The organism is Peribacillus sp. FSL K6-1552 (assembly GCF_038005205.1).
GTDB lineage: Bacteria > Bacillota > Bacilli > Bacillales > DSM-1321 > Peribacillus > Peribacillus butanolivorans.
The window spans coordinates 4,842,845-5,304,217 of record NZ_JBBOST010000001.1 but is presented as its reverse complement, the minus strand read 5'-3'; the positions used below and the strand labels follow the sequence as shown (position 1 = coordinate 5,304,217).

At 38.0% G+C, this 461,373-nt stretch carries 412 protein-coding genes, 22 tRNA genes, 3 rRNA genes, 12 pseudogenes, 2 riboswitches and 1 other annotated feature (2 of these 452 only partly in view); of the genes and pseudogenes, 315 read left to right on the top strand and 134 right to left on the bottom strand.

Going from position 1 to position 461,373, the window contains the following annotated elements:
- Window positions 1–679, top strand: the 3' portion of a protein-coding gene (locus NST21_RS25480; RefSeq protein ID WP_340892019.1) for a TraR/DksA C4-type zinc finger protein. It extends 77 nt beyond the left edge of the window; the window shows 679 of its 756 coding nt (coding positions 78–756); the start codon falls outside the window, past its left edge; it ends in the stop codon at window positions 677–679.
- A 48-nt stretch (window positions 680–727) separates the two neighbouring features.
- Here NST21_RS25480 and NST21_RS25475 read toward each other — a convergent pair whose 3' ends face one another.
- Window positions 728–1,912 carry a MalY/PatB family protein gene (locus tag NST21_RS25475; protein WP_340892018.1) on the bottom strand — a complete coding sequence of 395 codons (1,185 nt, stop codon included), beginning with the start codon at window positions 1,910–1,912 and terminating at the stop codon, window positions 728–730.
- A gap of 94 nt (window positions 1,913–2,006) precedes the next feature.
- On the opposite strand from NST21_RS25475, the gene NST21_RS25470 reads away from it, so the two are divergent.
- Complete coding sequence (locus tag NST21_RS25470) at window positions 2,007–2,267, top strand: DUF1871 family protein (RefSeq protein ID WP_328115925.1); 261 nt, start codon at window positions 2,007–2,009, stop codon at window positions 2,265–2,267.
- Between the two features lie 39 nt (window positions 2,268–2,306).
- Here NST21_RS25470 and NST21_RS25465 read toward each other — a convergent pair whose 3' ends face one another.
- On the bottom strand, window positions 2,307–3,152 hold the full coding sequence (locus NST21_RS25465) for an alpha/beta fold hydrolase (RefSeq protein WP_340892016.1): 846 nt from the start codon (window positions 3,150–3,152) through the stop codon (window positions 2,307–2,309).
- Between the two features lie 325 nt (window positions 3,153–3,477).
- Between NST21_RS25465 and NST21_RS25460 the strand changes: the two genes are divergently transcribed.
- Together NST21_RS25460 and NST21_RS25455 are read left to right on the top strand one after the other, a co-directional pair.
- Window positions 3,478–3,978 (top strand): Lrp/AsnC family transcriptional regulator, encoded by a 501-nt coding sequence (locus NST21_RS25460; protein WP_053348753.1) that lies wholly within the window; start codon window positions 3,478–3,480, stop codon window positions 3,976–3,978.
- Window positions 3,975–5,141 (top strand): aminotransferase, encoded by a 1,167-nt coding sequence (locus tag NST21_RS25455; RefSeq protein ID WP_340892014.1) that lies wholly within the window; start codon window positions 3,975–3,977, stop codon window positions 5,139–5,141. The genes NST21_RS25460 and NST21_RS25455 overlap by 4 nt, the downstream gene beginning before the upstream one ends.
- Window positions 5,142–5,307: 166 nt before the next feature.
- Here the strand turns inward: NST21_RS25455 and NST21_RS25450 are convergent, their stop codons facing one another.
- The gene (locus tag NST21_RS25450; protein ID WP_053348755.1) at window positions 5,308–5,661 is read right to left on the bottom strand and encodes a helix-turn-helix domain-containing protein; all 354 of its coding nucleotides are present in this window, start codon (window positions 5,659–5,661) and stop codon (window positions 5,308–5,310) included.
- 482 nt (window positions 5,662–6,143) lie between these two features.
- On the opposite strand from NST21_RS25450, the gene yugI reads away from it, so the two are divergent.
- Entirely contained in the window at window positions 6,144–6,548 is a 405-nt protein-coding gene (gene yugI, locus NST21_RS25445; protein ID WP_201187152.1) for a S1 domain-containing post-transcriptional regulator GSP13, read from the top strand.
- Window positions 6,549–7,038: 490 nt separating this feature from the next.
- On the opposite strand, the gene NST21_RS25440 is transcribed toward yugI, so the two are convergent.
- Window positions 7,039–7,272 (bottom strand): DUF378 domain-containing protein, encoded by a 234-nt coding sequence (locus NST21_RS25440; RefSeq protein ID WP_340892012.1) that lies wholly within the window; start codon window positions 7,270–7,272, stop codon window positions 7,039–7,041.
- Between the two features lie 210 nt (window positions 7,273–7,482).
- Between NST21_RS25440 and NST21_RS25435 the strand changes: the two genes are divergently transcribed.
- From NST21_RS25435 to NST21_RS25420, 4 genes are all read left to right on the top strand, one after another.
- Window positions 7,483–8,646, top strand: coding sequence for an iron-containing alcohol dehydrogenase (locus NST21_RS25435; RefSeq protein WP_340892010.1), 1,164 nt, complete (start codon window positions 7,483–7,485; stop codon window positions 8,644–8,646).
- 152 nt (window positions 8,647–8,798) lie between these two features.
- Window positions 8,799–10,145 carry a glucose-6-phosphate isomerase gene (locus NST21_RS25430; protein ID WP_053348759.1) on the top strand — a complete coding sequence of 449 codons (1,347 nt, stop codon included), beginning with the start codon at window positions 8,799–8,801 and terminating at the stop codon, window positions 10,143–10,145.
- Between the two features lie 300 nt (window positions 10,146–10,445).
- Entirely contained in the window at window positions 10,446–10,637 is a 192-nt protein-coding gene (locus NST21_RS25425; protein WP_340892009.1) for a hypothetical protein, read from the top strand.
- A gap of 71 nt (window positions 10,638–10,708) precedes the next feature.
- Window positions 10,709–11,113, top strand: a complete 405-nt coding sequence (locus tag NST21_RS25420) for a YugN-like family protein (protein WP_340892008.1) — start codon at window positions 10,709–10,711, stop codon at window positions 11,111–11,113.
- Here NST21_RS25420 and NST21_RS25415 read toward each other — a convergent pair.
- On the bottom strand, window positions 11,110–12,102 hold the full coding sequence (locus tag NST21_RS25415) for a potassium channel family protein (RefSeq protein ID WP_340892007.1): 993 nt from the start codon (window positions 12,100–12,102) through the stop codon (window positions 11,110–11,112). The genes NST21_RS25420 and NST21_RS25415 overlap by 4 nt on opposite strands.
- Window positions 12,103–12,649: 547 nt before the next feature.
- Window positions 12,650–13,936 carry a glycoside hydrolase family 18 protein gene (locus tag NST21_RS25410; RefSeq protein ID WP_328115912.1) on the bottom strand — a complete coding sequence of 429 codons (1,287 nt, stop codon included), beginning with the start codon at window positions 13,934–13,936 and terminating at the stop codon, window positions 12,650–12,652.
- A gap of 167 nt (window positions 13,937–14,103) precedes the next feature.
- Between NST21_RS25410 and NST21_RS25405 the strand changes: the two genes are divergently transcribed.
- A complete protein-coding gene (locus tag NST21_RS25405) occupies window positions 14,104–14,307 on the top strand; it encodes an alpha/beta-type small acid-soluble spore protein (protein ID WP_053348762.1) in 204 nt (67 codons plus the stop codon).
- A gap of 63 nt (window positions 14,308–14,370) precedes the next feature.
- Here the strand turns inward: NST21_RS25405 and NST21_RS25400 are convergent, their stop codons facing one another.
- Complete coding sequence (locus tag NST21_RS25400) at window positions 14,371–15,114, bottom strand: glycerophosphodiester phosphodiesterase (protein ID WP_340892006.1); 744 nt, start codon at window positions 15,112–15,114, stop codon at window positions 14,371–14,373.
- Between the two features lie 151 nt (window positions 15,115–15,265).
- On the opposite strand from NST21_RS25400, the gene NST21_RS25395 reads away from it, so the two are divergent.
- From NST21_RS25395 to NST21_RS25380, 4 genes are all read left to right on the top strand, one after another.
- The gene (locus tag NST21_RS25395; RefSeq protein ID WP_274608138.1) at window positions 15,266–16,093 is read left to right on the top strand and encodes an undecaprenyl-diphosphate phosphatase; all 828 of its coding nucleotides are present in this window, start codon (window positions 15,266–15,268) and stop codon (window positions 16,091–16,093) included.
- A gap of 375 nt (window positions 16,094–16,468) precedes the next feature.
- Window positions 16,469–17,791, top strand: coding sequence for an APC family permease (locus tag NST21_RS25390; RefSeq protein ID WP_053348765.1), 1,323 nt, complete (start codon window positions 16,469–16,471; stop codon window positions 17,789–17,791).
- Window positions 17,792–17,939: 148 nt separating this feature from the next.
- Window positions 17,940–19,133 carry an MFS transporter gene (locus NST21_RS25385; protein WP_201187139.1) on the top strand — a complete coding sequence of 398 codons (1,194 nt, stop codon included), beginning with the start codon at window positions 17,940–17,942 and terminating at the stop codon, window positions 19,131–19,133.
- An 89-nt stretch (window positions 19,134–19,222) separates the two neighbouring features.
- A complete protein-coding gene (locus NST21_RS25380) occupies window positions 19,223–19,561 on the top strand; it encodes a hypothetical protein (RefSeq protein WP_201187138.1) in 339 nt (112 codons plus the stop codon).
- Between the two features lie 305 nt (window positions 19,562–19,866).
- On the opposite strand, the gene NST21_RS25375 is transcribed toward NST21_RS25380, so the two are convergent.
- Window positions 19,867–20,010, bottom strand: a complete 144-nt coding sequence (locus NST21_RS25375; protein WP_201187137.1) for a hypothetical protein — start codon at window positions 20,008–20,010, stop codon at window positions 19,867–19,869.
- A 145-nt stretch (window positions 20,011–20,155) separates the two neighbouring features.
- Between NST21_RS25375 and NST21_RS25370 the strand changes: the two genes are divergently transcribed.
- The 3 genes from NST21_RS25370 to NST21_RS25360 all read left to right on the top strand — a co-directional run bounded on the left by NST21_RS25370 (window position 20,156) and on the right by NST21_RS25360 (window position 24,500).
- On the top strand, window positions 20,156–21,022 hold the full coding sequence (locus NST21_RS25370; protein WP_340892002.1) for an STAS domain-containing protein: 867 nt from the start codon (window positions 20,156–20,158) through the stop codon (window positions 21,020–21,022).
- A gap of 420 nt (window positions 21,023–21,442) precedes the next feature.
- Window positions 21,443–21,874 (top strand): hypothetical protein, encoded by a 432-nt coding sequence (locus NST21_RS25365; protein WP_340892000.1) that lies wholly within the window; start codon window positions 21,443–21,445, stop codon window positions 21,872–21,874.
- Window positions 21,875–22,136: 262 nt separating this feature from the next.
- Complete coding sequence (locus NST21_RS25360) at window positions 22,137–24,500, top strand: penicillin acylase family protein (protein ID WP_340891999.1); 2,364 nt, start codon at window positions 22,137–22,139, stop codon at window positions 24,498–24,500.
- A gap of 144 nt (window positions 24,501–24,644) precedes the next feature.
- On the opposite strand, the gene NST21_RS25355 is transcribed toward NST21_RS25360, so the two are convergent.
- A complete protein-coding gene (locus NST21_RS25355) occupies window positions 24,645–24,863 on the bottom strand; it encodes a hypothetical protein (protein ID WP_053348771.1) in 219 nt (72 codons plus the stop codon).
- Complete coding sequence (locus tag NST21_RS25350) at window positions 24,856–25,479, bottom strand: sigma-70 family RNA polymerase sigma factor (protein WP_340891998.1); 624 nt, start codon at window positions 25,477–25,479, stop codon at window positions 24,856–24,858. The genes NST21_RS25355 and NST21_RS25350 overlap by 8 nt, the downstream gene beginning before the upstream one ends.
- A 156-nt stretch (window positions 25,480–25,635) precedes the next feature.
- Between NST21_RS25350 and NST21_RS25345 the strand changes: the two genes are divergently transcribed.
- From NST21_RS25345 to NST21_RS25315, 7 genes are all read left to right on the top strand, one after another.
- Entirely contained in the window at window positions 25,636–25,797 is a 162-nt protein-coding gene (locus NST21_RS25345) for a YvrJ family protein (protein WP_082527571.1), read from the top strand.
- A 401-nt stretch (window positions 25,798–26,198) separates the two neighbouring features.
- Complete coding sequence (locus tag NST21_RS25340; RefSeq protein WP_340891997.1) at window positions 26,199–27,035, top strand: GNAT family N-acetyltransferase; 837 nt, start codon at window positions 26,199–26,201, stop codon at window positions 27,033–27,035.
- A 158-nt stretch (window positions 27,036–27,193) separates the two neighbouring features.
- A complete protein-coding gene (locus NST21_RS25335) occupies window positions 27,194–27,652 on the top strand; it encodes a DinB family protein (protein ID WP_340891995.1) in 459 nt (152 codons plus the stop codon).
- A gap of 461 nt (window positions 27,653–28,113) precedes the next feature.
- Window positions 28,114–31,932: a bifunctional 2',3'-cyclic-nucleotide 2'-phosphodiesterase/3'-nucleotidase gene (locus NST21_RS25330; RefSeq protein WP_340891994.1), complete on the top strand. Its 3,819-nt coding sequence runs from the start codon at window positions 28,114–28,116 to the stop codon at window positions 31,930–31,932.
- A gap of 733 nt (window positions 31,933–32,665) precedes the next feature.
- A complete protein-coding gene (locus tag NST21_RS25325) occupies window positions 32,666–34,261 on the top strand; it encodes a spore germination protein (RefSeq protein ID WP_340891993.1) in 1,596 nt (531 codons plus the stop codon).
- A gap of 211 nt (window positions 34,262–34,472) precedes the next feature.
- Window positions 34,473–34,706, top strand: coding sequence for a hypothetical protein (locus NST21_RS25320; protein WP_053348776.1), 234 nt, complete (start codon window positions 34,473–34,475; stop codon window positions 34,704–34,706).
- A 70-nt stretch (window positions 34,707–34,776) separates the two neighbouring features.
- Window positions 34,777–34,956, top strand: coding sequence for a hypothetical protein (locus NST21_RS25315; protein ID WP_340892665.1), 180 nt, complete (start codon window positions 34,777–34,779; stop codon window positions 34,954–34,956).
- Window positions 34,957–35,280: 324 nt separating this feature from the next.
- Here NST21_RS25315 and NST21_RS25310 read toward each other — a convergent pair whose 3' ends face one another.
- The gene (locus NST21_RS25310; RefSeq protein WP_340891992.1) at window positions 35,281–36,492 is read right to left on the bottom strand and encodes a Ger(x)C family spore germination protein; all 1,212 of its coding nucleotides are present in this window, start codon (window positions 36,490–36,492) and stop codon (window positions 35,281–35,283) included.
- Window positions 36,493–36,788: 296 nt separating this feature from the next.
- The gene (locus NST21_RS25305) at window positions 36,789–37,895 is read right to left on the bottom strand and encodes a GerAB/ArcD/ProY family transporter (protein ID WP_340891991.1); all 1,107 of its coding nucleotides are present in this window, start codon (window positions 37,893–37,895) and stop codon (window positions 36,789–36,791) included.
- A gap of 313 nt (window positions 37,896–38,208) precedes the next feature.
- Here NST21_RS25305 and NST21_RS25300 point away from each other — a divergent pair, with 313 nt between their 5' ends.
- On the top strand, window positions 38,209–39,072 hold the full coding sequence (locus NST21_RS25300; protein ID WP_340891990.1) for a DUF4349 domain-containing protein: 864 nt from the start codon (window positions 38,209–38,211) through the stop codon (window positions 39,070–39,072).
- A 55-nt stretch (window positions 39,073–39,127) separates the two neighbouring features.
- Here the strand turns inward: NST21_RS25300 and NST21_RS25295 are convergent, their stop codons facing one another.
- The 4 genes and pseudogenes from NST21_RS25295 to NST21_RS25280 all read right to left on the bottom strand — a co-directional run bounded on the left by NST21_RS25295 (window position 39,128) and on the right by NST21_RS25280 (window position 42,699).
- Window positions 39,128–40,492 carry an amino acid permease gene (locus NST21_RS25295; protein WP_098178128.1) on the bottom strand — a complete coding sequence of 455 codons (1,365 nt, stop codon included), beginning with the start codon at window positions 40,490–40,492 and terminating at the stop codon, window positions 39,128–39,130.
- Between the two features lie 313 nt (window positions 40,493–40,805).
- Window positions 40,806–41,069 (bottom strand): annotated as a pseudogene (locus NST21_RS25290) (endonuclease); the annotation flags it as partial.
- Between the two features lie 13 nt (window positions 41,070–41,082).
- Entirely contained in the window at window positions 41,083–42,258 is a 1,176-nt protein-coding gene (locus NST21_RS25285; RefSeq protein WP_340891988.1) for an MFS transporter, read from the bottom strand.
- Between the two features lie 129 nt (window positions 42,259–42,387).
- A complete protein-coding gene (locus tag NST21_RS25280) occupies window positions 42,388–42,699 on the bottom strand; it encodes an ArsR/SmtB family transcription factor (RefSeq protein WP_340891987.1) in 312 nt (103 codons plus the stop codon).
- Window positions 42,700–43,248: 549 nt separating this feature from the next.
- Here NST21_RS25280 and tnpB (NST21_RS25275) point away from each other — a divergent pair.
- A complete protein-coding gene (tnpB, locus tag NST21_RS25275) occupies window positions 43,249–44,454 on the top strand; it encodes an IS200/IS605 family element RNA-guided endonuclease TnpB (RefSeq protein WP_340891985.1) in 1,206 nt (401 codons plus the stop codon).
- A 332-nt stretch (window positions 44,455–44,786) separates the two neighbouring features.
- Here tnpB (NST21_RS25275) and NST21_RS25270 read toward each other — a convergent pair whose 3' ends face one another.
- Entirely contained in the window at window positions 44,787–45,119 is a 333-nt protein-coding gene (locus NST21_RS25270) for a phage holin family protein (RefSeq protein ID WP_053348783.1), read from the bottom strand.
- 157 nt (window positions 45,120–45,276) lie between these two features.
- A complete protein-coding gene (locus NST21_RS25265; RefSeq protein WP_056523075.1) occupies window positions 45,277–46,164 on the bottom strand; it encodes a TetR/AcrR family transcriptional regulator in 888 nt (295 codons plus the stop codon).
- Between the two features lie 830 nt (window positions 46,165–46,994).
- On the opposite strand from NST21_RS25265, the gene katA reads away from it, so the two are divergent.
- From katA to NST21_RS25250, 3 genes are all read left to right on the top strand, one after another.
- Complete coding sequence (katA, locus tag NST21_RS25260) at window positions 46,995–48,461, top strand: catalase KatA (protein ID WP_340891984.1); 1,467 nt, start codon at window positions 46,995–46,997, stop codon at window positions 48,459–48,461.
- 63 nt (window positions 48,462–48,524) lie between these two features.
- Window positions 48,525–48,758, top strand: coding sequence for a hypothetical protein (locus NST21_RS25255; protein WP_340891983.1), 234 nt, complete (start codon window positions 48,525–48,527; stop codon window positions 48,756–48,758).
- Window positions 48,698–49,891 carry a M14 family metallopeptidase gene (locus NST21_RS25250; protein WP_340891982.1) on the top strand — a complete coding sequence of 398 codons (1,194 nt, stop codon included), beginning with the start codon at window positions 48,698–48,700 and terminating at the stop codon, window positions 49,889–49,891. Before NST21_RS25255 ends, NST21_RS25250 begins: the two co-directional genes overlap by 61 nt.
- Before the next feature lie 448 nt (window positions 49,892–50,339).
- On the opposite strand, the gene NST21_RS25245 is transcribed toward NST21_RS25250, so the two are convergent.
- Entirely contained in the window at window positions 50,340–50,666 is a 327-nt protein-coding gene (locus tag NST21_RS25245; RefSeq protein ID WP_235566018.1) for a hypothetical protein, read from the bottom strand.
- A 314-nt stretch (window positions 50,667–50,980) separates the two neighbouring features.
- On the opposite strand from NST21_RS25245, the gene purT reads away from it, so the two are divergent.
- Window positions 50,981–52,138 (top strand): phosphoribosylglycinamide formyltransferase 2, encoded by a 1,158-nt coding sequence (gene purT / locus NST21_RS25240; RefSeq protein WP_340891981.1) that lies wholly within the window; start codon window positions 50,981–50,983, stop codon window positions 52,136–52,138.
- Window positions 52,139–52,203: 65 nt separating this feature from the next.
- On the opposite strand, the pseudogene NST21_RS25235 reads toward purT, so the two are convergent.
- Window positions 52,204–52,412: pseudogene (locus NST21_RS25235) on the bottom strand (SDR family oxidoreductase); the annotation flags it as partial.
- A gap of 145 nt (window positions 52,413–52,557) precedes the next feature.
- Between NST21_RS25235 and NST21_RS25230 the strand changes: the two are divergent.
- The 9 genes from NST21_RS25230 to NST21_RS25190 all read left to right on the top strand — a co-directional run bounded on the left by NST21_RS25230 (window position 52,558) and on the right by NST21_RS25190 (window position 58,599).
- A complete protein-coding gene (locus NST21_RS25230) occupies window positions 52,558–53,931 on the top strand; it encodes an alkaline phosphatase (protein ID WP_057219221.1) in 1,374 nt (457 codons plus the stop codon).
- Window positions 53,932–53,951: 20 nt separating this feature from the next.
- Window positions 53,952–54,596, top strand: coding sequence for a DUF4352 domain-containing protein (locus NST21_RS25225; protein WP_157443873.1), 645 nt, complete (start codon window positions 53,952–53,954; stop codon window positions 54,594–54,596).
- Window positions 54,597–54,704: 108 nt separating this feature from the next.
- Window positions 54,705–54,857: a YpzG family protein gene (locus tag NST21_RS25220; RefSeq protein WP_201187107.1), complete on the top strand. Its 153-nt coding sequence runs from the start codon at window positions 54,705–54,707 to the stop codon at window positions 54,855–54,857.
- A 345-nt stretch (window positions 54,858–55,202) separates the two neighbouring features.
- Complete coding sequence (locus NST21_RS25215) at window positions 55,203–55,577, top strand: nucleotide excision repair endonuclease (RefSeq protein WP_053348790.1); 375 nt, start codon at window positions 55,203–55,205, stop codon at window positions 55,575–55,577.
- Window positions 55,578–55,733: 156 nt separating this feature from the next.
- Window positions 55,734–55,904: a hypothetical protein gene (locus NST21_RS25210; protein ID WP_161804980.1), complete on the top strand. Its 171-nt coding sequence runs from the start codon at window positions 55,734–55,736 to the stop codon at window positions 55,902–55,904.
- Window positions 55,905–56,227: 323 nt separating this feature from the next.
- Window positions 56,228–57,421, top strand: a complete 1,194-nt coding sequence (locus NST21_RS25205; protein ID WP_340891980.1) for a GTP-binding protein — start codon at window positions 56,228–56,230, stop codon at window positions 57,419–57,421.
- Between the two features lie 24 nt (window positions 57,422–57,445).
- On the top strand, window positions 57,446–57,595 hold the full coding sequence (rpmG, locus tag NST21_RS25200; protein ID WP_053348792.1) for a 50S ribosomal protein L33: 150 nt from the start codon (window positions 57,446–57,448) through the stop codon (window positions 57,593–57,595).
- A 128-nt stretch (window positions 57,596–57,723) separates the two neighbouring features.
- Window positions 57,724–57,993 (top strand): 30S ribosomal protein S14, encoded by a 270-nt coding sequence (gene rpsN, locus NST21_RS25195; protein WP_053348793.1) that lies wholly within the window; start codon window positions 57,724–57,726, stop codon window positions 57,991–57,993.
- 246 nt (window positions 57,994–58,239) lie between these two features.
- Window positions 58,240–58,599 (top strand): hypothetical protein, encoded by a 360-nt coding sequence (locus NST21_RS25190; RefSeq protein ID WP_340891976.1) that lies wholly within the window; start codon window positions 58,240–58,242, stop codon window positions 58,597–58,599.
- Window positions 58,600–58,777: 178 nt separating this feature from the next.
- Here NST21_RS25190 and NST21_RS25185 read toward each other — a convergent pair whose 3' ends face one another.
- Window positions 58,778–59,164 carry a VOC family protein gene (locus NST21_RS25185; RefSeq protein WP_056523096.1) on the bottom strand — a complete coding sequence of 129 codons (387 nt, stop codon included), beginning with the start codon at window positions 59,162–59,164 and terminating at the stop codon, window positions 58,778–58,780.
- A gap of 384 nt (window positions 59,165–59,548) precedes the next feature.
- Here NST21_RS25185 and NST21_RS25180 point away from each other — a divergent pair, with 384 nt between their 5' ends.
- The 3 genes from NST21_RS25180 (at window position 59,549) to NST21_RS25170 (ending at window position 62,089) form a co-directional block, all read left to right on the top strand.
- The gene (locus tag NST21_RS25180) at window positions 59,549–59,818 is read left to right on the top strand and encodes a DUF1292 domain-containing protein (RefSeq protein ID WP_056523102.1); all 270 of its coding nucleotides are present in this window, start codon (window positions 59,549–59,551) and stop codon (window positions 59,816–59,818) included.
- A 227-nt stretch (window positions 59,819–60,045) separates the two neighbouring features.
- Window positions 60,046–60,474 carry a cell wall hydrolase gene (locus NST21_RS25175; RefSeq protein ID WP_057219225.1) on the top strand — a complete coding sequence of 143 codons (429 nt, stop codon included), beginning with the start codon at window positions 60,046–60,048 and terminating at the stop codon, window positions 60,472–60,474.
- A 148-nt stretch (window positions 60,475–60,622) separates the two neighbouring features.
- On the top strand, window positions 60,623–62,089 hold the full coding sequence (locus NST21_RS25170) for a PAS domain-containing sensor histidine kinase (protein ID WP_340891973.1): 1,467 nt from the start codon (window positions 60,623–60,625) through the stop codon (window positions 62,087–62,089).
- 38 nt (window positions 62,090–62,127) lie between these two features.
- Here NST21_RS25170 and NST21_RS25165 read toward each other — a convergent pair whose 3' ends face one another.
- Window positions 62,128–63,120 carry an NADPH:quinone oxidoreductase family protein gene (locus NST21_RS25165; protein WP_340891971.1) on the bottom strand — a complete coding sequence of 331 codons (993 nt, stop codon included), beginning with the start codon at window positions 63,118–63,120 and terminating at the stop codon, window positions 62,128–62,130.
- Between the two features lie 160 nt (window positions 63,121–63,280).
- Between NST21_RS25165 and NST21_RS25160 the strand changes: the two genes are divergently transcribed.
- Window positions 63,281–63,721 (top strand): peptidylprolyl isomerase, encoded by a 441-nt coding sequence (locus tag NST21_RS25160; protein WP_057219229.1) that lies wholly within the window; start codon window positions 63,281–63,283, stop codon window positions 63,719–63,721.
- A gap of 399 nt (window positions 63,722–64,120) precedes the next feature.
- The gene (tnpB, locus tag NST21_RS25155) at window positions 64,121–65,326 is read left to right on the top strand and encodes an IS200/IS605 family element RNA-guided endonuclease TnpB (RefSeq protein ID WP_340891969.1); all 1,206 of its coding nucleotides are present in this window, start codon (window positions 64,121–64,123) and stop codon (window positions 65,324–65,326) included.
- Between the two features lie 176 nt (window positions 65,327–65,502).
- Here the strand turns inward: tnpB (NST21_RS25155) and NST21_RS25150 are convergent, their stop codons facing one another.
- Together NST21_RS25150 and NST21_RS25145 are read right to left on the bottom strand one after the other, a co-directional pair.
- Window positions 65,503–66,441, bottom strand: a complete 939-nt coding sequence (locus tag NST21_RS25150; protein WP_057218433.1) for an oxidoreductase — start codon at window positions 66,439–66,441, stop codon at window positions 65,503–65,505.
- A 151-nt stretch (window positions 66,442–66,592) separates the two neighbouring features.
- The gene (locus NST21_RS25145; protein ID WP_340891966.1) at window positions 66,593–67,363 is read right to left on the bottom strand and encodes a TSUP family transporter; all 771 of its coding nucleotides are present in this window, start codon (window positions 67,361–67,363) and stop codon (window positions 66,593–66,595) included.
- Window positions 67,364–67,601: 238 nt separating this feature from the next.
- Between NST21_RS25145 and NST21_RS25140 the strand changes: the two genes are divergently transcribed.
- Entirely contained in the window at window positions 67,602–68,384 is a 783-nt protein-coding gene (locus NST21_RS25140; protein WP_056523112.1) for a TrmB family transcriptional regulator, read from the top strand.
- Window positions 68,385–68,530: 146 nt separating this feature from the next.
- On the opposite strand, the gene NST21_RS25135 is transcribed toward NST21_RS25140, so the two are convergent.
- Window positions 68,531–68,893 carry a hypothetical protein gene (locus tag NST21_RS25135; protein WP_340891965.1) on the bottom strand — a complete coding sequence of 121 codons (363 nt, stop codon included), beginning with the start codon at window positions 68,891–68,893 and terminating at the stop codon, window positions 68,531–68,533.
- Window positions 68,894–69,090: 197 nt separating this feature from the next.
- On the opposite strand from NST21_RS25135, the gene NST21_RS25130 reads away from it, so the two are divergent.
- The 3 genes from NST21_RS25130 (at window position 69,091) to NST21_RS25120 (ending at window position 70,951) form a co-directional block, all read left to right on the top strand.
- Window positions 69,091–69,291 carry a hypothetical protein gene (locus NST21_RS25130; RefSeq protein WP_340891963.1) on the top strand — a complete coding sequence of 67 codons (201 nt, stop codon included), beginning with the start codon at window positions 69,091–69,093 and terminating at the stop codon, window positions 69,289–69,291.
- Complete coding sequence (gene nagZ / locus NST21_RS25125) at window positions 69,288–70,580, top strand: beta-N-acetylhexosaminidase (protein WP_340891960.1); 1,293 nt, start codon at window positions 69,288–69,290, stop codon at window positions 70,578–70,580. Before NST21_RS25130 ends, nagZ begins: the two co-directional genes overlap by 4 nt.
- Window positions 70,581–70,762: 182 nt before the next feature.
- Complete coding sequence (locus tag NST21_RS25120) at window positions 70,763–70,951, top strand: hypothetical protein (RefSeq protein ID WP_053348810.1); 189 nt, start codon at window positions 70,763–70,765, stop codon at window positions 70,949–70,951.
- Window positions 70,952–71,089: 138 nt separating this feature from the next.
- Here the strand turns inward: NST21_RS25120 and NST21_RS25115 are convergent, their stop codons facing one another.
- A complete protein-coding gene (locus NST21_RS25115) occupies window positions 71,090–71,491 on the bottom strand; it encodes an SET domain-containing protein (RefSeq protein ID WP_053348811.1) in 402 nt (133 codons plus the stop codon).
- A 487-nt stretch (window positions 71,492–71,978) separates the two neighbouring features.
- Here NST21_RS25115 and NST21_RS25110 point away from each other — a divergent pair, with 487 nt between their 5' ends.
- The 10 genes and pseudogenes from NST21_RS25110 to NST21_RS25065 all read left to right on the top strand — a co-directional run.
- Window positions 71,979–72,323, top strand: a complete 345-nt coding sequence (locus tag NST21_RS25110) for a short-chain dehydrogenase (RefSeq protein ID WP_445670579.1) — start codon at window positions 71,979–71,981, stop codon at window positions 72,321–72,323.
- A gap of 394 nt (window positions 72,324–72,717) precedes the next feature.
- Window positions 72,718–73,434: a hypothetical protein gene (locus NST21_RS25105; RefSeq protein WP_340891957.1), complete on the top strand. Its 717-nt coding sequence runs from the start codon at window positions 72,718–72,720 to the stop codon at window positions 73,432–73,434.
- Window positions 73,435–74,304: 870 nt separating this feature from the next.
- Window positions 74,305–74,514, top strand: coding sequence for a hypothetical protein (locus NST21_RS25100; protein WP_340891956.1), 210 nt, complete (start codon window positions 74,305–74,307; stop codon window positions 74,512–74,514).
- A gap of 260 nt (window positions 74,515–74,774) precedes the next feature.
- Complete coding sequence (locus NST21_RS25095; protein ID WP_340891955.1) at window positions 74,775–75,194, top strand: VOC family protein; 420 nt, start codon at window positions 74,775–74,777, stop codon at window positions 75,192–75,194.
- Window positions 75,195–75,395: 201 nt separating this feature from the next.
- Window positions 75,396–75,935 (top strand): GNAT family N-acetyltransferase, encoded by a 540-nt coding sequence (locus NST21_RS25090; RefSeq protein WP_340891954.1) that lies wholly within the window; start codon window positions 75,396–75,398, stop codon window positions 75,933–75,935.
- A gap of 355 nt (window positions 75,936–76,290) precedes the next feature.
- Entirely contained in the window at window positions 76,291–76,791 is a 501-nt protein-coding gene (locus NST21_RS25085; protein ID WP_340889556.1) for a helix-turn-helix transcriptional regulator, read from the top strand.
- Entirely contained in the window at window positions 76,781–77,161 is a 381-nt protein-coding gene (locus tag NST21_RS25080; RefSeq protein WP_340891953.1) for a hypothetical protein, read from the top strand. The genes NST21_RS25085 and NST21_RS25080 overlap by 11 nt, the downstream gene beginning before the upstream one ends.
- Before the next feature lie 340 nt (window positions 77,162–77,501).
- Entirely contained in the window at window positions 77,502–78,038 is a 537-nt protein-coding gene (locus NST21_RS25075; RefSeq protein WP_340891952.1) for an AAA family ATPase, read from the top strand.
- Between the two features lie 334 nt (window positions 78,039–78,372).
- On the top strand, window positions 78,373–78,735 hold the full coding sequence (locus NST21_RS25070) for a YrdB family protein (RefSeq protein ID WP_002144369.1): 363 nt from the start codon (window positions 78,373–78,375) through the stop codon (window positions 78,733–78,735).
- A gap of 182 nt (window positions 78,736–78,917) precedes the next feature.
- Window positions 78,918–79,373: pseudogene (locus tag NST21_RS25065) on the top strand (methyltransferase); the annotation flags it as partial.
- A 139-nt stretch (window positions 79,374–79,512) separates the two neighbouring features.
- Here NST21_RS25065 and NST21_RS25060 read toward each other — a convergent pair.
- Window positions 79,513–79,740, bottom strand: a complete 228-nt coding sequence (locus NST21_RS25060; RefSeq protein ID WP_340891951.1) for a DUF4030 domain-containing protein — start codon at window positions 79,738–79,740, stop codon at window positions 79,513–79,515.
- Window positions 79,741–79,745: 5 nt separating this feature from the next.
- Window positions 79,746–80,099, bottom strand: coding sequence for a hypothetical protein (locus NST21_RS25055; RefSeq protein ID WP_340891950.1), 354 nt, complete (start codon window positions 80,097–80,099; stop codon window positions 79,746–79,748).
- 709 nt (window positions 80,100–80,808) lie between these two features.
- Here NST21_RS25055 and NST21_RS25050 point away from each other — a divergent pair.
- The 9 genes from NST21_RS25050 (at window position 80,809) to NST21_RS25010 (ending at window position 91,110) form a co-directional block, all read left to right on the top strand.
- Window positions 80,809–82,059, top strand: coding sequence for an ArsR family transcriptional regulator (locus tag NST21_RS25050; RefSeq protein WP_340892657.1), 1,251 nt, complete (start codon window positions 80,809–80,811; stop codon window positions 82,057–82,059).
- Window positions 82,060–82,350: 291 nt separating this feature from the next.
- Window positions 82,351–83,526 carry a M20 family metallopeptidase gene (locus NST21_RS25045; RefSeq protein WP_340891949.1) on the top strand — a complete coding sequence of 392 codons (1,176 nt, stop codon included), beginning with the start codon at window positions 82,351–82,353 and terminating at the stop codon, window positions 83,524–83,526.
- 207 nt (window positions 83,527–83,733) lie between these two features.
- Window positions 83,734–85,149, top strand: a complete 1,416-nt coding sequence (locus NST21_RS25040) for a YfcC family protein (RefSeq protein ID WP_340891948.1) — start codon at window positions 83,734–83,736, stop codon at window positions 85,147–85,149.
- A gap of 511 nt (window positions 85,150–85,660) precedes the next feature.
- Window positions 85,661–87,298 carry a M20/M25/M40 family metallo-hydrolase gene (locus NST21_RS25035; RefSeq protein WP_340891946.1) on the top strand — a complete coding sequence of 546 codons (1,638 nt, stop codon included), beginning with the start codon at window positions 85,661–85,663 and terminating at the stop codon, window positions 87,296–87,298.
- Window positions 87,299–87,889: 591 nt separating this feature from the next.
- A complete protein-coding gene (locus NST21_RS25030) occupies window positions 87,890–88,480 on the top strand; it encodes a hypothetical protein (RefSeq protein ID WP_201249343.1) in 591 nt (196 codons plus the stop codon).
- A gap of 249 nt (window positions 88,481–88,729) precedes the next feature.
- Window positions 88,730–89,068: a PadR family transcriptional regulator gene (locus tag NST21_RS25025; RefSeq protein WP_340891944.1), complete on the top strand. Its 339-nt coding sequence runs from the start codon at window positions 88,730–88,732 to the stop codon at window positions 89,066–89,068.
- Window positions 89,068–89,835 (top strand): permease prefix domain 1-containing protein, encoded by a 768-nt coding sequence (locus NST21_RS25020; protein WP_340891943.1) that lies wholly within the window; start codon window positions 89,068–89,070, stop codon window positions 89,833–89,835. The genes NST21_RS25025 and NST21_RS25020 overlap by 1 nt, the downstream gene beginning before the upstream one ends.
- A gap of 266 nt (window positions 89,836–90,101) precedes the next feature.
- Window positions 90,102–90,596 (top strand): helix-turn-helix transcriptional regulator, encoded by a 495-nt coding sequence (locus NST21_RS25015; protein WP_340891942.1) that lies wholly within the window; start codon window positions 90,102–90,104, stop codon window positions 90,594–90,596.
- A gap of 157 nt (window positions 90,597–90,753) precedes the next feature.
- Window positions 90,754–91,110 (top strand): hypothetical protein, encoded by a 357-nt coding sequence (locus NST21_RS25010; RefSeq protein WP_340891940.1) that lies wholly within the window; start codon window positions 90,754–90,756, stop codon window positions 91,108–91,110.
- A gap of 272 nt (window positions 91,111–91,382) precedes the next feature.
- Here the strand turns inward: NST21_RS25010 and NST21_RS25005 are convergent, their stop codons facing one another.
- The 6 genes from NST21_RS25005 to NST21_RS24980 form a co-directional block, all read right to left on the bottom strand.
- Window positions 91,383–92,021 carry an SdpI family protein gene (locus NST21_RS25005; protein WP_340891938.1) on the bottom strand — a complete coding sequence of 213 codons (639 nt, stop codon included), beginning with the start codon at window positions 92,019–92,021 and terminating at the stop codon, window positions 91,383–91,385.
- A complete protein-coding gene (locus NST21_RS25000; protein WP_340891937.1) occupies window positions 92,005–92,286 on the bottom strand; it encodes an autorepressor SdpR family transcription factor in 282 nt (93 codons plus the stop codon). The genes NST21_RS25005 and NST21_RS25000 overlap by 17 nt, the downstream gene beginning before the upstream one ends.
- A gap of 840 nt (window positions 92,287–93,126) precedes the next feature.
- Window positions 93,127–93,546 (bottom strand): hypothetical protein, encoded by a 420-nt coding sequence (locus tag NST21_RS24995; protein ID WP_340891936.1) that lies wholly within the window; start codon window positions 93,544–93,546, stop codon window positions 93,127–93,129.
- 53 nt (window positions 93,547–93,599) lie between these two features.
- On the bottom strand, window positions 93,600–94,913 hold the full coding sequence (locus NST21_RS24990) for a DUF4179 domain-containing protein (protein WP_340891934.1): 1,314 nt from the start codon (window positions 94,911–94,913) through the stop codon (window positions 93,600–93,602).
- Window positions 94,906–95,430: a sigma-70 family RNA polymerase sigma factor gene (locus NST21_RS24985; RefSeq protein WP_201249998.1), complete on the bottom strand. Its 525-nt coding sequence runs from the start codon at window positions 95,428–95,430 to the stop codon at window positions 94,906–94,908. Before NST21_RS24985 ends, NST21_RS24990 begins: the two co-directional genes overlap by 8 nt.
- Before the next feature lie 911 nt (window positions 95,431–96,341).
- The gene (locus NST21_RS24980) at window positions 96,342–97,967 is read right to left on the bottom strand and encodes a M4 family metallopeptidase (protein ID WP_340891931.1); all 1,626 of its coding nucleotides are present in this window, start codon (window positions 97,965–97,967) and stop codon (window positions 96,342–96,344) included.
- 475 nt (window positions 97,968–98,442) lie between these two features.
- On the opposite strand from NST21_RS24980, the gene NST21_RS24975 reads away from it, so the two are divergent.
- The 7 genes from NST21_RS24975 to glpK all read left to right on the top strand — a co-directional run bounded on the left by NST21_RS24975 (window position 98,443) and on the right by glpK (window position 106,524).
- Entirely contained in the window at window positions 98,443–99,927 is a 1,485-nt protein-coding gene (locus NST21_RS24975; RefSeq protein WP_340891929.1) for an amino acid permease, read from the top strand.
- A 388-nt stretch (window positions 99,928–100,315) separates the two neighbouring features.
- Window positions 100,316–101,416 carry a CaiB/BaiF CoA transferase family protein gene (locus NST21_RS24970; RefSeq protein WP_340891928.1) on the top strand — a complete coding sequence of 367 codons (1,101 nt, stop codon included), beginning with the start codon at window positions 100,316–100,318 and terminating at the stop codon, window positions 101,414–101,416.
- Between the two features lie 698 nt (window positions 101,417–102,114).
- Window positions 102,115–102,648 carry a hypothetical protein gene (locus NST21_RS24965; protein ID WP_340891927.1) on the top strand — a complete coding sequence of 178 codons (534 nt, stop codon included), beginning with the start codon at window positions 102,115–102,117 and terminating at the stop codon, window positions 102,646–102,648.
- A gap of 113 nt (window positions 102,649–102,761) precedes the next feature.
- Complete coding sequence (locus NST21_RS24960) at window positions 102,762–103,199, top strand: hypothetical protein (protein WP_340891925.1); 438 nt, start codon at window positions 102,762–102,764, stop codon at window positions 103,197–103,199.
- A 210-nt stretch (window positions 103,200–103,409) separates the two neighbouring features.
- Window positions 103,410–103,952: a glycerol-3-phosphate responsive antiterminator gene (locus NST21_RS24955; protein WP_340891923.1), complete on the top strand. Its 543-nt coding sequence runs from the start codon at window positions 103,410–103,412 to the stop codon at window positions 103,950–103,952.
- A 233-nt stretch (window positions 103,953–104,185) separates the two neighbouring features.
- Window positions 104,186–105,010 (top strand): MIP/aquaporin family protein, encoded by an 825-nt coding sequence (locus tag NST21_RS24950; RefSeq protein ID WP_053348821.1) that lies wholly within the window; start codon window positions 104,186–104,188, stop codon window positions 105,008–105,010.
- 23 nt (window positions 105,011–105,033) lie between these two features.
- On the top strand, window positions 105,034–106,524 hold the full coding sequence (glpK, locus tag NST21_RS24945) for a glycerol kinase GlpK (protein WP_056523131.1): 1,491 nt from the start codon (window positions 105,034–105,036) through the stop codon (window positions 106,522–106,524).
- A gap of 185 nt (window positions 106,525–106,709) precedes the next feature.
- Here the strand turns inward: glpK and NST21_RS24940 are convergent, their stop codons facing one another.
- Entirely contained in the window at window positions 106,710–107,648 is a 939-nt protein-coding gene (locus tag NST21_RS24940; protein ID WP_340891920.1) for a helix-turn-helix transcriptional regulator, read from the bottom strand.
- Between the two features lie 87 nt (window positions 107,649–107,735).
- On the opposite strand from NST21_RS24940, the gene NST21_RS24935 reads away from it, so the two are divergent.
- From NST21_RS24935 to NST21_RS24910, 6 genes are all read left to right on the top strand, one after another.
- On the top strand, window positions 107,736–108,179 hold the full coding sequence (locus tag NST21_RS24935) for a VOC family protein (protein WP_340450934.1): 444 nt from the start codon (window positions 107,736–107,738) through the stop codon (window positions 108,177–108,179).
- Window positions 108,180–108,747: 568 nt separating this feature from the next.
- Window positions 108,748–108,993, top strand: a complete 246-nt coding sequence (locus NST21_RS24930) for a DUF2164 domain-containing protein (RefSeq protein WP_053348825.1) — start codon at window positions 108,748–108,750, stop codon at window positions 108,991–108,993.
- A gap of 405 nt (window positions 108,994–109,398) precedes the next feature.
- Window positions 109,399–111,051, top strand: a complete 1,653-nt coding sequence (locus NST21_RS24925; protein WP_340891919.1) for a glycerol-3-phosphate dehydrogenase/oxidase — start codon at window positions 109,399–109,401, stop codon at window positions 111,049–111,051.
- A 313-nt stretch (window positions 111,052–111,364) separates the two neighbouring features.
- Window positions 111,365–112,075, top strand: coding sequence for an MBL fold metallo-hydrolase (locus NST21_RS24920; RefSeq protein ID WP_056523140.1), 711 nt, complete (start codon window positions 111,365–111,367; stop codon window positions 112,073–112,075).
- A gap of 20 nt (window positions 112,076–112,095) precedes the next feature.
- On the top strand, window positions 112,096–112,695 hold the full coding sequence (locus NST21_RS24915) for a TetR/AcrR family transcriptional regulator (protein WP_252433322.1): 600 nt from the start codon (window positions 112,096–112,098) through the stop codon (window positions 112,693–112,695).
- Between the two features lies 1 nt (window position 112,696).
- Complete coding sequence (locus NST21_RS24910; protein WP_340891913.1) at window positions 112,697–113,044, top strand: YrdB family protein; 348 nt, start codon at window positions 112,697–112,699, stop codon at window positions 113,042–113,044.
- Between the two features lie 182 nt (window positions 113,045–113,226).
- Here NST21_RS24910 and NST21_RS24905 read toward each other — a convergent pair whose 3' ends face one another.
- From NST21_RS24905 to NST21_RS24890, 4 genes are all read right to left on the bottom strand, one after another.
- A complete protein-coding gene (locus NST21_RS24905; RefSeq protein ID WP_340891911.1) occupies window positions 113,227–114,447 on the bottom strand; it encodes a PucR family transcriptional regulator in 1,221 nt (406 codons plus the stop codon).
- 137 nt (window positions 114,448–114,584) lie between these two features.
- Window positions 114,585–116,054: a sodium/proline symporter PutP gene (putP, locus tag NST21_RS24900; RefSeq protein ID WP_340891909.1), complete on the bottom strand. Its 1,470-nt coding sequence runs from the start codon at window positions 116,052–116,054 to the stop codon at window positions 114,585–114,587.
- A 169-nt stretch (window positions 116,055–116,223) separates the two neighbouring features.
- A complete protein-coding gene (pruA, locus tag NST21_RS24895) occupies window positions 116,224–117,765 on the bottom strand; it encodes an L-glutamate gamma-semialdehyde dehydrogenase (RefSeq protein WP_340891906.1) in 1,542 nt (513 codons plus the stop codon).
- Window positions 117,766–117,821: 56 nt separating this feature from the next.
- Window positions 117,822–118,739 carry a proline dehydrogenase family protein gene (locus NST21_RS24890; RefSeq protein WP_340891904.1) on the bottom strand — a complete coding sequence of 306 codons (918 nt, stop codon included), beginning with the start codon at window positions 118,737–118,739 and terminating at the stop codon, window positions 117,822–117,824.
- Window positions 118,740–119,144: 405 nt separating this feature from the next.
- On the opposite strand from NST21_RS24890, the gene NST21_RS24885 reads away from it, so the two are divergent.
- Window positions 119,145–119,309: a hypothetical protein gene (locus tag NST21_RS24885; protein WP_161804983.1), complete on the top strand. Its 165-nt coding sequence runs from the start codon at window positions 119,145–119,147 to the stop codon at window positions 119,307–119,309.
- 747 nt (window positions 119,310–120,056) lie between these two features.
- The gene (locus NST21_RS24880; RefSeq protein ID WP_340891901.1) at window positions 120,057–120,461 is read left to right on the top strand and encodes a hypothetical protein; all 405 of its coding nucleotides are present in this window, start codon (window positions 120,057–120,059) and stop codon (window positions 120,459–120,461) included.
- Window positions 120,462–120,546: 85 nt separating this feature from the next.
- Here NST21_RS24880 and NST21_RS24875 read toward each other — a convergent pair whose 3' ends face one another.
- A complete protein-coding gene (locus NST21_RS24875; RefSeq protein ID WP_053348838.1) occupies window positions 120,547–120,777 on the bottom strand; it encodes a helix-turn-helix domain-containing protein in 231 nt (76 codons plus the stop codon).
- 448 nt (window positions 120,778–121,225) lie between these two features.
- Between NST21_RS24875 and NST21_RS24870 the strand changes: the two genes are divergently transcribed.
- Complete coding sequence (locus NST21_RS24870) at window positions 121,226–121,450, top strand: hypothetical protein (RefSeq protein WP_340891899.1); 225 nt, start codon at window positions 121,226–121,228, stop codon at window positions 121,448–121,450.
- A 153-nt stretch (window positions 121,451–121,603) separates the two neighbouring features.
- On the opposite strand, the gene NST21_RS24865 is transcribed toward NST21_RS24870, so the two are convergent.
- Window positions 121,604–121,676 (bottom strand) — tRNA-Ala (locus NST21_RS24865).
- Window positions 121,677–121,792: 116 nt separating this feature from the next.
- Window positions 121,793–122,500 carry an MgtC/SapB family protein gene (locus tag NST21_RS24860; protein ID WP_053348841.1) on the bottom strand — a complete coding sequence of 236 codons (708 nt, stop codon included), beginning with the start codon at window positions 122,498–122,500 and terminating at the stop codon, window positions 121,793–121,795.
- 144 nt (window positions 122,501–122,644) lie between these two features.
- Between NST21_RS24860 and NST21_RS24855 the strand changes: the two genes are divergently transcribed.
- From NST21_RS24855 to NST21_RS24735, 25 genes are all read left to right on the top strand, one after another.
- Window positions 122,645–123,550 (top strand): DMT family transporter, encoded by a 906-nt coding sequence (locus NST21_RS24855; protein WP_340891897.1) that lies wholly within the window; start codon window positions 122,645–122,647, stop codon window positions 123,548–123,550.
- Between the two features lie 675 nt (window positions 123,551–124,225).
- Window positions 124,226–125,777 (top strand): 16S ribosomal RNA (locus tag NST21_RS24850).
- 175 nt (window positions 125,778–125,952) lie between these two features.
- Window positions 125,953–128,885 (top strand): 23S ribosomal RNA (locus tag NST21_RS24845).
- Window positions 128,886–129,001: 116 nt separating this feature from the next.
- Window positions 129,002–129,117 (top strand): 5S ribosomal RNA (gene rrf, locus NST21_RS24840).
- The 16S, 23S and 5S rRNA genes sit together here with 21 tRNA genes alongside, the layout of an rRNA operon.
- Window positions 129,118–129,129: 12 nt before the next feature.
- A tRNA-Val gene (locus tag NST21_RS24835) sits at window positions 129,130–129,205 on the top strand.
- 12 nt (window positions 129,206–129,217) lie between these two features.
- Window positions 129,218–129,293: transfer RNA gene (locus NST21_RS24830), tRNA-Thr, on the top strand.
- A 20-nt stretch (window positions 129,294–129,313) separates the two neighbouring features.
- Window positions 129,314–129,389 (top strand) — tRNA-Lys (locus tag NST21_RS24825).
- Between the two features lie 9 nt (window positions 129,390–129,398).
- A tRNA-Leu gene (locus tag NST21_RS24820) sits at window positions 129,399–129,480 on the top strand.
- 8 nt (window positions 129,481–129,488) lie between these two features.
- Window positions 129,489–129,563: transfer RNA gene (locus NST21_RS24815), tRNA-Gly, on the top strand.
- A 12-nt stretch (window positions 129,564–129,575) separates the two neighbouring features.
- Window positions 129,576–129,664: transfer RNA gene (locus NST21_RS24810), tRNA-Leu, on the top strand.
- Window positions 129,665–129,673: 9 nt separating this feature from the next.
- A tRNA-Arg gene (locus NST21_RS24805) sits at window positions 129,674–129,750 on the top strand.
- A gap of 9 nt (window positions 129,751–129,759) precedes the next feature.
- Window positions 129,760–129,836 (top strand) — tRNA-Pro (locus NST21_RS24800).
- Window positions 129,837–129,853: 17 nt separating this feature from the next.
- Window positions 129,854–129,929 (top strand) — tRNA-Ala (locus NST21_RS24795).
- A gap of 27 nt (window positions 129,930–129,956) precedes the next feature.
- Window positions 129,957–130,033, top strand: a tRNA-Met gene (locus tag NST21_RS24790).
- A gap of 10 nt (window positions 130,034–130,043) precedes the next feature.
- Window positions 130,044–130,120, top strand: a tRNA-Ile gene (locus NST21_RS24785).
- An 18-nt stretch (window positions 130,121–130,138) separates the two neighbouring features.
- Window positions 130,139–130,231: transfer RNA gene (locus NST21_RS24780), tRNA-Ser, on the top strand.
- A 104-nt stretch (window positions 130,232–130,335) separates the two neighbouring features.
- Window positions 130,336–130,409, top strand: a tRNA-Met gene (locus tag NST21_RS24775).
- Between the two features lie 6 nt (window positions 130,410–130,415).
- Window positions 130,416–130,491 (top strand) — tRNA-Asp (locus NST21_RS24770).
- A 22-nt stretch (window positions 130,492–130,513) separates the two neighbouring features.
- Window positions 130,514–130,589, top strand: a tRNA-Phe gene (locus NST21_RS24765).
- Between the two features lie 17 nt (window positions 130,590–130,606).
- A tRNA-His gene (locus NST21_RS24760) sits at window positions 130,607–130,682 on the top strand.
- A gap of 4 nt (window positions 130,683–130,686) precedes the next feature.
- Window positions 130,687–130,760 (top strand) — tRNA-Gly (locus NST21_RS24755).
- 6 nt (window positions 130,761–130,766) lie between these two features.
- A tRNA-Ile gene (locus NST21_RS24750) sits at window positions 130,767–130,843 on the top strand.
- Window positions 130,844–130,855: 12 nt separating this feature from the next.
- Window positions 130,856–130,930: transfer RNA gene (locus tag NST21_RS24745), tRNA-Asn, on the top strand.
- A 1-nt stretch (window position 130,931) separates the two neighbouring features.
- A tRNA-Ser gene (locus NST21_RS24740) sits at window positions 130,932–131,022 on the top strand.
- A 3-nt stretch (window positions 131,023–131,025) separates the two neighbouring features.
- A tRNA-Glu gene (locus NST21_RS24735) sits at window positions 131,026–131,097 on the top strand.
- A gap of 40 nt (window positions 131,098–131,137) precedes the next feature.
- Here NST21_RS24735 and NST21_RS24730 read toward each other — a convergent pair.
- Together NST21_RS24730 and NST21_RS24725 are read right to left on the bottom strand one after the other, a co-directional pair.
- A complete protein-coding gene (locus tag NST21_RS24730; protein ID WP_340891894.1) occupies window positions 131,138–131,887 on the bottom strand; it encodes a TraR/DksA C4-type zinc finger protein in 750 nt (249 codons plus the stop codon).
- 145 nt (window positions 131,888–132,032) lie between these two features.
- Window positions 132,033–132,953, bottom strand: coding sequence for a 1,4-dihydroxy-2-naphthoate polyprenyltransferase (locus NST21_RS24725; RefSeq protein WP_340891892.1), 921 nt, complete (start codon window positions 132,951–132,953; stop codon window positions 132,033–132,035).
- Window positions 132,954–133,251: 298 nt separating this feature from the next.
- Here NST21_RS24725 and NST21_RS24720 point away from each other — a divergent pair, with 298 nt between their 5' ends.
- From NST21_RS24720 to NST21_RS24690, 7 genes are all read left to right on the top strand, one after another.
- Complete coding sequence (locus tag NST21_RS24720; RefSeq protein ID WP_328116352.1) at window positions 133,252–134,661, top strand: isochorismate synthase; 1,410 nt, start codon at window positions 133,252–133,254, stop codon at window positions 134,659–134,661.
- On the top strand, window positions 134,654–136,405 hold the full coding sequence (gene menD, locus NST21_RS24715) for a 2-succinyl-5-enolpyruvyl-6-hydroxy-3-cyclohexene-1-carboxylic-acid synthase (RefSeq protein WP_340891891.1): 1,752 nt from the start codon (window positions 134,654–134,656) through the stop codon (window positions 136,403–136,405). The genes NST21_RS24720 and menD overlap by 8 nt, the downstream gene beginning before the upstream one ends.
- Window positions 136,402–137,211, top strand: coding sequence for a 2-succinyl-6-hydroxy-2,4-cyclohexadiene-1-carboxylate synthase (gene menH / locus NST21_RS24710; RefSeq protein WP_340891888.1), 810 nt, complete (start codon window positions 136,402–136,404; stop codon window positions 137,209–137,211). Before menD ends, menH begins: the two co-directional genes overlap by 4 nt.
- A gap of 13 nt (window positions 137,212–137,224) precedes the next feature.
- Window positions 137,225–138,043, top strand: coding sequence for a 1,4-dihydroxy-2-naphthoyl-CoA synthase (gene menB, locus NST21_RS24705; protein WP_056521242.1), 819 nt, complete (start codon window positions 137,225–137,227; stop codon window positions 138,041–138,043).
- Between the two features lie 88 nt (window positions 138,044–138,131).
- Complete coding sequence (locus tag NST21_RS24700) at window positions 138,132–139,613, top strand: o-succinylbenzoate--CoA ligase (RefSeq protein ID WP_340891887.1); 1,482 nt, start codon at window positions 138,132–138,134, stop codon at window positions 139,611–139,613.
- Complete coding sequence (menC, locus tag NST21_RS24695) at window positions 139,610–140,713, top strand: o-succinylbenzoate synthase (protein ID WP_340891886.1); 1,104 nt, start codon at window positions 139,610–139,612, stop codon at window positions 140,711–140,713. Before NST21_RS24700 ends, menC begins: the two co-directional genes overlap by 4 nt.
- A gap of 652 nt (window positions 140,714–141,365) precedes the next feature.
- Window positions 141,366–141,512, top strand: a complete 147-nt coding sequence (locus NST21_RS24690; protein WP_157443825.1) for a hypothetical protein — start codon at window positions 141,366–141,368, stop codon at window positions 141,510–141,512.
- A gap of 51 nt (window positions 141,513–141,563) precedes the next feature.
- Here the strand turns inward: NST21_RS24690 and NST21_RS24685 are convergent, their stop codons facing one another.
- The gene (locus NST21_RS24685) at window positions 141,564–142,259 is read right to left on the bottom strand and encodes a response regulator (protein WP_340891884.1); all 696 of its coding nucleotides are present in this window, start codon (window positions 142,257–142,259) and stop codon (window positions 141,564–141,566) included.
- Window positions 142,252–143,862 carry a sensor histidine kinase gene (locus NST21_RS24680; RefSeq protein ID WP_340891882.1) on the bottom strand — a complete coding sequence of 537 codons (1,611 nt, stop codon included), beginning with the start codon at window positions 143,860–143,862 and terminating at the stop codon, window positions 142,252–142,254. The genes NST21_RS24685 and NST21_RS24680 overlap by 8 nt, the downstream gene beginning before the upstream one ends.
- A 141-nt stretch (window positions 143,863–144,003) precedes the next feature.
- Here NST21_RS24680 and NST21_RS24675 point away from each other — a divergent pair, with 141 nt between their 5' ends.
- Window positions 144,004–145,068, top strand: a complete 1,065-nt coding sequence (locus tag NST21_RS24675) for a DctP family TRAP transporter solute-binding subunit (protein ID WP_340891881.1) — start codon at window positions 144,004–144,006, stop codon at window positions 145,066–145,068.
- On the opposite strand, the gene NST21_RS28975 is transcribed toward NST21_RS24675, so the two are convergent.
- The 3 genes from NST21_RS28975 to yidD all read right to left on the bottom strand — a co-directional run bounded on the left by NST21_RS28975 (window position 145,057) and on the right by yidD (window position 146,572).
- On the bottom strand, window positions 145,057–145,149 hold the full coding sequence (locus NST21_RS28975; RefSeq protein ID WP_445670578.1) for a DUF1540 domain-containing protein: 93 nt from the start codon (window positions 145,147–145,149) through the stop codon (window positions 145,057–145,059). The genes NST21_RS24675 and NST21_RS28975 overlap by 12 nt on opposite strands.
- 128 nt (window positions 145,150–145,277) lie before the next feature.
- Window positions 145,278–146,225 carry a metal ABC transporter solute-binding protein, Zn/Mn family gene (locus tag NST21_RS24670; RefSeq protein WP_340891879.1) on the bottom strand — a complete coding sequence of 316 codons (948 nt, stop codon included), beginning with the start codon at window positions 146,223–146,225 and terminating at the stop codon, window positions 145,278–145,280.
- A gap of 125 nt (window positions 146,226–146,350) precedes the next feature.
- Window positions 146,351–146,572 (bottom strand): membrane protein insertion efficiency factor YidD, encoded by a 222-nt coding sequence (gene yidD, locus NST21_RS24665; protein ID WP_376103936.1) that lies wholly within the window; start codon window positions 146,570–146,572, stop codon window positions 146,351–146,353.
- A 211-nt stretch (window positions 146,573–146,783) separates the two neighbouring features.
- Here yidD and NST21_RS24660 point away from each other — a divergent pair, with 211 nt between their 5' ends.
- A complete protein-coding gene (locus NST21_RS24660; RefSeq protein WP_328116361.1) occupies window positions 146,784–147,257 on the top strand; it encodes an S-ribosylhomocysteine lyase in 474 nt (157 codons plus the stop codon).
- Window positions 147,258–147,296: 39 nt separating this feature from the next.
- Here NST21_RS24660 and ytzI read toward each other — a convergent pair whose 3' ends face one another.
- Complete coding sequence (ytzI, locus tag NST21_RS24655) at window positions 147,297–147,452, bottom strand: YtzI protein (RefSeq protein ID WP_082527425.1); 156 nt, start codon at window positions 147,450–147,452, stop codon at window positions 147,297–147,299.
- Window positions 147,453–147,575: 123 nt separating this feature from the next.
- Between ytzI and NST21_RS24650 the strand changes: the two genes are divergently transcribed.
- On the top strand, window positions 147,576–148,016 hold the full coding sequence (locus NST21_RS24650) for a Dps family protein (RefSeq protein ID WP_340891875.1): 441 nt from the start codon (window positions 147,576–147,578) through the stop codon (window positions 148,014–148,016).
- Window positions 148,017–148,161: 145 nt separating this feature from the next.
- Here the strand turns inward: NST21_RS24650 and NST21_RS24645 are convergent, their stop codons facing one another.
- The gene (locus NST21_RS24645; RefSeq protein WP_376103862.1) at window positions 148,162–148,428 is read right to left on the bottom strand and encodes a DUF6154 family protein; all 267 of its coding nucleotides are present in this window, start codon (window positions 148,426–148,428) and stop codon (window positions 148,162–148,164) included.
- A gap of 227 nt (window positions 148,429–148,655) precedes the next feature.
- On the opposite strand from NST21_RS24645, the gene NST21_RS24640 reads away from it, so the two are divergent.
- The gene (locus tag NST21_RS24640; protein ID WP_053347913.1) at window positions 148,656–149,006 is read left to right on the top strand and encodes a hypothetical protein; all 351 of its coding nucleotides are present in this window, start codon (window positions 148,656–148,658) and stop codon (window positions 149,004–149,006) included.
- Between the two features lie 121 nt (window positions 149,007–149,127).
- Complete coding sequence (gene ytkD / locus NST21_RS24635) at window positions 149,128–149,586, top strand: RNA deprotection pyrophosphohydrolase (RefSeq protein WP_340891874.1); 459 nt, start codon at window positions 149,128–149,130, stop codon at window positions 149,584–149,586.
- 107 nt (window positions 149,587–149,693) lie between these two features.
- Here the strand turns inward: ytkD and NST21_RS24630 are convergent, their stop codons facing one another.
- Genes NST21_RS24630 through NST21_RS24620 form a run of 3 tightly spaced genes read right to left on the bottom strand, consistent with a single transcriptional unit; the run spans window position 149,694 to window position 152,239 of the window.
- Entirely contained in the window at window positions 149,694–150,548 is an 855-nt protein-coding gene (locus tag NST21_RS24630) for an ABC transporter permease (protein ID WP_340891872.1), read from the bottom strand.
- Complete coding sequence (locus NST21_RS24625; protein WP_340891871.1) at window positions 150,475–151,245, bottom strand: ABC transporter ATP-binding protein; 771 nt, start codon at window positions 151,243–151,245, stop codon at window positions 150,475–150,477. The genes NST21_RS24630 and NST21_RS24625 overlap by 74 nt, the downstream gene beginning before the upstream one ends.
- Before the next feature lie 22 nt (window positions 151,246–151,267).
- On the bottom strand, window positions 151,268–152,239 hold the full coding sequence (locus NST21_RS24620; RefSeq protein ID WP_340892655.1) for an ABC transporter substrate-binding protein: 972 nt from the start codon (window positions 152,237–152,239) through the stop codon (window positions 151,268–151,270).
- A 161-nt stretch (window positions 152,240–152,400) separates the two neighbouring features.
- On the opposite strand from NST21_RS24620, the gene NST21_RS24615 reads away from it, so the two are divergent.
- The 4 genes from NST21_RS24615 (at window position 152,401) to NST21_RS24600 (ending at window position 155,681) form a co-directional block, all read left to right on the top strand.
- Window positions 152,401–153,189 (top strand): alpha/beta hydrolase family protein, encoded by a 789-nt coding sequence (locus tag NST21_RS24615; RefSeq protein ID WP_340891869.1) that lies wholly within the window; start codon window positions 152,401–152,403, stop codon window positions 153,187–153,189.
- A gap of 41 nt (window positions 153,190–153,230) precedes the next feature.
- The gene (locus NST21_RS24610) at window positions 153,231–153,473 is read left to right on the top strand and encodes a DUF2584 domain-containing protein (RefSeq protein WP_053347907.1); all 243 of its coding nucleotides are present in this window, start codon (window positions 153,231–153,233) and stop codon (window positions 153,471–153,473) included.
- 877 nt (window positions 153,474–154,350) lie between these two features.
- Window positions 154,351–154,818: a DUF523 domain-containing protein gene (locus NST21_RS24605; protein ID WP_201254020.1), complete on the top strand. Its 468-nt coding sequence runs from the start codon at window positions 154,351–154,353 to the stop codon at window positions 154,816–154,818.
- 92 nt (window positions 154,819–154,910) lie between these two features.
- Entirely contained in the window at window positions 154,911–155,681 is a 771-nt protein-coding gene (locus tag NST21_RS24600; RefSeq protein WP_056521202.1) for a sulfite exporter TauE/SafE family protein, read from the top strand.
- Between the two features lie 134 nt (window positions 155,682–155,815).
- On the opposite strand, the gene NST21_RS24595 is transcribed toward NST21_RS24600, so the two are convergent.
- Entirely contained in the window at window positions 155,816–156,223 is a 408-nt protein-coding gene (locus tag NST21_RS24595; RefSeq protein WP_057215391.1) for a VOC family protein, read from the bottom strand.
- 249 nt (window positions 156,224–156,472) lie between these two features.
- On the opposite strand from NST21_RS24595, the gene NST21_RS24590 reads away from it, so the two are divergent.
- The 3 genes from NST21_RS24590 (at window position 156,473) to NST21_RS24580 (ending at window position 160,507) form a co-directional block, all read left to right on the top strand.
- On the top strand, window positions 156,473–157,051 hold the full coding sequence (locus NST21_RS24590; protein WP_340891867.1) for a TetR/AcrR family transcriptional regulator: 579 nt from the start codon (window positions 156,473–156,475) through the stop codon (window positions 157,049–157,051).
- Between the two features lie 24 nt (window positions 157,052–157,075).
- Window positions 157,076–158,443 carry an MATE family efflux transporter gene (locus NST21_RS24585; RefSeq protein ID WP_098175257.1) on the top strand — a complete coding sequence of 456 codons (1,368 nt, stop codon included), beginning with the start codon at window positions 157,076–157,078 and terminating at the stop codon, window positions 158,441–158,443.
- A 366-nt stretch (window positions 158,444–158,809) separates the two neighbouring features.
- Window positions 158,810–160,507 (top strand): methyl-accepting chemotaxis protein, encoded by a 1,698-nt coding sequence (locus NST21_RS24580; RefSeq protein ID WP_340891865.1) that lies wholly within the window; start codon window positions 158,810–158,812, stop codon window positions 160,505–160,507.
- 103 nt (window positions 160,508–160,610) lie between these two features.
- Here the strand turns inward: NST21_RS24580 and wecB are convergent, their stop codons facing one another.
- On the bottom strand, window positions 160,611–161,768 hold the full coding sequence (gene wecB, locus NST21_RS24575; protein WP_340891863.1) for a non-hydrolyzing UDP-N-acetylglucosamine 2-epimerase: 1,158 nt from the start codon (window positions 161,766–161,768) through the stop codon (window positions 160,611–160,613).
- A gap of 197 nt (window positions 161,769–161,965) precedes the next feature.
- Here wecB and NST21_RS24570 point away from each other — a divergent pair, with 197 nt between their 5' ends.
- The 3 genes from NST21_RS24570 to NST21_RS24560 are packed head-to-tail and all read left to right on the top strand — an operon-like array spanning window position 161,966 to window position 165,865.
- A complete protein-coding gene (locus NST21_RS24570; RefSeq protein ID WP_340891862.1) occupies window positions 161,966–163,174 on the top strand; it encodes a glycosyltransferase family 4 protein in 1,209 nt (402 codons plus the stop codon).
- Window positions 163,175–163,201: 27 nt separating this feature from the next.
- The gene (locus NST21_RS24565) at window positions 163,202–164,518 is read left to right on the top strand and encodes a glycosyltransferase (RefSeq protein WP_340891861.1); all 1,317 of its coding nucleotides are present in this window, start codon (window positions 163,202–163,204) and stop codon (window positions 164,516–164,518) included.
- 45 nt (window positions 164,519–164,563) lie between these two features.
- The gene (locus NST21_RS24560; protein WP_340891859.1) at window positions 164,564–165,865 is read left to right on the top strand and encodes a nucleotide sugar dehydrogenase; all 1,302 of its coding nucleotides are present in this window, start codon (window positions 164,564–164,566) and stop codon (window positions 165,863–165,865) included.
- A gap of 537 nt (window positions 165,866–166,402) precedes the next feature.
- Here the strand turns inward: NST21_RS24560 and pckA are convergent.
- Window positions 166,403–167,989 carry a phosphoenolpyruvate carboxykinase (ATP) gene (gene pckA, locus NST21_RS24555; RefSeq protein ID WP_201186987.1) on the bottom strand — a complete coding sequence of 529 codons (1,587 nt, stop codon included), beginning with the start codon at window positions 167,987–167,989 and terminating at the stop codon, window positions 166,403–166,405.
- Window positions 167,990–168,543: 554 nt separating this feature from the next.
- Window positions 168,544–168,707, top strand: a riboswitch (SAM riboswitch).
- Window positions 168,708–168,869: 162 nt separating this feature from the next.
- On the opposite strand from pckA, the gene metK reads away from it, so the two are divergent.
- Window positions 168,870–170,063: a methionine adenosyltransferase gene (gene metK, locus NST21_RS24550; RefSeq protein WP_340891856.1), complete on the top strand. Its 1,194-nt coding sequence runs from the start codon at window positions 168,870–168,872 to the stop codon at window positions 170,061–170,063.
- 268 nt (window positions 170,064–170,331) lie between these two features.
- Here metK and NST21_RS24545 read toward each other — a convergent pair whose 3' ends face one another.
- Window positions 170,332–170,850, bottom strand: a complete 519-nt coding sequence (locus NST21_RS24545; protein WP_056521272.1) for a gamma carbonic anhydrase — start codon at window positions 170,848–170,850, stop codon at window positions 170,332–170,334.
- 212 nt (window positions 170,851–171,062) lie between these two features.
- On the opposite strand from NST21_RS24545, the gene NST21_RS24540 reads away from it, so the two are divergent.
- On the top strand, window positions 171,063–171,866 hold the full coding sequence (locus tag NST21_RS24540) for an alpha/beta hydrolase (protein WP_056521178.1): 804 nt from the start codon (window positions 171,063–171,065) through the stop codon (window positions 171,864–171,866).
- A gap of 62 nt (window positions 171,867–171,928) precedes the next feature.
- Here NST21_RS24540 and NST21_RS24535 read toward each other — a convergent pair whose 3' ends face one another.
- The 3 genes from NST21_RS24535 to NST21_RS24525 form a co-directional block, all read right to left on the bottom strand.
- Complete coding sequence (locus NST21_RS24535) at window positions 171,929–172,324, bottom strand: hypothetical protein (protein WP_340891853.1); 396 nt, start codon at window positions 172,322–172,324, stop codon at window positions 171,929–171,931.
- A gap of 381 nt (window positions 172,325–172,705) precedes the next feature.
- Complete coding sequence (locus tag NST21_RS24530) at window positions 172,706–173,278, bottom strand: tRNA (mnm(5)s(2)U34)-methyltransferase (RefSeq protein ID WP_057215376.1); 573 nt, start codon at window positions 173,276–173,278, stop codon at window positions 172,706–172,708.
- On the bottom strand, window positions 173,275–174,237 hold the full coding sequence (locus NST21_RS24525; protein ID WP_252432133.1) for a TIGR01212 family radical SAM protein: 963 nt from the start codon (window positions 174,235–174,237) through the stop codon (window positions 173,275–173,277). The genes NST21_RS24530 and NST21_RS24525 overlap by 4 nt, the downstream gene beginning before the upstream one ends.
- Before the next feature lie 168 nt (window positions 174,238–174,405).
- On the opposite strand from NST21_RS24525, the gene NST21_RS24520 reads away from it, so the two are divergent.
- From NST21_RS24520 to NST21_RS24505, 4 genes are all read left to right on the top strand, one after another.
- Entirely contained in the window at window positions 174,406–174,909 is a 504-nt protein-coding gene (locus tag NST21_RS24520; RefSeq protein WP_056521164.1) for an SMI1/KNR4 family protein, read from the top strand.
- A gap of 98 nt (window positions 174,910–175,007) precedes the next feature.
- Window positions 175,008–175,271, top strand: a complete 264-nt coding sequence (locus NST21_RS24515; protein ID WP_328116385.1) for a DUF2524 family protein — start codon at window positions 175,008–175,010, stop codon at window positions 175,269–175,271.
- Between the two features lie 158 nt (window positions 175,272–175,429).
- Window positions 175,430–175,659: a binding site (T-box leader), on the top strand.
- A gap of 54 nt (window positions 175,660–175,713) precedes the next feature.
- Complete coding sequence (leuS, locus tag NST21_RS24510; RefSeq protein WP_340891849.1) at window positions 175,714–178,128, top strand: leucine--tRNA ligase; 2,415 nt, start codon at window positions 175,714–175,716, stop codon at window positions 178,126–178,128.
- A 366-nt stretch (window positions 178,129–178,494) separates the two neighbouring features.
- Entirely contained in the window at window positions 178,495–181,671 is a 3,177-nt protein-coding gene (locus NST21_RS24505; protein WP_340891848.1) for a S8 family peptidase, read from the top strand.
- Window positions 181,672–182,719: 1,048 nt separating this feature from the next.
- On the opposite strand, the gene NST21_RS24500 is transcribed toward NST21_RS24505, so the two are convergent.
- A complete protein-coding gene (locus NST21_RS24500; protein WP_340891846.1) occupies window positions 182,720–183,295 on the bottom strand; it encodes a hypothetical protein in 576 nt (191 codons plus the stop codon).
- A gap of 348 nt (window positions 183,296–183,643) precedes the next feature.
- Window positions 183,644–184,546: a LysR family transcriptional regulator gene (locus NST21_RS24495; RefSeq protein WP_340891845.1), complete on the bottom strand. Its 903-nt coding sequence runs from the start codon at window positions 184,544–184,546 to the stop codon at window positions 183,644–183,646.
- A 134-nt stretch (window positions 184,547–184,680) separates the two neighbouring features.
- Between NST21_RS24495 and gltB the strand changes: the two genes are divergently transcribed.
- Together gltB and gltD are read left to right on the top strand one after the other, a co-directional pair.
- Window positions 184,681–189,231, top strand: coding sequence for a glutamate synthase large subunit (gene gltB / locus NST21_RS24490; RefSeq protein WP_340891843.1), 4,551 nt, complete (start codon window positions 184,681–184,683; stop codon window positions 189,229–189,231).
- Between the two features lie 16 nt (window positions 189,232–189,247).
- A complete protein-coding gene (gene gltD, locus NST21_RS24485) occupies window positions 189,248–190,729 on the top strand; it encodes a glutamate synthase small subunit (protein WP_340891842.1) in 1,482 nt (493 codons plus the stop codon).
- Window positions 190,730–190,977: 248 nt separating this feature from the next.
- On the opposite strand, the gene NST21_RS24480 is transcribed toward gltD, so the two are convergent.
- Window positions 190,978–191,613, bottom strand: a complete 636-nt coding sequence (locus tag NST21_RS24480) for a FusB/FusC family EF-G-binding protein (protein ID WP_056521136.1) — start codon at window positions 191,611–191,613, stop codon at window positions 190,978–190,980.
- 162 nt (window positions 191,614–191,775) lie between these two features.
- Entirely contained in the window at window positions 191,776–192,039 is a 264-nt protein-coding gene (locus NST21_RS24475; RefSeq protein WP_053347873.1) for a CD3324 family protein, read from the bottom strand.
- Between the two features lie 385 nt (window positions 192,040–192,424).
- Here NST21_RS24475 and NST21_RS24470 point away from each other — a divergent pair, with 385 nt between their 5' ends.
- Entirely contained in the window at window positions 192,425–193,069 is a 645-nt protein-coding gene (locus NST21_RS24470) for an SDR family oxidoreductase (RefSeq protein WP_057215360.1), read from the top strand.
- A gap of 44 nt (window positions 193,070–193,113) precedes the next feature.
- Here NST21_RS24470 and NST21_RS24465 read toward each other — a convergent pair.
- Window positions 193,114–193,680: pseudogene (locus NST21_RS24465) on the bottom strand (maltose acetyltransferase domain-containing protein).
- Between the two features lie 362 nt (window positions 193,681–194,042).
- On the opposite strand from NST21_RS24465, the gene brnQ reads away from it, so the two are divergent.
- From brnQ to NST21_RS24440, 5 genes are all read left to right on the top strand, one after another.
- A complete protein-coding gene (brnQ, locus tag NST21_RS24460; protein WP_340891841.1) occupies window positions 194,043–195,374 on the top strand; it encodes a branched-chain amino acid transport system II carrier protein in 1,332 nt (443 codons plus the stop codon).
- A gap of 149 nt (window positions 195,375–195,523) precedes the next feature.
- Entirely contained in the window at window positions 195,524–196,390 is an 867-nt protein-coding gene (locus NST21_RS24455) for an ATP-binding protein (RefSeq protein ID WP_082527419.1), read from the top strand.
- 15 nt (window positions 196,391–196,405) lie between these two features.
- Window positions 196,406–198,322, top strand: a complete 1,917-nt coding sequence (locus NST21_RS24450) for a vWA domain-containing protein (protein ID WP_201186946.1) — start codon at window positions 196,406–196,408, stop codon at window positions 198,320–198,322.
- A 75-nt stretch (window positions 198,323–198,397) separates the two neighbouring features.
- Window positions 198,398–199,153, top strand: a complete 756-nt coding sequence (locus NST21_RS24445) for a hypothetical protein (RefSeq protein ID WP_340891839.1) — start codon at window positions 198,398–198,400, stop codon at window positions 199,151–199,153.
- A 280-nt stretch (window positions 199,154–199,433) separates the two neighbouring features.
- Window positions 199,434–200,129 (top strand): hypothetical protein, encoded by a 696-nt coding sequence (locus NST21_RS24440; protein WP_340891838.1) that lies wholly within the window; start codon window positions 199,434–199,436, stop codon window positions 200,127–200,129.
- 70 nt (window positions 200,130–200,199) lie between these two features.
- On the opposite strand, the gene NST21_RS24435 is transcribed toward NST21_RS24440, so the two are convergent.
- Window positions 200,200–200,319, bottom strand: coding sequence for a DUF4023 domain-containing protein (locus NST21_RS24435; RefSeq protein WP_053347866.1), 120 nt, complete (start codon window positions 200,317–200,319; stop codon window positions 200,200–200,202).
- A gap of 230 nt (window positions 200,320–200,549) precedes the next feature.
- Here NST21_RS24435 and NST21_RS24430 point away from each other — a divergent pair, with 230 nt between their 5' ends.
- From NST21_RS24430 to eutC, 7 genes and pseudogenes are all read left to right on the top strand, one after another.
- A complete protein-coding gene (locus tag NST21_RS24430; protein WP_340892652.1) occupies window positions 200,550–201,293 on the top strand; it encodes an SDR family oxidoreductase in 744 nt (247 codons plus the stop codon).
- Between the two features lie 178 nt (window positions 201,294–201,471).
- Window positions 201,472–202,845 (top strand): sensor histidine kinase, encoded by a 1,374-nt coding sequence (locus tag NST21_RS24425; RefSeq protein ID WP_340891836.1) that lies wholly within the window; start codon window positions 201,472–201,474, stop codon window positions 202,843–202,845.
- A 7-nt stretch (window positions 202,846–202,852) separates the two neighbouring features.
- Window positions 202,853–203,437, top strand: coding sequence for an ANTAR domain-containing response regulator (locus tag NST21_RS24420; protein WP_053347864.1), 585 nt, complete (start codon window positions 202,853–202,855; stop codon window positions 203,435–203,437).
- Window positions 203,438–203,585: 148 nt separating this feature from the next.
- Window positions 203,586–204,857 carry an ethanolamine utilization protein EutH gene (gene eutH, locus NST21_RS24415; protein ID WP_053347863.1) on the top strand — a complete coding sequence of 424 codons (1,272 nt, stop codon included), beginning with the start codon at window positions 203,586–203,588 and terminating at the stop codon, window positions 204,855–204,857.
- 15 nt (window positions 204,858–204,872) lie between these two features.
- Window positions 204,873–206,282 carry an ethanolamine ammonia-lyase reactivating factor EutA gene (locus NST21_RS24410; protein ID WP_340891833.1) on the top strand — a complete coding sequence of 470 codons (1,410 nt, stop codon included), beginning with the start codon at window positions 204,873–204,875 and terminating at the stop codon, window positions 206,280–206,282.
- 18 nt (window positions 206,283–206,300) lie between these two features.
- Window positions 206,301–207,665 carry an ethanolamine ammonia-lyase subunit EutB gene (locus tag NST21_RS24405; RefSeq protein ID WP_340891832.1) on the top strand — a complete coding sequence of 455 codons (1,365 nt, stop codon included), beginning with the start codon at window positions 206,301–206,303 and terminating at the stop codon, window positions 207,663–207,665.
- Window positions 207,666–207,679: 14 nt separating this feature from the next.
- A pseudogene (eutC, locus tag NST21_RS24400) lies at window positions 207,680–208,432 on the top strand (ethanolamine ammonia-lyase subunit EutC); the annotation flags it as partial.
- A gap of 30 nt (window positions 208,433–208,462) precedes the next feature.
- Here eutC and NST21_RS24395 read toward each other — a convergent pair.
- On the bottom strand, window positions 208,463–209,188 hold the full coding sequence (locus NST21_RS24395; RefSeq protein WP_340891830.1) for a DUF4261 domain-containing protein: 726 nt from the start codon (window positions 209,186–209,188) through the stop codon (window positions 208,463–208,465).
- A 286-nt stretch (window positions 209,189–209,474) separates the two neighbouring features.
- On the opposite strand from NST21_RS24395, the gene NST21_RS24390 reads away from it, so the two are divergent.
- Window positions 209,475–210,194 carry a YebC/PmpR family DNA-binding transcriptional regulator gene (locus NST21_RS24390; protein WP_056521108.1) on the top strand — a complete coding sequence of 240 codons (720 nt, stop codon included), beginning with the start codon at window positions 209,475–209,477 and terminating at the stop codon, window positions 210,192–210,194.
- A gap of 289 nt (window positions 210,195–210,483) precedes the next feature.
- Here NST21_RS24390 and NST21_RS24385 read toward each other — a convergent pair whose 3' ends face one another.
- Window positions 210,484–211,902 (bottom strand): polysaccharide deacetylase family protein, encoded by a 1,419-nt coding sequence (locus NST21_RS24385; protein WP_340891829.1) that lies wholly within the window; start codon window positions 211,900–211,902, stop codon window positions 210,484–210,486.
- A 186-nt stretch (window positions 211,903–212,088) separates the two neighbouring features.
- On the opposite strand from NST21_RS24385, the gene NST21_RS24380 reads away from it, so the two are divergent.
- Both NST21_RS24380 and NST21_RS24375 read left to right on the top strand, forming a co-directional pair.
- The gene (locus NST21_RS24380) at window positions 212,089–212,604 is read left to right on the top strand and encodes an RNA polymerase sigma factor (RefSeq protein WP_057215326.1); all 516 of its coding nucleotides are present in this window, start codon (window positions 212,089–212,091) and stop codon (window positions 212,602–212,604) included.
- Entirely contained in the window at window positions 212,589–213,458 is an 870-nt protein-coding gene (locus NST21_RS24375; protein ID WP_340891827.1) for a DUF3298 and DUF4163 domain-containing protein, read from the top strand. The genes NST21_RS24380 and NST21_RS24375 overlap by 16 nt, the downstream gene beginning before the upstream one ends.
- Before the next feature lie 99 nt (window positions 213,459–213,557).
- On the opposite strand, the gene NST21_RS24370 is transcribed toward NST21_RS24375, so the two are convergent.
- The gene (locus NST21_RS24370) at window positions 213,558–213,782 is read right to left on the bottom strand and encodes a hypothetical protein (RefSeq protein ID WP_053347855.1); all 225 of its coding nucleotides are present in this window, start codon (window positions 213,780–213,782) and stop codon (window positions 213,558–213,560) included.
- Window positions 213,783–214,142: 360 nt separating this feature from the next.
- Between NST21_RS24370 and NST21_RS24365 the strand changes: the two genes are divergently transcribed.
- The 4 genes and pseudogenes from NST21_RS24365 to NST21_RS24350 all read left to right on the top strand — a co-directional run bounded on the left by NST21_RS24365 (window position 214,143) and on the right by NST21_RS24350 (window position 218,406).
- The gene (locus NST21_RS24365) at window positions 214,143–215,636 is read left to right on the top strand and encodes a peptide MFS transporter (RefSeq protein ID WP_340891826.1); all 1,494 of its coding nucleotides are present in this window, start codon (window positions 214,143–214,145) and stop codon (window positions 215,634–215,636) included.
- 277 nt (window positions 215,637–215,913) lie between these two features.
- Window positions 215,914–216,203: pseudogene (locus tag NST21_RS24360) on the top strand (MepB family protein); the annotation flags it as partial.
- A 493-nt stretch (window positions 216,204–216,696) separates the two neighbouring features.
- Complete coding sequence (locus NST21_RS24355; RefSeq protein ID WP_340891825.1) at window positions 216,697–217,971, top strand: MFS transporter; 1,275 nt, start codon at window positions 216,697–216,699, stop codon at window positions 217,969–217,971.
- Between the two features lie 273 nt (window positions 217,972–218,244).
- A complete protein-coding gene (locus NST21_RS24350) occupies window positions 218,245–218,406 on the top strand; it encodes a hypothetical protein (protein WP_157444387.1) in 162 nt (53 codons plus the stop codon).
- A gap of 54 nt (window positions 218,407–218,460) precedes the next feature.
- Here the strand turns inward: NST21_RS24350 and bioA are convergent, their stop codons facing one another.
- Genes bioA through NST21_RS24335 form a run of 3 tightly spaced genes read right to left on the bottom strand, consistent with a single transcriptional unit; the run spans window position 218,461 to window position 221,109 of the window.
- Complete coding sequence (bioA, locus tag NST21_RS24345; RefSeq protein ID WP_340891823.1) at window positions 218,461–219,843, bottom strand: adenosylmethionine--8-amino-7-oxononanoate transaminase; 1,383 nt, start codon at window positions 219,841–219,843, stop codon at window positions 218,461–218,463.
- The gene (gene bioD / locus NST21_RS24340) at window positions 219,836–220,546 is read right to left on the bottom strand and encodes a dethiobiotin synthase (protein WP_056521095.1); all 711 of its coding nucleotides are present in this window, start codon (window positions 220,544–220,546) and stop codon (window positions 219,836–219,838) included. Before bioD ends, bioA begins: the two co-directional genes overlap by 8 nt.
- On the bottom strand, window positions 220,525–221,109 hold the full coding sequence (locus NST21_RS24335; RefSeq protein WP_340891821.1) for a biotin transporter BioY: 585 nt from the start codon (window positions 221,107–221,109) through the stop codon (window positions 220,525–220,527). Before NST21_RS24335 ends, bioD begins: the two co-directional genes overlap by 22 nt.
- Before the next feature lie 243 nt (window positions 221,110–221,352).
- Here NST21_RS24335 and NST21_RS24330 point away from each other — a divergent pair, with 243 nt between their 5' ends.
- The 3 genes from NST21_RS24330 to bioB all read left to right on the top strand — a co-directional run bounded on the left by NST21_RS24330 (window position 221,353) and on the right by bioB (window position 223,804).
- Complete coding sequence (locus tag NST21_RS24330; RefSeq protein WP_340891820.1) at window positions 221,353–221,538, top strand: hypothetical protein; 186 nt, start codon at window positions 221,353–221,355, stop codon at window positions 221,536–221,538.
- A complete protein-coding gene (gene bioF, locus NST21_RS24325) occupies window positions 221,535–222,698 on the top strand; it encodes an 8-amino-7-oxononanoate synthase (protein ID WP_340891819.1) in 1,164 nt (387 codons plus the stop codon). The genes NST21_RS24330 and bioF overlap by 4 nt, the downstream gene beginning before the upstream one ends.
- A 140-nt stretch (window positions 222,699–222,838) precedes the next feature.
- Window positions 222,839–223,804, top strand: coding sequence for a biotin synthase BioB (bioB, locus tag NST21_RS24320; RefSeq protein WP_218973287.1), 966 nt, complete (start codon window positions 222,839–222,841; stop codon window positions 223,802–223,804).
- Window positions 223,805–223,861: 57 nt separating this feature from the next.
- Here the strand turns inward: bioB and NST21_RS24315 are convergent, their stop codons facing one another.
- Window positions 223,862–224,788, bottom strand: coding sequence for a helix-turn-helix transcriptional regulator (locus NST21_RS24315; RefSeq protein ID WP_340891818.1), 927 nt, complete (start codon window positions 224,786–224,788; stop codon window positions 223,862–223,864).
- Between the two features lie 167 nt (window positions 224,789–224,955).
- Here NST21_RS24315 and modA point away from each other — a divergent pair, with 167 nt between their 5' ends.
- The gene (gene modA / locus NST21_RS24310) at window positions 224,956–225,741 is read left to right on the top strand and encodes a molybdate ABC transporter substrate-binding protein (RefSeq protein ID WP_340892648.1); all 786 of its coding nucleotides are present in this window, start codon (window positions 224,956–224,958) and stop codon (window positions 225,739–225,741) included.
- A gap of 359 nt (window positions 225,742–226,100) precedes the next feature.
- Here the strand turns inward: modA and NST21_RS24305 are convergent.
- Window positions 226,101–226,502: pseudogene (locus tag NST21_RS24305) on the bottom strand (transposase); the annotation flags it as partial.
- 159 nt (window positions 226,503–226,661) lie between these two features.
- Window positions 226,662–227,444 (bottom strand): COG4705 family protein, encoded by a 783-nt coding sequence (locus tag NST21_RS24300; protein WP_340891817.1) that lies wholly within the window; start codon window positions 227,442–227,444, stop codon window positions 226,662–226,664.
- A gap of 362 nt (window positions 227,445–227,806) precedes the next feature.
- Here NST21_RS24300 and NST21_RS24295 point away from each other — a divergent pair, with 362 nt between their 5' ends.
- From NST21_RS24295 to NST21_RS24250, 10 genes are all read left to right on the top strand, one after another.
- Entirely contained in the window at window positions 227,807–228,505 is a 699-nt protein-coding gene (locus NST21_RS24295; RefSeq protein ID WP_340451171.1) for a response regulator transcription factor, read from the top strand.
- A gap of 3 nt (window positions 228,506–228,508) precedes the next feature.
- Entirely contained in the window at window positions 228,509–229,870 is a 1,362-nt protein-coding gene (locus NST21_RS24290; protein ID WP_340891816.1) for a sensor histidine kinase, read from the top strand.
- The gene (locus tag NST21_RS24285; protein WP_340891815.1) at window positions 229,827–230,657 is read left to right on the top strand and encodes a polysaccharide deacetylase family protein; all 831 of its coding nucleotides are present in this window, start codon (window positions 229,827–229,829) and stop codon (window positions 230,655–230,657) included. The genes NST21_RS24290 and NST21_RS24285 overlap by 44 nt, the downstream gene beginning before the upstream one ends.
- A gap of 19 nt (window positions 230,658–230,676) precedes the next feature.
- A complete protein-coding gene (locus NST21_RS24280; RefSeq protein WP_057219201.1) occupies window positions 230,677–231,276 on the top strand; it encodes a DedA family protein in 600 nt (199 codons plus the stop codon).
- A 258-nt stretch (window positions 231,277–231,534) separates the two neighbouring features.
- A complete protein-coding gene (locus tag NST21_RS24275; protein ID WP_340891813.1) occupies window positions 231,535–232,701 on the top strand; it encodes an MGDG synthase family glycosyltransferase in 1,167 nt (388 codons plus the stop codon).
- A 187-nt stretch (window positions 232,702–232,888) separates the two neighbouring features.
- Entirely contained in the window at window positions 232,889–233,491 is a 603-nt protein-coding gene (locus NST21_RS24270) for a DedA family protein (RefSeq protein WP_328115698.1), read from the top strand.
- A 27-nt stretch (window positions 233,492–233,518) separates the two neighbouring features.
- On the top strand, window positions 233,519–233,662 hold the full coding sequence (locus NST21_RS24265; RefSeq protein ID WP_340891808.1) for a hypothetical protein: 144 nt from the start codon (window positions 233,519–233,521) through the stop codon (window positions 233,660–233,662).
- A gap of 387 nt (window positions 233,663–234,049) precedes the next feature.
- Window positions 234,050–234,487, top strand: a complete 438-nt coding sequence (locus tag NST21_RS24260; RefSeq protein WP_340891806.1) for a GNAT family N-acetyltransferase — start codon at window positions 234,050–234,052, stop codon at window positions 234,485–234,487.
- Between the two features lie 590 nt (window positions 234,488–235,077).
- Window positions 235,078–235,578 (top strand): hypothetical protein, encoded by a 501-nt coding sequence (locus NST21_RS24255; protein WP_340891803.1) that lies wholly within the window; start codon window positions 235,078–235,080, stop codon window positions 235,576–235,578.
- A gap of 146 nt (window positions 235,579–235,724) precedes the next feature.
- Window positions 235,725–236,246 carry a GrpB family protein gene (locus tag NST21_RS24250; protein WP_340892646.1) on the top strand — a complete coding sequence of 174 codons (522 nt, stop codon included), beginning with the start codon at window positions 235,725–235,727 and terminating at the stop codon, window positions 236,244–236,246.
- A 316-nt stretch (window positions 236,247–236,562) separates the two neighbouring features.
- Here the strand turns inward: NST21_RS24250 and NST21_RS24245 are convergent, their stop codons facing one another.
- The 3 genes from NST21_RS24245 to kduI all read right to left on the bottom strand — a co-directional run bounded on the left by NST21_RS24245 (window position 236,563) and on the right by kduI (window position 239,467).
- Window positions 236,563–237,573, bottom strand: a complete 1,011-nt coding sequence (locus NST21_RS24245) for a LacI family DNA-binding transcriptional regulator (protein ID WP_053347838.1) — start codon at window positions 237,571–237,573, stop codon at window positions 236,563–236,565.
- A 207-nt stretch (window positions 237,574–237,780) separates the two neighbouring features.
- Window positions 237,781–238,557: a 2-dehydro-3-deoxy-D-gluconate 5-dehydrogenase KduD gene (gene kduD / locus NST21_RS24240; RefSeq protein WP_340891801.1), complete on the bottom strand. Its 777-nt coding sequence runs from the start codon at window positions 238,555–238,557 to the stop codon at window positions 237,781–237,783.
- A 79-nt stretch (window positions 238,558–238,636) separates the two neighbouring features.
- Window positions 238,637–239,467, bottom strand: a complete 831-nt coding sequence (gene kduI / locus NST21_RS24235) for a 5-dehydro-4-deoxy-D-glucuronate isomerase (RefSeq protein WP_340892644.1) — start codon at window positions 239,465–239,467, stop codon at window positions 238,637–238,639.
- 312 nt (window positions 239,468–239,779) lie between these two features.
- On the opposite strand from kduI, the gene NST21_RS24230 reads away from it, so the two are divergent.
- The 3 genes from NST21_RS24230 (at window position 239,780) to NST21_RS24220 (ending at window position 242,757) form a co-directional block, all read left to right on the top strand.
- On the top strand, window positions 239,780–240,745 hold the full coding sequence (locus NST21_RS24230) for a sugar kinase (RefSeq protein ID WP_340891800.1): 966 nt from the start codon (window positions 239,780–239,782) through the stop codon (window positions 240,743–240,745).
- Window positions 240,746–240,829: 84 nt separating this feature from the next.
- Window positions 240,830–241,855: a 2-keto-3-deoxygluconate permease gene (locus tag NST21_RS24225; RefSeq protein ID WP_340451182.1), complete on the top strand. Its 1,026-nt coding sequence runs from the start codon at window positions 240,830–240,832 to the stop codon at window positions 241,853–241,855.
- A gap of 278 nt (window positions 241,856–242,133) precedes the next feature.
- Window positions 242,134–242,757, top strand: coding sequence for a YdbC family protein (locus NST21_RS24220; RefSeq protein WP_340891798.1), 624 nt, complete (start codon window positions 242,134–242,136; stop codon window positions 242,755–242,757).
- A 227-nt stretch (window positions 242,758–242,984) separates the two neighbouring features.
- On the opposite strand, the gene NST21_RS24215 is transcribed toward NST21_RS24220, so the two are convergent.
- Window positions 242,985–243,632, bottom strand: a complete 648-nt coding sequence (locus tag NST21_RS24215; protein WP_157443826.1) for a glycosyltransferase — start codon at window positions 243,630–243,632, stop codon at window positions 242,985–242,987.
- 365 nt (window positions 243,633–243,997) lie between these two features.
- Here NST21_RS24215 and NST21_RS24210 point away from each other — a divergent pair, with 365 nt between their 5' ends.
- The 4 genes from NST21_RS24210 to NST21_RS24195 are packed head-to-tail and all read left to right on the top strand — an operon-like array spanning window position 243,998 to window position 247,152.
- Window positions 243,998–244,378, top strand: a complete 381-nt coding sequence (locus NST21_RS24210) for a GntR family transcriptional regulator (RefSeq protein ID WP_056521067.1) — start codon at window positions 243,998–244,000, stop codon at window positions 244,376–244,378.
- Window positions 244,375–245,061: an ABC transporter ATP-binding protein gene (locus tag NST21_RS24205; protein ID WP_340891795.1), complete on the top strand. Its 687-nt coding sequence runs from the start codon at window positions 244,375–244,377 to the stop codon at window positions 245,059–245,061. Before NST21_RS24210 ends, NST21_RS24205 begins: the two co-directional genes overlap by 4 nt.
- Window positions 245,058–245,891, top strand: a complete 834-nt coding sequence (locus NST21_RS24200; protein ID WP_340891793.1) for a hypothetical protein — start codon at window positions 245,058–245,060, stop codon at window positions 245,889–245,891. The genes NST21_RS24205 and NST21_RS24200 overlap by 4 nt, the downstream gene beginning before the upstream one ends.
- A gap of 25 nt (window positions 245,892–245,916) precedes the next feature.
- Window positions 245,917–247,152 (top strand): hypothetical protein, encoded by a 1,236-nt coding sequence (locus NST21_RS24195; RefSeq protein ID WP_340891792.1) that lies wholly within the window; start codon window positions 245,917–245,919, stop codon window positions 247,150–247,152.
- Between the two features lie 308 nt (window positions 247,153–247,460).
- Here the strand turns inward: NST21_RS24195 and NST21_RS24190 are convergent, their stop codons facing one another.
- Both NST21_RS24190 and NST21_RS24185 read right to left on the bottom strand, forming a co-directional pair.
- Window positions 247,461–248,660 (bottom strand): MFS transporter, encoded by a 1,200-nt coding sequence (locus NST21_RS24190; RefSeq protein ID WP_056521059.1) that lies wholly within the window; start codon window positions 248,658–248,660, stop codon window positions 247,461–247,463.
- 12 nt (window positions 248,661–248,672) lie between these two features.
- Entirely contained in the window at window positions 248,673–249,101 is a 429-nt protein-coding gene (locus NST21_RS24185) for a MarR family winged helix-turn-helix transcriptional regulator (protein ID WP_057219188.1), read from the bottom strand.
- Window positions 249,102–249,284: 183 nt separating this feature from the next.
- On the opposite strand from NST21_RS24185, the gene NST21_RS24180 reads away from it, so the two are divergent.
- On the top strand, window positions 249,285–249,689 hold the full coding sequence (locus tag NST21_RS24180; protein WP_340891787.1) for a hypothetical protein: 405 nt from the start codon (window positions 249,285–249,287) through the stop codon (window positions 249,687–249,689).
- An 89-nt stretch (window positions 249,690–249,778) separates the two neighbouring features.
- Here NST21_RS24180 and NST21_RS24175 read toward each other — a convergent pair whose 3' ends face one another.
- Window positions 249,779–250,060, bottom strand: coding sequence for a hypothetical protein (locus NST21_RS24175; RefSeq protein ID WP_340891785.1), 282 nt, complete (start codon window positions 250,058–250,060; stop codon window positions 249,779–249,781).
- Window positions 250,061–250,992: 932 nt separating this feature from the next.
- Between NST21_RS24175 and NST21_RS24170 the strand changes: the two genes are divergently transcribed.
- Window positions 250,993–251,388: a VOC family protein gene (locus tag NST21_RS24170; protein ID WP_340891783.1), complete on the top strand. Its 396-nt coding sequence runs from the start codon at window positions 250,993–250,995 to the stop codon at window positions 251,386–251,388.
- A 116-nt stretch (window positions 251,389–251,504) separates the two neighbouring features.
- On the opposite strand, the gene NST21_RS24165 is transcribed toward NST21_RS24170, so the two are convergent.
- The gene (locus tag NST21_RS24165; RefSeq protein ID WP_340891782.1) at window positions 251,505–252,173 is read right to left on the bottom strand and encodes a DUF6944 family repetitive protein; all 669 of its coding nucleotides are present in this window, start codon (window positions 252,171–252,173) and stop codon (window positions 251,505–251,507) included.
- A 222-nt stretch (window positions 252,174–252,395) separates the two neighbouring features.
- On the opposite strand from NST21_RS24165, the gene NST21_RS24160 reads away from it, so the two are divergent.
- The 9 genes from NST21_RS24160 to NST21_RS24120 all read left to right on the top strand — a co-directional run bounded on the left by NST21_RS24160 (window position 252,396) and on the right by NST21_RS24120 (window position 262,099).
- Window positions 252,396–252,869 (top strand): YjdJ family protein, encoded by a 474-nt coding sequence (locus tag NST21_RS24160; protein ID WP_340891781.1) that lies wholly within the window; start codon window positions 252,396–252,398, stop codon window positions 252,867–252,869.
- Between the two features lie 396 nt (window positions 252,870–253,265).
- Window positions 253,266–253,796, top strand: coding sequence for a TetR/AcrR family transcriptional regulator (locus NST21_RS24155; RefSeq protein WP_340891780.1), 531 nt, complete (start codon window positions 253,266–253,268; stop codon window positions 253,794–253,796).
- 348 nt (window positions 253,797–254,144) lie between these two features.
- Window positions 254,145–254,384 carry a hypothetical protein gene (locus tag NST21_RS24150; protein ID WP_340891777.1) on the top strand — a complete coding sequence of 80 codons (240 nt, stop codon included), beginning with the start codon at window positions 254,145–254,147 and terminating at the stop codon, window positions 254,382–254,384.
- Window positions 254,385–254,909: 525 nt separating this feature from the next.
- Window positions 254,910–255,494: a glycerol-3-phosphate 1-O-acyltransferase PlsY gene (plsY, locus tag NST21_RS24145; protein ID WP_056520226.1), complete on the top strand. Its 585-nt coding sequence runs from the start codon at window positions 254,910–254,912 to the stop codon at window positions 255,492–255,494.
- A 254-nt stretch (window positions 255,495–255,748) separates the two neighbouring features.
- The gene (locus NST21_RS24140; protein ID WP_340891775.1) at window positions 255,749–257,041 is read left to right on the top strand and encodes a glycosyl hydrolase family 8; all 1,293 of its coding nucleotides are present in this window, start codon (window positions 255,749–255,751) and stop codon (window positions 257,039–257,041) included.
- Window positions 257,042–257,214: 173 nt separating this feature from the next.
- Window positions 257,215–257,610 carry a VOC family protein gene (locus tag NST21_RS24135; RefSeq protein WP_340891774.1) on the top strand — a complete coding sequence of 132 codons (396 nt, stop codon included), beginning with the start codon at window positions 257,215–257,217 and terminating at the stop codon, window positions 257,608–257,610.
- Window positions 257,611–258,248: 638 nt separating this feature from the next.
- Entirely contained in the window at window positions 258,249–258,566 is a 318-nt protein-coding gene (locus NST21_RS24130; RefSeq protein WP_445670607.1) for a thioredoxin family protein, read from the top strand.
- A gap of 174 nt (window positions 258,567–258,740) precedes the next feature.
- Window positions 258,741–259,247 carry an RrF2 family transcriptional regulator gene (locus NST21_RS24125; RefSeq protein ID WP_053347813.1) on the top strand — a complete coding sequence of 169 codons (507 nt, stop codon included), beginning with the start codon at window positions 258,741–258,743 and terminating at the stop codon, window positions 259,245–259,247.
- Window positions 259,248–259,249: 2 nt separating this feature from the next.
- Window positions 259,250–262,099, top strand: a complete 2,850-nt coding sequence (locus tag NST21_RS24120; RefSeq protein WP_340892641.1) for a YhgE/Pip domain-containing protein — start codon at window positions 259,250–259,252, stop codon at window positions 262,097–262,099.
- Between the two features lie 68 nt (window positions 262,100–262,167).
- On the opposite strand, the gene NST21_RS24115 is transcribed toward NST21_RS24120, so the two are convergent.
- The 5 genes from NST21_RS24115 to NST21_RS24095 form a co-directional block, all read right to left on the bottom strand.
- A protein-coding gene (locus NST21_RS24115) for an IS3 family transposase (RefSeq protein ID WP_340888657.1) occupies window positions 262,168–263,501 on the bottom strand; the annotation gives its coding sequence in 2 pieces (ribosomal slippage) (window positions 262,168–263,129 and window positions 263,129–263,501; 1,335 coding nt in all).
- Window positions 263,502–263,620: 119 nt separating this feature from the next.
- Window positions 263,621–263,992 (bottom strand): ArsR/SmtB family transcription factor, encoded by a 372-nt coding sequence (locus NST21_RS24110; protein ID WP_053347811.1) that lies wholly within the window; start codon window positions 263,990–263,992, stop codon window positions 263,621–263,623.
- Window positions 263,993–264,424, bottom strand: coding sequence for an SRPBCC family protein (locus NST21_RS24105; RefSeq protein ID WP_340891772.1), 432 nt, complete (start codon window positions 264,422–264,424; stop codon window positions 263,993–263,995). It abuts the gene before it with no gap.
- 163 nt (window positions 264,425–264,587) lie between these two features.
- Window positions 264,588–265,031 (bottom strand): DUF6376 family protein, encoded by a 444-nt coding sequence (locus NST21_RS24100; protein ID WP_340891768.1) that lies wholly within the window; start codon window positions 265,029–265,031, stop codon window positions 264,588–264,590.
- Window positions 265,032–265,062: 31 nt separating this feature from the next.
- The gene (locus NST21_RS24095) at window positions 265,063–265,668 is read right to left on the bottom strand and encodes a protein kinase family protein (RefSeq protein ID WP_340891765.1); all 606 of its coding nucleotides are present in this window, start codon (window positions 265,666–265,668) and stop codon (window positions 265,063–265,065) included.
- Window positions 265,669–266,400: 732 nt separating this feature from the next.
- Between NST21_RS24095 and NST21_RS24090 the strand changes: the two genes are divergently transcribed.
- Window positions 266,401–269,517, top strand: a complete 3,117-nt coding sequence (locus tag NST21_RS24090) for an SH3 domain-containing protein (protein WP_340891762.1) — start codon at window positions 266,401–266,403, stop codon at window positions 269,515–269,517.
- Between the two features lie 219 nt (window positions 269,518–269,736).
- Here NST21_RS24090 and NST21_RS24085 read toward each other — a convergent pair whose 3' ends face one another.
- Entirely contained in the window at window positions 269,737–270,183 is a 447-nt protein-coding gene (locus tag NST21_RS24085; protein ID WP_053347805.1) for an Rrf2 family transcriptional regulator, read from the bottom strand.
- A 450-nt stretch (window positions 270,184–270,633) separates the two neighbouring features.
- Here NST21_RS24085 and NST21_RS24080 point away from each other — a divergent pair, with 450 nt between their 5' ends.
- Together NST21_RS24080 and NST21_RS24075 are read left to right on the top strand one after the other, a co-directional pair.
- Window positions 270,634–271,332: a DsbA family protein gene (locus NST21_RS24080; RefSeq protein ID WP_340891759.1), complete on the top strand. Its 699-nt coding sequence runs from the start codon at window positions 270,634–270,636 to the stop codon at window positions 271,330–271,332.
- 3 nt (window positions 271,333–271,335) lie between these two features.
- Window positions 271,336–271,746: a disulfide oxidoreductase gene (locus tag NST21_RS24075; protein WP_053347803.1), complete on the top strand. Its 411-nt coding sequence runs from the start codon at window positions 271,336–271,338 to the stop codon at window positions 271,744–271,746.
- A gap of 149 nt (window positions 271,747–271,895) precedes the next feature.
- Here the strand turns inward: NST21_RS24075 and NST21_RS24070 are convergent, their stop codons facing one another.
- A complete protein-coding gene (locus NST21_RS24070; RefSeq protein WP_053347802.1) occupies window positions 271,896–272,336 on the bottom strand; it encodes an Rrf2 family transcriptional regulator in 441 nt (146 codons plus the stop codon).
- A gap of 214 nt (window positions 272,337–272,550) precedes the next feature.
- On the opposite strand from NST21_RS24070, the gene NST21_RS24065 reads away from it, so the two are divergent.
- The 5 genes and pseudogenes from NST21_RS24065 (at window position 272,551) to NST21_RS24045 (ending at window position 281,410) form a co-directional block, all read left to right on the top strand.
- A complete protein-coding gene (locus NST21_RS24065) occupies window positions 272,551–273,192 on the top strand; it encodes an NAD(P)-dependent oxidoreductase (RefSeq protein ID WP_340891756.1) in 642 nt (213 codons plus the stop codon).
- 470 nt (window positions 273,193–273,662) lie between these two features.
- The gene (galU, locus tag NST21_RS24060; RefSeq protein WP_057217988.1) at window positions 273,663–274,550 is read left to right on the top strand and encodes a UTP--glucose-1-phosphate uridylyltransferase GalU; all 888 of its coding nucleotides are present in this window, start codon (window positions 273,663–273,665) and stop codon (window positions 274,548–274,550) included.
- A gap of 502 nt (window positions 274,551–275,052) precedes the next feature.
- Window positions 275,053–278,658 carry a CDP-glycerol glycerophosphotransferase family protein gene (locus tag NST21_RS24055; RefSeq protein ID WP_340892639.1) on the top strand — a complete coding sequence of 1,202 codons (3,606 nt, stop codon included), beginning with the start codon at window positions 275,053–275,055 and terminating at the stop codon, window positions 278,656–278,658.
- A 93-nt stretch (window positions 278,659–278,751) separates the two neighbouring features.
- Window positions 278,752–279,723 (top strand): UDP-glucose 4-epimerase GalE, encoded by a 972-nt coding sequence (gene galE, locus NST21_RS24050; protein ID WP_340891752.1) that lies wholly within the window; start codon window positions 278,752–278,754, stop codon window positions 279,721–279,723.
- A 456-nt stretch (window positions 279,724–280,179) separates the two neighbouring features.
- A pseudogene (locus NST21_RS24045) lies at window positions 280,180–281,410 on the top strand (MFS transporter).
- Between the two features lie 271 nt (window positions 281,411–281,681).
- Here NST21_RS24045 and NST21_RS24040 read toward each other — a convergent pair.
- Both NST21_RS24040 and NST21_RS24035 read right to left on the bottom strand, forming a co-directional pair.
- Window positions 281,682–282,401, bottom strand: a complete 720-nt coding sequence (locus NST21_RS24040; protein ID WP_340891749.1) for a pentapeptide repeat-containing protein — start codon at window positions 282,399–282,401, stop codon at window positions 281,682–281,684.
- 15 nt (window positions 282,402–282,416) lie between these two features.
- Window positions 282,417–282,746 (bottom strand): PadR family transcriptional regulator, encoded by a 330-nt coding sequence (locus NST21_RS24035; protein ID WP_053347796.1) that lies wholly within the window; start codon window positions 282,744–282,746, stop codon window positions 282,417–282,419.
- A 372-nt stretch (window positions 282,747–283,118) separates the two neighbouring features.
- Between NST21_RS24035 and NST21_RS24030 the strand changes: the two genes are divergently transcribed.
- The 6 genes from NST21_RS24030 to NST21_RS24005 all read left to right on the top strand — a co-directional run bounded on the left by NST21_RS24030 (window position 283,119) and on the right by NST21_RS24005 (window position 287,516).
- Window positions 283,119–283,733 (top strand): class I SAM-dependent methyltransferase, encoded by a 615-nt coding sequence (locus NST21_RS24030; RefSeq protein WP_340891746.1) that lies wholly within the window; start codon window positions 283,119–283,121, stop codon window positions 283,731–283,733.
- 32 nt (window positions 283,734–283,765) lie between these two features.
- Window positions 283,766–284,218, top strand: a complete 453-nt coding sequence (locus tag NST21_RS24025) for a VOC family protein (protein ID WP_340891744.1) — start codon at window positions 283,766–283,768, stop codon at window positions 284,216–284,218.
- 112 nt (window positions 284,219–284,330) lie between these two features.
- A complete protein-coding gene (locus tag NST21_RS24020; RefSeq protein ID WP_340891741.1) occupies window positions 284,331–284,942 on the top strand; it encodes a hypothetical protein in 612 nt (203 codons plus the stop codon).
- A 106-nt stretch (window positions 284,943–285,048) separates the two neighbouring features.
- A complete protein-coding gene (locus NST21_RS24015; RefSeq protein ID WP_340891740.1) occupies window positions 285,049–285,753 on the top strand; it encodes a class I SAM-dependent methyltransferase in 705 nt (234 codons plus the stop codon).
- 383 nt (window positions 285,754–286,136) lie between these two features.
- A complete protein-coding gene (locus NST21_RS24010) occupies window positions 286,137–286,970 on the top strand; it encodes an STAS domain-containing protein (protein ID WP_340891738.1) in 834 nt (277 codons plus the stop codon).
- A gap of 138 nt (window positions 286,971–287,108) precedes the next feature.
- Window positions 287,109–287,516, top strand: coding sequence for a hypothetical protein (locus NST21_RS24005; protein WP_340891736.1), 408 nt, complete (start codon window positions 287,109–287,111; stop codon window positions 287,514–287,516).
- Between the two features lie 82 nt (window positions 287,517–287,598).
- Here NST21_RS24005 and NST21_RS24000 read toward each other — a convergent pair whose 3' ends face one another.
- Window positions 287,599–288,255 carry a potassium channel family protein gene (locus tag NST21_RS24000; protein WP_053347790.1) on the bottom strand — a complete coding sequence of 219 codons (657 nt, stop codon included), beginning with the start codon at window positions 288,253–288,255 and terminating at the stop codon, window positions 287,599–287,601.
- Window positions 288,256–288,278: 23 nt separating this feature from the next.
- Window positions 288,279–289,625: a TrkH family potassium uptake protein gene (locus tag NST21_RS23995; RefSeq protein ID WP_340891733.1), complete on the bottom strand. Its 1,347-nt coding sequence runs from the start codon at window positions 289,623–289,625 to the stop codon at window positions 288,279–288,281.
- 342 nt (window positions 289,626–289,967) lie between these two features.
- Window positions 289,968–290,110, bottom strand: a riboswitch (cyclic di-AMP (ydaO/yuaA leader).
- A 322-nt stretch (window positions 290,111–290,432) separates the two neighbouring features.
- On the opposite strand from NST21_RS23995, the gene NST21_RS23990 reads away from it, so the two are divergent.
- Window positions 290,433–290,633, top strand: a complete 201-nt coding sequence (locus NST21_RS23990; RefSeq protein WP_053347787.1) for a hypothetical protein — start codon at window positions 290,433–290,435, stop codon at window positions 290,631–290,633.
- Between the two features lie 665 nt (window positions 290,634–291,298).
- Here the strand turns inward: NST21_RS23990 and NST21_RS23985 are convergent.
- Entirely contained in the window at window positions 291,299–291,949 is a 651-nt protein-coding gene (locus NST21_RS23985) for a GntR family transcriptional regulator (RefSeq protein WP_340891731.1), read from the bottom strand.
- 233 nt (window positions 291,950–292,182) lie between these two features.
- Between NST21_RS23985 and NST21_RS23980 the strand changes: the two genes are divergently transcribed.
- From NST21_RS23980 to NST21_RS23960, 5 genes are all read left to right on the top strand, one after another.
- A complete protein-coding gene (locus NST21_RS23980; RefSeq protein ID WP_340891729.1) occupies window positions 292,183–292,863 on the top strand; it encodes an RraA family protein in 681 nt (226 codons plus the stop codon).
- 104 nt (window positions 292,864–292,967) lie between these two features.
- On the top strand, window positions 292,968–294,284 hold the full coding sequence (locus NST21_RS23975) for an MFS transporter (RefSeq protein ID WP_340891727.1): 1,317 nt from the start codon (window positions 292,968–292,970) through the stop codon (window positions 294,282–294,284).
- Window positions 294,285–294,329: 45 nt separating this feature from the next.
- A complete protein-coding gene (locus NST21_RS23970; RefSeq protein WP_340891724.1) occupies window positions 294,330–295,511 on the top strand; it encodes an aminotransferase A in 1,182 nt (393 codons plus the stop codon).
- Between the two features lie 25 nt (window positions 295,512–295,536).
- Complete coding sequence (locus NST21_RS23965) at window positions 295,537–297,213, top strand: M20/M25/M40 family metallo-hydrolase (protein ID WP_340891721.1); 1,677 nt, start codon at window positions 295,537–295,539, stop codon at window positions 297,211–297,213.
- Between the two features lie 285 nt (window positions 297,214–297,498).
- A complete protein-coding gene (locus tag NST21_RS23960; protein WP_340891719.1) occupies window positions 297,499–298,923 on the top strand; it encodes an amino acid permease in 1,425 nt (474 codons plus the stop codon).
- Window positions 298,924–299,149: 226 nt separating this feature from the next.
- Here the strand turns inward: NST21_RS23960 and NST21_RS23955 are convergent, their stop codons facing one another.
- The 3 genes from NST21_RS23955 to NST21_RS23945 are packed head-to-tail and all read right to left on the bottom strand — an operon-like array spanning window position 299,150 to window position 303,047.
- Window positions 299,150–300,355, bottom strand: coding sequence for a Ger(x)C family spore germination protein (locus NST21_RS23955; RefSeq protein WP_340891718.1), 1,206 nt, complete (start codon window positions 300,353–300,355; stop codon window positions 299,150–299,152).
- Window positions 300,339–301,442, bottom strand: coding sequence for a spore germination protein (locus tag NST21_RS23950; protein WP_340891715.1), 1,104 nt, complete (start codon window positions 301,440–301,442; stop codon window positions 300,339–300,341). Before NST21_RS23950 ends, NST21_RS23955 begins: the two co-directional genes overlap by 17 nt.
- A 27-nt stretch (window positions 301,443–301,469) precedes the next feature.
- On the bottom strand, window positions 301,470–303,047 hold the full coding sequence (locus tag NST21_RS23945; RefSeq protein WP_445670573.1) for a spore germination protein: 1,578 nt from the start codon (window positions 303,045–303,047) through the stop codon (window positions 301,470–301,472).
- Between the two features lie 1,036 nt (window positions 303,048–304,083).
- On the opposite strand from NST21_RS23945, the pseudogene NST21_RS23940 reads away from it, so the two are divergent.
- The 3 genes and pseudogenes from NST21_RS23940 to NST21_RS23930 form a co-directional block, all read left to right on the top strand.
- A pseudogene (locus NST21_RS23940) lies at window positions 304,084–304,161 on the top strand (hypothetical protein); the annotation flags it as partial.
- 65 nt (window positions 304,162–304,226) lie between these two features.
- On the top strand, window positions 304,227–304,379 hold the full coding sequence (locus NST21_RS23935) for a hypothetical protein (RefSeq protein WP_162878684.1): 153 nt from the start codon (window positions 304,227–304,229) through the stop codon (window positions 304,377–304,379).
- Window positions 304,380–304,580: 201 nt separating this feature from the next.
- Window positions 304,581–305,108, top strand: a complete 528-nt coding sequence (locus tag NST21_RS23930; RefSeq protein WP_340891712.1) for an acyl-CoA thioesterase — start codon at window positions 304,581–304,583, stop codon at window positions 305,106–305,108.
- Between the two features lie 687 nt (window positions 305,109–305,795).
- Here NST21_RS23930 and NST21_RS23925 read toward each other — a convergent pair.
- A complete protein-coding gene (locus tag NST21_RS23925; RefSeq protein WP_053347786.1) occupies window positions 305,796–307,259 on the bottom strand; it encodes a flavin monoamine oxidase family protein in 1,464 nt (487 codons plus the stop codon).
- Between the two features lie 399 nt (window positions 307,260–307,658).
- Here NST21_RS23925 and NST21_RS23920 point away from each other — a divergent pair, with 399 nt between their 5' ends.
- The 3 genes from NST21_RS23920 to NST21_RS23910 all read left to right on the top strand — a co-directional run bounded on the left by NST21_RS23920 (window position 307,659) and on the right by NST21_RS23910 (window position 311,101).
- Window positions 307,659–308,834 carry an iron-containing alcohol dehydrogenase gene (locus tag NST21_RS23920; protein ID WP_340892636.1) on the top strand — a complete coding sequence of 392 codons (1,176 nt, stop codon included), beginning with the start codon at window positions 307,659–307,661 and terminating at the stop codon, window positions 308,832–308,834.
- 508 nt (window positions 308,835–309,342) lie between these two features.
- Complete coding sequence (locus NST21_RS23915; protein ID WP_340891709.1) at window positions 309,343–310,593, top strand: MFS transporter; 1,251 nt, start codon at window positions 309,343–309,345, stop codon at window positions 310,591–310,593.
- A gap of 85 nt (window positions 310,594–310,678) precedes the next feature.
- Entirely contained in the window at window positions 310,679–311,101 is a 423-nt protein-coding gene (locus tag NST21_RS23910; protein WP_116821047.1) for an NUDIX hydrolase, read from the top strand.
- Window positions 311,102–311,192: 91 nt separating this feature from the next.
- On the opposite strand, the gene NST21_RS23905 is transcribed toward NST21_RS23910, so the two are convergent.
- A complete protein-coding gene (locus tag NST21_RS23905) occupies window positions 311,193–311,642 on the bottom strand; it encodes a GNAT family N-acetyltransferase (protein WP_340891704.1) in 450 nt (149 codons plus the stop codon).
- Window positions 311,643–311,747: 105 nt separating this feature from the next.
- Here NST21_RS23905 and NST21_RS23900 point away from each other — a divergent pair, with 105 nt between their 5' ends.
- The 4 genes from NST21_RS23900 to NST21_RS23885 all read left to right on the top strand — a co-directional run bounded on the left by NST21_RS23900 (window position 311,748) and on the right by NST21_RS23885 (window position 315,656).
- Window positions 311,748–312,572 (top strand): MerR family transcriptional regulator, encoded by an 825-nt coding sequence (locus tag NST21_RS23900; protein WP_340891702.1) that lies wholly within the window; start codon window positions 311,748–311,750, stop codon window positions 312,570–312,572.
- A gap of 120 nt (window positions 312,573–312,692) precedes the next feature.
- The gene (locus NST21_RS23895; RefSeq protein ID WP_340891700.1) at window positions 312,693–313,151 is read left to right on the top strand and encodes a hypothetical protein; all 459 of its coding nucleotides are present in this window, start codon (window positions 312,693–312,695) and stop codon (window positions 313,149–313,151) included.
- Window positions 313,152–313,444: 293 nt separating this feature from the next.
- A complete protein-coding gene (locus NST21_RS23890) occupies window positions 313,445–314,101 on the top strand; it encodes a VanZ family protein (protein WP_340891698.1) in 657 nt (218 codons plus the stop codon).
- A 91-nt stretch (window positions 314,102–314,192) separates the two neighbouring features.
- Window positions 314,193–315,656 carry an aminoacyl-histidine dipeptidase gene (locus NST21_RS23885; RefSeq protein WP_340891697.1) on the top strand — a complete coding sequence of 488 codons (1,464 nt, stop codon included), beginning with the start codon at window positions 314,193–314,195 and terminating at the stop codon, window positions 315,654–315,656.
- Window positions 315,657–315,897: 241 nt separating this feature from the next.
- On the opposite strand, the gene NST21_RS23880 is transcribed toward NST21_RS23885, so the two are convergent.
- The 4 genes from NST21_RS23880 to NST21_RS23865 form a co-directional block, all read right to left on the bottom strand.
- The gene (locus tag NST21_RS23880; protein WP_340891695.1) at window positions 315,898–316,620 is read right to left on the bottom strand and encodes an anti-sigma factor; all 723 of its coding nucleotides are present in this window, start codon (window positions 316,618–316,620) and stop codon (window positions 315,898–315,900) included.
- Entirely contained in the window at window positions 316,621–317,175 is a 555-nt protein-coding gene (locus NST21_RS23875; protein ID WP_190270797.1) for an RNA polymerase sigma factor, read from the bottom strand.
- Window positions 317,176–317,259: 84 nt separating this feature from the next.
- Entirely contained in the window at window positions 317,260–317,733 is a 474-nt protein-coding gene (locus tag NST21_RS23870) for a COG4315 family predicted lipoprotein (RefSeq protein ID WP_340891693.1), read from the bottom strand.
- Between the two features lie 21 nt (window positions 317,734–317,754).
- A complete protein-coding gene (locus tag NST21_RS23865; protein WP_445670570.1) occupies window positions 317,755–318,531 on the bottom strand; it encodes an extracellular solute-binding protein in 777 nt (258 codons plus the stop codon).
- A 355-nt stretch (window positions 318,532–318,886) separates the two neighbouring features.
- On the opposite strand from NST21_RS23865, the gene NST21_RS23860 reads away from it, so the two are divergent.
- The 8 genes from NST21_RS23860 (at window position 318,887) to NST21_RS23825 (ending at window position 331,962) form a co-directional block, all read left to right on the top strand.
- Window positions 318,887–319,675, top strand: coding sequence for a PhzF family phenazine biosynthesis protein (locus NST21_RS23860; protein ID WP_340891692.1), 789 nt, complete (start codon window positions 318,887–318,889; stop codon window positions 319,673–319,675).
- 787 nt (window positions 319,676–320,462) lie between these two features.
- A complete protein-coding gene (gene galU, locus NST21_RS23855; protein ID WP_340891690.1) occupies window positions 320,463–321,347 on the top strand; it encodes a UTP--glucose-1-phosphate uridylyltransferase GalU in 885 nt (294 codons plus the stop codon).
- 684 nt (window positions 321,348–322,031) lie between these two features.
- Window positions 322,032–324,896 (top strand): CDP-glycerol glycerophosphotransferase family protein, encoded by a 2,865-nt coding sequence (locus NST21_RS23850; RefSeq protein WP_340891688.1) that lies wholly within the window; start codon window positions 322,032–322,034, stop codon window positions 324,894–324,896.
- A gap of 21 nt (window positions 324,897–324,917) precedes the next feature.
- On the top strand, window positions 324,918–326,111 hold the full coding sequence (locus tag NST21_RS23845) for a glycosyltransferase family 4 protein (protein WP_340891687.1): 1,194 nt from the start codon (window positions 324,918–324,920) through the stop codon (window positions 326,109–326,111).
- A gap of 44 nt (window positions 326,112–326,155) precedes the next feature.
- Window positions 326,156–328,273: a DUF6270 domain-containing protein gene (locus tag NST21_RS23840; RefSeq protein ID WP_340891686.1), complete on the top strand. Its 2,118-nt coding sequence runs from the start codon at window positions 326,156–326,158 to the stop codon at window positions 328,271–328,273.
- 303 nt (window positions 328,274–328,576) lie between these two features.
- Window positions 328,577–330,145 (top strand): right-handed parallel beta-helix repeat-containing protein, encoded by a 1,569-nt coding sequence (locus NST21_RS23835; protein WP_340891683.1) that lies wholly within the window; start codon window positions 328,577–328,579, stop codon window positions 330,143–330,145.
- A 360-nt stretch (window positions 330,146–330,505) separates the two neighbouring features.
- Entirely contained in the window at window positions 330,506–330,979 is a 474-nt protein-coding gene (locus NST21_RS23830) for a MarR family winged helix-turn-helix transcriptional regulator (protein ID WP_057214312.1), read from the top strand.
- A gap of 131 nt (window positions 330,980–331,110) precedes the next feature.
- On the top strand, window positions 331,111–331,962 hold the full coding sequence (locus NST21_RS23825) for a pirin family protein (RefSeq protein WP_340891678.1): 852 nt from the start codon (window positions 331,111–331,113) through the stop codon (window positions 331,960–331,962).
- 165 nt (window positions 331,963–332,127) lie between these two features.
- Here NST21_RS23825 and NST21_RS23820 read toward each other — a convergent pair whose 3' ends face one another.
- A complete protein-coding gene (locus NST21_RS23820) occupies window positions 332,128–332,925 on the bottom strand; it encodes a peptidoglycan-binding protein (protein WP_340891676.1) in 798 nt (265 codons plus the stop codon).
- An 823-nt stretch (window positions 332,926–333,748) separates the two neighbouring features.
- On the opposite strand from NST21_RS23820, the gene NST21_RS23815 reads away from it, so the two are divergent.
- The 8 genes from NST21_RS23815 (at window position 333,749) to NST21_RS23780 (ending at window position 340,941) form a co-directional block, all read left to right on the top strand.
- Window positions 333,749–334,273, top strand: a complete 525-nt coding sequence (locus tag NST21_RS23815) for a GNAT family N-acetyltransferase (RefSeq protein WP_056520188.1) — start codon at window positions 333,749–333,751, stop codon at window positions 334,271–334,273.
- A gap of 171 nt (window positions 334,274–334,444) precedes the next feature.
- Window positions 334,445–334,948: a GNAT family N-acetyltransferase gene (locus NST21_RS23810; RefSeq protein ID WP_340891672.1), complete on the top strand. Its 504-nt coding sequence runs from the start codon at window positions 334,445–334,447 to the stop codon at window positions 334,946–334,948.
- 497 nt (window positions 334,949–335,445) lie between these two features.
- Window positions 335,446–335,973 (top strand): RNA polymerase sigma factor, encoded by a 528-nt coding sequence (locus NST21_RS23805; protein WP_340891670.1) that lies wholly within the window; start codon window positions 335,446–335,448, stop codon window positions 335,971–335,973.
- The gene (locus NST21_RS23800; protein WP_340891667.1) at window positions 335,963–337,555 is read left to right on the top strand and encodes a DUF4179 domain-containing protein; all 1,593 of its coding nucleotides are present in this window, start codon (window positions 335,963–335,965) and stop codon (window positions 337,553–337,555) included. Before NST21_RS23805 ends, NST21_RS23800 begins: the two co-directional genes overlap by 11 nt.
- 223 nt (window positions 337,556–337,778) lie before the next feature.
- Complete coding sequence (locus tag NST21_RS23795) at window positions 337,779–338,294, top strand: hypothetical protein (protein ID WP_340891665.1); 516 nt, start codon at window positions 337,779–337,781, stop codon at window positions 338,292–338,294.
- Window positions 338,295–338,771: 477 nt separating this feature from the next.
- Window positions 338,772–339,704 (top strand): ABC transporter ATP-binding protein, encoded by a 933-nt coding sequence (locus NST21_RS23790; RefSeq protein WP_340891662.1) that lies wholly within the window; start codon window positions 338,772–338,774, stop codon window positions 339,702–339,704.
- Window positions 339,701–340,657 carry an ABC transporter permease gene (locus NST21_RS23785; protein ID WP_340891660.1) on the top strand — a complete coding sequence of 319 codons (957 nt, stop codon included), beginning with the start codon at window positions 339,701–339,703 and terminating at the stop codon, window positions 340,655–340,657. The genes NST21_RS23790 and NST21_RS23785 overlap by 4 nt, the downstream gene beginning before the upstream one ends.
- Window positions 340,658–340,806: 149 nt before the next feature.
- The gene (locus tag NST21_RS23780) at window positions 340,807–340,941 is read left to right on the top strand and encodes a hypothetical protein (RefSeq protein WP_263282012.1); all 135 of its coding nucleotides are present in this window, start codon (window positions 340,807–340,809) and stop codon (window positions 340,939–340,941) included.
- Between the two features lie 158 nt (window positions 340,942–341,099).
- On the opposite strand, the gene NST21_RS23775 is transcribed toward NST21_RS23780, so the two are convergent.
- Window positions 341,100–341,477, bottom strand: a complete 378-nt coding sequence (locus tag NST21_RS23775; protein WP_340891653.1) for an SET domain-containing protein — start codon at window positions 341,475–341,477, stop codon at window positions 341,100–341,102.
- 586 nt (window positions 341,478–342,063) lie between these two features.
- Here NST21_RS23775 and NST21_RS23770 point away from each other — a divergent pair.
- Window positions 342,064–342,228 carry a hypothetical protein gene (locus NST21_RS23770; protein WP_340891651.1) on the top strand — a complete coding sequence of 55 codons (165 nt, stop codon included), beginning with the start codon at window positions 342,064–342,066 and terminating at the stop codon, window positions 342,226–342,228.
- 115 nt (window positions 342,229–342,343) lie between these two features.
- On the opposite strand, the pseudogene NST21_RS23765 reads toward NST21_RS23770, so the two are convergent.
- A pseudogene (locus tag NST21_RS23765) lies at window positions 342,344–342,616 on the bottom strand (transposase); the annotation flags it as partial.
- A 302-nt stretch (window positions 342,617–342,918) separates the two neighbouring features.
- On the opposite strand from NST21_RS23765, the gene NST21_RS23760 reads away from it, so the two are divergent.
- Both NST21_RS23760 and NST21_RS23755 read left to right on the top strand, forming a co-directional pair.
- Complete coding sequence (locus NST21_RS23760) at window positions 342,919–343,497, top strand: RNA polymerase sigma factor (RefSeq protein WP_340891649.1); 579 nt, start codon at window positions 342,919–342,921, stop codon at window positions 343,495–343,497.
- Window positions 343,487–344,578: a DUF4030 domain-containing protein gene (locus tag NST21_RS23755; RefSeq protein ID WP_340891646.1), complete on the top strand. Its 1,092-nt coding sequence runs from the start codon at window positions 343,487–343,489 to the stop codon at window positions 344,576–344,578. Before NST21_RS23760 ends, NST21_RS23755 begins: the two co-directional genes overlap by 11 nt.
- A gap of 206 nt (window positions 344,579–344,784) precedes the next feature.
- On the opposite strand, the gene NST21_RS23750 is transcribed toward NST21_RS23755, so the two are convergent.
- The gene (locus tag NST21_RS23750) at window positions 344,785–345,216 is read right to left on the bottom strand and encodes a DUF5391 family protein (protein ID WP_340891644.1); all 432 of its coding nucleotides are present in this window, start codon (window positions 345,214–345,216) and stop codon (window positions 344,785–344,787) included.
- A gap of 534 nt (window positions 345,217–345,750) precedes the next feature.
- On the opposite strand from NST21_RS23750, the gene NST21_RS23745 reads away from it, so the two are divergent.
- The 3 genes from NST21_RS23745 to NST21_RS23730 all read left to right on the top strand — a co-directional run bounded on the left by NST21_RS23745 (window position 345,751) and on the right by NST21_RS23730 (window position 347,758).
- The gene (locus tag NST21_RS23745) at window positions 345,751–345,996 is read left to right on the top strand and encodes a DUF3953 domain-containing protein (protein WP_340891643.1); all 246 of its coding nucleotides are present in this window, start codon (window positions 345,751–345,753) and stop codon (window positions 345,994–345,996) included.
- Window positions 345,997–346,106: 110 nt separating this feature from the next.
- Window positions 346,107–346,760 (top strand): hypothetical protein, encoded by a 654-nt coding sequence (locus NST21_RS23740; protein WP_340891642.1) that lies wholly within the window; start codon window positions 346,107–346,109, stop codon window positions 346,758–346,760.
- Window positions 346,761–347,215: 455 nt separating this feature from the next.
- Window positions 347,216–347,758: a GrpB family protein gene (locus NST21_RS23730; protein ID WP_340891641.1), complete on the top strand. Its 543-nt coding sequence runs from the start codon at window positions 347,216–347,218 to the stop codon at window positions 347,756–347,758.
- Window positions 347,759–347,901: 143 nt separating this feature from the next.
- On the opposite strand, the gene NST21_RS23725 is transcribed toward NST21_RS23730, so the two are convergent.
- Window positions 347,902–348,081 carry a small acid-soluble spore protein H gene (locus tag NST21_RS23725; RefSeq protein WP_053347758.1) on the bottom strand — a complete coding sequence of 60 codons (180 nt, stop codon included), beginning with the start codon at window positions 348,079–348,081 and terminating at the stop codon, window positions 347,902–347,904.
- A 467-nt stretch (window positions 348,082–348,548) separates the two neighbouring features.
- Between NST21_RS23725 and NST21_RS23720 the strand changes: the two genes are divergently transcribed.
- The 14 genes from NST21_RS23720 (at window position 348,549) to NST21_RS23655 (ending at window position 365,052) form a co-directional block, all read left to right on the top strand.
- On the top strand, window positions 348,549–349,061 hold the full coding sequence (locus tag NST21_RS23720) for a DinB family protein (RefSeq protein WP_340891639.1): 513 nt from the start codon (window positions 348,549–348,551) through the stop codon (window positions 349,059–349,061).
- Window positions 349,062–349,424: 363 nt separating this feature from the next.
- Window positions 349,425–350,459: a LacI family DNA-binding transcriptional regulator gene (locus tag NST21_RS23715; protein ID WP_056520161.1), complete on the top strand. Its 1,035-nt coding sequence runs from the start codon at window positions 349,425–349,427 to the stop codon at window positions 350,457–350,459.
- 84 nt (window positions 350,460–350,543) lie between these two features.
- A complete protein-coding gene (locus tag NST21_RS23710) occupies window positions 350,544–351,317 on the top strand; it encodes a sugar phosphate isomerase/epimerase family protein (RefSeq protein WP_340891638.1) in 774 nt (257 codons plus the stop codon).
- Window positions 351,304–352,260, top strand: a complete 957-nt coding sequence (locus NST21_RS23705) for a sugar kinase (RefSeq protein ID WP_098176060.1) — start codon at window positions 351,304–351,306, stop codon at window positions 352,258–352,260. Before NST21_RS23710 ends, NST21_RS23705 begins: the two co-directional genes overlap by 14 nt.
- Window positions 352,257–353,546 (top strand): MFS transporter, encoded by a 1,290-nt coding sequence (locus tag NST21_RS23700; protein ID WP_053347753.1) that lies wholly within the window; start codon window positions 352,257–352,259, stop codon window positions 353,544–353,546. Before NST21_RS23705 ends, NST21_RS23700 begins: the two co-directional genes overlap by 4 nt.
- Window positions 353,543–354,175 (top strand): 3-hexulose-6-phosphate synthase, encoded by a 633-nt coding sequence (hxlA, locus tag NST21_RS23695; protein ID WP_340891636.1) that lies wholly within the window; start codon window positions 353,543–353,545, stop codon window positions 354,173–354,175. The genes NST21_RS23700 and hxlA overlap by 4 nt, the downstream gene beginning before the upstream one ends.
- Window positions 354,172–354,723 carry a 6-phospho-3-hexuloisomerase gene (hxlB, locus tag NST21_RS23690; RefSeq protein WP_340891635.1) on the top strand — a complete coding sequence of 184 codons (552 nt, stop codon included), beginning with the start codon at window positions 354,172–354,174 and terminating at the stop codon, window positions 354,721–354,723. The genes hxlA and hxlB overlap by 4 nt, the downstream gene beginning before the upstream one ends.
- An 86-nt stretch (window positions 354,724–354,809) precedes the next feature.
- On the top strand, window positions 354,810–354,983 hold the full coding sequence (locus NST21_RS23685; protein WP_157444338.1) for a hypothetical protein: 174 nt from the start codon (window positions 354,810–354,812) through the stop codon (window positions 354,981–354,983).
- A gap of 535 nt (window positions 354,984–355,518) precedes the next feature.
- A complete protein-coding gene (locus tag NST21_RS23680) occupies window positions 355,519–357,558 on the top strand; it encodes a hydantoinase/oxoprolinase family protein (protein ID WP_340891634.1) in 2,040 nt (679 codons plus the stop codon).
- Window positions 357,559–357,574: 16 nt separating this feature from the next.
- On the top strand, window positions 357,575–359,557 hold the full coding sequence (locus NST21_RS23675) for a hydantoinase B/oxoprolinase family protein (protein WP_340891633.1): 1,983 nt from the start codon (window positions 357,575–357,577) through the stop codon (window positions 359,555–359,557).
- An 816-nt stretch (window positions 359,558–360,373) separates the two neighbouring features.
- Window positions 360,374–361,258 carry a DMT family transporter gene (locus NST21_RS23670; RefSeq protein ID WP_340891631.1) on the top strand — a complete coding sequence of 295 codons (885 nt, stop codon included), beginning with the start codon at window positions 360,374–360,376 and terminating at the stop codon, window positions 361,256–361,258.
- A gap of 693 nt (window positions 361,259–361,951) precedes the next feature.
- Window positions 361,952–362,404: a GNAT family N-acetyltransferase gene (locus NST21_RS23665; protein ID WP_340891629.1), complete on the top strand. Its 453-nt coding sequence runs from the start codon at window positions 361,952–361,954 to the stop codon at window positions 362,402–362,404.
- A 629-nt stretch (window positions 362,405–363,033) separates the two neighbouring features.
- Window positions 363,034–364,362, top strand: coding sequence for an amidohydrolase family protein (locus tag NST21_RS23660; protein ID WP_200949373.1), 1,329 nt, complete (start codon window positions 363,034–363,036; stop codon window positions 364,360–364,362).
- A 264-nt stretch (window positions 364,363–364,626) separates the two neighbouring features.
- Window positions 364,627–365,052 (top strand): cytidine deaminase, encoded by a 426-nt coding sequence (locus tag NST21_RS23655; protein ID WP_340891627.1) that lies wholly within the window; start codon window positions 364,627–364,629, stop codon window positions 365,050–365,052.
- 80 nt (window positions 365,053–365,132) lie between these two features.
- Here NST21_RS23655 and tnpB (NST21_RS23650) read toward each other — a convergent pair whose 3' ends face one another.
- A complete protein-coding gene (gene tnpB / locus NST21_RS23650; RefSeq protein WP_340891625.1) occupies window positions 365,133–366,338 on the bottom strand; it encodes an IS200/IS605 family element RNA-guided endonuclease TnpB in 1,206 nt (401 codons plus the stop codon).
- Between the two features lie 305 nt (window positions 366,339–366,643).
- Between tnpB (NST21_RS23650) and NST21_RS23645 the strand changes: the two genes are divergently transcribed.
- Window positions 366,644–367,060: an RrF2 family transcriptional regulator gene (locus NST21_RS23645; protein WP_098176049.1), complete on the top strand. Its 417-nt coding sequence runs from the start codon at window positions 366,644–366,646 to the stop codon at window positions 367,058–367,060.
- A 114-nt stretch (window positions 367,061–367,174) separates the two neighbouring features.
- Complete coding sequence (locus NST21_RS23640; RefSeq protein WP_340891622.1) at window positions 367,175–367,882, top strand: nitroreductase family protein; 708 nt, start codon at window positions 367,175–367,177, stop codon at window positions 367,880–367,882.
- Window positions 367,883–368,205: 323 nt separating this feature from the next.
- Here NST21_RS23640 and NST21_RS23635 read toward each other — a convergent pair whose 3' ends face one another.
- From NST21_RS23635 to NST21_RS23625, 3 genes are all read right to left on the bottom strand, one after another.
- On the bottom strand, window positions 368,206–368,679 hold the full coding sequence (locus NST21_RS23635; protein ID WP_340891620.1) for a DinB family protein: 474 nt from the start codon (window positions 368,677–368,679) through the stop codon (window positions 368,206–368,208).
- 25 nt (window positions 368,680–368,704) lie between these two features.
- The gene (locus NST21_RS23630) at window positions 368,705–369,259 is read right to left on the bottom strand and encodes an HPP family protein (protein ID WP_053347741.1); all 555 of its coding nucleotides are present in this window, start codon (window positions 369,257–369,259) and stop codon (window positions 368,705–368,707) included.
- A 121-nt stretch (window positions 369,260–369,380) separates the two neighbouring features.
- Entirely contained in the window at window positions 369,381–369,965 is a 585-nt protein-coding gene (locus NST21_RS23625; protein ID WP_340891619.1) for a CGNR zinc finger domain-containing protein, read from the bottom strand.
- Between the two features lie 343 nt (window positions 369,966–370,308).
- On the opposite strand from NST21_RS23625, the gene NST21_RS23620 reads away from it, so the two are divergent.
- Together NST21_RS23620 and NST21_RS23615 are read left to right on the top strand one after the other, a co-directional pair.
- Complete coding sequence (locus NST21_RS23620) at window positions 370,309–370,458, top strand: hypothetical protein (protein ID WP_162245296.1); 150 nt, start codon at window positions 370,309–370,311, stop codon at window positions 370,456–370,458.
- Window positions 370,459–370,675: 217 nt separating this feature from the next.
- Entirely contained in the window at window positions 370,676–371,641 is a 966-nt protein-coding gene (locus NST21_RS23615; protein WP_340892629.1) for a quinone oxidoreductase family protein, read from the top strand.
- 481 nt (window positions 371,642–372,122) lie between these two features.
- On the opposite strand, the gene NST21_RS23610 is transcribed toward NST21_RS23615, so the two are convergent.
- Together NST21_RS23610 and NST21_RS23605 are read right to left on the bottom strand one after the other, a co-directional pair.
- On the bottom strand, window positions 372,123–373,520 hold the full coding sequence (locus tag NST21_RS23610; protein WP_340891618.1) for a hypothetical protein: 1,398 nt from the start codon (window positions 373,518–373,520) through the stop codon (window positions 372,123–372,125).
- Window positions 373,521–373,577: 57 nt separating this feature from the next.
- On the bottom strand, window positions 373,578–373,940 hold the full coding sequence (locus NST21_RS23605; protein ID WP_340891617.1) for a hypothetical protein: 363 nt from the start codon (window positions 373,938–373,940) through the stop codon (window positions 373,578–373,580).
- A 265-nt stretch (window positions 373,941–374,205) separates the two neighbouring features.
- On the opposite strand from NST21_RS23605, the gene NST21_RS23600 reads away from it, so the two are divergent.
- Window positions 374,206–376,008, top strand: coding sequence for a hypothetical protein (locus NST21_RS23600; protein WP_340891616.1), 1,803 nt, complete (start codon window positions 374,206–374,208; stop codon window positions 376,006–376,008).
- Between the two features lie 75 nt (window positions 376,009–376,083).
- Here the strand turns inward: NST21_RS23600 and NST21_RS23595 are convergent, their stop codons facing one another.
- On the bottom strand, window positions 376,084–376,776 hold the full coding sequence (locus tag NST21_RS23595; RefSeq protein ID WP_340891614.1) for an FHA domain-containing protein: 693 nt from the start codon (window positions 376,774–376,776) through the stop codon (window positions 376,084–376,086).
- 946 nt (window positions 376,777–377,722) lie between these two features.
- On the opposite strand from NST21_RS23595, the gene NST21_RS23590 reads away from it, so the two are divergent.
- From NST21_RS23590 to NST21_RS23580, 3 genes are all read left to right on the top strand, one after another.
- Complete coding sequence (locus NST21_RS23590; protein ID WP_340891613.1) at window positions 377,723–378,169, top strand: hypothetical protein; 447 nt, start codon at window positions 377,723–377,725, stop codon at window positions 378,167–378,169.
- A gap of 156 nt (window positions 378,170–378,325) precedes the next feature.
- Window positions 378,326–380,938, top strand: a complete 2,613-nt coding sequence (locus NST21_RS23585; RefSeq protein WP_340891612.1) for an Ig-like domain-containing protein — start codon at window positions 378,326–378,328, stop codon at window positions 380,936–380,938.
- Between the two features lie 384 nt (window positions 380,939–381,322).
- Window positions 381,323–382,786: a protein adenylyltransferase SelO gene (locus NST21_RS23580; RefSeq protein ID WP_340891611.1), complete on the top strand. Its 1,464-nt coding sequence runs from the start codon at window positions 381,323–381,325 to the stop codon at window positions 382,784–382,786.
- Between the two features lie 217 nt (window positions 382,787–383,003).
- On the opposite strand, the gene NST21_RS23575 is transcribed toward NST21_RS23580, so the two are convergent.
- Entirely contained in the window at window positions 383,004–383,432 is a 429-nt protein-coding gene (locus tag NST21_RS23575; protein ID WP_340891610.1) for a MarR family winged helix-turn-helix transcriptional regulator, read from the bottom strand.
- Between the two features lie 122 nt (window positions 383,433–383,554).
- Between NST21_RS23575 and NST21_RS23570 the strand changes: the two genes are divergently transcribed.
- Entirely contained in the window at window positions 383,555–384,142 is a 588-nt protein-coding gene (locus NST21_RS23570) for an NAD(P)H-dependent oxidoreductase (RefSeq protein WP_340891609.1), read from the top strand.
- A gap of 142 nt (window positions 384,143–384,284) precedes the next feature.
- On the opposite strand, the gene NST21_RS23565 is transcribed toward NST21_RS23570, so the two are convergent.
- The 7 genes from NST21_RS23565 to nikC all read right to left on the bottom strand — a co-directional run bounded on the left by NST21_RS23565 (window position 384,285) and on the right by nikC (window position 391,030).
- Complete coding sequence (locus NST21_RS23565; RefSeq protein WP_056520124.1) at window positions 384,285–385,613, bottom strand: hypothetical protein; 1,329 nt, start codon at window positions 385,611–385,613, stop codon at window positions 384,285–384,287.
- A gap of 3 nt (window positions 385,614–385,616) precedes the next feature.
- Window positions 385,617–386,315, bottom strand: coding sequence for a response regulator transcription factor (locus NST21_RS23560; RefSeq protein WP_340891608.1), 699 nt, complete (start codon window positions 386,313–386,315; stop codon window positions 385,617–385,619).
- Entirely contained in the window at window positions 386,312–387,079 is a 768-nt protein-coding gene (locus tag NST21_RS23555) for a sensor histidine kinase (RefSeq protein ID WP_056520120.1), read from the bottom strand. Before NST21_RS23555 ends, NST21_RS23560 begins: the two co-directional genes overlap by 4 nt.
- Before the next feature lie 91 nt (window positions 387,080–387,170).
- Window positions 387,171–388,157: an ABC transporter ATP-binding protein gene (locus NST21_RS23550; protein ID WP_340891606.1), complete on the bottom strand. Its 987-nt coding sequence runs from the start codon at window positions 388,155–388,157 to the stop codon at window positions 387,171–387,173.
- A 2-nt stretch (window positions 388,158–388,159) separates the two neighbouring features.
- Window positions 388,160–389,182, bottom strand: a complete 1,023-nt coding sequence (locus tag NST21_RS23545) for an ABC transporter ATP-binding protein (RefSeq protein ID WP_053347727.1) — start codon at window positions 389,180–389,182, stop codon at window positions 388,160–388,162.
- A gap of 12 nt (window positions 389,183–389,194) precedes the next feature.
- Window positions 389,195–390,115 carry a nickel ABC transporter permease gene (nikB, locus tag NST21_RS23540; RefSeq protein WP_056520113.1) on the bottom strand — a complete coding sequence of 307 codons (921 nt, stop codon included), beginning with the start codon at window positions 390,113–390,115 and terminating at the stop codon, window positions 389,195–389,197.
- 12 nt (window positions 390,116–390,127) lie between these two features.
- Window positions 390,128–391,030, bottom strand: coding sequence for a nickel transporter permease (nikC, locus tag NST21_RS23535; protein WP_340891604.1), 903 nt, complete (start codon window positions 391,028–391,030; stop codon window positions 390,128–390,130).
- A 208-nt stretch (window positions 391,031–391,238) separates the two neighbouring features.
- On the opposite strand from nikC, the gene NST21_RS23530 reads away from it, so the two are divergent.
- From NST21_RS23530 to NST21_RS23410, 25 genes are all read left to right on the top strand, one after another.
- Complete coding sequence (locus NST21_RS23530) at window positions 391,239–392,795, top strand: glutathione ABC transporter substrate-binding protein (protein WP_340891603.1); 1,557 nt, start codon at window positions 391,239–391,241, stop codon at window positions 392,793–392,795.
- Between the two features lie 66 nt (window positions 392,796–392,861).
- Window positions 392,862–394,370, top strand: coding sequence for an amidohydrolase family protein (locus NST21_RS23525; RefSeq protein WP_340891602.1), 1,509 nt, complete (start codon window positions 392,862–392,864; stop codon window positions 394,368–394,370).
- A 1-nt stretch (window position 394,371) separates the two neighbouring features.
- Window positions 394,372–395,856: an amidohydrolase family protein gene (locus tag NST21_RS23520; RefSeq protein WP_340891601.1), complete on the top strand. Its 1,485-nt coding sequence runs from the start codon at window positions 394,372–394,374 to the stop codon at window positions 395,854–395,856.
- Window positions 395,857–395,987: 131 nt separating this feature from the next.
- Complete coding sequence (locus NST21_RS23515) at window positions 395,988–397,553, top strand: glutathione ABC transporter substrate-binding protein (RefSeq protein WP_340891600.1); 1,566 nt, start codon at window positions 395,988–395,990, stop codon at window positions 397,551–397,553.
- Window positions 397,554–397,721: 168 nt separating this feature from the next.
- Window positions 397,722–398,969 carry an amidohydrolase family protein gene (locus NST21_RS23510; RefSeq protein WP_340891599.1) on the top strand — a complete coding sequence of 416 codons (1,248 nt, stop codon included), beginning with the start codon at window positions 397,722–397,724 and terminating at the stop codon, window positions 398,967–398,969.
- A gap of 24 nt (window positions 398,970–398,993) precedes the next feature.
- Window positions 398,994–400,241: an amidohydrolase family protein gene (locus NST21_RS23505; RefSeq protein ID WP_340891597.1), complete on the top strand. Its 1,248-nt coding sequence runs from the start codon at window positions 398,994–398,996 to the stop codon at window positions 400,239–400,241.
- Between the two features lie 28 nt (window positions 400,242–400,269).
- Entirely contained in the window at window positions 400,270–401,517 is a 1,248-nt protein-coding gene (locus NST21_RS23500; RefSeq protein WP_340891596.1) for an amidohydrolase, read from the top strand.
- Between the two features lie 88 nt (window positions 401,518–401,605).
- Window positions 401,606–402,502 carry a DMT family transporter gene (locus tag NST21_RS23495; RefSeq protein WP_340891594.1) on the top strand — a complete coding sequence of 299 codons (897 nt, stop codon included), beginning with the start codon at window positions 401,606–401,608 and terminating at the stop codon, window positions 402,500–402,502.
- A gap of 37 nt (window positions 402,503–402,539) precedes the next feature.
- Complete coding sequence (locus NST21_RS23490; RefSeq protein WP_340891593.1) at window positions 402,540–403,835, top strand: uracil/xanthine transporter; 1,296 nt, start codon at window positions 402,540–402,542, stop codon at window positions 403,833–403,835.
- Between the two features lie 87 nt (window positions 403,836–403,922).
- Entirely contained in the window at window positions 403,923–404,150 is a 228-nt protein-coding gene (locus tag NST21_RS23485; RefSeq protein WP_340891592.1) for a copper amine oxidase, read from the top strand.
- Between the two features lie 460 nt (window positions 404,151–404,610).
- On the top strand, window positions 404,611–404,883 hold the full coding sequence (locus tag NST21_RS23480) for a heterocycloanthracin/sonorensin family bacteriocin (protein WP_340891591.1): 273 nt from the start codon (window positions 404,611–404,613) through the stop codon (window positions 404,881–404,883).
- 155 nt (window positions 404,884–405,038) lie between these two features.
- A complete protein-coding gene (locus NST21_RS23475) occupies window positions 405,039–406,991 on the top strand; it encodes a putative thiazole-containing bacteriocin maturation protein (protein WP_340891589.1) in 1,953 nt (650 codons plus the stop codon).
- Window positions 406,988–408,931 carry a TOMM precursor leader peptide-binding protein gene (locus NST21_RS23470; protein ID WP_340891588.1) on the top strand — a complete coding sequence of 648 codons (1,944 nt, stop codon included), beginning with the start codon at window positions 406,988–406,990 and terminating at the stop codon, window positions 408,929–408,931. The genes NST21_RS23475 and NST21_RS23470 overlap by 4 nt, the downstream gene beginning before the upstream one ends.
- Window positions 408,932–408,953: 22 nt before the next feature.
- Window positions 408,954–410,522 (top strand): SagB family peptide dehydrogenase, encoded by a 1,569-nt coding sequence (locus tag NST21_RS23465; RefSeq protein WP_340891587.1) that lies wholly within the window; start codon window positions 408,954–408,956, stop codon window positions 410,520–410,522.
- A 249-nt stretch (window positions 410,523–410,771) separates the two neighbouring features.
- Window positions 410,772–412,202, top strand: coding sequence for a MocR-like pyridoxine biosynthesis transcription factor PdxR (gene pdxR, locus NST21_RS23460; RefSeq protein WP_340891585.1), 1,431 nt, complete (start codon window positions 410,772–410,774; stop codon window positions 412,200–412,202).
- Between the two features lie 414 nt (window positions 412,203–412,616).
- Window positions 412,617–413,600 carry a carbon-nitrogen hydrolase family protein gene (locus NST21_RS23455; RefSeq protein ID WP_340891583.1) on the top strand — a complete coding sequence of 328 codons (984 nt, stop codon included), beginning with the start codon at window positions 412,617–412,619 and terminating at the stop codon, window positions 413,598–413,600.
- Window positions 413,601–414,336: 736 nt separating this feature from the next.
- Window positions 414,337–414,786 carry a YfmQ family protein gene (locus NST21_RS23450; RefSeq protein ID WP_340891581.1) on the top strand — a complete coding sequence of 150 codons (450 nt, stop codon included), beginning with the start codon at window positions 414,337–414,339 and terminating at the stop codon, window positions 414,784–414,786.
- 586 nt (window positions 414,787–415,372) lie between these two features.
- Window positions 415,373–415,672, top strand: a complete 300-nt coding sequence (locus NST21_RS23445; protein WP_082527362.1) for a DUF2294 domain-containing protein — start codon at window positions 415,373–415,375, stop codon at window positions 415,670–415,672.
- Window positions 415,673–415,871: 199 nt separating this feature from the next.
- Entirely contained in the window at window positions 415,872–416,924 is a 1,053-nt protein-coding gene (locus NST21_RS23440) for an ABC transporter substrate-binding protein (RefSeq protein WP_340891579.1), read from the top strand.
- A gap of 18 nt (window positions 416,925–416,942) precedes the next feature.
- Window positions 416,943–417,872, top strand: coding sequence for a nucleoside hydrolase (locus NST21_RS23435; protein ID WP_201186704.1), 930 nt, complete (start codon window positions 416,943–416,945; stop codon window positions 417,870–417,872).
- A gap of 24 nt (window positions 417,873–417,896) precedes the next feature.
- Entirely contained in the window at window positions 417,897–418,718 is an 822-nt protein-coding gene (locus NST21_RS23430) for an ABC transporter permease (protein ID WP_098176019.1), read from the top strand.
- A gap of 6 nt (window positions 418,719–418,724) precedes the next feature.
- Window positions 418,725–419,513 carry an ABC transporter permease gene (locus tag NST21_RS23425; protein WP_053347700.1) on the top strand — a complete coding sequence of 263 codons (789 nt, stop codon included), beginning with the start codon at window positions 418,725–418,727 and terminating at the stop codon, window positions 419,511–419,513.
- A gap of 14 nt (window positions 419,514–419,527) precedes the next feature.
- Complete coding sequence (locus NST21_RS23420; protein ID WP_056520062.1) at window positions 419,528–420,592, top strand: ABC transporter ATP-binding protein; 1,065 nt, start codon at window positions 419,528–419,530, stop codon at window positions 420,590–420,592.
- Window positions 420,593–420,608: 16 nt separating this feature from the next.
- The gene (locus tag NST21_RS23415; protein WP_116821010.1) at window positions 420,609–422,327 is read left to right on the top strand and encodes an adenine deaminase C-terminal domain-containing protein; all 1,719 of its coding nucleotides are present in this window, start codon (window positions 420,609–420,611) and stop codon (window positions 422,325–422,327) included.
- Between the two features lie 664 nt (window positions 422,328–422,991).
- The gene (locus NST21_RS23410) at window positions 422,992–424,896 is read left to right on the top strand and encodes an endonuclease MutS2 (protein WP_340891576.1); all 1,905 of its coding nucleotides are present in this window, start codon (window positions 422,992–422,994) and stop codon (window positions 424,894–424,896) included.
- A 133-nt stretch (window positions 424,897–425,029) separates the two neighbouring features.
- Here the strand turns inward: NST21_RS23410 and NST21_RS23405 are convergent, their stop codons facing one another.
- The gene (locus NST21_RS23405; RefSeq protein WP_116821008.1) at window positions 425,030–425,173 is read right to left on the bottom strand and encodes a YrzO family protein; all 144 of its coding nucleotides are present in this window, start codon (window positions 425,171–425,173) and stop codon (window positions 425,030–425,032) included.
- 36 nt (window positions 425,174–425,209) lie between these two features.
- On the bottom strand, window positions 425,210–426,172 hold the full coding sequence (locus NST21_RS23400) for a DMT family transporter (protein WP_340891573.1): 963 nt from the start codon (window positions 426,170–426,172) through the stop codon (window positions 425,210–425,212).
- A gap of 138 nt (window positions 426,173–426,310) precedes the next feature.
- Between NST21_RS23400 and NST21_RS23395 the strand changes: the two genes are divergently transcribed.
- From NST21_RS23395 to NST21_RS23375, 5 genes are all read left to right on the top strand, one after another.
- Complete coding sequence (locus tag NST21_RS23395) at window positions 426,311–427,183, top strand: LysR family transcriptional regulator (RefSeq protein WP_340891572.1); 873 nt, start codon at window positions 426,311–426,313, stop codon at window positions 427,181–427,183.
- Between the two features lie 347 nt (window positions 427,184–427,530).
- A complete protein-coding gene (locus tag NST21_RS23390; protein ID WP_340891571.1) occupies window positions 427,531–429,315 on the top strand; it encodes a sensor histidine kinase in 1,785 nt (594 codons plus the stop codon).
- The gene (locus NST21_RS23385) at window positions 429,287–430,033 is read left to right on the top strand and encodes a LytR/AlgR family response regulator transcription factor (RefSeq protein ID WP_252430840.1); all 747 of its coding nucleotides are present in this window, start codon (window positions 429,287–429,289) and stop codon (window positions 430,031–430,033) included. Before NST21_RS23390 ends, NST21_RS23385 begins: the two co-directional genes overlap by 29 nt.
- 140 nt (window positions 430,034–430,173) lie before the next feature.
- Entirely contained in the window at window positions 430,174–431,967 is a 1,794-nt protein-coding gene (gene cstA, locus NST21_RS23380; RefSeq protein ID WP_340891570.1) for a carbon starvation protein CstA, read from the top strand.
- Window positions 431,968–432,217: 250 nt separating this feature from the next.
- Window positions 432,218–432,373 (top strand): DUF1540 domain-containing protein, encoded by a 156-nt coding sequence (locus NST21_RS23375; RefSeq protein ID WP_082527361.1) that lies wholly within the window; start codon window positions 432,218–432,220, stop codon window positions 432,371–432,373.
- Between the two features lie 622 nt (window positions 432,374–432,995).
- On the opposite strand, the gene NST21_RS23370 is transcribed toward NST21_RS23375, so the two are convergent.
- Window positions 432,996–433,646: an O-methyltransferase gene (locus NST21_RS23370; RefSeq protein WP_056520039.1), complete on the bottom strand. Its 651-nt coding sequence runs from the start codon at window positions 433,644–433,646 to the stop codon at window positions 432,996–432,998.
- A complete protein-coding gene (locus NST21_RS23365; protein ID WP_340891567.1) occupies window positions 433,633–433,992 on the bottom strand; it encodes a hypothetical protein in 360 nt (119 codons plus the stop codon). Before NST21_RS23365 ends, NST21_RS23370 begins: the two co-directional genes overlap by 14 nt.
- Window positions 433,993–434,486: 494 nt before the next feature.
- On the opposite strand from NST21_RS23365, the gene NST21_RS23360 reads away from it, so the two are divergent.
- The 9 genes from NST21_RS23360 (at window position 434,487) to NST21_RS23320 (ending at window position 443,660) form a co-directional block, all read left to right on the top strand.
- Window positions 434,487–436,553 carry a BglG family transcription antiterminator gene (locus tag NST21_RS23360; RefSeq protein WP_340891566.1) on the top strand — a complete coding sequence of 689 codons (2,067 nt, stop codon included), beginning with the start codon at window positions 434,487–434,489 and terminating at the stop codon, window positions 436,551–436,553.
- Window positions 436,550–436,816 carry a PTS sugar transporter subunit IIB gene (locus NST21_RS23355; protein WP_056520029.1) on the top strand — a complete coding sequence of 89 codons (267 nt, stop codon included), beginning with the start codon at window positions 436,550–436,552 and terminating at the stop codon, window positions 436,814–436,816. Before NST21_RS23360 ends, NST21_RS23355 begins: the two co-directional genes overlap by 4 nt.
- Before the next feature lie 17 nt (window positions 436,817–436,833).
- Window positions 436,834–437,100 carry a PTS sugar transporter subunit IIB gene (locus tag NST21_RS23350; RefSeq protein WP_053347686.1) on the top strand — a complete coding sequence of 89 codons (267 nt, stop codon included), beginning with the start codon at window positions 436,834–436,836 and terminating at the stop codon, window positions 437,098–437,100.
- Window positions 437,101–437,130: 30 nt separating this feature from the next.
- Window positions 437,131–438,399, top strand: coding sequence for a PTS ascorbate transporter subunit IIC (locus tag NST21_RS23345; protein ID WP_340891565.1), 1,269 nt, complete (start codon window positions 437,131–437,133; stop codon window positions 438,397–438,399).
- Between the two features lie 120 nt (window positions 438,400–438,519).
- Window positions 438,520–439,371, top strand: coding sequence for an HAD family hydrolase (locus NST21_RS23340; RefSeq protein ID WP_340891562.1), 852 nt, complete (start codon window positions 438,520–438,522; stop codon window positions 439,369–439,371).
- A gap of 407 nt (window positions 439,372–439,778) precedes the next feature.
- On the top strand, window positions 439,779–440,753 hold the full coding sequence (locus tag NST21_RS23335; protein WP_445670606.1) for an ABC transporter substrate-binding protein: 975 nt from the start codon (window positions 439,779–439,781) through the stop codon (window positions 440,751–440,753).
- Between the two features lie 85 nt (window positions 440,754–440,838).
- The gene (locus tag NST21_RS23330) at window positions 440,839–441,843 is read left to right on the top strand and encodes a FecCD family ABC transporter permease (RefSeq protein WP_340891560.1); all 1,005 of its coding nucleotides are present in this window, start codon (window positions 440,839–440,841) and stop codon (window positions 441,841–441,843) included.
- Entirely contained in the window at window positions 441,840–442,853 is a 1,014-nt protein-coding gene (locus NST21_RS23325) for a FecCD family ABC transporter permease (RefSeq protein WP_340891559.1), read from the top strand. The genes NST21_RS23330 and NST21_RS23325 overlap by 4 nt, the downstream gene beginning before the upstream one ends.
- Before the next feature lie 15 nt (window positions 442,854–442,868).
- Window positions 442,869–443,660, top strand: a complete 792-nt coding sequence (locus tag NST21_RS23320) for an ABC transporter ATP-binding protein (RefSeq protein WP_057214114.1) — start codon at window positions 442,869–442,871, stop codon at window positions 443,658–443,660.
- Between the two features lie 975 nt (window positions 443,661–444,635).
- On the opposite strand, the gene NST21_RS23315 is transcribed toward NST21_RS23320, so the two are convergent.
- The gene (locus tag NST21_RS23315) at window positions 444,636–445,034 is read right to left on the bottom strand and encodes a helix-turn-helix domain-containing protein (protein ID WP_190270856.1); all 399 of its coding nucleotides are present in this window, start codon (window positions 445,032–445,034) and stop codon (window positions 444,636–444,638) included.
- A gap of 219 nt (window positions 445,035–445,253) precedes the next feature.
- Between NST21_RS23315 and NST21_RS23310 the strand changes: the two genes are divergently transcribed.
- The 4 genes and pseudogenes from NST21_RS23310 (at window position 445,254) to NST21_RS23295 (ending at window position 449,789) form a co-directional block, all read left to right on the top strand.
- Window positions 445,254–446,243, top strand: a complete 990-nt coding sequence (locus NST21_RS23310) for an asparaginase (protein WP_340454966.1) — start codon at window positions 445,254–445,256, stop codon at window positions 446,241–446,243.
- 20 nt (window positions 446,244–446,263) lie between these two features.
- On the top strand, window positions 446,264–447,694 hold the full coding sequence (aspA, locus tag NST21_RS23305; protein ID WP_340891555.1) for an aspartate ammonia-lyase: 1,431 nt from the start codon (window positions 446,264–446,266) through the stop codon (window positions 447,692–447,694).
- Between the two features lie 407 nt (window positions 447,695–448,101).
- Window positions 448,102–449,133 (top strand): fatty acid desaturase, encoded by a 1,032-nt coding sequence (locus NST21_RS23300; protein WP_116820994.1) that lies wholly within the window; start codon window positions 448,102–448,104, stop codon window positions 449,131–449,133.
- 84 nt (window positions 449,134–449,217) lie between these two features.
- Window positions 449,218–449,789, top strand: a pseudogene (locus NST21_RS23295) (response regulator).
- A gap of 299 nt (window positions 449,790–450,088) precedes the next feature.
- Here the strand turns inward: NST21_RS23295 and blaOXA are convergent.
- Complete coding sequence (gene blaOXA, locus NST21_RS23290) at window positions 450,089–450,883, bottom strand: class D beta-lactamase (RefSeq protein WP_340891552.1); 795 nt, start codon at window positions 450,881–450,883, stop codon at window positions 450,089–450,091.
- Between the two features lie 137 nt (window positions 450,884–451,020).
- Between blaOXA and NST21_RS23285 the strand changes: the two genes are divergently transcribed.
- The 6 genes and pseudogenes from NST21_RS23285 (at window position 451,021) to NST21_RS23260 (ending at window position 457,061) form a co-directional block, all read left to right on the top strand.
- Window positions 451,021–452,421 (top strand): aminotransferase-like domain-containing protein, encoded by a 1,401-nt coding sequence (locus tag NST21_RS23285; RefSeq protein ID WP_445670569.1) that lies wholly within the window; start codon window positions 451,021–451,023, stop codon window positions 452,419–452,421.
- Between the two features lie 197 nt (window positions 452,422–452,618).
- A protein-coding gene (locus tag NST21_RS23280; RefSeq protein WP_445670477.1) for an IS3 family transposase occupies window positions 452,619–453,769 on the top strand; the annotation gives its coding sequence in 2 pieces (ribosomal slippage) (window positions 452,619–452,868 and window positions 452,868–453,769; 1,152 coding nt in all).
- Between the two features lie 234 nt (window positions 453,770–454,003).
- A complete protein-coding gene (locus tag NST21_RS23275) occupies window positions 454,004–454,759 on the top strand; it encodes an AAA family ATPase (RefSeq protein ID WP_053347677.1) in 756 nt (251 codons plus the stop codon).
- Between the two features lie 179 nt (window positions 454,760–454,938).
- Window positions 454,939–455,382 (top strand): annotated as a pseudogene (locus NST21_RS23270) (SMI1/KNR4 family protein); the annotation flags it as partial.
- A 755-nt stretch (window positions 455,383–456,137) separates the two neighbouring features.
- The gene (locus NST21_RS23265; RefSeq protein ID WP_057219580.1) at window positions 456,138–456,632 is read left to right on the top strand and encodes a DinB family protein; all 495 of its coding nucleotides are present in this window, start codon (window positions 456,138–456,140) and stop codon (window positions 456,630–456,632) included.
- 255 nt (window positions 456,633–456,887) lie between these two features.
- A complete protein-coding gene (locus NST21_RS23260; protein ID WP_169803995.1) occupies window positions 456,888–457,061 on the top strand; it encodes a hypothetical protein in 174 nt (57 codons plus the stop codon).
- A gap of 739 nt (window positions 457,062–457,800) precedes the next feature.
- On the opposite strand, the gene NST21_RS23255 is transcribed toward NST21_RS23260, so the two are convergent.
- Entirely contained in the window at window positions 457,801–458,283 is a 483-nt protein-coding gene (locus NST21_RS23255) for a DUF2690 domain-containing protein (protein WP_056529740.1), read from the bottom strand.
- A 683-nt stretch (window positions 458,284–458,966) separates the two neighbouring features.
- Between NST21_RS23255 and NST21_RS23250 the strand changes: the two genes are divergently transcribed.
- Window positions 458,967–459,587 carry a hypothetical protein gene (locus NST21_RS23250; RefSeq protein ID WP_340891548.1) on the top strand — a complete coding sequence of 207 codons (621 nt, stop codon included), beginning with the start codon at window positions 458,967–458,969 and terminating at the stop codon, window positions 459,585–459,587.
- Window positions 459,588–460,127: 540 nt separating this feature from the next.
- On the opposite strand, the gene NST21_RS23245 is transcribed toward NST21_RS23250, so the two are convergent.
- Window positions 460,128–460,973: a carbon-nitrogen hydrolase gene (locus NST21_RS23245; protein WP_056529917.1), complete on the bottom strand. Its 846-nt coding sequence runs from the start codon at window positions 460,971–460,973 to the stop codon at window positions 460,128–460,130.
- Window positions 460,970–461,373, bottom strand: the 3' portion of a protein-coding gene (locus tag NST21_RS23240; RefSeq protein ID WP_340891547.1) for an amidohydrolase. Its footprint extends 1,210 nt past the window's final position; the window shows 404 of its 1,614 coding nt (coding positions 1,211–1,614); its start codon lies beyond the right edge, outside the window; it ends in the stop codon at window positions 460,970–460,972. Before NST21_RS23240 ends, NST21_RS23245 begins: the two co-directional genes overlap by 4 nt.

The following is a 461,373-nucleotide window of genomic DNA, read 5'->3' as shown; positions in this document are numbered from 1 at the left end:
TGAATCGGGTGACTTTGGTTTAAGAAGAAGTCAAGATGATTCGACTGGTGAGTTATCGAGCTATGATAATCATCCTGGTGATCAAGGAACAGAATTATATGAGCGTGAAAAAGATTTGGCGCTGGGTGAGCATGTCCGCGATGAAATTAGGGATATTAATCGAGCCCTTCAAGCAATTGATGCAGGAGAGTATGGGAAATGTGAAGTTTGTTCAAAAGAAATTCCTCTTGACCGTTTGAGCATTATCCCGACGACTACCTTTTGTGTCGAGCATTCGCCATCTCAAGAAACTTCTGACAATCGGCCGGTAGAAGAGGAAGTGTTGGGACCTCCATTTGGAAGGTTTGATTATGATGGGCGGGACGAATCGGTTGCATTCGATGCGGAGGATTCATGGCAGGAAGTTGCTAGCTATGGAACATCTGAAACGCCTTCTGATTTTGCTTATCCTCCTAACGATTATGAAGATATGTATGTCGAGTCTGAAGAAAATATTGGGTATGTTGAAGATTATGAAAATTTTGTTGGCGTGGATATATACGGTAAGGAGATAACGGTCTATCCTAACTCCCAGTATCAAGAATTGAAGGAAACACTTATTGAAGAAAATATACAAACATCGATTGGGGATCTGCCTCGTTATGAGCATGATCCATATGTAGAAGAAGAGAAGGACTAATAGAAAAAAGCAAAGAACCAGGCTTCAAACCTGGTTCTTTGTTATTTCTTATGAAAAAGCCAATTTTAATCGATTAAGCCCATCCAACAGCACACTGCGTGAACAACCAATATTCATCCGGACGAAACCTTCTCCACCTTGGCCATATTTTGAACCAGGCTCTAATGCGAGCTTCCCTTGATGGATCAGTCGTTCCTTAATTTCCTTGTCGTTCAATCCTAGATCACGGCAGTCAATCCATAAAAGGTAAGAGGCATCCGGATGCATGACATGCAGTGCAGGAATTTCAACAGCAATGAATTCCTCTGCCACTTTTATATTCTCCTCGATGTAAGCAATCATGTCTTTCAGCCAGGGTAAGCCCTCTCGATACGCGGCTTCCATAGCTGTTAAAGCTAGGATGTTCAGTCCATGAAAGGCCAGTTTCGTTTGAGCCTTTTGCAATTGCTTCTGCAGTTTTTCATTACTGGTGATCAGGAATGAAGCCTGTATGCCGGCTATATTGAATGTTTTACTTGGTGCCATTAACGTAACTGTTATGTCCGATAATTGTTCTGAAAGTGAGGCGAGGGGATAATGTCTGGATGTTGAATGGAATAAGTCAGCGTGAATCTCATCACTGATTATGATTACATCATATTTTACACAGAGCTCGCCAATCTTCAGGAGTTCGTCTTTTGTCCAGACGCGTCCGCCGGGGTTATGTGGACTGCAAAACAGGAATAGTTTCACTCCACTTTTAAGCTTGTCTTCAAAATCCGTAAAATCAATCTTAAAGCGATAGTCTTCTATGATAAGTGGACTATTGACCACTTCCCGGTCATTATTTTTGACCATATCAAAAAATGGTGTATAGACGGGTGATTGTACCAATATTTTATCACCCGGGTTCGTGAATGCTTGGATCGTTGTACCGATGGCTGAAACGACGCCAGAGCTAAATGAGATCCATTCCTTTGTGATGGGCCAAGAGTGCTGGTCTCTAAGCCAGCTTTGAATTTCGGTGAAAACCGTTTCGGAAGGGACGGTATAACCAAAAATCGGATGATTCAGGCGTTCAATTAACGCTTTTTGAATGCCCTCAGGAGAAGGGAAATCCATATCGGCAACCCACATGGGCAGTACATCTTCTCTTCCATACAATGATTTAAGCGAGTTTTTATCCCATTTTACTGATCCTGTATTTTCCCTGTTAATGTGTTCTTCAAAAATTGACTTTTTCAAAATATCCACCACCGATTTAAAAATTTGTCGTCTTCGCGAAAAGCGTGTTGTTATGATACTATGATATCATGTTCTCTGAATATATTGAGCAGGTGATGATTACATGGATACACAGCAAATGAATTTAGCGTTGGTTGCCGTTTTGCAAGAATGGGACCCTTTTCAGATTGGCGGGGAACTATATGAGCCGGAAATTGCGGATACAGTTGTTGCAATCCGAGATATAGATAACCCACAGGAACTGGCGAAAAAAATAAAATCTATTTATGAGTTCGCATTTGATGCGCCCGTTATGATGGAAAAATGTCTGGATGTTGCAAAGAAGCTGCTAATCATAAAGAATGATGCCAGCTGCTCGATCTAAAGACATTGAAGGATGACCCGAAATAAGGGTCATCCTCTTTTATGTTTGGATAGTCGGCGTCCTTAAAAATTCCTTAATTAAGTGATACACTTCTTCGGGATTCTCCTCTGGAAGCAGATGTCCTGAATTTTCTAAGACGGCAAGTTTTGAATTAGGAAGGTCTTTATGTAACCTTTCACCAATCTTCAGGGGTACTACTTTATCATGCCGACCCCAAACAAGCAGACAAGGCGTTTGAATCGAATAAAGGTCCTCCTCTAATAAATCGACTTCCTTATCGCGTAGCATCCTTCCTAGCGCACGAAATATATCATGCTTCTTAATGAATGGTTCTAGATAGCCTTGCCGCATTTCATCATCAATCATGGCTTGATTATGAACAACGTTTTTCAAGTTCTTTTCTATCCCCGACTTTTGTAGATACCGTTTTATTCCGAACGAAAAGAAAGGCAGATAGCTAATCATCTTCATTTTTTCTGAATAGCTAGGTTGATAGCCTGAACCGGCAAGGAGAATGGCATGTTCGACCAGGTCCGGATGTGATTTAATGAGTTGCAAGGAAACCTGACCACCCATAGAGTGCCCGATGATACTAAATTGCCTGATGTTTTTGCCTTCTAAAAACTGGACAACGGATTTGGCGATATTCTGGAAAGAATATGTATATCGATAAGCTTTCCCGCTTTGACCGAATGGAGGAAGATCTATCGAGATCACATTGAAATCTTGGATTAAATAAGGTACTAATTTACGGAAGCTGAAGCTGGATGATAAAAACCCATGCAGTAATACAAGGGTCGGAAAGGAATCATTAATTTGATCATATTCAAAATAGATATCAATATTTCCCACCTGTTCGATGCCTTTAATTGTGTGACCTTCCATATGAAGCCCCTTCTCTATTATTATTTCTCATCTAAATAAAGAGATATTGTCTCAATCACAGATTTTCCCTGAAAATCCAAAAATACTGTCCTTTAACGCTGTTGCATAACAGTAATTGTAATAATAACCATGAAAAAAGACAATTACTATAACAGGTTTTTAATCAATTTTGATATAATAGTGTAAGTTTATCCTGACAGAATAGGACTTATTAATTTATATTGTCGTACTTGATTCTATAAAAGTCTAATAAGGTAATTCATCAGACTATCTGCCAGCCAAACATCACGTCTAAATTAGTGAATTCCAAAAGGGGGGTTTTCCAATGCACTTGAATGAAGAGGAATTGGAAGTCTTGAGAATCATTGAAAATAACAGCCGGATTGATCTGAAGGATTTGGCGAAAATGACCGAGTTATCAGAAGCGGACATTGAAGTAACATTGAAGAAATTAGAAGACATGCGTGTGATTGTCCGTTATTTAACAGTTATTAACTGGGCAAAAGTGGATGAATACCATGGTGTCACTGCGATGATTGATGTAAAAGTAACACCAAAACGCGGTGTTGGTTTCGATGAGGTCGCAAAACGAATTTACCGGTTTAAAGAAGTAGAGTCCGTCTATTTAATGTCTGGAGCCTATGATCTTTCCGTCATCGTTGAGGGACGTTCGATGAATGAAGTGGCAAGCTTTGTATCAGAAAAACTTTCGACACTTGATTCTGTTATATCTACTACGACTCACTTTATTATGAAAAAATACAAGCATGACGGCACTATATTTGATCAAACTGAAGAAGATAAGCGGATAGTGGTGTCACCATGATTAAAACGAGTTATGTTTCAAGGACGATTGCAGAGCTAAAGCCATCAGGAATTCGCCGCTTCTTCGACTTGGCTGCCAATTTGGAGGGTGTCGTCTCACTTGGTGTAGGTGAACCAGATTTCGTTACATCATGGGCAGTAAGGGAAGCAGCTATCAACTCATTGGAGGAAGGATATACCTCATATACAGCTAATGCCGGATTATTTGAATTAAGGTCAGAGATCAGCAAATATATGGAGAAGCAGTTCCATGTTTCGTATAGACCTGAGGATCAAATTATTGTAACGGTTGGAGCAAGCCAGGCACTCGATATTACGCTGAGAACTATTTTGAATCCAGGTGAAGAAGTTATCGTCGTCGAACCTTGTTTTGTCGCCTATGCACCCCTAGTGACCATGGCAGGGGGGATTCCAGTCACGGTTCAAACCTCTAAGGATGATGACTTTAAGTTAACACCCGAACAACTTGAAGCGGCGATTACTCCTAAAACGAAGGCCGTTTTAATCTGTTCGCCGAATAACCCTACAGGTACTCAACTTGAGCAGGCAGAATTAGTGATGCTTGCTGATATCGTTAAAAAACATGATTTGCTAGTTATTTCCGATGAAATCTATGCGGAGCTTGCATATGATGAAGTATTCACTTCTTTTGCAGCTATTGATGGCATGATGGAACGTACAATCGTAATCAATGGATTTTCTAAAGGTTTTGCGATGACTGGATGGCGTCTAGGATTTGTATGTGCGCCTAAAGAAATTTCTGAAGCAATGCTGAAGCTTCACCAATATGCGATGATGTGTGCCCCAACTATGGCGCAGCATGCAGCATTGGAAGCATTAAAGCACGGGATGAAAGATGTGGAAGAGATGCGAAGGAGTTATCGAAGAAGAAGGAATTATATAGTGAAATCGTTCAATGACATCGGTCTGGACTGCCATAAACCAGGGGGTGCCTTTTATGCTTTTCCATCTATCGAAAAAACAGGGATGACTTCGATGGAATTTGCAGAAAGACTTCTGAAGGAAGAACTAGTTGCTGTTGTGCCGGGAGATGTATTTGGGGAAAGCGGTGAAGGGCATATCCGTTGTTCTTACGCTTCTTCCATGGAGCATCTTCAAGAAGCACTGAAAAGAATGGAACGTTTCATGAAGAATCATTGTTGAATAAAAGCAAAAAAAAAAGGGATCCTGTCGTTACTTACGACGGATCCCTTTTCCATAGGGGGAATTAGAAAAAAGAGTTAATCTAATGGATTAACATAGAAAGTGTTAATCCTAGTATATCCGGTAATTTGGAAAAAAATACATGTGCAACCAGCATTTTTTTTAATTAAGTTTGTGTGTTATATAATTTATTCATAACATTCAGAATTTGCTCTTCACTAAAATCTTTAGCTGTTCTTAGGATAAGTATTGCCTTTTCGGTTCCGATCTCCTCAATTAGCTTTTCGATTTCCTCGTCAACACCAGCGGCATTCACTGTTGGACTAACTTTTAAAAATTCTGAAGCTGGAATATCAAGAACGGTAGAAAGCCGCAAAATGGTTTGTGTATCAGGGACTGACTCACCCGATTCATACATTTCAATTTTCTTGGTGCCAATACGTAATTTTAAAGCCAGTTCCTGTTGAGTGAGGTTATGATCTTCTCGGTACTGACGGATGTTCTTCGCGATATTTGACATTGTCAAGCACTCCTTTATCAGGAAATATTCTTTATATGATTATTTTACCATATTATAGTATAAGTAAAGTGAATGAATATGTATGTTTTGTGAAAAAACGCCACATCGAAAAAATATCGAAGCGGCGTATTTGGGATGTTACATTAGATTTATCGACTTGAGAAACACGGGGATAATCATGATTGGTACGATGTAGCGAATCAAGAAATACCAAACTCTTCAACATTAGGTAGTGTTTTAAAATTACAATCTTTAGAAAAATAAGTGAATATGTTAAAGGAAATCATGTTTAATTGCATATTTTTAGGTTAAGTTATAAATAACAATCTTATAATAATAAGTATTTCCAAAAAACAAACATTTTTAATGAGTAAAAACCCAAAAAGTATGATATACTTAACTTTGATTATTTTCCAATTATGTGATATAATTTTTTATTGCGTGAAAAGACGAAAAAATATATATAAAATAGGAGTGTTACCATGTCTGAAAAATTCGAAATTGGTGCGGTAGTTACTGGCAAAGTAACTGGTATTCAACCATACGGTGCATTTGTTGCTCTAGATGATTCAACTCAAGGTTTAGTTCATATTTCTGAAATTACTCACGGATTCGTAAAAGATATTAACGAACATTTAAAAGTGGGCGATGAAGTAAAAGTTAAAGTGCTTTCAATCGATTCAGCTGCTGGAAAAATTGGCTTATCGATCCGCGCAACAGAAGAAGCTCCTGAGCGTACTGAAGCTCCGAAAAAAGCTCCTAAAAAACGCCAAGCATCTGTTAAAGCAACATCTCACATCGAATCTACTGAAGGCTTCAACTCTTTGAAAGACAAACTTCAAGCTTGGATTGAGCAATCTCAACGCGAAGACCTAATCAAAAAATAATTTTTTTAACCGACAGATCCTTTGATCAGTCGGTTTTTTTGTGCTTATTAGCATTTTCATATAGCATTTCGACCCTTCATACTCAAACCATCAACTCGCCAAAGTGCGGGTTATCTCTGTTTGAACGGTGAAAATAATTGCTTCTATCGGGAACTTTCATGGTCGGACGACGACAGCCATGTCGCTCTCCAATACGGAATATAGAGATGAATTCCACTGGTTTTTATTGCTGATAAATTAAGTCAAGTGGAAAATGTTTGCTTGTGATTGAAGAAGAATTGAAGCCGGATATATATACTCTGTTAAGCTGTAAGAAAATGCGAAAACATCATTCGATTTGTACCTCCGAAATGTAATTGATAAGCCAGAAATTGATTAGGACTTTGAAAGCATTGAAAAAAAGTATTAATTAAAATAAAGCCGGGGCATGAGGTTATCATGGACCGGCTTTGTTTATAGGACAAACAAATTATCTATAGACTTAAGACTTTCAACGAGTTGGTTTAGCTTCAGGCTCTCTTGAAACTTCAGGACTTGGTTTGAAGAGAAGACCAAGGTTAATAAGACCGGCAATTCCTACTATTCCATAAACGATACGAGCCAATGCAGCATCTTGTCCGCCGAAGATAGCAGCAACTAAATCGAATTGGAAAAACCCGATTAATCCCCAATTCACGGCACCGATAATTGTAAAAACAAGTGCAGTTCTTTGTATTCCACTCATTGTACAGCCTCCTTTTTTAATAAGTTAGTTCTTTATTTATCATGCTTTTTCACCATGCAAATATACATACGGACAAAACTTCCGAACGGATACTTTGTATTTATATGGAACTTTCGGCATAATGAAGAAAAGCAAAAACTCACCATTGCCCAAGAGGTGGATATTGTGGCCTGAAAAAGAGGACAATGTGTCATAAAAGGAGAGAATGCATTGGAGAATTTCACTTATAAAAATCCTACTAAATTAATTTTTGGGAAAAATCAGCTTGAAAGTCTAAAAACAGAAATTCCACACTTTGGTGATAAAGTGTTACTTGTATACGGCGGTGGAAGTATAAAGAAAAATGGTCTGTATGATAAGGTAATCACAGCATTAGGGGAGATTAATGCGGAAGTACATGAACTTGCCGGAGTTGAACCGAATCCACGCATTTCTACAGTCCGTAAAGGTGTGGAGCTTTGTAAAGAGCATCAAATCGACTTTGTACTTGCAGTTGGCGGAGGAAGCGTTATTGACGCTACAAAGGCCATTGTTGCAGGTGCGAAATATAAGGGAGACCCATGGGATCTCGTAATTAAAAAGGCACCAGTGAATGAAGCCCTTCCGTTTGGAACAGTGCTGACTATAGCCGCAACTGGTTCTGAAGCAAATCCAGGTTCTGTCATAACAAATTGGGAAACGAAAGAGAAATACGGATGGGGAAGTCCTTTAGTTTATCCGCAATTCTCCATTTTAGATCCCGTAAATACTTTTTCGGTTCCAAAAAATCAAACGGTCTACGGAATGGTTGATATGATGTCACATGTGTTTGAATCATATTTTCATCCAGAAACCCATGCACCTCTTCAGGACCGTTTTTGTGAATCTCTCTTGTTGACGGTCATCGAAACGGCTCCAAAACTATTGGAAGACTTGGAGAATTATGAGCACCGGTCTACGGTATTATATGCGGGAACACTTGCCTTAAACGGATCTCTAGGGGTTGGTTACAACGGTGATTGGGCTACACATAATATTGAACATGCAGTTTCGGCGGTATATGATATCCCCCATGCTGGAGGATTGGCTATCTTATTTCCAAATTGGATGAAACATGTGCTCCATGAAAATGTCAACCGTTTCAAGCAGGTTGCAGTCCGCGTATTTAATGTAGATCCGAAAGGTAAAACGGATGAGGAAGCTGCGCTTGAGGGCATTGAACGACTTCGTATATTTTGGAGCAGCTTAGGGGCGCCGACACGTCTTGCGGATTATGGTATCGACGACTCGCAGTTAGAGATCATGGCCGATAAAGCCATGAGCAGAGGAGATTTTGGCCAATTTAAAGTGTTGAATCGCGAAGATGTTCTTGCCATTTTACGGGCTTCGTTATAATTTGAGTTATAAAGCTGAGTTCTCCCACCACAAAAGGTGGGAGAAATTCTTGAACAAGGATATAATCTGATGTTTACTTTATCGATTTCTTGATTATGATTAATACATCAGATAAAGTGAAAGAGAAACTTAAAATTAGAGGAGGAATTGGCTTGGCCCATTTACATTTCGATTATTCAAAGGCTCTACCGTTTTTTGGAAAGCATGAAATGACTTATTTACAGGATGCTGTAAAAGTGGCACACCATTCTCTGCATGAACAGACAGGGGCGGGCAATGAGTATCTTGGCTGGATTGATTTACCTGCTAATTATGATAAGGAAGAATTCTCAAGGATTAAAAAAGCAGCCGCTAAAATAAAAGATGATTCAGATGTGTTATTGGTTATCGGAATTGGCGGATCCTACTTAGGGGCACGTGCTGCCATTGAGATGCTTCAACATAGTTTTTATAATCTTTTGCCTTCGGACAAAAGAAATACACCACAAATTATATTTGTCGGTAACAATATCAGCTCTACATATATGCAAGATGTTATGGATTTATTGGCGGATAAGGATTTCTCCATCAATGTAATTTCAAAATCGGGCACGACAACTGAACCTGCTCTTGCGTTCCGAATTTTCCGGAAACTGCTCGAACAAAAATATGGTGTCGAAGAAGCGAAAGGCCGGATTTATGCGACCACTGATAAAGAAAAGGGCGCTTTAAAAACGGTAGCAACTGAAGAGGGCTTCCAAACCTTCGTTATTCCTGACGATGTTGGTGGCCGTTATTCAGTATTAACAGCAGTAGGGTTGCTTCCAATTGCAGTGAGCGGTGCAGATATCGACCAAATCATGGAGGGTGCTGAACATGCAAGAGTGGACTTCAGTTCTTCTGAGCTAGCTGATAATCAGGCATACCAATATGCAGTGGTCCGCAACGTTCTATACAATAAAGGTAAGACTATTGAAATGCTGATAAACTATGAGCCTGGACTTCAGTACTTTTCCGAGTGGTGGAAGCAGTTATTCGGAGAGAGTGAAGGGAAAGACCAAAAAGGAATTTTCCCTGCATCCGCCAACTTTTCAACTGACCTGCATTCATTAGGACAGTATGTTCAGGAAGGACGCCGCGATCTTTTTGAAACGGTCATCAAAGTGGAAAAAGCCCGTCATGAAATTTTAATTGAGGAAGCGGACAATGACTTGGATGGTTTGAATTATTTGGCGGGAGAAACGGTGCAATTTGTCAATAATAAAGCTTTCGAAGGTACGCTGTTAGCTCATACAGACGGTGGTGTTCCAAATCTGATTTTATCGGTGCCGCAGCTGGATGCGTATACATTTGGCTATCTCGTATATTTCTTCGAGAAAGCTTGTGCGATGAGCGGTTACCTACTAGGAGTCAATCCATTTGATCAGCCTGGAGTGGAAGCGTATAAGGTGAACATGTTTGCCCTTCTAGGTAAACCAGGTTATGAAAAGAAAAAAGAGGAGCTCGAACAGCGCCTATAATCATTTATTAAAAAAGGTATCAAGCTGGATTACACTGTCCAAGCTTGATACCTTTTTTGTTTTTATCTAATTTTAGTAAATGTAAATCAAGGGGAAGTTAAAATACATCCCTGATAATGGTCATCATAATATTAAAATAGAAGTGAGGGATTATTGATGTAAGTATCATCGACGACATATTCCAGTTACCCAGGTTCTACAAGTTCTGCTACTGGTAGCTCGGAAAGTGCCATCAAAGTGCTTGAGAAACAGAGGAGTGAGCTCTAGGCTGATATTCAGGAAGCTTACCTATCGGATGAAATGGCTGAAGCAATGCAGCAGAAGGTCCAGCAGCTGCAACAAGAAATGCAGCAAATTGAAACAAATACAGCAATTGCAAATGGACGAGACAAAAGAAGCAATAAAGGTGAAGAGACTACGAAAAAGAGTGGGGATAGCTTGGAAATCAGTGACAAAGCTAATCTCCTCTATGCTCAAACGAGGGAGGAATAGTAGTAGTCCCCAGGTTTTTTTAAAGCCTTTTTGGTTATGCTAATAAAAAATTAGCGAAAGAGGTTTTTACAATGATTAAAATATCTTCTGAGTTGGAAGGGAAAACATTCGGTTTATTTGATCTGGAGACGAAGTTAAAACCAGAAGGCTATGTGATAGGCGGAGGCTGGGACTATGACCATGGATCTTTTGATTATAAAATGGATGACAGTGATGGTTATCAATTTTTAAGAATTCCTTTCAAGGCTGTTGATGGGTCTCTTGATACGGATGGGGTGATGGTAGAAATTTTACAACCGTTTTTGTTATCTCATAAGTACGAGGATGGTACTGACGATGAAGGAAATATAGGTAACATTGCAGCCTCCTTCAATCAGTTTGCTGAACCGGAAAATCCAGATGCGGAGTTTCCGGAGAACTATATCTCATACGGAAAATCACTAGTCCATGATTTGGAAAAGCTTTTAATACATTAATCTTCAAGGATTAGTAGGGTGTCATTATGATGAATGATTATATCTGCAGGGGGCTTGATAATTGTCTCGCCTCCTGAAATGATACCGACTAATAAAATGTTTTTATCAAATAACTTAACGCTCAATTCTTTGAACGACAAACCTGTCCATTCGATATGAGTGGGCAGCTGTTTAATGTTCAAACTCCACTTTTCTATTTTCTCTTCAAACTCTCCTGCCATCCCTTTCCATAAACAATCCTGCATATATTCACTTGCAAACTTATTTGTTTCTACGATACCGTCTGCTCCAGCTCGTAAAGCATTTTCCTTTTGTTCCTGCGTTAAAATTTCTACTAGACAATACACATTCGGATTTAGTCCTTTGACCGCTAGTAACGTTAAAATCGAGAACATGTCGGTTTGAAGTTCATTTTGCTTTAGATCAGCAGTGATAAGAACTCGTATGGCTTGTTTTATATTAGCTTGTTTCAAAACGGAATCTAAGGTTGCTTTTCCTTGTATAAAGTGGATATTTGTTCTGGGAAGCGGGTGCTTTTGTAACGTATCATCTATCAGGACAATAGCTTGATGGTGCTTACTATCATGAATGTCACTGATTATTCTTTTAGAACGACCATTCCAGCCAACGATGATAATATGTCCTCCACTAGAGAACTCCTTTTTTCCTGTTAGATATTGCCGTTCATTGGAGATAGACATTTTAGCAATTTGAGCAAAATAAGAAGTGACCAGGCCGGCACCTGACAAAATGAGGATTATCCCAATGATTTTTCCGATATTTGTCATAGGAGTATAATCTCCATACCCTACCGTTGACATAGTCACGATTGCCCACCAGATACCATCAAGTAAGGTAGGGAAATTCTGTGGTTCAACTAGATGAATTAGTATACCAAATGAGATTAAAAATAGCGCGATGATAGTAAGCAATCTAATAAAACGCGGAATTCTTGGAAAGACGGAATTGAATGTATTGATTCGAATCATGATTTTTCACACCCCCTAGCTGTCCTTTTTTAGTATGGACAAAAAAGGAATAGCTCATAAGGATTGGCTGGACAAATTTTGAATGAGTCCCTCTCATGAAAAAAATTGTCATTATAGTAACAAGGAGTATAGAAGAATCTGAGGGTGAAAACCTGGGTATTATGAAGCTTTTTGATAATAGTAAATAAAAAGGGTTAAGTGATAGGAAACGAGCTGGATGATTCGATTGTGTATGTGGATGGAACAGGTATCCAATTAATTTATATATGTCGACATTGGATCCAAAGTACCTTCTAGATCAAGGCTTCATAATGCAAACTGAAAAATTTCTTGATGGATTCCTTGATTTTGTCGAGACTGATATCAAAAAGGTTAAAAACCTAAGCTTCAGCAGGCGATTAAGGAGGAAAAATGATAAAAGCCTTCCGTTAAACGACGGAAGGCTTTTATAGATGAGTCACGTATCCTGGAACTGGACTTTATGCTCGATGTTAGATTATATGCAAGCACTTTCCGCGATATTCCTGAAAGTTTTACGATTGGCGATTCAAACCCTTCTTCGTACGTTAAAGTTATCGCTTATAAGAAGCCAGTTTTGAGGGAAGGCTAGACCGAGCTTCCAATAACTCATACCTCTTAGATTCAATTCTTTGATTAAATCAAACTTTGCCTGAATAGATCGGGCATCTTCAAACCAGACCTCATGCTGTTTATCCTCAACGTCTGTATATCTAAAATGAGGAGCCTGCGCTTTTTCATCATACTCGATTGATACGTTATTGGTTGCTGCAATCTGGATGGCCTGCTGTGGACTGATGGCCTTGGCAATGGAACCCTGCACAAAGGGCAATGTCCAATCATAGCCATATAGATTTTGCCCCATCAGGATTTTGTTGGCTGGAATATCCGTGATGGCATATTCGAGAACATCGCGGACAGGTCCTATTGGTGATACAGCCATTGGGGGCCCGCCGCTATATCCCCATTCATATGTCATGATGATAACAAAGTCGACAATTTCACCATGCGCTTTATAGTCATGCGCTTCATACCAGCGTCCTTTTTGCTCTGCGCTTGTTTTCGGAGCTAGCGCAGTTGATATGAACCATCCTTCTTTTTTGAAACGTTCCTTGGCTTTTCGGAGAAATTGATTATAGGCTTCTTTATCAGACGGCCGTAAAAACTCAAAGTCAAAGTGGATATCCCGGAAACCATATTTCTTCGCAGTTGCAACGATGTTATTCAGAAACTTATTCTGAACGGAAGTATTCGTTAAGATGATTTGCCCGAGCTCATCGCTGAATTGGTCATTTTCCTGATTCGTGATTACCATCATTAATACATTTTTATTTTCTTTGGCAATGGTAGGAAAGTTGTTGAGCAATGGCTCCTTTAAGGAGCCGTCACGAAGCGCCTGAAAGCTGAAAGGAGCTAAATAGGTTAAATAGGGCGCAGCTTCCCTTGCAGCTGTCTCAAGGGCCGGTGCGACGGTCGTGCCCCGCGGCTCGACATAGCCATTAAATTCAGCTGTCCTTTTCTTTCGTGCAGGAATGTAGAGACGGTATCCAACGGATAAAGATTGGTTTTCGGAAATACCATTTATATTTGCCAATTCTTGAACAGGGACACCAACTTTTTTAGATATCGAAGATAAACTATCGCCGGATTGCACGAAATAATAACTGCCGACAATTGGAATGACAAGGGCCTGCCCCGTAACAAGATTATTTGGGTTAGGGATCTTATTTGTTTCCACGAGCCGGTCAACGCTTACGCTATACGTCTGGGCGATGCCAAATAACGTCTGGCCTGGCCTAACCACATGAATTTGCAATTCTTTTCCCTCCTACTGAAAGTTTCCTAACAGTTTATGAGCCTAAAAAGAAATTCATGATAAAGAGCTTTGGATGAAGGGAACGTAAAGATAAAATAATTCAATAAATTGGCAATAATAATTTAAGCTTAAAATGCTAATTAATATTAGTAGGAGGTGAAAAACACATGGCAAACAACAATAGCAGCAATCAACTAGTAGTAGCTGGTGCAGAGCAAGCTCTACAACAAATGAAGAATGAAATCGCTAGTGAATTTGGCGTAAACTTAGGTGCCGACACTACTGCTCGTGCTAACGGATCTGTTGGTGGAGAAATTACAAAACGTTTAGTGCAAATGGCTGAGCAACAATTAGGCGGATATTCTCGTTAATTAACTGAATAAAAATGGATTAGGAAGAGAAGGAGCATCGTCCTCCTTCTCTTTCGCATTATATTAATCGCTCGTTTGCCAAGCTTTTAAGATCGTGATTGCCTTTTCAGGAAAGTCCGTCATAATCACATCGACATCCATTTCAGCGAGCCTGATAATGTCAGCTTTATTATTGGCGACCCATGGCCGGACTTTGTATCCAAGTTTCTTCGCATAGTGATTAATAGTTTCAGTCAGGCTGTTTCTATCAGGGTGGAACCCAGCTTCTTTTTTTGCGCTTAAGATTTCTTCGATGTTCTCAGGCAGTCCCTCAAACAATAAGGCCCGCTCGATTTCAGGAGCTAGCTTTTTCACCTTTTCAATTGATTGATGATTGAAGGAGGACAGAATTACCCGATTTTCCAATCGATACTGACGAATTAAATCAACAATTTTCTGTTCAATTCCTTCATATGGGAGCTTATCCGTTTTGATTTCGATATTCATCAACATTGTATTATCTATAGCCCAGTCGAAAATTTCTTTTAAAAAAGGAATCGGCTCTCCTTGGAATTCCTCAGAAAATTTGCTCCCAGCATCTGCTGTTTTCAATTTTTGTGCTGAACAATCTTTTACATAACCTAAAAGAGAAGTAGTTCGGTCAAGTGTTTCGTCATGGATAACGATCATTTCTCCATCTGAACTAAGATGGACGTCAAACTCAATTCCCTCAGCCCCGATTCGTGCTGCCTCTTTAAAAGCGGCCATAGTATTTTCAGGATGTGTTCCTTTGGACCCTCTATGGGCGAAAATTTGGATGTTTTTCAAGTTCATCACTCCTTTTAGAATTTATCTTTATACCTATCATACATGTACCCAAAATTTCTTTCAGCAATGTTTAATAGACAATATATTAAACAACTAGTACAATACTAATGGTATTTCCATAAATAGGTGTGCGAATTATGAGGTGAAAATAATGAATATGTGGGAAATCTTTGTAGCGGTTATCCTTGGACTAGTAGAAGGATTGACTGAATTTGCTCCTGTATCATCTACAGGGCATATGATTATTGTTGATGACATATGGCTGAAATCGAATGAGCTTTTTGGAAGTGAAGTGGCCAATGCATTTAAAGTTGTAATCCAGCTTGGATCAATTCTTGCTGTTGTCGTTCTCTTCTGGGGGCGATTCATGGACTTGCTTGGTTTAAGGAAAATGAAAAACCCATCTGCTCCAGGAGGGCAAAAGCTCAACCTATTGCAGATACTCGTCGGATTGTTACCGGCTGGCGTATTAGGTTTATTGTTTGAAGATTATATTGATGAAAACTTATTTAAGATGAAGACGGTTATCGTTGGATTAATCTTGGGCGCATTATTGATGATTGCTGCTGATAAATTCCGTCCAAAGATGACTGCTGAAACGGTTGATCAAATTACTTATAAACAAGCCCTTGGGGTCGGGTTAATTCAATGTTTGTCCCTATGGCCGGGATTTTCCCGCTCAGGTTCAACGATATCAGGCGGTGTGCTATTAGGTATGAGCTACCGGGCAGCTTCTGATTTCACTTTTATCATGGCAGTTCCAATCATGGCTGGTGCCAGTTTGTTGAAAATTATAAAATATTGGGATATTTTCACACCTGAAGTTCTGCCATTTTTTATCGCAGGCTTTATCAGCGCATTTATTTTTGCGTTATTCTGTATCCGCTTTTTCTTGGTTTTAATCAATAAAGTTAAATTGACTCCTTTTGCCATCTATCGGATTGTCGTGGCAGTTGTGCTTATGTTTATTTTTTGGTAATACGAACTTAATGCTTAAGGAATATCACATCCATCCCTTTTATAAGGGGTGGTTTTTTTGTATTTTTTTAAAATAATGTAGAAAGTTTCCCTTAAATATAGCGAACGATTTTATAATAAAGAAATTTTTAATTCGCAATTAGCCGATAAATAGTCGTTTAATTCCTAAATGTAAAAAAAATATTCGGTTTTAAGGTGTCTAATTCAGAATTAGAAAAAAATAAATAAATTTTAATAAAACGCTCTCAGTGCAGGAATACCAACAGTTTCAGACGATGATGTAATATTCCAACTATTGCATAAACTATTCCCGAATAATTTTTATGATATAATTTTAGTATAAAATAAGTACATGTGTACACGTCGGGAGGACATCATGGGGAATGACCAATTGAAGAAAACGATTGGCTTTTGGGTTGGAACATCTATTGTAGTTGGTACAGTTATCGGCTCTGGTATTTTCATGAAGCCTGGTGACGTGCTTGAGTTAAGTGGTAATTCAACAATGGCTTTATTAGCTTGGTTGATTGGTGGTTTAATTACACTAGCTAGCGGATTGACAATTGCTGAAGTAAGTACACGCATTCCTAAAACGGGTGGTTTATATGTCTATTTAGAGGAAGTGTACGGAAAAGTATGGGGATTTCTGTGCGGCTGGGTTCAAACATTAGTATATGGTCCTGCAGTTATGGGCGCACTCAGTTTATATTTTGGGTTGTTAGTGGTAGGGCTATTTAATATCTCTACGGATTATACATTGTTTATAGGAATTCTAACGATTGTATTTTTAGCCGGTATGAATCTGCTAGGGACGAAATACGGCGGTATGATACAAGCATTATCGACGGTTGGTAAATTGATTCCGATTATTTTCATTGCAGTATTCGGAATTGCACAAGGTGAGATGCCTGTATTCAATATAGATAGTGAAAGTTCAATGAAAATCAGTATGGCCGGTGCCATTTTGGCTACACTTTGGGCATATGACGGCTGGATGAATGTCGGCTTCATGGCAGGCGAAATGAAAAATCCACAGAAAAATTTGCCACGAGCGATTATTACGGGAATTCTTGTGGTCATGGTTGCTTACTTAGCTGTAAACCTTGCTATGCTTCATGTATTGGGTGCAGAGGGAATTATAGCTAATGGAACAAATGCAGCAAACGTTGCGGCGACACTTCTTTTTGGAGAATTGGGTGGAAAATTAATAGCGATCGGAATATTGGTTTCAATTTTCGGTTGTTTGAACGGGAAACTTCTAACCTTTCCGCGTATAACACTAGCAATGGCGGATAATAAAATGATGCCTGGTCATAAACAAATCAGTAAAATATCTCCCAAGTTTAAAACACCTATTAATGCAACCATTTTACAAGTGGTCATAGCGATTATCATGATGGTTGTAACAAATCCCGACAAACTTACCAATATGGCAATATTCTCTGTCTTTAGTTTTTATGGGCTTGCCTTCTTTGCGGTCTTCATCTTACGCAAAAAAGACCCGGATGCAAAAACGTATAAAGTACCTTTTTATCCGCTAGTTCCTATTATAGCGATTGCTGGTGCAGTTTATATTGTTGTGAGCACATTAATTGATACACCGTTAGATGCTCTTTACTCGGTAATTATTGTGATCGTGGGTATGCCGGTATACTGGTTGCTTACAAAAAATGAGCGGAATGAGAAGCAATCAAATTAATGATTTAAGAAAACCCTTCGCTCTTGCGGTGAAGGGTTTTTTTTATGAATCTAAAATCTTTCCGTTCAACAACTTATGGCGAAATAGACAACTCAGGCAGATAGTATTAACATAAGAGAAAGTTTAATATTGAAAGGTTTGAACAACAGTGAATTATATTGAGCCTGCTGGTAAATCATTCAGGAAGACAATCTTGGCTTTATTTCTTGGAAGCTTTGTAACATTTGCCGATTTATATAGTACTCAACCAGTCATTCCGGTATTCGCAAAACAATTCGGAGTCTCTCCAGCGGTGGCAAGCCTGACACTATCTTTCGCTACAGGGACGCTTGCCATTTGTTTATTGCTTGTTTCCTTTTTCTCTGAAAATATCGATAGGAAAAAGATAATGGGTACAGCGCTCACATTGTCTGCATTGTTATCTATATGTGTCAGCTTTATTCAAGACGACCTATACATCTTGATCGCAATCAGAGCGGTTCAAGGAGCGGTGCTTGCAGGTTTCCCCGCGATAGCAATGGCCTATATCAGTGAAGAATTTCATCCGAAAAGTCTGGGCTATGTGATGGGAATTTACGTGAGCGGTTCGAGTATCGGCGGACTGGCGGGCAGGCTCATTGTAGGAGTGCTGACTGATCACTTCTCATGGAATATAGCGATAGGTAGTCTTGGGGCTTTGAGTTTGATTATTAGTCTAGCCTTTTGGTGGATGCTTCCTCCTTCACAGCATGCTGTTCGCAATAAAATATCGTTGTCGAGAATTAAAAATTCACTTATTAACAACTTAAGGAATACTAGACTAGTACTCTTATTCGGCATGGCATTTTTATTAATGGGCTCGTTTGTGACTGTTTATAACTTTGTAGGTATACCATTAATGGGACCGCCGTATCATTTATCACAGACATTGATTGGTTTCATTTTTATTATCTATCTCGTTGGGACATTTAGTTCAACGTGGATGGGAAAGCTGGCGGATCAATTTAGTCGAAGGCTCGTTCTACTTTCCGGAATAGCCATCATGTTAATGGGTGCCCTTTTGACCTTATTAGGCCCACTTTTATTAAAAATAATGGGTCTGGCACTTTTTACATTTGGGTTTTTTGGAGCTCATTCAATTGCGAGCAGTTGGGTCGGAAGGTTAGCTAAAAAAAGTGAGAAGGCACAAGCCTCCTCTTTATACCTTTTGTTTTACTATGCAGGGTCTAGTGTCGTAGGGGCATCGGGTGGACTATTTCTGATGAAGTTCGGCTGGAGCGGGGTCATTTCAGCTGTATCCATCCTAATCATTCTCGCTGCCGTGTGTGCCATGATGGTTGAAAAGGTGAAAATCGCTCAATAAAAGTATCTTTTCTATCATATTTGCCGAATTTCTGAATATAATCTAGTGAAAACGGATAAAGAATAATAGATTGATAAGAGAAGAGGTTAGTGGATAGAGTGAAACAAAAAGTTGTAATTCTCATTGGCTTAGTAGCCGTTTTAATTATATTATTCGTTGTATACTTAACAAGTCCAAGTCGTTTGGAAAAGGTAGAGATTGTAGAAAAATACTACCCACATTTTTCCGATGGCAAGGCGGTCGGTTTTAAGACGAACGAAGTCATTGATGTGACGGAAACCGAAGAGGGATCCAATTGCGCAATGAAATTCAACAATGGGAAAACGTTGGAAATTGATTGTGACCGTTATTTAACATACAAAATTGATGAAACAGTCTATATTACTTCTGATGGGAAACAAGTAAAGGAAATTCGAAGAAAAAGGTAGTCCTCGTCAATCACACAGAATACATAAAATAACGGTAAAGCTGATTTTGTTTAAATAACAAAATCAGCTTTTTTTACTTAGATGAATTTCGAACCAATTTCGAAAAAATTGTGGAAGAAGCAGCGACACGAAACGCTTTTACTGCTACAGGGGAACAATCGGCGGCCATTGAAGAGATTAGTGCTTTTGCTGAACATCCACGCACATTAGAAGGTGAAATGGATGAGATGCAATCATTCATACGTTTAAAGTTTGGCTTTTTATCCAATCCATTTAAAAACCCAGACCATAATGGACTGGGTTTTTTATTTTTTTTTCTTACTTTTACTTTTGTCCTTTTTATTGCGCTGAAGTATATCTAAGATTCTACGCTTATTGTTTTTACTATTTATGAGTTCGACTAAATCACTCATGTTTTCAGATTCATAGTCTTGTTGATTTTTTTTCATCGGATTCCCTCCATGTCATATATCATAATACCCTTTTGAAGACTAAGGTAAACGTCTTGTATCATATTGGTGATTTTAGGGTATTATTTCTTTTTTCAATTATAATTTGATAAAATGTGAAAAAAGCCCTGTGTGGGAGGCCTACATGGAAGAACTAAAATTGATTGGTGAGAAAATAGAAAAATTCAAATATATTTTAGTGGAACATATTGAGTTGTTTGAAGAAGAGGAGTCTCCTTTTAATTTGGAAGTCAGTAAAGAGGTACGGGCTCAGCTTATTCAAATTCATGCAGATGCGTTAATTCATGGAAAAGCTCAAGCAATGGAAAGTATGAAAAAAACGGGTATGGAGATTGGAAAGCAAATCGTGGATATGGGAATTCCTTTGGATAAACATATTGAGGAAATACAGCTGGTTCGTAATCTTTTCTGGAGTTTTATTGAAGAAGAAGTAAGCAATCGCTACTATTCCATTGAAATTTTATTAAAGGCAAGTTCTATAATTGATGCAATCTTGGATCAGTTCATTCATTGCGTGAGTATAAGTTATGTGAATTATTATAAAGAAATAGCCACAGCGGCGAATGAATCATTGCAGAAAATTAAAGAAAATCAAGAAGTTATGGAAGAATTGGCAACACCAATTGTCCAGACCATTTTCAAAGACGTGCTTCTCGTACCGTTAATCGGCCGTATGGATGATTGGAGAATGGAGTCCATGCAATCGACGGTTCTCCAAAAATGTACAGATTTACATGCAGAAGTTTTGATCTTGGATTTCTCTGGCATTACCTTTACGAAGGAAAATAATATGTTCTTGCTGCTTGATCAATTGGTAGGAGCACTGTCGCTGATGGGAACGGAAACGATGTTTGTCGGTTTTACTCCGGATGTGGTTCGGCAAATTGTCCAACTTGATTTTGCTAATCAGGTAAAATCCTTCCTATCATTCGGACAGGCTCTGGATTATATCTTTAAGCAAAGAGGGCTGGCTCTTCAACCGGTGAAATGAAGGTATCCTTTTAAAATGAGGATATCTTTTTTTATGGTACTGCTTAAAAAAATTCCATAAACAGAGGTATAGAACTGACTGGCTTTGCTTACCGTTCCTGTATGCTGCATCATTAATTAGGTTTACTTTACCTGTATTGATTGAAGTGAAAATGAATTTTTTTATCATCATGGCAATATTTCAACATGTTATAGTAAAAAATGAAACGAATTTAGTAAATGATCAAAGGGGATAGAAGTTTATCGGCCAGATGAAATGGCCGGATTACATGTGCTTGCCTCTCTTCCTTATAATTGGACATTCAAAGAGAGTTGGGTACTACTGGAAGTGCAGCAGGGCGCAAGCGTTAAAATAAAAATTGGATATAGTAAAGCGCAAAAACAAGAGCTGAATGTAAAATAAAGGGACGGTGGATAAATAGTGCTTTTTAAGAAAAGGGATGAACTGGATCCAAATAAAAAGTGGTACAGTATAGGAATCATGACGGATCATGGGCTACAAGATGAAGAATATGATGCTTTAATAAAACGCATTCACGATTCGGTCGAAAATGTAGTAATCATATCGGATTTGGTCAGGGTAGAGTGGGATGAAGAAAAACTGCAAACCTTGAACGAACGATTTCGGTACCCGACATTTTCTGATCCTTGTTTTATTATTAATGAATTCAAATCAGTGGATATAAAAAGAGAAAGGAAGCTTTTGGAGAAAAACCATAAATGGAAGAGGCTTTTTGGTCTTCTAACCCCGATTGAATACATGGTTGCAGAGACAAAGGCGGCCCACGACTTTGACAAGGCCCTTTATTATACGGATGATGTAGACAATGCGATTGAATATCTTACAAAATAATGTTGAACACGCCGATACTCTGTTTCGGTGTGTTTTTTTATTGTTTATTCCCAGGGCGACTTTTTCGACACTGTGAAAAAGAATTTCCTTTTCCTCATTAAAAAATCGTGATACCAATTGACATGATGGTTGATTCCTTTTCATATTTGATAGATAACAGGGAAAATAGAGAAAATTAGGAAGGTAGTAGGAAAGATGGATAGAAACGCGAATAACTAAAGTAGAAAGAAAGAGAGCTTTAAAGCGAAAGGGAGATGTAGCAATGGAAGCTGTCGTACCTCAGCAAAAACCAAAACGGAAGTGGAGAAAACGCGTCCTATGGAGTTTAGGAATTCTGATTTTACTTTTGCTGTCTATCTTGATTGTAGCAAACGTATTTCTATCGCGCTCACTGCCGGAAACCAAGGGTGAAATATTGCTATCCGGTCTTTTGCAACCGGTTACAGTGGTGAGGGATTCCAGTGGGGTACCGCATATCAAGGCAGAAAATAATCATGATTTGTATTTAGCACAAGGGTATATTCAGGCCCAAGATCGTTTATTTCAAATGGATTTAAGCAGGCGCCAGGCTTCAGGTAGATTAAGTGAAGTGATTGGTGAGAAGACAGTTAAAAATGATAAATATTTTCGAACGCTGGGGTTGAGGCGGGCTGCTGAATCCTCCTATGCAGAGTATACAAGTGAAGGGAAAGAAGCCTTGGATGTGTTTGCCGAAGGGGTAAATCTTTATATCGATGAATTGAAGGAGAACGGAAAATGGCCGGTAGAGTTCACTTTACTTGGCTATGAGCCAGAACCCTGGACACCTGTTGATTCTCTCACTATAGGAAAATATATGGCCTTAGATTTGGGCGGGAATTGGGAAGACCAAGCGTTTAGACAGTATTTGCTGCAAACTTTTTCAAAGGAAAAAGCGTATGATTTATTCCCGAATTATCCTGAGGATGCTCCTTATATTATCAGCAAGGACGAACTTGATATTGAAAAAAGCTTTGCTGGGGCCGTTATTCCTTATGAATTCAACGGCAGCAATAATTGGGTCGTTTCGGGGAAGAAAACAGATTCAGGTCAGCCGCTTTTGGCGGATGATCCCCATCTAGGCTTAGCCACCCCGTCTGTTTGGTATCAAATGCACCTGGAGGCTCCGACTGTCAATGTGAGCGGTGTTATTTTTGCCGGGATTCCGGGAATCATTCTTGGTCATAATGAAAAGATTGCCTGGGGTGTGACCAATACGGGGCCGGATGTTCAGGACCTGTATATCGAAAAGAGAAATCCGGCAAACGAGAATGAGTTTGCTTACAAAGATGATTGGGAAAAAGCTGATATCATGGACGAACCGATCAAGGTGAAGGACGGTAAGACGCTCGATTATAAAGTGACGGTTACCCGCCATGGGCCGGTTGTCTCTGAGTTTGCTGGTAAAAGTGGAAAAGATACTGTACTTGCGTTAAGGTGGACAGCACTTGATCCATCTGCCGAGCTGGAAGCGGTATTGAATATGAATAAAGCGAAAGACTGGAAAGAATTCGAAAAAGCTCTCTTGAAATTTGAAACGCCGGCACAGAATTTTGTCTTTGCTTCGGTCGATGGGACTATTGCTTATAAGGCGAACGGGAAAATCCCAATTCGGAAAAAAGGGGATAGTATGTTACCTGTCCCTGGCTGGACCGATGAATATGAATGGAAAGGCTATATCCCGTTCGATGAACTCCCAAAAACGATCAATCCAGAATCAGGATTTATTTCGACAGCAAATAATAAGGTTATATCCGATGATTATCCTTACCATATCAGCAATAACTGGGCGCAGCCATACCGTCAGATGAGGATCCAGGAGTTTTTACATGCTAATAAAAAACTCACCACCGAGGATATGCAAAGTCTGCAGATGGATCAGTTAAACCTACAGGCTAAGGAGTTTGTCCCTCAATTTTTAGGGGTGTTGAAAGGCTCATCTGGTAAACAGGAAGACCAAGCTATAAGAATTCTGAAGAAATGGAATAACATTGATTCTATAGATGCAGCAGCGCCGATGATTTTTAATGTCTGGATGAAAAAGATAGGGGAAGTTCTGCTAATGGATGAAATACCTGAGGAAACTCTCAACCTCTTTAATGGAAGGCGATCCGCCATTGATGAACTGCTGCGGCGGGCACTGGACGGGAAGCCAGGTCCTTGGATAGAAGAAGCTGGCGGACTTGAGCAAGTACTCGCAAAGTCATTACAACAGACATTGAAGGATCTGGAGAAATCACAGGGTAACGACATAGCTGATTGGGAGTGGGGGGATTATCACCAAGTCCGCTTTAACCATCCTCTATCGAGTGTCGCTCCGTTGAATTATTTGTTTAACAACGACGGTGGAATTCCAGTCGGCGGCAGCAGTGTCACCGTACAGGCAGCAGCATTTCTAGATGATGGAACCGTCAATCATGGAGGCTCATGGCGCTTTGTCATCGATCTATCTGATATGAATCAAGGCTACCATCTCGTTGGTCCGGGTCAATCAGGTAACGTTAAAAGCAAATGGTACCACGATCAGCTTGATGATTGGACTGAGGGAACCTATCATAAAACCGTATTAGATCATCCAAAAGGCGATAAACTGATATTAAACCCATAAGAATTAGCGTAACCTTACTTGCTTTGATAGAAGTAAGGCTTTTAATGATACTGGAGTGATGCGATTAAGTGCTTAATTGACACAATACATGGCAGCGGTAAAAAAAGAGTACCAAGTCCAGCATGAGCTGAACTTGGTGCTCTTTTAACGTTTTTGTTTAGTTAAGAATTCTGCAAGGAACTCTTCGAAATTTGGTGCTTCGATAGCGGCTATTTTTTCGTATGATTCAATGATTTTGAGTTTGATCTCTTGCTCTAGGTCATTTCTATCTTGATAATGTGTGTTTTTTAATGATTTTTTTATTTTAGGATTCAAAGAATCAATTAGGTCAATTAATTCTTCTTTTGAGAGTTTTTTATCCACAATACCTATTCTCCTTCCTATCATAAACATCATTCATATAGTACTTCTGCAGTTTTTTGAGAGCTTGTTTACGGATGCTTGAAATATTCTGAGGTGACTCATGAAAATAAGCCGCAATTTCTTTGTTGGATAGTCCATAGGTAAAGGCCATGGTCAGTACCAGGTTTTGCTTGGTTGTTAAATTTTTCAAGGCTTCTATCAATTTTTCATCACTAATGTGGGAGGATAGTTCATCGGTTTCCCCCATCTTTTCAAGTCGTCCATCCAAGTTGCCAATTCGGTCAATCATTCTTCCGTTATCCTTCGGTGTCGCATCAAGTACCATTCGATAGCGTTCCCGTTGTTTTCGTGCTCTTTTATCAAAATCAACTGAGAAGAAGTAAATTAAAGAGCACATGTATTTGTATACTCTTGCCCGATAATAGAAAATTTTAAAGGTCTCGTTGAGATGACCAATGTTGTGTGTAGAAGGGGAATCTAAAGTATCAGTGAAAATCTTTAAATGCTCTGGATTCTGTAAAAATAATTGAATGATTGGCTGTTCGAAGAATGACGAATAATGCTGTTGTAAAAATTCTAATGAATGAGAAAAAAAATGAGAAGTTAACTTGTTCATTGCTATCCCTCCTTTAATTATTAAAGTGATAGACAAGGGGAATAAATCAATTATATACGAACATTCGTTCTTTTTACCATAAATCAATAGTGCTAGATTGATTTTCTGAAACAAGTTTCACTTTAGATATCAGATACAAGAAAAGGGGTGAAGAGGATGATGATTGAGGATGCTACTATGTGGGTGTCATTAGTTAGCGATTTTGGCTATCCATTCGTCGTTTCTATGTTTTTGCTCTTCCGCTTCGGTAAAAAATTAAAAGAACTGACAACGGACGTCGAGAACTTAAAAAAGTCCGCTCATAAAACGAAACGATAACCTCAGGACGTTACGTCGCTAGGTAGTGAAAACCGAATTTCGGATTCTATACAAAAGAGGATCCGAAATTCGGGTATAAAGAATTCGGGACGATGGAAAGTGAGTCCATTAAATTCCTCCTTTTGATTCGGATAGGGATAATGATACTCCATTATTTGGAATATACCATAAAATGGGTGATAAATAATCGTCAAATTGAATCATTTTACTACTATAATTCATCCGACAATAGAATTAGGTAGGGAATCCTCCTCTCATACGATTTTAGTTTTATAGGTTAAAGTGAAAATACTTTTAAAAAAACAACTTTAATAAATAAACTTATAGAAAGCTTGCAGCATCCCAATAAAGGGTGCTGCTTTTCTTATTTTTTGGTAATAAACTGATATTATGGAAAAGGGGTGACAATTTTGAACAAAAAACAGTTCGATGATATCGAGAGTCTACAACAGAGATGTGAACAGGAAGATTTTACTTTAAAGCTAAATTGGGAGACACTTCGCAGCCGAAATGGTGTAATGAAGAATGATTTCTTTCATTACGTGGGAGTCAAACTTGTCGGTTTTCTTGGTCTTTATGATTTCGGGAATAAAGTAGAGATGTGTGGGATGGTTCATCCAGACTTCCGGAGGCAAGGGATTTTTACAGATTTAATGGACGAAGCTTTAAGGACTGCTTTGCAGCGGGATTATAAGCTAATTATCCTGAATACCCCTGCCCAGTCTCATTCAGGGCAGGGGTTTATGAAGCAACTGCCATGTGAGTTTTCTTTTTCTGAGTATCAAATGAAATGGTCAAACATGGAGCTGGATAATTATGAGGATGTGGTCGTTCGTCCTTCAAACAGAGATGATGCGGAAACGGAAATTCAGCTGGATGTTCATTGTTTTAAGTTTTCGGAAAAAGAAGCGCGAGATTATTATCAACGTGTTCAATACGAGGATACTTTGAAAACAATGATGATTGAAAAAGATGGTCGAGCGGTCGGTAAAATCCGTGTTGATCATTCGGGCGGAGAAGCATGGATTTATGGATTTTCAATTTTTCCGGAATACCAGGGAAAAGGGCTTGGCAGAAAGGTGCTGAAAAAGATTGTAGCTGAACAACGGCAACTTGGGTATGATATTTTTCTTGAAGTAGAAGCAACCAATGATCATGCTTTAAGACTTTATGAATCTTGCGGATTCAAAACCGTTCAACGCCAGGATTATTATCAGTATAAAAAGTTAGAAAGCTGAATGACATAATTGTATGAATGGATTCAATGGTCCAACTTAAAAACGGTCTGTCAGTTAAAACTAAGTGAGATATCTGACTGAGTAAATAAAAAGAAACAAAAAGCATTAAGGAATTCGCAAGATGATGTTTGGGTGAAAGTACATAAGGGGGGAATAGGATGCTAACGTTATTCACCTATAACTGGCAGGTGAGAAGAGAGTGGTTTGAGTGGTGCCAGACTGTATCGAGTGCTGAACTTTTACGGCAGCGGAGTGGTGGGATGGGCACTATCTTAAAAACACTCGTTCATATTATTGATGTTGAATACAGTTGGATCCGGACGATTCAAGGGAAGCCAGATATCGAGATTGATATGGATTCTTACAATACAATCGAGAAGGTAAAAGGCTTATCGGAACGTTATCATTCTGAAGTGAAAGATTTTTTGTCCTCGTATTCACCTGATTGGGAGAATGATATAGTTGAGCCTTCTTGGATGGAGGGGACATATGAAATAGGCAGGATATTACGCCATCTGATTGCCCATGAAATTCATCATATTGGCCAGCTGTCTATCTGGTCGAGGGAAATCGGAATCAAACCGGTATCTGCCAGTGTGATTGATCGAGTTTTGTAAGTTCTTATTTAAGCATGAAAGAAAACCGGTAAAGGAACCTGCTTTACCGGCTTTTTAGATATTTAATTCCTATCGTTTTTTCATAATGGAGGATTACGGATTGAAAAGTCGGGAATAAACTTATTTTTTTTAAACACATTAGTCCTGCTTTTAGTAAGCGGATTATCGAGCGGCAGAGAAAGAAGAAACTACAAGTTAATCTATAATTAGTAGGCTGGCTCATATGAATGAGTCAGCCTCTTTGCATGTATTAAAGGGAGATTGCCTACCATGATTCGATAAAATTTATTAATAGTTACATATATTTGAAAGTCAATAGCGTTACGGGTTTTAAATAAATTAGCCAAAATAGTACTTTTTATTATAGTTTCTTAATATTGAGGTAAATTATGACACTTTTTCGACAAAATCATGTTATATTATTCTAGAATTTTACAAAAAATATAGAAGGGTTGTGAAGTATGTCGTTTAAGTCCAATGTAAAAAAAATACTAGCCCCGGTTCTTGCTGTGAGTTTAATTACGGCTCCATTTACCGTACCGATGGAGACATCCGCCAAAGAGGCTGCCAAGAAACCTGTCACGACTAAACCGTTTGTCATCTCATCTCCTACTGTTAATTATACAAATGGGGCAAAAGCTACAGTAACGGTCACACCGAAAAAAGGAAATACGGGGAAGGAAACTGTTGTCTTCCAGCTAATGAATGGAAAGAAGGTCGTTTCACAGTCAGCTGTTGAGACGGATATTAAATCAGCCCAGAAATTTTCCGCATACTTCAACACGTACAAATCAGGTTATTGGATTAAGATATCCGTAGTCTCCAAGTATAACGGCAATACGAGCAATTTTGGCACCAGCCTAGCAACCTCCGTTTCCGATGCCCCGTTTGAACTAAGGATTATGGAAACGACAGATATACACACAAATCTAGTAAGCTATGATTATTATAAAGATGCTGTATCAGATTCAGTCGGCTTTTCACGCACAGCAACTTTAATCAAGCAGGCGAGAAAAGAAGTGAAAAATAGTGTTTTAGTAGATAATGGAGACCTTATTCAAGGTACACCGCTTGGTACATACAAAGCGAAGGTAGTTCCACTGAAGAAAGGCGAAGTCCATCCTGTCTATAAAGCAATGAATTTGCTTAATTATGATGTAGCTACATTTGGCAATCACGAATTCAACTATGGGTTGTCCTATTTAGATGAAGTCATCAACGATGCGAACTTCTCTTATGTAAATGCAAATATTTATAAAAAGGATAAAGATAAAAATCCAAAAAACGACAAAAATAAATATACCCCTTATAAAATTGTCACCAAGAAAGTAAAAGATATTAATGGAGCTGAAAAATCCGTAAAAGTAGGATACATCGGATTTGCTCCGCCACAAATCATGGATTGGGATAAAACGAACCTTGATGGTAAGGTCGTTACAAAAGAAATCGTCACAACAGCAAAAAAATATGTACCTGAAATGAAGAAGAAGGGCGCAGATGTCATCGTGGCGCTTACACATTCTGGTTTTAATGGCGACACAAAGAACACCGAGGATGTCATTTATTCATTAAGTAAAGTGTCTGATATTGATGCCATCACGTTCTCCCATACACATAAAGTCTTTCCGGCACAAGATGAAGCTTCTTTAGACAGCTTATTTAAAGATAGCCAAGGAAAAGTTCTTAAAGGTGTGGATAATAAAAAGGGTACAATTAATGGTGTACCGGCCGTTCAAGCAGGATATGGCGGTAGTAATCTAGGGATTATCGATCTTGATATCCAGAATATCAAGGGGAAATGGAAAGTCGTTAACTCAGATTCATCAACACGAGCAATCAACGACAAAATAACAGGGAAAAAAGCAGCTGAAGATGCGGCTGTTGTTAAAGCAGTGAAAAAGGATCATGAAGGAACCATCAAGTATGTTAACACACCAATTGGAACGACTACAGCTCCAATTCATAGTTACTTCGCCCTTGTGCAAGATGATCCTTCTGTACAAGTCGTGACAAGCGCACAGAAGTGGTATGTAGAAAAATACATCCAAAGCAACCGACCTGAATACAAAGACTTGCCTATTCTCTCTGTAGGAGCTCCTTTCAAAGCAGGACGAAATGGAGTCGAAGAATTCACCGAAATAAAAAAAGGTGGTTTGACAATTCGCAGCGCCGGCGACTTATATTTATACGATAATACCTTGAAAGCGATCAAAATCAAAGGTTCCGTAGTAAAAGAATGGCTTGAAATGTCTGCGGGGAAATATAATACAATTGATCCGGCTAAGACTGAGGAACAGGAATTGCTTAATGGAAAGTTTGCCGTCTATAATTTTGATGTGATTGACGGTGTTACGTATCAAATCGATGTCACTAAGGCTCCGCGTTATGATGAAAAAGGAATAAAAGTGTCAGATTCAAGCAGGATTACCAATTTAGAATATAATGGTGAAACAGTCAATCCTAATCAGGATTTCATCGTCGTGACGAATAATTACCGTGCTTCGGGCGGTGGGAACTTCCCGGGAGTCAAGGGAAGCGAATACGTAGTTGACTCTGCGGATGAAAATCGCCAGATCTTGATGGATTACATTACACAAGAGAAGGAGATCAATCCAACCGCTGATAATAACTGGTCGATTGCCCCGATTTCAGGCAAGGTGAATGTTACTTTCACCTCATCACCAAAGGGTGCGGAATATTTAAATGAAGATAGCCCGATTTCTTATACAGGTAAAAAAGATGATAAAGGCTTTGGTATTTACAAATTCAATCTGGGGAAAGAAAACATTAAAGTGCAATTGCTCGGAATCAATGATCTTCATGGCCAGTTGGATACTACTTCTGAATTTAGTGGGGTCAAACAAGGACGCGCTGATTATTTAGCGGCTCACTTAAAGCAGCGTAAAGCTGAAAACCCTGAAAATACACTTTTACTATCGGCTGGGGATGCAGTAGGGGCAAGTGCTCCTGTTTCCTCTTTGGTCCAGGACAAACCGACGCTTCAGTTTTTAAATAATATGAAATTTGATGTAGGAACTGTCGGGAACCATGAGTTCGATAAAGGGGTAGAAACCCTGATGGCTCAAATCAATGGCGGAAAGTCGCCTACATCGGATGTAGTATTTGATAAATTGAACTTTCCGTATGTGGTTGCCAATGTCGTATATAAAGACACGAAAAAACCTATTTTGGACCCTTACGTCATAAAAAAGGTCGGCGGGGTTGATATTGGTTTCATAGGTGTAGTCACGAATGCCACACCTCAAAAAGTCAGTCCGGATGGCATTAAGAATGTGGAATTTATAGAACAGGCACCTGCCGTAAATAAGGCTGTTAATGAGTTGAAGAAAAAAGGTGTAAAATCAATTGTCGTCATCTCACATGACCCAGGTACTGAAAAAGACGGTGTCATTACTGGTGAAGTAGCTGATCTTGCCAAAGCGGTAGATGATGAAGTCGATGTAATTTTAGCTGGAGATAATCATGCAAGGGTCAATAACTTTGTAGATAATAAATTGATTGTACAAGCTTATTCTTATGGAACGGCTTTTGAAGATGTTGATTTGGAAATCGATCCAAACACAAAGGATATTGTTAAAAAGTCAGCCGAAATTGTTACAGTTACACAAGATGGCATCACACCAGATGCTGGGACGACTAAATTTATTAACGGTTATCTAGACATGTTCCCTGAATTGAAAACCCCACTAGGGACAACGGAGGAGAAAATGTTAAGAGCCAATGCCTATACACAAGAAACTGGTCTTGGGAATTTAATTGCGGACTCCATGAAGGCCGATTTGAAATCTGATTTTGCCTTCATGAATCCAGGTGGAATTCGCGCAGATATTCCCAAAGGAGAAGTTACCTTTTCTGATTTAGCGAAAATCCAGCCGTTCGGAAATGTGTTGGTCCGACTTGAACTAACTGGGGCTGAAGTGAAAACATTGCTTCAACAGCAATGGATTGTTGAAGGCTCTCCGAAAACGTTACAAATCTCAGGATTGAGCTATACGGCCGATTTCAGTAAACCTGTAACGGAACGTGTCACTTTATTAAAGAAAGCTGATGGAACGCCAATTGAGGATACAGAAACTTACACAGTGACCGTCAATGACTTCATGGCAAGCGGTGGCGATAATTATACCGTTTTAATAGGAAAAGAGCGTGTGTTTGGACATGCTGATCTAGAAGCTTTCGTTAACTATGTGAAAGATACCTTTAAAGGTGGAAAGATCACGGCAGGTATAGAAGGCAGAATTACGAATATCAATAATTAATTGAAGATTACCAGTCAAATTAAAGCTTACTCGTGAATTTTATGTGTTTACTCGTGAATTTTATGTATTTACTCGTGAATTAGCAGGATTTACTCGCAAAAATATTAAAAAGAGAGCGTTCCGTAATACAAAGGGACGCTCTCTTTTCTATTAATTTTTCTGAACATACAAGTTCGGGAACATTACTATTCCTGCTATACGGTCGCATCTCGAAAGCAGTTAAAGCAATGAGCGTCAGTAAGGTTGTTCTGTGCAGGGTATCATGAAAAGTATTTATTCTCTAAAAGTATTAAAAATTGGAAAATAGGCATGATAATAGTGAAGACATCGAACACTTCATTAGGTAACACTATAAACTTGGAGTGTTAAAAGATGCAACCGGATAATAAAAAAAAAGGGAGAAAACCCTGTATTTGAAAACAGTCAAGATTATTTAGATAAATGGGTTAGCTAATAAAGACCTCATTTGCAGTTTTATTTTAGAAAGACCTATGAGTGGCATTAACAAAATTGAAATCGGGGATTCTCAGTCACTAGGCCAATTATGTATATACAACCTTCACAAGCAATTTGACCATAATGAATTAGCAAATACATAGTAGAGAATAAAATATGAAATGACAAGTGCTTTAAAAACCAAATTAACTTATCAAATCTTTTCTCAAGAATTTTGGAAGAAATCTAATAACTCTACCTTCTGAAAAAGAAAAAGACTGAGAGGGGGATAAAATGTATGAGTTTATTTAAGAAACAAAGAAAAAACAGCATTAACCTCTCCTCATTCAAGCAAGACGATAAGAATAAGGAAACGAACAAAGACTTGTTAAAAACAAGTCTCGAAGGAAACATTCAACATGTAAAGCAGCAGCTTGGAAATAGCGAAGATATCGTGATTAGAGAAATACAAATTGGCAAAGAGGGAATCTTTAAAGCCTGTATTTTTTATACGGATGGATTGGTGGACACTAGTTCCATTCAGAACTTTATCATGGAATCACTTATGTTAGATATCAATCCCGATCAGGAGCAAATGATATCGTATCAACAAAATGTTTTACAAGTATTGAAAGGCCGTATCCTTGCGGTTGGAGACATACAGGATGTTACGGAATTCAGTTCTTTATTTACTTCCCTGTTATCAGGGGATGTTATTCTTTTATTGGATGGATATGCACAAGGTTTTACAATCGGTATGCGTGGTGGAAAAGACCGTGGTGTAATGGAATCCACCACGGAAACCGTCGTTCGGGGACCAAAGGAAGGTTTTACGGAGAACTTGCGTACCAATACGTCATTAATTCGACGAAAAATAAAAACCCCCCGACTTTGGTTAGAATCGAAAAAAATTGGAAATTTGACCAAAACCGATGTAGCGATCATGTACATTGATGGAATCGTGAATAACAAAGTCGTCGAAGAAGTGCATAATCGTCTGGATCGAATCGATATCGATGGAATCCTAGAAAGTGGTTATATTGAGGAATTGATTCAAGATGAAACGCACACCCCTTTTCCGACTATGTATTATTCTGAACGCCCTGATGTGATTGCCGCCGAGCTGTTGGAAGGGAAAGTCGCCATACTAGTGGACGGAACACCGATTGTTCTAGTCGTCCCGGCACTGTTCGTCTCCTTTATACAATCCGCGGAAGATTATTATCAGCGTGCAGACATTGCCACCCTTATTCGTTTGCTTCGTTTTTTTACTATTATTATTGCTCTACTAGGACCATCCCTATATATCGCTATCACCACGTTTCATCAGGAAATGTTACCAACTAGACTTCTGATCAGTCTATCTGCTCAACGTGAAGGGGTTCCCTTTCCTGCATTCATTGAAGCTCTTATGATGGAAGTTGCGTTTGAAATCTTGCGGGAAGCTAGTTTACGAATGCCAAAAGCTATAGGACAAGCTATATCTATTGTAGGGACACTGGTGATTGGAACAGCGGCAGTAGAGGCTGGAATCGTATCGGCCGCCATGGTAATCGTTGTTGCAATCACGGCTATTTCAAGCTTCGTTCTTCCGTCTTTTACCATTTCTATGTCGATTAGAATGCTCCGTTTCCCGATGATGGCGCTTGCCGCTTCTTTTGGCTTATTCGGGATAATCGTTGGGGTCATTGCACTTGTTCTTCACTTGTGCAGCTTGCGTTCCTATGGGGTTCCCTATATGAGTCCTTTTGCTCCTTTTATCGGTGAAGATATGAAGGATACGCTTATTCGGGTACCGAGATGGGGGATGTTTGCTCGCCCCCGTTTAATCAGCCAGAAAAACAATAAACGCGAGCATACCTCGGCACCGAAACCGCCGCGGGATAAAGTGTGAGATTGACAACAAAGTTATCAAAATGGTATCAAAATACACAAAACGCTTTTATTTAGTTGGATAAAGCCATTTAACATGGCGATTCTAAGCTACCAAAAAGGTATAAGAAGGATTGGAATAAACAATTTTGACTTGTCTGGGTAGATACAAAGATTTGACGGTACAGTATCCCATTCTGTTATAAAGCAAAAAGAGAAAGGAGTAGTAGAATTTGTTGGCTGTTACAGTAATCCTTGTCATCGTCGCTATAATTATCGCTATTGATGTTCCTAGTCTGTTGAGGAAAAAATTAAAAAAGGAACTATGGATATTTTCCGTTCTTCTACTATTCGGAACCGCGTTAAGCATTTCCCAGGCACTGAATATCAAGATTCCCAATCCACTAGATTGGATTACAGCAATTTATAAACCGCTTTCCGACATGATTGAGAAATTATTAAAGTGAAAATGAGAATATGCAAAAAATGCTTAGAACGGGCATTTTTACATATGGTTGATAGTTGAAAAATAAGGAAGTGTGTCCACTTCATATCGAGTATTTAGACGAACGTGATCAGAAAGGGAAAGTTTTTGAAAGCAGACTTTTCGCGGATAGTTTAGGCGGTTTAGTTGTCTATATTGCAGTGAAAATTGAAGAAGCGCACTCATTGGCGGAAAATGATCCTCATGTCGCTCCTAGCGTATACATGAATTAAAAAAGAGTCAATTTAATAACGAATGGTTAAAAGAACTTAATCAGTGTATGTCGGAGAAATGAGGCCTTCATTCACATCAGGAGCTGGCGACAGTTCCTTTTCTTTTTGAAATGAATCTGCTAATATGATGACTGGAAAATCTGATTAATTTTAAAAGAGTACACTTTAGATAACTTGGTTTATGCTTTTGTGTGGGTATCACAAATAGGGGTACAGCAATCATTTGCAAAATGAGGGGCCATGTGCAAATAGATTCCATTTAATAAAAGGATATCATGAAACACAACGTAACCCCATTTCTTGATTCTTGATAAAACAAACTAATTACTTTATCTTCTCTATAAAGGAATTACCAACTGTACCTACGTTTCGGATTTCTCCTTGTACCTCTATATTTACAGGCAAGTTCTCAAAATGTTTATCCCAATCTTTTTTGAGTTTTTTCCAGGCTTCAGGATCAGCTCTATGAATCGCCTCACCAAATCCAAAAATGTCTACTCTCTCATTTTTCTGTACCTGTTTTATTGAATTCATGAAAAATTTCTTCGCTTCTTTTTCATAAATTTTCTCTAATTTTTCAATCGTTTCTGGTTTTGTCAAATCGATATGGCATTCTACTTCGCCTAAATTGCCTTCCACACGAATATTTAGATCTATCTCAGGTTTTCCATTCTTTATCTTACCCTTTATTTTCGTGCTTGACTTTTTCACTTCATACACAGCTTTTCCGCCTTTTGGACACGATATATTCACAACTGTACTTTTCTCCTTATTTGTAATGACAGTATACGTTTTGCTTTGTTTCTCATTTAACCAGCCAACTAATTTATCATCATTAAATACCGCTAGTCCTTTATACCTCAAACGAGCAGGGGGATCAATCATTTCTACATTCTGTTTGCTTAAAGAAGTTTCTTCATCACCTTTTATATCTGCTTGGATTCCTGTTAACACCGGTTGTTTTCCTTCACTTACAATATCCGCAATCAGTTCGTCTAAACTCTCGAAACTTGTCGCTGACCATGCAGTTGCTGAGACTTTCAGGGTATCAAATATTTGATTTGCAGGTATTTTTTCTAAAGACGTGGGCACCTTCAGGATCTCTGCTGCTTTCATTCCCTTAGCTACGACGATATAAAAATCGGATCGGAGTTCCCAGTCCCTTGAGAGAAGATCTAACGGTTTCCCAATTCCTTTTTTTGCTAATGACTCACTAATCACGAGGACTCGAAGATGTGAGGGATATATTTTTCTTGGGGATTCCTTGGTCATTTTTCGGATAGCCTCAAAAACAGTTTCCCCTTTTGCCTGATAGATGATTGTCGGTGACCCGCCGGAACCTCCACCGCCTTTTCCCGTAGCTAATTCTCCTGGATTTACTACTTGGGCCGTTACAAGATATTGACCATCCTTTGTACGATCTAGTCCTATGGCCAGCGTAATAGCCAGTTCATTTAATTCACGACGGTTCCAGCAACCCGTAGTGAATAACAGGAATACGATTAGTATGATAAACATGGTGTAGCTCCGTTTCATAGACGAGACTCCTTTCGCTCTATTTATTTATAGGGGTTCAGCCGAGATACGTTTAAAAATGGGTCATAGCGATACAGTTTACCAATCGTTGGTATATGATCAGGTGTTCTATAAACGACCATTTGGGGGACATATTGTTCGAAATTGATGGTTAAAATGAATGCTTTTAGTCCCTAAACCCTTCCTATTCAAAATCCTGAAAAAAAGCAGAATGACGATTAAATAAATTTTCTTAGTGTGGGTTTTATGTAAATTATCTATACTCTGAAATTCGGGAGTATTCAAAGGATCTTTTTTTATTTTTGATGTATTTTTTTTCGAAATACATTGATTGCTAATAAGAGAATAGGAAGTACAAGTCCGTACGTCGAAGCGTATAGGGGAAAAATTTCTTTATCAAATGTGGCTGAATGGACCACATTGGGATGTATAAGAAAGGAAAGCGAAACTAAGATCATCCCAAAAGGTAGCGTAAGTGGCCGATAATCCTTCATATTCAATGTTTGTGCAAGACCTATAACTGTAGCGTAAAAGTACAAAGTCATTTTATAATAAATCGTGATAATCCACATGATAGCCATTATTGCTTCAATCCTTTGAAGAAAATCGCCAACGTTTAGTTTTCTGGCCAAAAGATAACTTGGATACGTTTGTCTGGCACTACTATCTGCGCCTAAAACAAGAATAGTTAAAGCGATAATGATGATTAAACAGATTCCGCCGATTAGTATTCCGATAAAAAATTTTTTTTCAGCTGCTTTTGGTTGATTCACTGAAACAGGAAAAATCATTAATAAAACAATCAATGGCAAAGAAAAAATACTTGTAAAAAGAAAAACAGCATGAATCATCGGTTTTATTCCTGTTTCAAATACGGGTTGTATATTTTCAAACTTAAATTGAACAGGAGGTAAAAATATTGAGGCCACTAGAACTATGAATAAAAAAGCAAAGATAGGAAATAACAATTCTGCAGAACGAGCCAACGGTTCAAGACCAAGGCGAATTCCCATAATTAAGATGCATGCGAAAAGAATATTGATCGCTTCAATTGGTGTATCAGGCATAATCTGTGTAGTTAAGAAACTCCCAACATAAAACAATAGTTGTACCGTGGAGTAAAGTGTAAATAAAATAAACGTAAGTGAGACCGCCTTACCTAACCATTTGCCCAAAAGTGTCTCATTGATTTCAACAAGCGTCTTAGTGGGGAACATCCTGCCTACAGCGATATATAAAGTCACCAGCAATAAACCTATGCCTGTACCGATTACAGCTGCAATCCAAGCATCTTGTTTTACCTCTTGAGCCATAACTCCAGGAATCACCAAGATGGTCGTACCTATAGAAAATAAAATAACTAAAATTGCAAATTGTCGAGCACTAATTTTGAAATTTTCCACTATATCCCGACTTCCCATCGCTGATTATATTACTATTGTTACCTTTGTATTGTTAGAATAAACTCTTGCTTTATAGAAAGCTTTGATATATCAACGCTTTCAAATTTCTTTAGAATTTCTTGTGGCTAATACGTCCACAATTGAGCCTCTGAAAATCGGAACTAATACTCTTTTAGCTAATTTTCTATAGTCAATATACTATCCACCATCTTTATACATAATTTAGATGTTTGTATACCAGTACATTTTATCATTGAAGTGTAACTTTCTTCCAAATTACTCGTCGGTAATGTTAAGAGAAGGAGGAATACCGATGACTCGAAAAAAAGTGATACTTATTTTCAGCTTGTTTCTTTTATTGGGGGCTTGCAGTAGTAATGATAAAGAAGAATCCTTGTCGAAGTCACAGGAAGGAAAAGTGGAAAGTAAAATGGACGCCTCCTTATCTGGAGAACAGGCTTCTGATAAGCAGGCGGAAAAAGAAGCGGCAACAAATGAAAGAATGGTCATCCATCAAGCACAGCTTCAGTTGAAAGTGAAAAATCTTGAAAAAACACAAATGAAGATTGAAAGAAAGGCGAACGAATACGGCGGCTATGTTGTAGAGTCGAATGTATACAGGGAAGATGAAGAGATGGTAGAAGGTTCGATTACAGTACGGATTCCGGAAGCTCGTTTTCAGGATTTTCTTGTTGATACCGAGGGGCAGGCTTCAGAAGTGGTCGAAAGAAATGTGACAGGCCAGGATGTAACAGAGCAGTATGTAGATTTAAAGGCAAGACTGAAATCAAAGCGGGCTGTAGAAGAGAGGTTACTTGCATTCATGAAGGATGCTAAGAAAACGGAAGATTTGCTGAAAATATCATCCGATCTTGCCACTGTCCAAGAGGAGATAGAGCTGCTAGTTGGGCAAATAAAGTATCTTGAAAACCAAACCTCGTTTTCAACGGTAACAATATCTTTATCGCAAGACCATATTATTGTTCCAGGTATTGATAATAAAAAATTGAATACATGGGAGAGAACGAAGAAGCAATTCGCAACGAGCGCGAATTTTTTACTTAAAGCAGTTTCAGGACTGATTGTTTTTATTATAGGAAACTTGCCGGTCCTCATTATTTTAGGCGTAGTGGGTGCTGTAATTTATTGGACGCTAAAAAGAAGGAGAAAAGGATAAATATAAATCATAAAAAAAGGGTGTCCAAGTTGATAGGACACCCTGTATCTATTTATTATTTTCTCTTATGCAAACCGGATGCATAATACAAGACTACAAGCAATATGATCCAAATAGGACCGACGATCAAGGCGATTCTGGTATCTGCTGAAAAGCCGAGTATGACCATTACAAATACTAGAAAAGCAAGAGCGAAATAAGAAGTGAGTGGGAATAACGGCATCTTATACGTTAAGCCTTGTTTTTCTCCAGGACTCATTTTCTTTCTTGAGATAATCTGTGTGACCAGAATGGTTCCCCATGTCCAGAGGGCACCGAATGTAGCAACACTTGTTACGTAACCGAACACCTTATCCGCTTCCATATAGTTAAGGTAGACGCCGAAAAGAAGCACGACAGCCGAAACAATAATGGCAACACCTGGAACGCCTGTCTTTGTTGTGCGTTGGAAGCTTTTAGGTGATTCCCCTTGCTGTGCTAGGTTAAACAACATTCTGCCTGTACTAAAGATTCCGCTGTTACAAGATGAAAGGGCGGCTGTCAGTACGACAAACTGAATGATTCCTGCTGCACCTGGTATACCAATTTTATCAAACATCATAACGAATGGGCTGTCTTTTCCATTCATTTGATCCCATGGAGTAATCGATAAAATGACAGTTAAAGCTAAAACGTAAAAAAGTAAAATTCGATAAAAGACGGTATCGATGGCTCTTTTTAAAGATTTTTCAGGATTTTTGACTTCACCTGCGGTTACTCCGAGCATTTCAATTCCCAAATAAGCGAACATGACCATTTGGAAAGAGAGGATGACACCAGAAATTCCATTAGGGAAAAAACCGCCATTTTCTACAAGGTTGCCGAATCCGACTGCGATTCCACCGTTTCCGAGTCCAAAGAGAATCATTCCAAACCCAAGAACAATCATTAGAATAATCGTAACAATTTTAATTAAGGCAAACCAAAACTCCAATTCACCATAAGCCTTTACAGCAAGAAAGTTAATCGTTGTCATAATGGCAAGAGCCGCTAATGCCCAAGCCCATTGTGGGGTCCCTGGAAACCAAAACTGCATATAAATTCCGACTGCTGTAATTTCAGCCATACAGGTGGCAATCCAAACGAACCAGTAATTCCAACCGGTTATATATCCGGCAAGAGGGCCGACATATTCGCTTGCATAGCGACTAAAAGAGCCTGCGACTGGATTTTTTATCGCCATTTCCCCTAGTGCCCGCATGATAAGATAGATCATAAGCCCGCCAATTGCATACGAAATAATAATAGCTGGGCCGGCTAATTTAATCGCAGATGCCGAGCCGAGAAATAAACCGACTCCAATGGCTGCGCCAAGAGACATTAATGCGATGTGTCTTTCTTCCAATCCTCTATGTAGTTGAGAATCTTTGGAGTTTTGCATAATTTTCCCCTTTTCTTTGTTGGAGTGTAATTTTCTCTTTCTAGCATTTTATCACTAGTAGAGGCTAATCAATATTATTTATTGATTTTTCACATAATATTACAACTAAATAATATATTTTAATAGAAAATTTGTAAAGTAAAAAAATGAAAACGCTTACTATAAAAGGTATTAGCTATATAAAAAAAGTTGAAATTTTTATAATATTTAAATAGATTGCTATTCGAAGAAAGTATAATTATGTGATTTTTCTAAAAATTTAGACTTTACAAGAGGGAAGAGCTGCCCTGAAAAACAGGACAGCTCTTTCCTCTTACTGCCAGATGGATGAGGCCCATTCCTGATGATCAATGAATGGGTTGCGATTATGCTGATATTTATTATAAATGGCTGCATTTCGATTACGTTCAAAGGTATCTACTGGGGCCTGTTCGTTCCATTCCGGCAGGACCTTCAACTTTCTATGATAAGGATTGGTGCGGTAGTTCACTTGATTATTTAGATCTAAATTAATTTCACCACTATCACCGTAATGAACGGCCATATAAAACAGTATTCGGGCAATTTCGCTGTTCATTCAATTCACGAACCTAAGCTACGTTAGCTCCTTCTACGTTTGAACTGAAAATATTAATTTTTATCATAATCAATAAGAAAGCTAGCAATGCAAACATAATTCCGCTCCAGATGAGTTGATGTATTCCCAAGTGAGAAATAAACCAACCACCAATAGATGCCCCCAAAGTAATTCCAAGATTGGAAAATGAGACAAACAAGCTGTTGCCGAATTCAGGTGCTTCCTTCGCTTCAGTTGTCAACCATGTTTGACTGACAATTAGACCACCAGAATGCACTATTCCCCAAATGAAAACCATTAGGATCATCGGAATTAAATAAGAGCCCAAATAATAAGTGAATAAATAAATTACTATATATAGAAGGGGAAACATTATTACGGTCTTAGTTATGCTTTTTTGCAAGAATCCACCAAACAAAAAGTTCCCAAAAATCATGATTAGACCAAACGCCATCAACATTACACTAATCAAAGAACCATTCATATGTGTTAATTGTCCAAAATATTCGGCAAAGTAGCTGTACACAGAAAACATCGCTGCAAAGATAAACATAACGGCTGCGATGTTTAACCATAATCCCGGTTTACGTAATATTCCAAGCTGCTTTCCATAAGACATTTTTTCCTCATTAGGCATGGAAGGAAGCCACATTAAAATTCCTACAAAAGCAATCGCATTTACAACAGCCCCAAATAGGAAAGCAGTTTCTAACGAAAACTGTTCCGCGAAATAAGAAGTTAAAGGTACGCCAAATGCAAATCCGAAAGTAATTCCGGCAAAAACCTTTGTAACTGCTTGGTTACTTTTTTCCGGAGGAACAAGTTTGGCAGCAGTCACAAGGGCTATCGAAAAAAAGACAGGATGAAAAATAGCGGGTAGAATACGGAAAACTAGCATGATATCAAATTTCGTTGTACATGCATAAATAATATTTGAAATCGTGAACATAAACACTGAGGTTAATAGAATTACTTTACGATTAATTCCAGAAGTGAGTAATGTCAAGAATGGACCTGAAATGGCAACGATTAAAGCAAATATACTTACAAGTAATCCGGCTTGTGAAGTTGTTATATTAAATTTTTGAGTTATCTGGGGTAGAACTCCCACAATACCCATTTCAGTTGTAATAATGCCGAATACGCCTAGAGCCAACATAATAATAAGCAAAGGGTTAACTTTTTTCATTAATACAAATCTCCATTCCTATTGTATATTTCTTAAATATATATATAGATATAAAACATTTATAAAATTATATATCTGTATATCTAGATATGTAAAAACAAAAAAAGAATGACCTCCTTTACGTTTATTTTATAGTTCTTTTTGAATGTACTCGGAAAATTCATGTATTGTTTTTTCATTCCGACGATAATAGGTCCACTTTCCGATTCGCTCAGATTCCAACAGCCCAGCTTTTTGCATTGTTAACAAATAACTAGAGATGACAGATTGTGCAAGCCCCGATTTAACCTGAATATCTCCCACACATACACCAACTTTAAAATTTAGACCTTGTTGAAAATAAGGCTTTTCATTAAAGAACTTCTCTGGATTTTTTAGCCATTGCAAAATTTGACGACGTGTATCGTTTGATAAAGCTTTATAAATTAATGAAGGTTCCATATAAATCATTATATCTATTTTTATAGATTTGTAAACGTAAAATTTACCGTTTTCACCGATAAGTAATTTGAAGATGCGGAAAAAGTAACACGAAAAAAGTGAATCTACATAGTGAATTAAGCTCTTATCGAAAGTCGTACTGTAGTAGTCCTTTCGATATTTCTGTAGGGTCATCGATGATTTCGTGCAGGGTGTTCTTTAGCGAAGACCCTGATTTTCAGCTGGCAGAGTCATGGTAGGAGCCAACCCCGGTTCTGTCACCCACTGAAACCATGGCAGATACATCTTTTAAGCCAGGATGGGTGAAATATTCACTCAGTAACAAGGAAGAAGAGCCTTTTATCCATAAGTATAACCGTACATACCGATTTCGATGGAAATGGGAGTGAATCGATTTATCATTTCCCGCCAGAAGACTCCCTCTTCAAGCGTGTGAAGGGCGAGAGCCCAACGGTAAGGGGGAGATGAATGGCGGTTGGAATAAGCCAAAGTTATTTTTTGACAAACATACGTTCGATAGTTAATTATAACTATAAGGGGGTGAAACCAATGGTCGTAAACAAAGCTTATAAATTTCGAATCTATCCAACTAAAGAACAACTAGTTCTAATCAATAAAACGATCGGCTGCTCCCGTTTTGTCTTTAACTTCTTTTTAGGCAAACAAAAGGAGAAAGATGCCTACTGGTATATTTGTGAAGAAATGAAGCAGAACGGCCAATTACCCTCTAATGAATGGAAAGGTTCTTTTCTGAATAAATACGCAACAATCAAAGAACTTCCAGCTTTAAAGAAAGAGTATTCTTTCCTGAAAGAAGTAGACAGTATTGCCTTACAGAAATCGGTGGAAAATTTAGCAGATTCCTATAGTCGATATTATAAAAAGCAAAACAAGTCACCACGCTTCAAATCGAAAAAGAATCCTATCCAGTCCTACACGACTAAACATACGAATGGAAATATCGGAATGATTGGAAACAAAATCAAATTGCCAAAACTCGGTCTAGTTCGTTTTGCTAAAAGCCGCGAAGTCGAAGGGCGAATCATCAATGCCACAATCAGGCGGAACCCTTCGGGTAAATATTTCATTTCCGTTTTAGCGGAAACCAATGTACAAGTACTTCCTAAAAATAATCGTTCGTGCGGTGTAGATGTTGGTTTGAAGAACTTTGCTATTCTTTCAGATGGTACGGTCTATCAAAATCCAAAATTCTTCCGGACGGTCGAAAAGAAATTGGCCAAAGCACAACGGATTCTTTCAAGGCGACAAGAAATAGCCTTGAATCAAAATAAACCATTGGCTGAAGCTAAAAACTATCAAAAACAAAAACGAAAAGTGGCTATCCTACACGAAAAAATTTCAAATGCCCGAATGGATTACTTACATAAAGTTTCTACCGAAATCATCAAAAACCACGATGTTATTGGAATGGAAGACTTGCAAGTGTCGAATATGATGAAAAATCACAAACTAGCTAAAGCTATTTGTGAAGTATCTTGGTACCAATTCAAAAAAATGTTGGAATACAAAGCAAAATGGTATGGTAAACAAATCGTGACCGTATCTAAAACGTTTGCTTCTAGCCAATTGTGTTCTAGCTGCGGTTACCAAAATAAAGACGTTAAACATCTGAATCTTCGTGAATGGGATTGTCCTTTTTGTTCTACTCACCACGATCGAGATATTAACGCAGGACTCAATCTAATGAATGAAGCCATAAGGCTTCTAACCGTAGGAACTACGGGAGTAGCCTAATTAAAAATTGGCCGATAGGCTAATGTTCTTAGGAATCCCCCACTTCAATCAGACCGTAAGGTCGATAAGTGGTGGGTAGTTCAAGAAGGAATGACATGTTCACAAAACATAAGCCAAGATTTATTCTGTCCTTTATGCTCAGATTCCCTCCTTCCTTCGCTCTGAATTTGGGTTGAAATCTAATCCTTCACCACCATAACCGGTGTCAAAAATGAGCGAATAAAGCTATTACATAATAGGGGAATTTAGGGGAATAGCCCGGGAAATATCGAAGGGTGTTATGGAAATAGTCATGGAAACGAAAAACCGTCAGCATTCTACTGACGGTTTTTCTACTCTTTTTTTATAATAAGACTTTGGATGAAACTTAATAACAATGAACCGATTAGGGCTCCCCAAAAAGATTCTATTTCAAAGCCACTGACAACATAGGATGTAATTTGGAACGTGAAGGCATTGATAATGAACGAAAACAAGCCGAAGGTTAGGATAGTGATCGGCAAAGCGATAAGTTGAAGAATTGGTTTAACTAGCATGTTCATGATTGATAATATAAAAACCGCCAGTAGGGCTGTACCATAAGATTTTATCGTGATGGAGTCGAGAAGCCAGTCAATAACGAGTAAAATCAACCCGTTGATAAGAAATCGCATTATTATATTCATGAAAAACTCCTCCTGAAGACACTATTCTACACTAGTCATTATACTAAAATTTTCTGAATTTCAGTTATATGTTTGCTGAATTGTCACAAAAAAATAACGATTCGAATACGTTTTCTTGCAGGAAATAAAAAGCCCCATAATTGGGGCTTTAACCAGTTTAGTTACTAGCGATAATCTTTTCGAAATCACTCAATTCTTTTGAGTTTTTAAGCTTTAAATTTGTGTTTAAAGATAGCAGAGCACTTTCGATGAGAAAGTGGCGCGGCTCACCTTTTTGCAGAAATTCTTCTTGGATAAAGTGAACTAATTTTAAGTGTTTTACCCGTTCTGCTTCATCTTGGAAAAGTTTTAAGATGACTTTTTTAAGTTCGGTTGTAGAGTGAAGGAGAGCAGTGTGAAAATCCTGTTTCGTATCGAAACATTCTGGCAACCATTGCTTTATATAATCAGGATCGAGAAGCTGTACTCCTGATTGGCTCACATCATCGAAAAGAGTTTTAAGCCTATCAACACAATAACGAATTATTTCAGTAGGGTTGAAATCAGGCTCTTTAGCTAACGCATTAAAATGAATGGTTTGGTGCATCATCCCTGAATAAAGTATGGCACAATCTAATATATAAGGTTTTTTCTCTTCGCCGAATATTTCTAGAAACCGTTTTGATAGCCAATGTATATGTTTGAATTTTGCATGTGTAATAAAGTTTTTAAGTTCGGTATCATTTGAAATCATTATTTCTTCAAATAAGGAAAATAGTTTATTACTTCTATTGGAGTGTATTTGTAATTCAGATTGTTTGATGAATATTTCAATATCCGCAACATTTTGACCGATTAATAGTTCATTACTTTCATGTTCGAATTTTTCTTGGGTGGAGATAAAGACAGCTTTAAGCAGTTCACTTTTAGAAGAAAAGTAGTTATAAAATGTCCCTTTTGAAATACCGCTATAGTCCAAAATATCCTGAATAGACGTTGCTTGATAACCCTTTTCAATAAATAACTGGTGTGCATACTTAACTACAAGTTGTTTCCGTTCATTCATATAAATCACCCTTACTCTTATTGGACGGTCATTTTAACGTAATAGTATCTTATTTTCTATACGAACACAAACCAGTATTTTCACAATTGTTTTATTGCTTAATTCCAGGGAAGGGAGTAGTGTCAGGAAAAATGAACGATAAGTTTAATAGAAGAAAAAGTAATAGAGTTCAACATCAATAAAACGACGACTGTATAGGGGGGATAGCGACCTTTATAACAGGTGGATTCATAGCTTTCCTAAACTAAACTTTAGTGAATGTGGCTCTACCATCGATTAGGTGTGGCGTTTTTTTACGATCTTCATAAAGTGTGTTTGATCAGATACCGGAATCTCACAAAAACAATAAAAGTATTAGTTCATAAAATAGAGCTGCCATTCCTTATATAAGGATGGCAGCTCTTTTACTTGTGATTTTAAAAAAGGAAATAGAAGTGAACATTGTCACATGCGAATCTTAGGGTTTGTTATAAAATGAGAGAGTTAGTTAGATTTATCCAATTCTTAAGAAAAGTATGGAAAATACTTAGACTTATCTTCATTCTCGATTAATATCCTATTAGATATAGAAATGATAAAATCACGCAGTATGAAGGAATTGTGACATTGAAGTGGAATACCAGTAAAAGGGATAGAAAAATCGAAGAAACTTGTAGTAAAGCGATTTGAAAATTTGATATTTCCTTTTACTGGATTTAAAATAAAAGTATAAACAATTATAATCCTAATGGATTAATTATTATATTAAAATTATTATAAATAAGTATTGATTTTTTTCTGATAAGGCTTATCATTATATACATAAATAATAATGAAAAGGTGGTTCAATTATGACTAATAAGAAAAACCTTACAACTAGCTGGGGTGCACCAGTTGGAGATAACCAAAATTCTATCACTGCGGGGCAACGTGGCCCTGTACTCATTCAAGATGTACACTTATTAGAAAAATTAGCGCACTTTAACCGTGAACGTGTGCCTGAACGTGTAGTTCATGCAAAAGGTGCCGGTGCATTCGGTACTTTCGAAGTAACGAACGACCTTTCTAAGTATACGAAAGCTAAACTTTTTAATGGTGTTGGCAAGAAGACAGATTTATTTATCCGTTTTTCTACAGTAGCTGGCGAATTAGGCTCAGCTGATACAGTTCGTGATCCACGCGGATTTGCTGTTAAATTCTACACGGAAGAAGGAAACTACGATATCGTTGGTAACAATACGCCTGTATTCTTTATCCGCGATGCGATCAAATTCCCCGATTTCATCCATACACAAAAGAGAGATCCAAGAACACATTTGAAAAACCCGACTGCGGTCTGGGATTTTTGGTCACATTCACCAGAATCTTTACACCAAGTAACAATTCTAATGTCTGACCGAGGCATTCCGGCTACACTTCGTCATACACATGGTTTTGGAAGCCATACATTTAAATGGGTGAATGATGAAGGACAAGGCGTTTGGGTGAAATATCACTTTAAGACAGAACAAGGCATCAAAAACCTTGATGTGAATCTTGCTGCAAAACTTGCGGGTGAAAACCCTGATTACCATACGGAAGATCTTTTCAATGCAATTGAAAAAGGCGACTTCCCTGCATGGAAATTATACGTACAAATCATGCCTTTGGAAGATGCAGATACCTACCGTTTCGATCCATTTGATGTAACAAAAGTATGGTCTCAAAAAGATTACCCGTTAATCGAACTTGGCCGGATGGAATTGAATAGGAATCCTGAAAACTATTTTGCAGAAGTAGAGCAAGCTACGTTCTCACCAGGAACATTCGTACCAGGAATTGAAGCTTCTCCAGACAAAATGCTTCAAGGACGTCTATTTGCATATGGTGATGCACACCGTTACCGTGTTGGTTCTAACCACAACCAACTTCCGGTTAACCGTCCGAAAGTGGAAGCAAACAACTATCAACGTGATGGCTTCATGCGTGCGGATGACAATGGCAAGGGTTCAGTTTATTATGAACCTAATAGCTTTGATGGCCCTGCTGAAACAGCTGAAAATAAAACCACTCCATTTGAAGTGACTGGGCAAGTTGCACAAGTAGGACATAACAGTGATGACCACTACACTCAAGCAGGTGACTTATACCGTCTATTGAGTGAAGAAGAAAAAACTAGACTTGTAGAAACTATTGTGGGAGCAATGAAACCAGTCGAATTAGAAGAAATCAAACTTCGCCAAATTGGCCATTTCTACAAAGCTGATCCAGAATACGGAACACGCGTTGCTGAAGGTCTAGGCTTAGCAGTACCAGAAGAAGCAAGAAGCATAAAATAATGAATTCTTAATCTTAACAAAAAGCAAACAGGCATCCATTTATAAATGGGTGCCTGTATTAATTTGAAGGTTAAACGGCTAGATGTGGAGAAAATTGAGCTGGGTTATTTGACCAATGTGACAGTGCTGCCAACCAAAGCGGTTTGTATTTGTGTATTGGCACAACCCATTATTGGGATTAAAATTGGCAATAATTTGGTCAAATCAGCATACATTTGGATAAGCGGAGGTGCAGTATGGACGTTTTTGTGCGGCAGAATGATTCCTTGTGGCATTATAGCCAATTATTCAATGTGAATTATCAACTGATAATTGATTCCAATAGCGGGATTGATCCTCTTGCCCTCATGATAGGACAGAAGATCAAACTTCCGGGCTTTACGACGACTGGTCATCATATTAAGAAAGGGGATTCCTTATGGGCGATTGCCAAATCACGCAATCTTCCATTGGATGCACTATTTTTGGTTAATCCTAGTCTCAATGCGAATGCCTTGCAAATTGGCCAGACGATTTCTGTACCATTAAGGATTACTTGGAGGCTTGTTCAAGGAAATCAGGAATATGACTATCAAACGATGATGAATGATGTAAAACGACTGAAAAGCATCTATCCATTTATTAAAACATCCTCGATTGGAGATTCGGTTCTCGGGAGGGAGATCCCTGAAGTGCTGATTGGGAATGGTGACAAACGAGTGCACTATGATGGTTCATTTCATGCAAATGAGTGGATTACGACCCCTGTGATTATGACTTTTTTAAATGATTATTTAATGGCAATCACGAATCAAACTGGGATCCGCAGTCTATCTCTGTTCCCTTATTATCAGCAGACGATGCTATCTCTCGTTCCGATGGTGAATCCTGATGGAGTGGAGCTGGTTCTAAAAGGACCACCTGCTGATGCCTCATTGAAATCACAGCTCGTGGAATGGAATAATAATAGCGAGGATTTTTCTGGCTGGAAAGCTAATATCAATGGAGTCGATCTGAATGATCAGTTTCCCGCCAAATGGGAGCTAGAACAAGCTCGCAATATGGTAACGAAGCCAGGACCAGCAAATTATTCTGGAAAAGGTCCGCTAACGCAGCCAGAGGCAATTGCGATGGCTGATTTGACAAGAAAACGGGATTTTGACAGAGTGCTTGCTTTTCATACCCAAGGGGAGGTCATTTATTGGGGGTTTGAAGATTTGGAACCACCCGAGTCTAAAACGATCGTCAATGAATTTGCGAGGGTCAGCGGTTATGAGCCAGTCAAATCCGCTAATAGTTATGCAGGATATAAGGATTGGTTTATTCAGGATTGGCGGAGGCCGGGGTTTACCGTTGAACTCGGCAAAGGAAAAAACCCGCTTCCTTTAACACAATTTGATGAGATTTATCAGAAAACGCTGGGGATTTTTTTAGCTGGTTTGTATATGTGAATTTGTCCATGTGAAAAAGCTCAACTCCGGGTCTTTAGGGGAAGAGCTTTTAGTCTTATAAACTATTAGACCGGAAACGATGAGGGCTGCTTCAATAATAAGGTAAAGTTTAAATTTCCTTATTGATTGCATGATTAACTCGTTTTTAAGCCTAAAAGTAACGATTTTTCTCCAGCATTCGTATTGCTTAAATTGCAGCCCTTACCTAAAAGGTATACTAATAGTTTTACGGTAAAGAAGCTTGACTCCTTTAGCGCTAGTATCGGCCCCACCTACGCCAGATACATTGACGGCCACGCATGCCATCCAACCTAAGTTCATTATAATAGAAAGCGCTTACATTTACAAAAAAATCGTAGAACAAATTTCGACATCTACTCCTGTATACCCACCTTAGTGAAGGGAATTTGACTTCTCACTGAGGTGGGATTCTTTAGTGTTAACCATGTTAACGAGCGATGAATTCCTGAAGTTTTTTTGTTAGGCCGCCATTGCCAAATTTAATGAACTTTGTCTTTCCAGCTTCCTGTTCTGGAGAAGTAGCAAATTCCAAGAAGGCTAAAAGGTTGATCCGACGGTTAAGGATATGGATGATACCATATTCATAAAACCAATTATCAATCGTATTGTAAACTCCTTTATTCAGCGAATATTGCTGCTGGCACCATTGAAAAAATTTTCTATCAGGCAGATGTAGGTACTCCATCTCTTCTAAGCGGGTATTTTTTTTCTCCTTCATAATAGGGAACATAGGCCTTAGTAATTCTTTTTGCAAAGTCAATTCCTCCCTCATTTGATAATAACGAAAAGGCCCCCTATTCATGTTGTTGAATAGAGAGCCTCTAGTGAACTAGTCAGCCGATATATTTTATTATATAAAACCAGCATAAAACATATTAATCTTAGTTGTCAAGTGTGAATTAAATACAGGTTTTTGTGTTAAGTGTTTTATTTGTTAAAAAACCTGTATTTATTACGTTCACTTGCTATTAATAGAGAAAAATAAATGAAAAGACGAATAAAATTTTGTGTTTATTCATTTATAGTTCGTATATAATGGTTTTGAAGACATAGAGGGGGAGAGACTGGATGTATAAATCGAAAAAGATTTTATTATTAGGTTCGGGTGAATTAGGTAAAGAGGTCATTCTTGAAGCACAGCGTCTTGGTGTAGAGACCGTTGCCGTAGACCGCTATGAACAGGCACCTGCAATGCAAGTTGCTCATCGAAGTTATGTCATCGATATGCTGGATGCGAATCAGCTTAGGGAAATTGTTGAAAAAGAACAACCCGATTTAATTGTGCCGGAAATTGAGGCTATTGCCACATCTGAATTAATCAAATTAGAGGATGAGGGCTTTCATGTCATTCCAACAGCAAGAGCGGCTAAGTTAACAATGGATCGTGAAGGAATTAGAAGGTTGGCTTCTGAAACACTAGAGCTTCCAACTGCTGCTTACAAATTTGCTGATACATATGAAGAATTTGTCCAAGCTGCCAAAGAGATTGGATTTCCTAATGTCGTAAAACCGCTAATGAGTTCTTCAGGGAAAGGGCAAAGTGTCTGCCGTACGGAAGATGATCTTGAAGAATGTTGGCAAATTGCGATGGAAGGCGGCCGGGTTCAAAATGGACGAGTGATAATTGAAGAATTTATTCGTTTTGATTCGGAAATCACGCTCCTTACTGTTCGTGCAGTAAATGGAACGATGTTTTGTGCTCCAATCGGTCATATTCAGCAGGGTGGGGACTATATTGAATCTTGGCAACCTCATAATATGACAGAAGCACAAATCGTAGAGGCGAAAAGAATTGCCCAAGCCATTACAGATGAACTTGGAGGATACGGATTATTTGGGGTAGAACTTTTCCTATCTGGAGATAAAGTCTATTTCAGTGAAGTTTCTCCACGCCCGCATGATACAGGGCTAGTGACATTAGCTACCCAAAATTTATCGGAGTTTGCCCTGCATGTAAGAGCAATTCTAGGGTTTCCAATTCCAGAAATCACGCTGATTACTCCAGGAGCCAGCCGTCCGTTAAAAGCGCCAGTCGAGTTATCGGAATATTCTATAGTTGGTGTTGAACAAGCTTTGGCTTTGCCGAATACACAAGTGCGCGTCTTTGGAAAACCGGTCACGAAGGTTGGTAGAAGGGTAGCTGTTGCTTTATCTTCCGCCGATTCAGTCGAAATTGCGCGAGTGAATGCAGCCCGTGCTTTGGAATGTTTAAAGGTAGAGAAGTAATATTAAAAAGCGCTCTGGAATAGAGCGCTTTTTTTTACTTTAGACATGATTGTCCATCTCCATGGTTAACCCATATTCAAGCTGCCATCCACAACTAAGTTTGACCAGTTACAGCCCGGCTCCAGGGGGATGTGAAGAATAACACAGCATCGGCTGCCTCTTCAGGGGCAGTCACTTTTTGGAGTGGAGTACTTTCTCTTATCATCTGGAAAACCTCATCTGAAGTAGCAGAACTGGCATCCGTTTGTTGAAGCAGTCCACCTGGAACTATATTACGATGACTCCGTCTTTTCCTAATTTGTATTTACCCTGTCTTAACAATTAAACCGCTGCATTTTTACATTTCCTTGACACTAGGTTCATCTTCTTCCCTTATAGTTTAATTAAATATACGAACTAATTTATGGGAGGTCATTTTTTTGAAGAGTAAATTGAGTAAAAGATTTTTGCCTATTACCCTCGTTTCTGCCTTAGCAATTGGAAGTTTAACATGGTCCGCAACTAATGAAGATGCGTTGGCAAAGGAAAAATCACAAAAATCACCTGAAATTAGAAACGTCATTTTCTTGATAGGTGACGGCATGGGTGTTTCCTATACCTCCGCTTACCGGTATTTAAAAGATAATCCTGCTACTTCAGTGGCAGAAAGGACAGAGTTTGATAAATACTTGGTTGGTCAGCAGATGACATACCCAGAGGATTCTGCACAAAACATAACGGATTCAGCTTCAGCAGCAACGGCGATGTCTGCAGGTGTGAAAACCTATAACGCTGCAATCGCTGTTGATAATGATAAATCTGAGGTCAAAACGGTGTTGGAAGCTGCAAAAGAAAGAGGAAAAGCGACTGGACTTGTTGCGACTTCGGAAATCACTCATGCTACACCAGCCTCCTTTGGTGCACATGATGAAAGCCGGAAAAACATGAATGCTATTGCAGATGATTATTATAAGGAATTAATTAATGGCAAACATAAAATTGACGTCCTGCTAGGTGGTGGGAAATCCAATTTTGTCCGACCGGATATTGATTTGACGAAAGCCTTCAAAAAAGATGGCTATAGTTATGTAACCGATAAAAATCAAATGCTAAAGGATAAAAATAAACAGGTACTTGGTTTGTTTGCTCCAGAAGGACTTCCGAAAATGATTGATCGTCCAAACGAAACTCCTTCTTTGAAAGACATGACAAATTCAGCCATTCAGCGTTTGAACAAAGATAAAGATGGGTTCTTCTTGATGGTTGAAGGAAGCCAAGTCGATTGGGCTGGACATGATAATGACATTGTAGGTGCGATGAGTGAAATGGAGGACTTTGAAAAAGCATACAAAGCCGCCATTGAATTTGCGAAGAAAGACAAGCATACCTTAGTAGTTGCGACTGCTGACCACTCTACTGGAGGATTCTCGATTGGAGCAAAGGGTATTTATAACTGGTTCGGTGAACCGATTAAGGCTGCTAAACGAACACCTGACTTTATGGCTGATGCGATCGTAAAAGGCGCAGATGTAGAAAAGACTTTAAAACAATATATCGATCAAAATAAAGTCAAGCTAACTAACGATGAAATCAAAACGGTTTCAGATGCGGCTAAAACAAAAAATGTGACGAACATCGACAACGCTATAGAAGCAATATTTGATAATCGGACTAATACCGCGTGGACAACTGGCGGTCATACAGGTGAAGATGTACCGGTCTATGCATACGGTCCATATAAAGAGCGCTTTGCCGGCCAGGTTGATAATACGGACCAAGCTAAGATCATCTTTGATCTATTAAAGAAAAGGTAATGAATTCTGGGAGGGATTCCATGAACAAACTAATTATTGGTGCCCTTTTATTAACCACATTTGGTGCGCTTAACACTCAACCAGCTTTTGACGAACAGAAAGGGAAAGAAAAAACGGAGGAAGTTGCACAACCATTGGTGAAAAAGGATGTCTATGTTCCGAATCCACAACTTCCTGATGATATTAACCTGAAACAAATCGGCCAAACGGTTTCCGATGCAAAAGGTGAACTTACATTAAAGGCCTATAATAAGGCAAATGAGTCTCTGAAGGTCGGTCCGATTGAGGTAGTAATCAAAGATATAAAGGTGATGCATGCCTTCCCGGATTACAGTATGATTGATTTCTTTCATGGATACACACATGATGACGAATTCGATATCGTAAAAGTGAATGTTGAAATCAAAAATACTTCAGATAAAAACGTTATGTTCTCCCCGGTTGCTTTTCTGGAAACTGACAGTGGGAAACATATGACATGGGAAGATGACATCTACTTAGAAGAGCTGAACGGGGAAATAGAAGGAAATGGCTCAAAGCAGGGGAACATTGGTTTCATTCTAAGTGCTAAAGATGTGAAGGGAATTTCCTTTATGACAAGTGATGCGATTGATAGTCAAGGGAAGGTCCTTTCAAAAGGTAAGTCCATGGAATTTACTTTTTAATAATAGTGGTGTATGAATGCCTTGCAAAAATCAAATACTAGGACATGTGATAGGGATGACCTATCACGTGTACAGAATATCCAAATCCTATTGATGAGGTGATACAGAATGAGTTATAAAGATCAATTAGATCCACATTCTCAAAAGTTTCACCATAACTGGACAAGACCTAAGCGTTCCAAGTCTCAAGTAAATGGCCATACGCAAGAATCGCAAACAAACATTAAACTAAAAAGTAATGCAAAGGCTCACAAGTGGTAACGGATATTTCTGATAAAGAAGGAGACTCTTAACGGGTCTTCTTCTTTATATGTTGGGGTAAAGTATGCATAGGACCGTGATATAGGTTTTTAATATATGTGTTCTTTCGCTGATTTCCATGATTGCAATCTATATCGCTTATAAACGTTCAAATAAGGCATGCATGGCTTTTCCTTCATAATTATGATAACATTTACCTTTAGGAATAAAGCAGAGCCGGGCCGTAAATTTGCAGGCGTTGACACAGGGCGCAGCAATTTTGGTTTTGTGCATATTAACCATCAAAGGGGAAACAGGCCCAATGTTGGAAGTTTTACCTTACACAAATAGAGGACGTGATTTTTAATGATAAATATTGAGATCCCTGCAGCGGATATAAGCATTAAACAAAGGAAACAAGTAATAGAGGGAGACGAAGCGATCATCCCAGAAATTTACGGTTTCATTGATTTTCATTTAATTCCCCGTGATAAAGGCGGCATCATCATGTTTTATAACGAAAATGATGAGCTGATTTTTGTCGGTAAAGCACGTAAATTAAGACAAAGAGTCAAAAAACATTTCGAGGATAATGTTTCTCCAATTAAGTTACACCGTAATGAAGTCAAAAAAATTGACATTCTTGTTGTAGAAGACGCAATGGAACGTGAAATCTATGAAACGTACATGATCAACAAACTTCATGCAAAATACAATATCGACAAAGTGTTTTATAAATAATAAGAATCAACTATGAAAGCTGACTGCCTATGCAATCAGCTTTTTTGTTACATCTAAAGTACAAAAATAAGTCCGTACATTTACAGTTTCTTGATGTTAGGTTAACATTGTTGGTTTATATTTGAAGTATTCCAATACATTTTCAGGAGGTTGCTATTGAAGAAAATACTTTGTAAAAAGGTGTTAGTTATCTCGGTAGGGACAGTGATTGCCTTTGGGAATTTAACGTGGTCCGTGTCACAAGCTTCTAAACTGGCGAAACAGCGAGAGATTGAATCTTTTGAACAAGAGACAGTAAAATCTTCAGAGTTGGAAATGGCGGAATAAGAACATAATCCAATAAAATATTGGATATGAGAGTACAATAAACTAAAAAAACGCACTGGAGGTTCTTTACACATGCTGTTATGTGTGATTGGGCCTCCATTTATTTTTGTTTTTATTTTTATGATTCTTATACTATTAAAAAAGGTGTAATAGAAGGAAAAATGAAATTAATAAATATTTTGAAAAAAACTTGCAAATAGTAATGATTACGTTTTATTATAAGGGGGTGGATTTAAACAGAAAGTAATTCCATGGAATAAATCGTAATGATTTTGATTTGTGAATGGATTTAAAATGCAGATATGTTTAAGGAGTGTTTGTGAATGCGAAATAAGAAAATCCCCGTTACGGTTTTAAGTGGATACCTTGGTGCGGGAAAGACGACGCTGCTGAATCATATCCTTGAAAATCGAGAGAATCTGAAGGTTGCGGTCATCGTCAATGATATGAGTGAGGTCAATATTGATGCGTCCCTTGTCAAACAGGGAGGGTTTACTCGGACAGATGAAAAGTTGGTGGAAATGCAGAACGGTTGCATATGCTGTACACTTCGTGAGGATTTAATGATTGAAGTTGAAAAGCTGTCCACAAAAGGTAATATCGACTATATTGTGATTGAATCGACTGGTATCAGTGAACCCGTTCCAGTCGCTCAAACCTTCACGTATGTTGATGAAAACGTGGGAATTGATTTATCAAAATTTTGTCGGCTCGATACGATGGTTACCGTTGTTGATGCGAAGAACTTTTGGCAGGATTACGCTTCAGGGGAAACTCTTATTGATCGAATGCAGGCAACCGATGAGGACGATCAGAGGGAAGTGGTTGATCTATTGATTGACCAAATAGAGTTCGCTAATGTGATTCTTTTAAATAAAATCGATTTAATGAAAGTAGAAGAAGTTGCGGAATTGAACGCGGTTCTTCAAAAAATAAATCCTGATGCGCGGATCATTGAAACGAGTCATTCCCAGGTGCCGCTAAAAGAAGTCATGAACACCCATCTGTTCGATTTTGAAAAGGCAAGCCAAGGAGCAGGCTGGATAAAGGAATTAAATGAAGAGCATATTCCAGAAACCGAAGAATATGGGATAGCCTCCTTCGTTTACAGAAGGAAAAAGCCATTTCATCCATCGCGGCTGATGACGTGGTTAGAAAGTTGGCCGGTGGAAGTGGTGCGGGCAAAGGGCTTCCTTTGGTTGGCATCGAGAAATGATACAGCAGGCCTGCTATCACAGGCTGGACCGTCATTAATGATCCAGGAAGCAGGTAAATGGATTGCAGCTTATCCTAAAGATGAACAACAGCAGATATTGCAGGATGAACCTGAATTGTTGAAAAGCTGGGATGATCTTTACGGAGACCGGATGACGGAACTAGTGATGATTGGCATTCAAATGAAACAACAGGAAATCGAAAATGAATTAGATCAATGCTTATTGACTGAAATAGAGTTGCAGCAGGATTGGTCTCTGTATGAAGATCCATTACCTGCTTTTACGGAAATAGTTCATTAAAAAACTAAATAGGAGGAAACAAAGATGAGAGTAAACATCACTTTAGCATGCACAGAAACAGGGGACCGAAATTATATCACAACGAAAAACAAGCGGAATAACCCGGATCGAATCGAATTGAAAAAATACTGCCCGCGTTTAAAGAAACACACGCTTCACCGTGAAACGAAATGATTTTGAGATTTAAATCGTAATGATTATGTTTTATAAAGAAAGATAGGCAGCGGAACGAATCGTGAACAGTTTATAGAATTATATAACCTAAATAACATTCGCTATATTTTAAAAAAGGAGAGATTCAAATGGCGAAAAAATCTAAAGTAGTAAAAGCACAAAAACAGTTGGCGATGGTAGAAAAATATGCAGAAATCCGTAGGGAATTGAAAGAGAAAGGGGACTTTGATGCATTGGCCAAACTCCCACGCGACTCTTCACCAACACGTGTTCACAATCGTTGTGGAGTAACAGGAAGACCGCGTGGGTATATGCGCAAATTTAACATGTCACGTATTGTTTTTCGAGACCTCGCTCATAAAGGACATTTACCTGGTGTCAAAAAGGCAAGCTGGTAATAACGGGGATAAAAGCAAAGGTGATTCAGGGGTAGGGTCCCTTGAATCATCTTTATTCGTAATAGTCATCACACCACTTCCTTTTTTATTTCATTGAATCCTGTATCGAATGTTCCTGGATGTGGTGGTTCTTGTATGCAAAACTTCTGCTTACATCGTTTGGAAAATGGCTTCAATTATTAAGAGATTTCCTTTTCCTTTGGTTCTTCATATAATTGAAGAATTATAGGGAAGAAGGAATGAGTAATGGGACATATATTTTGGATGATTTATTTAGGAATATTAGGAACGGCTGCGATTGGTTTTCTCATTAAAGGTGCTTATAAAACCTCTCTTGCAAAAATGGATTTTGTCATTTCGATTATCACTTGGGTAGGGTTATTTGGGTACATAACGAAAACCTCTATCCTTACACCTCTGGTATGGAAATTCGTATTTGTTGGTTCTTTGCTATGGGATATTATTTTCAGTTTTATGAGCAAAGACTACAATAGTGATAAGAAAGCGGAAGAATTACCTGATTCTATTAGTAAATTATTGACTGCAATCACATTAGTCGTCTGTCTTGGACCGTTATATTATGGGTTATTCAAATATGCATTCTAACAGCTAAACCAAAAAAGAACCTGTAAGGTTCTTTTTATTTTGGTTAAAGAGAAGGGGGATTCCTTTAGTAGGTATGATATAGCTATATATTTCAGCATTGTTGTAAAAGAGAGGTGTTTTTTTATGATGCAACGCAAAGAAAGCAGAAGTTTTAGCAACTCTGCTTTTTTATTAATAATTATCTTTGGAAAAATTCAATCCATTCTTTTTCTGGTCCATATATGTAGAAATAGCGATAACCATTGGGCAGGGTAACAATTTCTTGATCAATTAGCTCGACGTTTTCAAAGCCTTGAATCCGAGCATATTCTTCTTCTATATCATCGACACTAATGGCAAAATGATGAATTGTTGCTTCGGATGGCAGCGTGTCGCTATAACCTTGAATTAATTCAATTTCTGTTTCGTTTGAATCATTGTATCCAAGGAATGCTAGTTGGATTACCCCATCAGTATGTGGCACCCGCGATTTCAATTTTAAATCTAAAACATCCTGATAAAAGGTTATGGATTTTTCAAGATCTCTAACAACAACTCCAATATGATCGACTCTTTTTATAGCCAAGGATATTCCTCCTTCTGTTTAGGTGCAATATGCTAATATTAGTATATATAACATTATTCGTTATAAAATTACAATTTGAGGTAGTGTTTGTCTGATTATTAAAAAAATGATTAATGAAGGAAGAATGGACTGGTAAATCGTGAAAAGTGATCGATAAATCAATAGACAATACTTAATGAAGAAAAAGTATTGTCTACACATGTATAGTGGAGAAGTCATTTGTTAAGGACAGGGGAATACGAAAAATATATTGAGGCTATAGTGACATATTTCACAGAAAGAAAAGAATTTATCTTTTTGTAAGCAAAAATTTGTTTCTATATGAAATAGTAGATATACTATGGGAACAACGCCATTATTAATGGATATGAGAGGAGAGATATTATGGGAAAAATTCGAGAAGGTGAAGTTTTCACCCTTACTGATGACAATGACGAGGGCCATGAAGTTGAAGTTCTGGGATCATTAGATGTAGAAGGAACGGAATATGTAGCAGTAGGCTTGCTTGAAGACATTGAAGAAGATACAGAGGAAGATATCGATATTTTCTTTTTCAGAGTCGAAGGTGAAGGAGAGCTAATCGATATCGAAACGGACGAGGAGTTCGAAAAGGTATCCTTAGCGTTCGAAGCAGCTTTTGATCCGCAGGATTGATGGGAAAATGGAAAAGACGGCACATTAGGTGTCGTCTTTTTTATATGTATGAAAAGTACTGGCCCCGCCTTCGCCAAATACCATGATAGCCACGCGTGCTATCCACCCTTACATAAGTATAGTGCCGCATTGTTGATAGGACATGTAGTGTGTATGTAGGTTTTGTTAAATCAAGAAGTCATTTTTCTACCTACTAGGCATAGGATAAAAAAAGTGGAGGTGATAGGATGGCCGTTGTAAAGCACACTGACGCCGATCTAGCCTTATTGGCAAGATTGCTTAGAGCAGAAGGCGAGGGTGAAGGTGATCAAGGCATGCTGATGATCGGTAATGTAGGGGTCAATCGGATAAGGTCGAATTGTTCCGATTTCAAAGGGTTGAGGACGATTCCAGACATGATTTATCAGGAACATGCCTTTGAAGCTGTGCAGAAGGGGTATTTTTATCAACGAGCAAGAGAGAGAGAAATAAGACTTGCGCGTCGTAGTGTAAATGGTGAAAGGATATGGCCTTCAAAATTTAGCCTATGGTACTTTCGGCCACCGGGAGATTGTCCGGCAACCTGGTATAACCAGCCTTTAGTAGGGCGTTTTAAGCTTCATTGTTTTTATGAACCCACAGCTGAAGAATGTGAGAATATTTATAATACATTTTAGGAAAGAGGCTGAACCTTATATGGAGGTTTGGCCTCTTTGTGTGTCAAGTATGTAATCAAAATATCATATGATAAAACTAGCAAATGATTTACTGATACTGTAAAATTGAGACAGTAAATTTCCGGATAAGAAAGGAATAAAAAAATTGATGAGTAAAAGGCTTATTAATTATGGGCAAAGGCAAATGGGAGAACAGTCGGAGGAAATCACAGAGCAACTTAAGTCTTTCATGGAGAATAATGCGGACGCCATTTCTATCGTTGATCTGGAAGGAAAAACCCTTCAAGTTAATTCTGCTTTTGAAGATTTTTTTGCTTGGAAAAATGATGAAATAATAGGTAAGCCGTTTCCGATTATTCCTGAATTCTTGAAGGAGTCAGTAAATGAATTGCATAGCCAGGTTAGGGAAGGGGAACAAAAGAAAGGCTTTGAAACGGTTAGACAAAGAAAAGATGGCCAGTTAATCAATGTGAGCATCTCCCTTTTTACTATCCGAGACAATAAAAATGAGCCGAGTGCATTGGCCTTCGTTTATCGGGATATCACGGATCAAAAGCTTGCTGAAGCTGCCTTGAAGGAAAGTGAAGAAAGGTATCGCAGTTTAGTGGAAGTATCACCTGAAGCGATTTTTGTGCATCGTAATGGGGTCATTGAGTATATGAATCCTATGGGGGCAAAAATGCTAGGTATGGATAGTGTAGATGATATTATTGGCATGTCCGTTTTTCAGTTCGTTCACCCTGATTCTCTAGAAACTGTAAAAAAACGAATCAAGATAATGAGAGACGATTATAAAGCAGTTGATTTATTGGAGCAAAAGTTCATTAGACTTGATGGACAAGAATTTTATGGAGAAACACTTGGCCTTCCGATTATTTATAAGGACCGTCCAGCCATACAGGTGTTTTGCAGAGATATTACCGAGCGTAAGAAAACAGAAGAAATACTTTGTAAATCTAACATGCTATCTGCGGTGGGGCAGATGGCTGCGGGTATTGCACATGAAATAAGGAATCCGTTAACAACGGTTAAAGGATTTTTACAACTATTGAGAGAAAGCCCCGATAAAAAGGACTATCTTGAAATGACTGTAAGTGAAGTTGAGAAAATTGAAATTTTAGCCAATGAATTTTTGAGTTTAGCAGAGCCTGAAGCGAAGGTTTGGGAATCGATTCAGCTTACCGATATATTAGACAGTGTAATTATGTTAGCCGAGTTTCAGGCGATAATAAATGACGTTGAAATTATCAAAGAATATAAAAAGGATTTTGCATGGGTCCTTGGTGAGCCTACTCAGTTAAAACAGGTGTTTACTAATGTCGTTAATAATGCGATAGAAGCAATGCCTAAAGGAGGCAAACTTCATATTCAGTTAAAATATGAAGAGGAATCCATAGTTATCTCCTTTATTGATCAGGGTAGTGGAATCTCAGAAGAGCGTATAAAGCATTTAGGACAGCCTTTTTATAGTACAACGGAAAAAGGAACAGGATTAGGACTCATGGTCAGTACTAAAATCATTCATGAGCATAAGGGTGAAATCCAATTTAGTAGTGAAGTAGGAAAAGGAACTATCGTTGATATCATTCTCCCTATCGATAAAAATTCACAATGAAAAGTGACGAGAAGTCAATGCTCTCGTCACTTTTTGGTTTATAGTTTAACGATTGTTCTGCCTCTTGCTTCCCCTTTTAAAAGGGTAGGAAGGACATCCGGTAAATCTTTAAGGGTAATTTCCTGTTGTATGAGATGTTCTAAATGTGCCAGCTTAAAATCGGTAGCGAGTCGCTGCCAAACCTTCAATCTCGTATCCATTGGGCAATTCACGGAATCAATTCCGAGTAAATTAACACCTCTTAGGATGAATGGAAAGACAGTAGCTGGTAGATTGGTACCTGCTGTTAATCCACTTACCGCAACAGAACCTCCGTATTGAATTTGACTAAGGACAGAAGCAAGTGGTTCTCCGCCAACTGGGTCAACCGCACCACTCCACTTTTGTTTGCCTAGTGCCCGAAGCTTGCCATTGTAGACATCTTCACGTGATACAATTGTTGAGGCACCAATTTCCTTTAGGTACCCGTGTTCTGATTCTTTTCCTGTACTCGCCTCAACCGAATAGCCAAGCTTGGAAAGTATCGAGACCGCGAAGCTGCCGACCCCACCTGTTGCACCAGTTACGAGAACACTTCCTTGATCAGGAGTGAGGTTATTTTCTTCTAGACGGAGAACCGATAAGGCCGCAGTAAAACCAGCCGTCCCGATAACCATCGCTTCTTTCAATGTAAGGCCCTCAGGAAGTGGAACAATCCACTCTGCAGGAACGCGGGCAAATTCACTATAGCCCCCGGATTGGGAAACGCCGATTCCATAGGAAGTCGCAATGACTTCGTCTCCCTCTTTAAAACGGGAATTCTCTGATGAAACGACAACACCAGCTAAATCAATTCCCGGAACAATTGGATAGTTTGTGACTATGTTTCCATTCGGAATGCTAGCTAGGCTATCTTTATAATTCACACCTGAATAATGAACGCGGATGAGCACTTCGCCTTGAGGTAAGTCATCAAGTGTTAGTTCCTGAATGCTAACGGAAAATTGGTCCTCTTGCTTGTCCACGACTAATGCATCAAATCGTTGTACCATAATTAGTTCCCCCTTTGATTTAAATCATTCTAATTATATAAGAAAAGACGGTAAGCTGTATAATGATTGAATTCAAAATAAATGGCTCTATCTTTTCTTTCTTCTTCTAAAAATGTTACTATAAGGTTTGATTCAGTTTATATTAAAGGAGATGTTTTACATGGCTAAAAAAGGATACATACTTATGGCAAATGGAGAAAAAATCGAATTCGATCTTTTCCCGAACGAAGCACCAAACACAGTAGCTAACTTCGAAAACTTAGCGAACACAGGATTTTATAACGGCGTAGTATTTCACCGTGTCATCCCAGGTTTCGTAAGCCAAGGTGGAGATCCAACAGGTACAGGTGCAGGCGGAAGCGGCACACAAATCAAGTGTGAAACTGTAGGAAATCCTCATAAGCATGAAGCAGGCAGCCTATCTATGGCACATGCTGGAAAAGACACTGGCTCAAGCCAATTCTTTATCGTTCACGCACCGCAACCACATCTTAACGGTGTCCACACGGTATTCGGTAAAGTAACATCTGGACTTGAAACAGCTAAAGCTATGAAAAATGGCGACAAAATGGAGAAAGTCGAAGTTTTTGACGCTGAATAATGGATGTAGAAAGAGGAAGCATTATGCTTCCTCTTTTTTTTGTCTTAAAATCCATGTTAGTGTGGACCGCATAGCATATCTGGAAAGAAGATGAGAGGGGGGAGCCAACAGCTAATCAAAAAATTGCTTGTCTTTTTTTCGTCAAATCAGGATCTTAGACTTTCGTTGAGAATATTTGATATAAAGTAGTTTTTTTTCAATTTTAAGCATTTACCGCCCCTCTTTAATGTTATTAGTATCTTTCCTTTATCATTTCCCGCCAGAAGACTCCCTCTTCAAGCGTGTGAAGGGCGAGAGCCCAGAGGTAAGGGGGAGATGAATGGCGGTTGGCATAAGCCAAAGTAATCTTTTGACAAACATACGTTCGATAGTTAATAATAACATAAGGGGGTGAAACCAATGGTCGTAAACAAAGCTTATAAATTTCGAATCTATCCAACTAAAGAACAACTAGTTCTAATCAATAAAACGATCGGCTGCTCCCGTTTTGTCTATAACTTCTTTTTAGGCAAACAAAAGGAGAAAGATGCCTACTGGTATATTTGTGAAGAAATGAAGCAGAACGGCCAATTACCCTCTAATGAATGGAAAGGTTCTTTTCTGAATAAATACGCAACAATCAAAGAACTTCCAGCTTTAAAGAAAGAGTATTCTTTCCTGAAAGAAGTAGACAGTATTGCCTTACAGAAATCGGTGGAAAATTTAGCAGATTCCTATAGTCGATATTATAAAAAGCAAAACAAGTCACCACGCTTCAAATCGAAAAAGAATCCTATCCAGTCCTACACGACTAAATATACGAATGGAAATATCGGAATAATTGGAAACAAAATCAAATTGCCAAAACTCGGTCTAGTTCGTTTTGCTAAAAGCCGCGAAGTCGAAGGGCGAATCATCAATGCCACAATCAGGCGGAACCCTTCGGGTAAATATTTCATTTCCGTTTTAGCGGAAACCCATGTACAAGTACTTTCTAAAACGAATCGTTCGTGCGGTGTAGATGTTGGTTTGAAGAATTTTGCTATTCTTTCAGATGGTACGGTCTATCAAAACCCAAAATTCTTCCGGACGGTCGAAAAGAAATTGGCCAAAGCACAACGGATTCTTTCAAGGCGACAAGAAATAGCCTTGAATCAAAATAAACCATTGGCTGAAGCCAAAAACTATCAAAAACAAAAACGAAAAGTGGCTATCCTACACGAAAAAATTTCAAATGCCCGAATGGATTACTTACATAAAGTTTCTACCGAAATCATCAAAAACCACGATGTTATTGGAATGGAAGACTTGCAAGTGTCGAATATGATGAAAAATCACAAACTAGCTAAAGCTATTAGTGAAGTATCTTGGTACCAATTCAAAAAAATGTTGGAATACAAAGCAAAATGGTATGGTAAACAAATCGTGACCGTATCTAAAACGTTTGCTTCTAGCCAATTGTGTTCTAGCTGCGGTTACCAAAATAAAGACGTTAAACATCTGAATCTTCGTGAATGGGATTGTCCTTTTTGTTCTACTCACCACGATCGAGATATTAACGCAGGACTCAATCTAATGAATGAAGCCATAAGGCTTCTAACCGTAGGAACTACGGGAGTAGCCTAATTAAAAATTGGCCGATAGGCTAATGTTCTTAGGAATCCCCCACTACAATCAGACCGTAAGGTCAATAAGTGGTGGGTAGTTCAAAGGCTCACCCATTCTTTTAAAAAGGGGAAAATAAAAAAGAGCATTGAAAATTGCTCTTTTAACGAATGTTTTATAAGTGATTGACCCGATGATTATTTATTGAATATGTCTGCAGTAAAACTATATTTGACACCTGTCATAGTTTCCGAAATATCCCACAATTTCTTCGAGGTTTCCTCATTATATAAAGTATTAATAATATCGTCTTTTTTAGGAAAGCCTTTTCTGCCTTTCTTTCCATCGGGTCCGATGTATTCTCCGCCTGTTAAGGCAGGTTCAGTCGCGGCGTACAGAGTCGGAAGCGCCCCCATGCTTGCAGGCTGGGTGATAGTTTTGGAAAGAAAGTGGACGAACTTATTTACCGGTTTTCCTGATCCGCGTGACATAAGATTCGTATGAGCAAGGCCAGGGTGACAGGCAACACTAATCGAGTCGGCTTGGTGCTGATTGAACTTGTTCTGTAATTCGCGGGCGAAGAGAAGATTGGCGAGCTTACTTTGCCCATAGTATTTCATCGGTTTATAATTAGTTTCACCATTTAAGTTATCGAAGTCAATAAATCCATTGATGGCGGCTAAGCTGCTTAATGTGACTACCCTCGATTTTGGTGTAGAGAGAATACACGGAAGAAGCAGACCTGTCAAAGCAAAATGACCGAGATGATTGCTTCCTAATTGTAGCTCGAAACCGTCCTTCGTCTTACTGTAAGGCGGGATCATGACACCTGCATTATTGATAAGAACAGAAAGTGAGTCATAGTTTTCCAAATAGGAATCAGCAAAATGACGAATGCTGCTTAAATCACTTAAATCGAGCTGCATCACTCGTACGTCCGCCTTAGGGTAGACGGAGGTAATTCTTTCGACAGCCTTTTCGCCCTTTGAAGTATTCCGAACGGCAAGAATTATCTCGGCCCCTTTACTAGCGAGCACAAAGGCTGTTTCAAAGCCAATACCGCTATTAGCTCCGGTAATCACAATCGTTTTCCCAGTTACATCTACCATTTCTTCACCATTCCACTTTTCACTCATCACCAACCACACCTTTCCACACATTCTATATCTATCTATCATATACCCAAATAATTCCTATATGTCACATTTAGAGGTGTGAAAGAGTGTAATCAAATCGAAAAACATGTTAAGTCTAATTTAACTTAAGGGTAAGCCGGCTTTTAAACGATTACAAAATTTTTATGTAATCAATAATATTTTTTATGATTAAGAAAACAGTAACAAAGATAAATAACACTCTTACATATGCTACTCCTTTCTTTATGGCGAATTTAGAACCTACTAAAGCTCCTACTATCATAGATATCCCCATCGGTATCCCATAGGAAAAGTTGACCGCATCAAGAAAAATGAACATGATGAGCGCCGCAATATTACTTCCGAAGTTTAGAAATTTTGCGTTTCCCGCTGAGTGTAAAAAATCGAAACCAATAATCAAAAAGGCAAATAATATAAAGGATCCAGTTCCAGCACCTAAAAATCCATCATAAAAACCAATTGCAAATATAGTTAATGAAAATAGAAGGGCTTTTTGCAAAGAGAGTTTTTGGTAAGTCGATTCATGTCCCCAGTTTTTCTTTAGAATCGTATAAATAGCAACGGCTATTAAGAGAACTAATACCAATGGCTTTAATAATTCGGGTGAGACAAAATTGACTACCCAGGCACCTAATAAGGACCCTGTGAAAATAAGAGGAAACAACTTTGCTACTAATTGAAAATCGACTTTTCCTGAACGGATAAAGGCAATGGTACTTGTTAAAGATCCCATTGAACTGGCCAATTTATTTGTAGCAATTGCCGCTGTAGGGGAGAGACCTGAAAATAATAAAGCAGGTATAGAAATGAGACCTCCGCCTCCGACTACAGAATCAATAAATGCTGCTAGAAATCCGAAACATACTAACAACAAAAGTGTAGAAATATTAATATCTTCCATCTAAGAAACCTCCGTATCAATAGAATTAAAGACGAACCACTCGCTGATGGGGACTCCTTAATCCAAAGTTATCTACTTTACTAAAAAAATTAGAGTAAGGCATTTTTAGTTACTACTTAAATAGTAACTAAAAAATTTATCCATGTAAATAAGACTTTTACGATTTTATAACTTCTTAACTTTTCAAATTGAGATTTGGTATGATAGATATAACTTACTAATTGCACTAGGAGGTACTATGCAAGATATCATTCAAAAAATTCAGTCTCTAGGATTTAGTCAATATGAAGCAAAGGCTTATGTTTCTTTGGTACGTCAAGGACCAACAAGTGCCTATCAAGTGAGCAAGGAATCAGGAATTCCTAGAGCACGTATCTATGAAATATTAAACGGGCTTCAAGAAGAGGGAATCGTGTTAAAAGAAGAAATTAATGATTCGGTTCAATATTCACCTTTACCTGTCGATGTATTTTTAGAATCTGTTCAAACAAAATGGAACAATACCTATCAATCCATAAGTGATACATTAAAGCAATTTGAAAAAACAGAGCCCATTTCCGATAACCGTGTAATGACTCTTAAAGGAGAACGGCATATTCTATCCTTTTGTCGTACTTTATTACAAAAAGCTGAGAAAAGAGTGATTGTTTCCATATGGGATAAGATGTACGAGAAACTTGAACAAGAGCTAAAAGATACAGCAGCGTATTGTAATCTCAAAGGTATTGTTTTTCAAGTTGACAACCCATTACCAGGGATAGATATTCATCGTAAAACCAGTTATGTAGACAATATTGGAGAGAACAAATGGTTTATCTTATCCATTGATGGCAAGGAGACAATTTACGGCCCCTCTTCTGAAGAAAGAGAAACAGCGTTTTACACAGATGATCCGGTTCATATCAATTTTCTAGAAAACTACATTTGGCATGATATCCTCGTTAACCGACTAGTTAAAAAGGATAATGAAGATGCTGAGAATTGGATATCGAGAGAAAGAGATCAGTTTTTCTCACTCTAGTAGATCCTGTTTTACCTTTGTTTCTAGTGCACAATTCACAAAAAAGCTGATATCTCCAATGTGGTGGGATATCAGCTTTTTTTATTATCTACCTTAGCTTCTGATTCTGTGTTGTTGATTTGTGGATATACATATATTTAAACGATTCAGGATATTAATTCGGATAAAAGGTTTTTTGGAAATTTTATTGGAGTGGGTAAGCTAGAATGATCGCGATAAGACCGGTAAGAAACAATCGTGTGGTCGTGTGAATACACGTCCAACTGTAGAATATGTGAGCTTTTCATTTCCAAATAATACGAAACATCTTCTTTTTGTAAATGATAAAAAGAATAAACTATACCTAAAAGGTCTTTTTCCATTTGCTTGGTTTCAGGCTGATTCATAATATGCTCACTCAACTGCAAAATCGTAACAGATGTTGATCTTGTGATGTCTGTTACTTTTTCTTTTGCATAATCAACTGCATGACTAATAGTATCGGCAAGATTCTTTAAGATTCCGTCCATAAGGGTTTGTATCTCCTTTGTATTGGGGTATGTATAGTATGGGGTACGTGGCTTATGCTTTATGCAATAAATTCCTAAGGAAGAAATAGAATAGGTCATTTATGAACATTATTAAGAGAGAACAAATAGAAATTACGATTTAAGCAGTACAGTCGAAAAAGAAAAATAAATTTTGCAGAAAAGGAATGACGGACAATATGAGTAATGAAGTGTCATTAGCAAAAGTAGAATTAATGAATAGTAAAGAGACTGTCTCTATTGATATTTTCAACGAGGACTGTAAGGAGGGCGTAACGTTAGTCCATATATGGGGAAGCAATGGGTATCTAATGAAGGGAATCTCCGGAAGGAAGCTTGCGGATTCTGATATGGAACGAAAGGATAAAAAAGTACAATGAAGAAAAAAAATAAGTATATCGTACTGCTCTTCATTGCTATCATTTCGTTATTAACGGTGGTGCTCGTTCAAATAAATATGGATACGAAATCCAAAGAAACCGAGAAGGTAGAAAACACAGCAGATAAAGAAAAAGAGCAAGGCGGTAAGGAAGAAACCGACATCAATGTCATCACAGATACTGATGAAAAAATAGAAGAATTGCTTGAAAACATGACGCTTGAAGAAAAAATTGGACAGCTAATGATGGTCGGTTTCAAAGGAACTGAAAAGAGCAGTGAAATTACGGAGCTAATCGAACAAAAACATATAGGGGGCATCATTTATTTTGACCGCAATATGAAATCGCCAAAACAAGTGGCGAAGTTATCCAATTCGCTTCAGCAATCGGCTGATCGTAGTTCGCATTCGCTTCCGCTTATGGTAGCCGTCGATCAGGAAGGCGGAGACATAATCCGAATGAGGGAACGAGTATCGCCAATCCCTTCGCAACAGGAACTTGGGGAAAATGCTTCTGTTGAAGACATGTACAAGGTGGCAAAATTGAACGGGACAGAACTGAACTCTATGGGGATTAATATAAATTTTGCTCCAGTTCTTGATTTATCAAAGACGGACAACCGTTCACTGGGAAAAGATCCAGAAAAGGTCTATCAATACGGAACGAAAGCGATTCAAGGCTTGAACGATGCTTCCGTTACTGGAGCATTGAAGCATTTTCCAGGAAACGGTCGCAGCGAGATTGACCCGCATGTCGAAACATCTTCTGTGGAAGCAAACCAGCTCGACCTGGAAAACTCGGATATTTATCCTTTCAAGAAAATAATTAGAGAAATGGATAACCAAAAGTTTTTCGTGATGGTCACCCACATTAAATATCCAGCTTATGATAAAGAAAAACCGGCAAGCCTGTCCAAGGTTATCATTGAAGACTTGCTTCGAGGAAAACTTGGATTTGAAGGGCTTGTCGTCACGGATGATTTGGAAATGGGCGCTGTGAATAAGTATTTTTCCTATAAAGATATGGGGAAAGAAGCAATCCTTGCAGGAGCGGATTTATTATTGGTCTGTCATGAATATTCGCATGAGCTTGAGGTATATAACGGTTTACTTGAAGCTGTGAAAGCAGGAGAAGTTCCTATGGAGCGAATTAACGAGTCAACGAAAAGAGTTCTAACTTATAAACTCTACAATATGAAGCAAACAAAGGTAGATCCAGGTCAAGCTGCAAAAGTGGTGAAAAGTCCTGAAAGCTTAGAGTATATTAACAGTCTGAACTTGGAGAAATAAAAGGAAAATCAACTATCAAAGCTTAGCCCTCGCTCAAATAAAACAGCGAAGGCTGGGTTTCGCGGGTCAAGTTTAAGAGTTTTTACCAGTCTGTTCAATGCAGGCTGAAGCTGCGGCCTGTTGTTTAAATCAACCGATAGAGGGAATACTATAATATAACCAACTTCAAGGAGGAAACTCATATGCCATCAAATAAAATGATTGGAACTGTCGTGATAGGAGCAGCAGCATATTTAATGCGCAATAAAAAAACTCGTGAAAAAACCATGAGTCAAATAAAATCCCTAGCCACTCCAGAAAACATTGATAAGGTTAAGAGCCAACTCCAATCCTTAACAAAATCAAAATCGAATAAGCCTTCCGCTCATTAAGTAAAAAAAATCCCCTTAAGTGATTGTGTAATTGCCACAATCCTTTTAAAGGGGATTTTTTATTGAACCTTGTTGTCTGTGTAAATGGCTCTCATTAATAAAGTATTACCTTCAGGTCATTCAAAAGTAACGGTGTTGTTACTCAGCGTCATCTTCACCATTATCTTCTTTATTGAACCATAAAGGATCTTCATTATCGACTTCACCATTATAATTAATAAGAATTTCTTCTCCTGCTTTTATGTCGGTGTAAGCGAAGAAATCAAACGTGTGGTTCTTAAAGTTTATGTCATAAGTAGCATTGGGAGTATAAGAGTGATTAAACAGCATGCCATATCCTAAAAGCATGGCAGTATGGTTAATTCCATACTCAAACGCGTAATCTGCAAGCAATGTTTTCTCTATGAAAACATGCTCTTCGTTTGGATAAGCAATAACAGGTGCTTCATGTAAAAGCTCACCTTTTTTAATGTCTTGTGTAGCGAATACGCCTCTATTGAACTCACCATCACTGAGTGTGGAAGTTTTAACTTCAATCATGTTCGTCACCTACTTGTTCTATTCTTTATAGTCTAGATCATCTAAGCTTGACAGTTAATAAGAAGAAAAGCAACTATTTTAGGGAATTAATCTTTTTCAAATGAAAAAGAAGGGATTGTTATATGTATATTAACACTTCCATTTAAATTGAAAGAATGAAAGTAGGATGTAAAAACTATTGCTGCTTCCCTAGACCTCGTAGAAAAATAAGGGCCGGCAATAATATAATCTCCTAACCAACATTTTACCATACATAGAATCCTTATGGCTGTAAGCGTGAATAGGTATGTACAGACCCACGTGCACAAATAAACCTTAATCTGTTTATTAGCTATCCGTTCGTTTAAGTACACTTTTACGAACTTTTTTTTGATTGTTACTTCTTTAAAATAGACTCTATTAAACAATGCTTTTGATTTTTCTTCTTCAACTAACGGGGCAGGTTAGTGCAATAAGCATTATACTATGTATCAGGAGGTCGATAATAATGCCTGTTCATGATTTTGGAATAATTGATAATATCGAAAATCTGAAAAGAAATATTGGTTATGAACCACAAAAATATAAATGTATTTCTGTTGATGATGAAATTATTAATCACTTAAATGAGCATTTATCTATTATGAAAACCTACTTTCATTCACTTGAACGCCCAGAGTTTGGGTTAGCTTACTGGGGAATTACAATTATTCCACCTGATTCTTTATCATTGTTTTATGATGTGATTACATCTTCAACGATGTATAAAAAATCTGCTGAACTTAATGAGTTAGCTTCTAAAATATTTCAGGCTAAAGAGGAAAATAAATACATGATACACTTTGGAATATAAGCCTTTTTGTTTTTTATCTTATCTAACCATCTCTTGTTCTCATATAGACGGACAGCATTCATGTAATAAATGAAAGTGGTAATTGTGTAGGTTTGTGAAACATTGTACTAAAACTAACGGGTGCGTTAGCTGAAGATCGGAGCTGTCTTTAAGGCACCTTTTTGTTATGCAACTATCGGGGCAGGATAGTTGAAGAGTGCTGTTTGATCTTTATTCAACAATTGGGCCATATTGTGGAACAACACATCCCCAACTGATAGTCCATTTCAGAGACTAACCTAAATATGGAGTGATATCCCATCTTTAGGTTTAGTTTCTGTTTAGGAAAACAAATGCCTATGGTATTTTTATAGAAATAGACTTGTTCTAAAAGAAGATTTGAGGGATTTATTTTATGAATGAATTTTGTGCTTGGGAAGAGTTAAAACAAAGATTTGGTCCCGATATTAAATTAGTGAACAGAATCATAATCATCGATTATGTATTTATGTTTTCATTTAGTTTGGCAGTATTCATCAATTATTTTTTTTCACTGGATTTTTCTTTATATTACCTTTATATTCCGTTTTTCACAATTGCTAGTGTTATCAATCGGTACAGTGAGAAAAAATTAAACCTGAAAGAACGATTGAAGGGTTCACAATTTAAAAAGAGAGTGGACACACCACTAAGAGTAATCTTCTTGTTGTTTTTATTAACGAGCATAGTATTAGGCTTTTTAAAAGAATCTGAGGAATTCAAAACACAAACAATCCATGAAGCGATTCAAGATTTTGGATATGAAACGAGATCGCCCACTTATATTCCTTTTAAACCCACTAAGGAGTACGGTTGGATTGATAAGGAATTAGACCAACTTCAGCTAAGCTATCAAAAAAGGATCTCTACTGAATTAGTTATTTATGTGGCCCCTCAAAAACCAGAATATTTTAATGAAAATGGGAAAAAAATTCATTTGTTTGAAAATAGTATTGGTTTTTATTCAGTGAGTGAAGGTGGAGACCCTAGGATAGATTGGGAACGGGATGGACTTTACTATTCCCTGGAATATGTTTCACAGGATCCTCCTACGAAATCAGAGATATTGAAGATTGTAAATTCAATGAAATAATACTTAAATGAACAACTCATTTTATTTTCTTTTTTAGGTTGAGTTGTTGTTCTAAATGGGGCTAATAGAGCTCAGGTTTTATTCAATTAAAGGGCGCGATTCTTGAAGAAGTTTCGCTTTTCTTAATGAACTAACGGGTGCGTTAGCTGAAGATCGGAGCTGTCTTTAAGGCAGCTTTTTTTTATGGAACTAAAGGGGCAGGTTAGTTGAAAATATTTTGGGTTTTTATGGTAACATAAGTAATAGGTCAAAGAACTAATTTTGAAGTTTAAAGCTAGGATAGATATCGTTAGGAAGAAAGGGATTACTCATGAAGAAAATAATGTTTAAACCAGAATATATTACAATGTTTTTGGGGTGTTTAGTAGGGATAGTGCTTCTCATAGAAATAGCAAGTAGACTGTTTTCTATGAAAGAAATAGTTTCTTTTTTTCTCATAATATCTTTACTTTCTGTTTTTAGTATTGATATAAAAAAAGGTGCCTTTAAGAAGGAAAAAAACAAATTCCCTATCAAATATTTTGTATTGATTTGTCTATTTTGTCTATTTTGTTTATTAACCATTATCTAATTTATGCTGTATTATTCTATTCATTATTGAACTAATTTCAATAAATTTGTGAAGGATTGTACTTAAACTAACGGGGCAGGTTAGTTTAAGTACATACTTTCACAAATTGTCTTCCTTATTTCATTTACATTTGTCTTACTGGGGTCACCATATCAAAAAAAGAACTGACGTATTTATATTACCTCTCACTAAAATGCCTTACAGAGCCATTTAAGTAGTAAATCATTTCCACTTTTTAGTTTTTTCTTTCCAGAAATAATGCTATTATTTGTAAAATACATATAATAAGGCGGGATCTTATGGATGAAAAAACTCAACTAGCTTTGATTTTTCTATTAATACCTCTGGCAATATCAATTTATTTTTGGTTTTCGGATTCAGCCTTATTACGAGGCGGATATGACTTAGCTATAGATGGTTTTGTAGTAGCCAGAGCCTTAATGATTATTTACACATTACATTTATTAGGAAAATTAGGAGAATGTATTATTAAGAACAAAAAAGATTAGTTATGAGCTAATCTTTTTTTGTTTTATAGATTGATGGATTAAATACTTCAATAAGGGAGGTTGCTGAAGCAACCTTTTTCTTAATTAACTAACAGGTGCTTTAGCTGAAGATCGGAGCTGTCATTAAGGCAGCTTTTTCTTTATGCAACTATCGAGGCAGGATAGTTGAATATGTAAAAGGGTAATTATGGATAATTAAAAGGGGTAAGATATATAAGTGGAGAATGAGTTTATTCAAGTAATTAAAGGGGGCGAACAGGGTGAATAAAAAATTATTAAGGGTAGGAACTACTTATATCCCAGTTTCAAATGTAGAACTTTCTTCTGAATGGTATGTAAACAAATTGGGGGCAGAGTTAAGCTATAAAGACGAAGACAAAGCAATTCTTAATTTTGCGAACCAAAGTATTTTCCTTGTTAAATCTAAAGAAAATCAAAGCTCAAATTTCTATGATATTTACGGTGTTGAGCGTTTTTCTATAACTTTTGAAGTTAATGGATTAAATGCTTTAGAAGCTATACATAGAGATTTTAGCGATAAACAGATTAGAGTTGGTGCAATTGAAAATAGAGGACATTCTGGAAGGAATTTCGTTTTCTTTGATTTAGATGGTAATAAATTTGATGTATGGAGTGAATTAAGTCCAATTTTCAAAGAAAAATACCTTATCTCGCAATAGAAAAGACTGTTTTCTAATAGAACTAACAGGTGCGTTAGCTGAAGATCAGAGCTGTCTTTAAGGCAACTTTTTCTTTATGCAACTATCGGGGCAGTTTAGTTGAAGAAGCGTAGTGTAGACGAACTGTGCAAAAACAAATACTCTTTGCCTTTAATAGATAGTATATAATGAAATATATTCCATTAAGGAAGGGGATTAATTGTGTTTTCCAGTGAGATTATCTATTTAAAAGAACTTAATTTATCAGATGCTGAAAATTTACTACAATTGCTAGTGGAAAATAAGGATTTCTTTGAACCATTCTCAATAAAACGTCCATCTAACTACTATTCTTTAGAAAAACAAAAGGAATTAATTATAACTTGGGAACAAAAATCAAAAGAAAATATTAAATACCAGTTTGGAATTTTTCTAAAAAAGAATCATGCACTAATAGGAACTATCAGCCTTTTTGAAATTATTCGCGGTCCCCTTCAAAGTGCATTGATAGGTTACTACTTAGATCAAAAAAATAACGGTAATGGTTACACTACAGAAGCTGTTAAAATGGTTGTAGATTATGCTTTTAGAACTCTTAATTTACATAGGATTGAGGCTGGCGTTATGCCACATAACATAGGTTCAATACGTGTTTTAGAAAAGGCAGGTTTTCATAAAGAAGGAATTGCAAAACAAAATATAAAAATAAATGATCGTTGGGAGGATCATCAGGTATTAGCCATAATAAATCCCAACGATTAATTTTCATTGTCTGCCCATCTTTCAATTTGATTTTCAACCACTCTAATGCAGTGGTTTTTTCATTTAATGTACAGTTGATGTCAAATTCTACAATCGGTCTTCTTCAACTAACGAGAGCTCTACTTTATTATCAGGATCTGATCAGCAGCTCCTTTTCTTATGCAACTATAGGGGCAGGTTAGTTCAACAAGCTTTAATTAAGAAATATTCCCATTTCAAACTTATTTAGAGCAAGGTTATTTCTTGCTTTTTTCTTTGTGTTTTAAAGTTGCTTTTTATTCAAAAAGGGTATTTTTTTTGTTGAAAAATAATACTATTAGTGTAAAATTACACTAAAAAGGAGTATTTAGTATATATGGAAAAAGAAGAATTCATCAATTTAATATCAGAAAAAATGAAACTTGTCCGAACAGAACAAAGTTTTTCTCAAGATAAGATGTCTGAAATTCTAGGGATTTCAAAAAAAACACTAGTTCAAATTGAAAAAAGAAGAACAGAAGCCAATTGGACCACCGTTGTTGCATTTTGTGCTTTGTTTAATCATAGCCAATTGTTGATATCATCAATTGGTGACAATCCAGTTGATTTTGTTCAGTTAATTGCTAGCAAAAATGGTGGTACGCCTAAAGAAAAAACAATGGGTGGTAAGGTATGGTGGAAAGAAATCGAGTATAGAGGGGATTTTCGTTTGCAACAAAATTTGATTAGTAACCATTACCGTATATTGGATCAATATGATTATCGTTGGCATAGTTCTTTTAATAAAGAAGAGAGTTTAAGTCGTTTAAATGAATTACAGGCGGTGGGGACTATCGAGATAGACAAAGGTATAGGGATGGGGATATATGAAGAATAAGATTTTAGTTACAGTATTGATAATCAGTATAGGGATTAATTTGTTTTCATTTGGAAGATGGTATTTTTTGGAACAAGCGTATGAACCGTCCGAAAGTGAACAGGCTATTTTAAGTGAAATGGTGCTGAAAACAGTTGAGAGTGAAGATTATAAAAAGATAGCAGAAAAAGAGAATATCATTGCTATTGATAGAAGTATGGATAAAAATAAAGGTGGAATGTTCCCAAAATATTTTGAGGTAAGTGTTCGTACTGATAAGCAGACCTATCTTTTTTCTTGTAATAATGACCAATGCTCAAAAATGGAAAATGAAGGTTGGACTTACTCTATATATCAAGACGAAAGTCCACGACTTCCATTTAAAAAATAGAGAAAAGCCAAAAAATAATTGAAATAAAAGAAAGCCTACTTCCTTAAATAGCAAGGATCGTAGGCTTTCTTTATTCTTATAGGTGTTTAATTTACAATAAAGTCGTACCGATTTGAAAAAAGTTTAACCCTTATTCTTATGGAACTATAGGGGCAGGTTAGTGGAAGAGGGATAATGGGGATTTGTTGCATTATTAATTAAGATATTTGATATTATACATTTAAAATCATCTTAAAAATACTCAATAAAGATTCCTATCAACGCAGGATATTAAGTTCCGTAATAAGTTTGGTAATATATCATAGTTAAAATAATAATTCATTTCAAAGGAAGTGATTTTTTGAATACAAAAAGAACAGTCTTTTTAATAAGTGGTCCCCCTGGGTCTGGAAAGAGTACATTGGCTGATAAGATATGTAAAAGTATAAACGGGTTATGTGTACATATAGAGGGAGATCTGTTATACAATTTGGTAAAGAAAGGATGGGTACATCCTTGTGATGATCACGATAATTTTTTTCTGAATGTCTTATGGGACAATATAGTTGCTCTGGTTGAAAATTTTACAAAAAATAATATGAATGTAGTTACTGATTACGTTTTTTCTAAAGAACAGATATTTTCTGTTATAGATAGAATAAAGAATTTAGATATTAACATTAAGGTAATAGTAATTAAAAGTGAGATAAATACCCTAATTAATAGGGATAGACGACGAAGTGGAGTTGCGTATGTAGGAGAAGAAAGAATTAGACAAATTGTTAAAGATTTTAATTTAAATAAATTTCCAGAAAGATTAATAATTGATAATAATGATTCAAGTTTAGAGGACCTTGTAAATATCGTTTTGAACGAAGACAGGTTTACCGTGAATTAATTTGTAATATTAGCTTAAGGCATATCTTAATAAGTCAAAAATCAAAACAAAAACTTTCTTAATCAACTAACGGGTGCGTTAGCTTAAGATCAGAGCTGTCTTTTAGGCAGCTTTTTCTTTATGCAACTATCGGGGCAGGATAGTTGAAGAGTGTTGTTTAATCTTTGTTCAACAATTGGGCCATTTTCTGGAATAAAGCGATTGCTCAAATTACGGAATTTTGAAATAATTGTTATTAAGTTAAAGGGCAGATTTTAGAATATGGCCGAAACATATTGTATATAAAAAAATTAACATTAGTTTCTTAATTCTTTTTATTGGGAGGAAGAGTCGGATGGAAATAAAATGGATAGGTGTTAGCGTCCTCACCGGATTCTTTCTACTGGAGCTTGGTGCAATGGCTGCGTTCAGTTACTGGGGTTATCATATCAAGACAGGGGCAGCGGTCAAAATTATACTCGCGGTTGCCACGCCACTAGTCATAGCCACTCTATGGGGTATGTTTCTCTCCCCGAAGGCGTCGCTCCCCATCTTCTCCTTCCCCATACGAACTACGCTTAAGCTGGTTGTGTTCATTGTTGCTTCCGCAGCTTTGTACGCAAGTGGGCAAAGCGCGTTCGCAGTTACTTTTCTGACGGTGTCCCTTCTTATCGTGGCAGCAGTCTTCATCTTGAAGCTTCATAAAGTAAATATGTGAAGTGGATTAGTCTAAAATCGAACTTCGATAATCGGGCGCTATCCTGGAACAAGGATAAGCGCTCATTTTCCTTTTTAGGGCCATTTTGTAGAAGAAGGGATATTTCCTATTTTTAACGAATACAGAATTAAAATAAACTTATCAAAAGTGGTGAGGTAGATAGAAAAAAAGTTAATTTCTTTTTGGACTGTAAAACGGAAAAACATATTATTAACAGACTTCGAAGCGCCGGTTGTGTTTTCGCAGAAGATGAGACCCGGTTAATTATCTCAGAGGCAAGGACTCTAGAGGACCTCGATAAAATGGTAGAAATGCGAGCCAACGGTTTACCTCTTGAATACGTTGTTGGATGCACAGATTTCTGTGGTCTGCGGATAGAAGTGGATCAGGGCGTTTTCGTTCCACGCAAACGTACCGAGTTTCTTGTTCGCCAGGCAGAAGCCCTGTCATGTTCTGGTGATATCGTCGTTGACCTATGTTGTGGGTCAGGTGCTGTGGGTGTAGCACTGGCTACAGCTTTGGGACGGGTTGTGTTGTACTCTGTTGACATTGACCCTGTCGCAGTACGATGTGCTGAACGCAACGTAACGATTTTCGATGGTCACGTTTTTGAAGGTGACCTGTATAAGGCCTTACCGGGTCTCGGAATCAAAATGCGGAAAACATACGCTAAGCAAAATTCGACATCAAAAAAGCCGAGTTTTCCTACTCTAAGGAAATTCGGCTTTCTTATTATTCAATAAACCATTCACAATATTATACACGCCTATTGCATCATCAATTTAGTTTCTGCTTATCTTTGCTTCTAATGATAATTTTATATGGTTCTCCATCAATCTTACTCTTTATTTCTTTAGAATTTAAGAATTCATTGATGGTTTTTTCTATAATATGAACCTTTTCAGGTGCATCTTTATCTGAACTATTTATTGATGTTTTTATAATAATTTGAAGTGGCGCTGGATGAAGTGAGTAAGCAAATCCTGTTACTTTGTATTTCTTCATTGCCGTTAATCCTTCATAAATCGCTGGAAATATTTCATTCCACTTGGCTTCTTTTCTCTTTGAACAAGATCTATTTTATTGATCTTAATAGAGTATGACTCAATATTGTTTACCCTTAAACTTTCATTGGTAATTCCCTTTATTTCTTCTATCCTTTTTTCAGTTTTAGGAACATCTATTTCGATTATCACTTTATTTGAGTTGGGAGAAGGATAGGAATACCCGTGAGAAAGCACATTGAATTGTAATTTAATCAATTGGTCATAAATCCCCTTCAACGTTTCTTCGATTGCCTTGTCTCTCTCTGAGATCGGTGGAACTTTATCAATCTGTCTTTTTACTTCAAGGGGTACAGACATGACGTTACCCCTTTAGGATTTAAAACCATTGGATGCTCCTGAAGGATAAAAATATAGTCTCAAGGCTATTAATCTATAATAAAGGAGACATCCTTAAAGGAACTTTTACGAACGGGTTGATGAGTAGCTATTATGAGCAACCCTAACCAAACAATCTGCCAGAATCGGCAGCAGCATCACCTTCGCGACGGCCCTTGTACCCTGCTTAGACAAGATGCACCAAATAAGTTAGGAAAATACCATGTTAAGATCGAAAGAAGAAAGGTTTGCTAGCAGTTCTGAGTATGCAATGAGAGAATCTGCTCCTACTGTAGAACCGGAAGGTAATGAACAAATACCAAAGCAAACAACAAGCTTTTGATTTTGATATTGATGTGAAATAGAAAATCACATTATCGGCAGAAGCCATGAAAGAAATGATTAGTCGTTTAAATATAAGCCTTCACAAATTTTAAAGTTAGTTGATTAAGTTTAATCCACCAAAATTTCATACAAGGTACACTCATATATTGCATCACTCCATTCAATAATGAATTTATCTATGATGAAGGCTAAATTTTAGAGTTGGTTGATTTCATAAATCAGAGTAAAGTTTTACACATGTTAAAATAATAATGACAATAAACTAAAAATCCCCATAGAAAGGTTGATTAGAAATTTGAAGAAAATTCGATTGGGTTTGTTTGGTGCGGAAGATTCTATAGAAATTATGGAATCAGTGATCTTGAAATATCCTGAATTCAGTTGCGTTCCTATTTCCTACTGGCACGATGACGAAATTATAGAAAAATTGACAACATACATGCAAGATGTTGATATGTGGCTTTTTTCTGGACAAATTCCCTATTGGTATGCAAAAAAATGGGCTGGAATCGCCCAGCCAATGTTTTACGTACCATCTTCCGGATCCAGTTTATATAAGACTTTGTTGCATATAGCCTATCATCAGAAGATCTCTTTCAACCAGGTAAGCTTTGATACGTTCCATCCTTCTGAACTAGAACGGGTTTTCCTGGAGTCCGAGATAACTCATGAACCCTTGTATTTAAAACACTATGAAGGGGAGATCCACACGGATGAAGTGGTACGATATCACTACGAACTATGGAAAAAAGGAAAGACCATGGCTGCTGTCACTTGTCTCAAAAATGCTCAGTATAAACTTAAGAGTCTTGGCGTACCCGCATTTCGAGTCCTTCCAGCACAATCAGCTGTAGTCTCGACTTTGGCCCTTATTCGCCAGACACATGAAACACTGCACTTTAAGGATTCCCAGATCGCGGTACAGATGATCGAATTCGATTCTTTTTCCAGTTTAACGAAGGATACCTACTCAACTGATGAAATCTATAAAATTGAAATCAAAATGACCGAAAAGCTGCTCGAATACGCTAAAAAAATAAATGGGTCTCTTAAATCCGCCGGGCCTGGACGTTACGTGATATTTACGACGCGCGGACTCCTGCAAGAGATGACCAAAGATTTTACAGTAGTACCGGATCTGGCGGTCCTGCAACTGACCGGAAATAACGCAGTCACATGCGGAATTGGAATTGGACAAACTGCCTATGAGGCAGAGATCAATGCTGGAACCGCCTTGTTGCATGCAAAAGAATACCAAAAAGGATCATCGATGGTCGTCTTTGACGACAATACGATTGAAGGACCATTGGGACAGCCTGAGCAAATCACCTATGGATTTGCATCGGAAAAGCTACAATCATTAAGTGAACAGACAACGCTTAGTGTTACCACTTTAAGTAAACTGGAATCCATCTTGAGAAAAATTAGAAAGATGGAAATCAATGCTCATGATCTTGCTCAACATATGAATATTATGCCACGAAGCGCCCGTAGAATCTTGACAGAGTTAGAATCAAAAGGATTGGCACAAGTGGTAGCTGAGGAAAATCCCCACCCGAGAGGGAGGCCAAGAAAAATATATCGCATCATGCTATGACAAGATACTTTGCTATCTTGTCTTTTTTTCTTAAACGGAATAGACAGCACATTAAAAAAGCTGTTGGAAGGTACCTTTGATAAAAGCATATGGACGTAAGAAAGGAAGTCGTTCACATCATATTTTACAGAGAAGCCTTACTACTAAGTTTTTTCGCTTCGCCACTTTCCTTCTTGAAATGTCAGAAAATTAATACTAGCGCAAATTATCAAATTCAGTGTATAATTATGGCTGCGGCCGTAAATAAGCCTAAAATAAAAATTAAGACACATTGTCTTAGGAGGTTAAGATTTGAAAAATACTGCATTTAGTAATCTCGTTGAAGCGATTGAGGATGAAGTGATTGATTGGAGGAGATATCTTCATAAATATCCAGAATTGTCCTTTAAGGAGGAAAAGACATCACAGTTCATTTATGATACCCTCCAGTCTTTCGACAATCTAGAAATTTCCCGCCCCACGAAAACCAGTGTGATGGCGCGCCTGATTGGGGCTCATCCAGGGAAAGTGCTAGCGATTCGAGCAGACATCGATGCCCTACCGATCCAAGAAGAGAATTCATTTTCATTTTCCTCCAAAACTCCAGGCGTCATGCACGCTTGCGGTCATGATGGCCATACAGCCATTCTACTGGGAACAGCCAAGATTCTTTCTACTTTACAGGATAAAATTAAAGGCGAAGTTCGCTTTCTGTTCCAGCATGCCGAAGAGTTAGCGCCGGGTGGCGCTGAAGAAATGGTACGTGCGGGTGTGATGAACGAAGTCGACGTGGTCATTGGAACCCATCTCTGGTCATCGCTGGAAACGGGGGAAATTGGTGTTGCGCACGGCCCCGTGATGGCCTCACCCGATACGTTTTCCATCACCATTACCGGTCACGGAGGACATGCCGGGCTTCCGCATCAAACCGTCGATGCCATTGCCATTGGAGCGCAAGTTGTCACTAACTTGCAGCATATTGTATCCCGAAATGTGGATCCATTAGACAGCTTAGTCCTTTCCATTACCAAATTAGCAGGCGGTTCAGCAATGAATATCATTTCGGGTTCCGTCGAAATCGCAGGGACAGTTCGTCTTTTTAGCACCGAACTTCGCCCAACCATCTGTGGATTGATGGAACGGATCGTAAAAGGGATAACGGAAGCACATGGCGCTTCCTATATTCTTGAGTACCATGAAGGTGTCCACCCAGTCGTGAACGATAAGAAAGTGGCTTGTGTAATTGAAGAAACTGTATGTGAACTATGGGGAGACGAAGCGTTGACTTTGATGAAACCTAATATGGGTAGCGAGGATTTCTCTGCTTTTCTGAAGAAAGCACCGGGTACCTATTTTTTCACAGGTGCAGGTAATAAGGAAAAAGGAACTGACTACCCTCATCACCATCCTCGTTTCGACATTGATGAAAGCGCTTTATTGAACGGGGTTAATATGTTTGTTCATGCAACCTTTAAGCTCCTCGATTAATGGACAAATCTTATCACTGTATAGTGAATTAGGGACCTAGGGGAAAAGATGCTCATAAGTTGACGGAGCGCTATATTGATAATGCGTTTGATGTCATAAATGATATGTTGTCAGTTATGCTTCGTCAACTACTGAAGTCACGGAAAAATTAAATGTAAAAAGTAAAAAGAGTTGTTTATAGTTTACTTTTTGCAGAAGGAGGGGCCAATGAAAACTGAAGTTAAAAAAATAAAAACAGAAAGACGATTTACATTAAAAATGCCGGATACTTTTGTCTTACTTTTCATTATCTTACTATTGTCTGCACTAGCCACTTATCTCGTTCCTGCAGGTCAATTTGAACGAAAAGTAGCAGATGGATTATCTGTGGTAGTACCTGGTACTTATCATAGTGTAGAGGGCAGCACAATTGGGATTATGGATATACTTCTTTCTCTACAAACGGGAATGATCGAATCTGCGAGTATCATTTTCCTCGTCTTGTTTATCGGTGGACTAATGGAAGTTATTGAAGTGACGGGATCTATTAAAGCAGGTGTAATGAGCGCGATAGAAAAAACAAAGGGAAATGAATTTATTTTAATTGCCGTAATTACTATTCTTTTTGCCTTAGGAGGAGCCGTTGGCGCTGTCGCGAACTCTGTCATTGCCTTTGTTTCCATTGGAATGATTATTGCCAAAGCCTTACGACTCGATCCTATCATCGCCGTGGCTATCACATTCGGAGCCACCTTCGCAGGTTTTAATGTTGGATTCATCAATCCTTATTCAGTTGGGATAGCCCATAAAATCGCAGAATTGCCGCTATTCTCCGGCCTACTCTTCCGTGTCATTGTTTTTATTGTAATTGTTGCGGTTACGATCTGGTACACATGGCGGTATGCAAAAAAAGTGTTAAAAAATCCTAATAATAGTATCCTTTCTAATCTACAGTTTGATGCAAACGGGAATGAAAATGACCTTCAAAGTAAATTTACAAATAAACATAAGGCTATATTAATCTTTATCGGTCTTGCTTTTGCATTTATGGTTTATGCCACTCTACAATTTAAGTGGACGCTTGATCACATGTCTGCCTACTTCTTCGGAATTGCTATTGTGGTTGGTCTGATAGGAAAAATTCATTACAATCAGTTTGTCACTCATTTCATAAAGGGTGCTGAAAAGTTACTTTATGGAGCTCTCATTGTTGGAGCTGCGCGTGCAATACTAGTTATATTGGAACAAGGGAAAATTCTAGATACAATCGTGTATAGTTTATCCAATTTATTTACCGATCTGTCGCCAATAACGGCCACGTTGGCCATGTTTATCTCCAATACTGTCATCAGTGTCGTAGTTCCATCTGGAAGTGGACAAGCCGTAATTATCATGCCAATCATAACCCCGTTAGCTGATATGCTAGGAATTACAAGACAAGTCGCGGTTCAAACCTATTTGTTTGGTGACGGATTTACTAACAGTATAATGCCTACATCGGGGCCTTTAATGGCAAGTCTTGCTATAGCTGGAGTTCCCTATATTAAGTGGTTCAAATGGATGCTGCCCCTTTTCCTCATTTGGGTGGGCATCGCTATCATTACACTGGTGATTGGGGTTTTAATAAATTGGGGCCCGTTTTAGAGGTATCAAGGATTACAACGAATGAAAGATAATCACATAGCTTCCTAACTGTCGTTTATCTGTGAGATTGAATAATTGGTAATTAGCTCCACCATACTTCGGACAGACTCCTCCTACTGGGGGTTCCGGTATCAAAACGCGGAAAACATACGCTTAGGTCGTGTTCAAAAAACCCTGATTTTCTTAACACCTTATTATTAAAGGATTTAGGAGGGTTTAGCTCTGTTGTAAATGTTCAGTAAATCATCTCTTAATCTATGTTCAGGTAAAAGATTAAAAGCGTATCATGTGAAAAATGTATCGAATAGATTTGGTATGACTCCTAAAAAAAATCCTTACAAAATCAAAGCGCTCTATTAAGGTGATTAATTTTACACTTAACTGGAGCTTCTGCAACCTCTAGTTGTAACAAGGTATTTTAGGCACAACTATATATTCGATTGTATATAAGTACAAATACTACAAAAACACCGGTTTTTTCCTAAAAACCTAAACGGGAAGAGGTAAGTAAATGAATGCACTAGAAAATAAATGGCAAACAAAAAATCAATTAGTGGACTTACTGTGTGAACTTGTCGAAATTCCTAGTGTAACCAACACTATTGATGAAATCAATGTTGCTGAGTATGTTGAAAAAAAGCTTCGTGAGCTTCCTTATTTTCAAGAGAATAAGGAGTATTTAAATCTTCATTTAACAGAGGATAATCGTAAATTTGTTACTGCTCTTGTTAAAAAAGGAATCAATGAAAAAAGGACTGTTATTCTCGTAAGTCATTTTGATGTTGTGGGTGTAGAGGATTATGGGGATTGGAAAGAATTTGCTTTTAATCCAAAAAAACTAACCCAATTATTTTATGAAAATAAGAAGGATATGCCTCAAGATGTACAAAAGGACTTGGAAGAAGGAAATTGGCTGTTCGGCAGAGGGACAATGGATATGAAGTGTGGGTTAGTCCTTCACATGTCCCTTATTGAAGAAGCGTGTTCTGAATCGTTTGATGGCAATTTACTGCTTTTAACGGTATGTGATGAAGAAGTGAACTCTGTAGGGATGCGGAATGCTGCACCGATTCTTTTGGAAATGGCGAAACAGCATAATTTGGAATATAAAGCTTGTTTAAATTCAGAGCCAATGTTTGCTAGGTATCCGGGTGATGAGAATAAGTATATCTATTCAGGATCAATAGGAAAAATATTGCCTGGATTTCTCTGCTATGGAAAGGAAACGCATGTTGGTGAGCCTTTTTCAGGTTTAAATGGGAATTATATGGCCTCTCAATTGACATGTGAGTTAGAACTAAATACAGATTTTTGTGAAGTTGTTGAGGGTGAGGTTACTCCTCCTCTCACAAATCTCATGCAGAAGGACTTAAAACAAGAATATAATGTACAAATTCCACATCGCGCAGTAACCTTATTTAACTTGTTCATGATGGATCAGTCGATGGATCAAATAGTGAAACAGCTAAGGGAAAGTGCAGAAAAAGTGGCACGAAGTATTGAACAAGGGTATGAAAAAAGAGCGATCCACTTTTCTACACTAGAGGATTCCATAGTGAGGAATGTCAATGTAAAAGTTATCAATTTTGATGAATTATTGCATTACGCTTTACAAACCTATGGGAAAGAAAAAGTAGAACATATTCAGGCAAATGTGATGAACAATAGAGGAAGGAAGGACGATCGCGATGTATCTATTCATTTGGTTGATGAACTAGCCATTCTATGTAAAGAACTTTCGCCAATGATTGTGCTTTTCTTTGCTCCACCTTATTACCCAGCGGTAAGCTCTCGAAATCATCCGTGTATTCGACGGGTAGTTGATGAAATCATTGGTTATGCGAAAAATCAATATAACTTAGAGCTTAATGAACAAAATTATTTTGCAGGATTATCCGATCTAAGCTATGTAGGTTTAGAGAAAACTGCCTCCAGCTTAGGATGCCTTATTTCTAATATGCCACTTTGGGATCAAGGTTATAGTATTCCTTTAGATGTATTAGAAGAACTAAATATTCCAGTACTAAACCTTGGCCCTGTAGGGAAAGATGCCCATAAATGGACGGAACGATTAGATGTTGACAATGCATTCGACGTATTAAGAGAAATGCTCCCGATTACTATTAATCAATTATTAAAAGACAAGTAATAGTTTGCAAATTTAATGTGACAAGTGTTTGTATTGGGATACATTTCACCGATATAATTACATTCAAAAACGCCATGTGTTTATCAATAGACGCATAGCGTTTTTGTTTTTGTCCAGCTTCAACACCTAGCCCCACGAGGTCATAAGTCAAAGCCCGGTTGAGGTTAAAGAGCAACCTGGGGTGAATGAAACATATCACATTTGATGAATAACAATTATTCTGTTAAAAGCCAAATTACAAATAAAACAATGGTGATTATAGATTAATGAGACAGGTTACGTTAGAGTAAATAACTGGAAATAGGTAAGGGGTTATTTTCTTAAATAAACTAATGTATGGATGCGATTCTTCAAGATGAAGAACTCCTTTTTTTATTTTTAAAAGTAAGCTTGTGAAAGATTGTACTTAAACTAACGGGTGCGTTAGTTGAATAAGAATAACTAAAAAAGTCGATTCCTTGAGATGGAAATCGGCTTTTTTAATAGGTGACATTTCCTTAGCGTTGTAAATCCGCATTTTCCTGACGCTACCCCGTAGTGTATGATTTGAAAACAAGTTACTTTAGTTATGAAAGGGACAGGAGAATGTGAATGTTTTCAGAAAAACAATTAAAAGACTTAATTTCAGGGAACATAGTTGGTAACAGTTTCCCTTATGATACAGATAATGAACAAGAAATTGAAGCTCATATACGACGATTATATTATCGAATTAATCGTATTCCAAATTTAAAATGTGAAGCTGAGTGGAATCATTTTGGAAGTGGCTATGCCTCTTTTGTTGAATTTTTTTGCTATCTCAAAGAAGATGTTACAGTCGTTGAAGAAAAGTACGGTCGTCGAGAGGAAAAGACGGAAGGTATTATTATTGACGTTTGTCGGTTAGCACCTGTAGCTATAATGGGTGAAGATGATAGATATAAAACGATTTGTATCGAAACAAATGAAGAAGTTGGTGGGGCTTATGGTTCCTTACTTGATGGTCCAAAACGATTGCATTTAAGCAAGAAATTTCAATCAATTGCAGAAAAATGGAAACAAGCGTTAAAAGAATTTGATTATGACATTTTGGAAGCAGAAAAAATTAATAAACCTTTATCCTTTGAAACGAAAATTCCAACGATTTATCGAGAACCAGGAGAATATTTAATTATGGATGCGATTTTTTATTGGGAGGATTAAATTTAATTAAATAAAAAAATCCTATAAAGTTCAAAATTGGGAAGATTCGTTGCTAATTGAAATGGTTTGTGTAAAATTGCACTTAAACTATAGGGTGCGTTAGCTGAAGATCAGAGCTGTCTTTAAGGCAGCTCTTTCTTTATGCAACTATAGGGGCAGGTTAGTTGAACAAGGGACGTATATTTTTTTAAATTAATACCTTGCATTATATAGTAATATAAAATATATTAATACCAGGTGGTGGGAAAATTGGAAGTTAACAAGGAAGTATTGAAAGGTCATATAGACACACTTATTCTTTCACTTTTACATAACAGGGATATGTATGGATATGAATTAGCTAAATTCGTACGAGAAAGAAGCGAAGGACAATTTGAATTAAAAGAGGGTACGCTTTATCTTTCTTTAAAGAGATTAGAAAAAAACAGATGGATTGAGCCTTATTGGGGAGACGAACAAGGTCCAGGAGGAAGAAGAAAATATTATAAACTCACGTCAAAAGGTATAGAAGGTTTTGAAGAAAAGCGTTTAGAGTGGCAATTTGTAAAAAAAATGATTGATTCGTTTTTAGAAGGAGGAGAAAAGTAATGAAACAAATTGATGAATTTGTGAATTCAATATATGCAAATGTTAGTGGAAAAGAAGCAAAAGAAATGAAAGAAGAAATGCGAACGCATTTAATAGAAACTGTCGAGGAATTAAAAGAAGAGGGGAAAAGTGAACAAGAAGCAATTTCTATTGCTATCAATCGTTTTGGTGATAAAAATCAAATTACCAAGGGATTGCTTGATTTATTTAAAGCGCAAAACAAAATAGTTAAAATCCTATATCGCACCGCGTTTATTTTTTTGATTATTGGCTTAGGAATTTTAATAAGTTTGATAGTAAGCGACAAATTAGTTGGGGATAAACAATTAGAAGTACAAGCTACACTTAATACTATAATTAATATGTCGGGAGATAAAGAATTATCAGAAGCTGAAAAAAATCAAATTATTTTAAAGTTCCAAGAGATAACTGATGATAAATTAGTGAATTTTTCTTTATATAAAAAGCCAGAAGGAACTCCAGAAATTATTGATCAAGAAGATTTCCCAAAGGTTTATAGTAAAATGGAAGAAGTAATAAAATTCGGACAGACAGGTAATTGGTTTTTCTCAAATGAAAATAAAAATTGGTACGCCGAAGTTGGATATATCGGTGCAGAAGGAGTAACTTTTAACGCAATTTCACCTAGTTCCTATTACGTTATTCCATATAGTTTTATTATTATCTTTATAGTTTTAGGACTTTTAGCTTTTATGTTAAAACGAAATTCCCAACGTAAAATGCTACGTATTTTCCTAAAAGATTAATTTACTATTCTTAATAAACTAACGGGTGCGTTAGCTGAAGATCGGAGCTGTCTTTAAGGCAGCTTTTTCTTATGGAACTATCGGGGCAGGTTAGTTCAACAAGCTTTAATTAAGAAATATTCCCCATTTCAAACTTATTTAGAGCAAGGTTATTTCTTGCTTTTTTCTTTGTGTTTTAAAGTTGCTTTTTATTCAAAAAGGGTATTTTTTATTGAAAAATAATACTATTAGTGTAAAATTACACTAAAAAGGAGTATTTAGTATATATGGAAAAAGAAGAATTCATCAATTTAATATCAGAAAAAATGAAACTTGTCCGAACAGAACAAAGTTTTTCTCAAGATAAGATGTCTGAAATTCTAGGGATTTCAAAAAAAACACTAGTTCAAATTGAAAAAAGAAGAACAGAAGCCAATTGGACCACCGTTGTTGCATTTTGTGCTTTGTTTAATCATAGCCAATTGTTGATATCATCAATTGGTGACAATCCAGTTGATTTTGTTCAGTTAATTGCTAGCAAAAATGGTGGTACGCCTAAAGAAAAAACAATGGGTGGTAAGATATGGTGGAAAGAAATCGAGTATAGAGGGGATTTTCGTTTGCAACAAAATTTGATTAGTAACCATTACCGTATATTGGATCAATATGATTATCGTTGGCATAGTTCTTTTAATAAAGAAGAGAGTTTAAGTCGTTTAAATGAATTACAGGCGGTGGGGACTATCGAGATAGACAAAGGTATAGGGATATATGAAGAATAAGATTTTAGTTACAGTATTGATAATCAGTATAGGGATTAATTTGTTTTTATTTTTAACTAACACCGAAGTAGAGTTGAATAGCATTTCCTGAAAATCACAAAATCTAATTATTAAATGTTAAGGTTAAATTAATTATATATGTCCAAAGGAGGACGACATGAAGACCTCGTGGTTAATACTTACTTTAATACCGGCTCCATTCTTGTTTCACTTTTTTGAATATGGACAACACATTAAGCGTGAAGAAGCATCTTTTCTATATTTAGGTACTGTAATCTTTGTTATTATAATTGGGCTTTTATCTGGTCAAATAAGAATTCGTTACGTTATTTTGGTTAATGTTATAACGGGGTTATTATCAATGTTTTTAGCTATGTATTTTATTCCTGACGATGGTTGGTTTAAGCCAGTAGGTAGAGATGTTGCAGTAATCATTGTTGCAGTTGTTTTTTTAGTGGGACAATTAATAGTAAGGTCTTTTTCAAGACCATTCTTTGTTAAGAAGGAAAGTTAAAACTTTTCTTCTTACTTCAGTCAGGCTACCACAAATGATTATGGTTTATTCAAAATCAACCAATAACTTTAACATAGCCTAAAAAATAGAGAAAAGCCAAAAAATAACTGAAATAAAAGAAAGCCTACTTCCTTAAATAGCAAGGATCGTAGGCTTTCTTTATTCTTAAAGGTGTTTAATTTACAATAAAGTTGTACCGATTTGAAAAAAGTTTAACCGTTTTTCTTATGGAACTATAGGATTTCTTCAATTTATTTTCATACAGATTGCACCTATATACCCTTTTTGTAAAGTAAATAGGAATACATAAACGGTACTCCAACAAGAACTGCTACTATTATAAGAATTATTGGTAGCCAGTTTATATTTAAAAAACTTCCAATAACAATACATATTCCACCAACTATCCACAAATAACCTGCCATATGATGTGTTTTATTCCAATTTTCTTTACTATTAAGTGTCCAAGGTAATTTAATACCGACTGTATAGTTTTGCTTGCATTTAGGTAAATAATTTCCACACACGATGATAATTACACCTACCATCGCAGGGGCTATAATTTGAATTGGAATATTATATCCAAGAGGTTTAAACAATATTATTGGTATTAAAATTACTGACATTATAGGTATGATCCATCTTCCTAACTGCTTTAATACAGAAGAAGCATTAGCCTTTTTAGGATCGTTTTTTATCATAAAATGTGAAAATATATGAATTCCAGCCATTAATACAGGCAATCCCAAAACCGCAATTGCTTTTGGAGCAAAATTATCAGGATTCCCAGCAGAATCCCAATGAATAGCTATTTGATTTGGTAAATTATTATATAGTGCTAACGAGAGTATAATGGGTAGCAAACAAACCAAAGTAGTAGTAATCAACGTCATATCAATTTTTCTTGTCATTTTCTTTTCCTCCAAACTGTGAAAACCATAGCATTACTTCTTCAAATACTGAAACATTAATTTCGTAATAAATGAAATTCTTATATTTCGTTTCAAAAATCAATCCTGCTTTTTTTAATTGTGACAAATGGTAAGAAATTGTAGCACCTGTCATATCAAATCGTTGCCCTATTTCCCCTGCTGACATTTTCCCATCTTTTAGCATTACTAAAATTTCTCGTCGCACTGAGTCAGAGAGTGCTTTAAATGTTTCTGGAAACCCCACCATAACAACTCCTTGTAGTATTTAGAAATATTTCTAAATAGAATTGTACACTATTACATAAAAAGAGTCGATATCTATTTAGAAAAATTTCAAAATAGATTTCGACTCTGTAATCAAAAAATTATAAATTACCTACATAGCCTATATTTATTTTTATTCTTAAAAGGTTAATTCTATAATTTCTTGTTGAACTATCAATGAAGCACAGGACGGACTATTATCATCTGTAAATAAACATTTAGAACTTGGTGTTTTTTTTATTTTTGGTACGAGGTTTCCAAGTACAGAAGAATATTGGAAGACCAATGTAGATAAGGATACTCAAAATAAGGTGGATGTTTATACTATAAGTACCTATGACTCACTCAGTCAGATTCAACACTGCTCGACGATTAGAAAATTTTTAAATAAAGAAGGAAAAATAATAGATGAACAAAGAACGAACATAAGATTACGATACGTATTTCCAAAAGAAATGGAACGAATTCTATTGGACAATGGATTTGAGATAGTCAACATATTTAAGGACTGGAATGAAACACCTATAACAAATGATAGTTATGGGATGATATATGTTTGCAAGAAAACGAGGAATATAATATAGATAGAGAAAAATTATTTGATGGCTACCCTTTTTTACTTGTGCGAGCGAGATTGTGAAATATTGTACTTAAACTAACAGGTGCGTTAGTTGATTAAGGAACACAAAAATAAAGGAAATTTAATTCTTTGGGCAAATCTTCTTCCTCTACTAAAAGTTATTGTTAGTGACAATACGGGCTGTTAACTAAAAATTACACCGTTCAAATTTCCGAACGGTGCTTAAAATAAATTAGATTCCTAATTAAAACGCCTAAAGTTATTACCTTTTTGATATTTGTGATAATTTACTGCAAAATGTGACGTGCCAACTAAAACGACTGATGTAACTAGGAATGTGATAACGAATTTCATAGGGTCTTTGAGGGATCCTTCAAAAACTAAAGTAACATATACAGGTGCACATAATACCAAAATTAAGATATTAGAAAAGGAGATGACCTCAAAAATATTCTTTTTATACCTGCCATTTGCAATCAAGGTATATAGAATAACAGGGATTGCAATAGCTAATGCTAGGAAAATATATTTAGGGTCAAATAATCCATTCTCGAATAAAAATCTACCTTTAAACAACTTCCCAACCAGAGCTGTACAATAAATAATAATTGCAGAAAAGACTAGATTTAAAACGATTAAAAATGGCTTTCCCACTTTCATTTTCTTTCCCTCCCTTTATATGAGCCTCTTTCTAAGGCTGGATTGGCTCATATTTAATTGGGAATATCAATCTTAAATTCTTCATACATAATAGGTTTTGGAAACTTATAAGTTTTAATCTGCAAGCCTTTATTCTTGCTGGCTGCAAATTCTTGCTTAAATGTATTACCCTCAATTCGCTCCGCTAATGGATTATCCTCTAGCAATAGGCTTTTCCCATTAGCATCTTCTAGCCATAATGAATTTCTTGAAAGTTTATTGCCTACAATTGCATCACTTTGAAGATCAAAGTACATAACGGTCTTATCTTGTTGATGAATGATCTTTGTAACAAGAACTTTCCCAAAATCACCTTGATCCACGATAAAAGGTAAAGTTTGTTCATCTAAAGGCAAAGACACTTCTTCCCAGCCTTTTTCCGACATCGGAATGGTGTAAGGAACAACTCTTACTTTTTTGCTGCCTTCTTTTAAAGGTGCATACAGAAAATTAAGCTTTGCTATTTCTTTTCCATTTTTGGTATCTCCAATACCACTTGCTGTTACCGTATCTAACACATTCCCATTATCATCGATCACGTAAAAGTTTAATGAATATGGATCAAGCTTATTATTTCCTTCATCTTTTACCACTTTCACATTAAGAACTGTTCCGGCAGGGCCAACTTTTAAAGAACTTATTTCTATTTCTGCCCCTTCGATGGTTTTCACTTCCTGCGGTCGAATCACTGTTACTTCATTTGATTGCTTCACCGGAAAATTGAATTCCCACTTGCCTGGAATAAGACCAACAGCATCAATTCTCATTTGCATGTCAAATTCTTCTGGGAGCTCCTCAGTTGGCGTAATATCCATAGTCCCTTTATATTTTTGTGGTGTGACAAAGTCACCTGAATAACCCGAACTGAAATTGATTTCCTTCCCATTCACTTCAATCGTTGGATGTTCGATTTGCCCAATTGCAAATAGGGATTCTTGTGTAAAACCGAATGTTAAGCGTGTTCCATCATAAAAAATTTCATTTATTGTTAAAGTAATCCCATTATCTTTTGAAGATTGGTTGACTACTTGCGTTAAGCCATTTTTACCAGCAATTCTAAGCCCTTCATCCAAAGAATCATTGAAAAATGTGCCGATAATCGGAATATTGGAGGCAATTTTCGCCATAGCAGGAGAAACACTGGCAGACCCAATAAAAACACCCAAGCCTAATACTGCAGCACTAAGTGAGTAAAAAACCACTTTTTTCTTCGACATTTTTCTTCGATTTCCATTGATTGTATTTGTAATAATCGAATCAAGCTTATCCATTGGGACAGATACTTTATCCATTTCTTTTTTCAAATCTGGCCATTGATTACTACTCATTAACACAATCCTCCTTCAATTTTTCTTTTAATAGATTAATCCCACGATGAATGTTAGTTTTCACCGTACCTTCTGGATAATCTAAAACGTCAGCAATTTGCTTAACCGTGTAATCCTTATAAAACCGTAGAATTAAAACCGTTTTATATTTTTCATCTAATTCCATAACAGCTTGAAGTAAATCAGGATCTTTTTTGTTTGTTTGGTATGGAGCCAGCTTTTCTTCTATGCTTTTTATCTCCATTGGAATAATTCTTTTCTTTTTGTTTATGAGATCAATCGCTGTGTTGATAAGGATACGTGACAACCAAGTTGAAAAGTACCGTTCATCTTTAAGATTTTTAATTGAAATAAAAGCTTTATATATGGTTTCTTGGAAAACCTCCAGCGCATCGTCTTCATTTTTCATATAAATATAGGCTATTTTATAAAGTTTGATTTTTTCATCCTCTATCAGCTCTTGAAAAGCTTTGTTATTTCCCTTTTTAGCACGCTGAACCTTCTTTATATCTTGCAATGTAGTGCCCCTCCCTTCCTCTAACTGTTAGACAAACTAGGAATGAATAACGTTTCAATTTTTCTCATTTTTTTTGATTAAACAATTTTGTTCTCTAATTCTATCTTAAATGTAGATTCTTAGAGTGGCTTAAATAAAGTTGAACTGTTTATAAAAGTCGCACCGTTTTGAAAAAAGTTTAGCCGTTTTTGAAAAGGATTTCAGTTTTTCTTGTAGATTAAGAACCTGTTGAGTAATAATAAAGTTATTCCATTAAAGGGCCAGATTGTGGTAGAAGGACTGTATTAACTATTTGAAATAATTGAAGTAACTAAAATGGGGAATCTACGATGACGAAAACTAAATGGGTATTAATTCTGTTAGGTGTAATGGACTTGGTACTTATCATCGCATCTTACAGACTATTTCATTCTTTTCTTGAAACCAACAGGTTATCTTGTTCCTTTGGGAATTAATTTTATTGTTTTATCCGTAATCGGGTTTCGTTCGAGCTTTCCAAAAATCTGGAATGGGCGGTATAGCACTGTTGCTACCGTTCGTAAAAGTAGACTTTCTCGAACGGTGGGGTTTCTTCTCAAAATAGCCGTTATTAACGTTCGTTAAAGCACGAAAATACTATAAATGTAAGCAACAACCCGCACCCAAACCTGAGTACATCGGAGCTCCCACTGTGTATGACGCATGAGTTACCATTTCCGCGCAGGGAAACGCGTCTACTATAAATCCATCATTTATCATTTCAGGACGTCCTTACTAAAAATAATAAGCACAATATTAAAAAGTCGCGCACCTTATACTTATAAAAAAACACCTCAGCTAACATGTACTTTTTCTGTACATTTAGGGAGGTGTTAAGGTTGTCTTACTTATTAGATTAGCCTAGACATTTAAAAATTCATAGGGTGGATCTCTTAATTCACACCGACAGCTGTAAAAGCGTTTTTGACTGCAGTGGCTTCTGCACTGCTTGAACCATATAAATCAGCGGCAGATTGGACGACTGCTGCTCTGGCTTGTGAAAAAGTAGACGAGGAAGTTAAATAAGTCGTGTTGGCCCGGTAAAAGATGGTTCCTAGTTTATCAATGCCAATTCCAGTTACGGTCACGCCATGGTGAGTGCCGCCCGCGGAAATAAGATAAGCTGCCTTATTAATGATTCCGCTGTTCGTATGGACGCCGCCATTGTCGCCCGATCCTGCATAACGGTTCGTATAATGGTCAGGGTCGCCATTCAATGTTGGGTTGGCCATTGAACGGAGGGCATCGCCGGAAATATTAGGTGTATAAATATCTTCTCCTATCAGATAGTCCGCTTTTGCACTTTGATTCTTAAATTCAACAACGGTGCCAAAAATATCAGAAATCGCTTCATTCAAAGCACCGGATTCATTCTGATAGGTCAAATTCGATTCCGTAGAAGTTACAGCATGTGTCAATTCATGTGAAACAACGTCTAAGCCGCCTGACAATGGGATGAACGTCGTGCCGTCCCCATCACCGTAAACCATTTGTGTACCATCCCAAAAAGCATTATTGTATTTCGAACCATAATGAACGGTTGACTTCAGGATGGCTCCATTTCCATCGTAAGAGTTCCGTCCAAACGTGGATTTGTAATAATCATAGGTTTTACCAGCATAAAAATGAGCATCCACTGCAGCTTTATCGGTAGAAGAAGTAAAAGCGTTGGTTGTATTGGATAAGAGTGTACCAGGCAATTTTGACCGGTTATTAGCATTATAGGTAAAAATACCTTTGCCACGTGTATTGTCTTGTAGATAATATTTACCGCTCGATAAGGTAGTGTTTAACGATACGGTATTGTTTAGGACTCCGATGCCCGTACCGACGGAATTGGTCCCCGTCACTTCATCAAGGGTGTTATATTTATTCAATATTTCACCTGTTTTGACTGAAATGAAATAATTATAGTTTCCTGGTTCCGGATCTAAGAAATTTAAATTGACCTTATATACATAGTCGGCCTTTCCTTCATTGGCGTATACATATAGCTCTGATTCAGGAGATTGTTCGTAAGAAGGAGTGAATCCAATATCTGCTTCGGCTATTTGGATTGCTTCTGATTTACTGATGCCTTTTTTAGCCTTTTTCCCTAATTTAGTGTTTAAATTGGCTTCAACTGTTCCGGACACGACTGTTAAAACACCTTGAGCGTCAATTAATACTGCCTGTGTAGAATTCCATACAGGTACGCCCTTATAGGTTTGTTGCAATCTTAGAGCGGTATTTCCAAGTTCATCCTTACTTTCTTTTTGGATAATGAAGGAGTCTTTCGCCTTTTGCTTCTCTAACTTGTAAGACTTTGTGTTTTTATCAAAAAAGGTAAGAATGATATCCTCTGCCGTCTGCTTTGAAGGTTCTGTGAGTTTCCCAGACTTGAATTCTAGCGAATCTCTATGCTTATTATACTTTTCAACGCTTAACACGTTTTTTGCCGCTAAAGCTTCTTGTTGGGGAATAGCAGAAAATAATAGACCGATAGATAGGGCGGTTCCTAAAAATACCTTACCTTTCATAACCTTTCAACTCCTTCATGAGAATACCTCATTTTTACATCGTTTCATATTATTATCAAATGGAGAAAACACGCAAAAAATATGACATTTAAAGGAATAAAATGGAGAAAAATGGTTTTTAATAGAAATGTTCTTTCTGAATATTCTTCTAGTAATATTTGGAATATATTTAAGGGCGTATGAAATAGAGCTTAGTATTTTATAAATCCCCCTTTTTTAATGCTGCAAAAAAACATGGCATAAAGTGCAAAAAAACATGGCATAAAGTGCAAAATATTTTGTCTATTGAAAGCGTTTTTTAAAATAATTTGTTGAATATTGCGGTTTGGGAAATTTGGCATGAAAATTGCATATATTCAGAAAAGGAATATTCGAATTGTAAATTAGGTCTATTTGAAAGTCTATGAAATAGGAAAATTTATTAAATGGATTTCCCCATACATGTAAGCGCTTATATAGAAAGGGATGAAAATTTATGATACCAAAACAAGAAAATGACATCTTTCAGCATCCTCCAAAGCAAGAAGAACAAGAATTAAAGCGCGGTTTGAAATCCCGTCATTTAACGATGATTTCTATAGGAGGGGCTATTGGCACCGGGCTGTTTCTTAGCAGCGGGGCAGCTATTCATACAGCTGGGCCAGGCGGCGCATTACTTGCTTATGCCTTAGTTGGGGCAATGGTGTACTTCGTGATGACCAGCTTAGGGGAACTGGCAGCCTTTATGCCGACAAGCGGTTCATTCAGTACCTATGGAACGAAATTCGTCGATCCGGCATTTGGGTTTGCCTTGGGATGGACGTACTGGTTCAATTGGTCGATGACCATAGCGGCGGAGTTGGCAGCCTCAACAATGATTATGAAATTTTGGTTTCCGAATAGTCCATCATTGTTGTGGAGTTCATCATTCTTGGTGCTCATTTTCCTATTAAACTATTTATCCGTTAAAGGATATGGTGAAGGGGAATACTGGTTTTCCTTCATAAAAGTAACGGCCATCGTTATTTTTATAATCGTTGGCATACTAATGATTGTCGGCATCATGGGTGGCGAAGCAGTAGGTTTTAAGAACTTCACAATCGATGACGCGCCTTTCCCGGGTGGTTTTATGGGTGTCTTCATTGTGTTTATTGCAGCTGGCTTTTCTTTTCAAGGTACAGAAATCGTCGGTGTGGCTGCAGGTGAAAGTGAAGACCCAGCCAAAAATATACCAAAGGCTATTAAAAGCGTTTTTTGGAGAATCCTACTCTTTTACGTATTGGCAATCTTTGTGATAGGGTTACTTATCCCTTATACAAGCCAAAGTTTACAAGGGGATAATGTTATGGTTAGCCCATTCACGCTTATATTTGAAAAGGCTGGAGTTGCTTTTGCAGCTTCGCTCATGAATGCAGTCATTTTAACAGCGGTATTGTCAGCAGGTAACTCTAGTTTATATGCTTCGACGCGTATGTTATATTCAATGGCTAAAGATGGGCAAGCACCACGCATTTTTGCAAAACTTAACAAACGCGGAGTGCCGGTTGCGGGTATGATTTTGACATGTGCCATCGGTATGCTTGCATTTTTAGCTTCTATATTTGGTGATGGTAAAGTGTATATATGGTTAATGAATGCTATTGGTATTACAGGATTTATCTTCTGGCTAGGTATTTCTATTAGCCATTATCGTTTCCGTAAAGCTTATATAGCTCAAGGCCATTCATTGGAGAAGCTGCCATATAAGGCATTATGGTTTCCGATTGGTCCGATTTTTGCTATTATGATTGGCTTAATCGTTATTCTATCTCAAAATTTTCAAGCGTTTTTTTCAGACCACATTGATTGGGGCAGTGTAGTAGCTGCATATCTAGGAATCCCACTTTTCCTTGGTCTATGGTTTGGATATAAACTGGTAAGGAAAACTAAATTCGTTAAACTTGAGGAAGTGGAGTTTGACTTTGACAAAAAATACGAATGATAATGCTTTAAGTAAAATCAGCCGGACAATGTTGTTTTAAATTGTCCGGCTTTTTACTTGTCTAAATGTAAACCGCTATGTGCATGTACTTTCGCCATTCAAAATTTTTATTCAAAGCCGGGAGCGGGATTCCTGGCTTTTTTATTTTGCGATAAATGGTAATTAATACAAATTTAAAGAGGGATGTTATATGATAAACGTAATCTCTATGTGAGCTTTTCTATAAAATTAGCTAAAGGAGACTCTATGTATCATTCTAATCTCTTTCAAATTTTTTTAAAAAAGCAAAGCATGCTAGTACGACGGGGTAACTGCCATCTTTGAGAAGAGAAAGCCATACTTTAACCGTTTGAAGTATCTAATCGCTAGAAAAGGAAGGTGCGCGCTTATGACTCTATTAACTAATTTGAAGGTATTGGACTTTTCAACGCTACTGCCCGGACCATTTGCCACTTTGATGCTAGCTGATTTAGGAGCAGATGTTTTGAAGGTAGAAAGGCCGGCAGCAGGGGATTCATGGGGTGTGAATCAATATCTTAACAGATCAAAGCAATCGATTACCCTTGATTTAAAACAGTCGGATTCCATCGAAGCCGTAAAAAACTTAGTGAAAGAATACGATATCGTCCTTGAACAATTCCGGCCAGGTGTCATGGATCGCTTAGGGCTGGGGTACGAGGTTTTAAAACAAATCAACCCAAAGTTAATTTATTGTTCAATCACAGGGTTTGGCCAAACCGGTCCCTACAAAGACCGCCCGGGTCATGATATCAATTATATTTCGATTGCAGGGTTATCAGGCTATTCCGGTACAAAAAAAGACGGCCCAGCAAAGAACGGAACGCAAATAGCCGATCTTGCAGGAGGATCAATGCATGCTGTTATCGGTATTTTGTCCGCAGTCATTTACAGGGACAGAACGGGGGAAGGTCAATCCATCGACATCAGCATGACCGACTGCAGTTTCGCTTTAAATGCCATATCCGCACCTCTGAATTTACAAGGGGGCATGGAGCTTGAGCCAGAGAAATTGATGTTAAACGGAGGGTCATTTTATGACTTTTACGAAACGAAAGATGGGCGTTATTTTTCGGTAGGAAGCCTGGAGCCTACATTCCGTAAAGCTCTATGTGAAGCAATCCTCAAGCCCGAATTGTATGAACTAAGCTTGAGTAGAGATGCTGAGAGTGTAGGTAGATTTAAAACAGCCGTCCAACGTGCTTTTCTTGCAAAGAACTTTGATGAATGGAAAGAAATATTTGCTGATTCTGAAGCTTGTGTAGAACCAGTACTGACCTTTACCGAAGCGACCAATCATCCCCAACTTAAGGAACGGGGCATGATTGTTGAAGTACCTGACGGAAAAGGAAGCATCCAGAAGCAAATTGCTTGTCCAATCAAAACATCAGTTTTTACCCCTGATTATAAACATACAGGGCTGAAGCCAGGACAAAGCAATGGAGAAGTTCTCCGCACCTTTAATCGTTAAATAAAGAAACGGACCTAGCTAAAATGAGATATATATTTAAAGGCTGTCACTTTTCCAAAATCTTTTTGGAGAGAGATAGCCTAATTTTTTTGAATTTAATCTTCGCTGCAACGACGTAAATACTCATATACTCATGCTGCGGCAACATTTATGAGGCCGAGCTAAATGAAGAAAGGCCGAAATAAGCGGATGAAGGACGAATTAAGTGGATGAAGGACGAATTAATCGGAGGAAGGACGAATTAGGTGGGAGGAAGGTCGAATTAAGCGGATGAAGGACGAATTAAGTGGGAGGAAGGACGAATAAAGCGGATGAAGGACGAATAAAGCGGATGAAGGACGAATTAAGTGGATGAAGGACGAAACAAGTAGGAGAAAGGTCGAATTAATCGGGAGAAAGGACGAATTAAGTAGGAGAAAGGTCAAATTAAGTGGATGAAGGACGAAATAAGTGGGAGAAAGGACGAATTAAGTGGAGGAAGGTCGAATTAAGTAGGAGAAAGGTCAAATTAAGTGGATGAAGGACGAAATAAGTAGGAAAAAGGTCGAATTAAGCGGATGAAGGCCAAATTGATCTTTTATCAATGAAAGTAACAAGTCGCATATGCTGAAAATTACCAGTTATAACTAGCGTTTACCGGGTATCAGAGTATCAACCTTCAACAAAGGACTTATAAGAAAAAAGCTTTAGGAAGGAGGATGATAATAATCTTTGGTCTCTATGATATCATTAAATTTCTATTTTCTTTTTTTCTGATTATGCCAATCGTTACACTGATACATTTGAGCGGACATATCTTCTTTGTGACAATCTTCGGAGGATCAGAAAAGAAAATCTTGATCGGATGTGGAAATAAACTTTTCTCCTTTTGTAACATAGAGGTGAGGAAATATTATTTTTGGAATGGGACATGCGAGTTTAGGGGATTGAAACATGATAATCGATTGACGAATATGCTGATTTATTTAGGGGGCTCTATCTTTAATTTAGTCAGTATGCTAATCATATATAGCTTAGTGTATCAGAATATCTTGGAAAGCTCGGTAATATGGTACCAATTCATATATTTTTCCTTCTATATTATGTTTTTCTCCTTGTTTCCAATGTATTTCTCGGACGGGTCGCCTAGTGATGGGAAGGCTGCAGAATTGGCCTTGAGGAACAAGTTGGAAGATAGGGTGACTGATGATATATTGGTGAAGAAAATGGATGATGATGATAGTTGCAAGTAAAAAGGGACGTGCATGATGCTCGTTCTTTTTTGGTGCTTGGATGAAATAGAATAGGGTAATGACCCATATGGAATGAAGTTACCTGTAAGTTAAGTTGGAGGGGGAAAACCACGATGAATACGTTCAATCCATCTAATATTTTCGGGAATGGTTTACCGATAACGTTAACTGCGTCTATGCTAGAGCGAATTATAAAGATGAAATCAGGTGAGCAGGATGTTAAAGTCGAGATTACGCCAAAACATATAGTGCTTTTCGGAACGACGGAAGTGAAAAAAATGATGTTTAAGAAAAACGTGCCTTTCCGTATTACATTAAAACCGGTTCACGTGGAAAAAAGAACGATTTCATTTGAATTAGTAGAAATGAAGCCTATTGATAGGAATTTTATTAACCAAAAGATATTTAACAGACCGCCATATTTTGAATTTGAAAATAGAATGATCAAAATGAATTTTAATGCTTGGAACATCGTGAAAAGAATACCCGTGGGCACTATTAAATCGTATGAGTTGGCGGAAGGTGCATTAAAAATTAAACTTTCATTATGATGAAAAGAAGAAAGGGTAAGCAATGAAGGAAATGTTTACATAGCATTCTTACCTGTACTATTTTAAAGGGGATAACAGGTATGTTAGTGTAAGGATATGGTAAAGGGCGATTCTTCAATAAGAAAAATTGTGTTTGATAAATCAAGCTCTTTAAAATATACTAAATAACTAAAAGTTTTGAGTTTTTCCGGTAGATAAGGGGGAAAATGAATGGACCAGAAAATTTTGCCTGCTTCGGCAAGCATGAAGGATTTCGAAAGATTTCTAGAAAGTTCCTATGAAATAGGTGTGTTTCTTGATTTGCATATATCACAATTGAAAAATGTAAGCTTAATGGCAAAGCAGCATAAAAAGAAAATGATTTATCATGTCGATTTAATTCATGGTATTAAAAGTGATGAATACGCTACAGAATTTATTTGTCAGGAGTATTGCCCATATGGCCTGATTTCAACAAAATCCAGCGTGATTTTGAAAGCGAAGCAAAAGGGTGTTATTGCCATTCAACGAATCTTTTTAATTGACTCACATGCGTTAGAGAAAAGTTATAAGCTGGTACAGAAAACAAAGCCTGATTATATCGAAGTTTTGCCTGGCGCAATGCCTTGGATGATTAAAGAGGTAAAGGAACGCTTACAAACTCCTATCTTTGCTGGTGGGCTCATACGTTCTTCAGATGAAGTCTTGAATGCCCTTGAGGCAGGAGCTTCGTCAATCACGACTTCAAAAACTGAATTATGGGAGATGTTTTAATTTAGATAGGAGTTGTTGTGTGATAGAGGAAAAAAAATACAGAAAAATCATTTATTTTTATATAAATTAATTGACAGCGTTTTCACTACCTAGTATATTTACATTACAAGTTAATACATGTGACGGAGATTAGGAGATTCACACCAGACATACTCATTTTTTGAGGAAAGTTCTGCTGTGAATCTCCTTTTATTTGTTGGTAAGGCATCATTCTATAAGAGGAGGAGTTATGTATGACTCCATTTTGGGGAGAAGTAGTAGGCACAATGATTTTAATTTTATTTGGTGCAGGTATTGGGGCAGGATCTTCCTTAAAGGGATCTTATGCCAAAGATGCAGGCTGGATTGTCATCACGATTGCATGGGGACTGGCTGTTACAATGGGTGTCTTTGCAGTGGGTTCCATAAGCGGAGCACATTTAAACCCGGCTGTTACAGTAGCATTAGCTATCAATGGAGATTTTCCTTGGGCTGATGTGCCAGGGTACATTGTGGCGCAAATGATAGGGGCAATTATAGGTGCGACTCTTGTATTCCTGCATTATTTGCCTCACTGGAAAGCTACGGAGGATCCAGGTACAAAGCTTGGTGTGTTTGCAACCTCACCAGCTATCCCACATACTTTTTCAAATCTATTAAGTGAAATGATTGGTACATTCATCCTTGTTCTTGGCTTATTATTTATTGGAGCCGGCAAGTTTACAGAAGGTCTGAACCCATTTGCTGTCGGTTTATTGATTGTTGTTATCGGGATGTCGCTCGGAGGAACAACAGGCTACGCCATAAACCCTGCACGTGATCTTGGACCTCGTATTGCTCACTTCCTGCTGCCAATACCAGGTAAGGGAAATTCGAATTGGGGCTACGCTTGGATTCCGGTTGTTGGCCCGATTGTCGGTGGAGCACTTGGAGCTGTCTTCTATAAAGCGGTCTTTTTAGGTGAATTGACGACAGTCTTTTGGACTGTTTTAGGAGCAAGCCTAATAATATTGGTATTAGCATATACTTTTGGAAAAAAGCAGTCGCGTGAGTTAGAAACTAGCAACATTGCTAGTTAAATTAAAAAGGGGGGAAACACATTATGGAAAAATATATCTTATCATTGGATCAAGGAACAACTAGTTCACGGGCGATTTTGTTTAACGAAAAGGGCGAGATCGTCCACTCGGCCCAAAAGGAATTCACACAGCATTTCCCTAAGCCAGGCTGGGTAGAGCATAACGCCAATGAGATTTGGGGATCAATTTTAGCAGTGATTGCTGGTGTACTATCGGAATCTAGTGTAAAGCCTGAGCAAATTGCTGGTATTGGAATCACTAATCAGCGTGAAACGACAGTCGTTTGGGATAAAGAAACAGGAACCCCTGTGTATAATGCGATAGTATGGCAGTCCAGACAAACTAGCGAAATTTGTGATGAATTGAAAGGAAGAGGTCTTAATGATCTGTTCCGAGAAAAAACAGGATTGTTAATAGACGCCTATTTTTCCGGTACAAAAGTGAAGTGGATCCTCGATAATGTGGAAGGAGCTCGACAAAAAGCAGATGAAGGCAAGTTGTTATTCGGAACCATTGATACCTGGCTGATTTGGAAGCTATCAGGAGGCAAGGCCCATGTAACAGACTATTCTAATGCTTCGCGGACATTAATGTATAATATTCATGAGCTGAAATGGGATGAGGAGCTTCTGGAGATATTGACTGTTCCAAAATCAATGCTACCAGAGGTTAGACCTTCTTCCGAAGTGTATGCCCATACGATCGAATATCACTTCTTCGGCCAGTCGATTCCAATTGCAGGAGCAGCAGGTGACCAACAGGCAGCATTATTTGGCCAAGCTTGTTTTAATGAAGGAATGGCTAAAAATACGTATGGAACAGGTTGTTTCATGCTTATGAATACGGGTGAAAAGGCTGTCAGTTCCGAGCACGGGTTATTGACAACTCTTGCTTGGGGATTGAATGGCAAGGTTGAATATGCACTAGAAGGCAGCATATTTGTAGCAGGATCAGCGATTCAATGGCTGCGTGATGGCTTACGGATGCTTAAAAATGCCGAGGACAGTGAAGCCTATGCAAAACGTGTAGAAAGTACTGATGGAGTTTATGTTGTTCCTGCGTTTGTTGGGCTTGGGACTCCATATTGGGACAGCGATGTCCGAGGTGCGGTTTTTGGCTTAACTCGTGGAACATCTAAAGAGCATTTTGTCCGTGCTACCCTTGAATCACTTGCATATCAAACGAAGGATGTACTTGATGCAATGGAGGCGGATTCAGGTATTGAGCTGAAGACATTGAGAGTGGATGGTGGTGCAGTTAAGAACGACTTCTTAATGCAATTCCAAAGCGATCTACTACGTGTCCCTGTTGAAAGGCCGACTATAAACGAAACGACAGCACTCGGTGCAGCGTATTTGGCTGGACTAGCTGTTGGCTATTGGAAGGACCAAGAGGAAATCGCTCAGCAGTGGGCAATAGACAAAACCTTTAATCCATCCATGGATGAGCAGGAAAGTGAAAAATTATATGACGGATGGAAAAAAGCTGTTCAAGCAGCAATGGCTTTTAAATAAAGGTTCTGATAAACACTAAATTTAACAAATAAAGAAGGCCACTTATATAGTGGTCTTTTTGTTGTTAAATTTATAATAAAGTCATTTGAAACTTAATAAAATGCTTTAAATATGTTGTTCAACTATCGGGCAGATTACCATAATAAAGTCTTTAAATAAGACGAAATAATTTACAAACTAGCCTTCTATAAATTATCTAGTAAATCTATATAATACTTTCTTAAAAGTTCTCTTAATATATTAGGTTCTACTATTTTTATGGATTTACCAAAGCTAGCAATATAGTTAACTATAAACTCAAGCTCATTTGGCTCATACGAACCAACAATATAGGTACTTTCACTCTCGGTGATTAACTTCATAGATGGGAAATGTTGCTGTTGAAAATGCTCAACCCCTTCTTGATTTATTAGACACTTGAATTGAATTGCCTTTTCAGATGGTTTCCAGAGTGAATGTGCATTGTGAACATTAATCTCCTTTAAGTCAATTAATGGTTCGATGTTCGTTATTTCCACTGTTGTAATACGATCACACCGGAATACTCGATAAGCTTTTTTCGTTACATCATAAGCCTGACAATACCAATATCCTTTCATTGCATAAATAGCGATTGGCTGAATGCTACGAGTGCTTTTTTGATGCATTGTTTGATAACTGATTTTTAATACTTCATTTTTAATGGCTGCAAGTAATAAAGTTTCTAAATATGCGCTTTCTTTGATTTGCTCCGTGTGTCGAAAGGTTACCCGGTCTTGAATTCTCTCTATATGCTGACGTTGTTTTTCTGCTAACGCGTTTATAAATTTCTCATGAATAGAATGAAGCGATACTTGAAAAGGTAGATTTGAAAAGCTGCGTAGTGCCTGCATTGCAAAATAAAGCGCATAAATTTCTTGACTGTTAAAAGAAATTGGCGGTAGTGTCATTTGATTAAGTAAATGATAACCTCCATACCGACCATATTCTGCATAAATTGGTGCGCCAATTTCCTCTAGTGAAGAAATGTCTCGTAATGCAGTCCTTTTAGAAATATGAAATTCTTGCATTAAATCTTGGAGTGTAAACTGTTGTTTTTGATTGATAAAACGCAGCATTTGATTTAAGCGTTCTGATTTTTTCATAAAATGACCTCTTAATGGTGCCGTTTTTTGTCACCTTTATTTTATATACTTGTAAGTGTAATAAATAATTGTTGAGGAGGCAATAAAATGAATTTTGAAGTAATTCCCTTTCTATCGTTGAATGGTAAAGGTGCAGCTGCTATTGAGTTTTATGAGGAATATTTAGGGGCGACCGTTCTTTTTAAGAAAAATTATAAAGAGATGAAGGAAATGAATCCTAATTTTATTTATGGAGAAGGTCAAGATGAGTATATTACACATTCTGTTTTGCAAATCGGTGCGAATAAGCTTATGCTTGCGGAGAAAGAAATGGACAATACACAACCTTGGCAATTAGGTAATAGTTCATCTTTATGTATTCAGTCTCAAGATAAGATTGTAATTAAAGATCTCTATGACTCGCTTATTCAACATGAAAAGGTGGCCATTTTAGTACCATATGAACCCAATGCTTTTAGTCCAGGATATGCCATTGTACGAGATCCGTTTGGATTAATTATTCAACTTTGTGTAACCGTGCATGATTTTTAATTTAGGTGATTTATTACATGTACAGCTATATGACGTTTGTATTAAATTTCAGTAATTTAGAAGATTATTAACAGTTTAGGGCGTTAGTGAAAGAATGATTAAACAACTTTATAGTTAAAGTTTTTACTCTGTAGTAATCACTTTCCAACTAAATTACAGAACTTAAGAAAACCGATTCTACATCAGTAGTATCGGTTTTCTTGATTGATGGCTATAAAATTAAACGACTTTATTGTAAGTATTCATCTTCTTCAACTATCGCCCCTTTAACTCAAAAAAATTCTGTTTTTATTAACTAAAATCACGTTTAAATTCGCTCTTCTTTTGTTCCTGTAAAACTGATAATCCAATAAAATATTCGGGTATGATAAAAGAATTAATTCGAGAAAACCTAAACCAAATAATGTCGAGGTATGCTCATCTGCATTAAATCTAGTTTCAACTACCCTTAAAAAAGGGTCTTTACCACTCCTACTTGTACATAATATTTCATGAAAATATAGCCTGTGATTTACTGAATTTCACATGTATAGTTAGCTGTAATATATTTTATTAGGGAGTGTTTTACTTGTTTATAAAACTTACAAAAGATCAGCAACAATTAATGATTTCTGACATTCAATACTTTTTTTCACAAGAAAGAGATGAAGAAATAACTGAATTTGCTGCAGAAAGAGTATTAGATTTCGTTAAGGAGTCACTTGCTCCTCATTTCTATAACGCTGCTGTCTTAGATGTTAAACATGTAGTGGAACAGCAATTTTCTTCACTTGAAGATGAAATATTAACTCTAGAACGTCCGATAAAAAGATAAATAATTTTTCAAGAGTGAATTTGATAATAATTCACTCTTATTGTTGCACATAATATGTCTTATACGGCATAAGATAGGAATCATCTTTCCTTGTTTTTACTTCAGCTAATCTGCCCCTTTAGTTGAACTGTTAAATAAAAACAAAGCGAAGTCTTTCTAATATGAGCTAGAGTATGATATACTAAAATCAAGTTAATAAATCGGCCGGAGAACAGGAGAGACCATGAATGCGTTATCGAGAATTCGATAATGTGCATTTATGGTCTCTTTTTTTGTTTTTATTGGCAGATTAGGGTAATTAATATCTATATGAATGGAAAACTATGAGAACAAAATAACTTATTTAAATACAAGAACCAAAAACTACTCGACAAAAGCAGGTATCACTCAAAGGAGGAGTTAGGCATGAGGTTTTCAAATATATATCGAGAAGAAACAATTGAGCTTCTGAAAAAAGAAAAATTTGATGTGTTAGTCATTGGCGGAGGAATTACAGGTGCAGGGATTTCCCTGGATGCAACGACTCGAGGAATGAAAGTGGCATTGGTGGAAATGCAGGACTTTGCTGCAGGAACATCAAGCCGTTCAACAAAGCTTGTCCATGGTGGTTTGCGGTATCTAAAGCAATTTGAAATAAAAATGGTTGCTGAGGTTGGAAAAGAGAGAGAGATCGTTTATGAAAATGGGCCACATGTGACTACACCGGAAAGAATGCTGCTCCCAATGCATAAAGGCGGCACATTTGGAAAATTCAGTACATCCATCGGACTCCGAGTCTATGATTTTCTAGCAGGCGTCAAAAAAAGTGAACGAAGGAAAATGCTATCGGTTAGTGAAACACTGAAAATGGAACCCCTTGTAAAGAAAGAAGGACTTAAAGGCGGAGGCCATTATGTTGAATACCGTACAGATGATGCACGCCTGACGATTGAAGTGATGAAGGCGGCTGTGGATAAAGGAGCGACACCGATAAATTATACAAAAGTAGAAAAACTGTTGTATGAAAATGGCAAGGTAGTAGGCGTCCAGGTCAATGATATACTATCAGGCAATCAGTATGAAATTTATGCAGACAAAGTTATCAATGCCGCAGGTCCATGGGTTGATTCGATCCGTGAAAAAGACCAATCGAAAAAAGGGAAAACGCTGAAGTTATCAAAGGGTGTTCATGTCGTAATTGACCAATCGAAATTTCCTTTGAAGCAGGCGATTTACTTTGATACGCCCGATGGCCGGATGATTTTTGCCATACCGCGAGCTGGTAAGGCCTACGTTGGAACTACAGACACCTTTTATAATGGCGATCCTGCTGTCCCTACCGTTACATCGGAAGATCGTGCCTATTTATTAAAGGCGATTGGTTATATGTTTCCAGAAGTGAAAGTTTCGGATGAGGATATCGAATCAAGCTGGGCTGGAGTTAGACCGTTAATTCTTGAAGAAGGCAAAGACCCTTCTGAAATTTCAAGAAAAGATGAAATATGGGAGTCCGATTCTGGTCTTATCACGATTGCCGGAGGAAAATTAACGGGATATCGCAAAATGGCAAAAACGACAGTCGACCTCGTAGCCGGGAAGCTTTCTCAGCAAACAAATAGATCTTACCCTAATAGCAGTACCAAAAAAATGCCGATTTCTGGAGGGGATGTCGGAGGATCAAGCAATTTCTCTGATTATATCCAGACACATATTCAAATAGGGGTTGACTCAGGACTCACTGCTAAGGATTCCAAAGAGTTATTGGCTATGTACGGATCAAACGCGGCTGTTTTGTTCAATATCGCAAAAAGTGAAGGGGACGTGGAAACTCGCACTGGCCTCCCACAGAAGTTGTTCGTACAGTTGCAATACGCATTAGATCATGAAATGGCCGCAACTCCGGTTGATTTCTTCTTCCGCAGAACCGGTACCCTATTATTTGATATCGATTTAGTCCAAACACATAAAAGTGCAGTAATTAAATATATGGCTGAATATTTTGGCTGGACGGAATCAACAAAAACGGAAAGAACAAACCAATTGGAACAAGAAATACATGGTGCTATTAAAGTATCTTAACTTATACCTGAAACGATTAAACGCCAGCGGCTTTGCTGGCGTTTATCTTATTTTCCATGATTTTATTCGAATTATAGATGTGTGAGTATAAGATGAGTGGCAATGGCTCATCTTTTACGTATTCAAGGATAGAATGCTTGCAAATAGAACAATCACGCCTTCATAGATTCATCAAACTTATAAAGAACTACCTACGTGCAGAAATTGACTTGGCGATTAACTTTTAAATCTTTAAACATGGAATATTATTGAAAAACTAATCATATTAGTTATAATATTAATTATATTAGTTTTGGGGGGAGCTTGATTAAAGATGAAAATGACTAAGGTTGGTACAGTATATCAACTATCTTTTATGCCACGTGTATTTCCTGTGAACTGTTATTTTGTAGAAGAAGAGAATAGTCTTACACTAATAGATGCAGCCTTACCCTACAGCACAAAAAGTATAATAAATGCGGCGCGGATTATTGGAAAACCGATAACAAGATTAATAGTTACCCACGCACATGATGATCATGTTGGTGCACTAGACGGGCTTAAAGCGTTAATCCCTGATTTACAAGTGAGTATTTCTTTTAGGGATGCGTTATTACTGGCTGGTGATTCTACCCTCCTACAAAATGAAACAAACTCTCCAATCCGCGGAGGAGTCCCTAAAAATATTCAAACTCAACCAGACTTATTACTCAAAGAGGGCGACCGTATTGGTTCATTGGAAGTTATTTTTTCCCCAGGACATACCCCTGGTTCTATATCTCTTCTTGACACCCGGAATCATAGTTTAATTGTGGGGGATGCCTTACAAACTAGAGGTGGAACTGCGGTGTCTGGAATGATTAAACCTTTATTTCCGTTCCCGGCCTTTGCCACATGGAATAAACTCATCGCTCTTGAAAGTGCAAAGAAATTAAGAAGTTATAAACCGAGTTTACTTGCTGTAGGTCATGGGAAGATGCTAGAACACCCTGGGAACTCTATTGACAGAGCAATAGTTGAAGCAGAATTAAAACTTCAACCATGAAAATAGGAGGTTAAAATGAGATGTCTCAACGTATAAGGTTAGATTTGTCTATCATTTTACAAAAAGCTACAGAACTAGTTGATGAAAACGGCCTTGATCATCTTTCGTTAGGCAAGTTGGCTGAAGAATTACAAATACGCCCCCCTTCGTTATATAACCATTTAGACGGCCTAAATGGATTAAAACAGAAACTAGCAGTAAATGGAGTTAAAAAACTTTATGAATACATGCTTCAAGCAGCAGTGGGACGCTCCGGTGATGATGCAATCAGGGCACTCAGTGAGGCATATGTTGAATTTGCTAGAATTCATCCAGGACTTTATGATGCTACCACCCGTTTTCCAAATTCTGAAGACAAGGAGTTACAGCAAGCACAGCAATCAGTTGTAGAGCTTGTTGTCCAAGTACTACAAGCCTATAATTTGAAGGAAGAAATGGCGATTCACTTGGTGAGAGGATTAAGGAGCATTTTACATGGATTTACTTCAATTGAAAAAATGGGTGGGTTTGGGATGCCGATTGATATCGATAAGAGTTTTTCTATACTGCTAAATACTTATATTGAGGGAATCCACTCTATAGTTATAAATAAAGATAAATATGAGCTGGTGGAAGGTTAAAATGAGTTTTCTTTCTGTCTTGCAAATGGTAAACTTATCCGTTCGATTTTTATTAGAAATTTTTGCACTTGCTGTATACGGTTATTGGGGTTTCAAAGTAGGAAATACCAGCATCATGAAAGTTTTTTTTAGCATTGTTATCCCAATTGGTATAGCGATCTTTTGGGGGGCATTTGGTTCCCCTAAGGCCAGCATACAACTATCAGCACAACTTCATTTGCTACTGGAAGCATTGATTTTCTTGGTTCCAGCAGGATTACTTTTGTCCCTTAAAAACGTTAAATTAGCTTGGTTCTATGGATTTACCGTGATAGTAAATAGAATTTTCATGATGCTTTTGGACCAATAAGGTGTAGTTTAAACCTGACCAGCTGGACATCAAAATGGAGTGATGGATAAAAAGAAAAAACCCTTGCTACACAAGGGCTTTAAAGTATGAAGAATAGCGGGATAGAACCGTTGTTGTGTTACTTATTTTCTTAGCGGATTTAAAGGCTAGCTTGAAAGTCTGGCCTGCAAAAGAAGCATTTCCTATTTTTTCTGCTTTAATAGTTGTAAGTCGACGTATAGCTGTATCCGTGAATGAAAGTCATCAAAATCGATTGAAGTGAGATCGGCTATTTGGTTCATTCTGTATTTTAACGTGTTGGTATGAATGTATAGCTGTTCAGCTGTCGGTTTTATCCGGCAATTATTCAACAGAAATATTTCCATTGTTTGAAGGAGCTTTGTTTGGCTTTCCTGGTCCTTCTTTTGCAGAATCTGTAAATCCATATTGATATAATTCGTTTTACCATGATGATTGGAGATCATTTCGAGGTAACGGAATATCCCAAGTTTGCTATATTGAAAAGGAAGCTGTTCAGGTTTACCGATGAACTTGGCTGCATTGATCACTTCCAGGGCTTCTAGATAGGATTTTCTTAATTGAAGAATCGAAGAATACTCATTTCCGATTCCTGAGAACACCTTTTGGCCATTGAATTGGGAAAGAACCGTGTTCGTTAAATCAGTGGCGCTATCAGAAAGCAGGTCTTTACCTTTTCCATTGCTACCAATTAAGACGATGATCTTCAATTGGTTTGTGAATACATGGGTAAAATGATTCAATGCATTTGCGAATAGACTGACTGTATCCGTTAATTCATCGAAATGTTCCGCATCGGATTGAGCGATGGTAAAGATATTTACAAGGAAAGTTTCCGGAATAAGAAGACTCATATTGGCTGCTTCCCATTTTATTTGGTTTTCCGTTTGATAGACTTCGTCGATGACCTTTTGGTAAAACTCATTTTTTTCTTCATCTTTTTTCATGTTTATCTGTTTTTTCTGATAGAGGAGCTTGCCGATATGATGGGAAACCTCATGTAAAAATTCCAAATCGGAATCAGGCATCACTTCCGTCTCTTGGACCCAAATGAATCCGAAGACCTGCCCTTTGTGGACAGCGCTTACAACAACTCTTTGATTTAAACCGATTTCCTCGATTTGTTTCACTCTAAATGGATGCTCCACCGTTTTAAGCTGTTCGACAATGCCCTCATCCATGAATTTTTCCAAGATTGGAATCGGCCAATGCTTAGTGAAGATGGTTTGCTGATTGGCTTGGTCGAAGTGTTCGATATAATATGAACTATATGCCAGCAATAAAAATTGGTCATTTTCGATGACGACTGGTTTTTTTAAATAAGTGCTGACCATATCCGTTATATCGTTGATGTTTGTGAGAGTCAGGATTTTTTCTAATGACATATATGGCCCCCTGTTATTTTTTGAAGTATATGACAACTAAGTTTAATAATACTTTTAAACGGATGATGTGTATAGGGGCACAAAGAAGGAACGGTCTATGAAAAAAATTTCATAGACCGTTCCTTTTAGGTGATTTATTATTGTTTTAATGTTCTTTCGAATTCCTCGAATTGCTCTTCTACTTCTTTTGATGGTTTTTCTGTAAAAAGACTGACCACGATGATGGCAATCAAGCTTGCGCCAAAACCAGGGATCATTTCATAAAGCGTATCGGATAATCCTGCCATCGACCAGAAAATCACAGTCCCGGCACCAACGACCATTCCAGCTAAAGCACCCCATCTTGTCATGCGTTTCCAACAGAGACTGAGTAAGACAAGCGGACCGAATGATGAACCGAACCCAGCCCATGCATAACCGACAAGTGCAAGAATCGTGTCATTTTTCTCCCAAGAGAGAATAAGCGCGATGATTGATATGATTAGTACGGAAAGTCTGCCTAGGAAGACAAGCTCTTTATCTGAAGCCGAACGACGGAAGAAGGTTTTGTATATATCCTCCGTTAAAGAGCTGGCCGTAACCAACAGCTGCGAAGAAATCGTGCTCATGACGGCTGCCAGTATCGCTGAAATCAAGAAACCAGTAATGAATGGATGGAAAAGAATTTCCCCTAACTCTATGAAAATCGTTTCAGGATCAGCTAACTTGAGACCGTTCTGGGAATAATACGTTATTCCGATGAATCCAGTCAGCATGGCACCAACAGTTGAAAAGATCATCCAACTCATCCCGATAGTACGGGCTTTCTTTATTTCCTTAACAGAACTGATTGCCATAAAGCGGACAATGATATGGGGTTGTCCGAAATAACCTAGTCCCCATGCAAATAATGAGATGATTCCTAAAAAGCTCGTTCCAGTAAAAATATTCAATAAGGCCGGATCAATGGAACGTGGTGTATCTATGGAAGGGCCGAAGCCACCAACATGGAAAAGGGTGACGATCGGTACAAGAACCAGGGCGACGACCATGATGAGTCCTTGAACAAAGTCTGTCCAGCTTACTGCCAGGAATCCACCGAATAAAGTATAGGCAACGGTGACGCCTGTCAAGATCCATAGACCTGTATGGTAATCAAGGCCAAATGTACTTTGGAATAAGACTCCGCCGGACACCATTCCGGAAGAAACGTAAAAGGTAAAGAATATCAGGATAACCAAAGCTGAAATGAGCCTTAAGATCCGTGAACCTTCACCAAAACGATTTTCCAGGAAAGCAGGAATCGTAATGGAATTATTAGCGACTTCCGTATACGTTCTCAATCTCGGTGCAACATACAGCCAGTTTGCATAGGCACCAAGCGTCAGGCCGATTACGATCCAAATCGAGCTGAGTCCCGTTGCGAACATGGCGCCTGGCATACCCATTAGAAGCCAACCGCTCATATCGGCAGCACCGGCGCTTAATGCCGTTACAGCAGGGCCAAGACCCCGGTCGCCAAGCATGTAATCATTTAAATTAGAGGTTCTTTTGTAGGCGAAATATCCGATTAACAGCATGCCCGCCATATAAATGCTAATGGAAAGTATTAATGAGAAATCGATCATAGGAAGACTCCCTTCAGGATGAAAGTATATAATTTTTCGTTTGAAAAGAGGAAGCAACCTATTTGTCACTTCCTCCATTTTACTTCGTATTGGTTTTGTATCATCTAGTTGAAGATACATCACCAATTCGAGGGCATTTCCTCTTCAATTGCTTTTGATGAAATATTTATCAGAATGTTTCTGATGTTGTTTTGGCTTGCATATGAAGCTGCAAGTAGTCCGGTCCGCCTGCCTTGGAATCTGTTCCTGACATGTTGAACCCGCCGAATGGCTGATAGCCTACGATTGCACCCGTACAGCCGCGGTTGAAATACAAATTCCCTACATGGAATTCTTCACGTGCTTTTTCCATGTTCAGGCGATTTGTCGTAATGACAGCCCCAGTCAAACCGTATTCTGTGTTATTGGCAATTTCAAGAGCTTCGTTAAAGTCTTTCGCTTTTGAAAAAGCAACGACTGGTCCGAAGATTTCTTCTTGCATCAAACGGGCTTGCGGATTGACATCAGCGACGATGGTCGGCTGAACGAAGTATCCTTTTGAGCTATCTCCTTCTCCGCCAGTCAGAATGCGTCCTTCTTCTTTGCCGATTTCAATATAGCTCATGATTTTATCGAATGCCGCCTGATCGATAACTGGTCCCATGAAATGATTTTCTACAGGATTACCAACAGTAAGTTGTTTTGTTAATTCAACAGCGCGATCTAAAACTTGATCGTACACATCTTCTACGATGACAGCACGGGAGCAAGCAGAACATTTTTGTCCAGAGAAGCCAAATGCCGATTTCACGATCGATTGAGCGGCCAATTCAAGATCTGCCTCTTTGTCAACGACGATCGTATCTTTTCCGCCCATTTCAGCGATGACACGCTTCAGCCAAATTTGGCCTTCGTTCACTTCTGATGCACGTTTGTAAATGCGCAGACCTACATCGCGTGAACCTGTGAAGGAAATGAAACGTGTTTTAGGATGATCAACCAGGTAGTCGCCCACTTCGGCTCCGCTTCCTGGAACGAAATTCAACACACCTGATGGAAGGCCGGCTTCATGCATCACTTCAACGAATTTCGCAGCGACAATAGGAGTAGTTGAAGCTGGTTTTAATAGGATTGTGTTGCCAGTTACGATAGCAGCTACAGCTGTACCTGCCATAATCGCAAATGGGAAGTTCCAAGGAGAAATGATGATGCCGACCCCTAATGGAATGTAATCATAGCGGTTAAATTCTCCAGGACGGCTTTGAACAGGCACACCATCTTTAAGCGTCAGCATTTGACGGGCATAGAATTCAAGGAAGTCTATCGCTTCTGCTGTATCCGCATCGGCCTCATTCCAAGGTTTTCCTGCTTCTTTTGTCAATAACGCAGAGAACTCATGCTTGCGTCGACGAATGATGGCAGCAGCTTTGAACAAAACGTCAGCGCGGATTTCCGGTTTCACTTTTTTCCAGCTTTCAAAAGCTGTTGCAGCTTCCTGCATAGCTTTTTCAGCAAGATCCCTGTTCGCTTTCGATACTCGGCCGATGACCTCTTGTTTGTCTGCAGGGTTATATGAAACGATTTTCTCATCAGTCGTCACTTTCTCTGCCCCGATATAAAGAGGGTAGTCTTGTCCTAAGTAGCCTTCAACAGTTTGAAGAGCTTCCTGATAAGCTTTTTTGTTTTCCTCGTTTTTAAAATCAACAAATGGTTCATGTTTATATGAAATCATTGATAATCACACCTTTTCATAGATTTTTTGTAGCAATTAGATTTTTGAATGTATATTTAGCTTCTGACCATCCCTTTGAAGGCAAAGGCAATATTGGATGGCCTTTCTGCAAGCCTTCTCATGAAGTATCCATACCAATCGAGACCATATGGTACATAGACACGCATCTTGTAACCTTGCTTGACCAACTCGTATTGTGTTTTGTTTCTCATGCCATAAAGCATTTGAAATTCGAATTGTGTATTTGGAATGTTATGCTTTTTAGCCAGCGCTTTTGTATACTCGATGATTTGGTCATCATGTGAGGCAATGGCCGTATAATTACCGTTAAGAAGACTTTGTTCAATCAACTTTTTATAGTTTTCATCTACATCATTCTTTTCGGGAAAAGCCACCTCGGCAGATTCCTTGTAGGCACCCTTTACGAGACGCAGGAATGGCTTATACTGGGCAAGGTCTTCCAAATCTTTCTCTGTGCGGTATAAATAAGCTTGTAAAACCGTACTTATGCAGTTGTATTTTTCTTTGAACTGCCTAAATATATCGATTGTTGCCTGACAGCGAACTTCATCTTCCATGTCAATCGTGACCATGACATTGTGTTTTTCTGCTGTATCAAGAATTCTTGTCATGTTCTCGATGACCAGATTATGATCGATATCAAGACCCAGAGAAGTCATTTTGAGAGATACCTGTGAATCGAGTTTTTCTCTGCTGATCATTTCAATGGTTTCGATGCATTCTGCTGTCCTTTCCTGGGTCACTTCCTTAGAATCAACGAATTCCCCAAGATGGTCGACTGTAACCGACAAGCCACTATTATTAAGCTGTTTAATGAATTTAATGGAACTTTGGAAATCAGTTCCTCCAATGATCTTGCCAGCAGCAAAACTACCGCCGCTTTTCTTTGCAATATTATTAAGTAAGTTATTTTTAGATAAAAATAAGAAAAAGTCCCTTGTAATCGCTTCCATTTAAAAAAACACACCCCCTAAGAAGTTGTAATCACAAGATAATCTTATGGTTTTTCGACAATTTGCGCAATGTTCTAAAAATACAATAATTCTGTCTTTTGTTTGTCGGTTAGGGACAATGAAGGGGGAGGTACTCAATTTTCTCCTATCTTAATAGATAAAACGGAAGGTTTATAATTTATCTTATAAAGAAAAGCTAGAAGAAAAGTGCTTAGGAGAAAATAGCCCTGTGAAAGATGAAACCTTTGCGAATGCGTTTAAAAGTGGTAGCTCGACCATAATAATCCAATGCGATATAATGAACCTTACTATAGGTCCAACCGAGTACATCTTCTGTTACATGATCGGAAGTTAATGGCGTGGGCCGGAAAAATAAGTCCATCGGTAAGGCGGGGAGGATAAGGAATGGGTGCGGTATTTGAAGAACTTAGAGAAACATCTGGATTGATAATCGGCTTGATAATGGCTCTGGTAATAACAGGGTTTATTGGACTAGCCTTCACAAAAGCACATAAAGTCATTGTGTCACCTGTTGTTCGAAGGATAAAGAAAATGGTTAGTCGAAAATAGATGTGGCAGATTACATACCCCTTTGTCCCTAATCCATCAAGCCCCGCTTGAAGAAGGTGCAACCGTGTATGTCTATAATAGTAGGAAGTATGTGAATAAACTCAAAAAGAAGTCGCTATATATGAAGTGTCAACGCAATAGATACGGCGAAGAATAAGATTGACATGACTCTTTTCCTTTCACATATGTAATCAATAGATAACTTTAGCAAAAGAATCCCCCCACTTCTAATATAGAAGTGGGGGATTCTACATATTAGATTAATAAGTAATCATGATGTAGTAGAGATAATGGTTCTGAAGAACTAATATGTCAACTCACGCATTTGTCTCCACCGAATAATGCTGATTATTTTGTTCGAAGGCCTGGCGCTGTAGGGATGGAAGGTCATTCGTCATTTAAAATTCAGTAAATGAATTCGTCATTCTTAGGAACAAGAACAATTCTTTCAAATTAAGAAAATCATATTAGAATACGAATGCCCTTTATGCTGCTTACCGGTAAAAGCGCATTTTACTTTCTTCAAAACCATAAAGGTATATGCCGGTTTCGTGCCGACTTAAGGGGTATTTTACTTCGAACAATCTTTTTTTGAGGGTTTAAAGCCAACTGCCAAGCACGGACTCGCAATTCCCTGCTACTGCTGCTATAACCTGAAGATTAACATAATTTAACCTGGAGGGTTTATTCTACTCAATTTTGAGGCAGCTAAATGAAGTTGTTGATATGGGATTTTGAAAGGATACAATGAAACGGAAAATTAGCCTCGATATACTTGCGGGCGGGAACGATTTGAACTTAACGGGTAAGGAAATACCGGCGGGGATTTGCTCAGCCGTAATGATGGAGTCAGACAAGCGCGGCGAGGTAGTCATTCATATTCCTTACTTATCAAAGGATAAGTGGCGGATTGATGGTATCGAGTGGGAAGAGAGCGCTCGTCGTAGAGAAGGGAAAGCGGCAGGCGGCTCAATCCTCGGAACGGCTCTCATTGGACCAATCGGCACAATTGCTGGAGCTGTAGTCGGAGGACGTCTCCGTGATAACTCGAAAGCTTACGTTTACCTAATTAATCCTAAGACGAACGAAGAGGTCGGTTTGTATAGAAGGTGTACCAAAAAACAATACAAAGAAATATCTGCGTTCATGTAGCGTAGCAAAGCCACGACCTTAAGTGGAACCGTTCGTTTGGGTCGGGGCTTTTTTTGCGTTTAAACATCAAATAATCAGGGCAACCTTAAATATCAAAATATTCATCTGACTTTGCGCCAGCATCTATACTCCGGATCGCCTTCATAATTTTCTTTAATACTCCAGCTGAAGGCACATACTTAGGATCACTGCAAACTCTGCTAATCGTATTGCGTGAGATTCCAGACGCGCTTACAAACTCCTCTTGTGTATACCCGTGCTTATCTATTAATTTGCCGACCTTACTCCGACGCTTTCCCTTCCCGAATCTAAACATTTCGCGTACCTCCTAGTATTTATTGTACTAGCAGTCTCGTCCATCTTTCACAAAAATATACGCATAGTTTCGCAAATAATTGATATCAAGAAAAAACGGTAAGTGCTAATAACAGTTAACTGCCCTAGTATCCTTACTAGAGTAGTCTTTGCCAAATCGTAAGCGAAGTGATAAAGGATGAAAGTGTTTTGAAGAAGCGGAGCGGATGAAAACGGAAAGTGGATCACTAGGGGGAAACCCTCACGAAATACGAAGGGATATAAACTGATATTTATATTAGGAGCAAGCTGAGAAATGGTTGCATCAATAAGTTAACGGAGGATTATGGTTCGCCAGGTGTAGAGATAGCTTTAAGTGGAGATATGACGGTAGCTGTGGTGGAGTAGTTATTATATGGTTTTTAACGTCGGGCGCAGTTACTTCTCAACGAAGAAGAAATACTGTAACGATGGTAAAATGGTTTAATACTTCCTATCGTAGGAGTGTAGCTGAAACTACAGCAGAAACAAGATGGTATTCGGTTAAAAAGCATATTTTGACTTATTTCGGCAATATTTCAATGGATAAAATCACTACTCAGATGTTGGATGAGTTCTATAATGACAAACTGGATGAAGGACTGTCACCTAAATCGGTTAAGGAATTGCATCATCCGTTATCCAAAATGAAGTAGCCCTCCGGCTAGAGCAATCCTTCTTTCCGCATTTAACGGATCAAACACTTTAGTGGGCTAAAGGTGCACGCATTGTGCAATCTTGAAATGAATCGTCAGGTTTCTATAAGTGGAAAAAGAAAAAAACCCTTGATACACAAGGGTTTTCAAGTATGGAGCATAGCGGGATCGAACCGCTGACCTCTACGCTGCCAGCGTAGCGCTCTCCCAGCTGAGCTAATGCCCCGGGTTAGGGTACAATAATTATTTTATCGAAATTTCAGGAAAAGTCAATAATAAAATTGAGAAATTTGCAAAATAGTAAGAAAAAACCGTTTGAGGGTATCAAACGGTTTTTTTCGCTTAAGCATTCTCGATTTCTACCCGTGCAATTTCTTTAAGGTTGGAGACGGTGTAATAAACTTCTGAGGTTCTAACTTTATGATCGACCAAAACTTTAAGTGTTAAGAGGTGATGGTCTTCTGCAACATCTTTGATTCTTAGGTTTTTGATGAAAATCTTTTCGTCTTTGATTTTTTTGAGAACTAAAGCGATGTCATCTTTATCTTTTACCACTAGCTGCAGAAAGATTTCTTTTTGCCGTAATTTCATCGGGCCAAGCCAGGTGACGACTACGGGTACCAATTCGACACTGATGATTAATAGAATGACTCCGGCAATTGCTTCGAGAAAGAATCCAGCTCCGACAGCAATCCCAATTCCGGCTGCTCCCCAAATGATTGCAGCGGTGGTTAAACCGGAGATGCTGTTATTGTCACGGCGGAGAATAACGCCGGCCCCGATAAAGCCGACGCCAGAAACAATCTGTGCGGCAAGACGTAAGGGATCCATTGTGATATTTACATCGTCACTTCCGGGGAATTTATAAGCTGACTCCATGGAAACAATCGTTAATAAACAGCTGACGATGGAAATAACCAAGCTTGTTTTTAATCCAACGGGTTTTCGTTTCATTTCTCGCTCTAGCCCGATAATTAATCCAAGGAGAGCTGAGATCCCCAGCTTAATAAGTATTTGTAGTTCTGATTGAGGATCGAATGTCCATTCCATAATGTTCACCACTTCCGAAAGAGTATCGAGAATTATATGATTTGGTGCAATATACCCGTTTTTTCAAATAACTCACTCTAATAATTTTACCATAGTAAAATAGAGTACAATGATAGGTAATTCAACATGAAAAGAGGAAAAAGAGTGCAAATACCTAAAATAAATCCCTATTTTGCATTGGCGATAGGTGTGGCATCCGTTTCATTTTCGGCCATACTTGTTAAATTAGCATCTGCTCCATCAGGTGTTATTGCCTTTTATCGTTTATTATTTACTGTTCTGCTTATGTTGCCGGTTTTCATAATAAAATACCGCCATGAACTTAAATTCATTGAGAAAAAGGACTGGTTGTGTTCGATTGCGGCAGGTGTGTTCCTAGCTTTTCATTTTATATTATGGTTTGAATCGCTCAATTACACGTCGGTTGCGAGTTCAACTGTGCTTGTCACCCTTCAGCCGTTATTTGCGTTTGCAGGGGCTTACTTGTTTTTTAAAGAACGATTTTCAATGAAGGCAATATTAAGCGGGATCATCGCGATAGCCGGCAGTCTTGTCATCAGCTGGGGAGATTTTAGAATCAGCGGTATGGCGCTTTGGGGAGACATTCTTTCCCTTGTTGCTTGTGCGTTAGTAACTGGTTATTTACTATTTGGTCAAAATGTTAGAAAGCGTATCTCTTCTATAACATATACATTTGTCGTGTATGCAATTAGTGCATTTACATTGTTTTTATACGTTGTCCTTAAGGGAGAGCCACTGGGGCCATATCCTACTGTCGACTGGATTTATTTCGTTTTGCTTGCTATTTTCCCGACTCTATTAGGGCATTCATTATTCAACTGGTCATTGAAGTGGTTAAGTACTTCAACAATCTCTATGGGAATCTTACTGGAACCGATTGGAGCGACAATTCTAGCTTACTTCATTCTTGGTGAACCCATACTCTGGACGCAAATCCTAGGAGGTACCATCATATTGGCCGGCTTGATGATATTCCTAAAGGATGAACAGAAAAGTAAGGTGCAGAAAAAAGAAGCAGTCTCCATATAAAAGCAGTAAGTCGAACCCGACTTACTGCTTTTATTTAATAGGGATAAAACAAATAGGTAATCCGAGTAAAGATCAAGGCAAATGTAAAGCTAAACAAAAACGTTGTACCATTCACTTTCCCTTTTTCCCTACTGAACTTTATGGCTTCATAATAAGCAGTGCAAAATAAGTAAAGAGCCATGCTGTAAGAAATGAGTAGTGCGATTAATGATAGATTCATTGCTTCACCTCAAAGAAAGAAGATATCTTTATATGTCTATTTGGGTTTAAGGGGAAATATGCGAGTTAATTCAGCTGAAGCGGCGGACTGTGTTTAAGAGGTAGGGGGGCTTCTCGCATTCGAAAAAGAGTTATTCTAGAAAGGAATATATAGAAGGAGAATGAAAAAAACACTTTTTTTAAAAAAAGTTTTGAAAAACATATTGCAAACATTATTTGTACATGGTATATTATTTCTTGTCGCTAAGATAACAACTTAAACAGCTCAACAAGCTGTTGAAAACTTTTTAAAAAAAGTTGTTGACGAAACGTGACACAATGTGTTACATTATAGGAGTCGCTTCTGAGAGAAACGACAACAAATTGCTCTTTGAAAACTGAACAAAACAAAGCGCCAACGTTAATTTTTAAGTGAGCACACACTATCAAAAAAGCAAAATGAGCAAGTCAAACATTTCTTCGGAGAGTTTGATCCTGGCTCAGGACGAACGCTGGCGGCGTGCCTAATACATGCAAGTCGAGCGAATCGATGGGAGCTTGCTCCCTGAGATTAGCGGCGGACGGGTGAGTAACACGTGGGCAACCTGCCTATAAGACTGGGATAACTTCGGGAAACCGGAGCTAATACCGGATACGTTCTTTTCTCGCATGAGAGAAGATGGAAAGACGGCCTCTAGCTGTCACTTATAGATGGGCCCGCGGCGCATTAGCTAGTTGGTGAGGTAATGGCTCACCAAGGCGACGATGCGTAGCCGACCTGAGAGGGTGATCGGCCACACTGGGACTGAGACACGGCCCAGACTCCTACGGGAGGCAGCAGTAGGGAATCTTCCGCAATGGACGAAAGTCTGACGGAGCAACGCCGCGTGAACGAAGAAGGCCTTCGGGTCGTAAAGTTCTGTTGTTAGGGAAGAACAAGTACCAGAGTAACTGCTGGTACCTTGACGGTACCTAACCAGAAAGCCACGGCTAACTACGTGCCAGCAGCCGCGGTAATACGTAGGTGGCAAGCGTTGTCCGGAATTATTGGGCGTAAAGCGCGCGCAGGTGGTTCCTTAAGTCTGATGTGAAAGCCCACGGCTCAACCGTGGAGGGTCATTGGAAACTGGGGAACTTGAGTGCAGAAGAGGAAAGTGGAATTCCAAGTGTAGCGGTGAAATGCGTAGAGATTTGGAGGAACACCAGTGGCGAAGGCGACTTTCTGGTCTGTAACTGACACTGAGGCGCGAAAGCGTGGGGAGCAAACAGGATTAGATACCCTGGTAGTCCACGCCGTAAACGATGAGTGCTAAGTGTTAGAGGGTTTCCGCCCTTTAGTGCTGCAGCTAACGCATTAAGCACTCCGCCTGGGGAGTACGGCCGCAAGGCTGAAACTCAAAGGAATTGACGGGGGCCCGCACAAGCGGTGGAGCATGTGGTTTAATTCGAAGCAACGCGAAGAACCTTACCAGGTCTTGACATCCTCTGACAACCCTAGAGATAGGGCGTTCCCCTTCGGGGGACAGAGTGACAGGTGGTGCATGGTTGTCGTCAGCTCGTGTCGTGAGATGTTGGGTTAAGTCCCGCAACGAGCGCAACCCTTGATCTTAGTTGCCAGCATTCAGTTGGGCACTCTAAGGTGACTGCCGGTGACAAACCGGAGGAAGGTGGGGATGACGTCAAATCATCATGCCCCTTATGACCTGGGCTACACACGTGCTACAATGGATGGTACAAAGGGCTGCAAACCTGCGAAGGTAAGCGAATCCCATAAAGCCATTCTCAGTTCGGATTGTAGGCTGCAACTCGCCTACATGAAGCCGGAATCGCTAGTAATCGCGGATCAGCATGCCGCGGTGAATACGTTCCCGGGCCTTGTACACACCGCCCGTCACACCACGAGAGTTTGTAACACCCGAAGTCGGTGAGGTAACCTTTATGGAGCCAGCCGCCTAAGGTGGGACAGATGATTGGGGTGAAGTCGTAACAAGGTAGCCGTATCGGAAGGTGCGGCTGGATCACCTCCTTTCTAAGGATAAATACGAGAGCGCTTTTGTTTTGTTCAGTTTTGAATGAGTAATTCATTCAGATTCGAAAGATCTCATCACGTAGTGATGGAATTCTTTCTTCTTTGTTCCTTGAAAACTAGATAATAGATAGAAGGCAATTAATTTTTTCAAAGCATCAGTAAGATCTTTTTTAACGGTTAAGTTAGAAAGGGCGCACGGTGGATGCCTTGGCACTAGGAGCCGATGAAGGACGGGACTAACACCGATATGCTTCGGGGAGCTGTAAGTAAGCTTTGATCCGGAGATTTCCGAATGGGGAAACCCACTGTTCGTAATGGAACAGTATCTTTACCTGAATACATAGGGTACTGAAGGCAGACCCGGGGAACTGAAACATCTAAGTACCCGGAGGAAGAGAAAGCAAATGCGATTTCCTGAGTAGCGGCGAGCGAAACGGAATTAGCCCAAACCAAGAGGCTTGCCTCTTGGGGTTGTAGGACACTCAACATGGAGTTACAAAGGAACGGGGTAAATGAAGTGATCTGGAAAGGTCCGTCAAAGAAGGTAAAAACCCTGTAGTTGAAACTTCGTTCCCTCCTGAGTGGATCCTGAGTACGGCGGGACACGAGAAATCCCGTCGGAAGCAGGGAGGACCATCTCCCAAGGCTAAATACTACCTAGTGACCGATAGTGAACCAGTACCGTGAGGGAAAGGTGAAAAGCACCCCGGAAGGGGAGTGAAATAGATCCTGAAACCGTGTGCCTACAAGTAGTCAAAGCCCGTTAATGGGTAATGGCGTGCCTTTTGTAGAATGAACCGGCGAGTTACGATTTCATGCGAGGTTAAGTTGATAAGACGGAGCCGCAGCGAAAGCGAGTCTGAATAGGGCGAATGAGTATGAGGTCGTAGACCCGAAACCAGGTGATCTACCCATGTCCAGGGTGAAGTTCAGGTAACACTGAATGGAGGCCCGAACCCACGCACGTTGAAAAGTGCGGGGATGAGGTGTGGGTAGCGGAGAAATTCCAATCGAACCTGGAGATAGCTGGTTCTCTCCGAAATAGCTTTAGGGCTAGCCTCAAGATGAGAGTATTGGAGGTAGAGCACTGATTGGACTAGGGGCCCCCAACGGGTTACCGAATTCAGTCAAACTCCGAATGCCAAATACTTATTCTTGGGAGTCAGACTGCGAGTGATAAGATCCGTAGTCGAAAGGGAAACAGCCCAGACCACCAGCTAAGGTCCCAAAGTATACGTTAAGTGGAAAAGGATGTGGAGTTGCTTAGACAACCAGGATGTTGGCTCAGAAGCAGCCATCATTTAAAGAGTGCGTAATAGCTCACTGGTCGAGTGACTCCGCGCCGAAAATGTACCGGGGCTAAACGTATCACCGAAGCTGTGGATTGACACCGTATGGTGTCGATGGTAGGAGAGCGTTCTAAGGGCGTTGAAGTCAGACCGGAAGGACTGGTGGAGCGCTTAGAAGTGAGAATGCCGGTATGAGTAGCGAAAGAAGGGTGAGAATCCCTTCCACCGAATGCCTAAGGTTTCCTGAGGAAGGCTCGTCCGCTCAGGGTTAGTCGGGACCTAAGCCGAGGCCGAAAGGCGTAGGCGATGGACAACAGGTTGATATTCCTGTACCACCTATACATCGTTTGAACGATGGGGGGACGCAGAAGGATAGGGTAAGCGCGCTGTTGGATATGCGCGTCCAAGCAGTTAGGCCGGAAACGAGGCAAATCCCGTTTCCATTAAGGCGGAGCTGTGATGGCGAGGGAAATATAGTACCGAAGTTCCTGATTCCACGCTGCCAAGAAAAGCCTCTAGTGAGATGTAAGGTGCCCGTACCGCAAACCGACACAGGTAGGCGAGGAGAGAATCCTAAGGTGTGCGAGAGAACTCTCGTTAAGGAACTCGGCAAAATGACCCCGTAACTTCGGGAGAAGGGGTGCTTTTTAGGGTGAATAGCCCAGAAAAGCCGCAGTGAATAGGCCCAGGCGACTGTTTAGCAAAAACACAGGTCTCTGCGAAGCCGCAAGGCGAAGTATAGGGGCTGACACCTGCCCGGTGCTGGAAGGTTAAGGGGAGAGGTTAGCGCAAGCGAAGCTTTGAACCGAAGCCCCAGTAAACGGCGGCCGTAACTATAACGGTCCTAAGGTAGCGAAATTCCTTGTCGGGTAAGTTCCGACCCGCACGAAAGGTGTAACGATCTGGGCACTGTCTCAACGAGAGACTCGGTGAAATTATAGTACCTGTGAAGATGCAGGTTACCCGCGACAGGACGGAAAGACCCCGTGGAGCTTTACTGCAGCCTGATATTGAATTTTGGTACAGCTTGTACAGGATAGGTAGGAGCCTGAGAAGCCGGAGCGCTAGCTTCGGTGGAGGCGTTGGTGGGATACTACCCTGGCTGTATTGAAATTCTAACCCGCGCCCCTTATCGGGGTGGGAGACAGTGTCAGGTGGGCAGTTTGACTGGGGCGGTCGCCTCCTAAAGAGTAACGGAGGCGCCCAAAGGTTCCCTCAGAATGGTTGGAAATCATTCGTAGAGTGTAAAGGCACAAGGGAGCTTGACTGCGAGACCTACAAGTCGAGCAGGGACGAAAGTCGGGCTTAGTGATCCGGTGGTTCCGCATGGAAGGGCCATCGCTCAACGGATAAAAGCTACCCCGGGGATAACAGGCTTATCTCCCCCAAGAGTCCACATCGACGGGGAGGTTTGGCACCTCGATGTCGGCTCATCGCATCCTGGGGCTGTAGTCGGTCCCAAGGGTTGGGCTGTTCGCCCATTAAAGCGGTACGCGAGCTGGGTTCAGAACGTCGTGAGACAGTTCGGTCCCTATCCGTCGCGGGCGCAGGAAATTTGAGAGGAGCTGTCCTTAGTACGAGAGGACCGGGATGGACGCACCGCTGGTGTACCAGTTGTCTTGCCAAAGGCATAGCTGGGTAGCTACGTGCGGACGGGATAAGTGCTGAAAGCATCTAAGCATGAAGCCCCCCTCGAGATGAGATTTCCCATAGCGCAAGCTAGTAAGATCCCTGAAAGATGATCAGGTTGATAGGTCAGAGGTGGAAGCGTGGCGACATGTGGAGCTGACTGATACTAATAGATCGAGGACTTAACCACGCTTTAAAAAATGAAATACCTTCTTATTATCTAGTTTTGAAGGAATGAAAATTTCTTCTTGCATTTTTTCAAAAAGACGTTATAATAATATATGTCTTAAAAAAATGTTAACATTGTTTGGTGGCGATAGCGAAGAGGTCACACCCGTTCCCATTCCGAACACGGCAGTTAAGCTCTTCAGCGCCGATGGTAGTTGGGGGTTTCCCCCTGTGAGAGTAGGACGCCGCCAAGCAGTTACACATATGGAGGATTAGCTCAGCTGGGAGAGCATCTGCCTTACAAGCAGAGGGTCGGCGGTTCGATCCCGTCATCCTCCACCATTTTTTACACCTGCCGGTGTAGCTCAACTGGTAGAGCAACTGACTTGTAATCAGTAGGTTGGGGGTTCAAGTCCTCTTGCCGGCACCATCTTTTATTATTAAACGTACGAGCCATTAGCTCAGTTGGTAGAGCATCTGACTTTTAATCAGAGGGTCGAAGGTTCGAATCCTTCATGGCTCACCATTATATTATGCGGGTGTGGCGGAATTGGCAGACGCACCAGACTTAGGATCTGGCGCCGCAAGGCGTGGGGGTTCAAGTCCCTTCACCCGCATCTTTCATGCGGAAGTAGTTCAGTGGTAGAATACAACCTTGCCAAGGTTGGGGTCGCGGGTTCGAATCCCGTCTTCCGCTCCACTTTTCGTATGTGCCGGGGTGGCGGAACTGGCAGACGCACAGGACTTAAAATCCTGCGGTAGGTGACTACCGTACCGGTTCGATTCCGGTCCTCGGCACCATCTTAATATGCGCCCGTAGCTCAATTGGATAGAGCATCTGACTACGAATCAGAAGGTTGTAGGTTCGACTCCCGCCGGGCGCACCATGTTTTTTGCGGGAAGTAGCTCAGCTTGGTAGAGCACTTGGTTTGGGACCAAGGGGTCGCAGGTTCGAATCCTGTCTTCCCGACCACGTGATTTCTAATGAATGGGGCCTTAGCTCAGCTGGGAGAGCGCCTGCCTTGCACGCAGGAGGTCAGCGGTTCGATCCCGCTAGGCTCCACCATTTTTCATCAAAAACTTATATTATATTGGCGGTGTAGCTCAGCTGGCTAGAGCGTACGGTTCATACCCGTGAGGTCGGGGGTTCGATCCCCTCCGCCGCTACCAATAAATATAAGGACCTTTAGCTCAGCTGGTTAGAGCAGACGGCTCATAACCGTCCGGTCGTAGGTTCGAGTCCTACAAGGTCCACCATGTAATTTTTTTAGCCACGGAGGTATACCCAAGTTCGGCTGAAGGGATCGGTCTTGAAAACCGACAGGGGAGTCAAATCCCGCGGGGGTTCGAATCCCTCTACCTCCTCCATTTCTTTAAAAGCAGCAAGTTGTTTTGAAACAACCTTTACATAGAGGAAGCGGATGAAACAATCTACACGAAAACTTGATGCAAAATCGTTTCATTATTACCGTCGCGGGGTGGAGCAGTCCGGTAGCTCGTCGGGCTCATAACCCGAAGGTCGCAGGTTCAAATCCTGTCCCCGCAATTATTAGGTCCCGTGGTGTAGCGGTTAACATGCCTGCCTGTCACGCAGGAGATCGCGGGTTCGATTCCCGTCGGGACCGCCATTATTAAATTTAATACAAATGTGGCTCAGTAGCTCAGTCGGTAGAGCAAAGGACTGAAAATCCTTGTGTCGGCGGTTCGATTCCGTCCTGAGCCACCATTATTTCAAAAATTACGGCGATTGTGGCGAAGTGGTTAACGCACCTGATTGTGGTTCAGGCATTCGTGGGTTCGATTCCCATCAGTCGCCCCATTTCGCGGGTGTAGTTTAGTGGTAAAACCTCAGCCTTCCAAGCTGATGATGAGGGTTCGATTCCCTTCACCCGCTCCAATTTATGGGCCTATAGCTCAGCTGGTTAGAGCGCACGCCTGATAAGCGTGAGGTCGATGGTTCGAGTCCATTTAGGCCCACCATATTCATATTGTTCCGCAGTAGCTCAGTGGTAGAGCATTCGGCTGTTAACCGAACGGTCGTAGGTTCGAGTCCTACCTGCGGAGCCATGGGGAAGTACTCAAGAGGCTGAAGAGGCGCCCCTGCTAAGGGTGTAGGTCGCGTGAGCGGCGCGAGGGTTCAAATCCCTCCTTCTCCGCCATTTGGCCCGTTGGTCAAGCGGTTAAGACACCGCCCTTTCACGGCGGTAACACGGGTTCGAATCCCGTACGGGTCATAAAAAAGAAGCATACATTCTGTATGCTTCTTTTTTTTATTTATTTCTCTTCATTGATATAACTATCTTTTTGTTTATAAGGAATGTCTCCAAGCTGAGATTTAACATTTTCTTCATCTAATGTATCTTCATAGTTCTTTTTCTTTTTATTCGGGATACCCCTTATTTTTTTTCCTTCGATATCATTTGCTACAAATCCTTCATAGTCTTCAGAAAATCCATCGGTTTCATCTTCTGTTTTATAAAGATTATAATAGCTGTCATGATCGCCCGTGTAATCCGCAGGTGTTTCAGATGTACCAAATTTGGCTACTTCGCCAAAGCTATCTTCTTTATCTACTATTTCACTTCCATGACGGTTTTCAAAATTATTTCCCTTTGATGGAATCAGTACGTCTTCTTCAACTGGTCGATCTTGTGTAGTCGGTCGTTCTGGGGCGTGCTCGACACAATAGAGAGTGGTAGGTATGGCTTCAAGCCGTTCAAAAGGGATTTCTGTATCACAGGTTTTACAATGGCCATAGAAGCCTGCTTCTATCGCATTCAATGCATTCTTGACTTTTTCCATTTCAGATTGTGCATGCTCATCTAGTGCCTGGTTTCTTTCCATTTCGAATAATTCAGTTCCAAGGTCAGCGGGATGATTGTCATAGGAGGATAGTTCCCCTACAGATTCTGTCTGACTTTTATTTAGAAGTGTTTGTTCATCATTTTTGAGCCTATTATTCAGTTCTTCTTTTTCTATAAGTAGTTCTTTTTTTAAATGTTGCGTTTGTTGTTTGGTTGCCATGTTTATTTCACTCCTTCGAAAGTCTATATCTCATTTGAATAATGGTTGGATGGGTGTCTTATCCATTACCCGAATCGGAGGGGAGGGAAACAAATTGGAAGGAAGCAAAAAAGGACTGAGTCAAAATCGACTCAGTCCTTAGCGATTAAATAAGATAGCTGATGAATAATCCAATGGCCATAAGCAGGCCGAAGAAGGTGTTCGTTTGGGCCGTGGCTTTCATCGCAGGTACCATCGTAATAGGTGACGTTTTACCGACGAAGCCTTTGATTGCTGCCAAGGCTTTCGGAATGCTTAGGAAGGCAAGCAAAATCCATGCTGTAACGCTTTCAGCTAGGACTAATCCTACTAGCCATAGGTAAGAGAAGGCAAACATAATTGCCATAAATGTTAAGGCATTTTTTCTGCCCATTACTACAGGCATCGTTTTACGGCCGTGTGCCTTATCTCCGTCATGATCACGGAGGTTATTGGATAAATTGATTAACCCGACTAAAATTCCGCTTGGTATAGCAATTAAGATAGCTGTGGTAGAAACAAAACCAGTTTGAATGAAATAGGCAATCAAGATTATCAAAAAGCCCATAAACAATCCAGAAAAAAGTTCTCCAAATGGTGTGTATGAAATAGGCAGTGGACCGCCAGTGTAAAGGTAGCCGACAAGCATACAGACCAGGCCTACCGCAGCAAGCCACCAAGATGATGCTGCACAGATATAGATTCCAAGTATCAGTGCGATGCCATACATACTAAGAGCTAAGGTCATGATGAGTTTTGGAGTCATGCCATGACGGACAATGCCACCACCGATGCCAACAGATTCTTCCGTATCCAATCCTCTCTTGAAATCATAGTATTCATTGAATAAGTTCGTTGCAGCTTGGATAAGGATACTTGCAATCATCATGGCTGCAAATAGTAGCCAATTTACGCCATCTTCTAAAAGTGCAATCATAGTTCCAAGTAGGACTGGAACAAAAGCTGCGGTAAGTGTATGTGGACGAATTAACTCCCACCAAATTTTCCAGGTTCGTTTAAGGGGAAGGTCGTCGTATTCTGTTTGCATTATTTCTCTCCTCAAAATCATTATTAGTTCCCTTGAAATTATATCAAATATTGAAATTGTTCACAAAAGGTTATCCTATTTAGTGTAGGAAAAGTGGTGTGGAGTGTCAATTGAATTTCATAGACGATCACTTCCAATATCAAGGATATTCTACTTCATTCACTAAGAATCATATAATAAGGAAAAAAGCAGTCATGAATCGTTCGATAAAGGGGCGTTTTATTGACATTGGGTTGAAGAGAGGTGTATCTTTAAATAGGTTAAAAAGCTTTTAAAATGTACATTTGGGGGGATTTTTTTGGCTATCTCAGAAGAAACTGAACAGTTTCAGGGACTGGCTTCAGCTATACAAAAGGCAAAGGACTTGAATGGTCAAGTTCTATTCAGTCATATTAAGAAAATAAATTGCAACAACCCCCTTTCATTTTATCAAGCTGGAAGAGAACGGTATGCGGGTGAACGCTTTTTCTGGGAGGACCCTGCAAAAGATATAACCATTACTGGTTTAGGCAACGTTAAGAAACTCCAAGCGGCATCAAATGCCGACCGTTATAGAGAAGTCGAAATGAGCTGGATCAAACTGCAGAATACTGCTGTCAAAACAGGAGTGACCGATGTAGAAGCAACTGGTCCTTTACTCTTTGGTGGCTTTTCTTTTGATTATGAAACTAACAGTACGCTCCTTTGGAATCAATTCGGGGACAATCTGTTTTATATACCTGCCTTCATGCTATCGCTAGTGGGGGAGCAAGCTTACTTAACGACAAACCTACTTTGTTCACCGGATGATTCAGAAAAACTCTTCATAGATATGATAAATGAACGGGAATCTTTCCTTATCGAAAGCTTGAATGGCACCGAACTGCGTGCCAATACTCTTGTTAAGCAGAAGGAAGTCAAACCTAAGGAATGGAAGCAGACGGTTGCAGAGGCTGTTGAGGAAATCAAGACAACAGATCTCGACAAGATTGTTTTGGCAAGGGAGCTGCGCCTTGTGTTTGAGCGCTCCATTGATTCAGAGAAAGTACTCGAGCAATTGATTGCTGAGCAGCCATTAAGCTATATTTTTAGTTTGGAAGCGGGCGGTGACTGTTTCGTGGGTGCAACTCCTGAGCGTTTGATAAAGAAGCAGGGTAATGAAGTCTTTTCTACCTGTCTCGCAGGATCGATGGGACGGGGGAAAACTGAAGAAGAGGATGCTTGTCTTGGTGATGAACTGCTTCATGACCAAAAGAATTTACAAGAGCATCAATACGTCGTTTCGATGATATCAAATGCGTTTGAGGCGGTATGTGAAAAGGTAATAGTTCCGACCGAACCGAAATTGATGAAAAACCGTCATATTCAGCATTTGTATACACCGGTCCGTGGAATTTGCAATGAGGGTGTCACGATTTTTGAATTTGTAGAAAATCTGCATCCAACACCTGCAATGGGCGGGCTTCCGAAAGAAGAAGCTGTCGCCCGTATTCGGGAAATAGAAGGTCTTGAACGTGGCTTTTATGCGGGGCCATTAGGCTGGGTGGATGCCTATGGGAACGGGGAATTTGCAGTTGGGATTCGTTCCGCCCTACTACAGGATAATGAGGCATCGCTTTTTGCAGGATGCGGCGTAGTGGAAGATTCGACACCTGAAAGTGAATTCCAAGAAACGGGGATTAAATTCAATCCAATGCTAAGTGCTTTAGGAGGAAATCTTAATGAATGACCGAGATGCATTGACAGCGTATGCTGCTTCATTTGTCGATGAGCTTGCACAAAATAAGATGAAGCATGTGGTGGTAAGTCCAGGTTCACGATCCACACCGCTCGCTTTGCTGCTGGTAGAACATCCTGATATCGAAGTTCATATTAATGTGGATGAGCGTTCGGCTGCTTTTTTTGCCCTTGGTTTGGCTAAGGCATTAAAAGAACCTGTCGGACTTCTTTGTACGTCTGGTACAGCTGCTGCTAACTTTTACCCAGCTGTCATTGAGGCTTACTATTCAAGGGTGCCACTGATCGTGCTGACGGCTGATCGTCCGCATGAGTTGCGTGATGTCGGGGCTCCACAGGCCATTGATCAAATTCATCTGTACGGAAGGCAAGTGAAGTGGTTTGTCGAAATGGCGCTTCCGGAAAGTACCGATGAAATGATGCGATATGCGAGAACAATCGGTGCAAGGGCAGTTTCGACAGCGGCAACTGAGCCGGCTGGACCCGTACATTTGAACTTCCCGCTTCGTGAACCACTTATTCCAAATCTGGAACAAGCTAAAGAATATAGGCAAAATAAAATGACACCGGCTGTGATGATTGAAAATGGTGCACTATCACTGTCTGATTCACATATAGAGGCGCTGGCAGCTACGTTATCACAAGCGAAACAAGGAATGATCGTGTGTGGAGAATTACGGCATCCAAAGATGAAGGAAGCAATTGTAGCTTTAGCTGAGAAGCTTGCTTTCCCGATACTAGCTGACCCTCTTTCGCAGCTAAGAAGTGGCAAACACGATAAAAACGGTATTATTGATACCTACGATACATTTCTACGTGATGAAGCGGCCAAGGAAGCTTTCCGGCCGGATGTAGTGTTGCGTTTCGGTTCTATGCCGGTATCTAAACCTTTATTGTTATTCATGAAAAAACAAAAACAGGCAAATACTTTGGTCATTGATGGCGGAGCAGGGTGGCGTGAACCAGCAGGACTGGCAACCAACATGATTTACTGCGAAGAAAAAGATTTTTGCCAACGTGTATGTGAAAAAATTCCGAAAGCTACTGAGAAAAACTGGCTTGGTTTGTGGAAAACTGTCAATGGAGCGACGAAAAATGCCTTATCTTCCATCCGTGATGAAGTGGAGTTAAGTGAAGGAAAGCTGTTTTCGCTGCTACAGGATATGATGCCAATAGAATCGACATTGTTTGTTGGAAATAGTATGCCAATACGGGATCTGGATACATTCTTTTTGAGTAATGAAAAAGGAATCAAAACCTTTGCAAATCGGGGAGCGAACGGAATTGATGGTGTTGTTTCTACCGCGCTTGGCGTAAGCACCGTTTCAGAAAATACAGTACTCGCAATCGGAGATTTAAGCTTTTTCCATGATATGAACGGATTGCTTGCGGCTAAGCTGCAAAAACAAAATATCACGATTTTGCTGATTAATAATGACGGCGGCGGTATATTCTCTTTCCTTCCACAGGCAAATGATAGGGAACACTTCGAAACGTTATTCGGCACTCCCCACGGGCTTGATTTTTCCCATACTGCCCAGCTTTACGGCGGGAAATACAGCAAGGTGCAAAATTGGGATGAACTGAAGCAGGTATTTACAGAGTCGTTTGAAATCCAAGGCTTGAAAATAATCGAAGTACCTACCGATAGGGAGTCCAATTTGCAAAAGCATCGAAATTTGTGGAATTTTGTTTCCCAGGAAATAAAAGTGGTATTAGATAGGGAAATATCATGAAAATTGTCTGCAGAGATGTCACTTATTCTGTTGAAATAGCGGGAAATGGAGAACCTCTTGTACTTTTGCATGGATTTACGGGAAATCGAGATACATGGAAATTTCTCATCCCGCTTTTGCGTGAAAAATATACCTTGATCATGGTCGATATTATCGGACATGGAGGGACTGCATCACCAGCCGATTATCGTCGGTATGAGATGAAGCAAGTGACAGAGGACCTTAAGCATATTTTGGATGAGTTAAATTTCCCAAAAACCCATATCCTTGGATATTCAATGGGAGGGAGGCTTGCTTTGGGCTTTGCCTGTTTGTATCCTGAGTATGTAAAGACATTGATGTTAGAAAGCGCTTCACCTGGCCTTTTAACAGAAGAGAAGCGGGTAATCCGCAGAAGTAATGATAAGAAGCTTGCCGGAAAGATTCTTGAAAACGGCATCGAGGCGTTTGTCGATCAGTGGGAAAACATCCCGCTGTTTGAAAGTCAGAAAAGGTTATCATCTAAAACCCAGGCGGCGATTCGACAGCAGCGTTTGGAAAATAATCCTTCGGGCCTTTCCAGTAGCCTTTTAGGAATGGGAACCGGCAGTCAGGCTTCCTATTGGGAAGAACTAGAATTTCTTGATTTTCCAGTGCTTCTTGTTACTGGTGAACTCGATCCCAAGTTTTGTCTGATTGCGGAGTCGATGCAAAAAATGCTGAAACAGGCTGAATGGAAAATAATTAATGATGCCGGACATGCGATTCATGTGGAAGATGGAGAAAAGTTTGGTAAAATAATAAGTGAGTTTTTAATGCGAAATTAAAGGAGGATTTTAAATGACAATACAATGGGAAACAATACGTGAGTATGATGAAATTTTATATGAAAAATATAATGGGATTGCGAAAGTGTCTATCAACCGTCCACATGTACATAATGCATTCACGCCAAAAACGACTGCTGAGATGATTGATGCATTCGCAAGAGCGCGTGATGATTCTAGCATTGGAGTTATTATTTTAACGGGTGTAGGCGGCAAAGCATTCTGTTCAGGCGGGGACCAAAAAGTACGCGGAAACGGTGGATATGTCGGCGAAGATAATATTCCGCGTCTAAACGTACTTGATTTGCAACGTTTGATCCGTGTGATTCCGAAACCAGTTGTAGCTATGGTTGCAGGTTATGCGATTGGTGGCGGTAATGTATTGAATGTGGTATGTGACTTAACAATTGCCGCTGACAATGCAGTCTTTGGACAAACCGGGCCAAACGTAGGAAGCTTTGATGCTGGTTATGGTTCAGGTTATTTAGCACGTATCGTTGGTCATAAGAAAGCACGTGAAATTTGGTACCTATGTCGTCAATACAATGCTCAAGAAGCATTGGATATGGGACTAGTTAACACGGTTGTTCCTTTAGACCAATTAGAAGCAGAAACAGTTAAATGGTGTGAAGAAATGCTTGAGAAGAGCCCAACTGCACTTCGTTTCTTAAAAGCAGCGATGAATGCGGATACAGATGGTCTTGCAGGTCTTCAACAATTGGCTGGCGATGCTACACTTTTATACTATACAACAGAAGAAGCAAAAGAAGGCCGCGATGCGTTCAAAGAAAAACGCGATCCGGACTTCGGACAATTCCCTCGTTTCCCTTAATGAGACGCGTGAATCGATAAGACAGACAGCTTGGCGGATAATCGCCGGGCTGTTTTCTATATCTAAATGTATGGGAGGGTAAGCAACGATGGCAGAAGAAAAGTTGCCGAACTGGCTGAAAAACCGGGCACATCTATCACCGGATCGTCCGGCGATTGAATTTGAAGGGCGTACGTATACCTTTCTTGAACTACATACTCTAACCGGGAAAATGGCCGGTAAGCTAGCGAACAAAGGTGTGAAGGCTGGCGAATCATGCGCGGTTTTGCTCCGGAATCATATAGATAGTGTCGTCGTGATTCATGCGCTCTTTTATCTGGGTGTGAAGATCGTGATGCTGAATAATAAGTTAACGGCAAAAGAACTGTCCTGGCAGATCGAGGATAGTGAGGCAGTACGTCTGATATCGGAGGATTCCTTCTCTGAAAAACTCTCCGATATTCGTGACATTCTCACGGATTTCCAGGTTCTTTTAAAGGAAGAATTACCCGAAGAAGGCACGACAGAATTTCTCCATGAGTTTAATCTTGAAGATACAGCTACGATTATGTATACATCGGGTACAACGGGTAATCCAAAGGGTGTAATACAAACATTCGGCAACCACTGGTGGAGTGCGGTTGGTTCTATGTTGAATCTTGGATTGAGGGAAGAAGATTCATGGTATTGTGCGGTCCCGATTTTTCATATTAGCGGCCTGTCTATTTTGATGAAAAGTATAATTTATGGTATGAAGGTCGTGCTGGTAGAGAAGTTTGATGAACGAGAAGCGAACCGGAACATTCAGGAAAATGGCGTGACGATTATTTCGGTCGTGACGACGATGCTGAACCGAATGTTGCATGATTTAGGAAAGACAAGCTATCCAGAAACCTTCCGCTGTATGCTGTTAGGCGGCGGCCCGGCACCGGTTCATTTGCTTGAAGTATGTAAGGGAAAAGGGATTCCTGTCTATCAGACGTATGGGATGACTGAAACATCTTCGCAGATTGTAACACTTGCACCGGAGTATAGCATGACAAAAATCGGGTCGGCGGGGAAACCTTTGTTTCCTTCGCAGTTACGGATAGTTAAGGACGGTAAGACCTGTGAACCTGGTGTAGCGGGTGAAATTGTTGTTTCAGGTCCGAATGTGACGAAAGGCTATTTCAAACGATTGGATGCGACACAGCAAGCGATTACGGAGGGATGGCTTTATACTGGGGATCTTGGTTATCTTGATGAAGAAGGCTTTTTGTATGTGCTTGACCGACGCTCCGATTTAATCATCTCCGGTGGCGAAAATGTCTATCCGGCTGAAATTGAAAATGTTCTAAGTAAGCACCCGGCTGTTTTCGAGGCGGGAGTTACGGGAACAGAAGATGAAAAATGGGGACAGGTACCACTCGCGTTTGTCGTCTTACATCAAGGTGCAGAGTTGAAAGAGACCGAGCTTTTGAATTATTGCGGGGACTCCTTGGCTGCATATAAAATTCCCCGGAATGTTATTTTTTGTGAGGAGCTTCCCAGGAATGGTGCGAGTAAGCTGCTGCGAAGGGAATTGAAGAAGAGAGTGGGAAAACAACGATGAAGTTATCCTCCATCTCATTACGGCTCATTACGGCCCCTTTAAAGCAACCGTTTAAGACCCACCTCGAGATGGTAAGCGAACGCGAAGTGATTGTTATCGAAGCCAAAGATCAAGATGGGCTAATCGGATACGGTGAAGCGGTGCCATTTACAAGTCCTTGGTACACCGAGGAAACGGTTAAAACCTGCTTTCATATGTTGGAGGATTTCTTAATTCCGTTGACATTGGCTGGTCAGTTTAAGCACCCTAATGAACTGCCAAGCTTATGGAGCGGAATAAGAAGGAATGCGATGGCGAAGTCAGCTCTAGATCAGGCGATTTGGGATTTATATGCGAAGCAGAAGGGATTCTACCTCGGACAGTTGTTTGGAGGGGAACGGAGCGAAGTTGCGGCTGGTGTTGTCGTTGCATCGGATAATATCGGTGATGCGATGCGTCAGATTGACGATTTTTCCGCATTCGGGTATCAGCGGTATAAAATAAAAATCAATCCTAAAAATGACTTGGAGTTTCTATCAGAAATTCGGCGCACCTATCCAGATATCCCGTTAATGGCGGATGCCAATTCGGCGTACAAGCTTGAAGACACTTCGCACCTGCAAAAGCTTGATGCATTCAAGTTGATGATGATTGAGCAACCACTAGGGCATGACGACATAGTCGAACATTCTGTTTTGCAAAAGCAGCTACAGACGCCAATTTGTCTTGATGAGAGCATTAATTCCTATCATGATGCGAAAAATGCACTTTTACTCGAGAGCTGCGGGGTAATTACAATTAAGATGGCCAAAGTAGGTGGCTGGTCGGAAGCGGTCAAAATCCATGATCTATGCGTGGAAAAAAACGTGCCCGTTTGGTGCGGAGGCATGATTGAATTTGGCATATCCCGAGCTCATAATATCGCGCTAGCCACATTAAAAGGCTTTACAATTCCGGGGGACATATCGTCATCGTCCCGCTATTGGGAAGAGGATATTATTGAACCGGAAGTCATCGTCGAAAGTGGCGTCATTCAGGTTCCGGATAAAGCAGGAATCGGTTTTGCCATAAATGAAAAGCGACTAAATGAATTGACGACCTATAGTAAGCTGTACCGGTAAAACGACAAAGAGGTGCTATTCGCACCTCCTCTTTTGAATGTACTTTTAATTCGTAAAGCCATCGTCTTTAATATTCCTTAGGCTGTTTGGATAACAAGCGAGGAGCTAGATGCATATGAAGATAGGAAATAGAATGAAGGGAGACGCGTGAATAAATATGTTCCGCTTTCTACTGTCTAATAATGCATTTCTAGCACTTGTCTTAGTGAACCCAAATGCTTTTTCTTCAATATTCATATCGAAAAAGATAGGGTTGTATCTTGTGAAGCCAATTATAATATAACCTGAATAATTTGATTGTTCGTAATGATTAATATGTCCAACATAATCATCATTTTCCCCGCAAATTGTACCTCCATCCGTCTGAATGATTCCTGTGTGTTAGTAACAAATAAAACAATCTTGGATTAAAATCCACCCCTTAATAAACTTTTTTAATAGTATGATACAAATGGATTTTTACCCTATCCATCTTATTCCTTTAAATAAAACGACTCATAAAACAGATACGGTTTTCAAAAATAAGTAATTCCTAATTATCCAAAAGTCATATTTTTTTCGAAAAATGGGGCTTTGTCTATTTTTCCTTTTATGGATTATTTTGTATAATAGAGAAAAGTGAAACAACTAAGGAATAGGGAGGGGAGAGTATATGAAAAAGCCATACCTTATTGCAGAAATTCTATTAAGAAGAGGCGTTCCGGATTTTGTCATTAAAGAAGTTACAGCATTGGCTGAGTGTGAATTGTTTCTCTTGAAGAGAAAGTGGGGCATATATAACAGAACAACGGGAGCATAGGTCAAGAAGCTAAAAGGGAACCGCTATGGTTCTAGTAGGTCCCCATATGTTCTAAGATTTTTTTAGACGGTATCGATTGACTGGACGGCCTATGCTGCCGTACCGGACATCAAGCTGAAGAACGTCTTCGCCGTGTAAGTATTCTAGATAGCGACGGGCTGTTACTCTGGCAATTCCAATTCCATCGGCCACTTCCTCCGCAGATAAAGATCCAGGCTGAGTTTTTATGAATTTTGTGACCTGCTCAAGGGTCGCACCATTTAACCCTTTAGGAACATCGTATTTCGGACTCGTTTCAGGAGATGTTTTATTTTGAAAGAGAATTCGGTCGAGTTGATTTTGAGAAATCTGATGGTCGGGTTCAACTTCCATACGAAAAGCATAATATTGCTCAAGTGTATGTTTTAGTCTCTCGAATTTAAATGGTTTAATTAAATAGTCAAAAGCCCCGTTTTGAATCATTTTTCGGATGGTTTTCTGGTCATTAGCTGCCGAAATGATGATGACATCCACATCAATTTGTTCTTTTCTTATTTGATAGAGTGTATCTACCCCGTTTAAAGAAGGCATGAAGATGTCCAAAATGACAAGATCCGGTTTAGATTGCCTGATTTTTTCAAGACCTTCAAGTCCATTGGAAGCTGTATCAAAGACTTTAAATGCTTGTAGCCGCTCAATGAATTGCTTGTTTACCTCTTGGACCATTGGGTCGTCTTCAATTAAAAGTACGCGAATTTGGTTAGTCATTTTGGTTCTCCTCTATATCATGCATGGGAAAAGAAAGAAAAAAGCTTGTTCCTTCATTAGGACGTGTTGTAAAACTCATTTCGCCATTCGCTTTTTTTACAATTTGGTCTATAAGATAGAGACCAATTCCTGATCCTTCCGCACCTTTTGTTGTAAAACCATACTCAAATATATCTTTGTGAATCTCCTCGGGGATACCGGACCCATTATCTTCAAGTACAATTTGGCAATGCTGTTCATCCTGATAGATGGATAGGTAGACTTGCTTTGGTTCTTCTGATAAATGTTTGAGGGCTGCAAAGGAATTTTCTATCAAGTTCCCGATAATCAATACGAAATCATGATGATCCATATCATTTGGAAAGCGGTCCAGTTTCGTATATTTATCCATGATGAGTTCGATTCCAAGTTCCCGCCCTAAGGAGATTTTACTTAATAGTAGCCCCACTAAATTATCATCGTGAATGTGCTTCGTTAAAAACCTGGTCAATTCCTCTTGCTCTTCTGTAATTTGAAAAATGTACTGTAGTGCATCATCTAAATTCCCAAGTTGAATCAATCCTGCTATCGTATGAAGTTTATTCATATGTTCATGGTTTTGAACACGCAGGGCTTCAACGAATGCTTTGACACTCGTCAATTCTTCAGCAAGCTTTGCTACATCGGTACGATCCTGAAAGATTGCCACAGCTCCGATGGTTTTATCGGCTATTTTAATAGGTACCCGGTTGCTTAGAAGGTTTCTGTTTTGAACCGAAATTTCCTGATTGAAGATAGGAGATGTCCGGTCTAGCACTTCTGGCAGGCGGGTATCACTAATAATGTCATTGATATTCTTGCCAATCACCGCGCCACTGATATTTAGCATTTGCTTTGCCTTTTCATTAAAAATTGTGATGGTTTGATTATTATCTATTGCAATGACACCTTCATGCATCGCATTAAAGGCAGCGGTCCTTTCGACTAACATTCTTGAAATTTCATGAGGTTCAAGTTGAAAGGTTTCTTTTTTTATCCGTCTGGCCATGAGCCAGGAGCCGCATACGCCGAACAGCAGTGTAAGTAATAGAATAATCGCGATTTGGCCTTTCAAGTCCATGATCAATTCGGGAATTGTCGGTAATATGTTTCCGACGAGAACGACACCGATTTGTTCATTTTCCTTATCAAGGATCGGGACAAATGCACGGACTGAAATTCCAAGTTCGCCAGAAGCCTTTGATAGATATTCATGTTCAGCAAAAGCAGCGCTTTCGTCGTTGCTTTTTGATTGTGTTCCCAATTGGCTGAAAACCGGGTGGGAATAGCGAATATGTTGATTGTTCAGCACAACTATATAATCAGCTTGATGAATTTTTCTTAAGTTTTCAATCATAGGGTTTAGTTTTGTCCAACCTTCTGATTCACGGACTAACTTTTGTACTTCAGGTAGTTCGGCAATGGTATGGGCTGTAATCATGGAACGTTTGCCAATTTCATCCTCCCTGATTGAAACGATGTTTCCAAATATAAAAATCCCGCCTATTAGAATCGAAAAAGCTACGATTACGAATGATAGCAGGGTAATCTTCAATTGAATCGGCATATGAAAGGATTTATCCATTATTTTTCCTCCATTACTTCTATACTTAATAGTAACAGAATTTCTAACACTTTTCGCTATTTTTCGCGCATTGTATTACGACAGGAAAAAGGCTGTGATAGAATAGATATACTGTGAAGCGAGCGGTAAGGAGATGTCAATATGCGTGCTTTTTGGGGGTACTTTGTTTTAATTGGAATAGGGTTGCTGATTGCGGTATATATTTCATTTCAATCGTTCTTTACTAGCTCCAATTTTGATCTACCTAAGGATGAAGAGCAGGTAGGAATGGAAGATCAAATTGTAATTAAGTTCAGCCATGTAGTCGCTGAAAATACGCCTAAAGGGCTAGCAGCAAACCGATTTGCAGAACTTGTTGATGAATATACCGATCACCGTGTCAAAATTGAAGTCTACCCTAATCAATCTTTATATAGTGATCATGAAGAAATCAATGCTTTACACGAAAATAAGGTGCAGATGATTGCTCCGACCACTTCTAAAATTACAAGCATATCGAAAAAGTGGATGCTTTTGGACCTGCCCTATGTCTTTCCAACGGATGCCGCCTTACAGGAAGCATTGAATGGAGAAGTGGGAGATGAGCTACTAGATCAGTTAAATACGATAGATATAGAAGGGCTAGCATTCTGGTCGAATAACTTCAAGCAAATTACAAGCAATAAGCCAATTCGCCATCCAGAAGATTTTGTAGGGAAGAACTTCCGGATTATGCCAAGTACGGTGATTGAAAGCCAATTTCAGCATTTCGGGGCCACAACATCTAAGCTGGAATTTAATGATACGTTCAAAAGCCTGGAAATCAATAAAACGGACAGCCAGGAAAATACGATTTCGAATATCTATTCCAAGAAACTATACGAAGTTCAAAAATATTTAACTATCAGTAATCACGGGTATTTAGGCTATGTTGTCATGATGAATAAGCCGTTTTGGGACAAGCTTCCGGTGGACATTCAGCAACAAATTCAGCGGGCAATGGACGATACAACGAATTGGCTATGGATCAAGTCGAATGAAATGAATCAAGCTCAGCTTCGAGAAATTGAGAAAAAATCCAATATCGACATATACACATTATCTGATAAAGAAAAAAAAGAGTGGATGGATAAAATGACGGTCATCTATCCGGAATTCGAGTCTACAATTGGGACGAAACTGATGGAAAAAATGGAAAGAATTCGTGAAAAATACTTAGAGAAATAGAAGAACCGGATCGGAAGCACAGCGATTGCCATGTTTCCAGAAGGAACAGGTGTCAACGGAACACTTTACATCTTGAGCCATGTACCTCCTTATATTTTACAGTTTGATGGTGGCACTAATATAGCTCGAGACAAAGAAAGAAACTTTAAACTATAAAAATGGCAATAGCAAAGAAGAGGCGGACCCATTTGAGTCTGCCTCTTCTTTGTCTATTGCAACGCAGTTTGTAGCGTCTTGATATTTTTTTCCATTAAACTGAAGTAATCTTCACCGGCTTCGATATCTTTATCTGTCAAGACGGAAAGGTTATGAAGCTCAAGTGATTTCGCACCCATTTCCTTTTGAATGATCTCGGTCAGTTTAGAACTGATATTTTGCTCAAAGATGACGTAGTGAAGATTTTCTTTGTCGGCCATTGTTACGATTTTCCCTAGTTCTTTTTGAGAAGGCTCGTTTGAAGACGTAAGGCCGGTGACGCCAATTTGTTCAAGTCCGTATCGTTCTTCCCAATAACCATATGCGGAATGAGAAACGATAATCTTATTGGTACGACCCGATTCAATTGTCGTAGAGAATTTTTCATCAAGAGCTTTAAGTTTTTCAGAAAGTTCGTTGAATCTGCTGTCGAAGTAGCCTTTTTGTTCAGGCATTTGCTTCGTTAATTCGTCCTTAATGCTATTTGCCATTTCAATGGAATAGATGGGATCTAGCCACAAATGGGGATTAACGCCACCATGATCATGACCGTCTTCTTCATGCGCATGTTCGTTTTCGTGTGCATGCTCATCTTCATCTAAATGAACGGTTTCACCTACAGCGACTGTAGTGACGCCTTCTTTGCTTAAAATCGGTTCTGCTTTTGTGACAAAGCCTTCAAGATTATAACCAATATAGAAAAATAGGTCTGATTCAGCCATTTTTACAATATCTTTTTGAGAGGGATCAAATGAATGCTCATCAGTACCCGGTGGATAAACAGTTTCGACGTTTACGTACTCTCCACCAATTGCTTCTGTGAAGTATTGCAAAGGATAAACGGTAGTGTACACGTTTAAAATGTTTTTATCAGTATCAGTAGTTTCTCCCTTTGAATTGCCACAGCCTGAAAGAAATAGCGCTGTAACCAGAAAAAGGGAGAGAAGTACACTTTTTTTCATATTAAACTCTCCTTTTGAGATAATTCGTACTGATTACGATTTGAGATCTATAATTTAAAAACGAAATGATTACGATTTGACTTCTGTATAATACAAAAGATTACACAAGAAAGCAAGGTTTTTTTCTAGTGATCTTCACCTTTTTTCTTTTTTTCGGGAACGAGGTCAATACCGCCTGGATGAAAAGGATGGCATTTAAGAATCCTGACGATGGCTAACCAGCTTCCTTTTATCGGGCCGAATCGACTTATCGCTTCTAAACCGTAATGGGAACAAGTTGGGTAAAAACGGCAGGTAGGCGGTTTTAATGGTGAAATCACAACTTGGTAAATACGGATTATTCCCATTAATATTTTTTTCAGCAAGACGTTTTCATCTCTTTTCAAGTAAAATTCAATACCGTTAATTATAGCATATTTTTTTTGTTTCCAATAAGGTTAATAAAGGAACAAGCGCAAGGGTAAATCCGATTGAAATAATGGGAATTAATTTTAAAGGGTGAAATATATTGTAATTCAAGGTAAAATAGAAATGACATACAATTAAGGAGTGAATTAAATGCCTTCAGTTGAAAGCTTTGAATTAGATCATAACGCTGTTAAAGCCCCATATGTTAGACATTGCGGTGTCCATAAGGTTGGAACAGATGGTGTTGTTAATAAATTTGATATCCGTTTTTGTCAGCCGAATAAACAAGCGATGAAGCCGGATACAATCCACACATTAGAACATTTGCTAGCTTTCAATATCCGTAAGCATTCTGAGCGGTTCGATCATTTTGATATTATCGATATATCACCTATGGGATGTCAAACAGGGTATTACCTTGTAGTAAGCGGCGAGCCGACTGTGACTGAAATTATCGATGTTCTTGAAGATACATTCAAGGATGCTGTAGAAATTACAGAAATTCCAGCTGCCAACGAAAAACAATGTGGCCAAGCGAAGTTGCATGATCTTGAAGGAGCTAAGAAATTAATGAATTTCTGGCTGTCACAAGATAAAGAAGATCTTCATAAAGTTTTTGGTTAATAAAAAAAGGTTCCTGTCTTTTGTGACAGGAACCTTTTTTTATTTTTCAGGTTCTTTATTTTTTTCTTTACTTTCGGGCAAAGGGTCAATAGGATCCACTGTATGCTTGTAGCTGTAGCCTTTTCCAATTGTTAGAACGGATAATGCCAACACAATCAGAATCACTATAATGGATATAACTAAAACCGTGATCATAATTTACAGCTCCTAACGTTCACATTTTAGATTCATTTTAGCATAAGAACTGAATCTGGAAATGTTTCAATTTTTGAATAGAGGGAATTATATAGATATAACCAATTTACGGAGGTAGATATTATGGCTCAGAAAAAATTAGGGGAATTAGTGAATAAGGAAATTGCAAACTTTAGTGTTCTTTATACAAAAATTCATAATTACCATTGGTTCGTAAACGGACCGCACTTCTTTGAACTTCATCAAAAATTGGAAGAACTGTATAAAGAAGTGACAGCTAATTATGACGAGCTGGCTGAACGACTTTTAGCCATTGGTGAAAAACCAGTTGCTACGCTTAAAGAATATTTGGAATTGACTACTATTGAAGAAGCAACAGGGAACGAAAATACAGAAGATATGGTTCAAAGCGTCATCAGTGATTTTGAGAAGCTTTCCGAAGAGTTCTTGGAAATCATCGAAGTTGCCGAAACAGAAGATCCGGTTACGGCTGATATGCTGACAGGCATGAAGAAAAGCTTGAACAAACATGCTTGGATGCTGCGTGCGTATTTAGGACGTTAAGATATAGGAAAAGCTCTACTTCGGTAGGGCTTTTTTTAATATATTTGTACGATAGAAAGAGGTTCTGTGTCTATTTCACCAATAACTTTCATAAAGCGGAAAGAAAAAAGGCATCCCATAAAGAGGGATACCTGAATGGTATGTATTAATGAATATTCCGAGGTGGAAAATGTGTAGGTTTCGTATCGTTCATGCTGTTTTGAGCGAACTTCCCTTTTAACGTTTCAATAATGTAAAGGCCCATTAGATTGGTTAGTTCTTGATCATCCATCTCTTGAAGCAATTCGAAAATTTCCTTCCTGTCCAGTTGTTCCAGAACCGCAAAAGTAAGCATATCAATGTCTTCTTCATCACCGGTCAACTTATTACGGTACATATTGTATAATTCTTCAATTAACTTCAAAACTTTCACCTCACATTTTTTAGAAATCCGTTTTCTCTTTATATGTAGGTTATCAAAAAAACCTCTGGGTGCATATAAAAATTTGTAGGGATGCTTGCCTATATTATATGTTTTACCCTATGAAAGATACTTTAATCTATTATTTAACATCTTTGGTTTTCTGTAAACAAAATTTTCCATTGTATGAAGTGGAGAGTTACGTGAAAAAATAAGCGTAGGATTTATGGAAAGGGTGGATGAATGTGTCTGAAAATAGGAAAACGTATTACATTTGGATTCCGAATGGGCAAATTTCACAAGATAGGGAAGGTTCTCCGTGGAATTTTGAAATCGAAGCAACCGACAACGAAATCCTGCAGTTGCGTGAGTTATTTGATTACAATTATTCAGTAGGGGAAGAAAACTTTTATCGCGCCCACGTCCCGTATCTTCAATATCATTTTGACCGGGAAAATGATAAACAGGATATCACGCTTCAAAAGATATACGAAATGATTCATAAACTTGGAACTGAAGAAGGAAAGCGGCATATAGAGAGTATGGGAATTTTACAGGCAAAACGAACTGATGATGGCCTCGAATATTGAGAGGCCATCGTTTTTTGCATATGATGAGAATTCTTGCTGGATAGCGGGTTTCTTATTCCATATAATGAATGGTGACTCTAATAAAATGAAATAGTTTTTCTTAAATAGAGAGAGGGGAAATATGAAACAGTTTTGTGATATGAACGGATATAGGGTGGAATTCTCTGTGGATCCTGTTTTTGGGGAAGCTTGGCATGTTTTCGTGCTCTGCAGAATTAAAGGAAAGTGGGTATTGACGAAACACCGTAAGCGGGGATTGGAGTTTCCAGGCGGAAAGCGGGAGGCTGGGGAATCGATTGAAGCAGCGGCCAAGCGGGAAGTGTATGAAGAAACCGGAGGAGTGGTGGAACACCTGCAATTTTTGGGACAGTATAAAGTTCATAATCCAGTGAAGCCATTTGTAAAATCGATTTACTTTGCTAAGTTGAGTGAGATAGAGTGGAAAGAAAATTATCTGGAAACGGATGGACCGATTCTATTGGATGTGTTGCCGGATGTGCTAGGTGAGGAGTTTAGTTTTATCATGAAAGATGAAATCGTGCCGTTGAGTTTAGCGAGGTTGGATGGTTTGTACGAGTAAATTGCATAGATTCACGAGTAAAACCCGAAAACTCACGAGTAAATCCATCTAATTCACGAGTATAACCCGGTAAATATGAAAACTGCCGACGAGTATCGGCAGTTAGGTTAATCCTTGATTAATTTTCGTTCGAGTAGTTCGACAAGTTGGTACATGATTGTCGCAAAGAAGGCAATAATCATCAAGGAGAGCATAACGAGGGTAAAATTGAAGACTTGAAACCCATAAATAATTAAGTAGCCGAGTCCTTTTGCCGAGACGAGAAATTCACCGACGATGACGCCGACCCAGGAGAGGCCAACATTCACCTTCAATGTCGAGATGATGGTCGGGAAGGAGGCCGGTAATATGGCTTCCCGGAAGGACTGAGCCCTTGTGGCACCGAATGTTTGCAGTACTTTTAGGTAGTTGGGATCGACTTCGCGAAATGCTGTGTAGACGACGATAGTGGTGATGATGATGGAAATGATAGCCCCCATCGAGATGATAGACGGGAAACCTGGCCCGAATGCTACGATGATAATAGGTCCGAGGGCGACTTTTGGCATTGCATTTAAAATGACGAGATACGGGTCGAGCGTTTTCGACAATCTCGGCGACCACCAGAGCAAGGAAGCAAGTATCGTTCCAAGCAGTGTCCCGATGATGAAGCCGAGCACGGTTTCGAATAGGGTCACGCCTGAATGGGAAAGAAGTGTTCCGTCACCTAATTTCTTTATAAATAGATGCCATACTTTAGAGGGCGAACTGAAGATGAGAGGGTCGATCCACCTCATCCGAGAAAAAAGCTCCCAACTGCTGAAAAAGACAATGAAAATCAGGATCTGATAAAAGCGAATTAGCCTGTTTTCCTTTTTCAAAGAGGTTTTATACTGGCTATGAAGCTGTTCAATATTCAAGTCTCTCAAGCTCCTTCCAGATCGTTTGGAATAATACCGAATAGTGTGGGTGATTACGGGCATGAAAAGGTGTCAGTTCGCGTAGTTCATCAGGTACTTCAAAAGTTTTGTAAATTCTGCCTGGCTTCGCGGAAAATAGATAAATCCGGTCGCTCATTGCAATGGCTTCACCAATATCATGGGTGACAAGCACTGCCGTCTTTCCAAAAGATTTCAGAGTTTCAAAAACAAGGTCTTCAAGCTTCAACTTCGTTTGGTAATCTAGGGCCGAAAACGGTTCATCAAGCAAGAGGATTTTTGGGTCCACTGCGAGTGTTCGTGCCAGAGCAGCTCGTTGCCTCATCCCCCCGGAAAGTTCACGCGGATATAATTTTTCGGTGCCTCCCAATCCAACATCACTCAACAGTTTCAACGTCTTTATTCTCTCCAGGCCTTCATTCTTCTTAATCAGCTTTAATCCTAATAAAACATTTTCTTCAATCGTTTTCCATGGGAAAAGATAATCCTGTTGCAGCATATAGCCGATTGATAAGTCACTGTCGGCCTTCAGCGGGTTGTTTTCGAGCAGGATCTTTCCCGAAGTGGGCGGGAATAGTCCGGCGATGATGGAAAGCAGGGTCGTCTTTCCGCAGCCGCTCGGACCAAGAAAAGAGACAAATTCACCTTTTTCAATGTCGAGGGAAATGTCCGCGAGTGCGGTCGCTGCCGTCTGATTTGAAAAATAAGTATGGTGAATGTCTTGGATTTTTAAAAAGCTCATCGGACATCCTCCTTACCTCTAGCTACTTTGACACTTTTTCAGCAAAATCGGTGTTTACCAGTTCATCATGGCTAATTCTTGAAGGGAGCTCATCGGCTTCATCCATGATGTCTTGCAGATTGTTCCACTCTTCTTCATCAAGAATGGGATCGGTGGCAAAGGAGCCTTGTTCTTTGTAGCGGTTGATGACTGTTTCCATCGTGTCTAGATCGGTATCTTCAAAATAGGGCTGAATGACTTCAGCAATTTCTGATGCATCACTTTCCTGAACCCAGTCCTGTGCTTTTTTCAAAGCCCGCGTGAATTTCTCAACCGTCTCTTTGTCTTCCTTTAAATAGCTTTGTTTAGCCATATAAACCGTATAAGGAAGATGACCAGACTCGGTGCCGAAAGAAGCGACGATATAGCCTTTTCCTTCTTTTTCAAACACACTGGCAGTTGGTTCGAATAGCTGAACAAAATCACCTGTACCGGAAGCGAATGCAGTTGAGATATTTGCGAAATCAATATTCTGGATGAGATTCAAATCCTTTTGCGGGTCAATGTTATGTTTTTTCAACACAAACTCGCCGGCCATCTGCGGCATCCCACCCTTACGCTGGCCAAGGAATGTGGAGTCTTTCAGCATATCCCAATTGAAATTGTCAATTTTTTCACGTGAAACAAGAAACGTTCCATCGGTTTGCGTTAATTGAGCGAAGTTGATGACCGGGTCGTCTGATCCCTGCGCCACATAAATCGATGTTTCAGAGCCCACGAGAGCAATGTCCGCTCCATCCGTAATGAGAGCGGTCATCGTCTTGTCGCCGCCTGCTGTCGTTTTTAAATCAATAGTTAAGCCCTCGTCTTTAAAAAATCCCTTTTCAATCGCGACATATTGCGGTGTATAGAAAAGGGAGCGGGTCACTTCGGCAACCCTGACCTTCGTTGTTTCTTTTTCCTTGCTGCCGCATGCTCCAAGCGGAATCAGAAGCAAACACATGAGCAAAAACATCACACCTGCTTTACACCATTTTTTCAAAATTCTTTCCTCCTCATAAATAGGTATTTTGCCTACCTTATCGTATGAACGGGTGAAAAAATATGTGAATGCCTATCAGGGGATAAAAACTGTTGGATGTTTTACAATAAAGGAAAGAGAAAGGGGCGTGGAAATTGGAGAACGGATCGATTATTTCAAAACAGCGGTTTCCATCACCGCATCCAGAAATCAATCTTTATTTAATCACATACATATCACAGGGCTTGAAGGTTAAGGGATTGCTAGCTGAACCGGTGGATGGTGAGATGCACGATGCCTTCTTATATTTACGAGGTGGAATTAAAAATGTAGGCAAGGTGAGGCCTGCAAGAATTATCCAGTATGCTGCAGAAGGATTCATCGTATTTGCCCCTTTTTACCGGGGGAATCAAGGTGGCGAGGGCGATGAGGATTTTGCGGGCGAAGATCGGTTCGATGCGATATCCGGATTCAAGCTGCTTGAGCAACATCCCCGAGTGAATAAGGAACATATTCATATTCTCGGATTTTCCCGTGGCGGCATCATGGCGCTTTGGACTGGAATCTATTGTAAGAATGCGGCGTCAATTGTAACGTGGGGCGGTGTGTCAGATATGTTCTTAACTTATGTAGAACGGGTCGATATGCGACGCATGATGAAGCGAGTCATCGGCGGCACACCTAAAAAATACCCAGACCAATATGAATACCGGACTCCGTTGTTTGCGATTGAAGAATTGAATGTTCCTGTTCTGATTATTCATGGTGAACTGGATAACAATGTCTCGGTTGAACATGCGTACCGGCTGGAAAAACGTTTGAAAACCCATGATAAAGAGGTAGAAAGCTGGTATTTTCCTCAATTCACACATTACTTCCCGCCAGCCGTCAACAGAAAAGTAGTCGAAGATTTAACAACTTGGATGAAAAATAAAACGGAATAATGTTAGAATGAAGTATACATTGGCCAGAGGAGGAGATATACATGGGCATGCCTATGGAACTCAACACCATGATCGTTACAAAAGGAAACGAAATTCGAGAACAAGAAAATATTTTCAGCCTAACAAAAGCAGGCTATCGGTTATATCCAATCGACATTCCAATTGACGTCCGTAAAACTATTCAATCTGACTCAAGCGGAACAGCAGTTATTCAAAAAGTTGAATGGACCAACGAAAAAACCACCATTACGTACCAATTGTTATCATTAAACTCAACCAACTGAATAAATGAAGTGCTTGCCGAGAAATAGTTTCTCTGCAAGCGCTTTTTTTTTGATTTAGTTGGTGGAATTTGACCTTTTTTGCGGATAAATTCGTCCTTTGCGAAGATAATTCGTCCTTTGCACTGATAAATCGACCTACACGCCAATAAATCGACCTTGGCGCTGATAATTCGTCCTACGCGCTAATAAATCGACCTACACGTCAATAAATCGTCCTACACGCCAATAATTCGACCTACACGCCAATAAATCGACCTTGGCGCTAATAATTCGACCTACACGCCAATAAATCGACCTTGGCGCTAATAATTCGACCTACACGCCAATAATTCGACCTACACGCTAAATAAATCGACCTACACGCCAATAATTCGTCCTACGCACTCATAATTCGTCCTACACGCCAATAAATCGACCTACGCACTGATAATTCGTCCTACACGCCAATAATTCGACCTACACGCTAAATAATTCGACCTACACGCCAATAAATCGACCTACACGCTAAATAAATCGACCTACACGCTAAAATTCAACAATTCGACCTACACGCCAATAAATCGACCTACACGCTCATAATTCGACCTACGCGCTAAATAAATCGACCTACACGCTAAAATTCAACTTTGCACTGATAATTCGACCTACACGCCAATAATTCGTCCTTGGCGCTCATAAATCGACCTACACGTCAATAAATCGACCTACACGCCAATAAATCGACCTTGGCGCTCATAAATCGACCTACACGCCAATAAATCGACCTACATACCCATAATTCGACCATAACAATTTTCAGCAGATTTTAATCGTTCAAATAATGTTATTTAAGAAGAATGGTAAAATATTGTTAAGCTAATATGATGAGGTGATTTTAATGATTTTAGTAAGTTCTTGTCTAGCAGGTTTAGAGGTAAGATACAACGGTACACATAGCTTAGATAATAGAATTCTGAGATTGTTAGAAGAAAAAAAGGCAATCACTGTATGTCCTGAGTTGCTTGGTGGCTTTTCAACTCCCAGAGAACCTGCTGAGATAATTGGCGGTGATGGTGAAGATGTCCTTAATGGGAAAGCAAAAATAATCGAAAAGTCTGGTAGGGATGTAACGGATTTGTACATAAAGGGGGCAAATTTAACATTAAAAAAGGCTCAAGAAGTAGGTGCCACACTTGTAGTTTTAAAAGAAGACAGTCCATCCTGTGGAAGTTCGACGATTTATAATGGTGAATTTAAGGGGAAGAAAAAGGTTGGGAATGGAGTTACGGCTGCGTTGCTAAAACGACACGGTTTTACGGTAACTTCAGAGGGAAAACTGTTTGAATTTCTAAATGAAAAAGAGTAATCGGTAGAATTCATTTTCATTAAAATTCCAGAAATACAGATACAGAAAGTGGGAGTATAATAGAGTTATTGTTTTTGAAGGGAGGAGAATATATGGAGGAAATTAATCTCTATACTTTGTTGTTTTTAATACTTGCTGGTTTTATTGCTGCGTTCATTGACTCTGTTGTAGGCGGAGGAGGGTTAATTTCCATTCCTGCTTTATTATTTACAGGGATATCACCTTCAGCAGCCCTTGCTACTAATAAATTGGCAAGCTCGATGGGTTCTTTAACGAGTACAATCTCATTTATTCGAGCTGGAAAAGTGAATTTCAAATTTGTCATGAAGCTTTTTCCGATTACTGTGATTGGTGCGATTCTAGGGGCATATGTGGTTCATTTTGTTTCCGCTGAAATCCTAAAGCCGCTCATATTAATCTTATTAGTTATCGTCGCAATTTATACGATTGTAAAAAAGGATTGGGGTAAAGACGCAAAATATAAAGGGTTAAAACGGAAGAAAATGATTATGTTGATCATCGCAATATTTGCTATTGGTTTTTACGATGGTTTTCTTGGTCCTGGTACAGGCTCTTTTTTATTGTTTTCATTTTTGATTATTGGATTTGATTTTGTTCAGGCTGCTGGAAATGCAAAAGTACTTAATTTTGGTAGCAATATTGCCGCACTTATTATTTTCTTATCAATGGGGTCAGTCAATTTTGTCTATGGAATTCCGATGGGCCTCGCAATGGTTGTCGGAGCATTAGTAGGATCGAACTTTGCGATAAAAAAAGGTGCTGCCTATGTACGTATATTATTTATTTGTGTCACCATTTTACTGATCGGCAAAAATGTCTTGAATTATCTTCACGTGATTTAATAAGAGGCATTCAAAAGAGTAATATATGATATTATTTTGATATGTTCATTTTGACTTTTTCACCAAAAATAAAGACTTTAAATAATAATACATGGCCGGAAATACTATTGGTATTTTTCGGCCATTTTTTTGAATCATTTTGTGTAATTCAAGTCCCAATGAACGCCAAAGCAATCCTTGACTTTAGCAAATCGTGCACCCCAAAAGGTATCTTGAAGTTCCATTAAGGTTGTTCCATTTTCACGCAATGTCTCGTATAAATACTGGATCTCTGATTCGCTTTCACAATCCAGCACGAGAGAAATATTGGTTCCGACTTCAAGGGGATTTCCAGGAAACGTATCAGATACCATGACCAATAACTCACCTTTTTTAATCTTAGCATGCAGGATCCTATCATTTGCTTCTTCAGGTGTTGGGAAATCAGCTTCCCCGTATGATTGTATATCAAAAACCTCTGCTTGAAATACTTCCTCATAAAATGCTAATGCATCTCTAGCTTGTCCATCAAATGTTAAGTATGGGGTAATCTGATGTTTCATTTGAACCCTCCTTTTTATTATGACTATCATTTCGACAGGTAGACATTATAATCCTTTTAATACTAGGGAAAAATGTAGTAGCATGAACCCTCCTTTATAGAATGGTTTCAATCGGACCAATCTGTATTTCAATAGGAGGTAAACCTTAAATTTCCAAAATGAAAAAACTTGCCTGACGAACGTTCGTTAGGTTATGATAGGTTTATCAGAAATACAAAAAATAATATTCAGCAATGAAAGGTGAACATTATGAAAAGCGATGAAATAAAAAAAGCAGCACTCAAATATTTTACGATTCATGGTTATGAGGGTACTTCACTTTCTCAAATTGCCGAAGATGTTGGGATAAAAAAACAATCAATATATTCTCATTTTAAAGGGAAAGACGATCTGTTTTTATCTGTACTTAAAGACGCCAAGGAAATGGAACTGTCGTTTTATGTTGAGTATTTCAATATCATGAAAAAAAGTGATCCGGAAAAGACGCTATACGGATTTTTGGAAGAAATGATAAAGATGTTCCAGGAGGTTGAGAGTTTAAAGTTCTGGCTTCGTATGGGATTCTTTCCACCAACACATCTATACAATGAAATTCAGAAAGAGACTGATGATCTTCAGGTTCAACAGGAAGCCTTAATGGAAAAGATATTCGGAACATGGATATCCGTTGGGGCTTTAAACTCAGTAGATGCGCGAACCCTGACACTGGCGTATTCAGGCGTCATCGTGGCCATTATGGTCGAACTGGTTTATGCCGATAATCCAGACCGAGTTGCGGAAAAACTTGCGGCGTCATGGACTATTTTTTGGAGAGGAATTTCAAAGTAAGGTCAATAGCAGGAGATGGTATAAATGTCATTAAGAGAAAAACAACAACAAAATCTATTGGAGATAGAATCGACAGGAAAGGTCTTTCTGCGCTATCTGATTCCTTCTATGATCGGAATGGTATTGATGGCATTGAACTTTGTTGTCGATGGCGTGATGGTCGGCAATAAGCTTGGATCGGTTGCCCTTGCAGGAGTTAATATTGCAGGGCCCATTTATACAATCTTTGTAGCGATGTCGATTTGGATCGGGGTAGGCGGCGCAACGCTTTATTCACAAAGCATGGGGGCAAAGGATTATAATCGGGCACGCTTTATTTTCACCCATTCCATCATTCTAATCACAATATTCACCGTAATCATTGGTCTGATTGCCTACGCTTTTCACCATCAGCTTGTTTATGCACTAGGGGCCAATGAAGCAACCGCTCCCTTTGCAACGGACTACATGAACGTATTCTTAATGCTGGGTTTTGTTTTCACCCTAGAAAACACCTTAAGCATATTCGTCAGGAACAATGGTAATCCGAATCTGGCCATGGCATCTCTTATCGTCACAGCCATTTCCAATTTCGTTTTGAACTTCATTATCCTGTATGTACTAGATTTAGGGGTACGCGAGATTGCTTACGGAACAATCATTGCAGCTGCCTTGGGCATACTGGTTCTCAGCACGCACTTTTTCACGAAGAAGAACACGCTTCGCCTCGTTAAGTTTCGTTTTGAAAAGTCACTTTTCATTATGACAATGATGATTGGATTTCCTAGTTTCTTAGCTGAAATAGGTGTATCAGTCTTTACTATTGCTCATAATAATGCGTTCTCGCGCCTTGCTGGTACCGACGGATTAGCTGCATTTTCTATTGTCAATTATGCACATAGTGTTATGCTGTTGATGTTTCTTGGCATCGGGTCGGCAATACAGCCACTAGTAAGTTATTATCATGGTGCAAAAGATGAAAAGCGGAAGCGCGAAACGGTTCGCATTGCCATTTTCACAGCAATTGGTGCAGGAATATCCATTACCCTGGTGGGACAAGTGGCGGCACCTTATATTGTAGATTTATTCGGAGACTTTTCTCAAGATGTAAAAGAGCTTGCTACAATTGGAATTAGAATCTTCTTTAGCGGATATATCCTAATGGGAGTCAACTTCGTTATGATGACCTATTTCCAATCAATTGGGCAAGTAAAGATGGCCGCTTGGATTACGATTGGACGCGAATTTATTTTCATGCTTTTATTCCTGTTAACATTGCCGCTTATATTTGGAATAAATGCAGCATGGCTGGCCATTCCATTATCTGAGGTAGTCATATTCTTAACCGTCTTACTTTATTTAAAAAGCGTAGGTTCAAACTTTGGGAAAAATGTCCGGTTAATTAAGGGATAAGAGATGAAAATTAGAAATTCCTAAAGATCACCAATTTGGTGGTCTTTTTTGCTTAGTTTTAAATCGTACAGTTACTAAAGGTGAAGTAATCAAAAGATTGAGTACTAGGTCGCTAATTGGCAAGCCAAAAGGATGTTTCATGCTGTGCATGTTTTTTACGAAGCCTCAAATGGACGATGCTGATCAACACTTCCCGCTTTATTATCATATCTTCTTTTTTACTTTACCCCCAAACTGCTTAGTTTTTTGATATAAGTTTATTTTATTGTGTTTTAGTGAACTGACTAGAAAAAAGGCACTATGCAACCGATATTATTAATAGAGTTTGAAAATTAAAAATTATTGATTAATTGGAGGGTATTTAACGTGAAATTATCTGTATCAAAAAAATTATGGGCAGGTTTTTTGTCTATACTTATATTTCTTATGACTATAGGTTTCTTTTATCTCTGGATCATCACCGATTTGAATAAACAATATACTTTTTTATTGGATGATCGAGTGAAAAAGATCAATCTGGTAGATGAAATGATTAACAAACAGCAAGCTGTTTCAAATGATATTCGTGGTTATATTATCTATAAGGATTCTACATATTTGGAAAATAGAGTAGTTAAAAACGAAATGTTTGAGGAGGCTTACGAAAATCTTGGAAAAACATTTACATCACAAGACGATATCGAATTGTTGGAAGAGATACATAACGCAAAACTTGAATATATGGAATTGGCTGAAGAGATAATTATCAGCATGCAGCAAGGCGATAGTGCGAAGGATCTAGATATAACTGAGAAAACGGATAAAGCAAGTGTCTTGGAAAAAACAATCTTGGAAAAAGCTGAAAAACTAAGTGACAATCAAAATGCTTATTTACAAGAGACACGGGAAGATTTGAACGATAAAGTAAAGGATATGGAAAGAATTATTGTATTGCTAATAATCTTTGGATTCATCCTTAGTATTATTTTACCAATCGTCCTGAGTCGCAGTATTTCTCGCCCGGTTCGCAAACTTACAGAAGCAATTGGTCAAGTTGCAGGCGGTAATTTACAGATAGAAGAAATTCGGATTCGAAACAAAGACGAAATTGGTGAAATGGCCGGTGCTTTTAATAAAATGGTTACGGAACTTAAAGCGATTGTCTTAAATATGAGGGATTCTTCGTCACAACTTGCTGTTCAAGCAGAACAAATGTCGGCAAGCTCTGAAGAAAGCCTGGCTTCTTCGGAGATGGTCGCAACAACTGCTGAAGAAAATATGAGAGGGACAGCTCGGCAGGTCACTATTGTAGAGAACTCAGTAAACTCTATGAATGAAATGGCTGCAGCTATCGAGCAGATCACTGAAAGTAATGTCGAAATGCTTGCCTCCGCAGAATCTGTGAATGCACTTGTTCAACAAGGATCTAACATTATAGATGATGTAACTACCCAAATGAATAATATAAACACTACGATTCACGAGTCAGCGAGCATAATGGAAGTAATGTCGAAGCATTCAAGTGAAATTCAAAGAGTTACGACATTAATTACGGACATTTCTGAGCAAACAAACTTACTGGCATTAAATGCTGCAATTGAAGCGGCCCGTGCCGGAGAAAATGGAAAGGGTTTTGCAGTAGTGGCTGATGAAGTCAGAAAACTTGCTGAACAATCAAAAATATCAGCCTCAGAAATTGAAAAAATGGTCAAATTGATCGAAGAGGCTACCGAAAAAGGCGTCGAATCAATTAATATTGGAAGTAAGAAAGCAGAAGATGGACTTTCTGCTTCAGCAAACTCACTCCAGGTGTTCAATCATATTAAATCCGCAGTTGGAGGAGTGAGTGAGCAAATTGAATCCGTATCCTCTGCCATAGAAGAAATTCAAGCGATGACCAAGGATGTAGCAGCTGGTGCGAATGCAATAAAAGAAATAGCGGTTACTTCAGCAGAAAGGGCAAATGATACAAGTGCTGCAACTGAAGAACAGCATGCAGCGACTGAACAGATTTCTGAAGGCGCTCAATCACTAGCAACCCTGGCCGAGAGTCTTAAAATGGAAGTGAATCATTTTAAAATCTAATATATAAGAAGAATTAGAAAAAGCCTAGCAACCTCTTAAAGAGTGTTAGGCTTCTTCTTTTGATTTATCGTTCTTTCTAACGTTAATAAATAAATGATAAAAATTAGGATGAGAGGGTTGGCCGATTTATCATCTTATTGTTATCAGCACTCAATTTCTCTAAAAGTATTTCGACTATTCGCTTCGAGGCAAATCCATCTCCATATGGGTTAGAAGCTGTCGCCATTTTTTTATAGGTTTCTTCATTTGTAAGTAAGTCTGTGGCTAATTGATAAATTCGTTCTTCCTCAATTCCTGCCAATAAAAGGGTACCAGCCTCAATTCCTTCTGGCCGTTCTGTCGTATCGCGTAACACAAGGACAGGAACGCCAAGTGAAGGAGCTTCTTCTTGCACCCCTCCGGAATCTGTCAGTATTAGATGGGCGTGCGCCGCAAAATTATGAAAATCAAGCACCTCAAGCGGCTCTATTAAGTGAAGTCTTTCCGTTTCACCAAAAATCCGATAAGCAATTTCGCGGACTACTGGGTTTTTATGAAGTGGGAAAACGACTTGGATATGCATGTGATCTTCAAGCAGCCGTTTGACGGAACGGAATATTTCTTCCATTGGTTTTCCGATATTTTCTCGTCTGTGCGCTGTCATCAATAGCATACGATCTCCATTCAAACCAGATAGAATTGGATGCTCATAGTCTTTTCGAACCGTTGTTTTCAAAGCATCGATGGCTGTATTGCCGGTAATATAGATAGAATCACTCTTTTTGTTTTCTAAAATGAGATTTTCTGCTGCTTGATTTGTCGGGGCAAAATGCAAATCAGCTAAGACGCCTGTCAGCTGTCTATTCATTTCTTCAGGATACGGAGAATACTTATTACCAGTCCGAAGACCAGCCTCAACATGACCAATTTGAATTTTATTATAAAAAGCGGCTAAGCTGGCGATGAAAGTCGTCGTTGTATCTCCATGAACGAGCACGATATCTGGTTGTAGTTCTTTCATAAGAGCGCTCAGTTCCCCAATCCCGCGAGTTGTGATCTCTTCTAATGTTTGTCTTTCTTTCATCATATTCAAATCGTAGTCTGGTCTTATTTGGAAACATTGCAGGACTTGATCAAGCATATCCCGATGCTGGGCGGTGACCACTACAATGCTTTCAATAGATTCTTGATGCTTTTTCAACTCCAATACGACAGGTGCCATTTTAATGGCCTCTGGTCTTGTCCCAAACACAGTCATGACCCTTAAACGATTTTTAGGCATTATGATTTCCTCGCTTTCTTTATTTCCTCCCTATTATAACGAGTTGTTCTTAAGAAAAAATTTTTTGACACAACAATTAACAGAATATTTACAAAGTTAATAAGGACTTTATATTTCTTTAACCCCCACTTAATATCGCCCATTTACAATAAAAAGCAGGACGATGAACATTTTAAGAATAGAGGTGATAGGCTCATATGAAAAGTGTCCTGATGATTGTACAAAACTTTTATCCTGAAATTGGGAGTGCAGGAAACAGGATGAAAAATGTATATCTCAATTTGAAGCGAAGCGGCTATGAGGTAACAGTCATCACTTTGAAGCCGAGTTATCCTCACCAAAGTTTATATCAAGATGCCCATTTTTGGGATGAAGTCGATATTGAGGAGAAAGATATCATCAGGATTCAACCAGATAAAGTGAAGCGGTATACAAGCAATATGGGGAGACGCTTGCTTCATTATTTGGAAGCGATGTGGCTTTTCATTTACACAATCATTCGACTGGAAAAAAAATATGACTATGTGTTTGTCACGACACCACCTATTTTCCCGATATTTGCGGCATTGATTGCCAAGAAAAAGATGAAGGCAAAGCTAATAACCGATGTAAGAGACTTATGGCCCGAATCACTGCAGGGAGTAGGCGTATTCACGAATAAGTGGATCTTGAAAATGGCTTTTTTCCTTGAAAGAAAAATATATCAGCACTCTAATCAAATTATCATCAATAGTCCTGGATTTAGGGATTATATCCTTTCAAAAGGAGTCAAAAATGATGATATCCAATTCATTCCAAACTCGCTTACTGCAGACGAACTGAACTTGAAAAAAAGGCTTCCACCCATTTCGGAAAATAGGATTAAAGTCGTTTATACGGGTAATATCGGACTTGCCCAAGATATTAAAAAGTTAATAGAAGTGGCTGAAAAACTGAAAGAACATAAACAAATTGAGTTTACGATTATTGGATATGGTTATCGAATGTCCGAAGTCCAAGACGAGATTTCCTCTAAAGGGTTGACCAATATAAGGGTCATCAAAGCGATGAACAGGAGGGTGACTCTTAATGAAGTATCCTCATCCCATATTGCGTATGTAAGCTTAGTTGAGAAGGATGTCTTTGACAAGGTGCTGCCTGGAAAAATCATTGACTATATGTGCGTAGGGAAACCGATTGTCGGTGATGTCGCCGGGCGTGCCAGACAAATGATTTCAGAAGCGCAATGCGGGATGGTGGCAGATAGTAGAAAGGTTGATGAAATCAGTCAACATATTCTAACAATGGCCTCTGAGAAAGCTCTTCGCGAAGAGCTTGGTGAAAATGGCCATCGATATGCGGAACAAAATTTTCTATGGTCAAAAAATATTCAAGGGCTCATTAACGTGATGGAAGCATCTAGCTGACGGATATCTGGAAAAGTGGAGGTAAAAATGGCGAAGACGGTATGTATGTTTGTGTGGAATCATTTTACCAACGATGCACGGGTTCTAAGGGAATGCACTGCTCTTACCGAAGCAGGTTATGAAGTCGACTTAATTGCGATTCATAACTGGAAAAATGAAGAATTACCAAAAAAAGAGAAACATAAAAATGGATTTAATGTCATTCGAGTGAATAATCGCTGGGAAAGACTTAATAGAGTACTTAGTATCGTAAAAAAAACAAAAAATAAGATGTTTGAATTGACTGTTCTCACTTTATTGGTTTGGAATACCTTGTTGAACATGAACCTGATAACGGGCTGGATCAGTACTGTCGTATTAGTCGGTGTTATGGCGCTTCTTGCAATAATCGCCACAATTGTTACGAAAACAAAACTACCAATACTTTTGACAAGAAGCTATATTTTTTTTCAAATGGTTCATTACGGCCGGAAAAAGAGGTATGACTTTTACCATTCGAATGATTTGAATACGTTAATGCAGGGAGCAATCAGCAGTAAATTTCTAAGACGTAAAAAGCTCGTATATGATTCTCATGAAGTTCAAACAAGCAGAACCGGTTATAATAGCCGGATTTACGGGATACAAGAGAAGTTTCTATTAAAATTTGTCGACGAAATGATCGCCGAAAATCATACTCGTGCTAAATATAATGAAGACTTATACGGTCTGTATCCGAATGTGGTCCATAACTACCCAATCCCTACATTGCCTGAGGAAAGTACAGTCGTGGATTTACACGAGTTGCTCATGCTGCCAGAGGACGAGCCGATATTGTTATATCAAGGCGGCATTCAAACAGGCAGAGGGCTAGAGAAAGTGGTTGAGGCTGTGCCAATGATGGAAGCAGGAACGCTAGTTTTTATAGGAGATGGGAAGATCAAGCCTGAATTAATAAAAAAGGTAGAGTCAATGGGTCTCGAACATCGGGTGAAATTTATCCCGAAGGTACCGGTTGACGATTTGCTTCATTATACCAAAAACGCATATTTAGGTTTTCAGGTATTGAATAATGTCTGCTTTAATCATTATTCTGCTTCTTCCAATAAGTTATTTGAATATATGATGAGCGGAGTACCCGTCATCGCCTGTAGCTTTCCAGAAATTCAAAAGGTAGTCGAGACTGAGGAAATTGGTGTGTGTGTCGACTCCCATGATCCCCGTTCTATTGCGGACGGAGTCAATTATTTATTAAAGCATCCAGAAAAAAGAGCGGAAATGAGCAGCAACTGTCTGAATGCCCGCCTTAAATACAATTGGAAACAAGAGAAAGAAATCTTCATCCAAATCTATCAATCAGCTTAACAAAAACTAGAATACTAGAAGAAAATATGATGAGGAGTGGTTATTATGAAATTATGTACAATGGGACTAGGTTATATAGGACTTCCAACATCTTTAATGTTCGCAAAACACGGTGTAGATGTTGTTGGCGTGGATATCCATCCTGATGTTATTACTAAATTGAATAATGGAAAGCTCCATATTGAAGAACCTGGACTAGACGAAGTGTTAAATGAAGTGCTAGATGCTAAAAGATTTCGTGCTACCTTGAATCCGGAGTCTGCGGATGTCTTCATCATTGCGGTCCCAACTCCAAACAATGAAGATCAACACCAATCCTGTGATCTTACCTATGTTATGCAAGCAACTTCAAGGATCCTTCCTTTTGTTCAGAAGGGAAATGTCATCATTATCGAATCGACGATTGCACCAAGGAGCATGGATGATCATATCAAGCCATTGATTGAGATGACAGGGCTAACGATCGGGCAAGACATCTTTCTCGTACATTGTCCGGAACGTGTCTTGCCAGGGAGAATACTAGAAGAATTGGTGCATAATAACCGAATCGTCGGCGGCATCACAGAAGCCTGCTCCTACAAAGGAAGTCTTGTCTATGAAACTTTCGTTAAAGGGGAAATCATTCGTACGGATGCGAAAACGGCTGAAATGTCCAAGCTGATGGAAAATACTTTCCGTGATGTGAATATTGCTCTTGCGAATGAGTTGGCTAAAGTTTGCTTCGAATTGGATATCAATGTATTGGATGTCATATCAATGGCAAATAAGCATCCACGTGTAAATATTCATCAACCAGGACCAGGGGTAGGTGGACATTGTCTCGCGGTCGATCCTTATTTCATTGTCGCTAAAGCTCCTGAGACAGCTAGAATCATCAAATTAGCCCGCGACACGAACGTTTCGATGCCGTATTATATCGTCAATTGTGTCAGGATGTTACTTGAGGGGATCCGTAAACCAAAGGTAGCGGTTTTTGGACTTGCCTACAAAGGAAATGTAGATGATATCCGTGAAAGCCCAGCCATTGATGTTGTAAATATCCTAATGAGCATGGATCAGGTGGAAGTATCCTTGCATGACCCACATGTCCAATCTGGGAAAATGCCAGTCGTTTCTGTCGAAGACGCTGTAAAAGATGCCGACCTGATTCTTGTCTTAACCGATCATAATGAATTTAAAGAAATGGATTATGACAAACTATCGAACAAGATGGCTCATAAAATGATTTTGGATACTCGGAATTGCATTGATGCTAATAAACATAACATCCAAATTGCCAACTTAGGCAATGTATTCGAATATAAAACAGAACATTTGAAAGAAGTAAGGAAAAAAATGATTATCTAATAAACAACCGATTCTGCAAGGCCGGATATGATAGGGATCTAAAGGGTGTTGACTCAGTCAGCACCCTTTAGAGTTGTACAACATGTTAAAAAAATCATTTGAAATAATAATAGGGATCGGATAATTATTATATGTTCTGTAAATATGACTTCCTATGGGACATGGGAAGAGCAGAATTGGTTGGCCTGGCGCCACCTTCTCCCTATTTATAGGTGGCGGACCAAGAGGGAGTGGAATCATACGTATGAAAAAAGTATGATGAACTTTCTAGTTTATTATATTGGCAAACAGGATGTAGAGGATTTGGCTCAGGAGACCTTTGTCTGGGCTTTTGTGAAACAAAGGGGATAAGACACCAGCTGGAACATAGGTGACAGCCTCTTGGCTGTTTTTAATTCAAAAATACTGGCGCTTCAGGTTAATGTGGCTTTTACAGGAGTGAGATCGTGATGGTCGATTTATCGTTTAGATTAGTCAGTTTATAAAGAAAGGACCAAGCAAGTTTCGCTTGGTCCTTTTGTTTTCTATTTATTAAGATTAAGCAGTCGGTCCGCCAAGTTCTTCAATTTCACTTGGAACGTTTCCGAATTTTTTAAAGTTTGCACGGAATTGAGCAGCAAGAGCTGTTGCTGTTTGTTTATATGCAGCAGGATCTGCCCAAGTCTTGATTGGTTGAAGCACTTCGTCAGGAACACCAGGAACATGAAGTGGAATATCCAAACCGAAGATATCGTCTTTGATTGTCTCGATGTTTGCTAATTCGCCTTCAAGTGCTGCTTGTACCATCGCACGAGTGTAAGCAAGTTTCATACGGCTACCAGTTCCGTATGCACCGCCAGTCCATCCAGTGTTGACAAGGTATACTTTTGCGCTGTGCTCGTCAATTTTATCTCCAAGCATTTCAGCATAGCGTGTAGCAGGAAGAGGTAAGAATGGTGAACCGAAGCATGTTGAGAATGTAGCTTCTGGTGAAGTTACTCCTCTTTCAGTACCAGCCAATTTACTTGTGTACCCACTTAGGAAATGGAACATTGCTTGTTCTTTAGAAAGTTTGCTGATTGGAGGCAGTACGCCTGAAGCATCAGCAGTTAAGAAAATGATTGTATTTGGGTGTCCTGCGATACTTGGGTTCACGATGTTATCAATCGCTTGCATTTGGTATGCAGCACGAGTGTTTTCTGTTAATGAACTATCATCGTAGTTTGCTTCACGTGTTTCCGGATCAACAACTACGTTTTCCAATACGGCACCGAAACGGATGGCATCGAAAATTTGCGGTTCTTTTTCACGTGAAAGGTTAATTGTTTTTGCATAGCAGCCGCCTTCGATGTTGAATACACCGTTAGAAGACCAGCCGTGCTCGTCATCACCAATCAGTTTGCGATTAGTGTCTGCAGATAAAGTTGTTTTACCAGTACCAGACAGTCCGAAGAATAAAGCGACATCTCCTTCACGTCCTACGTTAGCAGAGCAATGCATTGGAAGTATTCCAGCCTCTGGAAGTAGGTAGTTCATGATTGAGAAGATCGATTTTTTCATTTCACCTGCATATTCCGTTCCACCGATTAAGATAGTACGGCGTTCAAATGACACGATGATGAATGTTTCGGATTGAGTTCCGTCCACTTCTGGATCTGCTTTGAAATTAGGTGCAGAAAGAATCGTGAATTCTGATTCGTGACCTCTTAGTTCTTCTTCATTTGGACGGATGAACAAAGTGTGAGCGAAAAGATTATGCCAAGCATATTCATTTACAACTTGGATGGGAAGACGTGATGTTTCGTCCGCGCCGGCGAAACCTTTGAAAACAAAGATCTCTTCTTTTGCTTTTAGGTAGTCAACTACTTTATTATATAGTTTATTGAATACTTCTTCAGAGATTGGTTGGTTTACGGAACCCCAATCTACTTTGTCTTTCACAGAAGCTTCGTCTACGATATATTTATCTTTAGGTGAACGGCCAGTATATTTGCCTGTTTCAGCTTTTACTGCGCCAGTTGATGTCAAAACGCCTTCGTTTCTGCTTAATACTTTTTCAACCAATTGGGGAACTGAAAGTTGAGTTTGCACATTATTTCCTGCCAATAATTGGTGTAACTCATTAGAAACATCTACAGAATTCATATATGAGGTACCTTCCTTTGTTTTAAGTTTTTATATTACAATTAGTATAACACATTCACTTAAATAGTCTATACTATTTATTTTTTTTTGTGATATTTTTTATATGGTTTCCTTAATCATTTTTTAAAATGCGTTATGAACCGAGTACGGGTTCCTGCATATACTTGAATGGAGGAATCTGAACTGGGTGGTGTAATTAGGAAGAAAGCCCATTATCAAGATTAGAATCTTGATCGAATGGGTCTCGTTTCAGGAATATAAAAAAGGTTTGATTCTTTTATTTAATAGGAAGAAATTAAGAATAGAACAACTTGCTATTACATCAAAAGGCAAAATCCTAAAAAGTTATTATGCGGTTCGAAGTCCGCTTTTTCAAGTTCTTATATCTATGGTAATTTTCTACATTTTCGTTTGTTTTCTACATCGAAAATCCAATAATGACAGAGCATTAGCACATTTTTTTTCGTGAAAGCTGTGATGGGGAAAAATGTTCTTTTTCGAAAAGCATTGACAGAATCCGACCAAATACGATAATATCTTAAATTGTACGGATTCTCTTATCCCGAGTTGGTGGAGGGACAGGCCCTTTGAAACCCAGCAACCTGCCATATTGAACTTGACTCCAAGATCAATCGCCGAAAATAAAGCGATAGTTCTTCAAGGAATAGTGGTGATGGTGCTAACCTGAGCAAGGTAAAAAACCCTTGAACGATAAGAGTGAAAGGATAGATGACAGAATTTTAAACCTTTCCTCATTTGCCAGGGAAGGTTTTTGTGTTTTTTAGTAATTCTGTGTCTATAGTTGAAGCTAATAAGGGAAAACGAGTTCCGTAAAAAATCAGGCTTTTGCCTACAACATACTAACTTCCAAGGAGGAAATATGATGTCAAAGAAACGTCTATTTACTTCTGAATCTGTTACAGAGGGCCATCCGGACAAGATTTGTGATCAGATTTCAGATTCCATTTTAGATGCTATCCTTGCTAAGGATGCAAATGCACGTGTTGCGTGTGAAACAAGTGTAACAACAGGTCTTGTACTTGTTGCTGGTGAAATTACAACGTCCGCTTATGTGGATATTCCACGTATCGTTCGTGATACGATTGCAGGAATTGGTTACACACGTGCGAAATACGGTTTCGATGCTGAAACTTGTGCCGTATTGAGTTCTATTGATGAGCAATCTGCTGATATCGCAGCTGGCGTAGACAAAGCGTTGGAAGCTCGTGAAGGAACTATGTCAGATGAAGAAATCGATGCAATCGGTGCAGGGGACCAAGGGCTTATGTTCGGTTTTGCTTGCAATGAAACAGAAGAGCTTATGCCACTTCCGATTTCATTAGCTCATAAACTTTCATTCCGCTTGTCTCAAGTTCGTAAAGAAGAAACGCTTGCTTACTTACGTCCTGATGGTAAAACACAGGTAACGGTGGAGTATGATGAAAATAATCAACCTGTAAGAGTTGACACAATTGTTATTTCAACACAACATGATCCAGAAGTAACTCTTGAGCAAATTCAAGCTGACTTAAAAGAACATGTGATTAAAGCAGTTGTACCAGCTGAATTAATCGATGCTGGGACTAAGTACTTCATTAACCCAACTGGCCGTTTTGTAATTGGCGGACCTCAAGGGGATGCTGGTCTTACTGGACGTAAAATCATTGTTGATACGTACGGCGGATACGCTCGTCACGGTGGCGGTGCATTCTCCGGTAAAGATGCTACAAAAGTTGACCGTTCTGCGGCATACGCTGCTCGTTACGTTGCGAAAAACATCGTAGCTGCTGGCCTTGCTGACAAAGCGGAAGTACAATTGGCATACGCAATTGGTGTGGCAGAGCCTGTATCAATCTCGATTGATACATTCGGAACAGGAACAGTAAGCGAAGAAGTACTAGTTGATCTAGTACGCGCTAACTTCGACCTGCGTCCAGCTGGTATCATCAAAATGCTTGATCTTCGTCGCCCAATCTACAAACAAACAGCTGCTTACGGACACTTTGGCCGTACAGATGTTGATCTTCCTTGGGAACGCACAGATAAAGCTGAGATTTTAAAAGCACAAGCGTAATCAAATAAAAGTAAAAGGTGCCTCGCAACTAGCGAGGCACCTTTTTCAATTGTGAAATGGATTAAATTTGTCGACAGAGGGAATAATTCAAGAAATCCTATTTAAACCAGCCATTTAGTTTTTTACTCGTGAATTATGTAGTTTTACTCGTGAGTTTTAGTGTTTTACTCGTGAATTATGTAGTTTTACTCGTGAGTTTTAGTGTTTACTCGTGAATTATGCAAGTTTACTCGTGAATTATGCAAGTTTACTCGTGAGTTTACATGAATTATTTAATGCGTTCTGCATGTTTATAGTATTGTCCTTTTTCAGCATATTCTCGGACGATACGTTCCATATCCTTGCGATCTTCATCGTTAATTTCGCGTACGACTTTAGCTGGACGGCCGAATGCCAATGTGTTTGGTGGTATGACTTTGCCTTGGGGAACAAGACTTCCAGCACCGATAAAAGCTCCTTCCCCGATTTCTGCTGCATCAAGTACAATCGAGCCCATGCCGATTAGAGCTCCTTTACGAACTTTACAGCTATGTAAAATAACCTGATGGCCGATGGTTACTTCGTCCTCGATAATTAATGGATTATTTGGACTTTGGTGAAGAACGCTGTTATCTTGTACACTTACTTTATTACCGATTATAGTAGGGGCTACGTCGCCACGTATAACGGTATTAAACCAGATTGACGTTTCGTCGCCGATTTTCACATCACCTGTCACGACTGCATTTTCAGCAATATAAGCGCTTTCAGAGATTTCAGGTTCTTTACCTTTAAATGGATAAATAATCATTTTTAATCATTTCCTTTCCGAAGTAGATGTTTTTATGTATTATTTTAATATACCGTATGTAAATAGACTTGGCTATTTATAATAAAAATGTAGAACTTGTTAGAGTTCCTTTTTGTCGAAAATCATGAATATGGTTATAATTTATATATATTATTTTTCAGCTATCTTTGATCGTATACAACAAGAGAAAAGTGAAAGGGGGATTTCGAATGTGGAAATGGGAGACAGAAGGAGACGCAAAAGGCGTCATTGTCATCATTCATGGGGCAATGGAGCATCACGGCCGATATAAGTGGGTAACGCAAATGTGGCTTTCAGCCGGATATCATGTTGTCATGGGCGACCTTCCTGGGCAGGGGATGACAACTCGTGCCTACCGGGGACATATCGATTCCTTTGACGAATATTTAGACGAAGTAAAAAGCTGGATAGAAGATGCCTTCGAATATTCGCTGCCAGTCTTTTTGCTTGGACACAGCATGGGTGGTTTGATTTCGATACGCTTACTTCAGGAAGAAGAGTGGGACATTGCAGGGGTGATTTTATCTTCACCATGTCTGGGCCTCGTGACGAAGCCCCGCAAGTTCTTAACAGCCATTTCGCATGGTTTGAACCTCGTGATGCCTAAGTTCAGAGTCGATTCCGGCTTAACACCTGAAATGGCTACGAGAAGTTCTGAAGTCCGTGAATCAGATAAAAATGATACATTATACATTACAAAGGTTTCGATTCGCTGGTATCGTGAGCTTGCACAGGCTATGAAGGATGCCTTTGAAGAGATTCCTGAATTTCAGGATGTGCCTCTTTTGTTGATGCAAGGCGGAGATGACCGAATCGTGAATAAAAAGGCGGTTCGTGAGTGGTTTAATTATAACTTGGCTAGTGAAAAACAATACAAAGAATGGCCAAAACTTTATCACGAAATCTTCAACGAACCAGAGCGGGATGACGTATTCCAATACGCATTGAGTTTTGTTGAAAATCGTTTAAAAATATTAGGGTATGTTGTTTGAAGGTACATACTGCTGGATAAATATAAAAAGCTGCTGAAGCGATTATCAGCAGCTTTTTTGTTTTATCCAGCGTTTGTAAGTAATTCGTTCGACTTAATGACGGGTGCCCAATAAGTAACCGGATACATAAATTGGTTCAAGTGTGTAAGTTCTTTTTTATTGGATAAGGCAACAGACAAAAGGTAAATTGATTTGAAGCTTAAGTCATTCGCGAATAGGTCTAAGAGGGTCGCCTTCATATTCATGATCTCTTCATGTCCTTGAGTGGAAATCACTAAATCGAGTTGAGGCAGGAATTTATCAAAATGATTTTCAAACTGTTTCAGGTCTTCTACCGTTGTTTGTTTCTCTGTTAATGAGTTAAGGGAGCTGACAAATTCTCCATATTCTTCACTTGTGTCTCGTTTGATTTTTTCAGTCAATATATCTGTCAGTATTGCAGTCGACAAATGTTCCATTTTTCTGCACCTACTTATCTGTTTTTAATCATTATAATAGTTATAGACTAAAAATTCAAAAAGTTCTGTTTGGTAATATTTTAAGATGATTTGTTTGCAATAAGAATAGTATCCCTTTAACAAGGGGGTGAATATATCTCAACCTATCTAAGGGGAAAGGTGTTCAAAGTAAATGTAATCTAGAGCGAATTTAGTAATGACTGCTTTTTTTGTTCATTCTTATCAGGAAGTTTGCTTTAACAAAGAGGAAAAAAATCATATTTTTTGGTAATAGTCACTGGCTTGCCCTGTAACATGTGCACTATTGCTTACTCATAACACATGGGAATGATTTTCGATGAATATGAAAAACACCGTTTTAATGAACGGTGTTAATTGTGGTTATCTCTTTTCAATTGCCACTATGAATGGCGGATTATTGGTTTGATTAATGAAGTCATATTTCAGGACATGGGCTTTTTGCTGAGGGAGATCCTGAACATAGTGTAATAATGCGTCCCGTTCCGTAGCACCTTCTGGATGACCGTGATAGATGACGAGGATGATGATACCTTCTGGAGCCATCATTTCGAACAGCTGTTCAATTGCAGATATCGTTGTATTAGCTTGGGTGACGATTGATTTGTCTCCACCAGGAAGGTAGCCCAGGTTAAAAATAGCTCCAGTAATATTCCCAAAATGTTCTTTGCTGATGTATTTGTTCATCTGCTCGTGTCCGTCATGAACGAGAGTGCAGCGTTCATGCATACTTTCAGCCTTCAGTTTGGCTGCTGTGATTTGAATGGCATCTTCTTGAATGTCAAAACTATAGACATGCCCTTTTTCACCAGTTAGTCCTGCAAGAAAGACAGTGTCAAAGCCGTTGCCCATAGTGCCGTCAACGGTAATGTCCCCGGGTTGAACTGCTTTTTCAAGCAGAAGTTTTGCGAATGGCAAAATGCGATCCAGCTTCATCGTGATGGTACCTCCATATGATAATTTTTCCCCTGCCAGCTGTTGCGGCGTTTCAATTCGGCATCAATGGCATTCAATACATCCCATTTATTGACGCTCCACATCGGGCCAATCATCAAATCAATCGGACCGTCTCCAGTTATGCGGTGAACGATCATTTCAGGAGGGATTATTTCCAACTGATCACAAACAAGATTGACATAATCGTCACGGTCAAGAAATTCAAGCAGGCCCTTTTCATATTGCTTGACCATGGGCGTCCCTTTTAATAGATGAAGTAAGTGAATCTTAATGCCCTGCACATCTAGTTTCGCGACTTCACGAGCTGTTTCCATCATCATTTCGTAGTCTTCTTGAGGAAGGCCATTAATGATGTGGGAGCAAACTCGAATGCCATGTTTGCGCAGTTTATCAACGCCTTCTTTGTAGCAATCAAAATCATGAGCACGGTTGATCATCGTGGCGGTTTTTTCATGAACGGTCTGCAGGCCAAGCTCCACCCAGAGGTAAGTGCGCTCGTTCAGTTCCGCTAAATATTCGACTACATCATCTGGCAGACAGTCCGGCCGTGTCGCAATGGAGAGGCCGACGACACCCTCTTGAGTCAGTACGCTTTCGTATTTTTCACGAAGCTCTGCCACGGGTGCATGCGTATTCGTGAACGCTTGGAAATAGGCCATATACTTTCCGTCTTTCCATTTATGATGCATTCGTTCACTGACTTTCTTAAACTGGACATCGAGCGGTTCAACGCGGTTACCTGCAAAGTCTCCCGATCCAGAGACACTGCAGAAGCTACAGCCTCCATGTGCGACGGTGCCATCACGGTTCGGACAGTCAAAACCGCCGTCTAGAGCAACCTTAAAAACTTTATGTCCAAAGTGATTGCGTAAGTGATAATTCCAAGTATGATATCGTTTGTTATCCGATGCATATATAAACGGGTTTGCTTGATTCAAGTCAGCAACCTCCTAAGAATAATAAAGCGCAACATATATTATACAACATTCTGGCAGCTAGGTCTTTTTTCTGAAAATAAGCGTATAATGAATACTTGAAGGTTAAACATTGGCTACTAATGCCAGTATATCTAGTGAATGATAAATCCAATCGGGAGCTGATGGGACATGACTGGTCAAGTTGAAGAAGCAATTAATCAAATGAAAAAGAAATTAGCCGAAAATAATCAGGTGATCGAAGTAAATGAAGATGGGTTTATATATAAAGCCACTTGTACCTTCAATTCACCTGCCTCGGACGAACAAATTCATTCCTTTGAACAGAAAACTGGATTGCTGCTGCCCGATGATTATAAAGAATTTTTGAAAATAACGAATGGATGCCGTCTGTTCGATAACCTTGAATCCGGGGGAGAAAATGATTTATACAGCCTGGATGATATTATTAATTACACATATGAAGACTCCTACGAAGGATGTTATAAGGTTGCCTGCATCTATCAAGATAATATCGTGATTGATGGGGAAGCCGTTGCGAAAGGCGATAAGAATTATTTAATGGTAAAAGGACATATCGACGATTTTGAAGAAGGCGAGAAACTCCATATGGGCTTTGCCGAATGGATTGATCAGTTTATTTCCCATCAAGGAGAGAAATTTTGGGATAAATAATGATTCCTCAAAAAAACTGATAATCCACTCGTTATTTGCTCAAACTAATCGAGATGATTCCGAATCATCCAAATGAGACGCGAAGGAGAGGGTTTTAAATGGCAACCAGACAATCCGTTGATCATTTTTTAGAGCAATGTGAAGGAGCTCTCCGATTTGCAGAGTTTGAATTTAACGAGGCCTCACGGCAGGAGCATTATGAAGATGAAGAGTTTCAGAATTCGCAAAGGTATATCGAAGAGGCATTGACGGACATGGAAAGATTATATGCAAGCTCAAATGCCCAACAACGAGATATGCTTGCTCGGATGCAACAGCAGTTGAATCAATTGAAAAATGAGATGATTTTACTGCGTCATTAAAGTAAGAATGGGGGCTATGGATGCATAGCCCCCTATTTATTTTCGAACGATTTTTCTCAAATATGCATATATAATGAGAAACCTGTTGATAATGTTGGTGAACGGCTATTGCAATTATCGGTAAAATTGACTAGAATGTAATATAATCAAATATTCTCATAAAGACTATGATGAGGAGCAGTAGCGATTAGAACCAGTATAGAGAGTTGACGGATGGTGCAAGTCAACCTGGAATGATTGTGAACTCGCCTTGGAGTTACAGGTGTGAAGGTAATAGTAATGCCTGGCGTTTAATCCATGTTACGGATGTTTGAGCTGGGCGGTTTTTTAAGTATCGCCAATGTGGGTGGTACCGCGGGAAGATATACATAATCCTCTCGTCCCTATTTGGGATGAGGGGTTTTTTTATTGTTTTTTTATACGGAAATTAGGAGGAAATCAAATGAGTTTTGACCATAGAAGTATAGAAACGAAATGGCAACAGTATTGGGAAGGCAATAAGACATTTAAAACAGGGGAAGAGAGCGGAAAACGTAAATTCTACGCGCTTGATATGTTCCCATATCCATCAGGAGCGGGTCTTCATGTTGGGCATCCTGAAGGTTATACGGCAAGCGATATTTTAGCAAGAATGAAACGGGCGCAGGGATATAATGTGTTACATCCAATCGGTTGGGATGCTTTTGGACTTCCGGCAGAGCAGTATGCGATTGATACGGGGAATGACCCAGCGGAATTTACGGAACACAACATCAACACATTCCGCCGTCAAATCAAGGCGCTTGGTTTCTCTTATGACTGGGACCGCGAAATCAACACGACCGACCCTGAATATTATAAATGGACGCAATGGATCTTCTTGAAATTATATGAAAAGGGTCTTGCTTATATTGATGAAGTAGCTGTGAACTGGTGTCCGGCACTTGGCACGGTTTTGGCTAACGAAGAAGTCATCGATGGAAAAAGTGAGCGTGGAGGCCATCCGGTTGAGCGCCGTCCGATGAAGCAGTGGATGCTTCGAATCACAGCTTATGCAGACCGTTTAATCGACGATTTGAATGATGTGGATTGGCCGGAGAACATTAAGGATATGCAACGTAACTGGATTGGCCGTTCTGAGGGAGCGGAAGTGACGTTCAATATCGATGGCCACGATGAAACATTCACGGTGTTTACGACTCGTCCGGATACTTTATTCGGTGCAACGTATGCTGTATTGGCTCCAGAGCATTCATTTGTTGATAAAATTACGACTACTGAACAAAGATCTGCAGTTGACGCTTATTTAGATGAAGTGAAACATAAAAGCGACTTGGAAAGAACAGACTTGGCAAAAGATAAATCAGGTGTGTTCACAGGGGCTTATGCAATAAATCCAGTCAATGGCGAGAAAATGCCGATCTGGATTGCTGATTACGTGTTAATCAGCTACGGAACGGGTGCTATCATGGCCGTACCTGCGCATGATGAACGTGATTATGAATTTGCTGTTAAATTCGAATTGCCAATTAAGGAAGTTGTAGCTGGTGGAGATGTGACAAAAGAAGCATACACAGGCGACGGTCTTCATGTGAATTCTGAATTCCTAGATGGATTGAATAAAGAAGAAGGCATTTCAACCATGATCAAATGGCTGGAAGAAAAAGAAATCGGCACGAAAAAAATCACGTACCGTCTTCGCGACTGGTTATTCAGCCGCCAACGTTACTGGGGTGAACCGATTCCAATCATCCATTGGGAAGATGGCACGATGTCCGCGGTGAAAGAAGAAGAACTACCATTGATTTTACCGAAAGCAACTGACATCAAGCCTTCAGGCACTGGTGAATCACCGCTTGCGAACATTGCGGAATGGGTGAATGTAACGGATGAAAACGGACGTAAAGGCCGCCGTGAGACGAATACAATGCCACAATGGGCAGGTAGCAGCTGGTACTTCCTTCGTTATATTGATCCGGACAACACTGAAGCACTTGCAGATCCGGAAAAATTAAAAGAATGGATGCCAGTCGACATTTATATTGGCGGTGCTGAGCATGCAGTTCTTCACTTATTGTACGCTCGCTTCTGGCATAAATTCTTGTACGATATCGGTATCGTACCAACGAGTGAACCTTTCCAAAACCTATTCAACCAAGGAATGATCCTTGGAGAGAATAATGAAAAAATGAGTAAATCAAAGGGCAATGTCGTAAACCCAGATGACATCGTTGAAAGCCATGGTGCCGATACACTTCGTATGTACGAAATGTTCATGGGACCATTGGACGCTTCCATTGCTTGGTCGACAAACGGATTGGACGGTTCGCGCCGATTCCTTGATCGTATCTGGCGTTTACTAATTAGCGAAGACGGCACGATTACAGATAAAATGGCTGATACTGATGACAGCGGAAAGCTTGAAAAAGTGTATCATCAAACGGTAAAAAAAGTGACCGAGAACTATGAAGAATTGAAATTCAATACGGCGATTTCACAGCTGATGGTATTTATCAATGATGCCTACAAAGCAGATTCGCTTCCTAAAGTATATATCGAAGGCTTCGTGAAATTGCTTGCACCAGTTGCACCGCATATCGCCGAAGAACTTTGGTCTAAACTTGGCCATTCTGAAAGCATCACATACGGAACATGGCCAGCGTTTGACGAAGCTAAGCTAGTCGACAACGAAGTTGAAATCGTCATCCAAATCAACGGAAAAGTCAAAGCCAAATTAATGGTTCCTACTGACACAACGAAAGAAAAACTAGAAGAAATTGCGATGGGCGACGACTCCATCAAAGAACAAATTGATGGCAAAACCATCCGTAAAGTCATTGCTGTACCAGGAAAACTAGTCAACATTGTCGCAAACTAAATAGTTGAGAGCTGGCCCGCATGTCTTGTGCAGGGTCAGCTTTTTTCATGAGCAGAAATAAGACTGAAATTCGATATATTTTGTGATTTCTATGATAAAAGTCGATTTCCGGTTTAAATATCAGATTTTGAAATCATCAACTAGTTATTGGGTGCCTAAGTGAATTTCATTTAATATTTTTGAGAAAAATACTGTTTTTGGATATTTAGAGGTTGCTAATTGGTACATGTGAACCATTTTTCAGCAAATTGTTCAGTAATATCAAGCATTTTTTATGAAAAAGGGAAAAAATTGGTTGATAATATTTTACAGTATGATAGTTTGGTATAGTGATGTAATTTTTTACTATTTATTGGAGGCGAAACCGTGAAATTTAAGAGTGTAAGTCGATTTACAGCGTTTGTACTTATTTTTGCACTGATTTTCAGCTTGATGGTTCCACAAAAATCTCAGGCTGCACCAAATCCTGTATCACCCATTGAGAACGTAAAACCAATTAAAAATGGAGATACTATAGTCGGGAAGTTTGAAAAACCGGATGTTCAATGGTACCAAATTAAACCGACAGAAGAAGAAATACAAAAATTCTCCCATATTGAGTTCGAAGTCAATTCGGAGCAAATCTTGAATATTTCCGTTTATCAAGATAAAGAAAAAGCAGAACAAGATGAGAGTAATTACATGGCCTCTGCTTATCCTGATGAAAAGGCTGTTGTGGATTTCCCATATGCTTGGGAAGGCACGTATTATGTTAAAGTTGAATATTTTGGTGAAATGGATGAAGAGGGAAATCCTATACCAGAAGCTAAAAATGAAGCTGAATACTCTATCAATGCTCATTCTGTAACGCTGCCGCCATCCGCTGGGGACGAAGAGATGGATCTCGAATCATGCCCAGTTGAGGTAAGCGTAACCGATAAGAAAACGGGAGAATCTATGTTGAAAACACTTCGCGTGTTTAGAGACGAAGTTCTCACAAAGTCATCTGAGGGACGTAGCCTTTCATCTTTATACTATAAAGCCTCTCCATTCCTAGCTCTTCATTTGGCTAGTAATAAAACGTCTAGAGAAGCTGTCTATAATCATTTAGTCGTCCTTAAGCCTCTAATTGAGGATCTTAATGAAAATGGAGTAAGCAGTACGGCAGTCATTAGCAACAAACAGCAAGAAGCGATTAAAGCATTATTTAATAAGACAGCAGACGTCGCTCCAGCTGGATTGAAAAAAGAAATGAACAGCATTGCAAAGAAAATCAACCTTGATAAGCTTGCAGGTGAGAGAATCGTCGATATCGCAAGCAAAGCAGGAATTGAACTTCCAACTTCGAAGAATACAAAGAACAAATATATTGTCAAACTTAAACCTGGGAAGTCTTTAAGTTCAGTCCAATCCAAGGTACAAGGAAAAGGATATGGAACATTATCGACACCTAAGAAACAAGAGGTTCTGTATGATGATATGTACGTTGTTGAGTTAAAGAATCAAGCTAAAATGAGCACAGCAGCTCTATCGAATATTGAGAAACTTCCAGAAGTGGAATATATCGAAGCGGTTAAAACGTACAAAGCACTTTCAGCCGATATTCAGTCACCGTATCAATGGTCTTTAAATAACCCCGGTGGAGAAGAGGGCTTTAAGGGAGCAGACATCGATAACGAAAAACTGCAAAACCTTATTAAGAAACGTAATTTAAAGGATACATTAGTAGCGGTTGTCGACACAGGTGTTGATGATTCCCTGGCGGATTTGAAAGATACAGTTCGCATGGATTTAGGTAAGAACTTCATTGATAAAAAAGGAAATGCCGTTGATGACAATGGTCATGGTACCCATGTTTCTGGGATTATCGCGGCCAAAGCTGATAATGGGTATTCCATGCAAGGAATTAATCCAGTAGCTAAAATCATGCCTGTAAAGGTTCTCGATTCTTCAGGATATGGAGACATGGAGAAAATTGCATTAGGCATTAAATATGCTGTGGACCATGGCGCCAAGGTGATAAATCTTAGCTTAGGTGGAGAATACAGCAGAACAATTGAACATGCTTTGAAAGATGCTGCTGCCAAAAATGTAATGGTTGTCGTAGCAAGCGGTAATGATGGGGTGGAAGATCTTTCTTATCCTGCATCTTCTAAATATGTCATTTCCGTCGGTGCAACCAATGCCCTTGATTTAGTATCGGATTATTCTAATTATGGCGCGAAATTAGACATGGTTGCTCCAGGGACAGGCATTCCAAGCCTTGTACCGAATGGGAATGTTACCTACATGGATGGTACATCAATGGCAGCTCCTCATGTTGCGGCAACTACTGCCTTGTTATTATCCGGGAATCCTGGTTTGAAATTAAATGATGTAAGAGAAATTCTTCACGAGACATCCGAATATGTTGCCTTTGAAGAAGAAGATAATGTAGATCCGTATGAGGACTACGAACCTGAGGAAGGAGAAATCCAATACCCAGTAGAAGAATTACCTATTGGAAAAGATATCGTATCGGGATTTGGAAGACTGAATGCTTATAGTGCACTTAGTACAGTGGATTTACAAGCTAAAGTTAATCCATTAATTGATACGCAAACAAAAATTGCAGGATCAGCAAAAAAAGGTTCGACAATCGAAGTGAAAAATGGAAAGCAAACGCTTGGTAAAACGACAGCTGCAGCCAATGGAACGTTCAGTATTAAGATTCCAGTCCAAAAAGCAAGTCAACTTCTTACTGTGAATATATCTGATTCTTCCAAACTAGCAGTCTCTTCAATCAAAGTGTTTGTGAAGAAGGGTGAAACACCTAATAAGCCAACTGTTAAGGCTGTCAGTGACAAAGATACGTATGTAACTGGTCAATCGCAAGCCGACATGAAAATCACAATCAAAAATAATGCAAAAAAAGTAATTGGTTCAGGCAACACGGATAGCAAGGGGAATTTTAAAGTAAAAATCAGCAAACAAAAAGCGGGGACTAAGCTTTCAATCACAGCTACAGACTTGGCAAAACGTGAAAGTAAAGCAGCAACCGTGACTGTAATTGATAAAACAGCTCCAAGTGCACCGAAAGTGAACGAAGTAAACGACAAATCCACCAACGTAACTGGTAAAGCGGAAATCGGTTCGACTGTTACGGTGAAGTACCAAAATAAAAATATCGGCACAGCTAACGCTGATAAAAATGGAAAATTCTCTATTAAAATTAGCAAGAAAAAGGCAAGTTCTGTATTATACGTCTCAGCTAAAGATAAAGCTGGCAATACAGGGAAAGCAGCAAAAGTAACTGTTAAAGATAAAACAGCTCCAAGTGCACCGAAAGTGAATGAAGTAAACGATAAATCCACTAACGTAACTGGTAAAGCGGAAATCGGTTCAACTGTTACGGTGAAGTATCAAGATAAAAATATCGGCACAGCTAAAGCTGATAAAAATGGAAAATTCTCTGTTAAAATCAGCAAGAAAAAAGCAGGTTCTGTATTATATGTCTCAGCAAAAGATAAAGCTGGCAATACAAGTAAAGCAGCAAAAGTAACGGTTAAGAAGCATAAAAAATAAAAAGTAAAGCCGTTTAACATTTATGTTAAACGGCTGTTTTTTGTTTGGGTTGCGTTACTGTTTATACCCTTCTATTACAAATGATATAAAGACAAAAATATCAATGTCATACTAGTTAATTCCATTTGAAATACAAAAAACTATTGAGAAAGCAAAAATTTAGACATATTGTTTTTTGATATTCTCTTTCACTACATTTAGTTTTCTGCATCAAGCGCATACCAAGTGGGTTATTGACATGACCTTTGAAATAACCCATGTGTCAAAAATTCGGGATATAGTTCAGGGCGTTTTTTTTGTGCCTTTTATCAAAAGGCATTAGGAATCAAACTGATTAAAGCAAGATTCATTATTTTATATGATATCTAGGACGGGATTTACGGGGGTCATTATATCCGCCGTTTATTTGATGTCCGAGAGAGCTTACAATGACTACTGCTGCAAAGAAAAGGATGAGCTTCTTCAATTTAAAAATCTTCTTTCTATTTTTTTATTTTAAAAGATTACACTTAGATATCTTTTACTTCAATAGACTTTTTAAAGATGTTGAAAATTTGTCACAAACCTATCTTAGATGAATCCTCAACTTACTCAGCATCTGGTGAAATAAGTGAATCAGTAGGACATGCTAAACTTTCAGGTTCAAACCCAATTGGTCTAAAACCCCGTGCTGTAGCTTCTACTTCAGCAAAGAGTCACCAAATAAACCAGGACTATATGAATTTACAAGTTTTATAATACCTGACCCAACTAAGAATAAAAATGAAAATAATTTTTTCATGGCTGAAACTGCCTATAGATTTACGATAGAAGTTGAAGAATAACAATTATTAGATATTAAAAAAAGACAGCCGAGGATGCTGTCTTTTTTCTCTGTATAAGGGAGGATAGAATCTCGAACTGTATGGTAGAAGTAAATTTAATCAATAGAAATAGAAATAACCTATACGAAAACTTTTAAAGTTAATAATCTAACCTTTAGGGGGAACGAATGAAAGAACATGGCTAATGAACATCTTAGATACCCTTAGATTCAGATCTAAAAAGCTTATTTAGTAAATTCACTTCTCAGAAGATAGACAACATCGTAATCTTTTAATTCGTTTATGTGACTATCCATATCATTATAAAAATCCGTAGAAAGAGAGTGCATGCTTCCATGTCCGCTTGAATAGCAAATACTCGCTAATACGAGCTTGTTTTTATTCAGCATATTTATCGTTTCAATACTGTCGGTTACGATGGAATCTTTCTCTTCAATCTTTTCTAAATAAGTAGCTGTAGACACACCATCATCGCTTTGAATACTGATATTAAACATCGATAGATTTTGTTTTTCGGGCGTTTTTGATGTTGTAAAGATGATCGTACCATTATCTTTAATCCCAGTTGTCATGAGGCCCATTTCATCTTCAACAAGTTTGCCAGCTTCATATTTTTCGACCCAAACGGACATCTTCTTATATGTATCATCAACATCAAAATCGATAAGAAAGGAGTGTTCACTTGTATTCGTAAGGATGGACTTTTCTCTTTCGGTCAACTTAGAAACAGAAAGAGAATTCTCAGATTTCGGATCAGCATTCTTACAGGCAACTAAAGAAAATGAGAGCAGGGATATCATGATTGATAGAATAACTTTTTTTATTATTTTCCCCTCCCTAAATTTAATTCGTAATCCAATAATAAACAATTATTTAATATTATAACATATTAATGGAGCTCATCTGTCCCATAGTTTGCTATTGAAACTACTGGACCCAGCCATTTAACTCAATCACACTGATCTACTGAACATTAATCCAATTGACGAAATTGCTAGTTTTGGAAGAAGGGTGATTTTTCAAAAGTTCCATCATTTCAATCACATATTTAATCCATTTTCAATATACTCTCAATATTGAAGTGGAAATAGGCTATGCAAGAGCTATGCATTGAGTAAGTATCATTCATTTATATTATTCTGGAATAATTATTGGTACTGCTCTAGAATCGAGAAAAACTTTTTGACAAACTGGTAAAATACTTTTTCGGAAGGAGCCAAATCCCTGTTTTTAGGTGTGATGATACCAACTGTCCGCTTGACGTCAGGTGTATCAATCGGGATTTTTACAGTTAGTCTGGGAATTACTTCATAAAAGGTACTGTCAGGTAGAAGACTGACTCCGATTCCGGCTGATACGAGTCCTTTTATGGAATCCATATCTTCACCTTCTGAGGCAATGATCGGTGTGAATCCTGCTTGCTTGCATGCATCGATCGCAATGCTATGGAGAATATATCCTTTTGGAAACAATACGAATGGAACGTCTCGTAAGTCGCTAAGTCGCAAACTCTTCTTATCAGCTAATGGATGAGAGATGGGAAGTAAAGCAGAAATGTTTTCTGTGAATAAAATATGGCCTTCGATATCTGGATCTTGTGTTGGAACTGGGCCAAGAAAGGCTAATCCGATTTCGCGGTTTTTGACAGCTTCCTTTAATGCGGAATACGAACCCTGTCTTAAGTGGAACCCGATATTCGGCTGCTCATCTTTAAATGCGGAAATAACGGTAGGTAATAATTGGGTGGAGAGACTTGTAGGAAAGCCGATCTTAATTGTTCCATGTTCAGGGTCTAAAAATTCTTCTATTTGATCTTTTGCATATTCTATCGCCTTTATTGCCGTTTTTGCATGAGTTAAGAATATTTTACCAATAGGAGTTAGCTGAATATTACGGCCTGCTTTTTCAAATAAAAGGACCCCAAGTTCTTCTTCTAGTCTGGCGATCTGCCGGCTGATTGCTGATTGTGCGATATGCAGGTGCGCTGCGGCTTCAGAGACATGTTCTCTTTCAGCGACTTCAACAAAATAACGTAATTGACGTAGTTCCATTTATTCATCCTCCATTCATCCATCTCAATATGAGATAGATTTTAATAGAATTATATATTGTTTATATTGATTTGAAAACCTAGAATTAAATGTAAGTGAAATAACGGTATAAGAATACGATGGGGGCGATTAATATGACATACAATCAAATACCAAAGGCACAAGGTCTCTACCATCCTGAATTTGAACATGATGCATGTGGGATCGGTTTATACGCTCATTTAAAAGGGCTTGCTACACATGACATCGTCAAACAAGGACTAAAGATGCTGTGTCAATTAGATCATCGTGGAGGACAAGGAAGCGATCCCCTTACAGGAGATGGCGCAGGATTAATGGTGCAAATTCCTGATAAATACTTCAGACTGGCATGCCCGGAAATGAATTTGCCAGCTAAAGGGCGCTATGGTGTGGGGATGCTCTTTTTCTCAAACAATGATTTGGAACGGAATGAGATTGAAGCACGTCTAAATGCATTTATAGAACAAGAGGGACAAACGCTTTTAGGCTGGAGAACGGTTCCCGTCGATGTAGCAAAAATCGGAGAGGTCGGCAAGGAGACATGTCCGACGATCCGCCAAGTATTCATTGGGGCTAGTGAGGAGATATCCGACGATTTAGCTTTTGAACGTAAACTATTCATTATTAGAAAACAAGCTGAAAACTGGGCTCGTGAACGTGGTAATCGTTTTTATTTTGCTAGTTTTTCAAGTACTACGATTGTGTACAAAGGATTGTTGACACCAGAGCAGGTAGATGCTTTTTATCTTGATCTACAACAAGAGGATTTTGTGTCGGCTTTTGCTTTAGTGCATTCCCGCTTCAGTACAAATACATTTCCAAGTTGGGAACGGGCACATCCAAACCGTTACCTGATTCATAATGGTGAAATCAATACGCTTAGAGGAAATGTAAATTGGATGAAAGCGCGTGAACAGCAGTTTGTTTCAGAAGCATTTGGAGATGATTTGCAAAAGGTCCTTCCTATATTAGATATAGATGGAAGTGATTCTTCGATTCTTGATAATGCACTTGAGTTCTTCGTACTTGCAGGTCGGAAACCGGCGCATGCAGCCATGATGCTTATTCCTGAACCATGGACGGAAAACCCACATATGACGAAGGAAAAGAAGGCTTTTTACGAATATCATAGCATGCTGATGGAACCATGGGATGGTCCAACGGCGATTTCCTTTACGAACGGGAAACAAATTGGAGCCATTTTAGATCGTAATGGTTTAAGACCAGCACGATATTATGTGACCAAAGATGATTACATCATTTTCTCCTCTGAAGTCGGCGTGATCGATGTGGAGCCGGAGAATGTATTATATAAAGAGCGTTTAAGCCCAGGTAGAATGCTTTTACTAGATTTAGAGGAAGGCCGCATTATTTCAGATGAAGAAATCAAATCCGAAATGGCACAGGAATATCCCTACCAGCAATGGCTGGACGAGCAGCTTGTTCAATTAAATAACGAAGAACAAGTGGTTGAAGAGGAACTGTTGTCTGATTTACTTTTCCGACAAAAAGCGTTTGGCTATACGTATGAAGATGTTCAAAAATATCTACTGCCGGTTATTAAGGAAGGTAAAGATCCATTAGGTTCCATGGGGAATGACATCCCGCTTGCGGTCTTATCTGACCGTCCGCAATCGTTATTCAACTATTTCAAGCAATCCTTTGCACAGGTAACCAATCCGCCAATCGATTCGCTTCGTGAGCAAATTGTCACGTCAACGATGACTTTCTTAGGTGCGGAAGGAGATCTTCTGAATCCAAATGAAACAAACAGCCGCCGGATTCAATTGGATTCACCTGTTTTGACGCCAGGTCAGATGAAGCAGCTAAAAGAAAATGTATATCCGGAATTCAAAAGCAAGGTCATTCAAACTCTATTTTCAGAAGATTTAGAGAGCGAACTGGATCGAATCTGCCGTGAAGCGGAACAAGCGATTGCTGAAGGCGTTAGTCTCTTAATTTTGTCTGACAAAAATATGAGCAAAGAAAAGGCTGCTATACCTTCCTTATTGGCTGCGAGCGCCCTTCATCAAGAGCTTATTCGTCATGGAAATCGTACGAAAGTGAGCATTATCGTTGAAACAGGAGAAACAAGGGAAGTGCATCACTTTGCGGCACTTATCGGGTATGGGGTAGATGCCATTTATCCGTATCTTGCCTTTGAAACATACAAGCAGGCTGTATCAGAAGGCAGTTTATCCATCAGCTACGAAGAAACGGTAAACAAATACGTTCGCTCCTTAACAGAAGGCATCGTAAAAGTGATGTCGAAAATGGGTATTTCAACGATTCAAAGTTATCGCGGAGCTCAAATTTTCGAAGCGGTAGGAATCAGTGCAGATGTGATTGAACGTTATTTCAGTGGTACGGCTTCACAGCTTAGCGGGATTGAGCTAGAAACTATCGCAGAAGAAGCGTTAATTCGTCACCAAAATGCTGCAGCAGATTCTTATGATCAGACGCTTGAAAGCGGAAGTGACTTTCAGTGGAGAAAAACAGGGGAACATCATGCTTTCAACCCCAAAACGATTCATACACTTCAATGGGCTTGCAGAAAAGGTGACTACAGTTTATTTAAACAATATTCAAACTTGGCGAATGAAGAGAGACTCGGGTTTTTACGTAATTTATTCTCATTCGATCAGAAGCGCCAAAGTATCTCTATAGATGAAGTGGAATCCGTAGAATCCATCGTCAGCCGATTTAAAACAGGGGCGATGTCATTTGGCTCTTTGAGTCAGGAAGCACATGAAACATTAGCGATTGCGATGAACCGTTTAGGCGGAAAAAGCAATAGCGGTGAAGGCGGAGAACATCCAAGCCGTTATCAATTGGATGAAAACGGTGATAACCGCCGCAGTGGGATTAAGCAAATTGCATCTGGGCGTTTTGGTGTGAAAAGTCATTACCTTGTCAATGCAGATGAGCTTCAAATTAAAATGGCGCAAGGTGCGAAGCCAGGTGAAGGTGGTCAGCTGCCGGGGAACAAAGTCTATCCGTGGGTTGCTGAAGTTCGTGGCTCTACACCGGGTGTTGGTCTGATTTCACCACCACCACATCATGATATCTACTCGATTGAAGATTTGGCACAGTTAATTCATGATTTGAAAAATGCAAATCGCGATGCACGGATCAGCGTCAAGCTTGTTTCTAAAGCAGGTGTTGGCACGATCGCAGCAGGTGTGGCCAAGGGTGCTGCAGATGTTATTGTTATCAGTGGATATGACGGCGGTACAGGTGCTTCCCCTAAAACGAGTATTAAACATACAGGTCTTCCTTGGGAGCTAGGCCTTGCAGAAGCACACCAAACGTTGATGCTGAACGGCCTGCGTAGTCGTGTAATCCTTGAGACAGATGGAAAGTTAATGACGGGACGCGATGTAGTTATGGCAGCGATCCTTGGGGCGGAAGAGTTTGGTTTTGCAACTGCACCACTTGTTGTCCTTGGATGTGTAATGATGCGTGCTTGCCATTTGGATACATGTCCGGTCGGAGTTGCCACGCAAAATCCTGAGCTCCGCAGTAAATTTGCAGGAGATCCGGATCATGTTGTAAATTTCATGCGCTTCATCGCTGAGGAAGTTCGTGACACAATGGCTGAGCTTGGTTTTAGAACATTGGAGGAAATGGTTGGCCGCACAGATGTTTTACAAGTGAGTGAACGCGCTCAAAAGCATTGGAAAGCTAAACATCTGGACTTAACGACACTTCTTTTCCAACCAGAGGGCATTCGTACTTTCCAACGTCCTCAAAATCATAAAATTGAAGAATCCTTAGATATTCGGGAGATCTTACCGGTTGTGCAACCTGCTTTAGATGATCAAACCCAAGTGGATGTTAGCTTCCCGATTACGAACGTGAACCGTGTAGTCGGAACGATTGTCGGTAGTGAGGTATCCAAACGTTATGGAGAAGAAGGGTTGCCTGAAGATACGATTACACTCCGTTTCACAGGATCAGCAGGGCAAAGTTTTGGTGCATTCATTCCCAAAGGCATGTCGATGTATTTGACAGGCGATGTCAATGACTATGTTGGGAAAGGTTTATCCGGCGGTAAAATCATTGTCACGGCACCAACTGGTAATCAGATTGAAGCAGGAGATAATGTCATTGCCGGAAATATCGCCTTATACGGCGCAACAAGCGGCGAAGCATACATTAATGGACGTGCTGGAGAACGCTTTGCGGTTAGGAACAGCGGTGTCAATGTCGTTGTTGAAGGAATCGGCGACCACGGCTGTGAGTATATGACAGGCGGACGAGTGGTAATTCTAGGGGATGTCGGCAAAAACTTTGCTGCAGGTATGTCAGGCGGTATCGCTTATGTACTTGCAGATAATGCAGAAGAATTTAAGGCATTATGCAATGTAGAAATGATAGAATTCGAGACACTTGAGGATATAAATGATGTGAATGAAGTAAAGGAAATGCTCCATAGCCATCTACATTATACAGAGAGCGCCAAAGCTTCTTATGTACTGGAGAATTGGGACGATTTCGTTAAGAAATTTGTAAAAGTCATTCCAAAAGATTACAAACGGATGATGAAAAGTATCGAAGAGCAAAAGCATGCAGGTCTAACGGACGAAGAAGCGGTTATGAGTGCATTTCAAGCAAATGCCGTTCAAGATAAAAAAACCACAAAGCAAGCTGTGATGCAGTAAGGAAGGGGAGAGAAAGATGGGAAAAGCAACAGGATTTATGGATTATCCGCGAGAAAAGCCAAAAGACCGGAATCCTCTCACTCGTTTAAGCGACTGGAGAGAGTATACAGCTCCTTTCTCTGATGAAAAGTTAAGTACACAGGGAGCGCGGTGTATGGATTGCGCCACCCCTTTCTGCCATATGGGCATGGAATTGAACCGAGTCACAACGGGCTGCCCGATTCATAATCTGATTCCAGAGTGGAATGATTTGGTTTACCGCGGCAGATGGAAAGAAGCATTAGACCGTTTAACGAAAACGAATAATTTCCCTGAGTTCACGGGCCGCGTTTGTCCGGCCCCTTGTGAAGGGTCTTGTACGGTTGCGATTAATGATCCTGCGGTTGCCATCAAAAACATCGAACGTACTATAATCGATAAAGGGTTTGAAAATGGCTGGATCACACCTCGAATCCCCGAATATAGGACCGGAAAGAAAATTGCTATCATCGGTTCAGGCCCTGCTGGATTAGCAAGTGCTGATCAGTTAAATCAAGCAGGTCATTCGGTCACGGTTTATGAGCGTTCAGACCGTGCAGGAGGGCTATTAACATACGGCATTCCGAACATGAAGCTTGAAAAAGATGTCGTTGCGCGTCGAATCAAATTATTGAACCAGGAAGGTATCGATTTCGTCACGAATACGGAAATTGGAAAAGACATTTCATCCGAAGAACTGCAAAATCAATATGATGCAGTTATCCTATGTACAGGTGCTCAAAAGCAACGTGACTTAGTAATTGAAGGGCGCGAAGCAAAAGGCATTCACCTAGCGATGGATTACCTAACGACTTCGACTAAAAGCTTGTTGGATTCCAACTTTGAAGATGGTCAATTTTTAAATACAAAGGGTAAAGATGTCATTGTAATTGGTGGAGGAGATACAGGCGCTGACTGTGTTGCTACTGCTCTTCGCCAAGAATGTAAGAGTGTCGTACAGTTCGGGAAGCATCCTATCCTGCCGACAGCTCGGACTTCCGATAATATGTGGCCAGCCTACCCGAATGTATTTTCACTTGAATATGCGTATGAAGAAGCGGAAGCGAAATTTGGTGCAGATCCGCGCCAATATTCAATCCAAACTAAAAAAATCGTCGCCGATGAAAATGGCAACTTAAAAGAACTGCATACGATTTCAATGGAAAAAAGTAAAGGGGAAGATGGAGTATACATTTTCAAAGAAATCCCGGGAACGGAAAAAGTATGGCCTGCACAATTTGTATTCATCGCAATCGGATTTGAAGGAACAGAACAGCCGCTTTTATCTCAATTTGGTGTAGAAACCGTCAATCAAAAAATTGATGCTGTCTATGGAGAATACAGAACGAATGTAGAAGGTGTTTTTGCTGCTGGAGACGCAAGAAGAGGGCAAAGCCTAATTGTTTGGGCCATCAATGAAGGCCGTGAAGTAGCAAGGGAAGTAGACCGCTACTTGATGGGTTCGTCGGTATTACCTTAAACAGAAAAAAGAAGTGCCATAAAAACGATTATGGCGCTTCTTTTTTTGTTGGCTGGTGAATTCACGAGTAAATTAGTGAAACTTACGAGTAAAGGAACAAAATTCACGAGTAAATTAGTGAAACTCACGAGTAAAGGAACAAAACTCACGAGTAAAGTTGAAGTTTGATCCTATACTATAACTAAAATTAAAACACAAAAAGCAATTCTTCCATAATGAAGGATTGCTTTTTTATTCGGATACCCTATCTACTTTATTCGCACGATAAAATCATTTAATTTATCCAATGTGGTGATGTTTTGATTGCATTTTAAGCTATCCAAGCAAATATAATTACCTTTTTTAATGAATGTACCTTGTACTGTTCCTTTTGTTTCGGACATAAACATTCCTAATTCTTCAAAGCGACTGCATATGGCACAGATACCTTTTTTGTTAGAAGGTTTAATTGTCCCATGCAACCCCAATAGCTTATTGTGATGAGGTGCTATGATGAATTTTTTTCCGGAGCCGATATCATCCCATCCCAAATATGAAATCTCTCTCAAGTCTAAGTTCTCTAACATAGGGTTCTTTAACTTCTTCGCTTTAGGAAATAGCTTTTTGATCGTTTTTTCAGTCACTTCTTTAAAAGGAATCACAAATGGCTTTACCTTCAATAGAAACACTTCAGCTTGTGCAGGCTCTTTGATGGTATCAATTGGGTCTAATACTTGCCTTTGCTCCTCACTCAATTCATTGAATAAGCTTAACACTCTTTCTTTCGCGACTGTTTTCAGGGTATGAATAACATCCCTATCATTCGCAGTCGCGTGTCCATTTATGAGAATCTGAGTTTGAGACTTAATAAAGTTATATTGCTCACTTCTGATAAAAGGTTCCATTTTTCCACCCCTGTTCATGTTGCTACGATACCTTTTAAACTTGGTACCGTTTCTATTTACTTTACAGAATTTGCATCAACATTGAAAGGTAGAAAACGACTAAGAAACATACTCGACATATGAGTAGCGCTGATAATATTATCAGCGCTACCATTTTATTACCTATTTAGAATAAACGATTTTTTTGATGGTTTCTATGGAGAGAAAATGTTCCTCGGCTAATTGATGAATTGTATGCCCCTTTTTAAATGCATATTTAATAGAAGCATTTCTGTCATCAATGTATTTCCTTGATCCCGAACTAGCTCCCCACTTTTGATAAGTCGTTTCTAGTTTAGGGATATATATCGTTTCACCTTGTATATACTTTTGAATTTCCACAATCAGCTTTTCAGGTAAAACAGTCGTTGCTTTTACATATTTCATTTCTGCCAGCCCCTTATTCTTTTTTAAGAATGAAATAAGGTGCAAAGCCAAATATATAGAAATGATATGCTGGGCGATGTTAGTTTAGATTAATTTTACCCCATGCAAAGTATCGCCTCCAATACTAGGCTTTGCATGAGACGCTGCAGAAGGTGGCATTAAAAGTCTTATTGCCATCTTTACACCTCCCCTTTGTGTTATAAATACACTTATTTTAATTATTATAAAATATATAAATGTGATTGCAAACTATTTCCAATATATGACGATGCAAAATGAACGGACCCAAATGGATAGAAGGATGGGCTGATTGTTTGATAATGAACTTTGTACATGAAATAATTGAATATAGAAAGTAAACTAACCATTATGGGAGCTGACTTTTATGAAAGTATTCGTAGTTGGGGCAAATGGGCAGATCGGTAAACACCTGGTTGATTTGCTAAAAGATAGCCAGGAACATAGTGTACGAGCAATGATTCGCAAAGAAGAACAGAGGAAGCATTTTGAGAAAATCGGAGTCGAATCTGTAATCGTAAGTTTAACGGGATCAGTGGATGAGATTGCGAAAGCGGCAAAAGGGTGCGATGCAATCGTGTTTACGGCAGGATCGGGAGGCAGCACAGGCGCGGATCAGACGCTTTTGATTGATTTAGATGGTGCTGTTAAAACGATTGAAGCAGCTGAAAACCTAGGAATCAACCGATTCATCATGGTCAGTGCCTTTCAGGCGAATAATAGGGAAAACTGGAATGAAGCCATCAAACCATATTATGTGGCCAAACACTATGCGGATAGAGCATTGTTACAAAGCAGTTTAACGTATACCATCATCCGGCCGGGTGGACTTGTGAACGAACCTGGCACAGGCCATGTAGCCGCTGCTGAGGAACTGGAAAGAGGGACGATTGCGCGGGAGGATGTGGCTCAAACAATTCTTGCCTCATTAATCGAAGAAAATACGTATAACCGTTCCTTTGACTTAATAACAGGGGATACACCGATTCCTCAAGCGTTAAAAACAATTTAATAAGAAAAATAGAGGCAGGGCCATTCAGAAGTGAATGTGCTCTGCTATTTTATTCCTTCTATATATTTGATGATCTTCGCAGGGTTTCCACCTACAACCGCACAATCTGGGACATCTTTTGTTACAACAGCTCCCGAAGCAACAACAGCATTGTTCCCTATTGTAATTCCGGGATTGATGATGGCTCTGCCGCCAATCCAAACATTGTCTCCAATCGTTACGGGCTTTCCGTATTCTACACCTGAACTGCGTTCGAATGGGTCTAGTGGATGTGTGGCTGTATAGATATGTACCCCCGGAGCCAACATACAATCCCTTCCTATACGGACTTCGCAACTATCCAGGATGACACAATCAAAATTCGCATAAAAGTTTTCCCCTACGGTAACGTTATACCCATAGTCACAACGAAAAGTGGGCTCAATGTATATCTTTTTCCCACTGAAACCAAAAAGCTCCCTCAGAATTTCAGTTCTTTAACATTCATCGGTTTCCGTTGTCTGATTGTATAGTCGGGTTAACCTTCGTGCATTCTCTCTATCTTTTACTAATTCTGGGTCCGCCGCAATATATAGTTCCCCTTTCACCATTTTTTCTTTTTCTGTCTTCAATACTTCAACCCTCTTTCTAATTTGTTTTGTTATAAAGTGAAAATATCACTGAATATAAAAATAATTTTAATAGGCAATGAGTTGTACCCATTTTATAACCCTCTATGTTAAATCGCTATATATATTGCTTTGTCATCTCTCATTTTAATAAAGGTAACAGGAAAAGAAAGATTTTTCTGAATAATAATTTTTGACAAAGGTACTAGTGCATTTTATAGTAAGGGGTGTTGTGTTTAAGTTTCAGGTGGATACATGACTACGGAATAAGTCAATTCAGTAGTTTATTTCACTTTTAAATCGAAATTAGATGGGCAACATTTCTTTTCTTTTGTTAAGAGAATCAAAATATTGGAGGCTTCAAAATGTCAAAGAAAGCACCACTTTCTTTTGTTATTGTTACAGGATTAATGCTTTTTGCTTTATTTTTTGGTGCAGGAAACTTAATATTCCCTGCTATGCTCGGTCAATCGGCCGGGACAAATTTATGGTCTGCTAGTTTAGGATTTATCATTACAGGTGTTGGATTGCCATTTGTCACAATATTGGCATTTGGTTTTTCAGGTAAAAGTGATGTGCAGTCGCTTGCAAGCAGAGCGCACCCGATGTTCGGTTTTATTTTCACAGCCGTTCTATATTTATCACTCGGGCCGTTATTCGCTCTTCCAAGAACGGGAAGTGTGTCTTATGAAATAGGGATTAAACCTTTTCTTCCAGATGGAGTCGGCTTTTTACCTTTGCTAGTATTTACGGTCATATACTTTGGACTTGCCTGTTTATTATCTATTAACCCATCGAAAATGTTGGATATTGTCGGGAAAATTCTAACTCCACTATTATTGATTTTTATCGGGATACTAATTGTAGTGGCAATTGCAAATCCAATGGGGGAAATCCAATCTCCTATTGCAGATTATTCGGATAATTCGTTCTTCAAAGGCTTCAAAGAAGGATATTTAACTATGGATACGCTTGCTGCATTTGCATTTGGTATTATTATCATTAATGCAATCAAAGATAAAGGAATTACTTCAAGAAGAGAAGTTTTAGGTTTCTGTATGAAAGCCGGCCTTATAGCAGCTTCTCTATTAGTAATTGTTTATACTGCTTTAACTTATGTCGGAGCAACTAGTGTGGAGAAACTTGGTTATTTAGGGAATGGTGGAGACGTTCTAGCGCAAGCTTCGAATTATTTTTTTGGTCCTGCAGGTGCAGTACTGTTAGGGTTAATTGTAATCGCAGCTTGTTTAACTACTAGTATAGGCTTGATAACAGCTTGTTCTTCCTATTTCAATAAAGTAATTCCTGCTATATCGTATAAGTCATTTGTTGTTATTTTTTCAGTTTTTAGCGCAGCTGTTGCCAATGTAGGTCTGACCAAACTAATTTCGATTACAGTGCCTGTGTTAACTGCGATTTATCCATTGGCCATCGTTTTAATTGTGTTAACATTCTTGCATTCCTTTTTCAAAGGAAAATCCGAGGTATACTTGGGGAGTTTATTATTAACAGCCATCATCAGTATTTTGGATGGATTAATGGCTTCCGGTGTTAAAATTTATGCTATTTCCGATTTTTTCACCGATTTCCTTCCATTATATAGTGTAGGAATAGGATGGGTGCTTCCAGCCATCTTTGGTGGTGTATTAGGCTTTGCGATAAGCCTAATGAAAAGGAGTCCCGAAGAAGTGTATTAAGCCTAGTTATTCACTTTATGAAAATAGGCATCAGAACGTTGAATGTAAATGATTACTCTTAGAGCTGTCTTTATGACGGCTCTTTTTCTTAGTGTTTGTTTTTACCGGTAAAGAGCATTAAAATGATGAAAAAGGGGTGTATGGAGACAATGATTAATCGTTTACCAAAAGAAATAGCTAATATTTTACATACAAATAAAAAAAATTCTTCTCAATTTGAGGAACTGATAAGGAAAGGTGGATATCTGCCTCCTGAGATGGAGTTGATGGTGGATGCCATTACAGCCTTAAGTATGGGGAAGAACATCCTCTTGAAAGGACCGACAGGAGCAGGGAAGACGAAATTTGCCGAGACGTTATCGAATTTATTCAACCAACCGATGTTCAGTGTCAACTGCTCAGTCGATTTGGATGCTGAAAGCTTATTGGGTTTCAAGACGCTTGCTTACAAAGAGGAAAAACAGGTGATTGAATTCGTTCCAGGTCCTGTTATCAATTCGATGAATCACGGACATTTCTTATACATAGATGAAATCAATATGGCGAAGCCGGAAACACTGCCGTTAATCAATGGGGTGCTCGATTACAGGAGAACGATAACGAACCCGTTTACGAACGAAGTCATCACTGCGAAAGATGGTTTTAACGTAATTGCTGCAATAAACGAAGGCTATGTCGGTACAGTACCGCTGAATGAGGCGCTGAAAAACCGGTTTGTCGTGATCGAGGTTCCTTATATCGAAGGAGAGCAGTTAAAGCAATTGATTCAATCGAATACACAGTTGAAGGATTCAAGAAGTATCGAATTGTTCGTTAAGCTGTCAGGTGACTTAATAAACGCCGTTAATCAAGGAAAAGTGGCTGAAGATGCAGCATCAATTCGGGCTTTGCTTGATGCCTGTGACCTCAGTGTATTGATTCCCCCGAAACGTGCGATTCTTCGCTCCATCGTGGATAAGTTGGACGAGGAACGAGAGCGGGAGTTTGTGAAGAATTTGGCAGATACATTATTCTAACTAGGAGAATGCCGCATGAAGTATATTCGATTCAATGATTCAATAATTGATACGGCCCTTTTTTTGCAGCTGCAGGATCTATCGACTGTCTTATCAGGTATTCCTGACCTGGAATTTGAATATAATTATGGTTCCTTTATTGATCTGATTCAGACTAAGGTCACAGCCAGCCATTTTTGGGAAAATGGGAATCAGGAGGTAAAGGAAGCAGGATTGAAAACAGATGTGCTGCTTAGAACAATTGGGACGCTGCATCATTCTACAATCCGAAGCATGAAAGAGTACCAGGACATCATAGAAGAATGCTCGCTTCCAAAGTTTGCTGCCCAGTTGTTCACCATATTCGAAGATCTGCGTTTGGAGGAATTGGTGAAAAAAGAACGTCCTGGCACGAAAAAGTGGTTCTCTGTACGGGGAACGTACCTTAAACAATATTTCGAAAGCCAATTAGCGACAAATGTCACAAGAAGCTTTGCGCTAGACGAACTGTATTGCCTCGTTTATTTACTAATTCATTCAGATAGGCCCGATCCTGTTTTTCCGAGAGCTAATGAACGCCAACTAGAGGAACTGGAAAAAATTAAACCACTTATTCATTCGGTCTTTGAAGCAACAAAAACGAGTGATATCACTAGAATTTGTGAACAAATCGTTTTTAGGTTGAACGAAGAGTATCAGGATACGATGAATGAATATTTCATATTTCCTGTTGCTAATGTGGAGAAGTATACAGCGAATACGTTATTTGATGAACTAACAAGAAATGACGAACTGGTGAACGATGACGCAGAAGATGTAAGTGAAGAGAATAGTGAGTTTATTGATGAAAAATTCTCGACATGGCATCGCGAGAATAAAAATGGCGAGAATAATTCGACCTTCCTTCAGTTTGAATTGGAGCAGGGAACGAAAACAAGCTTGATGGGCGGCGGAGCTCGGGAAGCGGAAGATGCTGACCAGGCGCTGGCCTCGATTCAAGGCTCGTCAGGAGAAAGTGAACAAAAGGAATACAAGCAACAGGAAACGCTCGAAAAGAAGCAAACGAATATCGGAAAAAGTGGTGAACATCCATTTGGCGAAGAAAATAAAGACGTCGTTCAGATAATTAAAGAAGCAAAAATGCCTTCTCCTATTGAGGAAAAACGCTATCGCGAGTTTGTTGCAGATATTGAACCGTTCAAGAGAAAACTCTCAAGTACGATTGAGAAAACACTCGAAAATAAAAAGAATGCACCAAGAAAAGACTTGGTCTATGGCCGCTTATCAAAGAAATTACTGCCGCTTGTACTCGACGAAAATCCAAGGGTCTTTTACAAAAAGAATAGGGATTCCAATGAAATAGATGCCGTGTTCACGCTATTGATCGATTGCTCGGCATCTATGCATAACAAGATGGATGAAACGAAACGAGGGATCGTCCTGTTTCATGAGGTGCTAAAAAAATTAAGAATTCCTCACTCGATTGTCGGTTTTTGGGAGGATGCAAATGAGGTGAAAGAAGGCTATCAGCCAAATTACTTCCACGTGATCCAATCCCATTCTGATTCGTTTTATCAAAACTCAGGAGCAAAAATCATGCAGCTTGAACCGGAGGAAGACAACCGAGACGGCTACAGTATCAGGGTTGCAACAAAAGAATTGGAAAAAAGGAGAGAAAAGAATCGCTTCTTGCTCGTATTTTCCGATGGTGAACCTGCCGCGGCCGATTATGACCAAAATGGAATCGTCGACACGCATCTTGCCGTATCCGAAGCCCGGAAAAAAGGAATCGAAATCATTGGCATGTTTTTAGCGGATGGAAGCGTGGATGAAAGTGAAGAACTGACGATGAAAAACATCTACGGCAAAGAACGGCTGATGATTCCGAGTGTAGCTGAATTGCCAGAGCATTTTACCCCGCTATTAAAGAAGCTATTACTGAAGACCATTTGAGAAAGACATGTACCTGCACTCTTTCGCTCAACATTCATATTCTAGACTGTAACCTAGATGGGGAGTGAAAGAAAAATGGAAGGTACAATGCAAAACTATGGTGAATTTGGAAGTTTTGATGGGGCCCCTATGACGGAAGGGTTTGGTGAATTTGATCGACCCGGAGGATTTCCAATGCTAGGAGGTCAAGGTCAACCTGGAGGATTTGCAATGCCCGGAGGTCAAGGTCAACCTGGAGGATTTCCGATGCCCGGAGGTCAAGGTCAACCTGGAGGATTTGCAATGCCCGGAGGTCAAGGTCAGCCTGGAGGATTCCCGATGCCCGGAGGTCAAGGTCAACCTGGAGGGTTTCCAATGCCCGGAGGTCAAGGTCAACCTGGAGGATTCCCGATGCCCGGAGGTCAAGGTCAACCTGGATTCCCGATGCCCGGAGGTCAAGGTCAACCTGGATTCCCGATGCCCGGAGGTCAAGGTCAACCTGGAGGATTCCCGATGCCCGGAGGTCAAGGTCAACCTGGAGGATTCCCGATGCAAGGATTTCAAGGTCAACCTGGAGGATTCCCGATACCCGGAGGTCAAGGTCAACCTGGAGGATTCCCGATGCAAGGATTTCAAGGCCAGCCTGGAGGATTCCCGATGCAAGGATTTCAAGGTCAACCTGGAGGATTCCCAATGCCCGGAGGTCAAGGCCAGCCTGGAGGATTCCCGATGCCCGGAGGTCAAGGTCAACCTGGAGGATTCCCGATGCAAGGATTTCAAGGTCAACCTGGAGGATTCCCGATGCCCGGAGGTCAAGGCCAGCCCGGCGGATTCCCGATGCAAGGATTTTAAGGCCAATATGTTGAATTTCCGATACAAGGCGGGGGAATTCAGCAACATTAAAGTAGGTTGAATAAATATTGAACGGAAAAATACATCCCAATTTGATTAAAACACAGTAGGATTCAGCAATGAATTCTACTGTGTTTTTTTGTATTTCACGCTAGTTATTCGCATGAATCCAATACTCTAAATCAGATGTAAACTATTAGAATAAATAATGTTGAGATTCTTTTTAGAATAATTAGGGTAAACCATAAATGACGAAAGTTGGATGGAGGTAATAATCATAATGATGAATGTAGTGTTTATGGTGCTTTATTTTTTAATCATTGGTCTTGTTATTGAAATATCGGTTACCTTATTAAAACTGACTGGGTTAAAGAACACTGTAGCTAGATTTCAAGTTATCTCCATGCTAACAGGTACTGGGTTCACTACTGACGAATCAAAGTCTATTATTGATCATCCTGTTCGAAGAAAAATAAGCATGTTTTTAATTTTATTTGGAGCCTTTTCTCTTGCTGTTATTATTTCATCAATTAGTACACTGCTTACAGATGATTTACGCTTAATGGAGTTAAGCATTATTATTGGGATATTGACGATCTTGACTATTACCGTTAAAACAGCATTCATAAATAATAGATTATCGAATAAAATGCAAAGTGAAATGCACAATCATTATGAATTGTGGGAACACCCGATAGAAGAGGTTCTATTTTTAGAAAATGAAGACGTTGTTATGCAGATTGATATTAATGAGGACTCTGAGTTCATTGACGTTAATACTTTTGATATCGTATCGCGAGGAGTAGACATCAATATCTTGTTTATCGAAAGCGGAGAAGCAAAAATTAGGAAAGAGTTAAATGAACATAAAATTCAACTTGGTGATAATCTCTTTCTGTATGGAAATAAAAACGAAATAGAAGAGACCTTTTCAAAAGAAATCGAAGCGATGAACAAGAAAGAGAATGCCTCATGAAAAATTCCCCGCCCTAAAATAGGAGCGGAGAATGAATATGAAGATGCGTAGCTAATACAATGTTGCTGTATTAATGTTTTTTATTCGGTAATTTCTGGGCGGGATTGCCGTTACCTTGACGACGCTTATTGGCTGCATCTTTCTTTTGCTGTTCTTGAATATTCTCTACAAACTCTTCTGAACTTTTCATGGATAAAACCTCCTAAGTTATTTTCTTCTTTACTATAACCAGAAGAGGAGTAATTCATGAGCATTGATGGGGACAAGCACTTTTAAATTTTCTTTTATTGAAAATAGAATCAGAGGAACTTTTTTTATTGAACAAAAAGAAACGGTAGCGAGGAAATGGTGGTAAAATATGGACTAATAAGTTTTGGTGTGAAATTGAATAACTATTATGAAAAGAAAGAAGTGAAATTAATGAATAATCGGTTAGATGGAAAGGTTGCGTTGGTCACAGGTTCATCAAGAGGAATAGGTCGAGCTATAGCAGAACAGCTCGCGGATTTAGGTGCAAAAGTAGTAATCAACTATTCAGGCAGTTCACAAAAGGCGTATGAAGTAGTGAAAGGCATAAAGAAAAATGATGGAGAAGCAATCGCTATCCAAGCAGATATCAGCCAAGTTACTCACATTGTCAAACTCTTCGAAGAAACGGTCAAAGCGTATGGGAAAATTGATATTTTAGTGAACAATGCTGGACTAATGATTAATAAACCACTAGCGGAAGCAACGGAAGAAGACTTTGATAAACAATTTGCAGTAAACGTTAAGGGGACGTACTTTGCTTGTCAACAAGCATTAAAATATATGGAGCTCAATGGTAGGATTGTTAATATTTCTACCTCTGTAATAGGCCAGATGTTCCCTTCGTATAGTATGTATGCAGGTACAAAAGGGGCAGTTGAACAATTTACAAGACAACTGGCTAAAGAGTTTGGCTCTAAACAGATCACTATTAACGCAATTGCTCCAGGTCCCGTTAACACTGAGTTGTTTAATGTAGGAAAATCCGAGCAACAAATCGAAGGGATGAAAAAAATGAGTGCATTCGGACGTTTAGGTGAAACGGATGACATCGCTAATGTGATCACGTTTTTAGTGAGTGAACAAGCACAGTGGGTTACGGGACAAACGATCAGAGTCAATGGAGGGTTTATTTAATTGCTTGAAATTAATACTAAAGCAACGTTAGTATGATATTTGCTTTAGTATTATGCTCCTATGAAAATATTATTTCTGATGTTAGGATATATAACATTAGAATATTTGGAATATTGACAAAAATGAAAGCGGTATCTATAATAATATCCATGATTAAACTTTTATTGGAGTTTTGCCAATGGAGAAGATATTTTCGGTCCGAGAATTATGTGAAATGCATACTAACTTAATAGACAAGGATATATGCATACTTGAAAATCTGTCGAATAATCTAACATTGATTGCTAATTTGAATCAAGCCAATGTCTTTATTGATTGTCCGGTACGGGAAGGAAAGCATGCGATTGTCGTGGCGGAGCAAAGCGCCCATTCTGTAAAGTCGGTTTATAATTATTCGGTTATCGGTAAGATCGCCTATGAAGCCTTCGAGCCGGCAGTATTTTATGTATTACGCACTGGGAAGGATATGTTTGTGAATCGAGCATTGACTCAAGAGGGAGTCATGGTCCAACAAAGTGTTGTTCCGGTTAGAGGGGAATGCAATCGTGTCATTGCCGTATTGATTATGGAGAAGGCGATTCAAGAAGAACCCGAAACTTCAAATTTTTTTGAAAGACAGGATGAACAAAATTCTTTAGTGCCTGAATTTATTGAAGAGTCTATATTCCTGATTAATAATCAAAATCAAATTGTCTATACTAATCCGGCTGCTATTAATCTAGTAACGGATATCTGTTTGACCGAATGTGTACTAGGTACCTGCATTTTCGACTATTTTCCTAGCTTTGCTGATGTACTTGCTTCAACAGAAGAAGTTTTAATGAAGGAGCAGCACATTGGGAAGAAAATTTTTCAAGTAAAGAAATTTCATATACGCGGCAAGAAATCTAAGGAAGCATTTATCATCTTCCGGGATATGACTGAACTGCGGGAAAAAGAAAGAGAACTGATTAGTAAGTCAGTTGCAATTCGCGAAATTCATCATAGAGTGAAAAATAATCTGCAGACGGTTGCCAGTTTGCTTCGGCTACAGATGAGGATGGAGGTTCCCGAAGAAAGTAAACCTCATTTATTGGTCAGTTTAAACCGAGTATTAAGCATATCGTCGGTTTATGAAATCATTTTGGCTAGTAGCCATGTTGATCATGTAGATTTACTGGAGCTCATTAAAAAAATCGGTGATATGATTGTGTATAGTGAGAATCAAGAAAGTAAAAACCTAAGTATTGAATATATTGGTGAGCTTCATTCCATTGACTCCGATATAGCTGTATCAGTTGCGTTGGTGGCGAATGAACTCATTTATAATTGTGTGAGGCATGCTTTCAGTGGAAGAACGGCTGGAAAGATTACCGTGTCTTTTCAAAAGGATGGGTCTGAATTAGAGATTCAAGTTTTGGATAATGGCATTGGTTATTCTCCGGCAGCTAAGCCTTCATTAGGATTAGATATTATCCGCATGACGGTCGAGAATGATTTGGATGGAGAATTTTCGGTTTGTCGAATCATGGAAGGTACGTTGGCTTCCATAAGATTTCCATACAATAGGTAGGTGAGACATGGGCAAGAGGATTTTGGTCGTGGAAGATGAATCGATTGTTCTGCTTGATATTACATATATGCTCAAGGATGCGGGATTCGATGTGGTTGGACAGGCACGTGATGGTGAGAAGGCGATTGAGCTGGCACATGCTTTGCAACCCGATCTCGTTTTAATGGATATAAAAATGCCTAAACTGAATGGGCTCAAGGCGAGTGAGGTGATTTCTAACACTTTTCAGATTCCGGTCCTTTTGTTAACGGCATTTAGCCAGCGTGAATATATCGACCAGGCGAAACGAGCCAATATCGTAGGATATCTTGTAAAGCCAATTACCGAAGCAAGTCTAATCCCAGCGGTAGAGATTGCCTTACTGCAAGCTGAGAATACAAAAAAGTATCAGGAACAAATGGCTCAACTGGATGAAACCCTTCACAATCGTAAAGCCATTGAAAAAGCAAAAGGAATTATCATGAAGAGAAAGAATGTAACCGAAGAAATCGCATATAACAAGCTACGAAGGTTGAGTATGAATAAGCAACTATCGATTGAAAAAGTTGCACAACTAATAATTATAAATGATCAAAAACAAGTGAATAGATGAAGCAATGACGCTTTGATAGACCAAATGGTTGTATCGTAGAAACTTCTACGGAAAAACCTTAATTTGGGCTATACGATGCGTCTTTTTTTATATTCTTTTTTCTAGTTGAAATGTGCAAAACCAAATCATAATTCAAGGGGGAATACGTATGGAGATGGTTGGGAATTTCGTTATTTATATCATTATGACTTGTGCTGTGCTAGGTGCTTTTGCGTCGATTAAAGACAGTGAGCAAGGCTTGGGCAAGCAGTTCATGGAAGGCTTGCATACCGTTGGGCATATATTCATTCCTGCAGCTGGAATTATGGCGTCGATTCCTTATTTATCATGGTTCATTGATAAAGTGTGCGGCCCGATTTTTGCCGCGATAGGCGCAGACCCTGCCCTCGCTGCCACAGCGATTTTGGCAACTGACATGGGTGGTTACCAATTAGCAGCTCAACTACAGGAGACATATGAAGGCTGGATCATGGCGATGATTGTAGGTTTCATGTCTGGGGCAACGATTGTCTTTTCGATTCCGATGGGGCTGGCGATGCTAGAGAAACGTGATCATAAATATATGGCACTTGGCGTCATGTCTGGAATTTTGACGATTCCAATAGGTGCCTTTATCTCAAGCGTACTAGTCGTTGCAACGAATTCAAAGGTACGCGAAGTGATTTCTACTAATGCGGATTCTACATATGAATTCACATTGAGCTATTTGAAAATCGTCTTGAATCTTTCACCGCTTCTTATTTTTGTTGTATTGCTTGCATTAGGTCTTTATTTCTTGCCAGATATGATGATTAAAGGATTTATGTGGTTTGGGAGAATAATGGATGCGGGGATTAAACTCGTATTAGTGTTCTCGATTGTAGAAATTTTCACCGGGCTGTTTTCTAAGGTATTTGGTGCTTGGGGATTTCATCCAATCATGGCCGATAAGGCGGATCAGTTTCGTGCCCTGGAGACGGCAGGATATATCGGAATAATGCTTGCAGGTGCTTTTCCAATGATTTATCTGATTCAGAAATATGCAGGCAAGCCCCTTGAAGCAATGGGTAGAAAAGTTGGATTGAGCAAGGAGGGGAGTGCAGGAATTCTAGCCACGGTTGCCAATATATTAGCGATGTTCAAACTTATTAAAGATATGCCCCCAAAGGATAAGGTGATTAACATTTCCTTCTCAGTATGTGCTGCCTTCTTATTAGGGGATCACTTATCCTTCACGGCAAACTTTCAACCTTCCTTAATTTTACCTATCATCGTAGGGAAGCTATCTGCTGGTGTTATCGGAATCGGTCTGGCTTACTGGCTGTCAGTTCCGAAGGCTTTGGAATTAGAGAAAAAGGATCGTGAATTAGGTGTTATCGGTTTGAATGAATATAAAGAAAAAAACCAAGAGGAAGAGGACAATAAAATTCAAGTGGTTTAAAACTGAGGTGAGGTTTTGCTAAATAAACAGTTGGAGCGAATCATCAGTGCAGGAATTGATATTGGCACAAGCACGACGAAGCTTGTTATCAGCGAGTTTTCACTTATGAATGTGGCGGGCGGGGGACAGGTCCCGAAAATTGAAATTACCGAAAAGAAAGTTCTGTATCGAAGTCCGATTTTCAGGACCCCACTTTTATCGGATACAGTGATTGATATCCCGGCGGTTCAAAGAATAGTAGAAAGTGAATATCATCATGCAGGCATCACGATGGAAAAGATTCAAACAGGCGCAGTCATCATCACAGGCGAGACGGCAACAAAACAAAATGCAGAAGAAATGGTACACCAGCTGTCTAAAGCGGCAGGGGAATTCCTCGTCGCAGCAGCAGGACCGGATTTAGAGGGAATCATTGCCGCAAAGGGTTCCGGTGCTTATCAACATTCAATAGAGACAAGAAAAACTATAGCAAACATTGACATTGGCGGCGGAACAGCAAATATTGCCGTATACCGTTCGGGTACGCTTTGCGGTACATGCACCTTACACATCGGAGGCCGTTTGATGGAATGGGAGGGGGCGGAGATGAAAGTCGCTCCTTCAATTGAACAATGGCTGAAAACAAAGGGGTATTCTCCTTCGAAAGAGAATAGGGGAATAATTACAGATGAGATGGCTAAGGTGCTGGCGAGGTTTTTGGACAGTTCATATACGAAAGAAGACGAACAGCTTTTAGTAGGAAAGGCGCCATCTTGGACAGGTCGCATTGATGGATTAATGTTCTCGGGTGGAGTCAGTGACTGCATGTATCATGAGGAACTGATGTGCACCAGCTTTCAGGATATTGGCATGACTCTTGCCACTTCTATAAAAGAAAATAAAGAATTGACTTATTGGGAGTGGGAAAAGCCAGTTGAAACGATTCGTGCGACTGTTCTTGGAGCCGGCACCCATACAACCGAGATCAGCGGGGCAACAATTGAAGTGAATGATTCCCATCTACCGGTACGAAATATCCCAGTCTATCGAATCGATTTTCAGGGTCTTCTAGAGCAAGGTATCGAGGGAATGACAAAAGCGGTTCAGGACGCGATTACGATATATGACCCCCAGCGGGAAGGACAGAATTTTGCCTTTTATTTAACGAACCTACCATATCTATCATTCCGGGACATTCAGCTGCTCACGTTTGCTTTTACTGAGGCACTGAAGCAAAAACCGAATCAGCAGCAGCCGCTGATAATCGTCATGGATAGTGATTATGGAAAGGTGCTTGGTCAGACCTTACTAGCTAATCAGCCGGAAAAGCCGGTTATCTGTATCGATCAAACACAGGTGGAGCATGGTGATTATTTAGATATAGGAAGGCTATTGCGGTCAGGGGTTGTGCCGGTTGTTGTTAAAACACTAACTTTCCACAACTAAGAAATGGAGGAGGATATGATGAAATTATCTACACAATACTTTGGGAAGACCTATCAATTTACTTCGCTAAAAGACGTATTGGCCAAGGCAAATGAAGAGAAATCAGGGGATAGACTTGCAGGGATTGCAGCCGAATCGGTCCAGGAACGGATAGCTGCGAAATCGGTACTAAGCGAAGTGACTTTAGCAGACATTCGAAACTATCCATTACTCTCTCCGGATGAGGATGAGGTGTCCCGAATAATTGATGGACTCATCAATCGTAGCATCTATCAATCTGTGAAAAATTGGACGGTTGCCGAGCTGCGGGAATATACATTAAGTGATGAGACGACTGGCGAAGATTTAATGAGGATAAGTAGAGGACTAAATAGTGAAATGATTGCTGCTGCAACAAAGCTCATGTCGAATCTCGATCTCATCCATGCAGCCAATAAAATCGAAGTGCTTACCAAAAACAATAGTACGATCGGATACAAAGGAACACTTGCCTCCCGTCTTCAGCCTAACCATCCGACTGACAATGTGGAAGGGATGCTAGCTTCATTAAAGGAGGGGCTTTCCTATGGAATTGGGGATGCACTCATTGGAATCAACCCTGTCGATGATTCAGTGGAAAGTATCAAAAGGTTGTTAAATGCCACTCAGGACGTAATTCAAAAATGGAATATACCAACCCAAAATTGCGTACTTGCTCATGTGACCACTCAAATTAAAGCCGTACAGCAGGGAGCACCTGCTGATATGATTTTTCAAAGCATAGCCGGAACGGAAGCGGCCAATCGTTCTTTTGGGATTAGCGTTGAATTGCTTGAAGAAGCCAATGAGGTAGCAAAGTCCTATGGAACCGGCACAGGTCCACAACATCTTTATTTTGAAACGGGGCAAGGTTCAGAATTATCAGCGGAAGCCCACTTTGGAATTGATCAAGTGACGCTTGAGGCCAGGAACTATGGCTTTGCACGCTATTTTGATCCGTACATCGTCAATACGGTCGTCGGATTCATCGGTCCAGAATATCTTTATAATAGCAAGCAGGTCATTCGAGCCGGGTTAGAGGATCATTTTATGGGGAAAATGCATGGCCTGCCGATGGGAGTGGATATTTGCTATACGAATCATATGAAAGCGGATCAAAATGATATTGAGGACCTGGGGGTTCTTTTATCCGCGGCTGGTGTGAATTTTATCATCGCTACTCCAATGGGGGATGACTGTATGTTGAACTATCAGTCTTTGAGTTTCCACGATATAGCAACATTGAGGCAAACGATGAACAAGCGACCTGCACCTTTATTCGAATCTTGGCTAGAGAAGATGGGTATCATGGAAAACGGCAAGTTGACGAAACGCGCGGGTGATCCGACTATTTTTAACCGTTAGGAGTGGATGATATGGGAATAAACGAACCATTTAATAAGGAAGAATTGGAAGTCTTGATAACGAAAACTCCTGCTCGAATCGGGATAGGCAGAGCAGGGACACGTCCGAGGACAGATTCATGGCTGAAGTTCAGGTTTGACCACGCTGCGGCGGTTGATGCAGTATATGGTGACGTTAGTGAGGTTTTATTGAAACGGTTGGATCTGTTCAAAGTGAAAACGAGGGCGAGTGATAAGGAAGTCTATTTGCGCCGTCCGGATTATGGCCGAAAGCTTTCGGACGAAGCAAAGCAAATGATTGAAGCCAAATGCATAAAGGGCCCCATGGTTCAAATCATCATTTCAGATGGCTTGAGCTCCAAGGCAGTGGAAGAAAATGTGGAAGACGTCTATCTATCTTTTAAACAATCTTTGCTAAGGGCAAACTTGGATGTCGGTACTCCCTTTTATATTGAAAAAGGCAGAGTTGCTGTGATGGATGATGTCGGTGAAATTCTTAGACCAAAGGTCATTGTCCTGTTGATCGGTGAACGACCGGGACTTGTCAGTGCTGAATCACTGAGCGCCTATTTTTGCTACGAACCTTGTTTGGGTACCATTGAAGCAGAGCGGATGGTTATCTCTAACATCCATAAGGGCGGCATTCCACCGGTCGAAGCGGGAGCGCATCTCGGCACGGTCATTCAAAAAATCCTTAAATACCAAGCAAGCGGTATGTCACTCGTGAAGAAAGAAAATGAGGAAGAAAAGAGTACGGGATCAGTTTGAATAACAAAAATAGAGGAGCTTATAGCTCCTCTATTTACTTGTCCCTAAATTCCATAATCCAAATGGGTTGTAGAAAGGATGGTCTTCTTCGTATCTAAAGTCTTGAAGACCCGTCAATATATAGGTGGGTGCATCTGGTTGTACACAAAAGGTTTCACCATTTGTAAGGAGGGGTCTTTCTCCTGCATGATAATAATTAAATGTGTTAAGTAAATCAGCTGCCTCTTTTGGTCTCATCGTGTTAAGTGTCACGGCATCTGGTAGACCAAATGCTTTCATTCCAAATGAACAATAATAATCTTCCTCGCCAATAATCGTAACAAAATGGGCATAAACCGAGAGAATATCCGGGGTATGATGAAGTTGTTGCCAATCCTCTTTTGAATGTGCAATGCCTGCGGTTTCTATTTTTACAGCCATTCCGCCAGCCTTCAGGATTGCTGCCCCAGCATCAATCAAATCTGTAATATTTCCAAAGTCAGATACATCAGCAATTATATAAACCGTAAAAGTATGATTATTGATTTCCTCTAATAAACGCTCAGAAAAGGCCCCTTTACTGGCATAGGAAAAGGTCTCTTTTAAATTCGGTTCATAATCATAGACTTCCACTTGGAAGGTTATGTTTTTATCCTTGTTATGCAAAATATGACCGGCTAGTAGGTACCCTTCACTTTGAGAAGCCACAGCTTGAATCAATTCTGTTCGGTTCTTCCACTTTCCAGGTATCCCGATAATAATTTGAGTATCCGTCATGTAGCATCTCTCCTTTGTAATCATTTTATACTATACTACTCTTGGCGTTTTCCATAGTATTAAAAAAACAAAGTGCCAAGTTGGGATCAATTTGTCCCTAGAGATGGTGTGCAGGACTTTTTCAAACTTATACAATTGATGTATAATATAATCTAGTAATCGTATAGCCTATCTTCCGTGGAATTTATTTATGGATTTCCTTGTAGTTATATGAAAAAATGCTGTAGAGACAAGAATTATAGTAATCAATTTGTGTATATTCAATGATGAAAGAGAGTGGAATATAATGGGTCGTAAGTGGAACAATATCAAAGAAAAAAAAGCTTCAAAAGATGCAAATACAAGTCGTATTTATGCTAAGTTTGGACGTGAAATTTATGTAGTGGCCAAACAAGGTGAACCAGATCCAGAATCCAATCAGGCTTTGAGAGTTGTACTTGAACGTGCGAAAACATACAATGTGCCGAGAGCGATTATTGACCGTGCGATTGAAAAAGCAAAAGGCGGTTCTGAAGAAAGCTATGACGAACTTCGTTATGAAGGCTTCGGACCAAATGGATCAATGGTTATCGTAGATGCGCTGACAAACAACGTGAACCGGACGGCATCAGATGTGCGTGCTGCATTTGGTAAAAACGGAGGAAACATGGGAGTCAGTGGATCTGTAGCCTATATGTTTGATGCAACGGCAGTTATCGGTATTGAAGGTAAAACAGGAGACGATGTGCTTGAACTATTAATGGAAGCGGATGTTGACGTACGTGACATTATTGAAGAAGAAGAATCGGTTATCGTTTATGCTGAACCTGAACAATTCCATGCTGTACAAAAAGCATTCAAAGATGCGGGCATTACGGAATTTACAGTAGCAGAGCTAACGATGCTTGCACAAAATGACCTAACTCTTCCGGAAGATGCACAAGCACAATTCGAAAAAATGATCGATGCATTAGAAGATTTAGAAGATGTTCAACAGGTCTATCACAATGTGGATCTTGGGGAATAAAAAAGTTGAGCAGACCTTTGCTATGTAATCAAAGGCCTGCTTATTTTGCATTCATGGGGCACTGAGAGCCTGTTATGTAAATGACGGACTTGATGAATTGGTTTCTTTTATGACTGAAAAATCATTGGCAGTTCCATTTTGAACCTCAGCGCCTACTAAAGAAGATATTAAAGGCTTTAATGAAGGTGCATAACAAGGTTGAAAATAAAAGGAGAGAAGGATAGATAAAAGCGAATTACTTTGGCTTTTATCTATCCTTCTCTTTTTCGTTTAATCTGCTAACAATCTATTATTCTTGTAAGTCGATACCGTAAAGTTCGCGGTCTTTTTTTACCTGCTCTAGTTCGGAAATGGTAACTAGTTGATATCCTTTGTCATGCAGTTGTTTGATGATTTCCACTGCAGCCTGGGCGCTAGGTTGGTAAATATCATGCATAAGAATGATTTTACCGTCTTTGGCTTTGCTCATTACTTTGTCTACAATCTTCTTTTTATTGCGATCTTTCCAGTCTTCAGGGTCAACATCCCAAAGTGTGACATTCATATCTTCCATATTTTCCCGGACATTATCGTTAATCGCTCCATATGGGGGACGAATAAGGTCTGGCTCAGTTCCGGTAGCTTTTTCAATAGTGTCTTGAGTCTGCTCAATTTGACTTTTGATTTTTTTCTTGCTTAGACGTGTCAATTGCGGATGATCCCAGGAATGGTTGCCGATTTCATTTCCTTGTTCAGTCATCTTTTGCAGCACTTCTGGATAGTGTTGCACGCGGCTTCCAAGCACAAAAAAGGTAGCATGTGCATCATACTTGTTTAGGGCTTCCAGGATAGACATAGTATGACTTGGATGTGGCCCGTCATCGAACGTTAAGGCGATTACCTTTTGTGAAGGGTCAATCCATTCATTTTTCACTGGGAGCTTGGCGACGACATGTTTCGGTTGCCATTCCTTTACACGATCCTGATTTAAATCTTTACTTTGATATGAATCTAGCAAACTATTTTTGAAAAGTTCTTTATTAATAGCGATGGTATGAGTCTTAGATGAGTCTCCATCCTCATCAGTCTTTACATAGAATACAAGCGTATTTTTCAGCACTGAAAAAGAATCAAAGTTGGCTGCTTTTAGTTGGGTTTTCTTCTTAATAAGACTTTTCGAAATGCCTTCTTCTTTACTCTCGGTTAACTCTTCAAAAACAATGTCAGATAAAACGGATAAATAATCAGTATCCGTGGCAAAAATGTCTTCTATAGAGAGTTTTTTCTGAGATGGAATATCATAAGTGAAGATCCGGGATCCGGACTGCTTCTTTCCTCCTACTTGTTCATATTTATCGAAGGAAATGGTAATGGTTTGCTTGCTGAAATGGAGTATCGTATAAGTGAGGTTAAGCTCAGAATACGCTTTACCGCCAATGGCTTTCCATTTCTTTTCGTAATCTTTTATTTCTTTTTTTATGTAAGCTTCTAGTTGCTTGTCGATATTTTCTATATGAAGAACGGGCCTGCTTACTGAATACCCGCCTTTCGTATCATCTTTTACAAACGTTTGAATATCAGCTTCTGGGTAATTTTGATCATTTGAATAAGCCGAAACAGTTTTCTTCTTATCAAAAGCTAGGCTTTTTATAGCTAAACCCATTGCTCCCACTGTAGCTGTTAGACAAAATAGAAAAATAAAGACCTTTTTATAATTTAATTTCCTCATGATGCATTCCACCTCGATAATCATTCTACTATATAGACGCGCCAAAAGCCTTAATAGTTTGTAAAAAATTTCATTTTTTTTATATGAAAATCTTTCTTTAGCCATTTTCAAACTTTTAAGACCCGTCGAGCGTCTATCCTTTGTACCTAGGATACGTAATTTAAATGTAAGGAGCTCTTTAAGGCAATGAAAAATCTAGATATAAATCAATTAATAGCGGCCCGGATAACCGAACGGCAAGAAAATTTGTACAGACTTGCTTTTTACTATGTGAAAAATAAAGAGGATGCGCTTGATATCGTGCAGGAATCAATCAGAAAAGCGCTAGCCTCGAGCAGCAAAATTAAAGATGCTGCTTCTATAGACAGCTGGTTATATAAGATCATAGTCAGAACGGCACTTGATGTTTTACGAAAGAATAAGAAACTGACAATTGCGGATGACGAAACAATAGAATACTTACGTAGTGGAGAGGAAGATCACTATCGGGACCTGGATTTGCAAAGGGCCATGGAGGGACTTTCGATCAAGTATAAAACGGTAGTCATTCTTCGCTTCTTTGAGGACTTGAAGTTGGAAGAAATAGCGGAAGTGTTGGAAGAGAACGTAAGCACAATTAAAACGAGATTATATAAAGCACTGCAACTATTGCGGATCAACATGACTGAACAGGAGGAAACGAAAAAATGGAAAAAAAATTAAAGGATCTGCGAGAAGAGTATCTTCAAACACCAATCCCTAAGGAATTAAACGATGTCGTTCAAGCGGCCTTGAATGAAAAACCCAAGAAAAAGCCAAGGGTTGCCAGAACCATATGGATTACAGCAGCAGCGGCCATGCTGATTGTGACAGCCTCAGTAAACATGAGCCCAGCAGTGGCAAAAGCAATGAGCGACATTCCGATAGTTGAAAAAGTCATCGAAGTGATTACATTCGTTGAATGGAATGAAGAAGAAAATAATTCCTCAGCAGTAATCAAAACACCAGCTATTACAGGACTGGAAAATAAACAGCTGGAAAATAGCTTAAATGATAAATACTTAGCGGAGAGCAAACAGCTCTATAAGGAATTCACGGACTCCATGTCTACTCTGAAGGAAGGAGAAAATGGAAATATCTCGGTGGAAAGTGGATATAAGATATTAACCGATAATGACACGATATTATCCGTCCAGCGTTATACAGACAAGATTCAAGCTTCCAGTTCTACAGAGAGCCAATTTGATACAGTTGACAAGAAAAACGAAGTGCTATTAACGTTAAATAGCTTGTTTAAAGATGACCGCTATCTTCAGGTAATAAACGAGAATATTATGGAACAGATGAAACAGCAAATGGCTGAGGACCCAAATAAAATATATTGGGTGGAAGACGATGAATTTGTTGAATTTAAAGGTATCGATGCAACACAAAACTTTTATATCAACAAAGATGGCAAGCTTGTGATCGCTTTTAACAGCTATGAAGCAGCACCAGGATATATGGGTGCAGTTGAATTTACGATCCCGACCAAGGTTATATCAGATCTTCTAGTTGGGGATCAATATATTCATTAAGAACTTACTTATTTAAACTTATATGTATGAAGAGCGATTTGTTTTTAAAACAGAGAACTCAAAATACTCGTTAATTAAAGACGAACCAAAGTTACGCGATTACAGTAACTTTGGTTCGTCTTTTGATTCCCCAAATTTCATCTGATCCAGTTCAAGCCTCATTTTTTCCGTTTCAATAAGAAAGTTTTCGTGTTTAAGTTTTTCGAGTTCTAATTCGTCTTTAATCATATTGTGTTTGGTTTTTGCTTGTTTTTCGAAATGGCTCGTCAGGATTCCAATAATGGGAATGGAAAATATCATTACAACTGTTACTAGACCTATCATATTTGTGCCTCCTCGTTTTTAAAAAGTATTTTTTCTTTATATTATACGGTGTATTGAATTGGTTTGGTTGGATTTTTTTTACAATACACTCTTTTTATTTGCTCTTATATTTTTCGAACCCTCTTTTTTTTGCACAGTGTATCTGTTGCGATGCGGTCGGGAAGGTTAGGTATTATATCATTGATGGATTCATCTTTATAGGCAAAACTGAATGTGGTTTACCCTTTTGGAGATTGTAAGATCGGTTTTCAAGGTGAGAAGCACTATTTTATTTTGAAAACAATTATTTAAATATACTAAATATTTATTTACAACAGAGAAAATAAAAGTTATTATACAATAATAAAAGGAGGGCTAGGTATGGCAACGATAAATAAACAGAAAATTGTGGATAGTGTACCTCAAAAAGGTTTTTTTGGAAACCCAAAAGGGCTATTCACCCTTTTCTTTACTGAGTTCTGGGAGCGTTTCTCCTATTATGGCATGAAGGCCATTCTTGTTTACTATATGTATTACGAAGTTTCTAAAGGGGGACTAGGTCTTGATGAAACCACAGCCCTTGCCCTTGTATCCATCTACGGATCTTTAGTATATATGTCCGGTATAATTGGTGGCTGGCTTGCCGATAGGATTTTCGGGACTTCCAAAGCTGTATTTTACGGTGGCATCTTGATTATGCTCGGGCATATTGTCCTTGCTATACCAGGCAGTCTCTCCATGTTCTTTGTTTCAATGGTACTCATTGTACTAGGTACTGGTCTATTAAAACCAAATGTCTCCAGCATCGTTGGGGAAATATACGCGGAAAATGACGATCGCCGGGATTCCGGTTTCAGTATATTCTATATGGGTATCAACATGGGTGCATTCCTTTCACCATTTGTTGTTGGTACAGTCGGAATGGACTACAGCTTCCACCTTGGTTTTGGGCTGGCGGCAATTGGTATGTTAATTGGGCTGATCGTCTTTGTTGCAACAAAGAAAAAGAATCTGGGCCTAGCTGGGACTCTTCCTGCTAACCCATTATCACAGAATGAAAAGAAAAAAGTATTCACCAAATTGGGAATAGCTGCATTGATCGTAGCTGCCATCATCGGCATCACTGCCACTAAAGGTATCTTAACGATTAAAACCTTTATTAATCTTGTAGGTATCCTAGGGATCGTTATTCCGACCCTTTATTTCATTTTCATGTATCGCAGTCCTAAAACAACTTCTGTTGAACGTTCACGATTGATAGCCTATATTCCTTTGTTTATAGCAGCTGTCATGTTCTGGGCGATTCAAGAGCAAGGTGCAACTATATTAGCAAGGTATGCAGACAAACGGACACAGTTGAATTTTGCTGGAATAGAAATAAACCCGGCATGGTTCCAATCATTGAACCCTTTGTTCATCATTACCCTTGCACCAGTATTCGCATGGTTATGGATTAAACTAGGAAAGCGTCAGCCGACCGTACCTCAAAAATTCTCATTAGGTTTGCTGTTCGCCGGTTTATCATTCTTGGTGATCCTGCTTCCTGTTTATTTCGGTGGATCAGACTCATTAGTAAATCCACTATGGCTTGTACTTAGTTATTTCCTTGTAGTGCTTGGAGAACTTTGTTTATCCCCTGTTGGACTTTCAGCAACTACAAAATTGGCTCCGGCTGCATTCTCGGCACAAACGATGAGCCTGTGGTTCCTAGCAAGTGCAGCAGCACAAGCACTAAACGCTCAAATCGTTAGATTCTACACTCCTCAAACCGAAATGGCTTATTTTGGAGTGATCGGCGTTGCTTCAATGATCCTTGGAGTGGCTCTGATGGCCCTATCACCAAAGATTCAAGGTTACATGAAAGGCATTCGCTAACACTTAGCCAGCAGTAAGGAAAAAAAGAATAGACTATAAAAAGAAGATGACCTTTGAAAAGGGTCATCTTCTTTTTATTTATGAGGGATTCAATTCGTTACTGTCTTTAAATTTCATTTGAGGGGTTCCTCCTTGTTTTAGGACAGAAAAAATAGCCCTTAAAAAAGGGCAACTGGAAAGTCTTAAAATAGTGGTTTAGCAAAACCTTTGAAATGAAAATAAATGATACTGTGGAAAAGAGTGATTACCTACTAATTACTCAAATGCGTGCACCTATAAAGTTGGGCAATTTGTTGCATTTTGGGAAAAGGACGAAAGTAATAAAAATCAAGCCTTTCATATGAAAAGTCTCCTGATTTATTGGTCATCAATACCTCAACGAGTAGTAATCATTTTGTGCAATTTATTATTCCGAAAAAAATTCTTGTAAAACAAAATACTCTTAAAACAAGTACTATAAAAGGGAATATGACAATAAGGATCTATCCTAATTTGGATAATCTAACAAGCAAACAAGCGGATGTGAGTAATACGAATAAGCTACCCATACAAAAAATACTAGAATGATATCCTAAGTGAATTCTCAATGGTTCTTACAATTTTTACACGGAAATAAAAGATAGCTAGCTTTTGATTATTATTCCCAATAAAAACAAAGATAATAATATTCCTCGATAACCCGGTCAATTACTTATATCAAAAATGGAATATATTAGCTCCTGTGAGCTGTAATAAGCCACCACTCCAAATTCCTCATTTTACAAAAATATATAGAATTTACCATTTATTTGTAATATCATCATCTTTATTAAAAGTGAATTTTTTGAAAATGGGGGTCGGAAAAAATATTTAAAAGAATCGTGCATATTGAAGATTCAGATAGTGCTCTAGTTCAGGGCAAACTTATTGGAGGATTTCCAATAGACTCTGTTGTATTCAGTAACATATTTTCTGATAGAACTAAAAATGCTTCTAAAATGATCTATTCCCAATTTAATATCGAGACCACGTTAGCAATACCATATACTGCTAAATATTCAAATTAGTTGGGGGTATCTTATTGCATTTATTTCATCAATATAAGAAATATACACCATTATTAAATGAAAAAAGGTTTTCTTATTTATGCTTATCTGAGTCACTTTCCACCCTTGGTAACATGGCACAAGGAATAGCCCTTGCTGCATACATTTTTAGTTTATCCCAATCCATATTCATCTTTGGTCTATTTCTCATTATTCGTTTCGCACCGCAATTTGTACTTTTTTCAATTGCCGGCAGTATAGTTGATAAATATTCTAGACGGTTTACTTTAACAATAATAAATATATTGTTAGCACTTTTAACATGTGTAATGACTTTTAATTCTCATAGTACAACCACCATTCTTATTATCACATTACTAACTGGCATTATCGAGCTACCTTATCATCCTGCCCTTTCCTCAAGTATCCCATCTCTTGTGAATAAAGATCAGTTAGGCTTAGCTAACGGGCTAATGGGGATTTTAACAAGTATAGCTAGAGTAATCGGTTCAGCGATTGCCGCTTTCGGATTATTAAATGACACTGTAACCGGTTTGCTTCTTTTTAATGCCATTACATTTTTTATTGCTGGAATAATAACTTGGACTAAGCTCCCCACTGCAAATCTGGATAATGATTCTTCACTTGAGGAAGGTAGCCAGGAAAGTACCAGCTCTAAAGAAAGTGGATTAATAACTAGTATCAAATATATAAAAAATCACATGGTTCTAAAAAATCTAATTTTCGGATCTTTTTTGATTTGGGGATGTCTAAGTATCACAGATGTTTTGTTAGTTCCCTTACTAAACTCCACTATTCAAGATGGTGAGAAATATTATGGTGTTTATCGATTTATTGCAGCTCTAGGTATGTTGATAGGGAATTATTTAACTGTTCCTTGGCGAGAAAAATATTTGTCTTTGAAAATAACTAAATATGGATATGTATTACCTTTAGTCATTTTATCGTTGAGTAGTATTGGTATTGCTCTGTCACCCTTTATATTAGGTCCCATATTATATTTATTTTTATGGATAGCAATGTTTCTTCCTTCCAATTTATTAAATGTTGAACTTCAAACTACGCCAAATAACATTAGAGGGAAGGTAATTTCTATAGCGGATGCATTAGATGGAATTCTATTTATAATGTTAACTGGCCTTTTACCTTATTTATCTTATTTCATAAGTGTGGAAAAATTGCTGATAGCTGCTTCTATACCCTTTGTAGTTATAAGCTTAATTTTAACCTATACCTTCATAAGATCCATTTATATCAATAAAAAGAACAAAAGCTTGGAGGTAACATGAGAAATGATTTTTTAACAAAAAACTATAGAAATATCAACTTTCATCTTTTGCCTTCGAAAAAGTATTCTCAAAATACAATCGCTGTCAGGGTTAGAAATACTATTTGGCAGAACCTCCGACTTTCAGCAAAAAATCAATAATCACTCTCTTGTAGATAGAGACATCGAATTAAAATATGAAATATCTACCAGAAGCCGGAATGCCGCCGGAAATCCCTTTGTTTGATTGAGCTTAAACAAGTAGCAGGATGGAATTTGCCAGAGGAGGTGCAGGATGAAAAAGAGGCTAGTGATGATTTTCATTTTATTAAGTGCAGCTGTGCAGATGATTGGGTTAACAGTTGATTTCCCATGGAAGGGAATCACACTGTGGACATTATCTGTGATTTTTCTTTTAATGGCAGCGTATTTCACGAAGTCCCCTGCGAAGAACTGAAAATCGAATCGAAAAGGAACCGGAATGAGATATGCTCTTCCGGTTCTTTTTATATCAGTTTGCTGCTGGGATCAATCCGTTGTGCACAGAAACGTCCTGTATCGAACGGTAGACAGTTTCGACCATAATATTCAGTTCTGTTTCTGACATGGAAAGAATGGGCATCATTGTGATGACGGGGCCAAGTTCCCGAATGATCAGGCCATTTTCCCGAGCGTTTTGGATGATGCTTGAAACGATATTTTCTTGGATTGTGAACGGTTCTTTTGTTTGGCGGTCTTTAACGATTTCTATTCCAATCATGAGGCCGCGCTGGCGGATATCACCGACAATCGGAAGTTCATATAGCGATTGCAGTTTTTCAGATAGCTGCTTGGATTTTTTCTGGATGTCTTTGACGAGATCTCGTCTTTCTATTAGTTCGATATTCTTCAGCGCCAGGGCACAGGCTAGTTGATTCCCTGTATAGGTGTGGCCGTGATAGAAGGTTTTATGTTCATCGGGCTCTCCTAAAAAAGAATTAAAGATTTGTTCGTTCATGATAGTGGCCGCCAGAGGCATATAGCCGCCAGTAATTCCTTTACCGATACACATAATATCAGGGACGACATCTTCTTGTTCACAGGCAAATAATGTACCGGTGCGACCAAATCCTACCGCTACTTCGTCACAAATCAATAATATATTGTACTTCTTGCACAATTGTTCGACTGCTTTTAAAAAGCCAGGAGGGTGGGTAATGATGCCTGCTGCTCCTTGAACAAGCGGTTCGATAATCAATCCTGCAATTTCCTCTGCTTGGTCTTGAAGCAACTTTTCCAGCTCATCAATACAATAGTTTTTCACTGCTTCTTGATCCCCGTATTCAGTCATGCGATATGTATAAGGAGAAGGAGTTGGAATCCGTTCAAATAGTAGTGGTTTAAAGATTCTATGGAATAAATCCATTCCGCCGACACTCACTGCTCCAACTGTATCACCGTGGTACGCCTCGTTCAGGGAGACAAATTTATTTTTATGTTGATACTTTACAGGATCGATATTTTTCCAATATTGATAAGCGACTTTAAGGGAGATTTCTACAGCAGCTGATCCTGTGTCCGAGTAAAAGACTTTCGATAAATGACCAGGAGTAATCTCTGCTAATTTCTTAGCCAGTAATATGGATGGTACATTTGCAGATCCTAGCAGTGTAGAGTGTGCGACTTTTTCCACTTGGTCAATGAGAGCGTTGTTTAGTTCTGGTTCATTATGGCCGTGCACATTGACCCATAATGAAGCATAACCGTCCAAATATCGTTTGCCTTCCACATCAAAAAGGTAGCTCCCTTCCCCGCGTTCAATGATTAACGGTTTACTTTCTCGATACGTTTTCATTTGTGTAAACGGATGCCATACATATTCTTTATCCCATTTTTCTAAGTCATGACTATTCATTCTTGAACACCTCTTTTAGTTGTTGGGTAAATTCATGATTACTAAGTAAATCGAGTATGTAGACTCTCAGATCTTTTCTTACGTCGACAAATGTTGGTATGCAGGCGAGGCCAGAGAGTCCTGTGAGCTTTTCTACGGTTTGGATATTGTCGCGATGAATCTCATCGTCGGGCCGATAATGGTTATATAAAATAGTTTTAACGCTAATATCATGCAATTTGGCATACGAATGCGTAGTTATGACATTATGAATCGATCCTAAACCGCTTGTAGAAACGAAAATGACTGGCATGTTGCAATCTCTAATTAAATCGGTTGTCATATAGAAACTGTCCTCTCGTTCAATGAGTGGTACGGCTAATCCCCCAGCGCCCTCGACTAACACGATGTCATACATCTGTTCGAGTTCGTGAACTCGTTCCACGACCTTTTGCTCGTCGATTTGTTGCCCTGTTAATTTTATAGCTAAGTGTGGAGATGTTTCTGGTTCAAGCATGTAAAACCCAGGTGCCTTTACACCAAGTTCCTGCTCAAACCAAGAGATGTCGGGGTATGTATTCGTTTCGTGAATCAATCCTGTTTGAAACGGCTTAAATATTGTGACGCTTTTTCCCATTGTTTGAAGAGACATATAGAGTAAACTCGTGGCGACGGTTTTTCCGATATCCGTGCCAGTTCCGGTTATAAAGTAGGCTTGGCCCATGGGTGTTTCAGCTCCTTTATGTTTGTAAATCGTGCAATACGCGGCCTTACTTGCTGAATAATGATGGCACATAGAACACACAGCAACAAATCACCGGGTGCAGGTAATAAGAAGCCGTAAAAAATAGTCTGGTAAATTGAAAGAGGCGTTTCTACAACCCACTTCATCGCTCCATAAAGCCATATACAGCCAAATAAATAAACAGTCAGCAATGATGCTAGGTTAGCGAAGAAAATGGAACGAATCGTGGAGAGATTAAGCCTGTTAATCAACCATCCATTCACATAGGCCCCGAGTATATAACCAAGCAAATAGCCGAAAGTGGGCTTAAATATATAGCCAAAACCTCCGCCCTCGGCAAACACCGGCACTCCTATAAGACCGATTAAGACGTAGCATAATTGACTAAGTAACCCGAGACGTGGTCCTAGCAGCGCCCCTGCCAAATAGACTGCTAGAATTTGCAGTGTGAAAGGTATGTAGGGAATAGGGATCTTTATAAAGGAGCCAATGGCAGTTAATGCAGTAAATAGGGCCACGTAAGAAATCGTTTTAGCTTTCAAGTTTTCAACCTCCTTTTTTGAAATTGGTAGGTAAAATGCCCACTATTAGTGTGCATGATTTATATTTTATATGTCAACCATTTATTATTTTAGTTAACATATAAAACACAATTAAAAATGACAGACTTAGAAAAATATTGAAAATTAGTAATTGAACAATATTTTGTTTGTGTGTTATTATTCATTTTATATGTTAACTATTTTAAAATATAGTTAACATATAAAAGCTTGGAGGGAACAAATATGACAGGAGAAATGTTAATACAGGATGAACTTTTTAGAGAAACAGCTATATTAGTGACGCCCATTTTAGAAACATTTCTTCGAGGGAAATCCAGTTATCAGCGAGAAGCGGATGATGCTCCACTCCTAGGTAACGAATATTGGGATCTTGTATATCAATCGGTTCATGAGGTTAATGAAAGATGATTTGGGAGAAGGAACTAGAAAAGATTAAAGAAGGAGGACTTTACAGACAACTCCAAACCGTTGAAACAATGAGCGATCAAGGATATGCCATGGTGAACGGGCACAAAATGATGATGTTTGCCTCCAATAATTACTTAGGGCTTGCCAATGATCGGCGATTAATCGAGGCTTCTGTTCAAGCGACCCAAAGATTTGGTACGGGTTCTACTGGTTCACGATTAACAACTGGCAATACAATTGTCCATGAAAAACTAGAAAAAAGACTGGCTGAGTTTAAGCAAACGGATTCAGCGATTGTGTTAAACACAGGGTATATGGCTAACATAGCAGCGTTAACGACCCTTGTTGGTAAGGACGATCTCATTTTATCCGATGAGATGAATCATGCCAGTATTATTGATGGCTGCCGTTTATCACGTGCGGAAACTATCATTTATCGTCATGCTGATTTACTTGACTTGGAAATGAAACTCCAGATTAATACCCGCTACAGGAAAAGAATAATTGTAACGGATGGCGTCTTTTCGATGGATGGTGATATTGCGCCATTGCCAGGCATTGTCGAACTTGCCAAGCGTTATGATGCACTTGTTATGGTGGATGACGCACATGCGACGGGGGTTTTAGGCAAAGACGGAAGGGGAACTTCTGAACATTTTGGACTGAAGGGGAAGATAGATATCGAGATGGGGACACTCTCCAAAGCTGTTGGTGCAGAAGGAGGGTATATCGCTGGAAGCAGGTCTTTAGTTGACTATGTCTTAAATCGAGCCAGACCGTTTGTCTTCTCTACCGCCTTATCAGCAGGAGTAGTAGCAAGTGCACTTACAGCAGTCGATATCATTCAATCAGAACCTGAACGCAGAGTACGCCTTCGAGCCATGAGCCAGCGTCTATATAATGAATTAACCTCCCTTGGCTACACAGTGTCGGGGGGAGAAACTCCGATTCTTGCCATTATTTGCGGAGAACCGGAACAGGCCATGTTCCTTTCGAAGGAATTACATAATTATGGAATTTATGCACCAGCTATCCGTCCGCCAACGGTACCTTCTGGAACTTCGCGCATTCGACTTACGTTAATGGCGACACATCAAGAAGAACAAATGAATCATGTTATCGACGTGTTCAGAACAATCCGTACCAATAGATACAAATAGGTTGTTTGATTTTCAAGGAAGTTTATCGCGGCGAGGACGTTAAATAAAGAAATAAGCTAGATTCATAGGATGAATGGGATGTACAACATATAAGAAAAGAGGGATTAGGTTTGGAAACATTGGTGAAAAAGGACTGGAAGATGCTAGCGGAAAACGTAATCAAAGGATATAAAGTAACAGCGGAAGAAGCACTTGCTATTGTACAAGCACCTGACAACGAGGTTTTAGAGATTTTGAATGCAGCTTTCCTTATTCGTCAGCACTATTATGGAAAAAAGGTTAAGTTGAATATGATCATTAATACGAAGTCAGGTCTATGTCCTGAAGATTGTGGCTATTGTTCGCAGTCAATCGTGTCGGAAGCCCCTATCGATAAATATGCTTGGCTGACCAAAGAGAAGATTGTTGAAGGTGCTCAAGAATCAATTCGTCGCAAAGCTGGCACGTATTGTATCGTTGCTTCTGGCCGTCGTCCGACCAATAGGGAAATTGATCATGTCATTGAAGCCGTGAAAGAAATTCGCGAGACAACGGATCTTAAAATCTGCTGCTGTCTAGGTTTCTTAAATGAAACGCATGCCAGTAAGTTAGCCGAAGCTGGGGTTCATCGCTACAATCACAACTTGAATACATCTCAAGATAATTATAAGAATATTACATCCACACATACTTATGAGGACCGTGTAGATACAGTCGAAGCTGTAAAAGAGGCCGGAATGTCTCCATGCTCGGGTGCCATTTTTGGTATGAATGAGTCTAATGAAGAAGCAGTAGAGATTGCCCTATCCCTACGCAGTCTTGACGCGGATTCAATTCCTTGTAATTTCCTCAATGCGATTGACGGTACACCACTTGAGGGAACTTCCGAGTTGACTCCAACTAAATGTTTGAAATTAATTTCGATGATGAGATTTGTTAATCCAAGTAAGGAAATCCGTCTTGCTGGAGGTCGCGAGGTGAACCTCCGTTCTATGCAACCCATGGCACTTTATGCAGCCAATTCTATCTTCGTCGGCGATTATCTAACAACAGCTGGACAAGAACCTACGGCGGATTGGGGCATTATCGAAGACCTTGGTTTTGAAATTGAAGAATGCGCTCTTTAACATAGTAAAAAAACTGCATATTAAACAGGAAGGCTGCTGAATCAGTAGCCTTCCTGTTTAATATGTCTCGTAAATGATAGAGCCTGTCTGGGAAATATCATAATCACCTAAAGCTTTGATTTCGGCTTGAAATGGATTTGATGATAAAATTCGCTTAACAATGTTTATAAGCTGTTCGTTTTTCGGAGATTTTAAAATAACAAGGTCATAACGTTCTGTAATTAATGGAACAAAGTCGATTCCAACGATTTTTGCAGCTTTTTCAATTCCCACACCTACATCCGCTATCCCAGCAGAAACAGCTGAAGCCACACTTAAGTGATTGGTCTCTTCTTTATCATATCCCTTAAGGTTTTTTGAAGGGATTTTGTGAATCCTTAGCTGCTCATCAAGAAGAATTCGAGCTCCTGATCCTCTTTCTCGATTGATGATGGACAAGTCTTTTTGTTTTAAATCAGTCCAATTTGTGAGGTCTAAAGGATTTCCTTTTTTAACATATAAACCTGCTCTCCTTGAAACCAGATTAAGTAATATATAAGGATAGCCTACCAAAATCTTTTTTATATAAGGAAGATTATATTCCCCAGTATCTCCATCAAACATATGTAAACTAACGATGTCGGAATCCCCATTGTACATGGATATAAGCCCGCTTAGACTTCCTGTGTTAGAGCGTAATGTTTTATAGCTGGAGTCCTTCTCAATGTGCTGCCCTAGTATATCTAACACCATATCTTGCCCGCTAATGACAAGGTTTAGAGAATCCTTTACATCGTTTCTATGGGGTTCGGCAACAGGAACTGGGGATGTACTGGACTTATTGTTATTAATATACATCTCCAAGTCTTTTGCATCCATTCTCATCTGCCTTCCCACGCGGAATACAGGCAGTTCCCCTTTTTTAACAAGATCATAAATTGTCAATTTAGATACCTTTAAAAGCTGTGACACTTCCTCGATCGTATAGGAAAGCTCTTTTGACATGTGCATCCCTCCATTCTTTATTGTAGCTTAGAGTCCTTTGAAAAGTAAATTCACAGCAAAAAAAGGCATTGATTAAAACCTTTTATCTGTTTTATACTAGTTATAATTAGATATAACTAGTTATAACTAGTCAGAAAGGGAGAGAGACTTTGAAAAAAATATATCTTATGATTTTCTCGCTTATGCTACTTGTGATAGTTGGCACAGGGTGTTCAAGTGATAAAGAAAAAGGCACAGAAAAGCAGACGCAAAAAGCTGACGAGAAAGTAGAATTGACGATGTCAGCAGCCGTGAGTTTACAAGCTGCCTTAAATGACATTAAAACTGCTTTTGAAAAAGAAAATCCAAATGTGACAGTAAACTATAACTTAGGAGCTTCTGGAGCTCTTCAACAACAAATTTCACAAGGAGCACCTGTGGATCTGTTTTTCTCTGCTGCAGAAGATAAATTTGAAAAATTAGTAGCTGAAGACCTAATTGAAGAGAAAAATGGAATCGACTTAGTAGGAAATGAACTGGTGCTGGTGGTCCCAATGGAATCGGATAAAGAAATCAAAACAATAAATGACATCACAAAGGCTACCAAAATTTCCATCGGTACCCCTGAGTCAGTACCTGCAGGACAATATGCTAAGCAAACATTAGAAAACCTAAATCTTTGGAAAGAGATTGAAGGTAAATTGGTATATGCCAAGGACGTTAGCCAAGTGCTCACATACGTAGAAACAGGAAATGTAGACGCAGGACTAGTTTATAAAACAGATGCCTTAAACTCAGAAAAAGTTGATATCGTCGCAACAGCTAAGGAAGATTTACACGACCCGATTATTTATCCAGTAGGCATGATTAAGGATAGTTCTCATCCAAAAGAAGCGCAGCTATTTTACGACTATCTTCAAAGCGAAGATTCTATCAAGGTTTTTGAAAAATATGGATTTGAAGATTTGAATTAATGCCGAAGTTTTGTTTACTAATCAGATTCTAAATAAAGATAAATTTCGTTCTATAACAAAGGCCACCAATTTAATTTGGTGGCCTCAGACTGTAGACAATCTCGATGAAAATCGAGTTTGTCTACAGTTTTTTTTAGGGTTTTAAAAATTCGAACGTTGATTTCCACTCCAGGCACTCGCTTTCCGCGGGCGGTCAGGGAGCCTCCTCGGCGCCTTTGCGCCTGTGGGGTCTCCCTTGGACGCGCTTTTCCCTCAGGAGTCTCGCACCTTCCGTTCCAATCAACTTTGTTTTAACAATTAGATATAACCGCTTTTGCCTACAGTCTTTTTTGTTTTAAAATAGGAGTATTAAAACTTGAGGTGATGAATGAGTACTTTAAAATCTCGCCCGATGGGCAAAGATAACAATCAAAATGTTCATCGTAAACATAGTCATGCTTGCGAAAGAACCCTTCTTTTGTTCGTGGACGTGTATAGGGTAAAGCTGGTGTGATTTCTTTCCCAAAAAGGTAGCTTGTAATGGCTGGTGTTTTGTAAGCTGCACCTGCGGCAACAGCTTCAGGTTTTCCAACTTTCTCAATCACTTGTTCAACAAGAGGCTCTAAGGTATGACTATCATGCGTATTTCCCGGTGTTACAATCGTCCCCAGCACAAAACCGTTGCGGTCTGCAGCCGCATGAAATGAATAGGCAAACTGTTTTGTTCGTTCATCTTTTACATAGTAGCCACTCTCAGGGTCAGTTGTACTTTCTTTAATCTTTGTACACCCGGCATGGGTGCAATCTATAGGGTGAAACCCGAACATGAAAGCTGTATCAAGTAAATGTAGCAGATAGATCAGGGAAAGATTGTACTCTTTCCACGAGGTCTGTAACCTGTTCAGTGATGGACAGCTGAATTATCAGAAATTGACCTACCTCTACTCTACAACTTTGCTCTCATCTCTTTTGGTTTTGGTCAAATAGAATACCAAGCCTAAGATTATTACGAGGAAGACCAAACTGGTTCCGGTCGTACCTAGTCCAAGGCCACCCTTATCACGAGGTTGTGACAGATAGTCACCAAGAGAGGCGCCGAGAGGACGAGTCAAGATGTAGGCGATCCAGAAGGAAAGCACTGTATTTAGTTTGAAACCATAGTGGGCGATGGTCACCACCCCAATCAATGCCGCAAACATAAGTGCTGACTTCCAATAGCCCATGTTGAGCCCTTCTGCTATGAGGTCACCAGCTGCAGTACCCAAGGCGAAGGTGAACAGGATGGCCAACCAGTAGAACGCTTCTCGTTTGGTCGTGTAGATAGAGTGAATGGACAGTGTCTTCTCACTCGAGTACCAAGCCGCAAACGTCGCAAGCATCGCAACTGTGAAGATGATAGTTGTCGTCACTAGACTGACCCCGAAATTGTCCACGAGGTTGTCGGTAATCAGCGTGCCTACAACGCTAATCATCACTACCGTGAACCAGTAAATACTTGGCACATACTTACTCGCTTTGAATTGGAAGAAAAGCGTTATGATTAAAAGGACACTCATGATTAAGGTCGTGTTGGTCAATCCCAATTTCAGATTTCCGATCAGGAAGTCTGCAGCCGTCTCACCCACAGTGGTTGCCATTATTTTGATGATCCAGAAGTAAATGGTGACTTCCGGAACCTTGTTCAACATCTGACGTCCGATGGATGGGCTTTTTATATCATTCATTTATAAATCCTCCTTATCCTCTCTTGGTTTATTTAGTTTTCTATAAAACCTTATTGGCTGGTTCTATTGTTCCCTAGATTCACTATATCGAGTCAACCTTAACGCAACTTGAAAAAAGGATTAAAAATCAATTAAAAAGCGAAATTAAAAGCAAAATAATGCTAAATTGTAGAAAGAGCATTTCAATAATTAGTAAAAGCGAGTAAAATGCAGGACTTTGGAGCAAATATAGAAGGGTATTGAATTATAAGCGGACGACAATTTTCTGTATTTAGGATGGAATTAATATTCCTAGCTAAATTCGATAAATACATGTGGATGTGGCTTCCTTTCCATATTGCACTCAAGTAGGAGGATTTTAAATGAAACAGCGTATTTTGGTTGTAGAAGATGAAGTCCAGATAGCAACGATATTAAAGATAGAACTCGAGTACGAAGGGTATGAAGTGCTTGTGGCCCATACTGGTAAGACGGGGTTGGAAGCGGCATTACAGGAAAAATTAGATTTAATACTTTTAGATGTTATGTTACCTGAGATGAATGGTATTGAAGTTTTAAGAAGAATCCGAAATGAGAACACCTTACTGCCAATCATCCTATTAACAGCTCGTAATATTACGATGGATAAGGTGACGGGACTAGATCAGGGAGCCAATGACTATATAACGAAGCCTTTTGAAATCGAGGAGTTATTGGCAAGAATACGTTCTTGTATTCGTCAGAATTCAATAGCTGCCAAAGCTTCAAAAGAAGAGGAATCGATCTTATCAATTAAGGATCTATTCATTAATCTCGATACTCGAGAAGTTAACAGGGGCGATTTTTCTATAGCGCTAACCCCGAAGGAATTTGATCTACTCGTTTATCTACTATCCAATAAAAATAAAATAGTTACACGAGAAAATATCCTGATTAATGTATGGGGTTATGAGTATGAAGGGGAGACCAATGTAATCGATGTGTATATCCGTCATTTAAGAAAGAAAACAGAAGAAGGTTTTTCTGATCCAACGATTATTCAGACGGTAAGAGGAATTGGCTATACAGTAAGGGAGAATTAAGTAATGAAAATTACTACAAAAATTAACCTGATCACGACTGCTTGGATACTCTGTGTGTTGGTTGCCGTTAATGCAGTTGTATTTATTTCTTTTATGAAAATTACTGTAAACATGGAAGAGGATATATTACTTCACAAAGCGCAAAATATTGTTGCTGAAATTCAAAAGGATGATTCTCCTCAAGAGATAGAAAAAAAATTAACCACATATTTAACGAATCATTCATTTATACGGATCATTCAACCTGATTCTCAAATTAGTAGTGAAGTATCCAGTGACCATTATTTGATTACTAAATTTAAAGGAGAATTTTCAAGGGAACAAGAATCGCAAAGAAGTACAATTAGACAAGCGCATAAAGAAGAGCAAATATTAATTGTTAGGGTTCCTATCCTATCTAAAGGTAAAGTTGTTGAAACTTTAGAAATTGGAGATAGATTACTAGGACTGGAATTAGGGAAGGATGTATTACTTTCGATTCTGACATTTTGTACGTTATTAGGGGCGGGGTTATCGTTGCTAGGCGGCAGGTGGTTATCGAATGTAATTATGAAACCTATTTCCAATATGATTAATACGATGGAGGATATTGAACAAAGCGGTATACCAAAAAAAATCATCATCCAGCATGAAACAAAGGATGAACTGCAAAAAATGGCTGTTACATTCAATCGGATGATGGGCAGATTGGATGCAAATTTGGATAAACAGAAGCAATTTATTTCGGATGCTTCTCATGAAATAAAGACCCCGCTTACGATTATAAAAAGTTATGCTGATCTACTGCGAAGACGTCGTATACAAAACGAAGAGAAAGCACTTGATGTTATAGATGTAATTCATTCAGAGGCAACCCGTATACAGAAAATGACGGAAAGGCTGCTAGAATTAGCCGATACAGAATTGGAAAATACTTTAGATTATAAATCCTTGAATGTAATAACTTTATGTCAGAACGTGTTTAATCAATTCAAAGAAGTCTATGATCGGGAAATAGATTTTCATTATCAAGAAGATTCCATTATGGTTATAGCAGATGAATTGAAGATAAAACAGGTGATCATTATCATTTTAGATAACGCAATCAAATATAGTACAGACAAAATTGATGTGTATGTAAAGGATCAGTTAGACTCTACGGTCATTAAGGTAAAAGATTATGGGATTGGAATACCTGAGAATGAAATAGAAAATATCTTCGAACGTTTTTACCGGGTGGATAAGGCTAGAAGCCGGGAGACAGGTGGAACAGGGCTAGGTTTGTCGATAGCCAAAAATATAATGAATCAACATAATGGGGAAATTAAAGTGGTTAGTACCGATGGAAAAGGAACAGAGGTGGTATTGTCCTTACCCAAAAGGTAATCTGCTTCTTGCTAAATTCAGACTTGAATGGATGAAGAAGGTGCAAGATAATTTGCCGCTAAATACAAGAATGAGGTGTTCTGTGAGTGACACTAATATGATGATTAGCTTGAGTATCTTATTATTGCTATTTCTCGTTTATACGATTGTCCCAACGGTATTTATTCGTGTATCCGGACTGGGCATAACCAAAAATATCAAGAGGAATAATAGAATAGCCTTAACTTTTGATGATGGACCTAACCCTGAATATACGACACAATTACTTGACCTTTTAAAAAGGTATAAGATAAAGGGTTCGTTTTTTGTTGTGGGCAGTAAAGTGAAAAACAACCCTGATATCATTAAACGAATGCATGAAGAAGGACATACAATTGGAATCCATCATTTTGATCATATTTCAAGCTGGGTCCTTTCGCCATTTCATTTAAGGAAACAGTTAGATATGACTGAAAAGGCCATAATGGAATGTACCCATGAAAAAGTCTCTTTTTACAGACCTCCATGGGGCCATTTTAATATTTTTACGCAAATAGCCAGTAAGAAATATCAAGTGATTATGTGGTCAGACATTTTCGGAGATTGGAAAGTGGAAACATGCAAAAATGACCTACTTGATCAATTGCGAAAAACGTCAACAGAAGGTTCCATTCTCCTGCTCCATGACTGTGGGGAAACCTTGGGGGCGGATAAAGAAGCACCTCGATATATGATTGAAGCCTTGGAAGTTTACCTACAAGAAACAATAAAAAAGGGAACACAATTTATTACATTAAAAGACTTATAAACTGATTCGAGGGGATTTTATGAATATAGATAGTATCTTACATTTTATTGACTTATATGGCTATCTTATCATTTTTCTTTTTTTATTCATGGGCATTGTGGGAATTCCCGCCCCAGAAGAATCTCTTCTATTTCTAATCGGAGTCTTGATTGGACAAAATAAGCTCTCTTTTGGTTTAGCCACGCTGAGTGCATTTCTTGGAGCCTTTATAGGGATGCTTATCGCTTATGTATGTGGGAAATACGTTGGGTATCATTTTATAAATAAATTTGGAAAATACGTGGGCATTACAAATGATCGCTGGGAGAAAGTACAGGGAAAGTATATGAAAAATGTCCAAAAAACAATTGTGTTTGGATTTTATCTACCAGGAATAAGACAAATTAGTCCGTATTTTGCAGGAATCAATCATATCCCCTTCTGTAAATTTCTCCTCTTTTCCCTGCTAGGCACGGTTCTCTGGACTGTCCCTTTTATAGTGGCAGGGTATTATTTGGGCAATGCCTTTCATATAAATCCGGAATATGTTCCACTTTTAGGTGTCGTATTCATAGTTTTTTTATTGATATACGTTTCTATCAATTATATGAAAAAGAAAAAAAAGAATGCCCAAAAATAGGCCCACTTCATAAGGATAATTCCCGTCCCGATTGGAATAACCAATTTCTACAATTGGTTTTCTAATCGGGCTATTAAGTTTAGAGATGGGGACTTAAGATACCTTGAACGTATCATTAAAAATTGATTAAAAAGAAAGTTTTTAACAAAATCAGTGATATATTGTAAGAGGAAAAAAGCTCTTGAACATGCAAATAGTCTTTTTTCTTAGTATGTAATCATCGTATTAAAAGAATGATTTCTATAGGAGATGACATATATGAAGAAGATTTTGTTTTTACCTCTCTTTCGCATGCAGTCAGGACATCATCAAGTTGCAGAGGCCTTAATGGATATGTTAAAAAAACATACAAGCGGAGTTACTTTGAAAAAAGTGGATCTGTTAAGTTATACAAGTAACTCTTTAGAAAAAATGATAACAACTGGTTATTTGAAATGGATCCGTTATGCACCTGAAACCTATAATCTCGCCTATAAAAACCTTTTTTACGTTTCCTTGCCGAAGGAACGTTCATATAAATGGTATCAACATATATTCTTGAAGAAAATGGAACAATTGATAGCGGAGGAAAAGCCAGATTTAATTGTGTGTACACACGGGTTCCCTTCCTATCTTTTAAGCCAGTTGAAAATAAAAGGGAAATGCAATATCCCAATTATCAACGTGTATACGGATTTCTTTATTAATAATGTGTGGGGAAGCAAGGGGATTGATTTTCACTTTCTTCCTACCCAGGAATTGAAAGAAAAGCTAATAATCAAGAATCAAATACCGAAACATAGTATGATGGTAACTGGTATTCCTGTGCATGAGGAAATCACTAAAAGAGCCCGTGGATTAAAAAACGCAGATCGCCCCAAAATTTTAATTTCAGGAGGAAACAGTGGTCTGGGTGGGATATTGAATTTAGAAGATGAGTTAAAGAAATCAACCGACTGTGATTATTTTGTACTTTGTGGTAACAACAAAAAGCTATATGAAGCAATAGATAAGTGGGATTTAGCTCATATTAACCCATTACCTTATATCTCATCAAGGTCAGAAATGAACAAACTTTATGAAGAAGTGGACGCAATCGTTACGAAACCCGGCGGTGTCACCATTAGTGAAGCACTTCGAAAAAGGCTACCGATTTTTGTTCATTCAATGCTTCCAGGACAGGAGGAAATTAATCTACAGTATTTAAAAGACCATAAACTTGTATTTGAATTCAATCACAATTTATCATTTGAAAAACAAATACTCAGTATATTAAAGGACCATAAAAAAATGGATCAGTGGGATATATCCATCGAATCTTATCAAAAGGAAATAGAGTTGGAAAAACCTGAGAGAATGGTGGAAGTAATGAAATTGATCCTTAATCTTAAACAAGCAAGTAAGCCGTCATATCTAACCAATCAGTCAAAAGTTATTTATAGCTAGGGATAATTCAGTTCAGGTAACATGGTGTTAAAATTATCTGTTCTGAATTTGATGAATCGACGGGAAGATTCGTTTAATCAGCAGCAATTTGTAGTGGGCGCCATTGGGTGATCTACAAGGGGAATTATCAACAACGGTCGAGATTTTTTTAAGAGAAAAGCTGAAAATGAAAGAGGGAAGCTGATTTATGAACGACTTTATCCAATCTATTCTACTTACACTTATGGATTATGGGTACCTTGGAATTACCCTCGGTCTTATGATTGAAATCATTCCTAGTGAAATTGTATTATCTTATGGAGGCTTTTTAGTATCCCAAGGAAACATCAGTTTTGTAGGGGCGGTTATTGCCGGAACAATTGGTGGAACCATCGCTCAGATCTTTGTTTATTTAATCGGATATTATGGTGGAAGACCATTTTTAGAACGATACGGAAAGTATATTTTCATACACAAGAAACATATTGAGCTATCGGAATCTTGGTTTACTAACTATGGACCAAGTGTCATTTTTACGGCTCGGTTCATTCCGGTTGTCAGACATGCTATTTCGATACCAGCAGGGATTTCTAAAATGTCTTTAATAAAATTCACGAATTATACGCTACTAGCCGTACTTCCATGGTCTGTGCTTTTTGTATTTCTCGGGATGAAGTTAGGAAGCAATTGGGGACAGATTAATGAGATGGCCAAGCCTTATATCCAGCCAATCGCAGTAGTTGCGGTTCTTATTATTGCAGGAATGTTCATTCGCGGGTACATGAAAAAAAAGAAAAACAAAGCCTTATGAAGTTTATGGATTTAAGGAAGGGCTGTTATGAAACATAATAGGATACTTACAAAAGCCTTTATAACAACAGGAACCGATAAACGTGAAAAACTTCACAACGAATCATCGATAATGACGGTAATAGCTTTCCAAGGGGACATTCGATGGAAGCAGTTGGGTTTTATAATATGAATTAATTAAAAAGACCACCAATTTGGTGGTCTTTTTTTATAATTTATGGGGAAATAGATTGGTATTTCTTCCTTTATTTTGAAACTTTATCATCCGTTATCCGTATATAATGTGAACGATAGTAGTGAAAGTGAAAAATCAACAAGGCCACATTTAAGAAAACATCATTTGAAATGGATGGGGTTAACGGTCGTTGTTTGGTTTCCTCATAATATTAAGATTCTTTTATTTGTAAATTTGATTAAGGGAAGGAATATAGAAGCAATAGAATACTTATAAATAGTATAGAAAATGTATTAGTAATATTTTTTAATAGGACAAATATTCAAATGGCAATGGAACTACTTAACTAACATGTACTAGCCCTTAGAAAGGATGCTTTCATTCATGGAAATAAGGAAACCAACTGATTATGAACTTCAAAAGGTTATATCACTTTCGCCACAAGCTGTTTTTGACGGCACATTAGGTGAAGTGAAGCCAACTAATCAAAAAATCAAACAACTTGTTGAACCACTGCTTGCAAAAGGGAGTTATTATGTCATTGCGATAGAAGAAGATCAACTAATGGGGTGGATTCTATTAGGAGCAAGTAAAGATCAGTTTACGGATAAGATGAATGGATTTATTTATGAACTGTTTGTAATAGAAGAATACAGAGGGAAAGGTATTTCTAAAAGATTAATGGAGTCAGCAATTGATTTTCTAAAACAAGATGGGCATTCTGAAGTCCGTCTAAGTGCTTTTGCCCAGAACAAAGCTATTAAGCTCTACGAAAAAATGGGCTTTAACATCAGAACCATTACGATGAGTTTGCCGTTATGACTCTTTCAGTGGATGTTTCGCAATAGAGGAATATGTACTTGGAGGATTTCTTAGTTGACTATGGGCTGATAATCCTGATAAAAAAGCAGATTTATTACATAAAAAAGGATAGTAATTAACCGTTCTAAAGCTTTTATCTATTAGTGTTAGACCTATTTACAGGGGGGATAAAAAAAGTGAATGAAGCAATAATTAGTTTTCTTATTATTGTAATGTTGATCATTGCGTTCACATACGGTCTCATAAGACAAATACGGCAAATAGTTAGTATCAGAAAAGGAAATAAATCAGATTATGTTCATTACAAAAGAACAGTAGTTGGAAACTATCTGAGTTGCATTTCATATGCGGGTTTTCTTATTGCCTATATCTTAAATGTACTTCTTACATCACGTATTATACCTAGTGTATTTTTTACAAGTGATAACACCAGTTTCAGTTGTTTTATTTTTTTTGCCTTACTATTGATCGCGAAATTTGGAATTATTCCTAATGATTCAAAACAGAGGGATTTACAGAATTGATGATGTCAGAGGATGTTCACTATTAATATTCTTGTTATACAAATACGTTATTAAGAAAGAGGAAATATGAAAAAAATTCCGCTAACACTATTAATCATCGGAATATCCATTACCTTTGTCTTAAGCTTTGCCATGCCAGAGTTGGCAGGCAAAGTAAAAAACGATATAAGCTCTATGAAAATCCTATACTCCTACAGCGTTACAAAGTCATTCTTGGAACAAACCGAAGAAACAATCGAAATGGCATCTGTACCTCTGGGTAAAGTAAAGACCCAAGATGTTAATATCCGCACAGATGTTCAGCTTGAAGAAACACCACTGAATATTCAGGGTGTAGTGAAGGAAAACCTAAACAAGCCAGAAGAGTACAAACACGAAGTCACCTTTACTGGCCCTGAAAAAGGGTTTACCTACCGGAAATATTATCTTACCAAAAATTACGATAAAGGAACTTACACAGTTATTCGGACTAATAAAATAACTGGAAAAGAAAAGGAGTATGCCGGAACGTACTATGAACCGAGTACTCAGGATCCTATCATCGCGTGGTCACGTGACAAAAAGTAAAAAAGGTATGTGATTAGATGACAACTCTTATTACTACGCTTATCCCATTTTTACTATAGATAAAAACGATAGTCTAAAACGAGCCCCCAATTCTAGGGGGATTTTTTTAATTAATGAACATGATTAACATGAAAGTCGGGGAAAAAATGGAAAAACCAGTTGCGATTGAGAATTACAACCCAAATTGGGTTACTGAGTTCGAACATGAAAAAGCGAAGATTAAGGGAGTCCTAAAGGATAAACCTATTTGTGTTGAGCACATTGGGAGTACCTCTGTAAAAGACTTATGCGCAAAACCAATTTTGGATATAATGGCAGGCGTTCAACATTTAGATGAAGTGGACAAGTTTATTGATCCCTTAAAAACAATTGGCTATGAGTTTGTCGCACATAAGGAGTTTCCTGAAAGGCGTTTTTTTAGAAAAGGCCAATGGAGAGCGGGTACACACCATTTACATATCTACAAATTCGGAAGTGAAGAGTGGAATAATCATCTATTATTTAGGGATTATTTAAGCACTCATCCTGATATTCGTAAACAATACCAGCAATTAAAACAAAACTTATCTCAAAAGCATCATTTAGATAGAGTGGGATATACTCAAGCAAAAGCCCCATTTATCCGATATGTCATAGAAGAAGCAAAAAAAAAGATAAATAGTATGTGATTAAAAGGAGTATATCATTTCAATCTTTTTAGCGACCATTTTAGGTTCACTTCTCCTTATGATGGGACCAATTAATTGGAGGGATGGTCGGAGATTGTTTTTTTAGAGGTTATATTCACTTAACAAGATCAGTAAAAACTTGAACTGTCAAAGTCTATGAAGTAAAAGCTGCTTATGAAGAGTACTGAAAGAAAAATCAAATCTAAGAGTCGTTCGCTTTTCGGTTTTTACATGTTCTCTATTATTCCATGGCAGATGTAACGGCAGTGTATATAAACTGCCGTTTTTGTGTGTGAAATCTTAGGGTAAAAACCTTTTAGCATGAACTTCGAACAATAAGTTCCGGGGCAAACCGATATGTAATGAACGGAGCCTGAACAGGATTAGTTATCCGGTCCAATAATAATTCTGCTACTTTGATTCCCATTTGTTGTATAGGTTGTCCAATTGTTGTGATAGAAGGTTCATAAAATTCCGAATAGGCGACATCATCAATACTGATAATGGCTACTTCATTAGGAATCGAGACTTTTTTCTTTTTCAAATAGCTAAGGATTTCACGGAGCACTAAATCATTTCCTGCTACTATGGCTGTTGGAGGCTTTTCTGTATCGAATATTTGGGCCAATTTTTCTTGAATTTGGTTTCTGGGTAAAGAATAGATATCATCTTCTCTGACTTCAAAATCATAAGATGCCATTGCTTTTTTAAATCCTTCGATTCTCTCCAGCCTTGGCGTGATAGGGATATCAATCGGTAAGGTTAAAAACGCGATATTTTCGTGTCCTTTTTCAGCTAGCATGGATACCGCTAAAAAGATTGCAGCGTGATTGTCTAAAAGGACGGAATCAGATGTCACACCATCAACTAACCGATCAACGAATACCATAGGAATCGAATGATCGATTAGATAATTATAGACTTTAAAATCATTTCCTACTGGAAAAATAATGATTCCATCTACTTGCGTAGAAACCAGCAAATCAAGGTATTCTTTTTCTTTCTCTGGATCATCAGCAGAGTCACAAATGAATACCTTCATGCCGTGCTGCCGAAACTGTTCTTCCACGGTACGAATAATTTCGGTGGACAAAGTATGTAAAATATTAGCTACGAGAATGCCTATGACTTTTGTTTTTTTCACTTTTAAATTTCTAGCATTATCATTGGGACGAAAGTCAAGTTCTTGGATGACTTGCTCGATTCTGTCTTTGGTTTCAGCACTCATATAACGAAAACGTTGGTTGATATATTGAGAAACCGTACTTTTGGAAACACCGGCCTTCTCAGCAACATCGGATATAGTAGTTTTCTTTTTTTTATTCATGGCGTTCTCCTAAAGGATATTATTTCTTGAAAATGGATACCTTCATCATAACAAAGGAGCATAATGATTCCAACGCCATTCTTTAACATGAACAGGGATCTATTTTGTTATACGCTGGATTTAAGAAACACCCTTAGCGCTTTTGGATAGCATGCGCTAAGGGTGTTTAACCTTACAAATATTCATTTATAAATCATTATCAAAGAATTAACGAACGAGCCAACCGCCATCAACGGCAAGGATATGGCCATTCATATAGTCAGAGGCCTTGCTTGCAAGAAAGACGACGGTTCCCATGACATCAAAAGGTGTTCCCCATTTTTCAGCTGGAATCCTCGAAAGAATATCTTTGTTTCTTGATTCATCTGCACGAAGCGCGGCAGTATTGGCCGTTTCAATATATCCTGGGGCAATCGCGTTTATTTGAATGTTTTTAGCCGCTAATTCATTAGCGAATGATTTAGTCAGTCCAGCAACGCCGTGTTTACTTGCTGTATATGCTGGAACGAACTTACCTCCTTGGAATGTAAGCATGGAAGCGATATTTATGATTTTCCCACTGCCTTGCTTAACCATTTCTTTTGCAACGAGCTGACTAAGAAAATACAGAGCATTAAGGTTAATGTCCATTACTGCATACCAATCTTCATCTTTATATTCCAATAAAGGGGCTCTGCGAATTGTTCCTGCATTATTAACAAGGATATCAATTTTCCCGTATGCATCAAGACAGCCTTTTACAACGCCTTCAAGGCTTTCCTTATTCGTAAGTTCTGCTTGATAAAAGACCGCTTTTTGGCCAGTCATTTCAATTAAATCCTTTGTTTCTGTCCAATTATCACCATGGGCAACGATAAATACATCTGCACCTGCTTTTGCTAATGCAACCGCATATCCTTGTCCTAATCCAGTATTCCCGCCTGTTACGATAGCAACTTTACCTTTTAAACTGAAGAAATCCATTGAAAAATCTAGTAAGCTCATCTTCTTTCCCCCATCTCTATAAGGTTATTGTTTATGTTTATATCTTTGCGGCATATTCATTTGCTGTGATCTTAGGATGTTACTTCATTTCTGAAATAGGAAAGGTATCCATATCCTCATATGTATAATTCTCTCCAGCCATTGCCCAAATAAATGTGTAGTTGCTTGTAGCAGAACCACTATGAATAGACCATGGAGGTGAAATGACAGCTTGTTCATTCTTCATTACGATATGCCTAGTTTCATCCGGCTCACCCATCATATGAAACAAGATGGCATCTTTGGCTAAGTCAAAATACATATAAACTTCGACTCTGCGGTCATGAACATGAGGAGGCATGGAATTCCAGACATTTCCTGAAGCTAATTCTGTCATTCCCATACACAGTTGACAGCTTTGGATCCCTTTTTCATGAATCATTCTGCGAATCGTCCGCTTATTAGCCGTTTCCTGTGAACCCATTTCATCACCTTGCACGTCCTTGAATGCTACGTGTTGAACCGGGTAATTTTTATGTGCTGGTGCAGAGGCTAAATAAAATTTCGCGGGCTCAGAGTACAAATCACTAGTGAAAATTAGCTCTTTACAGCCTAATCCTATATACAGACAATCACGATTTTGAAGGGTATATACTTCACCATCAACAGAAATCTTCCCTGAGCCCCCTATATTAAATACGCCTAATTCTCTTCGTTGCAGAAAATAATCAGCTTTTATGAAATCATGGCCCTCAAGCTTAACCCCTATAGAAACAGGTTTGATTCCACCTATAATGATCCTGTCATCGAGGGAATAGCATAATGAAACGTCATCATCTAGAAATAGATTTTCCACTAAAAAGTTTTTACGGATTTCACTTGTATCAAAATGTTTGGCTTGTGACGGATGAATGGAATAACGTTTTTCCATATGCATGTAAATAACCTCCTTATATAGTAAAACGGTTTATCGGATTTACTCGCTATGTTAGCGCTATCAATATTAAGAATATATAGAAAATTTTTCATATAGTCAAATATTTATAGAAAATTTTAGTAGATTAATGGGTAAAAAAAGGGGAAAATGATGAATATTATATTTTTTATGCAGCAAAAAAATATTCAAAATATTATTGTTAAAAACTGGTTTATATGATAATCTGATTTTATTAAAAAGAAAGCGCTTTCTTGTTGTTTGGGTTTACTAAACCGTAATGAACCTTTTTTTCGGGAGGAATAAGGAATGGGAAATTTAGATGTGATCACCTTTGGGGAACCGATGACCATGTTCTATGCAAATGAAGTACAGCCCTTACATGAAGTTAAATCCTTTTCCCGAGCAATTGCGGGAGCAGAATCAAACGTAGCTTGCGGATTGGCACGCCTTGATTTAGATGTTGCTTATATGACCAAACTTGGCAACGACAGTTTCGGCAAGTTCATCATTGAAGAATTAAATAAAGAGAAAGTCGACACGACAGGGATTCGTTTTACGAATGATCATTCTACAGGAATGCTCATTAAGTCAAAAGTGCTTGAAGGAGATCCAGAAGTAGAATATTTCAGAAAAAACTCAGCTGCTTCCACTCTAAATATTAACGATTTTTCTGAAGAATATTATCGGCAAGCTAGACATCTACATGCAACAGGTATCCCATCTGCGTTATCTGAAAGCTGCCACGAATTTACATTAGCTGCTATGACATTTATGAAGACACAAGAAAAAACGGTTTCATTTGACCCAAATTTACGGCCTAACCTATGGTCAGATAAACAAAAAATGGTGGATTGCATTAATCAGCTTGCTTACATTTGTGATTTATTTCTTCCCGGTATGTCCGAAGCCGAAGTTTTAACAGGACTTAAAACACCTGAAGAGGTGGCTGAATTTTATTTGAACAAAGGAGTTAAAATGATCGTCATCAAGCTTGGAGCAGAGGGAGCCTATTATAAAAATGCGAATGAAGAAGGGTATATTAAAGGCTTTGTACCTGAAAAGGTCGTTGATACAGTAGGTGCCGGTGATGGTTTTGCTGTCGGGGTGATTAGCGGCTTGCTTGAAGGTAAATCTACGATAGAAACCGTTACTCGCGGTAATGCGATTGGGGCACTTCAAGTCATGTCTCCTGGTGATATGGATGGTATGCCTAGCCGGAAAAAATTACAGGACTTTATTGAAAGTCAGAACAATCTTTTAAATGTTGAATGATTGATACCTGCAACCAGTTAACTCCACACCTAGACTTCTAATTACAAATAATCATAAATTTGATAATGAAGTGGAGAGATTGCGATGAGAATAAAAGCTGCAATAGAAAAAATTCCTGGTGGTATGATGGTTGTCCCTCTGTTCATAGGTGCTTTGATACATACTATATTTCCTGACACAGCAACTTTCTTTGGAGGATTTACAGGTGCCATGCTAACAGGTACAGCATCGATATTAGCCGTCTTTTTCTTTTGTGTCGGAGCTACGATTGATGTTAAGCAATCAGGGTATATTGCAAGAAAAGGATTTACGTTGCTTATAGGTAAAGTCGTATTTGCGGCATTATTAGGATATGGGGCAGCATTGCTTCTGCCAGAGAATGGAATCCAAACCGGTCTCTTTTCCGGTCTTTCGGTTTTAGTGCTTATTGCAGCTTTTAATGAAACGAATGGCGGTCTATATACCGCACTTATGACTAAATTGGGCCGAACAGAAGATGCTGCCGCATTCCCGTTCATCAGTATTGAAAGCGGACCGTTCTTCACAATGATCATCCTAGGTGTAGGAGGCCTTGCTACGTTTCCATGGCAAACAATTGTCTCCACTTTGATTCCATTTGCAGTCGGTATGATTGTAGGGAATATTGATAAAGAAAGCCGGGAATTCTTTGGACAAGCGGTACCGGTTCTTATCCCGTTCTTCGCATTAGCTCTAGGGTTCGGGTTAGATTTTGGCATGATTGTAAAATCCGGATTTATGGGTATTTTAATGGGTGTTGCTGTCGTCTTCCTTTCCGGCGGTGTCTTATATCTACTGGACCGCTATGTAACAGGCTCTGATGGAGTTGCTGGTGTTGCCGCTTCTTCCACAGCGGGTGCCGCAGTGGCTGTACCATTTATTATTGCCGAGTTAAACCCGCAATTTGCTCCTGTAGCAGAATCTGCAACAGCGATTATCGCGACAAGTGTATTAGTAACAGCCATTCTGACACCTATGCTGACGATGTGGGTAGCAAAAAAACAACAGGAAAGAGGTATACCGCAACGAAGAGGTATGAAACCAACCATTTTGAAAAATTCAGACGCCACTTCTCTAAAAAGAGCGAAGTAAAAGGAGAATGGCCGAATAAATGTAAGCGTTATCTAGAAAGCGGCTGGGATAGGATATCCTAGCCGCTTTTTGTGATGTAACGACGATTAATAATCTTCTATATTGAGAGATGTACCGCTTATGATCTGTTAGTGCTTTAAGACAAACATAAAATAAGAGATGTTTTTTTTGTGTGTTAAAATAAGGAAAATGGTAAAGGGGTATATGACAATTCATAAAAGAGATAGATAAAAAAGCAAAAGTTGGGTGAAATCTATAAATAAGTAGGTGGATCAAATATGTTAATAAAGTGGATAAAATGCCAAGTGAATGAGGAAAACAAGAGTTCATTTTCTAACGCACAAGAGGGTTGGGGAGAATTGAAACAGTTAGATGGATTTATAGGCCAAATCGGGGGATGGGATAAAAACAATCCGTTTGAAGCAGGCATTATTTCTTTCTGGAGAGATGATCGTTCTTACCAAGCATTCATGGAGCAACAGCATGATGGAATTTTCGAGAAGAGTAACCAAAGAAATACTTATTCCAATATCTCTGTTCAAATTTTCGAGAAAATGTTTAATATAAGCACAACAGACATGACAGATTTTTTAAGTAAGGGAAGTCTTTTTCGAGTGGCAGATTGTTTTGTAGAAACAAATAAACAACTTGAGTTTAAGCACATGCAAAAAGAAGTATGGAACAAAGGGATGAAGGCTTTACCAGGAATGCTTGCTGGAGTATTTGCTGAAAAGAAAAATGGAAGATATCTGGTCGCTTCATTATGGGACAAGGATCGTTCACATCAATGGTACGTGGATAATAAATTGCCTGCTTTAATTCAGAGTTCTGGAGTCAAGGACCCTGCAATAAGGATTACAGGAAGTTTAATAAAAGTTAATCCAAAATGGATCGTTTTTTGAATGATCGGCATGTTTCCTTAAATCCAAAGTAGGTTCAGGTTGAATCTAAGTTGCCCATAAACAATGGCTATTGTTAAACAAGCTTTACGAAGTTTATGAGATGAAACAGATAAACGGGGTTTAGCTAAAGTATGATTCTACCCCGTTAAAAGTATCCCATCATATTAAATCCCGACTTTATCTTTGAAAGAAAGAGATAGAATCGGGATTTGTTTTTATTAGAAGTTTTAAAACTTATTTGGGAATTGCTTGATAATCCCTTCTGTTAGGGTGTCTGCCAATTTAATAATATGATCTTCACCTTTATCAAAAGCAGAAATTTCCGCATCTGTATCCTTTTTAATTCTTGATACAACTTGGTCTGTAAGCAATTTTAAATGTGTATATAGCAATTCCTTTAATTCATCATTGCTCCAATTTGGATTGGCTTTACTAAGAAAAAGAGCAATATCATCAGCATTTTTATACCATTCAGCATTAAATATTTTCAGATTTTCCTGGTTTCCGCTTTTTGCTGCATCCACCACTTTTCCTGCAAGAACGATGTGCTCCCTTAACAGTTCAGCTAGTTTGTTGCCAGCTGCATCGCCATAATAAGGTTTGATTGCATTTCCTATATCATCCTGATTTTTTAATAACCTAGTCAGTACCTTTTCTTTGTCATCCAAATCTGATAAGGCACTTACCATATAGCTTCTTGTCCATATAGTATGGTCGATCCAAAGTTTCTGTAAAGTATGTTTAAGCTGTTCCGATGATTTACTAATACATTGTCTTTGTTGAGCCCCTTTTCCTTTTGCCTCAGTAGTTAGAGGAGAAAAGATCAAAGCAAAAGACATAAACAAGATCATTAACTTTAAAAACCGGTTTTTGATAAAAACCATCCCCTTTATAGAAATTTACATGCTCTATTATTATTTGATTAATTTACAGATTTTACTCTATAAGGGACTTAACAGAAAAATTTGAAACCGTTAAGGGTAGATAATAATACTGAACCATTGAATACTCATAATTTTCGCCGCTTTTTGCGCTGATCACCACATGACGTACTGTTATGTAAGCTATTAAACCTTCGACTGCTTCACGCAATCGTTTTTTTTATGTGGAAATTCTATATTGACAGTGAAGGTGTATTACGAGTATAGTACATCTATAAGGTGTATGAACTACTTAATACATACACTCGTTATTAAATTTCAAATCGAAGTTTTTTCCTAAATAAATAGGGGGTGGTTTTATGAACGTTAATACCCGAGAACCGGTATATTTGCAAGTTGTGAGGCATTTTAAAGAACAAATTGCCATTGGGAAATTCGTAGCGGGACAGGAAATTCCATCCCGAAGAGAACTGGCGGCTTCACTGAACATTAATCCTAATACAGCTCAAAAAGCGTATAAAGAAATGGAGGAACAGGGTTTGATTCATACAGAAAGAAATTTTCCTAGTCAAATCACAACAAATGAAACGATTTTACAGGCTGTTAGACAGGAGCTTATTCTGGCAGCGGTTGATTCTTTTGTCGATGCGATTCGGCCTATTAATGTGCCAGTTGAAGAGCTGCTTCGAGTGGTTAAAGAAAAATATTCGGAAGAAATAAGGGAGGGGGAAGAAAAATGATAGAAGTAAAACAAATCTCTAAGAAATACGGCCGGAAGACAATCTTAGATGGTGTTTCGTTTACTGCTAATAAAGGTGAAGTCACTTGTCTGATCGGGATAAATGGTGTCGGGAAAACGACTACACTCAAAGCCATTATGGGATTGACGCCTTATAAAGGTGAAATCCTGATTGATGATCAAAAAATGACAAAGAACAGTTATGAAAAAATCACGTTTATTCCGGACGCCCCGACAATGCTTCCGTCAATGACGGTTAAACAGGCAATGGTTTTCATGGAAGATTTCTACACGTCATGGAACTCGGAAAGAGCTAATCAATTATTGGGATTTTTTAAACTGGACGAAGAGACCCCCATTTCGGAATTGTCAAAAGGGAACACAGCTAAGCTTAACCTAATGCTGGGTCTGTCCCTTGATGTGGATTATGTACTGATGGACGAACCATTTTCGGGCATTGATATGTTTAGCCGGGAGCAAATTGCCGATGTCTTTGCGAGCCACCTTATTGAAGACAGAGGTGTCATCATCACGACCCATGAAATCGGTGATATTGAACATTTAATCGATAAGGTCATTTTATTGGATAACGGTAAAGTCCTCAAAGAGTTCAATACAGAAGAAATGCGTGAAGAGGAAGGGAAATCGGTAGTCGATGTAATGAGAGAGGTGTATCAATCATGATGCGATATTTAAAACTAGTGAATTTTGAAATCAATCGTTTTAGTAAAATATATATATCCTTATTGTTGATAACATTGGTGTCGCAGTTTGCTGGAGTGATCATCGTAACGAAAAGTCTTCTTAATGATGCCAGGAAGATCATGTCGGAAGAAAAACTTTCGGAAGCCGCTTATATTACCAATTATGGAGGCATTGATTTTAGCCATATCGCCAATACCCTCTGGTTTCAAGGACCGATCGCGCTGAGTGCCGTTGCCCTTATTTTTTATATTTTCCTGATTTGGTATCGTGATTGGTTTGGAAAGAATACGTTCATTTATCGTCTATTGATGTTACCGACATCCAGATTATCAATCTACCTTTCCAAAGCCACCGCCATCTTCTTGATGGTGCTAGGATTGATTGCTTTTCAGCTGATCATTTTACCCATGGAAAATGCCCTTTTTAATTCATACGTCCCTGAATCGCTCTTAAATATGGAAATGTCAACTTACTCCATTGCGAAATTGAATAGTGTCTTGAATTTGGTTATCCCAAGCACCTTCACACAATTCCTGCTTTCCTATGGGATCGGTCTAATGGTCATGTCGATATTATTTACAGCGATCATGTTTGAAAGAAGTTTCCGTATAAAAGGTATCATTTTGGGCTTGGTGTATACCGGAATCGCCGCTGCGTTGTTTTTAGCTCCTGTTTTCATAATGGCAAGTGAGAATTTCTATTTTTATCCTAATGAATTATTAGGTATACTGATCGCTTTAGGAAGCATTGTGACAGGACTATCGATTTGGCTTGGTTCCTGGTTATTGAAAAATCGCGTTACCGTATAACAACTATTAAAGGAGAGTGAACAAGGTGAAACGTTATATATGCAGCATCATTATAGGAATGGTTGTCATCTTAAGCATCGGGACCTATTATGTCAAAGTAGCTTCCTCCGCTTCCGGCCTTCCAAAGTATACGTTCAAGACGCTAGAAGGTAATGATAAAGAGCTTGATCCGGTGATCATAAATGGTTCACATGAAGCCAATCCCTATTTTGAATCATTAACGATTGAATCCAATCAAACAACATATGACAGCGAAAAGTCTTACTTTGAAAGCTTAACTGGAAGACAAGATGCTCAAATGGGAAGATTAATGAAAGAACATCGTTCATTTATGCGTGGTAAGGATTTTATCGATTCTTTTTATGAAGACAGTGATTTCCTGGCTTACGCCTCGGTGAATGAAGATTTCACAAAGAGCGGAAACATGGAAGCGGAGTTTGATATCGCTTTATTGGAGAAGAAAAGCAACGATGAAAGTTCTTTCAGTTTGGAACTTCCTGATCAAGAGAGAAAAATGAATACGAATGTCGTGGATGTGCAATTGGTCCATTCAAAACTACAGGTATTAACGACTAATGATGTGAATTCCAACGATGACAAACAAACGAAAGAGGTTCATCTGTATACGATCGATTTAGCTAATAAGAAAGTAATAGGCGATAAAACTCTTTTATCCGAAACTTATAATGGCAATGACCAAGTCGAAGTTGGGATGCCAATTGATGTTGCTCCCACCCAGTCAAACAACATGATTTTATTTTCTGTGATCAAAGGGGTAATTCATGAGGATGGTTCGTATGAGGAAAAGCCAAAAGAAAGCAAACTGCTATCTTATCATTATGAAACGGAAAAATTAGAAACGGTTAATGGGTCCGAAAAAGAATCGCTTAGCCTGGACATGGCAAGATCAGGATATGTTGATGGGAAAAACCTATACGCTGTTGATACCAAATCCGATAAATATCACATTAAGACGTTTGATCTAAGCAGTCAAAAGATAACGAAGGATCTAGAGCTAGATCTAGCTGTTCATAAGAATGAAGAATACTTCGCCACCGTTAAGAATGGAAAGGTGTATATCCTTCTAGGTAATGACAGATATCCAGAGGAAATGGATTATAAAACTAAACCGCCTCGATTGCTGATTGCCGATTTAAAGACCGGAAAGACTTTATATAAAGGGGAAACAGTCATTCAATCAGCAGAACAAAAGAAGACCAAAAATCTTGGTTTTTATGTAGAAAATATAGAAGTCAAATAAGGACCCCTATCACTAGAAGCAGTCTCAAAAACTATTGAGACTGCTTCTTTTTTTAGTGAAGGTCGAATTATTTCTCTGAAGGACGAATTATCCAGCAAAGGACGAATTAATACCAATGAAGGACGAATTATCTCTCTGAAGGTCGAATTAATACCAACAACGGACGAATTATCCCCAACAAAGGCCGAATTAAAGTTGTGCAATAAAACTATTTGCTTATCTCAGACTTATTCTTTAGATCGAACTCATGGCATAAAAGTATTAAAAAAAGGGATATCCCATTACAGGATATCCCTTTCTAATTTCGATCAAATTGAAGCGATTTTTGCTCTTGCTGCACTTTCATTCTTGCCGTGCAAGAAGTAGTAAAGAAGAGAAGTTGCTATGACCACAACACCTAGGATGACATAAAGTGTACTGTAGCCTGTTAATGGAATGATTAAACCTAGTATATAAGGACCAAATCCAAGTCCAGCATCAAGCATGATAAAGAAGGTTGACGTTGCCATTCCCATACGGTGAGGCGGAGTCATTTTAACGGCGATCGCTTGCGAGCTTGATTGCATATTACCGAATCCAAGTCCAATAAGGAATCCGGCTGCCAATAAAGTGAAACTATTACTTGTTTGACTTAGAAGGAGCAGTCCTGCTCCAAAGATAATAAAGGCCGGATACATAATATAGTTCGATCCTCTCCGGTCCATTAACGGTCCTGAGAAAGGGCGTGATAACAATACTGCTACTGCATAGACTACAAAGAAGAAGCTTGCAGTATTAACTAGGTTGATTTCCATTGCATAGAAACTGATAAAAGAAAGAACGCTAGAGTAACAGAAAGCTAATAATAGAGTAATAAATGAGATGGGCAGTGCCTTTGGCTCAATAAAGTTGGATAGCTTGAATCCCTTACTTTCAGATACTTTGATCGTTCCTTTTAATGCAGGTACATAAAGGAAGAATGCTGTTATCAAACTGATTACCCCTAAAGCAAGGCAGAAACTAAAAATCGTTTGAAAGCTTGCATGTTGTGTCATATAAAGTCCGATGAAAGGACCGATTGCTGTGGCCAGTGTTGCACTCATGCTGTAGTAGCCGATGCCTTCCCCTTTTCGTGTAGCCGGGATAATCTGAGCTACAATTGTTCCTGTTGCTGTGCTGGCCATACCCATTGCTATACCATGTATTAGACGGTTAACTAGCAGGAAGGTAATGCCGAAATCTACAAAATATAAAAGTGTAGTCAAAGTAAAAAAGATTAAACCAATGTATAACGTTTTCTTACGGCCAATCGAATCAATAAAGCGGCCGATGAATAGTCGCCCAATTAAAGTTCCAATAATAAATATCCCAGATATAAGGCCGGCTTGGCTTGTAGAAGCATTTAATTCATTTACTGCATAGATAGCCAGTGTCACCATTAATAAATAAAAAATTAATGTTATGAAAAAATTGATGGAGGAAACAATAACAAAATCTTTCGTCCACAGTTTAGGTCTGGATTGATCCATTTTATTATCCCCTTACTCTATAATATTATTTCTTATTTCGCTCATAATGCGGATGGCTGCGAGCTGTTCTTCTTCAGTGATTCCTTTTAAAATGTCCTGTTCGTATTGGTCAATGGTCACACGGACATCACTATATAACTTTGTTCCAAGCTCTGTAAGCTGCATTCTTTTTTCGCGTCTATCTTTGCTCGGAACATGCTCTACATATCCTAATTCTTCTAAGCGGGTAATGGTTCTGGTAATTGTGGGTTTTTCCACACTCTGATAATTTGCAAGCTCTACAAGCGTTGCAGAACCATAATTGGATAAGTAATGCAAAATTGACCATTGCGCTCTGTGCAAATGATGCTTGTTTAGCTGTATATTTAGATTGTTTTCAAAAGGCCGGTACAGCAGCAATAGTTCTTGAAAGAATTTTCGGTAAGTCTTTATCAGAAACACTCCTTATAATATATAGTTACCAAGAGTAATTGTTACCCTGAGTAACTATATTAACAGAAATTATAGTAATATGTCCAGTCGCTTTTAAGTTCTTTTATTTAGGTATATAAGCCACTTCATGAACTCGGCTAGGTTTTTTACCAGAGTTAAGGGGGAATACACCTAGAGGAGATGATGTGAAGTATGTACAAATCAATGATTGCATTAGTTGCAGTCGCAACAATGCTAACTGCTTGTAACAGTAATGAAACAGATGAAAACACTAAAGAGGTTACAGAAAAAAGTGAACAGCCTGTGCAAACAGCAGATGAACAAGTAACACAAAATGAATCCGCACAAAACGAAACAACTCCAAGTGCAGATCATGAGAAGTGGTCTTCTTTACCTGAATATGGACAGATAATCAAGCAAATCGGCAACGAAGATTATAATTTTAATAAGGAAACGGATAATGACAATAAGCGCGTTTTACTTATTGACCTAAAGGGTGAAAAACAATATAAAACCATTTTCGTTAAAAATACCAATCGCCTTAAAATCGTAAAAATAAACGGTGGCGGAGAGATTTTTAATGAGGTCATTAAATAAAAAGTCACTACACTGAGCTGTTTGAAATCACGGACAAAAGGGCTGTATTGTGACAGCCCTTTTTGTCATTTGTAATAGAAGAAAACTAATTAAAAACCGATAGTAAAAAGTGCAATCACTATGGCGAGTCCTATTATAACGAGTATTGTGGTTATAATTCCAGCATACTTCAACCGTCCTTTTTCTTTGGATTTGAAACCTAAAATCCCAAATATAATACTAGTTATCAAAAGGATAGGACCTAAGATGAAGGATACATAAGCCCATACTATCTGACTTCGGGATTCACCAACATCTCTAAAAAGTAAAATAATCAGTAATGCTCCTATGATACTTAAAACAAGTGAAAACAAACTATATTTACTACTCAAAGTATCACCCCTAAATAATAAAATCTCGAGTGCATACTATCTATATGAACAAAAACCTTTTTATACCCACTCAAAAAAACTTACAAGTAAGTTACTAAAAGAATGATTTATAATAAGAAGGATCATATTCCTGAATCTTAAAGAAAGTAAACCACATCCAAAACCTACTTTACTTTGATATAAAATGAAGAGAAAAAACAGCTATCAATACCAAATAGTACTGATAAAACTTTTTAGGTATGATTCAAGATAGGACGACTATAATAAATAAATTGAAAAATTGCTTTCCTAGAGTATTGGCTTTTGATAGTCTCGTTTGGACTTCAGTAGTTTGAACTTCAGACATGATACTTCAACTCATTTCAATTAATAGAATAAAACCAACTTTAGATAAATACATAGAGAAAAAGTGGGTGTGATTTTGAAAGGTGAAAAATTCAAGGAGTTTTTATTTGTATTTGGAACAAATACTTTTCTCATGTTGTTCTTTTTTAGTTTCGCGAAGATAAATTGGAATTATGATAATTTATATGATTTAAAACCCTATATAGGTGTCTTAGGGCTTATTGTTATAATTGGTTATATTGAAAGATCCCAGAATGTTTTATCAAAAAGAAGTTACTATTGGATTAGTATTTGTGCCGTACTCTTTAGTTTAATACTGCATATAGCCTTGACTTCTTAAAGAATTATTTGAATTTGCAACTATACATAGATTTTTAAGTTATAAGAGATCCATACTTTTGCACATTGAATCGTGTATACTGTACTTTTTGATTTGTCCATGTTGTTTAATTTGAATATTTTACCACTTAAAATCATTCTATCAAACTAAAGTGGTTTCAAGATCTTTTTCTAATATTGTTAATACCGTATAAACGTAAAGATGGTCTGTGGGATGTTTTCATTAGGATTTAGGTGGGGGATGACAGTTGTCAAAAGGACTTATTCATCATATTGAGCTATATGTTTCTGATTTAAAAAGGACTGTTGATTTTTGGGGCTGGTTTTTAGAGGAATTAGGGTATGAACCTTTTCAGGAGTGGGAAAGCGGGAAGAGTTGGAGCATAGGTGAAATGTATATAGTCTTTGTCCAAGCAAAGGAACGATTTCTTGATGTTCCCTATCATAGGGGGAGAGTAGGTCTTAACCATTTAGCATTTCACGCGATTTCACGTCATCAGGTTGATGATATGACTCAAAAATTAAGGGACAAAGGAGTAAGCATTCTCTATATTGACACTCACCCATTCGCTGGTGGAAAGGAGCATTATGCTGTTTACTTTGAAGACCCAGATAGAATGAAAGTTGAATTGGTGGCACCTTAAGTATTTTCCATTATAGGGGAGTTAGTTTGATAAGATGAAGGAGAATTGCTAAGCAACCGCACTATATGATAAATAGGAGCTAACGACATCCATCTTTAGCTGTAGGTAGCCCTTTATCAGGTATTAGTGAAGGAATAATTATTATAAGAATAGGGATAAGAATTGCCGTTTCCGTTTTTCGGATTTTTCTCGTGTTTAATGTGTTCAACCTCAAGGGTAATAGCATGAAGTAATATAAATGCACCAATAACTTGAATCCAGCTACCGACCAATAGAATCCGTTCTCCAATTATACTTTTTTCGTTTAAAACGTAAATATTACCGATCGCTGCTAAAAAAGAGCCTAAAGAAATGAAGCTATTTCCTATTATCGCAAGTTCCCTATAGGATGAATCCTCTTCAAGAAATGCACCTACTGCTTCAAAAGCTGCGCCAAGACCTTGGACTCCACTGCCAAGGGTATCTATTTTTACTCCCTCTTCCTCAGCACCATTTAGTTCAATACTTACTCCAACTGCATTTGTACTATTACCAGCAGCCTCAAGCCAAGCACCGAAGATGGTATATATTTGTGCTAGCTCCCTCTCTGGTTTTAACAGCTTAGTTCTCCCGATGGCTTGCAACGAATTTCCGAATGCTTCAATCCCATTTCCTTTTATGATTAAATCTTTCCCCTGATCGCTGTGGGTGAAAGTTTGCTGGGTCTGCCCGATTGTATCAATAAGTGAACCAATACCTAGTACCCATGCTCCTGAAAGAAGGAGGTCTTCTCCACGAAATGTCATATTCCCAAACGCTCCTTAAAAGAGGTTATTTTATATTATTCATAAACCAGTGTATGTTTACATAAACCTTCAAAGCCAGGTTTTAGGAATGAGAGGTAGCCCATCGTTTGAAATTAATCGAAGCGTTTCTAATTATTGAGAAGATGAGGAAAGTTAGTTATATTTTAACTTTCAAATTATTGGTATAATGTAGGCGATTGTCTAGAGGTGGTGAAATTGTAAGTGAAATACATTTTTCAAATAGTAATTGCTACGCTGTTTCTTTTGTTTTTTACATTTTGTACGTGGTACGAAGGAAGCGAAATTTTAGATAACCCATGGGAATGGAAATATTCAACTCACTTTTCACAGATGCTGAATGATCAAGTTGTGGATGCAAATGATATTTCAGGTTTAGATTATTTCGTATATGCAGCTAAATTTAAACCATTGTTTCCTAGCCTTATGATAATTACAGCACTTTATATAAGCATTCTTTTGGGATCGATGCTATATAAAAGAAGTGCCAAAAAAATAGCTTTATTTCTTTCTGGTTTGGGCGTACTTTTATTACTTTTAAGCAGATTGGTATCTAATTCCCCGACTGCAGGGGGAAGTTTCTTCACTACTTTTTTTCTGACAAGTGGAATTATATCCGTACTAATTGCTGCCTTATATTATTATCAAATGCCAGAAAGACATAAGACTGGAGTATAAATGTACTTTATGCCTTTTGGAGTTAACTGAGCATTATTGGACGAATTAGCTGCTATTCATAAGCAGCTTTTTTTTGTGCCGAAGCTTTTTTGAATAACCCTTAATCAATCAAAATGTCATTTTGATATTTATTTTGCGTGGATAACAAATAAAGGATCATATATATTAGCCTGACTAATATATATGATCCTTTTATATCTTTTCAACAATCGCCCCCTTTATTGAATAACTTGACTAACGTTTTTCTTTTTGTTCGTTTATCAAGATTAATAATATTAATTTGAGCAAACATTCATTTAAACCTACAACAGTTGGGTTGACATAAACAAAAAATCAATGTAATCAAAAGGCCCAAAAGGATTTTCAGAACTTGAAAAATCAGTAATTAAAGAGAAGTTGCGTTTAGAATGCGAACGAAGCTGGGCTGTATACGGATACAAAAAAACTAATGTTGGTGAATTATGTGAAAAAGTTGGCATCTCGGTTGGCACATTTTATATGTGCTATAACTCAAAAGAAGCTCTGTTTGTTGAAACGGTTGAAGCATTGCAAAACAATTTGAAGGCTTTTATGCAGGAGATGATATCCAAAGAACCAACAAAGCAGGGATTCGCAAATGCAATAAAATTGCTCTATCAGGAGTATGAAAAAAACAGTTTTTTATATTCTGTGAACAGTCCCGATTTTTTAGCTTTTTTGAATAAATTGCCACAAGAAAGTGTATCAAAACTGAAATTTGATAATGAGAATTTTTTCCATGAGAACATTAAAAGCGTGGGGCTTAATTTATTAGTGAGCGAAGAACAAGCGTTTTCTGTCATCAGTGCATTATTGTCTATACTTAATGTAAAAGAACAATTGAGTTATAACCATGTCGAAGTATTTAACTTCATGTTGGACAATATCATAGATGAAATTTTTAAATAGGGAGATTTCAAAGTGGCCTATGCAATAGAGGTACCCAATTTATGCAAGATAATTGGTGGGCAGCAAATGATTTAAAAGTTTAACTTGAAATCTGATTTATAAGGAGAAAAATTGAGATGCACTTAGATGTTAACTTTTATATCCCATTTTTAAGTCCGCAGTTATTATTAATTACTTCAATAGTATCTATTGCGATTGGATTATGTCTGACCATTCTTGGCCTTATAAGAATAAAAATTTATAAAAAAAGTACGCTATCGTTGGTATGTATTGTTTTCGGTTCTTTAATTATCGTTTCACATATAATCCAAATAATTATGAGATCGCTTTAGAAGAGGAGAGATTATTATGCATGCATTTGTTGGTAAATTAAATGGTTCATTTGAAAAAATTAATAAGTTCTTTCGTGTATCCATTCAGCTTCCCAATCCTAGTCGGAAAACAATACGAGTAGGTTCAGTATTCGGTACAGTATTAGGCCTGTTTTTACTAATTTTCGGCCTTATTGGCGGGTTTAAGTGGAGTACCATAAGTGGATCACTAGTCGTTTTATCTAATTTAGGTAATTTACTGTCAAAGGAAAAATGATGGTAGGTTAAAAAAATCAAAAGAAAATCGAATCTCCTATTTATTTTTCGGTATTTTATTAACTGTAAGGGGTCTCGAAAGCCAAAAGCGGAAAACATACGCTAAGCAAAATATGACATCAAGAAAGCCGAGTTTTCCAACACTAGGGAAAATCAGCTACTTTATTATTTTATTAAAGGAATAACGTCAAGAAATGAGGGATTACAGCATTAAATGTTTTTTCTTTCAATAAACCATTCGCAATATTATACACACCTAATGTATCAATTTATTATTTAGGGTCATGCCTATCATTCTGATGGATGCATGACCCTTTTATATTTTTCAAATATATCAGTCAAGAAGTTGTTATGGTAATACGCGATGGAAAGATAATAGATAATGATAAAGACGTTAATGTGAAGGGTGTTCGTTAGTTCAACACTGGGGTGTTGAATAGTTAAGAAAAATAGCAGGGAAATAAGCATAATAAACCGAATATTAATATATAATTGAAACAATAAATTTCAAGTAAGAAGGTAACTTATGCTGAATATAATGACTCTCCTTTCAAGTTATTTAATTGGTTCAATCTCATTTGCTTTGGTTATCGGTAAATTGTTTTATAAAACCGATATTCGAGGATATGGGAGTGGGAACCTTGGAGCCACTAATACGTTTAGGGTTTTGGGAAAAAGAGCAGGAACTACAGTAGCTATTGCGGATATATTAAAAGGTACTGTTGCTTGCCTACTCCCACAAATCTTTAATTCAACGGTTTCTCCTATATTGTGTGGCATACTCGTAATATGTGGACACGCGTTTCCTATCTTCGCGGGCTTTAAAGGTGGTAAGGCAGTGGCTACATCAGCAGGAGTGTTTATATTTTTATCTCCATTAGGTACATGTACTGCATTTATTGTGTTTCTTATTAGTTTGTTAACTTCTAAATATGTGTCTCTTAGTTCAATTTTAGCTAGTATTTCAATTGTTATTTACAGTTTTATATTTGAAGACAAGCTAATTATAGCACTCTCATTATTTATTAGCTTATTCGTCATTATTCTTCACAGAGAAAATATTAAGAGAATATTGAAGGGTACAGAAACTAAAGTAGGTAAGAAGAAATAATAGATTTGTCTAGCTAAACTAACAGGTGCACTGTATAGAGTGGTTGCTGAGGCACCCTTTTTTTACTGATATAACGGAGCAGATTAGTTTAATAAATAATCGTAAATCAATGGTATATTACTTAATCGGTGTTTGAGGGGATTGGAAATTCTAACAGCTCTTTGAATACATGGAAAAATGTCAGTTACATACAAATGTTTATGGCTCGCTCATATTCTAAAGTAAATATAACACCATAATCTAAGGAGCCAGACATGAAAAAAAGAGTTAGCTTATTAATAAGCGTGATAGTAGTCGGTATCATTGCCTCGATAGCATTAGTGTATCAAAATACAAAAAAAGAGGTTGCCAGTAAAAGGCCGTTTCCTCAACATACAGTCTATCAATCTGGAACTATAAAACCAGACAATGTGTCACAAGAGGTGATGGATGATGCAGTAGCGGATTTTTATAAAACCTGGAAAAAAAAATATCTTAAGCAGCCTGTTGATAAAAATGATGAGTATTATATTTTTTACAATGATAAGGGGTATGCAGAGCCAAAAAACGCTGTTACCGTTTCCGAAGCGCATGGTTATGGGATGATGATAACCGCAATCATGGCGGGAAAGGATCATAAGGCCAAACAAAACTTTGATGGACTTTATAGATTTTACAAGGCGCATAGCAGCGAAAATAATCCATCTTTAATGGCTTGGCAACAGGTAAAGAATAAAAATGGAGAAATTATTAATACGCCAGGGGATGTTGATTCAGCAACTGATGGTGATATGGACATCGCTTATGCGTTATTATTGGCTGATCAGCAGTGGGGAAGTAAAGGGGATATCGACTATCTTGCTAGAGCCAAAGACATTATTGAGGCCATCATGTTGAATGAAATAAATCAGTCTCAGTCTCTTATAAAACTAGGAGACTGGGCGGAAGATAAAGATCATGTTTACGGGCAATCAACTCGTTCATCAGACCTTCTTCTAAATCATTTGAAGTCATTTGAGACCGCAACAGGGAATCATAAATGGAAAGATGTAACGGATAAGGCTTATACGATTATTCATTCTATTTATACAACAAAAAGTGGCAATACCGGTCTTATGCCTGATTTCATTGTACAATCTAAGGGAGTTTATCAGCCGGCTCAAGCTGATTTTCTAGAGGGGCCAAATGACGGTAATTATAGCTGGAACAGCAGTAGAATCCCTTGGCGCTATACGATTGATTACTTACTAACCGGTGACACTAGAGCGTTGGGGCAAATACAAAGGATGAACAATTGGATTAAAGAGGAAACACATGGCAATCCAGAAAATATTCAATCTGGCTATATGCTAAATGGAAAAGCGGTTGAGGAAGGAAATAGTACAAGCTTTGTTGCTCCATTCATGGTGAGCGCCATGGTTGATTCTTCTAATCAGCTATGGATCAACAAATTATGGAGCAGAACGATTCAGGAACACGACGATGATGACTATTTTGCTAATACGATTAAATTACAGACAATGATTGTGGTTTCGGGTAACTGGTGGGCCCCAGAATCCAACACATAAATGTACAAGAAGTTCGATATATAAATTAACATTTTATACCTTTTTCAACTAGGGTGCTTGGGACATTAGGTTAAGAAGAAGCTTCAAAGAGCACCCTAAATATGATCCGTTTTTCTTATTGGAAAATCCATTGTTTAAAATAACAGAAGCTATAAAAAGGAGTTTGATGATAAATGAAAAAGGTTACACCATTCTTAATGTTCCAAGGAAATGCAGAAGAAGCCATGAATTATTACACATCTTTAATCGAAGAGTCGGAAATAACCAGCATTACTCGGTATGGAGCAAATGAAGCAGGTGCTGAGGGAAGCGTCATGAAAGCTACCTTTACGTTAAAGGGTCAGGAGTTTATGTGCATCGACAGTAATATCAAGCATGAATTTACATTTACACCTTCTTTTTCATTGTTTATTACATGTGATACTGAAGAAGAAATTGACAGGGTTTATGAGAGTTTAACAGATGGTGGAGGAGTACTAATGCCATTAGCTGATTATTCCTTTAGTAAGAAATTCGGCTGGGTAGCTGATAAGTTCGGTGTTTCTTGGCAACTTACTCTTCCAATATGAATAATGATTGATATAGAAAAGGTCACTAAATTAGTGGCTTTTTTTCATGGAATCATCTGGTTTATAGGTTTTTCCATTCCTAAGCACTTTGTTACATACTCCATGGACATTCGGAGAAGTATACACTGGCATGCGGATTGCTAGATTAAAAGTAATATCACATAACTTTCGACAGCAGAAAGGAGGATTATGAAGTGTGAACAAGAGAGAGTTGAAACTACGATTCGATGATATAAAGACTTTCTCGTCCATGTTTTTACCATTAATACCGTTAGCCAATATCATTAGATAAGAGGAGAATTCCAATCTATTTCTTGCCAGATTCCTGACAGTGAGTTGGTTATTTTTGAAAAAAGCTGTCACTACCTTTTCATTGATGAAAATAGGGAATTCATTTCAAGGATTTCCTCATTCATAAATAAAAGATTTGGACTGCAAAAAATTGTGAACACTGAGGTTAGTAAATATGAAGGTTCAATAAGCAGGCATTAGACAATCAACTTAAACCGAGCATTAGTAAGATAGGTTCAGGATAAACCGTTTGTACTGTGAAGGAATTAATTATATATTAATCCTAGAGTACCTTTATTCATGGAATAAAGTATGATGGGTAAGAAAAGAAAAGCTCGGAGGAGAAAATCATGAAAAATATTAGTGCAGAACAAGAATACCGTGAACAAATCAAACAAGAGGGACTAACAGTTGGGATTTTTACGACTACATGGTGTCCAGACTGCAAACGTTTAGACATGTTCATCGATGAAATCACTCAAGAACATCAAGATAAACAGTGGTTTACAATCGATCGTGATGAGTTCCCGGAAATTTCTGAAGAGCAAACGGTTATGGGAATTCCATCTTTATTAGTATTTAAAAATGGTGAAAAGATTGCTCATTTGCACAGTGCAAATGCTAAAACTCCAGAAGCAGTCAATGAATTTCTAAATGACCTATAAAAGATCCTTGCAAAGGTGAACCCCGCATGATGCTATCATGTGGGGTTTACTTTTTTTTGAAATTTTTTCTAGAAATAACTTGATTTTTATAATGAAACGAGTTTTAATTATAGATACCGAATATCCATTATGGATATCAAACATCCACATACATACTTGAAGAGGTGAACTGATTTGCAATTAACAAAAGGGGTCGAGCAAGCTATATGCATCATTGTTATACTCTCTACCCAGGATAAAAATGTACCGCTTTCGTCTAATGAGATCAGCAGGAGATTAGAGGTGTCTCCTTCTTATTTGAAAAAAATCATAAGGAAATTGGTCGTTAAGCAGATAATCACTTCCGTTCCTGGTAATAATGGCGGCCTTTCACTTGCCAAAAGTGTAGATAAGATTAAAAACCTTGAAATTATTGAAGCGATGGAAGGACCCATTTCGATGTTTCCGGATACGGGACTTATAGAAAAAGCGTTTAAAGATGGAGAGTATGCAGAGAAGGGGATGGACGTCCTTCGACGGATGTTTTCTCAGGCGGATGAACTTTTAATGGAGTTCTTTTCCAGACAAACAGTAGCAGATTTGCTTAAAGAGAGCTTTGGCACCACGGACATACCGACTCTTAATTGGAATTCGGCGTCATTGAGTGAAGTACTGCGGAAAAAGAAAGGTGAAAAAGAGTGAACATGCTTAAACAAGAATGGAAGCTTTTCCTTACAAATCGAAAACTGGTCGGTGTCGCAATCGTTTTACTGTTCGTTCCGATTATTTATGGGGGGTTATTCCTTAGTTCTGCTTGGAATCCATACGGAAATACAGGTAAATTGCCTGTTGCAGTTGTGAATAAGGACGTGAAGGCGGAGTATGAGGGTAAAACCTTAACTGTCGGTAATGAGCTAGTCGAGCAATTAAAGGACAATGATGATTTAGAATGGCATTTCGTAACGGAAAAAGCGGCGAAAAAAGGGTTTGATGATGGTACATATTATATGGTGGTCACCATTCCAGAGGACTTTTCGAAAAATGCTTCAACCGTCATGGATGATAAGCCCCAAAAAATGAATTTAACATATGACGTGAATCCTGGTCGCAGTTTCGTTTCTGAAACGGTCGGAAAACAGGCAACGAATAATTTGAAAACGGAAATTGCTGAAAGTGTCACAAAAGAATATGCTGAAGCGATCTTCTCACAACTGGATGAAATCGGAGATGGATTCGGCGATGCAGCAGACGGGGCATCAAAACTGGATGAGGGTGCTGAAAAACTGCATGATGGAAACAAAGAAGTGACAGAAAATCTGAATAAATTAGCTTCCAGTACATTAACTTTTAAAGATGGAGCGAATAAGCTTCAAATTGGCGTTGGCGAGTTTTTAGAAGGAGCCAATAAACTTGAAAGTGGCGCGTCGGAATTAAATAAAGGAATTTCACAATACACTTCTGGTGTCGGTCAGTTGCAAAAGGGTGCGGACGAACTCGCATCAGGCACAGGGGAATTAACTAATAACAGTGAAGCTCTTATACAAGGTTCATCCCAACTTTCCACTGGGCTGGCCAAAGTGGTTCCAGGAGCCCAAACTTTAAATACTGGATTGGCACAAGCGCAAACAGGCAGTGCGAATTTGAATGATGGGTTGAATCAATTATCACAAAATGCAAGCCAGCTGACGGACCAATCGACAGGAATCCCAAAAATGGCAGCAGGTCAGCAGAGTTTAAATGAGGGAATCAATAAACTGGCAGAAGGAAGCCAGGCGTTAAATGACGGCCTGAAAAAAATGGATGGCCAATTGCCCGGAGAAGAACAGCTGAGTCAGCTTAAGCAAGGACTGACAAGCATTCAAAGCGGTGTAAATCAATTGCAAGAAGCGGTTCCAGCAGGAAGCGGCACGTCCGGTACCGTATCTGGCATTACTGAAGATCTACAGAATAGCCAAGCAGCTTTAACGGAACTTCAATCAACGATTGCGAATAATGGACAAAGAACAATCAATGCCGTTCAAAACACGGAAGCATTCAAAAGCATGACCAGTGAACAACAATCCGAATTAATCGGAGCCATTCAAAATGAACTTCAAAACCAGGCGGAAGCACAAAAACAAATTGCATCGACTCTTGCTGCAAGTGTATCCGACTTATCAACGCAATTAACGGATAAAGTAATGCCAGTATTGAGTGGATTAGGCCAGCTTCCAGAACAAGTGGCCAATTTAAATAATGCGGTGAATAAAGTCAATCCAAACGCCGTTTCAGCGTTAAACGGATATACGGCAATAAGGAACGCGCTGGAAGAACAATTGATTCCTGGTGCAACCCAATTAAATAGCGGCTTGAATGAAGCTGTTGAAGGCAGCAATCAATTAACGGCGGCAACACAAAGTTTAAATGAAAAGACACCAGAACTAGTGAAGGGAATCAACCAGTTAGCACAAGGCGGTTCCTCGTTAAATAATGGCCTGTCAAAACTAACTGAGGGTTCTGGTCAGTTGGTTGATGGAGTTTCACAACTTCAAGCAGGGTCATCCTCCTTTGGGAATGGTCTTGAGAAGTATGCATTTGGTGTTAGCCAAGTTGGCGAAGGGGCAAACAAACTTGCTAATGGGGCCAATCAACTGAATGCCAACTCAGCGGCCTTGAACGAGGGCTCATCAGCACTTGTTAAAGGCACTGAACAATTGGCAAGCAATCTGCCTACTTTAAGCAATGGAGTCATCCAGCTTGCTGATGGCGCAGGTAAGATCAATGAAGGTTCATCAGCTCTTGCTGAAGGTTCCGGTAAATTGGGTGATGGAATCTCCTCACTAAAAGATGGAACGGTTGAACTTTCGGAAAAATTAAGTGATGGTGCAGAAGAAGTAAGTGAAAATAAAACAACCGATGATAATTACAGCATGATTGCTGAACCGACTCAGGTTAAAGAACAAAAAAGCAGTGACGTTCCTAATTATGGTCATGCTCTGGCTCCTTATGTATTATCTCTTGGGTTATTTGTAGGAGCTATTGCCTTCAATATGGGGTTCCCGACAGGGTTGCCTTCTACAAGACCTACATCAGGAGTGGCATGGTGGTTCAGTAAATTTACGGTCCTATTTATCCAAGCAACGCTTTCAGCATTAGTGTTGGATGCGATCATGATTTGGGGAATGGATTTACAGGTCGAAAATATGGGGCAATTCATTGGGGTTTCCATACTGACTTCACTTACCTTCATGTTCATCGTTACCTTCTTGACTGTAGGATTTGGAAATCCAGGTCGTTTATTGGCGATGATATTCCTTGTATTACAGCTAGGTGCAAGCGGAGGAATGTTCCCTGTGGAGTTGACCAATAACTTCTTCAGTTCGGTTCACCCGTTCATACCAATGACATACTCTGTCATGGGCTTCCGTCAAGCGATGAGTACGAGCCTTGGAGCGGGTGCATTGACAACCAGTATAGTGTTCCTGACTGGATGCATAATTGTATTTAACCTACTCTTATTGCTAACAATGGTCATCAGGAAGCGCAAAGAACACAATGTTGAGCTGGATGCATAAATTTATAAAGAAAACCCCCGGTGCAATACTGAACTGTGCCCCATTTTACGGACAGTATAAAAAAGTGCCTAAGCGGCTAATAAGTGGTCCCGGTATTGTACCGGGGCCATTTTCTTTAGCCCCCATTGATAACGATGTTCATTATATTCTTCAATAACTCGATCAATTTCTTCCTTCACATCCGTTAAATTAGTAGATGTTTTATATTCTGCCAAATCCTTAAAGTGGCCAAAGAAACTTTCCATTGGCGCATTATCCCAACAGTTTCCCTTGCGGGACATGGATTGGGTTATCCCAAGTTCCTTCACTTTGCGTTGAAATAGCGGATGGGTGTAATGGAACCCCTGGTCAGAATGAAGGATTGCACTCGGATGGAACTCGTGACACACAGCCTGCTTTAGCTTATTTAAAGTCTCGTAAACGATATCCATTTCTAATGAAGTAGATAAATGGTACGTAACGATTTCTTTTGTGGCGGCATCTTTTACGCAGGATAAATACGCTTTTTGGCCTTTCCCATAATAAAGATAGGTAATGTCAGTAAGCAGGACCTTCCCTGGCACCTCCTGATTGAATTCACGATTAAGGAGGTTTGGACAAGTAAGGTGCTCCTTGGTTGCCTTGGCCATCTTCCGATACGGGTTGGCCCTTCTGATTTTCGCTAGGAGATTATATTTTGTCATCAACCGTCTGATTTTCTTATGATTCATTACGGCCGAGTAGTCATTCTCCATAATCATTTTGATTTGGAGGGCGCCTACTTTTTCCTTTTTACTGATGAAAATATTTCTGATCAATTCTATGTCCAATTCATCCTCTTCTTCACGAAGCTCACGGTAAGGAGCTGCCTTTAACCAATCATAGTAGCCACTTCGACTTACACCAGCCAATTTGCATAGATAAGAAACAGCCTTCTTTAATTGGTGTATTCTGATCGTCCTTTCAATCAGATAGAACTTCTCAGCAGCAGTTAGAATCATTTCTTTTTCAGAGCCTGCCTTTCTAGCTCTTCCAGCTTTTTTAGGAAGTCATTTTCTGCTTCAAGGAATTTGATTCTCGCCTCGGCCTTCCTAAGTTGATCCTCTACAGACTGTGGCTTGGAAGTGGGGCGTCCTGTACTTCCTTTTCCACGGCGTTCCGTAAGGAAGCCTTCCTCACCAAACCTTTCAAAGGTACTACGCCAGCGCTGTAGACAACGTTTGGGTTGTTTCTTTCCAATTATTTCGAGATTAATTCCCTGGTCAATGAAAATTTGAGAGGGGGCTTTCCCCTTTTTATATTCCTTAACAGCTTTTGTCTTAAACTCCGGACTATAGGAAATAGATCGCTCGGAAGCACTAATGATATTTGGATTCTTTTCAAGTTCTTTAATCTGAAATTCAGTATATATATTCTTACTCATATAAACCCTCCGTCCATACTCATTACATCTATTGAAACATAAAAAAACCCGGATAAGGGACACTTTTTTATGTGTGTCCGTTATCCGGGGTATAGTTCATACGCCGGGGGTTTTCTTCATTATGATGGTTCATCCGTGTCCTTTTCTTTTTCGATGACTTTCAATCCATTTTCCCCTGAATTTTCAATCACATGTTTAAGGATGGATAGTTTGTTATCCCAAAATTGATCATAAAAAGAAAGCCACTGTTTCAATTCCGCTAAAGGTTCTGGCTGAAGCCGAAAGCGTTTCTCTCTTCCGACCTTCCGGCCACTGACCAATTCAGCTTCAGAAAGGATATGAAGATGCTTGGCAATCGCTGTACGGCTCATGGAAAAGTGAGAAGTGATTTCTGAAATGGGTAAATCCCCTTCAGCAAGCAATTGCAGGACCTTTCTGCGGGTTGGGTCGGCGATAGCCTGAAATACATCATGCTTTTCTGCTGCAGACACTTAGCCCTCAACAGCCTTTTTAAGTTTTTGATTAACGATCTGTTCCCAGCCATGATCCATTCTATCGCGAATGATCGAGCTTTTTTCGTTCGGTTTCGGAAGAATCGTGTCAGGCTCTTTCCAACCGCCATGAATAAGGGTAAACTCCGTTTTGCCATCCAGTTCTTTTAAAATGAACGAAACGATCCAACCATCCGTATCCCAGGAGAACGAGAGCCGATGTGGAGCATCTATCTCTAATACTTTACAAGGAGATGGGCCAAAAGGTGATTGTACATGGAACTCATGTCCCACTTTCGGTTGAAAATCATTTGGCATGAACCATGAAGCTATACCCTCGGCATTCGAAACTGTATCCCAAACTTTTTGGATAGGCGCTTCAAGAATAACCGTCTTCTTGACATCTTGTAGTGTATTCTGATTTGATTCCATAATAATTCTCCTTTTTTATCATAAATATAAAACCATTTGGTTTCGCTTTTGTTGATTATATAAAACCTTTTGGTTTCATGTCAATAATAACTTGTCTCCATGCATTTATTTTTATTCATGATTTTAGAGAAATACTGCGCTTAAAACAATCCAGCCGGTCTTCTTAATTACCCAATTCTTCAATTTGGTTTGCCAGGCTTGTTATATTCTCGATGGATTTCATTATCTCTGAATTTTCTAGTGCCTCGGGGTCGAATTGACCATTTTCAATATTATTTAGGTATAAATCAATTCCATCTGACAGCTGTTGGTTAGAACTGACGATTTTTTCATGGATGCTTTCTGCTATTTGGGGTGGTTCAGTTGCATTGAATTCTTCAATCTCCGTTTTCATCATTTGTAGTTCTTTTTCAAGATTTTCTCTTGCTTCGGTATCAGTGACGGCATCTTGGGACAATGCGGGCACTTCATTGGCAAATTCCTTAACTGTACTTACATACCCTGTCGCATTATCTGCATATTCCAATGATGAATTGACTTCTCCCAAAAGCGAGCACCCGCTTAATGTAAGGATGGACATAAAAGCAATGGTTATAATTTTTTTCATATGTTCCTCCAATGTGATTTTATAGTGATGATTAGATGGGTAAGAATCTTTTTTTATAAATCGCTGCTATGGAATTCAGTATAAAGCTAGGGATTTTCTTCGGGAAAAATGACTTCGAATAGAAGAGATGAAAAGCACTTTTCAAGTCGTGCCACTGATTGCAGGATTTCACTTGCTTAAACCTTGCAACATCAATGATCTTCACCTTATTTTCAGAAGTGATAAAGATGTTTCTTAAATGGATATCTGAAGGATTTAATCCCTCTTTCCTTGCTAATTGTAATGCATGGTCAATCTCTTTTATGTTTTCTTCCGTTATCGGAATTCCTAATGTTAAACATTCAAAAAGAGTGTTGCCTTCGATGTGATCTATAACTAAATAATTCTCACCCGCATCATAAAGAGTTGGATAGTATTCGATAGATTGAACAGTTTGGTATATATCAGCTTCTACTTTAGCCGTGTGAGTATGGTTCGGAAAAAACACTTTCATTGCTTTATTGGTAGAATGTATTCTAAATACATAAGCACTTCGGCCTTTTCCAATAAGTGATAAAGAATGATCGGCATCTAGTAATGTATTATTTTTATCATGAGAAATCTTGACACTTTGAGCTAATTCACTATATTGCTGCATACTTTTCACCTCTATTAGTAGTATTATCGCTTCAAATTCTTTTCAATAAAAAAGACGGTATAACCGATTGTTGGTTATACCGTCTTTAAAAATTAAAAGACCTCACCAAATAATCGGCAAGGTCTTGCAAACAACTGAAAATTAGTTGCCAATAAAGCCGAGGATAAAATCCTGTATTGACGACTTTATTGTATAGCTACTCCCCTTAACAGAAGGATTCCTATAAGTATATATAAGTAATTATATAGTTTAATATGACAAAGCGTCAAACAAAAGGATTGGACGTCTTACTCTACATATATATTCCGGACTTTTTTAAAAAATGTGCATTTATTTAGTCGAACGTTAATTATTATTTCAATTGGAGTTAGGCTGTTCTGAAGTGAGTAATAAATTCAAAACTAAATCTTCATATTTTTTCTAAATAACTCCTCTGGAAGTGGGGCTTTTTTTGCATTCATCATTCATTCTGCTCGGTTTTTATTTGTCATCCAATAGCGTATTTTTTCCGTTTTAACTTTGGGACGTGGACTATATTACAATTATATCTATTTGATTACTTAAATGTCTGTTAGATTACTATTTAGTTAAAATCAATTCTATAGATCTGAAGACACTAGGAAATATGATATATTTTTAAACGAATAAGGATAAATACCTATAACACAACTATGATTTTGACCGATATTTAAATAAATGGTAAAAATATAATTCTTTAGTAGGGAGAATAGGATGAAGAAATTAATTATACCGACTTTCTGTTTTGCAGTATTGTCTACAGTTGCTTTCGAAGAAAAAATATCTGCAGCTCCACTACCAGCAGAACAAATAAATAATATAGAAACTAGTAACATGTATGTAAATGTAAGTTCAGGCTCGCTCAATATGCGGAAAAGTGCATCTGAAAACGCCGGCGTAGTAGCGAAGCTGATGAAAGGTACGCAGGTAACGGTGTATTCGGAATCTAACGGTTGGGCGAAGATCAAAGCCGAGGGAAAAGAAGGATATGTCAGTACCAAATATCTATCGACAACGAAGACTGTAACGGTAACCACAGCTACTACCGCAGTTAAAACGACGACGAAATATGTAAACGTAAGTTCCGGAACACTCAATATGCGAAAAAGTGGAACGGAAAGTGCAAGCATAGTAGCGAAGCTAACAAGAGGTACGCAGGTAACGGTGTATTCGGAATCCAGAGGTTGGGCGAAGATCAAAGCCAATGGAAAAGAAGGATATGTCAGTACTAAATATCTATCGACAACGAAGCCAGGAACGGTAACTAAAGCTGAAGTACCTGTTAAAACGACGACGAAATATGTAAATGTAAGTTCTGGGACGCTCAATATGCGAAAAAGTGGGACGGAAAGTGCAAGCATAGTAGGGAAGCTGACAAGAGGTACGCAGGTAACGGTGTATTCGGAATCCAGAGGTTGGGCGAAGATCAAAGCCAATGGAAAAGAAGGATATGTCAGTACTAAATATCTATCGACAACGAAGCCTGTAACGGGATCCACACCATCCGCCCCTGTTAAAGCGACGACGAAATATGTAAATGTAAGTTCTGGGACACTCAATATGCGAAAAAGTGGGACGGAAACTGCGAGCATAGTCGCGAAGCTTTCGAAAGGCACGCAGGTAACGGTGTATTCGGAATCTAAAGGTTGGGCGAAAATCAAAGCTAATGGAAAAGACGGGCATGTCAGTACCAAATATTTATCGACAACAAAGCCTGTAACGGGATCCACACCATCCACCCCTGAAAAAACGACGACGAAATATGTAAATGTAAGTTCTGGGACGCTCAATATGCGAAAAAGTGGAACGGAAACTGCGAGCATAGTAGCAAAGCTGTCGAAAGGTACGCAGGTAACGGTGTATTCGGAATCTAAAGGTTGGGCGAAAATCAAAGCTAATGGAGAAGAAGGACATGTCAGTACCAAATATTTATCGACAACGAAACCAGGAACGGAATCCACACCATCCACCCCTGAAAAAACGACGACGAAATATGTAAATGTAAGTTCTGGGACGCTCAATATGCGAAAAAGTGGAACGGAAACTGCTAGCATAGTAGCAAAGCTGTCGAAAGGTACGCAGGTAACGGTGTATTCGGAATCTAAAGGTTGGGCGAAAATCAAAGCTAATGGAGAAGAAGGACATGTCAGTACCAAATATTTATCGACAACGAAACCAGGAACGGAATCCACACCATCCACCCCTGAAAAAACGACGACGAAATATGTAAATGTAAGTTCTGGGACGCTCAATATGCGAAAAAGTGGAACGGAAACTGCTAGCATAGTAGCGAAGCTGTCGAAAGGTACGCAGGTAACGGTGTATTCGGAATCTAAAGGTTGGGCGAAAATCAAAGCTAATGGAAAAGAAGGACATGTCAGTACCAAATATTTATCGACAACAAAGCCAGGAACGGAATCCGCACCATCCACTCCTGAAAAAACGACGACGAAATATGTAAATGTAAGTTCTGGGACGCTCAATATGCGGAATAAACCGTCAGAAGACTCTTCCATCATTGTGAAATTGGCAAAAGGTGTAGAGGTAGAAGTCATATCGGAATCGAATGGATGGTCAAAAATTAAAGCGTATGGTGGAGAAGGGTACGTTAGTACGCAATATCTATCAACAACGAAGCCTGGTTCTATCCCGGAAAGCCCGGATCCGGATCCAGACGATAAAGAAACCACGGTAGTTAAATATGTAAAAGTGGTTGATGGCTCTAATTTAAATATGCGCTCTTCAGCATCAACTTCAGCTTCGATTATAGCTAAACTTGTAAACAATACGGCAGTAACAGTTTATTCGGAGTCTAATGGGTGGTCAAGAATCACGGCGAATGGAAAGACAGGATATGTAAGTTCGCAATATTTATCAGCCAAAGCACCAGAAAGTCCAGGGAATTCGAATGGAACGATCATCAGGGTTGATAAAGAGTATAATCTTACGATGGACAAGATGGTTGAAATTCAAATGGCTGTAAATGGTCAAACGGATAAAAAGTATAAAACCTACATACGTGAGGATGGGTTAACTTTAATCAATTCAACAAAAGGCACGGTAAAAGGAACCAGTTGGCGTGTAAGGGGCGGAGCCGGATCTAATTATTGGGTAGTGGGGGCTGTCAGCAATAATCAATCATTGGATATTAAATCAAAAGTAAAGGGCTCTGACGGATACTATTGGTATGAAGTGAATTATAACAAGACATGGGTAAATGCTAGTCCAGAAGATATAAAATATAATATCAACCCTGATAATTTTGTGAATGATCCAGTCCATTCGTTCCAATTCGTTAAGCTCTCTCAATTGACCAACATGAATGTTTCTGAAGTGAATGATAGAATCCTTTCGGGTAAAGGTATCTTACAAGGCCATGCTGCAACCTTCACTTCAGCAGGAGAAAAATATGGGGTAAATGAGATTTATCTTATTTCACACGCTTTGTTGGAGACGGGGAACGGGACTTCACCGTTAGCGACAGGTGTCAAGGTGAATGGAAGAACGGTCTATAATATGTATGGAGTAGGAGCATATGATGGATCAGCGGTAAGCAGTGGTGCACAATATGCTTATAATGCAGGATGGTTCACTCCAGAAGCAGCCATCATTGGCGGTGCTGAATTCATCGCCAAAGGATATATCTCTGCTGGACAGGATACGCTATACAAAATGAGATGGAATCCCACAGCCTCAGAGAAATATGGATATGCTTCACACCAGTACGCAACTGATATTGGTTGGGCAACAAAACAAGTGAAACAGATTTATAATTTGTATAGTTTGTTAGATTCATATAAATTGACGATTGAAATTCCTAAATATAAATAAAAAAGTAAAAGCACATGAGAATATCTCATGTGTTTTTACTTTAAGCTATTATTCGCAGACTACTTTGTTCCTTATGAGAGGATATATCTATGAAACAGGCATATTATCTTCGAATTAAGGAATATATCTACAAAAAAAGCATATTATCTTCGAAATTATCTCTAAATCGATTTTTCTACAAAAATAAACAAATATCACTAATAGATAAGCTGATCTTCCTTAGAATGACCGTTTACCTAATTCCTCTTTTTCTAAAATATCCTTTACAATATCTTCAATAGTTACTACGCCTAATGCCTTTTCTAAAGCTAGTTCTGCAATTGAAAAGATAGGTTCAATTGCATCTTGAATGTTTCTTCCAACGGGACATGCTGGATTTGGGTTATCGTGGATTCCAAATAACTCTTTATCCTGCACCACGTTAACAGCCTGATAAACATCGAGTAATGTAATATCGGATAATTCCTTAGCCAAAGTAGCTCCAGCGATACCTGGACGAACATTTACCAAACCTGCATTTCTTAACATGCCAGTGATTTTTCTTATTAAAGCAGGATTGGTGTTAACACTTTTTGCGATAAATTCAGATGTATTAACTCCCTCTTTATTTATTTCTAAAAGAGATAATATATGGATTCCAACTGAAAAACGGGTACTGATAGACATCTTTTTCTCTCCTTTAAAATCTCTATACTTAAATAGTATAAATTATTTAACATGTAATACAAGTAGTTACAAGTTAAAAAAATTAGAGAGATAACCCAGTTTTTAGTTTGAAAAGTGTGTGAAAATGGAAGGTATGTTAAGAGCCAAAATAAAAGTTACGTGTAATTGACAAAACACTCTCCTGAAACTTATATTATTACATGTAAATGAATTAGTTACAGGGCGGAAAAGTAGAAGGGGGGAAATTGGCATTTTAGGTGCTAATTTTGGTAGTACCGCATTAGATGAAATAGAAAAACCTTAGTATATCCATGAAAGATTTTTTTGTTTCGGAAGCTGATTATTTCGTGACATGTAGTAAGTATCAATAAATGGAGAAGCAAAATGGAGTTTGAAAACCGAACCTCCACGAAGTGTTTCTGCCCAAATACATAAGTATGGAGGTATAAGATGAATAAAAACAATAAAAACAAAAAAAATAATAAACAAAAACAATCGTCTACATTCACATTTTGGATCATAGGGTTAATTGCTGTTATTATTATCGGCTTTATATTTTTAGCAAATGGAAAAGAAAAAGATGTAGCCTTTGAAATTGATTATAAAGGACAACCCTATTTAGGAGATAAAAAGGCTCCTGTTCAAATTGTTGAATTTGGTGATTATAAATGTCCAATCTGTAAATCATTTGAGGAGAATTTCTTTCCCTCTATTCAAAGTGAATTGATTGACACCGGAAAAGCACAATTTTACTTCATGAATTATTCGTTTATTAACGTAGATTCAATACGATCCGCTAAATTCGCGGAGACTGTTTATAAGGAATTAGGAAATGATACCTTCTGGAAATTTCATGAGCTGTTATACAGTAAACAGCCAGATGATCAGAAATATGAAAAAGAAGATGTGTTTACGGACAAGTTTTTAGAAGAAACCTTGAAAGAAATCGTAAATGCTAGTGATGTCAAAAAGGTTGTTACATCTTTTAAAGCAGATTCTTCTGAGGATTTATGGAACAAAGATATGGAGACTGCGGCCGAATTAGGAGTATCTGGAACACCTTCCTTATTTGTTAATGGCAAGAAGTTTGAAGGAAATACACTTGAGGATTTAGTGAAAATGGTAGACGAAGCTGCGAAGGAGAAATAGTTCATGAATAAGCCACTGTTATTTTCCTGGATAATATCTATCATTGCGACATCTGGAAGTCTTTATTTTAGTGAGGTTCTTCATTATGTACCATGTACGTTTTGTTGGTATCAAAGAATCCTGATGTATCCATTGGTTTTTTTATTAGGCCGTGCTTTTTATGACCAGGAACTAAAAATTTATCGTTATATTCTCCCTTTGTCGATTTTAGGTATGCTGGTTTCAGGATATCACTATAGCTTGCAAAAAATCCCTGCTCTTCAACAGTTCGAAATGTGTCAAAGTGGTGTTCCTTGTTCAGGAGAATATATTAACTGGCTTGGATTTATCACCATTCCGTTGTTAGCTTTTACTGCTTTTTCATTTATTACTGTATGTATGGGAATACTTATGAGTAAGAACAATAATGATTGAGTAAGTAATCTTTATATTAATACACCCTTTGATAAAGGCATCTTTCGTTGTGGAAATGGTTTCATTTTACCTCTACAATGAATGGTGCTTTTATTTAATTTGCACCATTTCGTAAAGTTGATGTACTTCCCCAAAATCCTCTATATACATTACTGATTATTAAATTTTTCTTTTTCTAAAATATCTTTTACAACATCTTCAATAGTTACTACTCCTAATGCCTTTTCTAGGGCTAATTCTGCAACGGAAAAAATGGGTCCAATTGTATCTTGTATGTTTCTTCCAACGGTACATGCTGGATTTGGCTGTTCATGAATCCCAAATAATTCTTTATCCTGCACCACGTTAACAGCCTGATAAACATCGAGTAATGTAATATCGGATAATTCCTTAGCCAAAGTAGCTCCAGCAATACCTGGCCGAACATTTACCAAACCTGCATTTCTTAGCATGCCAGTGATTTTTCTTATTAAAGCAGGATTGGTGTTAACACTTTTTGCGATAAATTCAGATGTATTAACTCCCTCTTTATTTACTTCTAAAAGAGATAGTATATGGATTCCTACTGAAAAGCGGGTGCTGATAGACATTTTTTTCTCTCCTTTAAAATCTCTATTTTTAAGTATAAATTGCTTAACATGTAATTCGAGTAGTTACAAGTTAGTATTGCTCACAAAAGTTATTAGTAAACTAAAAGTTTGGATAAAATAAATTGACAAAACGTCATCCTGTAACTTATATTATTACATGTAAACAAATTAGTTACAACCTGAATATAAAGACGATTATAGGAGGAGTTTTAAAATGAAAATAGCTATTATTGGTGCAAGTGGAAAAGCTGGAAGTTTGATTTATAAAGAAGCTATAGCTAGAGGCCACGAGGTTACGGCTATTGTCAGAGATGCAGCGAAAGTACAAAATCAAGGAGCTGCAGTTTTAGAAAAAGACGTATTTGCTTTGAAGGCAGATGATGTTAAAGAATTTGATGTGGTCGTAAATGCGTTTGGGGCTGCTCCAGGGCATGAACATCTACATGTTGAAGCTGGTAAAGTCTTAATTGAAGCTATGAAAGATGCACCTAATACTAAATTGCTTGTTGTTGGTGGTGCAGGAAGTCTGTTTGTTGATGAAGCGAAAACAACTCGTGTACTAGATACACCGGATTTTCCTAAAGAATACTTTGCAACAGCATCTAATCAATCTAAAAACCTTGAGGATTTACAAAATACTAGTGGAATTCAATGGACGTTTATCAGTCCTTCTGCATTCTTTGATCCACAAGGCAAAAGAACAGGTGTGTATAAATTAGGGAAAGATAACATCCTTGTAAACTCAAAAGGTGAAAGTTATATAAGTTATGCTGACTTTGCTATTGCAGTATTAGATGAAATTGAAAGCCCTCAGCACATAAATGAACGCTTTACGGTTGTTTCGGAGGCTGAATAATTCGTAACGATTTAAAAGTGTAAACTCAGATAGAAAAAATTAATGGCTTAATTAAAATATAGTCAAAAAACGGAGGGATTTTCAGTCTCTCCGTTTTTGTATTTGTTTTAGAGACAAAAAACTGAACGGAATATGATGTTTTTCTCTTGTCAAAGAGGTAAAAGGAGAGTGCAGTTCCAACTTTGTCGAATAAGTAGTTTCATTAGGGGTTTGAACCAAGTGATATAGTTGGAAATAATGTTAGACAGGCAGTCGCCCTCAATTAAAAGGTTTCTCTTAAGTATGGGTCTTTAAGTACCTAAGTAATTGGGATGTGTTAATTAGCTTTAAATTACAATTATGTATCCAACTACAACTTAAATGGATTTTTTAGGATAAATTGTTTACAAAAACCAAGTCTATGTTACTATAAATATTAGATGAAAAAATTAGTAGTTTTTTAAAAGGTCATATGAAGGAGCTTCAAATCAATGAAAAAAATCCAAAAGGCAATTATACCTGCAGCGGGATTGGGAACAAGGTTTTTACCTGCTACTAAGGCAATGCCAAAAGAAATGCTACCAATAGTGGATAAACCAACTATTCAATATATTATAGAAGAAGCTGTAAAATCAGGCATTGAAGATATTATTATTGTCACAGGAAAGAATAAACGTGCGATAGAAGATCACTTCGATAATGCATATGAGCTAGAGAATAATTTGAGGGATCATGGAAAATTTGATTTATTGGAGAAAGTACAATATCCATCTAATTTAGCCAATATCCATTACATTAGGCAGAAAGAGCCGAGAGGCCTTGGACATGCTATCTGGTGTGCCCGTAATTTTATTGGAGATGAACCATTTGCCGTACTTTTAGGTGATGATATCGTTCAAAGCGAGGTACCTTCATTGCGTCAATTAATAAATGAATATGATGCGACAGGTTCGTCTATTATTGGAGTACAATCCGTTAATGAAAGCGAAACGCATAGGTATGGTATCATTGACCCGCTTACTCAAGATGGTAGAAGGTACGAAGTTAATAACTTTGTTGAAAAACCAGAACAAGGAACAGCTCCATCTAATTTAGCCATTATGGGGAGATATATTTTAACCCCAGAAATATTTCACTTTTTAGCTAAGCATGAAACTGGTGCTGGTGGTGAAATTCAGTTAACTGATGCCATTCAAAAACTAAACGAAATTCAAACAGTATTTGCTTATGATTTTGAAGGGAAAAGACATGATGTCGGAGTTGTAGATGGCTTTGTAAAAACTACCATTGAATTTGCCCTACAACGTCCTGAATTGAGAGACGACATTTTAAGAGAATTGGAAAGTATACTCAAAAAGCATAAGGCAGTAAGCAAATAGATTATTTACTTTCACTCTCTAGATAATATTGGATGAATAACTTTTCAGCCATTTATGTAAGTTATCAAAGATATTGGTTGTTTATCGCTGTCATTTCAACGGATTAATTTAATAAATTGTCCGTTGATTGCTTCCCATAACCATGACGGAATTGTCAATTATCTTTCTGGATAAAACCGTTTGAAGAAAATTATGGTAAAAAATGTGAGAGTTTATTGCTATGGGACACTTCGATTTCTCATTTTAGGGCCTTGTGAAATAATTTACTTGCCAAGGATAAAGGAAGTTTCTTTCTACACAACAAAGAGTATTGAAAGTCATAAACGAAAAAGCAGTAAGTAAGGGGTTCGTTTATTTGCTGCTAATTATCAAATTGTTTCGTTTTAATTAAATATCAAAAAATCTCCAACTATTGATCATTCATAGTTGTTATTTTTGTTAATGAAAGGTAATTGTAATTTTGAATGGTGAATATTAATTCATAAAAGGGGATGCCTATTTGGTGAATAAGAAGGTAATAAAAAGAAAAGTTAGTTTCCTTAAACAGCCGATTGCTAATTTCTTATTAAAGGAAAAACATAAACGTGTAAATAGATATGCAAAGTATTATGAGAAATTAAACGTGCAAAAAAACACAATTCTATATGAGAGTCGTGATGGAAACAGTATAACTGACAGTCCCTACGCGATGTTTAAATATATGATAGAAAATCAAGACTTTAAAGATTTTATACATATATGGTCTATTCAGAATTTTAGTGCTCTTTCAGGTGTCATATCAAAGTATAAAGATATGCCTAATGTTAAATTTGTGCAACGCAATTCAAAGGAGTATTTAAAGTATTTAGCAACAAGTGAGTATTTAATCAATAACTCAACATTCCAATCTTTCTTCATACCTAAAATCAATCAAATTTACATTAATACTTGGCATGGTACGCCCCTTAAGAATATGGGCTTTGACATACCAGGTAACCCCTCGGTCTCTCAAAACGTTGTAAGGAACTTTTTAAGTGCAGATTATATTTTGAGCCCTAATGCCCATACTACAGACATATTTACACGAAGCTATAAGTTAAACGGATTGTATAAAGGGAAAATTGTAGAAGAAGGATATCCTAGGATCGATTTAACTCTTAATACAAATCCGAGGGAGTATAAGGACTATCTAAGAACTCTAGATTTGAAAATCAACGATGGCAAAGAGAATATTTTATACGCTCCAACTTGGAAGGGAACAAATCTTGCCAAAGTGGATAACGATATTCTTCAAATCATTGCAGATATAAATTATTTAGAAAGTCAAATCGGTGAACAATATAATTTATTGATTAAGGTGCACCCTTTTCTATATAAAGAAGCTAATAAGCATACAGAAATTAAAAATAGGTTAATCCCTGATTATGTGGATACCAATGAATTGCTTGCTACTGTTGATTTGCTTATTACTGATTATTCTAGTATCTTCTTTGATTTCCTTGTTACTAATAAGCCAATTCTATTTTACACTTGGGATACGGATGTTTATACAGAGGAAAGAGGGCAATATCTTCAAAACGATGAACTTCCAGGCCCAATGCTTTTTAACTCGAAAGAATTAGCTCATGCAATTAAAGATATTAAAAATGTAAAACTGTTTTATTCTGATAAATATAAAAACATGCAGCAAAAGTTCACGAACTACGAGGATGGGAATGTAACAGAGAGAATTGTCCTTAATCTATTTAATAAGTCTACGAAAGAACTAAACACAATTACTGGTCTAGATTCCTCAAAGGAAAAAATATTGATTTATCCTGGCGGATTGAGGGATAACGGAATTACATCTTCTTTTCTTAACTTAATGAATAACATTGATTATGACAAATATGATGTAAGCTGTTTTACTGCTACTCCTCACTCGTATGAGGTCTTAAAAAATATGGACAAGGTAAATAAGAATGTGCGTTTTCTTTTTAAACCTGGATTGCCTGTGTATAAATTTTTGGAAGTGTATAAGGATAAATTCATCCATAACAGAGGGGAAACAGGCTTCTTAGGGAAAAAGTGTTACCCAGAAAATGCCTATATTAGAGAACATGCACGTTTATTCGGTAAAACTAAATTTGATTTTGTTATTGATTTTAGTGGGTATAGCCATTATTGGGCTAAATTCCTCCTAGCTGCAGACACAAAAAAGAAAGTTTGTTATATGCATAATGATTTGCTTTCTGATAGTGAGCGAGTGATTAATGGAAGGAGGCCTCATCGGATAAATCTAAGGGGACTTTTTTCCGTATATAATCGATTTGATAAACTTGTAAGTGTTTCTAAGGGAACAATGGAATTAAACCGAAAGAATCTAATGCAGTATGCAGACTATGATAAATTCGATTATGTAATGAATTCTATTAACCCGGATAAAATCCTTCAAATAGATTCAGAGAAAACTGAATTCGTCGAAAATAACGAAAGTTCATTGACTACTACAGAGAATTTCAAAGCAAGAGCGATATTAAGGGATGTTAGAAATAATCGTGCTTGGAATACCCTTCACGGGAATGTGGATGCCGTTCAATTCCCTCTAGAAGAACGATTTGAAAATGCTGAAATTATAATTTCTAGAAAAGCCAATGTTAATCATAATACATTTTACAAATTCAGCTTCAACAATCAAATAATCGGCTGGATTAACGAAGAGGCTGTAGAGTTCTTGCCAGACAGTATTATTTACGAAAAGGAACTTGATAAAATCGCAAGGCTAGTAAGACCAAGAGGAAACTTCATTTGGTCGATGCCATATAAGATTGAAGGTTCATACAAAGTTTCTGGCAGTCAAGATTTTAAAGGCATAATCGTGAAGGTCGATAAGGAAGTAAAAACCCAACATTCGATTTATAGTAGAATATCCGTAAATCGTACGGTAATCGGCTGGGTGGATAATTCAGCTTTATCCATGCTTGAACAGTGTACAATCAATGAAAACACGAGCTTTAAGGACAAGCTGCAAATCATTTTTAAAAGAAAGTATATGATATCCAGAAACTATAAAAGCAATAAAAAATTCATTGATAAGATTGATAATAGAACGTTGAAGGAAGTAAACACCAGTGAACAGAAGTATGGAAAAATAACTAAACCGGAAGACCATACAATTTGGTCAAAGGCTTATCCGAATTACAAGGCTAAAAGAGTAACTAAGGCAATCGATTTTGAAGGGCAAACCGTCAAAATCATAAAATACAACAGAACCAGAAAAGGCGGCTATTACCTTTTCGAAATAGACAATAAGAAAATTGGCTGGCTAAATACGGGGGCCTTTGAAATGATAGACGAGCCCGTCGTGTTAAAAGAACGGGAAGTGCGCGGCACTGCAGAAATCCAGTTAGGAAATTATAATATTTGGGATAAACCGTATGGGTTACAAGATGCCATGATCGTGGAAGATGGTCCAACCTTTGATGGGTACCTTGTTGAATTCGATAATGAAGCAGTTACTCAACTTGGTACGTATACACATATATTAAAGGACGGGATATCCCTAGGTTGGTTGGATAAACAGGCGTTAATCGTACAAGAAGTGCATGGGTTGGAAGTAAATAATCAATTCGTCCCATATCCTAATAAAAATGATTTTAATTTTGTCAATATGGGAAGATTATCTCCTGAAAAAGGTCAAGATAATTTGATTCGTGCATTCGCAAGCTTCCATGAGAAACACAAAAATAGCAAGCTGTATATCTTAGGCCAAGGTCCTTTAAAGGAAGATTTACAGGCCATCATTGACGAGCTGGATTTAAATCATTCTATTCATCTTTTGGGCCAGCTTGAAAATCCATTTTCGTTCATGGAAAAATGTGACTGTTTCGTTCTTTCATCACATTATGAAGGGCAGCCTATGGTTTTATTAGAGGCAATGACGTTAGGAATGAAAATCATGGCTACTGATATTGTTGCGAACCGAACCGTTTTGGAAAACGGTAAATATGGTTTACTTGTTGAAAATAGCATAAATGGACTTGAAAAAGGTTTATCCACTGTGGTTAGTAATGATAATTCTAAACTAGAAAAGTTTGATTACCATCAATATAATGCATTAGCCATGGAAACCTTCAAGAAATGCCTATAAAATAATTGGGCCCTCATTTCGCAAATTTAGTAAGAAAAAAGCCTCTCCCAGTGTAAGGGTAAGTAAATGTAGTTTCGAAAGGAGAAAAATAGTTTGATTTTGGTCGTTGGCGGTGCAGGTTATATTGGAAGTCATCTTGTAAAAGAGTTAGTAAATACAGAAGAGGTCGTTATTCTAGATAATCTATCTACCGGTTTTTGTTCGCTGGTTGATTCGAAGGCCATCTTGATAGAAGGGGATTTAGGGGATGAATCGGTTTTGAATGATATATTCCTAAAATATCCAATTAAGGCTGTTATGCATTTTGCTGCTAATAGTTTAGTTGGTGAGTCTGTTCAAGACCCTTATAAATACTATGAAAATAATGTTGCTTCAACTATTACTTTATTAAATACTATGCTCAAGCATGATGTTAAGAACTTCATTTTTTCATCTACGGCAGCTACTTACGGGATACCAAATGTAGATATAATTGATGAAGAACAGCCAACTAATCCGATTAATCCATATGGTCGCTCGAAATTGATGGTAGAGCAAATCTTAGGTGACTTTGCACATGCATATGGACTTCATTATGTTGTTTTGCGATACTTTAATGCGGCTGGAGCACATGAGTCGGCAGAAATCGGTGAAAGTCATGATCCAGAAACACATTTAATTCCTATTATTTTACAGCATTTATTAGGTCAACGTGAGAAGATTTTCGTGTTTGGAACAGACTATGACACACAAGATGGTACTTGTATTCGTGATTATATTCATGTAACGGATTTAGCTAAAGCACATATATTAGCTCTTCAAGCCCTATTGTCTGGGAAGAAGAATACGGCAATCTACAACCTTGGGAATGGAAAAGGATTTTCGGTTAAAGATGTAATAGACACATGTGAAAAAGTCACAGGGGTAAAACCGAATATAGAATATGCAGATCGTCGGCCAGGAGATCCAGCTCGACTGGTTGCTTCAGCCAATAAGATATATGAAGATCTTGGGTGGAAAGCAGCAATAGATTTAGACGAGATTATTGAAAGTGCATGGAAATGGCATAAATCTCAAATGAATTAAAAGAATACACACCCAATAGAGCAGCAAGCTCTTACTAGTTCACTATACTGGAGTAAAGATTAAAAATTCGATTGTTTTATTTGAGAGAACGACTCTGTTTAAAAGTCGTTCTTTTTTTTATTTTTCAGGTGTCACTATCCTGCACGGTTAGTGGAGTGAGGCTTCTACCTTTCGCCTCGAATTTTCCATTTCCTCGATCTTTAATCTTTTTAGATAAACGTTTTCATTTCAAAAATAAAATTAAACCCCTATCATTTCAGTCTTTCTCTTAATATAGATTAACTGGTCGTAAAAGGGATTTTAATAAGAATATAGAAGTACTAACTAAAAGTATTATCATTCATTTACTAGGAGACGTCATACATTGGTTTAGCAATAAACCAAATAAAGGAAGTTCAGCGGGTGTCATCTTAGAATAAGATGGACTAACAGATGAAGAGAAAGGTGTGAGGTTAAATGAATCAGCATATTTTAAAGAACCGTTCATTTCTCTTCATATGGATTGGTAATGTGATCTCTGAATTAGGCGCTGCCTTTGGAACCTTTTGTAGTTCAATTCTTATCTATCAACTTACAGGTTCCACTATGGCTTTGGGAAGTATGTGGATATTATATTTTGTACCATCCCTGCTTTTGCAATTATTTATTGGTCCTTTTATTGATAGATGGAGCCGAAAGTGGACGATGATACTTTCACAGTGGAGTAGAGGAATAATTTTTATTATCCCACTTATTTCATTAATAATTGGTACTCTTGAAGCGTGGCACATTTTCACAGTCCAAATCATCGTAGGATTAATAACTCCCTTATATTCACCCGCTAATCAATCAATTATGCCTACAATTGTTCCCGCGAACCAGCTAAGCGTTGCGAATGCTTATTTAGATGGAACGATTCGATTAATGACGTTCTTGGCACCAATTGCAGGGGGAGTCGTTGTAGAGTACTTAGGTGTTAAAACCACATTACCACTTGTTTGTTTATTGCTTATTGCTTATTGCAAGTGGTTTTATACTACTGTTCATCCAAGAATCAAAAGTTTCATTAACTATACGCAAATCATGGTTAAACCAATTTATTGAGGGGATTTCCTATTTTTTCAGAAAGCCCCTTATCGTCTGGTTAGGAGTCTTTTTGGCGTTTGTACAATTTGGAGTGGGAGTTACGATGGTTATCACTCTTCCCTATATCACTGGTGAGTTATCTGGTAGTTATGCAGAGTACGGATATTTTATGGCTAGTTTCCCTTTAGGGTATGTAATCGGTTCTATGCTTGTAAGTAATATAAAATATAAGAGTCGCAGGGCCTTGATGTTAGGAGCTTTAATTATCGGAGGTCTAACTTATATCTCATTAGGTATTAGCAATAGTATAGTTGTTGCATTCTTGACTGAAATTCTTGCTGGAATAGCTATGGCTATTTTTAGTATTCATAATAAAACTATTTTTCAACAAAGCGTACCTAATCATCTAATGGGGAAAATATCCTCGGTTCGATTATTTATTATTAGAGGTACGATGCTATTAGGGGTAATAACAGGTACATTTTTGAGTGATATCTGGGGGATACGTCCATTGTACTTTTTAATAGGAAGCATTATCTGCACTGTATCTTTATTAGGAATATTACTTCCTTTCTTTAAGTTCATTGATAACTCGAATAAAGGGGAACGTTCTGTTTCTTAAATTAGTGGGGAAATGTTAAATAAACATAAAAACCCAAGCTAAGACATTACCATTTAGATAAAATCTTGTATAAAGCCACTCTACTTAAGGAAAGAAGAAAGGCTAATTACACTTTTTCAGTCTTAGCAAGGGGAAATTGATAAGAAGTTGCTGCTGAATTAGTCTCCCATGCTCATCCCTTTTAATGTTACAGCAGTTATGAACACAGTCACACATATGATTGAGGTAGATACTACAATGGCGATTGGTAAACTCATAAAAAATCCCTCCTTTAAAGTATTGTTACGTTGCTAAGATCAACCTTAGCTCCAATTAAAAAGTTGTAAGTAAGTTTATCCATTGAAGCACCCTCAAAGTCGATTTTCTTTAAATCAGACGTTCGAAATTGAACATTCTTGAGTGTTGCGTCGCGAAATGATGCTTTCTTCAATGTTGAGCCCTCAAAAATGGTTTGGTTAAATGTTTCCCCATCAAAGACGAGACCAGCTAAATTACAGCCTTTAAAGTGGGTTTTGTTATAGATACTATTTTTTAAAGTGACTCCCTTTAAATTTGCACTTTTAAATAAGGTACTAGTTAAATTGGCGTTTTCAAAGATGCAATTATTTAAGTTACTGCTTTTAAATGTGCTGTTCGTCAGGTCGGAATGGCTGAAATCAGAACGGGTTAAATCGCAGGAATTAAATTTTCCATCATGCACCGAAACCGAGCGGAAGTCGGAATCCAATAAGCGTTGCCTGGAATAGTCCATGTTTATCGCCTGCTCAAGCTCACTGTATTGGAGGTTAAAAGCTTCTAGGAGCTCTGACACTTCTCCAATTGAATCCACCGTCAATCTATAAGCCTCCTGCTCACTAGAACCTTTTTGTTTATAGTCATTATATTTCTCTATTAAGTTTTGCAGCAGTTCTTCTTCCAGTTCCTTTGCTGTTTTGGCATTTTGATACGGAGCAAAAATGTTGTGAACATGTGCATTTAGTTTTTCAATCACATTTTATCTTCCTTTCTACAAGAGGCGTTCAAGTATTTGCTTTGCTTGCTCCCAGTTATTTTTGTTTTGCGTATATGTGTCTTCTCCGATTGGGGTGATTTTATAATATTTTCTTCTGCCGCCTTGTGTAGCATCTCCCCAATAGGAGATGATGCATTCGTCTTTTTCAAGACGTTTTAAGCTGGAATACATCGTTGCTTCCTTTATTTCGTACTGCTCATTTGAACTCACATATATCAATTTACTAATTTCATAACCATATTTATCGCCACTTTGCAGGAGTTTTAAAATCATCGTATCAACATGTCCGCGTAGCAGGTCAGAGGATAGTTTTCGTTGAACCAAATCCTCACCTCCTTTGGTATAACTTATAACATATTACTATGACAGTCAAGGTAATGTTATTCATTAGGGAAAGCATAAGAATTTCAGATCATTTAGTACGTAAGAAAAAAAACCTTATATATAATAAAAATGATCCTGGAATTGATCCGGAATCATCTACTTATTAGCTATTGGTGTTTTTTTCTTAGCTTTGTGAGTTGAAATTTTGTTTTTACTAAAAAAGAAAAATCCCTTTGTCGAGAAAAACAGTTGGTGTAATAAGGGATATTTGTAACTTTCATGATGATCTATTGTCCTATATACATTCATACTTGGAAGGAATTTATTATGATCTATAGAAGTAGTGGTAAGAGATATCTAGGAGGGGAGAATTTGAATAATTCTTGGAATAAAGTGATATATAAGATTTGGTCTCCAATTTATGACAATATTTTCAATTCATATCTTTTTTTAAATGCCAGAAGAAGAATATTTGAAGAGATACCGTTTAATAACAGAGAAAAGGTTCTGTTTGTTGGCGTAGGAACGGGGGCCGACTTAGAGTTAATCAAGCACTTTGACTTAGAGATAACAGCAATAGATCTCTCAACTGATATGCTTAAAAAAGCAATGGAGAAATATGAAAATACCTCTATCACGTTTCTAGAAATGGATGCACAAAATATGGAATTCAACAATGAATCGTTTGATTATATAGTTGGAAGTTTGATCCTTTCTGTAGTGCCTGATGCAAATAAATGTTTTCAAGAAATGATTAGGGTTTTAAAACAAGATGGGAAAATAATTATATTCGATAAGTTTATCTCTAAAAATAAACAGCTATCATTACCGAAGAAGCTTCTTAGACCTTTTATTAGAGTTTTAGGTACAGATATCGGCTTGCGGTTTGAAGACTTGTATCGTAGACATGATAAAGATCTAAAAATCGTAGAAGATCAATCGATTATGATGAATGGAATGTATAGAAAGATAATAATTTGTAAATGAAGATGACGTGCCTTTCTAAGGAGTAGGAAACAATGATTAAGGGTCTTTATGAAGCAAACCTACCAGTGAGTAATCTTGCTAATTCAATTGAGTTTTATAAAAAGTTAGAGTTAGAACTAGCCTATCAAAATGATACATTAGCTTTCTTTTGGATTAAGAAAGGACACAGCTGGTTAGGATTATGGGAAACAGATAAAGTAGACACACCATATCACCCTTCTTTAAGGCATATTGCGTTAAATATAGACATAAAAGATGTCGAGAATGCAAAGGATTGGCTTGAAGGAAAGGGAATACAAATAAAGACTGCGTTTGGATTTCCTCCTGAAAAGCAGCCACTTATTCTTCCTAATAACCCTCAAGCTCACGCTGCTATTTATTTTCAAGATCCTGACGGTAATTCCCTTGAATTAATTACTCCCTTAAGATTGGACTTTGAGGAATACTTTGAAATGATGTCATTAGAAGATTGGAATACAAGATAGTTTGTCGGTGAGAAGATATAAATGGTGAACGATTGCAAGTATGCATTTGTTAGGGGAAGTACTAGTTGTTTGATGGGACTCTTAAAGAGTTAATAAAATGGAGTGAAAATATATGAATTATAGTGAAGTTATTAACCCTGATAATTGGATTGGCGGTTTCTATGAACTATCAATTGAGTTTCACCCAGTTGGAGATAATAAGAGATTGAATGACGCTCTTGTTTCATTGCAGAAAAACAAATTTTTCAACGGGATTTGGAAAGAACGGCAGGACTTTCAAACGCATTCAATTTCTTTACCAATAAAAATAGAAGATGACAGTGTGAATCATTTTTATGGAACACTATTTATATCTGATGGAAATACTTTGCCTTGTGCAATCACTATCGTCAGAATCGATGGCGAATCTGATTGGTTAGATATATCAATACCACAAGCAATATTCGAGCAGATATATCCTTATAAATATCCGCTTACAAAAGAACTTAACCCCTGGTTAAATAAAGTTGATGAGATATTTATAAAAATAGCAGAAAACATATATAATCAATCATCCTTTGTCTTAGCGATGATAGGGGAAGAAATTTCAGGTGATACAAACCAAGAAAACATTACCGCTGAATACTTAGAAAAAACAACTTGTATTCTACCCATTCATTTACAGAACCGTCTTGAAGTTCAAGAAAAAGGGGAAGAGCTGTCAAATCGACTTAGGTTGTTCTAAGTTGTCTAGCTAACTCTGATTCTAATCAAAAGTAACATCAGGTGAATAAATTTTTTGAAATTCAGTACAATTAGTTAGAAGGATTTAATTGAAAAGAGGGGATATTTTGTCTGAAACGATTTATAACTATGAAGATTTATTAGAAATGCTGGACTCGTTATTGCGTGAACCAACTAAATTCTGGAATGATTTTTATGAAGATCGTGAAAAGGAGATTCCCTTTTTTGAAAACCTACCAGACGAGAATTTAGTTAATTATTTTGACAGAGAGTTACTTGGTTCAGGGGAGGTTCTTGAACTTGGATGTGGTCCTGGAAGGAATGCCATTTATTTTGCTCAAAAGGGCTGCTCAGTTGATGCTGTTGACGTTTCAAAAGAAGCTCTTGAATGGGGAAAAGAGTGGGCAACAGAAAAGAAAGTGAACATAAATTTTATTCAAAAAAACATTTTTGACTTAGATATTGAAGAAGGAAAATATGACACCGTCTATGATTCAGGTTGCTTTCATCATATTGCTCCACATAGAAGAATGAATTATATAGAAATGGTGAAAAAGGCGTTAAAGCCTAAGGGTCTCTATGCGATTACTTGTTTTGTTCAAGGAGGAATATTAGGTGGTGCAGATATTTCAGATTGGGAAGTATATAGATTAGGAAGTCTTAGAGGCGGGTTAGGTTTTACTGAGGAAAAGCTAAGAACGATTTTTAAGGATTTTGAAGAGATAGAAATACGTAAAATGAAGGAATTTAAGCGGTCTAATGAAGTCTTTGGGGTATCTGGTTTATGGACTGCTTTATTTAGGAAAAAGTAATTTTTGTGAACTAGACCCTGCAATTCGAGGAATCATAGGGCGATGGCATTCAGATAATAATGAAGATCTCTGATGAGATTTTGTAGATAGTGTGGATGAACTTTATGATGAAAATAGTAAATTGAACTTTAAGGATCTGAGTGTAGATCCTTTTTTCTTTGTGAAGAATTCAATTTTGATAGAGGTTCCTTAAGGTAGCTTGAATATATTGGACTGCGAAAAAATTGTCGGTAAAAAACATAAATGTTAAACTATAACAACAATGAGGTTGTGGATATTGTTGGGAATATAGTGAGGACCTACTTCTATTGAAGTATACGAGGTAAATAGAAGCGGGTACTAGACTGCTATGTTTATAAAAAATTAAATAGGTGGAGAAATATATGCATAGAAACCAAAAATTACATTCATTTCTATTAGACAAAGCAGCACAATTGACAGAGGAATGGTACGAAACATTAAATAAAAATGATGTGATAGGCGTTTATAGCTCAGCTAATCCCGAAGTAATTAAAAAACTAAAGCTACAAAATAACGATTTTCACTTACATTTTTTTCAGGTGTTTATAGAAGAGGAATCTGAATTCTTTAAGCATTTTGATGAGTGGATTGAAGAAATCGCACAGGATGAGCAGCATTTAGAAACACCCATCTATTTTATATTAAGAGAATTTTTTCGAACGCAGGAGCAATATCTAGATTTTATTGAGCAATTTGTATCATTAAATGAAGGTCAATACTCGCAAAAGGAAATAAATTCATGGTATCGAATTGTTATCAAAGTGTTCAGTGAAGTTCTTGAGAGGTTTACTGAAGCTAACAATAGATATTCTAATGAAATAATGAAAGCTCAACAGGATACGATTAATGAATTAGGCTCCCCTGTCATATCACTAAACGATAACACCGCGTTACTTCCCCTTATTGGTGATATTGACACAATGAGAGGGATGTTCTTGCTTGAAAACACGTTACAAAAATGTGCAGAAAAAAATGTTACTAGGCTTTTTATAGACTTATCAGGTGTTCATGCAATCGACAGTGTATCTGCTCAACAACTGTCAAAATTGATTGAATCCTTACATCTAATTGGGGTTGATACAACTCTTTCGGGACTTCGTCCAGACATAGCTATTACTGCTGTGCAACTTCAACTGCCTTTTGATAAAGTAACGATAAAATCCACTCTGGCCCAAGCGATTAATACAAATGAATAAACTATCTACAGGCTGGGACACAAGGCCATAAAGCTAAAAATGGTTTAACTGGGGGAATTCTTACGTGAATGGTAAGGAAGTATTAAGGAGATTTGGTTTTCATGTAGAAGAGAAAAATAGATTGAGGACGGTGGACCATTGGATAAACAAGTAACATATGATAATGAAGCAGAAATGGGCTATATTTACTTGGCTGAACCATATAAGTACAAAATTTCAAATACGGGTGAGCTCCCACAAAATAATGATATAATGTTGGATTTTGGTAACGACCTTCCGATCATCGGAATTGAATTAGCAGGAGATACTGCGATAAAAGTTAAACATCTTGTTGATACAATACATATATTCAAAAAGGCAATTACTGCAGATCATGAGCTTTTTTACTCTTTCAGATTGAATGATAAATCAGTAAAACAGTCAGTTACTCATCCAGATACTGCGAAAATAGTGTTTCTCTTTTCGGATGCTGACTGTTTAGATTTTATAGGGATTGATATTTATGACACAGATTCATACGATGAGGCATTCTTAATTGGCCGATAAGCCCAATCTTTTTTAGGTCATCTCGTCCAGCGAAAGCCGGAACCGATGAGAGGGTATCCTGCTCCTTGATTAGGGACCTAGGTTATTCAATATTTGCAAACACGGCTAGATCTTCTTTATTACCAACCACTAAAAGCATATCTTTTTCAAGGATATTCTGATCAGGTGACGGAGCTATGATAATTTCTCCATTACTCACGATGGCAATAACACTGATATTATACTTCGCACGTAAATCAAGCTCTCTGAGACTTTTTCCTGTCATGCTTATGGGTATAATGATTTCCTCGATATTGTATTCTTTTGAGAGTTCTATATAGTTCAGCATGTTGGGTGATAGGAGTTGATTAGCGACCCGTTCACCCATATCTCTTTCAGGGTAGATAACCCAGTCAGCACCAACTTTAGCGAGCACTTGACCGTGATGTTTATTTAGAGCTTTTGCTATTACCTTTTTCACTCCTAGTTCCTTTAAAAGCAATGTAGTTAAAATGCTTGACTGCATATCATTTCCGATGGCTACGATGACACAATCAAAATTACGGATACCAATGGATTTTAGTGCCTCTTCTTCGGTAGTATCAGCCATAACTGCATGAGTTACACTTAATTCTGCATTCTCGACTCTTTCCTCGCTTACATCAATACCCAAGACTTCTTGACCGGCTGTATATAATCTATGAGCTACACTCGTTCCGAATCTTCCTAAACCGATAACGGCATATTGTCGTTTTCCCATCTTTAACACTCCCTCATTAATGATTAACCAATCATGATTTTGCCTTTTGGACGGCGGAATGGATCTGGTTTACGTCTCATTGCGATAGCAAAAGCAAAAGTCAAAGGTCCAACCCGGCCCGCAAACATTGTGAAAATTATGAGCATCCGACCAATGGGGGATAATTCAGGGGTTAATCCCATTGAGAGACCCACGGTAGCAAATGCTGAAGTGGCTTCAAATAAAACCGTCAAGAAATCACTTCCGGTTTCTGTAATAGTCAGCAGAATGGTGATGGTTGAAACGATAAATATCCCGATAGAGGTAACGGATAATGCTTTAAATATCGTTTCATTCACAATGCGGTGCCGAAACAATACCACATCTTCTTTTCCTTTAATCTGTGACCAAACCGTTCCAATCAGCGTCGCTAATGTGGTGGTTTTAATCCCACCGCCAGTCGATCCCGGTGAAGCCCCAACAAACATCAAGAAAATGATCAGCAGCAATGTGGGTTGTGTTAAATCAGGGATATTCAATGTATTAGAACCTGCTGTCCTCGGAGTAACGGATTGAAACAAAGAAGCCAACGTTTTCCCCATGAAAGATAAAGGCTGCAATGTTTTGGCATTTCCAAATTCAAATATAAAGATTAAAATGGCCCCTCCAATTGTAAGGATTAAGCTAGCCATCAGTACAACCTTCGTATGTACAGACAAACGATGGGTATCACGGTATTCGTAAATTTCATTCATCACGATAAATCCTATTCCGCCTAATGTGATCAGGGAAGCGACTGTAAGGGTTACGAAAGGATCTGATGCATAAGGAGTCAAGCTCCTAAACCCTCCCATTAAGTCAAAGCCCGCATTATTGAAATTGGAAATCGAATGAAAAAGGCCGTAATAGATTGCTCTGCCTATTGGCATGTCAAAAGAAAAGCGAATCGATAGTATAACGGCACCTGAAATTTCAATAATGGCAGTGTAAATTAAAATCCTTTTTACTAACTTAACTACACCTGCCATAGATAAATTATTTAAAGACTCCTGCAAGATTAGCCGGCCTTTTAAAGAAATTCTTTTGCCTAATAAGAAAAAGAAAAGCGTCGCAAATGACATAAACCCCAAGCCGCCTATTTGAATGAGTGATAAAATGACCAACTCTCCAAATGTTGTAAAAGTGGTTCCCGTATCTACTACGACAAGCCCTGTTACACATGTAGCAGAGGTTGAGGTAAATAAAGCATTTAGAAAAGAAAGACCATTCCCATTTTCAGTGGAAATCGGCAGGGTTAATAAATAGGCTCCAACAAGTATCAGGAAGGCAAAGCCAAGTACAAGAATTTTTGGCGGATCTAACAAATCTTTTGCTTTTATCAAATTGATCATCCTTACCCTGTTAATGAATTAGCAACCTACTAACAAACGTAATATATCCACAGATAACTAACCATTATCCAGTGATAGGGTTAGTATTTCGCTCGTACTGCATTCCATTCGTCATCCATCTAGATAAACAATCAATAGACCAAGTTCCTTTTGCTATACATGCGTCCATTCTGCACAAGCCCTTTTATTTGTGAAAAAGGTATTCATTATCCTTAATCAAGCTTAGGTAATTCTCTTTGGAAAATCCTTTTTTAAAGCATAATAAAAAGACCTACATAACATCTGGCTGCTATTTTGTCACAAAAAAGCAAACAAAAAAGCCCCTGAAATAGGCGGTCTTATGACCTCCTTCGCTTTAGCCGACGAAGTTAGCTGACGGGTAGGATGGCGAAAGAGCTGATCTCATCCTTTCTGCAAGGCAGAATTAACCCCAAATGATTGGTTCCTCCGTACTCAATTTACTTGAGTTTAGGCCGAAATGCATTAAATTGATAAACGTATTCTACTCCCATCATTTACTAGTTGTAAACCCCTAAATTGTAAAAAAATATTGCTAGAACAAAACAGAAAATTTACGTTTTTTTTACATATTAAAAACTTATTGACAAAAATTAGTTGGGACATTATGATAGGTTCGATAAATTTGAAAATTTTATACATCTTTTCATGAAGCATATGTCATTGCGAATCTATGTTTCTAATATATATATATGGTATTTCCTTTTGGAATTAGATACAGAAAATCTCAAAGTTCATTGCATTCGTATTTTGAAATTTTAATACATTATATAAAAAAGGCGGGCAAGTATGGAGAAGACGTTTAATAGATATGTTGTTAACGCTACAGGTAAAGGTGGACAGACGTATTTAACTCAATGCCAGGATAAAGATGCACTAAGGAAATGGATAGCCGATCATGAGGATCAAATAATAATGAATGAGTTAAGGATAACAGATAAGAAAAAGAATCCATTGATAAATTTTTTTTTCAAAGGTAATATCATCTGAATCCATAGGTCCTTATTAACTGGATCATGCGAATAATTGAACATTAAAAGATAGTAGAGGGTCAAGCATATTGAATAATAATTCACTCATTATGTCCTTTTGCAGTATTTCAACTATTTAAATTCCTGCGTTAATCAGGCAATCTGAAACTTAACATCCATATTGCGTTATATTTTCAAACTCATTTATATTGAATGAGTTTTTTTGTGTGTATATTAAATATTGGGATGGAAATATTCAAAAAAGCTTAAAAGAGTTTGATGTAATAGAAAGTGTTTTCGAAAATGGCTCTAAAGGAAACGAGTGAAAAATCCTGGAAGACCGAAAACCGATGAGGAAAAAGTTATGCCTTATATCATATGGATCAAAGGATATTTCTGCATTCGTTCGGATAGTTGGTTTATGCAAACTTACCATGAAAATGTAATGCAATATATGAGGAAGTTAGAGTATATGTCAGTATTATTCAAAAAAGTCCACACCTATTATAGGTGTGGACTTTTTGAATATTACTTTGCAGAGTAATGAGTTACTTACAGTAATATTTTTGATAAACAACTTCAAATTGTAAATAGTGTTGTTGTCTTGTTAGAGAATGACAGAAGAAGTCAGTCCTTTTTGGGGATTTTTTAGACTAGCATCACTCAACACTTTTGCAGTACTGTTCATGAATCCAGGAGAGTTTTTCTGCCATATTGTAAGTGTTCTTCAATATGTCGAACTACTTCTTCCATGTTGCCTTTTTCCAGGGCCTCTACAATTAATACGTGTTCATCATATGTTTGCTTTAGGCGATCTATTTTTTTCTTTAATACTTCTTTTCCATAAAATTTCAGTTTTTCTCTAATGCTTTTAAACATCTCTAACATTTGTTCATTTTTATTAAATTCCATTATTCTAAGATGGAACCTCATATCGTATTCAAGTGCTGAATAGGAATCCTCATTTTTTATATACTCGTATTGCTGATTTAAGATGTCATATAGTTCTTCGACTTGGTGTTTTTCAATACTTTGTGAAAGCTTACGTAACGCAAATGTTTCAAGTGCAATTCGTATTTCATACACTTCATTAACTTGTTTTACAGAAATATCACATATATAGATACCTTGCTTTGGATGGATGCGTACCAATCCATCGTGTTCTAAACGCTGAAGGGCTGACCGAATAGGAGTCCTGCTCATTTCTAACAGTTCACTAAGATCCCCCTCTTTAACAAATTCTCCTGGCGATAACTCTCCGTTCATAAGTAGTTTCTTAATCATCTCATAAGCTCGATCTTTTAAAAATAGTCGTTTGGGTTGGTGTATGCTCATTTTATCTATCCTTTTAAAAAGTATTAATACTACATAATAGTATATAAAAAGTAATCAACAATTAATTTCTTTAACTTACTATAGTCTAACATATAAATCACGCATTTAAATTCAGAATAGATTGACTAATGAGTTTATCTGTTGTATACATATAATATACAACATGAATACAACAAGTCGTGAGAGGTATAAGTAATTGATATGATAGCGTTTACATGGAAAGGATGAATGTAATGATAACGGTAAATTCTATAACTCGAAGACCAAAACTTGAAGAAGTAAAGCAATTGGGAAATATTTCACCAAGTGATTATGGGCATCATTTGAATTTCCAATTAATCAGTACTAAGAAAATCAAGCCTTTATTCCCGATTGAAAACACATTTGCTGGTCCGGCAGTGACGGTCCGAATCCCTCCAAATGACGGTCTATTAGTTTATAAGGCACTGGATTTAGTACAGCCTGGTGACGTAGTTGTGATTGATATGAACGAAGAAGAGCGTTTTGCATGTTGGGGAGAAATTACGACAAGAGTTGCAATGGAAAAAGGAGCCATTGCGGCGATCATTAACGGGCCAGTTACCGACACGAAAATAATTAACAACTTGCAATTCACCGTGTTTTCTTACGCAATTTCACCTTTAACTACCAAAGTCTATAGTATTGATGGCGACGTAAACGTACCGGTATCCATTTCAGGATGCATCATTAACCCTGGGGATATTATTGTTGGAAGTAATGATGGCCTGTTAGTTGTTCCACAAGAAGAAACATTAAGTTTTATTGAAATCGGCAAAAAGGAAGAAGAAGAAGATGAAAAACGACGTCAAGAGTTGCAAGAGTTAGGTGTTGAAAAATACCTTCGTCGTTTCGATCCTCTTTGGGAAAATATGTTAAATAATAATCAGAGTTAATCGATTTACTAAAAATACTTATTTCTTCTCACCTAGGCTCCCAACATAATCCTGTTTTATACTTTTTTCAGTTATCAATTCTTATAAAGGAAGTGGATAAAAAGATGAAACAAGGGAAAATCGAAAAACAGGTAGAATTAATCGCCGAATCTCCAGGCAAGGAAAGAAAAATTGGATTACGTTGGGGAATGGGTTTGATCTTTTTTATTATAGGTTTGATAGCGTACATGGACCGAGCCAATCTATCTGTTGTCGCTAAACCGATGATGGATGCTCTAAATATGAACAAAGTTGAATTTGGACTTTTGTCTTCCCTCTTTTACGCAGGATATTGCATTGCTCAAATTCCAGGTGGGATGCTAGCAGAAAAATTCGGGTCAAGGAAGATCATTATAATAGCGATTACTTGGTGGTCTGCATTTACAGCACTTACAGCGGCCTCTACGTCTTACGTTGTATTATGCATTGTAAGGTTTTTATTTGGAGTTGGAGAGGGTCCAATGTATCCAGCCAACGCTGTCTTCAATTCATACTGGTTCCAAAAACATGAAAAGGGACGAGCAGCAAGTGCATTATTAGCTGGTTCTTTCTTCGGACCTGTTATAGCACCAGGAGTTTCAGTGGCTATCTTGCTGCTTTTTGGATGGCAAGGCGTTTTCTATAGTTTCGCTATTCTCGGCATTGGGATTGGATTAATTTGGTATATCGTAGGGCGTGATAAACCAGAACTTCATCCTTGGATTTCTGAAAAAGAAAAAGTGCTTATTTGTGAAAACCGAAGCATCACCGGAACAGTAAAAAAGGCTGCCCCGTGGAAACTGTATCTAAGAAACATCCAATTTTGGGCAGTTGGAATTCAATACTTTGTCGTCATCTATATGAACACCTTCTTTTTAACATGGTTACCTACTTATTTAATGGAAGCACGAAATTTCTCATTAAAAGAAATGGGGGTAGCGGCAAGTTTCCCTTGGCTGGCTATTTGCTTCACTGTTCTAGCTGGAGGCGCCCTATCGGATATCATCTTACAAAGAACAAACTCGCGAATGAAGGCTCGAGGTAGTCTAGCCTTGATCGGATTCATTTTTTTCATTATCGGATTGTATTTCGCTGCATACTCCACAAGTCCTTGGATGAACGTTGTCTGGTTGACACTAGCACTTGGCGCTCTTGGGCTTCCAATCGTTACTTCTTGGGCAACTGCAAACGATTTAGGTCAAGAATACGCAGGATCTGTCAGTGGTTGGATGAACCTTTGGGGAAGCATTGGAGGAATAACGTCTCCGATTATCTGCGGATGGTTTGCGCAGGAAATGGGTTGGAATACAACCCTTTTAATCAACATCATCCCTATCGGACTTGCTATTTTCTTATGGTTTCTCATCAAACCTGATCGTCCATTAATTCCGGCTGAAAATTAGAAACACCATGTAAGATCAAAATTAATAAAAAAGGTGATAGGACAAATGGAAAATTCGATAAATAAAAGCGTCTCAACCATCAAGATTCCCGGCATACGGACATTTTCCAATATGGTTATCCAATATACCGATGCGATCAATCTTACCCTTGGTCAGCCAGATTTCCCAACACCTGAACATATAAAAGAAGCTGCAATAACAGCGATCAGACAAGACCATACAGCCTATACACATAACGCGGGCCTATTGAGCCTACGGAAGGCTGCTGCAGATTATGTATTACAAAAGTACAATCTCACTTACAATCCTGAGGATGAAATCATTGTAACAAACGGTGCATCTGAAGCTATTGACAGTGCGTTCCGAACCATTTTACAAGCAGGGGATGAAGTTATTCTTCCCTCTCCAATTTATCCTGGATACGAACCGTTAATTACATTATGCGGCGCAGTTCCGGTTTACGTTGATACGTCAAAAAATTCTTTTAAAATGAATGCTGAAATGATTAAGAATAAACTAACGGAACGAACACGCTGCATTGTTCTTTGCTCACCTTCAAATCCTACCGGAAGGATGTTAAGTGAAAAAGAAATTGTTGAAATTGCTAATGTAATTAGAAATAAAAACATCTTTGTTGTTTCAGATGAAATCTACAGTGAACTGTCTTATGATAAAAAACATTTTTCAATTGCCTCTGTTCCAGGTATGAGGGAGAAAACTATCGTCATTAACGGACTTGCAAAATCCCATTCTATGACAGGTTGGAGAATTGGATTTACTTTTTCGCCTTCCTATTTATCTAGCCAAATGTTAAAAGTCCATCTTTATAATTCAGTATGTGCCAGCACAATTAGCCAATATGCGGCAATCGAAGCTTTAACCCAAGGGAAGGATGATCCGAGCCAGATGGTTGAAGAGTATCGCAAAAGAAGAGAGTACATCTGCAAACGGCTCACCGACATGGGATTAGATGTGGTCAAACCAGATGGTGCCTTTTACGTTTTCCCTTCTATAAAAAGTACAAAGATGAAATCGTTTGATTTTGCGCTGAAGCTGCTCCAAGAGACAAGTGTTGCAGTTGTTCCTGGCGATGCGTTTTCAGAGTTTGGAGAAGGGTACGTAAGGATTTCTTATGCGGCTTCTATTGAAACGCTTGAAGAAGGATTAAACCGAATGGAGCAATTTGTCCATTCAATAAAGTGTAAGTCGTTAGCAACTAATAAATAAAAATTTTTTTAAGGAGATAACAATCATGTACAACAAAATTTACAACATGACAATGCCTGAAAAGGTAGAAACGCTTACACGTGCTCTTGTAAGTATTAACAGCATAAACGGAACAATTGGCGAGGTGAAAGTAGCTAACTTTGTAAAAGAAACTCTTCTAGGCTTTCCGTATTTTCAACAAAACCCATCTCAAGTATGGGAACAGCCGGTTCCAAACGATCTACTAGGTCGGAAAAATATTTTTGCTTTAGTCAAAGGGAAAACAGAGACAAAAGATACAATTATTTACCATTCGCATTTAGATACGGTTGGAATTGAAGATTATAGCAACATGAAAAAAGATGCGATGAATCCCGATGCGTTAGAGGATTTTTTCAAAATGTATGCATTTGACAAAGATGTACAAAAAGATGCTCAATCAGGAGAGTGGCTGTTTGGAAGAGGGTCCGTAGATATGCAAAGCGGGATCGCAGTACACATTGCCAATGTTCTCCACTTTTCCGAACATCCCGAAGAATTAACGGGTAATATTCTGTTAATGGTGAACCCTGATGAAGAGAGCCAGCATAAGGGAGTGATATCTGCCATTGCTGAGTTGAATCGATTGAAAGAGGAGCAAGGATTGTCTTATACGGTAGCCATTAATGATGACTTTATTACTCCTTTATATGATAATGACCCTCACCGCTATATTTATACGGGAGCAGCAGGAAAGCTTCTGCCGAGTTTCTATATTTATGGTCGGGAGGCCCACGTAGGTGACACGTTATCCGGTATTGATCCAAACTTTATTGCGGCTGAGATAACGCGCCGTGTCCATAATAACCTGGATCTAGCCGAAAATATTGACGGTGAATTGGTTCTCCCACCTTCTTGTTTGTATCAACGCGATACAAAAGATTTTTACAATGTTCAAACCGCTACTAGTAGCTACCTCTATTTTAACTACTTTGTTTATAAAGCGACGACGAAAGAAGTCATGGATAAGTTAACTGCTGTTGCAGTTGAGGCTTGCAGGGAAACAGAACATGTTCTATTCAAGCATTACAACGATTTTCTCATGCGCACAGGGTTGCCACCGAAAACACTATCCTGGAATATTGGAGTAACGAGTTTGGCCGATTATGTGGATGAGTTGAAAAAGATGGGGATTAATACAGCGGAAATAATGAAGAAAGTGTTTAATGAGAATGATAATTTAGAGCCAAGAATGCTTTGCTTCAAAATTGTCGAAGCATTACAAGAACTTGATCCGAATAAAAAGCCGCGGGTCATCATCTTTTTCGCGCCACCTTATCTTCCACACAACTATTTAAATCAAGATAATGAGAGGGACGCTAATCTGGAAAAAGCGCTAAAAGAAGTATTAGATGAGGTAGCAAAAGAAACCGACGAAAAGTTTGCACTGAAAAAGTTCTTCCCCTATTTGGCAGATGGCAGCTTTTTATCATTGCACGAAACCGACGAGGACATCCTGTCGTTATTGAATAATTTTCCAGAATGGGAGTCTATTTATCCTTTGCCTATAAAGGACATTCGTAATCTTAATATCCCGTCTATCAATATCGGTGTATATGGAAAAGACGCTCATAAATGGACAGAACGGGTTTATAAACCTTATACTTTTGGCGTTTTACCCGGACTTTTAAGAAATGTAACGCTTAAGTTATTTAAAAAAAATGAGGCGATTTTAAGCAAGTAGACCCGGTAATGTAATAGCTTCAGAGATTGGAGGGAGAAAGAAGCTTTTATTCTTTCCAATCTTCCCTGAAAATTTGATGTTTATTAAGCATGTGTGTTTTTTAAACAGCTATCGAATTATTTAAAATAGAAGGGGCTAAAAGTTTGTGCAGTTTACTATATTTCGAGGCTTTTGCAAAAGTAGAAAAAAACTACTTTCCTAGAAATGTTTAAGAAAGAAGGTATTAATCTTCCTAATATTCGAAATGTTTGGTTTTATTAATGATATAAGAAAGAGTGATAAAAAATGGGAATGATACACAAGGAAAACGATGAATTAAAACGAACGATGAAAAGCAGACATTTGTTCATGATTGCACTTGGTGGTGTCATTGGAACTGGATTATTTCTCGGTTCAGGATTTACAATTAGTCAGGCGGGACCCGGGGGAGCCGTTCTTGCTTATGTACTAGGTGGGTTTCTTATGTATCTTGTTATGCTTTGTCTCGGTGAATTAACAGTAGCTATGCCAAATTCGGGCTCTTTTCAAGCATATGCTACGAAATATATTAGTCCTTCTACCGGATTTACGATTGGCTGGCTTTACTGGTTAAGTTGGGCGAATACGATTGGATTAGAATTTACATCTGCAGGTATTCTTATGCAGCGTTGGTTTCCGGAAGTTCCTGTTTGGATTTGGTGTATGGTATTTGGAATTATCGTATTCTCAATCAATGCATTGTCCACTCGTAGCTTTGCAGAAACAGAATTTTGGTTTTCTAGCATTAAGGTGACAGCTATTGTTCTCTTTATTATCCTTGGGGGGGCAGCTATGTTTGGTTTCCTTAACTTAAAAGGTGATGAATCTGCCCCATTTTTTTCGAATTTCACAGGTGACGGTGGCCTCTTCCCAAATGGGATTCTCGCCATATTTTTAACAATGGTTACTGTGAACTATTCTTTCCAGGGAACTGAGCTCATTGGTATCGCTGCTGGAGAAAGTGAAAATCCAGATAAGACACTTCCTCGCTCCATTCGAAATATCATTTGGCGTACCATGTTTTTCTTTGTTTTGGCGATGGTTGTACTTGTTGCACTAATACCGTGGAAAACTGCTGGCTTGGTTGAAAGTCCGTTTGTTACCGTATTTGATATGATTGGTATTCCATATGCTTCAGATATTATGAATTTTGTTATCCTTACCGCTGTTCTATCTGTAGCCAATTCAGGACTGTATGCAGCATCAAGAATGCTCTGGTCACTTTCTAAAACTGAAATGGCCCCATCTTTGGTAGGTAAATTATCTTCAAAAGGTATTCCGTTGAATGCACTGATTATCACGATATCCATATCGGCCCTCTCACTTCTTACTAGTGTCGTGGCTGCGGAAACTGTCTATGTATGGCTTATTTCTATTTCTGGTGTGATTACAATTGTTGTATGGATGTCTATTTGTGCATCACAGTTCTTTTTTCGAAAACGGTTTATAGCAGAAGGTGGAAATGTAAAAGATTTGAAATTTAGAACACCTCTTTATCCACTCGTTCCGATCTTGGGATTCGTGTCATACGGAATTGTGTTAATTAGCCTTATTTTTATTCCTAATCAAAGACTAGGGTTATACTGTGGTATACCTTTCATGGTAGCCTGTTATATTTATTACCACATAATAATAAAGAAGAGAAAAAAGCACAAAAGTGGTGAAGACAATGAACTTGGAAAAGCACAATGAGTTCTTTGTGGAGTACCCGGTATGCCCTAGAACCATTTTATTTATAGCATCGTAAAAGGACACTTTTACAGACTTTAAATAAATTGCTACTAACATTTTGAATAGATCATTAGATCCTATGTAAAGAAGATGTTTAGACATTCTTAGTCTAAACATCTTCTTTTAATCTTTTTATTTTTCACAAATAAAGAGGATAAAAAGGTTTATTCGTATTGAACTTATAGTCTTAATTCTTTGATCCCGATGTTCCATAATCTTTAATAGTTAATTTTACATGGTAGTTGATCGGAATCTCACTAAATATTTGGTCCCAATCCTTTTTGACCGTCTTCCATACTTTAGGATCCTCAATTCTTAATCGATTTCCGAAGCCAGCAACGTCGACCTGGTATTCTTTTTGCATTTTTTCTACTACATTCCTCACCAAGCGTTTCACTTCTTTTTCAGAAGTTTTTTCTGCTTTTTTTAGAAATTCATTTTTAAAAGGATTTCCCGCCCAATTTTCAGATAGCCTTCCCTCTGATTCAATGTTTACATCAAAAGAGATATTGTTTCCTTTAACTCGAGGTTTAATACTGCTTTTCATAGACACTATCTCATACACAATTAGCTGACCTGTCTCTTTATCAAAGCTTTTCACTAAACCACCTTTCCCCTTACCTGTTATCCACGTTATGCCATCTAGTTCTTCCTCATTCAAAAAACCAGTCATTTTGTTTGTCTTCCCTTTGATTATGGCAGCTCCCGCAAACTTGACTTCTCCATTTGATGATACGATATTTTGCAAAAGAAAACTGGATTCTGATTTGATCTTGCCCTCTAATTTAATAAGAGACATAGGGGGCAAAATCCTTGTTGTTCGATATGCATTGGTTACCATTCCAAACAGACGAAACGCTGGAATTTCTCCTGCTTTCTTTGATTCTAGTGTGTTGCTGGCGCTCCCTTTACTAACGAGCACAAGACAGCTTGGTCTAAGGTCATTATCTCGAAGATTTTGATCAAGTAATTTTGTCAAACTATACGATCGTGCAAGATCCTCACCGATAACAATCACTTTCATATGGTGACTGGTAAAGTGTTGTTCACTTCTCAATGATAATTCACGAATCATTTGATGAACGGAATCTCCAGTTTCAGAAACATTAACATAAGATTTTTGTTGTGGTCCGGCTTGTTTATTTGTTGAACTTGCTACTTGTGGAGTGATAAGTTGATAGGTTGAAGTAATCAGGTCTTTTTTTGAATAGTTCTCCCCTTGTTCATTTAACTTTTTCTCAATGTTGGACTCCTTGCCTCTATCGAATGCCACACCTACGCCTAAACTAAGCTCTTCAATTTCATGACTGCTCCAACATCCTGTAAGAGAAAAGAGCAAAAGAACGGATAGTGATACCAAGGGAAAACGTACATTGTTATAGGTTTTCTTCATGCTTTTCTCCCTTTACTCTTGAGATAATGAGAAGAAGCAGGGGTAGTACGCCAAATAAGAACAAGGCAACATTGCTAATCATATCCCCAAATTTAAATAGATTATTGATATTTTTTGGGGTCATGGAAATGACGTAAATAAGAGGAAGTAAGCCAAACATAAATGGACGAATGTTCTTTTTCGAGAGTTGAGCCAGCCCTAAAGCAGCTATGTAGTGACTGATGGCAAAGGTAGTAAACAATTGCATAATCCATATCACAAGTAAAAAAGATTCATACCGTTCAAAAATCAAACCAGAGACTTCATAACTGCGTATAAGATCAAGCGTCGGCCATGTTCTCGTGACCACTCCATCGACGGATAACGCTCCAATGACCATCACAACGGTTATGACATAAAAGATCAAAGGAACGGAAATTCCAATTAGAACGCTTTTTACTGCTTTGTTTGGCTGTTGCATAAACGCCACAAGGACTAGCATGATTTCAGGACCAGTAAATGCGAGAGTCGTTGTCTTTAACCCTTTTAATACAGGGGTGAATCCATCTCCTAATACAGGGCGTATATTATCGATTTCAAATATTTTTAGGCTCACAAAGGCGACTAGCAAAAAAAGGAAAATTGTAATAGGCAAGATAATTTCAAACAGACGGGCAATCGAGTTGATACCGCCCATGATCAGATAGAGACTTACCCACATAAATGTCATTATAATTGCCCAGGTAGGGGTTCCTTCCAGTAACAAATACCTAACTACTTCCGCCATTGAACGGAGTTGAAACCCGGAAGTTACAAGAAAATAACCTACTATAAGTATACTAAGTAACCTTCCCATCCATTTTCCTACAATTTCATGGCTGTATTGATAAAAGGTTTTTTCGGGAAACTGTTGGCTTAATTTGACCATAATCACCCCTACCATCATCGCGATTAGACCGCCTAAAATAACGCTTATCCATCCATCTGGTGTATGCATCTTCTCCGCAGATGTTCTGGGAAGGGTGAGGATTCCTGTACCAAGTATACAGTTGCTAACGATAACAGCTGCTTGTGGCGTGGTAATTCGATCTTTTGGACTGAGAATCATCGCTTGTCCACTTCCTTCCGTAGTGAGCTATCCTTTGCGTATCGGATCTTTCGTATGCATCATTTTTGGTCGACGTTTCATCATCATAAGGGGCAAGCGAACCATAAAGTCTTTCCAATCACTTAAGCGATAAGGAACGGCTGGACTCACATAAGGTACACCAAAGCTCTTTAGTTTCACCAAATGACTGGTTATTAAAAGAAAGAATAGAATGACCCCGTATAATCCTAATATGGCAGCGCAAAGCATGGCGACAAAGCGGAGAATACGTAACGCAATCCCTGCATTATATTGCGGAATGGCAAACGATGAAATCGCAGTTAACGCTACTACAATCACCAAAATAGGGCTAACAATTCCTGCCTGTACTGCAGCTTCACCAATGATTAATCCACCGACAATTCCCATTGCTGGACCAATTGGCTTAGGCAACCGTAGCCCAGCTTCCCTCAAAACCTCGATGGCTATTTCCATAAATAATGCTTCTATAAGTGCTGGAAACGGAACCAAAGACCTCGTTCCTAAAATGGAAATGGCTAACTTAGTCGGAATCATCCCTGGATGAAACGATATAAAAGCAATATACAAAGCAGGTGAAAAAAGAGCCAAAAAGGCTGCTAAATAACGAAGTAAACGGAGGAATGTGCCAGGAATCCACCTTTCGTAATAGTCTTCTGGTGATTGTAGCATCATGCTAAATGTAACCGGAACAATCAAAGCGAAAGGCGTCCCATCTAATAAGATGGATACCCGACCTTCCATCAAGGCAGCAATCACGCGATCAGGACGCTCTGTACTCTGTACCTGCGGAAAAGGACTAAGGTAATTATCTTCGATTAATTGCTCTACATAACCTGACTCCGGCACATTATCAATGTCAATTTTCTTAATTCGCTTTTCTACCTCTCGTACTAATTCTGGATCAACAATCTCTTTTATGTAAGCAACGACTAAATCCTTTTTTGAACGCGTTCCTACTTGGAATTTTACTAACGATAAATTATCGATTTCACCATTCGCTCTTAACAGAGATGTATTATCACTTAAAGCTTCAGTGAAACCAACCCGTGGTCCTCTGACTAATGCCTCTGATACTGGCTCTTCAATAGCCCTTGTTTTACCTTTTGTTGTACCAAGGATTAACGCATCTAATGATCCATCAATTAAAAGCGCGGTAGAACCTGTTAATACTTTTAATGCTAACTCTTTAATAGAACTAACCTCTTCTATCTCACTTATAGATAACACTTGATTTTTTATAAAGTCTTTTGAAATGCTTCCTTTGACGTAAGGTAGTTCTTGCTTATATTCTGCGGTAAAATCCACCATCAATGACGTCATAATATGTTTATCAATGAGCTCTTTGTCTGATAGTCCTTCTACAAAAACAATGGCAGCTCGAATACCAGTACGTCCTATTACATACTCTCGAAAATGCACATCCCAATTATGACCAATTTCATGTTTAATTGCTTCTAGATTTAAAGCTAAGTCGTCTGTAAGCTGATCTGATGAATCTTGAGATTTAGAATCATGTTTATTCTCATTTGTAGTAGCTTGTTTTTCTATTTTTCGAACTTTTGATTTCCATATTCTCATTCTCATCACTCTTCCTCTGATGTACGGATCCAATTAAACAATCGCGAGATAGCATACGGAATAAAAAATGCAATAAAAGCTTGTATAAAAACTTGCCAGTCTGGAAGGTAGGAAACCACAGTTTTCCACATTTTTATCACCCTATACATGCCTCATATCGGTAGCTAACACCAGGCAAACCTCCGTAAAATGTTGTTAGTTATTTAATGAAAAAATTCTATTTATGATCTCAAATAGTATTATTATCTAATACGTGCCTTATACGAGGGAATTTAAACCAAAATACCTTATACCAGGTAAATATCAAGGGTTTTATTCTTATAGGTCGTTTACTAAAGTAGTCAGGGTTTTAGCCCCATTTTGCATTAGGACAAGCCTCCCACAATAGTTTATCTCCTTATTAATAAATGAGAAAACGCAGAACTTGTTTGCTATCTGCAAAAAAAAATGGGGTGATACGCATAATTGTTTGAGTTTAAAACAAAGTTTGCATAATGAAAATATTGAATATAAAGGAAATAAAACTGGCGTTTCGACTCTTTCAACAGGATTTGAATCTCCTTTAAGTAACTTTTCTCATATTTAGTCAAACATCTTCTTTTTGTGCAAAATCATTTTGCTATCAACATACAATAATTAATCGGTGCAAAAAAATTTTGCGATTTATAGTCAGTAAATCCTTTAACGGAAAGAGCTACCTTAAGAAAGGAAGTTGGCACGATACTTGCATAATAGATTGATGAAGATTTGAAAATTTAGGAGGTAAAACATATATGTCATTAAGCCAATACTCATGAACCTTTTACAGATATTAAGTAAGAAGAAAATACAATAGAATTTCTCTATGTTAAATCGCAACTCGGTAAGGAATATTTACTTGTTATAAGAGGAGAGTTGATTGGGAGAAGGGAAAATTCCTAAGGTTCTACCTTAATAAACAGAGATAGGAAAACAAGGGATAAGATTAAAATTTTATTCTAGTACTCATGAGGTGAATATAATGTCAATTGCAAAGAATTTGAACAGATTATCTGAGGCTCAAGTGGATATGCGTTTAGCAGCCTATATGGTGGGAATTAGAAAACCGGCTGAATCTTCTCGTTTCCGTGGCTGGATATAAAATGTAATATTTTCTATCATTCTATGGAAAAACAGATTTAAAAAATTTTTATTGGAGGAGATTTTATGTGGGTAATCACTGTTTATTCAAGGAATAACTATAAAATATTTGAGTTTGACACTGAAAAAGAAGCTAAAGAAGCTTTCAAAGGAATTAAAGGTTATAAAATCCTAACAGAAGTAATTTATTTTAATGATTATGATTTAGTTAAATCGTAAATTGTTAGAATTTTTCGTCAATTATAAATTTTTACATTCTTCCTGAAGGTAGTCAGGATTATATAAAGCTAGACGCACACTAGAACCTTGTTCAAAATCAAATTAAATCGATATGAACAAGGCAGTTTCACTACTATATAGGGTTGAGTAATTATTTGGAATGGATATAAAGAAGTTTATAAATTATAGGGAGATATGTTTATGGAAACTAAATACTGCAAAGAATCAAGAGTTATAAGAACAAGCCGTGTGTTTCCAAATGATGTGAATAATCATAATACGTTATTTGGTGGTCGTTTGATGAGTCATTTGGATCAAGTATCCTCTACTTCTGCAGCACGTCATAGTCGTAGGGAATGTGTAACTGCATCAACAGATTCCGTTGATTTTTTACATCCAGTTCGAACAACAGATGCAGTCTGCTTTGAATCTTATGTAACATGGACAGGTACCTCGTCGATGGAAGTTTTTGTGAAAATTATTGCGGAAGACTTAAAAAGCGGTAAACGTAAAATCGCTGCAACTGCACTATTAACATTTGTAGCACTTGATCAACATAACCGGCCAACACGTGTTCCACAAGTCATTCCTGAAACAGAAGAAGAGAGAAAATTACATGAAACCGCACCAGATCGAGCAAGAAAGCGTAAGGAAAGGAAACAAAAAAGTAAGGAGATGGCTGCATTTTTAACTACAAATTATCCCGGGGAGCAATATAGCTCATGCTAAGCTAGGATTGAAGTGAAACCTATAAATCTTAGAGTTTCATGAAACATATCAAAGAAAAAGGACTAGTATATTTGTTTCATGTCATTGGATAAAATCTAAGCAAAATATAAAACGACCGTTAAGTTTACTTCACTTTGCGGTCGTTTTATGTTTGAAATGATCATGTCAGAATAGTTCTTTTTTAAAGAAGAGAAGTAATAAAAAGGATTTATAGATTCATTGGCTTATGTAAATATGCAACGTGGGAAACATTATCCACTAGTGACTAACGGGGAAAGAATTGACACAGATAAAAGCATTTTCGATTACTCTGCTAATAAAGAAGAAGTTAAAGGTAGTGTGTCATTGGCAAATTATGCATTAGCAAACAATGAATCGTAAGAAAATTGGAAACAAGAGCCAGTCGGGGCGGGGGAAACCTCGCCCTGGATTAGTCTCTAAGACATGGTGGGGAACCTCCATGAGACATGTGGTAATCACTAGGGCGACAATCCTTTTACTTAATATACATTTTTTAGATAGTTTGTTGTTTGGAAGTTATTGACTTTTTGCTCCTTTACTCCAATAATAGTCTTAAATACATCTATATTCAATGTCCTAAATGGTAATAAACTTAGGACTCTATGAAATTTTTAAGGAAACATGTGAAGTCCCTATGTAAACAGCTGATTTACCTTTTTTTCTGTTTTATTTTGGCAAATCATTTACTTCATATGCTACTTGTATTCCAGATTCAATCGCCCCTTGCATCCAACCGTGGGTAAGTGTAGTATGTTCACCGGCAAAGTGCACTCTTCCTTCAGGTATAGAGATATAAGGATAAAGCTCGGTTTCCTGACCCGGTTCAAAGGCAGTGAAAGCTCCGCAAGAATATTCATTATCTACCCAACTAAAGGAAGTTCCTGAAACAAACTCAGAATAGACTTGGTTACCGTAAATTTCAGCTAAGTTCTTTAAAGCATATTGAATGCGATCTTTCTTTGATAGACCGTTCCATGTTAAAGCTTCATCCGCCCATGTATAACTTGCCAAAACTACAGCAGGTCCTTTTGTACCAATCCCCTGACTTGGGTAATAAGTGAATCGAATCGGAAGGTCAGTTATGGATTTACCACCATATTGATGATGCCTTTCCCAAAATCTGCTTTTAAACTCGATTCCGATTTTGGTAGCTTCCATATAGTTGAGCTCACGAATCGCTCTCCGTTTATAATAGGAAAAAGAATGGTATGGTTCAACTTCCACAAATCGTAACAGTGAAAAGGGGATAGTTATGATGGCAAGATCACCAGTTATAGTGGAATGCTCTAAGGTGTGCTGATGAGTGGAATGGATGGTTACACGGTTGTTATGTTGGACAATTTTCGTCATCCTTTGATAGAACATAATGACATCTTTTAATTGCGGAAGAAATGCCCTTGGAAGCAGATCCATACCACCGGTTATCTCATAGAAACGATTTGCTCCGAAGGACGCCGCTTCTCGTAAAACTTCAACAAATGACATCCCCATATATGCTTCGTAGTCAAGGAGTAAACCTATCATATCGACCGCGCCATCTGAAAAAGTCGTTGCATATTGATAATGGTAAGTGTTTAAGAAAGTACCTAGTGAGTAGTTTTTAAATTCTTTTTCTACGAGATCCCAATTTCTCTTTGGATCTTGTTTAATAAAATCGAGAATTGGCTGTGTAGCTAAATTCACCAGCATCTCTGCGCTTTTACCTCTTTCATTCGGGGCAACGGGAAAGTTGAGAATACCAGGAGACCGTTCAAAAATGTTAAGACGTGTTTTAATACCATTGAGATAAAGAATATCCATTGGAGTTCGGTTAATAAACTGGTTTACGGTTAGTCCAAATTTTTTAATATACTCTAATGTCAAAAAATGACCTTCAGGAATACGCATTGGACCTAAGTTTAAATAAAGCCCATTGCTAAAGGGAGAGTGTATTGTATAGGTGCGTCCGCCCACCCTGTTGTTTGCTTCAAGGATGGTGACGTTGTGCCCTGCCTCCTTCAATAGAGAAGATGCAACCAGTCCTGCTAGTCCTGCGCCCACAATAGTAATATTCTTGGGAACTTGCGACTTTTTAAGACCATTTTTAATAATGCTAATCATTTGTTGAGTCGTTAACTGATTATTAGGCATATCTTCGCCCCTAGTGAAAAAGATTTATTACATTGTATTCACTAGCAGAGGTGCATATGTATTCAAGAGTTAATCAGATGATATTTATAGATAATAATCAGGATAAAAAACGGGTATTATCTAAATAAAAAACAAAGAAGCAGAATCAATTAGTACATTGGTAGTTTACTAAATCTGTTATGTCAGCTGCCTTTTCATTTTCTTTTACTTTAAGGTAATGGAGAACGATATCTTCCAGGGTCAAGCATTTCTGATGCAAGGCTCTGTATGTTTTCTACAGGGATACTAGAACTCTCTTCAGTGCTTTTCAATAAGGATGTGGGGTATTGGTTTTTGCTTTATTTATTTGTATGAAAACAAAAGGGGGATTATCAAGTGAAGGGATTTGAATTTTTCAGAATGCCACAGACTATTATATATGGCCGGCAATCTTTTGAGAAAGTGGGAGCGGAAGCGGCATTATGTGGGAAGAAAGCACTCATTATAAGTGATAAGGTAATGAGCCGACTAGGTTGTGTCAATCAATGTTGTCAGTATCTTCATGACAACGGAGTAGCAAGTGCAGTTTATCTTGGAGTTGATTCAGAACCAACAGACCAATATGTGGAAGAATCATTAGAACTTTTTGAAAAGGAGTCATGTGATCTAATCATTTCCCTTGGTGGAGGAAGCTGTATTGATACTGGGAAAGCAATTGCTGTCCTGGCCACGAATGGTGGATATATTGGAGAATATATGGGCGGAAGAAAAATAGCAGACAAAGCGGCAATACCGCACATTGCTATTCCAACAACTGCTGGAACTGGTTCAGAAGCGACGGATGCTACTGTTATTACTAACACCGATGATGATGTGAAGATGATGATTAAACAGCCGAATTTTATGCCTTTAGTCGCCATTGTCGATCCGTTGTTGACAGTTTCTTCTCCACCACATATAACAGCTGCGACGGGTGTGGATGCATTAAGTCATGCGGTTGAGGCCTATTTATCAAAACGGTCTCACCCAATGACAGACACAATGGCTCTGTCCGCGATGAGATTGATTGTGGAGAATATTGAAAACGCTTACGATGATGGGGATAACATAGATGCCCGTGAAAAGATGTCATTAGGAGCCCTTCAAGCAGGGATAGCATTCTCGAATTCTTCCGTTTGTTTGGTTCATGGAATGTCGAGACCAATTGGAGCTTTGTTCCATGTACCTCATGGATACTCGAATGCCATGCTATTGCCAGCGGTATTGGAATTCAGCAAGGAAGCCTGTATGGAGCGGTTGGCGGATTTGGGGAGAATTTTTAAAACTGAATATAAAAACCTTTCTATAGAAAGGGCAGCTTTGGTTGCGGTAGAATCTGTTAAGGCACTTTGCCAAAAGCTGAACATTCCTAATCTCGAAGGATGGGGAATAGAAGAGGAGAAATTTAATCTCTCAGTCAGTAAAATGGCAAGAGACGCCATAGATAGCGGGAGCCCTGCTAATAACCCGAGGGTCCCAACTAAAAAAGAATTAGAAGAGTTGTATTATACTTGTTATCATTATAAGTTTGCTACTGAAGATAAAGTACAGGGGTGAATATGTGGAGACTTCAATTCTAAAATACCTCATAACTTAGTTAGTGCTAAGCATACTTGCTGAGATAAGTATGAATTCTTTCTTTAATCACTTAATGGTGTAAAGAGAATATTCCAAAAAGTATTTGGGGGGATTTTGGGATATTGTTTACAATATTAGTCTAAAAATGTTAATATTTAGTTAAATTAGACTAGAGTGCAATGAAGATAAGATTAACTCTTTAGAGAGCTCTGTTAGCTAAACAGGAGTAAGAGTTTTTTTATTGAAGCAAACCTTTGAGCTTCACTTTGGAACCTTATGTTTTGGGGAAAAGTGTGACGGGAGCTTCCGTTATAGAGCTAAGGTATTCGCATTTTTATAAATGCGAATACCTAATAAGGTTAATATGGTGACATATTAATAAACAGATGTGGAACCACGACTTTTAATCTCGTCCTCAAGATGTATGTCTTGGAGACGAGATTTTTCTATTTTTTAATAAAATTCAATATAACTATAAGGAGAAAAGATGAAATTCAAAAATCTATTATTATCTTGGAAATACCCTTCGATATTATTACTTGGAATAGGAATTTCAAACTTTGGTGCTTGGGTTTATTTTATTGCACTTAATTTAATCGTATTGGATTTGACTAACTCAGCGCTTGCCGTAGCTGGACTTTATATTGTTAAACCGATAGCTGCATTATTCACGAATGTATGGGCTGGCAGCGTTATTGACCGAATAAATAAGCGGAATCTAATGGTGGTACTTGACCTATTTCGAGCGGTATTCATAGCTTTGCTACCATTGACTTCTTCTATTTGGGTAATATATTCGGTTGTCTTTGTGATTAATATGGCAGGGGCTATGTTTGGAACAACATCAAGGTCTTATATAACAAAATTAATACCCATTGAACAGAGAAAACGATTTAACTCACTTAGAAGCTTAATAGATTCTGGGGCTTTCTTAATTGGTCCAGCGATAGCGGGCATCCTTTTTTTAATCGGTACACCCATTTTAGCCATCTATATTAACGCAGTAGCATTATTTTTATCAGGAATCATAACTTTATTTATGCCTAATCTTGAAAAGGATCGTTCCCTTGAGCAATCCGATAGTTCCCTTTCTTGGAAAATAATAAAACAAGATTGGGCGATTGTCCTGAATTTCAGTCGACAATACTCTTATATTATGTTTATATACTTTTTATTTAGCTGCATGATGGTAATGGCAACAGCTATAGATTCACAAGAGGCAGCCTTTGCAAAAGCCGTGCTTTTTTTAACTGACACAGATTACGGATTCCTTGTAAGTATAGCCGGGGCAGGTATAATTGTAGGGGCTCTAGTAAATACAATGATTGTGAGTAAAATACAAATATCCTTTCTAATTGGCTTAGGCTCTTTATTTGTTTCGGTAGGTTATATAATCTATTCCTTTTCAAGTTCCTTTTCGATTGCCGCGTTAGGATTTTTTATCATTGCCTTTTCGCTGGCTTTTGCTAATACAGGCTACCAAACATTTTATCAAAACAATATACCAGTTGAGATTATGGGAAGAGTCGGAAGTGTATTTGGCTTGTTAGAAGCATGTTTGATTATTATTACGACAACAATTGTGGGAGTTTCAGCCCAGTTCATTTCGATTCAGTTCGTAGTCATTACCGGGTCAATAATCATGTTTGCTCTTACAATTTTGTTACTTATACTCAGTATGAAGCCTTCAAAGAGCAGATATTATTCCGTTAAAAGTGTGGAGGCAAAAGATTTATAAGCTTTTGGTCTGCAATGGAAACCAAGAAAAAACAAAAAATCTAATTGAAGTTTATCTAATTCTTCAATTTAAAAGGTGGTGTGTAATGGCCGCTATAAAAAAAGCTTATGGATATATAACACGAATCAAAGAGGGAAAACCACAAGTATTAGTATTTCAACATCCTATTAAAGAGGCTGGGATACAGATACCAAAAGGTACAGTAGAAGCAGAAGAAGATCCTTATTATGCAGTTATTCGTGAAATCAGGGAAGAAACAGGTTTAATGAATTTTAATGTAGAGCAATTAATTATACAGGATCGATGGAAATGCGATGATGGGGCAATACATGAGCGTTATTTTTATAAAATAACCGTTCATGAGACGCGAGACGGATGGACATATAATCCCACAGGTGGTGGGGCAGAGTCTGGTTTAACGTTCCGATTCTTTTGGGTATCTATGTTGGGCGAAGTAGAATTAGTTAGAGGACATGGTGATTATTTGCATGAAATTCTTGATCAATAAAACAAGTTGTTGTCCATTGCGTTTATCAAGATAGAATGCCACCAATTAGGTGGCATGTTACATGTATATCTATTTATACCATTCTGATGTATTATACTTTTTTAACCATGATCTTTTCTTTGTTAATATCTAATTCACCATTGAATGTAAAGTTGAATTTCTTATACAAGTGAAGTGCAGCTTGATTATCTTCAATTACACTTAAATAGATTTTATTACAATTATATTCTTTAGTTAATCGTTGTATTAAAGCTTTTAACATGATACTTCCAAGCCCAAGACCTTGATATCTAGCATCAATTAAAAACCGATCTAACCACACTCTTCCATTTTCCCCTTCTTCGGGAAAAAATCCATACATAGCAAAACCGACCAAGCTATTGTCTGAATAAAGTCCCACTGGCTTATAATATTTACACTCCATGGCTTCTTCTAAACATTGTTCTGTCGTTTCAATAAACGATTTTTGCTTTGTGTTTATTCCCAACTTTAAAATATCATTTACATTTTCGTTCGTGACTTCATTAATAGTGATGGTCATAATATTAATCCTTCCTCATTTTCCCTCATGTTTAGCCGTTTTGTTAACATGATATACTAATAGCCTAAGGTATATGGTTACCATATAGTCAAGGGAGAGATTGTATTGGTCGATGGAAATTCAGGCAAATATTTTACTACTGGAGAATTCGCCAAACTATGTAATGTAAAAAAACAAACGCTAATTCACTATGATGAGATTGGGCTTTTTTCTCCCGATATAAAAAATGAAAAAGGCTATCGGTATTACTCCTATCAACAATTTGAAGTTTTTTCTGTAATCACACTTTTAAAAGAAGTTAAAATGCCCTTGAAAGAGATTAAATGGTTTCTTACTAACAGATCACCTATAGAATTAATTAACCTTTTTAAAGAAAAATCCATAGAATTAGAAAAAAAAATAGATAATCTTTATCGAATACAGAAGATTATTGAAACGAAAATATCCCTCACTGAAAAAGCGATACGTATTGATTATTCTCAAATCACATTAGAATTTCAGGAGGAAGAACAACTTTTCCTTAGTGACTCCATCTTGAATTCTTCTGATGCTGATTTTTTAAGATCAACATCTAAATTTATCGATTACTGTAATAGAAATAAGTTTTATACGGGTTTCCCTATTGGGGCCATGATAAACAAAGAAAAGATAGTTCAAGGAGACCATGATAACTATTCATATTTGTACACGAAAGTTATGGACAATCATGCGAGCTCTTTTACATATGTAAAGCCCAAGGGACAATATATTGTTGCCTATCATAAAGGGAGTTATAAGAGTATTTCCGAAACATATGAAAAAATAGTAAACTTTATGCAAAGTCAAAACTTGAACCTCAAAACGTTTTCATACGAAGAGTATATGTTAGATGAAGTCTCAGTAAAGGGTTACGAAAATTACCTAACGAAAATAATGGTAGAAGTAGGATGAGGAAGGTTTTTTGCCATATATACGTTATTCAGGAAGATGATTTAGTGGGGATGTACAAGCTCGAAATTAAAAGGACGGAATTTCTACATGAACAGTAAGAAACTTTGCGGAGGGTTATATATGAAAAAGTTAGTTTTATGTATTGTTGCTATTTTTCTTATCGTCTTTTTATATTTTGACTATATAGCTCAAAGTGACAAAAAGAACAACAGAATGGATCTTAACGTCAAACAATCCATTGAACATCAATTAAAAACCAAAGACTACGAGAGTTTTACTTATAAAATTACCAATAATACAAATGAAAATTTTAATCTGCTATTTGGCACAGGTAATGAAATAGACGTAGAATTCCACACATTAACTGATAGTCCAATTAAAGAGGGCAATATTATTACTATTGAATCTCAACCGACCGAAAAACACAAAAAAGAATTTAATAAAGGAGATACTTGGGAGTATACAATAAAGGTTAATTCGAAGTTACTTTCAAAAGGTGACTATCAATTAACTGCTCAATTTATACCAAGTAATGCGCTTACTCTTGATAAAGTTGAGCAGATAATAACTTACCCTTAATGTGACCCAGACAAGTAGACAGGAGTTCAATAGACAACCTAGTAATTTTGCGAATAGAGGAGGATTTTTTATGTCAGATAATAGCCATCATATGTTCTCCGCATTTTTAACTTCTGTTGTGAAGCTGCTTCCTATTATTTAATTGGTTGTTTACTATCATACATTCATATTAGCGACTCTTAGTATACTAAGAGTTTTCTATATAAACGGAAAAAGAGAGAGAATTTTATGTTCTGTCTCTTTTTCATATAGTTTGTTGACGCCTTGTACAAGATGTCCTAGGATAAAAAGATATGAGTTATTTTTGGAAAGAAATAGAAGGGAGAGAAAAATACATGTCACTAAAATCGATTATTCTTTCCCTTTTGTTATCGCAAGCTTTGTTTTTGTGTGGGCTGTCTGTTTTTCTTCAGCTCCTTTTATATTTGAATCCGTTGGTTATCGTGGTTGTGTGGGTTTGTATCTTGGTTGTTGTCTCGATGCTGGTTCTTTTGTTTCGAGGTGAAACGATCATGCTTCCTCGGTTTTGGTGGCAGGCAGGTATGCTTGGATACAGTTTTTCATTATTGGTTCTGCTGTTCTTTCGACCGAATGGGCAGGATTATTCGTATAATTTTATCCCTTTTTCTACGATTCTTTCTTATTTGTCGAACGAAACTAACTGGCTTGTGTCTTTTTATAACCTTAGCGCCAATGTAGGATTGTTTATTCCATTTGGGCTGTACTTGATGTCCAGGGAGGGGAAAGAGTTGTCCTCTTTTCGGAAATTTCTTTATCCATTTTTCTCGATCTTGAGCATTGAAATCAGTCAGTATGTTTTTCGACGAGGAAGTTTGGATGTTGATGACCTTATATTGAATATGATTGGCGTTTACCTGGGTTACATCCTGTATCCATTGTTTACAAAAGTGGTTGCGTTCCGTTCAGGAAAAATGAAAAGGATAATATGATTTTGTGAAGAAAAAGATACATGTGATTAAAAAGTTGATGGAGATATTGAATTTGGGCATAACAAATAAGATAAATGAGAGGGTGTATCCTATGTATAGCAATTTAGCAGAGTTAACAAGCCATCCAGTGTTTCATTATTTTGCGGAGATATCCAATATCCCAAGAGGGTCAGGTAATGAGAAAGAGATTAGTGACTATCTGGTTCGCTTTGCAAGAGATCGAAATCTAGAGGTAGTACAGGATAAAACATTAAATGTCATAATAAAAAAGCCCGCTACAGCTGGTTATAATAGTGCGCCCACCGTAATTATCCAGGGGCATATGGATATGGTTTGCGAAAAGAATAAGGATACTATTCATGATTTTGAGAAAGATCCTCTTCAATTAAGGATTATAGGGGACATGTTGTATGCTACGGGTACAACATTAGGGGCGGATAACGGAATTGCAGTTGCTTATGCTTTAGCTTTATTAGATTCAAATGATATTCCGCATCCTTCTCTTGAAGTAGTTATCACTACTGAAGAAGAAACGACAATGAACGGCGCTCTTGATGTTGATGCATCTCACTTTGAGGGTAAAATTTTGATTAATATTGATTCAGAAGAAGATGGGAAGCTGCTAGTTAGCAGTGCAGGAGGAATACGCGTTAGGCAAATCCTTCCTATTATATGGGAACCTGCGTCAAATACTGAAGTAACATACTGTATCAGTATTAGAGGGTTAAAAGGCGGTCACTCTGGTATATCAATCAATAAGGAAAGAGGGAATTCCAATAAACTATTGGGTAGATTGTTACGTGATTTAACAACAGAATTCCTTTGCTCTGTACAGCAAATTAGTGGAGGTCTAAAAGGGAATGCGATTCCTCGCGAAGCAGAGGCGAGTGTTCTGATTCATTTAGACGATGTTCAGAAGATTTCTGAGAAAATCCAGCAGTGGGATGAAACGTTTAAAAATGAACTACAATCTTCCGACCCAGAAGTATGGATTGGATTTGAAAAAAGCGATAGCGCCTCTACAAAAGTTTTGTCCAAAGAAACGGTGCGTAAAGCCATTACATCCTTACTGTTAATCCCACATGGTGTTCAGGGGATGAATATGGGAATAGAAGGATTGGTTGAGAGCTCGACGAATTTAGGGGTCGTAACAACAACGGATACAGAAATGAAATTCGAAAGTGAAATCAGAAGTTCGGTCAAAAGCATGAAATACAATATGGTTACTCAGGCAAAAGTGTTAGCGGAAATGCTTGGATGTGAACTATTAATAGATGCGGATTATCCGGAATGGCCATATAATCCTGAATCGAAGCTCAAGAAATTATTTGAACAAACATATAATGAAAAGTATAATAACGAGATTGAAATCATTGCTGTGCATGCAGGGATCGAGTGTGGGGTATTCATAGATAAGATACCAGGATTAGATGCTGTTTCAATCGGGCCGGATATGTTTGCCGTACATACACCTGATGAACACCTAAGTATCCCTTCAGCAATAAATAACTGGGAGTATTTAGTTTATACTTTAAAAAGGATGAAGGACCTTTAAGCAGCTGTTTCTTTGTATGAAAGGAACAACGTAGTAGATGAATAGCCATTCTTCTATGGTGTTCGTCAGCTTAGTTCAATAGTATAAAAAAAGAAAGTACATATCCGATATGTACTTTCTTTAGTATTTGCGATTTTATCGAACAATATCGAAACTGCCAATTGGATGATTAAACTCCTTTAGGTATGGTCTGAAAAATATCCCTAAAAAGAGACTCCCCATGTAGGCAAGTCTCTCATTGTCATGAAGACCCAACTATCTTTTTACCTCTCGGCTGTGTACCATTTGGGTCTGGTTCTTTTGTGATGCCGATTTGATTGAATTGATCATTTAATATAAGCTTGTATGTCAACAATCCTGTGCCAGCTTCATCAGGCTTGAAAGTTCCTGCATTAGCCCGTTCGCCTTTATTCAGCAGCCATACTTGATAAACCTCTGACTCTTTAAGAGTAGGCAAATTTTGAATCTGTACGACTAATCTTCTTTCTTCACCTTGTTGCAAAACATATGCAACTCCGTCAGTATTCATATTTACAGCCGTCTTATCAGCAGGCTGTAAAGAAAGTGTCGTTTCAACCTCTACAGGCAGATTGATAGCTGAGAGTTCTTTTTTTAGTTGCACATTGGAATTTAACAGAACGATGACCAAAACTAGAGTGGCCAGCAAGAGCCCTGAAGTAATAGGAGTAAACTGTTTCCGGAAAAAACTGCTCCATTTCTTCACCTTTCGCACAGGAATTTCAGGATTACTCTCAAATACAAAATTCATAACTTCCGATTTTAGGGAAGAAGGGGGGGCAAATTCTTCGAAATCCCACTTCAATGAATTCCAGGCTTCCGTCATTTGATCATACTCCCTGGTGCATTCGGGGCAGTGGATTAAGTGTTCCGCGAATGCCTTTTTTTCTTTTTCTTCCAGCTCATTTGATAAAAATGAAAGCAGGTTATCGCATTCTATACTCATTTACAAATCACCTACTTCCAAATACTTTTTCAACTGCTTGAGAGACTGATGTAGTCTGCTCTTGATGGTTCCAATCGGTTCATTTTCAATTTTGGCAATTTCCGTTAGCGAATAGCCTTTCCAATATAGTAAATCTATTAGTCTTTTTTGCGGCTTGCTTAACTTATTTTTTGCTTTGGCAATTTCACTGTTTATAAGTCCATTTTCTATATCATTATTCGGATCTTCTATATCAATGGGCTTGCTCAAATCCATTTGTTTGTTATTCCGAATATGAATACTGTCTTTCCGAACATAATCCACGCATACATTCCGTGTAACAGTCAAAAGCCAATTCACAAAGTTTCCCTTTTCGGGGTTATAACTGCTTTTTGTCGTCCAAAGCTTTAAAAAAACTAACTGCACAATCTCTTTTGTTTTTTCTTCATTTCCATTTGTGAATTTAAAAATAAAGCCATAGATTAATTTAATATACCGGTCATAAAGTTCTTCCAGAGCAGGACGATACTTATTCTTTACTAATGCCATTAATTCTTTATCAAGTTTTTCTTCCAATCGCACCTGCAACTCCTCACCAAGTAAATTTGGAAAACAAACAACAGGAACGATCACTTTTATTTGATCGTTCCCTCTATTTTCTTATTTTGGAAAAACTGTTTCATTATTTACAATATACCAAACATCTTTCACACCTTCACCATTGACATCTCCCACTTGTTTATCCTTTACAAAATAGTAAAGCGGAAATCCTTTGTAAGTTACTTGCTCTGTCCCAGTGTCTTCTCTTTTTATTGTTCCAAAATCTTTTTTGTCAAAGCCCTTTGGCACATTGAAATCCTTTGCTATGAACGGCGGCCAATTTTCTAAACATTCACCAGCACAATTGCTTTTTCCGGATTCATCCTTTTTGAAATAATACAGTGTCATTCCTTTGGAATCAGCCAGGTACTCGCTCGTTGTTCCACTCTCCAATGATTTCAGGCTATCGGCGGTATCATCAGCTGTGCTATTCACCACTTGATCCTTCTTGATAGTATCTTTAGCGTCATTTCCACATGCTCCTAAAACCAACACCATTGTAAAAGTCATTAAAATAAACATCCATTTTTTCATATAATTCCACTCCTCACCTATTTATTTCCATCCCCACTTTTGAAACACTTGATGGGATGCATCAGATTTTAGATAATTAATAAATTGTTTTGCTTCTTTTTTATTGTTGGTCTTGCTTGTTATACTTACTGGAGTTCCTCTATAGAGCTTATCTTCTTCAGGAAGCTGAACCAGTTCTGTCACGTCTGACAGACGGTAATGCCAGGATTCATAAGTAATCCAGGCGTCGTATTTAGAATTTGCCTTCCATAAATCGATTGCTTCTGCGCTAGATTTTACTGAAATAGCAATATTGCTACTAATCCCAGGAATAAGCCCTTTTCTTCCTGCTAAATCCTCCCATAGTCCCAGTTGTCCAGCTCCATTAACATCTATAATCTTTACGCTTCTCTTCGTTAAATCCTCTAAAGACTGTATATTCTTGGGGTTTCCCTTTCTAACCAAAATTCCGGCTGCACGTGAATACAATTCTGTACGGGTTTTTTCATTAATGATACCCGGATGATTAAGCATAAAATCAGTCAGCATATATTCGGACCCTCCGTAAATAATGTCGGCATCCTGTTTGGCTTGATCAATCCATTTTGCTTCGGGTCCTGCAGTTACTTCAACTTTTATTCCCGTTTCGTTAGTAAATTGATCCGCCAATTCCTTGATTGGTCCAAGAGGTCCACCTGGGCCGTATACTTTTACAACATCGTTGACAGCTAGACCACGGTCAGAATCCATTACGGTTGAAAATCCTAACACGACAAGCATTATTGATATCAATCCAACAACAAAAAAAATTTTCTTCACGTCTTCCTTCTCTCCTTTCAGGAAAAATTCTTTGTACTATAGGTAACGAGACAAACCTCAAAACGGTTTGAAAAAAATGTTATTTTTTTTGTATTTATCATTTGAAGTTGAATTGCCAAATAAGTGTTTCTATTATTTTTATAAAGTAGGTCAATAACGAGCAGTTTATGCCGATACCATTGGTAGAAGGATTTTTTATGAAAAGATGAAAGTGGAAATGTGTTAACGAAGTTGGAGAAGGTGTTCAAGCCTCCTTGTACAACTAACCAAAATTTTGAGTAAGGTTTACAAAGGGATTGTGATCTTTGGAGTAGAAATATGTAGCTAACAATACTTTTTACCGGAGGCTTACTTGATGGAATTAACTATTATCAATACCTTTACAGACCAACCGTTTAGAGGGAACCCAGCTGCTGTTTGTTTTCTTAGCGAGGAAAAGAACACGGAGTGGATGCAACAGATAGCTAAAGAGACTAATTTACCTGTTACTGCATTTATTATTAATCTTCATAAAAATGAATGTAATTTACGATGGTTTACTCCTTCTATTGAAATACCTATTTGCGGTCACGGAACACTAGCAAGTTCTTTCTTTTTATGGGGAAAAGGATACGTACAAAAAAATAAACCAATTGTCTATCAAACGAAAAGTGGAGTTCTTACTTCAAAATTGGTAGATGGAATGGTACAGTTGGAATTTCCGTCATTAATGGAGAAGGAGGCTATTGCTCCTGACTTACTAATTAAGGCTTTAGGCGTTGCTCCTACTTATGTTGGTCAAAACAAATTGGATTACCTAATTGAAGTTCAATCAGAAGAAATCGTAAGAAACTTAAATCCCGATATAGACTTAATTGCTCAGTTACCGATTCGCGGCATCATTGTAACGAGTCAATCAGATTCGAGTGAATATGATTTTGTTTCTCGTTTCTTTTCTCCAGCCCAAGGCCTTAACGAAGATTATGTAACAGGATCTGCACATTGTTGTTTAGGGCCATATTGGAAAAGTAAGCTGAACAAAAATATATTTCAAGCTTATCAAGCGTCAGAAAGAGGGGGCGTACTAAAGGTTGAAGTAGTAGAAGATATAGTTAAACTTTCTGGAAATGCAGTGACAATATTCGAAGGGAACTTAACTCTTTGATTATCTAGAATAGAGAATGAGAGCATCTCAGAATATTGCCTAATAAGTCAGGGGTATCCTTTAAAATAAAAAGGGTGGACGTACCTGACTAACAAGGAATGGCAAAGATTGAATATATTATAGGTGTATTTATATTTACAAGTAAATCAATATTCTTCCATTCTATAATAGAGTCAACTTGTACTGGCGAATACCGCCATTGGACAAACTCAGTGCTTGGATTACTAATTCTAACTTTTTCCTTTTGTCTACACACTATCAATAATATCCTCATCAACGGAGAACCTCGATACTCCTTTTAGTTTTGGGATTACTACCATGTAGTATATCAATATAACTATGGATGATACGTCCTTTTTACCCTCTAGAGCCACGTTCTTTGCTACCAATTTACTAGTATTACCTATCTAATGAATTGAAAAAAATCAATTTCTGATGGATTAGGTTCACTTCCACCGTAGTTATACTAAGAAGCTATGGGGAGAAATGCTAGTAAAAGGCATCATCAAAATATGAAATTACCTCAAAATATTAATAATTACAAATTTTATTGAATGTAGGCTAAAATATTTACAAAAAATGAGTCTATGTTACTATCGATAATGGGATTAAGAAATTTTTAGTGTTTTTTCAATTCATTATAAATACTGGAAAAATAATTAGTTAATTACCTATATGAATTTTTTAAAAATTATAAGAGGCATCCATTTGATTAATAAAACTTCAACATAATTGTTGAAAGGTTTTTTTATTTTACATTTTTAAAATATGAAGGAGCTACAAATTAATGAAAAAAGTAAAAAAGGCAATTATACCTGCAGCGGGATTGGGAACACGCTTTTTACCTGCTACAAAGGCAATGCCAAAAGAAATGCTACCAATAGTGGATAAACCAACTATTCAATATATTATAGAAGAAGCTGTAAAATCAGGCATTGAAGATATTATTATTGTCACAGGAAAGAATAAACGTGCGATAGAAGATCACTTCGATAATGCCTATGAGCTAGAGAATAATTTGAGGGATCATGGAAAATTTGATTTATTGGAGAAAGTACAATATCCATCTAATTTAGCCAATATCCATTACATTAGGCAGAAAGAGCCGAGAGGCCTTGGACATGCTATCTGGTGTGCCCGTAATTTTATTGGGGATGAACCATTTGCCGTACTATTAGGTGATGATATCGTTCAAAGCGAGGTACCTTCATTGCGTCAATTAATAAATGAATACGATGCGACAGGTTCGTCTATTATTGGAGTACAATCCGTTAATGAAAGCGAAACGCATAGGTATGGTATCATTGACCCGCTTACTCAAGATGGTAGAAGGTACGAAGTTAATAACTTTGTTGAAAAACCAGAACAAGGAACAGCTCCATCTAATTTAGCCATTATGGGGAGATATATTTTAACCCCAGAAATATTTCACTTTTTAGCTAAGCATGAAACTGGTGCTGGTGGTGAAATTCAGTTAACTGATGCCATTCAAAAACTAAACGAAATTCAAACAGTAATTGCCTATGATTTTGAAGGTAAAAGACATGATGTCGGAGTTGTAGATGGGTTTGTAAAAACTACCATTGAATTTGCGCTACAACGTCCTGAATTGAGAGACGACATTTTAAGAGAATTGGAAAGTATACTCAAAAAGCATAAGGCAGTTAAGTAGTTTTTTTACATAAATCTCATGAGAATTTATCTTTAACTTTAAATCCTTTCAAAAATACTCTGTTTGTATAAAGAAACTCTCTTCATTTTGAACTTGAACAAAATCCCGAATAATGGTCATGAAAAAAGGTCCCTTATCCGGGATTTTCTATGTCTTTATGCTTGAGATCCAATTAGTTCAGCAATATGGAGAGTAAAGGTCAGATAGTGTTTAATGAATGACTATTCGATAAATATTTATGAGTAGATACTCCTACATGGACAATTCGGAAAAGTTATTAGGAAAAGACCAAGGGTCAAGGGATTATACGAAGGTGGATGATTGCAAAGTACATAGAAGAGGTGTTTAATCTCAAAAAAGCCTATACGTCAATTAAAGTACCATAAACCGTTTAATATATTTGATGAAATTTTATAATTCTAAACAGAACGATCCTTATAAAATGATAACCAAAAAATCCTTATGGTATGTAACTAAATGGTATGATATACTCAGTTTTGTTAAAAAATATATATAATGGTATTAAGATTTTGTAAATTATTTATAAATTATTTGTAAATAAGTTTTATATAACAATCGTATTATTTATTGCTTGCTCAAGCGAATTGTTTAATGAATATTTTATTAAATGGTTTAAACCAACAGAAAAATTAAGAGTTAATAACTGAGAGGTGCAAATGCAAATTGAAGGTTTTAGAATTATTATGGCTTCCTAAAGAACAATCAGAGTGTTCTTTGTTTGATATAAAGTATCAATCAAAGAAAATTAGCATCATATTAAAAACAGATGAAGTGTTAAGTGAGGGCGAGGCTTTCTTCACTTTAATCGATAGAACATCTAGACAGGTTTTGAAGTTTCCTATAAACGAGTATGAAGGAAAAGAAATATTTAGTGTGGACATTTCAATAGATAACCATATTAACTATCTTACAACAGGAATATGGGATGCCTACTTACAAAAAGAAAAAGATGGAACTGTAATTAAAACTCGAGTTAAAAATAAACTTTCAGAATCGATTGAATTCCCTCCTTTTTATGTAAAAAATTCAAATATCTCATTTCTCCCCTATTCCACAATCAAAGGAAATTTATCTTTTAGATGTGAGGAAAGTAAAGCAATCCTCAAAGTAGAAAACATAGCGTTAGAAGATAACGGAACTCTATTGTTAAGTGGCTATTTCCTAGTTCCATCTTGGGATGTGAAAAAGTCTGAAGATGTGAGGAAGCAACTTATTCTTCATTCTAGTAATAAAGATATAAATATTGATATTAATAATGTGGCTCGTAGTGATGTTTCAACACTTTTTGGTCAACCAGATAATAAATATAATTGGACAGGGTTCGATATTCGCCTCGACTTCTCAAAAAATTCTTATGAGTTGTTAGATGAACAATCTACAGAACTATTCATCAAAATGACCTTTGAGAACCAAGAGATGATGTTACCAATAATAATTCCACCTGCTGTAGACCTTAATAAAACAGCAGTTTTCCAGACTTCTGAAGGTATTAAGAATATTTACATTAATATAGATGAAGAGAGTCAAGGAATTGCTTTATTTGTGACAAAAGAAAACTTACAGGCTGAAGTCGAAGCAATTTATTCCGAAAATGGAGAAATCACTTTATCAGGAAGAGTAATCTCACGAGATAAAGCCAATGAAGTATCCTACAATAACGCTCATATTGTTGTGAGAGAGCGTCAGTCTGTTGAAGAATATCAAATAGATATTGAAATCAATGAGTCTTATTTTACCCACACATTCGAAGTAAAAGAACTTGTGGACAGGGGCATATTTACAGACGGGGTTTGGGATTTATATCTTTTGGTGGATGGACAAATGAACCGTTTAGTAACGCGTTTGGATGGTATTACTAATAAACAAAAGTTAATCTCAATACCACAGTTGATGTTATCCGATGCAGAAGGGAAAATTCTTGCTGTAAAGCCTTATTATACCCTCCATGAGGAAGTATCCATTTTTTCTCGGGACTATCTTGCCGTTAAGTCTATTGAAAAGGTTGAAATAGAAAAAGGGATTCTTTCTATAGTAGGAAAGCTAAATATACAACCTCCTAATATCGACTTCCCTGCAACTACTAAAGGAAAATTAACAATTAAAGCACAATACGGTGTCGTATATGAACTTCCTGTCACATGGCAAACTGAAAAAACAGGAAAAACTAAGCTTGAGTTTCAATTTATTGTATCCGCAGACTTAGGTTCTCAAGGCCTTTTAGAAATGAGCGATTCATTGCTTAAAGATATTAGCTTTGATCTAATTCAGTGTGAAATTCAACTTGAAAAAGGTTTTGTACCATTTACTATGAATATTGACCCTGCAAAGGTTATTTCAACCTTAGAGGATCGTCTTAAACAAAAAGGTAAGTATAAAAGAATCTTGACTAAATGGGGTCTCCGCTTTTATAAGGCTTGTAATAAGGTTCTTCCAATTAACCGGAAAAATGTCATTTTCCAAAGTTTCCATGGAAAAAGCTATTCATGTAGTCCAAAAGCGATCTATGAAGAAATGCTTGAGCAAAAACAGAATATAAAACCTATATGGGTTTTAAATAATCTTAAACAAGAAGTTCCAGGCAATCCGATTCTGGTCAGACCACACTCTTTCAAATATTACTATTATATGGCTACATCAAAATATTTTGTAAATAATGGGAACTTTCCGGATTTTTATGAAAAAAGGAATAAGACAGTCCACCTACAAACATGGCATGGTACACCATTGAAAAAGCTAGGGTTCGATATAGATCCTAACTCTTTATCTTATGCGGAAAATACATCACCTCAAATAAGCAGACGAAATGCAAGGTGGGATTATCTCATTGGACCAAATGAGTACACGTCTACAATTTTAAAGAGAGCATTCAGATTTGAAAAACAGATGTTAGATGTAGGATACCCTCGAAATGATATTTTTTATAAAACAAACCTTGAAGAGAAAACCGGGAAGATTAAGGAAAAGCTTAATATCCCTAAAAACAAAAAGGTTATTTTGTATGCCCCTACATGGAGAGACTATGATTTTCATAACGGAAATCAACATAAGCCATATGAATTTAAATTTGACTTAAAAAGGTTCAAAGAAGAATTCGGGGATGAATATGTTTTACTATTACGATTGCATTACCGGGATGCTACCCGTATTAGGCTTCATGGGTATGAAGAGTTTATCTATAATGTTTCAAGTTATGACGATATTCAGGAATTATATTTAATTTCTGATTTATTAATTACGGATTACTCATCTGTTATGTTCGATTATGCCAATTTAAACAGACCGATTATTTTCTTCACATATGATTTATCTCGTTATGGTTCCCAGGTTCGTGGTTTCTATATGGACTTTCAGACGGAAGCTCCGGGACCTATTGTCCTTAATGAAAAGCAGCTCTTTCATGCAATTGAAAATATTAATAAAGTAGAAGAATTATATTCTCAAAGATTCAAGAATTTCAGAGAAAAGTTCTGCCATTTAGAAGACGGACAAGCTTCTAAACGAACGGTAGAAGCCGTATTTAAAAATTAAATAGGAAAAGGTGTAGCTGTTGTGAAAATTCGTTTCTTAGTGTTTGATATTTATGGAATGGGTGGCACAGTACGAACTGTTCTTAACGTAACTAACTATTTAGCTCAATCTGGTTACGATATAGAAATCATTAGTGTCTTCCGTTATCGGAAAGTGCCTTTTTTTGAAATAGACCCGAGAATCAAGGTTGTTGTCCTACACGATGTAGTTAGCAGAAGAAAAGATGATACAAGTTTAAAAACGAGAACAGCTAATAAATTATCTAAAATCAAAAGTAAACTTATTCATACAGATGACGAGGGGTATCATTTCTTTTCCTTGCTGACTGATATAAAGCTGTATAACATTATTAAAACTATTAATTCGGGGATATTAGTCACCACTCGACCAAGCTTTAACATCTTTGCAAGTAAATATGCAAATAAAGAAGTTCGCATTATTGGACAAGAACACTTAAACTTCTCCATCTATCCTGAGGGAATGAAGAAATCCATTATTAAACATTATGGAAAGTTGGATTATTTGGCCACATTAACAGATGAAGATACAAAGGATTACAAAGAACTACTTAAAGATGGAAGAGTTGAAGTTAGAAAAATCACCAACTCTATTCCAAATTTACAAGGTGTCGTATCCCCTTTGGATTCTAAGACCATAATTGCCGCTGGACGTTTAGTACCACAAAAAGGATTTGATTTATTAATCGAGGCATTCAAAATTGTCAATCAGCGATATCCGGATTGGAAGCTCAAAATTTTTGGAGACGGCCGTGAAAAAGATAATCTTCAAGATTTAATTTCAGAGTATAAACTGTATAATCATGTGATTTTAATGGGCTCGACTCAGCATATAGATATTGAACTTTCTAAAGCTTCTATTTATGCATTAAGTTCAAGATTTGAAGGATTTGGAATGGTTATTGTAGAGGCTATGCAATGTGGAGTGCCAGTGGTGAGCTTTGATTGTCCAAAAGGGCCAAGTGAGATCATTTCCCATAATGAAGATGGTTTACTTGTTGAAGATGGTAATGTTGAGAAATTCGCAGAAGCCCTAATGGCGCTAATGGAGGATTATGAAAATAGGAAAGCATTTTCCGAAAAAGGCCTTGAAAGTGTTAAGCGATTCGAAATAGATAACATCGGTAAAATTTGGGAAGATATAATAGAAGAAAATACTCACAGCATGAATAAACAACCTATAAATTCCTTAGGTTGAACAATAAATTAAAGGTTTTCAATCTTATGGAGGGTACGGTACGTATGACAATTTTAGTAACTAATTTAGGATATAGTAATGGTGAATTATCGCTAAATGGTAAAGCAGAAGTTTCATTAGAAGAAAGTTGTTCCCTTTGTATTAGAAGAAGAGAAATTGAACATGGATTAGAATATCCAGAGGAGTATTCATTTCCACTGAATATTAACGGTAGTGAATTTGTTTTTGAGAAAGATATAAACACTCTTCTTCAAGGGATTTCTCTAAATAATGAAATGATATGGGACTTGTTTTTATTGTCTGGGGATGATTATTTCAAACTAGAAACAGACAACCAACTAAAAATTAGCATAAATGATTATGTGAGTTTAGATAATAAACAATTTAAAGTAAAACCGTACATTACAGGAGAAAACGGAGTATCTATATTTGTATTAAAAAACGATATTAAAGCAACCATCGGCAAAGCTTCATTTAATGAGGGAGTCTTCAATTTATCAGTTCAGATGAGTAATTCAGCTATTTTAAAACAAGAAGATTGGAATAACTATTCTATTAGATTAATGGTGAAAAAACGAGAGCAAGAGCACCTTTTCGAGTATTACGAATCTATGGTAATTGATCCTGTTACAGGTGTAAATCCATTAAATTTCTCCTTAAACATTAATGATTTATTTGAGAATTATCAATTGAATAAGAACCTTATTTGGGACCTTTTTATCGAAGTAACAAGCAAAGATGGATTAGTTGTTGAAGCTCCATTACTATGTTCAAGCGGAACTAAAGGACTTTTTAATTTCAATTATTTTAATTTTTCCCATAATGATTTATATAGAACCAAGCCATATGTTACGGGGAAGAATTCTATCGCCCTTTTGATTAGGCCTAGTGAACTAAAAATAAACCTTTCACAGCTGAAATTTGAAAATAATACTATGCATCTTTTAGGGACAGTTTCTTCTCCTGAATATGATGTCTGGAATTTCGATGAGCTCGAATCATATCTAATTATAAAAAAGCGGTATACGGTTGGAAAGGAAAATGTTTACTATACTGAAAAAGTATCGCATTTATCCTTGTTAAATGCCCATTTTCAAGCAGAATTATCTGTAGCAGAGCTTCTTAACGATGAAGTTATTCATCATGGAGATGTATGGGATATGTTTGTACGTTTAACTACATTGGATGGTAGAATCATAGATGTAATGGTTAAGCCACTTGAAGATCTAAAAAAAGAGAAATTTACATACGAAATTATGAGTGCTAATCCATCATATAAGTTTAAACCATATGTAAACGGATTAGGCAACTTCTCTCTCTATTTTATAGACTCTAACAAACCTTCACATGATGCGGTTAAAGTTGCAGTATTAGGCTCGTGTTTTAGTAGAAATCCATTCAATTCAACAAACTACTTTAACCCAACTTATAAGCAGAATTACAAATGTGTATTAACCCAATTCCATTCATCCATTATCAGCATGGTTTCCAATCCTATGCAAATAGATGTTGCTAAGATGGATGATGTATCAGAGTATAACAAGTATTTTATTCAGAGCGACTTTGAGAAGAATTTCTTTGATCAGATTAAAGAATTGCGTCCTGAATACTTGATCATTGATTTATATGCAGATGCTGCACGTGACATTATTAAAATAAATGATGATACTATCGTTAGTGCAAGCCTTGCTTTAAGGCAAAGCAAATACTTTAAGGAATTCATGGATTATGAAGTAGTTACTCATGACAACAATGATACTTACTTTGCTTTATGGAAAGAAGCTATGATTCAGTTTTCAGAAAAAATTAAAGAATACCTTCCTGAAGATCGCATCATCCTTAATATTGGGGGCTTTACCTCAACATATTATGATGCAGATGGTTCTATCAAAAAGTTCCCACGGAATCATATTATTCAAAGGAATAATTATTTCTGGGATAAGCTAAATTCTTGGTTCATACAGTGCATTCCCGGTTGTAAGGTAATTAACCTAAAAGATACTAAGTATATTGGACAACATGATCACCCATTCGGGAAAACGTTCTCCCACTATCAGTCAGGTTATTATAAAGAATTTATGAATAGATTGAATAAACTTGTAATGCAAGATTTGCAAAGTGATAGGCAAGTACAAGAGAACAAACAATTGATTAAGGCTTAACTAAAGCTGACCTAAAGTTATAAGCAACTACTACGAATGAGCCTTGTAAAGTAGACAGAGTTAAATAAACAACGTTTTATGCAGCCTGAGTCCTAAATTTATATGGACTTAGGCTTTTCTTTAAACGATTATGAGTAGAAAATTTATTACCCATTATGCTTTCAAAGTTCCTTTGAGATAATATGGTATAATCGAAACTCTTTAAAAGTAATGGATTTGGTTATAGAAGGTCATGGAATATGGATTTTCGCTCAAAACATTGTAGTAAAATGACTTATCCAGAAAAAAGGAATCGTCTTTCAAATGAAAAAAATACACCGTTTTAAGCAGGTACCCAAAAAAGTGCCTTTGACTATCGCCTGTTTTGTTTTAATCGTTTTAGTTATTTTCAAGGGAATCATATCTTTGAATAATAATGAATATTCGCCAGTCTCAAAGACTGTTTCTGAGTCTGTTATTAATGTAAAAGATGCTGGTGCTAAAGGAGATCAAATTAACGACGATACGAGACCTATACAAAAAACCTTAGACTTGGCTAAGACGAGTAGCACCCCGATCAAGATTATCATTCCAAAAGGAACCTATAAGCTTACAAATACGTTACGTATATATAAGAACACACATTTAGTCCTTGAAGAAGGGGCTGAGCTGCTACGCAGTCATGACAATACGATAATGGTTAATGGTGATGCCGGGGCAATGTATACGGATTATAATGGCCATGGTAATATCACGATTGAGGGTGGTATTTGGAATGGTAATATTAAAAACTATCCAGACCCGTTCAATGCAATTGGTATTGCAAGAGGGGAAAATATTACGATTAGAAATATAGAGGTTAGAGATGTAGCAAGCGATCATGCAATAGATATTAATGCTTCCGAACAGGTTGTAATAGAGAATAGTAAATTTTTAGGATTTAAGGACACAACACCTGACCATTCTCGCTTCTATTCAGAGGCAATCCAAATATCTGAGCATACTAAATTGGGATTTAGTCAATATGGCGTTTATGATGGAACCCCTTCAAAAAATGTAACAATTCGCAACTCCTATTTTGGAGCAAGTGGAACCAAGGGAACAACTGCTTGGCCAGTTGGCATTGGAAATCATGGTTCTGTTCACAATAAGTTTAGCACTAATATCAAGATAAAAGATAATACATTTGAAGGTATTACCTTCGTAGGCATTCGTAATTTTAAATGGAAAGATACGACTATTCAAAATAATACCTTTTTAAATAATAACAGAGGTATTGCACTCTCCAATCCAGACGGAAAAGGGGAATCTTCGAAAACATCTAATGGTATTCAAACAGGACTCTCACAATCAGGTAGTAACACAACAATATCAAATAATATTTTTCAAAATACTCGCAGAGAGAATATATATGGAGAGGGTTGGCCTAGCCCTACAAACGTTGCAAAAATAGAGTCCCTCATTATATCAAAAAATGTCTTTAATAATCAGCTTGGTGGCAATCAAAAGCCTAATATCTATCTCAACTGGATTGATGGAGTAACTATTTCAAATAATAGGATCTCTAATGCGTACCGCGGCATATATTTGGGGTTTGCTAGTAATGTAACAATCAGTGATAATAAGTTTGAAAATATAGGAACGGATGGTTTATTAATAGATGAACCAGATTTGAAATATCAACATAAGGGATATACAAATAATATTAAAATAAGGCACAACACTCTTTCGGATATTGGAAGAATTGGCCTGTTTATACAATATACAAAAGGATTTTCTATCATAGAAAATGAAATTACAACCAGTGCAGAAAAAAATAGTTTCCATGTGGACAATTACTCCGAGAATGGAGAAATAAAAGATAACACGATTATTACAAATATACATCAATAATTAATATAGAAAGATGTAGAAGCAAATTTCTTTTATACACCCTGAATTGATATTAAAAATGTTAAATTAAATTATAGTATCCTATAAGGACACCTTAGCCGTTTGGTAGTGATTTCTCGTAAATCTCAAACCAAGGTACGAGGTGTTTTTTTGATATTATTTTAAGTTTAACAATCTCTTTTATTTTGCTACTACAATAATTCCCCCAAAATCTCTCATTAGATGAGAGAATATCTTCTATATTAGAAACAGAATGGCTATACTTATGGGGGAATTTGTATGATAGACTAATGCCATTTGACTACTTATCAAGTTACTAGTAAACTGATGGTGTATCAAGAGGAGAGGTGATGGTCAAACATGGATAGACGAGGGTTTACCGATGATAATAAATTGAGTTTGTTGATTTGGCTTCGAATGGTTCGTTTTTATCAAAGAAGTAACCAGCTTTCGAATGATCATTTACAACATTTTGGCGTCACTGCTGCGCAATTTGATATGTTGGCACAAGTGCTTATTCATCAACCTGTTTCACAACTGGAATTGGCGGAGCACCTTACGATCAGTCGTGGAGGTGTATCACATATGTTAACAAGGTTAGAAAAAGATAATCTGATTGTTCGGGATCAACAATGGAAAGTTAAATATATTTCATTAACTGAAAAAGGGAAAGATTTAATGGGAAAAGTAATGCCAATTCAATCAGATTTTCAAGCTTCATTATTTGATGTATTGGATGACACTGAAAAGAAGAATCTGCATGAGATGATGATAAAGGTTCATAGATATAGTTTACAAACGGAAGTGCCTAATTCCATACAGGAGGAATCCTAAATCAGGTATGGGATTGGAGCGAAACTTGTTTTCAATGCATTAGGAGAGTTATTGAGTAGCTAAAAGGAAAGAAATAATCGTAATGGCACTTTATCAATTTACTAGTAAATTCAAGGAGGATGAATAGAGGTATGGAAAGTAAAAATATCTTCAAACGTGATATTGCTGAAGTAAGAGATGTGAAACTTCAAAAATATAGTCCGATTCATACTGCGGGTCCAGTCATTGAACCAGGAAACTGGGAGAAGAGTGATCCCTTTCTTTTAATGATGGAGGATAAATTTCAAAAAGGTTCATTTGATATTCACCCACATAGAGGGATTGAAACAGTCACATTTGTTATCGATGGAACGATTGAGCACTATGACAGCCATACCGGGGATGGTGGAATAATCGGACCGGGTGATGTCCAATGGATGACAGCCGGAAGCGGCGTTGTGCATAATGAGGTGCCTTCTGAAGGTGTTACTGCCCATTCGCTTCAACTCTGGGTCAATCTTCCCCGCGATAAAAAAATGACAACACCGCGATATCAAAATTTAATGGGAAAAGATATGCCAGTGAGAAAAGAAGAAGGAGCTATCATCCGCGTCTTTTCTGGTTCATCAAAGGATGTTATCTCTGCGACGAAAAACCATGTTCCTGTTACGATGGTGGAAATGCTTCTAGAGCCTGGAGCTTCGGTCACACAGAATTTTCCGGGTAGCTACAACGGAATGATCTATCTAATAGAAGGAAGTGGAGTATTCGGTAAAAACGAAATGAAAGCTTCTAAGGGTCAAGTGTTGTGGCTGGGTACAGGGAAAGAATCAGAGGAAAGTGAAGTGGATATAACAGCAATTGAACCATTGCGTATTGTTTTATATGCGGGAGAACCTTTGATGGAACCAGTTGTTGCCCGTGGACCATTTGTCATGAATACAGAAGAGGAAATTGATCAAGCATACCTAGAGTATCGGCAAGGTACATTCTTGAAGGATTAACGAATATTTAAATGGAATTAGAAATAGGTTAATCTGAAGTTTCCTAGAGATATTATATGTAGTATAAGAAATTAAAGAGCATCAACACTTGATGCTCTTTTTAATTTGATATTTCTAATAATTGTTTATGTATTTTTCAGATTGAAACGCTGGAGCCGTATTCAATCACTCTATTATTTTTACTTTCACTTCTTTTCTTCCCCACGTTAAAGCATCCGCTTCTTTTGGAATGAAAACATCAATTCTATTACCTTTGATCGCTCCACCCGTATCTACCGCGATGGCTTGTCCATAACCCTCAACCTCCACGTTAGAACCTAAAGGAATCACATTCGGGTCGACTGCTATCACTTTTGCATCATCATACTTTTTTAAATCGACGCCCATTCTCGTGGTGCCGGAGCATCCAGAACAGCTTGCCGTATAAGCTGTGCTTGCAACGGTCAGCTCCTTAACATTTTGGCTTACTAAATTGGCTTTCTCCTCTAATTTGCCTAAAGTCCTTGCCCCTGCAATTCCATCAACCGATAAACTCTTTTGCTTTTGAAAATTTGAAACGGCCTGCTTTGTACCATTGCCATATATGCCATCGACAGTTGAAGTGTAAACACCCCATACCTTCAATAGCCTTTGTAGTTCAGCTACAGGCTTGCCAATATCCCCACTGCGCAGGACTTTTATTTTCTGGTTCGTTTGTGAACCTGCTATTCCATCAACTTTTAGTCTTGATTTTTCCTGAAACTTCTTTACAGACTCTTTTGTAATCGGACCGAAGTAGCCTGTTGCTTCATGATAGGGGAAGACCCCTTTTGTCATTAATAATTCCTGAAGCTCCTTTACATCACTATGACTCGTTCCATACGAAAGTGTGCGATCTCCAACGGCAGCTTCACCTCTAGTTGGCATACAAATTCCAATAATGAATATAGAAGCCGTTATGATCGTAAGTAATATTTTTTTCATGTTTGTCCTCCTCGTTGTTTCTTGCCTTAAACAATTCGCTAAACTATCACTTTTTCAGGCGCAGTTAAGGAAAAACACCTCGAAGGCACTAAAGAATTGTTAATACATGTAACAAACAGAGAAAAGAATAGGGAGGATATATGATGCCAATATCCTTAGTTGTAATAGCGTAGTTCATTTTTGAAGAAGAAGAAGAGGTGGCATATACGCAGTTATCGGACATTCATACTTAAAAGAAAGATTTTTTCTTCATTTACACAACCACTTAGGAAAAATACTAAATATAATAAACTCTTAATCCCTTTCAATTCTGGCTCCTGTCATGTATTAACTCCCAATTGTGAAGAAAAATATGGTAACATTTATCTATTATGGAAATAGATTTAGAGATGAGGAAATCTAAATTCTTATTTGGCACTGGAATATTAACACCTATACTAACTTACTTTACATTCATATTAGGAAAAAAGGATAACGACAAACTTGTCTAACTGCTAGTCAACTAGTGGATCAGGGTGTCTATATGACAGTTCTTTTTTATTCAACGAGGCAGTTTGATCGTATTAATGTTATTTTTTCATTGTTGTAAATGACCATTAGGAGTGAACTCATGTAATTTTTATCTATAATCTTTTTTATAGCAATTACTGTTTTTCTCCTCTACTACTTACCTTTAATAGCAAAGGACTTACACAAACATACAAAACAGAATGAAGAAATTAAGGCCCTTTTAGAAAAGATAGTAAATAACCAGTTGAAAAATTAGATCTACCTAGCTTGTTGTTTGATTAACGTGAAAGACTATGAAAAAAGGGGTGGGAGAATGTTTCCTAAATTAGAAACAGAACGGCTTATCTTGAGAGAACTTACTGTAGATGATGCCCAGGATATATTAAACTGTTTTTCAAATCCAGATGTATTACGTTATTATGGACAAAAACCGTTAACCAGTTTAGATCAGGTGAAAAATATTGTCGTGAATTTTGCTAATAACTACAATGAAAAACGCGGCATTAAATGGGGAATTGAAAGTAAAGAAAAGGAAGGCATTATCGGAACAATTGGATTTCACGATTGGTCTTCTGAACATAAGAGGGCTGAAATAGGTTATGCACTTTTTCCAGAGAATTGGGGTAAAGGGCTTGCCACTGAGGCTGTTTTAGAAGTCATATCATATGGTTTTAAAGAACTTAATCTAAAGCGTATTGGAGCTATTGTGTTTGTAGAAAACAAAGCATCTAATGAGTTATTAATAAAATTGGGCTTTGAGAAGGAAGGGGTTTTAAAGAATTATATGTATCAAAATGATGTTCCATTTGATACGAACGTATACTCTTTACTGAAATAGGGGAGTAGATGAAGTACGAACCTTATTGAATGAGCATTTACCGAAAAGAAATAGTTCTAATTGAACTATGGGGTCTGATTTATTTCAATGAGGTTGATTGCTGAGAAACCTTTTCCTAATGCTAATGTAAAAGATAGACACTAAATCTGTCAGGGAGTGAGTGTGAATTTTATGGGATTCCTTAAAAATGACGAAGAAGTCCAACTGCAAGATGTCAGAGAGAGTGATCTATCCATCTTTTTCGAGCATCAATTAGATTCTACTGCAAACAATATGGCTGCTTTCACATCTAAAGATCCTACTGACAGAGAGGCTTTTTTGAAACAATGGACGAATATTTTAGCGAACCAGAATATCTTGAAAAAGACCATACTTTATAACGGGTGTGTGGTGGGCAACATTCTAAACTTTGAACAGTTTGGTAATCCAGAAGTCTGTTACTGGATTGGAAAGCAATATTGGGGCAAGGGGATTGCCACTGATGCACTGAGTAAATTCCTTCATGAAATAAATGTTCGACCTCTTTATGCCCGAGCGGCTAAGGATAATATCGCATCTATTCGAGTATTGAAAAAATGCGGGTTTGCAATTACCGATGAGGACAAAGGATATTCAAATGCACGAGGCGAAGAGGTTGAAGAATATATTTTGAAGCTTGAATCAACTAAATTCTAGATATGAATATGCGGGAAATTTTTAAACTTACAGTGTTCAAAGATTTTTGATGAAATATTGAATTAAATGGGTGGCATATAATGGGGGTTAAGATATTTTCGATAATTCTTATTTTAAGACGGATTATCTTCCTGAAGGTCGAATTATTTTGCACAACGGACGAATTATCTTCCTGAAGGACGAATTAAAATCACTTTAGAATCTATTAATAAGAACGGGGAAATTCAAATGAAAGTCGAAGATACTACTAGACTCTACTGATTGAATGGGATTATGAAAAAGTTTTACCGTTTATAAAATGATGAACCGAAATTTATTTTTGATTTCGGTTTTTCTTATTGTTTTTTTCTAATTGGAGTCAAAAAAGAAATGGAAATGTTCCAGATGTAGAAGAGCAAATTGAGCATAGGTAAAAAAAATTTATTTGTAAGGGAACTTTTAATATATTTAGAAACTCTAATTGTAAAAGAAGACTTGGAAAGGAGAGACTGGCATTTGTGATTACATCGATTTCAGATTATAAGATATTGAAAAAAATAAAAAAACAAGATATGAGTGCTGTGATGGATTGGTTTAACACAAGACAATCAAAGTATTATAAAATCGGTTGGGCCTATCTGAAAAGCCATCAGGATGTAGAGGATGTTTTTCACAATACAATTATTAAGGTGCATGACAAAATTGGTCAGTTAAAGGAAGACAGTTATTTCGAATCGTGGGTGACCTCGATATTTATCAATGAGTGTAGGGCTATATACAGAAAAAGGAAACCAGAGGAAATGGAAAATCCGGAAGATTCTCTGGATATTAGCCAATTTCAAAACAAATTAGAAATACTTGAAGACTTGGATCAACTTGATCAGATATATAAGGAAATTATTATTTTAAAGTATCTTCAAGGTTATTCACAAAAGGAAATTGCTATCATTCTTAAATTGCCAGTAGGGACTGTGAAATCCCGATTGTATAGGGGACTTTTAACGCTTAGAAAAATAATAGAAGGTGGTGAGGACATTGAAGTGTAATGATATTCAAGAATATTTTATTGATTATTTGGAAGGGGATATGGGCGAGACAAAAAGAAAAGAGATTGAAAATCACTTAATAGAATGTGAAAGTTGCAAAGAAGAAATGAAGGAGCTTCAGCAGATAGTTGCTGGGATTGAGTCAGAAAGTGATTTGATTCAGGTTCCGGATGGTTTTATGAACAAGGTTAGTCGTAAAGTTTCTAAAACTCAAGAAAGCAGACGGAAGGTTAATAAACATCGAGTTACGATGGGATTGGTTGCCACGCTTTTCCTAACATTATTTGTGGGTACGGCTGTTGCAACTAACAGTTTTGCAAGTGTAAAGGATTGGTGGAAAGATTTAAGCAACAAGCAAAACGAGGAGATGCAAGGTTATATCGATCATGGCATAGGTGAGCGGCTGAACTTAGAAGCAGAAAGTAATGGAGTGAAGGTGACCATCACGAATGTAGTCGCAGATGACATACAGACTCTGATATATTATGAAATTGAGGATCAAAAGAAGGAAAATAAATATAGGATCAATATCAGTGATGGTCTGAAAATCGCAAATCAAGATCAAAATTGGATTAGTGAGGATGATTCTTCGTACTCGCCTGTCACGAATTCTCTTAGCCTTTATTCCGAAAGTGACTATAATTTTAAAGGCAGACTCGGTGTTTCGCCAATGTCCATAGAAGAGGGAACCATTCAATTGAAGCTTAGTAAACTTGAAAAATTGAAAAGTACCCCTGTAGATACAGAAGGTTCCCAAAGCAGTGTACCTAGTGGAAATGATGAATTTATTGAGGGAGATTGGCGTTTTGACATTCCTGTAAAGAAATACTCATCAATCGTACATGATATAAAAGTTGAGACTAAAATTGAAGGTAATCCTGTTATTTTTGATAAAGTGACGATTGCACCGACGATAACGATAGTTTCTTATCGCTATACGAATGAAAATTCGGACAAAAATATGGAATACATTAATTTTGATAGTCTCGAAAGTAAGCGGAAGCGTATTTATGACAATCAAATATTTGGTGGTTATAATGGCAGCGGAGGGAGTGAAGGGGGCTGGAATTCGGCGGAAGCGACATTTGAATCACTATATTTTGAAAAACCTAAGAATATACGTCTTCACATGGGTTCTGCCACATTTTCAATTAAGGATCAAGCACGATTTGCAATCGATGCCTCAAAAGAGCTGCCACAGACATTTAAGTATTTAGGAAATGAAATTTCTATTGATCAAATCGAAATCGGTGAACCGACAAAAATTGAGATGACTGAAGAGCTGAATCCAAAGAGGACCTACGAAATGCTTAATTATCATTTTTATGACAAAGACGGTCAAGGATCATCAAGTGTCAACGTGGATGGATATTACATTGATAAAGACGGTAAGAAGTATAAAGGATTCGAAAATTTTTACCGTTTAAATGACCTTGAACAGCCTAGATTCTTCTCTACTGAGCATCATATTGAATTGTCAAGGGATGATAAAAAGGAGCATTTTGTTCCAGTTGGTATAGAAATTGAAGGATATACAATAACTTCATTTAGCAATCAAATAATTGAACTACCATTAAAATGATAATTTAGTTTTGAGAGGAAGAATTTACATAGGGTTCTTCCTCTTAATTTTTCTTTAGAGACAACATACATCCTTTCGCATTTGGAAGAACCTCCGCACAATCAATTGGTTACGTAAAACCAATAAACCTATTCTAAAAAATGAAAACTTCAAATTATCATAATATATGTAAAAAAATGTTATAATCAATTTGTTGATTAGTAGGGTATCAGGAGGTTTTCAATTGAAATTTTTATTTAATAGGTATTTGATTTTGAGCGTTTTTTTAACTTTCTCTATACTTTTTATAGGATGTTCTAATTCCAGTAGTGGTGAAGTAACGATTACTAAAGAAATGGATCAAATCGTTTCAGATACCATAATGGAACAGAATAAAGATGCATTATTCCCAACAGAAAAGCAATTTGAGGCACATAAAATATATGGTGCAGATGAAAAGGATGGCCTGATTAGCATCTATTTATACGCCTTATATGAAGGGTACAACAAATCGACTGGGACAGAAGTTCAATCTGGACATTCATATCCTGCACATATTAGGTTAGCGAAAGATGAAAATGGATATGTAGTAAAAGAATATAAAGAAACAGAAGAGGGAGAAGAATTCATAGACTCACTTGAAGATTTGTTTCCTAGTAAATATTCAAAACAGGTATTGAAAGATACAGAAGATGGTGCTGATTTAGGTGAACAACTACAGAAAAAGGTTGAAAATTGGTTAGGTAAAACGAGCAAATAAATATCCCTTTCTTTATAACTACTATCTGGGGCAGCAGCGTCAGGTAAATGCAGGTTTTTTAAAAAAAGTCCTATATGGGCTTTTTTTTATGAATTATTCTTTTCTTGCTATTAAAAATTGATGTTCAAACCATTGCTGCTCCTGCATTTTTAATTCTATCCTTGTTTCATTATTTCAATCAATTCATCTGGAATATCTGGAAGTCGATTAATAATTTCTATATTAAGTAATATTTCGAGCTTTGAATATTCATTTAATATATCCCATGTACCTCTAAGGCAAATAAATAGAAACATTTGAATAACATAATACTTTTATAATAGATTATCTTCACTAGATATATTTTTTCTATGTTCGTTCACCTAAGAGACTATGTTATAGCCAATATGGAAAAATATCAGCATAGCAATAATATGCATAATATGGTAATATTACATTTGTGTGATTTTGGTAAATATACAAAAAGGAAGGTATTATATGAATGAAACTGTTCTTAAGGTCCAATCCTTAACTAAAAAAATTGGAAAAGCCACCATTGTAGATAATGTTAGCTTTGAAATAAAAAGTAAGGAAATATTTGGTTTACTCGGTCCCAATGGAGCTGGTAAAACCACTATTATTCGTATGATTACGGGTCTTATTAATCGTACGGGCGGTACAGTCATGATTAATGGAAATGACCTCGATAAAGATTTTGAAGGTGCCATGAATCAATTAGGTGCCATTGTTGAAAATCCAGAATTCTATAAATACATGACAGGCAGAAAAAATATCCTTCACTATGCTCGTATGTCACCTAATAAAATATCTAATGAGCGAATTGAAGAAGTAATAAAGCTTGTTAAATTAGATCATGCCATAGATAAAAAGGTTAAAACATATTCATTAGGAATGCGTCAGCGCCTTGGTGTAGCACAAGCAATTTTGCATAAACCGTCTTTACTGATTTTTGATGAACCAACTAATGGCTTAGATCCACAAGGGATTCGCGAGTTTCGTGATTATTTGAAGGTACTGGCAAGTGAGGGCGTGGGTATTTTAATTTCATCGCATTTACTATCAGAAATGCAATTAATGTGTGATAGCTTTGCCGTTATTGAAAAGGGAAAACTCATACATACGAAAGAACATATTGTAGATGAAAAAACTGAAACAATTAGTGAAGTTCTTTTTACTGTCAGTGATGGAGAGCTAGCTAAAAAAATCCTTCAAGAACAGTTTGGTAATATACCTATTCTTAAATATGAGGCGAATTCAATTTCTGTATCAGCCACACGTGAACAAACGGCTAGTATAAACAGAAGTTTTAATGGTAATCAATTAGATGTTTATGAAATAGGCATTACTAGAAAATCACTAGAAGATAAATTCTTTGAAATAACTGAGCAGGAAATGAGGGAGTCTGTATGATGTCCTTGATAAGAAATGAATGGATGAAAATCTTTTCAAAAGGATCTACATATTTGTTTATCGTTTTTCTTTTATTGGCAGCTGTAGGAACAGCGTTGATTGATTATAAACTAAATCCAGTCGAATCAAGTAAAGATTGGAAGCAAGAGTTACAAGCAGAAATACAAGTACAGCAGAATGATTTAAAAACTTCTAAAATTAGTGAAGATGAAAAGTCCGTGATAATGGAAGAAATCGATTTAAATAAACAACTTTTAGACGCTAATATAAACCCTGACTTGCGTACGAACTGGACGTATATGGCAAACTGGACTACATCATTAACATCATTTGTTACTCTATTTGTTGTGATTGTTTGCAGCTCCTTAGTTTCATCTGAATTTTCAGATGGCACCATTAAGCAATTGTTAATCAGGCCTTATAAACGGTGGAAAATTCTCCTTTCTAAATATATAACATCACTATTATTTGCAGCGTTATTACTTGTGAGTCTATTTATATTCAGTTATATAGTAGGAATTTTATTCTTTGGAAATGGGGCGTATTCAGATAAAATTCTAGATCCTGCATCTTTTGGTTTTAGTCCTGTAATAGTAGGCGATTATTTTGTAGATATGATGGTTTATTGGATACCAGGATTTTTAGTTATCACAACCATTGCTTTTATGTTAAGCACATTATTTAAAAGCCAAGCACTTGCAGTAGGAGTTTCAATATCTATTTTATTTGCTTCAACTCCTTTAAATTTAGTTATACAGTCACTTATTGAAAAAAACGAGTGGTTAAAGTTCGTCTTATTCCCTCATCTCAATTTAAGAGGTTACATTTCTGAATCGTTCTCAATGTTTGAGGGAGCAACTCTTGGATTTTCTATAAGTGTACTAGCAATCTATTATCTTATCTTCTTAGCATTAACCTTTTTCTTCTTTCAAAAGAAGGATATTTCAAACTAAGATTTTTCCATTTATAAATAGAATGAACCGAAATCGATCTTGGATTTCGGTTTTTCTTATTAAGACAAGGGCGTTAATAAAACAAGAACATTGAGAATTTATACCAAATTCATTTCGTTTTATATTATGCTTGAAGAAAAAGGAATGTAATGAATGAGAATGGTGTTTTAGATTGGGGTTATTTTTTGAAAAAAGGCAAAGAAAAGTACAAAATCATTTATTATAATAAAAATCTTAATGAGCCTAGCAATATTGTTCGTGTTGGTAATGGGCTTTATCAATAATTTTGATTTCTATTTTGTTATGTTCTTTACCTTATTAACCTCCACTAAATCCAAAACCACCGTCACAACCTGACATATAGAAACATTGTTCAAAATAGCTATCAATCCCTCGTTCGTAAAAGTATACCTTTCCGACGGTTCTTGAGGTAGCGAGTAGTTCACTCAATCACATTAAACCATAACGGAGATTTATCTTCAGGATCACCATTATAATTTATAGTGATTTCCTCACCCGCCTTAATATTAGTTATTGCATAAAAGTCTATTGATAAATTATCTTCATTATTATCAAACGTCGCATTCGGAGTGTATGAATGATTAAATAGTGCTCCATATCCTAGTGCAATGGCTATGTCGTTATGATCCCCCCAAAAGAAGCAGTAATTAAAGAGTATAGTCTTCTCTAGATATTTCCATTCTTTTTCAGGTGATATTATAACAGGTGATACCTCAATGAGTTCACCCTTTTTAATATCACGTGTAGAATATACCCCTCTACCATACTTTCCAGTATTTTTAATACATATTGGTGCCACAGCAGTAGCTCCTTTCTGAAATTATTGATTGCTTTTCAATTGTAAAGTCTAGTATTAATGTACTATTTTAATCTAAATTCCCTAGGCGCTTTTTTAAATATAGGGACGTAAGTGTACTCCATGATTCCCACTTGTTGAATTTCTGTACCCAAGCATCATAGTCCCTAGGAATAATTTCGAACAAACTCACTATTGATGATACAGGGCATAGATGTGAGTATATCCGTCATTTTTTATAGTACAAACTGTTCCAACTAGACAGCGTAGGTATTTATCAATATTAATATGCTACGAGGCTTCATCAGGGAATTAATATAGTGGTCTAGTATTGATTTTTTTTGATCAATTCATAAAGGAAATCATCGTCGGATTGTTTTCCAAACATTTGCTGATAACCCTACAGAAAAATATCCCATAGCTGACTTCCATTAACAATGTTGGTCGCGTAAAATTGAAACTTCTCGAAAAAATCGATTTATAAAAAATATAATAATATAATTTTTTTTAGCTCGATTTTGTTAACTAACGTACATGTTAGAGCTATTTTGCATATTATATTTTATTCTTATATAAAGGAGGGGTCTGTATGCCGAAAGGGAAAAAGGCTAATGGCAAGTCAAATGAAGGCAAGTCAAATGAAAGCAAGTCAAATGAAAGCAAGTCTGAAAAAGGTAAGTCAAATGAAGGCAAGTCTGATAAAGGCAAGTCTGAAAAAGGTAAGTCTGATGAAGGCAAGTCTGATGGAAAATAGTCCTGATTTAGCGCGCTTTTGAAGATCGTCAATCATGATTTACGGCTGCTGGAGCGATTGCGAAAAAAGACTTTACAAGAAGAAACTGTGAAAAAGTGTATTCCTGAGTTATTCATGCTATCACAGCTACTTTAAAGGGCTTCCTTCTTCACGTTTCTTATCGTAACACTCTCGTAATCTCTTGTTCCGAGGGATGATTTCATCTGTCATTTTCTTCTTGCGACAATCACGAATGGCACATTTAACGGACATGTACAAGGTGTGTCATAGCCTACTAGAACCTTTTTTTGATAATCCGATTTAAAGTCCCTTTGAATGTACCAGATTCAAAGATACTTGGATCGATTCCGGCAAATGGAACTAGTTTCTTAGAGTGGTAAAATCGATCAAAGATTCATTATGAACTTTTTACAGCTTGCATTTTCACGGTTTGCACTAGTGTGTGTGTTACTTCAATAAGGGAGTAAGGTTATTAAGAACGAGCTATAAGTGGGATGAACTGATAATAGGCGCTTCTTTAATAAAAGGGGTTGCCTTTTTTTATTGCTTTTTCAGTACAAATTTCTACAAAAACGTACAAATATTGTAATAAATAAAATATCAAAAACCCATCTTTATTTGAAAAAGTGAAACCGAATAATCGTTCCTAGCGTTATACATATGTACAGCGAAAAAAGGGAGGTCCCACATTTGAAGAATGATCAAGAATTAGTCAATAAAATTAGGAGGGGCGATAAAGAGGCGTTTAGTCTATTGGTAAAGGACTTGATGCCGTCTGCTTATAAAACAGCTTATCTTATACTTCGATCAAAAGAACACGCGGAAGATGCACTTCAAAACGCTCTAGAAGGGGCTTATATTAGCATAATGAAAAATAAGAATATGACCAATTTTAAGGCATGGTTTTTCCGTATTGTTTATTCACGTTCAATAGACATATATAGAAAAAACAATCGTCATTTACATATTGATATAGATAATCATAGTGAAGAACAATTGATAGAGAAAACCGAGTCAGCTCAACAAATCGCTATCCAAAAAGAAAATAAAAATGAAATGATTAGTCATATCATGAAATTAAAAAGAGAACAGAGTGTCCCACTTTTACTTCATTATTATGAAGATTTGACTGTGAAGGAAATTTCTCTCATTCTCAATGAAAATATGAATACTGTAAAAACCAGAATGAAAAGAGGAAAACAAAAGCTGGCCGAAATAATGGGGAAACGAAAGAATTTCTCTCAGGAGGTTAAGACTAATGGGATCTAAAAAAGAAGAAAGTATCCATTCATTGGACCAGTTACAGGTTCCAACAACTCTTGATAAATTTATCGAAGAACTACCGGAGCGTTATGTGGAAGGGCAAATAAATAAGGAAGTAGAAGAACAAATTGATACAGAGTGGAAGGCGTTTCAGAATGATTTAAAGAAGAAGGCAACAACTTTTAGGAAAAAGGTGGTTATTTTTTCCTTATCTCTTACAGCAGCTTTTGGTCTTTTCGTTGGTTCGGCTTTTGTATCTCCTGCTATGGCAGAAATAGCATCTAAAATTCCATATCTAAATTTGTTATTCGAATCTGAGCAAAAACCAGTAATTGATGAAATTAGTGAGGCTCTTAATAGTAAGGGATATAAATGGGACGGATTAGGTGTTGTGGTTCAACCAAGAGAAGTTAGTGTAATGATAGTTGGGACAGATAAATATTATAATCAAGTTAAATCAGAAGTTGAAGATCTTATAAAAGATATATTGAAGTCAAGAAATTATAATGCCTATGATGTAAAAGTTTCAAAAGCACCAGTTATGGAGGAGCAGACTGCAGAAGAAAAGAAGGAATCAGAGAAATATCATAAAATTTATAAAATAGTTGAGGAAGTATTACAAAAATATGGTTACAACTCTCTAGGACAAAGAAATGGAATTAGCGATGAGTTAATTGAATTCGAATTACCTAAAACAGAAACGAGAATTGAAGAAATTAAAAAACAAGTTAGTGAAAGTTTAAAACAAAATAAATTAGGAGAATTTTCAATAAAGGTATATACGTTTAATCCTCAGAAAAGAGAACGAGAAGGAAGATGGATGCCTATCGTAGATGCTATCTCTGATGGATTAACCGCAAAAGCTGAATATAAAGTGAAGATGGTAGGATATACAAATAAATTTGATTATTTACCGATTTCTATAGAGACAACTTTGTCATCTTCTGATTCAGAATCAGAAAAGATTGTTGAAGCCATTGAAGAAACAGTTCAAGATTATCTTAACTCAGAGAAAGTAAAGAAGATAATTAAAAACGATCAATATGAGATCAATATTTATAGTAACAAGGGAAAAAAATTAAATTAATACCCGCTGAAGACATCTTGAATAATCGATTTCCCATTCCACACAGAAAATCTCTAAATAATTATTAAACTAACAGGTGCGATTCTTCATTAATAAGGATCGCATTTTCTTATGCAGTTAACTGAGCAGGATAATTTAAGAAGAAATATAAGCATATAAAAAGCTCTCCATTACGAAGAGCATTTATTGTAGACCTTTGTCAATTTTTAAGGTAATACGGTTTGATTTGGATTATCCTTAGTAGAAGGTGAGCGAAAAGCTATGAAGAACCATAAAATATTTACAATTATTGCAACAATACAAAGACCTGTGATACTAGCAATATATATAGCGCTAATGTCTTTAAATTTTGCTATTACTAGAACGGCTACAATTATTGAGGAATTTATCAGTAGACCGCCGCCACAAAACAAGGCTAAAACGAATCTCATTATATCTATACCTATCCAATATATTATTAAGGGCAATAGATAAAAAACAAGTACCATTCCTATTGATATCCACATTCCTGAAGACCCGAATTGATTAGCATTCGCTCCTATATCTGCAAGCGGGGATAGTGAGATTGTAATCAATAAAACACAAAAAAGGACTGCTGAAAGCATAGTCATAAAAATAATTCCCTTTCTTTTTCTCATAATATTTCACTTCCTTTAATGTTTTTATTTTATGGTTATGGGAAAATGTTAAAATTACCCATTTAATTTATCGTAACATAACTGGAATGTATTTACACCTTAATATTTATTAGCAGTCTTATTTTATAATGGGTGCTTTATTTCAATGAGGAGTAAAGCCTTTTTCTATTCAACTAACTGGGCAGCATTAGTTGAATAACAGTCCTTTATTAAGCTAAAAGGTTAATAAAAAAATAATATAATTGGAACTTTATCCAATTATATCCGTAAATATCTATTGGAAGATTATGAAAGGGGCTCCTATGTATAAAAAAATTGGTTTGTTAATGGGACTAGTAGGGTTATCGTTGTTTCTATTAGGAATTTATATATCCCAATGGACACTTTTTGGCATAGTGATTGGGATTGGTGGGGGAATTATAATGGGGATTAGTTCGGTAAAATTTTCTAATTAGTTATTGAAATAGCTTAGGCCTTTTTTTTTATATAAGATAGCTTTTTTATTCTAATATAATGGGTTAATGTGGAAGGCAGGTGGGTACCTTGTTAAAAATATTAAGAATCGTTTTTTCGATAATAGTTCTTTATTTATCAGGATATGGTTTAATCACTGAAAATTTCGAGCTATCTTCATATATGATTTTTTTCTTAGGAGCGTTAATGTTGGTGACAGGATTAGCCGAACTTCAAAAAGATAGAAAAAGATTTTGGGGGTATATGAGCATTATTGTTTCTTTATATGCTTTCTTTGTTTCTATACAGGGGTTTTTATTGAACTAAGGTCAGGGTAGATGGGGAATTTATCCTGTTTTGTGACAAGATAAATAAGATAATAAAACCTGTTGTAAGAAGTGTGCTGAATAATAGTAAATGAATAGGTGTGGTTCATATTGATAAAAGATAAAAAATTTATATATTTTGCTCTCATTTTTTTATTTGTGTCTATGGCATTAAATTTCCCTTTCCCACATGAAAGTCCTTATGGTGAAACAGTTGCTTGGGTTTTAAATATACCTGTTGAATCAGTAAATGGATTACAGTATATAGGAATTACATCATTAATTTTTTTAATTATGAGCCTATTTTTTCTTGTGAAATCATTGGAAAAATATCATGGTAGATTTGTAGTGCTGGCTATTATGGTTGCAATGTTTACTCCTCCTTTCTTAGCCAGTTCGTTTCAAAAATATTTTGCAACTGGCATTTACGCCATTTCCTATGAACGTGATATAAGTAGTTGTAGTTTTGAAATGACCAATAAGACAACATTGCATGGGGAATGTGAACTTCCTTTTGAAAACTACAGCAAGGATGATGCACAATTCACTATTGAATTTTTTGACGAGTACGAAGATGATGTAAAAATGATTTCACTTATGAATACCGATTCTCCATATGAGGTAAGGTTAAGTGGAAAAGAGCGTAAAAGGGTGAAAATCGATACGGATATTGATGTATCACAGATGGAAAGTCATATTGAAAGTGGCGATTCATGGAATATGAATATTATCATTAAGTCGGGGGAAAGAACCAGAAAATTATGAGGCTATATGAATATACCTACACTAGTTTTCTATTAGTTTTCGAAAATTATAGGGGCATAACAAATTTTGACCGTCTGAAAGAGTGCAGATAGTACATGATTTAAAAATTCTATTTCAAGAACACTATTCGTTAAGAAGAACGAAGGATTCTGAAGGTATACTCTTATAGCAAAAAAGTCTACATTAATGAGTATTATAGACTTACCTTATAAAACCTCCTATTAAGAAAATGATAGGAGGTTTTTTTATGTTAATGCTCGAAGCTAAGCTTAATGAAAAATTGGAACTACATAAGCTTTCTCTTTTGGACCCATTGGATGGTCTGCGACAACTTCAAAATCCACTTTTTCTGCCCAAAACCCTTTAGATCTTTGTTGGTCTTCAATATAGACGGTATCTGTATGAAGATAGATAAGATCAACAGAGCTAATATATTGTAAAATAAAAAATGGGAAATGTATGAGGAGGGATTAAAAATAAGAAAAGTTGAAGTAACTGAATATAATAACCAATGGACTTCTATGTATAAGGAAGAGGCTAATGTAATACATAAGATTTTCGGGCCTGAAATAATTGAAATTTATCATATAGGAAGTACTTCTGTTTACGGACTAAAGGCAAAGCCTGTTATTGACATAATGCCTGTGGTAAGAAAAATCCATCTAATAGATGAGTTTAACAAGAATATGTTAGGGATTGGTTATGAGCCGAAAGGAGAAAACGGATTATCTGGACGTAGGTTCTTTCAAAAAGGAGGAGATAACCGAACTCATCACGTTCATATTTATCAATTAGGCAATCCCGGAATTGAACGTCATCTTGCTTTTCGAAATTACTTACGAGAAAATCCTTCTGCTGCAGAAAAATATGGTGATCTTAAAGAGGAATTGTCATATATATTTCCTTACGATATGGATTCGTACATCAAAGGAAAAGAAAAGTTATTATTGGAAATTGAACGAAAAGCCTTATCTTGGTATCGGAGTTCAAGAGGATGACTACATATTTGGCAGTTTATTGAAAAGGCTCTAATTAAGGAGATAGATTGTTAAAGAAGAAGATGGCAACTGAACTTAATCTAAAATGAAACCACCACCCGAAGGTGAAGGTTTCTTATTGTATCGAGGAAATACACGACAAATTACTGTTCTTCTAAGATGGTTACAGAAACACTTTGTTTATTATTTGGTTCATCAAGGGAATGGATTGTAGCTATTCCATTCTGTTCATCCACGTGCTCAATGTAGATACTTTCCCCATTATAGGTCACATTAGCCATAATTGGCGAAGAAGCAATTTCTTCTGCTCGTTGTGCGTTTATTTTAGCCACCTCCTTTGGATTTGCAACTGTAATAATATTTGTTCCAAATTTCTAAAATATACATGTTGTAATTGAAATGCTTCCAAGTTAAGAAAACATAGAACTAAGATTAGATATGGATGGTTCCTAAAATACCAGGGGGTTCACTAGGACCCTATTAAGGTTTTTTTTCAATTGTCCAGTTCTTCAAAGTGATGAGATAGATGACTATTAAACGATAGACTTGAATATGACCTCTTATTTAATGAACGGGGGCTTAAGTTTAAAGTGGGGGTTGCTGCGGCAACTCTTTTCTTATTGTGCTAACGTGGCCGTTTAGTTTACACTCTTTTAACTTACAATAATTGGTGTCAAAGGGGGATATGGAAGAATATGATTGAAGGTAACAACGTAAGAAAGAAGGGTAGAAAAAAATCTTAAAACAAAGGAGAGGTAAACATGAAAGAAAAACAACCAGAAACAAAGAAATGAATTTAACATCGCTCATGAAAGACTATGCGAACTACAACCTCTGGGCAAATGTCCAATTGATAGATTGGCTGAAAACAAAGCCATCTGAAATAATAGAACAGAAAATACCTTCGAGTTTTCCGAGTATCAAATGGACACTCAAGCATGTTTCTGTTGGTGAGAAATTTTGGTTGGAAGTGTTAAAGCAGGAGTCAACACCGGATATAGGGGTTTTCAGTGATCGATCAAATAAGACTGTCGAAGAAGTGTTTAAAATGATTGTGGACAATTCCAAAGAACTGGCCCTATATGTGAATTCACTTACCGAAAGTTCAATAACAAAAGATTGCCATGTGGAAACTCCATGGTTTAATGAAACCCGTCCAAGATTTGAATATATTCTCCATGTAATGAATCACAGTACCTATCATCGAGGGCAAATTATAACTATTGGACGAAATGTTGGTTTAACCGATGCTCCTATGACAGATTTTAATATTTACAATTTTTTGGGAAAGTCCGCCACATGAATGCTTCTTAACATATTTAACTATTAATCTGCGGATAACTTATTTTTAAGCTAATGGTGGAGTTAGTTTAACTATACAAATTAAGGAAGTCGATACTTTAACGTACACTAATCGGCTTTTTAAGGTTGAAAACTTGCTTTCATAGAAGTTCCGGCTGCCCTCTGGCCGCTTTTTTTGTTTATGCAACTACCTGAAAATAAACTTTTTTAAAAGGAAAACTAAAGAATACAAGTGATTTAATGTAATGTTCTTTTTTAAAATTCGAAAGAGCATTATGATTGAAAATAGATTGACATTCATTGGTAATGTGTTAATATTTATAAAAATGGAACCGGTACCAAAATTAGCGAATGGATGAATGAAATGGTTAAACGAGAAAATTCAAAAGTTACAATTTACGACGTCGCTAGAGAAGCGGGTGTTTCAAAAACCTCAGTTTCCCGCTATTTAGGGGGGAGGTATGATGAGCTCTCTGACAAAACCCGCAAGAAAATCGAGCTGGCAATCAACAAAATGGAGTACCGCCCCAGTACCATGGCCAGGGGGCTTAAAAGCAATAAGAGTTATTTGATTGGAATTATCGTTGCAGATATTAACAATCCATACACGACAGCTATCCTTCGTGGGGCTGAAGATATATGCAGCCAGAACGGTTATAATCTGATGATTTGCAACTCGGATAATAATCCGGTTAAGGAAAGAGGATATTTTGAAATGCTTCTATCCCATCGTATTGATGGGCTTATTATTCATACAACCGGCGGAAATCACGACATGTTAAAACAGATGCAAGACCAGAAGACGCCGATTATCTTGCTGGATCGGAAAGTACCTGATCTTGAAATTGATACTGTAGGATTGGATAATTTTCAGGCCACTTCGCAAGCGGTCAATTATTTGGTCAACCAAAACTATGAACGAATAGCGTTTTTCAGCGAACCAGCAAGCAAAGTAAGTACCCGGTATGAACGGCGGCTATCCTTTCAGCAAACGTTATTGAGCCACGGTCATCCGAGTTCAAAAGATGTTTATGAGGTAAATGTCGACGATTTAAATGATGTAGATTCCAAGCTTCAGCACTTTTTAGATGACTCAGAAGGCAAGGCACGAGTTATATTAACCGCAAATAGTGTGGTGCTATTAAAATTAATTTTGCTTTTACAAGAAAAGAAACTGTCGGTTCCAAAAGATTTAGCAATGATTGGCTTTGATAATCCAGAGTGGAGTACGATTGTTTATTCAGGAATTACAACAATTGAACAGCCTACGTATCAAATCGGGGTGGCTGCTATGGAAATGATATTGCGTCGTATTGACGGGCACGAGTCTCCAGCCCAAACAATGGCGTATCAAGCGAAACTGAACATAAGACAAACAACGCCTTATATCCAGAAATAAGTCTTCTAAGAAAGGAAGTCTTATTTCATCACAAAATGGTACCGATACCATTTTGATGAAAACGCATTCATTAGGAGGAATAATATGAAAGTCTTTGTATGCATGAATTCAATACCATTAGAAATACTTCAAACAATCGGGCATCTTGAAATCATAAAATCAATCTCAGCCGCTGGAGCAGATGGAATCGAAATCAGAAGAGAGCTATTGGGCCAAGATGATTCATTGAAAGAATTAGGTGCCTTATGCAGAGAGCTTAACTTAGACATTTATTATTCTGCTCCTGAATGTCTGATCGGCCCTCACTATCAAATGGATGAGCAACGTTTTAAGCAACTGACTAGGGAAGCGGATGAACTGGGAGCTGAATTGCTAAAGCTGCCTCTAGGACACTATCACTTCACGGAAACTGATATGACTCAAGTAAATAAGGTTTTGGTAGAAGAGATGAAAAGCCACAGTGGATTAAAGATTACCATCGAAAACGACCAAACGCTTGAAGGTGGAAATTTAAATCGAATCGCTCATTTTCTGAATCGTTCTGAGAAGTTGGACATTCCGATTCGATTGACTTTTGATATGGGCAACTGGCTGTACACAGATGAGGTTCCAATGAAGGCTGCACAAGAGTTAGGGAGATATGTTGTCTATGTTCATTTGAAACAGGTGAAGAGGGAGAAAGAGGAATGGATAACTGAGCCGATTTCATTGCCACTGCAGTCTGATGTGAATGAGTTATTAGAATGGTTTAGTGGTACCTATCCGAGAGCGATTGAATTCCCAGTAACCTTGGAAAATGTAGCAACCTATATTTCACTTATGAAAATGGAACAGGGGGTTAACCATGAGCGAGCTTAAAGTATTAACGATGGGAGAGGCAATGGCGATGTTCATAGCGGACGAGCCGGGGAGCCTTGAAGACTGCTTAAGTTATAAACGTTCTGTGGCGGGGGCGGAAACCAATGTAGCCATTGGCCTGTCAAGGTTAGGAATCAGGACTGCATGGATGAGCAAGGTCGGAAATGATTCATTCGGGCGAATGATTATGAAAACGCTCACAACTGAAGGAGTAGATGTCTCGAATATTTTAGTGGATGAGCTAAATCCAACAGGGTTCCAGCTGAAATCGAAAGTCGAAAAAGGAGATCCGGTCGTTGAATACTTTAGGAAGAATTCAAGCGCCAGTAAGATTTCCCTAGAGGATTTTCCATTAGAACAGCTCCCTTTAACTCAGCACCTGCATTTAACAGGGATACCGCCTGCCATTTCAGGTAGTTTCAGAGATTTGTCGTGGCAAGTGTTGAATCATCTGAAACAAAAGGATGTAACCATATCATTCGATCCAAATCTTCGTCCTACCCTCTGGTCGAATGAGAGGGAGATGATTAACGTCGTCAATCAGTTTGCAGAAAAGGCGGATTGGCTGCTTCCCGGAATTCAGGAGGGGGAAATTCTTACAGGATATAGCAACAAAGAGGATATCGCCAGTTATTATCTAGAACGAGGGGTTAAGCTTGTGGTGATTAAACTGGGGGAAGAAGGAGCCTATCTTGCTACAGAAAATGAAAGGAAACAGGTGCCCGGTTTTACTGTCACGAAAGTGGTTGATACAGTTGGGGCGGGAGACGGGTTTGCTGTCGGGGTAATCAGCGCATTATTGGAAGGGTTGTCATATGAAGAAGCTGTTGTACGAGGAAATGCGATAGGAGCAAAAGCCGTGATGTCTTCTGGAGATCATGAGGGGTTTCCTAATATGGTAGAGCTAGAACACTTTATGAAAAAAGGAGTGCTTCAATCATGAAATCTGCTCAATTACAGGTAGCTTCGAGGAAAAGGTGGATGAGATTAATCCCTTTGGTGTTCATCACATACAGTCTCGCCTATCTCGACCGTGCCAACTATGGATTTGGTGTAGCAGGAGGGATGGGGGAAGACCTCAATATTACAGCAGGAGTATCTTCCTTTCTGGCCGCCTTATTTTTCCTTGGTTATTTCTTTTTCCAAGTTCCTGGCGCACATTACGCGGAAAAGAAAAGTGCAAAGAAACTTATTTTCTGGAGTTTGATTCTCTGGGGAGGACTAGCCACATTAACGGGAATGGCGACAAGTGTGGAGTGGTTATATCCCATTCGCTTCATGCTGGGAGTAGTTGAAAGCGCTGTTATGCCTGCGATGCTCGTTTTCTTAAGCCACTGGTTTTTAAAAGAAGAACGTTCTCGTGCCAATACCTTTTTGATTTTAGGAAATCCAGTTACTGTATTATGGATGTCGATACTTTCCGGTTATTTATTGAAGGCATTTGACTGGAGATGGCTGTTCATAATTGAAGGACTTCCGGCCGTCCTGTGGGCGTTTATCTGGTATAAGCTTGTTAATGACCGTCCAAAAGATGCTAAATGGCTTACGGATCAAGAAAAGAAAAATATGGAGTCTGTCCTTCAAGAAGAACAGGCTGCATTAAAGCCTGTAAAAGATTATCGTGAAGCTTTTAAATCAAAGCAGGTCATCGTACTCAGCATCCAATACTTTACGTGGAGCATTGGAGTATATGGGTTTGTTATGTGGCTGCCATCTATTATTAAAAAGGCCTCCCATATGGATATTGTAGCAACGGGCTGGTTATCATCCGGGCCTTACTTGTTAGCTGTTATTTCGATGCTGACATTATCCTATTTTTCAGATAAAACATTAAATCGAAAAACGTTTGTTTGGACATCGCTTCTTGTAGGGGCGGTCGCATTTTTCGGATCCTTCATGATCGGTACATCGAATTTCTGGCTTTCATATGCTCTGTTGGTCATTGCTGGCGGTGCTATGTATGCCCCTTATGGCCCTTTCTTTGCCATCATTCCTGAAATTCTTCCGCGGAATGTGGCTGGAGGAGCAATGGCCCTAATTAATAGTATGGGGGCGCTTGGTTCATTTGTAGGTGCCTATTTTGTTGGATATTTGAACGGCTTAACTGGAGGGCCAGGAGCATCCTATATTTTTATGGCCGGTTCCTTATTGATTTCAGCTCTGCTCACATTGACGGTTAAAAAGCCAGTGGTTGCATCAGTCGAGCAAAGGGAGGTAGTTTCGTCATGATCATTCAGCTAGCACTGGACCGCATGAACATGAAGGAAGCCATTGAAATGGCTCGAACCGTGGAATCCTCTATTGATTGGATAGAAGTAGGAACTTCTCTTATTAAAGAGTTTGGAACGACTAGTATTAAAAAAATGAAAAATCAATTTCCGGATAAAAAAATCGTTGCAGACATGAAGACGATGGACAATGCGGCTTACGAAATGGATTTATGTTTTCAGGAGGGTGCAGATGTTGCTACGGTGATGGGAGCTGCACCCGATGTAACCATACAAAAATGCCTGGAAAAAGCGAGTGAATACAAAGGGCAGATCATGATTGATTTATTGAATGTACCTGATTCCCGGTTTGAACAATTACAGATATACAATCAGGCAGTGTTTTGTGAGCATGTAAGTAAGGATAGCCAGGAGATCGCTGATCATGCCGTGGCCAAAATGAGAAAGCAGGCTGGATTAATAAGAGCAGTAGCAGGGGGGATTACACTTGCATCCTTGCCAGAAATGATCAGGCAGGGTCCAGATGTTATTATTATTGGCTCGGCGATTACAAAAGCAAAAGATCCAGCAGAAGCTGCCCGTCTGTTTAAGGAAACGATAAATATGGTGAAAGGTGTGAATGAAGTTTGAAAAAGGAAATCTCGATTATTTTAGAAGAAGTGAAAGGTGTTTTTAACAAAATGGATGTAGGAGCAACGGAATTGCTCCTACAGCAGCTACAGCCTGCTACTAGAGTTTTTATTGTAGGTGAAGGACGATCGGGCTTTATGGCTAAAGCCTTTGCGATGCGATTGATGCATCTGGGCTTAAACGTTTTTGTAGTCGGGGAAACGATTACACCTTCTCTTGCGAAAGGAGATCTAATCATAGCGATTAGCGGGAGTGGTTCTACGAATAGTGTGATTTCCGTTGCTGCAAAAGGCAGAGACATCGGATGCAAGGTGTTTTCCATTACTACGAATAATCAATCGGATTTAGCGAATGTTTCTAATGAGGTTCTGGTGATTCCGGCTGCAACGAAAAATCGTTTAAACCATGAAACGAAAAGTGTCCAGCCTTTAAGTTCATTGTTTGATCAGTGCGTACATGTTTTGTGTGATGCAGTATGCCTAAATTATTCATTAAGCCAGTCTATAAGCCATGAATTAACTTATTCCAAGCATAGTAATGTAGAGTAGAGTGAAGGCTAGCCCCTTCATTGAGGGCCAGCCATCATACATATTTCTTCCATGTTTAGACATCCTAAACATTGGAGGTGAAAAACTTGGATAATTCAGATTCTAAAAAGGTCGAACAGAATAATAAAAATAAGCAAAGTAGTAAAGTCGGAAGTCTTGAATATACAACAGAACAACTTATGAACGGGATGAATGGAATTCAAGAAGCATATCTCACTAATATGGATGATGATGATGAAAAAGAAACACCTAATAAATAATGATTGTAAGTAAGCATAGCTATATAGTTATGCTTACTTAATTTTGTTCTTCTATGTATGGAATCCTCCGAAATCCAAAGTGAATAGTTATTTCAATATTCTAAAAATAATCTTGACTTTATTAGGAATTGAAGTGATATAATGTATATAGTAATAGTGTATACAGGTAGATTGCCGAAGTTTTCTGATCTACATTGTATTCAATGTCTCAAAATTGACTTAGATGAAAAGGTGAATATGAAAAATAACTGTCAAATCTAATAGACTTCGTTTAGCAACGAAGCTAACCTTAGATCAAAACCAGTTATATCAATTATTTCTTATTGATATAACTGGTTTTTTTTATTTTATCATTCACTTTTTTACTGTTTCTTCCTAAGTCGATAAAAATCAACTGCTGATTGACCTCCATTCGATATCTATTTTTTTAACAGTTCCATTAAAACATGTAAAGATCCACCGGAGGAGATAAGCAGAAAGCAATGTTCAAAATGGTATAAAGTATTTTAAATCTTGAAGCAGGGGTGGGAATTATATGATAGGTACGAAGCAAACTAGACTCGCAATAGATGTAGGTGGAACATTTACGGATGTTTTTGTTTTTGATGAAAGCACGAAGGAAATTTCAATAACCAAAACATCGTCTACTCCATTAAATCCTGAGATTGGTATATTAGATGGAATCGCAAAAGCGGAAATAGATTGTGAAAATATTAAAGTGTTTTCCCATGGTACGACAGTGGGTACCAATGCCTTGATTGAAAGAAAATTGCCAAAGACAGCATTGATCACCTCTAAAGGGTTCCGAGATGTTTCAGAAATTCGCCGTGGAACCAAACTCGAGTTATGGGATACATATGATGATGTAGCCAAACCGTATATTCAAAGAAGAGACCGTTTTGAAGTGGAAGAACGCACCGACTATTCAGGGAACGTTCTGACAGAAATCAATGAAGAGGAAGTACGGTTACTGGCTAGGAAATTAAAGAAACGCGGTACTGAGTCCATCGCAGTTTGCTTCATTAACTCGTATGTGAATGGAAGCAACGAAGCTAAAGTGAAACAAATCATTCAAGAGGAACTGCCGGATGTCTACATATGCATTTCGAGTGAAGTCCTCCCTGAAATTTTTGAACATGAGCGCATGAGTACGACGATTGTCAACGCGGTTTTAGGACCGACTGTAAGTAACTATATCAAAACGCTAGAAGGAGAAATGAATAAAAGAGGATATAAAGATGATATTTTAGTTCTTCATTCTGGTGGCGGAGTAATGACGTCACAAACTGTTCCACGTTATGCTGCAAGATTGGCTAGCTCCGGTATTGCTGCTGGTGCCATCGCTAGTAAACATATTGCTCAACTTTGCGGGTTTAATAATGCGATTGGGCTGGATATGGGAGGAACGAGTACCGATATTTCCTTGATGCATGAAGGTGATTTACGGATTACAAAAGATTGGTACATAGAGTATGGATATCCAATTGGATTTCCAAGCATCGAAATTCTGACGATAGGTGCAGGCGGCGGAAGCTTAGCCTGGGTAGATGAAGGTGGTTCTTTAAGAAACGGACCTCAAAGTGCAGGGGCTGTTCCTGGACCTGCTTGCTATAGCAGAGGTGGAGTAGAACCGACTAATTCAGATGCAAATATAGTATTAGGACGCCTTGGCACAAAACTATTAGACGGACAAATGGAATTGGATAAAGAAAAAGCGATGGAAGTTGTGGATAAAATCGCTAAGAAGTTCAATTATACAATTGAAGAGGCGGCGAATGCCATTACACGGGTGGCCAATGCCAATATGTGTGATGCGCTACGGTTAATTTCAGTAAGACGCGGATATGATCCACGTGATTTTGCACTTGTAGCTTTTGGTGGGGCTGGTCCTTTACATGGAGCATACCTAGCAAAGGAAATGGAAATCCCAACTGTTATCATTCCTCCACACCCAGGTGTTGCCGCGGCAATGGGATGCCTGCTTGTTGATGTTCGTCATGATATCTCCAAAACATATGTCAAAAATGTTAAGGATGTGTCGTTAGAGGATTTAGAGAAAGAGTTTGTTGGAATGGAAAAAGAGGCCGAAGAATTATTGCAAGAAGAAGGAGTTTCTAGAGAAGCTTCTACCTTGATGCGATATATTGACATGAGGTATATGGGGCAATGGCGTTCATTGGCAATAGAAGTTGACTGTCCAATCTCTTCATTAGAAGAGACTCTGAACCGTTTCCATCAAGAACATGAACGGGAATTTTCTTTCTCTGATAAAGAACAATCCGTCGAAATTTACGGGCTGTTAGTTACGGCTATTGGAACTGTGCCAAAACCTGAATTTCCTACCTATGAACCTGGTGGCACGCTTGAGGATGCTTTGAAAGAAACGCGTGAGGTATATTTCGAAGAGGAAGGTTATGTAAATACAAACGTGTATAACCGAGAACTAATTCCGGCTTTCTCTGAAATTCAAGGGCCAGCAATAGTAGATCAGCTCGATACAACAACTGTTATTCCTCCAAACTTCACGGCTAAAGTTGATAAATATAGGAACTTAATTCTTTCACTAAATAAATAAAAAGAGGTGGATTCTATTGTCGAATAAACAGTTAATTGACCAATCTGGAGTTGGAACCGGTTTAGATCCCGTGACATTTGAAGTGATAAAAAATGGCTTCGTTAACCTTGTAGATCAGATGGCTGAGCAGATTCTTCGGACATGCTACTCCTTTGTTATTTATAACCGAGACTTCAGCTGTGCGCTTTGTGATGCAGAAGGAAATACAGTTATGCAAGGAACACAGGATATTTCCGTCCATGTTGGAACACTGCATCTTACGGCAAAAGCGGTACTGGAAGACTTCGAAGGTGATATCCACCCTGGAGACGTTTTCTTAGTCAATGACCCGTATCGTGGTGGTACTCATTTCAATGACACTCGGGTGCTTTTGCCTGTCTTTCATGGTGAAAAGCTTATTGCGTTCATGCAAACAAATGGTCACTGGGCAGACATGGGAGGATCTACACCCGGATCCTTTGATATTAATGCAAAAGAACATTTCGGTGAGGGTGTAAGAATTCCACCTCTTAGAATTTATAGTAAAGGAACGTTTTTAAAAGATGTGGTTAATGTTCTCGTTTCGAACATGCGTGTACCAGAAGAAAGGGTAGGGGACCTGCGAGCTCAAGTGGAAGCCGCGAAAGTAGGCGAGCGCCAGCTGTTTGCCATCATCGAAAAGTATGGAATCGATACAACTTTGTCCGCTTTTGCCGAAGTGCAGAATTATGTAGAACGTTTAGCAAGAGCCAAGGTTGCGGCTTTGCCAAACGGTACATGGGAGACTGTTGATTATATTGATATGGATCCTGAGGTAGGAGATGGGTTAATCCCGATTAAGGTGAAGATGACCATCACAGATGATGAAATTCTTTATGACCTTTCTGGTTCCCACTCTTATATTGGCTGCTTTTTAAATGCAGGTTTCGGGGCTTCGTTATCGGCTACGTATTCAGGTACCAAGACATTTTTCCCTGAGATTCCTTTGAATTCTGGCTTTTATAGAGTGGTGAAGGTTGAACTGCCTGAAAACTCAGTCGTCAATGCTCCTGCACCGGTGGCTGTAACAGGATTTTGTTCAGGGGCATATGAAAAAATCATGAGTGCTTGTTTTGAACTTTGGTCTAACATTATGCCAGAGAGAGCCATTGCTTGCTCGTTTAACCTCGAGTATTTACTGATCGGCGGGTGGGATCAACGTCAGGAACAAGATAAATACTTTATGTGGTATGACTGGATGGCTGGCGGGCATGGAGGCCGTTACGATCGAGACGGTGTGAACGCCACTTCACCAACATTCGGTTTGGGACTCAGCGTTCAGCCTTGTGAAGGTCAAGAAAGATTGTCACCTGTTGTTACGATGAAACATGAAATTATTACAGATTCAGCTGGTCCTGGGAAATACCGCGGCGGGTGCGGTGTAGAAAAAGGCGGAACACTCACAAATGTCAAAAACACGGTAATGTCCTATTGCTGTGACCGTTCTCGTTCGATAACATGGGGTATTTTTGGAGGGCTGCCTTCTTCTCCACATGGAGCATGGCTTAATCCGGGCAAGGAGAACGAACAATATTTAGGGGCGATTTTTTCAAATGTAAAGGTGCAACAAGGGGATTCCTTTGTACGCCCATCAGCAGGGGGCGGTGGTTTAGGGGATCCGCTTGAAAGAAGTCCAGAAGATGTTATGGAAGATGTTATTGATGAGTATGTTTCAATCGAGAGAGCCAAAAAAGATTACGGTGTGGTTATTAATGAAATCGATAAAGATCTGGATTTGTTTGAAATAGATTATGAAGCAACAGATCAAGCTAGATCATATATAAGAAACAATCGTAAACAATGGCTTGAAGAGAACGTTCAAGTTGTTGAAGAGAAATTCGCGAATGGTGAGCTAGATAACCTGGATGTCATTCGTCAACATGGAGTCATCATAGATTATGCAACTAATAAAGTACTGCCAGAATCAACAAAACAATTCCGTGAATCTATGAAAACCCGTACACTAGCTTATTGGAAATAAGCTGACACTACCAAGCTAAGAAAAATTATTATGACTTGTAAATGAGAGGTTCCGATTAGATTCGGAACCTTTTTTTAGCTTTTAGGGGAACTTTCTAATTAAGAAGGAAAAAACTTCGCCAATAGAGAATGTATTAGTAACAAAAATCACAGGGGAAATGTGCCAAATAAAGGGAACGCTACAGCAGGCCTTAAGGGATTATATGGTTGTGAGTTAAATCGTAACAGTTAAAGGTCGCCATGTAGTGGTGACTTTTTTTTGTAGGTAATATGGAATATAAAGGGAGGTTCTTTATTGCTTTTGTCGAACTGAAGTAAGTAGATATAAATAGGAAGGAGGTATAACACATAATGTATTGCAATGTGTACTGCAAGGAAGGGAACAGTTTGGGTACTGACCAAATCCAAGCTGTGAAAGTTAACCATTGTTCAGTTGGCAGCTTTAGTTGATAAAGGAGAAACTACATCCGTTAACCTAATTCAAGAGTATATAATGAGAATTGTTAAATACAATAAAAATGGGCCAACCCTTAATTCTATTTTAGAATTAAGCCCCAGATATAATATACATAACCGAATGACTGGATTTAGAATAAAAAGCCTCGGCACTTTGTAGGAAATTATTGATAGAACCCGCCTAGGCTAAATAATTAATGAAAGGTATGGAAGATGAGATTGTGACAGTCTTGCCGCGCAATAACCTGGATAGATTAGTAATTCTAGAACAAATGTGGGCCAATATTGTCACGCGCGGTGGCATGCCTGAGAAAGATAGCATGACCAGCTTACTATTGAAATGAAGAAAGGAAAATTAAAAATGAATAGAAATGCACTATTCCAACTCTCTTTGGCTATGACCATATTTGGAACTGTCGGTTTTTTCTCAGAACTCACAGGCCTTCCGGCAATGGAACTGGTTTTTGTTCGTTGCATATGTGCTGCAGTATTCTTATGTACTGCTTGGGTAATGACAGGGAATTATAAGAAAGAGATATGGAATATCAAAGAGACACCGTTGATCATTCTCTGTGGGGGAGCCAACTTATTAAACTGGATATTCCTCTTTAAATCGTTTGAATTGATATCCGTGACGATTGCTATTTCACTTTATCATTTAGCTCCTATGATTGTTCTTATTATAGGGAGCTTCATCTTTAGAGAGAAATTGACATTGTTCTCTATCGTAGCAATCTTTCTATGTTTCATAGGAACATTATTTATTATGGGAACAGATGGGTTCCGTTCATCATCCCCTGAATGGGAAGGAATTATATATGGAGTGCTTGCGGCCCTTTTCTATGCAGCTACAATGATTTTAGGAAAGAGCATTACAAAGACAAGTGTGTATGCCACCACTTCTCTTCAAATGTTTATAGGTATTCTATTACTAGTTCCGTTTATTGATTTTTCAACCTACACAGTCCTACATTCAGCGGAGTGGTTTTATGCCATTTTCACTGGTATCGTTCATACAGGAGTTGTGTACCTTTTGTTTTTTAATAGTATTCGTCACTTGCCTACAAACATAGTCTCTTTTATGATTTTTGTAGACCCGTTTGTTGCTATACTTTTAGATATCTTGATTACTGGATTTCATCCAGATTTGCTTCAATGCCTTGGAATTTTATTAATTTTCAGCGGATTGTTTTATGTACTTAAGGCTCCTAAAACCCTTACTGAATCCGAAAACAAGGTTATGTAAAAGAGTAGGGCAGACACTGTATGATTAGAGTGCAATTGAAGATAGTCACCACACAGTTATTATAGTGAGTTGCAAAAGCAGGTATAAATTTTGAATAAGGGGATGAATTATGTTTAGGGTAATCTTATAATTACTTCGCATCGTAACTATCATTTTTATTCTTGGCAGTTTAATGGGAGCTTTAGTTAACTTAATCTATGCGGGTATGGAAATAAACGTAGATAATACTACTGGTGGATGGTTTGTTGGTGTAGCAATCTTAATTATACTTTTTGTATTCTATAGAAATCGTCTTCAATTTTCAGGGTTTTATAAAGGTAAAGGAAAAGAAAAACTCTCAAATAAAATAAGTATTTTCTTAATTTGTTTTTCAATGTTAATGATAACGATTGCTCCCTTATTTCGGTAACAGGTGCTTTACTTCAATAATGAAGGTTGCTGCGGCAGCCTTTTTCTAGTATTGGCAGGTATGAAATAGTTGGTATAAATAATGTACCAACTATGAACATTTAAGAGGAAACGTTAAGTATCAACGTTTTTATGGTAGCGTGGGATATATGATAAATGGTTGCTGGATAGTTGATTAAGGAAAAGTCATCAATGTAAATAATTTATTAAAATTTAATCATTATCTAATCGTTAAGTATGATGATTGTTACTAAAGTAACTTATCTTAAAACTTGGAGGGGTAGTATGGTTAAATTTAGAAAGGCCACAGCAAAAGACCTAAATGAAATTGTACAAATGCTTGAGGACGATGAATTGGGGAGGACGAGAGAACGTTACGAAAATCCTCTTCCTGAAAGCTATCTAAAAGCATTTGAATCAATTGATTCAGACCTGAATAATGAATTGATTGTTGCGTGCCTGGGTGAAGAAATTGTTGGTGTTCAACAGATTACTTTTACTCCATATATTACACATCAAGGTGGTTGGAGAGCTACTATTGAAGGGGTTCGAACTGCATCTACAGAACGGGGAAAAGGGATAGGAACCAAATTAATTCTATGGGCAATCGAGCGTGCAAAAGAGCGTGGCTGTCATATTATTCAGCTAACGACTGATAAAAAGCGAGAAGAAGCGATGCATTTTTATGAACGTTTAGGCTTTAAAGCGACTCATGAGGGTCTAAAAATGAAGCTTTAATTCAACAAAAGGGAGCAATTCTTCAATAAAGAAGGTACGAATGTTTACTCTTTGTTAAGATCAATTTAATAGAGGTCGCATAAAGTTATCGCAGCCTACGGCAACTTGAAGAACCTTTTATTTGAGGGAGATTTATGAAAAAATCATATTGTTCTTGAACTAACGGGTGCTTTACTTTAAAATCGGAGCTGTCATTGCGATAGCTTTTTTTGTTGTTTGAAGTGTTTTTTTGAAGTTCCATTTGGATATGGCGGTCTTATGCGAGTTGCTAAACGGTTCGTAAAAGTACATCTTAGCGAATTTTGGAACTGAATTTTTACTCTAAAACAGACGAAGAATCTGATGGATCCAGATGATATTGCAGATATCATTGTGGAAAGTTCACAGCCTAAAAAATATTTAAATGTAGAAGAAGTAGTAATTAATATTTTATGGGTGAGGATATATAGACAGATATCTGTCGTTTACTAACTATATGGAGAGAATAATAAGTGTGGTAGAAAATAACATTTGCTAATGTTATCTGCAATAGACTTGGCAAATCATAGCTTGGAAGGCATACAGAGGATTATCAAAGAAGCTTTTAAATAAAGCGGAATAGAAACAAGTTTTTCTAATGATACGTAATAATTTTGGAGGAAATACAAATGAAGACGATTTTTATTAACGGTACCTTTTTTACCATGGACAAGGAAAATCAAATCTTTGAAAACGGCATGATGATTGTGCAAGATCAACTCATATCCTACATCGGACCGCATTCTGAAGAGCAATTGGCAGATGCAGATCAAGTGGTCAACCTTGGCGGAAAATGGATTATGCCAGGCCTTGTGAATGCTCATTCGCATATTGTGATGACCCTTTTACGAGGGATCGGAGACGACATGTTGCTGAAGCCCTGGTTGGAAACGAAAATATGGCCGATTGAGAGCCAGTTTACAACAGAAATCGCCTCTGTAAGTACTCAGCTTGGCATTTTAGAAATGTTAAAATCAGGAACAACTACATTTTCGGATATGTTTAATCCTAATGGAATAGATGCGGGTGCTGTTATGGAGACGATAGGCGAAACAGGAATGCGCGGAGCCTTTTCCTACACGATTTTCAGCTTAGGTACGGAAAAAGAACAAAAAGCGAATCTCGTGGGGGCTGAGCAGTTTTCTAAAAACTATAAAACGTTTGCCGATGGCCGCCTGACTACCATGGTCGCGCCACATAGCCCGTATGCTTGTACGCCTGAGGCGATTGTTGAGAGTGCACGGATTGCTAAAGAGAATGATTTGATGGTGCACATTCACGTTTCGGAAACGGATTTTGAGATTCTGGACATTGAAAAGCGATACGGATTTCGTCCTGTCGAGCACCTTCGCCGTTTAGGTCTCTTCGATCAACCAACCGTGATGGCCCATGGAGTGGTTCTCAACGATGAAGAGCGAGCGATATTAAAACAGCATGATGTAAGGGTTGCCCATAATCCAATTAGTAATTTGAAGCTGGGATCTGGGATTGCAGATATTGTCAGTCTTTTGGATGCCGGAATTAAAGTGGGGGTTGCAACAGATGGCGTAGCTTCCAATAACAACTTCGATATGTTCGAGGAAATGAGAACGGCTGCATTGCTTCAAAAAGGCATTTATAAAGATGCCACCAAATTCCCTGCTCAAACGGCACTGGCCATGGCAACAAGAATGGGAGCCGAAGCGATTGGCATGGGCCATACGGGTTCTTTGGAAGTAGATAAAAAAGCAGATTTCATTTCTATTTATCCTTATAATAAAGAGCATCTACAACCGCTTAGTGAAGCATATTCGCATTTGCTTTATGCGGCACGCGGAAATGATGTATGTGATGTATACATTGATGGCAAGATGGTTGTAAAAGACGGCTGCAGCTTAACGATTGATGAAGAAAAAGTAATTGCCGAAGTGAATCGATTACAGGGTACCCTTTCACGATAAACTAAAAAAACCCTGTAATTAACATGATGTTCAGTTTATTAAAAGTTTTATTTACCGGATATCTGATACCATATTGGAAGGGAAGTAAGATTTTAACGAACTTAAACTGATCAAAATGAACAAACGGTTGCTTTATTTTGGTAAAGGAGGTTGCTGAGGCAGCCTCTTTTCAAATGCAACTAAAGGGGCAGTTTCGCTTAAAAAAAACTATACCTCGAATAGATTGGTTGTTAGAATTTAACTAATGACAAAGGAGGTAATGACTTGAATACCGAGCAAAAATTATTTGATGCAGTTACTAACTTAATAGAAAAAAGATACCCCGAAGGTTGGGGCGGAGCAGCAGCAATGGCTTTAGAAGATGGTTCAATACTTACAAGTGTCGCTCCTGATATAATAAACGATTCGACAAATCTGTGTATAGAAACAGGAGCTATTTTAGAGGCGCATAAATTGAATAAAAAAATTACGCATTCGATATGTGTAGTTCGTGATGATGAGAAGTCAGAGTTTAAAGTGCTTTCTCCCTGTGGAATTTGCCAAGAAAGACTATTTTATTGGGGTCCAACAGTTAAAGTAGCTGTTACTTTACCCGGACGAGACCTAACTTTTAAAACATTATCAGAAGTACAACCGTATCACTGGACAGCAGCTTATGAAGAATACAAAGAAAAATGGAATGGTAATTGAACTACCCACCACTTATCGACCTTACAGTCTGATTGAAGTGGGGGATTCCTAAGAACATTAGCCTATCGGCCAATTTTTAATTAGGCTATTCCCGTAGTTCCTACGGTTAGAAGCCTTATGGCTTCATTCATTAGATTGAGTCCTGCGTTAATATCTCGATCGTGGTGAGTAGAACAAAAAGGACAATCCCATTCACGAAGATTCAGATGTTTAACGTCTTTATTTTGGTAACCGCAGCTAGAACACAATTGGCTAGAAGCAAACGTTTTAGATACGGTCACGATTTGTTTACCATACCATTTTGCTTTGTATTCCAACATTTTTTTGAATTGGTACCAAGATACTTCACTAATAGCTTTAGCTAGTTTGTGATTTTTCATCATATTCGACACTTGCAAGTCTTCCATTCCAATAACATCGTGGTTTTTGATGATTTCGGTAGAAACTTTATGTAAGTAATCCATTCGGGCATTTGAAATTTTTTCGTGTAGGATAGCCACTTTTCGTTTTTGTTTTTGATAGTTTTTGGCTTCAGCCAATGGTTTATTTTGATTCAAGGCTATTTCTTGTCGCCTTGAAAGAATCCGTTGTGCTTTGGCCAATTTCTTTTCGACCGTCCGGAAGAATTTTGGGTTTTGATAGACCGTACCATCTGAAAGAATAGCAAAATTCTTCAAACCAACATCTACACCGCACGAACGATTCGTTTTAGGAAGTACTTTTACATTGGTTTCCGCTAAAACGGAAATGAAATATTTACCCGAAGGGTTCCGCCTGATTGTGGCATTGATGATTCGCCCTTCGACTTCGCGGCTTTTAGCAAAACGAACTAGACCGAGTTTTGGCAATTTGATTTTGTTTCCAATCATTCCGATATTTCCATTCGTATGTTTAGTCGTGTAGGACTGGATAGGATTCTTTTTCGATTTGAAGCGTGGTGATTTGTTTTGCTTTTTATAATATCGACTATAAGAATCTGCTAAATTTTCCACCGATTTCTGTAAGGCAATACTGTCTGCTTCTTTCAGGAAAGAATACTCTTTCTTTAAAGCTGGAAGTTCTTTGATTGTTGCGTATTTATTCAGAAAAGAACCTTTCCATTCATTAGAGGGGAATTGGCTGTTCTGTTTCATTTCTTCACAGATATACCAGTAGGCATCTTTCTCCTTTTGTTTGCCTAAAAAGAAGTTATAGACAAAACGGGAGCAGCCGATCGTTTTATTGATTAGAACTAGTTGTTCTTTAGTTGGATAGATTCGAAATTTATAAGCTTTGTTTACGACCATTGGTTTCACCTCCCCCTTATAGTTATTATTACCCAGAGAACGTACGTTTGTCAAAGGGTACTTTGGCTTATGCCAACCGCCATTCATCTCCCTCTTACCGTTGGGCTCTCGCCCTTCTCACGCTTGAAGAGGGAGTCTTCTGACGGGAAATGATAAAATCCAATATGGGTATAAATTTGTATCAGATAGATGTCCATCAATAATCATTTAACGTTCTGGAAAAAAGAGTGGCTTTCCGGCAGAATTCTTTGATACCTCGTTGTATATGCATTAAAATAGTTTAAAGTAGAGGAGAGGTGAAAGGAATGACCGAAAAGGTTTCAAGTATAATGTGGTTCAGTCTTGCATTACAAGCTCTACTTGTTCTTGCAGATCATGAGGGATTATGTAACAGTAGTAAGTTGGCAACAAAGCTTAACTCGGAGTCTGGTTTTCTTAGAAAAATATTAAGTAATTTAGTAAAAGCAGGGCTGATTCAAGCTAAGGAAGGTAGGGATGGTGGATATTCACTTGCCAAAGATCCTGATCAAATCATACTTGCCGATATTTACTCTGCAATAAAATCTGAACCTTTTTCAAAAGGCTTCCTTGATGTGAATGATAAAAAATGCTTTCAACCATCTTCTCGTGATGCTTTATGCGGTTTGAAAAATGAGATGGAGAGCTGGATTATACAAGGTCTTGAACAAAAGACGATTGCTGACTTACTATCAAAATCATAATGTAAAAAACGAAACTAATAGGGTTTCGTCTTTTATAAACTGTATTTGGCATAAGAACAGTATCTGATATATACTGTTCTTGTAATAAACGCAGTTAAATGGAGGTCATTATAAATGACAAAAAATACAATGAGTAAAGAAGAGTACCTAACTAAATCAAATGAAATAAATACATCACTTGAAAAGCCAAAGGTACTTACTGATACAGACTTTATTACGATAGCGAAAGAACGGAGATCAGTACGCCAATATGATGCAGAATACGTGATGACTGAAGAAGAAATTCGTGAAATCCTGGATATTGCGATTCAAGCACCGTCTTCTTCTAATTTACAACCATGGAGATTCCTTGTAATACAAGATAAGCAAACCCAACAAGAATTGCTACCCATCGCACATAACCAACAACAAATTGTTGATGCCTCTGCTGTCATTGCAGTTTTAGCTGATATTGAAGGTTACAAAAATGCTGAACGAATTTATGGTGAATTAGTTAATAAAGGAATTATGAAGAATGAAATCAAAGAGCCATATGTAGCTTCAATTATGCATAATTATGGTAACTTTTCTGCTGAAAAAGCTTTAAGTGTAGCAATGATTGACGGTGGCTTAGTTTCCATGCAGATCATGTTAGCTGCAAAAGCAAAAGGATACGATACAGTACCAATGGGAGGGTTCGATGAAAACAAATTTGTGGATGCATTCAATGTACCGGAAAACTTCAAACCTGTCATGTTAATCTCCCTTGGAAAAGGAATGAAAGCAGGATTTGAAAAAGTACGTTTACCACTTGATACTTTAATAACTTGGAATAAATACTAAGGTTTAATAATATACGGGTTCTGGAGCAAAGATTGCATTCATTGTAATTTTTGCTTCAGAGCCCTTTTTGCGATGACCATCCAATTGGTTGCATGTTCATTATTTAATAGACTGATCAATTAAAATAAAATTTGAACGTTTGTAAATGAATTTTATTTTTATTAGTTATTCTGGAGACTTTATTTAAAGCTGCTAACCATATTTCGTTTTAAGTGTGGGCTGAATGGTTTTAAAAAACAGATTTGAAAATACTATAAAACTTATTGTATAAAAAGGAAGGGATAAAAATTCATTCAATTCTTAGTAAAATACTTCATTCTATCTTAATCTTGAAACATTCGTGAAATCGATTTAATCGCACCAAAATGCATTCCCTCATGGTATAAGCAAAAGGTTAGTAATTCTTCTACTGATGATAAAGTAAGACCTGTAGATGTTGTGTATGGTTGTTCTAACGTTGTGTTCAACCGATATTCCAATGCTTGCTCAACCCGGTTGACTTGATTATCGAGCAATTGGATTAAGTCATAGATCGCGGGTGATTTTTGTTCTCCCCATTCACTTGGTTTAGTACCAGTAGAGAATAATTCCTTAAAGTGATTCGGCATTGTCATTTTTTCTCCAATAATATCAAAGGCGAACCTTTCTTGTACAACATATATATGTCCTAGGTTCCATTTGATATTATTATTGAATCCTACTGGAATGAAAAGTGATGTCTCATCATTCATATTTGCCACGTACCTAATAGTGTTTTCCCGAACAAACTTTAATTGTTTGAAGATGTAGTTTTTCATACTTTTTCCTCCCCAATAATAAAAGTCAAATCCAAAACGTTGGATATTCCCGGTTGCTGCGCAAATTATTGATGATTAGTGCAAAGAAAACGATCACGATAGAGCCAATTAAAACAGGCGTAATTAAATAACTCCAACTGTATGCGCCCAGCATAACAACGAGAGGGTCGGCTCCTGCTGGTGGATGCGTTGTTTTTGTTAGCATCATCACCGCAATTGCTAAGCCTACAGCTAAGCCAATTGCCCAGGGTTCATCACCAAAAAGATGATATATAGCTAAACCCACAAATGTTGAAACAAAATGGCCACCAATAATATTTCGTGGCTGTGATAATGGCGCGTTCCAAACACCAAATGCCAGGACGCAGCTTGCACCAAATGGAGCCATTAACCACATGGCAGATGTCATATTTGTTAAATAAACTAGAACGAAAATGGTTAAAAATCCACCAATCAAACCTGTTACTGAGTCCTTTGCATTAACCTGTAATGGACTTCTCCCTTTTCCTTTCATTTTAGATAAATATCGTACATTAAATAAATGTTTTTCTTCTCGGCTTGCTATTTTTGTACTGTCCATCATTCACGCTCCTTTTATTCATATTTCACTTTACATGAAATGAACTAACCCGTCAAAGTATTTTTTAATGGTTAGTTAAAGTGTGTGAAAAAAAGAACCAACTCTGAAATAAGTTGGTTCTTCATTCATCATCAGACTTCCGGTGTTGAAAGCGGGCTACCTTTTTTCTGTTGCCACATATTTTCATTGAACACCATTTACGTCTTCCACTTTCATCAATAAATAAAAGTACGCAGTCCGTATTAGAGCATCTCTTGAGGGAGGGAAGTTTGTTTGTTTCAATTAACGTTAAAGCGTCAAAGGCAATTAGAGACAAAAGGACATCCTCTATCTCTCCAATAGGTGAGGGTATCAGTTTTTGATTTATTAATTTATAGATGAATGGCGCTTTTTCAATCTTATTTTCTAAAAAAGAGATAAATTCATCTGGAATTGATTGTCCATCTGCTATTAATTCAAATCGCTCTCTTAAAACAGCACGCATTTCTAGAATACATAAAAATACTTGTCCGATTCTTTCTTCAATCTTTAAGAATAACCGATCATCCCAAAATGCGTTTTCCGCTTTTATTACATGAAGCCACTCCAGCACATCTCTTTCCAAGAGCAATAAATCGTGCCGCTGTCCACGTTTTACTAGTTCTGTGTTCACTAAATCAAGAGAAAGATTTCCTGATATAAGTGGAAATTTATTTGTTTTAGTCATTACGTTTATCTCTCATTTCACCTTTTATTCTAACCATAAAAAAACTCATTAATAGGTTATATAATTATTATAACCTAATTTAACACAATAAAAGGTATGGTTTTCTTAAACTAAAGGATGTTTTACTTAAATAATGAGGGCTGTTGCAGCAGCCTTTTTTTGTTGTGTTCCATTAACTAGGAATGAAAGTTTTAGATCGTTCAAATCGAAGGTATTTCCTTTTTTTTGAAATATTCATTTTGTAGATATTTTTGCGGGCTTTCGGACAAGCTATCATTAGCCTTTCCACAATAGGTTAAATATAAGTCGCAGAAGTTCAACCCAAATAATAAAGGGGAGATTAATGATGGGTAAAAAAAACCGTAACCGCGTCAATGCACCGAAAAAAAATAATCATATTCCTGAAGAAGCCATTATAGCCGAACAAGAAGCACACGGTGAAGAATTTTCTCCGAAAAAACGAAAAAATGGTCCTGGTTCCAATACTGAATGATAGAGGAGAGTATCTCTCTATCCTTTCTTACATTTTCCAACAACCGTTATGCCTTTAGGGCATAGCGGTATTTTTTGTAATGATTAGAAAGGTACTATGTGGTTAGTCTAGTAAAAGAACTAATTGAAAGTTCTCTTTCAAGGTAGTGACTTTCTTGCTATCAGAGGCTTCATTCGATATCGTAAAGAAGGAACAACGTTTGAAGGGAGAAATGAAAATGAAGGCACTTGTCTTTGATAATTTTGGTGGACCAGAAGTCCTATCTATAAGAGAAATTGAGGAACCTAAACATTCAAAATCAGAAGTAATTGTTCGAATGAAAGCAATCGGCTTGAATTTTGCTGATGTATATAGAAGGAAAGGGAATTATCACTTAGTGGGTAATCCGCCATTTATTCTAGGTTATGAAGGTGCAGGAGTCATTGAATATGTTGGAGAAGATGTTCATTGTGTGAAAGTTGGCGATCGTGTCGGGTTTGCTGATGTTCCCCATGCCAACGCTGAACTAGTTTCTGTTTCTGCTGATAAGCTGTTACCGCTTCCTGATGGCATTTCTTTTGAAACTGCCGCTTCAGTTTTACTTCAAGGATTAACTGCCCAATATTTGACTCAAGACAGTTATTCAGTTAAAGAAGGAGAGACCGTCCTTGTTCATGCTGCTGCAGGTGGAGTCGGGCAATTACTAACACAAATAATCAAGATGAAGGGTGGTCAAGTTATTGGCTTAACCTCATCAAATGACAAAGCAACTGTAGCAAAACAAGCTGGTGCGGATCATGTTTTTCTTTATGAGTCAGAATGGGTGAAATCCATTAAGGATGTAACGAATGGACAAGGTGTTGATCTTGTTTACGAATCAGTTGGGAAAACTTTGCTAGACAGTTTCGAAGCAACTAAGATTAGAGGGACTGTCGTATTCTTTGGAATGGCAGGTGGGGATCCAGAGAAAATCGATCCTAGAATGTTAATGGATACTTCAAAAGCATTAATAGGAGGAGATCTCTGGAATGTATTAACTTCTCATGATGAACGGAAAAAAAGAGCATCAGAGTTGTTTGAATGGATCATGTCTAAGAAGATCCTAATCGAAGAACCGACTCTCTTTTCCTTAGAGGACGGGGCAGACGCACATAGACTTCTAGAAAGCCGTAAAAGTACTGGGAAAATATTATTAATACCATAAAGTATTTGAGGGCTAGCTTATTTATAGGTAGTCCTCGAATACTTCTTTTTAGGCTGCTTCCATTCATTCTTTATTAATTCATAAAGGGCTCGGCGATTCATCTCCTTATTTATAATGATATTCAGAATCTTTTTCAGTTCCTTTTTACAGACCATTTCTTTAGACCCTTAGATAACTTATTAATGGAAACCCTTGCTATCACAGGGCTGGGCCCCTACTTTAAAAACAAACTGCCGACTATAACCGCTATTAACAAGGCGAACTTGCAACCTACATACTGAAAGGTAAAACCCACAGTAAGTTATTCACAATCTACAAATGGAAATCTGCAATTCACAGACTGCATTTATTATCCACAGAACCCGATGAGGGCAAAAAAAAGAGAACTGGTCAGCTCTCATGGTCATTTTATAAAAGTGATAGAACCATTAATAAAAAGGGCAGGGGAAAACACACTGAACGAATACATTCAGTGTGAATGTTAGGAAGATGATATAGAGAGCACGTCGAGACGATCCTTTTGAATAGCAAAGTAGGATTGAATGGTTGCCTTTTTCATTGTGAGGGAAGAATTTTGACTGGATGGAGGAACCGCATGATTGCCGAACTTGCGGATTAGTGTCATCAGCTTGTCCAACTTATCATATGTATCGTTTCTAAGGTCCGTTATAAATTCGGATGCGGTACGTTTATTATCTCTGGTCTTTTTCCTTATCCCTTCTTCGCCTTCTTCTGTCACTGTCTTCACGCGGGAGATGAGCCACTCCTCGCACCAGTTGTTCAGCACATTGTGGATGAAATCGGCTTGCTTGAGCTTGACGCGAATGGGTTCGATATGTTGATCTACTTCCAGATAATTCACTTCCCGGCCTAGAGCCTTCTCGGAGATGCTTTTATGAAAGTGGTCACGGTCAAGAAGGCTTTTGATCGATTCTGCTTGGTGAGAATACTTTGCCATCTGTTCTAACGTTTCATGGTAAATAATTGTACTTAAATAAGCGGATGCCTGTTTAGGAGCCGCAAGTAGGTGTTTATTGGCAGGAAGAGCCAGACCGAGTTTTTTAAGAGAATAGGTATAGACGAACCGTGCTAGCTTCAGCAGTTCATATTGTATATCCATAGAAATGCCTGATTTTTTCGCATCTTGAAGAAACGAACGGAAAATGTATCTGCCGACTCGTTCCAATTCCATACATACGGAATCACTGATATGTCCAAGAAAGCCCGTGTTAAAAATCGTTCTGCGTAAAAATGCTCGTTCTGCCCGATTTTCCATATACTGCTCCAGCATTCTTTCATTGAAGGTAAACACAACAGCCTCTTTTTTTGAAAAAGCCTTGCTTGCGAAAGAAATTGTCACTAAATTACCTAAAGTCTTATGGACTGTATCTATTGCATCTAATAAACGCTGCCTCGTGAAAAGTGAGCTGGAATCGGGAACGATTTCACTATAATCAAATAATACTTCTTCGGACTTCGTAACCGACATTCGAAAAGCACCCATCAGCAACAGCCGCTTTGCATGTATTGTTAAGTTTTTGAAAGCCTCACTGTAAAAGAAACGGTATTTCTTGCAATAACGGTCGGTCTTACTGTTAAAGCCAAGATTACTTGTAGGTCCAAGATTGAACTTATATAAAACATCTCCGTCTTGACCAACAGGTACGAAAACTTTTTGGAGACATCCTTGAGGTGACGTGAATTTCTTGATGATCTGCTTTAAGTATTTTTCTGTCGTACCCACACCGCTCGCCATCATATGAAGCGGGCTCTGAATAACACCATCCCAATCACTATGAAGTAAGGAGTACAAACACGTATCAAATTCAGTAGAAGATACATTTCTCAATAAATAGTGGTAGGTTTCTTCATAAATCATACGGTTTCGTCTCCTTTATTATCCGCCTTTTTCTATGAGGCAGGGGGCATTTTATTCTTAGTAATCAAGCAAAAATCCGTCTGGGTCTTCACGCATGTCGATGTACTTTTCATAACAGATGCTGTACCATTTCGTTTTGTCCATTTTCGAATTGTTATAGTTGCAGGAAACCATAAAGCCTTCCTTTTCGAGACTAAGGATTATCCGCTTGATGGTCCCTTTTGACCAAAACGGCAGCTGCGTGTGCAATTGATCATATGTAGAGTAAATCCAGTCCCTTCCGTCTCTTTCCATTCCATACGCTTCTATTGTTGAGTGAAGATGTGCCAGCATCAGCGCCATTGATATGCCGATTGTTTCTGCTAAATAAGGGTTGAACCCCAAGCTGTAATCCTGATCCAATAACGTTTCCAATTCCATTTCTATTCCTCCTAAATGGTCTGGATTGAACCTTCCGAGTGTCTGGGATAGCTGTATCGAAAGGAACAATCTTCACTGTCTATATAAACTTTAATTATGAAAAAGTAGCATAGTAGGAAAAAAAATTAGAAATTGAATAATTTGGGAGGGAATGCTATATTGATATATTTGGACGAGGAGAAGAAGATGGTAAATTAGTTGGTCAAAAAGTGATAAAATAGTAAATAAATAGAAACATATACTATAAGGAGAGATTTTTAATACCATGATACTTTCACTAATAGCTTTTATCTTAAAAGGGGTTTTAACAAAAATACCATTTGCTGTATTGGGACTTTCCCTAATTCCACAAAGATGGACTAACGCAATCAAGGAAAAGGATATACTCTTTTTCATTGAGCAAGTACTGCGACTTTTACTTTCTGCTATCGTATTATTTTTTGTTATTGATATTATGTTACTAGATCTTACTGCGACTGCATTCTTTTCGAATTTTGCCGTTATTTTTGGACTTATTCTTATTTTTGATTCAAGAATGTACATGTACAGTGCCAAAGAGTCTTCAATACCCCGCCGCAATCGGAAAAATGAGGGGTCAAAACATTCAACAAGAACACCTTGGAATGTACATTTCAACAGTTTGCTGGGAATCGCTTTGATAGCAGCTTGGGTTATCATGTTGTTTTATCCCCTAACATTTGCCGAGAAACTTCATGATTTAGCAAAAGTTGATAAGAAAAATAAGCTAGAAGAAGTTCAAGACATTAAAACCATGCCGCTTGTAACAGTAAAAATGGCAGACGCAAAAGGCGATGCAGCTATTAATAAAATAGCAAACGCATCGTATTTCACTGAAGGCGAGTACCGTCTAACTAATATAAATGGTGAATTAACATATACTTCACCCATTGAAATGGACGGATTTTTTAAAGCTGGGAAAGCCGAATACACGCCAGGTTATAATCTAATTTCCGCCATTTCGACAGATAAAGGTGCAAGTACTGTAAAAGGAAAAATGTTGTATGCTCCATCACAGTATCTTGATTATGATTTAGAAAGAACGATTCGTAAGGAATATCCGAAAAAAATCATACATGATTCATACCTAGAACCAAACGAAGATGGAAAGCCCTTCTTTGTAGCTTCAGTGGGGCATTATCTGAAATACCGCAGTGGGTCTGTTGTGGACGGAGTGGTATTAGTGAATCCGGAAACGGGCGACACAAAATACTATCCGTTAGGAAAAGAACCTAAATGGGTTGATAGAACATTCACCTTGGAAACAGCCTTGGAATATTGGACATACTGGGGGAAATATGTTCACGGGTGGAAAAACCAATCCTTAATTGGAGCGAAGAAAGATGTTTTGATTCCTAATGAGGATAATATGCAAGTTACGTTTAACGAAAAAGGCGAATTAATATATGTAGTTGATTTTACAAGAGCAAAATCAAAAGGAAACTCCAAAACTCTAGTAGGTTACGGTGTTTTCAATGCTAAAACCGGTGAAATGACTTACTACAAAGGCGTCACCTCCGTTCTAACTGGAAAAGAAGCAAAATCCAACGCAAATGCGAGTGAGTTCTTGTCTAAATATCCAGGGTGGAAAGCCACTAATGGAATTTTCTATACGATATACGGTGCGCCCACTTATGTAATTCCGGTTACAAAAGGCAGCAAGTTTCAGGGGATAGCGATCGTGTATGCCAATAGCGATAATCCCCAAGTGGTTTTTGGGAAAACGAAAGATGAAGCATTCCGGAACTATAAAAAGCTAATTGCTTCTTTAGGGAAAGTCAGCGGTGTAACGCCTCAAAAAGGATTTGAACTGAAAGAAATCAAAGGGAAAGTAACAAGGATCAACGATGCCAATCTCTCAAATGGCTACGTGTTCTATTTAATTGTAGAAGGCAATGCCAAAAGATTCTCAGTGGACCCTGGAGTCAGTGCACTCTCCGATATTGTATTGACGAATGTAGGAGACCGGGTTGTGCTGAAAGTGATGGATATGGACGAGGACATCGTCCCAGTCGATCAATTCACTAACCTGGACTTACCAAAGCAATAAAAGCATGAAAAAAAAGCATTGTTATTCGCAATGCTTTTTTTCATGCCTGTAATTAGAGTTTCGAGTGATTGTTCATTACAGGTCCGATAGGCTGATTGAAAGGGTGGATTCCATATAATATCCCTTTTGAACAACAGCTTTTATTGCGAAATGGCCATTTACCCGTTTTCGTACCCGGTACAGAAGTGAAGCGATTTCTTCTGCCGACACAATTTGCTGGGGGTCCCCAATTCTTTCGGGCCATACATGTCGGACAATCTCTTCCTTTGAAATAAGGTTCTCCAAATTCTCATAAAGCAACTTAAAACAAGTAAATTCCTTTAAAGGCATTTTAATGGGAGCTTTTTCATTGATGATCACAGTCTGAAGATGCTCTTTAATAACCACGTTTTGGTGAAAAGTGATGTTCAACGGAGTGAAATCCTGTGTTAAATCGTTGTCGATGGAAATCATGAATTCAATCATTCCATTAATCAAAGTAATGGTATCCCCCGGTTCAATTAGGCAAGGCTGCCCCGGCACAAGTGGCATCTGGTTCACTGAGGTGCCATGTTTGCTCGACAAATCCTCAATAAGAAGCTTTCCTTCCTTCATATAAATCTGGCAATGTTCCCTGGAAACGAAATCATTGTAAAGCTTGAAATCAGCTTTGGAGTGTTGGCTGGCACGGCCAATCAGGAGGCTTTTTCCTTCAAAGACATAGGCGAATTCCTCAGGTTGGCCTTTGTGCATGGTTCTCAATACAACCTTAAAAGTTTTGATGCTCATTCACTTCTTATCTCCTTAAAAGTCTAAATATTTAGATTGTTTTCATGGGTTTATCATTTTCATTACATGGTTGTTTAGTGGGTTCAATCATATAATTATAAATTATCAGACGCTGACATACTAACGAAAAATGAAAAAAATACAAATTAGGCACACAAGCATTTTAAGAGAGGCATGAAGGATGAAGAAAGGACTGCTATTCTTGCTGATATCCGCTTTGACCTTAGGAGGAGTGTTTTTGTGGCATTTCCTTAAAACCGATCAGGCAACACTTAAGAAGTATTCGATGAATATGTAAAACGATTCTCCGAGCAGAACTATGATGAGATGCTACACCTTATTTCTGAAGAGAAACTGGAAGAATATGATTATACAAAAAAGAGTTTCTGAATGATTACCTTTAACTAGAAAAGCAATAGAAAAGGAGTTGACCAAAGGTGAGTATGTGGAGAGATAGAATAAATGCCTTTAGCATCCTGCTAGTGATTGTAAGCATGATGGTATACATTATTATTCCTCAGCCCCTTACCCTCGGCCTATACTGCATATTTGGCATTGCCTTTATCAGCCTGACTATACTGAATTGAGCATAGCCTGGAGTGGAGAGGGGACGTGGAAGGCAATGTAGGAAAGAGAGAGGACTATAAAAAAGGTGAAGGCGGCATGGCTGAAAACATGAAGCCTCCACTCGAGTTGCATGTCTTTCTTTGGGAAGATAATAGAGAATGTAAAAATCCATTCAAGGCCTGCCGAATCATAGGTAGGTTTTTTTTGTTTAGAATGAAACGTAGTGAACCGTATCATAAGTAAGTGAGGTTTATAAAAGAACCACCTAAAACGTTTGAAGTAAAGCGTTTCAGGTGGTTTTTAATTGTTGTATAAAAAGGGGTGGTTTCTTTTAATGACGAATTATTAAGAAGATAAAATTTATTGGAGGACAACAGAGATGAATTGGATTGAATTGAAAGAGGAATCGGATATCAAGGATTTGCTAGAGCGATTAGGTTATTTTCATGATGGATGCTTGAGGGAAATGCATATGTGGACAGGAACTTATGTAAATGAAGATTTTTCCATTACTGTTCCTGGAGAATTAGATACGAATGTAAAAATGTTATTTCAACGTCAGTATAGCAATCCATCTGCAATTGAATTGCTTTTTGAAAGTGTAACGGGTATTCATATTATCCCGACGCCAGAAAATTATGACTCAATTATCCGAGATGCCATTATTTTAAAAAGTGACGACAATTTTTATTGGGCAGATGACTATAATTTTCAGCCTGAAAAAGGAATTGAAAATGGTGTGAGTTGGATTGCAGCAAAAAAGCTAAAGTGGAGAGAAGCAAATGATTGGATGGGAAAGCAAAATCGATATGGGGAAAATGAATAGAGAAAATTGCATTTTAGATAGTTACGGAGAACTGTACCATAAATAGGTGCAGTTTTTTCATTTACATAATATGAACGCAAATATAATTGATGAGGAAATGATTATTAATATTGGAAAATGATATAATATTTGAGATACAGCATGAGGAGGGTTTTTTTGAAGACTAGTATACGTATAATTTTATTTTATTTTGTAGTTTTTTGCTTTTTAATTACTGTTGATTTTAGAGACCATGCAAACGCAGCAAGTGATGCAATCAATCTTGGATTTGAACCTTTAGATACAGTGTTAGATCCGAATGAACCTGTCGTGTACATGACGCAGAATGGTAGTAGATTGATTTATGCAGTTAACTATGAAACTGGTGTAATAAAGACGTTGCAATTGCCTTACATAGCAGAAAGATTAACTGTATATAATGACAAACTTTATGTTACACAGCTGAAGTTTAAGCATAGTATGACAAATTTCGGTCCGTATAATGGTAGTGTGGCAATTGTCGATGCAAATGATTTTTCATTTCAAGAGATGTTGCCTGTGACGATAGATCCCTATGATGTGATTGTTGATAAGGATGGCTATTTGTATGTTACATCTGGCTCGGGTCAACATTCTTATATTAAGGTCTATTCTTTAGCGGACAAAAAAGAAGTAGAGAATAATTCTCGTGCGAGCAGCTATCAAAGTTCCACAATTACTTATAATCCCACGCTTTCAAAAATATATACGATTACTTCGGCTTCATCTCCAAGAGACATTGAAGCGCACGATGTCAATCAAGGTGTGATATCGAGTATATATGACTCACCTTATCATGGAGATTTCCGACTAAATAAGGAGGCGAAAATTTCTCCTGATGACGAAAGAATATATAGTGCTTCATCGGTGTTTAGTTTAGCGAAAGAGAAAACACAAGATTTATTTAATAAATTTACATTTGATGAAGTATATAACGATTTTGAGTTTAGCCTGAAAGACAATGTCACATTTGCGGCAAGTCGCAATGGCGGTATTCATGTGTATACATATGATACGAATGAATATGTATATACGTTGAAGCGTAATATTACTGCAGATAAGCTATTGTTTAAAAATGGTTTAATAGCTATTTATACAGATGTTCAAGGGAATCATTTCTTAGAGTTTATTAAAGATTATGGGGCTGGTCAGTTTACTGTTGATCAGCAATCTTTTACTACATATGATAAAGGCGAAAAATTAATATTGAAAGATTTAACAAATCAATCAAAAAACATACCGACATATAGCGAGTTTAAGCTTTTGTTTAATCATAATATGATACTAAAAGATAAAGAAAAAATTACGCTACAAAGCCCTAATGGGGATGTCAATGTGAGGGTGGCGCTAAATAAGGATCAATTAACGATTACTCCAGAATATTTACTAGATCATACAACATATACGTTAACGATTGGTAAAGATGCATTGGCTGATTATTCAGGGAAATCACTTACGACAAATCATACGATTCAATTTACAACAGCTGTAGCACCAGTAGCGGAGTTATCGATGGCAATGAAAAGCAATAAAACACCATTAGCGTATACGTTCACAGCAAATGCATTTGGCGGTCGTGAGCCATTGTATCAATTCGAAGTGTATGAAGGAAACTCAAAGCAAGGACGGGTGCTTCAAAAATTTAGTTCATCGTCAAATCTTATATGGCGCCCAAGCCATCAAGGAACATATACGATGAAAGTACTTGCGAAAAGTAAAGAATCCACTGCGGTAGCAGATAAAGAATATAGCATGGAAGTAACGGTAGTAGATGAAGAGCTACCAACTGCGACATTAATACCCAGCACGAAATCACTAACGAATGGGAATATTGATATTACAATTCACGCGAATGATAATTTAGGTATTCGCTCAATTACACTGCCACATAACGATATTGTCTATAAAGACAAAGCGGTGTATACGGTTAGTGGCAACGGAACCTATACATTCGAGATTGAAGACGTGTTAGGTAATGTTATTAAAAAGTCAATCAAAATTAGCAATATCGATAAAGTCAAACCAACAATCACATTATCCACGAATACAACTGAACCTACGAAAAAAGATGTAACGATTGTAGCGAAAACAGCAGATAACATGCGCATCAAAAACATCCAATTACCTGACGGCACGATTTTAAATGGCGCAAGTACCATCTTTGTCGTGAGTAAATCAGGTGAATACAAATTCACAGTAGAAGATACAGCTGGTAATTTGGCAACAAAATCAATTACTATCAATAATATTTTTAAAGGCAAACCAGCGACACCAACAGTGAGTACCATTTGGGATTCGCATACAGTAATTAAAGGAAAAGCGACACCGAATACGACAGTTTATGTGAAAAAGGGCCAAACAATCATCAACTCGGCGAAGGCTTCTATTAAAGGAAACTACAGTATCAAAATTTCAAAACAAAAAGCGGGTATAAAAATTGCGGTATACGCAAAAGATCCATTAAACAATATAAGTAAAACAAAGACTGTTACAGTCATCGATAAAACTGCACCAACGACGCCAAAGATAAATAAAGTTACAGCGAATACAAAAATACTGACAGGTAAAGCAGAAAAAGGCGCAACAGTCTATATTTATAATGGCAACAAGTATGTGAAAAAAGGTACTGTTGATACAAAGGGCAATATTCGCATCACAATTGCGAAGCAAAAGAAAGGTGCTACTTTAACAGTATTCGCAAAGGATAAGTCTGGAAACAAGAGTAAAGTATGTTTAGTTAAAGTAAATTAATTAAGAGTGCTTCCAAAACCTCATTTAGACACAATACGGAGAACCGTATCACATGTGATGGTAAACAAAAAAGTAGAAATTATAATCAAATAAGATATTCTTAAGAGAAGAAGCAGGAACCCATTAAGGGTACCTGCTTTAATTCAATTCTAGGAGCAGTGTGAAGAGATAATGGTGGGAGTATGCCGATGTTTTCGTAAAATCCCAAGCAGCGACAGGCAATCATCCATACTTAAAGAGAGCCATTTTTATGTGGAAACGGTATAATAAATTGGCAGAAGTAGACATTAAAATGGACTGCACTTGATTTTAATGGCGTGTATATAACTGAATGATGAGAGAGGAACCATTATACAAAAAGACAAAAGAAGAAAAGGAGAAACTATGACAAAAAGTAATGAAACAGGATGGAATTTAGACAATAGTTATTCCCGTCTTCCGGAAAAATTTTTCACCAGTACCAACCCGACTCCTGTAAGTTCACCGGAGTTGATCATTCTCAATGAACAGTTGGCAGCATCCCTTGGTTTGGACGTTCAGGCATTGCAAAGCGAAGATGGCGTAGCGGTGTTTGCTGGAAACCGGATTCCAGAAGGTGCTTCGCCTCTTGCTCAAGCATACGCGGGGCATCAATTCGGACATTTTAACATGTTAGGGGACGGACGGGCGGTGCTTCTTGGAGAGCAGATCTTGCCTCAAGGCGAGAGGGTTGATATTCAGCTTAAGGGTCCAGGAAGAACGCCTTACTCCCGCGGGGGTGATGGCCGGGCTGCCCTTGGACCGATGCTGCGCGAATACATCATCAGCGAAGCGATGCATGGACTCGGCATTCCTACCACCCGAAGTCTGGCAGTGGTGACAACCGGTGAATCAGTAATCCGCGAAACCGGGCTGCCTGGTGCAATTATGACCCGTGTGGCTGCAAGTCATCTACGTGTAGGAACCTTTCAATTCGCTGCAAAATGGGGAACGGTTGAGGAACTACGGGCCCTTGCCGACTATACAAGAAAGCGCCATTATCCAGACGTTGAAGTAGATGAAAACCGCTATCTCTCGCTACTTCAGGAAGTGATCAAGCGTCAGGCTAAGCTTATTGCCCAATGGCAGCTTGTCGGCTTCATTCATGGGGTAATGAATACTGACAACATGACGATTAGCGGAGAAACCATCGACTATGGTCCTTGTGCCTTCATGGATGCCTATGATCCGGCAACGGTTTTCAGTTCCATTGATACCCAAGGCCGCTATGCTTATGGCAATCAGCCCTATATTGCTGGGTGGAATCTTGCACGATTTGCTGAAGCATTATTGCCGCTGTTGCATGATGATCAGGAGCAGGCTGTTAAACTGGCCCAGGATAAAATTTCAGTATTTAATGAGTTGTATCAATCTAATTGGCTCGCAGGAATGAGAGCAAAACTGGGGCTATTTAACGAAGAGGAACAGGATGAATCCCTTATTGATGACCTCCTCAATATGATGAAGAAGCATGGTGCCGACTATACCAATACCTTCCGCACATTAACTTTTGATACACCGAAGGATACGGTCCTATTTGAGACACCGGAATTCGCTCAGTGGCATGAGCTCTGGCAGGCGAGACTAAGCAGGCAGAAGGAATCGAAAGCATCCTCGAATCAGTTGATGCAAAACAGCAATCCTGCGGTTATCCCACGGAACCACCGGGTAGAAGAGGCACTGGAAGCAGCAGTGGAAAAAGGAGACTTCAGCGTGATGGAACGGCTTTTGGATGTTCTTTCAAACCCTTACGCGCACTCCGCCGAACAGGCTGAATACTCCACACTGCCTGAGTCAACAACACCTTACCGGACCTTTTGCGGTACCTGATTTATAAGGATTAGAGAAGTCAATTTGTGAGGCTGAAAGACAAAAGAAGGATCCTAGAACATTCTCCTCATTAAGCGTGAATGAGGATGAAATGGATTTTGGAATAAAAACCGCCTAGTGTTTGGAGATAATAAAGGAGCTCCCTCGATTGAAAGATGATCAGTTTTAAACGATTATCTTTCAATCGAGGGAGCCATTTTTCTGTACTACATGTCCATCAGTAAAATAGTTTTGTTTGAAGAATATCCATGGCACTCTCAATATCCTCTAAATCTTCTTTCGAAGCATTTTGCATTCGACTTTGGAAACGAGATTCTACGACTGCAAAGGCTTCGTTCATCATGGTTTCCCCCTCTTTCGAGAGACGAATATATTGTTTTCGTCGATCTTCAGTATCACTTAATTTTTCGATTAAATTCTTTTCGCTTAATTTTTTCAGCTCACGACTCGTGTTTGGCATTGATATATGCTGACAGTCACTGATTTCACTTGGAGTGACAGGCTGACTGACAGTTATATATTCAAGAATGTTATATTGAACTGGCGTGATGGAATCAGATTTAGCATTTTGTGTTAATTCGTGTGTCACCTGATGAACAGAAGTTGTAAATGACACCCATTTATCAAAAAGAGCTTTTTTGTCCATAACTTTCACCTCTTACTGAGAAGATAACAAAAATGTTATCATAATACAATTATCATTTGACAATAAAAATCTGTGAGTGTTATAGTTTTGTTATCAAATGATAAGTAAGTAGGGGGTGCGTCATGAACATGCTAGTCATTTACACATATCCTAATCACAAAAGTTTAAGTTATGAGTTTTTACAAAAAATCATCAAAGGTAGTAATGAGAACCCTAACATAAAGGAGTTGCAGGTCTTAGATTTATATGAAGAGGGCTTTAATCCACTCCTAGTGTTCAATGAGCATAAACGAAGGCGTGATATGCACCGTGATCCTCACCTTGAAAAATATAGAAATCAAATTACTTGGGCTGACAAGATTGTCTTTGTCTATCCAATCTGGTGGGGGAGGCCTCCCGCAATGCTTATGGGATATATTGATCAATTATTTGCTGCAAATTTTGCCTATAGGGATAAGAAGGGACTTCTACCAGAAGGACTTTTAAAAGGAAAGTCAGTTGTATGTGTTTCCACTATGAAGGGACCTACAAAATATCCACTTCTCTGGTTGAATAATGCGCATAAAATATTGATGAAAAAAGCCTTATTTAATTTTGTGGGTATCAAAAAAGTGAAGTTTTTTGAATTTGGTAATATGGAAAGTTCAAATGGAAAACAAACAAAAAAACTAGATAAGGTATATCGGTATTTCAAAAAGGTGGAAAGCTAAGATAATCGTTTTCGTTACTTTTTACGAGATTAAGAGAGAAACCCCATTCATGTACGGAACAGCGTAATGTACATGAATGGGGTTGGTAGTATTTAGACGTTCTTTAAAAATTGCACCAAATCCGATAAAACTTACTTCTTAATTAGTTCAGTTTAGTTTTAAAAAATCTCCATTTAGTCTTAATGAACGAAAGAATCGTACAAATCACTATAATGGTAAATGAAGCTAACCCACTAAACCAAATGCTTTGAAAATCACTTACGTAAGGTTGAATAATGTATGAGATAACTATAGCTAAGACTGCGCTTATTGGAATGAAATTCGCAACTTTGCCTTTACTAAATACTATTGCCAGAAATGGTGCTAGCAATGCTGAATATATATTTCCAGAATAAAATAAAAGCTCTAATAGGGTTGGAGAATTGAAGAGTGTAGCAACAAAAATCATTCCTCCAATCAAGATTGATAGAAGATAGGCCATTCTTATTTTTTGTTGGTCACTTTTTTTAGTTTGGAAAGGTTCTAAAATATTGGCTACAATTAAGCTTATTAATGAATGTAGACAGGCACCAAATGTGGAGGTGATTGCACTAAATGCACATAATACGAAAAGAATAAAAATGAAAGGTGTCGTAATCTTGTTAGCTAATCCAACTAAAATAGAATGTATATCAGTGAACCCACCTGTAAAGATAACCATGATAAAAAGAGATGAAAAGGATAATGGGAATGTAATCCATATAAGACCAGATAAGGAAAATGTTAAGGGGACTTTTTTTATTTCTATCATAAATAGACGATGCCATGATGTGAGGTCAAAGAAAAACTGACCGAACCCTACTAGAAGCCCTGCAAAAATAAAATTCCATAAATCATACTTATTGATTACTAGCATATATGGGTGATATAGACGGATCCCATCATAAACAGGTTGAATCCCTTCCTTGACGAAAAAGTATAATGGAATTAAGATAGCGGCGGCAAACATAGAAATGACTTGAAAAGATGCGATTCCGTGAATAAATTTTAACCCGCCGAATCCAGCAAAAAGAACACAAAAACAGAAAAAGAAGAACAACCCTACATAAAGTGGCGTATCAAAAAGAAATTGACAAAGAGTAGACGCTGCCATTCCCTGAATGAATAAAGTGTGTAAACTAGTTAATACCAGAATCACCATCAAGATCCAATATCCCAAAGGATGAAGCCTGGTTTTTAAATAGTCCCCCATAGTCAATCCCATGGGAAAATCCTGCCGAACCCTCTTCCCGATGAAACTGAACATGAACAGGGCGATCGCTCCCATTAGAGCATAGCCAATTCCCCCGAAAACTCCATACTTTACCATGGACTCAGGAGAGGATAATATCGTGGTTCCTGTCACCCAACGTGCCAGGAGGGAGATAATTCCTAAGCCTATCCCAATTTGAATAGGGCCTTGTACGTATTCTTGAAATGAACGAGGACGCAATGTTTATTTTCCTTTCTCACGGAACTCTTTGGGCGTTATTCCTTCTATCTTACGGAATATAGTGCTGAAATAATGTTGACTATTAAATCCTGAGTTTTCAGCAACGTCTGATATGTTCCAACTCGTGTTATTGGTTAAAAATCGTTTAGCGGCTTGTATTCTATAATGTATTAAATATTCTGTAAAAGAAGCGCCGACTTCTTCGTGAAATTTCCTACTCAAATAGGTCGGGTTTGTATGTACTTCACGAGCAATGTCGGAAAGAGAGATTTTTTCAGCAAAATTGTCATGAATAAATGAAAGCGAATGATGAATTAGGCTTGAATAATCATGAGATGAGTCTTGTTTATTATACTTAGATAGAACTTTATGCAAATCACTTTCAATTACAGGTTTCGTTAAATAATCAACCACTCCTATTCTTATGGATTGTTGGGCATAATCGAAACTTTGATGTGCTGTAACCATTATTATTTCTACTTCTTTGTTTACCGCCCTCAGGTCTTCACCAAATTCAAGACCGGATCGCCCAGGTAGATTAATATCTAAAAAAGCGAGGTTTATTTTGAAATTTTGGTTGATGGTAAGTGCTTGACAGGCATCAGCGGCTTTGTGAAACTTCCAATAAGGGTATATAGACTGAATCATATATTCCATTTGTTCAAGTTCTAATGGTTCGTCATCAACTAATAATACATTCATTCCGAAGCTCCCTCCTCAACTCTCTTATCATAAACCAGTGGCCAAACTACCTTTACCCTTGTTCCTGACTCATTAGAAGAAATAATTATTTGTGCACGGTTACTAAAGTACAAATCTAAACGTTTTTGGATATTGTCTAAGCCATGACCGCCTTTCTCTGTAAAGGAAGTGGCTTTTACCATTAAACCATTATCTATTACTTCTAAATATATCGTCTGGGAATCCTGATAGAATCGGATACTAAGAAGTGCTTCTCCCACTTTTTTTTCTAAACCGTGTTTAAACGAATTCTCAACTAAAGTCTGCAGAATGAAGGGTGGAACTAGTGCAATTAATAATTGGTCGGGGCACTCCATATCTATCTTAAGCCGATCACCAAAGCGAAGACTTTGTATGTCTAGATAATGCTGAGTATACTGAATTTCTTGAGCTAGGGGAATTAATGGTTCAGATGCTTTATACTTGAATTTTAAGAATTGCGAAAATGCCTCTAAGGCACGTATCAATTCTGTCGTTCTGTTTAAACGTGCCAAGCTTAATATGACATTTAGTGTATTAAACAAAAAGTGAGGCTGAATTTGCTGGTTTAATTTATTATATTGGGCTTCTTGGAGTGCTTGTTCCAGCCGTATCTCTTTGTTTTTATTTTCAAGAAGATCAATTCTCTTCTCAAATACAAACAGAAATAAAAGAGCAATAGCTCCCATGATAGGAGCTAAAATAAAAAGCATGATTAATAATGTAAATCCCTCGTAACTAAGCATTATGAACCTCTAATGATAATATTTTTATATAACTTTAATAATTCTGCTTATTAGTATCTTACTAAAGACTCCTTCGGAAATCTATTACAATTTATGACACAATGTGACAAGCGACTTGATGATTTTGGGCAGAAATCTTTAATTCAGGTAACTGTGATTTGCAGATATCTATAGCAAAAGGACACCGTGTATGAAAGCGGCAGCCGCTTGGAGGATCAATAGGTGAGGGGACATCACCCGTTAATAGAATTCGTTCTCTTTCTTGCACTGGATTTGGAACTGGGATAGCAGATAGTAATGCCCGTGTATATGGGTGCTGCGGCTGTTCAAAAATGGACTTTTTGTCAGCAATTTCGACTATCTTTCCTAGGTACATGACCATTACACGATCCGAGATATGTCTAACCACACCTAAATCATGTGAAATAAAAAGAAAGGTAAGATCGAATTGTCGTTGTAATGATTTTAATAAATTTAGTACTTGCGCTTGAATAGAGACATCAAGTGCAGATACAGCTTCATCACAAATGATCAGTTTTGGATCTACTGCAAGCGCCCGTGCAATACCGATTCTCTGCCGCTGGCCCCCGCTAAATTCGTGTGGGTATCTTTCCATGGATTCTGGTCTCAAGCCGACATGGCCTAATAATTCTTCAATTCTGCTCTTTCGGTTTTCTTTAGGCACTACATTTTGTATGGATAAGGCTTCTCCGAGAATTTGTCCTATAGTCTGTCTAGGATTAAGGGAGGCAAATGGATCCTGAAAAATAACTTGCAAATCCTTCCTTGTACTCCTCATTTCTTTTTTTCCCAAACTTAGTAAATCCCTATCCTGAAAGTGTATACTCCCACTTGTAGGTTCATCTAATCGAAGAATGGCCCGTCCAGTTGTCGATTTCCCACAGCCAGATTCACCAACTATACTCAAGGTTTCTCCCTGATAGATATTAAAGCTAATGTCGTCAACAGCTTTTACATGATTAATAGTTCTCCCGAAAAACCCACCCTTAATTGGGAAATATTGTTTCAATTGATTTACTTTTAGCAGAACCTTTTTCTCTACAACTGATAATACCATTATTAAACCCCTACTTTCTCTTGAGCGTCATATTCTTTCTCCCATTGGGGGGTAAACATCCAACAGCTGACCTGGGTACTTGGGCCGGTTGTTTGAAGATCCGGTACAGCTTGTTCACAAATTTTCTTCGCGTGTGCACAACGGGGTGCAAAGCTGCAGCCTTTGGGCATATTGTATGGACTTGGAACAGTCCCGGGTATGGTAGTCAATTCTTCCTGGTCCATGTCGAGACGTGGTAGGGAGTTCAATAAACCAATCGTGTATGGATGTTTAGGATTTGTGAATATCTCTTTTGCCAGTGTGTATTCAACAATTTTCCCTGCGTACATGACAGCTACTCGGTCACATGTTTCATATACGACCCCTAAATCATGAGTAATCAAAATGACAGCCGTACCGAAATCCTTTTGCAGGGTTTTTATTAGCTCTAAAATTTGGGCTTGAATCGTCACATCAAGGGCTGTTGTAGGTTCATCCGCTATTAATACCTCAGGGTGGCATGCAAGTGCCATTGCAATCATGACCCTTTGTCTCATTCCGCCGCTTAGTTCATGCGGCTCCTGTTTTGCCCTTTTTTCAGGAGAGGGGATTCCGACAAGCCGAAGCATGTCAACTGCTTTGTTCCAAGCTTCTTTTTTTCCTAGCTTTTGATGAAGTCTTATAGCTTCTGCAATTTGTTCACCCGCTGAATAAACGGGATTTAATGATGTCATTGGTTCCTGAAAAATCATAGAAATCTCATTACCACGTATGGATCGCATCTGTTTTTCAGTCTTTGTAAGTAGATCCTCACCTTTAAAAAGGATGCTGCCCCCGGTAATTTTTCCGGGAGGGGATTGGATTAACCTTAATAGTGATAAGGAAGTAATACTTTTACCACTCCCAGATTCCCCTACAATTCCAAGAGTTTCCCCTTTGTTTAGGGTGAAACTAATTCCATTAACTGCTTTACTCGTTCCTTCATCAGTAAAAAAGTAGGTCTGCAGATTTTTAACTTCCAGTATTTTTTCTTCAAACTGTTTCATCTTAGTACCTCCCTAATTTAAGTCTATTCGCTTGTTAAAGTATCGATAGAGGACATCTACAGCTAGATTCATAAATACAAAGATAACAGATGCAATAAGGACCCCGCCTTGTACCATTGGTAAATCTCTCGTTCTAATGGCATCAACTATTAACCTACCAAGTCCATTGATGGCAAATACGGACTCTGTTAATACGGTACCTCCAAGGAGCGCACCGAATTGAAGACCAACGACTGTAATAACAGGGATAAGCGCATTTTTTAGACCGTGCTTATATATAATGACATGCTCTTTTAATCCCTTGGCTTTTGCTGTACGAATATAGTCTTGACGAACAACTTCGAGCATACTTGACCTGGTCATTCTGGCTACAATTGCAGCTCCTCCCGCCCCGAGGGTAATAGCTGGGAGAATCATGTGATTAATAGTTCCCCAACCTGAAACAGGAAACCACTGAAGATTAACGGAAAAAAAGTAGATAAGCATTAGACCTAACCAAAAACTAGGTAAAGAGATTCCTAATAAAGCAACGATCATGATAGAAATGTCAGCTGCTGAGTATTGCTTAGTGGCTGAGATAATTCCCGCCAACATTCCAAGGACAACGGTTATAAAAATACTTGCAAGAGCAAGTTCTAGGGTGATTGGCAAGCGGACCAAAATCTCGTCCAAAACAGGGCGGCTACTACGAAGTGATTCTCCAAAATCACCTTGTACAGCATGGATTACATAGTCAAAGTACTGATAGAGGATTGGACGATCCAAGCCAAGCTGATGTCGAATCATTTCTATCGTTTCTTTAGTTGCTCCTTCACCTGCAAGCAGGGTTGCCGGGTCTCCGGGAACCATCTGCATGATGAGAAAAACCACAAGACTTACTCCTAGTAATACCGGTATGGTTTGCAAAATTCGCCGGACAATAAATACAAACATTTTCTCTCCTCCTTATTTTTTCATTCTTGGGTCTAGGGCATCTCTTAGTCCATCACCGAATACGTTGAATCCGAGTACAAGTGTTGATATGGCGATTCCTGGAAACAAAGCGATGTGAGGGGCACTGAACAAATAATCTCGTCCGCTGCTTAACATGGCTCCCCATTCTGGAGAAGGAGGCTGAGCTCCTAGCCCTAGGAATGACAAGCCGGCTGCTGATAGAATGGCTGTAGCTAGACGTAATGTAGCTTGAACGATGACAGGTGAAAGAATATTAGGGAAAATGTGTTTGAAAATAATCGTGAAGTCAGTGGCACCTAATGCACGAATGGCATCAATATATTCAAGCTTCCTAACTGAAAGTGTGGAACCCCGTACAATACGTGCAAACATAGGAATTGAAAAGACACCAACTGCTACCATTACGTTAATTAAACTTGGCCCTAGAGCACTTATAATTGCAAGGGCAAGCAATATTCCTGGGAAAGCAAGTAGAACATCAACAATCCTCATAATGACGGTATCAATCCATTTTCCATAATAGCCTGCTGTTAATCCTAAGAGTATGCCAATAAACGCCCCGAAGAACACAGAGACAAATCCAACAGATAATGAAAGACGGGTTCCATATAATAATCTGCTTAAAATATCTCTTCCCTTATCATCTGTTCCCATCCAATGATCTGTTGTGGGGGGCTGGAGTTTGTTGACTAAATCAATTTCATAGGGATCCTGTGGTGAAATTAAAGGTGCAAAAATGGCTAATAAAATATAAAAAAGTACGATGTACCCGCCTATCAATGCCAATTTATTTCTCTTAAACTTTTTATAAAAGGCTTTCCAGTGTTTTAGTTTTGAAGATTTTTTGTTGTTTAGATTTAATTCGGTATTATTTATAACGACCTCTGGCTTCATGGCAACTCCTCCTTTTCTTTCATTAAATTTATTCAAAATAGGTATTGAAGTAAATATGATGCGGAAAAGCAGTAAAGATAATAAAAAAATGAGTAAAGATTCTGAAAATATAAAATTTTGTTTTTTTTTATAATTTGATTATGCCCAATGTACTAATAGAAAAAAGTTGCTTGGAAAACAAAGGGAATTATGAAAGGGAGGAAAAATAATGAGAAAAGGCATGGTTGGATTACTATTTGCATCGTTATTAGGTATCTCATCGGTTTTATCTGGATGTACATCAGATCAAACAAGCAGCAAGGAACCAGAAAGAGAAGCGAAAGAAGGGGGAACACTAGTCGTCGCCCGGCTATCTGACGCGACTACCCTAGACCCTCATTTCATTACAGACATTCCTTCAGCAAATGTTGTATATGAAAAGGTTTATGAAACATTGGTTGTTCCCGACAAAAACATGGAACCACAACCTCTGCTCGCAAAAGAATGGAAACAGCTCGATGATGTAACGTGGGAGTTTAAACTGCGTGAGGGAGTGAAATTCCATGATGGAGCACCATTCAATGCTGAAGCGGTAAAAACTAATTTTGACAGATTATTAGATCCAAAAACATCTTCTCCACAGGCGGGTAAATTGGAAATGATCAAAGAAATCAAAGTAGTTGATGAAACGACTGTACAATTTAAACTGAAATACCCTTATGCTCCACTATTATCCATATTAGTAAGTAATGAAGGTAGCATTTTAAGTCCAAAAGCCATTACAGAAAATAGTGACAAACTAGGCCAAAATCCTGTTGGAACAGGACCATTTGTTTTTAAATCTTGGAAGTCGGGAGAAGAGATTACACTATCAAAAAATAAGAACTACTGGGGAGATAAACCTAAGATTGATGGGGTAGTATTCAAGGTTGTCCCTGAAGATGCTACGAGAATTGCGATGGTTGAAACAGGTGAAGCACATGTGACTGATCAAGTACCCGTGACTGAGATTGATAGAATTGAAGCATCAGACACGATGGATTTATATCGCACAGATGGACTTGCTGTTGAATACCTAAGCTTTAATGTTAAGAATAAGCCATTTGATGATGTACGTGTTCGTAAAGCAGTCGCGCATGCGATCGAGGTTGACTCTATTATTAAAGGCGTTTATAACGATGTTGGTACGAAGGCAAATTCCACAATGAGCCCGAAGGTTTTCGGTTATGATCCAGATATAAAAGGATACGACTATGATATAAATGAATCGAAAAAGCTATTGAAGGAAGCCGGAGTTAAGGATGGCTTGGAGATTACATTAACAACGAGTGATCGTAAGGAAAGAATAAATATGGCAGAGGTAATCCAATCCCAGTTAAAAGGAATTGGAATTAAGGTCAAAATTCAAGTTCTTGAATATGGGGCTTATATTGACGCGACTGCTAAAGGTGAACATCAGGTTTCAATAGGTGGTTGGGGCAATGCTACGGGAGATGGAGATTATAATCAATTCAATCTTTTTGATAGTAAATCCCAAGGTGCTGCTGGAAATAGTTCATTCTACAGTAATCCTGAAGTGGATAAATTGATTGAAACAGCACGTAAAGAATCAGATGGAGATAAACGTAAGGAACTATATTCGAAAGCACAAGAAATTGAAAGAGAAGAAGTGCCATATGTTCCAATCCGTAACTATGAACATCTTGCCGTTTATGGAGAAACTGTTAAAGGACTTTGGCTGAATCCAGCAAATTATTTAATGCTTGATGACATAACTGTGCAGTAGAGAATTTATCAAAAAGGGCAGACAGCATACGGCCGTTATGCTGTCTTCTCAATTAGGAGGGAAAATATGATTGATTTGCTTCTCATTCATGGGACTGTGATAACCATGGATCAAAATAGACGAATTCTTCAAGATGGTGCCATCGCCATAAACCAAGGAAGAATTTTAGACGTTGATTTAACAGAAAAACTGAAATCGAAGTATGAGGCAAAAAAAGTTATTGATTGTAGCCATCAATGTATATTGCCTGGATTAATAGATGTTCATGGTCATGGGGGACATTCTATGTTTAAAACAATTGCTATGGAGAATATTGATTTTTGGATGCCTATTATGACAAACACGTATAAACATTTTGTAACAGATGACTTTTGGTACTACGAAGGAAAACTCTCCTCTCTAGAGAGATTAAAGGCTGGCGTGACAACAGGTGTAAGTGTTTTAGGCTCCATGCCACGATCCGATGATCCAATTTTCGCAATAAATCATGCGAAAGCGTACGCTGAAGTAGGTGTTAGAGAGGTTGTCTGCACGGGTCCTTGCAACCCTCCATGGCCTCATTCATTCAGCCGATGGATTGACGGAAAAAGAATTGTAAAGGAAGTTTCCTATGAAGAAGTATTAATGGGGGCAGAAGCTGTAATTGAAGCGCTGAATCATGCAAATGAAGACCGCACGAGAGCGTTTATTACACCATTTGTCATTGTTACGTCCGTTGATCCCTCCAATCCCACATCTCCTGACAGGCTTTATGGGTTAAATAGTCATGATCTTTATCAAGCGAAAAAAATTAGAGAAATTGCCAGGAAATATGACACAAGGATACACTCTGATGCCTTTGGTGGGATGATTCATTTAGCGATACAGGATAAGAAAAATGCCTTGTTGGGTCCCGATGTCCATTTACAGCATTGTCGCGGTATTTCCTTTGATGAGGCAAGGATACTTGCAGAAACAGGTACTAATGTTAGTGCATCTCCTGGATTTGGGCAGGTTCATGCACGTACCCCCATAACTGAATTATTAGAAATGGGTGCAACTGTAGCAATCTCTACAGATGGGACTTCCCCTTCTACAAGTTTTGATATGTTTCAGGCAATGAGGAAAACACAGTTTGTTCACCAAGCAGCACTTAGAGACTATTATTATTTACCCCCTGGCAAGCTATTAGAAATGATTACGATAGATGCAGCGAAATGCATTGGCTGGGATGATGAAATAGGCTCCCTAGAGATTGGGAAAAAAGCGGATGTCATCACAGTCAATCTGCATCAGCCGCATCTGACTCCAGAATTCATGCATGTCCATAGACTTGTATTTCAAGCAGTGGCGAATGATGTGGAGCATGTCATTGTCGACGGCAAATTAATTATGGAAGGGCGAAATGTACGAACAGTTCATGAAAGTACAGTACTAAATGAGGCAAATGAAGAGGCGTTTTCAACGATAAAGCGTGCTGGACTCGAAAAATATATGCAGCCGACGAAATATTTCTGGGGACATGCCCGTGCATATGTAGATGAAAAGAGATATGACGAACGAGAAAACACTGCTGCTATGTGGAAAGGAGAATAAGATGAAAATCAAACTTAAAGGAAGATACGTAATTGGTTATGATGGGTGCGACCATGTCATTTTGGAAAATGCGGAGATTGTTTATGAAAAAGACACGATTGTGTATGTTGGAAAAAATTATACTGAAGAAGTAGATGAGGTGATAGACGCTGGTAATGCTATCATTAGTCCTGGTTTTATAGATTTAAATGCATTAGGGGACATTGACCATGATATTTTACATTTAGAAGCTGGTTCTAATAGACAGAAAAACCTTCTCTGGTCAGAGCAATATATAGAAAGGGGACATCATGAATTAATGACCGAGGAAGAAGAGTCCTTTAAATCTTTATATGCTTATTCACAGCTCATTCTTCATGGGGTAACAACAGCCATGCCTATAACTTCTGTTTTTTATAAAGGCTGGGCTGAAACCTATGAAGAATTAGCATCTGCAGCGAAACATGCGGCTAGCTTAGGGTTAAGAATTTACCTAGGACCCAGTTATCAATCCGGGATTAGAGTCGTCCAGCCTGATGGAAATATCAAACTGCACTGGGATGAAAAAGCGGGGGAAGCTGGATTACAGAGAGCTGTAGAGTTTGTAGAAAGATTTGATGGAGCCTTTGAAGGATTGGTTAGAGGGATGCTTGCCCCAGAACGTATCGAGTCTCAAACTGAAGATAATTTGCTTCAGACAAAATATTACAGTGAAAAATTAGGGGTTCCCATAAAGCTTCATGCTGCACAAGGAAGTTTTGAGTTCAACACCATATTGGAAGAACATGGTGTAACACCTATTAGGTATTTGTACGATCTTGGTTTTCTGGGTCCAAGAACAGGGATACCGCATGCCCATTTTGTGTCAGGATATAGTGAAGCGAGATACGGCAAGGGTGATGACTTAGCGCTTCTAAAAGAAACAAATACAACAGTGATTCATTGCCCTCTAATTATCGGGAGGCATGGTTCAGCTTTAGAATCCTTTGCAAAATATAAAAGGTCAGGAATAAATATAGCGCTTGGAACGGATACCTTCCCTCCAGATATGTTTCAGAATGTTAGGACAGGGAGCATGCTCTCACGGTTGGTGGAAAAAGAGGTTGAAGGCTCTACGTATGCCGATCTCTTTCGGTCAGCCACTCTTGGTGCAGCTGCTTTCCTTGGGAGGAACGACCTCGGCCGTATTGCTGTAGGTGCAAAAGCAGATATTATTGCGATTGACTTAGACAGTTTTCATATGGGTGTAATAGATGATCCCATTCGAACCATGTTCGTTAGTGGATCTGGAAGAGACGTTAAATTATCTATCATTAATGGCAGGATAGTCATGGAAAATCAAAATATTCCTAATCTTGATATGGAAGTAATCAAAGACAAGGGACAAAAATATTTTAACAAGATGAGAAGAGGATATATGGAAAGGGATTATCAGCAGCTTTCAGAGAAGGAATTGTTTCAGCCGTCGTTTAAGGTTGTAGAATCGATAGCTCATACAGAAGTATGAACATTATTTTATTAAAAACAAGTAAAGAAAATGAAAAATATAGTAAAGATTTTCAAAATAAATTTTCTGAATATTTCCTATAATTAGATAAATGGTCACGGAAATAAAATAAAAGCAGGAGGTCGAAGTCCATGGGGTTAAAACGAGGTATAAGGAATTTTTTTCTAGTCATAATTGTGGCTATCGTAATTACTGGCTGTTCTTCTAATCATGACGTAAGCACAAAAGCAAGTGATCCGAACAAAGCATCAAAGGAAGGGGGAACCTTAGTTATTGCTCGTTTATCAGATGCTGAGAATTTGGATCAGCAATTTATGTCCACGATTAATGCCGCTAGTGTTACTCACCATAAAATCTATGAAGGGCTTGTGCAACGAGATAAAAATAGTGAGATACAGCCTATGCTAGCAGAAAAATGGAACCAGATAAATGACACAACCTGGGAATTTAAGCTTAGACATGATGTTAAGTTTCATGATGACACACCATTTAATGCGGATGCTGTAAAAAAGACGTTTGACAGACTATTAGATCCGAATGTTGCTTCTCCTAGAGCCGTAGTATTCGATATGGTAAAAGAAGTGAAACCAGTTGATGAATATACCGTGCAATTCATTCTAAAGGAACCTTTTTCCCCACTGCTTTCTATCTTAGCGAATCATGAAGGAGGGATTATAAGTCCAAAAACTATTGAAAAGTACGGAAAAAAAATTATCCAAGAACCGAATGGAACCGGTCCTTTTGTTTTTGATTCATGGTCACCAGGCCAAGAAATTACATTGATGAAAAACAAAAATTATTGGGGAGATAAGCCAAAGGTGGACAAAGTTATCTTCAAGGTTGTCCCAGAAGACTCTACAAGAATATCCATGATAGAAACGGGAGAAGCGCATATTGCAGAACCTCTTCCTGTAGCTGTCATGGACCAGGTAGAATCCTCAGCGGCTATGGATGTTTACCGCAATGAAGGGTATGGTACCGAATATATAGGATTTAATGTCAATAAAGAACCGTTTAATGATGTCCGTGTCCGTAAAGCTATAGCCCATGCCATTGAAATGGATTCCATTATTAAGGGTGTCTTTAATAATGTGGGTGTAAAGGCAAATTCCTTAATGGGATCTAAGGTATTCGGGTACGACGCTGATCTAAAAACCTATGATTACAATCTTAAAGAAGCCAAGAAATTGATGGCTGATGCTGGTTATTCTAAAGGTCTTGATGCAACTATTCTAACAATGGATAGTAAAGAAAGAGTTAATTTGGCAGAAGTACTTCAATCCCAGTTAAAAGGTATCGGGATTCATTTGAAGGTTCAGGTCATGGAGTACGGTTCGTTCGTTGAACAAGTAAATAAAGGGCAATCGGAAATGTTTATAATCAGTTGGAGAAATGCAACGGGAGATGCTGATTATAATCAATATAATCTTTTTCATACGGATTCACAGGGCGCGGCTGGAAATACCTTCTTTTACAGCAATCCAAAGGTTGATAATTTAATAGATGCTGCCCGCAAAGAAAAAGAGGAGGAAAAACGCAAAGATCTATACGCAGAGGCACAAGAGATTGAGCTGAGTGATACCCCATATATTCCTGTAAGGGTCATTGAAAATGTTGCCGCAGTCTCGAAAGAAGTAAAAGGGTTTTCAATCAGTCCTTCAGGCTATCTAGAGATTAATGACATAACATTAAAGTGATAATAATATATGAAGAAAAAGTTCATCCAGTCCAGGATGAGCTTTTTCGTTGGAGATGAAAAAGTAAAAATAACATAAAAATGAGTAAAAATCCTGAATTTATAAAATGTCCTTTAGAATTATAATGAAATAGATGCATGTTCAATCTGGAGTGGAAGGGTGAGTTTAATGTCACAATCGTATTGGTTAACGAATGTACGTTTGGAAAATGGATTTACTTATAATGAAAATGAAACGATTACTGGTACCGCAACCGGAAATTACCACGTTAGGATTGAAAGCGGAAAAATTTCTTCTATTATTTTAGCAAAGGAATCTATAACAGATCAAAACCCACAATATGATGTTCGTGGCCTTCTGATGGTCCCTTCGTTTAAAGAAATGCATATTCATATTGATAAAACTTACTATGGTGGTCCTTGGAAGGCTTGTATGCCAGCAATTAATGGTGTGAAAACCCGGATAGAAGAAGAACATTTATTACTTCCTAAATTATTACCTACTGCCAAAGAAAGAGCAGAAAAAATGTTGGATTTATTATTGGACTTCGGATCTACTCATATACGCACCCATTGTAATGTAGACCCCGTTATAGGCTTGAAAAATTTAGAGGCTACATTACAAGCGCTAGAAGGATATAAAGATAAATTAACTCATGAAATAGTCGCATTTCCACAGCATGGACTATTACGCAGCAACTCCGTAGGGCTAATTAGGGAGGCCATGAAGAATGGGGCGAATCTTGTAGGTGGAGTGGACCCTGCCTCCATTGATGAAAATATAGAACGGTCTCTTGAAACAATCATGGATATTGCTGTTGAATCGAATTCCGATATTGATGTCCATTTACATGATCCAGATCAGCTTGGACTCTTTACTATGCAACGCCTTGCTTCCATAACGGAAGACGCAGGATGGCAAGGAAGAGTAACTGTGAGCCACGCCAGCGGTTTGGCCGATCTTTCAGTTTCAGAGGCAACGAGTATAGCCGAAAGGTTTTCGGAATTAGGAATATCCATTACATCTACAGTGCCTATTTTCAGAACGATCCCAATCCCTCTGTTACATGAAAAAGGCGTAAAAGTTGAATTGGGTAATGATAGCATTACTGATCATTGGACACCTTTTGGTATCGGGGACAATCTTGAAAAGGTCGGTCGCCTTGCAGAGAGATTTCGCATGATTGACGAAAGATCTTTAGCTAGTAGCCTACAATTCATTACAGGAGGAAAGACTCCATTAAACCAAGAAGGAGTCAAGACATGGCCTAATATTGGGGATGAAGCGAATATAGTTCTGGTTGAAGCCAGCTGTTCAGCAGAAGCGGTGGCTAGAAGGTCAAAACGTGCCGCTGTCATCTTTAGAGGTAATGTTGTAAGTGGATCTATTTCATCTTTTGAGACGACAGGTGTCTAATCTTCTATTAAAGAGAGTGATTTAATGTATAAAGCGTACTGGCTTACTAACGTTACACTTGATAGCGGATATGTATTTGAGAATGAAAGAATTGATGGAACAAAGACTGCCCTATACAATATCTTTATAAATGACGGGATCATTAAGGAAATTCAATTGGCTAATGTTCCTTTGCAAACTCATTTACCTGTTCAAGACGCAAGAAATTTACTTGCTCTTCCTGCTTTTAAAGAAATGCATAACCATCTTGACAAGACCTATTTAGGACTGCCATGGAAATCATGCACTCCGGTTCCGAATTTAATGGAGCGCTTAAACTTAGAAGCGGTGGAGCTCGCTGAACTCGCCGAAACAGGACAACACCGAGCTGAGCAGATGCTTCATCTTCTGTTAAAAGGTGGCGCCACACATGTCAGAACTCATGTTAATATTGACCCATACATTGGTTTGAAGAATTTAGAAGAAATTCAGAAAGCACTAGAGAGTTTTAAAGGGAAAATGACACACGAGATAGTGGCTTTTCCCCAACATGGACTGCTAAGAACAAATTCAACTGCATTAATGAGACAGGCGATGAAAGAAGGAGCGTCCTTAGTGGGAGGCTTAGATCCTGGTGGAGTTGATAATAATATAGAGGCTTCACTATATGAAATGGTGAATTTAGCTGTTGAGTTTGATGCAGATATTGATATCCATATACATGATCCAGGTCATCTTGGATTTTATACAATCAAGAAACTGGCTTCTTTAATCGAAGAAGCAGGGTGGAAAAACAGAGTGGCTGTTAGTCATGCATTTGCAATTGGGGATGTCCCAATTGAAGAATCAAATGATCTGGCTAGTATTTTATCAAACTTAGGAATAGCCATCATGTCTACTGTTCCGATAAACCGGGTAATTCCCCCCATTGATTTACTTCATGAAAAGGGTGTACACGTAGCACTTGGATGTGATGGTTTTTATGACTCCTGGTCTCCATTCGGTACAGGAGATATGCTTGAAAAGGCAGGTAGATTAGCTGAGAGGTACAACTGGAAGGATGAGTATGCATTGACTCAATCCCTCCAATTCATTACGGGCGGGGTTAAGACACTAGACGATGAAGGAAATCGTTTATGGCCGAATGTTGGAGATGATGCAAGTATGGTGTTAGTAGATGCATCATGCTCTGCCGAGGCAGTTGCTAGAAGATCAAGGCGTGCTGCGGTTATCGTCAATGGAAATTTGGTTTACGGTGGACTCAACTGTGAATCTGCTTTGAAGGCAAATTGAATGTCTATTACAAGAAGGGATGAATGGCATGAATACAATCTTTTGGTTAAAGAATGCACGTTTAGAATGTGGTTACCAAAAAGAGAATGAAAGAGTTACAGGCACAATAACTGGGCTATTTCATCTGTTAATAGAGGATGGAAGGATCACGAAGATTGTCAAAGATGGGGAGCCCATTTCTAATGATGTGCCTGTGGAAGATGCAAAGGGATTGCTAGTGCTTCCTTCCTTTATTGAAAAGCATGTACATCTTGATAAGACCCTGATGGGGGATGTATGGAGAGCATGTACCCCTTCTTCAAGTGTCACTGAACGCTTTGAAAATGAAAAAAAAGTGCTTCCTACTATTGCAGCCAGCACACGTAAACGTGCTGAATCTTTACTGGAAATACTTTTAGCTTCTGGCTCTACTCATGTACGGACTCATGTTGATATTTACCCAGAAGTAAGATTGCAAAACCTAGAGCAAGTGCAACAGGCACTAGAAACCTATTCTAATAGACTCAGTTCAGAAATAGTCGCATTTGCGCAGCACGGATTGTTGCGATCAGGTTCTACAAAGCTTGTCAGAGAGGCATTGCGAAATGGAGCAGGAATAGTAGGGGCAGTCGACCCAGCCACAGTCGATAACAATATTGAAGCCTCATTAGTACAATTAATAGATTTAGCAGTGGAAGCAAATGCTGATGTTGATCTGCATTTACATGACCCTGGTCACCTGGGAACGTTTACTATGAAACGGCTAGCGGCTCTTACTAAGGAAGCGGGCTGGGAAGGCAGAGTAGCTATAAGCCATGCATTCGGTATAGGAGACGTTTCGAAAGAAGAAGCCTATGAGCTTGCTGATATTTTAAGGGATGCAGGGATTTCCATCGTTACCAGTGTACCTATTAACAGACAAATGCCTCCGGTTGATTTGTTACATGAAAGAGGGGTTGAGGTATCAGTAGGGAACGATAATATCTTTGATTTATGGTCACCTCTAGGAAATGGTGATATTCTAGAAAGAGCTGGACGGCTAGCAGAACGTTTCAAGTGGGTTGAGGAAGTCTCTCTGTCCCAAACACTCAGGTATATAACTGGCGGCAAAACCCCGTTAGATAAAGATGGTAACCAGGTATGGCCAAAAGTAGGGGATGCTGCTAGCTTGGTGTTAATTGATGCCAGCTGTTCTGCTGAAGCAGTTGCAAGGCGCTCTGAGCGTAAAGCGGTATTTTACAAGGGAAATATAGTTTCCGGTTCACTATATCTACAAAATCAATCAATTAACGTGTAATGCTAACCCAAAAAAAGGATCTCTGGACACGTCCGGATTTCCTTTTTCGTTTTGGTTAATGAAAGACAAAGAAAGCAGGCTGCTTAACATGATCCGGTCTTATTTACTATTGCTTATTTGTGTAATATGCTGGGGAAGTAATTTTGTTTTTGGGGCTATACTAGTCAAGGACTTCCCTCCTATGCTGCTTTCAGCAACAAGGTTATTATTTATCATTATCTTTATTGCCTTATACGCTTTAAAGAAGAAGAAATGGAATTCGATTCAAAAAAAGGACTGGTTAACAATGATTCTGCTAGGATTCATTGGAACGTTTATCAATCAATGGTCCTTTTATGCCGCTCTAGAAACAGCTCATCCGACAACTTCGGCATTAATACTTGCCCTGGCCCCTATTACTACAGCCCTTTTGGCTGCAGTTTTTCTGAGGGAAAGATTAACAAAGAGATTTTTATTAGGATCAATCGTTGCATTGGCAGGTGTTTTCTTAGTTATTGCAAGTGGTGGAACACTCCATCTTTCAATTGGCCTAATTTGGATATTTCTTACGATGCTTTCTTTTTCCATATCCATTATCATGATTAGGAAGCTTACTAAGAGAAACCATTCCATTACTATAACTCTTTATTCAAACTTAATTGGATTTGGCGGTCTGTTGCCCATTGCTCTATTATCCGAGTCGCCCCAACAAATGAGCAGGGAGCCGTGGCCTTGGGTCCTTTTAATAGTAACCGCAATCATTATGCATGGAATTTGCACTTTAATATGGAATAATCAAATTCAGATTGTAGGAGCATCTAAAGCATCTATGTTTCTTAACTTAGAGCCCTTTGTTGCCATGTTGGTCGGGTTGGTTGTGCTGAAAAATAGCGTCACACCATCACAACTATTCGGTGCGCTATTAATAATCATTGGTGTTGTCCTTTCAACTGCCTTTAAGGGGAAAAGAGTTATGGAGGAAGCCAGATATTCGCAAGAAGCTTAGAAAGTATCGTGTTCAAAGTTCAAAGGAGATGGAAACAATGCAAAGCTTGAGATCAACTGTGACTCTATTTTCTTCTTTTCAATGGCTGTTTTTTATTTTTGCAAATACCGTAGTAGTGCCCATTTCAATCGGAGCTGCCTTTCATCTACCCTCTGATGTTACGGAAATGACCATGAGAAGCTCGCTTATTTTCACAGGGGTTGCTTGTGTTATACAGGGTTGGAAGGGACATAAGTATCCAATTATGGAAGGGCACTCTGGGCTATTGTGGGGAGTGATGTTGAATTTGGGATTATCTGCACCATCACTAGGGCTCGGTTATGCCGAAATAGGAGGCGGAATAGCTACAGGACTACTTGCAGCTGGTGTCGTGACCCTAATTATTTCTGCCTTTAACCTGATTTCTTATGTCCAGAAGATTTTCACCCCCATGGTCATGACCGTTTACTTATTCCTTCTGACATTTCAGCTCATTTTCGTCTTTTTTAAAGGGATGCTGGGAATTACAGAGGAAGGGGAAATTAACATCCCGGTCAGTTTCCTATCATTAGGAATTGTCATTTTAGTAAGTATATTAAAGTTAAAAGGATCCAGAAATATTAGCAATTTCTCTATTTTGATCGGAATTATCGTGGGTTGGATTTTTCACTCGTTACTATTTCCAAATACTGGTTCTGAAATAGGGTCAACAAGTGTCTCTTTTTCATTTTTCCCTTTAGGTGTTCCAAACCTGGAATTCGGTATAATAGCGATTTCTTTTTTTGCAGGATTACTGAATTTGTGTAACACATTCGCTTCCATTCAAGCCGCATCCGAGCTAATGGGAGATGATGCTAGCCACAAGCAATATAGAAATTCTTTATTTATGACTGGCGGTTTTACCATTTTCGCTCCGGTACTGGGCCTTGTTCCGTATACGCCTTTTACCTCATCCATCGGATTTTTGCAAAGTACTCAAATCTATGAGCGGAGGCCTTTTCTAATTGGAGGCATGTTGTTGACCATAATTGGACTCATTCCTCCTTTTATCTCTTTCCTGGCCACCATGCCAATAACCGTCGGGAACGCTGTATTGTTTGTTGCTTACCTTCAACTGTTTGGAACGGCTTTCAATAGCGTCAAGGGTCAGCATTTTACTTCAGACACGATATTTAGGCTTGCAGTACCTGTATTGATTGGAGTGAGTTTGATGAACATCTTGCCCAACGCATTTGCGAACGTTCCCATGCTTTTACAGCCCTTTTTAACAAATGGGCTCATAATGGGAGTATTAATATCGATAGTGTTAGAAAAATCGGTAAACTGGAAGCGTTATGAACAACTACAGAACTAATTGGAATACTTGTAAGACAAATAATTAAAGAATTACATATGCATGAAAACCAGAAGGGTGTTGGGGAACCTTCTGGTTTTTTTTTGATTGTGTTTAAGGTTTAACAATTTTATCATTTCCCGCCAGAAGACTCCCTACAACGGTTCCATTGAAAATACAGATAATGTGGTATGGATGACTACAGGTGCAACTCATATAGCACGAGCTGAAGAATGGCCAATGATGCCAACAGAATGGGTACACGCCATGTTAAAACCGTGGAATTTCTTTGATCGTACTCCAACATTAGATTTACCAAAAGAAAATTCAAAATGATTAATTAAAGTCCTTGCATAAGTTAGTGCAAGGGCTTTATTTTGGTCCGAAGCGAGATTGATTTCATACATTAATTGTTTGGAGTAGCATCGTAATTCATAGATGAAAAGGATATTGAGATTCTATGTTTCTAACTTGCACCAGAGCGATTTTCGAGTTGATAAGCTAAGTCCCTACTCTAGGCTTGCTAACTTAGTCCCAGTTTTTTTAGCTTTGTCTCTAAGTTTTCATTTGTACTAAGCCACATATTAATAATGTGATTATCCCTGTTTCCTCTTGAACCGTTTTATAAAGATTCAATAAAAATAGGCTTTTGAATCAGTAACAATCCCCATTCCCCTTACATATTTTGTTGGAGGGAGTACACGACGTGGATTCCCAGACAATTTCGGTCCGATTTTCGTTCCTGTTATTAAGTACTAAGCATTACCTTATTAATGAATATATGGAGGTTATATAAATGTATGAGTTTCAAAATCAATTGCAAATGTTGAATGTTGACGATTTTCAGGTAAGCCAGCCAATTCTTTGGGATCAAAACCAGTTCCAGCAACCATATTCTACGGATGATTCTCGACTCATTGGTTTTGGTTTTGGTTGCTTTGGTTGCTTAGGTTGCTTTATTGGGGGCTGTGGGTTCGGTCGTTGCGGAGGTTGCGGTGGTTGCGGTTTTCGTTGCGGCGGTTGCGGCGGCTGTGGTCGCTGCGGAGGTTGTGGACGTTGCGGTCGTTAAGAGTTCAGGTTTTCTAAAGAGAAGGAGATGTCCCTGCATTGATGTTGCAGGGACTTTTCTTTGAAAGATTAGACATAAGAGACAAATTGTCATACATAGGATTAAAGTGAAGTGCTGAAGCAGAACTAGAAAAGCTTCGGGTTAGGAGGACCGGAATGGAAAATATGACCCCTTCTATGCGTCTGAAAGTGAAAAGGGACACGTTTTTTCTCCCTGAACCAAACAGAGGTGTGTATTTCAGGAATAACATAAGTTCGTTCCGTATGGAGGGCAGTACGATTGTTCCGTGGATTGAAAAGCTATTACCGATGTTCAATGGGGACCATACATTGAGTGAATTGACTGAAGGATTGCCAGGTCCGTACCGAAATCGAGTGTTCGAAATTGCAGAGGTTTTATATAAAAACGGGTTTGTTCGGGATGTAAGTCAAGATCGACCGCATGAACTGTCGGAACAGGTTCTTAAAAAGTATGATTCTCAAATAGAGTTTTTGGACAGTTTTGGGGGGTCGGGCACATACCGTTTTCAAGGCTTTCGCCAAGTAAAAGTATTGGCTATTGGTTCTGGTCCCTTTTTTATTTCGTTGGTTTCTGCATTAATGGAAGCTGGATTACCCACATTCCATGTTTTCATTACAGACTCGGTACCAACTGATAGACAGCGGTTGAAGGAGCTCGTGGCACATGCACGGAAGACAGACTCCGATGTAGCCGTAGATGAGGTCCAGCTGGAGAGAGAGGGCGGTTCTTCTTGGCAAGAGATTGTACAGCCGTTTGATTCGATATTGTATGTGTCACAAGAAGGTGCTGTAGAGGAATTACAAGAACTTCATTCGGTTTGCAGGCAAGAGAAAAAAATGTTTCTCCCTGCAATAAGTCTAAATCAAGTAGGATTGGCAGGCCCGCTGGTGAATCCGGATTCTATTGCGTGTTGGGAGTCTGCATGGCGTCGTATCCACCAATCGGTGCTTAGCAAAGACCAGCAGCTCCCCGCCTTTTCTTCCACAGCAGGAGCGATGTTGGCCAATGTGATGGTATTTGAATTTTTTAAAGAAACGACAGAAGTGAACGAATCGAGGCAAAATAATCAATTCTACCTGCTTAATATGGAAACATTGGTGGGAAACTGGCATTCGTTCATGCCTCACCCGTTGGTGATTGGAAATACGGCAGCAAAATGGGTTCAGGATTTCGGTCAGCGTCTCGAACAGAAATTGGGAAGCGATGAGCAGGGGAAATTATTTTTGGGTTTCAGCAGATTGACATCGGTACAGTCAGGAATTTTCCATCGTTGGGATGAGGGAGATCTTAAGCAGCTGCCGCTGGCTCAATGCCGAGTTCAGGTGGCTGATCCATTGTCAGAGGGACCATGCGAGCTGCAGCCAGAAATAATCTGTTCCGATTTGACGCATGAAGAAGCAAGGAGGGAAGCGGGCCTTGTAGGGATTGAAGCGTATGTGTCCCCAACAGTCAAACAGCTCGTAACGACTTTATCGCCGTTCCAGGGAGTAGAGAAAGTGCAGGGGTTTGTCGGTGTTGGTGCAGGGGAAACGTTCGCGGAATGCATGTGCCGAGGATTGCAAAGGTGTTTAGATGATGAGTTAAACAAGCAGCCATTCAATCAAGAGAATGTTGTTGCCAAGGTGCAGTTGGACGCGGTAGAAGATGAACGCTGCAGGTATTTCTTGCAGGCACTGACCACGCTGCAAGGTGAACCAATCATTGGCTTAGGAGGGGAAATATCCGGTTTCCCTGTGGTATCGGTCTTTTCGGGTGATGACTGGTCTGGTTCTGTCGGTTTGAATATAACAATGGCATTGCGAAATGCGTTACAGCAGGCCGTTACGAAAGCCCAAAATCAAACAGTTTGCCCCACAACGGAAGAGGTAGAAGATTCACGCTTGCTTCAGGAAGGCAAAGCGCCGCTAAAGCTTGTGATTCCTGCGTACGAGGTGACAGCGCATTCTGAGGTTTTTCAGTCTGCCATGCAAGTTTTGGAAAAGAATAAAAAGCGAATCTGTGTTTTCGAACTAGAGTTGGAATCGTTTTTGAAAGAAGAACTGGCAGGGGTGTTTGGGGTGTTGTTGCGAGAGGAGGAATCAGGGTGAAAGCTGACGTATTGGTTGTCGGAGAAGGAGTGTTGGCTGACCATGTTTATGGAGACCTGTCCGGCCAATACCAGGTCACTCACCAAACCGATTTCGAGGCAGGAATACCGCAAACGACTGCTATGGTTCTGGTGTTACAAGATGCTTGGAATCCTATTGCCCATCAAAAGGCAGAAGAGATGTTACGGCCAACGGGCATTCCTTGGCTGCGGGGCTTCGTTTCATTTGGAGAAGGAATAATCGGTCCGCTGGTACGCCCGGACACTCAGGGGTGTTCTCAGTGTGCAGATTTAAGGCATCTCATGGCAGGACGTGATCGTAAAGAGATGTGGGAAATTCGCAAGCAGTTACAAGAAAAAGGAGGAATACAGCGTGATGTGGCAGCATCACGTACAGGACTTATGCAGATGGCTCACCTGATAGGCGCCGAGGTAGGGAGGGTAATGAAAGGTGATCACCCTCATTCGGAAGGAAGGGTTGCATTAATCAACCTGAAAACACTGAATAGTTCATGGCATTCTTTTTTACCTGATCCGCTGTGTGCAGTTTGCAGCGAATTACCTGAAGACTCGCCAGAACTGGCCCGTATTTCATTACAATCAAGTCCGAAAATCAGTCCCGACAGTTACCGCTGTCGTTCGATGGAGGATTTGAGTAAAGTATTAGCCAAAGATTATTTGGACCACCGCATGGGATTTTTGAATAATAAAATGTATGATCTTGTGCCTCCATTTGCTGATGTAAGTGTTAATCTGCCTTTGTTCATTGGAGATGAGGGAGCTGCAGGTCGGACTCTCTCATACGCCGTAAGTGAGATGACAGCTATATTGGAGGGCTTGGAAAGGTATTGTGGGATGGAGCCCCGTGGCAAACGGACAGTAATCCATGACAGCTATCGTAATTTGAAAGATCATGCACTTAATCCTACCAAGGTAGGCGTACACGCCAAGGAACAATATGCAAAGTCTGATTTTCCGTTTCCACCGTTTAATCCTGATCGCTCAATAGATTGGGTATGGGGCCATTCATTTCTGCAGGAGCGTCCGATCCTTGTTCCGGAGTTACTTTCTTATTACAGCTTAGGCTGCGGGGAAGGATTTGTTTATGAAACCTCCAATGGCTGCGCTTTAGGTGGAAGTTTGGAGGAGGCCATTTTCTACGGCATTATGGAAGTGGTGGAGCGTGATTCGTTTCTGTTGACTTGGTACGCGCAGTTGTCTCTCCCGCGTCTTGACCCTTATTCTGCAAATGACAAAGAACTGGAGTTGATGATTGACCGGGCAAGGGCTGCGGCGGGATATGATATTTATTTGTATAATTCGACAATGGAACACGGCATTCCAAGCGTATGGGCGATGGCGAAAAACAGGAAGCAAAAAGGCTTGAATATCATATGTGCGGCCGGAGCTCATCTTGATCCGATAAGGGCGGTGAAAAGCGCAGTTTTCGAGTTGGCTGGCATGATGCTGACTCTTGACGAGAAAATGGAGGAGGACCAAGAGGAGATTGAAAAAATGCTGCATGATTCCTCGCTGGTGCAGAAGATGGATGATCATGGCATGCTGTATGGCTTGCCACATGCTGAAGAACGCTTGGAGTTCTTATTGGATGATAATCGTCCATTGAGAACATTTGATGAGGAATTCAAGCAAAAGGCGAAGCATTCAGATTTGACTGATGATTTGCAAGATATTCTTCAAGAATTTCGCCGATTGAAACTTGAGGTGATTGTGGTAGATCAGACGACTCCGGAAATCAAACGAAACGGATTACATTGCGTAAAGGTGCTGATTCCAGGAATGCTGCCGATGACATTCGGACATCATCTTACCCGTACAACTGGGCTGGAGAGGGTATTGAAGGTTCCAATGGAACTCGGATATGCAAAACAACCTCTGAAACTTGAACAGCTCAACCCACATCCGCACCCGTTTCCATAAGCGGTGACTAGGAGGCAGGAGGATGAGTCTAGAGGCATTTCTTCACAATCTACATTTTGACGTTGAGAAGGCAAGTCCACCAGATTGGGTGGTGGATTGGAATGATGCACCGCTTACGTATAAGCTCTACCGTGATAGACCAGTGTTTCCTTTATCCATGGAGATGCCGCTGACGCTTGAAGAAGGGGCAACGCCTTCGAACCCTGACTGCGATAGAATCGGTCATTTTCTCTGGTATGTATTCGGACTTACACAAGTAAGTCAGACTTTGGGTTCTGCAGATCAGGCGGATCTCATGCAATCCTTTCGGCGTTTTGCTCCTTCAGGAGGAGCGTTGTATCCAAACGAATTATACGTGTATTTGAAGATGGAGGAGTTGCCTGCAGGTGTGTACCATTATGATGTGGCACATCATCGATTGGTGTTGTTGCGCGAAGGCAATTTTGATGAATATTTAGAACAGGCTCTTGGGAATCGGTGTGACATCTCATCCTGTTTTGGCACTGTTTTTGTGTCGACCATGTTTTGGAAAAATTTCTATAAATACAATAATTTTTCATACCGTCTGCAAGGATTGGATGCTGGAGTGCTGATTGGACAGTTGCTAGAAGTGGCAAAACGGTTTGGCTTTACATCCATGGTATACTTCCAATTTTTAGATCGTGCCATCAATCATTTGCTTGGGTTATCCGAAGAAGAAGAGAGCACGTATGCGGTGATTCCCTTATCTGTGGAACCGATTCACTCGTTTGCAAATGTAGGCAACACAGGCGGGTTTGTCAATTCAAAAGAATTATACAGGGAATTGACAACGATTCAGTGTAATCACTATGTTCGGTCACTGACGATTAAAGAGTATCCGATGTTAACCAAAATGAATGCAGCATCCATGATGGAGTCAACAGAGTCGTTTCGACCAATGAAAGCAATGAAAGGTAGGAATTGTGAGGGAATCGAGATCGCTCTGCCCTCTACGAAGCGATTGTCGTATGATTTGGCTTCGGTTTGCCGAAAGCGATTTTCACCGGAAATGGATTTCGTTTTGGGAAAGGTAAGTCAAACACAACTAGCCACACTTCTTCAGGAGGCGACGACTTCCTTTTCCTATCGAAATGATTTGGATGAAACAGATACAAAGCAAAATCCGCGTGTTTCCTTGTATGGCTGTTTATATAATGTAGAAGACATACCTGATGGAGCTTATCAATATGACAGCATGGATCATGTGTTATGTCAGATACAGCCCGGAGATCATCGGATTCCGTTGCAATACGGAATGTCGCTGGATAATGTGAATTTGCAGCAAATACCGCTCTGCCTTCATGTAGCGGGGAATAAGGATCACTACAAACCGGAACTAGGTTATAGAGGATATCGAATCCAGCAAATGGAAGCAGGTATGCTCGTACAACGATTACTTATAGCAGCTTCAGCACTCGGGATGAATGGTCACCCCCTACTCGGATTTGATGTGAACGTGTGTGATGAAATTTACAAGATGGAAAATCACCAAGGAAAAACAAGCCTCATACAAATTCCAATCGGTCCCTATCGACAGCGCCCATGGCTGAAAGGAAGTTTGCGTAGTTAATAGAATGTATCATTCTTAATAAGCTAAAGCCTCCATTCCCCTATAAGGAATAGAGGCCGTTTTTATTTCAGCAGAGAATTCCAATGAGTTTGAAAAAATGGATGAAACTCACCAAATGTTGTGAACCTCTATCCCAATCGTGCAATAATCTTGATAGAGGATTATACTGACATAAATGGTTTTTCCACTTAAGGGAATAAATAAGGATTTAGTACGCTTTTAACTAAACGATTTTAAAGGGTGTAGCTTATGGAATGGAGAACGGATAGAAAATCCAAGGAGCCTTTATATAAACAAATAGCCGGTTATATTGAGAGTGGTATTGCTGATGGAACATTTTTACTAGATAAGCCGTTACCTTCTGAGCGCTTCTTGGCACATGAACTTGGGGTTAACAGAAGTACAGTTGTAGCAGCCTATGATGAATTGGAAGCAAATGGGTTAGTTGAACGAAAAAAAGGAAGCGGAACAATGATCAGCAAGGATATATGGGGAATCAACAGAAAACGTATACCTAGTTGGAATAGATATATCGAAGCTGGTTCATTTTTACCCAATTTGCCGGTAACCCAAAGAATACGTAAAGAAACGGAAGGGCATAACCTTATAAACTTAGCTAGTGGGGAGTTATCAGAAGACTTATTTCCAGTCCAATCCCTACGTGAAATCATTTCGAATAGGTCTTTTATTGGTAGCTTAGGTTATGATCATCCTCAGGGCAATGCGATTTTAAGGGACACCATTACCAATCATGTTAAACAGTATAGGAGAATTGACACGAATCCATCCTCCATACTAATTACTTCTGGTGCACAACAAGCTATACATCTCGTTATCCAATGCTTGTTAAAGCCAGGAGATGCCGTTGTATTGGAAGATCCTTCATACAGTTACAACCTTCCCATTTTTCAATCCGCAGGACTAAGAACTTTTCTATTACCAGTTGATAAGGATGGCATCAACCCAGAGGATTTACTAGCACTCCACAAAAAACATCGAATCAGGATGATTTTTTTGAACCCTGTTTTTCAAAACCCAACAGGAACTGTACTTCATATCAACCGTCGTAAAAGGATTCTAGAGATTTCATCCGAATATGGAATACCGGTTATAGAAGATGATCCTTATAGTTTAACTTCCTTTTCTGGGGAGGAAATCTCTACTCTTAAATCAATGGACAACAACGGAAATGTTTTATATATAAGCTCTTTGTCAAAAATTGTTGCTTCTGGTTTAAGAATTGGCTGGATAATTGGACCGAAACCAGTAATAGAGAGACTGTCTGATGCTAAGCAACAGGTTGACTTCGGTCATGGCTCATTCACTCAATGGATAGCAAATGATTTTCTTGATTCAGATCATTTCCCAACTCATATTACCTACTTAAGAGAACAGCTAGAAAAAAGAAGGGATGCAATAGTATCGAGTCTCCAACAATTTCTTAAAAACAAAGTTGATTATTATTCGCCAAACGGTGGTATTCATTTGTGGTGTAAGTTGAAAGTACAATTAAACGAAATACAATTACTAGAGGAGTCTATCAAAAGAGGAGTCATTTACGTTCCCGGTTCAACATTGGGAACAAACAAGGAATATATTCGCTTTACCTTTGCGAGAGAAAACGAGGAGTCCATTCAAGAAGGGATCAAAAGATTTGCAGATGCTGTAAGGAGCTTATAGCTGTATGCTCAAATATTCTCGAGTGAATCATGACAAAGTCATGATTCTTTTTTTGTCTTTTCAAAGAAGCAAGTTAGGTTAGAGGTGCCACAAGACATGGTATCTTAGCTGTTCCTTTAGAAGTACTTTTACCTTTTTATGTATATTAATAAAAGAGTTCAACAAGTGGAGGGTGGAAATATTACAAGATTGGATGGTCATAAAATCGGCCGTTCTTTTATTATAGAGAAGTAGGGATCATTCTAATACATTTACTCCGTAAAAACTAAGAGTAGTCTACCTAGACAATTTAAATTTGGTATGTAAATTATTTCATATTCATATACACTGAATGTTTTGTGTTATTTTTAAATGATCAAATTTTAAAGAAAATAAAAAAAGGTATTGTTGCACTTTAGAAGAGGAGGTACAAGGATGGAGAACAAAGAGAATGTCAGAGTAGCTGTTGTTCAGGCTGCTTCCGTCATAATGGATAAAAAGGCAAGTGTGAAAAAAGCCATTGATCTTATTCACGAGGCTGCAAGTAAAGGAGCCAATATAGTCGTTTTCCCGGAAGCGTTCATCCCTGCGTATCCAAGAGGGCTTTCATTCGGAACAAAAATTGGCAGCCGTTCTCAATCAGGAAGAGAGGATTGGTATCGTTATTGGAATAATTCTATACTTGTACCAGGGGAAGAAACGAATTTATTATGTTCAGCTGCCCGTAAAGCTAATATTTATCTTGTTATTGGAGTAATAGAAAGGGATTCTGAGAATAGCGGTGGAACTCTCTATTGCACAGTGCTTTTTATTGGGCCGGACGGATTGATTTTAGGAAAACATCGTAAACTTAAACCTACGGCCTCAGAAAGAATTGTATGGGGCGAAGGAGATGGAAGCACTTTACCTGTTTTTGATACTCCATATGGAAAGATTGGGGCGCTTATTTGTTGGGAAAATTATATGCCATTAGCAAGGAGCGCCATGTATGCACAGGGCATACAACTTTATATTGCTCCAACAGCCGATTCAAGGGACTCCTGGCAATCTACTATTCGTCATATTGCTATGGAAGGAAGGTGCTTTGTCTTGTCATGTAATCAATACGTAACAAAGGATATGTATCCCAAGGACTTGGCCTGCTATGATGAATTAGAGACTTCCCCTATTGAAATGTGCCGGGGAGGAAGCGCAATTATTAATCCTTTTGGTGAATATGTCTATGAACCAGTGTATGGTGAAGAAGCAATACTAATTAGTGATTTGAACCTTAAACAAATAGCATACAGCCAATTTGACTTTGATCCAGTTGGTCATTACAGCAGACCTGATATATTTACGTTACACATCAATAATGAGAATCGGAATAATGTTAAATGGTTAAAGGATATAAATACTAATAATATTGGAGGCGTATGATGATGACGATTAGTGTAATATTAGTAGTAGCTATTAGTTTAGTAGCCTTAGTTAGTACCATTTCACTAATGGGGAAGAGTGATAGTAATTATTCTTCAGCTACGAAAGGGAATTTGTTGAATCTTAGTTATATTTATATTGGTCTTGCACTAGTATTAACTGTAGGCATTTTCTACTTCATAATAAAATTAGCATGAATTATTGTTTAAGGTATACCATAAATAAGTATTTTTATAAATGAATAAAGCACTTCTAAAATAATCAAATCTTGAGGTTTTTTATAGTTCATTTATGGCTAAGATTTGGATTAATAGCATGAAGCAGAGGTTAACTAATTTGTATTTTTTCTAAAAAAAATAAAGTGGATGGTCAAAATACCGCCCAAGTGGATGGTTTAATTTCATCCAATTTTATTATGATAGAATTATCAACTTAAAACCAACTCTTGCTAGTTGCTGATTATTGACAGAATGGAGATGAAAAGACAGGAGAGAAATATAGGCTTAATTGTATAAAGGTCATGTTTGTTCGAGTGATGTACATGACACTAACTATTTGTGAGTATTTGTGAATTAGTTCACAAATGTGACAAAATTGTGAACTTAACTTACTGGTCTCTAGTTTAAGTACAACTTTTCACCAAAAGTGAAACGTTAATAGAACGGTCACTTCTAAGAAAAACTGTCCGCCTCTTGGATATAACAATTAATTTATAACGTAGCGGAGATGATGAAATATGACATTGCCTATTTTGATTTTAACAATTCTCTTAGCCTTGTTAAAAATATTAGTTACCTGCCTTCCAACCGATGCAGTGAATTGGATTATCAGCAAATTTAAGCTGCATTCAGAACTTAGTGACGCGAATGCCATCGTAACCATTGACGGAAAACGCTTGGAAGGTGAAGACAAGATTCAAGTTATTAATTATTTTAACAAAGCGATATTTTTGAAAAAAAATCATATATTTCCAGGGAACGAGCAATTATTTTTGCATCCAGAGAACGGTGGGACTCCATTAGTCATTGATACTAAAAGAGGCAAAACGGATGTTAGATTATTTGTGTACATTTACAACGACCACGTGGATGTAGTCAAACAGTACAAGAAGAAATTAATTGCGTATAGTCTGCTTTCCGATAGCCTCCAAGAACGTTCTATGCCAGTAATAAGGGATATAGTTTAAAAGGAACTGCACCCCAATTGTTAGACACCGTCTAACAATTGGAGGTGTAGTTTTTTTATGACAAAGTATTCATTAAAAGCTGTTTTTGCTTATTTAGAAGGAACGGAGTCATTAAAATCCGTCGTAAATATATTTAATGTTAGTTTAACTCCAGTATTATGAATAGTATCGAATGTGACCTTCCCTCAGGTTTAGCTAACAAAAACATACTGAAAACTTACAGCCCTATGATACATCTCACTAACAACTACAATTGCCCTGTTTTCTGCAATTTTTAAAGCTGTAGTTGTATGGACGTTATAGGGGGATTCGCTATGATTAAGGTTGAAATCCACATTTTGGGTGATTATATTGATATATAGTTGTAAATAAAATCACAAAAATACCCAAATGATTTTTAGTATAATTCGGGTATTGGTGGGTAAATGTTATTTTTCTGAAGAAAAAACATTTTTTTTGTTGAAAATCCGAATATTATCTTGTGTAATTCACAAAAAGTATATATAATTACCTCAAACAACAGGTTTGGCAGGTGATAGTCATCTTACCGATAAACTCTAACGAAACGAAGAAATTGCTTTCTCATATGTATAATGAGGTATCGAAAGAATTGTTCGGCTTTGGTACGACGTTGCTAAAGGTTACTGTTGAGCTGAATGTGATTACATTTCAGGCCAAACATCGACGTGCCCCACGCTCTGAAGCTTTAGAGGGAGAAGTTCCTAGCCTAAAGCAGGAGGTTGATTTTCATATGTCACTGCTTTATAAAAAGAAATTAAGACAAAAGTTAGAAACGCAAACGGATTGGGATATTGAAGCCGTCCTAAGAGATTATGACTCAGCGACGCAACGGGCATTTACCAATATAGTATTGAAAGAAAAATAATATAATAATATAAATGGATTTCCACTTCGGATTTATCTGGAGGGAACGCCACAAAAGAACCAAATGATAGGTTTTATCTTTGTTTACAAAGAAAAGACAATCTTGGGTAGAATTTTTATTCTATTTAAGATTGTCTTTTTTTACATTTATATTAGTAAGAAAGGCAACTTTAAACATATAAAAAACGGAGGTTTAATTGATGAAAAAAATAATTAGCTCATTTATGATGTTATCGGTTTTTGCATTAGTTTTAGCTGCATGCTCTTCAAATGAAAATACTTCTGATGGGAAACAAAAGCCAACAAAATTAGTGATTTCAACTTGGGGATTTGCTGAGGATTTCTTTCGACCGGAAGTTTACGAACCATTTGAAAAGGAGCACAATGTTGAAATTGTAATAGATTCAGGAAACAATGCAGATCGATTGAACAAAGTGCGTCAAGAAAACACCGATGTGGATGTTATCTATCTATCCGACTACTATGCACAACAGGGAATCGATGATGGTTTGTTTGAAAAAATTGATCATAGCAAGATTTCGAATATTGATAAAATTTATGACAAAGCAAAAGCTCCAAATGGCGATGAGTATGGACCAGCCTATACAATTGCGCAATTTGGAATTGCGTATAACCCTGATGAAGTGAGTAAACCAATCTCCTCTTGGAAAGATCTTTGGAGTAAGGATTTAGGTGAAATTACAATTCCATCAATTACTTCAACAACTGGACCAATGTTTTTAGATGCTGCTTCAAAAGTCAGTGGAAGTAATGAGTTTAATGAAGATAAAGCCTTTGGTCAAATGAAAAAAGTATTGCCAAATGTTGTTAAAGAATATGGACAAACATCTGAGTTTGTCAACATGTTCTCGCAAGGAGAAATTGCTGCAGGTCCAATAATGGAAATGTACTTTGGCGATTTACAGGAAGCCGTTCCTAATGCTAAGTTCGTTTCCCCTAAAGAAGGCGGATACGCAGTCATGAATACGATGAATATCGTAAAAGGAAGCGATCAAAAAGAATTATCTGAAGAATTTATTAATTACATCTTAAGTAATGAAGTTCAGGAAAAATCAGCGAAAGCGAAGATCGACTCTCCAGTTAACACAGAAGTTAAGCTATCTAAAACAGAAGCAAAAGGCTTAACGTATGGAGAAGATGTTGTTAACAGATTATTTGTACTAGATATGAAGTTTGTTAATGAAAACTCTAAACAATGGATTGATCGTTGGAATCGTGAACTTGCACACTAAGAAAAAGAGGTTTAATCGATGAAAAAAAAATTGATTCTCGATGTGGATACAGGAATAGATGATGCAATCGGGATCATTCTTGCTGTTAAAAGCCGTCAATTTGACATATTAGGCATTACAACAGTAAACGGGAATGTATCACTTGATACTGCCACACGGAATACATGCAAAATACTAGATCTGTTGGGTGAACAAGAAATTTCAGTCATTAAGGGGGCAGATACTCCAATTATCAGGAATTCCTTTTTTGAACATCGAGTTCATGGGGAAGACGGTCTTGGAGGTGCCTTAAAGAATGTTGAAGTTAACAAGCAGCCTGATGATGGCTTTGCTTCTGACTTTATTATTAATTCCATTTTAAATTTCACTAATGAAGTAACACTTGTCATGACGGGACCTCTTACAAATTTGGCCCTGGCAGTTAAAAAGTGTCCGCAAATTACCAAACTTGTGAAAGAAGTTATCTTTATGGGAGGAGTTGTACAAGGGGTTGGCAATGTCACACCAACCTCGGAGTATAACACGTTTGTCGACCCTGAAGCAGCCAAAATTGTATTACAAGCGGGGTTCGAATCGATTACACAAGTTGGTCTTGATGTCACGAGAAAGGTTCTTCTAACAGAAGAGCATATACAATTAATTCAAAACAGTACACTTGCTGACTATATAAGAGACAGTACGTCTGAATATCGGAAAAGGTATTTTGAACGTAATAATATTTGGGCGTGTGCTATGCATGATCCATTAGCTGTAGGTATTGCTTTGCAAAAAGATCTTGTCACTAGTGAAGAATACTATGTGGATGTAGAAACAAGAAGTGAGATTTGTGACGGGCAGATGGTTTGCGACTTTCAAAACCGGCTGATGAAGCCAGCAAATGCAAACGTTTGTCTAGACGTCAATGCGGAGGCGTTTTTCAACCTGTTTATTCGCATAATCAATTCATAAATAATATGAACAGGGGGTTACGAGGTGAAAAAACGTTATCTATACCTGTTGCTGTTGCCAGGTGTCCTTTTTTTAACGATTTTTATGATTGTTCCAATCTTCTTAACGATTGGAACGACATTTTTTAATGAAAGTGGCTTTACTATCCAAGGGTACCTCGATTTTTTCAAAGATCGATACTTCATTGAAATTCTGCTCACGACACTTAGAGTGAGTCTGTTCACGACTATTATTTGTATTCTGTTAGGATTTCCAGCAGCCTATTATATTTCTAAGCTAGGAAAAAGAACAAAAGCTATCATGCTTCTGTTAACAATTTTCCCGCTATTAACAAGTCCGGTTGTTCGATCATTCAGCTGGATGGTGATTATCGGTAAAAACGGCGTGATAAATAAATTGCTGTTGAGTATGGGCTTGATCGACAAGCCACTCGACATCTTGTACACGCCAACGGCTATTATTATCGGATTAGTCCATTTATTTTTGCCATTGATTATTGTAACACTGGTAGGAGTGATGGAAAATATCGAAACGGATCTATTAAAAGCAGCGGAGAGTTTAGGTGCTTCAAGATTGGCGGTATTTTCAAAAGTGATTATTCCGCTTTCGGTTCCAGGTTTGGTCATTGGTAGTATTCTTGTTTTTGTAGGGAGCTTTACTGCGTATACAACGCCAGCATTACTTGGTGGGAAACAGCGTGTTATTTCGACGTTTCTCTATCAAAATGCCATTACATTGAATGAATGGCAAGTGGCATCAATTGTCGCTACGATAATGATCGCAGTAACTGTTCTTATAATATCAATAATGAATGGTTTGGCTAAAAAATTAAATCCAAAGGGGTAGAGGTGTATGCAGGAAAAAAATCGAGGATTGGCCCTGTTTACCTTCCTGGTGTTTCTCTTTTTACTAGGGCCTTTACTTATCATATCCGTTACGTCATTTGAAGGCGGCAATATTTTAAAATTCCCGCCAGAAGAATTTTCTTTAAGATGGTATGAAAATATTTTTAATGTGGAAATGTTTTTAATTTCGTTTAAAACGTCCATTCTAGTTTCACTTGCAGGCAATCTTTTGGCTCTTTTACTAGGAGTGCCAGCTGCCTATGCATTAAGCCGATTTGATTTTAAAGGGAAAACAATCATAAATGCATTTTTTGTTTCTCCTATATTAGTTCCGGGAATTGTGCTGGGCTTTGCGTTTTTACGATACATTGTGGGGACGTATCAGCTACCGATTTATGCGGCCCTGTTTGTTGGACATACAGTCATAATGCTTCCTTTCATTATACGTGTGATTTCTTCAAGCTTATCAAATTTTGACTTTTCAATTGAAGAAGCGGCTGAGAGTCTAGGAGCGAGTAAGGTGGGAACCTTTTTTACAGTGGTCCTCCCAAATATAAAATCAGGAATCTTAGCAGCTGTCATGATTGCCTTTTTAGAATCCTTCAATAATGTAGACATTTCAGTGTATATGACAGGTCCTGGGGTAAGCACGTTTCCGATTCAGATGCTGACATATGTAGAGAACTACTTTGATCCTACCATTTCAGCTATTTCGGTATTACTCATGATCATTACGGCTTTCTTCATGTTTATAGTTGAACGGCTAATGGGCTTGTCCTATTTCACAAAACGATAAGGAGGTAATAATGGATGGCTTTATTTACATTACAAGATATTTCTGTAGCTTATAATAAACAAAATATTTTAAAAGACTTCAATCTTGAGATTGAAAAAGGAAAGCTAGTTTCTCTTCTTGGCCCTAGCGGCTGTGGAAAAACAACAACTTTGCGTTTAATTGCTGGATTTTTACAGGCAAACGAAGGGAAGTTTTTATTTAAAGATAAGGATTATACGAAAGTACCTGTTAACAAGCGGAACTTTGGCTTTGTGTTTCAAAACTATGCATTATTTCCGCATTTGTCCATTTTCGATAATATTGCATTCGGTCTTCGGCTTAGAAAGATTTCTAAAAGTGAAATTGAAAAGCGTGTTATGAATGTGCTAGAAATTGTTAATCTAAAAGGATTTGAAAAGAGATATCCACAAGAGCTTTCTGGAGGACAAAAGCAGCGAGTTGCGATTGCAAGGGCACTCGTCATTGAACCTGATATCCTATTATTTGACGAGCCTTTGAGTAATCTTGATGCAAATTTGAGGGTGAATATGAGAGTTGAGATTCGTCGTATCCAACAAGAGCTGGGGATTACAACGGTGTATGTTTCTCATGATCAGGAAGAATGTTTCTCCATCTCTGATCAGGTAGCGATTATGAATAAAGGTGTCATTGAGCAGCTTAGCGATCCTGCGTCTATCTATAAATATCCTGAAACCAAATTTGTCGCTGACTTTATCGGTTTTAAAAACTTCATTGATTTTGATAAGCGCGTGGATCACGAGGATAAAATTGAACTTAGTAAGTCGGGTTATGTCTTTGTGATACAAAAGGACGCACAAATGACCAATTTATCTGGAAAAATAGGAGCTATCAGACCGGACGATCTATTAATTCGGGCAAAAGATATCTCTGAAGTTGTTTCGGAAAATAGTATATCTGGCCGAGTTAAAGTTAGCACGTATCTGGGAAGAAGCTTTCAATATGTTGTTGAAACTCCAATAGGAGATTTCACTGTGAACAAGGAAATGACAGAATCTTATCGTGCTGGTCAGGAAATTGTCCTTGAAATTCCGAGAAACCAGATGGTGCTTGTTGATTAGCTTAGGAGGGTAAGTTATGCAAATAGATATGCTGGTAAGAGATATCTACGTTTTTAACAGCTATTTTAAAAGATTTATTAAAGGAAATGCAGCTATCAAAGACGGGAAGTTTTATTATATTGGAGATCGGGAAATAGAGACCTTCCAGCCGGATCAGATTATTGATGGGCATGGTAAGTATATGGTTCCAGGTCTGATTGATATCCATTTACACATTGAAAGTACGATGGTAACGCCGTCCACGTTTTCCTATGGGGTAATCAAAAATGGCGTGACCACTATTGTGCCGGAACCACATGAAATGGCCAATATATTCGGAATTTCAGGTGTTAAGGAAATGATTAAAGCGAGTAAAGAGTGCGTAGCAGATATGTTTTATGCAATCCCGAGTTCTGTTCCTGCGACGTCGATGGAAACAACAGGCGGTTCTATTGAAATTAGCGACATAGATGAATTGATCCAAACAGAAGACATTAAATGTCTTGGTGAAATCATGAACTACTATGAGATTATTTCCGACCCGGATTGTAAAACGAATCAGATTTTGTCTCATATCCGTTCTCGTTATCCCGATTTAATAATAGAGGGGCATGTTCCGAAACTGCTCGATTTAGACTTACAAAAGATAGCATATGCCGGAGTAAATTCAGATCACACCCACCAAACAGTGGAAGGAATGGATGCTAGGATTGCTGCTGGAATGTTTCTTGAGATTCAAGAAAAATCAATGACTAAAGAAGTTATCGATTACTTAAAGGAAAAACAAGTAGATGAGCATTTCTGCTTTGTCACCGATGATGTTATGACTGACTCTCTTCAAAAAAGAGGACATCTCAATGTCCTTTTAAAGAAAGCGATACAAATGGGCTTGTCCCCGGAAAAAGCCATTTATGCGTGCACTTACACACCTGCACAGCGGATGAGAATGTATGACCGGGGTACCATTGCACCAGGGAAAGTGGCTGATTTTCTGCTTGTATCAAACTTGGAAACCTTTGACATTGAACAGGTATACAAAAAAGGTGAGCTTGTTTATGAATCTTCACAGCCATACGTGCAGGTAGTAAAGGAGAGACAATTCCCTGAGGCGTTTTATCAAAGTGTGAAGCTTGAGGCACTTACAGAAGACGATTTTGATGTCCCACTTTCACACAAGCATGACCGTTGCAAATGCCGCATTATAAACGTGCAGAATGGTTCAACTTTTACAAGTGAAACACATGATATGCTTGATATAAGAGATGGTAAGTTATGCTGGGAAGAAAGCTCTTACGGTTTAATCGCAACATTTGAACGATACGGAAAAAACGGTAATCGTGCGCATGGGTTAATCACAGGGGATGTTTTAAAGCGGGGAGCAGTCGCCACCACCTATTCCCATGATAACCATAATCTATTGGTGATTGGTCGCAATAAGCAGGATATGCTGATTGCCGCTAACGAAGTAATAAGGAAGCAAGGCGGAGTCTGTTGCGTAGAAGATGGTAAAGTCCTTTCCATGATTCCTCTCCCGGTAGGAGGAATTCTTTCGGAAGAGCCATTAGACATTGTATCGGAACAGGTTCAGCATCTAACTAATGCACTTAAGTCGTTAGGATATGAACATTACAATGTAATTATGTCATTAAGCACTTTATCGCTTCCTGTCAGCCCGGCTCTAAAAATAACTGACCATGGATTAATCAACGTAAATGAAGGGAAAATAGTCCCTCTTATAGTAAGTGATGAGGATTAGTTTAGTATATAAATCATTTCTACATTTAGGGAAAAAACTGATACCAAAAACCATGTAAAGTGGGGTTGGCTCAGTTTTTTCTCTTTTTAATTGATAAGTTTTGCACTGCATCAGTTTTTTTGCCTGAATATTTGGCTTTCCTATCTAGCTGCCAATTTAGGCTAATAAATATTTTATCTATATGGTTATTGAATTTTATTGACTCTTTTTTACTGATATGGTATAATTTTTCCAATCTAAGAAAAGGTGTGGTGTTTTATGTCGGGAGTAGGTATCAACTAATTTAGTTGAATAAGGTTTTTTAATCACTGGTTTATCAGTGCATTAAGTGTGCCTTTTTTTACAGTGTAAATATGCACTGTAAATACCTACCTTAAGACTGCTTCCTTTTCCATAATCGTGTAACATAAAGGTGTTACGACGAAAAGCATGGTGGGATTTGTCCTGCCATGCTTTTTCGTTGTAAGTAGGTCTATTTGATCTGCCGATTTTGTTATCGATAAAGGTCCTTATTATCTATAAGGCCGATGCCCGCAGGAGCTTTCTACTCAAATGAATGGCTGTCAATGCAGCCTGTTCATTTGTAAAGGTAGGAGGACTTTTGCGGGCATTTTTTTGGAATCGAGGATTTTAAATCTCTCACTCATTCAAGGAGGTAATCATAATGAATAAGATGACATATGAAAAATTACAATTTATAGAACTGAAAGAAATGGTAAAAAACCATTGCGTAAGTGGTTTAGGAAAAGCGTTGTTGGATCGACTTCAGCCAAGTACTCAGCTGAATGTGGTTAAAATTCGTTTAAACGAGACGACTGAGGCGAGGAATTTACTGAATGCTGAAAACCATATTCCCTTAAAAGGCATATCTAATGTTGGATACCAAATTGAAAAGCTAGAAAAAGGAATGATTTTAGAACCATCAGAGTTAGTTGCAATAGCAGATTTCTTAAGAGGCTGCAGGAATATTAAGAAGTTTATGAACGATAAAGAATTCTTCGCACCCACATTGCATGCCTATGCTCACTCCATGACTGAATTCAGGAGTATTGAAGAAGATATTCAATTCATTATAAAAGGAAATATGGTTGTTTCCGAAGCGAGCAAGGATTTGAAGCGCATTCGAAACCAAATAGTTAAGACAGAAAGTAAAATAGAGGAACGCTTAAATAAATTTTTAAAGAGTGGAGCGAACAAAGAATTCATTCAGGAGTTTTTTATCAGTAAAAAAGATGATCGCTTTACGATCCCGATTAAAGCTTCTTATAAAAATCAGGTGGCTGGAACAATCGTGGAAGTATCATCTAAAGGGGCAACAGTGTTCATTGAACCAGCATCTGTGACCAAATTAAATGTAGAACTAGCTAGTTTAAAAGCTGAAGAATCGATGGAAGTGTATCAACTTTTAGCAACACTAACCGGCACGATTAGCGAGGAACTGAAACCAATAAAAATAAATATAGAACTAATCAGTCAATACGATATGATTTTTGCAAAAGCAAAGTTCAGTAAAAGCATGGATGCCATTGAACCGAAAATCAATAATCATGGTTATATACAGTTAAAAGGTTGTAAACATCCTCTTTTGCCCCAAAATAGTGTACCTTTGGATTTCGAGATTGGTAAGGACTATCGCAGTCTAATTATTACAGGACCTAATGCCGGTGGTAAAACAGTGGTCCTGAAAACAATCGGTATCCTTACATTGGCTGTTATGTCAGGGTTTCATGTTGCCGGAAAAGAGGGGACGGAACTGGCAGTCTTTGATCAAGTATTTGTCGATATTGGCGATAACCAAAGTATTGAAAATGCACTCAGTACTTTTTCATCGCATATGAAAAACATCTCAGAAATCATGGGGACATTAACCAATAATTCATTGCTGTTATTCGATGAAATAGGGAGCGGGACGGAACCGAATGAAGGCGCAGCTCTAGCTATTGCAATACTCGAGGAATTTTATCAAATGGGCTGCATAACAGTTGCAACAACCCATTATGGTGAAATCAAACGCTATTCGGAAATACACAGTGATTTTATGAATGCGGCCATGCAGTTCAATAGTGAAACACTAGAGCCAAAGTATAAGCTTTTGATCGGTCAATCCGGGGAAAGTAATGCCCTTTGGATAGCGAAAAAAATGGATGTGCGTGAAAAGGTTTTGCAAAAGGCTAAGCTGTATATCGACACTAAAGACTATGACTTGGAACGTGTCCAAGAAGGTAAAATTAAAAAACCGAAAAAAGCGGCGGTTCCAAAGGAAGCATTGTATGAATTTGAAGTTGGAGACAAGGTAAAGTTAACTGAACTGAATGGTTATGGCATTGTATATAAAAAAATGGATTCTTACAATAATGTAGTTGTGCTTTTCGAAGATACATTCATAGAGGTTCTCGTTAATAGAATGGAGCTTGAAATAAAAGCCATCGATTTATATCCTGAAGGCTATGACTTGAATTCTTTATTTGTAAGTTATGAAGAAAGGAAATTGAAGCGGGACCTTGAAAGAGGATCAAAAAAGGCGTTAAAGATTGTAGCTGCGGATATACGGAAGAAACTTGGTGAATAGTACGATCATGAAACAGTAAATAAACCATTTTATATTTAACCAAAGTGCAAAAAAGCCTCTAAATGATAGGCTTTTTTGCATATTATTCGTGTACTTTTGCTTACAGGCACTGCCAAAAGTCTATTTTTGATTATTACTGAATTCTTTTACTTCTATCATTATATAGATTAATTAATTCTGCATTTTGCTTATTCATTTTTTTCACATTCTTATTAATCGTTGCCAATTCCCATAGTACAGCTAATCCAAAGATTATCATAAGCGTCAAGTAATCCATTGTTGTCCTCCCAATTGATGTTTTGTACCTTTATAATTAAGCGATTCTTTTTACTTTCCTTGGATTCAATTCAACTTGGGAAGGCAAGTTTTTTCTTTGATAATAATTGTTTTGAATCAATGCATATATCACTAAAAAAGTTCCCAGTAATTCGAATGATGTAAGTGATCCCCCTTGGATAAAAACAATGACTAACGTGGTTATCGGAACTAAATTGATAAATAGAATTCCATTAATGGGAGTTAAAAGTTTAATACCTAAATTCCAGCTTAATAGTGCTATGGCACCGGGGAAAATAATCATAAAAATCATCTCACCATAAATGGATTCAATAACCTCTGCTGTAGGGACGGACAGGCCCAGTACAGTTGCAAAGAATGTTATGATTCCTGATACAGATGTTCCTAAAATGCACGTTAAAGTCGAATAGCGGAGTGTTGACCATCCACTAAACTGGTTGCCACCCATCGTATATATAACCCATCCTATAACCCCAATAAGAATGAAAAGGATAGGAATGATGCTGTCTTTCAATAAAAATAGGAATGATAAGTTTCCATTGGTAATAACAAGAATGGCCCCTATTAAGGCAAGGAGCATACTGGCGATGGTATATTTCATGGGTCTTGCATTTTTGAAAACCCACATTATCATAATTGAAATCATAGGCATTAATGATTCCATGATGGAAGCAACAATTACCCCGTTATGGCCCAGTAAGTCTTGACCTGAGAAAATGAGAAAATTGTATACTGTAAACGCCATCGTTCCAAAAAACAATAAATTCTTTCCTTTACCTTCCAAGCAAAAAGACTTCTTTCCCTCTTTAATTAAAAGCAATATCCCTAAAATTATGCTAACAGCTAAATATCGCAGAAAAGAGAAATAAATAGGATCAATATACCTTAGTGCCCTTTCTGCAACTGGAAACATGGCTCCCCAAGAAATACTGGCTGTCAAACATAAAAGTGCACCGATTAAAACTTGATTTTTCTTCATTAAAAGCTTCCCCTCAAAAAAATAATGATTGATTAAATTCCTATACACACCTTATGATAAAGTCATTATCATGTAAAATGACTTAAAATGAATATAACCATCATTATTAATGATATTTTGGAAAGGGGGGTCACTTATATGGAAATGAGGGATTTGCAAATATTCCAGTGTGTCGCTAAATATGGAAGCATAAGTAAGGCAGCTGTTGAGTTGAATTACGTCCAATCCAATGTAACGGCGAGGATTAAGCATCTGGAGCATGAGTTACGGACGCCTTTATTCAATAGGCATAAACGTGGTATGTCTTTAACTGCAGAGGCCCGAAAAATGCTAGAGTATGTAAATAAAATTTTGCTTGATATGGAAGAACTCAAGCAAGTTTTCCTGGATAGTGAAACACCTACAGGAATATTGAACATCGGTACAGTTGAAACGGTCAGCGGTCTTCCTAAGATTCTAGCCTCTTATCATAAACAGTATCCAAATGTCGATTTATCCATAAAGGCTGGGTTAACAGAGGATTTAATTAAAGATGTTATTGATCATAGGCTAGATGGCGCATTTGTTACAGGACCGATTAAACATCCACTCATTCAGCAATACGATGTTTGTACAGAAAAACTTGTTTTAGTTACAAGAAATGGAACATTAAACCTTGAAGAATTTTTAACAGAACCAATTTTAGTATTCAGTCAGGGGTGTGGATATCGCTCTAAACTAGAACAATGGTTGAAAGAAGAAGAAGTGATGCCTAAAAGGATTATGGAGTTCAATGTATTAGAGACCATCTTAACCAGTGTAACACTCGGCCTTGGCATTACCCTCGTACCACAATCAGCGGTAAATCACCTTGCAGCCAATGAAAATGTGCATGTTCATGCAATTCCAGAAGAGTACGGCAATATTTCAACTGTCTTCATTCACCGTAAAGATGCTTATTTGACAAACTCCATGCAAAGCTTCTTACAAACAATTGAAGCTCATCATGAATGTACGGTTAAACAGATTTAAGCAAAAGCTTGGAACCATTCCTGAGCCAAAATGAAGGTCTGGGAGCATCATATCTCTTTACATAGAATGAATCGCAGAAACTTGGGCCTGTCCCGAACATGCAAGAAATAATAGCAAACAGACGATTTTCCCCTTGGATTAGGTAAAATCGTCTTTTCCATTCCAAAAATACTAGCAGGAGTTTTATGTATGCACGTAGTTAGGAAGTTAGGAATCGCGTGTGCCCGAGGAATAACTGGTCTGGGGGAGTCCCTATGACTATTAAGTAGCTAACGTAAAACCAGATTCGACAATGATTTCTTAGCAATTGTAAGATGAATGAAAAAACCATGAAAAGGGTGAATGATTTGGTTCATTTATTACCGTCGCTTATTGAAAAAGTAGGGATTATTGTGATAGCTGCATTCCTGCTTTCTTATATGAAACCCTTTCGACAAATGATTGGTCATGAACATCAAATGTCAAAGAAAATCATGCTCATAGCACTTTTTGGGGCATTCGGAATTATAAGTAACTATACAGGAGTCGAAATTGGGAATCATGTAATACCAGAAAGTGTTTGGCATACTGAGATAGCTCCCGATAACGCTATTGCGAATACGCGGATCATGGGAGTAGCGATCGGTGGTTTGCTAGGGGGACCATTTGTTGGTTTAGGTGTCGGTTTGATTGCTGGGTTGCACCGCTATTCTCTTGGAGGTTTTACAGCGGGGGCTTGTGCGATAGCAGCAATTTTGGCTGGAGTCTTATCGGGGTTTTTGGGTAAAAGGCGCCGAAAGTATGGGATGATCACTCCCTGGTTTGCTCTTCCTATTTGTATGGCCTTAGAAGCGATTCAAATGGTCATTATACTATTAACCGCTAAACCATTTGAAAGGGCGTGGGAGCTCGTAGAAGTAATCGGACTCCCTATGATTATTATCAACGGGTTTGGCACTTTGCTATTTATGCTCATCATTCAATCCACTATGAGGGATGAAGCACGGACGCGGGCTGTACAAACGAACCTTGCGTTTTTGATTGCTGATCAGACATTGCCTTATTTCCGACAAGGATTAAATCAAACTTCCTGTAAGAAAATAGCACAAATCATTTTGGGGCTGACTGAAGCCGACGCTGTGGCCATAACCAATGAACATAGTGTCCTTGCTCATGTGGGTGCTGCTTCTGATCACCATGTCCCAAAGGAGGGAATAGCTACAGGCTTAACGAGAAAAGCCCTTGAACAAGGCAAAATTATTATAGCTAAAACAAGAAAGGATATTTATTGTTTCCATGAACTTTGTCCATTGCAAGCTGCCGTAGTCCTGCCATTGCAAGTCCAACAGAAAACGGTCGGAACTTTGAAGATGTATTTCAAGCATCCCGATAAATTAAGCCAAGTAGAACAAGAGTTAGCTGAGGGATTGGCGAAACTATTTTCCACACAATTGGAACTAGCCGAAGCGGAAATGCAAACGAAATTATTAAAAGATGCTGAAATCAAGGCTTTACAGGCCCAAGTCCACCCTCATTTTTTGTTTAATGCGATCAACACGATATCTGTTTTATGCCGGACTGATGTGGAGAAAGCAAGAAATTTATTGTTGGAGCTAAGTGCCTTTTTTCGTAGCAATTTACAAGGCGCTCGTCAAATTCTAATTCCGCTTGAAAAAGAATTAGAGCATGTCAACGCTTATTTATCACTAGAGCAGGCCCGATTTCCAAATAAATATCATATCGTGTATCGAATTGAGCCAAGTCTTAAAGAAGTTCTATTGCCTCCATTTACGTTACAGCCACTTGTTGAAAATGCGATACACCATGCCTTTCCACATGTGAAGAACAATGGTGAAATTATCATTCATGTATATTTTAAAAACGAAATGATGTGTATTGTTGTGGAAGATAACGGGAAAGGGATCTCAAGCGAGAAATTAGATGAATTAGGTAAACATGCTGTAAAATCGAATAAAGGAACAGGAACCGCCCTTTATAATATCAGTGAACGGCTAGAAGGTATATATAATGGTCATGCCAGCCTCTCTATTGAAAGTGAAACTGGTCATGGAACACAAGTGAAAATATCAATACCACTTAACGAAAAAGGAGTATATGTCAACGATGATGAAAGCATTTATCGTAGAAGATGAACCATTGGCAAGAGATGAATTGAAATATCTTCTGAAGAGAAGCAGACAGGTTGAAGTTGTGGGCGAGGCTGATGGGATAGAAGAAGCCATGAGGGATATCCCTCGATTGAATCCTGATCTTGTCTTTTTGGATATTGAGCTTGCGGAGGGAAATGGTTTACTATTGGCTAAACAATTAGTAGAACTTGACCCTGCGCCTTCGATTATTTTTGCGACGGCTTATGACGAGTTTGCCCTTCAAGCCTTTGAATTATATGCTTTTGATTATCTATTAAAGCCATTTAATGAAAAAAGAATTCGTCAAACTTTGGATAAAATTATGAAACTCCATAAGATCGGGGAAGACGAATCTAGGATAAAATCTCCTGATAATCGAACCGCGGTTGAACAAACAAGTAAACTGGCTGTTGTAATAGATGATCGGATTGTCTTGATTGATCGGGACAACATTATATTTTTAGGATTCATAGAAGGAAAGACAATCATTAATACCGGAGATAATGAATATAAAATAGGTGACCCTCTCATTGTGCTTGAAAGGAAGCTCGACAATCGCTCTTTTTTACGCGTGCATCGCAGTTTCATTGTAAATATTGTCCATATATTAGAAATACAACCTTGGTTCAACTCGACTTATAACCTCATTATGAGTGATGGATCAAACATTCCAGTAAGTCGCACATATGTGAAAGAGTTAAAGCAGCTTATTGGTTTTTAATATTTTAACAATTCTGCATTTTAACTTCTTTATTTTGCAACCCATCCCTCATTATTTGCATTATAACTTGAAAATCATTTGAATCCGCTTTCATTGTGATATCATCATTTTACGATGTAAGAAATAGAGGGGGTTCAAAAATGAATGCGGTTCCAATCGTCATAGGCTCCATTTGTATTTTAATGATTGCCTACCGTTTATACGGGACATTCATAGCACTCAAAGTGTTAAAGCTCGATGATTCTAAGCCGACTCCGGCTCATAAATTAGAAGATGGAAAAGATTATGTACCAACAAATAAATGGGTGGCATTTGGCCATCATTTTGCAGCCATTGCAGCTGCTGGTCCACTTGTGGGTCCCATCTTGGCTGCACAATTCGGCTATTTGCCAAGTTTATTATGGCTTTTAATCGGAGCTGTAATCGGGGGAGCCGTCCATGATGCCGTGGTGCTTTTTGCGTCCATGCGTAAAGACGGTAAATCCCTATCGGAAGTAGCGAAAGAAGAACTTGGACCTGTAGCAGGCTTCTGTACAGGACTAGCGATGCTTTTTATCATTACTATTACGATGGCAGGACTTTCAATGGTCGTTCTGCATGCTTTAGAAAATAACCCATGGGGGACCTTTGCTGTTGGGATTACAATTCCTATCGCAATGGGTGTTGGGATTTACCATAAAAAAACTGGCAATCTAAAAGGTGCCACCATTGTCGGGTTCGGGCTCATTATGGCCGGGATTTTACTTGGGCCTAACATTCAAGGTACAGCACTTGGGGAATTATTGACACTAGAAGCAAGCACACTTGCTATTATTCTACCAATCTATGCTTTCTTCGCGGCCGCATTACCGGTTTGGCTGCTGCTCGCACCGCGTGATTACTTGAGTACATTTATGAAAATTGGTGTGTTTGCCGCATTGATAATCGGCGTTTTCGTGGTAAATCCAGAGATACAATTTCCTGCGGTTACGGAATTCATTAATGGCGGAGGTCCGATTGTCGCCGGTCCGGTTTGGCCATTTATTTCAATAACCATTGCCTGTGGTGCCATTTCAGGATTCCATGCATTTGTTGGATCAGGCACAACTCCAAAAATGTTAAATCGCTGGAGTGATATAAAATCCGTTGGTTTCGGTGCGATGCTTGTAGAATGTGTAGTTGCCATTATGGCATTGATTGCTGCAGTTTCGTTACAACCAGGCGATTATTTTGCCATTAACTCCTCACCTGAAGTATTTCAAACATTAGGCATGGAAACCGTACATCTTAACGAACTTAGTGAGGAAATTGGCATTAATCTTGAGGGAAGAACAGGTGGGGCAGTTACACTTGCTGTTGGGATGACCTATATTTTTACCGAAATTCCCTTCTTTGACAAGCTGGCTTCATTTTTCTTCCAATTCGTCATCATGTTCGAGGCGGTCTTCATACTAACCGCAATCGACTCTGGGACACGTGTTGCCCGTTACTTAATCCAGGACTTCTTCGGAGAGTTTTATAAACCATTAAAGAAAGTCGACTGGTTACCGGGTAACATCTTCGCCAGTGCGTTAGCCTGCTTTATTTGGGGCTATCTTCTCTACTCTGGTGACATTGGTTCAATTTGGGCACTCTTTGGTGTATCAAATCAGCTTATGGCCTCGATTGGACTCATCATCGGTGCGACTGTCGTCTTAAAAATTGCAGACAAACGTTGGTATATATGGACATGCCTCGTACCTCTTGCCTACTTATATGTAACGGTTAATGTAGCGGGGTACTGGATGGTAAGAAACGTATACTTAAATCCAGAATCTGCAGGATTTAGTATCTTAAATGGTGTATTATCTATCACCATGTTATGCCTAGGATTAGTCATTCTTATTTCAGCCTTGAAAAAATGGCGGGAGCTTTGGAAAATCCCACAAGCCGAACTTTTGGAAAAGTCAGCATAATGTTAAAGAATCCGGGCAGATTCATTTATATCCAATCAACTTCAAAAGAATATTGTGAACAGAAAAAAACGACCTAATGTCTAAAATATCTAAACAGTTTAACGAGAAAAAAGTCCTTTGTTAATCGGTTAAAAAGCTTTTATTTACCGATTCATGACATTTATTTTAAAGTGAAGGAACTTGAGCCTGAAAAAGGAAGTATCAATAACCCCAACTTTGTTAATGATAGCAGATGAGGAGGTGTGATACTATGGCAAAAGATGTTCTATGTGAAGTGAATAATTGTAAATTTTGGGATTCTGGAAACAAATGTAGTGCAGATGCTATTTATGTAGTTAGTAATAAAGGGAAACAAGCATCTAATAGCGAAGAAACTGATTGCAAAACATTTGATCCAGAAATTTAAATCATCGGGGGTAACCATCATACTGGTTACCCTTCTTTATTTATATTATTGATAATAATTATCATTTTCATTCAAGATTATAGAAATTCATTTTATTTTTTCTGCATGACCTCGAGAGATTGATCGAAATCCTCGGGAGTTAGTGCGATAAACTCGAGTTAGAGCGATAAATTCTGAGTTTGAGCAATTTACTCGTGAATTTAGCTGTTTACTCGTGAGTTTGAGCTGTTTACTCGTGAATTTGGCTGTTTTACTCGTGAGTTTGAGCTGTTTACTCGTGAATTTAGCAGTTTTACTCGTGAGTTTGAGCAATTTACTCGTAAATTTAGCAGTTTTACTCGTGAGTTTGAGCAATTTACTCGTAAATTTAGCTGTTTTGCTCAGAGTTCGCACTTTACTCGTGAATTTGGCTGTTTTACTCGTGAGTTTGAGCAATTTACTCGTAAATTTAGCTGTTTTGCTCAGAGTTCGCACTTTACTCGTGAATTTAGCAGTTTTACTCGTGAGTTTGAGCTGTTTACTCGTGAGTTTGGCTGTTTTACTCGTGAGTTTGAGCAATTCACTCGTAAATTTAGCAGTTTTACTCGTGAGTTTGAGCAATTCACTCGTAAATTTAGCTGTTTTACTCGTGAGTTTGATCGATTACTTTTGAAATGGTCAGCCCATCACCGATTGGAATCAGCAGGGATTCTAATTGAGGATGATTGGCCACAGTTTCATTGAATGTCTTCATAAATGCAGTATAATGTTTAGGTTCAGCATCCTGATCCGCCACACTGCCTCCCACAAGTACGTTATCCATGACGATTAAAGCACCCGGTTCCGCCAGTCTAATGCAATATTGCAGGTAATTTTCATAATTGTCCTTGTCAGCATCTATAAAGAAAAAATCAAATCGCTTGTTATCACCAACGAGTTTTTCAAGGCTTTGCAAAGCTGCTCCGGTCATATATGATACTTGATCGCCAAAGCCAGCTTTGGATAGATTGGCATAAGCTAACTTTGCGTATGACTCCTTTAATTCAAGGGAGGTTAATTTTCCTTCGCTGCCGAATCCCCTGGCAAGGCAAATTCCGCTATAGCCCCCAAGAGCTCCTATTTCCAAAACATTTTTAGCTCCTGAAATGGATATAAGCATGGTAAGAAGTTTTCCAGATGAGGGAGATACCGATATGGACGGCATTCCATTTTCTTGTATGGTCGTAATGACTTCTTCCAAAAGAGCATCTTGGGTATAAAACAATGAATCGATATAACTGTTAATTTGTTTCATTCATTTCAATTCCTTTCTCATCATTATTGGAAGTTTCCATTTCTTCATTTTTCTTATCGGCTGTCTCACTTTCTTGTATTTCAAATAATTGAATAAATTCGTTGATTAACATATCAATGGCTTTCAATTCACCGACTAAGATTTGGTTTATGGATTGAAACTCTGGTTTATCTAATTGCTCCTTGATGGTTGAACGTTTAAGATTCATCATTTCTAAAAAAGCAATTGCCCTTCCGCGGCGAAACGTTTTTGGACCACGATGGTGTGAACCATGCTCTTTTCCTTTGTGATGCTCACCACGGTGATGTCCCTCTCTCTTGAAATCCTTGAATTTTTCATTTTTCATTATAAAACCCCTTCCTGTGTATACGATTGTATACATATCGTTATGCTTATTATTGTATACAATCGTATACATATTGTCAATTTGGATTCAAATATATACGCATATCGTGGTATGCTTGGTAAATTTAATATTAAGAAATGTATGATCTTCAAGCTTACATTTAATTCTTTTATTTATAAGGTCCAGGTAAACAAAGAACCCTTTTATATCTTCTGGAAAAACATCATTATAAAAAGTAATGGTAACAGGCTAAATGAATTCCATAGAATAATCCTATAGTAGTCTAGTGAAGGGAAAGAAAAAAATATACGTCATATTTATTAAACCTACATACGTACATGAACGAAAAAATCTTAAACAAGTGAATGCGGTATTGTGCACAAATGTTTATAGAGTATATTGTTGTGCAGTCCATGTGACAACAATCGGACTTAGAAACGATTCATTTTCAATAAGAAGTAAGATATCGTAGAAGCAGGGAGAGGGATAAGAGAATGTTTTTAGATGAAAGAAGTGCCAATTTACTAAAACTATTACAGCATTCGCCCATTTCAAAAATGAAAGAACTTGAAGCACAAACCGGTCTGACAAGAAGGCAAATACAATATGGCCTGAATAAAGCGAATGACTGGCTCCAATTTCAAGGATATCAGCCCATTCAATATAATCGTGAAACAGGCTATTCCTTTTCTGGAAATATCAGAGATGAAGAATTGAACGTAAAACTGACAAAACGCAATTATATATTTTCAGAGACAGATAGAGAAAAAGTTTTTTACCTCATGATTTTATTAAGCCAGGAAGAATTATCCGTCTATCATTTCCAATCGATCACAGGGCTTTCTCGAAATACTGTGTTGAAAGATTTAAAGCGGCTTAAGGAGAAAAACAGGAACATAGCGCTTAAGATCCAGTATTCCAAACAAGATGGTTACGTGATGAAGGGTGAAAGTCGATTAAAGAGATATAGCATCGAACATCTCGTACATGATGTACTGAACAGCCCAAATAGTGAATTGATCTTGGAGTGCATATGGGGAAATCAAGAAAAACAAATAAGCTCAATCCGGATACAGCTTGAAAGATTCGAGCGTAAATTGGGCATTACCTTTACGGATGAGCGGCTTCATGAACTGACATATTTGTTTTTATGTACAGATCAGCTCATTGGAAAAGGAGAAGAATTACAATCTGATCAGAGCTGGGCGCCTTTTGTTACAACTGAAGAATATAAAATGGTTGAGGAAATGACCAAAACCGATGCTTTTCAATCAGTATGGAGCGAAACGGAAAATTTATACGCAACCTTACATTTACTAAGTATGAATAGAACGAAGGATATTTCCCCTCTTAAGGATGATGAAGTCATTCAACATCTTTTGCAGGAGATTGTGGAAGAGTTTGAGAGATTGGCTTTTGTTCATTTACATGATAAAGAACAGCTATGCCAACAATTGTACGTTCATTTTAAACCGGCTTATCATCGTCTAAAATATGGGCTCCCACAAATGAATCTGATGACAGAACGGGTGCAGAAGGTCTATCCTGAACTGCATCATCTGACCAAAAAATCTCTATGGTTATTAGAAAAAGAGATTGGCCGTTCAGTATCTGAAGAAGAAATAGCATACTTTACTATTTATTTTGGCGGATGGCTGCGCAAGCAAGGGACAACATTGGATGATCGAAAAAGAGCGATTGTTGTATGCCCTAATGGTATAGGAATCAGCAATATTCTCATTTATACATTGAGAGAATTGTTTCCGGATATTTTATTTTTGGATGTTCTGTCTGTTCGAAATGCCGCTGATTATCGACTGTCGTACGATCTTGTTTTTTCAACGGTGCATATGAGAACAAAAGCAACTTTATTTGTTGTACCGCCTATATTAGAAATGCAGGACAAACATAAGCTGCGTCAGCAAGTCATGCAGGAATTGTATGGGTATACGACGGACAATGTAGATGTTGCAGCATTATTAAAAGTCATTTCCAAGTATGCAACCATTCATGAACCGGATCAGCTTGAAAAGGCACTTCAATCAAATGTGTATAATCACACACCAAAAGTAACCCAATTTTCTTTAAAGGAGGCAGATAAGCCTGTGTTAGAAGAATTACTCAACATACAAACGATTCAATTACAGTCGCATGTTTCAAATTGGAAAGAAGCCATTCAAGTCGCAGCCCAGCCACTCGTAGATTTAGGAACTGTCGAAGATCGATATGTGGAAGCCATGATTGAGGCTATAGAAACGAATGGCCCATATGTGGTCATCACGCCTGGAGTGGCCATACCTCATGCGCGTCCGGAGCAGGGAGTTCGCTCTTTATCCATGAGTCTGTTGAAATTGGATGAACCTGTGGACTTTGCGCCAAATAAACCGGTCCGGCTGATTATTGTATTGGCGGCTGTAGATAACGATTCGCATTTACGGGCATTAATTCAGCTCACTCAATTATTGAATGAACCAGCTAATATTGAGGAGATTTTACAGACTGCAGATAAGTCTGTGCTTATGGAGTATGTTCATAAATATTCAAAGGAGGAAGCGGAATGAAAATCATGGTAGTGTGCGGAAACGGATTAGGCAGCAGTTTCATAATGGAAATGAATGTGAAAAAGGCATTAACGGAAATGGGAAAAACAGCTGAGGTAGATCATACAGACCTTACATCTGCAAAAACAGTGCAAGCGGATATTTTCCTTGGAGCAGCGGATATTGTAGGCCAGCTAGATGATGGAACCCGAACAATCGTTACGCTTGAAAATATGATGAGCATTCCTGAAATCAAATCTAAATTAGAGTCGCATTTAGGATAAAAAAAGGAGAGATTGATATGAAGAAAATCATGGTAGTGTGTGGGAACGGATTAGGCAGCAGTTTCATTATGGAGATGAATGTGAAAAAGGCATTAACGGAAATGGGAAAAACGGCGGAGGTAGATCATACAGATCTAACATCCGCAAAAACGGTACAGGCGGATATTTTCCTTGGAGCAGCGGATATTGTAGGTCAGCTTGATGATGGGACCCGTACGATTGTTACCCTGGAAAACATGATGAGCATTCCTGAAATCACATCGAAATTAGCGTCACATCTATAATAAAAAACAGAATGAAGAGGGGGAGAGGCAATGCTGGAACTTATCATGAATGACATCTTAGGTACACCTTCCATACTAGTAGGGCTGTTTGCTCTCATTGGCTTGCTGTTACAGCGAAAGTCCAGTGCGGATGTTGTATCCGGAACGCTAAAAACAGTTATGGGCTTCATTATCATTGGAGCGGGAGCGACAGTACTTGTTGGCGCCCTTGATATATTCAGTCAAATGTTCGATCATGCGTTCAATGTTCAAGGCGTCATACCAAATAACGAGGCCATTGTCGCTGCAGCACAAAGTGATTTTGGTACTTCGACTGCACTTATTATGGTATTTGGTATGGTTGTCAATGTTTTACTAGCTCGTTTCACGCCATTTAAATATATATTTTTAACTGGCCATCATACATTATTTATGGCCTGTTTAATTGCGGTCACCTTGTCGGTCGGAGGGCTTAACGGTGTTCCGCTTATCCTTGTCGGTTCTATTATATTAGGGGTATGCATGGTGTTGTTCCCTGCTATCCTTCAACCATACGTACGGAAGATTACCGGAAGCGATGATTTTGCCATCGGCCACTTTGGGACGATCGGGTATTTTGTTTCCGCTACTGTTGGAAAATGGTTTGGAAATAAGGAAAAGACGACGGAGCAGATTAAGGTTCCTAAATCTTTGGGATTTTTAAGAGACACTTCAGTCGCTGTATCACTTACGATGACATTGTTCTTTGTGATTGTTGCGTTGTTTGCGGGTCAAGACTATATTGAAACGAAACTATCCGGTGGTTCTAACTTCATCGTATTTTCATTCATCCAGGCCATTACATTTGCGGCCGGTGTGTACATCATTCTTGCAGGGGTGCGGATGTTAATTGCTGAAATTGTTCCTGCCTTCAAAGGGATTGCGGATAAAGTGGCGCCTGATACAAAGCCTGCGTTAGATTGTCCAACCATCTTTCCATTTGCTCCAAACGCAGTGATCATCGGGTTCTTATTCAGTTTTTTAGCTGGACTATTATCCATGTTCCTTCTTCCGGCAATAGGATTAAAAGTAATCGTTCCAGGGCTCGTACCACATTTCTTTACCGGGGCAGCTGCCGGTGTATTTGGAAATGCTACGGGTGGCCGACGTGGAGCGATGCTAGGATCATTTGCCAACGGAATCATTATTAGTTTTCTGCCGGCGGTTCTCTTGGTCTTCTTAGGAGATGTAGGGTTTGAAGGTACCACATTTGGTGATTCAGACTTCGGTGTGGTTGGTCTCTTGATCCTGAGCGTCATGAAACTTTTAGGATTATCCTGAACTGTTATACTGATAAGGTAAAGAAACAAAAATAAATGAATGAAACCAACAGCCTAAGATCTTTATAGATAATGGGCTGTTGGCATTTTCATCATCATTTGGATTTTTGAGGTGATTTGCATGAACAACAAGGCAATTGTGCTCGATTTGGATGGCACGACATTGAACGAAAGAAATACTGTGAATGAAACGCTGGAACAATACATAGGCGAACTTAGGAAAAGTGGTAAGCTGATTTTCATTGCGACAGGAAGAACGCTGGAAGAAGTGAGGGACGTTTTACCGTCCGGCATGGAAGCCGATGGAATGGTGACTGCCAATGGAATGTCCGTATTTATCGGAAAGAAACAAATTGTCGAACACGCCCTGTCGACGGAACTTGTGGAGGAATTGGTCGCCAAAGCAGGAGCGGAAGAGATTTTTTACGAAGTTCATCCGAACGATGGAACACGGATGGCATTACTTAAAGATAAAGACTATATGGTTAAACAAGGTTTGATGCCAAAGCCTGAGACAGTCGATGAAAATGAATGGCTATCAAGACAGGATGCAGTGGAAGACAAAATAAGATGGTCAGAACAACTGGATATAAGCAGCGTAGCCAAAATCTACTTCTTCAGCAATGAAATGAATACGATTCGAAAATGGAAAGCGGAATTGGGGAAAATCAAGCATTACAATGCCTTTACCACAGCTTCCTCCACCCATCATAATGTAGAAGTGACCGTGGAAGGCATCACAAAAGCAACAGGCGTTCAACTGCTGCTGAAGCATTTCCAGCTAGCACCGGAAAATATCCTGGCAGTAGGCGATGGCGAAAATGACCTCCCGCTATTTAAACTCGCCGGACATTGCGTTGCCATGAAAAACGCCACTGACCTGGTCAAAGAACAAGCTGATGAAGTGACGGAGCATTCATATAGAGAAGATGGCTTGTATCGCTTTTTGAAGAAAATGTTTCAATTACCTTAAGAAAGAACCCCTTGCTGTAGAGGAATTCCCATAACGTTCATCTATTCTCTTATTTCTCATATAATATGTGTCTATCAATCTGACTTATGTAAACTTTAAAAACCCTAACTATCTCTTTTAGTTAGGGTTTTTTACGGAATTTCCAGGTCTACTTCAAGCCTTGCCTAATCCTTTCTCTTATAATCTAACCGGTTTACTTCACGAATCAGTGGTTAAAACTGTAAAAGATAAAATGCATGTAGGTTGTCTTAATGGTCATAATGATTTTTAATCACAAAACTTTTTTAATATTGACGGTATCAATCTCTGACTTTATCATAACAACAGTAATGATAATCATTTTCAATTATGATTATCTCGTTGGAGAATTAGTTAAATAGGTATAGAAGATAGAAGGGGTGAAAAAAATGCGAGGATTTAATAAAGTAAGAACATTTGGAGGGGGAATATTAATCCTGTTATTTACTATTATGATGTTGTTAACAGGATGTAATACCTCTCAAAAAACGACAGAAGCAGAGAAGAAACAGAATTCTGCCGAAACAAAAAATCAAGAAATAAGAACAATTAAGCATGAAATGGGAGAAACAGAAATTCAAAATACTCCTACAAAAATAGTTACACTTGAGTTATCTTTCGTTGATTCTTTAAATGCTCTAGGAATAAACCCTATTGGAATTTCAGATGACAACAAAAAAGATATGATTACAAAACTTGTAGGTCAAGAAATAGATTATACTTCTGTAGGAACACGTGAACAGCCTAATTTAGAGGTTATTAGTTCTTTACAGCCGGATTTAATTATTGCAGATGCTGAGCGACATAAAGGTATCTATAAAGATTTACAGAAGATTGCTCCTACCGTTATCTTAAAAAGTCGGGAATCTACATATCAAGAAAACTTGGATTCTTTTAAAACGATTGCAAAAGCAGTAAATCAGGAAGAGGCCGCAGAAAAAAGGTTAAGTGAGCATGAAAAAACGATTAAGGAACTTAAATCAAAGCTTAATGTTAATTCAAATATGACGGTTTTACCTGCAGTTGTTCGAGATACTTCATTCCAAGCTCATACTTCTTCTTCTTATGATGGAGAATTGCTTGAACGTCTGGGATTGAAAAATGCTATTCAGCAAGAACAACCACATGCTGAGATGAATCTAGAGCAGCTTGTCGAGATTAATCCAGATGTGCTATTTTTAGCGAACAATGAGGGGAAGTTACTTACTGATGAGTGGAAGGACAATCCTCTTTGGAAAGACCTAAAGGCTGTAAAAAACGGACAAGTTTATAGTGTTGATCGAGATTTATGGACGAGATACCGTGGTGTTGTATCCGCGGAGGCTATTGCTAAAGACACTTTAAAAATGCTAGATGAAAAATAAAGGAACAAAAGCGAAGTAAGAGATCTAATTCTTACTTCTCTTTCTATTAGTTATAAATTTTGTTAGGAAGTGTGTTGTATAGTCAATGGAAACTGTAGTTAGAAGTAAAATGAAAGTGTATTGTACAGCTATAGCTGGAATAGTTTTGTTAATTTTAGGAGTCATAACAAGTATTTCTGTGGGAGCAGCCGATATAGATTTAGCAATGGTTTTGAAGTCCTTTTTTGAGGTGGACTCGTCTAAAGAACAGACTATTATAAGGACTCTTCGTTTACCTCGAGCTTTAGTTGGAGCATTAGTCGGTGCTAATTTAGCGGTGGCGGGTGCTCTTATGCAGGCTATAACCCGGAATTCATTAGCTTCTCCACAAGTATTTGGTGTTAATGCCGGTGCCTCATTTTTTATTGTGACATCTTTTGTTTTTTTTCCTAACCTCTCTTCTGTCTCTCTAGTTTGCATTGCATTTATTGGTGCAGCAGTGGGAGGAATGGCAGTCTATTCTTTTGCTTCGGGAGGAGGAATGACACAAGTAAAGCTGGCATTGGCTGGAATGGCTGTTCACTTTTTTTTATCTTCTTTAACGCAAGGTATGATTATCTTTAATGAACAAGCGAAAGATGTGCTCTATTGGTTAGTAGGATCTATTAATGGAAAAACATGGGCGCATGTTAACATGATTCTTCCATGGTCTCTTTCCGGGCTATTTGTTGCTGTATTGTTCTCTCGATCTGTTTCTATCCTTGTATTAGGAGAAAATATGGCGCAAGGACTTGGGCAACGGGTGTATCGAATCCGCATTTTAGCAGGGATATTGGTAATTATCTTGGCAGGATCTTCGGTGGCAGTCGCAGGCCCAGTGGGCTTTATTGGATTGATTATTCCTCATATTGTTAGGAGACTAGTGGGGGGAGATTATCGAAGAATCATCCCTTTTTCTGCATTATTCGGCGCTTTACTCTTAGTTTATGCAGATATTCTCGCTCGGTTTATCGCCTATCCTTTTGAGTCGCCGGTAGGAATTGTAACAGCTATAATCGGTGCGCCATTCTTCCTTTACTTAGCGAAGAGAGGCAGGAATATTAAACAATGAAACTAAAACAAAAGTTTGTGTTGAAACCAAATGTGTACCCTTATTCAATTCTCCTTCTGCTGATGGTAACGACGCTAATTTTATCAATGGTGAGCCTGGGATTAGGGGCCATTTATATCTCACCTATAGAAATCATCCAAAATTTCCTTGGAAATGGCATGCAAAGTCAGGCATTCATTCTGCACAACTACCGCATACCGCGTATTTTAATTGCCGTGATAGTGGGGGCCGGATTGGCAACAGCTGGAGCTATTCTGCAAGGAGTCCTTCGAAATCCATTGGCTTCTCCAGATGTGATTGGGGTAACAAAAGGTGCCGGTTTGGCAGCTGTTATCGTCATTGTTTTATTTCCGCAATCGCCCATTATCATACTGCCCCTTTCAGCTTTTATCGGAGCGGCGGTCATGGCGGCAATTTTGATGATATTTGTTTATAAAAAAGGAGCTCAACCAAATACAATAGCTTTGGTGGGAATTGCTTTAGGGGCAATATGTCAAGCTGGGATAGAGTATTTCATGGTCAAGTTCCCGGATGATGTAAATACGACACTGCTGTGGTTGACTGGCAGTTTATGGGGAAGAGGATGGGATCAAGTATTCATTTTGCTTCCATGTCTTGCTCTTGTCCCGGTATTGATTGCCTTAACGTCTAAAATGGATGTACTGAGCCTTGGAGACGAAATAGCTACAGGTCTCGGTGAAAGATCAAAATTACTGCGTTATATATTGTTAAGTGTTTCTGTCATTTTAATCGGAGTCTGCGTAGCTGCGGTTGGTTCTATCGGATTTATTGGTTTAATTGCCCCACATATTGCCCGGAGAGTGGTAGGGTCAAAATTCAAGGTTTTACTTCCTGCTTCAGCTCTTTTTGGTTCTATCTTTCTACTCGTTGCCGATAGCCTGGGAAGAGGATTATTCCCTCCAATAGAAATACCCGCCGGAATTATCACAGCTGTGATTGGGGTGCCATATTTTTTATATCTATTACGTCGTGAACGAAAAATAACATAAGGAAGGCGGGAGATTATGACAACATTATCGGCAGAGAATCTTTCTCTCTCTTATGGAACAACTCAAATTCTTGATAATATCGATTTAGAAATTCCTGAAGGTAAGATCAGTATTATCATTGGTTCTAATGGTTGTGGCAAATCTACTATTTTACGGTCTCTAGCTAGATTATTAATACCGCAACAAGGCACGATCTATTTAGATGGAAAAGCTATTCATCATCAATCTTCCAAGGAAGTTGCAAAGAAATTGGCTATTTTACCCCAAGCTCCGGAAGCTCCTGAAGATATAACTGTTAAAGAGCTATGCTATTATGGTAGGCATCCACATAAAGGCTTATTTTCCAGACAAACTCCAGAAGATCATGCTATTGTAGACCGTGCGTTATCTGCAACAAAAATGACTGATTTTGCTGATCGTACATTGGATGCACTATCTGGAGGACAAAGGCAAAGAGCGTGGATTTCAATGGCTTTGGTACAAGATACGGATCTTTTACTGTTAGATGAACCGACAACGTATCTAGATTTAGCACACCAAATTGAAATATTAGAATTACTACGAGATTTAAATGTAACTTATGGGCGTACGATTGTCATGGTTTTACATGATCTAAATCAAGCCGCACAGTATGCTGATCATCTAATTAGCATTGTTAAGGGAAAGATCTATAAAGAGGGACATCCTGAAACAGTGTTTACAAAAGATATGATTAAGGATGTCTTTGGACTAGATTGCTGTATTATTGAGAACCCTGTTGATCAAACGCCACTTTGTATTCCAATTGGTTTATCTCAAGATAATTAAAAGTATTTTGGTTCTGGTGCAAAATCTACTCCCTAGAAACATACATTCTCAGTTTCCATAAAATTGCTAGCTTATGAAGTTAACACGAACGATTATTTTTAATTTTTTCACGAATGAAGTCCAGGTATCTTTTCCGCGAGTTACACATGGGACTTCTAAAAGAAGATGGATAAAAATCACAATCTTATATGTAAGTACAGAACCTATTTTGATTAGCTCTATTTCAAAATGGGTTCTTTCTGCTTGGCAATGATAAAGGGTTAATTTTTCTAGGTTTATTTGGGACAGTAATCTTACTGGGGATTTGGATATCAGGCCGTGAACGTGTTTCAAAGAAGAGGAAGAAAGAAATGGAGAAAATCGAAGTTTGAAAATTGTAATGTTCTGTTAAAGAGAGTGGATAACCCGATTTAATTCATTAAATGATCAGACTATTTATAAGTTGGTTAGGGAATATGACAAGGAATCTTAAAAAAATCATCATACAATAGAAGAAACTTGTCAAAAAGAATCCTTTGCAAAAGGCAGCATCTCACCAAGTGATCTTAAGGATCATGCTCATCAATTGCAACCATTTCTATTTGATTCCAAAGATTTTCTAATCTTTTTGATAATAAAACCAATCCATTACAAAAAGTAACGTTATCTTTATTTTACAAAAAAAGCTTGCAGGTTTGGAACGTAAAAAGGGACTTCTTCAAGCTGAGCCACTGTTAACGGGGGATCAGCTTGAAATATTCAAATAAACCACCTTCTGTTTCTGATGAATATGTTTTTAGGGAAATAATTATTTTGGGTTCTGGGGAGAAAAGAAACAGATAGCAAAAACAAAATGAATTTCAGTTAATAAAATATTATTTGGATTATACTTAAAGCTGAATTTTTTTGGTTAAAAACTGGAATATTCTGTATTTTGGTTATAGTTTTACTTTATTGAAAAAATTCGTGGTTGATCCAGAATCAAATTATCTGGCTTTAGCCCAATGAATCTCTTGTCACATATTGTTTATAGCAGTTTCCTTCCAATTCTCGCTTAGCTCTAATAAAAGCAATAAATTGTATCATTTCCTCTTCAGAAAGAGATATTCCATCGACAGCCAGCTCCAAATTTAAGGGATCCGTTAATTCCATGAATTGAACGGACTCTGTGGAAATCTCTTTAGGCAGAAAAGTTGAATGTTCAACTCTACCTAGAATGTAGTCAATCGAAGTCTCAAATAAATCAGCCATTGACTTAATAGATTCTAATGATGGACGACGATATCCGGACTCGTAACCTGCATATGTACTCTTGGCAATCCCGAGTCGATCAGCGGTGTATTGCAATGACCATTTTTTTCTCTTTCTTAATGAGATAATTCTGTTTAATATCATTTTCCAGTACTCCTTCTTTTTCTTATTCTTATACCATTATAATAATATAAAGTGTACGCGAAGCGAATAATATTTTGCTTGATTTCCCTCTTTTATAAAATTATAATACAAATAGCGTTCGCGGAACGCGAATTTTAATGAAAAATGCATTTATTTCTGTCGTTATACTTATAGTAATTGTAAATACCGATATAGGTAAGTTATAGAGGAGGTATAATTATGAAGAGGTTGATGCTTCTCACTACTGGTGGTACAATAGCTTCGTTAGAAGGGAAAAATGGACTGGTTCCAGAGATGAAAGCTGATGAAATTTTAGGTCATCTACCGGGTTTAGATTTACTCTGTCAGATTGATAGTAAGCCTTTGATGAATATTGATAGTACAAATATGCAGCCGGAATATTGGTCTGAAATGGCAAAATCCATCCATGAACACTACCATGATTACGATGGCTTTGTTATCACCCATGGGACAGATACAATGGCCTACACTTCAGCTGCGCTCTCATATATGTTACAAGATGTAGAGAAACCAATTGTGGTTACAGGGTCTCAAATCCCAATTGCCTTTAAAAAAACAGATGCCAAAAGAAATATCTCGGACGCAATTCGGTTTGCTTGTGAAGAAATCGGAGGAGTATATGTAGTTTTTGATGGTAGAGTCATTCAGGGAACAAGGGCCATTAAATTGAGAACGAAAAGCTATGACTCGTTTGAAAGTATTAATTACCCTTATGTTGCTACTATATATAAAGATAAAATAGAGTATAATAAGTCTGTTCATTTATCAAAGAATAAGGAAGTTAAATTAGATACTTCCCTTTGTACAGATGTTGCTTTGGTAAAGTTACATCCTGGAATTAAGCCAGAATTCTTTGATTTTCTGAAAAACGAATATCAGGGGATTGTAATAGAAAGTTATGGGAGCGGCGGTATTCCATTTCACGGAAGAAACATTTTGGAGAAATTGAATGAATTGGCCGAGCTTGGAATATCTGTTGTCATTACTACTCAATGTTTAGAGGAAGGGGAGGATATGGATATATATGAAGTGGGGCGAAAAGTAAATCAGAATGTAATCATTCGTTCCAGAAATATGAATACAGAAGCCATCGTTCCTAAATTGATGTGGGTATTAGGCAAGACACAGGATCCACAAAAGGTGAAGGAAATGATGGAAACACCAATTGCAGAAGATATTACATTTTGAAACATGGGGGAGCAGGGGAAATGATGATAGACGAGAGAACATGCCGAATTGAGAAAGACTTTCTAGGTGAAAAGGAAATACCAGCAGATGTTTATTATGGAATACAAACTATGCGCGCTGTAGAAAATTTTCCGATTACCGGTTACAAAGTCAATGAAGAAATGATTCGTGCACTAGCCATGATAAAAAAAGCAGCCGCTTTAGCAAATATGGACACAAAACGTTTGTATGAAGGAATTGGAAGCGTTATCGTTAAAGCTTCAGATGAAGTGATCGATGGAAAATGGCATGAATATTTCATCGTTGACCCAATTCAAGGTGGCGCGGGTACATCGATGAATATGAATATCAATGAAATCGTTGCGAACAGAGCGTTAGAATTAATGGGGCACGAAAAAGGTGACTATTCAAAAGTTAGTCCAAACAGCCACGTTAACATGTCGCAGTCAACCAATGACGTATTTCCAACTGCTATTCATTTATCAACACTACGACTATTAGAGCAGTTAATAAAAACAATGACAAAGATGGCGTCAGTTTTAAAGGCAAAAGCAAAACAATTTGATCATGTTATCAAAATGGGCCGTACACATCTTCAAGATGCAGTGCCAATTCGTCTCGGCCAAGAATTTGAAGCATATAGTCGCGTGCTAGAGCGAGATATAAAAAGAATTAGTCAATCACGTCAGCATTTATATGAAGTGAATATGGGAGCAACAGCTGTTGGAACTGGATTAAATGCAGATCCACGTTATATCGAAAATGTTGTTACTTATTTAGCTGAAATTAGTGAATTGCCACTTGTAGGTGCAGAACATTTAGTAGATGCAACACAAAATACGGATGCCTATACTGAAGTGTCAGCTGCATTGAAAGTATGTATGATGAATATGTCTAAAATTGCTAATGATTTACGTTTGATGGCATCAGGACCAAGAGCTGGGTTAGGTGAAATCTCGCTTCCGGCACGTCAACCAGGTTCATCAATAATGCCAGGAAAAGTAAATCCAGTAATGCCAGAATTAATTAATCAAGTTGCTTTCCAAGTAATTGGGAATGATAATACGATTTGCTTAGCATCAGAAGCAGGACAATTAGAATTAAACGTAATGGAGCCTGTACTTGTATTCAATTTATTGCAATCAATTAGCATTATGAATAATGCATTCAATGTCTTTACAGATTATTGTTTAGAAGGTATTGAAGCGAATGAGCAACATTTAAAAGATTATGTCGAACAAAGTGTTGGAGTGATTACAGCAGTCAACCCGCACCTTGGTTACGAAGTGGTTTCACGTATTGCACGTGAAGCGATTTTAAAAGGTAAATCAGTTCGCGAACTTTGCTTACAGTATGATGTGTTAACAGAAGAAGAATTAGATTTAATTCTAAACCCTTATGAGATGACAAAGCCTGGTATAGCGGGTGCTTCTCTTTTCGATCGAGAATAACTTTAATATATATTGAATTTTTATTGGAAGAACTATGCCTATTATGCCCTAAAGGTTAAAGGCATAGTTCTTGATTTTTTTATTCTTAATTTGAACTTTTGAGTTAGTCTTTAGTGAAGGCTAACTTTTTTTAGATTTAGAAGCTATTTTGGGGGCAGCATTCTACCAAGACCCCATACAAAGGCATTGACTACTCTTAGAATTGAAGGCTAAGGAAACTAGGATGTTTCTGATATTATGTCCGTTGTTCAGATTTATAGGAAAATTTCATAGGCAAGTGTAGTATAAATTTAACTTGTACATGACATTTGTCATATCCTAGTCATGACACCAGGTACTAACAATGTCATTTTCTTTCCTTTATAATATGAATTAACAACAAAAACAAAAGGAAGTGCATTTGAATAATGACCTTACAAAATACTAAAAACTTGAGAAAACAAGTTGCTCCTTTTGAACAATCAACGACAAAGGAAAGTATATGGCAGATTATCAATACGTTGGGGCCATTTATTATCTTATGGTACTTAACATATATAAGCCTTTCCGTTTCTTATTGGCTAGCATTAGTTCCAGCCGTGATAGCTGCTGGCTTCCTGACACGAATTTTCATTATTTTTCATGATTGTACCCATCATTCATTTTTTAAAAGCCGCCGTATCAATAGAATAGTGGGGACAGCTATGGGTGTTTTAACGTTATTCCCGTTTGATCAGTGGGGGCATGAGCATTCTGTTCATCACGCTACAAGTGGTAATTTAGATAAGCGAGGTACGGGAGATATTTGGACACTTACGGTGGATGAATATTTGGCAGCACCACTTAAACTACGTTTAGCCTATCGTTTTTATCGCAATCCATTGGTAATGTTCGGAATAGGTCCAATTTATGTTTTCCTTCTTAAAAATAGATTTAACCGAAAAGGTGCTCGAAAGAAAGAAAAAATGAATACCTATTTGACGAATGTACTAATCGTTGTTTTAGTAGGATTACTTTGCTTGGCAGTTGGTTGGCAGTCGGTTCTTTTAGTACAAGGTTCCATATTCTTAATATCAGGTTCAGTAGGCATTTGGCTGTTTTACGTTCAGCACACGTTTGAGGATTCTTATTTTGAAGAAGATAAGGAATGGGAATATGTAAAAGCAGCAGTGGAAGGAAGTTCTTTTTATAAGCTTCCAAAACTGATGCAATTCCTTACTGGTAATATCGGATACCATCATGTGCACCATTTAAGTCCAAGGGTACCTAACTATAAACTAGAAGAGGCACATAATAATACCCTTCCTTTAAAGAACGTACCAACGATTACTCTTGCAACAAGCTTGCGGTCAATCCGTTTCCGTCTGTGGGATGAGGAAAATAAGAATTTTATTGGCTTCAAAGATTTAAGATATGTAGCGGAAAAAAGTGTTTCTGCTAAAGTGAAATCTGAGATATAACTGCACCATTTATGGACAGACTCCCCTTGATTATAGGGGGAGTCTTTGATTAATATAAAACTGCCCGGTAAGGAGAGAACTTAAATGATTCGAATTGTAATTGCAGAGGATCAGGAAATGCTGTTAGAGGCAATGAGTTCCCTACTTAATTTTGAAGAAGATATTGAAGTTGTCGGGCAAGCGCGTAATGGAGAAGAGGCACTTACACTTGTGCACCAATTACAGCCGGATGTTTGTATCATGGATATAGAGATGCCTGAAAAGAGTGGACTTGAGGCAGCAGAAGCTTTAAAGTCATTTGATTACAAAGTAATTATTTTAACAACTTTCAGGAAAAATGGTTATTTTCAACGTGCGTTAAAAGCTAATGTAAGAGGATATTTATTGAAGGACAGCCCAAGCGACGAGTTAGCCTGTTCGATTCGCAGTATAATGGATGGAAAGCGAATTTACTCCCCAGAACTTATAGATCATGCTTCCAACAATAATGAACAGGAAATGGGAGTGTTAGGACTGTTGGCCGATGCTCAAACCACAATTGAACCCTCTAATCAGCAAAGTAACACAATTGGGACTGTAAGAAAATATTTTTCAACAATCAAAGATAAAATGAAATTACCAACCGGTTAGAAATTATTAACTTCACCCAAAAATAAACAACTTCTCAGGAATCTACTTGTGAGATTTATGTTGTAATAGATTAAAAATTCTTTTTGAACTCTTTTTCTATTGTGGAAAGGAGTTTTTGTTTTTTTAATGACTAAAGGATAAGAATCACGGGTCGAAATCCTTCAAAAAACCGCATGTATGACGAGCAAACTTTGCTTAAATTTTGGTTGGAATATCAGTCTAAGAGAAGGCAGAACATAAAGGAAATGAAAAGGAACCTGAATCAATCGGTTCCTTTTAATTTTTCCTCATATTGTAAAATCTGATTAGGAGCATACGTGAAGGTTTATTCGTTAATAATTTTCAACTCTTTCAGAACATCTACTGTAATCGTCTTTGCTTTGCTTCCGCTTCCGTTAATGTTCGTTGCAAAGACCCATTTCCCTTTGTCTGTTTCGATGTAACCTACATACCAGCCTAATCCCAGATCGGAAAGGCGTGTACCTGTTTTTCCGTGGAGAACATATGAGTCTGCTTCTTCATTAATCATGATTCTCTTTACTGTTCTCATATGCTGTTTATCAAAGGGCAGTTTTTCTTCTACGAGGTTCTCCATAAAATGAGCTTGTTCTTGGGCAGATATTTTTATGCTGCTATCAAGCCAGAAATGATCAATCCCACCGGATATATCCCTGTTACCATAATTGATTCGGTTCACGTATTTCTGCATATCCTCTGCACCAATATCTCGGGCCATTTCTTGATAATACCAGATCACTGAATGTCTCATGCCTGAAGCCAGTGTATGATCCCTGTTCCAATCCTCAAATTCCCTAAGTACACCATCCCAGCGCTTCACTTCATATTCATCATGTACGGCTTTTGTCTGTAAGCCGATTAATGCATTTAGCACTTTAAAAGTCGATTCTGGAGTAAAGCGCACTTTACTTCTCTTTTTGTTATAGATATATACCGTATCAGATTTAATGTTTTGTATTACGGTTGTCCCTTGTACCCCATCGAACGATTCCCCAACTTGCAGTACTTTCACCTTCTGGTTGTTTGCACTTACTTGAATGCTGCTCATTGAACCACTAAATAGGAGTACAATAAGCATTAGAAATACCTTTAGGATTTTCATTTCACACTCTCCTTAAAGTCATGGATTGATGGATCAGCAGCAATGCAGGCCTTCATTACTGCAATCAAAAATAGTTAACAAGATTTGATAGCTAAAGTATACTTATTTCCGTTGAGAAACTAAACGATGTTTTTCTTATGCTGTGCCCATACAGATTAGAAGGGAAGGGGAAAATAGTGAGGATATACGAGGAGATTATCGAGGTCATTAATCATCGGGTAGCTCAAGGTTTATTGGGGACAGGGAGCAAGCTGCCTTCTATCAGGACTTTATCGGACGAGCTCTCTTGCAGTAAAAACAGTGTGATCAAGGCGTACCAGGAAATGGAGAATAGACATTTAATCTATTCTGTTCCCAAGAGCGGTTATTATGTTGTCGAGGACTACTCTTTTCGCCAAAAGGATCACATAGAGAATAAGAAAATAGATTTTTTGTCTGCAGGTCCCGATAAACATTCAATGCCATATCTTGACTTTAAACATTGCATCAACCAGGCGATTGATTTATATAAAGAAGAAATGTTTTCCTATTCAGAGATTCAAGGATTGCGTTCGCTTCGTTTAGAGCTAGCGAAGCATTTACAGGACCTCCAGGTTTTTACCGTACCCGAAAGAATATTTGTTGTAACTGGATCTCAACAAGCCCTTCATCTTTTTGTCTCACTTCCATTTCCCAACGGAAAGAATAATATTTGCATTGAACAGCCAACACACACTGGATTCATTGAATCTCTAAAACATCAGAATGCTGTTGTTTATGGAATAGAGGTAACGAAAACGGGGATAGATTTGCATGATTTGGAACAAATATTTAAACAGAATAGCATCAAGTTCTTTTACATAACTTCAAGGTTTCATAACCCAACTGGTTACAGTTATTCGAATGCTGAAAAAAAGAAGATTGTGGAATTGGCACAACAATATGATGTCTATATCGTTGAAGATGATTATATGGGAGATCTTGATTTCAATTTGAAGCAGGACCCGATGTTTGCCTATGATACCTCAGGAAGGGTTATCTATACAAAAAGCTTTTCTAAGATATTACTTCCTGGTTTGAGGCTGGGCCTGACAGTCATACCTGACTCGATGAAAGAAGTATTTTTGCAGGCCAAATTTGCTGCAGATTTACATACCCCGGTTCTTACACAGGGTGCACTAGAAATTTACTTCAAAAATGGAATGTTTCATGCACATATAAAAAAAATGAGGGAGATGTATAGAAACAAAGGGAGGCTATTACAAACAGCCTATAGAGATCATCTGCCTTCTTCTGCTTCTTTTTCCGGTTCATTATCGGGTTTTTATTCAACCATTGAATTACCTTATCCTCTAAAAGCTAAACATCTCATTGAACACTTAATGATGGAAAGTGTGTATGTGGACGATGTTGGAAAAATGTACATGCCAGAATGTAAAAAAGAAAATGTTATTCGACTTAGTGTTTCTCAAATTGAAGATGATTCTATCAGTATTGGTGTACAAAAAATTGCCGATTCTATTAGGAAACTTCTTAAACAGAGAAACATGTCTATATAAATTTATGTAAAATATGACTAGGTGACAACTAATTAACTCAAAGAACCTAATTTAGAATCTGTTTCTGGGAATGGTGAAGCACATGTCTTAGGAAGCAGAATAACTCTAAAGAATAGAAGATAACTTGGAGTTAGTATAGTTTCATGGACACATTTTAGTTAAGTCCTTACAATGATTTTTGAGAGGATGTGTCCGTCTTGGAACGTAAAAATACAGGTAAAAAATATAATAATGAATTCAAGAAGACTATTGTAGATCTTTATCACTCGGGTAATTCGGTCAAAGAATTAAGCGGCGAATATGGCGTATCAGAAGTTACCATTTATAAATGGGTTAAAGAATTTACTCCTATCGGTTTAGAGGAAGAGTCCATGACTCCAAAGGAATTAGCCGCCATACAGAAGGAAAACCTTCGGTTAAAGCAAGAAGTTGAAATCTTAAAAAAGGCTATGGCCATATTCGCGAAAAAGTAACCGAGACAGATCTTACCGAATTTATTGAGGAACACAAGAAACAATATCCCGTACAGAAGATGTGTGAAATACTAGAAATCCCAAGAAGCAGCCATTATCAGTCCCTTCAAATAGTCGTATCAAATCGCGAACAGGAAAACCAAGAACTCACGAAGGAAATTCATCTGATTTACCTGGAAAGCAAGGGACGATATGGGGCTCCAAAGATTCATGAAAGCTTATTAACCAAAGGGTTTTCCCTAAGTCTAAAGCGTGTTCAACGTTTAATGAGCAAGGCAAGAATTCGTTCTATTACTAAGAAAAAATACCGTCCCTATCCATCTAAAGAAAAGGTTATTCAATTGGATAATTTGCTAAAACGAGACTTCACTACTCAGACCATTAATGAGAAATGGGTAGCAGATATTACGTATATCCACACGTTAAAAGACGGATGGTGTTATTTAGCTTCGGTATTGGACCTTCATTCTAAGAAAATAGTAGGGTATTCATTTTCTCGTTCAATGACGACAGAACTGGTCATAAAAGCTTTCAATAACGCACACATTTCACAAAAGCCCTCGGAGGGCTTAGTTCTTCATACAGATCTTGGCTCACAATATACAAGCAGTGAGTTTACTCAACATATCCAAAACCATCATATTAAGCAATCCTTTAGTCAGAAAGGTTGCCCGTACGATAATGCCTGTATTGAATCCTTTCATGCCCTATTAAAAAAGGAAGAAGTCAACCACGTACAATATCTAGACTATCAAACAGCTAAATTAGCGATGTTCCAATTTATTGAAGGTTGGTATAACCGAAAAAGAATTCACAGCAGCCTAGGCTATCAAACCCCACAAGCCATTGAAGATCGAATTAGGAATACAGCTTAAGATTTAACTTTTTAGTGTCCAAAATATTGACTCAAATCCAACTAGCTAAATTAAACCTCTATAAAATTCTGAGAAAACGGGAGATTACACTTTATATTAAGGGAGTATAGTGTAAATAGATCTGCTATACTTTATTATTAAGATACATATGAAGCTCGCTTTATTTGTCGTAAAGGTTCCTAGAAGTTTATTTGTTTATAGCAAAGAATTGTATTTGACACGAGGTGATTAATAATGAAGCTATATCATGATTCACAGTTTATCAGGGGTACCTACCTTAAAAGAGATCAAATTTCCTCATATGAAAATTTCCCACTTAATCTACCTGTAATTAAGCACTTGCAAGAATTAACTTTTCATCCCAATGTTACTTATATTATAGGTGAAAATGGAATGGGGAAGTCAACCTTGCTTGAAGGGATTGCTATTGCATTTGGATTTAACCCAGAAGGTGGAACTTTAAATTTTAACTTTTCCAGTTATGATTCACACTCAAATTTAGAACAATATCTCCGTTTAAAAAAGGGGGTTTATAAGCCGAAGGATAGTTTTTTCTTTAGGGCGGAAACCTTTTATAATTTAGCTACAAATATAGAGGAATTAGACAAGGAGCCATCGAGTGGTCGAAAAATTATAGATTCCTTTGGAGGAAAATCACTTCACCAACAATCTCATGGTGAATCTTTTTTTTCAGCTTTTATAGAACGATTTCAAGGCAATGGTCTGTACATCCTAGATGAGCCTGAAGCAGCTTTGTCACCACTGAGACAAATATCGATGTTAGCCAGAATAAATGAACTTGTTAATCAAGGGTCCCAGTTTATCATTTCCACCCATTCTCCGATAATTATGGCCTATCCAGATGCTAAAATTATTGAAATAAAAGAGGGTGGATTGAGTGAAGTAACTTTAGAGGAGTCCAATCACTATTTATTAATGAAACAGTTTTTTGAAGATAAAGATCGGTTGCTTCATCATCTATTCCAATAAGTGTAGCTCAATTGTTCTTCTACTTACGAGTGCTTTACTACAATAAGGGAGGTTGCTGAGGCGACCTCTTTCTTATGCAACTAAAGGGGCAGGTTAGTTCAATAAAGAGATATGAATCAATAACTAACAATGTATAATTAATGTCTCAACAAATATTATATTTTTAGGAAGTGATTTCAATGGGCAATGTTATTTGGCAAGAAGACAGTGATTATTACAAGTTAGCACCATTAACTGATGAGATGGTTAAAAAAGCAGAAGAAAAACTGAAAATAAAATTACCACAATCGTACATAAATATCCTCAAAGATCAAAACGGGGGATATATAAAATTTAACTCGTATCCTACTGACGTTCCAACATCGTGGGCTGATGACCATATTAACGTTGACCATATTTTAGGCATAAGTCTAGAAGACGGTATATTAAAAAGCGAATATTTTATAGAAGAATGGGAAATGCCTGAAGGGTTGGTTTTGTTTAATGGTGATGGCCATACTTGGATTGCTTTTGACTATCGCCATGTTTCTTCTGAACCTCCGATTGTTTATATAGATAATGAAGAAGAAAAGATTATAAAAATAGCTAACCATTTTGATGAATTTTTAGAAGGTCTATATACGGAAGAATCCGAACCGTTTGATGAGATTGAACTTCAGATGGAGGGATATAGCAAAGAGGAATTTGAAACCCTTATACAACAAGATAATGTAGAGGAAATAAGTAGTGTAATTACATATCTGTCGCAATTTGAGTCTGATGTAGATTGGTTAAGTAAACAATTTATGAAATTGAGTAAACATCCTGATAAATACTTAAGAAGTGATATCGCTAACACTGTATGGAATTTTTTAACTTATCGATTAGATAATGAAACAATCCAAGAATTTATTGAGGTTTTCAAAAATGATACCGATATTGATGTACGAATGTACGCTGAGATGATTATCGAAAAACTTAACTATTCATATGAAGATTTGAAAAGGGATTTGGGTTTTGATAATAGAGTCAGTTTTTCTTTTCAAGACCACATTTATCACATTAATGAACATTCTAACCAATGGCATCTCTCAGATTATGAATTCGATTTACAATCGTTTAGTACAACGGAAGAGCTACTACAACAGGCAACATTGGATGGAAAGTCTTTAGAGGAAATATGGGTTAATGCGAAAATATTATAGTACTTGCTATGCAACTAACGGGTGCGTTAGCTGAAAGATCTGAGCTGTCTTTAAGGCAGCTTTTTCTTATTGAACTAAAGGGGCAGGTTAGCTTAATAAGAACAGGACAATCAATATACTATGTAGAATATAATTAAGATGACATTGTTTAAAGATTTAGAAAAAACAGTATATAAAAATTAGGAGTGTTTGTTATGGTTCATGCAAAAGATGTTTTATCGGATCAATTGTTGGCAAATGCTAATGACCCAAGTTGGTACCTACCATTTTCAGATTCAGTAGAAAGATTGTCTGAGGAACATGCATTTTGGAAGCCAAACGAAGAAAGTAATAGTATTGCTGAAATTGTGCAGCATCTACTATATTGGAATCAAACATGGCAAACAAGGTACCAAAAATCTCACGTTGATGCTGTGCCTTCAATAGGAAATAATAATAACAGCTTTATTATTCCTGAAAATCATACTTTTGCTGACTTAAAAAAACAACTATTAGAGGTGCTTTTACGTTGGCAAGAGTTATTATCTGAAGAAAAAGTTGAGAGAGAAGTTAATGGTTATCCTGGACACGTGAAATGGTGGGCAGTACTCGGAAATGTGTCAACTCATAACGCATATCACATTGGTCAGATCATTTATATCCGGAAGTTGCAAAATAGCTGGAAAATAGATGCAGGAGTAGATAAATAAATAAAGTTGCACTAGTGCCTACTTGAACTAACAGGTGCTTTACCTGAAGATCGGAGCTGTCTTTAAGGCAGCTCTTTCTTTATGATGCAACTAACGGTGCAGGTTAGTTAGTTTGTTTAATAAGCGTAGTATATTCGAACTGCGCATATTTATATTTATTAACTTATCGATTTCCTCTCTTTTAAAAGTTGAATAAAAAGCACTTTCTATTCAACTTTTCTAGAAATATAATTAAACGGAAAGGAGGTAATGAGAATGAAACATAATTCTATGCACCAATGGCATAAAGAGCATAATAAACGCGTAGCAGAATTTCACAAAAAACACGCTGCTCAAGTAGCTAATGGAGAAAACGGAAACGGTTGGTTAGCCAAGCTCGAAACGTCTTTTTTTAATAAAGTACTTGTTCCTCTTAAAGTTGTGAAATAACATCTTTTTTTCTGCTCCTGCTCTTTTGGGAGCAGTTATTTTTTGATTTTATATAAATAATTTGTGACACAGTATGTTTCAACTCTACTAAGCCTTATAGAACTAACAGGTGCTTTAGTTCAATAAGGGAGGTTGCTGAAGCAACCTTTTTGTTATGCAACTAAAGGGGCAGGATAGTGAAAGATGTAGCTTTATAAAAAAGTTTGATAAGAATTGATCTTAAACATTTGTTTTGTAAATGAATTCATTCCATTTTTATTAAAAAAGATTGATCAGAACCAATGATATAACTTATAACAGCAACTCAATTTTTATAAAAAAGTTTGCTTAAAAAAATTTATAAACGTTGTTAAATCAACGTTTAACATCAAATATAGCCCATATTTCAATCAATCTTTTTTCAAAACGATACAACTTTATTAGGGGCACGGAAACGATTCGAGGATTAAGGGGCCACATGTATAAAAAATTCCAATTGTTATAAGTTATCGAACCAAATAATCGAATTAACAAAATTAATGCGGATTCTACCATATTTCAACAGGACTTAAAAATGCTAATTGAACCTTGGCTAACTGTTAAACAATATGATGAAAAAGATATTAAAGAAAAAGTGTGATCAACAATAAGATAAGTCTTTAAAACAAAGCCCTGAATCTTCTACTTAGCGTAGAAAATTCAGGGCTTTTTATTCCAAAAATTGTCTTATCGTATTCGCGTTTTGTCGGCAGGACCCCTATTAATAGTATCCAGTAATACCATAAGCTTCAAAAGGATTCGAGCTTGTTGATCGATATCCTTCTGCTTTCGCATAATTTCCCACTGGATCATCAACCATGGGGGTATAACATGATTTTTGTCCGGAAAGTACTTTTCCATTTCCTCCAGAACTATTACAATCATATGATCGGAGCTTTATCGAATGATCGGAATTAAACTGGTGAATAAAGGCATTCCCTGTATAACCGGATGGCAAGGCAGAATTAAATGTAGTTTTCGCCCAAGCAGACTTACAGGATGGACTATATTTTACCTGAATTGTTCCAACAATGGTTCCATTATCCTTCTTCACACTCGTAGAAACTGCCGTGTAGGCATCATTTTGACAACCAGTAGAAACTGGACTCTTCCCGTTATAACTTGCAGCCTCTACATTGGGAATAGAAAATGACATTGTGGTTAACGCCAAAAATGACAGAAATACCAACAATTTTTGTTTCATTATAATCCTCCCCTTAATATTATTTTTTTAATACTCTGAAAATTTTAACATTATGCGTTTTTATAATCTATATAACTAAACTACTATCTTATTCAACAATCTGGCCCTTTAACGGAATAATTTTATTGTCATGAAACATCTAATTCTTTATTGTATCCCAAGGTTACCTTTCATTCGGTAAGGTGCCTTTGAAGAGTAAATTACTTCGCCTTTTTCTTGTTTCACTAACGGGTGCTTTACTACAATAAGGGAGGTTGCTGAGGCAACCTTTTAGTTATGCAACTAAAGGGGCAGGATTGTTGAACAAGAAATACATGTTTTATAATATGTAATATTTTGCAGCAGGATATTTTGCTTGTATGTTGATAGTTTATTTTATCTTTGATTACTTCTCTTGGTCATACGCTGTGGGTTCTTTAACTGGTATAGTTTTATTTGGACTTATAATAAAGGTGCTTCGCAGAAAAAGATAACTGAATTTATTCTAAACCCAATTCTTCTTGAATGAACTGTTGCGATACTTCAATAATGAAGTGTCGCTTTTTTTGAAGAGCAAATGGGGCAGAATAGTTCAGTAATTTGCACGCCCGAATATAATGAAAAAGGGATGTAGTTTTTTTTATCGCCAATGCCAATGAAAGGTGTAATGATCAAATACTTAAGATGAAAGGAAACCTTTATTTATGGTACAAACTTCAAGAATCATTTCTAGAGCTGCTGTTCGCGGATCTGCAAGTGGTTTACTATTCATGGCGTTTTTCGGTACGCTTTGGGCAGGCACAGGTGTAATGGGATTGCAAGGTTGGGGATTTCCTTACGTGGAGTTAGCTGCTGTTTTCGTAGGTATTACGTTGATTATTGGTGGGATTTCATTAATACGAGCATCAAAACGATTATCTAATCAGGTCTCACAAGAAGATGCCAGGCGCTGGAAGCGTATAAGGTTTTGGTTTAACATAACCTTCATTGCGGAAGGTTTGGCAATCGGGATTGCAATTGCCATCTGTAACGCAACTAATTTTACTGATCTAATACCGGCAATTATCGCCTTAATTGTGGGTATTCATTTTTTACCTTTGGCGCATCTTTTTCAATTAAGAATCTACTATTTTACCGGATTACTCCTCTGTTTACTTGCGATTATTACATTACTGGTTGTGCCTGAGAGTGTCACGCTGTTTGAACATCAAATCATTGCACCGTTGTCGATAATCGGCTTTGGCTCCGCACTAATCCTTTGGACAACTGGATTGACGATATGGCTAAAGGCTAAAAAATTGCTAGGTATCGTCCCGCAATTATAACCTAAATAGTGAGACAGGACTTTACTTCGAAAAAGTGCGTCTATTGTACAAAAAAGTGAAATGCAGAGTAATTTTCTTATACAGCTAATTGGGAAGGCGTGAATAAAACTTCCTAGCGCCATACCAAAAGCCACTGAATTGGCAGGCGATCTAAACACGATGATTGAAGAGTTCATCATGACAGATGAAATTTGAGAAAAGGTGAAGGACGATCCATATGAAGTCTAATCACCAGCAAGATGACGAACGATTGAATGAAAGGAAGAGGGACTGTCTTATATAAAATAAGGCAGTCCCTTCAGTTTATTATGTTATTTTTTTAATTCAATAAATTGGTAGGACCCCAATCCGTGATTATTATTTGTTTCCTCATATACATAATCCGAACGAAATATAACAAGAGTTGCATTATGCTCTTGTATCTACATAACATTTATTCGGTTTATTTGAGCTAACTTCAAAAGAGTTACCAATTAGTGTTTTATAGGATTCAACATTTTCTAATAGATGAAGTAATATAAATGATTCCTACTTACTTATCTAACATTGTTCCAAAATCGGCCCGTATGTATCCGTTCGTCGATCCCTTAAAAATTGTAGGAGATTTCTTGCAAACTCGATTTCTTTTATATTGATTTCCTGGACCAGGATTCCTTCCTCTTCATCTAATGATTGGACAATATCCCCCATTGGATTGCTTATGAAACTTCCACCATAGAATCTCATATCTTTTTCTTGGCCGACTCGGTTAACCGCAGCTACAAATACTCCATTGTGAATGCCGTGTGAAGAGATGGCTTTGGTCCAGGTTCTTCTAGTGGATAGCTCTGGATGATCCGGCTCCGAACCAATTGCGGAGGGATAGAATAGTATATCTGCTCCCTTCAATGTCAAAATACGGGCTACCTCCGGAAACCACTCGTCCCAGCAGATGCCGATTCCAATCTTCCCAAATTTCGTATCGTACACTGGATACCCTGTATTTCCTTGCGTAAAGTAATATTTTTCATGGTATTGAGGCCCGTCTGGGATATGGTTTTTCCGTGTTGTGCCTAAATGTTGTCCATTTTCATCAAAAACTGCAGCACTATTAAAATAAATCCCTTTTGCTACCCATTCATAGAAAGGAACGATTAACACGATTCCTAGCTCTTTGGAAAGTTCCTGCATCTCCTTTATAGCTACGTGGTCTAAAGGGATTGCTAATTGATAATTCTCTACAGAAACTGTTTGAGCAAAGTATTCAGAATGATAGAGTTCCTGTAAACAAATAACCTTTGCTCCTTGAGCTGCAGCTTCTCTGACCTTCACTTTTGTTTTTTCTACATTCACTTCAATTCGTTCATCACAAGTCAATTGAATTAATCCTATCTTCACTTTGCTCATATGGATACCTCCTCAACAATTTCATGGACAACCCTTCCGTCTACCATGGTAAAAACAACATTTGCATTTTTGATTTCCTCATATGGGACATCAAATAAGTTACGGTCAAGGACAATAATATCTGCAAGTTTTCCAGCCTCAATTGTTCCTAGTTCTTTTTCACGGAAAGACCCATATGCCGGAGCCGCAGTATAAGCAAGTAGCGCATCCTTTAATGAAATTCGTTCCTTTTCATCCCATGTTACACCTTCATCATCTAGCCTTGTAACAGCACGATAAATCCCTGACAACGGTTCCAACTTTACAACTGGATAGTCGGTGCCAAATACAACATTTGTGCCAGTATCTATCATCGTTTTTAGTAAAAAGGTATATTTCATTCGCTCTTGCCCGATTAAGT

What these genes read in the sequence shown, in the direction of transcription:
- NST21_RS23860 (WP_340891692.1), top strand. Translation starts at nt 318,887, where the DNA reads ATGGAATTAACTATTATCAATACCTTTACAGACCAACCGTTTAGAGGG.
- NST21_RS24910 (WP_340891913.1), top strand. Translation starts at nt 112,697, where the DNA reads ATGAGTTTTCTTTCTGTCTTGCAAATGGTAAACTTATCCGTTCGATTT.
- NST21_RS24955 (WP_340891923.1), top strand. Translation starts at nt 103,410, where the DNA reads ATGGACCAGAAAATTTTGCCTGCTTCGGCAAGCATGAAGGATTTCGAA.
- NST21_RS23495 (WP_340891594.1), top strand. Translation starts at nt 401,606, where the DNA reads ATGATCCGGTCTTATTTACTATTGCTTATTTGTGTAATATGCTGGGGA.
- NST21_RS23560 (WP_340891608.1), bottom strand. Translation starts at nt 386,315, where the DNA reads ATGAATGTATTATTAGTTGATGACGAACCATTAGAACTTGAACAAATG.
- NST21_RS25050 (WP_340892657.1), top strand. Translation starts at nt 80,809, where the DNA reads ATGGAATCAGTGATCTTGAAATATCCTGAATTCAGTTGCGTTCCTATT.
- NST21_RS23665 (WP_340891629.1), top strand. Translation starts at nt 361,952, where the DNA reads ATGGTTAAATTTAGAAAGGCCACAGCAAAAGACCTAAATGAAATTGTA.
- hxlA (WP_340891636.1), top strand. Translation starts at nt 353,543, where the DNA reads ATGATCATTCAGCTAGCACTGGACCGCATGAACATGAAGGAAGCCATT.
- NST21_RS24970 (WP_340891928.1), top strand. Translation starts at nt 100,316, where the DNA reads ATGACTCTATTAACTAATTTGAAGGTATTGGACTTTTCAACGCTACTG.
- NST21_RS23525 (WP_340891602.1), top strand. Translation starts at nt 392,862, where the DNA reads ATGATTGATTTGCTTCTCATTCATGGGACTGTGATAACCATGGATCAA.
- NST21_RS24690 (WP_157443825.1), top strand. Translation starts at nt 141,366, where the DNA reads ATGAAAAAGCCATACCTTATTGCAGAAATTCTATTAAGAAGAGGCGTT.
- tnpB (WP_340891625.1), bottom strand. Translation starts at nt 366,338, where the DNA reads ATGGTCGTAAACAAAGCTTATAAATTTCGAATCTATCCAACTAAAGAA.
- NST21_RS23895 (WP_340891700.1), top strand. Translation starts at nt 312,693, where the DNA reads ATGAAAAAGTTAGTTTTATGTATTGTTGCTATTTTTCTTATCGTCTTT.
- NST21_RS25115 (WP_053348811.1), bottom strand. Translation starts at nt 71,491, where the DNA reads ATGATTGAAGTTAAAACTTCCACACTCAGTGATGGTGAGTTCAATAGA.
- NST21_RS23985 (WP_340891731.1), bottom strand. Translation starts at nt 291,949, where the DNA reads ATGAGCATACACCAACCCAAACGACTATTTTTAAAAGATCGAGCTTAT.
- NST21_RS24280 (WP_057219201.1), top strand. Translation starts at nt 230,677, where the DNA reads ATGAATATAGATAGTATCTTACATTTTATTGACTTATATGGCTATCTT.
- NST21_RS24000 (WP_053347790.1), bottom strand. Translation starts at nt 288,255, where the DNA reads ATGGGAAAACGACAATATGCCGTTATCGGTTTAGGAAGATTCGGAACG.
- NST21_RS23920 (WP_340892636.1), top strand. Translation starts at nt 307,659, where the DNA reads ATGCCACAGACTATTATATATGGCCGGCAATCTTTTGAGAAAGTGGGA.
- NST21_RS24595 (WP_057215391.1), bottom strand. Translation starts at nt 156,223, where the DNA reads ATGAAACATCAGATTACCCCATACTTAACATTTGATGGACAAGCTAGA.
- NST21_RS23455 (WP_340891583.1), top strand. Translation starts at nt 412,617, where the DNA reads ATGGAGAACAAAGAGAATGTCAGAGTAGCTGTTGTTCAGGCTGCTTCC.
- NST21_RS25450 (WP_053348755.1), bottom strand. Translation starts at nt 5,661, where the DNA reads ATGTCAAATATCGCGAAGAACATCCGTCAGTACCGAGAAGATCATAAC.
- NST21_RS24520 (WP_056521164.1), top strand. Translation starts at nt 174,406, where the DNA reads ATGACTGGTCAAGTTGAAGAAGCAATTAATCAAATGAAAAAGAAATTA.
- NST21_RS24570 (WP_340891862.1), top strand. Translation starts at nt 161,966, where the DNA reads ATGAAAAGTGTCCTGATGATTGTACAAAACTTTTATCCTGAAATTGGG.
- NST21_RS24935 (WP_340450934.1), top strand. Translation starts at nt 107,736, where the DNA reads ATGAATTTTGAAGTAATTCCCTTTCTATCGTTGAATGGTAAAGGTGCA.
- NST21_RS23575 (WP_340891610.1), bottom strand. Translation starts at nt 383,432, where the DNA reads ATGGACAAAAAAGCTCTTTTTGATAAATGGGTGTCATTTACAACTTCT.
- NST21_RS25345 (WP_082527571.1), top strand. Translation starts at nt 25,636, where the DNA reads ATGATGATTGAGGATGCTACTATGTGGGTGTCATTAGTTAGCGATTTT.
- NST21_RS24220 (WP_340891798.1), top strand. Translation starts at nt 242,134, where the DNA reads ATGTTAATAAAGTGGATAAAATGCCAAGTGAATGAGGAAAACAAGAGT.
- plsY (WP_056520226.1), top strand. Translation starts at nt 254,910, where the DNA reads ATGCTGAATATAATGACTCTCCTTTCAAGTTATTTAATTGGTTCAATC.
- NST21_RS25190 (WP_340891976.1), top strand. Translation starts at nt 58,240, where the DNA reads ATGGGACATATATTTTGGATGATTTATTTAGGAATATTAGGAACGGCT.
- NST21_RS24940 (WP_340891920.1), bottom strand. Translation starts at nt 107,648, where the DNA reads ATGAAAAAATCAGAACGCTTAAATCAAATGCTGCGTTTTATCAATCAA.
- NST21_RS25295 (WP_098178128.1), bottom strand. Translation starts at nt 40,492, where the DNA reads ATGCAAAACTCCAAAGATTCTCAACTACATAGAGGATTGGAAGAAAGA.
- NST21_RS23520 (WP_340891601.1), top strand. Translation starts at nt 394,372, where the DNA reads ATGAAAATCAAACTTAAAGGAAGATACGTAATTGGTTATGATGGGTGC.
- NST21_RS23950 (WP_340891715.1), bottom strand. Translation starts at nt 301,442, where the DNA reads ATGATTCTCAGTCCAAAAGATCGAATTACCACGCCACAAGCAGCTGTT.
- NST21_RS23465 (WP_340891587.1), top strand. Translation starts at nt 408,954, where the DNA reads ATGAGTCTAGAGGCATTTCTTCACAATCTACATTTTGACGTTGAGAAG.
- ytkD (WP_340891874.1), top strand. Translation starts at nt 149,128, where the DNA reads ATGAAACAGTTTTGTGATATGAACGGATATAGGGTGGAATTCTCTGTG.
- NST21_RS25425 (WP_340892009.1), top strand. Translation starts at nt 10,446, where the DNA reads ATGGCTGAAGCAATGCAGCAGAAGGTCCAGCAGCTGCAACAAGAAATG.
- NST21_RS24915 (WP_252433322.1), top strand. Translation starts at nt 112,096, where the DNA reads ATGTCTCAACGTATAAGGTTAGATTTGTCTATCATTTTACAAAAAGCT.
- NST21_RS23645 (WP_098176049.1), top strand. Translation starts at nt 366,644, where the DNA reads ATGACCGAAAAGGTTTCAAGTATAATGTGGTTCAGTCTTGCATTACAA.
- NST21_RS24435 (WP_053347866.1), bottom strand. Translation starts at nt 200,319, where the DNA reads ATGAAAAGTTCAGAAGAGTTTGTAGAGAATATTCAAGAACAGCAAAAG.
- NST21_RS24120 (WP_340892641.1), top strand. Translation starts at nt 259,250, where the DNA reads ATGCTTAAACAAGAATGGAAGCTTTTCCTTACAAATCGAAAACTGGTC.
- NST21_RS24445 (WP_340891839.1), top strand. Translation starts at nt 198,398, where the DNA reads ATGGAAGGTACAATGCAAAACTATGGTGAATTTGGAAGTTTTGATGGG.
- NST21_RS23635 (WP_340891620.1), bottom strand. Translation starts at nt 368,679, where the DNA reads ATGAAAAACTACATCTTCAAACAATTAAAGTTTGTTCGGGAAAACACT.
- NST21_RS23880 (WP_340891695.1), bottom strand. Translation starts at nt 316,620, where the DNA reads ATGAGTATAGAATGCGATAACCTGCTTTCATTTTTATCAAATGAGCTG.
- NST21_RS24610 (WP_053347907.1), top strand. Translation starts at nt 153,231, where the DNA reads ATGGGCATGCCTATGGAACTCAACACCATGATCGTTACAAAAGGAAAC.
- NST21_RS25130 (WP_340891963.1), top strand. Translation starts at nt 69,091, where the DNA reads ATGAGTAATGAAGTGTCATTAGCAAAAGTAGAATTAATGAATAGTAAA.
- NST21_RS24995 (WP_340891936.1), bottom strand. Translation starts at nt 93,546, where the DNA reads ATGAAAGTGGGAAAGCCATTTTTAATCGTTTTAAATCTAGTCTTTTCT.
- NST21_RS23815 (WP_056520188.1), top strand. Translation starts at nt 333,749, where the DNA reads ATGTTTCCTAAATTAGAAACAGAACGGCTTATCTTGAGAGAACTTACT.
- NST21_RS24870 (WP_340891899.1), top strand. Translation starts at nt 121,226, where the DNA reads ATGGTAAAATGGTTTAATACTTCCTATCGTAGGAGTGTAGCTGAAACT.
- metK (WP_340891856.1), top strand. Translation starts at nt 168,870, where the DNA reads ATGATGTCAAAGAAACGTCTATTTACTTCTGAATCTGTTACAGAGGGC.
- yugI (WP_201187152.1), top strand. Translation starts at nt 6,144, where the DNA reads ATGTCTGAAAAATTCGAAATTGGTGCGGTAGTTACTGGCAAAGTAACT.
- NST21_RS24350 (WP_157444387.1), top strand. Translation starts at nt 218,245, where the DNA reads ATGAAAAAGAGGCTAGTGATGATTTTCATTTTATTAAGTGCAGCTGTG.
- NST21_RS23340 (WP_340891562.1), top strand. Translation starts at nt 438,520, where the DNA reads ATGAACAACAAGGCAATTGTGCTCGATTTGGATGGCACGACATTGAAC.
- NST21_RS24270 (WP_328115698.1), top strand. Translation starts at nt 232,889, where the DNA reads ATGAACGACTTTATCCAATCTATTCTACTTACACTTATGGATTATGGG.
- NST21_RS23990 (WP_053347787.1), top strand. Translation starts at nt 290,433, where the DNA reads ATGGAGAAGACGTTTAATAGATATGTTGTTAACGCTACAGGTAAAGGT.
- NST21_RS25395 (WP_274608138.1), top strand. Translation starts at nt 15,266, where the DNA reads ATGAATATGTGGGAAATCTTTGTAGCGGTTATCCTTGGACTAGTAGAA.
- NST21_RS23955 (WP_340891718.1), bottom strand. Translation starts at nt 300,355, where the DNA reads ATGAAGAAAACCTATAACAATGTACGTTTTCCCTTGGTATCACTATCC.
- NST21_RS25055 (WP_340891950.1), bottom strand. Translation starts at nt 80,099, where the DNA reads ATGTCTGTACCCCTTGAAGTAAAAAGACAGATTGATAAAGTTCCACCG.
- NST21_RS23965 (WP_340891721.1), top strand. Translation starts at nt 295,537, where the DNA reads ATGTACAACAAAATTTACAACATGACAATGCCTGAAAAGGTAGAAACG.
- NST21_RS23365 (WP_340891567.1), bottom strand. Translation starts at nt 433,992, where the DNA reads ATGAAAAATGAAAAATTCAAGGATTTCAAGAGAGAGGGACATCACCGT.
- NST21_RS25070 (WP_002144369.1), top strand. Translation starts at nt 78,373, where the DNA reads ATGGAAATAAAATGGATAGGTGTTAGCGTCCTCACCGGATTCTTTCTA.
- NST21_RS23885 (WP_340891697.1), top strand. Translation starts at nt 314,193, where the DNA reads ATGTATAGCAATTTAGCAGAGTTAACAAGCCATCCAGTGTTTCATTAT.
- NST21_RS25390 (WP_053348765.1), top strand. Translation starts at nt 16,469, where the DNA reads ATGGGGAATGACCAATTGAAGAAAACGATTGGCTTTTGGGTTGGAACA.
- NST21_RS23335 (WP_445670606.1), top strand. Translation starts at nt 439,779, where the DNA reads ATGCGAGGATTTAATAAAGTAAGAACATTTGGAGGGGGAATATTAATC.
- NST21_RS24165 (WP_340891782.1), bottom strand. Translation starts at nt 252,173, where the DNA reads ATGACATTTCGTGGAGAAGACCTCCTTCTTTCAGGAGCATGGGTACTA.
- bioF (WP_340891819.1), top strand. Translation starts at nt 221,535, where the DNA reads ATGATTTGGGAGAAGGAACTAGAAAAGATTAAAGAAGGAGGACTTTAC.
- NST21_RS23450 (WP_340891581.1), top strand. Translation starts at nt 414,337, where the DNA reads ATGACATTGCCTATTTTGATTTTAACAATTCTCTTAGCCTTGTTAAAA.
- NST21_RS24380 (WP_057215326.1), top strand. Translation starts at nt 212,089, where the DNA reads ATGAAAAATCTAGATATAAATCAATTAATAGCGGCCCGGATAACCGAA.
- NST21_RS23480 (WP_340891591.1), top strand. Translation starts at nt 404,611, where the DNA reads ATGTATGAGTTTCAAAATCAATTGCAAATGTTGAATGTTGACGATTTT.
- bioA (WP_340891823.1), bottom strand. Translation starts at nt 219,843, where the DNA reads ATGAATAGTCATGACTTAGAAAAATGGGATAAAGAATATGTATGGCAT.
- NST21_RS23715 (WP_056520161.1), top strand. Translation starts at nt 349,425, where the DNA reads ATGGTTAAACGAGAAAATTCAAAAGTTACAATTTACGACGTCGCTAGA.
- NST21_RS24330 (WP_340891820.1), top strand. Translation starts at nt 221,353, where the DNA reads ATGACAGGAGAAATGTTAATACAGGATGAACTTTTTAGAGAAACAGCT.
- NST21_RS24670 (WP_340891879.1), bottom strand. Translation starts at nt 146,225, where the DNA reads ATGAAAAAAAGTGTACTTCTCTCCCTTTTTCTGGTTACAGCGCTATTT.
- NST21_RS23705 (WP_098176060.1), top strand. Translation starts at nt 351,304, where the DNA reads ATGAGCGAGCTTAAAGTATTAACGATGGGAGAGGCAATGGCGATGTTC.
- NST21_RS24425 (WP_340891836.1), top strand. Translation starts at nt 201,472, where the DNA reads ATGGAGAAGATATTTTCGGTCCGAGAATTATGTGAAATGCATACTAAC.
- purT (WP_340891981.1), top strand. Translation starts at nt 50,981, where the DNA reads ATGTATAAATCGAAAAAGATTTTATTATTAGGTTCGGGTGAATTAGGT.
- NST21_RS23825 (WP_340891678.1), top strand. Translation starts at nt 331,111, where the DNA reads ATGGAAAGTAAAAATATCTTCAAACGTGATATTGCTGAAGTAAGAGAT.
- NST21_RS23555 (WP_056520120.1), bottom strand. Translation starts at nt 387,079, where the DNA reads ATGCTTAGTTACGAGGGATTTACATTATTAATCATGCTTTTTATTTTA.
- NST21_RS24100 (WP_340891768.1), bottom strand. Translation starts at nt 265,031, where the DNA reads ATGAAAAAAATTATAACCATTGCTTTTATGTCCATCCTTACATTAAGC.
- NST21_RS28975 (WP_445670578.1), bottom strand. Translation starts at nt 145,149, where the DNA reads ATGGCTCAAGATGTAAAGTGTTCCGTTGACACCTGTTCCTTCTGGAAA.
- NST21_RS23315 (WP_190270856.1), bottom strand. Translation starts at nt 445,034, where the DNA reads ATGATATTAAACAGAATTATCTCATTAAGAAAGAGAAAAAAATGGTCA.
- NST21_RS24920 (WP_056523140.1), top strand. Translation starts at nt 111,365, where the DNA reads ATGAAAATGACTAAGGTTGGTACAGTATATCAACTATCTTTTATGCCA.
- NST21_RS24890 (WP_340891904.1), bottom strand. Translation starts at nt 118,739, where the DNA reads ATGGAAGCGATTACAAGGGACTTTTTCTTATTTTTATCTAAAAATAAC.
- NST21_RS24965 (WP_340891927.1), top strand. Translation starts at nt 102,115, where the DNA reads ATGATAATAATCTTTGGTCTCTATGATATCATTAAATTTCTATTTTCT.
- NST21_RS24880 (WP_340891901.1), top strand. Translation starts at nt 120,057, where the DNA reads ATGAAACGGAAAATTAGCCTCGATATACTTGCGGGCGGGAACGATTTG.
- wecB (WP_340891863.1), bottom strand. Translation starts at nt 161,768, where the DNA reads ATGCCTAAAAATCGTTTAAGGGTCATGACTGTGTTTGGGACAAGACCA.
- NST21_RS25215 (WP_053348790.1), top strand. Translation starts at nt 55,203, where the DNA reads ATGATAAATATTGAGATCCCTGCAGCGGATATAAGCATTAAACAAAGG.
- NST21_RS24255 (WP_340891803.1), top strand. Translation starts at nt 235,078, where the DNA reads ATGAAAAAAATTCCGCTAACACTATTAATCATCGGAATATCCATTACC.
- NST21_RS24095 (WP_340891765.1), bottom strand. Translation starts at nt 265,668, where the DNA reads ATGCAGCAATATAGTGAATTAGCTCAAAGTGTCAAGATTTCTCATGAT.
- pckA (WP_201186987.1), bottom strand. Translation starts at nt 167,989, where the DNA reads ATGAATTCTGTAGATGTTTCTAATGAGTTACACCAATTATTGGCAGGA.
- NST21_RS24200 (WP_340891793.1), top strand. Translation starts at nt 245,058, where the DNA reads ATGATGCGATATTTAAAACTAGTGAATTTTGAAATCAATCGTTTTAGT.
- NST21_RS24315 (WP_340891818.1), bottom strand. Translation starts at nt 224,788, where the DNA reads ATGTCAAAAGAGCTTTCCTATACGATCGAGGAAGTGTCACAGCTTTTA.
- NST21_RS24150 (WP_340891777.1), top strand. Translation starts at nt 254,145, where the DNA reads ATGCATGCATTTGTTGGTAAATTAAATGGTTCATTTGAAAAAATTAAT.
- eutH (WP_053347863.1), top strand. Translation starts at nt 203,586, where the DNA reads ATGGAGATGGTTGGGAATTTCGTTATTTATATCATTATGACTTGTGCT.
- NST21_RS25170 (WP_340891973.1), top strand. Translation starts at nt 60,623, where the DNA reads ATGAGTAAAAGGCTTATTAATTATGGGCAAAGGCAAATGGGAGAACAG.
- nikC (WP_340891604.1), bottom strand. Translation starts at nt 391,030, where the DNA reads ATGAAGCCAGAGGTCGTTATAAATAATACCGAATTAAATCTAAACAAC.
- bioD (WP_056521095.1), bottom strand. Translation starts at nt 220,546, where the DNA reads ATGGGCCAAGCCTACTTTATAACCGGAACTGGCACGGATATCGGAAAA.
- rpmG (WP_053348792.1), top strand. Translation starts at nt 57,446, where the DNA reads ATGAGAGTAAACATCACTTTAGCATGCACAGAAACAGGGGACCGAAAT.
- NST21_RS24730 (WP_340891894.1), bottom strand. Translation starts at nt 131,887, where the DNA reads ATGGCAACCAAACAACAAACGCAACATTTAAAAAAAGAACTACTTATA.
- NST21_RS24370 (WP_053347855.1), bottom strand. Translation starts at nt 213,782, where the DNA reads ATGATAGGTCTAGTAACAGTTGTAATGATATTTTCCATTCCCATTATT.
- tnpB (WP_340891985.1), top strand. Translation starts at nt 43,249, where the DNA reads ATGGTCGTAAACAAAGCTTATAAATTTCGAATCTATCCAACTAAAGAA.
- NST21_RS24250 (WP_340892646.1), top strand. Translation starts at nt 235,725, where the DNA reads ATGGAAAAACCAGTTGCGATTGAGAATTACAACCCAAATTGGGTTACT.
- NST21_RS23475 (WP_340891589.1), top strand. Translation starts at nt 405,039, where the DNA reads ATGGAAAATATGACCCCTTCTATGCGTCTGAAAGTGAAAAGGGACACG.
- NST21_RS24010 (WP_340891738.1), top strand. Translation starts at nt 286,137, where the DNA reads ATGCATAGAAACCAAAAATTACATTCATTTCTATTAGACAAAGCAGCA.
- NST21_RS23255 (WP_056529740.1), bottom strand. Translation starts at nt 458,283, where the DNA reads ATGAAACAAAAATTGTTGGTATTTCTGTCATTTTTGGCGTTAACCACA.
- NST21_RS24500 (WP_340891846.1), bottom strand. Translation starts at nt 183,295, where the DNA reads ATGATATCCCTGCTCTCATTTTCTTTAGTTGCCTGTAAGAATGCTGAT.
- NST21_RS24660 (WP_328116361.1), top strand. Translation starts at nt 146,784, where the DNA reads ATGCCTTCAGTTGAAAGCTTTGAATTAGATCATAACGCTGTTAAAGCC.
- NST21_RS24455 (WP_082527419.1), top strand. Translation starts at nt 195,524, where the DNA reads ATGATTAATCGTTTACCAAAAGAAATAGCTAATATTTTACATACAAAT.
- NST21_RS23310 (WP_340454966.1), top strand. Translation starts at nt 445,254, where the DNA reads ATGAAGAGGTTGATGCTTCTCACTACTGGTGGTACAATAGCTTCGTTA.
- NST21_RS25455 (WP_340892014.1), top strand. Translation starts at nt 3,975, where the DNA reads ATGATTAAAACGAGTTATGTTTCAAGGACGATTGCAGAGCTAAAGCCA.
- NST21_RS23905 (WP_340891704.1), bottom strand. Translation starts at nt 311,642, where the DNA reads ATGACCATCACTATTAATGAAGTCACGAACGAAAATGTAAATGATATT.
- NST21_RS24140 (WP_340891775.1), top strand. Translation starts at nt 255,749, where the DNA reads ATGAAAAAAAGAGTTAGCTTATTAATAAGCGTGATAGTAGTCGGTATC.
- NST21_RS23770 (WP_340891651.1), top strand. Translation starts at nt 342,064, where the DNA reads ATGCCGAAAGGGAAAAAGGCTAATGGCAAGTCAAATGAAGGCAAGTCA.
- NST21_RS25150 (WP_057218433.1), bottom strand. Translation starts at nt 66,441, where the DNA reads ATGAGTGAAAAGTGGAATGGTGAAGAAATGGTAGATGTAACTGGGAAA.
- bioB (WP_218973287.1), top strand. Translation starts at nt 222,839, where the DNA reads ATGCTAGCGGAAAACGTAATCAAAGGATATAAAGTAACAGCGGAAGAA.
- NST21_RS25360 (WP_340891999.1), top strand. Translation starts at nt 22,137, where the DNA reads ATGGAAGCTGTCGTACCTCAGCAAAAACCAAAACGGAAGTGGAGAAAA.
- NST21_RS24685 (WP_340891884.1), bottom strand. Translation starts at nt 142,259, where the DNA reads ATGACTAACCAAATTCGCGTACTTTTAATTGAAGACGACCCAATGGTC.
- NST21_RS25165 (WP_340891971.1), bottom strand. Translation starts at nt 63,120, where the DNA reads ATGGTACAACGATTTGATGCATTAGTCGTGGACAAGCAAGAGGACCAA.
- leuS (WP_340891849.1), top strand. Translation starts at nt 175,714, where the DNA reads ATGAGTTTTGACCATAGAAGTATAGAAACGAAATGGCAACAGTATTGG.
- NST21_RS23275 (WP_053347677.1), top strand. Translation starts at nt 454,004, where the DNA reads ATGAAGCTATATCATGATTCACAGTTTATCAGGGGTACCTACCTTAAA.
- NST21_RS24290 (WP_340891816.1), top strand. Translation starts at nt 228,509, where the DNA reads ATGAAAATTACTACAAAAATTAACCTGATCACGACTGCTTGGATACTC.
- NST21_RS25060 (WP_340891951.1), bottom strand. Translation starts at nt 79,740, where the DNA reads ATGAAGAAATACAAAGTAACAGGATTTGCTTACTCACTTCATCCAGCG.
- pruA (WP_340891906.1), bottom strand. Translation starts at nt 117,765, where the DNA reads ATGATTTCATATAAACATGAACCATTTGTTGATTTTAAAAACGAGGAA.
- NST21_RS23910 (WP_116821047.1), top strand. Translation starts at nt 310,679, where the DNA reads ATGGCCGCTATAAAAAAAGCTTATGGATATATAACACGAATCAAAGAG.
- galU (WP_340891690.1), top strand. Translation starts at nt 320,463, where the DNA reads ATGAAAAAAGTAAAAAAGGCAATTATACCTGCAGCGGGATTGGGAACA.
- NST21_RS24210 (WP_056521067.1), top strand. Translation starts at nt 243,998, where the DNA reads ATGAACGTTAATACCCGAGAACCGGTATATTTGCAAGTTGTGAGGCAT.
- NST21_RS25220 (WP_201187107.1), top strand. Translation starts at nt 54,705, where the DNA reads ATGAGTTATAAAGATCAATTAGATCCACATTCTCAAAAGTTTCACCAT.
- NST21_RS23870 (WP_340891693.1), bottom strand. Translation starts at nt 317,733, where the DNA reads ATGAAAAAATGGATGTTTATTTTAATGACTTTTACAATGGTGTTGGTT.
- NST21_RS25030 (WP_201249343.1), top strand. Translation starts at nt 87,890, where the DNA reads ATGTTTTCAGAAAAACAATTAAAAGACTTAATTTCAGGGAACATAGTT.
- NST21_RS24590 (WP_340891867.1), top strand. Translation starts at nt 156,473, where the DNA reads ATGAAAAGCGATGAAATAAAAAAAGCAGCACTCAAATATTTTACGATT.
- NST21_RS23680 (WP_340891634.1), top strand. Translation starts at nt 355,519, where the DNA reads ATGATAGGTACGAAGCAAACTAGACTCGCAATAGATGTAGGTGGAACA.
- menC (WP_340891886.1), top strand. Translation starts at nt 139,610, where the DNA reads ATGAAGTTATCCTCCATCTCATTACGGCTCATTACGGCCCCTTTAAAG.
- NST21_RS23440 (WP_340891579.1), top strand. Translation starts at nt 415,872, where the DNA reads ATGAAAAAAATAATTAGCTCATTTATGATGTTATCGGTTTTTGCATTA.
- NST21_RS24260 (WP_340891806.1), top strand. Translation starts at nt 234,050, where the DNA reads ATGGAAATAAGGAAACCAACTGATTATGAACTTCAAAAGGTTATATCA.
- NST21_RS25085 (WP_340889556.1), top strand. Translation starts at nt 76,291, where the DNA reads ATGGAAAAAGAAGAATTCATCAATTTAATATCAGAAAAAATGAAACTT.
- NST21_RS24725 (WP_340891892.1), bottom strand. Translation starts at nt 132,953, where the DNA reads ATGCAAACAGAATACGACGACCTTCCCCTTAAACGAACCTGGAAAATT.
- NST21_RS23245 (WP_056529917.1), bottom strand. Translation starts at nt 460,973, where the DNA reads ATGAGCAAAGTGAAGATAGGATTAATTCAATTGACTTGTGATGAACGA.
- NST21_RS24245 (WP_053347838.1), bottom strand. Translation starts at nt 237,573, where the DNA reads ATGAATAAAAAAAAGAAAACTACTATATCCGATGTTGCTGAGAAGGCC.
- NST21_RS23350 (WP_053347686.1), top strand. Translation starts at nt 436,834, where the DNA reads ATGAAGAAAATCATGGTAGTGTGTGGGAACGGATTAGGCAGCAGTTTC.
- NST21_RS24375 (WP_340891827.1), top strand. Translation starts at nt 212,589, where the DNA reads ATGGAAAAAAAATTAAAGGATCTGCGAGAAGAGTATCTTCAAACACCA.
- NST21_RS24700 (WP_340891887.1), top strand. Translation starts at nt 138,132, where the DNA reads ATGGCAGAAGAAAAGTTGCCGAACTGGCTGAAAAACCGGGCACATCTA.
- NST21_RS23330 (WP_340891560.1), top strand. Translation starts at nt 440,839, where the DNA reads ATGGAAACTGTAGTTAGAAGTAAAATGAAAGTGTATTGTACAGCTATA.
- NST21_RS23970 (WP_340891724.1), top strand. Translation starts at nt 294,330, where the DNA reads ATGGAAAATTCGATAAATAAAAGCGTCTCAACCATCAAGATTCCCGGC.
- NST21_RS23960 (WP_340891719.1), top strand. Translation starts at nt 297,499, where the DNA reads ATGGGAATGATACACAAGGAAAACGATGAATTAAAACGAACGATGAAA.
- NST21_RS24950 (WP_053348821.1), top strand. Translation starts at nt 104,186, where the DNA reads ATGACTCCATTTTGGGGAGAAGTAGTAGGCACAATGATTTTAATTTTA.
- NST21_RS25465 (WP_340892016.1), bottom strand. Translation starts at nt 3,152, where the DNA reads ATGGAAGGTCACACAATTAAAGGCATCGAACAGGTGGGAAATATTGAT.
- NST21_RS24420 (WP_053347864.1), top strand. Translation starts at nt 202,853, where the DNA reads ATGGGCAAGAGGATTTTGGTCGTGGAAGATGAATCGATTGTTCTGCTT.
- gltB (WP_340891843.1), top strand. Translation starts at nt 184,681, where the DNA reads ATGACATACAATCAAATACCAAAGGCACAAGGTCTCTACCATCCTGAA.
- NST21_RS23505 (WP_340891597.1), top strand. Translation starts at nt 398,994, where the DNA reads ATGTATAAAGCGTACTGGCTTACTAACGTTACACTTGATAGCGGATAT.
- NST21_RS23345 (WP_340891565.1), top strand. Translation starts at nt 437,131, where the DNA reads ATGCTGGAACTTATCATGAATGACATCTTAGGTACACCTTCCATACTA.
- NST21_RS24390 (WP_056521108.1), top strand. Translation starts at nt 209,475, where the DNA reads ATGGGTCGTAAGTGGAACAATATCAAAGAAAAAAAAGCTTCAAAAGAT.
- NST21_RS23385 (WP_252430840.1), top strand. Translation starts at nt 429,287, where the DNA reads ATGATGAAAGCATTTATCGTAGAAGATGAACCATTGGCAAGAGATGAA.
- NST21_RS24075 (WP_053347803.1), top strand. Translation starts at nt 271,336, where the DNA reads ATGAATAAGCCACTGTTATTTTCCTGGATAATATCTATCATTGCGACA.
- NST21_RS23515 (WP_340891600.1), top strand. Translation starts at nt 395,988, where the DNA reads ATGGGGTTAAAACGAGGTATAAGGAATTTTTTTCTAGTCATAATTGTG.
- ytzI (WP_082527425.1), bottom strand. Translation starts at nt 147,452, where the DNA reads ATGATCACGGTTTTAGTTATATCCATTATAGTGATTCTGATTGTGTTG.
- NST21_RS23710 (WP_340891638.1), top strand. Translation starts at nt 350,544, where the DNA reads ATGAAAGTCTTTGTATGCATGAATTCAATACCATTAGAAATACTTCAA.
- NST21_RS24600 (WP_056521202.1), top strand. Translation starts at nt 154,911, where the DNA reads ATGGAGGAAATTAATCTCTATACTTTGTTGTTTTTAATACTTGCTGGT.
- NST21_RS23590 (WP_340891613.1), top strand. Translation starts at nt 377,723, where the DNA reads ATGAATTGGATTGAATTGAAAGAGGAATCGGATATCAAGGATTTGCTA.
- NST21_RS25270 (WP_053348783.1), bottom strand. Translation starts at nt 45,119, where the DNA reads ATGAATATAATAATGCGATTTCTTATCAACGGGTTGATTTTACTCGTT.
- NST21_RS25310 (WP_340891992.1), bottom strand. Translation starts at nt 36,492, where the DNA reads ATGAAACGGAGCTACACCATGTTTATCATACTAATCGTATTCCTGTTA.
- NST21_RS23425 (WP_053347700.1), top strand. Translation starts at nt 418,725, where the DNA reads ATGCAGGAAAAAAATCGAGGATTGGCCCTGTTTACCTTCCTGGTGTTT.
- NST21_RS23820 (WP_340891676.1), bottom strand. Translation starts at nt 332,925, where the DNA reads ATGAAAAAAATATTACTTACGATCATAACGGCTTCTATATTCATTATT.
- NST21_RS23790 (WP_340891662.1), top strand. Translation starts at nt 338,772, where the DNA reads ATGAATGAAACTGTTCTTAAGGTCCAATCCTTAACTAAAAAAATTGGA.
- NST21_RS24540 (WP_056521178.1), top strand. Translation starts at nt 171,063, where the DNA reads ATGTGGAAATGGGAGACAGAAGGAGACGCAAAAGGCGTCATTGTCATC.
- NST21_RS24675 (WP_340891881.1), top strand. Translation starts at nt 144,004, where the DNA reads ATGCGTGCTTTTTGGGGGTACTTTGTTTTAATTGGAATAGGGTTGCTG.
- NST21_RS25415 (WP_340892007.1), bottom strand. Translation starts at nt 12,102, where the DNA reads ATGATTCGAATCAATACATTCAATTCCGTCTTTCCAAGAATTCCGCGT.
- NST21_RS23630 (WP_053347741.1), bottom strand. Translation starts at nt 369,259, where the DNA reads ATGGACAGTACAAAAATAGCAAGCCGAGAAGAAAAACATTTATTTAAT.
- NST21_RS23550 (WP_340891606.1), bottom strand. Translation starts at nt 388,157, where the DNA reads ATGGTATTATCAGTTGTAGAGAAAAAGGTTCTGCTAAAAGTAAATCAA.
- NST21_RS24475 (WP_053347873.1), bottom strand. Translation starts at nt 192,039, where the DNA reads ATGAAATATGTAAAAGCAACGACTGTTTTACCTGAAAAGCTGATTGTG.
- NST21_RS24385 (WP_340891829.1), bottom strand. Translation starts at nt 211,902, where the DNA reads ATGAGGAAATTAAATTATAAAAAGGTCTTTATTTTTCTATTTTGTCTA.
- NST21_RS25120 (WP_053348810.1), top strand. Translation starts at nt 70,763, where the DNA reads ATGCCATCAAATAAAATGATTGGAACTGTCGTGATAGGAGCAGCAGCA.
- NST21_RS25005 (WP_340891938.1), bottom strand. Translation starts at nt 92,021, where the DNA reads ATGACAAGAAAAATTGATATGACGTTGATTACTACTACTTTGGTTTGT.
- NST21_RS25105 (WP_340891957.1), top strand. Translation starts at nt 72,718, where the DNA reads ATGAATGAATTTTGTGCTTGGGAAGAGTTAAAACAAAGATTTGGTCCC.
- NST21_RS23980 (WP_340891729.1), top strand. Translation starts at nt 292,183, where the DNA reads ATGATAACGGTAAATTCTATAACTCGAAGACCAAAACTTGAAGAAGTA.
- NST21_RS23840 (WP_340891686.1), top strand. Translation starts at nt 326,156, where the DNA reads ATGACAATTTTAGTAACTAATTTAGGATATAGTAATGGTGAATTATCG.
- NST21_RS23930 (WP_340891712.1), top strand. Translation starts at nt 304,581, where the DNA reads ATGGAAACTAAATACTGCAAAGAATCAAGAGTTATAAGAACAAGCCGT.
- NST21_RS25280 (WP_340891987.1), bottom strand. Translation starts at nt 42,699, where the DNA reads ATGGAACCTTCATTAATTTATAAAGCTTTATCAAACGATACACGTCGT.
- tnpB (WP_340891969.1), top strand. Translation starts at nt 64,121, where the DNA reads ATGGTCGTAAACAAAGCTTATAAATTTCGAATCTATCCAACTAAAGAA.
- NST21_RS23615 (WP_340892629.1), top strand. Translation starts at nt 370,676, where the DNA reads ATGAAGGCACTTGTCTTTGATAATTTTGGTGGACCAGAAGTCCTATCT.
- NST21_RS23890 (WP_340891698.1), top strand. Translation starts at nt 313,445, where the DNA reads ATGAGTTATTTTTGGAAAGAAATAGAAGGGAGAGAAAAATACATGTCA.
- NST21_RS25405 (WP_053348762.1), top strand. Translation starts at nt 14,104, where the DNA reads ATGGCAAACAACAATAGCAGCAATCAACTAGTAGTAGCTGGTGCAGAG.
- NST21_RS23915 (WP_340891709.1), top strand. Translation starts at nt 309,343, where the DNA reads ATGAAATTCAAAAATCTATTATTATCTTGGAAATACCCTTCGATATTA.
- nikB (WP_056520113.1), bottom strand. Translation starts at nt 390,115, where the DNA reads ATGTTTGTATTTATTGTCCGGCGAATTTTGCAAACCATACCGGTATTA.
- NST21_RS25145 (WP_340891966.1), bottom strand. Translation starts at nt 67,363, where the DNA reads ATGGAAGATATTAATATTTCTACACTTTTGTTGTTAGTATGTTTCGGA.
- NST21_RS23580 (WP_340891611.1), top strand. Translation starts at nt 381,323, where the DNA reads ATGACAAAAAGTAATGAAACAGGATGGAATTTAGACAATAGTTATTCC.
- menD (WP_340891891.1), top strand. Translation starts at nt 134,654, where the DNA reads ATGAATGACCGAGATGCATTGACAGCGTATGCTGCTTCATTTGTCGAT.
- kduD (WP_340891801.1), bottom strand. Translation starts at nt 238,557, where the DNA reads ATGAGCTTACTAGATTTTTCAATGGATTTCTTCAGTTTAAAAGGTAAA.
- NST21_RS23720 (WP_340891639.1), top strand. Translation starts at nt 348,549, where the DNA reads ATGAATTTAACATCGCTCATGAAAGACTATGCGAACTACAACCTCTGG.
- NST21_RS23355 (WP_056520029.1), top strand. Translation starts at nt 436,550, where the DNA reads ATGAAAATCATGGTAGTGTGCGGAAACGGATTAGGCAGCAGTTTCATA.
- NST21_RS23625 (WP_340891619.1), bottom strand. Translation starts at nt 369,965, where the DNA reads ATGACTAAAACAAATAAATTTCCACTTATATCAGGAAATCTTTCTCTT.
- NST21_RS25265 (WP_056523075.1), bottom strand. Translation starts at nt 46,164, where the DNA reads ATGAATGAACGGAAACAACTTGTAGTTAAGTATGCACACCAGTTATTT.
- NST21_RS25040 (WP_340891948.1), top strand. Translation starts at nt 83,734, where the DNA reads ATGAAAACTGAAGTTAAAAAAATAAAAACAGAAAGACGATTTACATTA.
- NST21_RS24285 (WP_340891815.1), top strand. Translation starts at nt 229,827, where the DNA reads ATGGAAAAGGAACAGAGGTGGTATTGTCCTTACCCAAAAGGTAATCTG.
- NST21_RS23755 (WP_340891646.1), top strand. Translation starts at nt 343,487, where the DNA reads ATGGGATCTAAAAAAGAAGAAAGTATCCATTCATTGGACCAGTTACAG.
- NST21_RS25135 (WP_340891965.1), bottom strand. Translation starts at nt 68,893, where the DNA reads ATGGACGGAATCTTAAAGAATCTTGCCGATACTATTAGTCATGCAGTT.
- NST21_RS25350 (WP_340891998.1), bottom strand. Translation starts at nt 25,479, where the DNA reads ATGAACAAGTTAACTTCTCATTTTTTTTCTCATTCATTAGAATTTTTA.
- NST21_RS24430 (WP_340892652.1), top strand. Translation starts at nt 200,550, where the DNA reads ATGAATAATCGGTTAGATGGAAAGGTTGCGTTGGTCACAGGTTCATCA.
- NST21_RS23435 (WP_201186704.1), top strand. Translation starts at nt 416,943, where the DNA reads ATGAAAAAAAAATTGATTCTCGATGTGGATACAGGAATAGATGATGCA.
- NST21_RS23830 (WP_057214312.1), top strand. Translation starts at nt 330,506, where the DNA reads ATGGATAGACGAGGGTTTACCGATGATAATAAATTGAGTTTGTTGATT.
- NST21_RS23500 (WP_340891596.1), top strand. Translation starts at nt 400,270, where the DNA reads ATGAATACAATCTTTTGGTTAAAGAATGCACGTTTAGAATGTGGTTAC.
- NST21_RS23605 (WP_340891617.1), bottom strand. Translation starts at nt 373,940, where the DNA reads ATGGAATTGGAAACGTTATTGGATCAGGATTACAGCTTGGGGTTCAAC.
- nagZ (WP_340891960.1), top strand. Translation starts at nt 69,288, where the DNA reads ATGAAGAAAAAAAATAAGTATATCGTACTGCTCTTCATTGCTATCATT.
- NST21_RS25420 (WP_340892008.1), top strand. Translation starts at nt 10,709, where the DNA reads ATGATTAAAATATCTTCTGAGTTGGAAGGGAAAACATTCGGTTTATTT.
- NST21_RS24535 (WP_340891853.1), bottom strand. Translation starts at nt 172,324, where the DNA reads ATGGAACATTTGTCGACTGCAATACTGACAGATATATTGACTGAAAAA.
- cstA (WP_340891570.1), top strand. Translation starts at nt 430,174, where the DNA reads ATGAATGCGGTTCCAATCGTCATAGGCTCCATTTGTATTTTAATGATT.
- NST21_RS23510 (WP_340891599.1), top strand. Translation starts at nt 397,722, where the DNA reads ATGTCACAATCGTATTGGTTAACGAATGTACGTTTGGAAAATGGATTT.
- NST21_RS25020 (WP_340891943.1), top strand. Translation starts at nt 89,068, where the DNA reads ATGAAACAAATTGATGAATTTGTGAATTCAATATATGCAAATGTTAGT.
- NST21_RS23395 (WP_340891572.1), top strand. Translation starts at nt 426,311, where the DNA reads ATGGAAATGAGGGATTTGCAAATATTCCAGTGTGTCGCTAAATATGGA.
- NST21_RS23600 (WP_340891616.1), top strand. Translation starts at nt 374,206, where the DNA reads ATGATACTTTCACTAATAGCTTTTATCTTAAAAGGGGTTTTAACAAAA.
- NST21_RS23285 (WP_445670569.1), top strand. Translation starts at nt 451,021, where the DNA reads ATGCTGTGCCCATACAGATTAGAAGGGAAGGGGAAAATAGTGAGGATA.
- NST21_RS24405 (WP_340891832.1), top strand. Translation starts at nt 206,301, where the DNA reads ATGAAATTATCTACACAATACTTTGGGAAGACCTATCAATTTACTTCG.
- NST21_RS24875 (WP_053348838.1), bottom strand. Translation starts at nt 120,777, where the DNA reads ATGTTTAGATTCGGGAAGGGAAAGCGTCGGAGTAAGGTCGGCAAATTA.
- NST21_RS24565 (WP_340891861.1), top strand. Translation starts at nt 163,202, where the DNA reads ATGGCGAAGACGGTATGTATGTTTGTGTGGAATCATTTTACCAACGAT.
- NST21_RS23610 (WP_340891618.1), bottom strand. Translation starts at nt 373,520, where the DNA reads ATGATTTATGAAGAAACCTACCACTATTTATTGAGAAATGTATCTTCT.
- NST21_RS25110 (WP_445670579.1), top strand. Translation starts at nt 71,979, where the DNA reads ATGCCTGTTCATGATTTTGGAATAATTGATAATATCGAAAATCTGAAA.
- NST21_RS23595 (WP_340891614.1), bottom strand. Translation starts at nt 376,776, where the DNA reads ATGAGCATCAAAACTTTTAAGGTTGTATTGAGAACCATGCACAAAGGC.
- NST21_RS23370 (WP_056520039.1), bottom strand. Translation starts at nt 433,646, where the DNA reads ATGAAACAAATTAACAGTTATATCGATTCATTGTTTTATACCCAAGAT.
- NST21_RS24265 (WP_340891808.1), top strand. Translation starts at nt 233,519, where the DNA reads ATGAAACATAATAGGATACTTACAAAAGCCTTTATAACAACAGGAACC.
- NST21_RS25080 (WP_340891953.1), top strand. Translation starts at nt 76,781, where the DNA reads ATGAAGAATAAGATTTTAGTTACAGTATTGATAATCAGTATAGGGATT.
- NST21_RS23445 (WP_082527362.1), top strand. Translation starts at nt 415,373, where the DNA reads ATGTATAATGAGGTATCGAAAGAATTGTTCGGCTTTGGTACGACGTTG.
- NST21_RS23265 (WP_057219580.1), top strand. Translation starts at nt 456,138, where the DNA reads ATGGTTCATGCAAAAGATGTTTTATCGGATCAATTGTTGGCAAATGCT.
- NST21_RS25250 (WP_340891982.1), top strand. Translation starts at nt 48,698, where the DNA reads ATGGACGTTTTTGTGCGGCAGAATGATTCCTTGTGGCATTATAGCCAA.
- NST21_RS24275 (WP_340891813.1), top strand. Translation starts at nt 231,535, where the DNA reads ATGAAGAAGATTTTGTTTTTACCTCTCTTTCGCATGCAGTCAGGACAT.
- NST21_RS25300 (WP_340891990.1), top strand. Translation starts at nt 38,209, where the DNA reads ATGACTCGAAAAAAAGTGATACTTATTTTCAGCTTGTTTCTTTTATTG.
- NST21_RS24300 (WP_340891817.1), bottom strand. Translation starts at nt 227,444, where the DNA reads ATGAATGATATAAAAAGCCCATCCATCGGACGTCAGATGTTGAACAAG.
- NST21_RS23670 (WP_340891631.1), top strand. Translation starts at nt 360,374, where the DNA reads ATGAATAGAAATGCACTATTCCAACTCTCTTTGGCTATGACCATATTT.
- NST21_RS24680 (WP_340891882.1), bottom strand. Translation starts at nt 143,862, where the DNA reads ATGGATAAATCCTTTCATATGCCGATTCAATTGAAGATTACCCTGCTA.
- NST21_RS24135 (WP_340891774.1), top strand. Translation starts at nt 257,215, where the DNA reads ATGAAAAAGGTTACACCATTCTTAATGTTCCAAGGAAATGCAGAAGAA.
- menH (WP_340891888.1), top strand. Translation starts at nt 136,402, where the DNA reads ATGAAAATTGTCTGCAGAGATGTCACTTATTCTGTTGAAATAGCGGGA.
- NST21_RS23545 (WP_053347727.1), bottom strand. Translation starts at nt 389,182, where the DNA reads ATGAAACAGTTTGAAGAAAAAATACTGGAAGTTAAAAATCTGCAGACC.
- NST21_RS23570 (WP_340891609.1), top strand. Translation starts at nt 383,555, where the DNA reads ATGAACATGCTAGTCATTTACACATATCCTAATCACAAAAGTTTAAGT.
- NST21_RS24975 (WP_340891929.1), top strand. Translation starts at nt 98,443, where the DNA reads ATGATACCAAAACAAGAAAATGACATCTTTCAGCATCCTCCAAAGCAA.
- NST21_RS25015 (WP_340891942.1), top strand. Translation starts at nt 90,102, where the DNA reads ATGGAAAAAGAAGAATTCATCAATTTAATATCAGAAAAAATGAAACTT.
- NST21_RS24190 (WP_056521059.1), bottom strand. Translation starts at nt 248,660, where the DNA reads ATGGATCAATCCAGACCTAAACTGTGGACGAAAGATTTTGTTATTGTT.
- menB (WP_056521242.1), top strand. Translation starts at nt 137,225, where the DNA reads ATGACAATACAATGGGAAACAATACGTGAGTATGATGAAATTTTATAT.
- NST21_RS24585 (WP_098175257.1), top strand. Translation starts at nt 157,076, where the DNA reads ATGTCATTAAGAGAAAAACAACAACAAAATCTATTGGAGATAGAATCG.
- galU (WP_057217988.1), top strand. Translation starts at nt 273,663, where the DNA reads ATGAAAAAAATCCAAAAGGCAATTATACCTGCAGCGGGATTGGGAACA.
- NST21_RS24065 (WP_340891756.1), top strand. Translation starts at nt 272,551, where the DNA reads ATGAAAATAGCTATTATTGGTGCAAGTGGAAAAGCTGGAAGTTTGATT.
- NST21_RS24365 (WP_340891826.1), top strand. Translation starts at nt 214,143, where the DNA reads ATGGCAACGATAAATAAACAGAAAATTGTGGATAGTGTACCTCAAAAA.
- NST21_RS24625 (WP_340891871.1), bottom strand. Translation starts at nt 151,245, where the DNA reads ATGAGCTTTTTAAAAATCCAAGACATTCACCATACTTATTTTTCAAAT.
- NST21_RS23415 (WP_116821010.1), top strand. Translation starts at nt 420,609, where the DNA reads ATGCAAATAGATATGCTGGTAAGAGATATCTACGTTTTTAACAGCTAT.
- aspA (WP_340891555.1), top strand. Translation starts at nt 446,264, where the DNA reads ATGATGATAGACGAGAGAACATGCCGAATTGAGAAAGACTTTCTAGGT.
- NST21_RS24205 (WP_340891795.1), top strand. Translation starts at nt 244,375, where the DNA reads ATGATAGAAGTAAAACAAATCTCTAAGAAATACGGCCGGAAGACAATC.
- NST21_RS24440 (WP_340891838.1), top strand. Translation starts at nt 199,434, where the DNA reads ATGATGAATGTAGTGTTTATGGTGCTTTATTTTTTAATCATTGGTCTT.
- NST21_RS25035 (WP_340891946.1), top strand. Translation starts at nt 85,661, where the DNA reads ATGAATGCACTAGAAAATAAATGGCAAACAAAAAATCAATTAGTGGAC.
- NST21_RS23935 (WP_162878684.1), top strand. Translation starts at nt 304,227, where the DNA reads ATGTGGGTAATCACTGTTTATTCAAGGAATAACTATAAAATATTTGAG.
- NST21_RS24230 (WP_340891800.1), top strand. Translation starts at nt 239,780, where the DNA reads ATGGGAAATTTAGATGTGATCACCTTTGGGGAACCGATGACCATGTTC.
- NST21_RS24905 (WP_340891911.1), bottom strand. Translation starts at nt 114,447, where the DNA reads ATGTCATTAGAAAAAATCCTGACTCTCACAAACATCAACGATATAACG.
- NST21_RS24980 (WP_340891931.1), bottom strand. Translation starts at nt 97,967, where the DNA reads ATGAAAGGTAAGGTATTTTTAGGAACCGCCCTATCTATCGGTCTATTA.
- NST21_RS24960 (WP_340891925.1), top strand. Translation starts at nt 102,762, where the DNA reads ATGAATACGTTCAATCCATCTAATATTTTCGGGAATGGTTTACCGATA.
- NST21_RS24605 (WP_201254020.1), top strand. Translation starts at nt 154,351, where the DNA reads ATGATTTTAGTAAGTTCTTGTCTAGCAGGTTTAGAGGTAAGATACAAC.
- NST21_RS24860 (WP_053348841.1), bottom strand. Translation starts at nt 122,500, where the DNA reads ATGGAATGGACATTCGATCCTCAATCAGAACTACAAATACTTATTAAG.
- NST21_RS24560 (WP_340891859.1), top strand. Translation starts at nt 164,564, where the DNA reads ATGAAATTATGTACAATGGGACTAGGTTATATAGGACTTCCAACATCT.
- brnQ (WP_340891841.1), top strand. Translation starts at nt 194,043, where the DNA reads ATGTCAAAGAAAGCACCACTTTCTTTTGTTATTGTTACAGGATTAATG.
- NST21_RS24630 (WP_340891872.1), bottom strand. Translation starts at nt 150,548, where the DNA reads ATGCCCGTAATCACCCACACTATTCGGTATTATTCCAAACGATCTGGA.
- NST21_RS23750 (WP_340891644.1), bottom strand. Translation starts at nt 345,216, where the DNA reads ATGAGAAAAAGAAAGGGAATTATTTTTATGACTATGCTTTCAGCAGTC.
- NST21_RS24925 (WP_340891919.1), top strand. Translation starts at nt 109,399, where the DNA reads ATGAGGTTTTCAAATATATATCGAGAAGAAACAATTGAGCTTCTGAAA.
- NST21_RS23420 (WP_056520062.1), top strand. Translation starts at nt 419,528, where the DNA reads ATGGCTTTATTTACATTACAAGATATTTCTGTAGCTTATAATAAACAA.
- NST21_RS24025 (WP_340891744.1), top strand. Translation starts at nt 283,766, where the DNA reads ATGATTAAGGGTCTTTATGAAGCAAACCTACCAGTGAGTAATCTTGCT.
- NST21_RS23325 (WP_340891559.1), top strand. Translation starts at nt 441,840, where the DNA reads ATGAAACTAAAACAAAAGTTTGTGTTGAAACCAAATGTGTACCCTTAT.
- modA (WP_340892648.1), top strand. Translation starts at nt 224,956, where the DNA reads ATGATTTTCTCGCTTATGCTACTTGTGATAGTTGGCACAGGGTGTTCA.
- NST21_RS25335 (WP_340891995.1), top strand. Translation starts at nt 27,194, where the DNA reads ATGCTAACGTTATTCACCTATAACTGGCAGGTGAGAAGAGAGTGGTTT.
- NST21_RS24395 (WP_340891830.1), bottom strand. Translation starts at nt 209,188, where the DNA reads ATGACGGATACTCAAATTATTATCGGGATACCTGGAAAGTGGAAGAAC.
- NST21_RS24020 (WP_340891741.1), top strand. Translation starts at nt 284,331, where the DNA reads ATGAATTATAGTGAAGTTATTAACCCTGATAATTGGATTGGCGGTTTC.
- NST21_RS24885 (WP_161804983.1), top strand. Translation starts at nt 119,145, where the DNA reads ATGGGTGCGGTATTTGAAGAACTTAGAGAAACATCTGGATTGATAATC.
- yidD (WP_376103936.1), bottom strand. Translation starts at nt 146,572, where the DNA reads ATGGGAATAATCCGTATTTACCAAGTTGTGATTTCACCATTAAAACCG.
- NST21_RS25325 (WP_340891993.1), top strand. Translation starts at nt 32,666, where the DNA reads ATGAGTTTATTTAAGAAACAAAGAAAAAACAGCATTAACCTCTCCTCA.
- NST21_RS24070 (WP_053347802.1), bottom strand. Translation starts at nt 272,336, where the DNA reads ATGTCTATCAGCACCCGCTTTTCAGTAGGAATCCATATACTATCTCTT.
- NST21_RS24295 (WP_340451171.1), top strand. Translation starts at nt 227,807, where the DNA reads ATGAAACAGCGTATTTTGGTTGTAGAAGATGAAGTCCAGATAGCAACG.
- NST21_RS24495 (WP_340891845.1), bottom strand. Translation starts at nt 184,546, where the DNA reads ATGGAACTACGTCAATTACGTTATTTTGTTGAAGTCGCTGAAAGAGAA.
- katA (WP_340891984.1), top strand. Translation starts at nt 46,995, where the DNA reads ATGACTAATAAGAAAAACCTTACAACTAGCTGGGGTGCACCAGTTGGA.
- NST21_RS24450 (WP_201186946.1), top strand. Translation starts at nt 196,406, where the DNA reads ATGAAGTATATTCGATTCAATGATTCAATAATTGATACGGCCCTTTTT.
- NST21_RS23975 (WP_340891727.1), top strand. Translation starts at nt 292,968, where the DNA reads ATGAAACAAGGGAAAATCGAAAAACAGGTAGAATTAATCGCCGAATCT.
- NST21_RS23780 (WP_263282012.1), top strand. Translation starts at nt 340,807, where the DNA reads ATGAATGAGAATGGTGTTTTAGATTGGGGTTATTTTTTGAAAAAAGGC.
- NST21_RS23785 (WP_340891660.1), top strand. Translation starts at nt 339,701, where the DNA reads ATGATGTCCTTGATAAGAAATGAATGGATGAAAATCTTTTCAAAAGGA.
- NST21_RS24530 (WP_057215376.1), bottom strand. Translation starts at nt 173,278, where the DNA reads ATGAAGCTGGATCGCATTTTGCCATTCGCAAAACTTCTGCTTGAAAAA.
- NST21_RS23620 (WP_162245296.1), top strand. Translation starts at nt 370,309, where the DNA reads ATGATGGGTAAAAAAAACCGTAACCGCGTCAATGCACCGAAAAAAAAT.
- NST21_RS25375 (WP_201187137.1), bottom strand. Translation starts at nt 20,010, where the DNA reads ATGAAAAAAAATCAACAAGACTATGAATCTGAAAACATGAGTGATTTA.
- NST21_RS23360 (WP_340891566.1), top strand. Translation starts at nt 434,487, where the DNA reads ATGTTTTTAGATGAAAGAAGTGCCAATTTACTAAAACTATTACAGCAT.
- blaOXA (WP_340891552.1), bottom strand. Translation starts at nt 450,883, where the DNA reads ATGAAAATCCTAAAGGTATTTCTAATGCTTATTGTACTCCTATTTAGT.
- NST21_RS23995 (WP_340891733.1), bottom strand. Translation starts at nt 289,625, where the DNA reads ATGATCAATTTGATAAAAGCAAAAGATTTGTTAGATCCGCCAAAAATT.
- NST21_RS23410 (WP_340891576.1), top strand. Translation starts at nt 422,992, where the DNA reads ATGAATAAGATGACATATGAAAAATTACAATTTATAGAACTGAAAGAA.
- putP (WP_340891909.1), bottom strand. Translation starts at nt 116,054, where the DNA reads ATGATCGATTTCTCATTAATACTTTCCATTAGCATTTATATGGCGGGC.
- NST21_RS25370 (WP_340892002.1), top strand. Translation starts at nt 20,156, where the DNA reads ATGGAAGAACTAAAATTGATTGGTGAGAAAATAGAAAAATTCAAATAT.
- NST21_RS25010 (WP_340891940.1), top strand. Translation starts at nt 90,754, where the DNA reads ATGAAGACCTCGTGGTTAATACTTACTTTAATACCGGCTCCATTCTTG.
- NST21_RS24225 (WP_340451182.1), top strand. Translation starts at nt 240,830, where the DNA reads ATGAGAATAAAAGCTGCAATAGAAAAAATTCCTGGTGGTATGATGGTT.
- NST21_RS25180 (WP_056523102.1), top strand. Translation starts at nt 59,549, where the DNA reads ATGGGAAAAATTCGAGAAGGTGAAGTTTTCACCCTTACTGATGACAAT.
- NST21_RS23260 (WP_169803995.1), top strand. Translation starts at nt 456,888, where the DNA reads ATGAAACATAATTCTATGCACCAATGGCATAAAGAGCATAATAAACGC.
- NST21_RS23810 (WP_340891672.1), top strand. Translation starts at nt 334,445, where the DNA reads ATGGGATTCCTTAAAAATGACGAAGAAGTCCAACTGCAAGATGTCAGA.
- gltD (WP_340891842.1), top strand. Translation starts at nt 189,248, where the DNA reads ATGGGAAAAGCAACAGGATTTATGGATTATCCGCGAGAAAAGCCAAAA.
- NST21_RS24085 (WP_053347805.1), bottom strand. Translation starts at nt 270,183, where the DNA reads ATGTCTATCAGTACCCGTTTTTCAGTTGGAATCCATATATTATCTCTT.
- NST21_RS24090 (WP_340891762.1), top strand. Translation starts at nt 266,401, where the DNA reads ATGAAGAAATTAATTATACCGACTTTCTGTTTTGCAGTATTGTCTACA.
- NST21_RS25460 (WP_053348753.1), top strand. Translation starts at nt 3,478, where the DNA reads ATGCACTTGAATGAAGAGGAATTGGAAGTCTTGAGAATCATTGAAAAT.
- NST21_RS25140 (WP_056523112.1), top strand. Translation starts at nt 67,602, where the DNA reads ATGCAAGATATCATTCAAAAAATTCAGTCTCTAGGATTTAGTCAATAT.
- kduI (WP_340892644.1), bottom strand. Translation starts at nt 239,467, where the DNA reads ATGGAAAAACGTTATTCCATTCATCCGTCACAAGCCAAACATTTTGAT.
- NST21_RS24480 (WP_056521136.1), bottom strand. Translation starts at nt 191,613, where the DNA reads ATGGAACCTTTTATCAGAAGTGAGCAATATAACTTTATTAAGTCTCAA.
- NST21_RS23250 (WP_340891548.1), top strand. Translation starts at nt 458,967, where the DNA reads ATGGTACAAACTTCAAGAATCATTTCTAGAGCTGCTGTTCGCGGATCT.
- NST21_RS23400 (WP_340891573.1), bottom strand. Translation starts at nt 426,172, where the DNA reads ATGAAGAAAAATCAAGTTTTAATCGGTGCACTTTTATGTTTGACAGCC.
- NST21_RS25175 (WP_057219225.1), top strand. Translation starts at nt 60,046, where the DNA reads ATGGCCGTTGTAAAGCACACTGACGCCGATCTAGCCTTATTGGCAAGA.
- NST21_RS23700 (WP_053347753.1), top strand. Translation starts at nt 352,257, where the DNA reads ATGAAATCTGCTCAATTACAGGTAGCTTCGAGGAAAAGGTGGATGAGA.
- NST21_RS24470 (WP_057215360.1), top strand. Translation starts at nt 192,425, where the DNA reads ATGAAAGTATTCGTAGTTGGGGCAAATGGGCAGATCGGTAAACACCTG.
- NST21_RS24080 (WP_340891759.1), top strand. Translation starts at nt 270,634, where the DNA reads ATGAATAAAAACAATAAAAACAAAAAAAATAATAAACAAAAACAATCG.
- NST21_RS23300 (WP_116820994.1), top strand. Translation starts at nt 448,102, where the DNA reads ATGACCTTACAAAATACTAAAAACTTGAGAAAACAAGTTGCTCCTTTT.
- NST21_RS24650 (WP_340891875.1), top strand. Translation starts at nt 147,576, where the DNA reads ATGGCTCAGAAAAAATTAGGGGAATTAGTGAATAAGGAAATTGCAAAC.
- NST21_RS25285 (WP_340891988.1), bottom strand. Translation starts at nt 42,258, where the DNA reads ATGAAAAAAGTTAACCCTTTGCTTATTATTATGTTGGCTCTAGGCGTA.
- NST21_RS25225 (WP_157443873.1), top strand. Translation starts at nt 53,952, where the DNA reads ATGAACAAACTAATTATTGGTGCCCTTTTATTAACCACATTTGGTGCG.
- NST21_RS23530 (WP_340891603.1), top strand. Translation starts at nt 391,239, where the DNA reads ATGAGAAAAGGCATGGTTGGATTACTATTTGCATCGTTATTAGGTATC.
- pdxR (WP_340891585.1), top strand. Translation starts at nt 410,772, where the DNA reads ATGGAATGGAGAACGGATAGAAAATCCAAGGAGCCTTTATATAAACAA.
- NST21_RS25205 (WP_340891980.1), top strand. Translation starts at nt 56,228, where the DNA reads ATGCGAAATAAGAAAATCCCCGTTACGGTTTTAAGTGGATACCTTGGT.
- NST21_RS23945 (WP_445670573.1), bottom strand. Translation starts at nt 303,047, where the DNA reads ATGAGAATGAGAATATGGAAATCAAAAGTTCGAAAAATAGAAAAACAA.
- NST21_RS23375 (WP_082527361.1), top strand. Translation starts at nt 432,218, where the DNA reads ATGGCAAAAGATGTTCTATGTGAAGTGAATAATTGTAAATTTTGGGAT.
- glpK (WP_056523131.1), top strand. Translation starts at nt 105,034, where the DNA reads ATGGAAAAATATATCTTATCATTGGATCAAGGAACAACTAGTTCACGG.
- NST21_RS23490 (WP_340891593.1), top strand. Translation starts at nt 402,540, where the DNA reads ATGCAAAGCTTGAGATCAACTGTGACTCTATTTTCTTCTTTTCAATGG.
- NST21_RS25470 (WP_328115925.1), top strand. Translation starts at nt 2,007, where the DNA reads ATGGATACACAGCAAATGAATTTAGCGTTGGTTGCCGTTTTGCAAGAA.
- rpsN (WP_053348793.1), top strand. Translation starts at nt 57,724, where the DNA reads ATGGCGAAAAAATCTAAAGTAGTAAAAGCACAAAAACAGTTGGCGATG.
- NST21_RS24515 (WP_328116385.1), top strand. Translation starts at nt 175,008, where the DNA reads ATGGCAACCAGACAATCCGTTGATCATTTTTTAGAGCAATGTGAAGGA.
- NST21_RS23640 (WP_340891622.1), top strand. Translation starts at nt 367,175, where the DNA reads ATGACAAAAAATACAATGAGTAAAGAAGAGTACCTAACTAAATCAAAT.
- NST21_RS24640 (WP_053347913.1), top strand. Translation starts at nt 148,656, where the DNA reads ATGAATGTGTCTGAAAATAGGAAAACGTATTACATTTGGATTCCGAAT.
- NST21_RS23925 (WP_053347786.1), bottom strand. Translation starts at nt 307,259, where the DNA reads ATGCCTAATAATCAGTTAACGACTCAACAAATGATTAGCATTATTAAA.
- NST21_RS24180 (WP_340891787.1), top strand. Translation starts at nt 249,285, where the DNA reads ATGTACAAATCAATGATTGCATTAGTTGCAGTCGCAACAATGCTAACT.
- NST21_RS23835 (WP_340891683.1), top strand. Translation starts at nt 328,577, where the DNA reads ATGAAAAAAATACACCGTTTTAAGCAGGTACCCAAAAAAGTGCCTTTG.
- NST21_RS24105 (WP_340891772.1), bottom strand. Translation starts at nt 264,424, where the DNA reads ATGGAATCAAATCAGAATACACTACAAGATGTCAAGAAGACGGTTATT.
- NST21_RS23405 (WP_116821008.1), bottom strand. Translation starts at nt 425,173, where the DNA reads ATGGATTACTTGACGCTTATGATAATCTTTGGATTAGCTGTACTATGG.
- NST21_RS25440 (WP_340892012.1), bottom strand. Translation starts at nt 7,272, where the DNA reads ATGAGTGGAATACAAAGAACTGCACTTGTTTTTACAATTATCGGTGCC.
- NST21_RS25160 (WP_057219229.1), top strand. Translation starts at nt 63,281, where the DNA reads ATGGCTAAAAAAGGATACATACTTATGGCAAATGGAGAAAAAATCGAA.
- NST21_RS24620 (WP_340892655.1), bottom strand. Translation starts at nt 152,239, where the DNA reads ATGTTTTTGCTCATGTGTTTGCTTCTGATTCCGCTTGGAGCATGCGGC.
- NST21_RS25330 (WP_340891994.1), top strand. Translation starts at nt 28,114, where the DNA reads ATGTCGTTTAAGTCCAATGTAAAAAAAATACTAGCCCCGGTTCTTGCT.
- NST21_RS23730 (WP_340891641.1), top strand. Translation starts at nt 347,216, where the DNA reads ATGTATGAGGAGGGATTAAAAATAAGAAAAGTTGAAGTAACTGAATAT.
- NST21_RS23320 (WP_057214114.1), top strand. Translation starts at nt 442,869, where the DNA reads ATGACAACATTATCGGCAGAGAATCTTTCTCTCTCTTATGGAACAACT.
- NST21_RS24990 (WP_340891934.1), bottom strand. Translation starts at nt 94,913, where the DNA reads ATGAGTAGTAATCAATGGCCAGATTTGAAAAAAGAAATGGATAAAGTA.
- NST21_RS25100 (WP_340891956.1), top strand. Translation starts at nt 74,305, where the DNA reads ATGGATGAAAAAACTCAACTAGCTTTGATTTTTCTATTAATACCTCTG.